The following is a 456,753-nucleotide window of genomic DNA, read 5'->3' on the forward strand; positions in this document are numbered from 1 at the left end:
TCCATTGCCTCACTAGCGGCTGGGTCGCAAGTGTGCGGCTACACCACCGCCAAGCACGCGCTGCTGGGGCTCAATCGCTCCCTGGCCAGGGATTACGGGCCCCACGGCCTGCGGGTTAACGCGGTGTGCCCGGGCTGGGTGCGCACGCCCATGGCTGATCAGGAAATGCAGCCGTTGATGGACGCTTATGGCGAGACGCTGCAGCAGGCCTACGACCGGGTCTGCGCCGACGTGCCGTTGCGCCGGCCGGCCAGTGCCGATGAGATCGCCAGGGTCTGTCGCTTCCTGGCTTCAGCGGACGCTTCGATCATCACCGGTGCGACGCTGGTGGCCGACGGCGGGTCGAGCATCGTCGATGTGCCGACCCTGGCGTTTACCCGACTGGAGCAGCCCGATGACCAATGACCTGGATTTCAGTGGGCAAGTCGTATTGGTGACCGGAGGCGCCCAGGGCATTGGTCGCGGGATCGTCGAAGCCTTTGCCTTGCGCGGCGCGCGGGTAGTGATTGCCGACTTGCGGTTGCCGCTGGCCCAGGGCTTGGCTGGTGAATTGTGCGAACGCGGCTGTCAGGTTGAGGCCGTTTGCGTTGACCTTGCAGATGCTACAGCGGTGCTCGACGGCGTTCAGGCGTTGGAACAACGGCTGGGACGGTTGGATATCCTGATTCACAACGCCGGGTATTTTCCGTTGACCGCCTTTGCCGACATCACACCGGCCATCCTCGAGCGCACATTGGCAGTGAACCTTTCGGCACTGTTCTGGCTGACCCAGGCAGCGCTGCCGATGTTCCGCCGTCAGGGCCAGGGTTGTGTGCTGGTGACCTCTTCCGTCACCGGCCCGCGCGTGGCCTACCCCGGCTTGAGTCATTACGCGGCGTCCAAGGCCGGGGTCAATGGTTTCATTCGCAACGCGGCCCTGGAGTTGGCGGGGCTGAATATTCGGGTCAACGGGGTTGAGCCAGGGATGATTGCAACGCCGGCGATGGGCAACCTCGGGGACGATCAGCTCAACAACAGCATTGCCAGTCGCGTGCCGCTGGGACGCCTGGGCAGCGCCGCCGATATCGCCGGAGCGATGGTGTTTCTCGCCTCTGACTTGGCCACCTACATCACCGGGCAAACAGTGGTGGTGGATGGTGGGTCGACCTTACCCGAGGTTTGACCCCGTACAGCCTTCGCCGAAACCTCCTACCTAGCCGCCAGATAACCTCTACTCCCCGCGCTTAAGAACCTCTGCAAAGTCTCTCGCCTGATCACACAGCGCGAGGGACCGCCGATGTTTTTTCCTACTCATGCCCTGTCCTACGGGGCTACCTCTTGAATTCCGCCATTGGCTTTATGGTCCTGGCGGCCATGGACTCGAAGACGCGTGACGTCGAGTCCGTTCTTGGCGACTTCCGGCAATGCCTTAACACCTATGACAGTTGGGCCGAAAGCTTCTGGAGCTTCTCGGCGCTGGACGTCGAACAGGTGTTCAAGGTCGGTGATGAGGTGGCGCTTGTAGCGCCCATCCACCGCTCCATCCTCCCCAGCAGCACCGTCGCGATGTGCCCGGCCAGCGGTTCGCTGACCCTGGTGCATATGTTCCAGAGCGCGCGATTTGTGCCCATCGGCAATACACCGGTGATGCTGCAAAAGGTTGATCCGACGGGCGGTCCGCTCGGCGAGCCGATTCATAAAACCATCGGCCCCAGCGGCATTCTTGAAGTCACCGAGTGCACTCGCGGCCAGCCGTATCGGGTGAGCTTTTACCCCAACGTTTCCAAGGAGCAGGTCAAAGCGCTGTATGCCTCCTATCAGTCGGTGATCGAACCGTTGGAAGGTTGGTTGCGCGGTGAGTGGGCTGGCACGTTTGAACCGCTGTGGAAGCACTACTCCGAGGCCAACTTTCTTAAGCGTTACATCACGCTGCATCAGGCCTATGCACAAGGGTTTGAAAAGGCGCTGCACGCCCTTTGGGACAGCATTTCGCAGTTGTATGAGTGGCTGGCGGACCTGAAACCCAATAGCGAAAAGCTGCTGCAATACCTCTCCCAAGCTGAGCTGGATGAATTGCTGGCGCTGAGCAGCGAGGCGATTGCCACTGGTTTGCTCGTGCTCAGTGATGAGCCGCTTCTGTTCGTTTATCTGTCGGCGATGGTCAGTTGGATGCGGATGCTGCCGCCGCCGTACATGAACGAGTTACTCGGAGAAATCAGTGCCGAAGTGCTGATCAACCTGTTGCTGGTCTGCGCCACCGGCGGCATGGGGGTGGTGATACGACTGAGCACCCAGGTGCTGAGCAGGGTCAAGTCACAGCGTGCGCGGCAGTGGCTGGAACAGATCGCCAAGCAGTTTGGTGGAGTTCGACTGGAACAGCATGCCAAACGGGTCAAGCCGTTGCTGCTCAGTAGCCCGGCGACGCCGATCAAGGTGGTGCCGAGTGTGCCGTTGAAGGCCGGGGTGCATGAAGTGCCGAACCCGGTGCCGCTGGTACGGGTTAACAAGAAGCCCAGGACGACGTTGGTCAGGCAAGAGCACGTTGATGATGTGCCGGTTGCTTCGAAAAATCCAAAGGGTGATGCGACCGCCAGCGCTGATAAAACCGCGACTAACGGCTGTCCCGTGTCGATGGTCACTGGTGAGGAACTGCTGACCCTCACCGATGGCGAACTGGACGGGTTTCTACCGTTTGCTTGGACACGGCTGTATCGCACCAGTGCCGTGGAAATCGATTGCGGATTGGGGTTGGGTTGGAGCCATTCGCTGGCTCATCGCGTGTCGGTGAATGGCGACTCGGTGGTGTGGACCGATCATGAGAACCGCAGCACCACGTTTCCGTTGCCCACCGTTTCACGGCCAGCGATCACCAACAGCCTGGCCGAAGCGGCGATTTATCTGGGCGCTTTGCCAGATGAACTGGTATTGGCCCAAGCCTCGCGTTTTTACCATTTTCGCGACGGGCTGCTGGTCTCGATCAGCGACGCGTATGACAACCGCCTGCGTATTTCCCGCGATGTTCTAGGGCGCATCCAACGCCTGGACAACGGTGCTGGCCGGGCACTGCTGTTGCGCTATGACCGCGGCCATATCGTCGCCGTCGACTATCAGGTATTTCGCGCCGAAGGCGATCAGGAGTTCGTCTGGGTTACCGAACAAAACGTTGTTTCCTACCGCTATGACGACGCCTGGCGGTTGCTTGAAGCGACCAATGCCGTAGGCGAAAGCGAGCGTTATCGCTACGACGATCAGCAAGTAATCCTGGAACGGGAACTGGCCGGTGGGGCGAGTTTCTTTTGGGCGTGGGAACGTTCTGGCAAGGCGGCGCGATGTGTCCGGCACTGGGCCAGTTTTGCGCAGATGGACACGCGCTATGCCTGGGATGACCACGGCAGCGTCACCGTCCACAACGCCGATGGCAGCCAGGAAGTCTACGTCCACGACCAGCGCGCGCGGTTGGTGCAGCGGATTGATCCGGATGGCGCGCAACACTTCAAGTCCTACGACGATAAAGGCCGGCTGACCGTCGAGCAGGACCCGCTGGGCGCGGTGACGGCGTATCAGTACGACGAAGCCGGACGCTTGATTGCGCTGTTTCCGGGGGACGATGAGCCGACGTCCTACGAACATGACAACGGGTTCGTACGGGTTGTGCGGCGTGGTGAAGCGGTCTGGAAATACCAGCGCAACGATCAGGGCGATATCACCCGTAAGACGGATCCTGATGGATTTGTTACCGACTATCGCTACAACAAACGCGGCCAACTGACCGAAGTCTGGTACCCGGACCACAGCTTTCAGCGCCTGAGCTGGAATGACTTCGGCCAACTGGTCGAGGAAACGTTACCCAACGGCAGTACGCGGCGTTATCGCTACGACGACCTCGGCCGCCAGATTGCCCGTGAGGATGAACACGGCGCGCTGACCCAGTATCAATGGGACAGCGTGGGTCGACTGACTCAGGTGGTGCTACCGGGCGGTGCCACCCGCGCTTACAGCTACAACCCCTACGGAAAAATCACCGCCGAGCGAGATGAGCTGGGCCGCGTTACACACTACGAGTACGCAGACGGGCTGCACCTGATCAGCCGTCGTATCAACCCGGATGGCACACAGCTCAAGTATCGCTACGACAACACACGGTTGTTGCTGACCGAGATCGAAAACGAGGCAGGCGAAACCTATCAACTTGCCTATCACGCCAATGGCCTGATCCAGCAGGAGACTGGCTTTGATGGTCGGCGCACGGCCTACGCCTACGACCTCAACGGCCATCTGCTGGAGAAAACGGAATACGGCGATGACGACAGTCAGTTAGTTACCGGCTACGAGCGAGACTACGCCGGTCGTCTTGTCCGAAAAAACCTGCCCGACGGCAGCGCAGTCGATTACACCTACGACCGCCTCGGCAATCTCCTCAGCGCCGACGACGGCCACTGGTCCCTCAACTACGAATACGACCTTCAGAACCGTCTTACCGCCGAGCATCAGGGCTGGGGCACCTTGCGGTATGGCTACGACCACTGCGGCCAACTCAAACACCTGCGCCTGCCCGACAACAACCGCCTGGCCTTTCAGCGCGACAAAGGCGGCCACCTCGCCACCGTCGAACTCAATGGAAAAACCCTCACCTCACACCTGTTCAAATCAGGCCGTGAACATCAGCGCCAGCAAGGCCAACTGCTCAGCCATTACCACTACGACGAGCAAGGCCGCCTGCACGCTCATGCCTTAACCCAACAAGAACACCACCACTACCGTCGCCAGTACGACTACGACAAACACGGCAACCTGAGCCGCCTCCTCGACACCCGCAAAGGCCAGCACGACTACCACTACGACCCGCTCGACCGCCTGACCCGCGCCAACCATTCGCAAGACCAACAAGAACGCTTCGCCCACGACCCGGCGGGCAACCTGCTGATGCAGGACCGCGTTGGTCCTGCCGTGGTGGTGGGCAATCGCCTGCTGAAACAAGGTGATCGGCATTACGACTACGACGCCTTCGGCAACCTGATCCGCGAACGGCGAGGACGTGCACAGCAACTGGTCACCGAATATCGCTACGACTGCCAGCATCGGCTGATTGCCGTCACTCAACCGGATGGCCGAACCGCCAGTTACCGCTACGACCCGTTTGGTCGGCGCATCAGCAAAACCGTCGATGAGAAAACCACCGAGTTTTTCTGGCAAGGCGACACCCTGATCGCTGAGCACAGCGCTGATCAGCACCGCAGCTACGTCTACGAACCGGACAGCTTTCGCCCTTTAGTGCTGCTGGAAGGCTTTGGTCCGGACAACGTAAAAGCCTTCCACTACCAACTCGACCACCTCGGCACGCCCCAGGAACTGACAAACCCTGACGGCGAAATCGTCTGGTCTGCGCACTACCGCGCCTACGGCCAAATCGCTCGACTCGATATCAACACGGTCAGCAACCCGCTGCGCTTCCAGGGCCAATACTTCGACCAAGAAAGCGGGCTGCACTACAACCGCCACCGCTACTACAATCCGGACAACGGCCGCTACCTGACCCCCGACCCGGTGAAACTGGCGGGTGGCCTGAACGGATACCAGTACGTGCCCAACCCGACGGGGTGGGTGGATCCGTTGGGACTGAGCTGCAAGGTTGGAAACTGTCCAGCCGCCCAAAACGATCCAAGTCAAACAAATAAGAAAAATAGCGGTGTATTAACTACGCATGAAAAGGCAGGAGGACACTTGATTGAAAAACACGTTGGGCGGACAGACGAAGAGCTGGCTGAAAGATTAAAATCGGAACCACACATCCCAGCTTCGTCTACATTCAGAACCCTAGAGGAAGCTGAAGCTATTGTTTCTAAAAGCTTGGCGACCCACCATCAAGAAATACTGGAATTCTTAAATAGCAAAAAGGATAAATATTTGATTAAAGATAGTTCAAGCCAATCCGTAGGACGAAGCATCTTAAGAGGAGCTGAAAAATCTACACATGCCTATAAATTTCTGCTCGTCTTAAAGCGAGCCCCCAAAATGCCAGACGGTTATCTATTGCTAACAGGATACCCAGAAAAATGAATGAGCAACTGACAGAACTCCAACAGTTTTTTGGTGCCTACTTTAACCAAGATTGGGCGGAGGACCACTCCTCGGCCGATGAAGTTATTGATAGCTTTCTACGGGACTCGCCTAGAGACGCAATCATAATAGTAAAGCAGGAAATCTTAAAATTGATAGACTCTTATACAAACGAATCGAATCTTCAAGAAAATTTACTGCACAAACAGTACTGTTATTACCATTACCCATACCAATGGAAATCAGGACTACTGTGGCTAACTCATATAGTTAACAAATTCGATAACCACCTACTCACAAAATAAGCCTTTTGCGACCTATAAATAGGAATAGCAACCCGTTGACACTAGCGTGCCTGCACGGACAATTAGTCAATCTAAAACACAAAAACAGACAGACAAATTTATATAGACACACCAATTAACCGTCCACCTCACTGATTTAGCAATAGGTAATCTTGCGAAAGATAAAAAATGCCTGACGATTATAAAATTCTTAGGGGATACCCGAACCGATGACGGAAAACTGTCCAGAGCTACAACAACTGCTTGCTGGCTACTTCAACCAAGACTGGGCTGATGAGTATAAAACTGCGGATGAGGTGATTCAGGGTTTTATATCCGAATCATCCTATGAAAGAACAGAGAAAGCACAGCAAGAACTAGAGAGTCTTTTACGCTCAAATAAATCAGAGCAGGAGCTCCAGGACTTTTTATTCTTCACAATGGGCTGTAGTTACTACTACCCGCACGAGTGGTCATCAGCAAGGCTATGGCTTGAACATGTATCAAGCAAACTCGAACTATTCTCGAGAATGAAAAACATCAAACCAAATAATAACGAATAGTCATATAAGTCCAGACCACAATTTTTTCTCACCGTCTATTTATCGTGATCTGAGCCCGATTCACCTCCTACTGACTAAACTTAATGGCCGAGTGCCCACTACTCCAATGGATATGGGGAGGATCGTTGGTGAGGGATATAGAAGAAATGGAATAGAATATGGAACACAAAAAAAGCAGTCGTTTTTTTCTAGATAGAAACAGTAAACCAATAACGGCTTATACGGAATTTTGAATATGAAAAAAACAGCCAAAGCTCTCAATACTTCGCGGACTATTGTTTGCATATAACATTGAAAATATTAAAGACCTTGAAAGAGAAGAGATTATAGTTTCGAAAAATGTAAATTGCCGAAAAGAACTCACAAAGCTTTTCGACACCCTGACAAAGCCGGAGTTTTTTACATACACCCACGAAGAGCAAAAATGGTTTATCGACACTATTAATCATTATCTGTCCGTCGATGAAAGCTTTGACTCCGTATTTTATCTCTTTGATACGTATTTTGAAGATGAAACAATTGACAGGAGAGAGTTCATGAGTGTTCTGGTTGAGTGTCTCATTCGTTATCAAATTGAAACTCTAGGCGACCAGCCCTAAGGACAATCAATATCAGGCCATGATTTTTTGCCCATTGCCTATTTATCGTTATCTGACCCCGACTCACTATTAGATGTCTCTTCAGTCAATGATAACGGCAGCTACAAGGGATACACCATACTAAAGCCTAATAGAGAACGACCATGAAATCAGTAAAAATCATCACCATAAAAAATAACGCTCGCGGAAGCGTGACAATAGAGTACGAGGGTGGAAAACCAAATTTAACTCTCCTTTTAGATAATGGACGTAAAAGAACCTATACCGCCTGCGATCTATATGACTGCCTTGGCATACTAAGAGCGGATTTCAAAGACACAAAATTTTTATGCAAGGGAGCCAAGATCAACGTACACACTTCAGGCATGTCATCACAAATGTCAAACGGACTCGTTGCGTACGAACTAAAAATTGGTCAGCCCGATGGAGACAAGGTATATATTTTCGATTATGACGAAGACGATATAACCAACAATATCCAAGAGCAACATGACTTTTGTATGCGCTGGGCAGCCTCAACCTAATAAATTCGGGTCCGTATACGCCGGGAAGAAGTCGTCATGGATAATCGCCCACCCACCGACCTTCCCGAACCTCAACCCCTCACACAACCATCTACAACCGACTAGACCGAAAATCCTTCGGCGACACCTCAAACTGTTTCTTAAACGACCGACTAAAATGCGCCGAATCCGTAAACCCCCATTTATAAGCAATCGAAGTAATCGATTCACTCTTCAAAAACGGGTTAGTCAAATCATCAGCACTTCGTTTTAACCGCGCCCGCTGGATGTAGCGACACACGCTGTCATCCTGCTCCTCAAACAACCGATACAAATGCCGCACCGAGATATTCAACCGGTTGGCCAACCCCACCGGGCTCAAGCCAGGCTGAGTGAGGGATTCTTCAATAACCTTCTGCACATAACTGCGCAGGTTGCTGCCCTGCAACGAGGTCATATCGTCCCGCGCCTCGTTTTCCTGCTCCATGGCTGAGCCCAGCAGCGAGACAAACGCACTCTGCAAGGCCTCGACTTCACCCACGACGCCCTCGCCTTCCTGGCTGTCCTTGCACAATTGATCCATCAAAACATGAAGCATCCGCCCACAGGCCTTGCTCGACGAAATTTTGCCGAACGTCAGGCCCTGGCTGCCCAGTTGCTTGCACACTTCATGGCGTGGCAGCGACAGCGAGGCATGTTCGATCAGGCCGAATGGGGTGATTTCAATGGAGCCCGTCGAGTCCATCAGCAGCATCTCGCCGGGAGCCAGTTGGATGCATTGACCGTTCTGGATGATCTGGGAGTAACCGCTGCGCTGGCTGACCAGGAAGCAATCCTGGTCATTGTCGTGGTCGGGATTCGGGGTTTTGCGCTTGATCAACCCTGCGTTGGTGCGCAGGCTGGCCAGGGGCAAGCCGCCTCTGGAAAGGGTGCAGACCTCGCCGATAAACAGCGAGCGATTGAAGGCCAGTTCCGTGTCGAAGTGACCACACACCGCGCGCAGATCCCGGGTCCAGGTTGCCAGGCCGTCTTGGGTCATCTGTTGGTTGTTCATGGGGTGTCTCCACAGTGGCTTTTTTTGTTTTTGTCGGGCAATAGTTAACATGTTATCTATATGCGCGCAACAAGTACCTGTCCGCCAAGGTGGAAGCACTAATGATGCCAATCAGAGTGTGAGCAAGACCCGCTGCAACCCCGCCAACGCTGCCAGCAGGTGGTTACGCTGTTCGCCGCTGAGGGCGATGTAGCGCCGAAAGGCCGGCATGCGATTGACCACCTCGCTACCGCCCATATGCTCCAGGCGCACGCACCATTGGCCGCCTTCCAGGTCGATGCGCAGGCGTTTGAAGTCCAGGGGCATCAGCGCTTGATGCAAAGGCTTGTCGGCCTGCAAACCGGCCTGTAGCTCGGCCAATAATCCAGCGTCTCCCGCGCGTTGCCGACAGTGAATACCGGTGCGTCGAACAGCCCCGCCATGGTGCAGTTCGAAGCGTGCCGCGCCCTCTCTGGAGGCAGGTACACGCAGGACGAACTCAGTCATGACCAGGTGCATCAACAGCTGCGACTCCGTGCGTTCGGCGATCTCCAGTTGCAGGCTCCCATCGTCCAGGCAAGCCTGCGCCAGGGTCGGTGTTACCCACTCAAAACTCGCCAGCCCAAGGTTGCGTTGCAAGTGCCCAAGCGTCACCCCCGGCCGGTAACCCGCCGGAGCACGCTGGGCACTGAACAGCTCAGACAGCTTTTGCAGCATGGTCGATGTAAGCGTGGTGAGAATGCCCCGGCTCATTGCAAAACTCCTTGGCCAACACCTCTTCCACAGAGGCCGGCTTGAATGGATTGACCTTCTGCACCACCAACGTCCAGAACAGCGCGTACGCCGCCGTACACCCGAGCATCACCCCGAACGGCACGTAGATATCCGCCGGATTCATTCCCGGCGGCGTGATAAACCACATGCCCAGCACAATGCCGATGCTAGACAGAATCTGCGGCAGCGGAAACCACGGCGAACGGTAGGCCCGTGGCAGGTCCGGGCGCCGAATGCGCAGGATCACCACCGACAACGTCACCAGCAGATACGAAAAACTCCAGGCACACACGGCCGCCAGCACCAAGTGCATGATGTTGTCGGTGTTGCCTCCCAGGTACAGCGCGTGCAGGCACGGAATCAGCATTGCCACCAGGATGCACAACAACGGGGTCTTGAAGCGTGGGTGCAAGTAGGTGAAGACCTTGGGCAACGCGCCGTCCACCGCCATGCCGTAGAGAATCCGTGGCACACCGGCCATCAGGGTGTTGATGGTGGCCGCGCCGGCAAACAGGAAGCCGATGCCCAGCCAGATCGGGCCGATCTGGCCCATTACCTGCTCGGCGAATTTTGGAATTGCCATGGGCGTGTCCAGCAAGTGCACGCCCGTGGCAGCGTCGAGCACCACGTTTTCTACTTGACGTTTCATCGCCGCGCCGTAGATGAACATGCAGCTCGCCACGCCTAGCAAACCGAGCATCATTGCCCTGGGCATGACCTTCGCCGAGTTGCGCAGATCCGGCGCCAGAGGCGTGACGAACTCGCAGCCGACGAACATGAACATCGCCATGCCCACCAGCGACAGCACGGTGATCAGGTCGGTGCCCACCAGCGACTCGCCAAACCAACCCTCCAGTTGCACTGCCGGTGCGGCAATCAAGCCCAGCACACCAAACACCATCAAGGTGGTCCACATGCCGAAGGTCAGGATGATCTCCGCACGGCCAAAGGCACTGACACCGAAGGCATTCAGAATGCCGAACACGATCACGAAACCCACCCCCAGCAACCACGATCCACCCGCCGATTCGGCCAAGGTATTGAGGTGTTCGAAGTTCACCAGCGCCATGACCCCGGCGAGGATAGTTTCGGCGGTGCCGGCAAACACATGCACGATCAAGTAGGCCGACAACGTGCCGGTGATCGCAAAGAAACGGCCCATGCCGCAGTTGATGTAGTCGTAGACCGAGCCGGTGGTGGGCAGGATCGAGGCTGCCTCGGCGAAGGTAGTTGCCTGGGCCAGCATCATCACCACCGCAATCAGCATGGCCAGGGCAAAGGCGCTGCCACCGATGCCGAAGCCCATGGTCGCCGTGAGAATCACCGGGCTGGCCATGATCAGGCCGATGGTGCTGGCAAGAGCGGTGGGAAAACCCACCGTGCCACGGTTCAAGTGCGCGGTGAGCCGGTCATTGATCGACATGGTGCAGATCCTCGAAAGCGGATTTTTAGAGTGAGGGCACTGTGCGCCCCGCTCGACCTGATCGTCTTGCCCATGTCTGCCGCCGGTTTTGTTGCTCCCTGCCACGACCCGTGCGCTGGCGGCCAGGATCAATTACCTGGCACGCAGGTGAAAGACTTCCCCCCGCCCTGCTCGCCCTAATGCGCGCTCAATTCACCATGCTGGGGACTATAACGATGGAGCACACACTGAAAACCCGCAGGCTGCACAAGGCCGTTGGCCTGGGCGTCGCGCTGTTGATCGCCGAGTCATCGGCCCATGCGGTCGAACTGTACGCCGACGAAGACACCCAGGTCACCGGTAACTTCCTGGCGGTCTACGGGATGTTCAACAGCCGCAAGAACTACGAGGGCAGCCCCGGCGGTTCCACCTGGCGCGAAAGCTTTATCAAGTACGGTTTGAGCATCGACCAGACCCTGGGCGCGCTGGGCAGCGTCTACGGCACCGCCAATCTGGTGAGCTCCGGAACCTGGGGCGATGGCGATGCGTCGCGGGTCACCAACGGCACCGAGCGCACTACCAAGTTCGACGAAGCCTTCGCCGGCTGGCGTTCCGGTGATTTAGTTCCAGCGTTGGGCAAGGATGGCCTCGACCTATCGTTCGGCCGCCAGATCATCACCTTGGGCGACGGTTTCATCATCAACGATGACGGCCCCAACCTGGGCAACGGCGTGGCAGACGGCGAGTTCAACCGTGGCGGCGCCTATTACATCGCCGCGCGCCATGCCTTCGACCAGACCGCCGTGGTGCGCTTGGGCGGCAAGGACGGCGTGCATGGCAGCCTGATGTGGATCAAGTCCGACAACCGCGCCCAGGCCAACACCGAAATGGCCGCCGGTACCCTGGAATACACCACCGCACCGGGCACGTTGGGGTTGACCTACATCCACGGCATCGACGTCGATGAACGCTTTGCCAATGACCTGCAAAAACAACGCAAGGGCATGAACCTCTACAGCCTGCGCGGCGTCGGTAATGCGGGGATCGAAAACGCACACTTTTCCTTCGAATATGCCCGGCAAGACAAAGATGCAGGCCAGGAAAATGCCTGGTACGGCGAAGGCGGCTACACCTTTGCCGACCTACCTTTGTCACCCGACCTGACCTATCGCTACAGCCGTTATTCAAAAAACTGGGACGCGATGTTTTCCGGGTTCAACCGTGGCTATGGCACCTGGGTTCAGGGTGAAGTGGCCGGCAATTACTCAGGCCCGTACAACAGCAACACGGCAGTCCAACATGTGGCACTCAAGGTCAAGCCGCTGGACAACGTGACCGTGGGTGCGCTGTTCTTCGACTACAAGACCCTGAGCAAGAACGGCATGCCGGATCTCGATGGCCGCGAGCTGGACCTGTATGCCGAATGGGTGGTGAACGAGCACCTGATCGTCACCCCGCTGTTGGGTCTGTACAAGCCGAACAAGGACCAGGACAACGGCGGCAACCAGGTCGGCGGCAATGGCACCAACGTCTACAGTCAGTTGGTGGTGGCCGTGCCCTTCTGAGTCCCACAACATCTCGACATCTGTAGCCGCTGCCGAGGTACGAGGCTGCGATATGTGTCCGCAGGACCACCCTCAGGGGTCGCTTCGCAACCCATCGCAGCCTCGTACCTCGACAGCGGCTACAACCCATCGCAGCCTCGTACCTCGACAACGGCTACAACCCATCGCAGCCTCGTGTCTCGGCAGCGGCTACAGGTTACGGGAGCGCCTGGATCTGCGCGTAGGCACCCTGGTGATAGAGCAACGGTGAACGGCCGAAGTCGTCAAACGCCACGACCTTGCCGATCATGATCCAGTGATCGCCGCCGTCCACCTGCTGGTATTTCTCGCAGTGAAACACCGCCGAGCAATCGGCAAATACCGGCGAGCCGCCCTCGCCCGGCTCGTACTCGATTAGGGCGAAGCGATCTTCCTTGGGCCGCGCGAAATTGTTCGACAGGTCGACCTGATCCGCCGCCAGCACGTTGACCGCAAAATGGCTGGCCTCTTCAAACACCGCGTGGCTGTTGGAGCGTTTGTCGATGCTCCACAACACCAGCGGCGGGTCGAGGGACACCGAGTTGAAGCTGTTGGCCGTGACGCCCACCTTGCGCCCGGAAGCGGTGGCTGCTGTGACCACCGTGACGCCGGTGGCGAAATTGCCCAAGGCCCGGCGAAAGGCCCGAGGGTCGAAGGTGGCGCAAGCGCTGTGATCAGACATGCAAGACTCCCGGACAACGTTCAAGCGCCGCCCTGTTTGTTGTTATCAAGGTTTGGCTCACACCATGCTCGGGTCCGGCTCCAGCCCCATCAGCTCACGGCCAAGGATCTGCGCGCAGACGTCGTAGTCGGTGTAGGCATGAGCACCGGTCATGTGGGAATCGCGGAACAGGCGCTGCATTTCGTTGTGTTCGAACCAGGCATTGCCCCCGGCGGCCTCGAACAGCCGGTCCACCGCCTGAATGCACATCTTGGTGGCGTAGGCCTGGTTGGTGCGCCAGAACGCCAGGGTTTCGCGGCTGGGGTAACGCTGCTCGGCACTGTGGTCGGCATGTTCCTGCCAGGTCTTTTCGAGAAAGGCCCGGGCGGCTGCCACTTGATGGGTCGACTCGGCCAGGCGCATCAACGCCGGGGTCGCCGCGCCGACAGCCGCACCGGTATAGGCGCGTACGCGGGTTTTGGTTTTTTCGCGGAACACCTCAAGCATGCGCTCGGCCACGCCAAGGCTGACGGTGGAAAAACCGCTGGCGAAATACGGCCGGTACGGCGAGTAGAAAATCTTGCTGTCGGGGTAGAGACCAAAGCCTGCTGACTTGCCTTCCATCATGTCCTTGGCTTTCTGGATGCGGTGCTCCGGCACCCAGGCGTTGTCGATAATCAAGGTCTTGGTGCCGCTGCCTTTCATGCCGGCGGCGAACCAGTCGTCACGAATCTGGTAGTCGCTGCGCGGCAACACCGCAAAGCAGTAATCCTGAGTGCCTTCGGCGTTTGGCCGGCGAAACCCGACAATCGCCCACTCGCCGTGGTCGCAGCCGCTGCTCCAGCCCATTTCTCCGCTGAAGTACACACCGCCCTCGCCTTCTTCGGTACGGCCGAACGGCGCAATACTGCTGCTGGCGGTGGCGTCCGAGTCATGGCCCCAGACTTCCTGCTGCAAGGTGGCCGAGAACAGTGCCAATTGATGGCTGTGGGTGCACAGCAAGCTCATCGCCCAAGCGGTGCTCGCGCAGGACCCTGCCAGCAACGCGATGCAGTCGGCAAACTGCGGCAACGACAACTCCATGCCACCGAACTGCTTCGGCTGAAAAGCACGGTGCAAGCCGATGCTTTTGAGCAGCGCTATATTCTCGTCGGGCACCTTGCGCTCCTGCTCGGCGCGCGAAGCATTGGCAGCGATGGCCGGCAGGATGGACTTGAGGTCTTCAAGGAGCGGGTTTGGCTTTTTCATGGTTGGCCCTGCTTATTATTGGATGTCCGGCTGGCGCTTCTTATCGAGGAGCGGCGCAGGATGCAGGGCCAGTATGGGAGGCTCTCCCAGCGCAGAAAATGCACGTTCCACAGCCAAGATTGTACTTTTCATAGACATCATGGGTATCCACACAACTTGAGCCTGGCGTTGCGTAGCAGCTGTCGAGCCCCAGCGAGGCTGCGTAGGGCGCGACGCGATTCTTGGTGATGGGCTTTGTGGACGTCGGGGTTCGGCTTCCTGTTTCTGGTGTGGCCTTACGTAGCCTCGCTGACGCTCGACAACTGCTACGGGGATGACGGTGGATGGGGCGGTCTATCTGCTGCATTGCGATGTCAGCCACAGACATGAATCCTGGCAGGTACAGTCAAGCTGCAATGACCGGCGTTGGTTAACCTCGGGTTTTCCCTCTGCCCTCAGGAACACCCATGAGCGATATTTCACTGCTGCCTCAAGTCGAAGCCTTCCTCAGTCGAAACCATGGGTTGTTTATCGATGGCGGCTACGTCGAGAGCCATTCGAGCCAGACCCTGGAAGTGATCAACCCCGCCACCGGCAAGGTCATCGCCCAGGTCGCCGATGCCGATCCTGCCGATATTGATGCGGCGGTGGCGTCGGCCAATCGCGGTTTCAAACAATGGTCCCAGGCCGCGCCGGCGTTGCGCGGCAATGTGCTGCTGAAGCTGGCAGACCTGCTGGAGCAGAACCGCGAAGAACTGGCGCAGATCGAGACCTGCCAATCGGGCAAGATTATCCAGATCGCCCGCGCCTTTGAAGTCGACCAGGCCGCGCACTTCCTGCGCTATTACGCAGGCTGGGCGACCAAGATCAGCGGCCAGACCATCACTCCATCGCTGCCCTCCTTTGCCGGCGAACGCTATACCGCGTTCACCCTGCGCGAACCGGTCGGCGTGGTGGTGGGCATCGTGCCGTGGAATTTCTCCACCATGATCGCCATCTGGAAACTCGCCTCGGCGCTGGTGACCGGTTGCAGCATCATCATCAAGCCCAGCGAGTTCACACCGCTGACCATCCTGCGCATCGCCGAACTGGCCATCGAGGCCGGGCTGCCGGCTGGCGTACTGAACGTCCTGACCGGCAGCGGTCAAGTGGGTAAAGGCCTGATCGAGCACCCAGGCACCCACAAGGTGTCATTCACCGGCTCGGTACCGACAGGCATCGCCGTGGGCCGCAGTGCGATGGGCGCCGGATTGACCCGCGCGACGCTCGAACTGGGGGGCAAGAATGCGGCGGGCTTCCTACGGGACATGGACCTGGACAAGGCCGTCAATGGCATCATCGAAGCCGGCTTTCTGCACTCAGGGCAAATCTGTGCGGCGGCCGAACGCTTCTTTGTCCATCACTCTCAGATTGAGCAGATCATGGACAAACTGGCCCAGCGCTTGAGCAAATTGAACATTGGCTCGCCCCTGGACGAGCGCACCGAATTCGGCCCGGTGACCAACCGCCAGCACCAGTTGAAACTTGAAGGTTTTTTCGACACCGCCCGCGCCGAAAACAATACGATCATTCACGGCGGCCAGCGGATGGACCGGCCCGGCTGCTATGTCGAACCCACGGTAATCCTCGCCAAGACCGTCAACGATACCCTGCTCAACGAGGAAACCTTCGGCCCCATCGCCACGTTCTTTCCTTACGACAGCGAAGACGAATTGCTGGATCTGATGAACAACACACCCTACGGTTTGAGCGCTAGTCTGTGGACCAACGACCTGGGCAAGGCCTTGCGTATGGTCCCTGCGATCAATGCCGGCACGGTGTGGGTGAACATGCACACCATGCTCGACCCAGCGGTGCCATTTGGTGGCAATAAATCCTCGGGCGTGGGTCGGGAATTTGGCGGAGCGTTTATTGAGGATTACACCGAGCTGAAGTCGGTGATGATTCGGTATTGAGTCCCAACGCCTCAGCTTCAATCCCGATTAACCACTCAGGCGCCACCGACGCTGATCCATGGCGAAGGTGGCGCAGCGCTGTCCGGTCTTTCATGGACTCGGGCACAAACTACTTATAAAAGTTCGTAGTTTCACCTGTCAGTTTTTTTCTTGATGTCCCCCTAATGCCGTACAGATCTGCCACTTGGCTTCTACTAGCATGCCTGCCCATGTACCGGAAGTAACCGCTCCAGGACGCTCAGGGCCTTCTACTTAGGCACCCTGCATAATAAAAATCCTGCATTGCCTTCGCCGTCTCCGCAGAAATGAAATAAACTTGAAACATAAAGAGTTCATGAGATGGATAATGCTTCCAAATACCGTGATTTCGCCCTGACCGATGAGAAACATCCAAGTGTCAGCTTACAATACGAACTTGAGCACCTGCTGGGGGACCTTCAAGGACTAAGTTATGCTTACTTTGCCGTTCCTCGAAATCGTGAAGTGGCCCCTCTTATTATTTCAAATTACCCAGCACCTTGGTTAAAAGCTTACAGGGCGGCCAGCTATCACCTGATCGATCCGATCATTCATCACGGCCTTAGACGTTGCGCGCCATTCTCTTGGAGTGACGCGCGCGAGACCGTTTCCTGTGAAAAAAGTCGGGAATTGTTTCGGCGTTCCAGCCAATACCGGATCTGCTCCGGTGCAACCTTTACCCTGCATGACGCAAGTGGAATGTTCAGTTCGTTGAGTCTCAGCAACGGTGGGCAACAAGCTGACGTTGATCGCCGCATGGCCGACCAGCAAGGGCAGATACAGATGGCGCTGATCGGTTTTCATAGCCGGCTGTTGAGCCTGCGGACAGTCGATGAACTGTTTTCCAAGCTTCAGGGCGGGCCACTTTCGGTCAAGGAATTGAGCGTGCTCAAGTGGGTGATGATGGGCAAGGCCTACCGGGAAATCGCGCTGATCTGCGCGATTTCCGAACGCACGGTCAAATTTCACATGTCTAACATTTCCGAAAAACTGCAGGTCTGCAATGCCAAGCAGGCGGTTTATGAGGCCCAGCGTCAAGGCATCCTCTGAGCCAGGCGCCGAACCGCCAGGGCTAGCCGAACGCCGTATCACTGACGTGTAGACGATGCGGCCACTGGCTTGCCTGCGAGGATGACAAGGGCTGCTTGTGCTCAATGCTGGATATCAACCGCTGACGATTGAACTCGTTTACCGGCATGTTCAGCAACAGCACTTTTTCCCCTGGAGAGGCTTCGCCGGTATCCAGCACTTCGTAATGCCAGCCGGCGTTGCGTACGATCCGTGCCATGGCATTGCTGACCACGGTAATGATCGATTCCAGCCCACTGGCCGCGGCGTAGTTGTGCATGCTGAACAGCAGCATTTCGGTCAGCGGCATGCGGCCCAGGCTGAGTTGGCGCGAACGGGTCTTGTCGACAAAAAAACGGCTGGACTCGGCCATCAGTGCGCGCTTGGGCGGTTCGTAACGAAAAAAGTCCCGGAATGGCCCTTCGACCATATAGGGCGCCAGCGTATTGATCAGACGAAGACCCGCCAGGGGTACGCCCTCCCAGGTGCCGATCAGGTAGGTGGTCCGCTCGGTGTCGTACTCATCGAACTCGATGCCGTTGTTTATATTGACTTTCCAGTTCAAGCGGTCGGCGAATACTTCTTTGCGCAAACCATATAAGTCAGAAACCCAGGCGTGGGGCCTCGCACTATAATCGAGCGCATGAAACTCGATGGATTCCATAGCGTTAATTGCTCCTCTATGAGTAATGAGTGCGAAGTAAAGGTATTCAGCCAGAGCACAAACAACAAACCTCAAGCCGCAAAAATAGATTGCACGGCAATCAAAAGCTTATCAAAAACTTTCCAGACATGGACCTGTACTTTAGTGCGGGTTCGGATTTTATTATTTGATGCTAATTGAACAACTTGCCGCCTGTACCTAGATACAGTTGTCCTCCCCAGACAGTTACGACAAATTATGCCGGGCAGTGGTTAAGCCTTATATGACGTCTCAGCGATGCAATCTTCAATGCTGGACGATTGCTCAAAGTATGGCGTCAAGGCTTGCACTTGCGAGTGCCTCCGCTTGCCTATATCGCCGAGCATGCCATTAGCCGTCTGAGTCTCTGGATCAGGCTTCTTTACGCTGCGTGGCATCTTCAGTCAAGACATCGAAACAGGGAAGATCATGGAACAGTCCGCCTCTTCAGAACCCCGCCGGGTCGTTGTAACCGGTTATGGCGCAATCTGCTCGCTTGGCCAGAATGTCGACGCCATCTGGGACGCAATGATGGATTACCAAGTCGGTTACCGTCAGCACAGCTTCGACGATCCGAGCATCCATGCACGTTATTTTGGTTTTATTGATGACTTCGGCCGTGAAGCAATGCGTCCGTTTTCGAAGAAAATTTCCAAGATGTTGCCACTATTCGCCAAATACAGCCTGGTGGCCACCCACGAAGCGCTCCGTATGGCCTTCGGTGATACGCCTCTGGATGACGTCGTGTCGCCCTTTGATCGCGGCGTGATCCTCGGCACCGGTTGGGGTGGGCTCGACACCGCCAACTGTAATAACAACGAATACCGTGAGCACGGCATATCCACTTCCTTCGCCACCGTCATGTCGATGTGCAATGCCGCTACCGCCGGTATCACCATGAACTGGAACATGCGTGGCATCCAGAACAGCCCGGTTGCCGCCTGTGCCACAGGCACCATCGCCATTGGCGAGGCGTACGAGGCAATTCGCTGCGGCCGCGCCAACATGATGATTGCCGGTGGCAGTGAATCCTTGAAAGAGCAGTTCAACGTCTGGTCGGTGGATGTCATTCAGGCCTTGAGCAAAGAGCAGGAAAACCCTCGCCTGGCCTGTTGCCCGTTCAGTAAGGGACGCAGCGGTTTCGTGCTCTCCGAGGGCGCGGCGGTACTTTGCCTGGAAGACTATGAGTCGGCCCGGGCGCGTGGCGCGCAGATACTCGGAGAAATCACTGGCTACGCCAACTATTCCGACGCCTACGACATGACGGCCCCGGCCGAAGACATGCAGGCACGGGTGCGGGTGATCAATTCCGTGTGCAAGCAGGCAGGCGTACAGGCCTCGCAGATCGACTACGTCAACCTGCACGGCACCTCGACACCGCTCAACGATGTCAACGAAACCCGCTCGATCAAGCTGGCCCTGGGGGACGCCGCCTATGGCATTCCTATGTCCAGCACCAAGTCCTACACCGGCCACCTGATCGGTGCCGCCGGTTCCATGGAAGCGATCTTCTGCCTCAAGGCCATGGCTCGCGGCACCATCCCGGCGACTATCCATATGGATGAGGCCGATCCCGAGTGTGACCTCAACTACGTGCCCAACGAGCACCTGCATGGGCAAAGCCTGAACAATGTGCTGAACCTGAGCTTCGGCTTCGGTGGCGCCAACGCCGGCATCATGCTGCGCAAGGTGGTCTGATCATGCAGCTGCAATTCGGAGCCGAGCAGATCGAGGCCTGGGCCGGCCTCTCCGGTGATCGCAACCCGATTCACTTCGACCGTGAGGCTGCGCGCCGCATGGACGCGGCCGATGTGGTGGTACACGGCATGCTCGCGTTGCTGCCGATCAAGCACCACATGGGGCGTGTCAATCAGGTACTGCCCCAGGAGTGGATGCAGTTCAAGGCGCTGCTCAAGGCGCCGGTATTGCGCGATAGCCCGGTAGCCCTGTCGACCCGTGAGCGCAGCAACAGCACCGGATTCAAGCTGCACTCAAGCGCGGGTGACAGTGAGCACGTAATTGGCCATGTCCGTACCGTCGAGGCGCCGGTCTGGTTATCCACAACCCCGGGCTTTCTGCTGGCCCGCGACGAGGTCACGGCCTGGCTCGCGCAGTTTCGCGATGAAGTGGGCAAAGGCTTGGATGATTGGGTGGCGCTTGATGCGCTGATCTTTTCCCACTTCATTCGCAACCATCTGGGCGTGATCTTCGATTGCCTGTCCCCGCAGTTTCGTCAACAAAAGCGGCCGAACCGGCTTGAGGACCTGTCGGATCACCTGGTGGTGCAGACCAGCCACCAGATCACCTTTTGCACCTCGCTGCGCTCGCTGGACGAGTTGCAGACCGATATTCGCTGTGAGATCGACAACATCACCCTGATCGAAAGCCCCGGCAAAGCCGTGGGCACCCTTGATCTGGGCGTGCATGTCAATGATTGCCACGTAATGACCATCACCCTCGGGCTGATGGCAAAAACACTTTCAACCCACCAAGGAGCTGTGCAATGACCACCGTAAATGACGTATTTGATGTTGTTCGTAACCTGATTCTGGAACTCAAGGATGTCGACGAAAACGATGTGACGTTGGATACCAACATCGAATCGATGGAGCTCGACAGCCTGGACTTCGTCGAGATGCAGGTCGTGGTGCAGAAGAAGATCGGCCAGGCGCTGGATCCCGATTCGTTCGCCAGCCGCAAGATCGCCACACTGCGCCAGCTGTGTGAATTCGTGGTCGAGCTCAAGGCCTCGGCCGCCGTCCCTGCCTGACTGGCAGCTTTACAGTTACGGATAGGAGCAGGGGAATGTCCAAGCAGACCAATGGTGTGCTCACCATTTCAAAGGCAAGGGAGTCGAAGGTCCGTAAGCTGTGTGAGGTCTCGCACCACAAGACCATGGACCATGCAACCGTACTGCCCTGGGACCAGGAGGTCGATCGCCATCTGTACCCTAAAAACCCCGACCATCTGTGGGTCAACGGCACGCGTTTCTGTGAAGGCCTGAGCGATGCGCAGAAGCTGGAGTTGGCCTGGCTGGAAACGGGCCGTGATATCTCCATGTTCATCTGGCTGGAGCAGACCATTCCGGCGCTGTACATGGGTTATGTCACTCAGTTCCACGACAGCATCTCCCAGGACCTGCAGGAGTACCTGATGATCTTCTCCAAGGAGGAGATCGTTCATACGCTGACGTTCAAGCGCTTCATGGTCAAGGCCGGCCTGCAATTGTGGGAGCCACCGGTGGGTCTCTATGAACTGCTGACCGTGACGCTGCCGAAAATGGAACCCGCTGTGGGCGTGCTGTTCACCCTGCTGATCGAGTGGGTAGCGGAAATGGGCGCGATGCACACCTCCCAGGGCACGGGCATCGAGCCGATGACCCGTACCCTGTTTCGTGAGCATCACCATGACGAGGCCCGGCATATCGCCTTCGGGCGCTGGATCAGCGAATCGTTCTTTGAGACGGCCAGCCCACAAGCCATTGCTCAGGTGAAAGCCATGAGTCGCCAAATCATTCCGGTACTGGTCGACATGTTCACCTACAACCCGCAAATCGCCTTGCACACTTCGTTCGAGTTTCCGATTGCGGTGGATGACAAGGAGAAGATTGAGGAGGTCTGGCGCTCGGCCCATAACGCCCAGCTCAATGACATGCGCTTTGCCGAGATCTACGCCTGGGTCGACAAACTGGGGTTGCGCCAATGAGCCACTCGCAGTGGGACGCGATCTTCGTCGGTGCCGGGATTACCAGCCTGGCCTGTGCGGCAATGTTGGTCAAACGTGATCCCGGGGTGCGCTTGCTGATGGTCGACAAGCATATTGTCGTCGGCGGGTATGCCTCCACGTTCAGCCGGCCGAAACAGGAAGCGGTGTTCGACTGCAGCCTGCACAAGCTCAGTGGCATGGCCGAGGGCGGCAACCTGATCCGTATCCTGCGTAATCTGGGGCTGGAAGAGACACTGGACCTGGTCTATCCCCAGGATTACTTCTGCGCCTACCAGGACGGCACGGCGTTACCGCTGGCCAATGATGCGCAGGGTGCGCAACAGCAATTGGCCGGGCGTTTTCCCCATCAGGCCGAGGCCATTGCGACCTTTTTCGAGCACGTTGGAACGTATGGGCGTAACGGTTACTACCAGTTCCAGATGATGGACGGCACCTTTGAGCCGGACATGACGCAGTTGCGTTTCGCCCATCGCAACCTGAAGCACAAGACGGTGCGTCAGGCGCTGCATGAGCTGTTCGACGACCCGTACCTGATCGAAATCCTGGCGGCACCGGGCATCTACGTCGGTGGTTACTCGGAAGACCTGGGCTACCTGTACTACTTGCATGTGGTGTACGCCACGCTCAACCGTGGCAATGCCTATGTCAGGGGTTCCTCCCAGCACCTGTCCAACCTGCTGGCGCAGCAGATTGAACAAGCCGGTGGGCAGATCCTGCTCAGTACCCGTGTCGATGGCGTGCTCACCGATGGCCAAGGCAATGCCACCGGCATCAACACCAATCGCGGCGTATTCCATTCCTCACGGGTGTACATCAATGCTTCACCGCATTACGCAGTGCAGCACTTGTTTGGGGCGGATGTGGAACTGACGGCCACCCGGGAAAAACTCACCGCGCTGAAACCTGCACGCTCGACCACCACGGTGTACCTGGTGACCGACGTACCACCGGAACAGCTGGGCCTGCATCACAGCGAGTCGATGCTGTTCTCCAGTGATTCATCGGCGGGCGCCGAGCTACGCATGGCCGCCGAACTCAGCGGTTATGAGGCATCGCTCAGTGAACGGGCGTTCTGGGAAATGTCGCCGATCGAGGTCACCAACTATCACGCGCTGGACCCGGCGGCGGGGATGGTTGTGTGTATCAACGTGCTCGACTCGATCGCCCACTGGCCGCAGCGTCGAACTGCGGACTATCGCGCCAAGAAACAGCGGGCCAGCGAAACTCTGGTTGAACGTCTCTTGAGCCAGGTCCCGGGGCTGCGCGGGCATGTGCTGCATACCGAGGTTGCCACACCCCACACCTATGTGCGCTTCACCAACAACACAGACGGTTCGGGCTATGGCGCTATGGTGGGCACCGACCTCAAGGGCCATGTGTTCCATCACGGCTTCCCGGTGCAAGGCGTGCAGTTTCTCAGCGCCTGGGTGGCCGGTCCCAGTTATGAAGCCGCATTCGGTTATGCCGAGATGAAGGCCCGGCAATGGAAGCGAGCATGAGCAGACACGAAAAATCGCCCGGTTGGTTGGGGAGCACGATGTCCAAGCTGTTCATTCGGGTCATGTTTCGCCAGGTACAGGGCTGGAAGAGCGAGGTGCCCAGTCGTGCGGCGGGCTTTGTCGAAGTTGCGCGCGATGGTAGCCGGCTGGAGGGGGCATCGTTGCGCACCAGCGTCATGCACCCTCGAGGCGTGGTGCTCTTGTGTCATCCGTTCCTCAAGTACGGCATGCATTACTTTTTCGAGAACAAACTGGATCAGGCGTTTCTCGAGCAGGGCTATCACGTGGTTGCCTTCAACTTCAAAGGCTTCGGCCGCAGCACCATCGGCGGCCCTGCATTTGCCGACGATGTGCTGGCGATTGCCCGGCGAGTGTCGCGGGACAATCCCGGCCTGCCCATCCACCTGATGGGCTGTTCGTTTGGCGGTTATCACCTGTCCCATGCCCTGGCGCGGGATGCCACGCCCTTCACCTCGGCGGTGCTGGACAGTGTGCCGATCTCGATGCTCAGCTACTTCACCCACGGGCCGCTGCGACTGGTCATGCGCTGGATCAGCGGCAGCCGTCTGGCAGTACCCACGGGGACCTGTGCCATCGATCACTCGCTACGGGGCGTGCGCCACCTACCCATCGCCTATTTCTACGGGCTCAACGACCGCTTTATTCCAGAGGCCGGTGTGGCGCAACTGCGCCGAGCGTGCAAGGCGCTGCATGTGGTCGGTTTTGAGGGCTGCAGGCACTTGGAAAACCATAAGAAACATCGAGATCGCTACCTCGAGGAAATCTTCGATTTCTTCAGTCGTGCGCAAGCTGCAAAAACCGTCGTGCCGGCGTAACCACGGCAGGGACCATCAGACTAAAGGATCTATGTCATGGATGTTCAACAGGCTTCAAACGGTAAATGGGTACTGGTCAGTGGCGGCAGTCGCGGCATTGGACGTGCACTGGTTTCGGCCTTGGCACGGGAAGGGTATCGGGTCGCTTTCACCTATCAGTCTTCGGCTGACGCAGCCTTGCAGCTGGAACGGGAAGTAGAGGCCAGCGGTGGCTGGGCCCGGGGGTACGCCTGTGACGGGCGCGACCACGCTTCGGTCGAGGCGGTGTGTGCACAACTGGTGGAGACCCTTGGCGAGCCTTACGGCTTGATCAACAACATGGGGGTGACCGGTGACCAACTGTTGTTCAAGTTCGATATCGAGCGTTACCGCGATGTGGTCGCGACCAACCTCGATTCAGCGGTGTATTTCAGTAAATGCCTGGCACCGGCGATGGCCGCAGAGCGTCGCGGCAAAATCTTGCACATGTCCTCCGTCAGTGGGCTCAAGGGCAACAAGGGACAGTTGGGTTATTCCGCGACCAAGGCGGCAATGATCGGTATCACCAAGACCATGGCACTGGAGTTGGCGCGCTTCAAGATCACCGTCAATGCCATCGCCCCAGGTTTCATTGCCACGGAGATGGTCGAGCAGATCGCCGCCCCGGTACGCAAGTCGATCACCGACACCATCCCCCTCAAGCGCTTCGGTGAAGTTCGTGAAGTGGCGGCCTTGGCCAGTTTTCTGCTGTCGAACCAGGCCGACTACATCACCGGCCAAACATTCGTGATCGATGGCGGCCTGACGGCCTGATTCAGTCGTGCGGACCTGGCCGCGGCACCAGGAAATCCTGAGTGGCGAATTCCCAGTCAAACCAGACTTTACGAGACTCACCATGACCTATGTAGTGACTGACAACTGCATTCAATGCCGCCATACCAACTGCGTCGATATCTGCCCCGCAGATGCGTTCCATCTGGGACCCAACTTTATCGTCATCAACCCACAGGAGTGCGTCGACTGTGGCTTGTGCCTGCCCGAGTGTCCGGAGGAAGCCATTGCGCCCGAGAACCGGCTCGATGACAGCAACCGCCATTTCATCGAACTCAACGCAGAACTGGTCAAGCACTGGCCGGTGATCCTGCAGCGGATTCCTCCACTGGCTGATCACGAACACTGGAGCCACAAGCCGAACAAGCTGCCCTACCTGGTACGTGAAATCGAGGCGGTTGAACTGGCCGCAACCACCAACTGACCCATACCGGGCATGATGCTCACCGTGACGGACTGACATTAAGGAGCAATGGAGTGGCAAACGAATACAACTTGGCACTGGTGATCGGCGCGGGGCTCAGTCTGCTGGCGGCCCTGATGCATGTCGGGGTGATCCTGGGCGGGCCTGCCTGGTATCGCTTGTTTGGCGCTGGCGACCGCATGGTGAATGCGGCCGAGGCCGGTCGGCGGTTTCCCGCAGTGATCACGGCGGGGATTGTCCTGGTGCTCGCCGCCTGGACAGCGTATGCCCTGTCGGGTGCCGGGGTGATCGCCCCCCTGCCCCTGCTGCTTCCGGCGCTCTGCGCGATCACCCTGATCTACCTGGTGCGTGGCCTGCTGGGGCCGTTCCTCCTGCTAGGTACTGCTGGGCGCAGTGTTCGCTTCATTGTGGTCAGCTCGGTGACTTGCCTGGTTTATGGGCTGGTGCATCTGTTCGGGCTGGTACAAGTTTGGGGACACTTGGCCTAATGGCAAGCGCAAAATTGCCGATGCTCACTCATGCGCGCTCTTCAAGCCGGTAACGCAAGAAACGATGCCCGGCAGAAAACAGCCGACGGTAGGTGAGCAACACGGCACCTACCGTCCCCAACGCCGACGACGCGGCGATCAGGAACATGATCACGATCTGGTAACGCACCGCGTCCACCGGGCTCTCTCCCGCCAAGACCTGGCCGGTCATCATGCCCGGCAAGCTGACAATACCCACCACGGCCATCTGGTTCAGGGTCGGGATCATCCCCGCACGCACGGCCTGGCGAATGGCATCCTGCGCCGCCTCCCAGCGTGAGCCACCCAGGGCCAGGATCATCTCGATATTGTTACGCCCCGACGTCAATTCCTGGGTCATGCGCTCGATGCCCAGGGAGACGCCCGTCAGCGTGTTGCCCAGAATCATCCCGAGAATGGGGATCGCATACTGCGGCTCATACCAGGGATGGATACGGATAATCGCGAACAAGCCCACCGCAGTGACCAGCCAGGAGCTGCCCCACACCGATACAATGCTGTCGACGCGCTGCCCCGCATACGTACGCTTGCCACGCCCCGCCGCCGAGATGCCAGCGATCAAGGTCATCAGGCACATCAGCGGCAGTACCACATACCAATAGGCGAACTCGAACACCCACCCCAACAGGTAACCAATCGCCAGCAGTTGCACCACCGTGCGGACGGCGGCCCAGATCAACTGGCGTTCCAGGCCCAGTCGCAACAGCAGCGACAGCGCGCCGTTGATGAGTATCAGCGAGGCGGCGATGCCCATGTCCAGGGCAGACAGGTTTTGATAGTTCATGGCTGGACGGCTCCGCTCAGCACACCAGCGTCCATGTGCAACCACGTGGTACTCATGCGCTGGGCCTGCTCATGGTCGTGGGATACCCAGATATAAGCATGGGCCGAGCCCTTGCCGAACCAGGCGTTGATCAGGGCCTCGACGTCGCGTGAAGAGGCAGGGTCGAGGGCAGCGGTAGGTTCGTCCAACAGCAGCACATCCGGGTCCAGTTGGAGGGTGCGGATCAGCGAGGCAATCTGCGATTCACCTCCCGACAAGTCACCCGCGCTTTTTGACAAAAAGTCCGGCGCTTTTCCCGCATGGGCCAGCAACGTCTTTACCGCGTCCAGATCAAAACTCAAATGCTGCAAGGTCTTGAGGGTGTAGGGAAACCGCAGGTTGTCTTCCACCGTACCTTCGAGCAACGCCGGCCGTTGCGAGAGGTAGCAGATACGGCTGCGGTACTTGGGTATCTGCGCATTGGGTATAGGCTGGTTATGCCAGAGGATTTCGCCCGAGGTCGGCGCATCCAGCAAGGCGAGCGCCCTGAGGAACACACTTTTGCCGGAGCCGGACGCGCCGGTAATCGAGATACGATCTGCGCTACGCAACGTGAAGTCAGTGGCCTGCAGCAGTTGAGCCTGGCGACGCTCATCCATGCGAGTGAGTGCCTTGGTTTCAATCAATGGGTAATCAGTGCCCGTCATGGACGCGGTCCTCTGGAACGGCTTGCAATCAATACGCTGCTGGCTATATTCCCCCGCAAGGCACCCTCTACGCCACCCTCCACTGAAAGGGCTGCGCCCAGTATCACAAAGGTCTGGGCTTTGACGGTGATTCCTACCGGGTATGGCGTGACGACAGTCTCTAAAGCAGAGGTATCCGCACAACTTCGACGACCTGGCTTTCTGTAGCCGCTGCCGAGGCACGAGGCTGCGATGCGTGTCCGCAGGACCGCCCTCGGGGTCTGCTGCGCAGCCCATCGCAGCCTCGTGCCTCGGCAGCGGCTACGGGATTCGGGATTCGGGATTCGGGGTCAGAGTTCGGAGTTCGGGTTCGGAGTTCGGGATTCAAGGGCTTAGCGTTTCACTTCACCCATTGATCAGACGCACTGCTGCCCGACATCGCAAAACACTGCGATGTCGGGCAGAACCTGGCTCAGGGTTTGAGTTCGAACAACGCAGGCATCGGCGGCCATTCGGAAGGAACCTTGCGGAAATGGCTGAAGCCCGCAACTTCAGCCATTGCCCGTGCACGGTTCTCGCCCATGAACGCCCCCAACCCCGCACCGCCGTGGGACAGCGAACACGTCATGCAATAGAGGGTGCTCTGCGGGTACATCACCCGACCGAACAGGTTCATGTTCTCGTGCAGGTCCTCGGAGAGGTTGAGTTCCACCATGAGGTAGGTACCGTTGTCGGCGGTCGAGGCGCGCAAGTCCTTCATCATTTGCTGCGGATCGGTCGCATCGTGGATCACCACGAAGGTGGTCACGAAGTCGAACTTCTTGCCCACGAGCGCATCGGAATCGCTGACCTCGAACTGCACCCGATCACCGACCCCGGCAGCCTCGGCGTTTGCCCGCGCACGCTCGATGGAGGGCAGGTGGAAATCGCTGCCATACACCCGGGCCTCGGGGTAAGCCAGGGCCATGGTGATCGCGGCCAGGCCGCTGCCGCAGCCAAAATCAATCACACTGCCCCCTGCCCTGAGCTTTTCCTCGACGCCATCCAGCGACGGGATCCAGTGCTGGACAAGAAAGTGCTTGTACCAAGGCATGGTCATGCGCTCCATGCCCTCCCAGGTCTCAATCGGGAACGCTTCTTCCGGGCAGCCGCCACCGTTGCGGAAGGCCTCGATAACCCTGGGGGCCATGCTCACGAACGGCACGCTCAACTGGATGATCCCACCGGCAAAATAAGGTGAATCCTCATCCGCGAGCACGGGGACAAATTCAGGCGGCATCCGATAACGCTTGGTTTCCTGATCATAGGCCACGTAATTGCCGGTCACCATGCTGCCCAGCCATTCGCGCAGATAACGCGCATTGAGATTGGTCTGCTGCGCCAGTTCCTCCAGGGTGACCCACTCGCAGTGGGCAAGCGCTTTGAACAAACCCACTTGGTCGCCGATGTAGAGCATCGCGCCCCGCAGCGTGTTGCCGTAATCCTCCATGATTCGTGCAGAAAATTGCTTGACCTTCGCCGTATCCATCTCGATAGCCTTCGACATTTGCTTCTCCATTATTATTTTCAGTACGGCCGCCTGTAGCGGCTGATCTTTCATTTATGACGGCTGTTTACCCTGGCCAGCACGTTGTCGACGATCTGCTCAGACATCCCAAGGTGGGTCCTGGGTTCGAACAGCCGAGCCAGTGCGCCCTCCTCCATGGCAGCGATGACCCGTGGATCGGATTCGATCGCCGTGCGGATCGACACCCGGTCTCGTTGGCACGCCTGGGAGACCTCATAGATAATTTCGTACGCGCTGCTCTTGCCGAGCTTTCTCGCCATTTCGAACACCACGGCCTCGGTGCAGATGGCATCGCCAAAGGCGTGTGCGTTGCACTCCATCCGCTTGTCGTTGACCGTGAGCCCGTTGATCGTCTCCGTCACCAGCGAGAGCGCCATCAACGCGTAGTGGGAAACATCCGCCACCGCACACCACTCCAGGCGGGTCCCTCGGTAATCCCGTTCGTGCTCCAGGATCATGGCGTCCAGCGCGAGCATCACCTGTGCCTTGGCCAAGCGAGCGAGTACCACCACCTGCTCGCATCCTTCCGGGTTACGTTTGTGGGGCATCGTGCTGCTGCCGATCTGCTCCGCGGTCCAGCCAACCTCCACCTCGCCGATTTCCCAGCGGTTCAAGGTACGGATTTCATCCGCCACACGGGCCAGGGACGCGGTCACCATTGCCAGTGCGCTCACGAACTCGGCAACCCGATCGCGGGCGACGTGCCAGCCGGCCAGTGGCGCCTCCAGAGACAACCTGCGTGCGAAGCCATCCAGCAGGTTCATGGCTTCGGGGCCAAAGGCGGCCATCGTGCCAACGCCACCAAACAACTGCACCACCAGGACTCGCTTACGCGCTTCACCCAGGCGTTCGCGATGCCGCAGCATCTCATCGATCCACCCTGCCACTTTCAGCGCAAAGGTCGTGGGCAACGCCGGAATCGAGTGTGTCCTGGCGACCATCAGCGAGTTGCGGTGCGCGTTCGACAGTGCGGTGAGTTTCTGCAGCAGGATATCGAGCGAGTGATCCATCGCATCCAGCACGTCACGCATCTCGAGCGACTGGGCCGTATCCTGAATGTCCTGGGTGGTGGCGCCGTAGTGAACGTACTCACGAGCACTCGCACTGCAGTTTTTCTGCAACGCGCTCAAGAGCGGCATCAGCGAATGCCCGGTGGCAGCCACTCCAGCGGCGATCTGGTCCAGGCTCATGCCCGAGAGTTTCGCGGCGCGCGCAATCTCGAGCGCGGCCTGCCGCGGAATGATGTTGACGTCGGCTTGAGCCAGGGCAAGCGCGGCCTCCACGTCAAGCCAGCGCTGCAGGCGACAGTGACTGCAGAAGATCTTCCGGGAGATGGGGCCTGCATAGCCTCCACCGTGAATTTTCGAGTCCATAATGTGGCTGTGTTCGTGCAGACAATCTTCTTCCTTGGCTCGAACGGCCTTGTTTTTTTCTGGACGTGCGGTGCGAGAAGAATGGGCTACAACTTTTAACGATTGCGATTCCATCACATATCCTCCATCACAAGCTGAGACTGACTGGGATTTCTTTCCATGTTGACTGCCCATCTCAAAGGTCACCCTTTGAAGTGGGGTGTACGTTATTGCGGGCGACCCGATCGACCATGTCCGCCGCCAGCCCGACATAGGTGGCAGGGTTGAGCAGATCTTCGAGTGCCTGTGACGTGAAGCAACCACGCAGGCGTTCGTCCTGGAGCAACGCGTCCCGAAACGAGAGCGCGTTTTGCCGGGCGTGCAGAGAGACTTCGTGTACGAGTTCATGCGCTGTCTGCTTACCGAACTGAGCACTCAGCGCCAGCATCACCCGCTCCGACAGAATCAGGCCGCCCAGCAGGTCAAGGTTGCTGCGCATCCGCTCCTCTCGGATGTCCAGCCCGACCGTTAATACTTCCTCCATGCGGGTGAGCAGCGCACCTGCGTAGATGAAGAGCTCCGGCAAGGCAGCCCATTCGATACGCCAGGTCGTGCCGTCACGCTCGTGCAACTGAAACGCAGCGTCGGTGAGCGCAACCATCTGTGCCCGGACCAGACGTGACAACGCGCTGATCAAATCGACCGTCGACGGATTTTGCTTGTGGGGCATCGTGCTGCTGCCCACCTGACCCGGCCGAAACCCCTCGCGAACCTCGTCGATTTCGGTGCGTTGCAGGTGGTAGATTTCGTTGGCGACACGCCCAAGCGTCAGCGAGGTTTGGACCAGCAGCCAGGCGGCCTCCAAAATCCGGTCCCGTGCGCAATGCCAACTGGTTAACGGGGCGCCAAGCCCGAGACTGGCCAGCGTTCGCTGCTGGATCTCGAAGCCCTGTGCACCGAACGACGCCATGGTGCCCACAGCGCCCGTCAGATTGCCCACCATCACCCGTGCATACGCCTCGTCAAAGCGCTCCAGGTGCCGGTCTATCTCATCGATCCAAACCGCGACCTTGTAACCGAACGTCGTAGGCAGCGCCTGCTGACCATGGGTTCGGGCGACCATCGGCGTGTGCTTGTAACGCTGGGCGAGCACCAGCAGATGCTTGCGGATCGAATGCAATCGGACCAGGACCTGGCCCCACGCGTCCTTGATCTGCAGGATCAGCCCTGTGTCGAGAATGTCCTGGGTGGTCACGCCGTAGTGCACGTACTCACCCCATTCACCCGAACAGGACCTGGCCAGCGCCCGAATGGCGGGAATCAGGATGTGCCCTGTTTCCACGCTCTCCCGGCCCAACCCCTCAAGATCAAACAGCTCCACCTTGGCCACACGCGCAATCTCGCGCGCGGCCTCGTGGGGAATGATGCCCATCTGGGCCTGGACCTGTGCGAGCGCCCGTTCGACATCCAGCCACTTCTGCACCTGATTGGAATCAGAGAAGATCGCTGCGAATTCGGGAGACGAGTAGGCGCCCCCGTAGATACGAGACTCTGTTATATGACTCGGCATGGTCTATGGCTCGTGCAGTCCCAGGGAGTGTCACTTCACGCGTTGCATTTCTTCCCAGACGGCGTCGTAGTAAGCCCTTTCCAGACGGAAGTGCTGCGACAACGAGGTCAGGAACGCGTTCTGGAACCCAGGGTCTGGAATGCGTCGCGAGATAAGCTGCCATTCGCGCTTGGCACGAGGCGGCACGAGACTGATGTGGATCTTGTAATACTCGGCCGCGTCTTCGCTGATGCCGGCCTTGAGCAGCGCGTGGTAGAGCTTCTCGTGATTGCCAGGAACCACCAGCTCGGTGACGTAGAACACTGCAAGGCCCCAGCCGACGTCCGGGTTGCGAAAGCAGCGGGCGCGGTTGTTGAGGTACGCGACTTCCTCGGGCATCGTCGAGATCGCCTGAAAGTCGCCTTCCAGGTCCACGGCATTGAGCAGCTTGGCCAGCAACCGAGGGTGTGAGCGTTGCTCGTCTTCTTCACCCAGTTCACCGTAGAGGTAACGGGCAAGTGCGGCGGCTTCGTCTACATCAATCAGGTTGACCAACAGGTCCGCCGCTTCCCGATACAGGCGAAAGGTTCGGAACCACTGGTGCCGCAGAAATACCTGGAGCTGTGCAGGCGAGGCCTGGCCTGCGAACACATACTGCGACATCGGGTGTTTCTCGCGAGACTGCGAGGAAATTTCTTGCTCAAGCCGCTCCTGGAAACCCGCCTCGGACAAAGGCCTGGAGATATCTGCCGAAGGGATAAAACGCTCTTCCACTCGATAGATGGCATTGGCCAGCCAGCGTCGAGTGAGCGACGTCGCCACATCGTCACTCAGCGAAAGGATATAGAGCAGTTGCTGATACTCGGCGAAGGCCTGGGCATTGCCCTTGTGGGCCGACTCAGTCAGATCGCAAAGCGCTGTGGCCGCCGCTTCAATAGAGGCGGACGAAGCGTTGGAAGCCAGCGCATCAGCGACGCTGCGGGCAGCCTGCGTGTGCAGGCCCTGGAGTTGCTGCAGGGAAAAGTTAGGCGTGTTCATCATGTCTGTTCCTTATTGTTATAGGTGCACTGTGACGGCTCAGGCTGGCTGGCCGGACTGCTCCTGCATCTGCTGCCACAACATATCGAAGTACGCCCGGTTGATTTCGAAGTGGCGCGTCAGCGACTGCATGAACTGGCGCTGGAACGCTGCGCTCGGCGCGAGCTTGGCAATCAGTTCCCACATCTCTTCTGTATCGATCTCGTCCTGTGTGCCGTGCAGGCGATGGAATTCGCTGGGTTCTTCTGGAACCCCCAGGCGCTGCAACAGTTCGTAGATGCGTCGGTGGTTGACGCAACTCACTGACTCCACCGCGTACAGCAGGGCAAGCCCCCACGCGACATCGGTGTGGCGGACACAGCGGATTCGGTTATTGAGGTACGCCTTTTCCAACGGATGGAGCGCGGGGAAATCGACTTGCAGCGGAATATCGAAATACGTCATGAGGTGCGAGAGCAACGCCGGGTGCGAGCGATCAGGTGCCTCAGCCCCGGCCTCGCCATAGAGGTTGCGATAGAACACCGAGGCGTCTTCGATGGCTTCAAAGCGAAACGCGAGTTCTGCCAGCAGGCTGTAGAAGTTGTATGAACGGTTCCAGTGGTGCTGCAGGAAGAATCGCACATCCTCCAGCGGCGGCGACCCCTGGAAAAGATGCACCGACATGGGGTGCTTCACACGGGTTCGCGCGGCAATCTCGGCGTCGACTTTTTCCCGAAACTGATCCACGGGCAGCGCAGAGAAATCAGACAGCGCTGGTGCGAACTCGTCTTCCATTCGATACACCTGGCTCGCCATCCAGCGGCGAGTCGGCTCGGTGCGAGCGTCGCCCGGGATGTGCAGCTCCAGGAGCAGCGACTGGTAGTGCGCGTAGGCTGCCGCATCTCCTGCCAAGCCCTTCGCGGTGAGCGCGAGAACCGCCTCGAGCGCGAGTGTGACTTGGGAGTAAGTTGCGGTGGGTTTCAACGCTGCGGCCAGGAGGGCCGATGCATCATCAGCGGCAGCACACGCCTGGTTGCAGAGATTTTCCGGGTTCACTGCTTCGCGAAAGGTATTGAGCTTATTCATGACGATCTCCTTTGGTGACAAAGGAGATGGAAGGAGTAGCGCTTTTTTTGAGGGCGACAGAAGCCATTGAACCACCTCTTGAGCTTTGTTGTTGTTGTTGAAAAAAAGCTTAAAGGTTCCCGCAATGGCAAGGTCAAGGCCTGTAGGAAATTTCTTTTTATGTGCGAAAGTTTGGCGTTTGCGGGGTTCTGATGGGCATGAGTCACTACCCACCTTTCAGGCTCAATGAATAACCCTGTGGCAAGGGGGCAACCCCTCACCACAAGGTTTGAAGGGGATGTCGGGAAGTTACGCCGCGGGCGCAACGGTGACGAGGAATGGCACGGTGCGTATCTGATCGCCGCCCTTGAACTGAATCCACAACGCATAGCGACCTGCGCGAGGGGGCGTTGCATGCAGCATCAGGTTGGCCGGGAGTGCGGCCCCTTGCGCATCATGTGCGGCGTGGGAGGTGTGGTCGCCTTTGGGAGCATCCGCCCCCATGGCGTGCGCGTGCACATAGGCCAGATCATCAGTGCTCACGAACACCGCATGGGCCGCCACCCCAAGAAAGGGCGCAAGGTCCGTCGCCGGCTTGCCATCTTTCAGGATGGTCAACGTCATCATGCTCTCGGCCCCCGCCTGTAACGACGAGGCATCCAGCTTGACCGTATAAGGTCCGTCAGATCCTTGCGCAGCATTTACCGGCGGCTGGGGCGCGGTCGGACTCGCGGCACCCTCTACCGGTACTTCGAAGCGCACGACCTGTTGGCCGAGCCCCGTCGGCACCGCATCGGCGTAGACATGGTAGGTGCCGGGCTTTGGAAAGTGCATCGTGACCTTGAAGCGCCCGTCCGTCCCAAGCTTGCCCGCATGCTCGTGTACAAAGCTTGAGAAATCGCTGTCGGTCGCCAGCACGTGGAGTTCCTGGGTCAGCTCCTCGTCGAAGTGGGTGATTGGCTTCCCTGTCGCCTTGTCCGTGAACCCGATCAGCAACTCACGTGTGAGCGGCCCGGTCTCCCGGACAACCAATTCGGCAGTGACCTTCTCGGTCACCCCGGGAAGGGCAAAGGCGCCCATGAGGGGCGCCTGCGCCGCGAATGCCGGCAGTGCCGCTGCACCGATCACCGCAGCGCCTACCGCTAAAAGATGCTTGATATCCATGCGACTCGCTCCTCGATCAGTTGTTTATCGCTTCAGGTACCTGCAAGGCCGGGTACCCGGCCTCGCTAAGTGCTGCGAGGAAAGCGCTGTGTTCCAGGGCGCTGTCGACCCGTGCCAAGCGTGTGGGCGGGTCGGTTTCAATCCGCGCTTGCGGGTCGACGCTCAGCAGCGCCTTGGTAACGGATCTGGCGCAACCGCCGCAGGTCATGTTTGGAATGTGGAAACGCAGCATCGTTGATCTCCTGGTGGATGACTGTGTCCGAATAAAATGGTGTTTGACCTCGTGGCAAGGTCAAACACTTTTTATCGCTTCAGCCCAGAATCAATGCTCATTCACCCGCTGTGACTTGGGCCATGCCGCCCCGCTCCCCTGCGTCTCAGTGCGCGCTTCAACCGTCATGGGCGCCTGGAAACGCTTGAGCCGCAGTGCGTTACCCAACACGAAGACACTGGAGAGCGCCATCGCGGCCGCCGCGAAGATCGGCGACAGCAGCGTGCCGTTCACCGGATACAGCGCGCCCGCTGCGACCGGAATCAGCACGGCGTTGTAGGCAAAGGCCCAGAACAGGTTCTGCTTGATGTTGCGGATCGTCGCCTGACTGAGTGCGATGGCATTCGGTACGCCACGCAGATCGCCCGACATCAGCACCACGTCAGCGGCTTCGATCGCCACATCGGTTCCCGTGCCGATGGCCAGCCCTACGTCCGCTTCGGCAAGTGCCGGCGCATCGTTGATACCGTCACCGACGAAGGCGACCCGCGCACCATTGATGCGGAATTTCTTCAGTGCCGCGACCTTACCGTCGGGCAGGACTTCGGCTGCCACTTCGTCGATCCCCAGTTGCTTGGCAATCGCCGCCGCCGTCGCCGCATTGTCGCCGGTGATCATCGCCACCTTGAGTCCCAGTGCGTGCAGCGCCTTGATCGCCTCGGGCGTCGACTCCTTGATCGGATCGGCGACCGCAATCACCGCCGCCAAACGGCCATCAATCGCAGCATAGAGCGGGCTCTTGCCTTGTGCGCCGAGACGCTCGGCGGTGGCCACAAAGCCCTTAACATCCAGACCGAGCTGCGTCATGAACCGGTCTGCGCCGACAGCCACCGTCCGGCCGGCAACCGTGGCCGACACGCCGTAGCCCGGTGTTGCGTCAAAGTCCTCAATAGGCGCGAGCGTGATATCCCGCTGCTTGGCGGCGGCAACGATGGCTTCGGCAATCGGGTGTTCGGAGCGCGTCTCGATGGCCGCGACCAGCGCCAGCACTTCGTTGTATTCAAAGCCTTCGGCGGGAACCAGGTCCGTCAGTTCGGGGCGTCCTTTGGTCAGCGTGCCGGTCTTGTCGAGCGCAATCACGCTCACATCCCGCAGCGCCTGCAAGGCTTCACCCTTGCGAAAGAGCACGCCGAGTTCGGCCGCACGACCTGTGCCAACCATGATCGAAGTCGGCGTGGCCAGCCCCATGGCGCACGGGCAGGCAATAATCAGCACCGCGACCGCATTCACCAGCGCAAAGGTCAGCGCCGGCGCCGGGCCGAAGATCAGCCAGACCAGGAACGTCAGCGTAGCCGCCGCCATCACCGCCGGAACGAACCACATGGTCACCTTATCCACCAGCGCCTGGATGGGCAGCTTGGAACCCTGCGCCTGCTCGACCAGGCGGATGATCTGCGCCAGCACGGTATTGGCGCCGATCTTGGTAACGCGGAAGCTGAAAGCCCCGGTCTTGTTGATCGTGCCGCCGACGACTTCGGCGCCTACCCCTTTGGACACAGGCACCGGCTCGCCGCTGATCATGCTTTCATCCACATAAGAGGCGCCCTCGACCACCTCGCCGTCTACCGGCACCTTTTCGCCCGGACGCACCAGCACGATGTCACCGGTCGTCACCTGATCAAGCGGCACCTCGAGCGTTTCACCGTTGCGCTCCACGCGTGCGGTCTTGGCCTGAAGCCCGACCAGCCGCTTGATTGCCTGCGAAGTTCGCCCCTTGGCGCCCGCCTCCAGCGTGCGGCCGAGCAGGATCAAGGTCACGATCACCGCCGCGGCTTCGAAATAGACGTTGGCGGTGCCTTGCGGCAGTACGTCTGGGATGAAGGTCGCAACCAGCGAATAGCCGTACGCCGCCGCCGTGCCGACAGAAACCAGCGAGTTCATATCGGGAGCGCCGCGCAGCAACGCGGGTACACCTTTGCGGAAAAAGCGCAGGCCCGGACCGAACAGGACCAAGGTGGCGAGCACGAACTGCAGATACCAGCTCGTCTGCTGGCCCAGAACGCCCATCACCCAATGATGCATCGCGGGAATCAGATGCGAACCCATCTCGAGGATAAACACGGGCAAGGTCAGGACGCCGGCAATCAGCAACGAGCGCCGCAGCGCCCGCGTTTCGCCTTCGCGACGCTCGGTGTCCTGATCGCTGGCATTCGCCGTTTCGGCGGACAAGCGCCGGGCGGTATAACCCGCCTGTTGGACCGCAGCTTCAAGGTCGACAATCGAGACAACCCCCGCCAGGTGGCGCACTCGGGCACGCTCGGTCGCCAAGTTGACATTGGCCTCAAGCACGCCAGGCACTTTCGCCAGCGCCTTTTCAACCCGACCCACACACGAAGCGCAGGTCATGTCTTCGATCGCCAGCTCAATGGTCTCTTCACGGACGCTATAGCCGGCGCCCTCGATAGCGCGCACCGCCGCCTGCGGATCGGCCACGCCGCCGAAGGTGATGTCGGCACGCTCGGTGGCGAGATTCACCGCAGCGGTCTGCACGCCGGGGACCGCTTTCAGCGCGCGCTCGACGCGACCAACGCACGAAGCGCACGTCATGCCTTCCACCGGCAGACTCAGACGCGTAGCGGAGGTGGACGGATTGGAGCCTAATTGCTGGGAAACGGAAACCATTGCATTACCCCTTTGAATGTCTCTGTTGAATCAAGCCTAAACCTTCCCTCTTTGGTAAGGTCAAGGCTTGCGGGCGATTTGTTTCCCACTATCAAGACTCGCTACACCCTTGGCCCCGCTGCAATCTTGGCCCGCCTGCTCGCAAATCTCCCATCCGCCACCCAATGCCTTGTAGATGCTGACAACCGCAAGCCGCTGATTGGTCCGTGCGACAGTCAGCGCACGTCGGCTGGCAAAGTCCGACCGTTCGGCCTCCAACACGTCGAGGTAAACCCCCTCGCCTTCGGAAAACTGCAGCCTGGCCAACCGTGACGCCTCGCGATTGGCGGCGGACTCCAGCAGGCGCAATTGCAGCGTGCTGCCCGCCGCGCTATTGGACCTGAAGGCATTATCGGTTTCCTGCAGCGCGCGCAGCACCGTCTGGTCGTAGACGATCAAGGCCTCCCGGGTACGCGATTCGCTGACGGCGATCCGGGCGCGTACGCGGCCAAAATCGAGAAGGTTCCAACGAATCGCCGGGCCGATAAAGCTCGACTGTGTCCCGGCCTCACCCAATGCATCAAGGCTCCCGGCAACGAACCCGATCGAACCTTGTACCTGGATCTCAGGGTACAGACCCGCCGTCTCCACTCCAATTCGTGCCGTTGCCGCTGCGAGGCTCCGCTCGGCCGCCGCAATATCGGCGCGCCGTGAAAGCAGTCCGGCGGGGTCGCCGACGGCCAGGGTTCGAACGGCCAGCCTTTCATCCTCAGGCTTGGCCGCTGGCAATCTGAATGTCTGCGGTGGTTCGCCAAGAAGGATAGCCAGTGCGTTAGTCGCGGCCGCCCGGCGACGTTCCAACTCGGGCGCAGTCGCCTCGACGCCGCGCAGCAGCGCTTCGGCACGCAGGCGGTCGAACTCGGTGGCCGAATCGGCGCCAACCATACGGGTGACCATATTCAAGCTTTCACGCTGGCTTTGGCTGATGTCGGCGACCACCGCCAGTTCGGCCTCAAGGCCGCGCATTTCAAACCAGGTGGCCGCCACCTCAGCCGCAACGCCCGCTTGCACCCCACGCAGCAGCGCCTCACGAGAACCCGCCTGGGCCGTGGCCGCCTCCACCGAGCGCCGCACACGGCCAAACAGATCAATTTCCCAGGACGCGTCGAGCGCGCCGCGATAGCTTTCGGCATGGCGGCTCTGGCCAGACGGTGTTTCGAGTTCACTGCGACGCGCGTGCTCATAGCCGAGTGCAGGACCGCCCCGCGGCAAGAAGCCTTCACGACTCTCGCGCAGCACCGCCTTGGCCTCGTCGAGCCGCACGGCAGCGATACCAATGTCATGGTTCGCGGCGAGTGCGCGCTGAATCAAGGTGGTGAGCGCTGGTTCGTCAAAGGCGCGCCACCACTGCACCTCGACAGCGCCCGAACTGAGCGCCGCAGAGGGCTCGCCGAAACTGGCAGGAAACTGCGACGAAGACAGCGAGGGCGCTGAGTAATCGGGCCCCACCGACACGCATCCCGCCAGCAGGAAAAGCGCACTGAGAGGGAGCAAAATTGCTTGATAAGGACTTCTCATAACGTGCTCTCCTGCAGACGTGGCTTGGCGCTTGAGCGGTGCCGCTCGAAGCGAGTTGCCATGGCGCGAATCACCACATAGAAAACCGGCGTCAGGAACAATCCGAACAACGTCACGCCGAGCATGCCTGCGAACACCGCAATGCCCATCGCCTGGCGCATCTCAGCCCCGGCGCCGCTGGCCAATACCAGCGGAACCACGCCGGCGACGAAGGCCAGAGAAGTCATCAGGATCGGCCGCAGTCGCAGTCGACACGCCTCGATGACCGCCTCCAGTGCGCTGGCGCCTTCGGCTTCGCGGCTACGGGCGAACTCGACAATAAGGATGGCGTTCTTGGCGGCCAGACCGACCAGCACAATGAGCCCGATCTGAACAAAGACGTTGTTATCATCGCCCACCAACCACACGCCAACGATCGCGCTGAGCAGACACATCGGCACGATCAGCATCACGGCCAACGGCAGTAGCCAGCTGTTGTATTGCGCGGCGAGGATCAGGTAAGCGAGCAGCACACACAGCGGGAAAATGAAGAGTGCCGAGTCTCCGGCGAGCTTTTGCTGGTAGGTGAGATCCGTCCATTCGAAGCTCGTGCCTTCAGGCAGAACCTCGTTTGCCAGGCGCTCCATGGCCGCAACCGCCTGCCCTGAACTGACGCCCGCCATTGCCCCGCCCGAGATATCGACCGAGGGGTAGCCGTTATAGTGAGTCACGCGGTCTGGACCGGAACTCGGTGTGACACTGATAAACGAGGACAAGGGCAACATGTCCCCGGCAACGTTGCGCACCTGCAAGCGGCCGATGGCCTCGGCCTGCATGCGGTGGTCGGCATCGGCTTGGGCCGTCACCTTGTAGGTGCGGCCGAAACGGTTAAAGTCATTGACATAAAGGGAGCCCAAATAGACCTGCAGCGATTCGAATACATCCGCCAAATGAACGCCCTGGCTCTTGACCTGGGTGCGATCGATGGCGACGTCGAGCTGGGGAGCATTGACGTCGACGCTGGTCATAAGCCCGGCGACCTGGCCTGACTCGGTGGCTTTCATCATCAGTGCCCGGGTCTGCTCAACCAAAGCCTCAAGCCCAGCCCCGCCACGGTCCTCGACCTGCATCTTGAAGCCCCCGGTAGCGCCAAGGCCAGGCACGGGCGGCGGCGGGAATACACCGAGGAATCCATCCTGGATGCCGGCAAACTTCCCTTGCAGGCGCCCGGCAATGGCGTTCGCGGCGAGGTCAGGCGTGGTGCGGTCCTTGAACGGGTCGAGCATGACAAACATCACCGCCGCGTTCGGCACGTTAACGAAGCCGTTGATCGACAGGCCCGGGAACGCCACCACGCTTTCAACGCCAGGTTCAGCCAAGGCAATCTTCGACATCTGCTTGACGACCTCGTCGGTGCGATCCAGCGATGCCCCGTTGGGGAGTTGGGCGATCCCCACCAGGTAGTATTTGTCCTGCATCGGCACGAAGCCCGGCGGAACGGCCTGGAACCCAAAGAAGGTCAGCACAAGCAACCCACCGTAAACCAGCAGCGCCACACTGCTGCCCCGAACAACCTTGCGCACCGTGTTGCTATAAGCCTGCGGTGCACGCTGAAACGGTCGGCCAATCGCCTGGAGCAATCGGTCAGCACGCCCCCGCAGACTGCGCGGATCTCTTGCAACGCCCTCCTCGCGCGGGCGCAACAACATCCCTGCGAGCGCCGGGCTGAGGGTCAGCGAATTGACTGCCGAGAGAATGGTCGAGATGGCGATGGTCAGCGCGAACTGGCGATAGAACTCGCCCTGCAAACCGCTCAGGAAAGCCGTCGGAATAAACACGGCGGCAAGCACCGAGGTGATCGCGATGATGGGGCCGGTGACCTCGTCCATCGCACGCCTTGCGGCTTGCTTGGGTTCCTCGCCATTTTCGATGTGCCGTTCGACGTTCTCCACCACCACGATCGCATCGTCGACGACAATCCCGATCGACAGCACCAGGCCAAACAACGACAAGGTGTTGAGCGAAAAACCCATCAGGTGCATGACGGCAAAGGTGCCGACCAGCGACACCGGCACCGCCATCAGGGGAATCAGTGACGCCCGCCAGTTGCGCAGGAACACCACCACCACAATGACGACGAGCAGGATCGCCTCCAACAGGGTGATTGCCACCGACTCAAGCGAGGCCCGCACAAACACAGTCGGGTCATAGGCGATACGCGAGGTGAGCCCCGCCGGAAAGTTGCGTTCAAGGCGTTGCATGGTGTCCCGCACCGCCTGTGAAACATCGAGCGCGTTGGCGCCCGGGCTCTGGATGATTTGTAATGCAACGGCCGACTCGCCATCAAGCAGGCTGCGCAGCGCATAAGCGTCAGCGCCCATTTCGACACGCGCCACATCACGCAAGCGCGTCACCTGCCCCTCGCTGCCCGTGCGAATGATGATGTCGCCGAACTGCTCCTCGTCGGTCAACCGCCCGAGCGTGTTCACTGTCACCTGGAAGGCCGCAGTGGAATTGGGCGCCTGGCCAACGGAGCCGGCGGCGACTTGCACGTTCTGTTCGCGCACGGCGGCAATCACGTCACCCGCCGTCAGCCCGCGTGCGGCGATCAGGTTCGGATCCAGCCACAGCCGCATGCTGTATTCGCCAGCCCCCCACACCAGCACGTCGCTGATCCCCGGGATGCGGGACAACTCGTCGCGCACCTGGAGGTAGGCGTAGTTCGAAATATAGAGCGGGTCGTAGCGTTTGTCGGGCGACAGCAGATGCACCACCATCAGAATGTCCGGCGAGGTCTTTTGCGTAACGACGCCTTGGCGCTGGACCTCTTCAGGCAAACGCGACAACACCCGCGAGACCCGGTTTTGCACCTGGATCTGAGCCATGTCGGCATTCGTGCCCTGGGCAAACGTGACGGTCAGAATCATTCGGCCATCCGTTGCCGATTGCGACGACATGTACAGCATGCCCTCGACCCCGGTGATTGCCTGCTCGAGTGGCGCGGCCACCGTTTCAGCGATCACCTTGGGATTGGCGCCCGGGTAGGACGCGGTCACTTGCACGGTCGGCGGGGTCACCGCTGGATACTCGCTGAGCGGCAACTGAAAGAAGGCAACGATGCCGGCGATCATCATCAACACCGAGAGCACGATGGCAAAGATCGGGCGATCAATAAAAAACCGTGGAAAGGTCATTGCACGGCTCCCACGGTTTGCGCCAGCGCTGTGGGCGTACCATCAATTGCGGCGGTCTGTGGCGTGACCTGCATGCCTGGGCGCACCAGCCCCTTGACGACGATGCGCTCGCCCGGCTGCAGGCCTTGTTCGACTACGCGCAAACCGTCGACCATCGCACCCAGCTCGACGGGCCGGTATTGCGTTTTATCGTCCTTGTCGACCACCAGCACATAGCGGCTGCCTTGGTCGGTACCAATCGATTGATCGGAGACCAACACCCTGGCTTGCGGTGTGCCGGTCTCCAGTTTGACCTTGGCAAAAAGGCCGGGGGTCAATTGCCCATCGGGGTTGTCGACCACCGCGCGGATACGCACCGTTCCCGTCCCACGATCAGCGGCATTGGAAAGGAAGTCGAGACGGCCGAGCCGCGAATAGGTCTTGTCGGTGAGCAGCGCCACCATGACCTTGGCCGTCGGTGCTCCCTGCGCGGACGCGTTGGATCGGCCGGCGGCAAGCGACTGCAAATATGTTCGCTCGTCGACATCGAAATAGACATGGAGCGGGTTGATCGAGACGATCGTTGTCAGGGGCGTCACGCCACTGGTGACGTAGTTACCTTCGGTGACGAGGGTTTGGCCGACGCGTCCACTGATCGGCGCTGTGACACGGGTGAAACTCAGGTCCAGTTGCGCGGCGTCCTGCGCAGCCTTTGCGGCTTCGACCTGCGCCTTGCGCGCATTCAGCGAGGCGATTGCGGTGTCGAGACGATCACGAGCGACGACATTTTTGGCGAACAGTTGCTGGGCCCGCGCATGTTCCGCCTGGGCGAGCATCGAGGCCGCTTCCGCTTCGCGCAGGCGCGCCGTCGCGGCGTTCAGTGCAGCCTGGAACACCCGTGGATCAATGAGAAAGAGTCGGCTGCCCTTCTCGACAAAACGGCCCTCGGGCACGCTCACATTCTGAATATAACCCGCGACCCGCGGGCGCAGTTCAACCCGTTCGACCGCGGTCAGTGAGCCGGTGTACTCGACAAAAGGCGTCACCGGGCGAACGACCACCTCGGCCACCGGAACACTCGGTGGCTTGGCCGCAGCGGCCGCGGGCACCGTGTCCTTGCAACCGGCGAGAGTGAGCGCGACGCTTATCGCCGCAGTGATCAGGGTTACACTTTTGACGTTCATCATTTGACCTTTCGCAACGGGAGTCGAGTTGGATTAGCTGAGACGAAGCAGCTTTTTTTCCATTTATCCGACTTGCCACGTTTGGAAGGTCAAGCTTTTTTTAGATTCGAGAGTGCCGTTAAAGCGCGCTGTTGGCTTTCGGTTGTCCTGTAGCCGCTGCCGAGGTACGAGGCTGCGATGTGGGCCGCAGGACCACCGCCGGGGGCCGCGACCGACCCATCACAGCCTCGTACCTCGGCAGCGGCTACAGAAAACAGCTAGGCAATAGCTTAATGCCAGTCAGTTAAGGAATGGAGATCCAACAAGCGAAGCAGATCCAGTGTGGGAGTTGTCGAGCCCCAGCGAGGCTGCGATGGCGTCGGCACCATCAACATTGATGTTACCTGACCCACCGCTATCGTAGCCTCGCTGGGGCTCGACAACTCCCACCTTTGATCTTCTTCTCTGCCTTGAGGTCTTGTGTTCGCTTAACTGATCGGCATTAGGCAGTAGCTGCCCCTTTATAGGCGCTTACCCATCAACGGATCGCTGATACTGTGTTCTCCCGTCTCGATCCGCCCCGCCACCCGGCGCATCCAGCCATGTTCATCACGTAGCTTGAAGTCATACCAGCCACCGCTGGGCTGACAGGAGAACGTGCGTTGCAGGGTACCGCCGCCCGGTATATCAAAGAGCCAAGGGCCTTGCTTGGTGTAAGGACAGCGACCGATGCTGACCGACGTCGAGCGCCTACCGTTGTTGATCAACGTCAGTAGCAGAGCGTCTCCACGATAGGACACTAACAATTCGGGCTCGTCACGTTTCAGATTCCCCTGAAATGAACGATGGAAGCCGTTCGGCCCCAACAGCCAGAGCTTGTAGGCGCTAAGGGTTTGCCATGTATCACTGAGGGTTTTGCCGGCTTCCACGGTGTAGCGCCGTGGTATGTCTTCCAGGCGCAGACGGTCGTAGACGTGGAACACCGCGCCTTGCTCACCACGGTTAATGAAGTCCAGGGTCAGCGATCGGGCGCGACGGTCAGCCGAAGCCTCGACGCTCAAGCTATATGGCAACGCTCGGGATGGCCGCGCCATACGTTCCTGATGCGGCGCCTGTTGCCGGCCCACCGCTGGCAGAGCGACCTGGGCCAGTTGCTCCTGGCGCTGGCGCAGCAAGTCAGCGGCCTGTCGGGTGGTGGTGTGCAGCGGCGGCAGGGTTTCGGTGTTGGGGTTGACGAAGTTGAACGCCGACGTGAGGTCGCCACACACCGCCCGACGCCAGGCGCTGATATTGGGTTCGCGCACCCCAAAGCGTTTTTCCAGAAACTGCAGTACCGAGGTGTGATCAAACGCTTGGGAGTTGACCCAACCGCCACGGCTCCACGGCGACAGAACCAGCATCGGCACCCTTGGGCCTGGCCCGTAGACGCCGCCATCGGGCTTGGGTTGCTGGGTCGAACCGGGTGGCGCCGGGTGGGTGAAAATCTCACTGTCGAACTTCACCGTGGACTTGCCGGCGAAGCTGCCATCCAGCCGCTTTGACGGGGCCGACGGCGACGGCACATGGTCGAAGAAACCATCGTTTTCATCGTAGTTGACCAACAACACGGTCTTGCTCCAGACCTGCGGGTTGTCGGTCAACGCCTTGAGAATCTCCTGGGTGAACCAGCCGCCCTGCACCGGACTGGAAGGCCCAGGGTGTTCGGAGTAATTGGCCGGGGCGACGATCCAACTCACCTGAGGCAGGCGTCCACCGTGCACATCATCGCGAAAGCCCTGGATAATCGCTTCCAGTTGGCTACCACCGCTGGCTGGGAGGGTGTTGCCGTTGCCCTTGTACAACGGCACCCGGGCATTGAGTTGATCGCTGTAAGGCACAAAGGCCGTAAAGTCTTTCGGTGGCTGCGCGGGGTTGCCGGCAGCAACACTGGCGGCGCGGTACTGGCGAAAGCCGGCCAATGGGTTATCGCCAAAGTTGTCCGGCAAGAACTGATAGACCTTCCAACTGACGCCCGCCTCTTCCAGGCGTTCGGGATAGGTTTTCCAGGTGTAGCCCACCGTCACGGCGCCAGGACCATCCCACTCGTTAACCACCGCCGCCACATTGGCCCCGGTCGGCCCGTTGGTGCCGGTCCAGTGGAACAACCGATTAGGGTTGGTGCCGGCGTGCACCGAACAATGGTAGGCATCGCACAGGGTGAAGGTATTAGCCAGGGCAAACTGGAATGGCAACTCCTGCTCGCGGTAGTAACCCATGGACGTGGACGTCTTGAACGTCGGCCAGGCATTCATCCGGCCGCTGCCCCAGGCGGCATGCTCATCCACCCAGGAATGCGGTGTACCGTTGACCCGCTGTGCGTTGCCGCGCGAACTGTCCAGGTGATAGGGCAATACCCGCCGCCCGACACCCTGCTGCTCCCAGACCTTGTGCTTGCCGGGTAGCGGAATGGTGAAGCGGTCACTGAAGCCACGGACACCGGGCAAGGTGCCGAAGTAGTGATCGAAGGAGCGGTTCTCCTGCATCAGGATCACCACGTGCTCGACATCCTTGATCGTGCCGGTGCGGTTGTTAGCGGGGATCGCCAGGGCCTGGCGGATGGAGTCGGGCAGCAGCGTGAAGGTTGACCCGATAGCGGCCGCCTGTAGCAGCCTCCTGCGTGTGAGAGTTGGCATAAAACTATTCAATCCCTTGGAGTTCTTGAACGACAAAGAAAGACTCAGGGCAAGGTAGAGGCTTCAAGAGACAAATAAATTACACCGGAGAGAAAAGACTGAAAAACTGTGATCAGTCTCCCTGCAAAAGTCTACGCGCACAAAAAAGCCGAACGGGTTAGCGTTCGGCTTTTTTACTGAAATATATGGTCGGGACGGAGTGATTCGAACACTCGACCCCTAGCACCCCATGCTTGGACCTAAACAAACCTAACCTATTGATCATAGTAGTTTTTACAGCGTTTCAGGCACAGCAAATACAGCAGTTTATTGTGCTTATGCAAACGGTAAACCGTGGCCTGTAGCGTAGGTTTTGCGCATACCGGCACAGAACATTACCACCCTCCTCCGGCGTCCTGCCGACCGAACACCAAAACCAAATCCCCTACAGCTCGTCGCCTCAAATCGCACAACCCGCAAACCTCGATTACTGTATGCACATACAGCACTCAATTAAGCAGTTTGCCCACCATGAACCCCAAAGAGCTCAGAACGGCATGGATGGCCAAATGGCGTAAAGCCCTCGACGATCACGAGTTTCGAATGTCTAACCCGGAGGCATACCGAACTCTCCGCCATTGGGATGCCCGCGATATGCTTGCGGCCGGCGTCATCGATGAGATGGAGAAGCTGGAGATGGACGAGCTGGTCAGCGCCGCCTACTGGCACGCCGTCGAGGAACTAATAGTGCCTATCGACAGGTACAAACCTAGCGGCCATTACGATGTCATGCCCAGGGACGGCTCCCCCTGCATCGGTAGCATTGCCAATGGCACCTATCGTTCGGCAGAAAGCCCCGAACTCTCAGGATTCGATGGCAGGATGCTTGAAGACAAGCAAGGCATGCGGCTGGTGTTTCGCTATGGCGGGGAGTCCTGGCCCATGAACGGGCTGGCGCTGACATCGGCCACCGGTGAGATCTACGACCTGGTGCAGACAGCCCAGTTTATCAATGGGGTGCTCTATCCAAATATCGACGATGCGGATGCATACCGGGCGCTGGTTGATACAGCGCAGATCGCCTTAGAGACTCACGACTTCGACACCTATAGGAAGGCACGCCCCTTGCTACTAGCTGCTGAGTTCATCAAATGCACCGAATGCCTGGACAAGTTCGACCTGAGGGAGGACTGCCATGTATGCGCGGGTTACGGATTCCTGCCAAAAAGGCAGCCCCACGCACACTCACGTACCAGGACCAACGCCGAGCCCTACTGATGCGACGGCGTTCACGACGAAGGCTGCGCATGCCTCGACTCTAGCAGCGAAGTTAAAGCTAATTACTCTATAAATGGAACGCGGCAGGGGCCATCGACCCCTGCTGTCATTTCGGCGAGCCCACAGGCTCATTCCTTAGATTTGTTCACCAGCTTCGTTCCTCTACCCACCCGTAGTACCTTCGAAACCACATTGCGCAGATTATTGTCTACGACCCCAAGTAGGCGACGCCCTAGTTCTTCCGGCCGGCCGCTGAATGACGTCACATGGAAATATTCATGATCGTCAGGAGACGTCCCTGAAAAATAGTAATTTGAGACGCAGCACCGAGGTGTTTCAGCGCGAACCCCGCTCACTGAATGCCAGGAGTACTTGTTCGTGTCCATCACCACCAGGCGGTTGAACAGAGCAGTGATGGTTTTCTGCTTTTTCACCTTATGGTCCCACAGCTCAAAGTTGCCGCCGTTTTCCAAGGCCCAGTTGGGAGACACGTAATACAGCAGGTTCAAGCGGCGATATAGATTGCGCTCGCCATCGTGACTGTTGTCGATATGTGGATTGAGAAAATCGTCCTTGAACATCATCGACAGACCACCAGCATAGAGGCTTGGGTCGGGAACGATATCGTGCATTCCAACCAACTGAGCGACCTTGCTCACAACCGAGTGATGCTGCATCGCGTAAGTGATGGCGCTTAAAATTTGCGGATAGTCAGATAGATCGGTGAGCGTTTTTTTCTTCTCGCGAAACGATTGGCGGTCAAAGAAACCATCCGCATTGCGTGGAAACGCATCGTAGATGTTCTGGGCCATCTCGGCTGTGAGTAGTTCGTCTACAACGAAGTGGCGGGTATGGGTTCCCTCAGGGCTATTCCATTGCCTTTGGATATCGGTGCCCAGCTCATCAAGTCGATTGACGATGAGTGATGCAATTTGAGTGACTTCCATTTGGGATCCTTGCTTGCTGTCTGGTGGCAATTTAGTGGCAGGCATTATTCCCGAAATTGAGCTAAGTATCAAAGCCGATACAAATCACCACAAACGCCTTCGTATCTCCCTTAATCCGTCCCTGTTATTCAATCACTGCACCGACAGCGGCCCCCGTTCGACTCCTGGTGCCGGCACCATACAAAACAAGGGCTTTCAGCAATGCAGGCCCTTTGTTTTTCTGCCAAACGTACAAATAGACGTACATTGTTTTATGAGGCTCGCGAGTTATCCCCAGAGTCGCCCATCTGAAAGATCATTTCCCGGCACCCTGCCCCGATACCGTTTTGACATACGCCTGGCAAGCCCGTAGCGCGATCAATCCTTCGTCGCCGGCGCCGCTGATGGCGAGAATTCGTTGAGCATGCGCTGGGTCAAGTCGGGCTCTCTGGGCTCCATGAACCACGCCGGCGGAGCCGGGATCGGTAGACACGTTGCAGCCACTGGCTGAATCCGTGGTGTCGATAAGGACTGACAGCCGCAGGTCAGAAGTAGCAAGACGGTCACGCAGGCGGGCCTGGTTACGTTGGGCATCGGAAAGTTCTCGGGTGCGTTGTTGGTCGGAGGTGGCCAGTTGTTGCTCTAGTGCCAAGCGCTTGGCCTGATCGGCTTTCGCCTGGGCCGAGGCCGCGCCGCTGATGAGGGCTAGGTCGTCTTGGTACAGGTTGGCCTGCTTGGACAGCTGATCGCCGTAGCGCCACTCCTGGATCTGCCAGGCTCCAGCGAAGCTTGCGGCCATAGCCAGCAGGATCAGCACCGCCAGAACGACCAGCTTCTGCACCGGCGTCACGCCAGCGCCCTGCGCACGCCTTCGGCCAGCACTGCATCCGGATAGGCATAGCCCGCGTTCTCGTGATGGATGATCGCCTTGACGAAGCCGCGCATGACCGGCGCCTGGGTCAGATCGATCTCGGCGCCTGGCGCGGTACCGGTGTTCGACTCTACGGCACGAACATACGCCGCCGTGTCGTTTTCCACCGACGGTGCCCACCGGCTGACGATGGCCTTCACGGTTTTGAGCCCATGCTTCCGCTGGTAGGTCAGCAGCACTTTACCCAGGGCTCGGATACCGTTCTCGGGCGTGTCGAACCGGGCGAACCGCTTCTCGATAGCCGGGTCTGGCTTGAGCTGGCCCTGCCACTGGTTGGCCGGGTTGTAATCGATGTTGCCCGGGTTGCGGTTGCGCACCCCACGGGTCTCGGTGATCGGCATGGCTTTACTCCAGGCGAAAAAAAGCCCGCTCAAGGCGGGCATCGGTGTGCGGCATTGCTACGCAGGGACTTCGGGCCATTCAATAGCCAACGGGTAGTCCGGCTGCTCCGGCACTCGGTTGAGCGCAACACGGTATTTCTTCCAGGACTTCAAGGCCGCCAGGTCAGCGTCCGTGGCTTCGTCGACATCGACTGCATCCTGTAGCGGTGCGATCGCGTAGTCGGCGGCCGCGCGCAATCGGGTGATCTCTGCCTGGGCGACTTCCAGCGGGTCAACTGCAGGTGGAGGCGATTGCGGCATCTTCTGGGGTGGCAAGGCCTCGACCGCCACATGCAGGGTGATGCTGTGCGCCAGGTCTGCGGGCTCGCCGTCTTTGTCGATGCTTACCGCGAGTACCGCATCGTTGTAGCTGATCGCCACCGTGCAGCCGGCGTCCGCCTGGTTGAGCGCGTAGCCCCAACCTTCGGGTGGCGGGGCCATTCCGAGCGTACCGTGAATCAGGTACTGGCCAGCCCGGGGATGCTCTGTGGAGATCGTGTTGACGCCTAGCGAAGTCACGTTGAGTAGCGTGCCGTCGGCACCGAGAATATTTATAGCTGCGCGAGTCGTCATTTAGATAGCCTTCAGTGTGCCGTCGGCGGCTCGGGTGGTGTTGCCGGTGTGGTATACGAAATTGAAGCTTTCTGTGCCGTAGTCGCCACTGCGGAACCCGAGCGTCTTTCCTGGAGAGGTTCCCATCCAAAGCTGCGAGCCGAGGTTACCTCCACCCGGAAAAGCCAGGTTGAGCAGTGTTCCGAACGGCACAGGTTTAAACTGCGTGCCATCAGCAATTACGCCAAAACCGGTTTCCCAAACGTTCATGGTTGTGTAGATAGAGCTGTTCCCAATGGCCGCACGCGCCCCAAGTCCAAGCATGGGAACGGAAAGCGCCTGACCCGCTCCAGTACCAAAACTGGCTGTGGCCAAAGCTCCCAAGCCTAAGTTTGCCCGTGCTGAAGCCTGCGTTGCCGCCCCTGTCCCACCCTTAGCCACTGGCACGATGTTCTCTGTCGAGACAGAGCCTAGACCTGCCAGCGTGGCCCCCCATTGCTGAACCATCTGGTTCACTGCGTCGGCCAAAGCCTTGGGGTACCCATTGACCGGAACAATCCCGTAAGCGGCGCCAGCGGAAGTCGCTCCACGATAGGTAGGAGAAATCGAGATAGACGTGTCGCTCGCGGCGTTGGTGACTTGATAAATTCCATTGTCAGGCCCGACAAACATATCTCCGGACCGACAGTTTGAAAACTTTGTTCCAGCGCCAGTGACCACGGCGTTTCCGTTGGTGACGGTGACCGTCCCTTCTGTGTACCAAGAAGACATAGGTTTCTCCAGGCGATAAAAAACCGCTCAAGGCGGCCATTGAATAATCAGAAGCACAAATAATCAGGATAATTGCTTAGCAAATAGTACTGGATTATATAGCGTGCTTGATATATCAACACCAACGACCTGCATGATTAATCTGTCGTTAGCGTAGTCCCAAAGCGCATACATATTCCCCTGTCTAGATATTAGCCCCGCAACATCCATAGCAATATTATTTAAAAGCATGTAATCACCACCAGCCAAGCTTGAGGGCGCCGTCCAGTTTAATCTAGTTTGGCCTTGACCAGTCTGAGACGAGCCAAGATATGTCCAACTTGTGATCGACCTAGTAAACTGAGCGCATGGTGTTCCGTTATCAAACAGTAGTTTTGATGATCCGTCCCACAAGCGCATTCCGTAAGTTGCTGTTGGGCTGGATTCAAATGCGGCACAGAACCATTTCCCGTTAGTTGCTACACCTATCAAAGTGTAAAACGAAAAACCAGCCCATGCCCCCTGTGTTCCATTGACCAAACAAAAGTAAAGGGTATTTGGTTCAGTTGGCCGCACAAAAACCAATGGTGGCTCGGCGGTAGTTATTGTTTTTGAGAATTTCACATAATTCCCAGAACTTGAACCGAAACCGGACCATGTCCCTTTCTCAAGAACCACCAATCTGGAAAACTCAGAATCGAGAGTAACCACGTCATTGTTATTTACATACCTTAAACCGTAAGACATTTACCTATACCTCATAACCAGCAGCCTTTGCGTTGAGCTGCCTAGCGGGCCATCGTTACTTTGCCTGTTACCAAACCATACTCTAACGAGACCGGTCAGAACCTCAGGTATGAAACCAATAGCACTAACAAACTGGCCTCCAGTGCCATAAGGAGCAATTGGCACACAAACCGCTGAATGAGTAGATGGATTAATTCCGACTATCGGTATATCTACATACCTACCCGCTGTTTTTGGGACGAGGGCCGAATAAGTAATCCCTACTGTAAATGAGGTTTCATCAAGTTCGATACTCCCCGTGGCCCCCTTGATTCGCATCCCGTAAATCATTAAGAAAGCCTCCCAACCACCACACGATCAATGCCGCCGGCATCAAACACGGTGAGCCCGTCGTTGTTAAGCAGGGCTGAGCCGCCGGCTCCTGCGCTGCGAAGCGTGAATGTGCCAGCCTTGACGTTGATCTCCAGCAAGGGCAGGCCGGCAGCGTTAACCGCTTCAGACCGTAACGTCATCCCCAGAACGATCTCCTGGATGAATGCCTTATTGATCACTGCCGAGTTGATAAACACCTGCCCACCGGAGACCACAAACGGCAGAATCAAACTGCCGGAGACCTCATCAACAATGGCGAAGCGCTGTGCAAACGCCAGAATCTCCGACGTTTCCCCGTCGCTGCCAAGCGCCAGACCTGCCATTACCTTTTTGCCGCCGACAATGGTCTGAGCCTTGATGGTGGTTTGTGCCGATACCTTGCCATTGAGCTGGACCACGGTCTCGCTCACCTGCTGAACCGATGCGTTGGTTTGTCCAATGCTCGATTGCAGCGTTTCGGATGTCTTGGCTTGGGCTTCGTTGGCGGTGGCTTGCACCCTCTTCTCAGCCACAAAGCTTGAGGTTGAATCCCACGCTTTGAGCGCCCCAGCCAACTCCCCCGCGCCGTCATCACCACGAACCGAAGCCCGTAGCGATTCATTGCTCGATGCCTGCGCCGTGACCTTCCCGTCCAGGTTCGTGACCTTTGTGTCGAGCCCGGTAATAGCCAGGGCCTGGCCTGATACCTCATCCTCCACCGAAGTCAGGTCGCTCTTGAGTTGCGTGATTTGGGTTGCAGCCGTCTCCCTGTTGGTGGCAACCACTTGTTCCAGAACAGTCAGTCCCGACTTGTTGTCGCCGACCTGGGCGCCGAGCGTGATCAACTGCTGCGCCATCGCCTCGCTTTCGGTTGCGCGTGTTTTGCGCTCAACCGCCAGATCAGCGGTGGATGTCCACGCTTTCAAAGCCCCTGCCAACTCACCGCTACCGTCATCGCCTCGGGCCGCCGAACGCAACGCCTCGACCGATGTGGCGGTGGCCACGATCTTCCCGTCGATCTCTTCGATCTTGGTACTGACCAGAGCAATCTGCTGGCTGAGCGCGTTCGTGGTTTCGAGGATCGTCCCGATGTCTTTCCAGTAGGTCGCATCCGGCGGCGTTACACCGGCGGGCACGGCCTGGGTGGCCTGGTAGATATGACCACCCTGCTGGACGAATGAACCCGCCGGATAAGGCTTGGCAGGATCGAACGGCGCAGCCCCAGTGATCTGGCCCAACAGGCCCTCAAGATCCGCCTTGGCCTCTTCCAGGCGCGCATTCACCGAGTCAGGCCCGTCGCCCGAAATCAACTCGATCTCTTCCCGCAGGCTTTGGTACAGCGCCCCCTTACCGATCTTGTCCGCAAAGTACTTCTCGTACTCCGACTGGTCCGAACTGGCCTGGCCGTTGACGGCTCCGGGCACGGGGAAGAACGGCCCGATGTTGCCGGTCCGATCCACCAGACGTGCCCAGAAGTAGAAGCTCGCGCCCGCCAGGATGTTCTGCATCTCGTGCTGGGCTTGCGGGTAGCTGAAGTCGCTCAGCTTGATCGCTGTCGTCAGGTCAGCCGACTGGCTATACCAGAGTTCCGTCCGCTGGGTGTCCTCCGCGCCTGATGGGAAGCCCCACTGAATGCCAATACCGTAAACCTTGCTGGTGGTGGTCAGAAACGACACCGCCGGCGGAAGGCCGGTTTTGCCTTCGAGGTTAGTCAGGTTGGAGCTTTTCCAGATCGACGAGATCTCAAACGCACTCACCGACCGTACGCGGGCCATATAGGCGCCCGAGTAAATGCCGGTGATGTCCACGCTGGTCGAGCCAGTGCGTTGCACCTTGATCCAGTTTCCGCTGTCCTTGCGCCACTCCACGTCATAAGCGACCGCGCCATTCACCGCAGGCCATGAGATGTTCATGGTGCTGATGGCGATGCCTTGGTTCACGGCGTAGGACGACGTCAGCGTGACGCTAGCCGGCGCCGGAACCACGGTGATCGGAATAACGCTGATCGGCCGCTCTTCCAGGCGAGCGCCGGTGTCGATATGAGCGAACTTGCTCGGATTGAACTCCAGGCCGGTGATTTCGTACTCACCCTCAGTCGTGCGAACAGTCTTAACTACCCGATACAGCTGGATAGCCAGGTCGTCAGCATCTATCGCCCACTGAAGTTGCGGCTCAGGCGTGACGCTGTACGGTGTTGTCACTGTTACATCGCGACCACTTACAAACTCAACGGTACGAGCTTGGGCGCGCCCATTTGGCAAGTTGATGATGAGGCGGTCGCCCGCCTTAACTTGAGTATCTCGATCCAGTTTCACGACGCGGCCAGCAGCAGCCGAGATTCGACCACCATTTGGGCGGCCGGCAATAAGCTCGTCGGCTACTGGTATCACGTACCCAGGCAGCGGGATGCGGCCCTCCATCCCGGTCTTGAACGTAACCGTGCGGTCCTGGTTGTTGCTCAGTAGTATCCACTTACCGCGACGCTGAGCTTCTGACGCCCGAGTGCAGCCTATTGCTGATATCTCAATTGGGCGATCTCGGTACCGCCGCTGTAGGGCGAGGTCCGTTACCGGTATGACGTCAGTGTCATAGTTGTTTGCAGGGTTGTCATAGCTCACCAGGGCACGGCTGTAATGTGTATCTTTCTCTGCGCCGCCGTAGGTGAACTCCCCATCAATCACGTTCGATCGCGTGAATACATAATCGATGTCCTGCGCGCGCGGCATATCTGCCTGCATGCCCAAAGCACCTTGAGCCCAATAGGTCATGCCCCGGTAGATTGCTGCCAAGTCCCGCAGAATCACCCACGCCTCAGCCTTGCCTTGCAGGTTTATGTCGCAGAGAAACCTAGGCTCTTGCCCGCCCACGCCGTCCGGAACTAACTGATCGCAATACTGGGCAATACGATACATTTCCCATTTGTCGACCATCCAAGGCTTGATGCGTTTACCAAGCCCGAAGCGCTCTTCGACGCAAAGACCGTAAGTCACGAATGCAGGATTGTTGGTCCAGGCCTGCTTGAAAGTGCCATCCCATACGCCGCTATACGTGCGAGACGTAGGATCATAGTTGGTCGGCACCGGCCATTTGCGAGCCTTGCACCTCACAGTCACCGCAGGAATATTCTGGAACTGCTGCGCATCGAACTCAACGTAGAGCAGAGCTGTGTTGGGATATCGCAGCTTGCGGTCAATGATCTCGGTGTAGCCGGCGATGTTCATCGTGTCTGCGATAGTGCCGGAGTTCTGGTTTGGGGTTAGCCGGCGAACTCTTACCATCCAGCCAGAGGTTGCCTTTGGCAGGTCAACACGAATCGAGCGCTGATAACCATTGGTGGTCTTTCCATCCACCGCGCCGAACTGTAGCTGCTGATATGCACCTCCATCGGCGGCCACATCAATGGCGTATTCAATGCGGTAGCCGTTGGTATTGCCGCTGCTATCCTGGCTGGCCAGGCGCGGCCAGCTAAGCCGTAGCCGAACTGCGGATAACTGAACATTGCTCAGCGCTCTTGCCCATGGATTGTCGCTACGCAGCTCGACATTGACGGACGTCTCGTTCTCAATCGCCGGAATGCCAGAGATGTACGACTGCTCGATGCTGCCCGGCCGCCATTCCCACTTCACGTTGGTGAAGTTGTAGTTGCCACTGGCGTCTTGGATTGGTGTGTTGTCGAGGAAGATGTCGCGCGCCGTAGGGGTGCCGTCGAATTCCCCCTCACCAACAGCGATAAGTATCTTCGCAAGGTTTGTAGACTGAAGGCTGTCCGGCGCCTCTACTGGCGACTTCGGCTTGCTCTCGCCACCCTTCGCGCCGTGAATATCCGGTCGCTGTGCTGCGCCCATGCTTTCCTCCAGGCAATAAAAAGCCGCCTTGGGCGGCTTGTCTGTTGCGTTCAATTTATGTTTTGTCTTCGGCGTAGATCGATGCCGAGATGATTGCCCCGCCCCACCGGCGATCCCCAATGCATATAGGCACGGGGTTGCCGCTAGCCGTGGTGTTCCGGGCTGAGCCGAATGCGTATGACGGTAGATTCTCCGGGGCCGCGCTTTGCGACAGGCCCTTCGCTTGTGGGCTCAGCATTTGGATTACGCCGCCAGCCACAAGCGCGATGCCTGGCGCAGCAAGAAACTGCAATCCAGGTACAAAGGAGGCGGCTATCAACACGGCACCGATTACCGTCTGGAGTATGCCTGCACGCTTGCTCCCCTCAACAACCGGCACGATCCGAATCTCCTTGGCTCCACTACGTCCTAGCTCGGCCGGGCCTACGTTCTTCTTGTTTCTGAAGATGGCGAATCGCATGCCAAGACTGTCGAGGCGCTTAACTTCCTCCTCAAAGCCTTCCAGGGTCGCATTCATCGCCCTGAAAACTTCCCAGCCAGATCCTGAATCGATCTGCCTGCGATGCAGGCGTCCGAACTTCCGAGCAAGAGATCCTGAAAGCTTGATTTCGGTCATGGGGGCGTAGTGCGCTGCCGTTGCTGCCATATTTTTCTCCAGGCGTAAAAAAACCGCCCGGAGGCGGTCACATTCGATCGTTAATTCACAAGCAGCTGTTAAATGACTCCTTCAAGTCGGATCGCCCCAATTGCTGCCAGGCCATGCGCTGATAAAGCTTTACTGAGCTCCCTGAAGCGCTGCGCTTGATGTCCAGTACGTCGTCGGTTTGCCCGTTCATTTCACTGCCCGCAACGATTCGATAGCCATCAGTGGTTTCGCTCATGACTGAGCTAGAACGATAATCCTGCCATGACGGATACACGCACAGGGCGTATGCCTTAGGGCTTTTCTTGGTGGTAGCCGAAAGCTCTGGCGCCCCCCTGAGTAGATCGGATGGTGTCGAGCACCCCGCCAGCGCAACCAAGGCCAGAGCCCCTATGAATAGCTTCATGTCGTTCCCTCGTTGAGATATGGAGAGACTTTATCACCAACAAGGGAGCAACACGAAAGCCCCGCATGGGCGGGGTTCTTCGGTTCGTGGGGAGTCAGTTCAACTGAAGCGTGTGCTGTCCATCGTGCTGGATCGCAAGAATCTTGCCTTCAAGCCCCGGCTTCTTGATTTGCCAGCGGCGCAAGGTCTTCCCGGCGAAGCTAGCAATTCCATGCTCCTGCTGATATTCGAGCATCAGGTGATTTCGGAGATGCTCATACGAAAGACTTCTGTTCTGTAGTTCTTTGGTCATCCAGTTAAAAGCATCAATGAATGCCTCTTTCCAGATTGCGGCCTTTTCGCCAGTGAAGCCCATGACCAAGAACATATAGCCATCCTTGGTCATCGTGAACATGCGCTGCTCTTTCCCTTGCTCATTGAAATAGGAGGACTCCCCAAAATTGGTGAGTCGGAATTTCTTGGAGCACTTCAGGTTGTCGATGGCCCTCAATACTCGGTCATGCCGCTTCCCGAACCTCTCAGCAATGCGGAGCGAGTCTGTAGTGGGTTTGCCGTCATCGCACTTAACCAGTTCGCGATAATCATCTTCCGTCAAAATCAAGTCTGTCATGCAGCCACCTCCGCACACATTGCGCTCGGAGCGCCAGGATTGAAGCCGTCCAGCGGCATCAGGCTTTTCTCGCTGACCGAATAGCGCTTGCCCTCCACCAGCATCAGCCAGTTTTCTTCGACCTTGCGGATCAGTTGGCCGGAGCGACCGACCAGATTTGGCCGCTCCGGCATCAGGATCAGGGCGCGACCACCTGCTTTGAGGGTGAAGTTCATGCTACCGCCCCCGAATCAACCGCGTAGCGATGCGGGTCTTCGACGACACGATTCAAGCCGGTGACGAAGCTGCTGATCCCGCTCAGCTTATTGCGGTAGGTCGCCAGCTCCCATTGGGCAGCGTCGACAACGTAACCGGCACGCTGAAGTTCGAAGATGATCAGTTCGCAAAGCGAGTCGTGGTGGTAGCCGACATCCTCAAGCCGAACGTCCAGCCATGCCCGACCATCGCCCCGATCCGTCAGCATCCCCTGGCGACGGCCGGCGAGCGCCTGAATCGGGAAGTGAATATTCAACCGCTCCGATTTTTGCTCACGCGGAAGGTATTCACCCTCAAGCACCACATAAGCAGCAATGAAGTTGCGTGCGGAGTCCAGTTGATCGGCTGGAATGTCCGCTGCCGAACGAACGCCGAATGCTGCGTGGGTCTGCGCCCAGATTTTTGCGGTAGCGCGGCGCTGAGCTGGAGCAGGGAGATTCGACACCTTCCCCTTCACCACTGCGCCCAGCATGTGAAATCCGTCCGTGCCGATGGTTTGTCCGAGGACGGTCATCGCCTGATCGGGACCGCGATGGTTAACCGCATGACCTTCGTTCCAGTAGGCCCAGAGTGCATCGTCACACTCATCCTGATAGGCCAGCACGTTTTTGCGCAGGTCGTCTCGCACTTTGCTCGCGTGAATCGACATCAGCCAGCCAGGAAGCTTTTTCAATGGAAGGCAAGACATCTCGTACTGCTTACCGTCGACACCAGTTGTCACGATCATCGTGATAACTGAATTGAATCGACCTGAAGTCAACTTGGCGTGCTGTGCCTGCCAGGCTAGCCCCATGCCTTCTACAACCGGCTTCATTGGAACGAATGGCTGACCATCGTGCTCGACAAGCAGAAGCTTGGCCGAACGGAACGGGATGACATTGGATTTCGCTACAGCTGTGCTAATATCGCTCATGACGATTTCTTCCTCGAAGTTGATCTCGTTAACCCCAACCTCAGCGCCGGCCAGCGCTGGGGTTTTTTTATGCATGTTTGATTTGTTCATCTCGCTGCATTGCCTCCCTTAGCGCCTTCCCTACGAGCCAGTTCTGACTGCGCTCTTCTTGTTGTGCCTTTTTTTCAAGCCAAGCCTTGATCTCTGGCTCCGCACGGAAAATCACCTGCTGCATTTCTCTAACTTTCATACCCTCTCCTTGTGCATCACCGTTGTGCACAGCTCAAATGTATAACGGTGATGCATTGTCGTCAATACCACCGTGATGCATTCTCTTGTAAATAGTTAGTCAAATTTGGTTTTACTGAAGGTTTACATGAGCCGCACAGATCCCCAATTCAATCTCCGAATCCCGGAAGCTCTGCGTGACCAGGTCATGGCCGCCGCAAAGGAGAATGGCCGCTCGGCGACTGCGGAAATACTCGCCAGACTTGAACTGAGCTTCATTGGCGAAGCGCCTCAGCAAGATCTGATTCCAGCATCAAGAGCCAAGGCAATGGCAAGCATTGCCCGCCAGAGCGTTCCTTCGATCATAAAAAAACGGGTGCTGGAGGGAGTCAATAGATCTGTCTCCATGGGACATTCCTCCGCCCACATTGATCTGAAGGACTTAGAGATGGAGGCAATGCCGGAGGCAGATGCGAAAGGCATCATGAATGCCTTTACCGAATGGCTGGAAGCAGCCGGATACAACACTGAATGGGATGGCCCAGAGCATCTATCAGTCTGGTTTGACGAGTTTTAATACTAACCCGGCCCGCGGGACTTTCTCATTCCGTCTGGTTAGTTCTAAGGTGAGGAGTTACCCCTGCCGCCGCTTTGTGCCTGAGGATCAGGCGTGTTCGGTCATGCCAGGGCCCGCCGTAGACAATGATCTCGGACGGCCTGCCGTATAGGTGATGCAGCAGGAACGGCCCAGGGCCGAAAGTGCCTGACTCTCCGTCGGGTAGTGCAGGATCAGTGCCCAGGTAAATCCCGGCGTGGTTCGGGTGAACCGTCCGGCCCACATGCATAACGATCAGATCCCCGCGCTGCGGCCGGTCGACGCGAACAAAGCCGGCGGCCTCGTAATGCTGCTCGTATAGGCTCGCGTTCTCCGCACTCTCCCACCAGCCATCGGTGCGCTGGAAGGCTTCGAACTCCAGCCCCCACTCACGTTGGTACCAATCCGCGCAGACCTGCCAGCAGTCCCAGGCACCATGTACGAACGGGCGCTTGAGCAGCGGCGTGCTGCCAGTCGGCGTGATGGTGCGCAGGTCGCCCTCAGGCCACGACAGGATGTGCCAGGGCAAGGCGGTGGCCTCGCACATGGCCAGATCTCGAGGTGACGGCCTGCTGGTAGCGTCTGGATGTGAATGCACAATGCCGATCACCTCGCCCCTATCTTCGGCTGCCGCGTACTCTTCGGGATCAATGCGGAACTCTTCCGAAGGCTCCAGCGCCGTGTTGAGGCAAGGTACATAAATCTGTTTTCGGCCAACCGCAATGATCAGTCCGCAACTTTCGCGCGGATACTCAGATGCAGCATGCGATTGCATAGCGGCTAAAATATTCTTTTGCATCGTCAGCTCCGCGCTATCAAAGAAACACCAGGGAAGCCAACGAACGAAAGCTCGTTTTCTCCACCGAATCGAGCCTCGCAGCCCGTGCCTAAGCATCCACTGCACACATCCTTTTCGGGGTCATCGGTCGGGTTGCCGTCCTCATCCACGTAAGGCCCGGTGTACCCGCACACTGGGCCTCTGTAGCCGCCCGTCATCGCCTCGTGACAAAGGGTTGTCATTTGCCGACCGATAGACTCGCCACCAACATCCCCGGGACTGGCAAGTTCCCAAGAAACAATCGTGCCGTTTTCGCTGACCTTTTGATCGATGTACCAAACCTCTAGCGATTCCTCGGTAGGGTCGGCGGTAGGGTTTCCGATCGGGAAATTAGCGGCGTCAAGGTATTGGCCCGTCGTGAGGCGGATGGTCAGCTTGAACTCAACAAGATTGTCGAAGGCCAGGCAGAGTGCAGTAATCCTTCCGTTAACGTTGCCAACCGAAAGGGACGGACGAACAGCGGTACCGTTCGAGTTCGCTTCGATGCCCTCAATCTGCATAGGCCAGGCTGCGTACTCATTTCCTTGCCACCAGATCGACTTGGCTGGCAACTGGTCGGCGTTCACGCCTGAAGCCAGCAATTCCTCGGGAGTGTGCGGAATGGCGTGCCCCTGAAACCTTAAAATGCCAGCCCCGTAGTCGGAGCCGTCCAACTCAAACAGCAGCACTTCACTGCCAGGCTCTAGAGTCTGGATAGCGCTGATAAGTGACATAGGAGCTCCTTATGGGTGGAAAGCGCGCTCGAACGTCGCTGTCAATTTGAAAACCTCCCCACCCATAGGGGTCGGAACGGGGTCCTTGCATGTGAAAAGACCGAGCTCGCCAAGCGGGGTCGTCCAGAGAAACGCTTTCGCCCCGGCGTGCCGGTCAAAGAAGGCCATAATTTCGAGCGCCCGCGCCTTGCTTCCGGTGTGAGCGATTGGGTATGAGTCCTCTTTATTGTTTGGCCCATCGCCAACAACTTGCCTGTAGCCTCCTCCAAATCGGGACTCTCTCGTCCTGTATTCAAATGTTGGTGAATCCCCGCTCTGCGTTGCCCAGGCGAAAGTCTCGATTGCCATGACGGCTCCGGATAGAATGATTTTTTAACCAAGGGAATAGGTAGTCATATGAAAATGAAACTTTCAGAAGTAAGCGTCTACGACGACACCCCTGACGCGGGGAAAACTAGCATCGGCGGTAGTGTAAAAATCTCATTGAAGATGGAAGGCGGGCAGGCCGGAGGCAGCTTCGGGGTGACTTTCGAGCATGAAGGCGCCAAAGACCTGACCTATCGCCAGCTTGAGCAACTTGTCCTTGATAAGGTCCGGTCATCCCTGACCGAAATTTAACGACGAATCATTGCCCTGCCGATCGCTCCATCAGGGCGCAAATCCATCGATAAAAGCTTCCTGTATCGCGTATCAACGAACGCTCCAATATCCTTGCCGAACTGTTCAAGGCCTGGAGTGTTCGTTTCAGAATTGCTCGTTCCGTCACCGTTAAGCGTCACTGACACGTTAATCTGCGCCCCACTGCCACCACCCCCACCACCAGACATTGCAGCCATTCCGGCCCCACCACCGGTGGCAAGCGGCGTAACACTCCCTCCGTTTGCCCCAGTCATCAGGTAGGACTTACCGCCTTCGTTGTAGAGCTCGGGACCAAGTTCATTCACCCGATACAATGAGTTTGGGTCGACAGGTCCACCGGCAGCTCTGAAGCCAGAGAAGTCGACGCCGGTATACCCGGCCTGAGATGCACCGAGGTTCGACGACGCGGCACCAGCAGAGCCAGCAGCTAGGCCGTTACCCGCGCCACCGGTGAAGTAACTTGTCGCTGCCCCTACCAGGCTACCCAACAGCGCAGAACTCGCCTGCCGGGTAGCAATGCGAGCCATATCCGCCAAGATCGACTTGGTGAAGTCAGCAAACGACAGCTTCCCGGTCATGGCAAAGTTGACGATCGAGTCTTCCATCGAGCTGAACGCATTGCCGAACAGGCTTTTCGTCTGCCCTGCTACGTTCTGTGCCGAATCCAAGTAGTTGGCCCAGGCCGATGTCGCGCCCTTCGTCCAGTCGCCTTGGGCGGCCTCCACATCCGCGTAGTTCTGCCGGATCTGGTCGGTAGCCTTTTTGTTCGCATCTGCGAGTGCCTGCGACTTCCGTGTGAACTCTTCATCCGACATATTCCGCGACGGGTCGGACTTTTGGTTGGCCAACTCCAACGACTGCTGAGCAAACCGGTCTTGCTGGCTGTTCAGTTCGCCATTGAGTGCGTTTTGCCGATCTCCCTGGCCAACACCAAGCACTGCCCGCTGGCCCGCCAGCTCAAGAGCTTTCTGTTGCTGCCCAAGCGCCGCGACATACTGGTTGATCGAGTACGTCTGTTTGTCGATCCTTCCCTTTTCGGCAGTGGCCAACACTTCAAGCTGGCTGTCGGCATCTTTCTGCGCCTTGACCATATTGGTGCGTGCATCAGCGATTTTCTGGTCCAGCTGGACACTCTGGGCAGCACTGGTTGACTTCTTGCCTTTGGCAGCTTCAAGGGCAGAGATCTCTGCCTCATAAGCGGCAGTGACCCCCTCTTTTTCAGCCTTGATCAGCACTGCTCGCTGTGTTGCGTAAGCTTCCTGCGAGATCAGTCCGGCCTTCTGCGCAGCATCCAGTTGCTTCTGGGTATTCGAATACGTCGCCTGTAGCTCTTTCAGGGCATTTTGAGCGGTATTGACGCCGGTCAGGTCAACCGAGCCGGCAGATGCTGCCTTGGGATCCTTGTACTTGTCATTGATGGCAGCTTTCTGCTGATCGATCGTCGACTGGAGCAGTCGGGAGTCATTAGGATTGGCTCGACGGATATCCTCGATTTCCTTCTGGAGATCGTCGAGTTCGTCCTTGCGTTTGTCCTTGTTTGAGCGGGTGGCTTTAGCTCTTGTATCGAACTTCCGCTGCGCGTCCTGCCCTTTGTCTTGAGTCTCCTGGTAAAGCGCTTGGGCTTTGTTTATTGCGTCCTGGGTATCTCGCTGCTTGACGAGAAAGTCCAGCTCTAGTTTTGACTCATCAAACTTCTTTTTGGCGTCCTTGTCGTCCGGGTCGGCGTTGAGCGCACTCTGTGCAAAAGCTACTTTCTGCGTTAGATCGGTAATCCTTTTGGCCGAACCTTCATCGCGACCAATATTTTTGATCGCATCCAGCGACTTCTTAGCTTCGTCGGTAATGCCTTTCCAGGCACGCTCGACGTAACCGAGATTGTTCGTAATCTGTTTTGACCGATCCTGCACCGTATCGGCATAGGTATCTGTCAGCAGCTTAGCGGCACCAATCGTGTCGCCCTGCTCCTTCAGTGCGACGATTTGCGAATAAACAGACGCGGTCAGGAAGTGATACTGATCATTCAGCGACTTTGCCGCAGCGACGGGGTCATCGGCGATTTTGACAAACTCGGCAATCGTCGCATCGACTGATTTGCCTGTTGCCTGTTCCATAGAAAGAGCTGCGGATGCAATCTCTTCAAAACTACCGCTGGCAATCTTTCCTGTGCCTGCCAGGCTTGCCAGAGCCGATGCCGCCGCCCCAGTTGTTCCAACGCTTGCACTGATCTGCTTAGCCATGTCGCTGAGCTGGCCAGCGCTTGTGCCCGCATAGTTTCCAGTCAGAATCAGGGAGTCATTGAACGCATCAGTCTCGGCGCTGCCCTTGTAGTACGCGACAGTTAGGCCGCCCAATACAGCCGTGATAGCAACGATGGGACCAACCAGAGCGAGAAGACTTATCGCACTTGCGCCAGCGCCGGCGCCGATCTGGGCAATGGCGCGAACGCCGCTCCCCCAATCCCCATTGGAGAGCGCGTTACCCAACTGCATTACGTTTTCTTGGGCTTGCCGGGTGCCTAGTCGGAGCTGATCGAATACACCCGTCGTACGGCCCACCTGATCGTTGAAACCCGTCACACGCTGACGCGAGGTATCAATCTGTGCAGAGAAGTCAGCGAACGTTTCGGCATCAACGATCCCTACTGTCCGGAATCGTTGCAACTCCTCCTGTTGACGATCAAGGCGTGCAAGTGCAGCTACCGCAGGATTGATCTGCCCAAGCAGTGCTTCAAGCCCTTCAGCCTGCACACCACTAGCAGCGGCGGCTCGACGAGTCGCCTCACCTTGACGATCTGTCGAGCCGACCAGTGCATCAGATTCGGCCTGCAAACGCCTTTGGAGTGCGGCCAGGCTGCTTGCAGACGACCCCGATGACTCCATAGCTGAGGCGTTGGTGTTCACGCTGGTAGTCAGGCGCTGGTAATACTCGCTCGAGTCCAGAGAGGCCTTTGCCGTTGCCAGAAGGCGAGCCTTGGCCTCGTCGAGTGTCTCGGAGAGCTTGCGTTCAGAAGACGAAAGGTCGGAAGCGGAAGCGGACGCCTTATCGAAACCTGCCGCAATACCCTCTGCCGCCTTCTCGGCCTTTTCGCCGGACTGCACGACTTTGTCGAGATCTGTGACGGCTTTCGCGGCGTCCGACGTATCGATCTTAATGCCGAGCGATGCGATATCCATTGAATCACCTTGAATAAGTGCCAGTTGTTACTGGCTGCTGTCTCTCGCCTCCGCCATGACAGCGAGCGCCTCGGCCTCCATTAATTGAAGGTCGTGGAATATTTCCGGTATGGTTTTTCTCTTGATGCCGAGGTAACCGGCCACGTCGCGAATGGCCGTGTAATCGAGACCCGTCGCGCCGCACGCACCTGTACGCCACTGCGTGGACAGGGCATTGAAGAGGCGGAAGGCTGGCCAGTTGTCTGGCCATACTTCGCATTCGTCACCGTAATCCTCAGCCGAAAATCCGAAGGCGTCTTGCCCTTGAATGCTCGGCTGATAGAGGGCGCGCGCGACGCCGGTCAGTTTCCCAGGCGTGCCGGGGAAAATGCTTTTTGGTAGGCATCGACCACGGCATCACCAGCACCGGCCGAAGTCTCGACCAGGGCGCGGATTGATTCAGGGCTGAACTTGTCGTCGAAGCCCCAGCCGGTGACCAACTCAGCGACTTGCTCCACCTGGCGCTCGATGTGGGAGGCGGTAATTTCGATCAGGGTGAGTTCGTCACCTTTGGCTTTGAAGCGCTCCTGATCTTCCTTGGCGCTCTCCTGCCAGCCCGCGAACAGCGCGGCGAGCTCCTTGCGATCCCGATACTTGAACTCGAATGGCACTTTGATCGTGGTACCGCCGACGCGTGGGATATCCACGTCAGCCTTGAAAGTAGGGTTTTGAGCAATCTTGAACCTGGCCATGGATGCCCCCTAAGCGCCGTAGCGAATGAATTTTGCGACCACGGCGAACACAGCAGTGACTGCCATGATGTTATTCTTGGTCAGCGAGGGTACGCTGTCGAAGGACGCGTAAGCGTTGTAGGCGATGACGCCACCAGAGGCGAGATTGACGCGGACCGCGCGCGGCTTTTTGTCGTCGTCAGCTTCCAACAGCACTTCGTTGTGCGGAAGTTCAGGGTCATCTGCCATGGTCAGCGTGAACGACAGCGGCGATTTCGACGTTGGGATCTGGTGCTCATCGTCTTCCTCGAGGAACGAGTAAGTGACGTTTTGCTGCTCGCCGCCGGACTTGTTCGACTCCGTGACCTGGCTCATAGGTACCCAGGTCAGAATCTTTCGTACTGAACCGCCGCCGGCACCAGCAATGAAGCGTGCCGAATTGAACGTGTTGATTTTCTCCAGCACGAACGAGTCGGTGGTCACCGTCTTAACTCGAGCAATACGATTGTTCAGGCGTGCCCAGCCGGAAGTGACTTCAACGAAGTCGCCTACTTCAAGATCGTGTCCCGCCGACGACACAACAGCTTCTGTTGCATTGGTGATCGCGGTGAAAATGATCGGCGCGTCATACGAGCCTGCGATAGCGGCAGTCGAGCCATTGGGTAGAAAAACAGCCATTGGTGTTTCCTCTTCTCAGAAATGACAAAACCCGCTCAATGGCGGGTTCTGGGATTGCCCAATGGGCGGATTAGAAGGTGTCAGCCCTGTACTGGAAGGACAGAGGCAGTGAACTGGTTGTATCGCCTTGAATTGCTCCGGCAGTCGCCATTGGCGAACGGATGAACACGGTGAATTCTGCTTTCGTGAGCGCCATGTTGTTTGGATAGAGCACCGATATCTCATCAGCAATCAGCCCGGCAGCCCCTCGGCCTTCACCGGCCTTCGTTACAACGCTGATCTGCAGCACGCCCCGATACGAAGTATGTCTGCCTTCAAGATCCTCGCTGTCAGTGCTTCCCGGAAGGAGGAATATTTTCAGGTAGGGAGCGTCACTAGCCGGCGGTGTGAACGCCACGTCTTCGTAGGCAATCGGCAGCGCAGGAACTCTAGCCGACGCCCATGCTTTCAGGTGAGCCTCGAAAAGGCTTCGGATGACTCTGTCACTCATTTCGATAGCTCCGAGACGGCCTTATTGAGATAGGTTTGCGCCTCGGTGACGGAAATCTGCACCATGCCAGCCGGTGCCTGGCTCGACCAGCCTTCATACTCAAGACGCGGACCGTAAGGAAGGTTGTTCATCATCCAGATCGTACCCACCTCAGTGGTGAATGTTTGCATCAGCGCCGCACCGGCTGATTTACTGGCGCTACCATTTGGGTCAATCCGCTCAATGTTCCCGGTAATGGCCGTATCAAACGAGACCTGCCAATTACCCCTGAAGCGTCCGCCGACGTAGTCTTTGCCGGCTACCAGGTCCATGCCATCTCTTATCAGCCGCCCAGGCTTCATGCGACCATTCTTTGACAGGTTCTTTGGGTCGTTGCGCATCTGCGTGTTGAGACGCTCCACCTCTGCGTTGTACTGAGTAGCCGTAGTGTTAATCGCCCATAGCTCTGGGTTTCCGACAGGAGACCGATCAACCACTGCAGACAACAGATCAATGGAGGTTTTCTGAATGACCTGCTCTACATTCCCCTTTGCCTTCTCCACAAACGCCTTCAAGTCGAGCGAGAAACTCATTTTCTAGCCTGCACGCTGAAGCCGACGGCAATGCCGGCGTAGTCCCAAGGATCGACGTGCTGAACCGTGTAGGTATCGCCGTCGAAGGCGATCTTGTCCAGCGTCACCGGCTGGGGCGTGTCTACACCATCCAGCAGCACGGGAGAGATCAGGATCTTGACGTCGCCCTGCTTGATCAGTGAGCCGTCGATATCTTGCTGGCGATAGTTCTCGCGAAGCCCGGATCCGTCGAATTGCTCCGTGGTGACGGGGCTTCCGCCGATCTCAGGGTCGTACTCTCCAGTCGTGACCCTGACCAAGGAAAGCTCCAGCCCCTTGCCACCTTTTGAGCGCGGCGCCAGCATGCGCACGGCGCTCGCCTTAGCACGATCATAGATATCTGCCATCAGCTTCGTACCAGGTTGACCTGACTTGAGGATTCCAGCAGTCCGGCGAACTGTGCATAGGATTGCCTAGTTGCTGCGGGCTTGCTCATTGACTTACTGGCAACAGCAAACGTGGTGCTGATTGGGCCGACGGTCTCGGAAACAACCGCTCCCGACTTAGTCTCAGGGTTTATCATGTCATCGGCATGAATTTCAGCAGCCAATGCCATCTGCCCCGCCTTGACCTGCGCCGGGATCTCGTCGAAACGCAATATCCATCTCTCGCGCTTAACTTCCGCCCTTGGCCAAGCCAGCGCCTGGTCACGACTCACTGCTCGCCCCTTCCATGGCATCGCATCCATCTGCAAGGCTGCGCGCCGCAGAAGAGCTTCCTGCGCCACCTCATCGGTCGGGATTGTCTTGCCGAAGTTCATGGCGTAGGTGACCAGCTCGGCAGCCGTTGCAAAGCTGTCGGCGTCTGGCACCACCTTGCCGTTCTCGATCACCAAAGCCATATCAGACCTCTTTCCAGCCGAGACGCTTGTGGTCGTCCAGGCAAGACGGGTGCACATGGAGCTCTTCGCCGCCCTGCTCAACTTTCACCAGACCGGTATAGTCTGGCTCGTCATCTTCCACGACGGGCTTGCTTTGCGATTTCGCCGCCGCAGCCTCATCAGCAAGACGCTGAGCATCTGCCGCAGCCAAATCAATCGCATCCTGCGCGCTGTTGCTCCAGTCAGCACGCTCCTGCTCGCCCAGTTTCTCGAATTCCTCAGCACTGAGGCCGCTAAGTTCGATTGCTTTGGCGAGCAACATCTTCGCCGCCTTCTGTTCTTTCGTCAGTCCAGCCATGTTCAGTCTCCAGAAACAACGCAGGGGCCGAAGCCCCTGGTTGTCGTTGTGTTTGAGTTAGCCGAGCAGCAGGCTGATATGTTCATCCTTGATCGCACGGCAGCCCCAAGCCAGACGGACGTGGTAGGCCGTTTGCAAGAACTGGCGGTAGACCGCAATCTCGAACGACAGGCCGGTAAGCGGGTCGGTGATGGTGATCACGTCGTCTGCCGAGTCGCCGCCTTCTGGCATGGCCGGAGCGCGAGTAGCCAGCACGATTGCCGACCGAGCGAAAGCAACGTTCGCCGTGTACGAGTTGCCCAAGGTGAGCGCGTTGCCGGTCGGGATCAGGATCTGGGAGCCTGGCTTGTTCAGCGTGATGGTGCCCGGAGCGGCAATGCCGGTGCCGACGACGTACTTGTTGTCACCATCAGCATCGAAGGTGGCAATATCACCCGCCAGCACGGTACCGGTACCAGTCGCCAACGCAATGTTGGTTGCACCAACGGCGGTAGCGCCGTTGGTGACGTACGCAGCGCCGGTGCCTTTGACGTGTCGACCCACCTGGTGGGAATGACGGATCGCCATGTTCATGATGCGGTCAGTCATGCCGTTGCGCAGCATGTCGCTGGATCCAGCCTCGTTGACCTTGAACAGGCCAGACTGCTTACCGCGCATGTTGCCGATTGCCGAATGACCCAGGACCAGCTGCAGGTCGTTGGTTGGTGCGCCGTTCTGTTCCAGCACACCCAGGACGCCTGCGAAGTCGGACAGATCTGCCGCAGTACCGAACGGCGTGGTGCCGGCGGTGCCAAAGGCGCGGGAAGCGTTCCGATAGGCCTCAAACCACAGGTCCTTTTCGATCTCGTTCACCAGTGTCCGCATTGCTTGGTAGAAGCGATCGGCCTGGATGGACGAGAAGGTGCCGGCGTTTTGCAGGCCTTTGGTTTGCTCACCGTTCCAGCGAACCGGAACGTGCTTGCTTTTGGTGATGGCTACGGCAACGTTATCGACAGCGGTATCACCGGTGTCCGGAGCGGTTACACCGGGGATGTTGTCAGCCGCAGTCTCTGCGCTGGTGATCGGGACCAGTACGTCCTGACCGATAGCGGCCCGGGCAACGGACGAGTCGCGGGATACCGCTGGAATGAAGCCCGTCAGCTCTCGCGAGATTACGTCCAGCGCTTCGTACAGGTCCGGCACAAGGCCGTTAAGGGTGCTCGCCATTTTGGCTTTCTCCACAAAAAAGCCCGCTCAGTGGCGGGCATTGATTACTTGCCGGGCAACACCCGGCGGCTTTGGTCAGTCAGTAACCGTGCCGCCATTGCGTGCGTGATCAGCCTTGGCGGCGGGATCAAGCGCATCAAACGCGGCTCGGGGAAGGGTCTTCTTGTCGCCACCCCTGCCACCATTGTTTGGAGCGCCGCCGCCATTGGCACCAGAGCCCTTCAGAATGTTGTCGCGATATGGGTAACGCTCAACGAGGGCTTCCAGCGCCTCATCGAAATCAGCCAGCTCACCCGGGCGGGCGCGGCTGTAGATTTTGTTGCCATCATCGCCATAAGCCACGACTTTGCCTTCTTCGACCTTGAAGGCCTTGCCGAAGGTGTTCTGCAACATGTCGGGAGGAACGGCGATTTTGTCGGTGACGAACTTGGAACGGCCGAAGGCGCCGCCGATCTTCTCCTGGTAGAGAATGCCGGTGGTGGTATCGCGCTCGGCGGTGATGGTTTTCACCTGCTCGGCGAGAGTAGTCACCTGGGCTTTGAACTTCTCCTCTGTGGCCGCGATTGCGGCTGCCTTGATCTCGTCGACCTTGCCCGCTTGGACAAGCTGACCGGCATCAAGATTGGCGACCGTTGCCAGTGCAGCACGAGCCTTTTCAGGATCCTCGATGCCTTCGAATGCCTTGGCACGAGCCTCGGCGGCTTCTTTGGCTTCACGGTGTCCTTTGGCTTCGGCGTTCAGCGCGGTGATTTTGGATACAGCCGAGGGCGCGTCAAACGCCACGTCCTTACCATCACTGTGCGTGTAGACCGGACTGCCGTCCTTTACTTCGGCATAGGTCACGCCACCAACATCAATCGTCTTCAGTTTCATCGGTTCATCTCCGGGCATCCGCCCATCTGGTAGGCCATCCGGCCCGGTGCGGCGCTATCCATCCGGAATCGCGCCCATAAAAAAGCCCCGACGAATGTCAGGGCTGTTTGAACGATTGTTTGAGGTTACATTGTCGGATAAAGCGATTTTCTTATCACCGCAACAAATTCTGCATTAAGCGGCTCACGAAACTCATATGTGCTTGTCCCGACCACCAGTGTCAAGTTGCTGAAATCAGTCTCTGAAAACTCAGCCACCAAATCCCGCTGAATCCCTATAAACATTGTGCGCGGGAGTGTGATTCTCTGAACATCGCCATACCCAAATCTTCTAGGGATATCCTTTGGATCTACGAACGGTGGCCGGCTGATCAGAATCTGTTTTTTCTTCACCGTGTCGCGAATATAGACGCCGCGCACAACGGCATCCTTTTCGCCGCAGGATGTCAGATCAATAACCAAGCCGCTTTCACTGTAGTACTGATCTACATCGATCTTCGGCACATTGTTCCTGCGCTGATTATCCGCAAGATACACTGCCACTGCGGCTGCTGCTAAAGAACCAAGCCCGGATACCCAATCACCAACGGAACCAGCTAAGGTCCTTAAAGTTTCTGCCGGATTATTGTCGGCCGCAATATCTAGGCTCAGGACAACGCCAGCAGTAAACGCAATCGGGAACCCAAGCACTACAGTGACAATCAACGCGATTTTCCATTTCATAGACAACCCCTAGGCAAGGGTTGAGATCTTAACTGACAACGATTCTTTCGCCACGCAGAAGGCATCCAACACAAATCAGCGTCTTGGTCCCGCCGGTAGGTCTACCATTCTTCATCAGTGCGCCAATCTTCGTCTCGATCACCTCGCGCCCACCGCAGCGATGGCACTGGACCATCGTTGCGGGCTTGGGCATCGCCCGGACACGCTTGCGCACCTGCTCCGCGGGAGTGTCCGGGGCTGGCGTACCTTGAATGAGGTGAAGCTTGGGCTTGTCGGTCATGCTGCCATCTTAGCGAATGCCTGCGCATCCTGCTGCTTGATCTGATCCAGAGTCAGCCATTCACCTGTAGGCGAGTAAAAGTCCTCGAGGCTTTTGCCATCCCTGTAGAGCTGATAGCGCACTGGGCCAAGCACCTGAACCTTGCGGGCGTCCGGCTGACGCTCAAACCAGTTGCTGTAATTCGTATCCGCCGGCACCTGACCATCCATGCTTGCACGCTGACCTGGCGTCATCTCGTCAATGGGGATGCCAAGCTCTCTCCATGACTTGGTCCGCGGCGTCGAAGTGCTTCGGCAACAGAAGTGAATCCGCCCAGGGCCTTGTAGCCAAGGTATCTTGTGTCCAATCGGCTTGTGCGTACCCACCTCATACGGACGCTTGTCTCGGATGATGCAGTCATTGGATGTCTTCGTGTCCAACGTACTGAGCCAGTCCTCCGCCTTGAGAATCTCCTTGTTTGCCACGTTGAACTGCTCACGGGCAGTAGCCGCCGTGTGGCTCACAGCTGTCTGCACGACCGCAGCTAGGTCCTTTCGTGGTCTCTCAAGAAAACCATCGGCATAGCCTGCAGCTCTGGTGCCGCGAATACTTCGGATGATCTGATCGGTCGTTTTACCTTCCAGATAGCCAGACTGGATAGCGTTGCGCACCTTGACCATGCGCTCGGCCCCGACCTGCTTGCTCCAATCCCGCAGCAGGCGACCTTGAAACGGTCGAGACATCGCTGCTGCATAGGCTTGCTCAGCGCTGATGCTGACGAGTGGGAAGCGCACAAGAACCGGTTCCGGAATCACCTTCTGAAACAGCGTCTGCTGCCAGTTGGATTCGTAGCCTGCAAGCTCCTGCAAGTCAGCCTCAAGCGCTGTGAACACTTGATCATAGGTCTGGGCATTGACCGCCCTCACCTCATCCAGCAACAGCTCAAGACGCTCAACGGTGAATGACTCGGCCGGCATCCGCTCCAACGCCTCAGTTAGAGCAGCCGAAAGGCTGGCATCCGACCGATTGATCAAAGCGATGATGCGCCGTACCACGCCGAGCTTGTACTTCTCCAGCGACACCGCGTGAGCGATATGCTCGTCCTGAAGGATCTCGTTGACCGTTGCCATTTAGAGAGCTCCGAGCGCTGGCCCCTGGTCGGCGATCTTCTGCTTTTCGACCGCCCACTCAATGTCATCCGAGACCACGCCGCGGCGCTTGTACTCATTGAACAGGGTTTCGTCAGAGAGCCGACCTTGGGTTGCCATATTGAGTAGCAGTGGTAGCGTCGTTTCCGGCGCGAAGTCCACGTCGAAGTTGCCATTCACCTTCACGTGTCCACCCTCCTTCTCGCCTTTCCAGAGCGCGAAATACTGGAGCACCTGGTCAAGCGTGTCCTCAAGTTGCCCGGCCATAGTTTGCAGCGGGCTCATTTCCTGAGCAGCTTCTTCCTCGGCCTGTGTCGCAGTCTTCGTGGATTGTTTGTCCTTCTGGAGCAGCTTAGCGCCAGCGATACGCATCTGGTCTTCAAGATCTTCCAACGACTTGCGTCCGGCCTCAATGGCGGAGCCAGTATGCTCCACCCACTTCATGTCGCCGCCGGTAGGCAGCTTGGTAGCGGAGCTAGTCCCGACCTTGAGCTCGAAAGCGTCGTCGTCAATACCGGAGATCATCAGCATCGGCACCCGAGCGACGTGCAGGATGTTGTCCTGATCGCTTTGGGACTGCCAGTGCTTCTTGTTGAGGTGAGCCAGTTCAAGCAGCGGCGGCGTTGCAGTCATGAAGCCTGTGCGCTTGGTATAGAAAGTAGCCAGAGGGATGACCGGGAGCGTATTCGTTCCCTCGTCAGTCTTGGTCCACTCCTTCTTGCCGTTGGTGTCCTCAGTCTTGCGGTACACCCTCCAGCCGCCAGGAATCAGCACCCTGATCTGAGGGATGATGGTTACGCCAAAATCACCAGTGCGCTCCTCGACAGCCTCTGCATACCAGAACTGAGACAACGAGCATTCGCCACCCTTCTCTTCGGTAAGCCACCCAATAACCTGTTGAGGATGAATCATCACCGCGTACGGGCGCACACCTGCGGCCTTCTCGTCAGCTGCTGTTCGTACAACAGAGTTGCCTTGCTCATCCTTCGTCTTCGGGTGATCAGCCAACACATGGCATAGACCATGGGAAAGCCCGACGGTGAACAACTGCTGAGCCCAGACCTGCAGGTTGTTGCCCTGGCGGTCGAAGTTCTGCACGTAGGCCTTGATCGACTCAGGCACATCGTCTCCGAGCGCGATATTTTCTGCGAACACCCTGCCCTTCATGTTCTGGACGGTCTCGCTGAACGCAGGCAGTAGCGTGGAGAGCGACAGGCGCTCCTTATAGGCGTCGTCGTCCTCCTTCGGCCACTTCGGCAGGTAGAGCTTGCCAGCCAGCTGCATCGCCTTCGTTCCGCCCATCAGCGCATCAACAAGAGCCCAGTCTTCGCGCATGGCGTCTACTGCCGGTAGCGTTTTGCTTGGGTCATTGCTCATGGGGTCACATTCTCAGAGATTCAGTGGATGCAGTGCGTTTGATGGACGGCCACTCAACGTCGATGCAATAGCCGATCGCCGTGGTGATGTGCTGGTAGTCGTTTTTCTGGTCTTCTTGGAAGGTCGAACCCATCTGAAGCTGGACCGTACTCAACCCCTTGTGGCACCAGGGAGCGGTGACCGGGTTGATGAACAAGCTAGTTTCGCCTGAGGCGGTCAGGATCTTCGCCCGGACGGCGTTCTGCCGGTCCTTGATGGATGGGTGCGCCGGCTTGACCTTGCGCGTGTACGTCCAGCCATTAGCCTTCAACACGCCTTCAATGTCGGTGTAGTCGGATGCGTGGCCGTGCTTCTCGCCCGCCTTGCCCGCCGGGTCACCGTAGATCAGGACGTGCTTGTTTTTGTGATCTTTGAACTTGTCCACGAACTCAGCAGCCGACTGCTTCGATACCGCACTGATCAGCACGATCTCATCCAGCAGATAAAGGTCTTTGCCATCGTTGCGCCGGACACCGATCGCAGATGACAGAGGCGTGAAGTTCTGGTCGTGCATCCACATCAGTTGTTCATGCGGCTCAATGGCTGCATTCGTGGTGTTCGCCTTGCTGTAGTCCTCGTAGATTCGGCCAGACGCCGTTTCGAACGAGGCCTCAAACTCCTGCTTGAACTGCTTGGCCGACATGGCCCGCTTCATTGCGTCCATCACGTCAGCCGGAAGAATCTCGGCAGATTTCCAATGGAACACCCGGAAGTTCGGGTCATTGCCCGACTCAGCCTGCATGCACAGATCGTAGTAATGGTTCAGGCCATCTGGCACCCCGAGCAACCAGCACCAGGCCCGATAATCCGGCATGGTTGGGTTGACGGTGTTCAGCGCAGGGAGAATGTTTGCCTCCCATGCGTCCGGCTTGATGTCCGCGAATTCGTCGATGCCGCCGCCAGTCCACGGAATACCTTCGATCCGCTGCGGCTTGTCCAGGCCGATGACATGGATCTCGCTACCGTTGTCCAGGTAGATGATCAGGTCCGACTCGGAAGGCCTGCGACTATGCATGCAGCAGAGAGTGAAAGCCTTGAGGTCATCCCAGAAGATCTTCTTGGCCTGAGCGTGCGTCGGTGCGGCGGCGAAATACATACCGGTGTAAGCGGACGCCTGCTTCACAACGAAGCGCTTGAACCGCTCCGTCTTGCCGCTGCGTCGACCAGCAGGCACCAGAGGAAAGCGAATGCCTTCCGACACAGCCGCGACCAGAGCGAGCTGTACAGGGTGATCCTTCAACGGGTACCAGCGTGATAGCTGGCGGTCCAGCATCAAGTTGCCGGTGTTCGCGATCATGAAGGAAGCCTCGCGATCAGATCGGCCAACAGTTGAGCGTTGGAGTTGCCGCCGCCCTTCTCTATCAGCTTGAGCTCGGCCTTACGCTTCTCGATCTCAAGCCGTTTGATTTCTTCATCCAGCGACTTGTCAGGCTCAACGCGGCGATTGACGTAGACATCTCCCGTCTCCTTGGCGGCCTGCTCCAATAGCTGGGCCGTTAACGCCATATTCTTTGAGCTCTCGGCCTTCTCAGCCATACGCCCAAGCGTTCGCAGCCGATGGGCTCGATTAGCTATAGGAATCTCTGCTGTTTCTTCACGGAACCGCTTGCGAGTGTCTTCGAACAGAGTTCGCCACTTGACTGCCAGATTGGCTCCGGCGCGCTTTGTCGGGTCGTGCTGCTCTACCTGCTGGCGGGTCACATCGATGTCGAATTCATGCTTAACGTTTTGTGAGACGAGCGTGGGGGTGTCGAAACACGCCAAAGCCTGAACGATGAAGGCTTTCACATCGTTTTTCAGGGCTGCCATAGATTGGGTTCCGTCTCATGCCTGTCTCACATTCAGGCCAGCTTGAGCAGACAGGTTCCGCAAGCCCTCGATATATTCAATTTCCCCACCTCAGCAGGACTGTTTGCAGCATCCACCAACGCTTGAACGTCAGGGCTTGCACCGTAGCGACGGACCACACCGACGAACTCTTCGACGTCATGCCCCTGCAGCTTGATCTTCGGTGCGCCGTCTTGGGTAAATGCTGGTTGACCGTACTTGTCGGTCGCGTGAGCAAGGTGATACAGCTCATGCTCAATCAGGGCGCAGAACTCAAGGTCACTGCACTGGGCGCAGTAGTCGGCAGCCAGCGTGATGATGAAGGCCGGCACATCGCCGAACCAATCACGCATCTGTTGCTCCATCCGGGCCTTCTGCCACCCGCCGGCGCGGAACGCTACCTGTTCGGCCTGGCCCAGGACTGTGCGGCCCTGCTTGGCGAAGCTCGACGACGCCCACATGATTCGGATGTCTGCATCCAGTAGATGGGCATGGTCTTCGTTGTGAATGCTGCCGGTGTTGGCAAGGATCTCGGCTTGAAGCCACTCCCAGACGTCGGGCGCCGGGCTCAGGCGGATACCGAAGTCGGACAGATCAGAAAGGTCCAGTAGCGTCGATGGGGGGTATGGCCTGTCCATGGATCACCTTGAACTTGAAATAGCGGCCAGTTGCCGGTATTGCTGAGCGTCAATCAAAAGGAGACGCCCGCATGTCAAATAGATTCGTGGTTGAAGCCCGCCCGAGAACTGCAATTCGCAACCCTCGCCAAGACACACCCAACGACCCATATTTTGGCATTACCGAGTTGGCTTACCACGTTATAGATAGCCTCACCGGCGATAGTGTTGAGTCGCATGACAACCAGGAAGAGGCAGACTCAGACTGCACAGCAAGAAACGCCGCGCTCCCAGCCCGGTAGGCTCGTTCGATTGCCTCCCAGTCGGGTTGCTTGGTTTTCATAAATTGTCTCAGGTACGTCTAAAGGTGGGATTGAAATAGTGGCGCGTTGCCGGTATTGGTAAATCTCAAATACCTGAGGATCCAAAAAATGACAGATGTAGGCAAACATGCAGTTGCTGCGGGCAATGAGCAAACGCTTCCAGAATATTCCCGTACGCACGCGGTAGCAGCAGCGCTCGAAGTGATCGCTGCGCTTGCAGCCGGCGGCACTGCACTCAACCTGACCCATCAATTTGAGCATCTCTCAAAATATGCAGATCAAATTCAGGAAGCCCTGAAAGTGAAGTGACCCATCCGTGCCGCACTCACCTGCGGCACACCTAACCTTCCCCACTGCCCAGCAGCACATCAATCAGCTTCTGCTCACCAAGACGCATCGCACCCAAACACCGCAGGTCGTCACACTTAGGGCCGAGACCGAACACCGTGACCTCTCCCTTCGCTCCGATCAGTGTCAGCGCGCCCACGGTGCATTCCGGATGTTCGCCAGCATCGAGGTCATCAGCAATCTTGCGCAGGGTCTTGGCGGCATCGCGCCACCCCTCGCGCTTGAGCTCAACAATCTTCATGCTCAACTCCGCGCCACGATTTGGCGCATTCGAAAACGTGGCGCGGATTACGGTGCAAGCCGCAGTTGCTGGTCGAACAACTCCCGAATCTCACCAAGCCTCCCCATCACAAGCGGCTCACCCTTCAAATGGATCAGGTGGGCCAACTGGTGAACGATCCCCTCATCCGAAAGCACCTGGCTCGTGGGCAGCTCCTTGAACCAGCAGACGAACACCGCAAAGTGCATCGCTGCAGGCAGTTCTTTCAAGAAGCGCTTGTCGGTCATCTGGACGAATCGGGCGTGTTCTTCGCGGAGGTCTTGGTAGCTGGCCGAGTAACGGTTGCCGTTCAGGACGTAATCCATTCGGCCGCCCTCAATAGATTGGCGCCGGCAGTACCGGGCGCCTTTGGTTTAATCGGTCTTGCGTCTGCGCTCATCGGCGCAGGTCATGCAGTGCTCGCAGTTCAGCGTCCGGCACAGCCAGGCCTTCACCCGCTGCCAGTACGTGACCATGAAGATGTGGCGGGCACCGGCCAGGGCCAGGAACACAAGAAGCGTCGTGCCCGCCGTGGTTGGCGCAAGGAAGATGTTCTGGTTGCGCGCCATGGCGACAAAACCGCTTATGGCGATAACCGAATAGATCAGCTTCCCAAGGATGCCGTCCCTCACCTTTCCGCTCAGTACGCACCAGGCCGCCCATAGGGCGATCAGGCCGCATGCGATGGAGTTGATCAGTTCAAGATTCATGGTGGGTTGCCTCCTCCGAACCTCTGGCGGATAAGCGCCCACAGGTCAGCGGATTTAATGGCTCGATTGATGGCCGCCAGGAGCGAGCCGCCGAATGCACCCAATAGGAAGCCAATGCCGGCGACGATCTTCGGCTCGGTCACGCCCAGGTAGGTGCTGACCATGCTCGTGAGGTAGATAGAACATGCCACTCCGGTGATCAGGAAGATCACCCAGGCACGCCAATCCGCCAGATCGTCTTTGTGCCACCAACTGGCAATCACCGCCCCAATGAGGCCCGCAATCAGCAATTCGAACCTGTCGATCTTGTCGAGCAGGCGCTGTAGATACTCCATGCGCTCGACTCCGTGGGGCATGTTTGAAATAGGTCAGCCCCGACGGCACTCCCAGCTCAGAGCGATGGGTGTGGTGGGGCCGAAAACGAAAAAGCCCCGACGAATGTCGAGGCTCAAGGAAGTGCAAAAAGCAAAAAACCCAACTCAAGGTCGGGCTTTGCTCGCGGACAAACCGCAAAGTAACGTGAAAACTATAGATCGAGATCGATCCTGTCAAGCATCATTTTGCCTTCGATGTTACTGCATGCCGCTGAGGGTCTTCGGCCATGCGACTTAGTCCACGCATAAAGTTATCGATAGCTCGTAGCTTGTTTCGATAAGTAGCCAATTTAGTCACGACTGTCGTAAACCGCTCTGGCTTTCTCTACGGTGTCTCGATGCATGAACGCCCACGTTGCCAGCGCCGTAACCGGGACCAACACATCACGACCCATATCTGTAAGTTCATAATCTACCCGTGGAGGAATCGTCGGCATCACTGTTCGGAGGACGTATCCGTCTCGCTCCAATCCTCTCAATGTCGTCGTGAGCATCTTTTGGGAAATCGACCCGAGATCACGTTTTAACTCACTGAATCGCTTGCTCCGGCCCGACAACATGTGGATGACGAGAAGTGACCACTTGTCGCCGACTCGAGCAAGCACGTCGCTGACTGATTGGCAGACATCTGCTGGCAACTCAGCGAATGAGGACGCACTTTGACAAGTGGTTACTTTAAGGTGACTTGGATACATAAAAGTGCCTCCTTGCGGCGATTTATGGTCACTTTTAGTATGTCGGTCACCAACAGTAACCACAAGAGCAGCTTATGAACGACGCGAATGGGAAAACGGTGCTTGTTACGGGGGGCAGCGGATATCTTGCCGGCTGGATGATTCAGGCACTATTAAAACAGGGCTACGACGTGCGGGCGAGCATCCGTCGGCCTGAAGCGGGTGATACGTTGCTCAACAAAATTGAGAAAAGCGGCGTTGCGCCTGACAGACTGACCTTCAAGACTATTGATCTTTTGAGTGATGTAGGCTGGGACGATGCCGTTGACGGTTGCGAAGCCATCATGCATGTCGCGTCGCCTATGGGGCAAGGTCAAGGCAAGAAGGTCGACCTAGTTACGCCCGCTCGGGAGGGAACCCTACGCGTATTGCGCGCCGCGCAGCAGCGCTCGGTCAAGCGTGTAGTCATGACGTCTTCAGGATTCGCAGCGCAAGGCGACGATGTCACCAAGCGTCTTGTCGGCGTTGAAGCTGAAGCGGTGTGGGCAGACAGCGCCCGCAAAGACATGAGTAACTATGCACGCTCCAAAGTCCTCGCTGAACGCGCCGCTTGGGATTTTATGAAAGCTGAGGGGCGGAATTTTTCGTTGACGACGATTCTTCCTGGCATGATTTTGGGACCTCTCTTCGGGGATGAAGCAACAGGTTCACTTGAAGTCGTCAAAAGAATGCTCTCCGGTGCGATGCCTGCCATCCCCCGTATCGGTTTTGGCATTGTTGACGTGCGGGATTTGGTTGATCTCCACGTCAAAGCAATGTTGTCCTCTAGCGCTGCCGGTCAGCGATTTCTGGGGATTAGTGATTTTCTCTGGTTATCCGAAATCGCGGCAGCACTCAAAACGGCCCTTGGTAAAGAGGCTGCTAAAGTCCCTACGCGAATGATGCCCGATTTTGTTCTTCGATTAGCGGCCTTGTTTCAAGAGGATGCCAAGTTCATGGTGCCGATGCTTGGGAAGAAGAGCTCCCTTGATTCACGCAAAGCGATTGAGCAGCTTAATTGGCATCCTCGACCGGTCGCCGAAACCGTTATCGATTGTGCGCAGAGTTTAGTTATTTCCCGACATCGTTAGCCTGAAGGCACATGCCAGCAAGAAGAATCACGGCAAAAGCGTGTGCTCCCAAATCATTCAAAATCACCGAATTTGCGGTGATGGGTGAAAGAATGTAATCGTCAAGCAACCTCTCGACGAAGATCGAGAGCGCCATCAATCCAAGCAACACCCGCCTTCCAAAGACCTTGAGTTTTCCCGTAACCGAACCCGAGTCGCTTACCGACAGTCATCAGATCTATGTCGCGCGATTTGTAGTAAGTGATGATCACATTACCTGCTTCTGGATACCTGTTGCGTAGCCGGCCGACCAGTTGGTCCATCATTAGGGCATCGTCATCGGTAATCATCGGCTCCGCGATGGTGTTCTCACGGGATGCGCAGCACGACACGCCAGAGCCCAGCACGACCCAGCGACCCCAATGTTCCAGCAGATCCTCGGCAGTGCGCTCGGTAAAGCTCGTTGTTCTGGCCATGGCTCAACCCCCTGTGAAGTTGGTGCCGCCGGCGCCACGGCGGTTGCTCTGTACGTACAGAGTCTCTGGCCCAATCATGCGCCGGGTCTCGTGTAACAACGCTTCCCCACGCTCGACAACCTGAAGACGAAGGCTCAATTGAGTCATCAGTAGGTCCAACTGAAGTACTACGCCGCCTTCGCAGTGACCAGCAGCACAGCATTCAGTGTGCACTTTATGTTCATCGCCAGATGGTAGAGGTACCTGCCTTGCGTTGATCAGTTTCATGCTGCCTTCCCCCGCGCCAGTTTTTGTTCACATTTTTTGCAGCGATCCCAGTTACCCGGCTCGAACATTGGCATCTTGTCCGTGCTTACCGCCTCAATGCCGCACAGAGATCGCCAGAAATACGCCCTACCCTGGCTGGTGATAGCGGCGAGCTCCTTCTCCTGGTTGAAGTAGTGAGCCTTACCCGCGATTGGGAACATAGGCTTGAGCCATCCCCTCGAAGGCCTGCTTGCGCCGCCGGTAATTTGCGCAACTTGCGTCATGCTGCTGCCCTCTTAAGTTCCTTGGTCTTTGCCCGAAATTCGGCGGTGATTGCCTTCAGCTCTTCAGTGGTGTGCTTGCGTGGTTGGTGGTCGGCCTCCATGGCTTCGACTGCCTCAACCCCGATCCTGGCAATAAGCCCAATGCGGTAACCCTGCGAGACCGTCTCGCCTTTGCGGGCGTACTTCGATGAGCCGGCGTTACAACTCTTGCATTGGAGCCAGATATTGCTCGGCACCAGCCTAAGTTCTGGGCGGGCACCCTTGCCGAGGAAATGACCAGCATCAAACGCCCCACCGGTCTTCCAGCCCTGCGCCGCCAAGATCGACTCCTGCGACTCGCCACAGCTGATGCAGCCGCTACCGATGCTCAGCTCGTAGGTGCGTCGGTAGTCGCGCACGGCCTTCTCGGCATCCTTGAGGTGGTCGGTGCGGGTCTTCAGGGCTTCCTTTCGCTCCTTGATCTTGCGGCGACCTACATCCGCCAGTGCCTTACGCGCCTTCGGCTCATGCCTGGGCGCGTCTATCATGGCGCAGGCCGGGCTGCACACTGCTTGGCCCATCCGCGAAGGTACGAATGAGGCCCTGCACGTGGCAATGCGGCATTTCTTCGGCTTGGCCGGTTTCCGTTCGATGGTCATAGGGCCACCGTTTTGACTTTGCTCTCGATGTCACTGCAGAGCTTGTTGGCGCGCGACTTCAGCGAATCGTATACGCGCTCATTGAACCCGGGGGCTTCTCGATACCATGTCATCAAACGCTCAATTTCTGCGGCTTTCGCTTTCTGCCAAGCGGCATGCGCGGCATCAGCAGTTTCATATCTGCCGAGACGTTTCTTGCGCCCCTGGATGCTGATGCACGATGCATACTTGTTTCGATCAGCCTCCCAACTGGCGCCGATGGGAAGCTCACGCGAAGCTCGCGGCAGAACGAAAAGGTTATTCAGCCGCTGAGGTACGAAGCAGCAAGACTCAGCGGAATAGGCGCGATTTCCAGGGTTCAGCAAATCCTTGTCCAAGGCATACCTTTTCCCCGCAACCTCAATTAGATCGAAGCCGGGCTGATCCACTGCCCAGTCGGCAAATTGCTGGAACGATTCAAATGCGTTGCTTACATCGCTGTAAGACTGATGCGCTCGCCCAACAAAGCTTTTTGGATTGCACCGATCAACCATCGCGTTCCACAAATTACCAAGTCGGGTGTAGCGGCACTCCAGCGTATCTTCCGTGCGGATTGTCCAAGACTTAACCCACTCACCAGCTGCATCGCGGAAGTTGTCGCACCCATGAGTGCTAAATTTATTGATCTTGCCCATGGCTAGTACCTACCTCCCCAATTGTCCTTTTGTGTCCAGCGCACCTGGTGCTCGGCGCCGAAGGCATGCACCCACTCGATCAACTCGCCGCATTGCTTCACGGTGAGCTTGCTTGTGCGCTCGTAGATGACGTCGAAGCCGTTACCGTCCACCGCTGGGATCATCTGCGGTTGATCGCCAGACTCACGCAGCCAGGCGGCCGTCAGCAGGCGCTTCCAGATCAGGACATCCCACTTCTTCCCGGCGTGATCGACCTGGGCGGCGATATCGGACAGGGCCGCGTGCAGGGCCTTGTTCTGCTCCCCGCTGCGGTCTACTTCGGTGATGGCCAGCTTCTTGGGCTTGGCAAGGTCCAGGCCGGCGATGTAGCCCATGGCCTTATTGCGGTCTGATTCGTTGCGGATCTGGAGGCTGGTCATTCGACCCCCCTGCATTCATCTGCCCAAGCCTTGTGAGAAGCCATCTGTGCAGAAATTCGCTTCGCTTTGCGCTTCTGATCGGCAGCGATAACGCGCAAGCAGTTCTTGCAGGTGACATCCGCTTCAACGCTGGTTTGCTTGATTTCGCCCCATTGGTGGCAGTGAGGCGAGCAATCGCACTCTTGAAGCGCACAGCTATGAGAAACGTAGTGAATGGTCTTCATGACTGCTCTCCCTTGCCTATGGCGGCGTCGAAAGCATCCTCAATTTCAAAGTCATGATTTGAATTCATTTGCGCTTCAACCTCTCGCGGGAGAGTTGCTTCCTCTTCACGACTCCAGCATTTTGTCCAATACTGAAAACGCTCCGCATTCTTGCGCAACACCTCATGCTCTGACTTGTACTCGTCGAGATCCTCCTGCATGCCATGGACTTGACCCCAGAGCTCGTTAATTGCCTCGATAAGCTCTTCTTGCGTTACCTCTTCTTCGTCCTGCTCTTCCTTCGAGATGCCTAACAGCTCACCGACCGCAACGATTACGGAGTGATACCTGTTGCACTCAAGATTCGCCTCACGGAACAGCTCGTTATCACTAGCAATGCATGCCTTATGGTCGGCCAAGCTCTGGCGCAGAGACTCGCTCTCGGCCTTGAGCTGGTCACGCTCGGCGAGCAGGTCCGCGCAGTCGCCACGTAGCGATCGGATAGCCCGGCTTGATGCGTTTTCGGTAAGCCGCTCGTTCTCCTCGAGCAACGCTAGTGCCACTTCCTCGACGGTCTTCTCACCGAGGAACTCGTCCAGGGCCTCGGTGGCGCGCTTCCATTCAGAGCAGTCGGCACTCCATGAAGTCGTCTCAGCCTGGAGCAAACCCTTCAGCTTTTCCTTGTCGATATTCATCAGATAGCCTCCTTGCGTCGTACTGCTGCAATAGCCTCGCGGGCTTTGCGCTTGCGTAGATATGTATCGACCCGGTCAGCCTGGGCCTTCTTGAGTCGCTCGCGCTCCTGCCGAGCCTTGGCTGCTGTGACAATCTGACGAACCTCAGCGAGCTTTTCCCGGAGGTGTGGCGATGGCACTACAGTTGAGCCAGTGATCAATCCAGCGATTGCTTGGCCGTCGGCGGTGATTGGCGCGATACGCAGATCAGACAGGTATTGGCTGCCCGCTTCATGGGTGATTAGCTGCATACGTACTGCCGACTCGATGGCCGTCACGCGCCGCGCAGGATCAAACCCGAGCGAGACACTCCAGGTGATCGGTACCGCTTCGGCCCGAGCAGCGGATACCAGGCGCTCATAGGCCCCCATGAAAGCCATACGCGCACCGACTTTATCGCCCAGGCGCAGGATCGGTGTCGCGGCGGTCATCGCCTGTTGGATTTCAGCGGTCATCACCACGGTCTCGATTTCGTCCCCAGCGAGCAGCGCGATCGACCATGCCTCATCCTTTCCCGGGCGACCGTCCTTGAGCTGAACACGAGACAGGATGTCAGCCATTGCAAGTCGCCCTTTGACCTCGTTCCGGCAGGCCTTCAGTGCGCTGCGGACGATGGCTGTCGGATACACAGACAAATCTTCCGCCATCAGCACAGCAGTACCTGGGCTCATCTCCTGGCCCATCGCTTCAGCTGTTGCGCAGATTGCAGCTGCAAGGCCTGCGACTTGGGCGTCATTCATTTCAGAGGTACTCATTGCGCTCTCCCGACTGACGACGATCCAAAACCATCTGGGCGGCCTGCTCCGCTGCCGACAAGTTGGCTTCAGTGCGTTCCATCTGACGAGCAGTGGTCGAATTCATCTGGCGATTTGTGACCCACTGGGTGTGGTAGCTCTCGGCGTTGACCAGCAGCTCGTTGAGGCTGTGGCACTTGCGGACAACTCCGGCGTCGTTGTTTTTCAGGAAGTGGACGGCAACATGGTGGGCGACATCAGCGCCGAGGCGGTCCACAAGCAGGGCCATCTGCTTGCCAACCTTTGCGTTCCATACTGGCCAGGTGCTGTAGCGCTTGCGGTAGGCCATGGCATAGTTCGCCCAGACCTTGAAGGTTTTGCAGGCATGGTCCTTGGGGCCTGGCATATCGGCAGGTATCTCGACCCGTGGCTGCTGGAGGGTGAATGGCACGACCTGACCCGCCACGACCTTGGCGTCAGCCTGGGGCGTAATTGGTTCCATGACTGGTTCCATGACTGGTTCAAGAGAGTTACTGATTCTGGGTGCAACTGCTGCACTACCCCCTGGTGCAGGAGATTCACTAGGGGGTGAACCTGCTGCACTACCCGGGTGAATCTCTTTCACTACCCCTGGTGCAGGAGGTGCACCACCTTCAAGAGTCAAAAAGTAGACGTTGGACGAGTTACCCTTTGGGCCGCCCTTTCGAATTTCCTTGCGCAACAGTCCAGCCTCACACAAGGCGGTGATGTGGTTCATGACAGAACGCTTGCTGATCTCGCACTGATCGGCGACGTGCTGGTACGAGGGCCAGCACTCCCCAATATCGCTGGCGTTGTCTGCCAGCTTGATCAGTACAAGCTTGCGCAACGGATTGCCGACGCGAAGCTTCATCGCGGCGACCATAAGGCCCATGCTCACGCGGCACCTCGCAGAGCCTTGTCGTGGGTAAACAAGCCGTCCCAGGTCTTCTTCATAGGCAGCTCATTGGCCAGGTACAGGTCGTACAGGCGTGCAGCGCCCTTCTTCAGAAGAGCAGGCGTGTAGGAGATGAAAGGGTCTTTGCCGTGAGGGGTGACTTCGTGCTGATGCTCGGTCATGTACTTGTCGCGGGCATAGGAACCAACACGGTGACGTAGGCCGGACTTGCTCTCGTTGTAGAGCCAGCTTCGGGCTTCGAGGTACTTGCCCACCTGCATGACGTTGACCCCATTGAGGCCCTTGCAGAATTGGGTATGAGTCATGCCTTCCTTGAACAGGTTTTCCAAGGAATGGATCTTGGTGGCCTGCTGCTCGACCTGGGCGGTAAGCATCAAACGGGCCTTTTCAGATTCCATTGCGATCTGCAGGATTTGAATGGTGGAGAGCTCAGGCGTCTCCAGCGCATTGATCTTGGCGACGACATTGCGGCGAACCGCTTTCGACTCTCGCATAGAGACCAGCAGGCACTGATCCTTGGTGAGCATCAGGCCTTCGGACGCCGGACCACGCTGATTCCTTACTACGAAAGTTTCGTAGTATTCGCCTTCAAGCTCATCACGGCACCGAGCAGTGAAATCATTGCGGCGAACTTCACTTTCGCCGAACTCAAGGCGTGCCGAGTTGACCAGCTCAAGCAGATCAAAGCTGCTCATCTTTTCCCGCGCCACGTTTTGCGATTGCGAAAAACGTGGCGCGAGATTGTCGGAGGTATTGACGAGATTCGTTTGTGTATTCATTATTGCCTCGCTGAAGTAGCAATGAGCCAGGCCACGAACCTGGCTTTTTTGTGCCTGCGATTTATGCGCGGGCTTTGTGCAACTCAATTACCGCACCGATAGCCTCAAGGCTCGCCGACATGTACTTGGCGTGCAGGGCGCGGATCTTCTTTGCTTCGTTCGCGTCGATCTCGCCGTCTTCCAGGGCAGAAGCCACCATCCGGTCGAGTTCGCCACGCTGTGCCGATGCAGCCAGCGAACGCTGGTACAGATCGACGTTGTCCAACTCCCCTGCTTCCGGGATCTTCACGAACACACCGCCGTACATGGCGCAGATGTAGTCCGGCAGATGCTCAGTCTTCGTTTCGCTTTCCAGCACGAATATCTCGGCATCGCTCAAGGGCTTGCACCCGGCGGTTTCGTAGATCTGGTTTTCCAGACGCTTGTCCTTGATGCCAAGGCGAGCAGCTGCGCAATCCATCCCACCAGGGAAAGCGTTGGACACGGCTGCCATTACTTGGCGACGGGTCTCTAGTACGGGCGTTTTCATGTCCTAGTTTTTCCTTGGGTCGGTTGCGTTCAAAATGGCTTCAATGGATCGGCGGGTAGGAATGTCAGGCGGCGCCGCGTAGAACTTTGTGTGCTAGGTCGAGAAGGTCAGGGCGCAAACCTGCGATGGTGATCTCCCCACCTGATGCGTCCTGAAGACGGTCTGCCAGGTCAGCTGAAGCCTTTCGGTGCCCGCCTGCCAGCTGCCATAGGTGCCCTACCGTCGTCTTAGCAGCGGCAGCCACTGACTGGCGCCGTTCGTTTGAAGCGCTGGCGAGCCAGTCACGCAGATGGTCATTCATGGGATCTCTCCTTAAACATGGGAGAAATTTAGCTTATGGCTAATATCGTAGCAAGGAATATTTAGCTTTGAGCACATTTAGCATTGAGCTAAACGCTGGCATTCTTGCCCGCATGGATATTTATGCGATTCGTAAACAGCAACTGATCAGCCTCATAGGCAGCCAGAGAAAAGGCGCGTGCGCCGAACGCTGGGGAATGGCGCCTGCACACCTGAGTCAGATTTTGTCGGACAAGACTGCGAAGAATTTGGGAGATGACGTAGCGCGGAGAATCGAGTCGATCGAGGGGCTGCCTAGAGGTTGGTTTGACTCTATATCGCAAGGTGAGTCGATGGACCCAAGCGACGAGCCGACGTCGGGCGCTCACTTTGGCGAGGCATCCGTACAGACCGCAGCGGACCAGATAAAGCAGATGCTTTCAAAGGTCAAAGGGTTAACGAGCACCGCTCGTGACCGGATCATTGCGGCTGCTGATGAGACGAGCAACGTCATAACCGTCGACTTCTCTCGCCCCGGCCAAGTTGGCGATGAGGTGTGGATCGCGCACTACGATGTGCGCGCAGCGATGGGCGGCGGCCAGATCCCCCACGAATACCCGGAAATGCTCCAGGACATTAGGGTCAGCCCCAAGCACCTACGTGACCTGGGCGTCACCTTCAAAGAGCACTTCCACCTCAAAATGATCACCGGCTGGGGTCAGTCGATGGCCCCGACGATCAAAGACCGCGACCCGCTGCTCGTAGATATTACGATCCGGGAGTTCACGGGCGACGGTATCTACCTCTTCTCCCATGACGAAATGCTGTACGTGAAGCGCTTGCAGAAGAAAGGCAAGGATCGCTTCAAGATGATCTCGGACAACAAGCATCACGACCCAGAGGACATCCGAGTGGAAGACACCCACATCCTGGCTCGGGTGCTTTACGTGTGGAACGGACAACCGGTGTAGCCCATGTCTCTCACCAAACCCAACCAGCAATTACGTCGCGATCTCAAAGATATCGCCTTCAACCTTGAGCAGTCCTGTATCGACCTGGTCAAGCTCGCGGAAAAGCTCAGTGATGCTGATGCCATAGCTTTGATGGGGCTGGTGGGTACGCTCTATGAGGAGGCTGACAGGTTGGTGGTTTGTGCGGATGAGGTGAAGGCCGGCCGAATAAAGCGAGCTGCGGAATAGCACGGATGACTCAATGGCGAAATCAGAGCTTCTGGAGCAGGGTATGGACCTATGCTCTGCTGGCGCTCATGGCAGTGGTTGACGTCTTTACGGGCGGGGGCTGGCTGGGCGGGTCAGTCGATCGCAAGCGAGTATTCAGTCCTGGGTTTATAGCGCTCTGCGTTCTGGTCGCGGTGTTTGAGTTGATGATGCTGAGTCACTTCTATGAGGCGCGCGGATGAGGTGAAGGCGGGAAGGATTGTGCGGGGGAAGGCTGGATAGGCGCGATTTTGTGGCGGTCGAGCACTTTCTGGCTCAGAAATTTGAATATTTAGGGATTAATTATGGCTGATGCTGAAGTCTTTTCTGCCAACGATGTTGCCACAGAGGCAAAGGACACTCCACGGGAGTCGATTGCTGCATTCCTCGACCACATTGGCAATCGAAAGTGTGAAGCTTGCGGGGTTAATGAGTGGACATTTGATCAGGGCACGCTTCTTCAATTCTTGAACGTCGGAAACATTGATAAGGGAATGGCTGTTCTATGCTTACTCTGCAACAATTGCGGAAACACTAGAACATTCTCCTGGGGCAGGATCCGGCACTTCATTAACCATGAGTATAAAAAAAATGTCTCTAGTTGATGGACACCCAAGCTGGTCCTCAACAAGTGTCGAGAGTGACAAGCCCAGGAAAGACCGCAATACTAAGGATGGAGAGCCACCTGGAGATGACCCGATGGAAGCCCGCGTAGTCGCACTTGAAAAAGCATCCCAAGATATTCGGGAGAAGCTCGTGCGCGTGGAGTTTCGCCTCGATGCCATTGAATCCAACATGGCAACCAAGGCAGACCTTGCCTTACTGGCCTCGAAGGATGACCTTACGGGCTATGTAAGGGCTAGCGGCAAGGACGTTCAGGACCTGGCTGTCAGCTTTCAAAAATCGATCACTGACGTCCAAAAAACGATCAATGAGCAAACTTGGAAATTTATAGGTCTTGCCGGGGTGCTGGCAGGGCTAGCCTTCACTGCTGCTAAGTTCATCCACTAGCAGTAGCCTCGTAACTAAGCCCGGCCCAGCGCCGGGCTTCTTGTTTCTGCCCTTCCCTACCCGGTCCTGCGCATTGGATTTAGCACATGAGTAGCCTTGAGGTCGTATCGAATCTCAGCTATGAGCCTGCTTATCTCTCGATTGCCATTGAGCTTGGCAGTAGAGATACCCGTCACCAATAACTCCACTTTTCCGGAGATTGGTTCAAAAATCTGAGCCTGCAGCGATCCGCCAGGATCAACCCGACACTCGCAGGAAAGGGGAAGGAATGCTGCTTCGATAATGTGACGCAACTCGAGCGTGGATAACATAAAAACTCCATTCGAGCAGGAGTCAGCCAAGGGGCTCTTGCTTGGTATAGGCAATGAGCCCAGGAACATAACGCCTGGACATCGCACCCCGAGCCACTTGGCGGGATGGCGGTATTTCCACTCTACGCCTTGAGCGATACCCCGTTAGACCGTTTCGGTATTGCTTGCTTCCACCTCGTCCCCGTGACGCAATCGTAGAGCCCCAATAGTCGCTCTGCGCGGGCTTCTTGTTTCTGCCCTTCGTCGTGCCACCATTGAGCTGGCAATCCGCATAATTGCACACTGGCTTCGCTGAGGGATCAGCACCCCAGGTGTTACAGAGAGCCCGCCTAGCGCGGGCTTTTTTTTCGCCCGTCAGAAAGGAGCCACCTCTTCTTCCGGTTCAAATTCAACCTCTCCCCTTCCCGCCTTCTCTAGCTCCTGCTGCTCCCACCTAACCGTCACGCTACCGTCGTCATTGAGCGTCAGCTCGAGCTCATCTGTATCAGCGATCACGCCCAGCACCTCTTCCCACTCCCGATCTCCATCCGTATCCAGGCGATGGATCGTGACCCAGCGCTGCGCCTGCGCCACGGGGTGATTGATCATCGATGAGACTCGCAGCGCAAGGCGCTCCATGCCACTTACCTCTTGCCGTACTGCTTCATTCGCCGTCTTCGCCACGATTAATCCCTCCTCATAATACTGTATATCCATACATATTAAGAAAAATCATAGCTCACTGCTAAGCGCCGCGTAAAGCGCTTATAGAGCTCCTCCGTTGGAACGTCGACGCCTAAGGACTCACGAATAATTTCGCCCTTCGCTAAATATTTAGCTTGGAGCTATTGACGATATTTTAGCTTGAGGCTAAATTAACTCCATCGCAGCGCTACAGGGACTGCGAAGGGCCTCACAAGACCCACCGCTCTTTAACAGCACGGGAACCTCGCAGATCGATCCCCAGTAATGGGCATAGCGCGAGCAACAAATTCGATCTCCATGCCAGCTCTGGAACTGGCCGTGCCTTCCATATGAAGGTGCGCGAAACCACGCAAGCCGATCTGCGAAGAACACCGAACACGAAATGTGTGACGCAGGTTAGCGATATGAATCCGGCGATGCGCGTGGTGGAGATGAAACACCCACAGATTTCTGATGCCGCTTCTATGAGGCGGCATTGGAAATCAGCCCGGAGACAGCAGCATGCAAATCAATCAGCAGAAAACGGTGCAGGTCGACGTGACTGAGCTGCACCTCTATATCAAGGTTCGCGACGGGTTTGCCGCGAGCCTGAAAGATGCCCAGGGCGAAGAAGTTGGAAGCTATGAAGGCTACGTGCCCGACTTCTTCCCCGGACAGCACTACGGCGACTACCTGATCCTGAACATCGACCTGGAGACAGGCCAGATCAAGAACTGGCAGAAGCCGGCCGCCGCCGACATCGAAAAGATGATCGAAGCGGAAGAGGAAGACTGAACAACCAGCGCCACGTCAGCACTGACGTTAACTGCCCGATCCTCTCTATGAGAGCGCATCGGGTAAGCCTCTGCGCAATGTCCTCTGTATGCCCGAGCAAACATAACCGGTGTGGCAGCCGGAAGCCGCAACCGGGCGACAAGAGAAAGCGATCAGAGGCTTACCCGATGCGGACGAAATCGCGGCCTATAACCGCCCACCTGCATCAAGTCCCGTAGGGCCCAGTAGCAGAGGGACTCAAAACCCTGGGCCACGACCAGCAAAGGCTGGTGCCGGAGACGTAACCGGCAACCCTTCCCCGCCTCTACCCGTCAGCACTCCTCCCCCGCGCCCATCGGCAACCAGCGGGAGGCATGAGCGCTGAACGAATACAGGTGAACCAATGAATGGAGAGAATCATGCCTATTGATGATGGCGGATCAGCCTTCCCGGCTACCGAAGCGAACTACCACAACGAAAACATGCGCGGCGAAGGCATGAGCCTGCGCGACTACTTCGCGGCTAAGGCTGTTTCCGGGCTTATTGCAGGATCAATGGCTGATGGCAGCACTTGGGAGGATGGGGCTGCCGAACTAGTGGCTGAAGCTGCATACAGAGCCGCCGACGCCATGCTCGCCGCCCGTTCCGCCTAACCCCAAACACTGGAGGTCGCCATGGCCGAAGAGCTTGTAGCTCACGTTTGCAGGATCTGCGGCAGTGCCTGGCCCAAGCGGAAAAAGGCAAAGCTGCACGTCAACCTCAAACACCGCGACCGCGTCTACGCCCAGCACGGGCCAGGGCAGCACGTCGATTACCTGTGGCTGGACCTGGAACACTGGAGGCGCCCATGAACGCAGCATTGAAGATATGCCAGGAGCGCTACGACGCTCAGTTGCCTCCAGAGGTCAGCGAGAGCGACGAGGTGACGGACTGGCTGGAGCATTCGGCGGAGCGCCTGGTGTGCGGCGTCGACATCAAGTGGAAGCGGCGCTACGGCCCGCCGCAGATCGTGACATTCGACCGGTTCTGCACTGTCCTGCAAGGCCACCTGAATCAGCGCCAGATCGACGGTCTTGACCAGCGTGATTCGTTTGCCCGCCTCCTGCTGTCGGCAATGCTCGGCAGCCAGAGCGATGCCCGGGCCCACGCCGCGGACTTGCTGGGCCAGCAACGGCCTATTGAAGCGGTCGAGAAGATCGCCGTAGCGCTGCTGAGGCCGTATGCCGAAGACGCTGTAGCGGCGGAACGCGAAGAGCGCGAAGACGATGTGGATGCCGAACTATGAGCCCGCACATCCTGATCGATGAGGCACTTGAATGCCTTGAGCACCCTGCCAGCGAGCCGGGCGCTCAGGTGGTCGTGCAACGAATGATCACGAACATGCTCACCGGCGACGCAATCACCGTCGAAGAATTCAACCACTACTGCCAGCGCCTCCTGAAAGTCACCAGGCAGCGCAAGGAGGCGGCATGACCACGCCAATCGTGAAATCGCTGGCTGATGAGCAGCTCGACGATATCGAGCGCCGCATCGCCATCCTCGGCTTCGGCCTTCCCTTCAACGAACTGATCGGTCGCAAGCGTGAAGATCTTGTGCGGGACCTTCCGCAGCGTCTGGCGCCGACCATGAAGGGTGGGCGAATTGCGGTGAGGGTTCGGCTGTGACCACCCGCCAGCGCACCCGGCGCGCGCTGATCTGGCGCGGCTCCTTCCCTGTCCTCGCCATCTTCACCTTCTTGATGTTGCTCAGCTCCCTCGCTGATCGAATCACTCAATAACCAACACCTTCAATCGCTGCGAGCATCGCGGCAGGGAGTCACCGTGTCCGCAGTAATTAAACACGCCGAGCACATGCCGGCGATCTCCGAGGATGCGCTTGTCGAGGTACTGAGCGGGAGCTTGTACCCAGGCGCCGCGCATAACTCTGTTGTGATGGTGCTGGCGTACTGCAAGGCAGCGCAACTTGATCCGATGCTTAAGCCGGTGCACATCGTCCCGATTTACCAGAAGGGCCGCGGCATGGTCGATGTGGTGATGCCTGGTATTGGCCTGTACCGCATTCAGGCAGCGCGCACTGGGCAATACGCCGGGATCAGCGATCCCGAATACGGGCCGTCTATCACTGCGAAGCTGGCCGGTGTCGACGTAACTTATCCGGAGTGGTGCCGGGTCACCGTCAAGCGCCAAATGTCGAACGGACTTGTTGCCGAGTTCACTGCCAACGAGCGTTGGCTCGAAAACTACGCGACTGCGAGCAAGGACAGCGCTGCTCCCAACTCTATGTGGAAGCGCCGGGCATTTGCACAGCTTGCCAAATGCGCCGAAGCGCAGGCCTTGCGCAAAGCATTCCCTGAAGTCGGGTCCGCCCCTACGGCTGACGAGATGGAAGGAAAGTCGTTCGAGGAGGTCGTCAAAGATGTCTCACCGGCTCGGCAGCCCCCACCGGAAACGGACGCCAAGACTGCTTATCCCGACGAACTGCTGGCTGAAAATATCGAAAAGTGGCAGCCGCTGATCGACGCCGGCCGCACGAGCCCCAAGCACATCATTGCCAACGTCATCAGCAAGTACTCGTTGCGCGATGACCAGGTCGAAACCATAAAAAACCTCAAAGCCCTCGATGGAGATGCAGCATGAAAATTCACAACGTAGCTCAAGGCTCCGCCGAGTGGCTTGCCCTTCGCGCCAAGTTCCGCACCGCCTCCGAAGCCCCAGCGATGATGGGCGCGTCGAAGTACCAGACCCGCACCGATCTGCTGGCGGCCAAAAAGACCGGCATCACGCCGGACGTCACGCCCTCTCAGCAGTTTATCTTCGACAAAGGCCACACCACTGAAGCCCTGGCCCGCCCACTGACTGAAGCGTTGATCGGCGAAGAGTTGTATCCGATCGTTGCGACCGAGGGCAATCTGCTGGCCTCCATGGACGGCGCCACGATGCTCGGCGAGACACTGTTCGAGCACAAACTGTGGAATGAGTCGGTCGTGGCCCAGGTGAAAGCCGGAGACCTGGCTCCGCATTACTACTGGCAGCTTGAGCAGCAACTGCTGGTGAGCGGTGCCGAGCGAGTGATCTTTGTTTGCTCGGATGGCACGCCGGAAAACTTCGTGCACATGGAATACCGGCCGGTGGCCGGGCGCGCTGCCCAGTTGATCGAGGGCTGGAAACAGTTCGAGGCAGACCTGGCCAACTTCGAGATGGCTGACGCTCCTTCAATCGTCGTCGGCAAGGCACCTGATGAGCTGCCGGCGCTGCGCATCGAACTGACCGGCATGGTCACCGCCAGCAACCTGAAGGTGTTTGAAGATTCGGCCCTGGCCGTCATCGACTCGGTGAAAACCACGCTCTCCACCGACCAGGACTTCGCCGACGCCAAGAAAGCGGTCAAGTGGTGCGGTGATGTTGAAGAGGCTGTCGCCGTCGCCAAGAAGCAGGCCCTGTCGCAGACCCAAAGCATCGACGAACTCTTTTCGTCGCTGGATCGCATCAGCGCCCATGCCCGCGAGACTCGCCTGAAAGTCGACAAGCTGGTGAAAGCTCAAGAGCTTCTGGTGAAGACCACAATCAAGCAAAAGGCCGAGCTCGCCTTGGCGGATCATATCGCCGCAATCAACAAGACCCTTGGCAAAGTCACGCTGCCCCATGTCGTTTCGGACTTCGCAGGCGCCATGAAGAACAAGCGCACCATCGCCAGCCTTCAGGACGCAGTAGATACCGAGCTGGCCCGGGCGAAGATCGATGCAAGTCAGGCCGCCGACGGCATCCGCTTGAATCTGACCAGTCTGGCGGAGCTCGCCGTTGATTACGCCTTCCTGTTCAGCGATGTGCAGCAGTTGGTGACCAAAGCCAATGATGACCTGGTGACGCTGATCAAATTCCGAATCTCCGAACACCAGAAGGCTGAGCAGGAAAAGGCCGACGCGAAGCGCATTGCTGAAGAACAGGAAGCCCAGCGCCTGGCGGCCATCAAGCCAGAGCCGGTCGTGGAGAAGGTGGCGACACCAGAGCCAGTGCGCGCCACACCCGTCGCCCAAGCCACAAAGCCAGTAACGAGCCATATGGTCGAGCAGGTATCGCTCCAGGCCAACGTGACGGACTTCGACGCCCTGGTGAAAGCGGTGGCTTATGGTCAAGCGCCGATCACGCTGCTGCTGGTCAACTGGGAGGCGCTCGACGCAATGGTCTTGGCGCAGGGTTCAGCCTTCAGCATGGCCGGGGTGACACTGGCAAAGGCGGCTGCATGAGATGGGACGCCCTCAAGGCTGCTGAGCCGGAGGTAGCAGCCGCCCTACCCAAGTACCTGGACGCGGGCATCCTCGCCGCGTCCAAGGCACTCGGCAGGTCCACTCGCGCACTTAACCGGATCGCAGCAGAGCACGGTATCGAGTTCGCGACGTGCACCGCCAAGACGATGGAATCACGGCGGCGGGCCAGGGCCTCATTGGTCTCTCAGGTCAAAGCGCTGGCCGAGTCACGCACCCATCAGGCAGAGATCTGCGCTGCCTTGGGCATTACTCGGGCGGCACTGCGCGAGATCGCCGAGATCAATCACATCAACATCGACAATCGCTCAAGAGGTGCCCGGAATGCATCCGACACTTGAAGTACACAATCAGGAACAGGCGAATCTGGAGGCGGCTAAGGCTGCCTTCTTCGCTTCTGGCGGAACGGCCAAGTTCATCCGTCCAGGTGTCGGAAAGGACACCCCAGGGATATCGCACGAGCCGAAGCAGCCATACGGCTACGCCCGGATAACTCCGAAAACGAAGCGCGGCCGGATCATTACACCCGATGACGAAGTGGTGATCTGCGCCCAACTCATGGAGTGCAAGAAAGCCGGCATGAGCCGGTACAAGGCCAGCAAGCACGTCGGAATCAGCGAGACGCTTTGTCGGCGCCTGATCGCTAAGCACTCGCTCGACTTCCCGAAGGCTGGCTGATGCGTCGTGTATCAAGACCCCAGCAACGAAAACGACAAACCTGGATCGCACTGCCGGCCAGCGGAATAGAAGAGGTAGGCCATGGCCGAGGAACTGCAGGAGCCGACAGTGGAGGCGCTGAAGCAGCGTCGAAAACGCGAGAAGGCTGCCGAGAAGAACGCTGCATTGGGCGTCGAGAAGTTTACGGTTGAGGTGGCCGGCGTCTTCAAGAAAGACCTCAAGCGCCTGATGAAGCAGCACGGCTTCAACAACCAGCAGGAGGTGCACCAGACCCTGCTGCGCAACGTGATCGCCGCCGACTTCGAAACGGCGGCGCTGATGCTCAAGTGTGTCACGACACCTTTTGTTGTTACCGAAAAGGTGTCGCAACTCATTCGGGCGGCAGGCCTGAAGTCGCTCGCCGACGATCCGCCTGAGCCCGACGACGAAATCGAAAGACCCGCATAACCCACCCTACTCGCTGCATCCGGTAACGGAGGGCGGCGCCTAGTCGCGGAATTTTTGCCTGAGCATCCACTCCAGTTCGGAAACCGTTTCGGCATAAAGATCTTTCGCAGAATCCGTTATCACTCTGCAACTTCTGGAGAAATTTCCGTAATTTTCGACGCCTGGGGCATTGGCATACAACATGATGATGCGCATCGTGTTGTCCATGTATTTGTCGGTAAACACATTCGCCGGCCCGCTGAAGACTTTTTCTTCTTTCGGAGTGAAAAATACAACCGCTGTACTCCATGCGCGATTGTACGTCTGCAAAGCACTCAACCATTTTTGCTTAGCAGTTTCTTCCGCGACATCCAGCTCCTCACTTGGAACGCCATTGGTGTGCATCAAGTGAGCACACCGTCGCTCAACGCAAAATAGGAAACCCCGCAAAGTGTGAAGATCGGTCGCGGCGTCTTTCAAATCCTTAAGAGACTTAAACCTCTCGGCGTGCCGAAACTGGGCTTTCCATGCATTGAGCGTAAAGATGGCCACCACAGCAGCAATAGCAGTAGCCAGGAAACTTGAACCCTCCAGGGCATCCTTAATTTTTGAGTAGTCGCCAAAAACCGGTTGCCAAACTACCCCGGCCATAAAAAGACCCGCTCCCACAACCGCTAATGTAACTGCATCGCTTCGGTTCATTTGATTTGCTCCCCCCCCCTATTCTTACGTAAACACAAATACCGCACTTAAACGAATCACGCCAGCCGGCGAGGCAGGCGCGCACCCGGAGTACGTCCATGGGAATCCCCGCCAACGCCGTGAAAGAAGACGAGCTTTACCACTACGCCTCTCTTGAGCCGGGTGCCGCTGATGAGCTTGTACGCCGGATCGCCTCCGGTGACATCGATCCGAACGCCGGGCTTGAGGATCTGCGCGAAGACATCCGTATGCTCGAAAGTCAGGCGGACGACTCCGACGAGGAATTGGATCGGTTGCGAGACAGCGCTGAAGAGGCCTGCACCTACATCAAGCGCGCAATGAATCACGACGAGGATGAGGAGCTGCCGGTGAGCAAGCTTCTTCAAAAAGCCCTCGACTGCCTGGAGTAGAGCCATGACAACCTTTGCAGTGTTTGGAATGAGTGAAAACTGGGCTCGCGAAGAGGCCAAAGAGCACACCCCGACCTTCAAGCATGAAAATGGAAAAAGGATTGAGCTGACCGTCTCCGAGTGGGAGGTAGAGGTGGAATCTCAGATCAAGAAAATCATGGATGGCAAGAAGTGCGTCCGGCTGTCGCCAATGTTCGATGCCCCCCCAGTATGCGCAGCAATTCATGGATATGGCGCGAAAGAGCATCATCTGCCGCGATCTAAAAATCAGGACAAAGGCTGTCTTGGTCGACGCCAAGAGCAAGCCGATTCTAAATGCCAAAACCGGCGTACCAAAAGTTGGGTTTGCTGACTGGGAGCCCGAAAAGTCACACGCCGCCTGACCATCTTTCGCCTATTGCGACAAGCCACGCCCGCCCTTCTCAAAAAATCACGCATACCCGCGAGGCCCACCCATGTCTGTAAAACAGAGTCACCCTCAATTCATCCATGGCCAATCGAGCATGGGCTTGCCGTTTCAGAAAGAGCTGGTGGTGGACCTGTTCGCCGGTGGCGGCGGCGCAAGCACCGGCATTGCCCGGGCTTACCGTGAACCGGACGTAGCCGTGAACCACAACCCAATCGCTCTGGCTGTACATCGCGCCAACCACCCGAAGACGGCCCACTACGTCGCCGACGTGTTCGAGGTAGACCCGGTTCTGGCCACCGGCGGGCAGCCTGTCGGCATCCTCTGGGCTTCGCCGGACTGCCGCCACCACAGCAAGGCCAAGGGCGGCGCGCCGCGCGACCGTGGAGTACGAGGCCTGGCCTGGGTCGTTGTTCGTTGGGCGCACGCCACCCGGCCACGCCTGATGTTCCTGGAGAACGTCGAAGAGTTTTGCGACTGGGGCCCAATCGACGAGAACGGCCAGCCGATCAAAGCCGATCGCGGACGCACCTTCAAATCATTCATTGCAGCGCTCAGTACCGGGTTGCCTGCGGATCACCCGGACATGCCGGAGATCCTCCAATCCATCGGAGAGTTCGTACCGGTGGAAAGCCTGGTGCGAGGCCTGGGCTACAACGTGGAATGGCGAGAACGCATCGCAGCCAACGCCGGGGCACCAACCATCCGCAAGCGTCTGTACCTGGTGGCCCGTAGCGACGGCCTGCCGATCGTTTGGCCTGAGCCAGTGCGACACAAGAAGCCGACAGCGAAACAGCAGCCTTGGCGCACCGCAGCGGAGTGCATCGACTGGAGCAATCTGGGCAAGACGATCTTCCGAGACAAGCCAATGGCACTGAATACACGCCGCCGGGTGGCCAAGGGCATGTGGCGCCACGTCATCACCAGCCAGAAGCCATTCATTGTGCCGATGCGAGGAACGTCAGAAGCGCACACCAGCACACACGGCATGGATGAATCGGTTTCTACCATCAGCGCCGGCGGCACCCATCACGCCCTCGTGCAGCCTGTGGCGGGGCCGTTCCTCACCGAATGCGCCAACGGGTCATCGCAGCGCAACTTCGATGTTCAAGAAGCGCTCCGGACGCAAGTCGCCCAGGTCAAAGGCGGGCACTTCGCGATGGTGGCAGCACACTTGACCCACCTCACCCATCACGGGGAGCGCAGCGGGTACTCGCTGGATGAGTCGACCCGCACGGTGACTGGCGCCAACCGTGGCGAACAGGCGGTTGTCTGCGCCCATATGACGGCCTTCGGGCAGAACGCTGCAGGTAGCTCACCAGCAGAACCTACCCAGACAGTCCTGGCCGGTGCCGCACGACACGGTGTCGTCGCCGCATTCTTTGAGCAGGCCAACGGCGGGTTCTACAAAGGCGATGGCCGATCAGCCTATGACCCCATCTCGACTATTTGCCAATCAGGCTCCAATCAGCGACTGGTGAACGCCTACCTCGTGAAGTACTACGGCAACGAGAAGGACGGCATATCGCTGGCCGAGCCAATGCACACCCTGCCGACGAAAGATCGAGTAGCTCTGATCGAGGTGGTACAGGTGCCGGACACGCTGACACCTGAGCAAATGGAAGGGGCCCGCCGCTGCGCTGCCTTCATGCATGAGCATCTACCGGAACACTTCAAAGAGCCGGCTGAGATGATCATGATCGGCGGTTACGTACTGGTGGACATCACTCTGCGCATGCTGCAACCACCAGAGTTGAAAGCTGCCCAGGGCTTCGACAAGGACTACATCATTGATCGCGGTCTATTCGTTGATCCAGTCACCGGCGCAGAGCAGTGGCTGCCAATCAACAAAACGAATCAGGTCAGGCTCATAGGTAACAGTGTCTGCCCGGACGAAGCCGAGGCTCTGGTCAGGGCCAACGCCGCCGACATCATCAAGCTTTACCAGCGCCTCGCGGCTTAGTCCGGATTACCTATTTGGTTTAGCGCCCGGCAATCAGCTTGGCTCCAACTTCCCGACCAGCCATCTGCGCCAGCCCACGGTCTACAAAGGTGCGATCACCGGCAACCACCGGCACCACCACTTCACCGTCACGCTTTACCTCGACGTTGATACGCCAGGTCTCCCGGCCCTCATCGTCCTTGTCGCACTCCATGTAATTCCAGACCTGAAAACCCTCTATCTCATCGTAAATATCGTGCTTGGTCATGGTCCAGCCCATTTATAGGAAGGGGCCATCGTAGCACCACACTCCGGGCATGGCCCGGCAAGGACTCCCCGTGCGTACTAAAGACAACCAAGATCCGCAATCCACCCGCCTCGGCACGATGGTTCATACGATCGCCAACGAGCTGGTCAACCATTACGGCAAGAAGCTTGATCGCGAAGTGATCGATGAAATCACGCGCAACCTTACTTGCGAGATGTGTCAGGGACCTACCGCATGGGCGTTCAGCGGTAAAAGTCAGCCAGGTGAGCCAGTCGTAACACTGCAGGCCAGTAGAGCTAACCGTGTGTACGTGGCCGGGCCAATGACTGGCATCGAGGACTTCAACTACCCGGCCTTCAACGCCGTGGCCGACCAACTGCGCGCCCAGGGATACGAAGTAGAGAACCCAGCAGACCACGGCATCGTCGAGGGTGCGCAGTGGGCCGACTACATGGCCTACGACCTGACCCGCCTGGGCCTCTGCGGTGTGATCGCCCTGCTTCCGGACTGGGAGAAATCGCAAGGTGCCCGCCTGGAAGTCCTGATCGCCGAACGCCTCGGCATGACGGTTGTGAATGCCCATGATCTGGTAACGAGGGAAAATGCCGCAGTACCAACATTTTCCAAGCTGATGTAAAAAGTACAGCTGTCATTTCAGAAATTCACTGGATTCCGACCAACACATGCAGATCATTCGTACTGGAACAGTTTTGACTGGCGAATACGCCGGTTGGACGATAGAAATTCAGGATGACCGCGCAGGTGAAACCGGAGGTTATTACCTGTTTCTAGTCCAGAACGAATCAAATGCTTTCGATTCTTGGTTTGAACTCATAGAGCAGCTGCAGCAACAAATTTCAGAACTCGACGTTCGCTGGAATTAGCGCCTCACTCTTTCGTTCCACCCCTCCCCATCCCCCCTTCAAGTCAGCCGATATAGCGGCAAGGACGAACTCGCCCATGAAAACTTACAGCGTGCTCCTGACCGTCGACGCATCAATCGTGGTCAAGGTTGAAGCCGAAAACGAAGAAGAAGCCAAAGAACTGGCTGCCGACATCGCCGAGGTGCCCAGCATCTGCCACCACTGCTCCAGAAACGTACAGGTCGGTGAAATCCTTGAAGCCGTCGAAGCAACTGAGGTGACGCCATGATCGCCACCCTCTGGTTCGCCTACGTCTTCATCTACAAGGTGCCAAGGCCATGACAGACCACGAGCTGCTAAAGCTGTCAGCCAAGGCCATGGGCTTCGATCTGGAGTATCGGAGCGGAAGCGATGCCTTCTACTACGACGATCCGGAATCCGGTCGGGAGCAATGGCAACCACTGAGTGACGACGCCCAGGCCATGCGCTTAGCGGTAGAGCTCCAGCTCAGCATCCTCTGGTTCACCAACCTGCAATACGTAATGGTCGAGCGGCGCGGCTTCGGCGAGAACATCGGCTGGACCGCCGACGCGGATCGAGGTGGCGCGCTACGCCGGGCGATCACAGTCGTCGCAGCACAAATCGGCACCAGGCTTCCCTAACCCCAATCCCCCTACATGCCTGCCGGTGAGCGGCGGGCGAGGTATTCCTATGTCTGACATGCAGCAAATCATCAGCGCGATGACCGCACCGCCCGAGCCTGCCATTGAGGTTTTGACCCTCGACCGGAAGGTTGTTGTGGAGGCCCTGACCGAGCTGGAAGACAAGGAGCTACTGCGCCCCATCGTGACCTATTTGCGCCGAGCGCTTGCCGAGCCAGCTATAGCCCTTTGGGCGATGCATAGCGTTGGTCCTGGCGAAGTTCACGCATGCCTCAGCAAAGACGATGCAGAGCATCAGGCCCAGGCCGTGAGGGACGCGTGTGCTGATGCAGCAAAACGCAATAGCTGGGACATGGGCCCGATCACCATCGACGTGGTTCCGTCACCCTGGGAGCCGGCTCAGCACTTTGAAGAGTGCGCGATTGAATGGAAAGCCGAAGCAGATCGTCTGCGCGCGCTGGCTATCAAGTTGACAGCCGAGACAGAGGATCTTCGCAGAGCCTTGGGCGGGATGCTGTTCGCATTCGATGACGGCGTCGGGGTCGACTGGTCCGCCGACCTACTGGACCACGCCCGACAACTCAGCCCCGCAGCCGAATTCAAATCCTAACCCACCTTCTGCCGCCCAGCGCGGCAAGGACACCCCATGTACGCAACGAAACTCACCCTGATCCTACTGGGGATCGTGCTGTACCTGATCGGAACCGTCGTCGGGTTCGTCGTGGGCATACCTGCCCTGTTCGAGTCAGGTGGCACACAAGAAATCATCGCCGCCTTTGCCGGCTTCATTACCTGGGTGCTGATCACCTTCGGTTTCATCATCCACATCATCAAGAAAGCGCGGCCCAGTGCGGGCGGCGGGAGGTAGCTATGCGAAAGGAACTCATCAAAATCAGCGAATTCCAGCGCCGGCGCTGGGGGGAAAACGGTACCCCGCCCTGCCCCCAGGCAATTCGCAACCACATTCGCAACGGCATGGTGCCGGGCGAGCAGATCGGGAAACTCTGGTACGTTGATTGGGCTGCATTCAACTCGTCCAACGGCAACGACCTTGTCTCAATGGTATTGAAAGGAGCTGCATGATGTCCCCACGGCCGCGCAATACTGCGAACAAGAGCCTTCCGCAGAACCTGTACTACGATGCGCGGCGCGGGACATATCGCTACCGGCGCCCTACCGACGGGACGTTTTTCCCGTTCGGCTCAGATCGCCTGAAAGCCATCGACGCCGCAAAGCAGTTGAACCTAGAGTTCATGCGAGGTGCAGACCTTGTGGGCGCAGTGATGTGCAATCCGTCTGATAGCTTTGAGGGTTTCCTCGACAAATATGAGTCGGAGGTACTGCCACCACGGGAGCTTGCGAAAGGCACTCTCGGGCTATACGCGGTTCACTTTCGCCGCTTCAGGAAGTGGTTTGAGGGAAAGGCTGTAGATCAGATCACCATTCGCATGATCGCAACCGAGCTGGATGGGCTTACCCCGCGAACGGCCAACCAATGCAGGGCGCTGCTGGTCGACATTTTCAACCACGCCGCAGCCAAAGGTCTGTGCCCGGACAACCCAGCAGCCAGCACAATCAACCGAATCGAAAAGAAACAACGCAAGCGCCACACCGTCGATGGGCTGAAGGCTATTCGCGAGAATGCGCCGGCCTGGCTGCAGAACGCAATCGACTTGGCACTGATCACCGCACAGAGGCGCACCGACATCCTGGACATGCGCTTTGACGGTGCTCGAGATGGGTTTCTCTACCTGGTGCAGAAGAAGACAGCCAAGGCCAGTGATGCCGCGTGGATTCGGTTTCGAGTGACACCAGAACTTCAAGCGGTTATCAGCCGGTGCCGAGACGATGTCGTCTCGCCGTACCTGGTACACCGGAAACCTGATCGGCTAAAACAGAAGCAGGCGCAGACAAAGGACCACTGGACGAAGGTTGAGGAGCGGTATTTGACGCGAGCATTCAAGGAGGCCAGGGAAGTGGCGAACTGCTACGCGGGATGGAAGGAAGAAGAGATGCCGGGGTTTCATGAAGTGCGAGCGCTATCACTGCACTTGTACAAGAAAGCCGGAAAGGATGGGCAGAAAATTGCGGGGCATGCGAGCGAGGGCATGACCAAAAACTACCAGCGAGACCACGAGGAAATCATCTGGTCAGAGGCTATTCCAGACCTGAATATCAGTGAAATCACCGGATAGTTTTGCGCCAGTATTGCGCGGGTTTTGCGCAGGCACAAAAAAGCCGATCCATCTGATCGGCTTAAGTGACTGATTTTACTCAGGAATATGGTCGGGACGGAGTGATTCGAACACTCGACCCCTAGCACCCCATGCTAGTGCGCTACCGGACTGCGCTACGCCCCGACTAGGCGTGAAACTGGGCTCGCTTCGTAACGAAGCGATCAGGAATATACCGCAAGCTTTTGAAATGTGGAAGTATTTTAAAAGCCGGTTTTATTTCTTCAAAACCACCAGAACATCTTCCAATTCGGAGATCATCTGGCGGATCATTTGCTTGTATTGGGTGGTGTCGTCTTTGGCTTCATCACCAGACAAACGCAAGCGCGCGCCGCTGATGGTGAACCCCTGGTCGTAGAGCAACGCTCGGATCTGTCGGATCATCAGCACATCCTGGCGCTGATAATACCGACGGTTCCCGGTGCGTTTGACGGGGTTGAGTTGAGGAAACTCCTGCTCCCAATAGCGCAGCACATGCGGTTTTACCGCACACAGCTCGCTGACTTCACCAATGGTGAAGTAGCGTTTGCCTGGGATGACGGGTAGCTCGTCGTTATGACTTGGTTCCAGCATACGCCTCAACTCGGGCCTTCAACTTCTGCCCTGGACGAAAGGTGACCACACGGCGAGCCGTGATCGGGATTTCTTCTCCCGTTTTTGGATTGCGGCCAGGCCGCTGACGTTTGTCCCGCAGGTCAAAGTTACCGAACCCGGACAACTTGACCTGTTCGTTGTCTTCAAGAGCGTGCCTGATTTCTTCAAAGAACAGCTCGACCAATTCCTTGGCCTCGCGTTTGTTCAGGCCCAGCTCTTCATACAGACGTTCCGCCATCTCAGCTTTCGTCAAAGCCCCCATACGTCACTTCCTTAACGTGGCGTTCAACCTTTGTTCGAGCGAGGTGAGGATATTTTGCGTCGTAGTATTCACCTCATCGTCATTAAGAGTGCGCGATGGATGCTGCCAGGTCAAGCCAACTGCAAGGCTTTTTCTATGCGGATCAATGCCTTTACCCTGATAGACGTCAAATAACCTGAGGTCCGTCAGCCATTCCCCTGCATTTTCACGGATTACGTCCAGAACTGCACTGGCCGCCACCTCACGATCAGCGATCAGGGCCAAGTCACGTCGCACTTCAGGGAAACGCGACAACTCGCTGAATTTAGGCATTTTGCCCGAGGCGACTTCAGCCAAGACTAGCTCAAAAACAAAGACCGGACGGTCGAGGCCAAGGGTTTTCGACAATTCGGGGTGGATGGCGCCGACGAAGCCCACCAGACGACCGTCCCGCTCGATACGCGCGGTCTGGCCCGGGTGCAACGCTGGGTGGCTGCCCGGAGCAAAGGTGAATGCGTCCAAGGCACCGGCAAAGCCCAGCACCGCTTCCACATCAGCCTTGACGTCGAAGAAGTCCACGACATCACGACCTTGCGCCCAGCCTTCCGGCAGGCGGCTACCGCAAACCACACCAGCCAGCATCGGCTCTTGCTTCAAGCCTTCCAACTGACCGACAAACCGCAGGCCGCTTTCGAACATGCGCACGCGGTCTTGCTGACGGTTCAGGTTATGGGAAAGCGCTTTCACCAAACCTGGCCACAGGGACGAACGCATGGCCGCCATGTCGTTGGAAATCGGATTGGCCAGCAACAGCGGTTCAACGCCTGGGTTGAACAGTTCGAACTGCTTCGGATCAATGAAGCTGTAGGTCACCGCTTCCTGATAACCACGGGCTACCAGCAGACGACGCAGTTCAGGCAGATGCGCCCGAGCTTCGGCCTTGGGCTGCGGTGCCAGGCGGGCTTGCGGGTAGCGAACCGGTAGGCGGTTGTAGCCGTACAGGCGGGCCAGCTCTTCGATCAGGTCAACTTCGAGGCTGATGTCGAAGCGATGGCTTGGCACTTCTACGCGCCACTGACCTGCCCCATCAGCGCTGATGCCCAGGCCGAGGGCCGACAGCAGACGCTCGATTTCAGCGGGTTCAATGACCAGGCCGAGCATTTGCTCAACACGCTGGGCACGCAGGGTGATCGGGGCAATCGACGGCAAGTATTGCTCGCTGACGGTCTCGATGATCGGGCCAGCTTCACCGCCGGTGATTTCCAGCAGCAGGCCAGTGGCGCGCTCCATGGCTTCACGGGCCAGCTTCCAATCCACGCCACGCTCGTAGCGGTGCGAGGCGTCGGTGTGCAGGCCGTAGGAACGAGCCTTGCCAGCAACGGCGATCTGGTCGAAGAAAGCGCTTTCGAGGAATATGTCGCGTGTGGTCGCGGATACGCCGCTGTGCTCGCCACCCATTACACCGGCAATCGCCAGGGCGCGGGAGTGGTCGGCGATCACCAGAGTGTCGCTGCGCAGGGTAACTTCCTGGCCATCCAGCAGGACCAGCTTCTCGCCTTCCTCGGCCATACGTACGCGGATGCCACCGTTGATTTCGGCGAGATCGAATGCGTGCAGCGGTTGGCCCAGCTCCAGCATCACGTAGTTGGTGATGTCGACAGCAGCGTCGATGCTACGCACTTCGGCACGGCGCAGGCGCTCAACCATCCACAGCGGTGTTGGCTTGGACAGGTCGACGTTACGGATGACCCGGCCCAGGTAACGTGGGCAGGCAGCTGGAGCAAGCACTTCGATCGAACGAACTTCGTCGTGCACCGCAGGCACTTCCGCTACCACCGGACGCGTGACGGTCGCCGCGTACAGCGCGCCCACTTCACGGGCCAGGCCGGCCAGGGACAGGCAGTCGCCGCGGTTCGGGGTCAGGTCGACCTCGATGCTGGCGTCTTCCAGGTCCAGATAGACACGGATGTCCTGACCCACTGGCGCATCGGCCGGCAGTTCCATGAGGCCGTCGTTGTCTTCACCGATCTGCAGTTCGGCTTGGGAGCACAACATGCCGTTGGACTCAACGCCCCGCAGCTTGGCCTTCTTGATCTTGAAGTCGCCCGGCAGTTCGGCACCGATCATGGCGAATGGAATTTTCAGGCCCGGGCGCACGTTCGGCGCTCCGCACACGACCTGGAAAGTTTCCACGCCATTGCTGACCTGGCACACACGCAATTTGTCAGCATCAGGGTGCTGCTCGGTGCTCAGCACCTCGCCCACTACCACACCACTGAAAACACCGGCGGCCGGCGTAACGCTATCGACCTCAAGACCGGCCATCGACAAACGAGCAACCAGCTCGTCGCGATTTACCTGCGGGCTTACCCAGCCACGCAGCCATTGTTCACTGAATTTCATCCTGCTCTCCTAAAGGTTCGTTACGACTAGCGAAATTGCGCGAGGAACCGCAAGTCGTTGTCGAAGAACAGACGCAAGTCGTTCACGCCGTAACGCAGCATGGCCAGACGCTCAACGCCCATGCCGAAGGCAAAGCCCGAGAATTCTTCCGGGTCGATCCCGGACATACGCAGCACGTTGGGGTGAACCATGCCGCAACCCATGACTTCCAGCCAACCGGTCTGCTTGCAGACGCGACAGCCTTTACCGCTACACATCACGCATTCCATGTCGACTTCAGCGGACGGCTCAGTGAACGGGAAGTACGAAGGGCGGAAACGCACGGCCAGTTCTTTCTCGAAGAACACCCGCAGGAACTCTTCGATGGTGCCTTTGAGGTCGGCGAAATTGATGTCGCGATCAACCAACAGGCCTTCGACCTGGTGGAACATCGGCGAGTGAGTGATATCGGAGTCGCTGCGGTACACGCGGCCTGGGCAGACGATGCGGATCGGAGGACGTTGCGATTCCATGGTGCGGACCTGTACCGGCGAGGTATGGGTGCGCAACAACATGTTCGCATTGAAATAGAAGGTGTCATGCATCGAACGGGCCGGGTGATGGCCTGGGATGTTGAGCGCCTCGAAATTGTGATAATCGTCTTCGACCTCAGGGCCTTCGGCGATGCCGTAGCCAATATGGGTGAAGAACTGCTCGATACGTTCCAAAGTCCGGGTAACCGGATGCAGACCGCCTGAGGTCTGGCCGCGGCCAGGCAGGGTCACGTCAATAGACTCGGCGGCGAGTTTGGCCGCAAGATCGGCCACCTCGAACAACGCCTTGCGCGCATTGAGAACCTCTGTGACACGCTCCTTGGCAACGTTGATCAGAGCACCGACTTGCGGGCGCTCTTCTGCCGGTAAATTCCCCAGGGTCTTCATCACCTGAGTCAATTCACCCTTTTTTCCAAGGTAGTGAACCCGGATTTGCTCCAGGGCATTGATATCTTCTGCGCTTTGCACAGCCTCTAGTGCTTGAGAGACCAGCGCATCCAGGTTTTCCATGTACAGACTCCAGATACAAAATAGGGGAAGAGCTTGAAGGCTCTTCCCCTATTTAAGACGTTTAACACCTTGGGCCACGGAAGCGGCCCGAGGTGACTGTCGGGGGTACTTAAGCCAAGGTGGCTTTAGCTTTCTCGACAATCGCAGCAAACGCCGCTTTTTCGTTCACTGCCAGATCAGCCAGAACCTTACGGTCGATCTCGATGGACGCTTTTTTCAGGCCAGCGATGAAACGGCTGTAGGACAGACCGTTAACACGTGCACCAGCGTTGATACGAGCGATCCACAGAGCGCGGAACTGACGTTTTTTCTGACGACGGTCACGGTAGGCGTATTGGCCAGCCTTGATAACCGCTTGCTTGGCAACACGGAATACGCGTGAACGCGCGCCGTAGTAGCCTTTAGCAAGTTTCAGAATTTTTTTGTGGCGCTTACGCGCCATGACGCCACGCTTTACACGAGCCATGAGTTACTTCCTCTATTCTTAACTAAAATTAACGAAGGCGCAGCATGCGCTCGACTTTTGCCACGTCAGACGGATGCAGCAAGCTGCTACCGCGCAGTTGACGCTTACGCTTGGTCGACATTTTAGTCAGGATGTGGCTCTTGAAAGCGTGCTTGTGCTTGATACCGTTAGCAGTTTTCAGAAACCGCTTAGCAGCACCACTTTTAGTTTTCATCTTTGGCATGTTCGGTACTCCGCATTCAGTTGATAAACATAATCAGAAGGCCTGCCGTGCCCTATTGATTACTTCTTCTTTTTCGGGGCGATGACCATAATAAGCTGGCGTCCTTCCATCTTAGGATGCTGTTCGACCGAACCGTACTCGAGCAGGTCAGCTTCAACCCGCTTGAGGAGTTCCATCCCCAGCTCCTGGTGGGCCATCTCACGGCCGCGGAATCGCAAGGATACCTTGGCCCTGTCCCCATCACTCAGGAAACGTACCAGGTTGCGCAGTTTTACCTGGTAATCCCCTTCCTCCGTCCCTGGACGAAACTTGATTTCTTTTACTTGAATCTGCTTCTGGTTCTTCTTCGCTGCGGCAATCTGCTTCTTCTTCTCGAAGATCGACTTGCCGTAGTCCATCACCCGGCAAACGGGTGGGATTGCGTCGGCGGAGATTTCCACCAGGTCCAATTTGGACTCTTCAGCAATACGAAGCGCTTCATCAATCGAGACGATGCCAATCTGCTCGCCGTCAGCGCCAATTAACCGAACCTCGCGTGCCGAGATATTCTCGTTGATCGGGGCTTTCGGTGCAGCTCGTTTATCTTGTCTCATTTCACGCTTAATAATAATTACTCCGAATCTGGGCGACCACGCCGGGAAACCGCTTGCGCGAGGAACTCAGCGAACTGGGCGACGGGCATCGAGCCCAGGTCAGCACCTTCACGAGTACGCACAGCGACAGTCTGCATCTCGACTTCCCGATCTCCGATAACCAAAAGATAGGGAACCTTGAGCAAAGTATGCTCGCGGATTTTAAAGCCGATCTTTTCATTTCTCAAGTCAGACTTGGCACGAAATCCGCTTTCATTGAGAGTTTTTTCAACTTCAGCGGCAAAATCTGCCTGTTTATCAGTGATATTCATGATCACTGCCTGGGTCGGAGCCAGCCACGCAGGGAACGCGCCCTCGTAGTGCTCGATCAGGATTCCGACAAATCGCTCGAAGGATCCAAGGATCGCCCGGTGCAACATAACCGGGTGCTTGCGACTGTTGTCTTCGGAGACGTATTCGGCTCCCAAACGGATCGGCAGGTTAAAATCGAGCTGCAAAGTACCACATTGCCAGACACGGCCAAGACAATCTTTCAGCGAGAACTCGATCTTAGGACCGTAGAACGCCCCCTCACCCGGCTGCAGATCGTACGCAAGGCCCGCGCTATCTAGGGCGGCGGCCAGTGCAGATTCGGCGCGATCCCACAGCTCGTCGGAACCGACGCGTTTTTCCGGACGAGTGGACAGCTTCATTTCGACTTCGGTAAAGCCGAAATCGCGATAGACGTCCATGGTCAGCTTGATGAACGCAGCGGATTCAGCCTGCATCTGCTCTTCGGTGCAGAAGATGTGAGCGTCGTCCTGAGTAAAGCCACGTACACGCATAATGCCGTGCAGCGCACCCGACGGCTCGTTACGGTGGCAGGCACCGAACTCGGCCAGACGCATCGGCAACTCGCGGTAGCTCTTCAAGCCTTGGTTGAACACCTGCACGTGGCACGGGCAGTTCATTGGTTTGATGGCGTAGTCGCGGTTTTCCGATTGGGTGGTGAACATGTTGTCGGCGTAGTTGGCCCAGTGCCCGGATTTCTCCCACAGGCTGCGGTCAACAACCTGGGGAGTCTTGATCTCCAGGTAACCGTTGTCGCGCTGAACTTTGCGCATGTACTGCTCAAGCACCTGATACAGGGTCCAGCCGTTCGGGTGCCAGAACACCATGCCCGGCGCTTCTTCCTGGAGGTGGAACAGGTTCAGGCGCTTGCCGATCTTGCGGTGGTCGCGTTTTTCGGCTTCTTCGATGCGCTGGATGTAGGCCGCCAGCTGCTTCTTGTCAGCCCAGGCAGTACCGTAGATCCGCTGCAGTTGTTCATTCTTCGCGTCACCGCGCCAGTAGGCACCGGACAGCTTGGTCAGCTTGAACGACTTGAGGAAGCGCGTGTTCGGCACGTGCGGGCCCCGGCACATGTCGACGTATTCTTCGTGGTAGTACAGGCCCATGGCCTGCTCGTCCGGCATGTCTTCCACCAGGCGCAGCTTGTAGTCTTCGCCACGGGCGGTGAACACGTCGATCACTTCGGCACGCGGAGTGACTTTCTTGATGACGTCGTAATCTTTCTCTATCAGCGCGTGCATGCGCTGTTCGATGGCCGCCAGGTCGTCCGGAGTGAAAGGACGCTCGTAGGCGATATCGTAATAGAAGCCGTCGTCGATGACCGGGCCGATGACCATCTTCGCCGTTGGGTACAGCTGCTTGACCGCATGGCCAATCAGGTGCGCGCAAGAGTGGCGAATGATCTCCAGCCCCTCTTGATCCTTGGGTGTGATGATTTGCAGGCTGGCATCAGAGGTGATCAGGTCGCTGGCATCAACCAGCTTGCCGTCGACCTTGCCGGCCACGGTGGCCTTGGCCAGACCTGCACCAATGGATGCGGCGACCTCGGCTACGGAAACCGAATGATCGAATGAACGTTGACTGCCGTCGGGAAGAGTAATAGTTGGCATGGCGCCTCCTCTCCTAGTGGTGACCCCTACCAAAGGTCACGTGGGTTGGGATGAGCCAGTACAAGATCCAATACCAGGCCGTTCACTGATGAACGCCTGCCTTACAGCGGCAGGAGCCTTTCGGCCAACCGATAATCGAACCAGAGTGACTGGAGTTAAACAAAAAGATCGTGGCTAACCAGCAAAGAACACGCCGAAAAATAGCCAAGGGTGGGATGCTAGCACAGATGAACGGTCATCGCGTCGGCGCCGCCTTGATGAAAAGCAAATTCTGGGCTTTTAAGCAGGGAAGTGAACTTGGGCTGTACGTGGGCCCTCAAAGACACTGAGAATCGTCACCCACCCACGACCTCCAGGGAGCATTTCCTTATGCGTCTTAAACATTTATTGGCTCTCGCCGCCCCATTTGCCCTACTGCTGCCTTTGAGCGCACAGGCCGCCTGGCCTGAAGGCGGGAAAAACTCTTTCCAGCAGGATTGCCAGAAAGGCGCCATGCAGAACCCCAACGTTAATCCAGCACAGGCTAAAGCCCATTGTGAGTGCGGTGCAAATGCGCTTGAAAAGAACTTCAGCAAAGAAGAGCTCAGCAAGCTAATGGACAGAAACACCCCACCTGACAACGCTCTGCTCGCAAAAGCACAAAGCGCTATCCAGTCCTGCAAAGTCGTTAAATAAGTACTGACGTCATGGCCAGAGGCCATTTTGGCGTAATAAACCAGCTGGAAAACGGCTATTTCTCACAATTTACACAGCTTTTACGGCTTTTTTTAACAGCTGATATTTCGCTCAAAAGCCCCGTAAATCGGGGCTTTCAGCCACGCAAGGCACGAAATACAACGCGATTGATTAGCAAACAATGCCTTGGGGGGGCTCCCAAGTCGAACATTTCGACTATGATACCCCGGTGTGCCCAGTTGGCCTGAGCAGCACAGTACTACTGAAAATATATGTTTCTTGGAGATACACCATGTCTAATCGCCAAACCGGCACCGTTAAATGGTTCAACGATGAAAAAGGCTTCGGCTTCATCACTCCTCAAGGTGGCGGTGACGACCTGTTCGTACACTTCAAAGCTATCGAAAGCGACGGTTTCAAAAGCCTGAAAGAAGGCCAAACCGTTTCCTTCGTGGCTGAGAAAGGCCAAAAGGGTATGCAAGCTGCACAGGTTCGCGCAGAGTAATTTCTGAGCAGAACTAAAAAACCCCGTCCATGTGACGGGGTTTTTTATGGGCGCCGCAAAAGTTGTGGGCAATCAGCCACAGTTGACGCGGGTGATCACCAGATTGTCGTCAGCGTTGAGGTTCAGGCGATCGGAACGGTATTCCAGGGTGATCATATCGTTGGGCTTGAGAATCCGTGCGTTCTGCGCACCAGCACGAGTGCGGGCCTGCTCCAGCAACTGGGGCGACGCTTTCTGACCGATTGTGAACTCGGCAGCCTTCGCCTCGCAGCGACTATGACCTGAATCGGCCACCGCAGCATCTTTGGCCGGCTCAGAGGTACCCGGGGTGCTACAGCCCGCCAAAACGAGTGCAGCGAACAAGGTACCGAATGATGCGAGCTTCCAAGGCATGGAGCCTCCTTTTGAGAAAAATGGACAGAGTTCGTGCGACAGCAATTTCGAGGATAGGTTTCAGAAATGTAACCAAGCCGAGACAAGTCTGCCTGACTCGGCGCCAGGTCTTTGTGAATCAATCGTCACCAGATATGAACGAGCATCAGTAGATGTCGATGTAGTCAAACGGTGGTTTTGGCCAGTTCTGCTTCAGCGCATTAAAAATCTGCATTACCCACACTTCATCGCTGGCTGCCACGTTGCCGACATAACCGGAACCGGCCGCCCAGGTCTCAAGGCGAAACAGCAGCCCGTCAATATCAACCCCTCCCACGACACCCGATGAGATGTAGGCGATGCCGTCTTTGGTGACCCGCAGTTGGGTGTGAGCGTTGTCGCTGGCAGACGCAAGCATCTGACGAACAGCGTCCAGCGTCAGGTTCTCGGGGTTGTTCAAATCGATCTGCACGCGGCTTGTCCTGGCAATTAAACAGGCCAACAGTGTCGCACAGCCCTCCCGTCATGCCTAAGTAGCAGTGCCAAACACCTTGCAAAATGGTTAACTCGGCAGGCTAGACGTTGCCCAACCCAGACTGGCGAGATACCCATGACCATCGTAAGCATCCATGCCGACATCAAAGCCAAGTGGCCCCAAGGGCAAGGTTCCTACAGCCCCGGCACTCCTGAAGAGTTGGCGATCATTGGGATAGACCTGCTGGTCAAGGAGCTGGGAACCCAGGCGGCGCAAGCCTTCATCGGCCAGGTATTCGAAAAATACCCGGCCGATCACATGGGGGCACAAGACCCCGAGCGCGAATAAGACCCGGCCGGCGAACGCCGACCGGCAAGTGCTTTACTTCAGGCGTGCAAGGCGCTCGGTCAACAAATCGAAGAAGCCTTGGGCATCGCCGTTTTCAACCCAGAACGCATTCTTTGGCTGTTTCAAACCGTCGTACCAATCGACGATAGTCTGGCCAAAGGTCGGGCCTTCACGGCTGTCCACCACCACATTGACTTCACGCCCGCTGAACAGCGCTGGCTTGAGCAGGTAGGCAATAACGGTAGCGTCGTGTACCGGGCCACCTGGAATGCCGTAGTGCTCCATGTCGCCTTTGACGTATTCGTTGAGAATGTCGCCAACCACCTTGCTCGCATTGTTGTTCAATGCCGCGATCTTCTTCAGCCGCGCGTCACTGGTCAGAACCTTGTGGGTCACGTCCAGGGGCAGATAGGTCAGCTTGACGCCGCTCTTGAGCACGACCTCAGCCGCAATCGGATCGGCGAACAGGTTGAACTCGGCCACCGGCGTAATGTTACCGCCGTTGAAGTGCGCGCCGCCCATCACCACCACTTCCTTGATGCCTTGGGTGATTTCAGGTGCCTGGGTGAGTGCCAGGGCCAGGTTGGTCTGCGGACCGAGCATGGCGATGGTAATGCTGTGGGGCTTGGCAGTGCTCAGGGTTTTGATCAGGTAATCAACCGCATTGCCCTCAGCCAGACCTTCTTTGGGCTCATGTACGGTGACACCGGAAATACCTTCCTTGCCATGAATGTTCTCGGCGTAGATCGGTGTGCGCAACATCGGCTTCGGAGCACCGGCATACACAGGGATCTCCGGGCGCCCTGCCCACTCGCGCGCCAACCGCGCGTTACGGGAAGTCTTGTCCAGGCGCACGTTGCCGGCAACCGTGGTCAGCGCACGAATGTTCAACTCTTCCGGGGACGCCATGGCGAACAGCAGGGCAACCACATCGTCTGCACCCGGATCGGTATCGATGATCAGGTCGATTTTTTCCGCCGCCTGGGCGCTTGCAGCAGTTAGTACGGACAAAAGCAGCACACTCCGAAACAGTTGTCGCAGGGTTGGGGTACCACGTTGCATGACGCACTCCTTGTCTTGGGGGAATTCTAGAACGTTACGCCGGAGACCAGCGCGATATTGCAGTAGGGCTGGCACTCGCCCGTACGCACCACAGCCCGGGCCTTGCCACTGAGCTGTTTGAATGCTTCATGGCTGAGCAAGCGACGCTCGCCGAGAGCCGCCTGCTCATTCAGCGCATCAAGATCGATCAGTGCCGGCGGTTGCTTGAGCAGGATTTCTTCGGCCAGTACGTGGCTTTCCACCTGCATTTCACTGAGCACGATGCGCAGGGTGCTGATGAAGTCAGGAATGCCCTTTGTCAGCGCCAGGTCGATCAATTCGACACCCGGCGGCACCGGCAAACCGGCATCACCGATCACCAGAATGTCGCCGTGGCCAAGGGAAGCGATCAGCCGCGACAAGGCGATATTGAGCAAGGGAGTCTTTTTCATAAGGGAACAAAACCTTGAACGTCGTGCAACGTGGGAATGGAGGGTTGCGCGCCGGCGCGGGTCACCGACAACGCTGCGGCAACCTGACCAAAACGGATGGCCTCGGCTTCGCTTTGACCGTTGGCCAACGCCGCCGCAAAACCACCGACGAAGGTGTCACCGGCCGCCGTGGTGTCCACAGCCTTGACCTTGGGAGCCACGAGGTGCTCGAAGCCCTGCCCGTCCGCAAACAATGCACCTTCGGCACCCAGGGTAATAATCACCTTGCCCGCACCGGCCTTGATCAGACGGGTGGCGGCGATCTTGGCCGTGTCCAGGGAGTCGACCAGCACGCCGCTCAAGGCCGACGCCTCGCTTTCATTGGGAATCAGGTAGTCGATCGACGCATACCACTCTGCGGGCAGAGGCCCGCTGGCAGGCGCTGGGTTGAGGATCACGGTCTTGCCCAGTTCACGACTGCGCTTGAGGGTGTGACCCACGGTGTCCATTGGCACTTCGAGCTGGCAGATAATCACGTCCCCAGCCTGCAGCACGCTATCGAACGCCTGCAATGAGGCTGGCGTCAGTTGGCCGTTGCTGCCGGCAACAATAACAATCGCATTCTGGCTGCTGTCATCCACCACAATCAGCGCCACGCCGCTGGAACCCTCCACTTCACTGACGGCCTGGCAATCAATGCCCTCCACCAGCAAGGCATCCCGCAATTGGACGCCATAGGCATCGGTACCCACGCAACCGACCATGGAAACGCTTGCCCCCAAGCGTGCCGACGCAACCGCCTGGTTAGCGCCCTTGCCGCCCGGAACCGTGGAAAAGGATTGGCCCATCAGGGTTTCACCGCCACGGGGCAGCCGACTGGCCCGGGTAACCAGGTCCATGTTCAGACTGCCTACTACCACTACTTTTGCTGGCATACATCAGTACTCATCAATTCGGTTCAGCGGTATTGGGCGAAGACACCGGCCAACGGCGCTGTCGACTCACGCAAAACAATGCTCGGCGTCACGATGCGTTGATCGATCGGCAATTGGGGTGTTGCAATCCTTCGCAGTAAAAGCTCTGCCGCCATCTCCCCCAATTGCAGGATCGACTGGCCTACCGTGGTCAGTGCCGGATAGACGTAACGGCTCATTTGAATGTCGTCAAAACCGATTACCGACAACTCGCCGGGTACGCGGATATTGCGCTCGGCAGCAGCCCGTAATACGCCGAAACCGATCATGTCGTTACCGGCGAAAATCGCGCTGGGGGGATTATCCGCCAGCAATTGTGCCGCCGCTGCGTAGCCGCCGGTACTGGTGAAATCGCTTTCCAGCACGCGACTGCTACCCACTTCAACCCCCGCCTCGCTCAAAGCACGGTGATACCCCGCCAGACGCATTTGCGCCACACGGGTATGGCTTGGCCCGCCAATGCAGGCGATATCACGATGGCCCAGCTCCAACAAATGGCGGGTCGCCAGGTAGGCGCCGTGCTCGTGATCGATACGCACCAGGTCGACATCAATGCCATCCAGCGCCCGGTCGACGATGACCATAGGCGTGCGCACAGCTTTCAGGCCGGTAGCCAGGCCACTGTCATCACCGCCCACCGACGTCACGATCAAGCCATCAATACGCTTCTCCAGCAGCACCCTTAAATAGCTGCGTTGCTTTTCGGCGTTATCGTCGGAGTTGCAGAGGATCACGCAATAGCCGTTACGCTCGCAGTAATCCTCGATACCTCGGGCCAACTCCGCAAAATACGGATTGAGACTGTTGGGCACCAGCAAGCCGATAGTGGCGGTGGTCTTGGCCTTCAGCGAACGGGCGACCGCACTGGGAACATAGTCGAGCTGCTTGATGGCTGCTTCGACCTTGATCCGCACAGGCTCGCTGACCGGACGGGTCTTGTTCACCACGTGAGACACGGTGGTGTAGGAAATCCCCGCGAGCGCCGCCACATCCTTGATGGTTGCCATGACTCAGGCCCGCCGGCTGGCGCGCTGGCTGCGGTAGGTATCCAGCACCACCGCGATCACGATCACTGCGCCGGTAATGATGCGTTTGGTCGGTTCGGTCGCGCCGATCTGCGCAAGCCCTGCCGCCAATACCGAGATGATCAGCACACCGAAGAAGGTGCTGATGACCGAGCCACGGCCGCCCATCAGGCTGGTACCACCAATCACCACCGCCGCGATCACTTGCAGTTCCAGGCCGGAACCGGCATTCGGATCCGCCGCTTCAAGACGGGAGATCTGGAACAGCGCCGCGACACCGGCCAACAGCCCCATCAAGCTGAACACCAAAACTTTGTAGGGCTTGGGATTGATCCCCGCCAGACGTACCGCCTCCTCGTTGGTACCGATACCGATCAGGTAGCGACCGAACACGGTACGGGTCAGCACGAGTTGGGCAACGATGATCACCAGCAAAGCAATGATGAACGAGGGCGAAATACCGAAGGCCACCGGGTTGGACAACCAGGCAAAGGAGTCACCGATATACGCGGTACGCGAGCCGGTCATCTGGTACGCCACACCGCGAGCCATTTCCAGCACACCGAGGGAGACGATAAACGAGGGGATACGCCAGGCCACAGTGATGGAACCTGTGATGGTCCCGGCCAGCGCCGCACAACCCATGCCCAACAACGCGGCAGGCAATACACTCCAGCCCCAACCGAGGATCGCCACACTGACGGCGGACGCCGCCAGGGCCAATACCGAACCCACCGACAAGTCGATGCCGCCGATGATCAGGACGAAAGTCATGCCCACCGCCAGCACCATCAGGTCTGGAATCTGGTTGGCCAGGGTGCTGAAGGTGTCATAGGACAGGAAGTGGTCACTCAGGAACGAGAACAGCGCAATCATCGCCAGCAAGGCGCCGGCCAAGCCCAGGTAAGTGCCCAGGCCATAGAAGTTGCCGTTACGTTTCGCGGCGGAAGGTGCAGTTTTCATGGGGTATTCCTAGGCGCCGCTTCGTTGAGCAACGCATCACGTTTCTGATAGCCGGCAAACGCGGCGGCGAGCAATTCGTCCTGGGTCCAGCTATCGCGCTCGAAGGTCTCGATCAGGCGCCCGGCGGAAAGTACACCGATCCGGTCGCAGATCAGCATCAACTCACGCAGGTCGCTGGACACCACCACCAGTGCTTTGCCCTGGCGGGTCAAGTCACCCAGCAACGCATAAATATCGAATTTGGCGCCGACGTCGATGCCGCGGGTTGGCTCATCGAACAGCATCACTGCGCAATCGCGCTCCAGCCAGCGGCCAATCACCACTTTCTGCTGGTTGCCGCCCGACAACTCGGACACCAACTGTGATGGACTGGAACTGCGGATACTCATGGCGTCAACCTGGCGCTTGGCCAAGGCGGTTTCGTCGCGACCGTTCACCAGGCCAGCGCTGGAAACCTTTGGCATGTTGCCCAGGGCGATGTTGGCGCTGATCGACTGGGTCAGCAGCAGACCTTCGCCCTTTCGGTCTTCGGTGATCAGGGCAATGCCATGACCGACCGCATCCACCGGCGAACGAATGCTCACAACCTGGGCCGGCGAGCCCAGGGCCACGGTGCCGCTGTCGGCCAGGTCAGCACCGAAGATCAGCCGCAGCAACTCGGTACGGCCGGCGCCGATCAGGCCAGAGATTCCGTAAATTTCGCCAGCGCGCACTTCAAAGGACACATCGCGGACCTTGTCCGAGCGGGTCAGGCCTTTTACCGTCAACAGTGGTGCACCGATGGTGCGCGGCCCGAGGTCAATTTTTTCGCCCAGTTCACGGCCAACCATCAACGTGACCAACTGCTCACTGTTGTAATTGGCCATCGGCTCGACACAGACCAGGTTGCCGTCACGCAATACAGCAATGCGTTGGGCGACACGGGCCAGCTCTTCCAGCCGGTGGGAAATATAGATGATCGCCACGCCCCGAGCCTGCAGGCGGGTGATTTGCTCAAACAGCATCTCGACTTCACGGGCAGTCAGCATCGCCGTGGGTTCGTCGAGGATCAGTACATGGCAGTCGCCAATCAGATTACGGGCAATCTCGACCATTTGTTGGTGGCCGATGCCCAAGCTACCGACCAGGGTGTCCGGGTCTATGGCGTCCAGACCGACTTGAGCCATGGCTTCAATAGCGGCCTTGCGCAATTGCTTGCGGCTGATCCAGCCACCGCGGCTGGGCAGGTTGTGCAGGAACAGGTTCTCTGCGACGGTCAAGGTCGGGAGCAGGTTGAGCTCCTGCATAACCATGCGGATGCCCTGCTCCTCAGCGTGGGTCCGACTGCCCGGCGTGTAAGCCTGGCCATTGAACTGCATCTGCCCGGTGGTCGGTGTGACCAGGCCACCGATGATCTTCGACAGCGTGCTTTTCCCCGCGCCGTTCTCGCCGGTGAGCGCCAACACTTCCCCGCGATTGAGCGTCAGGGTGATGTCGGACAGAACCGGTTGGGCATAGGTCTTGCCGATACCGCTGACCGAGAGGACAGCGTTCGGTGCGCAAGATGACATACGAAAGTCTCCAAGCGTCCGCTCCGGATGAGCGGACGCTGTGTTTGTGCAACCAGGGATTACTTCTTGAGGATGAGTTCGACCGGGGTTTCGATCATGCCGTCCACAGCCTCGACTTTTTCACCCTTGACCAGCTTCAGAGCGTTCTCGATACCGAAAACCGCTTGCTGGGCAGCGGCTTGGTCGGCCGTTGCCAGGACACGACCGTCTTGCAACATGGGCTTGATAGCCTCGATGTTGTCATAGCCGACCACGAACACCTTGCCTGCTTTACCTGCGCCACGCACGGCGGAGACAGCACCCAACGCCATGTTGTCGTTACCGGCCAACAGGGCCTTGATGTTCGGGTTTGCCTGGAGCATCGCGGCGGCAATGGCATTGCCCTTGTCGATTTCCCACTCACCGGATTGTGTGGAAACTATCTTCATGCCCGCCGCGTCCATCGCATCTTTGAAACCGGCGGTACGTTGTTGGGCGTTGGTGGTGGTCGACACACCTTCAATGATGCCAACCTCGTCACCGGCTTTGAGTTGCTTGGCCAGGTATTCACCCACCAGGCGAGCACCCTTGCGGTTGTCAGGGCCTACGAACGGGATATTCAGGGATTTGCTTTTCAGCACATCGACGTCGAGACGGTTGTCGATGTTAACGATCTTGATGCCTTTATCGGAGGCTTTCTTCAGGACCGTGACCAACGCTTTCGAATCGGCTGGAGCAATGACGATCGCGTCAACCTTGGACAGGATCATCTGGTTGACGATATCGATCTGGGCCGAGGTATCGGTTTCGTTCTTGATACCGTTGGTGATCATGTCGAAGTCAGCGGAATGGGCTTTCTGATAGGCCTTGGCACCGTCTTGCATGGTGACGAAGAATTCATTGGCAAGGGATTTCATGACCAGGCCGACCTTGGGTTTGGCGGCGGTCTCAGCAGCAAATGCAGAGGAGAGAGGCAGGGCAGCGGATGCGGCAGCAAGCACAGCGACAGCAAGAAGACGTCCAGCGAATGGCAGCTTCATGGGTTCACTCCGATCTTATGATTATTGTGAGCAACGCTTGCACCGAGGAACACCTCGGCGGCCTTCCCACCCGGGAGGCTGATACGAGCTTTCACGATACTCATGGAGCAACCCGTGAAACATCTCGCAAACGTTTGCGTTGATCAAACTATGCGAAGCTTGTCGAGATTTGTCAACGGAAGAAAAAGCCTTTATCTGAGCCCGCTCTGCGCCGAGCCCTACAGCCTGCCGCGAATGACGCTAAACATTTCCGGAATTCGGCCGTTCTCTGAAATGACAGACGGCTGTTCATTTGCAACCTATCGCCCTGGCACTTTTCCCTGCTCTTTTTCGGACAACCGAACGCGAAGGCAGCCCTTCGTTCGGAAAGCCGGACAAAAAACAGAATAGCCTTCGTCAAATACAGACAAAAATATATGAAAATCAATAAGTTAAATCTAATTAACAAACAGAATGACGCTGGTACAAATCCTGCTCCTACACAGCACCTTGTGGCGTTCAGAGCTGCCCGGGTGTTTCTAGATGAACCTGCATCAGCACTCATCCAAAACTAGAGAGAAAAATAATGAAATCTGCACTCAAGACCTTTGTTCCGGGCGCGTTAGCCCTCCTGCTGCTGTTCCCTGTTGCCGCCCAGGCAAAAGAAGTTGAAACCAAGACCAAACTGTCCAACGTCGTCATCCTGGCCACTGGCGGCACCATCGCCGGCGCAGGCGCCAGTGCCGCCAACAGTGCGACCTACCAGGCCGCCAAGGTCGGTATCGAACAACTGATCGCCGGCGTTCCCGAGCTGAGCCAGATCGCCAACGTTCGCGGCGAGCAAGTGCTGCAAATCGCCTCCGAAAGCATCACCAACGAAAACCTCCTGCAACTGGGTCGTCGTGTCGCTGAATTGGCCGATAGCAAGGACGTGGACGGCATCGTGATCACCCACGGTACCGACACCCTGGAAGAAACCGCGTACTTCCTCAACCTGGTGGAAAAAACCGACAAGCCAATCGTCGTGGTTGGCTCCATGCGCCCAGGCACCGCCATGTCGGCTGACGGCATGCTCAACCTGTACAACGCCGTGGCAGTCGCCGGCAGCAAAGACGCGCGCGGCAAAGGCGTACTCGTGACCATGAACGACGAGATCCAGTCGGGTCGCGATGTCAGCAAGATGATCAACATCAAGACCGAAGCGTTCAAAAGCCCATGGGGCCCGCTGGGCATGGTAGTTGAAGGCAAATCCTACTGGTTCCGCCTGCCAGCCAAGCGCCACACCATGAGTTCGGAATTCGACATCAAGACCATCAAAAGTCTGCCAGACGTCGAAATCGCCTACTCCTATGGCAACGTAAGCGACACCGCCTACAAGGCCTTGGCCCAAGCCGGCGCCAAAGCCATCATCCACGCCGGTACCGGTAACGGCTCGGTATCGTCCAAAGTCGTGCCAGCCCTGCAGGAACTGCGCAAGGAAGGCGTACAGATCATTCGTTCTTCCCACGTCAATGCCGGCGGTTTCGTTCTGCGTAACGCCGAACAGCCTGACGACAAATATGACTGGGTTGTGGCTCATGACCTGAACCCACAGAAAGCTCGCATCCTGGCAATGGTCGCCCTGACCAAGACCCAGGACAGCAAAGAGCTGCAACGGATGTTCTGGGAATATTGATCCCGTCCTCGGCCCGATCTTGATGACCGGGCCATCCCCCACTCGCAGCGCACCGCGAGTGGGTCTCCCTCCCCGCTTCACCGTCCAAACAAAAAATCTTTAAAAAACAAAGCCATTTTGCATAAAAACAAATAAACCACGGTCAAAGGGGTCTTCTTGGATTTTAAGCAGTTGCGAATTTACTTACAGTTAAATACTGTATGTTCGTACAGCTTAATAAGGATCACTCCGTGGCAAAGCCTTCCTCTGCAGCACCGACCCCACCTGATGCCTACGAACGCCTCGCGATTCGCGTGCAAAAAATCATCAATTCGACCAACGCCCAAAAAGCCAAGGCAGCCTTGATCTTCCGTTTGCCGGATGAACCGGTGTATGAATGGGAGCGCTTGCTGGAAGAGATTGCGGAAAACGACAACGTAACGCTCGCCTACCGCGATGATGGCGGCGTTCAAGTTTTCTGGGTTGTGCCGAAGGAAGATTGAGTCAATGAGTGTCCGTTTTATTACTTTGTTTTGCCTTTTTTTTGCTGTCACCGCTCACGCCCAGGCTCCCCGCACTTTCAGTGAAGCCAAGAAAATCGCCTGGAAACTCTACGCCCCGCAATCCACGGAGTTTTATTGCGGCTGCAAATATACGGGGAACCGGGTGGACCTGAAGGCGTGCGGCTATGTCCCGCGAAAAAACGCCAATCGGGCGGCCCGAATCGAGTGGGAACACATTGTTCCCGCCTGGCAGATCGGCCATCAGCGCCAGTGCTGGCAGAATGGTGGGCGCAAGAACTGCACCCGCAGTGATGACGTCTACAAACGCGCCGAGGCCGATCTGCACAACCTAGTGCCGAGTATCGGTGAGGTCAATGGTGACCGGAACAACTTCAGTTTTGGCTGGTTGCCGGTGCAAAGCGGACAATACGGCTCCTGCTTGACCCAGGTGAATTTCAAAGCCAAGAAGGTCATGCCCCGACCGTCCATTCGCGGCATGATCGCCCGTACGTACTTTTACATGAGCAAACAATACGGCTTGCGCCTGTCGAAACAGGACCGTCAGTTGTACGAAGCGTGGAACAAGACCTACCCGGTACAACCCTGGGAACGCCAGCGCAATCAAACCGTGGCGTGTGTGATGGGGCGTGGCAATGAGTTTGTCGGGCCGGTGAACCTGAAGGCCTGCGGCTGAAGGGAAGCAGGCGAGCGGGACCTACAACGTCCCGCTTTCCATTACGTTATTGAGCAACCTTGTGTTCGATGACCTCGGACACCGTGTCGTTTTTCTTGGCCCGCGCCAATTTTTCCGTCAACTGTACCTGCTTCGCCTCAGCCTCGACCTTGGTGCTGAACGGCCCCAGCAGAACCTGGTCCTTGCCGTCTTCCTTGACCAGGTAAAAACTGAACCCATGTTCGAGCAACCACGCGGTCAGGTCTGTCAGCGCTTGCAGCTTATGGTCCGGCGGGCCCACCCATACGTCCCACTCTTGGGCCGCAATCGTCGAGGCCTGGGGCTGAGCCTCGGTAACGGCGGGTTTGGCCTTGGGTGCATCGACACTTCGGCCCTCACCGCAACCGGCCAACGCCAACACCGCAATTGCCATCGCTACTTTACGCACTGCCCTGCTCCTTAACGATCAAAGCGGCAACTTTACCATCCACTGCCTATCCTGGCCGTCATAAACGCTGTCTTAAACAATGCGAATGATGTTTCGCAGACCTGTATGATGGCGTCATGGGAATTAATACTGCCTTTATGCGTCTGAAAAAAGCAGCCACAGGGAAGCAACTCCACAGTAATCTACACACAGCCGACATCTGCACTGTCTGAACATGTGTCCTTAAAGTAATCAAGGAGAAGATCATGCTGATACTCACCCGCAAAGTCGGTGAAAGCATAAACATCGGTGATGACATTACAATCACCATTCTGGGCGTTAGCGGCCAGCAAGTACGAATCGGGATCAATGCACCAAAAGATGTAGCAGTGCATCGCGAGGAAATCTACCAACGCATCCAGGCAGGCCTGACTGCCCCGGATAAAGCAAAAGAATAAACATCTGCAAGCGTCTCCAGTAGCCAGCCTTTTCGTTCACTGTAATGGCTGGCGAAAACTTCTTCGACCTGCTCACTCGCGACCCAGGCCTAACAGCCGCCTTCCGTCAGTGTATCGCCCGCCTAGCCGAGCCCGATACCTCGTGCCATTCCGGTTGCAGCAATCACCATCAACACAACCAGCAACGCCTGAATATGGCTAATGCGCGCGAAGAGTCCTGTCTTGCTTAAGTCAACACTGGCGCCGCGTGCCAACGCGATACGCCATTTGATCAAGCGGATCATCGGCATGATTTCCAGCAGCAGGATGAAAAGCAACAGCGTCATCTTCAGATGAAACAGCGGCTGATGCAGGTAGTATTCCGTGCCCTTTTCATAGCCACCGAAGGCCCGCAGAGCGCCCGTTATCAGCAGCAGCAGGGCGCTGATCCCCCATATATTGTCCGCGATCAATACGCGCCGTACGGCGGATGGCTCAGTATTTGTCAGGCCACGCAACGCCTTGCCGCGCGCCAACACGGATGCTAGAGCCATCGCGAACGCCAGAAGATGGACTGCCGCAAGAAACCAGTGAGTCAACATAATGGCTATTCCCGCACTTGTTTGAAGGCAAACTCCTACCAGTATTAGCCCAGACCGGCGATCACGCACAAAATCAGTCAAGAGGAGCAGGGGAACTTGCGGGCGATTCAGCGGCCAAATCTCGTTACAAATTAACTGAAATCTGCTGTGCACTCAGGAGCACGTTGATGAGGCGAACCCGCCAACAGCCTTACTTCTCCAAATCCTGGGCCATCGCCCTACTGATAGGGCTACTCTTCGTGGCTGCTGGGTATGGCTTGAAGTTCGAGATTGAAAGTGTCGATAACCCCGATGCTCGCTCGTGGCTAAACCTGGCACTGTTCCTGTGCGGTTATTTGTTTTTTTTCTGCATCAAACCGATGCAGACGGCCATTCATCGAAAACTGCGCCGTCGCGCTTTTCGTAACGATCACCAGAAAACCTCGTCGTGACCGCCCTCCCGCCGCCCCAAAACCGTTACGACATCAAGCGGCGCAACTGCAACAAACCGTCCTGATCACGATAAACCTGTAAATGGTCATACCCGGCAATCGACGGGTGTTCCGTCATCAGAGAAGTCAAGTGCGTAGCTGTCACCACCATGACGTCAGCGCCCGACGCCTCACCCGCACGAATCCCTACCGTCGCATCCTCGAACACCAGGCAATCCTGCACCGCCACTCCCAATCGCTGGGCTCCCAACACATAACAGGCCGGATCAGGCTTGCCGATGGCAACATCCTCGGCCGTCACCAGCGTTGCTGGCGGAGCAATACCCGCCGCTTGCAGCCGACGCAGGGCCAAGGCCTTGGGGGCGGACGTGACCAGCGCCCATTGATCGCCGGGCAGGGTTTTCAGAAACGCCACCGCACCGGCAATGGCTACCCCCCCTTCAACATCCTCGATTTCCGCCTCGGCAATCCATTGGGCCTCAGCCTGCGCATCGACACCGGGCAAGGCTTGCCGGGTGATGGTATCAATGGCCCGCACACCATGAATCGTGGCCAGGAAAGCAGGCACATCCAGACCGTGGCGCTTGGCCCAGATGGTCCAGACGCGCTCGGCGGCGGCAATGGAGTTAAGAAGGGTCCCGTCCATATCGAACAGGAATGCACGGTACCGGTTATCAAATACGGTTGAACCTTTAGCGGACACTGCTCGGCTTCCTCTTGCTTTCGTCACCCGGTCTTGGGTGCTGACGAACCACTGGCCTGAGGCAATCTACGGATCGATCGCCAGCTTGTAAACGCACCACGCCCCAGAACCACACTCACTCATCCATGCGTTGCATTACAACTTTGTCATCGAGTTGTCAGCGTTGCCAGCACCCTCACTTCATACAGTGAAGTCGTCAGTCACCCACAGCGGGTGGCACAACTTCCCACTGTTAAAGAGAAGGGCCGATACCATGAAATCCGTTCACACACTCCGTCTGATCGCCGCCAGCCTGCTGATGTTGGGCAGTGCCGGTTCGGCCTTTGCCGATACCACCACAGCCACATCGGTGATCCATGACAAAGCCAGTTTCTTCATGAACCTGGATGTCGACAAGGTACTGGCCAGCACCGATACCTACGGCCAATGCGGCATCGTTCCCGCGCAGCTGCGCTATTTGGACCACAAAGGCCAGGAACATGTGCTGGACTATCAGGTCGAGGCCATGGGCTGCACCAATGATCATTGATCGGGCTACACTGGCTTGCCGCCGTCGCGGGACAGACTCCAGAGGCTGAGACCCATGAATATCCTGATAGTGGAAGACGAGCCCAAGGCGGGCAATTACCTGCTCAATGGCCTGCAGGAGCTGGGTTATTTCGTCAGCCTCGCCCGTGATGGCGCGGATGGTTTGCACCTGGCCCTGGAGAACTCTTTCGATGTCATCGTGCTGGACGTGATGATGCCGAAAATGGATGGCTGGGAAGTCCTGCGTCGCCTGCGCAAGGAAGCCGACACCCCGGTACTGTTCCTTACCGCAAGGGATGACATTGCCGACCGTATCAAAGGCTTGGAGCTGGGCGCCGACGATTACCTGATCAAACCGTTCTCCTTTGCCGAACTGGTGGCGCGCCTGCGCACCTTGACCCGTCGCGGCCCGACACGGGAAGAAGAACAACTGCAAATCGCCGACCTGCAGATCGACGTACTCAAACGGCGTGTCACTCGCGCCGGCGTGCGGATTACCCTGACCAACAAGGAGTTCGCCTTGTTGCACCTGTTCGCTACCCATCAGGACCAGGCGTTATCCCGTTCGCTGATTGCCTCGCGGGTCTGGGACATGAATTTCGACAGCGACACCAACGTAGTGGACGTCGCCGTGCGGCGCCTGCGCCTGAAAATCGACGACCCGTTCCAGCTCAAGCTGATCCACAGCGTGCGGGGCATTGGCTACCGCTTCGATACGCAGCCATGAACAATCGTCGCCATTACTCCATGACGTTGCGCCTGGCGCTGGTCTTTGCCTTGCTGGCGTTCGCCCTGTTGGCGACCTTGGGCGTGGCCCTGTACCGCGGCCTTGAACGCGAGCTGATTCGCCGTGATGACGCAGCCCTGATCTACCGCATCGACCAACTGCGCCATTTGCTCAACGACAGCAACATCCTCGAACTGATCAAGACCAAGCCGGAATTGTTCCAGAATATGCTGGGCAACCATGAGTCAGTGTTGAGCATCGGCGCGCCAGGGCAAAAGCCGCTGCTGGTGGTTAACCCGGAAAATATCCCCATGCCCGACGTGGTCCCAGTGAGTATTGGCCACACTTTCACGTTTACCGATGTGCAATATTTCCCCGGCATGAACGGTGTCCCCTTCGCCGCGTTAGCGGCGACCATTGATTCAGGCGACTTGGGCAGCCTGCAAGTCACCAGCGGACGCCTGATGAACGAACGCACCACCATGCTCGCCAATTACCGCCTGAGCGTGTACATCCTCGCCAGCCTGGCGGCGATCGTACTGGCGCTGGCTGGCTATCTGCTGGTGCACCGCGGGCTGCTGCCTTTGCGGCGCCTTGCGCGACATGCCCAAGGCATCGGCGTCGGCAACCTGGCGGAGCGCCTCGACAGCCAGGGCGCGCCCAAAGAGCTGTTGCCGATGATCGACTCCTTCAACACCATGCTTGAGCGCCTGGCCAAGGGTTTTGTGCAATTGGGCCAGGTTTCCACCGACATGGCCCACGAGCTGCGCACCCCGATCAACAACCTGCTGGGTGAGACCCAGGTGGCGCTGCAGCAGAACCGCACCATCGAGGACTACCAGCAACTGTTGGCCTCCAACGTCGAAGAGCTTGAGCGCCTAGCGCGGATGCTCGACAACATGCTGTTTCTCGCCCGCACCGACCCAGCCAGCGCCTTGAGCCAACGCCAGGAACTGAACGCTGCCGAAGAAGTGGAACGCATGGCCGAGTATTTCGAAGGTCTGGCGGCAGATGCTGGCATCAACATCCTCGCCCGAGGCGATGGATTGATCTGGGCCGAGCCCATGCTGTTGCGGCGCGCCCTGGCCAATCTCTGCGCCAATGCCATCAACTATGGCGCGCCGAATGCCGAGCTGCTGATTCAGGCTACTCCGGGGGCCGATGGTATTAGCCTGCAGGTCATCAACCAGGGCGCTACCATCCCGGCCGAACACCTGCCTCGGCTATTCGAACGCTTCTATCGCGCTGATGAATCCCGTGAGCGCTCAGCCCATTCCAATGGCCTGGGGCTGTCCATCGTCGCGACCATCATGCAGTTGCATAACGGCCGCTACAGCGTCAGCAGTGAGGACGGTGTGACCTGTTTTGAGTTGTTTTTCCCAGGGAGGGAGCAGTGAGGAGGCCAGACCTCAACTGACCTGCCCTCCCGTTTCCGCCACATCCAGCTGGGTATTCCACGCCGTCAGCGCCGCAATCCGCAAGGCATCAACCTGCACGGCCAACGCCATCGACGACTGCTCAGGTGCAGCATGCGCCGCTTGTTCAGGCAGGAGTGGCACGTGGATAAACCCACCGCGCACTCCCGACCCGGCGAGTGCGTGTTGCAGGCTGTAGAACACCTGATTGCACACAAAGGTACCGGCTGTTTGCGAAACCGAGGCGGGTATTCCTGCCTCACGCAGCGCCCGCACCATCGCCTTGATGGGCAACGTGCTGAAGTAGGCCGCCGGGCCATCCGGCACCACCGGTGTGTCGATGGGCTGCTCGCCGAGGTTGTCCGGGATCCGTGCATCGTTGAGGTTGATCGCCACCCGTTCAATCGAGATATCACTGCGGCCCGGGCCCAGGCCGGTCGCGATCACCAGGTGCGGACGGTACTCCTCCAACAGCGCTTTCAAGCGGGGCGCCGCCGTAGCGAAGGCACAGGGCAGTTGCCGGGCGACGATGCGCACATCCTCCGTCAACAGCACGCCATCCAGCCGCCGCACCGCTTCCCAGGAAGGATTGATCGGATCCTGATCAAAGGGTTCGAAACCTGTCAGCAGCACAGTACGCATCATTGCCTCACATCAGCAGGTAGAGAAGGACGATATTGACCACCAGCATCATCAACGCGGTGGGCATTTGCGCCTTGATCACGGCGTTTTTGTCCGGCAGCTCCAACAGCGCCGCCGGGACGATATTGAAGTTCGCCGCCATCGGCGTCATCAACGTACCGCAATAGCCAGAGAACATGCCGATAGCCGCCATTACCGCCGGATTGCCGCCGTAAATGCCCACCAGCACCGGCACGCCGACGCCACCGGTCATCACCGGAAACGCGGCGAAGCCATTGCCCATGATCACCGTGAAGAGCGCCATGCCCAGCACATACACCATCACGGCCACCAACTTGTAGTCCAGGTTGATATAGGTGGTGGTGACATGGGCCACGGCGGTGCCGACGCCCGCTTCATTGAACAGCAACCCGAGCATCGCCAGCATCTGCGGCAGCACCATCGCCCAACCGAGCGCCTCCGTCAGGCGGCGGGATTCGCGCAAAGCCTGCACCGGTGTGTCGCGGGTCAACCAGCAGGCCAACCCCAAAGCAATCAGACAGCCCAACCCCAGGGAGACAAACGTAGTATTTTTTGGGTCCAGAAGCGGCACGCCGCCTATTTCGGTGTGTTTGAGCAGCACCGAGCCGATCACCGTCGTCAGGGGAATCGCCAGGGCCGGAATAAACAGCTTATGGCCCAACCGGCCGGCACTGGCTCGGGAAGCCTTGTCATGCAACTGCGCATGCGCACCACGGCCTACACCACCAAAACCGGCAATAAGCGCCATCAATACGACACCGACGCCGATGGCAACCGAAGGCAGCCGCTCTCCCACCAGGAACGGAATGGCAAACAACAGCCAAAACAGCGAGCTGGACCAGCGCTTGGGATGGGTTCGATCGGCCAGGATCATGCCAGCAGTGATGAGCAGTAAAACCCCGGCCAACCAGTACAGGTATTGAATGGAGATGATCATTGTGCTGACTCCGCCTGTGGAGCAACCGGTACGGCAGGCGAAAGCTCACGGGTAAGCCTTCGGTCAAAGCGGTTCAGGCGGATCGCGTGAATGATGAAGGCGCAAATTGCAGTGGGTATGCCCCAGACGGCGATATGCAACGGTTCGACATCAATGCCCGAGCCCAACAGGAAGGTGTGCATCAACGCAATCGCGCCAAAGGCGACAAAGATATCTTCGCCAAAAAACAGTCCCACATTGTCGGTCGCCGCACACATGGCCAAGACCTTATGACGAATCTTGTCCGGTAGTTTGCCGTAGCGCTTTTCAGCGGCGCCTTCAGCCATGGGTGCCAGCAGCGGACGCACCATCTGTGGATGCCCGCCAAGGCTGGTCAGCCCCATGGCCGCAGTGGATTCACGAACAAACAGATAAATGATCAACAAACGCCCGACGGTGGCCCGCTCGAATCGCGCAATCCAGTTTTGCGCATGCAGTCGCAAGCCATGGCGCTCCAGCAAGCCAATGACGGCCAGCGGTAACAACAGGATCAGTTGCAAGGCGCGGGTCTGGAGAAAGCCATCGCCCATCGTGGCGAGGATTTTTTCCAAGGGGAAGTGAGCGGCAAACCCGGTGGCAATCGCCGCCGCCGTTACGACCAGCAGAGGATTGAAGCGCAATACAAAGCCGACCACGATGACGAGTACGCCTATCAGCGGCCATAGGTTCACAACAGTTTGCATGGTGGTGAGGTCCTTAAGTGCGGGCTGCGGTGCCAATAAAGCAGGTAGTGAAAAAAGGCTCACTTCTCGAAATGGCGTGCAGCTCGGCTCGGTTTTTTATTATTGACCTGGAAGGTCGAGCGTCAGTGGCGGCATCTTTGCTGCTCGGGGCGGGAGGTGTCCAACAAGAAAAATTGTTGCTGCACACCAATAAAGTTTGTTGGTGATTGAACACTGTCTGAGAGGCGTTTGGAGGGTCTGCGCTCTAGCTTGGCAAATCGCAGGCAACAAAAAAGGGCCCACCTTTCGGTGAGCCCTTCTAGACCGCCCAGCAGAGCGGATTTTGTTTGGTAGGCGCGATTGGACTCGAACCAACGACCCCCACCATGTCAAGGTGGTGCTCTAACCAACTGAGCTACGTGCCTGCTGTGAGGCGGCATTCTACGGAATTCCAGAGGGGTGTCAATACCTTTTTTGCAGCTAACCCTATGAATATGCGAATTTTTTATTTTTGGCCCACGCAACCATATTTTCCAGGTGGCTGGCAGCGGATTTTCAACTCAGGTAGGATCGGCGCACTCGTAAAAAATATAAAACAGAGGTTCCAGAATGGCGAACACCCCCTATCCCCAGTCGTACTACGCCGCATCTGCGAATGCGGTTCCGCCCCGCCCTGTGCTGCAAGGTGAAGTCGAAACCGATGTGTGCGTGATTGGTGCCGGCTATACCGGCCTTTCCAGCGCCCTGTTCCTGCTGGAAAACGGGTTTCGCGTGACCGTGCTGGAAGCCGCCAAGGTGGGTTTTGGCGCCTCGGGCCGCAATGGCGGCCAGATCGTCAACAGCTACAGCCGCGATATCGATGTGATCGAGCGCAGCGTCGGCCCCCAGCAAGCGCAGCTGCTGGGACAGATGGCCTTTGAAGGCGGCAGGATCATTCGTGAGCGGGTGGCCAAGTACCAGATCCAATGCGACCTGAAAGACGGCGGTGTCTTCGCAGCACTCAATAGCAAGCACATGGGCCACCTGGAGTCTCAAAAGCGCCTGTGGGAGCGCTACGGCCACACCCAACTGGAACTGATGGACGAGCGACGTATTCGCGAAGTGGTTGCCTGCGACAACTACGTGGGCGGAATGCTGGACATGAGTGGCGGGCACATTCATCCACTCAACCTGGCACTGGGTGAAGCCGCTGCGGTGGAATCCCTCGGCGGCACGATCTACGAGCAGTCAGCCGCCATACGGATTGAACGCGGCGCCAATCCGGTGGTGCACACAGCACAAGGCAAAGTCAGGGCCAAGTTCATTATTGTGGCCGGCAACGCCTACCTGGGAAATCTCGTACCGGAGTTGGCCGCCAAGTCGATGCCCTGTGGCACGCAAGTCATCACCACCGCGCCATTGGGTGATGAACTGGCCAAGACCCTGTTGCCCCAGGATTACTGCGTCGAAGACTGCAACTACCTGCTGGACTACTACCGCCTTACCAGCGACAAGCGTCTGATTTTCGGCGGCGGCGTGGTATACGGCGCACGGGACCCTGCCAACATTGAGGCGATCATTCGCCCGAAAATGCTCAAGGCCTTCCCGCAACTCAAAGACGTGAAGATTGATTACGCCTGGACCGGCAATTTCCTGCTGACCCTGTCACGCCTGCCGCAAGTGGGCCGACTGGGCGACAACATCTATTACTCCCAGGGTTGCAGCGGCCATGGCGTAACCTACACCCATCTGGCGGGCAAGGTGCTGGCCGAGGCCCTCAGAGGCCAGGCCGAGCGTTTTGATGCGTTTGCCGACCTGCCACACTACCCGTTCCCTGGCGGGCAAATGCTGCGCACGCCATTCGCGGCATTGGGCGCCTGGTACTACGGATTGCGCGACAAGCTCGGATTTTGACCGAGCTCTAAACCCGGACAAGAAGCGGCGTCAGAGTTGGTCGCGTGCGATGCCGCTGCGAATCCGCAAGATATCCGCCAGTACGGCAAGGGCGATTTCCGCCGGCGTCTTGCTGCCCAGGTTCAGACCAATTGGCGCGTGGATCCGCGCCAATTGCGCCTCACTCAAGCCACCGGTCCTGCGCAACCGCTCAAAGCGCTTTTGCGATGTCTGCATTGACCCCATCACACCGATGTAAAACGCTTCGGTGCGCACCGCTTCCATCATCGCCAGATCGTCGATGCGCGGATCGTGAGTGAGCGCCACCACCGCCGTATCACGGTGACAGCCACCGCCTTCGATAAACACCGACGGCAACTGACGGCGAATCTCCACGTTGTTCAGCACCACACCTTCCAGCACCTCATCGCGGGGATCGCAAAGTATCACCTCGAAACCCAAGCCTACGGCAAACTCCGCACAGGCTTGGGCAACGCTGGAGTATCCGGCCAACAGCAGACGCTGAGCCGCCCCGACCCGAACGCGCACCCGATCGATCTCACGCTCGATACGCACGCCCTGCTCCGCATCAGCGAACAGGCTGCGCGCACCGCTGGCCAAATCAATCTCGCGAATCAACCGGCGCTGCCCCAGCAACGCGGACTCAAGCTCCCGCAGGTGTGCCTGCACCGCGCAATCAGCCTCCAGCCTCTCCACGAGCACATCAAGTATGCCGCCGCAGGGCAAACTCCCCCTGGAACGCGGGTCATCGCCCTCGCCATAGCGAACCACGTTGACCGCCTCCGGAAACGCGCCCTCAGCGACTCGCGCCAGAAAGTCTTCCTCGACACAGCCACCGGACAGCGAACCAATCCACTGCCCTTCAGCGTTCACCGCCAACAGCGAACCCGGCGCGCGAGGCGCCGAGCCGTAGGTCGCAAGCACGGTACACAGCCAAACACACTGCCCGGCCATCGACCACTCCAGTGCCCGCCGCATCACTTGCAGATCGAGATGCTGCATATCAGTGCGCCTTATGCTCGACCGGCGGCGCGTCAGCTTGCAGCTTTTGCACATCGCTGACTGTCAGCTCCGCCGACTGCCCACCCCAACCTTGCCGCAGGTAGTTGAGCAGGTCCGTCAGTTGCTCAGGGCTGAGTTTTTCCGCAAACCCCGGCATCGGCTGCATGCGCTCGAACCCGACAAAGGCCTGTTCGCCGATCCCATCCTCAATCACTCGCAACAGATTTCGCGGATCTTCCAGGCGCAACGTGGTGTTACCGCGCATGGCCACCGCGATGTGCGGCTTACCCTCGCCGCCCGGTGCGTGGCAACCGGCACAGACGTTCAGGTAATCCTGACGACCGCGCTGGGCGCTGGCGCCCATCTTGTCCAGCGGCACTTCGGCCAGCACCTTCGCCGCCGGTGGTTGATCACCGAGCAGGAACGTCGCCATAGCAGCCAGGTCCGGGTCATTGAGGCCTTGGGTGCTGTTATGGAACACCGGGAACATCTCGTTGAACATCGTGCCCTGGGCGCTCATGCCGTGCTTGAGGAACGAACTCAAGTCCTGATGATTCCAGCCGCGAGCCGCCAGGTCATTGGCCAGCAAACTCGGCGCCAGGTAGCCGTTGAGCAGGCCGCCCGTCAGGCGCTTGTCTTGCTGCATCGCGCCGGGCAAGCCGCGCGGGGTGTGGCATTCGCCGCAGTGGCCGAGCACTTCGACCATGTACTGGCCGCGCGTGAAGGCTTCACTTTTGCCCTCGGTGGGCGCCAGTTTCACGTCCTTGCCGTAGAGCATGTTCCAACCCATCAAGCCCAGGCGCACGTTGAACGGAAAGCTCAGGCTGGTGACAGGTGCCGCGCGCTCGATGGGCGCGACGGTTTTCAGGTACGCGTGAATCGCGTCCGAGTCCTCACGAGGCATCAGGTGATACGAGGTGTAGGGCATCGCCGGGTACAGGTTCGCGCCATCCCGACGCTTGCCTTCGGTGAGTGCAGCGAAGAATTCGTCATCGTTGTACAAACCAATCCCGTGTTCTTTACTCGGGGTGATATTGGTGCCGTAGATCGTGCCGAACGGCGAAACAATCGGCAGGCCACCCGCATACGGCGCGCCACCCGGTGCGGTGTGGCAAGCCATGCAGTCGGCAGCCCGAGCGAGGTATTCGCCACGCTTGACCTGATCATCCGCGTGAGCCAGCAACACCGGCGCAGCCAAGCCAACCGCCAACGCCAGGCAAGAAAGTAGATGCTTCATGCTTAACCCTCCTTGACCAGGCCGAGATCGGTCAGCACGTTGCGGGTCGCGCTGTAGTAACGCACGTACCCGGTGCAGCGGCAGATGTGGTGACCGAGGCTGTCCTCGATGACTTTTTCCAGCTGACTTTTAACGATGGGCTGGCGCTGAAGTTTTTCCACCAACACCGTCGCGGCGTTGACGAAACCTGGCGCGCAGTAGCTGCACTGGAACGCAAACTCATCGACGAAACGCTGCTGGATCGGGTTCAGTTCGGTGACCTTGCCCTGCTCATCGCGGGTCGCGTGGCCTTCGATGGTCCGTACTTTCTTGCCCTCGAAGTAATGCGCGCCAGTGATACAGGTGCGCACTTCCTCGCTGGTGCCATCCGGGTTATCGACGATCACCACACAGGCGTGGCAGATGCCTTGGCCACAGCCCAAACGCGAGCCGGTCAGGTTTTTGTATTCGTGCAGGTAGTCGATCATCGGCAGGTCATCAGGGATGTCCACCGGGCCGACGGATTGACCGTTGAGGGTCAGTTGAAACGGGCGGTTAGCCATTGAGGGCCTCCTTGATGCGCGCAGAAGTGATAGGCAGGTCGCGAACACGCTTGCCGATGGCGTGGGCCACGGCGTTACCGATGGCGCCGACGATCGGGATCATCACCACTTCGGCAATGCCCTTGGACGGGTCACTCGGCGACAGCGGCGGCAGGATCTCAGCCGTCTGATTCCAGACCGCAACGTGCCGGGCCATCGGCAAGCGGTAACGGTTGAAGTTCCAGTCACCCTCCCCCGGCCCGCCTTCGTACAGCGGCATCTCTTCCATCAACGCATGGCCGATGCCCATGGCGATCCCGCCTTCGAGCTGACCCTTGACCAACTCTTCCACCAGCACCCGACCGCACTCGACCCACGAGTGATGGTTGAGCACTTGCACTTCGGCCGAGCCCTTGTTCACTTTCAATTCCACCAGCGTCGCGACCGGGCTGTAGTAAGTCACCGCCGCGTTGTTCAACTGGGTATCCGGGTAGCGGACGTTCTGACGGTCCAGCAGATGGAAACCGGCGCTGGTCATCTGCGCCTTTTTCGCATTCGGCGCACCATCGCCGTACTTCACTGCCAAGCCATCCAGCGGCAGACGTTCGCGCACGCCGTCGATGCTGAAGTCGGCCTCCGCCCAGCTCCAGCGGTTGAAGCCATGCACGGTTGCGCCGGTCACCAGGCCTTTTTCGTGGGCGTGTTTCGCCAGTTGCTCAAAGCTCAGCGGCTGCATGCCGTTGGCGGTGAGTTTGCCGTCGACCCAATGCGCATCTTCGCGGCGCACCACATAAGGATTGGCCTGGCCGCCGTAAGGACCTTGGCCCCAGATCTGCAGTGCCGACGGCCACAAGCCGTGATTGAACAGCACACGCGCCGCTTCACGGGTGGCGTGACTGAAGTAATAAGCGGAGTTGGTCGCCGACGAGGCCGACGCCAGTTTGCCGACCCAGCGAGGATTACGCAGAAAGCCGTCTTGTTCAGCCTGACTCATGATGTACGGGTTGCCGCCAGTGATCAGTTGCAACTCTTTCCATTCGGTTTCGCCGGTCTTCACTTCAGTCGCCGGGATGCCGATGAAATCAGCCACCACCAAAGCTTGCGAGGTGGACATGCCAGTGCCGATTTCGATGCCGATATGGCGCAGGGTCACGTGCCCTTCAGCGGTGAATTCGATGCTGGCCATCGGCGCTTCGGAACCGGTACCGAAGTCTTTCTGACAAATGGCAAAGCCGACGCCGTACCAGTTGTCCGGGTCTGCGGCTTCGCGCTGCTGCTTGATCGCCTCGCGGTTCTTCCAGACTTCGTGGACGGCGGCCTTGTCGAGAATCTCATGCAGGCGCAACGCACCCGCCGGAATAGCGCCTTGGGTGTTTTTCGTCCCCGAGACCATGGCGTTTTTCTTGCGCAGGTCGATCGCATCGATACCCAGGCGAGCGGCAATTTCGTCGACCATCATCTCGGTGGACGCCATGCTTTGCAGGGTGCCATAACCGCGCATAGACCCGGCTTCAACGCCGCGAGAATAGTAGGCCGTGACCTGCAAATCGTTCTGCGGCATGTAATAGATCGACTGCGCCGCCGTAGCGCCAACCGCCGCCACCGAAGGGCTGTAGTTGATCCGTCCGCCGCCGTCGGCACTCATCTCGGCGCGGAAAATCTTGAAGCTGTGATCGGTCTTGTCCACCGCCAATTGGTAGCGAATGTCGAACGAGTGGCGCTTGATACCACTCTGGAATTGCTCGTAGCGATCATTGGCCAAGCGTACCGGCACACCGGCACCGTACAACGCGGCCAGGGCGGCGTAGTAGACGAAGATGTTGTGGTCTTTGGAGCCATAGCCGACGGTGTAGCCCGGGTGCATGTTCAGATTGGCCAGGCCGAAACGCGACGGCGCGATCATCTTCGCGGTTTCGGTGGCGGCCTCCAGCGGGCACTGGGTGGCGACGACAAAGTGCAGGGTCTTGGTTGCCGGGTCGTACCAACCGTTGCCGTTATCCGGCTCCATGGCGGCCGGTTCAATCGACGGGGTTTTGTAGCGTTCGTCGAACACCAGCCAATTGTCTGGGGGCGAGTCGATTTGCTGCTTCATGCGGTCTGCGTAGAACAATCCGCGCTCGGTCAGGTTGCCGTGCAGGTTGGGCTGGGAATTCCACACCGGGCGACGGTTGCGCAGCATCGGGAACAGGATCGAATCCTTGAGGCTCGCAAACTCATCCTCGTCCGCCGAGGTCGCACCGCCGACGCGCACGTAGCGGAAACTGCCATAGGGATCAGCTTCGTAGAACGGCACCTGGGCGCCGTAACGAATCGCCTTGTCATTGAATTTGAGCTTGGCCTTGGCCTGGCGAAAACGCTCGAAGTCGTTCCAGATCAAAATCGCCACCGGGTGCCCGATGAACATCGGCACCTTGCCTTCCGGCAGTAGCGGGTCAGGCGCGTGCTCCTCCGGGAAGACGATGCCGTCCTTGTCCAGGTCGGCGGCGGTGACGATGCGGTCAGGCTGCAAGTCGGCGCCGAGCCACGACAGGTCGTAGCCTGCGTAGATGCGATCGGCTTTGGTGATTTTCAGCAGCATGGCGTGGCCCTGCTGCTGGGGCCAGTCCGGCATGTCCTTGGAACGGATGTCGCGGGCAAAGACTTTGCTGCCGCAAACCTTGGACAAAGCATCGTTGCGCATACGCGCCTTGCCGTTGTTGCCGAGCCATTGCTCGGACGGCACGGTGACGCTGTTTTCCATCAAGGCCGCCAGCGCTTGGCTGCTGAGCGGAGTGAGCGTCACGCTCACTCCCGCCACTACGCCGCCCTGGAGGAACGAACGTCGGGATATATCACGGTTGGACATGGATCATCCTCCGGACGGTTATGAGTCCGCCCTTGTGGTTATGTTTTTAATATTTTCGGGTCTTGCAGAGGCTTTTTTTGGGAGAGGCAAGGAGGCGACAGCCAAAAGCTGACCAAGAGGTTAATTTTATAGGTTTCTGTCAGCGTACGAAACCACTTGTTACAAAACCTCCCAGCCACACATAAACCAACGGATACGACCCGACAGCCGCTGATAGACCGCACGTGGAGAGCCTGATTAGAAATTGAGCGTAGTCGACAGCAGCCAGACAGGCCGCATGGAAAGGAGAGAAACACCAAATCGCAGACACAAAAAACCCCGGTCTTTCGACCAGGGTCTTTGCTATCGATCCAATCAAGCCAGTGGCTTTCCTTGGCGTCTCAGGGCCTTCAGTGGACCCTGGAACAGATATGGCGCAGCGGACGGGACTCGAACCCGCGACCCCCGGCGTGACAGGCCGGTATTCTAACCGACTGAACTACCGCTGCGTATCGCTCAGACTTGCGTCTGCTTGAACCTTCAGGACTTGCTGAAGTGTCACCTTCAACCGCCTTCAAACATCTGACTGATCAACCTTGGTTGCTCAATCTCAAATCTGACACATCAGACTTGGAAATATGGCGCAGCGGACGGGACTCGAACCCGCGACCCCCGGCGTGACAGGCCGGTATTCTAACCGACTGAACTACCGCTGCGCGTCGGTGCAACCTTTAACGTTGCGTCTTGCCCTAAGGCAAAACTCTCAAGAAGTGGTGGGTGATGACGGGATCGAACCGCCGACCCTCTGCTTGTAAGGCAGATGCTCTCCCAGCTGAGCTAATCACCCTTTGCTTCGTTGAGGCCGCGAAATTTACGCAGATGGCGGACCTAAGTCAATAGCCCGCTTGAAGTTTTTCTGAAAAAGACAAAATAGCGTCAAGAACGTCGCCGCCCTTACTCGCTGTAAATCATCTTCTTGCTCATCCCGCCGTCCACCACAAACTCCTGCCCCGTGACAAACCCGGCATTGCGCGACAACAACCACGCCACCATCGCCGCCACGTCCTCCACGGTCCCTACCCTGCCCGCCGGGTGCTGAGCATGATCGGCGTCCGTCAGCGGCTCGGCACGACGTGCAGCAGGGTCACGGGCATCGATCCAGCCAGGGCTGACGGCATTGACCCGCACCTCTGGCCCCAGACTGATGGCCAGCGCGTGAGTCAGGGCCAATAAACCGCCCTTGCTCGCCGCGTAGGCTTCGGTGTCCGGCTCCGACTGGCGGGCCCGGGTCGATGCCAGATTGACGATGGCACCGCCATGGGCCCGCAGGTACGGCGCACAATGCTTGGCCAGCAACATCGGCCCACTGAGATTGACCGCCATGACCCGGTTCCAGTACGCAAGGTCCAAGCTTTCCAGGGTAATGTTGCGCGGATCCGCCACCGCCGCATTGCACACCAATGCATCCAGGCGCCCGAACTGGCCGAGCACTTCGGCAACCCCGAGGGCCACCTGCTGCTCATCGGCCACGTCCATGGTGATAAACCAGGCGCTCTCCCCCAGCACCTTGGAGACCTTGGAGCCGCGCTCGCGATCCAGGTCCGCCAGCACCACCTGCCAGCCTTCACTGACCAGCCAGGCCGCGATACCCAGGCCGATGCCCCGCGCTGCGCCAGTCACCAGCGCAACCCGACCGTTACTTGCCCCTGCCGCTTCCATGGACCACTCGATCACAAGGCTGCCAACCCGCGGGCCAGGTCTGCCTGCAAGTCAGCCACATCTTCCAGACCGACCGCGATACGAATCAGGCTGTCACGAATGCCCGCAGCTTCCCGCTCCTGCGGCGCCAGGCGCCCATGGGAGGTGGTGCTTGGGTGGGTGATGGTGGTTTTGCTGTCCCCCAGGTTGGCGGTAATGGAAATCAACCGGGTCGCATCGATAAAGCGCCAGGCGCCCTCTTTGCCGCCCTTGACCTCGAAACTCACCACCGCGCCAAAACCACGTTGCTGGCGCTGGGCCAACTCATGTTGCGGGTGGCTCTTGAGACCAGCGTAATGGACCTTCTCGATACCCTCCTGCTGCTCCAGCCATTCGGCCAGCGCCTGGGCGTTGGCACAATGGGCCTTCATCCGCAGGCTGAGGGTTTCCAGGCCCTTGAGGAAGATCCAGGCATTGAACGGGCTGAGGGTTGGGCCAGCGGTGCGCAAGAAGCCCACCACTTCCTTCATCTGCTCGCTTGCCCCCGCAACCACACCGCCCATGCAACGGCCTTGGCCGTCGATGAACTTGGTGGCCGAGTGCACGACGATGTCTGCACCCAGTTTCAGCGGCTGCTGCAGGGCCGGGGTGCAGAAGCAGTTGTCCACCACCAGCATCGCGCCTTTGGCATGGGCCACTTCGGCCAACGCGGCGATGTCCACCAATTCAGCCAGCGGGTTGGACGGCGACTCGACAAACAGCAGCTTGGTATTAGCCTTGATCGCCGCGTCCCAGCCGGCCAGCTCAGCCAGTGGCACGTAGTCCACTTCAATACCAAAACGCTTGAAGTACTTCTCGAACAGGCTGATGGTCGAGCCAAACACGCTACGGGACACCAACACGTGGTCGCCAGCACTGCACAGGCTCATCACCACCGCAAGGATGGCAGCCATGCCCGTTGCAGTAGCAACGGCTTGCTCTGCCCCCTCAAGCGCCGCGATACGCTCTTCGAACGCCCGCACAGTGGGGTTGGTGTAGCGTGAATAGACGTTGCCCGGTACTTCACCGGCAAAGCGCGCCGCAGCATCGGCTGCGGTACGGAAAACATAGCTGGAAGTGAAGAACATCGGATCACCGTGTTCGCCTTCCGGTGTGCGGTGCTGGCCAGCGCGCACAGCCAGGGTATCGAAAGCTACGCCATCGAGGTCGCTGTCCAACCGACCGGCATCCCATTCCTGACTCATGCTGCCACTCCTCAACTCAATGCTTTATCAAAGATACAAAACCGGCCCCTCAGGGCCGGTATTTACTCAGTTGTTATACAGATCGATGATCGCGCTGACCGCCTGGGTCTTGATCTTCGAGGAGTCGTTACGTGCCTGCTCGATCTTATTCAGGTAGGCCTCGTCGACATCCCCGGTCACGTACTTGCCGTCGAATACGGCGCAGTCGAACTGTTCGATCTTGATCTTGCCGCCGCCGACCGCTTCGATCAAGTCCGGCAGGTCCTGATAGATCAGCCAATCGGCGCCGATCAGGTCCGCAACGTCCTGGGTAGAACGATTGTGGGCGATCAGTTCGTGAGCGCTCGGCATGTCGATGCCGTAGACGTTCGGGTAACGCACCGCCGGCGCAGCGGAGCAGAAGTACACATTCTTCGCCCCCGCTTCACGGGCCATCTGGATGATTTGCTTGCAAGTGGTGCCACGCACGATGGAATCATCCACCAGCATTACGTTCTTGCCGCGAAACTCCAGCTCGATGGCGTTGAGCTTCTGACGTACCGACTTCTTGCGGGCCGCCTGGCCCGGCATGATGAAGGTGCGGCCGATGTAACGGTTCTTGACGAAACCTTCGCGGAACTTGACGCCCAAATGGTTGGCCAATTCCAGGGCTGCGGTGCGGCTGGTATCCGGAATCGGGATGACCACGTCGATATCGTGCTCAGGACGCTCGCGCAGGATCTTCTCGGCCAGCTTCTCGCCCATGCGCAGGCGCGCCTTGTACACCGAAACGCCGTCGATGATCGAATCCGGACGCGCCAGGTAGACGTGCTCGAAGATGCACGGGGTGAGTGTCGGGTTAAGGGCACACTGACGGGTGTGCAGCTTGCCGTCTTCAGTGATGTACACCGCTTCGCCCGGCGCCAGGTCACGGATCAGGGTGAAGCCCAGTACGTCCAGGGACACGCTTTCGGAGGCGATCATGTATTCAACGCCTTCGTCGGTGTGACGCTGGCCGAAAACGATCGGACGAATACCATGTGGGTCGCGGAAGCCGACGATACCGTAGCCGGTGATCATCGCCACAACGGCATAACCACCGACGCAACGGTTATGAACGTCAGTGACCGCGGCGAACACGTCTTCTTCAGTAGGCTGCAGCTTGCCGCGCTGGGCCAGCTCGTGAGCGAACACGTTCAGCAGGACTTCGGAGTCCGAGTTGGTGTTGACGTGGCGCAGGTCAGATTCGTAGATCTCCTTGGCCAATTGTTCAACATTGGTCAGGTTACCGTTATGCGCCAGGGTGATGCCGTAAGGCGAGTTGACGTAAAACGGCTGAGCTTCGGCCGAGGTCGAGCTGCCTGCCGTCGGGTAGCGTACATGGCCAATGCCCATGTGGCCGACCAGGCGCTGCATGTGACGCTGATGGAACACGTCACGTACCAGGCCATTGTCCTTGCGCAGGAATAACCGGCCGTCGTGGCTGGTCACAATACCGGCAGCATCCTGGCCGCGGTGCTGGAGCACGGTTAGCGCGTCATACAGCGCCTGATTGACGTTCGACTTACCGACGATACCGACGATGCCACACATGCGACGCAACCCCTACTTAATGAATCTTGACTGAACACAACTTACTGCGGCGTTTTGGCCGGCAAGAGATGTTCCTTGAACGGAAGATCAGCGGGTACGCTGATTCCGCTGGCCAGCCACTGACTGCTCCACCCCAATATGAGGTTCTTGGACCAGTCTGCAACCAATAGAAATTTTGGCACGAGACTCGACTCCTGCCACCACGAATCCTGCTGTACCGGCCCCAGGCTCAATAGCCCGACCGCCACGACCACCAGCAACGCACCCCGTGCGGCACCGAAGGCCATGCCGAGAAATCGATCGGTCCCGGAGAGGCCGGTGACGCGTATCAATTCGCCGATAAGATAATTGACCATTGCTCCCACCAGCAGCGTGGCGATGAACATGATGGCGCAGCCCGCGATGACACGAGCCGAAGGTGTTTCGATGTACCCGGCGAGGTAAACAGCCAATGAACCACCGAACATCCAGGCTACAACCCCTGCGACGATCCAAGTCAGCAACGATAGAGCTTCTTTAACGAAGCCGCGGCTTAGACTGATCAAAGCGGAGATGGCGACGATTGCAACGATCGCCCAGTCAACCCAGGTAAATGGCACAGTGCAGCCTACAGACGGATAAGGCGGCGCATTTTAGCAGAGCGCTGGGCTATCGGTAAGCTGTGATTAGCAGTGCATTTGAAATCAATGGGATAGCAGAAAAGAATAAGGCGGGAAGGTTACCCTTCCCGCCTCGTTTTCAACCCTTCTCCGGCTGGAACCGCACTACAAACCCCTTGAGGTTCTGCTGGCGACCCAGCAGGTCCCGCAAGCGGTCAGCCTCGGCCCGCTCGATCAGCGGCCCGACAAATACCCGGTTCTTGCCATCGGCACTACGGATATAGGCGTTGTAACCCTGACTGCGCAGGGTCTTCTGCAGGCTTTCGGCGCTTTCACGATTAGCCAAGCTGGCAAGCTGGACCGACCAACTGATCGGCAAACCATTGGGATCAATACGACTCTGCCCGACATCCGGCTTGCCAGGTGCCGCCGGCTGCGGAACCACTGGCTTGGGCGCAGGCGCCGGCACAGCAGGTTTGACCACAACGGCAGGGGCCGCTGGAGCCGGCTTCACCACAGGAGCGCTCGGCTGCACCGGCATTGACGGTGCTTGCTGCTCGGCCAGCTCTTCGTCAGTAGGCACCGGTTCCTGAGGCAGTGCTTGCGGCTCAGGAACTACCACGGGCTCAACCTGAACCTGAGGCACCACAGGTGCTTGAGGTGCAGCCGGCGCCTCGACGACCACCTGACGCTGCTCGTCCTGCCGGGAAAACAGCATGGGCAGGAAAATCACGGCCAGTGCCACCAGAACCAGGGCTCCGACCATTCGCTGCTTGTACGCGCTATCCAGTAATGCCATGTGCAGCTTCCTCCGTGGAGCGCCGGGCCAACCATTCAAGCGCCTCGGCAACACAATAAAATGATCCGAACAACAGAATCTCATCCTCGGGCGTCGCCACCGCGCACTGAGCCTCCAGCGCTTCGGTCACGCTTGCATAGGACGCCACCTGGGCACCAAGGTTCTGCAATGCAGCCTGCAACTCGGACGCCGGTCGACTGCGAGGCGTATCCAGCGGTGCAACGGCCCAAGCCTGAACATTGCCCAGCAACGGCGCAACAACACCTTCCAGGTCCTTATCGGACAACAGCCCGAACACCGCCAGGCGACGACCGACAGGCGGTGTACGCAACAGGCGCTGGGCCAGATATTCAGCCGCATGAGGATTATGCCCCACATCCAGCATCAGGTTCAGGCGCTTGCCATTCCACTGGAACGCACGCCGATCCAGACGCCCAACCACACGGGTACCTTGCAAGGTAGCGGCAATCTGCTCGGCATTCCAGGGCAAATCCAGCAACAGGTAGGCTTGCAGCGCGAGCGCGGCGTTTTCCATCGGCAGGTTGAGCAGCGGCAAGTCGCGCAGTTCAACCGTCTGACCACGAGCGTCAAGCCCGCGCCATTGCCAATGCTGGTCACCCATCTCGAGATTGAAATCACGACCACGCAGGAAGAATGGACAGTCCAGCTCCAACACCTTATCCAGCAAGGTATGCGGCGGGTCGAGGTCGCCGCACAGCGCAGGTTTGCCCTGACGGAAGATCCCGGCCTTTTCATAAGCCACGGACTCACGTGTATCGCCAAGATAGTCCACGTGATCGACACCAATGCTGGTGACCAGCGCCAGGTCGGCATCCACCACATTGACCGTATCCAGACGCCCACCGAGACCGACTTCGAGCACCACCACGTCCAACTGCGCACGCTCGAACAGCCAGAGCGCCGCCAACGTGCCCATTTCAAAGTAGGTCAGGGAGATCTCGCCACGCCCGGCATCGAGCGCGGCGAAGGCTTCGCAGAGCTGCTCATCAGTGGCTTCGTCACCATTGAGTTGCACACGCTCGTTGTAGCGCAGCAAATGCGGCGAATTGTAGACGCCGACTTTCAATCCCTGGGCTTGCAGCAAGGCCGCGACAAAAGCGCAGGTAGAACCCTTGCCGTTGGTACCTGTGACCGTGATCACCTGCGGCGCTGGCCTGCCCAACCCAAGGCGGGTCGCTACCTGTTGCGAGCGCTCCAGGCCCATGTCGATGGCGGACGGATGCAACTGCTCAAGGTAGGCGAGCCATTCGCCCAGGGTACGTTGGGTCATAGGTTTGCAGGCACCGGAGGCACGACAATCAGCTCGACAGGAGCAGGCACGTATTCAGGCGTCGGCAGACCCATCATTTGCGCCAGCAGGTTACCCAGGCGTGGACGCAATTCGGAACGGGCGATGATCATGTCGATCGCGCCATGCTCCAGGAGGAATTCGCTGCGCTGGAAACCTTCCGGCAGTTTTTCGCGAACGGTTTGCTCGATCACGCGCGGGCCAGCGAAGCCGATCAGAGCCTTGGGCTCACCGACAATCACGTCGCCCAGCATCGCCAGGCTGGCGGAAACGCCGCCGTAGACCGGGTCAGTCAGCACGGAGATGAACGGGATGCCTTCTTCACGCAGACGCGCCAATACCGCCGAGGTCTTGGCCATTTGCATCAGGGAGATCAGGGCTTCCTGCATCCGCGCACCGCCGGAAGCGGCGAAGCAGATCATCGGGCAGCGGTTTTCCAGAGCGTAGTTGGCAGCGCGTACGAAGCGCTCACCAACGATGGCGCCCATGGAACCGCCCATGAAGGAAAACTCGAACGCAGAAACCACGACCGGCATGCCCAGCAGCTTGCCGCTGATGGAAATCAGTGCGTCCTTCTCACCGGTCTGCTTCTGCGCAGCGGTCAGGCGGTCCTTGTACTTCTTGCCGTCGCGGAACTTCAAGCGGTCGACCGGCTCCAGGTCGGCACCCAATTCGGCACGGCCATCGGCATCGAGGAAGATATCAATGCGGGCGCGGGCGCCAATACGCATGTGGTGATTGCACTTGGGGCAAACGTCCAGGGTCTTTTCCAGCTCCGGACGGTACAGCACCGCGTCGCAAGACGGGCACTTGTGCCAAAGACCTTCAGGGACCGAGCTTTTCTTCACCTCGGAACGCATGATCGAGGGGATCAGTTTGTCTACTAACCAGTTGCTCATGCTTTCTTTCTCCAGTACCGGTGGCTTGAACACAGCCCCGCGTATGCCCTTGAGCTAAATTCATATGTAGCGATGACAGATCCAGGACGGGGTCAGACGTTCGACCGGCCATTTCCTGCATCTGTCCTCAGCCTTCCAGACAACCTGCCAGCGCAGCGTTGCCACTTCATTTCCAGGCCGCCCACAGGCGGCGCCGAGCTGTTTTACACAGTGGTAGTTATGGACGGCGGCAGATTGCCCGCCGTCACATCGTGCCACTGCTGTTGCGAACCGCCTGCATGAATGCACGAATCTTCGCGTGATCCTTGATGCCCTTGCTCTGCTCTACCCCACCACTGACGTCCACGGCATACGGCCTGACGCGGGCAATCGCCTGCGCGACGTTATCAGGAGACAGCCCGCCGGCAAGGATGATCGGCTTGCTCAACCCTTCGGGAATCAACGACCAGTCGAACGCCTCGCCCGTACCGCCGGGAACCCCTTCCACATAGGTATCCAGCAGAATCCCGCTGGCCCCGGCGAATGCCGCGCAACCGGCCGCAATATCATCACCTGCCTTGACCCGCAGCGCCTTGATGTAAGGACGGTGATAGCCCTCACAATCGTCCGGCGTCTCGTCACCATGGAACTGCAGCATATCCAACTGCACCGCATCGAGGGTTTCATTGAGTTCGCAGCGACTGGCGTTGACGAACAGCCCCACGGTGGTCACAAATGGCGGCAAGGCGGCAATGATCGCCCGCGCCTGCTGCACACTCACCGCCCGTGGGCTTTTGGCGTAAAACACAAAACCGATCGCATCCGCCCCCGCCTCGACCGCCGCCAACGCGTCTTCTATGCGGGTAATCCCACAAATCTTGCTGCGAACGGCTGGCATATCGTTGGAACCTCAGGGGTTATCCGAGAAAGTCCCGGATGGTAACAAATGCTTTTCCGGGCGTCAGCCGCCAAGTTCGCTGAAACCTGTGAGGAAGTGCGGCCCGATGAAGCGTTCCGGCAACTCGAACTCGTCCCGGTACTCTACATCCACCAGGTACAGACCGAACGGATGCGCGGTCACTCCGCCGGTGCGACGTACCCGGCTCTCCAGCACTTCCTTGGCCCACTCCACCGGGCGCTCGCCGGTACCAATGGTCATCAGCACGCCGGCGATATTGCGCACCATGTGGTGCAGGAACGCCCCGGCGCGAATATCGAGGACGATCATCTTGCCGTGACGGGTCACGCGCAGGTGGTGGACTTCCTTGATCGGCGACTTGGCCTGGCATTGGCCGGCTCGAAACGCGCTGAAATCATGGACCCCCACCAAATGCTGAGCCGCTTGCGCCATGCGCTCGGCGTCCAGCGGACGGTGATTCCAGGTGATTTCTTCATTCAGGTGCGCCGGGCGAATCTGATCGTTGTAGATCACATAGCGGTAGCGCCGGGCAATGGCCTTGAACCGCGCGTGAAAGTCCGCAGGCATGACCTTGGCCCAACTGACGCTGACGTCGTGGGGCAAATTGATATTGGCGCCCATCACCCAGGCCTTCATCGAGCGCTCGGCCTGGGTATCGAAGTGCACCACTTGCCCACAAGCATGCACACCGGCATCGGTACGCCCGGCACACATCAGCGAAACCGGCGAGTCGGCGACTTTCGACAGGGCCTTCTCGAGGGTTTCCTGCACCGTCGGCACGCCAGACGCCTGGCGCTGCCAGCCGCGATAGCGCGAGCCTTTGTATTCCACGCCCAGCGCGATTCTGAAAAAGCCTGCGGCCGCCATTTCGGCGGCCGCGTTATCTATATTTGCCAAGAGCTGAGAGCCTGATGAGTTGCGCAAAGGCGGCCATTATAAGGCGACGGGAGCTGGATGCCATGTGCGGGCTACTTTTCTTCGCCCCCAGAAAGCAAAACGGCAGCCCGAAGGCCGCCGTTTTTAGTGCAAGTGATCCTATCAAGCCAACCGGCTGAGCATTTCCTTGGCTTCACTCTTTTGACCGGCATCCCCCTCGCTGAGCACCTCTCCCAGGATATCCCGGGCGCCATCAGCGTCACCCATATCGATATAGGCCTGAGCCAGATCCAGCTTGGTGGCCACTTCGTCGGTGCCGGAGAGGAAATCGAAATCCGGCTCATCATGACCCACCGCCGCGTCTTCAGCCGTGAAGGTCGGCTCGATCGGTGGATGCTCAAGGCTCTGGGACAGACGACCCAACTCGGCGTTGACGTCATCAAGCTCCGAGGAGAACGCGTTCGGCTTGGGCGCCTCGGACACGTCCGGCTCGTCGGCCAGGGACAGATCGAAATCTTCCGGCAAGTCCAAGTCATCCAGCGCGGCAGGCGTCAGGGTTGGCGGCTCGACCGGCGGCAGGTCCTTCATTTGCTCTTCAAGGCCCGACATGAAGTCGTCATCGGCCTGAGAAGACGGAGGATCAAGCTGCAGGTCCAGGTCGAAATCCGACAAGTCGCCCTGGCTGGTCTTGGGCTCGGTCTGTCGCTGCAAGACCGACTCAAAACTCAGGTCATCCGACGCCGGGTTAACAACCGCTGGAGAGGCGGCCTCAAGATCGTCCAGGCTGAGGTCGAAATCCGTGTCAAAGGCGTCCGCATCAGGTGCTGCGGCGGGTGGAGCAGGTTCGTCCTTAAGCAGGTCCTTGACGTATTGCGCATCCAGCGCCGCCGCCGCGACGGCAGCGCTAACTCCGGCAGCCAGTACGGCCATGGTCGGGAAACGGCCTTTCAGTTGCTCGACCTGTGCGTGATTTTCACCATTGGCGACCAGTTGCCGCTCCTGGGTGACGAACCCGTCCTTGTCACCCTGCTGGCCATAGACTTCCATCAATTTGAGCCGCAGGTCGCTGCGCGTGGGCTCTTGTTTGATGGCTTCTTCCAGGACTTCAGCGGCCTGATTCAAATGACCACGATCAATATGGGACTGGGCTTGCGCCATGGCATCGGCCGGACGCTCGGCGGCGACCGGCGCCACTGGTTCGATCACTGGAGCAATGACCGGCGCCACGACTGGAGCTGGAGCTGGAGCTGGAGCCAGCTTGACGTTAGGCGGCGGGACTTCAAGGCCTTCGAAACTATCGGACGGCAAATCATGCTCAGCGCTCGGGGAGAACGCCGGCTCTTCGGCCAGCGCTCGCGCCATGCGCAGGTGCTTTTCCTGCTCCAGGCGGGCGTTGCGATGACGGGCCCACAACAGCAGGAGCAACAGCACCAGCAAACCGGCCGCACCACCGACCACGCCCAGCACGATGGGGTTGGTCAGCAGGTCATTGAACTTGCCTTCGGCAGTCGGGGCCGTGTCAGTCTTGGGAGGTTCGGCTGGCGCAGCGGCTGGCGTTGCCTCGGCCGCAGGAGCGGCGCCCGGCGTTGCCGGTTGTGCAGCCAATTCAGCAGGCATCGTGGCAACAGGTTGCGCCGTGACACCACCTTCACCTTGCAACTTGGCCAGTTGATTGTTCTTGAGCTCGATCAGCCGCTGCAGCTTGTCCAACTGACTTTGCAGGTCAGCCATGCGGCTCTTCAGTTCTTCATTCTCGCGGCGGGTCGAATCCAGGCTTTCCTGGGTCACCGCCAGCTTGTTGTTCAAGGCCTTGCCGTCACCGGCAGCACCTTTCACCCCGGCCTTGGCGGCTTCGGCCGACACCAGGCTCAAGTTGTCCTGGGTACGGGTCTGGGACGGTGCATTACCTACCTGAGTGCGTTTGGTGGCATCCAGTTGCGATTTCCCCGCAACCGGGTTGCCGCTGCGGCGCCCCTGGCGCCAGGCGGTATTCTGCGCGGTCACTTCGGCAATCGCCTGGGATTGCGGCAGGCTGGTGCTCTGTACCGAGTCCGGCAGACGCAAGACCTGGCCGGTCTTCAGTCGGTTGATATTACCGTCGATAAACGCATCCGGGTTCAGCGCCTGGATGGCCAGCATGGTTTGCTGGACCGATGCGCCATTACGGTTTTTTGCGGCGATTTCCCACAAAGTGTCGTGGGACGTCGTAGTGTGTTCGGCGGACTTGCTGACTGCGGGGGCGGAAGCCGCAGGCGCACTCAGTCGCGGTGCAGGAGCATCCGGTGCCGAGGGGGTTTGCTCAAACTTGGCCGGATCAAGCAACACGCTGTAGTCGCGCATCAACCGACCATTAGGCCATTGCACCTGCAGTAGGAAGCGTACGTAGGAATCAGGCAACGGCTTGCTGGAGGTAACACGCACCATGCTGCGACCGTTGGGATTGAGCACCGGGGTAAAGGTCAGGTCATCGAGAAAAGCCTGACGATCAACGCCGGCATCCACAAAGGCCTGGGAGGAAGCTAGGCTGGGAACGATCTCGGAAGCGCTCAGGCCCCCGACATCCAGCAACTCGATCTCCACCGACAGCGGCTGGTTCAGCTTCGACTTGAGGGTCATCTCCCCAAGTTGCAGCGCTTGCGCCATACCGGAGGACAGCGCCGAGGCGGCCGCTATTGCTAACACCAGTTTGCGAACTTGAACCATAGCCTCATCCTTAGTTTGAACACTCCCCGCCCGGCGAGAAGGTTGGATACCGCTGCCATAAGGCATGGCACGCCGATCGATCACCGGCGCGCAATTTTTTCTGCACAGGGCCAAGCATAGCGCCTGGCTAGAATCAATCTACAAATTGACGCCAAGTATCTTTTACACAAGGTCTTTTATCAACAACTGCGCCAGTTGCACGGCGTTGAGCGCGGCACCTTTGCGTACGTTATCTGACGCCAGCCACAGATTTAGTTCCGCAGGATCATCAACACCTGCACGAACCCGCCCCACATAAACCACGTCCTGGCCGACGGCATCGCCCACGGCGGTAGGGTAATCACCCGCCTCCACCAGCTCGACACCTGGAGCCGCCTCCAACGCCTGATTGACCGCCTCCAGATTGACCGCAGCGCCCAGTTGCAACGACACACTCAAGCTATCGCCAAAAAACACCGGGGCTTGAACGCAGGTGACGGAAATTTTCAGTAAAGGCATATCCAGGACCGCGCGCAACTCGTGCACCAGGCGTTTTTCCAGGGCGGTATGCCCCTGAGCGTCCGGGGTGCCGACCTGAGCCAACAGGTTGAACGCCATCTGCCGATCAAAGAATTTTGGCTCCAGCGGGCGCACATTCAGCAGCTCAGCAGTTTGCCGGGCCAGCTCGCTCACTGCCTCGCGCCCCTGGGCCGAAACGGCCAGGTTGGCGGTAACGCTGACACGCTGGATATCCAACAAGCCGCGCAACGGTGCCAGCACCACCGCCAAGGCAGTGGCCGATGGGCTTGGACTGCTCAGTTGAAACGGCTTCTTCAGGGTGCTCAAGACATGAGCATTGGCCTCCGGCACTACCTGTGGCGCCTGATCGGCCGGCAACGCGCCAGACAGGTCGATCACCCCACAGCCGGCAGCGGTAGCCCGCGGGGCGAAGCTCAAGGTAACGGCCGGGCCGGCAGCGAAGAACACCAGTTGCACCTTGCTGAAGTCAAACTCGTCGACTTCCCGCACCCGTACATTCTTGCCGCGAAACGGCACTGAATGCCCGGCCGACTCACTGCTGGCCAACAAGTGAAGCGTGCCTACCGGGAACTCCAGCTCTTCGAGCACCTGCACCAAGGTTTCGCCCACCGTGCCGGTGGCGCCGATTACGGCAATATCAAAGGTCTGGGTCATGGGGGATACCTCGGGTGATACGGGGGGAGCGGCACTTTACCGGGTGGCTGGAGGTGAGGCAATTGGCCTGGGGTGTCGGGCGCGGCTGATGACCTCATCGCGGGCAAGCCCGGCTCCCACATTGACCGAGTTGTACTTGAAGAAATGCCATCAACTGTGGGAGCCGGGCTTGCCCGCGATGAGGCCCGAAAGACCAATAAAAATCTATGGTCACCCCCATTTTTGCAATACTGATTAACGGGTGGTGTGGTTGGCTTGCTTAAATCTATCCGGCGTCTGTTTGGGGCATGCCCCAGCGCCACGATGAGAGTCGCGCCTGACGATCCTTAAAAACCCGTCGGCTTCTGAAGCCGATTTTTATGTCAGGATCTTCGCCAGGCCGGTGTGCCGTTCACATCATCTGTTGTTCAGCTATCGCAAAACCTGAAGGTGAATCGTGGTACTGCAACAACCGCGGGGTCAGGCGTTCAAGGCGTCTGGCCCTGCTTCATATTGCGTATGGTGAGCGGCTATCGCCCAAGCGATACGCGCCAGTTTGTTAGCCAGGGCACAGGCCACGACATTCGAATGTCGTCGACTTAGCAATGAGCGCACCCAATCGGCCAAGGCGCCTTTTTGGTGCTCCAGATTTTGCATATAGACCCTGGAACACTGCACCAACAGTTGTCGCAGGTGCTTGTCACCACGCTTGCTGATTCCCAGCAAGTTGGCCTTGCCACCGGTGCTGTACTGTCTGGGCACCAAGCCCACTGAGGCGGCAAAGTCCCGACTGCATCGGTACTGCTTGCCGTCGCCCATTTCTACAGCCAGCAGGCTGGCGGTGATCGGGCCGACACATGGAAGACTCAGCAAACGACTGCCCAGATCATCGTCGGCCAGTTGGCCCGCCAGCTCTTTGTCCAAGACCTTGATTTGCTCATCCAGGTAGGCAAAGTGGTCGTGCAGGCGTTGCAACAATATCGTCAGACGAACGGGTAATTCATGCTCGGCCAAGGCGCTCGCCAGACGCTTCATGATGGCCAACCCTTTGGGCAGACTGATCCCAAACTCCAGCAGGAAACCGTGCATCTGATTAGCCGTTTTGGTGCGGTCATGCACCAGCGATTCGCGCATCCGGTGTAGCACGGACAGGGTTTGCTGGGATTCGGTTTTAGGCGTGACGAAGCGCATAGATGGGCGCGAAGCGGCTTCGCAGATTGCCTCAGCGTCGACAAAGTCGTTTTTATTGCCCTTGACGAAGGGCTTAACGAACTGCGGAGAAATCAGCTTGGCCGTGTGCCCCATTGCCGCCAACTGACGAGCAACATAGTGCGACCCCGCACAGGCCTCCATCACCACGATACAGCTCGGCGAGTTGCCGAAAAACTGCATCATTTGCGTCCGTGAGCATTTTTTGCGAAACACCTCACAGCCCGACTTATCCTGGCCGTGCAGGTGGAAAGTATGTTTGCCGAGATCGATACCGATCAGTGCTGACTCGCTCATGATGATGGCCTCCGAAAACAAAACACCCCGTGAAAGCGTAGCCCTCACAGGGTGTTGGGGGTGACCATCTCATTAACCCGCGCCTGTCACCAGAACGCGGGTTTCTCATTACAAGCAGCGATTAACGCTCCAGCAAAATCCGCAGCATGCGGCGCAACGGCTCAGCCGCACCCCACAACAACTGATCGCCAACCGTGAACGCGCCCAGGTACTGGGTACCCATGTTCAGCTTGCGCAGACGGCCAACGGGCACATTCAGGGTGCCGGTGACCTTGGTCGGGCTCAGCTCCTGCATGCTGATGTCGCGGTTGTTCGGCACCAGCTTGACCCATGGGTTGTGCTGGCTGATCAGCCCTTCGATATCGGCAATCGGCACGTCTTTGTTGAGCTTGATGGTCAGCGCCTGGCTGTGGCAACGCATGGCGCCGATGCGCACGCAGATGCCGTCCACCGGGATCGGGCTCTTGAAGCGACCGAGGATCTTGTTGGTCTCGGCCTGGGCCTTCCACTCTTCACGGCTCTGGCCGTTCGGCAGCTCTTTGTCGATCCATGGGATCAGGCTACCGGCCAATGGCACACCGAAGTTCTCGGTCGGGTAGGCCTCGCTGCGCATGGCTTCGGCAACCCGGCGGTCGATGTCGAGGATCGCGCTGGCCGGGTCGGCCAGTTGATCGGCGACAGCGGCGTGGGTGGCGCCCATCTGCTTGATCAGTTCACGCATGTTCTGCGCGCCGGCACCGGAGGCCGCCTGATACGTCATGGCGCTCATCCACTCCACCAAGCCCGCTTCGAACAGACCACCCAGGCCCATCAGCATCAGGCTGACGGTGCAGTTGCCACCGATGTAGTTCTTGGTCCCGGCGTCGAGCTGCTGGTCGATGACCTTGCGGTTCACCGGGTCGAGGACGATGACCGCGTCATCCTGCATGCGCAGGCTGGAAGCGGCATCGATCCAGTAACCCTGCCAACCGGCTTCGCGCAGCTTGGGGAAGACTTCGCTGGTGTAGTCGCCACCCTGGCAGGTCAGGATCACGTCGAGGGTTTTCAGTTCTTCAATGCTGTAGGCGTCTTTGAGCGGAGCAATATCCTTGCCCACAGACGGCCCTTGGCCACCCACATTCGAAGTGGTGAAAAACACCGGCTCAATAAGATCGAAATCCTGCTCTTCCAGCATCCGCTGCATGAGCACGGAACCGACCATACCGCGCCAACCGATCAGACCTACACGTTTCATCGCAACTACACCTTGTTAAAAAGTGGGCCGCCTTGCAGCAACAACTGCAAGCGGGCCCGAGAGATTACAGATTCCGCAACGCGGCGACTACTGCGTCGCCCATTTCTTGCGTGCCAACCTTGGTGCAACCCTGCGACCAGATGTCGCCGGTGCGCAGGCCCTGGTCGAGGACCCGGCTCACCGCCTTCTCGATCGCGTCCGCCGCGTCGGTCAGGTTGAAGCTGTAACGCAACATCATCGACACCGACAAAATGGTCGCCAGCGGGTTGGCAATGCCCTGCCCCGCGATGTCCGGCGCCGAACCGTGGCATGGCTCGTACATGCCTTTGTTGTTGGCATCCAGGGACGCCGACGGCAGCATGCCGATGGAGCCGGTGAGCATCGACGCCTGGTCGGACAGGATGTCGCCGAACAGGTTGTCAGTGACGATCACGTCGAACTGCTTCGGTGCACGCACCAGTTGCATGGCAGCGTTGTCGACGTACATGTGGCTCAGCTCGACGTCCGGGTAGTCCTGGGCCACTTGTTCGACGATTTCACGCCACAATTGGCTGGAAGCCAGCACGTTGGCCTTGTCTACCGAGCAGACCTTCTTGCCACGCACACGGGCCATGTCAAAACCGACACGGGCGATACGGCGGATTTCGCTCTCGCTGTACGGCAGAGTGTCGTAGGCCTGACGCTCACCATTCTCCAACTCGCGCACGCCACGTGGCGAGCCGAAGTAGATACCGCCGGTCAGTTCACGGACGATCAGGATGTCCAGGCCCGCCACGATTTCCGGCTTGAGGCTGGAAGCATCGGCCAGTTGCGGGTACAAGATCGCCGGGCGCAGGTTGCCGAACAGGCCCAGTTGCGCACGAATTTTCAGCAGGCCGCGCTCAGGGCGGATGTCACGTTCGATCTTGTCCCACTTCGGGCCACCTACGGCGCCCAGCAGCACGGCGTCGGCAGCGCGGGCGCGGTCCAGGGTTTCGTCAGCCAGGGGCACGCCGTGCTTATCGATGGCGGCACCACCGATCACGTCGTGGCTCAATTCGAAGCCCAGGCTGTACTTGTCGTTGGCCAACTCCAGGACCTTGACCGCTTCGGCCATGATTTCCGGACCAATGCCGTCGCCTGGAAGAATCAGAATCTGCTTGCTCATGCTTTCCTCATTTCATCGGGCGACCCGCCCGCAGGCAGGTCGGGAAAAATTATTAGCGCTCGGCCCACACCACCAGCACGTCGGTGCTGAAGGTGCCGTCGGCTTGAATCTCGAAATAATCGCGGACTTCCTGCCCCATCGCCTGCTGCAACTCCAGGATCGCCGCGCGTAATACTTGCGGGGTGCGCATGCGCTCAACCCACGAGGTGTATTCCAGGCGCAGACGCTGGCGGCTGCTGTTGCGCACATGCAGACCGGCTTCGCTGATCTGGCGCATCCACTCGCCGGCGGAATAATCACGCACATGGCTGGTGTCGCGCAGCACTTCGACGGTTTGCAGGTAAGTGTCCAACAGCGGGCTGCCGGGTGACAAGACGTCCACAAAAGCCGCCACACCACCGGGCTTGAGCACTCGGCGCACTTCCCGCAGCGCCAGGCCGAGGTCACTCCAGTGGTGGGCCGAATAACGACTGAACACGAAGTCGAACTCGCCATCGGCGAACGGCAGGCGCTCGGCGGCGCCCAGCACCGTGCTGACGTTGTTCAGGCCACGATCTACTGCGGCGGCGGCCACGACATCCAGCATCTGCTGCGACAGGTCGTAGGCCACCACTTCTTTCACCAGCGGCGCGACGTGGAAACTGACATGACCGGCACCGCACCCCAAATCCAGCAGTCGTGCAGCGCCCTGCCCGGCCAGTTCGGCCTGTAGCAGCGCAAATTCGGTGCCTTGAGCGTGGACAGCGCTGCTCAGGTAGGCCGAGGCCTGTTCGCCGAATTGTTTTTGCACAACTTGGGTGTGGGCGGTGCTGGTCATAAGTGTTCCCTCAATGGGCCTTGTGGTGTTTGTTCTGGCCTCATCGCGGGCAAGCCCGGCTCCCACAGGGGAACGCATTCCAAATGTGGGAGCTGGCTTGCCTGCGATGACGGCGGTCCGGTCTACATCAAATCAAGCATCGCGAAACAACCACGGCTGGCTCGCCCGGTGCTTGGTTTCAAACGCGGCAATCGCGTCGCCGTCCTGCAAGGTCAGGCCGATATCGTCCAGGCCGTTGATCAGGCAATGTTTGCGGAACGCATCCACTTCAAAGTGATACACCTTGCCATCCGGCCGGGTCACGGTCTGCGCGGCGAGGTCGACGGTCAGCTCGTAGCCCGGGTTGGCTTCTACTTGCTGGAACAGTTCATCGACTTCGGCATCGCTCAAGATGATCGGCAGCAAGCCGTTCTTGAAGCTGTTGTTGAAGAAGATATCCGCGTAGCTCGGCGCGATGATGCTGCGAAAGCCATATTCTTCCAGGGCCCACGGCGCGTGCTCACGGCTGGAGCCGCAGCCGAAGTTTTCCCGGGCCAGCAACACGCTGGCGCCTTGGTAACGTTCTGCGTTGAGCACGAAATCCTTGTTCAGCGGGCGCTTGGAGTTGTCCTGGTAGGCATAGCCCACGTCCAGGTAGCGCCACTCGTCGAACAGGTTCGGGCCAAAGCCGGTGCGCTTGATCGACTTGAGGAACTGCTTGGGAATGATCTGATCGGTGTCGACGTTGGCACGGTCCAACGGCGCGACCAAACCGGTGTGTTGGGTAAAAGCTCTCATCGGGTATTCCTCAGATCAATTCGCGAACGTCGATGAAACGACCGTTGACGGCTGCCGCTGCGGCCATGGCCGGGCTCACCAGGTGAGTACGGCCACCGGCGCCCTGACGCCCTTCGAAGTTACGGTTGGAGGTAGACGCGCAGTGCTCGCCCGACTCCAAACGGTCCGGGTTCATCGCCAGGCACATGGAGCAGCCAGGCTCACGCCATTCAAAACCGGCCTCGAGGAAGATCTTGTCCAGGCCTTCGGCCTCGGCTTGGGCTTTGACCAGGCCCGAACCTGGCACCACGATCGCTTGCTTGATGGTCGACGCCACCTTGCGGCCCTTGGCGATCACCGCCGCAGCGCGCAGGTCTTCGATCCGCGAGTTGGTGCAGGAGCCGATGAATACGCGATCCAACTGAATGTCGGTGATCGCCTGGTTGGCTTTCAAACCCATGTACTTCAAGGCGCGCTCGATGGAACCGCGCTTGACCAGGTCGGTTTCCTTGGCCGGGTCCGGCACGTTCTGATCAACGGCGAGGACCATTTCCGGCGACGTGCCCCAACTGACCTGTGGCTTGATCTGGGTGGCGTCGAGCTTGACCACGGTGTCGAACACCGCGTTGGCATCGGACACCAGGTCTTTCCAAGCTTCGACCGCAGCGTCCCAATCGGCACCGGTTGGCGCGAACGGGCGGCCCTTGACGTAGGCAATGGTCTTTTCGTCCGCGGCTACCATGCCCACACGGGCACCAGCTTCGATGGACATGTTGCAGATGGTCATGCGGCCTTCGATGGACAGATCACGAATCGCGCTGCCGGCGAATTCGATGGCGTGGCCGTTACCGCCGGCGGTGCCGATCTTGCCGATCACGGCGAGGACGATGTCCTTGGCTGTCACACCGAAAGGCAACTCGCCTTCGACCGACACCAACATATTCTTCATTTTCTTGGCCACCAGGCACTGGGTGGCGAACACATGCTCCACCTCAGAAGTACCAATGCCGTGAGCCAGGGCGCCGAAAGCTCCGTGGGTCGAGGTGTGGGAGTCGCCGCAAACCACGGTCATGCCGGGCAAGGTCGCACCCTGCTCCGGGCCGATCACGTGGACGATGCCCTGACGCACGTCGTTCATCTTGAATTCGGTGATGCCATATTCGTCGCAGTAGTCGTCGAGGGTCTGCACCTGAAGGCGCGATACCGTGTCGACAATGGCCTCGATGCCACCCTTGCGCTCAGGGGTGGTCGGCACGTTGTGGTCGGGCGTGGCAATGATCGAGTCGACGCGCCAAGGCTTGCGCCCGGCCAGTCGCAGGCCTTCGAACGCTTGGGGCGAGGTCACTTCATGGATGATGTGACGGTCGATATAGATCAGCGACGACCCATCATCGCGCCGTTTCACTTCATGGGAATCCCAAAGCTTGTCGTAGAGCGTTTTGCCGGCCATCAGTCGGTCCTCATCAGCGTCTTTCTATGCCCTGGGCCTTGAACGATTCAATAACCCCTTGGCTTGTGAGGCTGATGCTATGGGGTTACATTAAATAACTCAAATTCATATTTTTCATGCTTTGGATAACTTAACGGAATACCACCATGGACCTGGCCAATCTCAACGCCTTTATTGCCATCGCCGAGACCGGGAGCTTCTCCGGGGCTGGCGAACGGCTACACCTGACGCAACCCGCCATCAGCAAGCGCATTGCCGGGCTGGAGCAACAATTGAAGGTGCGGCTGTTCGACCGCCTGGGCCGTGAAGTGGGCCTGACCGAAGCTGGACGTGCCCTGCTGCCACGGGCCTATCAGATTCTCAACGTACTGGACGACACCCGCCGTGCCTTGACCAACCTCACGGGCGAAGTCAGCGGGCGCCTGACACTGGCCACCAGCCATCACATCGGCCTGCACCGCCTGCCGCCGGTGCTGCGCACCTTCACGCGGGAGTACCCGAACGTCGCCCTGGACATTCAGTTTCTCGATTCAGAAGTGGCCTACGAAGAAATCCTCCATGGCCGCGCCGAAGTAGCGGTCATTACCCTGGCGCCGGAGCCCCACACGCTCGTTCGAGCAACGCCTGTGTGGGACGACCCGCTGGATTTCGTGGTGGCGCCGGAACATAGCCTGATCAACAACGGCACGGTCAACCTGGCCGATATCGCCCAGCATCCGGCGGTGTTTCCAGGTGGCAACACCTTTACCCACCATATTGTGCAGCGCCTGTTCGAGGCCCAAGGCCTGACGCCCAATATCGCCATGAGTACCAACTACCTGGAAACCATCAAGATGATGGTCTCCATCGGCCTGGCCTGGAGCGTGCTGCCGCGCACCATGCTCGACGATCAAGTGGCACGCATTGCTTTACCGGGCATACAGCTCAGTCGCCAGCTAGGCTATATCGTGCACACCGAACGGACGCTGTCGAACGCTGCGCGGGCTTTCATGAGCCTATTGGATGCACAGGTCGATCCGGCAGGGGTGCCGGCCTGAAGCCGTGCGGCCACAAAGCCTGAAAACCGCGCCGAACGCCCATTGAGCCAAGGCCCTTTGACAATGCGCAACCCCGCTGACCACACCCCACCGCTGCCTCGCATTCATGCGCTCGACCCGCAGGAGGCGGAGCAGAGCTGGGAAAGTGCCCCACAATTATTGGCCGCACTCAATGCCGCACGCCTGGGCGCCTGGTCCTGGGAAATCGACAGCGGGCGAATCAGTTGGTCACGAGGCACACAGGCACTGTTCGGTTTCGACCCCAAGCAACCGCTACCCAAGGACCTGGAATACCTCGACCTGCTGGCGGTCGAGGACCGCGCCAAGGTGGTCCGGGCCTTTCATGCGGTGCTGGCGGGTGAGCCCTTCGCACAGGCGATGCACCATCGCATTCAATGGCCCGATGGCAGCCTGCACTGGCTGGAAATCAACGGCAGCCTATTACCGGACAAGACCGGCCGCCGACGGATGATCGGGGTGATCCGCGAGATCACCCACCAGCGCGAACGGGAACAGGCCCTCAGCCACTCCGAAAAGCGCTTCGCCACGCTGTTTCACCTGTGTCCGAACATGGTGCTGCTGACCCGCCAGGCTGATGGCCAGATCAGCGAAGCCAACCAGTATTTCGAAAGCCTGTTCGGCTGGCCGGTGGCCGATGCCATCGGCCGTAGCACCCTGGACCTGGGCCTGTGGGTACACCCGGAACAACGCGCCTTGCTGGTCAAGGCCACCCAGCGCAAGGGCGAGCCCATCAGCATGGAGGTGCAGTTCCGCGCCAGCAACGGGCAGATTCACGACGGCACCCTCAGTGCGCAAAAAGTCGAGATGGACGGCGAGGCCTACCTGATCAGCACGTTCCTCGACACCACGGAACGCAAGAACGCCGAACAAGCCCTCAAAGACAGCCAGGAGCGCCTGGACCTGGCGCTCGACTCGGCGCAACTGGGCACCTGGGACTGGCACATCCCCACCGGCTTGCTTTATGGCTCGGCACGGGCCGCCCAATTGCACGGGCTGGAACCTCAACCGTTTCACGAGTCCTTCGACGCCTTTTTTGAAGGCATGCCCCATCAAGAGCGTGAAAGCATGCGCCATGCCTATCGCACGCTGCGAGAGGGTCCGGCGGGTAACTATCAGCTGACGTATCGAGTGCAACTGGAGGATGGCAGCTCCCGCTACCTGGAAAGCCGCGCCCGCCTCTATCGCGATGAGCAAGGTGCACCGCTGCGCATGGCTGGCACCTTGCTCGACATCACCGACCAGGTGGAGCGCGAACAACGCCTGAGCGCGTCCGAGGAAAAATTTGCCAGCCTGTTCCAGGCCAGCCCCGATCCAATCTGCGTGACGCGCCTGGAAACCGGCCAGTTCATCGAGATCAACCCAGCCTTCACTCTGACCTTCGGCTGGACCGCCGCCGAGGTCATCAACAGTAACGCGGAACAACTCGGCCTGTGGAATGAGTCCAGCCAGCGCCTGCAACGCATCGAGCAGGTTATCCGCGACCAGGCGCTGAACAATGTGGCGATCATTGTCCATCACAAGAATGGCCAAAACCTGACCTGTGTGATTTCCAGCCGCCTGATCAAGGTGGGTGAGCACCCCTGTATCGTCACCACCTTGCGCGATATCACTCAACAGCAGCGCTCGGAAGCAGCACTCAAGGCCAGCGAAGAGAAGTTCGCCAAGGCCTTCCATTCCAGCCCTGACGCGGTGTCCATCACCGAACGCGATACCGGGCGCTACCTGGAGGTCAACGACGGCTTCTGCCGCTTGACCGGCTATCGCGCACAAGAAGCCATTGGCCTGACGCTGTACCAGATTGGCATCTGGGCCGACGAGAACCAGCGTGCGGCGCTGCTGGCTGAATTGCAGATCAAGGGCCGCATTCATCATGTGGAAATGCTCTGGCACAACAAGCGTGGGGAGGTAATGGCGGTCGAGGTGTCAGTCGAGCCGATCACCCTTAATGAAACCGCGTGCCTGCTGCTGACTGCCCGGGATGTCAGCCTGTTGAAAAACGCCCAGGCGCAGATACGCCACCTGGCCTATCACGACCCACTGACCAACCTGCCCAACCGCGCGTTGCTGATGGACCGCCTGAGCCAACAGATCGCCCTGCTCAAGCGCCATAACCTGCGGGGCGCCCTGCTGTTTCTCGACCTGGATCACTTCAAGCACATCAACGATTCCCTGGGCCACCCGGTGGGCGACACGGTGCTGAAAATCGTCACCGCGCGCCTGGAAGCCAGTGTGCGCATGGAAGACACCGTGGCGCGCCTGGGAGGCGATGAGTTTGTGGTACTGCTCAGTGGCCTGGAAGGTTCGCGGGCGGAGGTCAGCAACCAGGTTCAGACGCTGGCCGACACCCTGCGCGAATTGCTGTCGGAGCCGATGTTCCTTGATGGCCACCGCTTGCAGGTCACACCGAGCATTGGTGTGGCGCTGATTCCCGATCACGGCTCGACACCGACTGACTTGCTCAAGCGCGCCGACATCGCCCTGTACCGCGCCAAAGACTCCGGACGCAACACCACCCAGATGTTCCATAACAGCATGCAGAAAACCGCCAGTGAACGACTGCGCATGGAGACTGACCTGCGCCTGGCCTTGTCACGCGGCGAATTCAGCGTGCATTACCAACCGCAAGTGGACGCCCGAGGCAATCGCATCGTCGGCGCCGAGGCCCTGGTGCGCTGGCAGCATCCGCAACTGGGCGCGCAATCGCCAGCCGAATTTATCAAGGTCCTGGAGGACAGCGGGCTGATTCTGGAAGTGGGCACCTGGATTCTCGACGAGGCGTGCGGAGCGTTCGCGCAACTGATTGCCGAAGGTTTGGTGGACCCGCTGAATTTCAGCCTTTGCGTCAATATCAGCCCCCGACAGTTTCGCCAGAATGATTTTGTCGAACGGGTGGAACGCAGCCTGCGGCGGTTCCAATTGCCATTCACGCTGCTGAAACTGGAAATCACCGAAGGCATCGTGATCCAGAACCTGGACGAAACCATCAGCAAGATGCGTCGCCTGAAAAAACTCGGTGTGAGTTTTGCGATGGACGACTTTGGTACGGGTTACTCGTCACTCACCTACCTCAAGCGGCTGCCGGTGGATGCGCTGAAGATTGACCAGTCGTTTGTGCGCGATGCGACACATGATCCTAACGATGCCGAGATCATTCGGGCGATTGTGGCGATGGCTCGAAGCTTGAACCTTGAGGTAATTGCCGAGGGGGTGGAAACGCCTGAGCAGCTAGCGTTCCTGCAAGGGTTGGGCTGCCATTTGTATCAAGGGTATTTGCACAGCAGGCCGCTGCCAATGGAGGGGTTCAAGCAGCTATTGGAATGAGCCTGGTAATTAAGCAGTCACCCTGCCAGGCAGAGTGACTGTGAACGCGCGCATTCGATTGCGCTTGGCCGTCGATGTAGACCCGCAATTCCATTTGGTAATAACCCTAGCTCCTGTTTCTACGATTAGCCTGAACATCTTCTCAAAAGAGAATCCATGCTAGGACTTTACAAACCAGTCCTTAAACAAATTCAACCCCATCACAAACTTCTTAATGCTGCTTGCAACATAAGACAACGCGTCAATCGCCTGCCCAATAAACTTTCCAAGCTCTGCCATAATTCCGGTTGGCTCCGCTGGCACCGACACAGGTGTTGCGGGTATTGGTACTGATGCCGGTGGTGCTATCACGAAGTGAGCAGGAAAACTAGCAGAGGCTTTATCCACCTCATGTCTAAAGCTGGATTTTTTTTCCGCGCAGCAATCCTCCCTCATTTTTTGTTCACTGTATTTTTCAACACCCGCAAAAAAACCACTCGACCGATAAGAATCTATCAAGATAAATCTCCCAACTAGCTATTATTCAGAATGAAAGCTGCATATTAACTATGCGACTCAGGCTTATCAGGTAATCACCAACCAAACCACACACGAAACATCAAATCATATCAACAAGGCAGAGATACCCCTCTAACAAAATCCTACGAAAGTCTCTGATCTATTCGACAACGGTCACTTTAAAAAAGGCCCGTTATTGTGTGAGGCTGATACGGCTTGCGACCTCGCTTGCCATAGTCTTCTTCAACCCCTTCAATTACCGCCACCGAGTGCCCACGCCGCTCTACCGTACCAATCATGCCATTGAGCAGATCCGACAAGGGAACGGGTTTGATATGATTCTTCAACCCCAGTCGCAGCAAGCCTTCGCGGGAGTATTCACCATCATTCAGGGTCTTTATCGCCTGATTGAAGCTGCGCGCCGCGGTTCTATCGTTATTCTCCATCTGCGCTCGCTTGGCGCTTGCTGCAAACAGAAAGTGGGCATCCTTGAGCATTTCCTGATCTCGCCCCATGAATTGCGACCCTCTGATTGCCACTTGCAATTCTGCATCGCTGAATTTAACTTCAACCCCATCCCTCATTACCACTTCATACCCGCCACCTGTTGTCTTTACCTCTTTAAATATATCTGAGGGTTTCTGACCAAATTTCATCATGGCTGCCTTGATTGCAGACACAGTGACACAGTTGCCATCGGGCCCTTGCCTGAAGCCACCCCATATATCATTTGGTTTCTTACCGGGGGTACGCCCAGGAGAAATTGGAGATGGACCAATAGGGGATGGGCGGACAGGAAACGGCGTAACAGTTGCGGGAGCAACAGGGGTAGGTGCAGCTGGAACGACAGGTTTCGCAGGTGGCGAGAAGAAAGTTCGAAAAAGATTTATCGCCATACTGACCATACTAAAGATGGCTTGAAGAGCCTCAGCCATTTCTTTCAAGCTATTATGGGTAGTGGCACTCCCGGACGTGCCAACAGAGGCCCCGCTATAAGCTATTTTCGGCCCTGCTTGTAATTTTTTAGTTTGCGTAGAAGCGGCCGCCCTCTCAACTCCTTCATTTCGACACATCCCACTCATAACAGCATCGCTTAACACACTTGAAACATGCATAAACTTCTCCTGAACGATCGATTTAAAAACATTAAGCAACTTAAAAACAATAAAGCACTGATTAGAAATCAGGCGCCATCTACTTGTACTTAATGCTCTTCGTCAGTGGCCAGTCGGGTCAGCAGGTTCCAGCAACACAAGTAACCACAAGCTGCGAAATCTCAAAAATGACGATATCGCCATAGGTTTAATCTGGTGCCATGTGAGATTTTTCCGATCAATTCAACGCGCACAAACAACCGAAAACCCGCGCCCTTGCACGCCTGCATCACACCGAGAGGGCATGAACGGAGCCAGATCACCTGACGAAAACCGTATTGGCCTCTTGTCATTTCTTGCCGTACTTGATCAAGCAGAAACGCACCTTTCAGGCCTACCAACGCCTAAAAGACGCGCACAAAAAAGGGCGCCAATGGCGCCCTTCCTGACTGCTTGAACGTGATGCGTGATGACTCAATGTTGCAAAGCCGACTCTCGTAGCACTCCCCTCTAGCTAAGAACCGCTGATTGCAGATCAAGGGGTTTTTTCAGAAACACTTCACGCTGCTTCGGGGTGAGCCATACCGAGCAATCGGCTGACCTGCTGCAGATCAGTTTCCCGGCGCAGGGCGGTAAACAGCTCCACCGCTTGGGGGTAGTTGCGCGTCAACATCGCGAGCCACTGCTTTAAACGGCCCGGGGCCTGGCGCTCCGTCAACTGCGCGACCGATTGCGTCCAGAATTCCTGAAGCATCGGCTGCATCTGCGCCCAGGTCATCTCCACCACTTCTTCGCCGGCACGCGCCGCCGCAATCTGCCGGGCCAGGTCGGGGCGAGCCACCAGGCCGCGACCGAGCATGATGTCTTCGACACCGCTGATTTCCCGACAACGCCGCCAATCCTCGACGCTCCAGATATCACCGTTGGCGAACACCGGCACCTTGACCACGTCCTGCACCCGTGGGATCCACTCCCAGTGGGCCGGTGGCTTGTAACCGTCGGCCTTGGTCCGTGCATGAACGACGATATGAGCCGCTCCACCTTCGGCCAGTGCCGTGGCGCAGACCAGCGCACCGTCCGGGCTGTCGAAGCCCAGGCGCATCTTGGCAGTGACTGGGATATGCGCCGGCACCGCACGGCGCACGTGTTCGACGATCTGGTTGAGCAGCTCCGGCTCCTTGAGCAGCACCGCACCGCCTCGGGATTTATTGACGGTCTTGGCCGGGCAGCCGAAGTTCAGGTCGATGACCTCGCTGCCCAACTCGCAGGCCAGCGCGGCGTTTTCCGCCAGGCACACCGGGTCGGAGCCCAGCAATTGCACACGCAAGGGCACGCCAGCAGCGGTTTTGGCACCGTGCAGCAATTCCGGAGCGAGCTTGTGGAAGTAAGCAGGCGTCAGCAGGCGGTCGTTGACCCGGATGAACTCGGTCACGCACCAATCAATACCGCCCACCTGGGTCAGCACGTCCCGCAGGATGTTGTCGACCAACCCCTCCATGGGCGCCAAAGCAATTTGCATGGAAAACACTCAACAAAAAACGTGGCGCAGTTTACTGGGTTTCCCACAACAACCGTTAACCCCTGCGTCAGATAGGCAACGCCGGGCCATAGCCGTCGATAAACTCCGCCGGCATGCGCTTGGGCTTGCCGCTGGACAGCTCGATGCAGACAAAGGTGGTGTGTGCCCGCAGCAAGGTAGCACCGTCGCTGGGGCGGACCAGTTGAAAGCGTCGGGTCATTTTCAGGCGCTGATCCCAGTCGACAATCCAGGTCGCCAGTTGCAGTTCGTCGCCCTCATAACCCGCCGCCAGGTAGTCGATCTCATGGCGCACCACGGCCATGGCGCGATCCAGGCGTCGGTATTCGGTCAGGTCCAACCCCAGACGCTGGGAGTGACGCCAGGCGCAGCGCTCCAGCCAGGAAACATACACCGCGTTGTTGGCGTGACCCAGGCCGTCAATATCCTCGGGCGCTACCTGCAGATCGATGATAAACGGCGATGCCAAATCCCAGCCCATGCTTTGCTCCCGGTCGATTAATGTCGGCGGCAGCAGTGTAACCCAAGGCTCAGGCGGTTTGCCGCTCCGGCAGGCGAGAACCGGCCAGCAACGCCAGCACGCCTTCGATGACTCGCGGATCGGCCAATACCTTCTGGTGGCCGCCCTGCTCCAGGCGCATCAGGCGGCTGTCAAACCACGCTTCATGGATCATCTGGGAGGCTTTGACCGGAACAAACGTGTCGTCTTCGGCGTGCACGATCAGGCCCGGCATGTTCATTTGGTAATGGGCTACATCCAGATGCTTGAGCGGCATACCCAAGGTGAACTCGACTTGCTGGATAAACGCCGAACGTGCGCGAGCCGGCAAGCCGACCACACCGGCAAACCCACGCAACACATCGAGAAAACGCGACGGCGCAGCAATGCTCACCAGCGCCTCGGTGCGCAACCCCAATTGGACAGCCAGCATCGCGCTGGCGCCGCCCATGGAGTGACCGACAACGGCATGTAATGGCGGCAACTCGGCAGCGGCTTCCAACATGGCTCGGGCAAACAGCAGCACATGCGCCTCACGCCCGGGCGAGCGACCATGCGCCGGACCTTCCAAGGCAATCACTGAGTAACCGGCGTCCACCAGCGCGGTGATCAGGCTGGCAAACTGCGTCGGGCGCCCTTCCCAGCCGTGCATCAACAACACTGCCGGCCCTTGGCCCCAGCGCAGCGCCGACAAACCGAAACGCAAGGTCATGCGCTCCGATTGCGCCAACAGCGGCAGCTCCCAATCACGGGGAGGATGGTTACGAGGCGTCATAAACGCCCGGCGCATCTTGCTGGCCACCGTTTGGGGCGCCAGGCGACCCAAGGTGCCATTGACTCCACGAACCCATTTAAGCGCGCTCATCACTCACTCCCAAGGCCCAAGGCCGTCCTCAGCGCACGGCCGACTTGGCCGCGCGCAACATGCGATCTGACAACTCTCCAGGCCCGAGGGCGCGGGCCAACGCCAAGCCACCGACCATCAACGCCATGTCAGCCAGGGCTTTGTCGGTGTCTTCAGGACTGGCGGCCAACTGGGCCGCCATCAGTTCAACGTGCTCGTTGAGCACCCGCCGAAAGTCGTCCGGCAAGCGGCCCATCTCCCCCACCGTGGCGGGAATCGGGCAGGCTTGGGCGGTGGAATCACGGTGCTTGCGTGACAGGTAGAACGCCGCCACCAGGGCGCGTCGCTCTTCTCCTGTCAGCTCGGCGTCCATGTCGTCGACGGAAGCACGACGCTGGGCCAGCAATTGATTGAAGGCCTCCAGCATCAACGCATCCTTGCTTTCGAAATGGGCATAGAAACCGCCCACGGTCAGCCCCGCCGCACCCATTACTTCGCCCACGCTGGGCTCGGCCGGGCCACGCTGGACCAGCGCAGCACTGGCGGCCTGAAGAATGCGTTCACGGGTTTGCGCTTTTTTATCGTTCATCGCTGCCTCCGAATATTACGAATGAAATATTATTCTCATCATAATATTTAGCAAGTCATTGAGGTGACCATTGGTCAGAAGAAGTATCAAGGAGAGAGGAAATTGGCAAACGCTAGACAAACAAAAGGGCCATTCAATAATTGAATGACCCTTAAAAATCCCGCAGAGCGGGTAATCGTGGCGTCCCCTAGGGGACTCGAACCCCTGTTACCGCCGTGAAAGGGCGGTGTCCTAGGCCACTAGACGAAGGGGACACAAACCTTCTGTACAACGTGATCAAACTGAGTCTGATCAGTTCAAGGACGGTGTGGCCAGACCTTGAACGTGTAAATTGGTGGAGCTAAACGGGATCGAACCGTTGACCTCTTGCATGCCATGCAAGCGCTCTCCCAGCTGAGCTATAGCCCCGGATTTTTCGCCTCGCGGCGCAGCAGACCTTTCGAGCTGCTTGTTGAAACTGGCGTCCCCTAGGGGACTCGAACCCCTGTTACCGCCGTGAAAGGGCGGTGTCCTAGGCCACTAGACGAAGGGGACACAAACCTTCTATACAACATGATCAGGCTGAGTCTGATCGAATTCAAGGACGGTGTGGCCAGACCTTGAACGTGTAAATTGGTGGAGCTAAACGGGATCGAACCGTTGACCTCTTGCATGCCATGCAAGCGCTCTCCCAGCTGAGCTATAGCCCCTCGTCGGTGAGGACGGGGCGAATCTTAAGGGCGTATTGGAAAGCTGTCAAATTTTTTTTCAACAATTTCCAAAATTTTTTGCCGACATAACAATCACTTACCGACTAAACCCCGGAAAACCGGGGTTTAATCGTTACAACCGCTTACTTAGGCGATAGCGCCCAGCAGCTTTTCCCATTCCTTGTTTTCTTTCTTCGACACACCACCAAGCAAATCAAGGGCTTGGCGCAGGCGGAAACGGGTCAGGTCCGGACCCAGAATTTCCATCGCATCGAGCACCGATACCGAACTGGCTTGCCCGGTGATCGCGGCAAACATCAGTGGCATGGCATCGCGCAGTTTCAGTTCGAGGGATTCGACCACCGCCTGGATGGTCGCTGTAATCGCATCCTTCTCCCACTGACGCAGGCTTTCCAGCTTCCACAGGATCAACTGCATCAACTGACGAACCTGATCACCCGAGAGCTTTTTGGATTCGAACAGCTTGGCATCCGGGTTCACGCCACCGGCAAAGAAGAACCCGGCCAACGGTGCGATCTGGCTGAAGGTTTCCACCCTGCCCTGCACGTGCGGTGCGATCTTCATCATGTACTCGGGGTTCAACGCCCATTGCTGCACACGGCTGGCGAACTCTTCCACCGGCAAGTCACGCAACCACTGGCCATTGAGCCAGGACAGTTTCTCGACGTCGAAGATCGGCCCGCCCAGGGAGACACGGGACAGGTCGAAGTTATCAACCATTTCCTGCAGCGAGAACTTCTCGCGCTCGTCCGGCATCGACCAGCCCATGCGGCCCAGGTAGTTGAGCATCGCTTCCGGCATGAAACCCATGCGCTCGTAGAAGGTTACCGAGGTCGGGTTCTTGCGCTTGGACAGCTTGCTCTTGTCCGGGTTACGCAGCAGCGGCATGTAGCACAACTGCGGCTGTTCCCAGCCAAAGTATTCGTAAAGCAGGATCAGTTTCGGTGCCGATGGCAGCCACTCTTCGCCACGCAGTACGTGGGTGATGCCCATCAGGTGGTCGTCGACCACGTTGGCCAGGAAGTACGTCGGCAGGCCGTCGGTCTTCATCAGCACTTGCATGTCCATACGATCCCACGGGATCTCGACATCGCCACGCAGCATGTCCGGCACCACGCAGACGCCTTCGCTCGGCACCTTCATGCGGATCACGTGGGGCTCGCCAGCGGCCAGGCGGCTGGCTACTTCTTCCTTGGACAGCAGCAGTGCACGGCCGTCGTAGCGCGGGGTTTCGCCCCGGGCCATTTGCTCGGCGCGCATCTGGTCCAGTTCTTCGGCGGTGCAGAAGCACGGGAAGGCATGACCCATGTCGACCAACTGCTGGGTGTACTTTTTGTAGATCTCGCTGCGCTCACTCTGCCGGTACGGGCCATGCGGGCCGCCGACGTCCGGGCCTTCAGCCCAGGTGATACCCAACCAGCGCAAGGCATCGAAAATCTGCTGTTCGGACTCGCGAGTCGAACGCAGTTGATCGGTGTCTTCAATCCGCAGGATGAATTCACCGCCATGCTGCTTGGCAAAGCAGTAGTTGAACAAAGCGATGTAGGCAGTGCCAACGTGGGGATCCCCAGTGGGCGATGGCGCGATGCGCGTGCGGACGGTGGTCATGGCGGGTCTCGAATGGGCAATAAAACTGAAATTGAAACAAGGGGCGAATGGTAACAGCCCCAGGCACTCGGGCTCCAGCGTACGAAGGCTAACAAAGGGCATATAGGCCAAGCTTCGGTCTAAAGTTCAGGCATAGCTATTTGCCAGAACCTTGACTGGCTATATTCCATTACCTTTTGTTACCGACATCGCCCTCATGCCCGCCCCACTGAAACGCCGCCTGTTTATCTTCCTGTTTATCGTGGTCCTGATCGCCGCGGGCTTCTTCGCCCAGTGGTTCTTCAAGGGCCGCTTTTATGAAAGCACCGACAACGCTTACGTCCAGGGCGAGATCACCCGCGTGTCCAGCCAGCTCGGCGCGCGGATCGTCAACGTCCTGGTAGGTGATAACGAGCACGTGGAGAAAGGCCAACTGCTGGTCAAGCTCGAAGGTGATGACTTCCATCTGGCCGTCGACCGTGCCAACGCCGCCCTCGCCACCCGCGAAGCCGAACGCTTGCAGGCCATGAGCAAACTGACTCAGCAAGGCAGCCTGATCGCCGCCGGAGAGGCTCAGGTGTCGTCCAGCCAGGCCAGCCTCGGCCGTGCACAGATCGACCTGTCTCGTGCCCAAACCCTGCGCAAGCCCGGCTATGTCTCGGAAGAACGGGTCACCACCCTTTCCGCCGATAACCATATCGCCCGCTCCCAGGTGGCCAAGGCCCAGGCCGACTTGCAGGGCCAGCGCCAGCAGGTCAACGCCTTGAACGCCGAGATCAAACGCCTCGACGCACAGATCGCCAACGCCCGCGCCGACCTGGCCCAGGCCGAACTGAACCTGACCCGCAGCGAAATCCATGCGCCCATCAGTGGCCTGATTGGCCAACGTGCCGCGCGCAATGGCCAATACGTGCAAGCCGGAGCCTATCTGTTGTCGATCGTTCCGGACCAGGACATCTGGATCCAGGCCAACTTCAAGGAAACCCAAATCGGCCACATGCAGGCCGGGCAAAAGGCCGAATTGACCTTCGACGCCTACGGCGACACACCGATCGAGGCGCGGATCGACAGCCTGTTTGCTGCGTCCGGCGCACAGTTCAGCCTGTTGCCGCCAGACAATGCCACCGGCAACTTCACCAAAGTCGTACAACGGATTCCGGTGAAACTGACCTTCGCCGCCGATAACCCCCTGCACGGTAAAATTCGCCCCGGCATGTCGGTGACCGTCAAAGTGAACATCAAAGACCCAAACGATGGCCGGTGATCAACTGCTGCGCCCTGTCGGCGAACCGACCCGGCGCGACTGGATCGCGGTGATGAGCGTGATGCTCGGCGCCTTCATGGCAGTGCTCGATATCCAGATCACCAACTCGTCCCTCAAGGACATCCAGGGCGCGCTGTCGGCCACCCTGGAAGAAGGCTCGTGGATTTCCACCTCGTACCTGGTGGCGGAAATCATCATGATCCCCCTCACCGCGTGGCTGGTGCAGTTGTTGTCGGCACGACGGCTGGCGGTGTGGGTGTCGGCGGGGTTCCTGGTCGCATCACTGATGTGCTCCATGGCCTGGAGCCTGGAAAGCATGATCGTGTTCCGCGCTCTGCAGGGGTTTACCGGCGGTGCACTGATCCCCCTCGCCTTCACCCTGACCCTGATCAAACTGCCGGAACACCACCGTGCCAAAGGCATGGCGATGTTCGCCATGACGGCCACTTTCGCGCCCTCCATCGGCCCGACCATCGGCGGCTGGCTCACTGAAAACTGGGGCTGGGAATACATCTTCTACATCAACATACCACCCGGCCTGCTCATGATCGCAGGGCTGCTGTATGGCCTGGAGAAAAAGGACTCCCACTGGGAGCTGCTGAAAAGCACCGACTACCTCGGCATCGTCACCATGGCCGTGGGCCTTGGGTGTTTGCAGGTGTTTCTTGAGGAAGGCCATCGCAAAGACTGGCTGGAGTCGAGCCTGATTGTCAGCTTGGGCACCGTCGCCCTGTTGAGCCTGATCACCTTTGTGATCGTGCAGATGTCCAAGCCCAACCCGCTGATCAATCTGCGCATCCTCGCCAATCGTAACTTTGGCCTGTCGAGCATCTCCAGCCTGGGGATGGGTGTTGGGCTGTATGGCTCGATTTATTTACTGCCGCTGTACCTGGCACAGATCCAGAACTACAACGCCCTGCAAATCGGCGAAGTGATCATGTGGATGGGCGTTCCGCAGTTGTTCCTGATTCCGCTGGTGCCCAAACTGATGAAGTACGTATCGCCAAAATGGCTGTGCACATTGGGTTTCGGGTTGTTCGGCCTGGCGAGCTTTTCCTCGGGGGTGCTCAACCCGGACTTTGCTGGCAGCCAGTTCAACCAGATCCAGATCATCCGCGCCCTGGGGCAGCCGTTGATCATGGTGACGATCTCGCTGATTGCCACCGCGTACATCCTGCCGCAGGACGCCGGGTCGGCTTCAAGCCTGTTCAACATCCTGCGCAACTTGGGTGGCGCGATCGGGATTGCGCTGCTGGCGACCTTGCTGGATGCGCGGACCAAGACCTACTTTGACTACCTGCGCGAGGCGATCGTACCGAGCAATCCGCAGGTGGCGGAGCGAATGGCGATGTTGACCGAGAAGTTTGGCAATGAGACGGCCGCGCTGGGCAAGCTGAGTGAGATTGCGCATCAGCAGGCGCAGATCATGGCCTACAACGATGCGTTTCACTTTGTGGGGTTGGCGCTGGGGGTCAGTATGGTGGCGATCTTGTTGACCAAGGCGTTGCCAGCGGGGCTTAAGGCTGGGGAGACGCATTAGACCGAGGTGCCGCCATCGCGGGCAAGCCCGGCTCCCACAGGGGAATGCATTCCAATGTGGGAGTTCAGTGAGATTGTGCATCAGCAGGCGATGCGCTTCATTTTGTGGGATTGGCGTTGGGGATCAGTAGAGTGGCGATTTTGTTGGCCAAGGCGTTGCCGGCGGGGCTTAAGGCTGGGGAGGCACATTAGGCCGAGGTGCGGCTATTCGCGAGCAAGCCCGCTCCCACCTTTGACCGAGTTGTTCAGACGAACGCGATCAAAATGTGGGAGCGGGCTTGCTCACGAAGAGGCCCCAACAGTCACTGCAAATCAAACAGCCAAAAGCCGCTCGCGCAACTTACCAATCTCATCCCTCATCTGCGCCGCTGCCTCAAACTCAAGATCCCGCGCCAACTGGTACATCTTCTCTTCCAACTGACGAATCCGCTTGGTGATCTCACTCGGCGAGCGCAGTTCGTTCTCGTACTTGGCGTTTTCCTCGGCCGCCTTGGCCATGCCCTTGCGCTTCTTACTACGCGAGCCCGGCACGGTGGCGCCTTCCATAATGTCGGCGACGTCCTTGAACACCCCCTTGGGCGTGATGCCATTGGCCAGGTTGAACGCAATCTGCTTGTCACGGCGACGGTCGGTCTCGCCAATCGCCCGCTCCATGGAGCCGGTGATGCGGTCGGCATACAGAATAGCCCGGCCATTAAGGTTACGGGCGGCCCGGCCAATGGTCTGGATCAACGAGCGCTCGGAGCGCAGGAAGCCTTCCTTGTCGGCATCGAGAATCGCCACCAGCGACACTTCCGGCATGTCCAGGCCTTCGCGCAACAGGTTGATGCCCACCAGCACGTCGAAGGTGCCCAGGCGCAGGTCGCGGATAATCTCAACGCGCTCCACGGTGTCGATGTCCGAGTGCAAATAGCGCACCCGCACGCCGTGGTCGGCCAGGTAGTCGGTCAAGTCTTCGGACATGCGCTTGGTCAGCGTGGTCACCAGCACCCGCTCCTCCAGAGCTACACGCTTGCTGATTTCCGAGAGCAGGTCGTCGACCTGGGTCAACGCCGGGCGGATTTCGATTTGCGGGTCCACCAAGCCGGTCGGGCGCACCAACTGCTCAACCACACGCCCGGCATGCTCCGCTTCGTAATTACCCGGAGTGGCCGAGACAAAAATCGTCTGCGGGCTAATATTTTCGAACTCATCGAAGCGCATCGGCCGGTTATCCAGCGCCGACGGCAGGCGGAAACCGTATTCCACCAAGGTTTCTTTACGCGAACGGTCGCCCTTATACATCGCGCCGACTTGCGGCACGCTGACGTGGGACTCGTCGATCACCAGCAAGGCGTCGGCCGGCAGGTAGTCAAACAAGGTGGGCGGCGCCTGCCCGGACTCGCGACCCGACAGGTAGCGCGAGTAGTTTTCAATGCCGTTGCAGTAACCCAGTTCGAGGATCATTTCCAGGTCGAAACGGGTGCGCTGCTCCAGCCGCTGGGCTTCCACCAGCTTGTTGTTGGAGCGCAAGTATTCCAGACGCTCGACCAATTCTTCCTTGATGCCGTCGATCGCGCCCAGCAGGGTTTCCCGCGGGGTCACGTAGTGGCTCTTGGGGTAGAAGGTGAAGCGCGGCAGCTTGCGGATCACTTCGCCGGTCAATGGGTCGAAAGCCGACAAGCTCTCCACTTCATCATCAAACAGCTCGATGCGGATCGCTTCCAGGTCGGATTCCGCCGGGTAGATGTCGATCACATCACCGCGCACGCGGAAGGTGGCCCGGGCGAAGTCCATGTCGTTGCGGGTGTACTGCAAGTCTGCCAGGCGACGCAGCAAGGCGCGCTGGTCGAGTTTGTCGCCACGGTCGACGTGCAACACCATCTTCAAATAGGTTTCCGGGCTGCCCAAACCATAGATGCACGACACCGTGGTGACGATGATCGCGTCCTTGCGCTCCAGCAACGCCTTGGTCGCTGACAGGCGCATCTGTTCGATATGGTCGTTGATCGACGCGTCTTTCTCGATAAACGTATCGGAGGACGGCACGTAGGCTTCCGGCTGGTAGTAGTCGTAGTAGGAAACGAAGTACTCCACCGCGTTGTTCGGGAAGAACGCCTTGAACTCGCCATACAGCTGCGCAGCCAGGGTCTTGTTCGGCGCCAGCACCAGCGTTGGGCGATTGATCTGGGCGATGACATTGGCAATGCTGAAGGTCTTGCCCGAACCCGTCACCCCGAGCAGCGTCTGGTGCGCCAGCCCGGCCTCGATGCCTTCGACCATCAGGCGGATGGCTTCCGGTTGATCGCCGGCAGGCTCAAAGCGGGTGACTAACTGGAAATCCGACATAACGTACCTCTGAAGTCACCCCAGGCCAGTAAAAACCGGTGGGGACGAAAAAGACCGCGACCCGCGACTTCTCAGTGCAGGTTGCAGGAAAAAACCATGATAGCTGTAGAAGTGGTGGCGAATGTGACGGGTTTCAAGGCAAACGTCTTACATGCCATGGGGCATCAATGTTGCAATAAGACTAACGGTCGAGAAATAAACCGAAAAACTTGGCCGAAAAGCCATTTCGGCTGTCGCCGCGAGCGGTGATGGCCTCTATACTAGCTCCCCGTTTGTGCATCGCTCTAGTGCATTCGGCTGGAGCGCGACACGTCCCTCCTTTCCCCACTCAGAGCCGCCGCAAAATGAGCCTGTTCTCCGCTGTCGAAATGGCACCACGCGATCCAATCCTGGGCCTCAACGAAGCATTCAACGCCGATACCCGGACCACCAAGGTGAACCTTGGCGTGGGCGTTTACTGCAACGAGGAGGGGAAAATTCCACTCTTGCGTGCCGTTGCCGAAGCGGAAGCCATTCGCGTGGCGCAACACGCCGCCCGTGGCTACTTGCCGATCGACGGTATCGTTGCCTACGACCAGGCTGTGCAAAAGCTGCTGTTTGGCAATGACTCACCGCTGATCAGCTCCGGCCGTGTCATCACCGCTCAAGCCGTCGGCGGTACCGGCGCACTGAAAATCGGTGCCGACTTCCTCAAGCAACTGCTGCCTGACGCCGTCGTCGCCATCAGCGACCCAAGCTGGGAAAACCACCGCGCACTGTTCGAAGCGGCCGGTTTCCCGGTGCAGAACTATCGCTACTACGACGCCGCCACCCACGACGTAAACCGTGCCGGCCTGCTGGAAGACCTCAACGCCCTGCCGCCACAGTCCATCGTTGTGCTGCACGCCTGCTGCCACAACCCGACCGGCGTCGACCTGAGCCCGGCTGACTGGAAACAAGTGCTGGACGTGGTCAAGGCGAAAAACCTCGTGCCGTTCCTCGACATGGCCTACCAGGGCTTTGGCGACGGAATCGACGAAGACGCCGCTGCGGTGCGCCTGTTCGCCGAATCGGGCCTGACCTTCTTTGTGTCCAGCTCGTTCTCCAAGTCGTTCTCGCTGTACGGCGAGCGCGTCGGCGCACTGTCCATCGTCACCGACTCCAAAGAAGAAAGCGCGCGCATCCTGTCCCAGGTCAAACGCGTGATCCGCACCAACTACTCCAACCCGCCGACCCACGGCGCGGCGATTGTGGCTGCGGTATTGAACAACCCTGAGCTGCGCGCCCAGTGGGAAGCCGAACTGGCCGAAATGCGCCTGCGCATTCGCGGCATGCGCGAGCAGATGGTGGCCGAACTGGCCAAGGCAGCTCCGGGCCACGACTTCAGCTTCGTCGGCCGCCAGCGTGGGATGTTCTCCTACTCCGGCCTGACCGTTGAACAAGTCACCCGCCTGCGCAGCGAGTTTGGCATCTACGCCCTCGACACCGGCCGCATCTGCGTGGCCGCGTTGAACCAGGCGAACATCGGTGCCGTGACCAAGGCTATCGTTCAGGTGCTGTAAGCCTGAGCGTGCAGCAAAAAGGGGGAAGCCAGTGGCTTCCCCTTTTCGTTGCGCCAACACTAAGCGTTTGATGAGCTTTTGTGGCGAGGGGGCTTGTCCCCCGTTGGGCTGCGCAGCGGCCCTAAAACCTGCCACCATGAACTTTCTGAATAAACGCGGTGCCTGAATTAGGGCTGCTTCGCAGCCCAACGGGGGACAAGCCCCCTCGCCACAGGTAAGTAAGCACCTGAAAAACTCCCTGCTTTCACGCGCTACCCCTAGACTAGTAGCAAGACTACCCCTTTGCTGTGAGAACCCCATGAGAAACGACGACCTGGACCTGCGTGCCGACCGCGACGAACTGGACCACTTCACCCCTCGCGCCCCTCAAGCCAAACGCCAGAAAAGCCTGGTGCTGCAAGTCGCCCTCGGCGTCTTCCTCGGCGGCTTGGCGTTGTGGCTGGTACAACTCGGCGCCGGCGCCCTGATCGCCAAGCTGGCCATGGGCACCCTGCAGTTCGGCGGCTGACCAATCAATTTAAACTGATACTATTCAAACAGTTACCCGCTGAGCAAACACCATGAACCGCCGTAAAAAAATCAAGCAGCTCTTAAAGGCCCACGCCAAAAAAGCCAGCGCCAAATTGGCACCCGCCAGCAAAGATAAATACATCAGCAAAGCTGACCGACTGAAGCTGGAAGCTGAACCCACTCAGGACGAAAGCACTTCCTCCGAGCGCTGACCCACCTTCCGCGCCTCGATACGAGCCGTGATCCACTCACGGCTGTAAGCAAGCACGCTGCTGGCCATCGCAGTCGGAAAATGAATAAACCCGTGGGCCGCAGACGGCAACAGGAACACCTCAACCGCTGCTGACTTCACCCACCGCTCAGCCAAATCAAGCGTGTCGTCCCTCAGCGGGTCCAACTCACCGACAAACATCAGCGCAGGCGGTAAACCGGCAAAGTCGCCATACAGCGGTGACAACGGCGGCTGCCGGCGTTCCTCGTCGCTCAGGCCCGGCGTGAGCAGTCGCAACGCCTCAACTATCCCGGGCCCATCCAACAGCAGCGTTTCAGGGCCCGCCGCGCGCACGCTCGGCGTACCCGTCAAATCGTAAACGCCGTAATACAACAGCGCCCCGCTCACCCGCTCAAGCAACGCGGGCCATTGCTTCAACGCCAGCAACGTGGCCGCACCAAGATGCGCCCCGGCCGATTCACCCACGACAATCACCGGCAAACCGGCAAACTCCTGACAGTCGTCACCCAGCAGCCAGCGGGCGGCCACCAGACAGTCCTCCATCAGGCCTTCAACCGGCGTGCTGACCGCAAGCCGATAATCCACCGAGACCACCGCCACGTCGCACGCCTTTACCATGGCCGCGTTAAGGTCGTCATCCATCTGCGCATTACCGATCACCCACCCACCGCCGTGGATATCCAACACCACGCCTTTGGCTTTGCCTTTCGGCCGGATGATGCGCACAGGCACAGAAAGGCCGCCCACACTCACCCACCGGCTTTGCGCCTCTAGCCCGTGCTTGAGCAACTTGCCCGCGCCGGCCATTTGACTGGCGCGCAACAGCGCCTGGATCACACGGGGCGTGAAGCGATTACGGATTCGAAAGCGCGGCAACCAGGCGAGCTTCTGGTTGAAACGCTGCATTTGCGCCAACTCACGCTCGCTGGCAGGCCAGAGCTTGTGGGTTCCCAATTCGAAACTCCTTCTTGGCGGTGGTTGCGCAGGGTAGATACATTCAACGTGGCCGCAACACTGAGCCATACCGGCTCGCGGAGATCAACCCTTCCAGCCTGTCGACGGTCCCTAACTTCGGTGGGTAGTTGCTTCGCCTGGGTAAAAAGTCAGGCGTTTTGAAAGACAGTAGCACCTTGCTCCATTGCCTACGCTTGCGTCAGAATCCGCCGGCTTGTGCGCTTGGGTAGGGGTCTCTAAGGTTGCTCGGTCGCTGAAAACTCAGTGATCGGGTTTAGTAGCCCTGGCTTGAATACTTAAGTGCATGAACTTCATCTTCCAGACGTCCTGTCTGTGCTTGATGGTGGCTGTGCGTAGGGCGCTTTCGAGCGCGCCGGTTTTAAGTATTCACCGGTCTACTAACCTGCGCACAGCTGCCACCCTTTCGTTTAGTAGCGATGAGGTGGTGGCCCGCTCAGGAATACTTATATGTTCAAAGTCACGCCAAACCCTCCAAACACCCCGGATCTGAAACTCCACCAGGCTGCCCAACGCGCCATTAATCACTACCTCAATCCCGGCACTGATGCCGAGACCGCCCCAAAGACCGCCGCCCTTTTTAGCGTCGCCGCCGGCGCCAGCAACGAAACCCTGATCGCCAACAGCTACGAAACCACCTCCTCTATCAGCGCCCTGCTGCTCGACCTGTCCGACGAACTGACCGGCAAAGACCGCGACGTCGCGCTGGCCATTCACCAACTGAGTGAGTTGAGCGTATTGCTGATCGGCAAACTGATGGACCGCGAAACACCGTGTAGCTAAAGCCCAACGCGGTCCTGCGGGACTAGCCCTTCAACTCACCCAACCGATGACTCGCCGCGTCGTCGTAAGCCACATACAACGACTCGGCGATTTGGCTTTTGATGGCCTTAGCGCTTTCCAGGCCCAACACAAAACCCTCGGCTTTGCCGCCTGCGCGGTTCAGGTCTTCTTTCGTGTCAGCACCGGTGATGGCGTCGAGGAGCTTGATGGCGTGCGGGCCTACGCCTTTGGGGAGGCTGATTTGGTCGATGCTCATGTGCGATACCTTGGGGAATTGAAGTCGGTAGCGCGTGAAACCACTGCCGGGGTGGCATGGTAGACCAGCGTGGGGATTAAAGGGGTGGTTTTGGCCAAAAGCAGTCATTCCGATGCGTCTAAGAACTAGGGGCGATTCAGTGCCTTTGCAGAGAAGCATCGCTTCCTAGCCCAAGTTCAGCCGCTTGCGTGTCTCGTCGCTCATGAAGATATCGTAGATATGGCGATACTCGCGGGCCTGGGTCTCAATAGCAGTTACCTTGTGATACCGAATTGAGTCGTGCACAACAATTACCTTGGTAGGTGGCTTAAACGGATTGTCCAATTCGACCTCGACCACAACGGGAGGCTTTTCGTCGCCAAGTCTTTCAGCATTGGCCTCCGGCGGCGGTACATAGGCAAGGCGGCTTGCCTCGGGGAACAAGACTACGTTGGTACCCGTCTCGCCCGTCTGCACGGATGGGAAGACCAGACCGTCGACCTGCTTGCCAAAGCGCAGCCGTAAGTACTCGAACACCACCTGGGTCGAAAGATAGCTCAGCTCATCATTACGAGCCTTTGGCCTGGACATCTTTTTGACAAGTGAGCCCAAGAATACCTTGCGGTGTAGTGCATCACGAAACCCCACGTCCAGAAGCGACAGATCCGGGGGTTCAACCTGGTCTAGGGCCGTGAGGTCAAGGAGCTTCAGTTCGGCGACTGGAGTCAGCGCTGCGCTCACCACGTGATCCCCGGTGATGGAGCGGATTTCGCTCAGACAGGTCTCTCGCTCCAGCGCGCAATACAGAGCGGAGATTCCGTTCGGCGTCATCCTTTGACTGCTTGCCATGAACCTCGGAGTTGGGCCGAATTGACCAGCGGGATCATTGATTATTTTCTCTGCTTCGCTGAAGCCTTTAGCAAGACGCGCACGGTACATCAAGTCGCCATTTACTATGGTCCGGATGGCTTCAGGCTTAAGTCCTTCGTCATCGGCGACCAACATAGAGAAAACCGAGTCGAGAAATTTTCCGGCATTCGCGTTGAAGAAACGGTGCGTGTACAGCACACCCTCAACGAACTGGTCCCAAAAACCTTCGTAGGAGTTCACCTCCATCGCGTCATCTTCGCCATAAAAGTGCGTAGTGTCGCCGACATCATCTAGATTGAATTCGGAGGGAACGCCGCTACGCAAATCGTCGAAATATGATTCATTTCCGAGATCCAACCATTCCGAGAGAACAATGTCTATTTCTGCAATGGGGAACAGTTCAACCCTGGCCCCATACATCATGCTGAGCTCGTATTCCGAGAGATCCTCCTTACGGGCAATATTCTCGCTAACCCGGGCATAGACGTATTCAAATAGAACATGGGCCTCAATAGCCGTCCCACGGCGCTGGCAATATTTGCATTCAGCTTCCTGACTGTGCGCATCGAACAGCTTCTTGAGAGTTTCCGGAGTGACACATTCAATACAAATCATCGCTTCTTCCTGAAGGTTCTTTTTCCCATGCATGCCTGGAGACATTTACTTAGCAAAGCTCGCAGCGCTGGTATAACCGCAAAAGCGGCAGCTGATTGCTAAGGTAACCTCCTTCAGGGATCATTTAAACTGACATGCCAAGGAGGCCGAGCCACTCATGTCCACAGATAAATCTCTTGTTGCTGCCCTTCAAGCGCTATGGGACATCCCGCCACCCGGCCCACAGAACCTCTGGAGCAGCCGGGAGTTCGTCGCTCTGAAGGAATTGCTCACCAAGCGTTACCGCAGCGGAAAATCCACCTTCGGGCTGGAGGCCTCCATCGGCAATGCGCTTAGGTCTCTGGGTCTACCATGCAGCACCCCGCATCTGCTCCACCAGCCCAGGCCCGACATGGACAAGGTGGCCGCCGCGTTGGCTCACCAGTTTCAACGGACCACCACTAGGCGGCGATACCTATGCCCGCTTGATATGGCCGATGAGCTCCCGTCCTTTAAGTTTGGCAATGCCCGGATAGGTCGATTCGCAGCTGCCGAACTTGAGATTTTGTTCAATGCGCCCCGCTTAGAGCGCTGTTATCCCGGTATACGGCTGGATACTCAGCGCCTGTCCCAGTTTCATTGGATGGTCGTAGAGGAAGACATCTCGGTTCAAGGCGAATCGGGCAATCGCCAGTTCTCCTGGCTGGACGTCCCCTTCGGAAAGGATCTGGGCGAGATTGTTCCCCACAGTGGGCGCTTCCCCGCGGCGGTAGAGCGCGCGCTGTTCTTCTTGCTGCTGGCGCCATGGGAAGGCTGGGCCGAGATGACCGAGGTGGACTGGCGGGGTTTCCGGCTGCCTTGGGTATACACCCTCGACAATGACCTGTGTGCGTTCCCACCTCCGCCGCCGCTCCCAGAGCAGCTGTCGTGGGAGCCATACGCTCATCAAGTGGACCACGACGAGTGGGAAGAATCCGAACGCCCGCTGTGGCTGCGAACCTGGGCAACCGCCGAGGATGTGCGGCAGGCGCTGGAAGCTAGGTGGGCGCTGCTGCAAGCAGCGCGTACCCAGGCGTCGGAACTGTTCTCAACTCCGGTGGAGCACTTCCTGGTCCGTGCATTCCTTTCCTATGGCATCGATGAAGTGATGGCTCACCTCATCATGATTGAGGCCGCGTTTGGAGCTGAGGCAGACCACAGGCGCAAGCTACGACTGGCAGGCGATAATCACGACGAATCGGCGACACGCAGGGTTGCGGCAAGACTGAGCGCCGCCATAGTCGAGCCGGGCGCAGCGAAGGAGTATCTGGACCTTTACGACATGCGATGCACCTACGTTCACGGGCGCCCTGAAGGTCGTGTCATCTCCAGCCAACAGCGGGTCTTGGCACGTCGCCTTGCACGCGAAGCGGCAAACTCCTTGGTTGGCCTAGCGCAAGCACAACAGTCCCGCGAAATCGTCCTGCTCGACTTGCTCAATCGCGGCGTGGCGAACCTCCCTCCCAAGCCGTGACCATGCGGCTATGTCACAGGACTGCTATGCACATGGCGGCATGGGGAAAAGAGCTTGGGGGAGAAAGGGTCAAGGGAAGGCGTTTAAGGGGAACAGGCCTTGCCCTACCCGAAAAAGCTACTGGCTCACCTTCAGGTCCTAACACCGGCCTCCAGATACGGGAAAAGGGTGAAAAAGCCAGCCTTCTCCTCGCCGTCATCCAGCTCGGCGTCAGCTGTAGTGCTCAAAAACAACCCCAGTAGTTATCCAAGGGAGCTCCGGCCTAAATCCAAGAGCAGTGTGATGCCGGGCACTTCAAGGGCAGCGACCGAGCACACTGCAATGATCACCACGGATGGACGCAAAGCTGACAGATCGGTATTGATCTCTCTGTCATTGTTTCGCGTGGTCCGCCGCTAACTCAGTCGCAGCCTCATGAAGGTAGGGGGTGTGTTGCGAATGTCCGCGTTGGGTCGATTGCTGTCTGTGGCGAAGGGCTGCAATCGACCCAGGCTGTGTGAAAACGCAGACATCGCTTTGAAGTCTACGTCGCTATGTAAAATCTGCCAGCGCTTGCTTAGTCAGCAGACCTAAAATTTTCATAGGCGCGCGATTTCCGTTCCGGTACTGACCGTCAAACCTGCTCTAACACGTTCTCACACAGCCCGAGGCCCAAAGCCGACATTCAACAAACCTAACGCCCCTTAGGCGAAGTTGTGCCTGAGGGGATGAAGAAATTAGCGGCTAAAGTGAACTAGCTCTCACAATTTTGTGAATTTGCTACGCATACATTGCGCGTATCTCTTCATAGAGAGTTTTGCGCTTCGCAAGAATGTTGGCTCTATAAGCTTCCAAGTCCTCCTCTTTAAGGTTTGTGTTTCCATGCCAAGCAATTCGCCTAAAGTCTTTAATGTACTCGCCGTACTCACGTAAAAGCTCTTGGGCTTTAGTCGAGCCAAAAAGTATTAATTTCCCTTCTGCACTTGCAAGCTGGCTAAATTTATCAAACAGATCTGTTTCGGATTTTTTTATTCTAACTGGCAAGTCTTCGGGTGGCTTTTTATCACGTTTTGAGTAACGGACGTGCTCGACCATATAAGCCCAGTATGTAAGGACTGCAGAGGAGAAATCCTCTGTTTGGGCTGCCACCTCCTCAATTAGCTCTCGCTGTCTTTTTAGTTTGGTCTTTGAAATCTCATTATCATGTTGGAGTCGGGTAACCCAATAAGTTGAAATTCCGGAAATTAAGGCTCCAAGACCGATTTTCACTATTGTGTCTATAATGCTAAAAAAACTCATGTCCATATTGAATCTCGTGGCAGGAAATGTCAGCGCGATCTCTGACGGGAGATTAGATAGTTAAAAATAAAATCTTTTAATACGAGGCTTATTTAGCTCTCAAAAGCATCCTGAAACCTTCGAATTCGTGGGAAGCGCCGAAAATATGACGCCGGTACCATCTCAAAGAAAGCTTCTTGAGCAACGTGTAGACTGCCTTCATCTTGCATTTGTCCATCTGCGACGAGGCGGGTTTCCTCTTGATGGATCAGACGAACTAGGGCACGGCCTCTCGAGCTGAGCGGCGCAACAAAGTGCGGGTGCATATCACGATCTACCCAGTCGATGAGACAGTCTGAGAGGTCGATGTGAGCTAATCCTTGTGCGACAAGGAATTTTACGAACCCAAATGCAAATTGGTGCTCCTGGTGCCCCATGCCCATTCCATGTGGGGAGTTTGCTGCCTCAAGATTGTATTCTACTGAGTTGACAACCATATCCATGCCGTAGTAGATGCTGCGACATATATTGGTTAGCCCATGAACAAATAAGTCAAAATAGCTTAAAGGGAATGTCCCCTCATTGGATTTAGTAGCTATTAAGCATCGAAGAATTTCCGGTATTTCCGAGATGAAGGGTTGGTCTAGAACGCCGGCATTTTCAAATATTGCAATAGCATCTGTTTCTTCTAGATGATTTGACGACAGCACTTCTATAAAAGCACTTTCTTCACGTGTACTTCTAAGTGCTTGCCGTGCATCAGCCCAATAGCTTTTATTGGTATCCGGATCATGCAGAACAAGCAAGACAGGAAGTGAAAATGACTCCCAATAGTTTCTATGCTTGCGTTCAGGGTAAAATTTCCATCCCTGCAAAGTCGGATTTTTGAAATAAGACGGACCAGATTTTACTTGCACCGCCACTATCCGGCCTGTAGCAAATCCCTCAGCGTTTACGAATTCGATATTTCCATCAATTCCCACATCCCCTGTACCCGTTTCGCGCCAAATCTGATTTCTTCGAGCTGCATAAAGCTGGACAGCGGCAATACCTAAACGCTCTTGTGTGTACGTTGTGCCTGCTTTCGGCAAATCCATTGCAAGTCCCATATCTAATATTCGCCCGAATGGAGGCGATACGGTGCTGAAAATAGCAAAAAACTGTTGCGGCGTCGCCGTCCGCTTTTGGCCGAAATCGGTCTGTCACGAACGACCGTTTTCGGCCAAAAGAGAACGGCTCCATTTTCAATCAAATAAAACCGCTCCCCTTTTGGCTTTTTTGCTCAACGGCTACGCGACAAGCTCAACGTAGCTAGACTCCCCACCTCCAGTCGCACCCGACAACCACCCCCATACAAAAGTCAGCGTGGTCCGCCCTGCCTGATCAACGCCTACTGTGCCACGAGACCATCCGGCAAGAATCTCACCCTCCGTCGTTAAGCACTGATAAAGAAGCTCAATGGTATTGGGGCCTGTCACGCGCCCGACTTGATTACCCATGCGAATCCGGCCGCCTTGGTAAGTGCTCGAGATGGCATTTTCCTCGACATGGTAATGAAACACCGTGCCTGCGCCTGATAGCCCCTGGGCGTTGCCTGCGACGATGAATCGGCGATTGTTCAAACGCTCGCTGATTTGAGAAAAGCTGACTTCCATAAATGTCGCGTCCTGTAGTCGAGATATTCCATCCCTGCCTTCAAAAATGGGACGGTTTTATTTGATTAGAAATAGCCCCCTTTTTGTCAGATAGAAAATCAGCCATCCCAAGCATTCATATACTAAAGATAGTTGGCTAAGGAGCCTTATCTTTTACAATACTTCCACCAACTCAAATTCTTCTGCCATAAGTTCCATAGTTTCGTCGAACGAGCCCTCTCTTTGGAAAAAATCTTTATGGCCCTGCATCCAGTACCTGAGACTGAGATCCCCTTCGCCTTCCTTCCTTGCAAGATCTTGATCTACGTCGCAGTAACGGACTATACGCATCGAAATAACTCTAATTACACATACAGGTTCGCCCTTGCTATTGAGGATGATACTATAATCGCCAATAGTTGATGATTCATCTTCATGCTTGAATGACGAGAGTGAGCCACATGTGGCTGTTTTTATTCCTTTAACAACAAGCTCAGCCAACTCATCTGCCATTTCTGGAGTATCTCCAAATTTCCATGCAATGGCTCCGGGGTACCTAACCTTTAAATCATCAATTATGCTCATAACTAAATCCCTTTAAATCATGTTGTTGCCTATAGGAATAGCCCCATTAAATAGCAAAAAGGGGACGGATTTATTTGATTAAAAACAGATCCGTCACCTTTTGTCCCCTGGGCGTCGCAGGCCGGTTCGAGCAGCGCCACCGCTATTTAAAAGTGCCAGCCTTCACGCTACGCATGCGTTCGATGAATGCATCGTTCTCCGGCCTGCTCCACCCCGGGTGGGCTGCTTTAGCGGCGTCATACCATTCCTGCGGCCGCGTAATAGCCGCTTTTTTCATCTGATCCCATGTTGGCGGCAAACTTGCCGTTTTCATGCACTCGGTCAGCGGACTCGTCTGCACCCCGCGTGGCAAGCCGAGTCCTTCGAGCGAGTTCAGCCGTTTCAGGGAATCGCCGTCAGCCTCATCCGCGCCGTGGCGGAATTGATAGTTCGTTGGCGCCAGTACCTGATACCAACCGATACGGGCGTTTTGCTTGTCCAGCGGTGCGACAAGCAGGGTTAACTTGAACTCCTCAACCGGCCCATCATGGGTCCTGGTCTTGTCGTTAACACCTGGGCCAGTCCAGGGGAAATACCCGTCCGCGTCGTAACCGAGTTGCTGCACGCCGACATACACCTGGCCCTTGCGGAGTACAACGAACTTAATCCAGACCCTGTCCGGGAGCTCGCGCACTTCACGCACGAAGGTGCGACCTCCGTCGGTGGAAAAGATGAGCTTCTCCGTTGCACCCGCCGTCATCGCGAAAATCACATCCGGGTCGTCGCTGGAAAATTGTATGTCTGGAACACTGCCTTCGCCCACATAGGAATCAATACCGTGGGCCGGGTCGACGTAGCGAACGATACCGTTGCAGCTGGCGTTCAACTCGGCCGTAAACCACGTTTGCGCAGTCCACTGCCAGGCCTTTTGTGGCGGCGCATATAAAGCCAGTGCGCCCGAGAATTCGCGAATTTCCGGCGTTTGCCTAGTGGGCGACGGGATGGGGGGATGGATCCCGCATGCCGAGAGCACGCTGGTCAGCGCCAGCATGGCGCAGGAAAGACGTTTGAATTGCATCAGAAGGCTCCATTTGCAGTGACGGTCATCAGCGCCGTCGCGCGGTCATTGCCGGCTGCACCGACGACGGGGGCAACCTGCGTGAGCATAGTGAACGAGGGCGAAGATAAGCACCTTATTTATTGCGCCATTCAGAGTGTCCGTATTGATGCAGGCACGATTTTTCGTTAGTCAGAACGCCCCACTCCGCAATCACCCCCGCCCAACCTGGCCCAGATCCTGCCTATATCAACCCCATCCAGTCGGTACTGACTACGCGGACGACACTTTTGAACCCTGCCGCCTCAGTCACTCCCCCGATAATCGAATGCTTACTGACAAAAACGCCGAGGCCCACCATGACGAGCCCATCCACCGAACAGGTAAGCCCTCAAACCCTGCGAAAGGTGATCATCGCCGCCGGCATCGGCAATTTCGTCGAGTGGTTCGACTTCGCCGTCTATGGCTTTCTCGCCACCACCATCGCCCAACAATTCTTCCCCAGCAGCGATGCCAGTGCCGCATTGCTCAAGACCTTCGCCGTGTTCGCTGTCGCCTTTGCGTTCCGCCCTCTGGGTGGGATTTTCTTCGGCATGCTGGGCGACAGGATCGGGCGCAAGCGCACCCTGGCGATGACAATTTTGCTGATGGCCGGTGCAACCACCTTGATCGGTCTCCTGCCCTCCTACGCCGCCATCGGTGTCGCGGCGCCGATTCTGTTGTCGCTGATCCGCTGCGCCCAGGGTTTTTCCGCCGGGGGTGAATACGCCGGGGCCTGTGCTTACTTGATGGAGCATGCGCCGAGTGATAAACGCGCCTGGTATGGCAGCTTCGTCCCGGTGTCGACGTTTTCCGCCTTCGCCGCCGCAGCGGTGGTGGCCTATGCACTTGAAGCGTCGTTATCCGCCGAGGCGATGGGCAGTTGGGGTTGGCGCCTGCCGTTTCTGATTGCCGCGCCGTTGGGGCTGGTGGGGCTGTATCTGCGCTGGAAGCTGGATGAGACGCCGGCCTTCCAGGCGGTGAAGCAGGAACATGCCGTCGCTCATTCGCCCCTCAAGGAAACCTTGCGCAACCATGGTGCGGCGATCTGCTGCCTGGGCGCTTTTGTGTCACTTACGGCGCTGTCGTTTTATATGTTCACCACTTACTTTGCGACGTACCTGCAAGTCGCGGGTGGGCTGAGTCGTGCGGCGGCGTTGTTGGTGTCGCTGATTGCGTTGATTTTCGCGGCGGCGATTTGCCCGCTGGCGGGGTTGTATTCGGACCGGTTCGGGCGTCGGGTCACAGTGATGACGGCCTGTGTGTTGTTGATGGTGGTGGTGTACCCGTCGTTCCTGATGGCGAGTTCGGGGTCGTTCGCGGCGTCTATTGTCGGCGTGATGTTGCTGGCGGTGGGTGCGGTGTTGTGTGGGGTGGTCACAGCGGCCTTGCTGTCGGAGACCTTTCCGACCCGCACGCGGTACACCGCGTCGGCGATTACTTACAACATGGCCTACACGCTCTTCGGTGGTACCGCGCCGCTGGTGGCGACGTGGTTGATCAGCACCACTGGCAGCAACTTGTCGCCGGCGTTTTATTTGATCGCGGTGGCGTTGCTGGCGTTGGCGGGTGGGTTGGCGTTGCCGGAGACGTCGAGGATTTCCCTGCATGAGGTGGGTGCGGAGGAAAAAGGCGCAGCGCCGTTGCTCTCGCGTTAAAGTCGGCGGGTGTTCAAAAACGCCGAGAACCTGAGCCATGCGGATTACCTGCCTTCATACCGCCCACAGCAACATTGCGGTGTTTGACGCTGCCGCAAGAACGCTGGGTATTGGCCCGGATGTATTGCACCACGAAGTCCGGGCCGACCTGCTGGCAGCGGCTGAACACGCCGGCAAGTTGACTACGGATATAGCCCATGAAGCGCGCTTGGCGCTGGTTTCACTGGCCCAGCACTGCGACGCCGTTGTGCTCACGTGTTCGACCCTCGGCCCGGCGGTTGAACACATCAGCACGCACGCCCAAGTACCGATTTTGAGAGCGGATGAAGCCCTGGCATTGGCGGCTGTTCACGTCGGCGGGAAGATTGTGGTGCTGTGCGCGGTCGAAACCACCCTCGCCCCAACCTCCCGTCTGTTTTCCCAGGCTACACAGCACACCAAGGCATCGGTCGAGGTGCAGTGGGTTCCGGGAGCATGGGCGATGTTCAAGGCGGGAGACATCGACGGCTATCTGGCGACCATCGCGCAGGCTGCTGACCGTGCCTATGTGAATGGCGCCTCTATCGTGGCGCTGGGGCAAGCGTCCATGAGCGGCGCGGCTTCGCTCGTGACGACGGGCCCTGCCCCGCTGACCAGTGCATCGACGGGCCTGCGGGCTGCGCTGGACGCGGTATTGAATCGCGCCAAACGTGGGTATGATCCGAGATAACCCCTGATTGGACCCACGCTCATGCCCGCGTCCCAAACCCGCCCCTCCCCCGCGCCACTCCTCAACCCCGGCGAAACCGTGGTGTTGTTCGATGGTGTGTGCAAGCTGTGCAATGGCTGGGCGCGGTTCCTGATTCGCCATGATGAGCAACGGCGCGTGCGGTTGGCGGCGGTACAGTCGCCGGAAGGTCAGGCGCTGCTGGCCTGGGCAGGGTTGCCGTTGGATCAGTTCGAGACCCTGGCGGTGATTCGCGACCCGCATTATTGGGTACGTTCGGATGCGGTTTTCGAAATCATTGCCCAACTGCCTGCCGGTTGGCGTCCATTGCTGCTGTTGCGTGGCGTCCCGCGGGTGCTTCGGGATTGGGCTTACGATCGCATTGCGCGCAATCGCTATCGGCTCTTTGGGAAGTACGACACCTGTCTGTTACCGAACCCCGACCATGAACAACGCTTTTTGAAGGAGCCGCTATGAACGCCTTGGTGCGCATCAACTGAATGACTGATCGTTCCCACACGTGGGAACGATCAGTCAAGCAACCGGCTGAGCAACCGGTGCCCGTCCGCCGTCACCACTACCATTGCTGACAGCATCACACCGTCTGCACCGTCCTGTGTGAGCAAGCTCCAGAAATCAGGTGGCTGGTATCTAACCCCATAGGTGCCGGCCTTTGCGATGACATATACGTTCAGTACCTGCCCAGGCAGCATCAGGGTGTCATCGTCATCGCTGCCTCTATAACCAAGCACCTGAGGCTTCTGAATCCGCGCCTGTCCCATGGCATAACCCGAAAACTCACGCACCGCGACCGACCGGTTGGCATCCAACACCTGTTGAATCGCCTCGCCGACCTTGAACAGCCGCTCACCACCTCGCACTTGGGCGATGCCACTCTGCAGCGCACTGCGCGCCGTGGCTAGCAACTGACGCTGTTGCGGGGTGGCATTGGGCGTCGCGAATGTCCAGACCTGGGCGACATGGGCCTGGGCCGATGCGGCCACCAGTTCCACTTTAACCAAGGCAGCCTCAGGGAAAGGGGCGTCGGTGGGCGGTGCGGCGCTCACCTGGTTATTCACCGAAACCGGCACTGCCGCCGGGTAGCCTTTATAGCCCATCATCATCGGCAGCCAGCCGTGCTGCTCATATTGCGCGAGCAGATAGGCCTGAATCGCCGTGCCGCTACCACCCTTGCGGACCATCGGTTTGACCTTGAGCAACAGATCGCTGGCCAAGGGCGCGAGCCGCGTTTCTTCTGTGAGAATAGTTTCGCTATCCAACTGCGCGATGCTTGCCGCGCGGGCTCTGATAGCATCGCTGTAGGCGTCGAGCGACAGTTCGCTGGCGTTCGTACTCATGCAAAACAGCAATGGTAGTAGTCCCAGTCTTTTCAACATGACCTTCCTTGGGCGTCCATTATCGGGCTCGGCGTCTTGCGCCGGGGGACTCATTCTAATGCCAGTCAGCCCAGTAATCTCTTCCGGCACAGCGCTTCGTGAGTGGGTGCGTTTGTGCTAGCTTCCACGGCCGCAATAAACGCAGTGAAATACTGAACGAAACCTAGCACTGCCACGCGTACAGTAAATGGAATTTTCTGATGGCTATAGTGCAACCACCGGAGCCCGCAATGCCCTCTACCAAACGCGACAGCGCACGTATCGAACGTCGTCTGGTCGCGACCCTGACCGAAGCCTGTGAAACCGCCAAAGCTGAAATCCTCGGATTTGACTGGCTGACGCACGAAGTCGACTACACAGCCTTCCCCCAAAGCCTGCGAGTGATCTGGGTATTTGATACCCGATCAAACAAGGAGCAAGCCCTGGCAAAGGGAGAAGGCCAACGAATGCGTGAACTGACGGGCGCGGCACTCAGGGATGCCGATGTGGATCTGCCGTCATTGGAGCGCTGCGTACGGTTCGACTCCGAGGAGGAATGCCGCATTCAGCAGGCCGGAGATTGGCGTCTGCGCCTGGCCAAGTTGCATGCGGTAAAGGGGTAAGGTCTTGGCTAAAGATATCGAGAATCCATGTGTCTCAATCTGTCAGCTCAGTGGCGATCTATGCGTCAGCTGTGGTCGGAGCAAGGAGGACATTCGCAAGTGGAAGCGGATGAAGCGCCCCGAGAAGATGGCCGCCGTGCAGAGAGCATCTGTGCGGTTGAAGGCGTTGAAAAAAGGCAAGTGACGGTGACTCGTCAAGGATTGCATAGGTATCTACCCATCTTTTAAATCCTGCGAAACCTGTTTTGAATCCTGCGAAAACCTGTAGCCGCTGCCGAGGCACGAGGCTGCGATGCGGGCCGCAGGACCGCCTTGGGGCCGCTTCGGTCGAGCGCGACCCCGGTCCCATCGCAGCCTCGTGCCTCGGTAGCGGCTACAGGGTTTCGGGGGGGCAAGAAATGTGCAGGTGCACTTTGTCACGCCCTGAATTGATATGATTATTTTCAGATGTGTTGCATATTGAATTTTATTATGTCATTTATTGCTCCGCCGATCACAGGACCGATCCACCGCGCCACCCCGGATGGCGGGCACCCGCTTTCCCAAATGCCCCCAAGGAGTCAACAATTTGAACAAGACAGAACTTCTAGGCGCTCTGGTGCTGTGCGCTTTCAGCTTCCTGGCACATGCCGACGAAGACAGCCTGCGTATCGGTATCGAAGCCGCCTACCCGCCCTTCTCCTTCAAGACACCCGAGGGCAACGTCAGCGGGTTCGATTACGACATCGGCAACGCCCTGTGCGAAGAAATGAAGGTCAAATGCGAGTGGGTCATCCAGGAGTTCGACGGCATGATCCCGTCGCTCAAAGTGCGCAAGATCGATGCCGTGCTGTCGTCCATGTCCATCACCGAAGACCGGATGAAGTCCGTGGACTTCAGCAAAAAGTACTACCACACACCGGGCAAGTTCGCGATGAAGGCCGGCAGCGTGATCAATGACCCGTTGGTGGACCTCAAGGGTAAGAAAGTCGGCGTGCAACGCTCCTCGACTTACGATCGTTTTGCCACCGAACAACTGGAAAATGCCGGCGTTGTCGTGGTGCGCTACGGCTCACAAAATGAAGCCTTCCTGGACCTTGCCTCGGGTCGTCTGGACGCTACCCTCGCCGACATCGTCAACACCGATGAGAGCTTCATCAAAACACCGGCTGGCCAGGGCTTCGCACTGACAGGGCCCGACATCAACGACCCGAAGTATTTTGGCCGCGGCGCCGGGATCGCCGTGCGTAAAGGCGACACTGCCAACGTTGCGCGCCTGAATGCCGCGATTGATGCCATTCGCGCCAATGGCAAGTACCAGCAAGTGATGGCCAAGTACTTCGCGTTCGATATCTACGGCGAGTAAGCCTTACCTTTAGCCCCGGCGCCGGCCCATTGCGGGCGTCTGTTGGGGCTTGTCTTGCGCGCCTCGCGGCGCTCGCTTGAGGAACTTCATCATGCTCCACGGCTACGGATCGAGCATTCTCGATGGCGCCTGGCTGACCATAAACCTGGCCTTGACGTCCATGTCCCTGGCAATTGCCCTGGGGCTGATCGGCGCGGCACTCAGGTTGTCACCCCTCAAATGGCTGGCCCTGCTCGGGGAAAGTTACACCACCCTGATTCGCGGCATTCCAGACTTGGTGCTGATCCTGCTGATTTTCTACGGTGGCCAGGATCTGGTGAACCGCATTGCCCTGGCGCTCGGTTACACCCACTACATCGATATCAACCCCTTTATCGCCGGCGTCTGCACCATGGGCTTCATTTTTGGCGCCTACCTCTCGGAAACTTTTCGTGGCGCCTTCATGGCCATCCCCAAAGGTCAGGCCGAGGCCGGCGTGGCCTATGGCATGAGCGGTGTGCAGGTGTTCTGGCGAATTCTGGTGCCACAGATGATTCGTTTCGCCATTCCCGGGTTCACCAACAATTGGTTGGTACTGACCAAGTCCACCGCGCTGATCTCGGTGATCGGCTTGCAAGACATGATGTTCAAAGCCAAGAACGCAGCGGATGCCACACACGAGCCCTTTACGTTTTTCCTCGCGGTGGCGGCGCTGTACCTGATGCTCACCAGCCTGTCCTTGCTGGTGCTGCGCTATCTGGAAAAACACTATTCGGTCGGCATCAAAGCCGCCGAATTGTGAGGGGAGCCACCCATGATTCTCGACTACAACCTGATCTGGGAAAACCTGCCGCTGTACTTCAATGGCGCCCTGTTGACCCTCAAAGTCCTGCTGATTTCCCTGGCCCTGGGTTTGGTATTGGCCATTCCACTGGCGCTGATGCGAGTGTCGCGATCGCCGTTGATCAACTTCCCGGCCTGGCTCTATACCTACGTGATTCGCGGCACGCCGATGCTGGTGCAATTGTTCCTGATCTATTACGGCCTGGCGCAGTTCGAAGCCGTGCGCCAAAGCGTGCTGTGGCCTTACCTCTCCAGCGCCACCTTTTGCGCCTGCCTGGCCTTTGCGATCAACACCAGCGCCTATAGCGCAGAGCTGCTGGCCGGCAGTTTGAAATCCACCCCCCATGGCGAGATCGAAGCCGCCAAGGCCATGGGTATGTCGCGCCTGACCCTGTATCGCCGCATTCTCCTGCCGTCGGCCTTGCGCCGGGCACTGCCGCAGTACAGCAACGAAGTGCTGATGATGCTGCAAACCACCAGCCTGGCTTCCATCGTCACGCTCGTCGACATCACCGGGGCCGCGCGTACTGTCAGCTCACGGTTCTACCTACCGTTCGAGGCGTTTATCACCGCCGCGCTCATCTACCTCGTCCTGACCTTCATGCTCGTGCGCCTGTTCAAGTTGGCCGAGCGCCGTTGGCTGGCGTATCTGGCACCACGCAAGTACTAAGGAGCTGCTATGGAGCATATTCAACACCGCTTGCCGTGGAGTGCATCGGGCACCGAACGAACGCTGACACTGTTTCGTTTTGGCAGTGGCGCACGCAAAGCGTACATCCAGGCGTCCTTGCATGCCGACGAGTTGCCGGGGATGCGCGTCGCCGTCGAGCTCAAGCGCCGTCTTCTGGAACTGGAAACACAAGGCCGCCTGACCGGGGTGATCGAGTTGGTGCCCCTGGCCAATCCGATCGGTATCGCCCAGATGTTCCAGGCCACCCATCAGGGGCGCTTTGAGTTCTCCAGCGGCAAGAACTTCAATCGTGACTTTCCGGAGTTGGTCGATACCGTTGCACCGCTGCTGGAAGGCCAATTGGGAGCCGATGCCGACGCCAACGTGGCACTGATCCGCCGTGCCATGGGCGATGCCCTCGCCGCCATGCCGGCACCGACCTCGGAACTCGACGGCCTGCGCCGCTTGTTGCTGCAGCATGCCTGCGATGCCGATGTGGTGCTGGACCTGCACTGCGATTTCGAGTCGGTCATGTTGTTGTATGCAATGCCGCAGCACTGGCCACGCTTGCAGTCACTGGCCGCACGCCTCGGCGCCGAGGTCACGTTATTGGCCGAAGCGGCAGGCGGCAGTGCTTTCGACGAAGCCTGCGCCATTGCATGGATACGCCTGGCCGAGCTGTTTCCGAAAGCCAATATTCCCCTGGCGTGCGCAGCCACCACCATCGAATTGCGTGGCATGGCAGACACCGAGCGCGAGCAGTGCGTCGACAGTGCACAAGCCATTCTCGGGTATCTCGCCGAACAAGGCCTGATCAGCGGCGACTGGCCGGCGGCACCTCCAAGCCGTTGCCAGGCCATGCCATTTGCTGGCGCGCAGTACGCCTGTGCGCCCCATCCGGGTGTGGTGAGTTTTCTGCAACCGCTGGGCGCGCAGGTCAAGGTCGGCGATCCACTATTCGAGGTCATCGACCCGCTGACCGACCGCCATAGCGTGGTGCGCGCCAGCACCGACGGCATTCTCTATGCCCGCGAACGGCTGCGCTTTGCCCAGCCCGGACTGTGGCTGGCCAAAGTGGCAGGCATCACCCCTATTCGCCAGGGTCGCTTGCTCAGCGACTGACTCCAGAGAGTTCAAAGCATGTACAAACTAGAAGTTCAGGATTTGCATAAAAGTTACGGCGCGCACCAGGTGCTCAAGGGCGTGTCCCTGCAAGCACGGGCCGGCGACGTGATCAGCCTCATCGGTTCCAGCGGCTCAGGCAAAAGTACGTTCCTGCGCTGCATCAACCTGCTGGAGCAACCTAATGCGGGCCATATCGTGCTCAATGGCGAACCGCTCAAGCTGGTGGCCAACAAGCTTGGCGGGTTGAAAGCGGCCGAACCCACGCAGTTGCAACGTATGCGTTCGCAGCTATCGATGGTGTTTCAACACTTCAACCTCTGGTCACACATGAGCGCGCTGGAAAACGTCATGGAAGCCCCGGTGCATGTGCTGGGCCTGGGCAAGAAAGAGGCACGGGAAAAGGCCGAGCACTACCTTGATAAAGTCGGCGTGGCGCACCGCATGAGTGCCTGGCCGGCGCATATGTCCGGTGGCGAGCAGCAGCGCGTGGCCATTGCCCGCGCACTGGCAATGGAACCGCAAGTGATGCTGTTTGATGAGCCCACCTCGGCGCTCGACCCCGAACTGGTCGGCGAAGTGCTTAAAGTCATGCAGGATCTGGCGCAGGAAGGCCGCACCATGGTGGTGGTGACTCACGAAATGGGCTTTGCCCGCGAGGTGTCGAACCAACTGGTATTCCTGCACAAGGGCGTTGTTGAAGAGCGCGGCGACCCGCGTGAGGTGCTGGTCAACCCGCAGTCCGAACGCCTCCAGCAGTTTCTGTCCGGGAGCTTGAAGTAAGACTGCCCTCCACTGTTCGGCGCTGCCCTGATCAGGTTGGCTTCGGATACACTCCAGCCAACCTTGTCAGGGTATCAGGCACGACCCTTCTCTCACCCTCAGGAAATGTTGAGCTGGATATGCCAACCCCATCGAAAGACACCACGGTCTATGCCGCGCCGGTCATGCGCAAACTGACGGAAATCGTTTCCGAACTGCCGCCGTCACTGCGCAAGGTGGCGGACTTTATCCTGCGTCACCCGCTCAAAGCCGCAACGCTGACCATCGAAGAGATGGCGCACGAAACATTGACCTCCCCCGCCGCCGTCAACCGTCTGGCCAAAGCGCTGAACCTCGGCGGTTACAGCGGCATGAAGGTCGAGTTGCTCGCCACGTTGCAGCAGATGGTGTCGCCGGTCGACAAACTGCGCAACGAACTTGCCCATCGCCCGGGCGGCGCGTTTGGCCTGCACGAGCACCTTCAAAGCGCCAGCAGCAACCTGGCCACGGCGGCGACCAACAACCACGCCGATACCTTTGAAGCGTTCGTCACCCGCCTGACCACGGCCCGCAAAATCTACATTCTGGGGTTCGGCAACAGTGTTTACTTAGCCGGCCTCGCCGCCTCGACCCTGATGCCCTTCTGTGCCGAAGCCACGGCCATCAGCATGGAGGGAGGCAACGAAAACGCCGCGTACCGACTGGCCGCGATCACTGATCAGGACGTGTTACTGGCGATCTCCCTGCCACGCTACTCCCTCGATACCCTGCAACTGGCCCGCTTCGCCAATGAACGTGGCGCATCGGTGCTGGCAATTACCGACTCCCCCGCCTCGCCGCTCACCGGCATTGCCGAACACACGCTGTTTGCACCGTGCGATCACCCGGTGCTGACCAGCTCCAACATCGCCGTGCTCGCCTTGATCGAGGGCTTGGTCGCCGGCGTGATGGCGCGTAATAAAGAGGCGGTTAAGCTGGCCACCGAACTGACTGAAAGCGTGATGTCGTACTTGCACGTTCCTGTTAGTGGTAGGCCGTCGAAAAAGTGATTTCGTTCTGGTTTTTTATCTGATGGGGCGGTGCGGTTTCGATGTGCCGCAGAATCGATCACTGCACCGGCTTTAAAATAATGGTGGTATGACCCCTATTTTCTACTGCTGAGAGCGTCTTTGCGGTTGAAGGCGTTGAAAAAAGGCAAGTGACGGCGTTCGGCTCTGCTCTCCTCAGTCCTCTATTAGTCTTTTTATAAAAACGGCCCTTATCAGTACCTAGGTGTCTTTTGGCCAAACAAGGAAGCATGCAATGAAGTTAATCCTCGCCGTGTTGCTAATGTTCAGCAGCTACGTTTACGCCAGTTGCGAAAACATCAGCAACGATGACCAACGTAACTACTGCAAGGCCCGAGAAGGACGCGGGGGCTGTCAGAACATCAAGGACGACGACACGCGTAACGCCTGCAAGGCCGAAACAGAAGGCACGGGGGATTGCGGCAACATTCGTAACGATGACCAGCGCAACTTTTGCAAAGCCAAGCAAGGCTCGGGAGGCTGCCAGAACATCAAAGACGACGACATGCGCAATGCCTGCAAAGCCGAGACAGGAGGCACAAGTGATTGTGGCAACATTCACGACGATGACCTGCGCAACTACTGCAAAGCCAAGCAAGGCTCGGCGGGGTGCGACAACATCAAAGACAATGGCCTGCGCAATCAGTGTAAGGCCTTGTAGCACCGCCCATCATTCACAAGCCAACAACTCGCTAATCCACCGCGCCTGCCGAGCAATCTCCTGCACCTTCTCCTCCGGTACCTCCTGCCGCGCTCGGGCTAGCTGGCTCAGCGTCTGTTGCTTGTGCCGCAAAATGCGCCGCCACTTACCCAGAAACGCCGGACTGCGCGCCTGCATCTGCAGCGGGCCGAAGTACAACTCTTCGTCGGTGTAGATCACCGGCCCGTCGCGTTCGGCGACGATGATTTCGTAGTCAAAGCGGTTTTCCCGCAGCAGTTCCTCGCAGAGGATGCGGTAGTCATTTTCCATCAGCCATTGGCGCAGGGGCTGCTCGCCGCCGTTGGGTTGCAGGATCAGGCGTTCCTGGCCGCTCAGGTGTGCCTTGCCGCTGTCGAGGATGTCGCGGATGGTTTCGCCGCCCATGCCGCAGATGCTGATCGCGGTGATTCGGTCTTGCGGCTCGATCGCTGCCAGGCCATTGCCCAGGCGCACGGTGATCTGCGAGTCCAGGCCGTTCTCGCGCACGGTGCGTTCGGCCGAGCGGAACGGCGTCAGTGCCACCTCGCCGGCCACCGCCGCCGCGATGGCGCCACGGCGCATCAACGCCACCGGCAGGTAGCCGTGATCGGAGCCGATATCGGCCAAGTGCGCACCGGCAGGCACATGGGCTGCCACGCGCTCGAGGCGCATGGACAATGTCTGTTCGTTCAACTGCTGTTCCTTTTCACCACGAATGTCCGGCACCGTTGGCACGGGTGCGGGCGGCCATGATGCTTGGTGAGGGAAGCAGGGTAAAGGACCGACGCGGGTTGGGTGATGGATTTCACTGTTCCACTCCTAGCGGCTGGCGATGCCCTAGCGTCTGCTCCAGCCTGAATCGATTCAGGCCTCAGAATCATTGATCACACCCCGCGCCGAACCTTTCCCCACCAAACACCGTCGGAGCTAAGGCATTCATGCTCACCGCTCGCCGCGAGGTTTCCGTTTGAAAGCTGCCATCGTCAAAAAATACCGCCTGATCATCAAGACCATGGGCTATGTCGGTTGGGCGCTGTTCTGGCTGCTGCTCTGGGATATTGCGGTCACCGTGGACTTCATGCTGTTCCTCAATGCCAAGATCAATCTGCCGCTGATGCCCCTGACGTTGTTGGGTTCAGCGTTGGTGGTGCTGATCAGTTTTCGCAACAGCAGTGCCTACAACCGCTGGTGGGAAGCACGGACCTTGTGGGGTGCAATGGTCAATAACTCCCGCAGCTTTGCCCGCCAGGTGCTGACGTTGTTGGATGACCCCGGCAGCGAGGTCAATCCGATCAAGTCGACCCTGCTGCGCCGCCATGTGGCGTATGTGAATTGCCTGGCGGCGCACCTCAGGGGCCAGCCTTGCCCGGAGGAAGTACGGGCGTTTATTCCCGCTGATGAGTTCGCGCGCAGCAGCACCACCAATAACTTTGCCAACGACATCCTTACCGGTTCTGCGGCGTTGCTGGCTCGGGAATACAAAGCCGGGCGCCTGGACAGCATTCGCCTGGCGCGATTGGAGTCGACCCTGGTGGACCTGTCCAACAGCCAGGGCGGTATGGAGCGAATCGCCAACACACCGCTGCCCTATCCCTATGTGTATTTCCCCCGGCTGTTTATTTCATTGTTCTGCCTGATCGTGCCGGTGGGGCTGGTGGAATCCCTGGGCTGGTTCACCCCACTGGCTTCAACAGTGGTGGGCTTTATGCTGCTGGCCATCGAGCGTATCGGCACTGACCTGCAAAGCCCGTTTCGCAACAGCGAACACCAGATCCAGATGGAAACCATCTGCGAAACCATCGAGAAAAACCTGCAGTCAATGCAGCGTGATTCCTTGGGTGACATGCGGACGCTTGAGGATAAGCGGCTTCGGCCGTGAGCGGTTGCCACTCAGTGTGCCGCGACCGCCGCCTTGCCGTGCGCTCGTCGGCCAGGCTTGAAGCCATGGGAGCGAGCCGCCCAGGCAATCGCAAAACCCACCGCCAGCAACACCAACATCGCCCACGGAAACGAGGCCACGCCCCAGGTGTCCAGCAGGACGCCGCCAACCACGCCGCTGCCGGCAATGGCGCTGTTCCAGGCCACCACATTCAGCGATAGCGCCACATCCGCCCCATCACCCGCGGCATCCGCCAGGGCGGTTTGCAGCAAGGTCGCGGCGCCGCCAAAACTCAGGCCCCAGATCGCTACACCGATATAGATCGCCCCCGGCATTTTGGCCAGGAAACCAAATGCCAGGCACGTTGCGGCAAAGGTCGCGAGGCTGACCAGCACCGTCCTGCGCAATAGCGGTTCGACCAACTTGGCGGTGATCCAGATGCCGGCCAATGCAGCGACGCCGAAGACCAGCAGCACCAGGTCCACACGCTCCAGCAGCCCGGCGGGCGCCACGAACGGTGCGATGTAGGTGTAGAGAATGTTGTGGGCCAACATCCAGGCAATCACCACGGCCAATACCGGCCGTACACCGGGCGTGGTCAGCACCTTGCGTAGCGGCAGGCGCTGGTGGGCCGCTTGCCCGGGATAGTCCGGCACCTTCACCAGCACCCAGACAATTAATATCAGGGTCATGGCCGACATGATGCCGAACGCGGTGCGCCAGCCCACCACGCTGCCCAGCCAGGTGCCGAGCGGCACGCCGAGTGACAGCGCAATCGGTGTGCCAACCATGGCCAGCGCCAGCGCCCTGCCCTGTTGATCAGGCGCCACCATGCGCCGGGCGTAACCGGCCAGCAGGCTCCAGGCCAGGCCCGCGGCCATTCCCGCGAAGAAGCGTGCCACCAGCGTTATCCCATAGTGGGACGACAGCGCGGTGATCGAGTTGAACAGCAAAAACCCGACGATGGTCAGCAACAACACATTGCGCCGACGCCAACCGCGGGTGGCGATGGTCAGCGGGATCACCGCCAACACGGAACCCAGGGCATAGGCCGTAACCATTTGGCCGGCCAGGGATTGGGAAATGGCCAGGCCATCGCTGATTTGCGGCAGCAAGCCTGCCGGCAAGGTTTCGGTCACGATGCAGATGAAGCCTGTCATCGCCAGGGCCAATAAGGCGCCGATGGGCAGGCGCTCAGGTACAGCGTCGGCTGATAGAGAGATGGAAGGGGTCACAGGGAGAGGCTCCTAGGCTGAGAAAGGCTCGGACGAGCCACTTAAATACTGATCGGTATAAATGTTGTCGCGACAGGCCCACGTTGTCAACGATTTATGTATCGACTAGTATTTAAGTCATCACTCAGAGGATTTCGTCATGGCGCAGATGGGACGCCCCCGCAGCTTCGACCGCGATCAAGCCATCGAACAGGCCTTGCACCTGTTCTGGCAGCACGGCTACGACGCCACTTCCTTGAGCCAATTGAAAGCCGGCCTGGGTGGGGGGATTTCCGCACCGAGTTTTTACGCCGCCTTTGGTTCCAAGGACGCGCTGTTCCAGGAATGCGTGCAACGCTACCTGGCGACATTTGCCCAGGTCACCGAATGCCTGTGGGATACAACCCTGCTGCCCCGGCGGGCCATCGAAACGGCGCTGCGCCAGTCGGCGCGCATGCAGTGTGAAGACGGCCACCCGAAAGGCTGCATGGTGGCGATGGGCGTGATGAGCGCGCCCTCCCCGGAGAGTTCCCATGTCACCGCAGCGCTGACCCGCTCCCGGCTGCGTACCCGTGCCGGGATCAAAGCCTGTGTCGAACGCGGCATCGCCACCGGGCAATTACCGGCCAATGCCCACGCCCTGGCCACGGTGTTCGACAGCTTCCTCCAGGGGATTTCCATCCTCGCCCGGGATGGCGTGGGCCATGAGGTGATTGATGCCGCCATCTCTCACCTCATGCTGGCCTGGGACCTGTCAGCCGCTACCGCGCCGCCCACTCATCGCGGTACTGCAACAGAAAATCCACGAACGCCCGGACCCGATGCGGCACGTAACGACCATGGGGATATAGCAAGGTAAAGGGCCGCGAGCGACCGCCGTAAGGTTGCAGTACCTCTACCAGGCTGCCGTTGGCCAGTTCCTCTTCGACAATGAACCGGTAGGTCTGGAACAACCCGGCGCCATGTTTGGCCAGGGTCACACCACCCAGCACATCGTCCGAACAGCTGTAACCGGCCTCACCGGAAAACTCCTGCTCCTTACCGTTGACCTGGAACAGCCAGGCGATGCGTCGCCCATTGCTCGGCAACTCGTACTGGATGCATTCGTGGGCGGGCAGATCCTCCAGGGTCTGGGGCGTGCCGGCACGTTGCAGGTAGGACGGCGCAGCGATCACCACCAGCCGGGCGTCCTCCAGCAAACGGGCAATCAGGCCTGAGTCCGGCTGGGCGCGCACGCGGATCGCCAGGTCATAGCCTTCGGCGACGAAATCGATGTTGCGGTTGCTGATATGCACATCCACCGTGACCTGCGGGTAAAGCGCACGAAACTTCGGCAGCAACGGCAAGATCCGATGATGGCCGTAGGTGGTCGGGATGCTGAGGCGCAGCAGCCCGGACGGCACCGACTGCGCGCCCATCACTTCCTGCTGTGCCTCCACCAACTGCGTCAACGCTTGCCGGCACTGTTCGAAGAAGGTTCGGCCAGCGTCCGTCAGGCGAATGCTGCGGGTAGTGCGGACAAACAACCGCGCCCCCAGGCGCTCCTCGAGGCGAGAAATACTGCGGCTGATCGCTGCCGGTGTGACACCTGCCGCCTGCGCGGCGGCGGTAAAGCTTTTAGCCTCGGCAGCCAGGCAAAACAGTTCGATGCTACCCAACTGCACGTCTTCAAAATGGCGTTTCATAAGTCACTACACCGCCTATCAGCCCAAGTACCTGAATCTATCCCTGACACCTAAATACAGCCATCAACGTCCAACAAGCACCATCACCCAAGCCGTCAGGTATAACCCCACACCAAAAACGGCATGGCCCGCGAGGCTGCGCAACCGAGCAACATTGGGCTTGGGTGTCCGCGATGCTGCAACACCCGCCCCCATCGCCGGTTGCAACACGAAGAACGGCGCCACGACCGAGACCACGCCAAAAGTGAGCGCGGGCAGGAACGACGGCTGGCGTGCCCATTCAAGCCCCACGAGCAACAATAGCAACGCCGCGAAAACAACCCCGATGGCGTAATGAATCCCCCACCCCAGCGGACCTTCCCCAGCAACGGGCGATGATTTCGCGATACTGGCATGCATCCAGCGTCCACGCGGCAGGTGGCCGACCCACCGACCCACCATGGAAAAATCCAGAGAGGGCACGCCAAAACAGCGTTTGAGCAACAACGCCCAAAGGTCCATGACGAGGGTTGCGCCGACACCGATCACCACCGAGTACACAAAATATTCAGCCATGCTGCTGCTCCTTTCTGATCGTTGAAAGTGAGAGCAGCAAATCAGCCAATGTTCTCACCAAACCAAACATTCAATTAATTGATTGAATGTTTGGGCGATGCTAGGATCTTTCCCATGAAACCGTCAAGCCCCCCACTTCCTCCCGAGCACTTCACCGCGCTGGCGGAAATTGCCCGAACGTTGGGCCATGCCCATCGCCTCGCCCTGCTTGAGTACATCGCTCAAGAAGAACGCTCTGTCGAACATCTGGCCGAGCTGTCCGGCGTGTCTGTCGCCAATGCCTCCCAGCATTTGCAGCAGCTCAAGCGGGCGGGCATCGTGCAGACTCGCCGGGACGGCAAGCGCGTGCTGTATAGCCTGGGCGCCGGTCCGGTGGCGCCGTTGCTGGAAGCGCTGCGTAACTATCTGGCGTTCCAGCATGCCGAGATACGCGAGGTCGCCCTGGACAGCCTCTCCCGGCGTGAACGCCTGGAAGGCATCTCCATCGAAGAGTTACTGGCGCAGATGCAAAACGAGAGCGTGGTGCTGCTGGATGTGCGGCCGGAAGATGAATTCGCTTCCGGCCATTTGCCCGGCGCGCTCAACATCCCCGCGCAAGAGCTGCAACGGCGGCTGGCAGAGCTGCCTCCAGGCAGGCAGGTCGTCGCCTACTGTCGCGGGCCTTACTGCGTACTGTCCACCGATGCCGTCAACACACTGCATGCCCATGGCCTGCCCGCCCGCAGGCTGCGCGCCGGGTTTGACGACTGGAAAGCGGCTGGCCTGAGCGTGGAATGACTCGCAAAACCATCGGAAATGAAATGATCAGAAACCTTGAACCGTCTGACTTGGATGCCGTCCTCGACATCTGGCTCGACGCCTCGCTGAAAGCCCATGACTTTATCGACCCCACCTTCTGGCGGTCCCAGGTCGAGAACATGCGCAACCTGTATCTCCCCGCCTCAGAGACCTACGTCATTGAACGCGAAACACGGGTGGTGGGCTTTTATTCATTGCTCGACAGCCAATTGGCCGCACTGTTTGTCGCCCCCGACTGCCAGGGCCAAGGCATGGGCAAACAATTGATTGCCCATGCCAAAACACAACGCGCCGTACTGACCCTGGCGGTTTACAAAAACAACCAACCCAGTTGCCAGTTCTATCTTTCACAAGGGTTTGTGGTGACCCACGAGCAGACCGACGAACAGACCGGGCAACCGGAATACCTGATGAGTAGCGTCGGCACTCATCCTTAGTAATCCGTCATCACCACATGGCGCCTCAGTTCCGTGTATCAAAATCCGCCGCATCATGCCGCTCGCGCATCTGCTCGTCAGGCTCCCCGGAGACACGGTTAACCCGGCGCCCACGCTGCACCGCCGGACGCGCATCGATGGCATCGGCCCAACGCACGACGTGCTTGTAGTCCTGCACCGAGAGGAACTCGGCGGCGCCATACAACCGACCTTTCACCAGGCCGCCATACCACGGCCAGATGGCGATGTCGGCAATGGTGTACTCATCGCCGGCGATGTATTCACTCACCGCCAATTGTTTGTCCAACACGTCGAGCTGGCGCTTGGTTTCCATCGCGAAGCGGTCAATGGCGTACTGGATCTTGGTCGGTGCGTAGGCATAGAAATGACCAAACCCGCCGCCCAGGTACGGCGCACTGCCCATCTGCCAGAACAACCACGACAGGCACTCAGCACGAGCAGCCGGTTCGGTGGGCAGGAACGCGCCGAACTTCTCCGCCAGGTATTGCAGGATCGCCCCCGACTCGAAGACCCGGATCGGTTTCGCACCGCTGCGGTCCATCAGCGCGGGAATTTTCGAGTTGGGGTTCACCGACACAAAACCGCTGCCAAACTGGTCGCCCTCGCCGATCCGGATCAACCATGCGTCGTACTCTGCGCCCTGATGACCGAGAGCCAACAGCTCTTCCAGCAAGATGGTGACCTTCTGCCCATTCGGCGTGGCCAGGGAATACAGCTGGAGCGGGTGACGCCCCACCGGTAGCGCCTGATCGTGGGTCGCGCCGGCGATGGGCCGATTGATGTTGGCGAAGGCGCCGCCGTTCTCGGTGTCCCAGGTCCAGACTTTGGGCGGCAGGTAGTCAGATGAATCGGTCATGTTCAGTACTCCTGAGGTGCTAGCGGATCAATGCATCGATCCAGACTAAACCAAAGGTTGGTGGCTGGTCACACAATGGATACCGTCGCCCACTCCTTCACGGCGAGAACAATCCACTGGCGCAGAGCTTCAGTGAATGGTTAATTGGCAACCTGGCAGCATGAGCGATGCGTGAGGTTCGAGATGGCTGAAGGACTTGAAGATATTCTGGCCGAGCATCTGGCGGTGATGTTTTGTGGCATCAACCCCGGCATGACGGCCGCCACTCAAGGGCACCACTTTGCGGGCCGCAGCAATCGTTTCTGGCGCACGCTGCATTTGGCCGGTTTTACTCCGGAAGAAATACACCCAGAAAACGATCGAAGCATTTTGCAGTCTCGATGTGGGTTAACCACCGTCGTCGAACGGCCCACCGCCCGCGCGGATCAACTGTCCTTGCATGAATTCAAGGCCGCTGCGGTGAGTTTTGAACAGAAGGTCGCACGCTACTCACCACGTTTCGTGGCGTTTCTGGGCAAGGCGGCGTACAGCGCGTTGTCGGGGCAACGGGATATTGCCTGGGGGCTTCAGCCACAGAAGTTTGGGGGCGCATCGGTATGGGTTTTACCCAATCCCAGCGGGCTCAATCGCAGGTTTTCCCTGGAGCAACTGGTGAGTGCGTACCGCCAGTTGCGGTTGGCGGCAGAGCGCTAATCGGTGCGGTGCCCGATCAGGTCACTGATCGCCTGCGCATCCATCGGCTGGCTCAGGTAGAACCCCTGTGCTTCATCGCACTGTACGTCCTTCAAAGCCTTGAGCTGATCGATGGTTTCCACGCCTTCGGCGGTCACTGTCAGCGAAAGCGCCCGGCCCAGGCCGACGATGGCCTGGATGATCGACTGATCGCCGCCGCTGGCGGTCAGGCCACCGACAAAACTGCGGTCGATTTTCAGCCCGTCGAACGGGAATGAGCGCAGGTAACTCAGCGACGAATAGCCCGTGCCAAAGTCATCCATCAGCAAGCGCACGCCCAGGGTCTTGAGGCCCTGCATGATGCTCAAGGCCATCTTCTCGTCGTTGAGCATCACGCTTTCGGTCAGCTCCAACTCCAACCGCGCCGGGTTCAAGCCGGTGTCGGCCAGCACCGATTTGACCCGTGCCACCAAGTGCCCACGCTGGAACTCGGTGGAGGACAAGTTGACCGAAATCATCACGTCGTCAGGCCACAGAGCGGCAGCCTTGCAGGCCGCGTGCAGCACCCAATTGCTCAGCGGCAGGATCAGTCCGGTTTCCTCGGCAATCGGGATAAAGACATCCGGCCCCAGCAACCCGCGCTGCGGATGTTCCCAACGCACCAGGGCCTCGGCGCCGGCCAGGTGCTTGCCTTCAATGCGGTAGCGCGGCTGGAAATCCAGGCGCAGTTCCTCGTTCTTGATCGCGTGACGCAAGTCGCTTTCGAGTTGGCGGCGTTCAATGATGCGTGCATTCATGTCGCCGGCATAAAAACGCCAGGTATTGCGGCCACCGTCCTTGGCTTCGTAGAGCGCGATGTCGGCGTAGCGTAAAAGCTCTTCGGCCAGGATGGCATCCGCCGGCGCCATGGCAATGCCGATGCTGGCACTGATAAACACTTCGTGCTCAGTGATATAAAACGGCAACTCGATGCTGTCGATCAGGCGCTTGCACAAGCTCTCCACCTCCAGCGGCGAACTCATGTTCGCCACCACCAGCACAAACTCGTCGCCGCCAATGCGCGCCACCAGGTCATCGCCCCGCAGGCAGCCCTGCAAACGGCGAGACACCTGGTTGAGCACCTCGTCACCTGCCGCGTGCCCCAGCAAATCATTGACCGGTTTGAAGCGGTCCAGGTCGACACTGAGCATTACCAACGGCCTTTCCAGTGTCGGTGAGGCTTTGAGCTTGCCCTCCAGAAACTCCTGCATCCGCGTGCGGTTGGCCAACCCCGTCAAGGCGTCGTGCTGCGACAAGTATTCAATACGCCGCCGGGCTTCGACCTCTTCGGTGATGTCGCTGGCAGTGCCTCGATACCCTCGCCCAGGTATCTCACGCACCGACAGCCGGCAGATGTGCACCTTGCCGTCGCCAGACAGGTAGTTGCACTGCACAATCGCATTGACGCGGCGGGCGTGGTCCTTGAACCAGATGGACAGCGGGCCCTGATCGGATGTCAGTAGGTCATCCACCGCATGCCCCAGGCACTCGGCCCGGGCGAGACCGGTGATCACTTCAAAACGCTCCGACAGGTAGGTGAACCGCAGATGAACGTCTACCTCCCAGATCCAGTCGGAGGCCGCCTCAGCTACATCGCGAAAGCGCTCCTCGCTGATAGCCAGGGCCGCACGACTGGCTTGCAAGGTGGCGTAATTGCTGTCCATGACCCGCGCTGCGGCGGTAGTCCGGCGCTGAATGTACCAGGCCATCAGGCCGAATATCAGGCCGGCCACAGCGATCAGCGGCACTACCAGGACCAGCAACTGATGCCCAGGATCGTCTGACGTCCATTGCACAACACCGGCGTTGTCTCTGAGTTCCAGGGTCGGTGCGCTTGCCGAACCCACGCCAGTCGGGGCCACCTGCAAACCCTCTACACCAAAATCCCGCCCCAGCGCTTCCAGTCGTTCAGGCCCCAGCTTGGCGACGAATATCAGCACCGACGCAGGACCGGCATCGGCCTTCACGTTCGGATCGGTTCCCGGGGTGAGCGCAGCGGCCGCCAGCACCGCGGGTGTACCGTCTGCGTTAATAAGCCGACTGATGGACTGACCGTCGGCGGCGTCTTTTCGGGCCTGGGCCAACAGCGTGTCAATCGGTGAGTGCAACCAGTCCTGCACGGCAACAGACTGCAACTGGCCATCAATCACCGAGTACACCGTACGGCCCGCAGGGTCGACCACAAAGACCCCCTGAAACCCCAGGTCGGTGGACAATGTAGAGCCGACGTTTTGCCGGACAAAAGCCCATTCCACATCGACTTTCTGATGCAGGTTCTGGTAGGCGTCACCCCAGAACGCATAGTCCTTGACCGTGGAGCCCGCCGTCCTTTCAACCGACAGCAGGGCATTTTCGATATCCAGTCGATTGTGTTCACCGGCATCGTGGTTCAGGTGATGCGCGATGGAGATCAGCAACACTCCCACCAACAGAAACATCGCCAGCAAAAGCGCCGAGCAGGCCAGCAAAGAGGCCCGTGCAGCCGCGAGATTGGAGGTTTTACCCTCCGGCGAAGACTTGAGATCAACGCTGAGCTTTTCCATAGTGCTCCAGGTGCCATGGCGACCTAAGAACCCGCACCGAAAATCACACTGCGCACGCGAAGGTGCGCGACTGCTTGCTCATAGAAGATAGACACTTTTTCAGGAGGCCTCAGGTTTCCTGAAAAAAAGCCCATGGCTCGTCGAGCCCAACGTCTTCGGACGCCCAAGCTCAGCTATATGAAGCCACCGCCCGGCGCTTCTGGCGCTGCGACTCCAGCCAGATCACCAGCACCAGCAAACCACCTCCGGCGATCAGCAAACTGAGCAGCCAACCCAGGGTTTCGGCCAGTTGGGTGAAGAACAGGGTGTACAACTGGATGATCAAAAACGTCACGCCATACCCCACCAGCATGCCAAACCGCAATCGCAGACCCAACGCCAACACGCCGAGGCTGACGGCGGCCCACAGCAGGTTGAACATCAGCAGTTCACCGTCCTCGGCAAAATGCCACGGCCCGTCGATCAAGTCGTAACTGCCAAACAGCGACAGCAACCACAGGGACATTTCACCGACAAACAAACCGCAGGAAATCCATACCTTGGCAAACCCGCTGTAGCGGGCCAGCAACCCGGCCTCACACCGTAGATGCACGGCCCCCGCAGCCACCAGCAGCGCTGCAGCGCCGAGAAAACGCAGCGGATAGTTCATGCCGAACCAGTAGGCGCCCCAGCCGGACACATAGCCGCTGCGGCCACCAAACCAGACAAAAAACAACACGCTGCACAACGTCAGCAGCAACACATTGCCCAAGGCATAGCTGAGCACCAGCAGCACCAGCAGATCGATCAGCAGCAGCGCCGGCCAGTTGCCGGAGCCATCCGAATAGATCATGCCCACCACAAAGCTCACACCGATCAACGCAAAGCCACCCAGCAGCTCGGCGGTGCTGCCCAGCATCCTCAAGCCTCTGCCGGGCAACCAGCGCCCGACGGCGAACAGGCCCAGGGTCAGCACCGACAGGCTGATCGCCAGTTTGGGCAGGGTGAACGTCAGGTGCTCGCGCAGAAGCAACAGCAGACCGGCCGCCAGGCTAATGGCACCGAAGGTCAGAAACCAACGCCCGAGTGAGCGCCAGTCCCATCGGATCAAGGGGTACAGTTCACCGATACGGCTGTGGGCAGCGGGATCGATCTGCCCCTCGCGCAGCCATTGATCAAGGGCATCGTGGACTTGTCGATTGCGCCGATCCGGGCTCATGACCGATTCTCCCTGGCACGTAGCGCCGCGCGCTCAAACACCCATCCCAGCAAAACCCCCACTACCCCGGCCGCCGCGAAGAAAGCCGCGACACTCAGGCGGTCCCAGGCGTATTCATAAAAACGCGTGTACAGGTCGATACCCAGAAACACCACACCAAACCCGGTGAAGCTGGGGTGCTTGAAACGAGCGCCAATCACCAACTGGCTGATGGCCCCAACGGTGAACAGCAGTATCCAGAACCCCGATTGGGTCGAGCTGTAATTGTCCAGGCTGAGAAACCACAGCGAGCAGTTGAAGTAGAGCAGTCCGAAAATCACATACAAACGCCCGAAACCGCTGAAGTGGCGCAACGGCCCTTCTTCCGCCTGCTGGTGCCAAAGCCCCAGAAGCGCTGCCAGCCCGGCGATCACCGCCATGGCGCGCGGGTCCTGGATGTCGAACATATATGACCCACCACCGGCATACCGCTCCCAGGAGCCCAGGCCGTGAAAGGCGCACAGCAGTCCGAGAAACAATGGCCAGCGCAGGCGATAGCGATAGGCCGTGACCACACTCAGCAAGGCGGTGACCAGCAGCGCCAGAGGAATACGATCCAGCCCGCCCGCCTCGTCGCCAATGCCACCGAGTAACAGGCTGCCACCGATCAGCATCAGGCCGATGGTCAAAATGGCCACACCGGTCACCGGCATACGCCCGGCCGGATCACGCGCCAGACGCACCCCCACCCACCACAACACCCCACCGGCGATAAAAAACAGCACCACACCGAGAGTGACCGACTCACTGAGAAAGCTCACACCGCCCAGGATGGCCATGCCAATCAGAAGCACCGCACCGATGCCCAGCCATTGCAACACCGTCGATAACAGTTGGCCGGGACGCTGATAAGGCGCGCTCAGCCGCTCCCGGGTTTGCGGGTCGATCAAACCTCGATGCTGCCAGTCGGCAATTTCGTGAACCATTAGCTGCTGCGTGGTTTTTCTCATGGGGGTCAGGCGCTGCGTTAATTGTTCGGATAATGGGGGTGTCCGGTGCTTACAAGGACTGTCTACGCGAGCGGGACTATTTTTGAAACGGAAGAATAGTTAACAACAGCATAGGAGCACCACATTTTCAAACGAAACAAGACTCCTGTGCTTGAGTGGCTGGAGCTGGCCAAGGACCAACGCACCCGCTTCCTGGCCTGTGCGGCGAGCCGGCAACTGCACCTGGCCTTGAACTGATAGCCCTGGAAACGCTCATTGCAGCGTCCAGAATCCCAGGCGGCCCAGGCTGGCAGCCAACCTCAAGCGCGACGTTTGCCAATGGCTGAGGGTCTGAATGTGCTGCTCTTCAGCCCCGGCATACGCAGTCAGCGCGTTAAGCAACTCGATCATGCTGCCCACTCCGGAGTGATAGCGGCCCTGGACTACCTCCAGCGACTGACGCGATTGATCGACCAACTCATTGGTGCGCTGCAGGCTTTGGGTCTCAATATTCAACGTCTGGTAGCTGGCCCAAAGGTCCAGCGCGACCTGCTGTTCGACCTCGGCCAACTCTGCCTGGCTCGCTTCGACGCGAGCTTGTGCATTACGGACCTGGTAGGTACGTCCAAAACCTTCAAAGAGCGCAATGCTCAGTTGCAAGCCAATGCTGCGGTCGCGTTCACGCTCATCGCCATTGAATATCTTTGATTGCTGGCTTTGCGTGTATGTCAGGTCTGCCGTCAGTGCCAGGCTCGGAAGGCCGGCGGCACGTTTCTCATCGACAGCGGCCTGGGCGGCGTTAAGCCTGGCGTTTGCTGCAAGTACTGCGGGGTGATCCTGACGAGCCTGGATCAGCAGTTCATCGACCGCTTTCACAAACTGGGTGTCGGGCAGTGGCGTCAGGTCACCCGCCAGTTGCAAGGGTGTTTCCGGCGGCAGGCCCATGCGCAGGGCAATGACGCCCAAGGCATTACGCAATGCTCCACGGTCGCGGATCTGGCGCAGGTTTGCCTGGGAAAAAGCTGTTTGCGCCTGCAGGCGATCAGAGAGAGCAGCGGCTCCTGCCTTGTATTTGGCGTCGGCCGCTTCGAGATTGCGGGCCGCCAATTCGGCGATCTGCACCGAGGCGGCCAGACTGCGCTGAGCCGACAGGGCATCGTAATAGGCCTGCGCCGCCTGAACAAAAGTACTCTGCAACGTTGCGTCCTGAGTGGCATTGGCGGCCAACAGCAACTGCCGGGCATTGCGCAAGGCGGCACCGCGTCGGCCGAAGTCCACCAGCACCCAATTCAGTTCAAGGCTTGCGCTGTTACGTCGCCGGTGCCCCTCGCCAGAGCGCATGTATGACTCGTCGTAGTCAACCCGGCCGTTACCGCGACTGGTGCCAATGCGTCCATTCAGACTAGGCAGATATGCCGACTGGCTGAGCCCCACTTGGGCTGCCTGGGCTTTGGCGTTGGCCCAACTGATACGAGTCTGCGGATCGTGGCAAAGAATCCGCTCGACCACCTGCTCTAACGGCAATCGCTCGGGCAAGCGACCGAAGCTGCAAGACAACTCGCCACGCGCGTCGTCGTACACCGCTTGCCGGGACACGCTATGAGCAGTGCCAAAAATGTCTGGCTCCAAGGCCCACGCTGATAACGAATATCCCAACAAGGCCGTCATCAAGCACTGCAACAGCCGCCTCATACCAAGCCCTGTTTAATACCAGGCGAGACCCATTCGGTCTCTGTCCTGTCCACCAATACCTCTGCATCGTCGTGGACCACCTTACCGGCAAAGAGTCGGATAACACGGTCTGCAGAGGCGATGGTTTCAGGGCGGTGAGCGACCATGATACGTGTAATCCGCAACCCCTGAATGGCCTGGTTTACGCGCTGTTCGCACGCGACATCCAGGTGGCTGGTGGCCTCATCGAGGAATAGTATTCGCGGTTTTTTATAAAGCGCCCTGGCTAACAGCACACGCTGTTTTTGCCCGCCGGAGAGCACAGTACCCATGTCCCCCACCAACGTGTTGTAGCCCATCGGCATGGCCTGAATATCGCTGTGAATCGATGCGATCCGGGCACACTCGATCAACCAGGACTGATCGACGTTGAGGTCGAAGAAACTGATGTTATCGCGCAAAGACCCGGCGAACAGTACATCGTCCTGGGTCACAGTACCCACCAGTTGCCGCAAACCATCCAGACCCAGTTGCTCCAGTTCGATACCGGCGATGCGGATCTGGCCCTGAGTGGCCGGCAGGATACCGAGCATGACGTTCATCAGTGTGCTCTTGCCACACCCAGAAGGCCCAACGATTGCCACCGACTCGCCCGCTGCGATCTGCAGGTCGAGGTTGTCCAGCACCCACGGTTCCTGCTCGGCATAACGATAGTGCAGGCCCTGAATCTCAATGCCTGCCTCGCCATCCACAAGACTCTGCAGGTCGACACTGGAACGGGTTTCTTCCGGTGGGTGCAGAACAATATCTGCCAGGCGCTCACCCTGCAGTTGCAACATGCGCAACTCGAAGAACTTGTCGATCAAGTTACCAACCCGGGTATCAAACTGCGATTTATAGGCAATGAACGCAATCAACAGCCCGACGCTGAACTGGCCGTCCATCACCATGCTTGCCCCAAGCCAGATCACCAACAGGTTTTCAACGCCGAACAGCAGCCCATTCATTTGTTGATACAGCAGGCGCAGCTTTTGCGTGCGCAAGCCTGCGTTGATCTGCTCCACCAACAGCCCCAACCAGGCTGATCGGCGCTCTTCCTGACGCTGAAACAGTTTCAACGGACGAATGCCACGCACCGTTTCCAGAAAATGGCTTTGCTGGCGTGCGGCATGGATGATCTGTTCTTCAGTTGCGTTGCGCAGTGGCCGGTACCAGATGCACCGTCCCAATGCGTAGAGCACCATAGTAACGATAGCGATAGCGGCCAGGGCCGGACTGTAGAGCAGCATCATGGCTAGGGTCGCGACGGACATCAGTCCGTCGAGAATCGCCGACAGAAAAGCCGCCGTCAGCGTCTGCTGGATGTTATCCACTGCACCAAAACGCGAGACCACATCCCCCAAGTAGCGCTTCTCAAAATACTGGATGGGCAAGCGCAGCAGATGACTGAAGACATTCGCCCGCCACTGTACCGAAAGCAGCGTGCTCAAATGCATCATGACCCAGGCACGCACACCGCTGACCGCTTGCTGCATCAGCAACAGCAGAGTGAAACCCAGCACCAGCGTACTGAGCAGATCGTGATCGGCGCTGATAATGACGTTGTCGATGGTCCACTGCAGCAAGAACGGGCTGATCAAGGAAAAGACCTCCAGCGTCAACGCCAGCAGCAATACCTGCAGCAGCGAACGGTACAGGCCGCTGATTCGCCCCATCATGCCCAGGAGCTTAATCCGCGGTTTATCCTCCTGCTGCTCGAAACCACTGTCCGGCCACAGCTCCAGCGCGATGCCGGTAAAGCTTTGGGACAAGCCTTCATGGCTGACCCGACGCAGCCCCCGGGCCGGGTCATGCACAACGACCCCATGCCGATCGACAGACTTGAGCACGACAAAATGATTAAAATTCCAATGCAGGATGCAGGGCAGCTTGAGCTGGCCGAGACCGTCTACATCCAGCGTGATAGCCCGAGCGCCCAACTGCAGTTGGTGGGCGCTGTTGATCAATTGCCTGAGCGCAATGCCCTTGAGGGACACGCTGCAACGGCGACGTAAATCGACCATATCGACCCGGTGACCGTGATAGCCGGCAATCATCGCCAGACAAGCCAGGCCACATTCAGTGGCTTCGGTCTGCAGCACCAGAGGCAGGCGGCGCCCGGGACGCAAGGCTATGGCGTCGAGAAAAGTCATGGGACGGTTTCCTAGTATTTGCCGGTCAGGCTATAAAGAGGTTCCAGCACCCACTCATAGAGACGACGGCTCTCCTGCAGGATGTCGGCATCGAGCAGCATTCCGCTTTGCAAGGGTTGTGGCTTGCCGTAGGCCATGACGGACTGCTCATTGAGCTGTACACGCAAACGGTAGAGCTGTTCGCCATTGCGCGACAGGCCCGGCACTTCACCCGCCATAACGGCCAGGTCTGCCGAGGGAACGGCGGTGCGTGAAATGGACAGAACCTGAGCCTGATATTGGCCAAACTTCTGATAGGGGTAGGCCTGGTAACGAATCAATACCGCATCCCCCGGCCTGATAAACCCCACCGATTTGCTCGGCGCATAGAGTTCTGCCTGAAGTTGGGAATCACGGGGCATGATGCTCAGCAGCGTGCGCGAAGGGTCCACCGTTTGGCCGACTTCAGCCAACACGGCTGTCGCTATACCGCTTCCCGGTGCTGTGATCAGCAACGTACGTTTTGCTTCACTTTCCGCCAGCTCCTGTTCGATACCCGAGAGCTGTCGGCGTATGGGCGCCAGTTCATTGGCTTGGCGTGTATCAAGGCCTGCCAATTCATTACGGCGCTCGGTGAGTTGTTGGGTGATTGAGGTGCGTTCGCGGTCCAGGCTTTGCAGTGCCTGACGCTGCCCCAACAACTCGGCTTGCCGCTGCTGGAACTGGTCCATAGAGATATAACCCTTTTGCATCAACTCCTGATAACGACTGGACGCATCGTCCGCCAGGGCCACCCGCTCGCGCTGGCTGGCCAACTGTGCGGCCAGGTTGGTTAACTCGTTGCGTAGAGTGGCCACCTTGCTGGACAGACTGTCGCGTTCAGACTGGTGCAATTGCCAGGTTTTCTGCAGCTCGTCATCCAGTGATTCACGGCGCTGCTTGAGCTGATAACTGACACGTGCCTGCACCGGGTCGGCACCGGAGCCATAACGCTCACTGGAAATGCTCAGCAAAGGATCTCCAAGCACGACCGCCTGCCCTTCGGCGACAAACTTCTCCAGCACGACGCCAGTCTGCGGGGTACGAACTTTTATCTGCCCGCTTGCCGGAACCAGTTGCCCACTTACCGTACTGCGCTTGGTATAAGAGCCCCAGATAAAAAAGCCGCCAACCACGCCCAGCATCGCCAAGGCAAACACAGTGAGAAAGGCAAAAGACGTGGGCCGGATCAGCACAATCTCACCCAGCCACTTAACACGCTGCGCATCGGACGCGGCGCTACGAAAAAGCCTGTCACCCACAAATCACTCCTGACATCCGAGGCCGGATGACACTTGGCTGATCAGCCGTCTATAGGTGATTTCATTTATTGATGAGCAACCCGCGTCGGTTATTGTCATCTTTGATAAACGTTTGTATTTCCTGACGCCATGCCGCTTTCGTCTGCTCGTTGGCAGAGTCGCGGATGGAGGGCATTTCCGTTTCGATAATCCCAACACGCTTGGCGGCTTCGGGAACCCTTGCACTGGCCAGCCAATACCACTTGTAGGCTTCGGGAATATTGACCTCTTGTCCGAGTCCCTTCTCGAAGATGTAGCCCAGGTTCGCCTGCGCCTGGGGGACATCAAGCATCGCCGCTTCTCTATACCACTGGGAAGCCAGGGGCAGATTCTTGGGCATGCCCACACCGGTGGCAAAACATTTTCCGGTCAAAAAAGCACCCTCACCATACCCCGCCTTCGCCGCCCTTTCGTAGTATTGGCAAGCCGATTCAGGGCCACCTTCCGGCGTCAGGTGGTTGGCACTCAAAGAGCCCAAGCGGAACAACGCCTTCGCGTAGTTCAGTTTTGCCGACTGTTCATAGTATCCAATGGCCTGGGAAATGGATTTGGGTACACCGAGCCCTAACTCGTACATAAACCCCAAATTATAGATAGAGGTCGGATTGTCATGTGCAACAGAAAGCTCCAGATAGTGTTTGGCCTTTTTATAATCGGCTGCGCCGATGGCACTACCATCCAGATACAGAGCGCCCAACGTCGCTTGTGCAGGCGCATAGTCTTGACGAGCCAGATCAGTCCATATTTTCAGCGCGGCAGCGACATCCCTCGCTCGTCCTTTTCCAGTGAGCAACAAGCCTGCCAGCATGTTTCTGGCAGCAGGATCATTGTTTTGTTTGGCTAGCGTTGAAGCCAGCGAGAAGGCAGTTGCATAGTCATCTCTGGTATAGGCCGCCCGTGCGTCCTCTATGGTCGCCGCGTTACCGACCGATAAATACAGGACACCGCAGGCAGCCATTGCCAGCTTATTGAATTTGGCTTTTATCTTTGTAACAGGCTCTGGCTTCATGTGTATTCCATATTAATTCGTGATCTTGAAACGCAGCCCATCCCAAGACATGGGGCGTCAGGTACTGCTGTTCGGCCAGCTTCGTATAGGAAACACTTTTCGACACGCCTCCCATTTTTAGAAGCACCGCTGTATCAGCGATAGACCTAGAGTGAGCGCCGTTCACATCAGTAATTATTTTGCTTCGCTGATTTTTCCCAGCAGGACCCACCTCACTTCCCCCACCACTTAAATAATATGGATTACCCGTATCAATCGATGCAGCTGTTTTTTTACCATCAACTTCCGCAAGCAAATACAGAAACTGGGTTTGCCTTGAATAAGTACTACCCAGAAACACCTTGGCTATGCACTGTGCTTCGAGCTTCTCTATTTCTGAAGCTGGCAAATTCAACACAATTCGATCGCTACGAATGACAACATTGTCAAAGCTGGAAATCAGATCCAGCCCAATCAGATTGAGACTCCCGCCTACCACAACGAGAACGTTCTTAAATTCAGTCCCGGCGATTTTTATTTTCTTGATCATTCCATAATTGGCATTTAGCGGCTCTTGGCTATAATAACTCTTGACCCTAACCGGGAGCTTAACCAGCTCAATGCCAAACCTAAGAGCATCAGACTCACTGATAATCGTCACGCTCGCCCCGGTATCAAATAAGGCCTGTGCCCGAGCCCCATTGATTTCGACGTCAATCAGAGGGTCAGTAGAATTTTTGAGAAAATCATTGTCTTCGCTATTTAATTCTATTTGAGCATTCTCAAAAAAACTCACCTGCCGATCGTGCAAGGACTTGAGGACGTCAGCATCTAGTTCAGCAATAAAACTTCCAGCCTGACGACGCTGGTCTGTACTCATCGACCCCAGGACCTTTACATAAGTATCTAAACGCCCGTCATTGAGGCTATTACCGAGCAGAACAAGTTTGCAGGCGATCGCCAAACTCTCATCAATGATAGACACACAATCGGCGAGACTCAACTCCGTAGAAGGCTGTTTATACTGACTTCTGGCCAGAACAGCGGAGAGTAGTGTTTGGCCATCTGAAGTTGAAGTGTCGACCCCCTTTAACTTACCGGCGGTTGGCGCATACAATTTGGCTTGGACATCCTGCAACTCTAAAGCGCTAGCATGCATCGACAGCAAAAATACGATCAAGCATAAAGCAGCATTATTTCTGAGCATTCTTTAGTCCAAATGACTCTTCAAGCCTTTCTATTTCGCGCTCCGACAGGGCCGGCGGGGCTATAAGCTGCTTTGCTGAATCAGGCAAAGGTTTTACGGGCTCTGCTTTCCTCGCTTTCTTAGAAAGGTTTCTACTGCTGACGGGGTATAAGCTTTCATCAAGGCACTTATCCCGCATTGTCTGACTGGACAAGCTATAACACCCTTTACCACTGGAAATCGCTCGAGCTTCACATGTGGTTTTGCCATCAGGGTCTTCCAAGTTAATACAACCTAATGACCCGAATGCATGCCCCAGCACAATAGCTGGATCCGCAGCATAGATAGCAGTTGGAAAGAGCAGCATCAGGATAATTCTTGCAGGTCGCATCTTTAGACACCTTTTGGAAAGTGCGCCGGTTAAGGCACACTTTATTTATTTAATACTCAATGCTCACACCCACCCCAACTGAAGGCTCACCTCCCGAGACCGATCCGCCTACGGTGACGCTGCTCCCACCCGAAGACCAGGTCGGCCCGGTGTAACCACCGTTCGACCCCAGCCATTCAAACTCAATGGTATTGTTACCGCCCGATACCAGCATTAGCTCTTTTTCAGTAAGTTCGCGCATAAAAACTCCTTGGCTACGGGAAGACTTTTCCATTTGCCCTCACCGCTAGGTATGTGCCCATGCGGGCTCCCCAGATCCATCTGGGGGATAAACCTATTGACTTGCTTACCTGCCATCACATTGATTATATTGCAGTGAAACAGGATAAAATCGTCCCACTCGCCAAATAGCTCTGCTTGCCGGAGACGCAAAATGTACCCACCCGGCGTACAGTTATAGAAATCATATAAAGGAATATAGTTTTCTGCCGAACGTGAAAGCAGGATATTAAAAAGCACGCGTGCCAGCCGGCCGTTACCATCGATAAATGGATGACAATTTAATAGCCCAACTGTCGCGACTGTCGCGCCAAAAAGATCATACCTATGCCTTGAAAGACTGGCCATATAGTGCCAAAGGCGGACCAATGAAACCTCAATTTCGGCAGGCTCGACGAATACAATCGTGCAACCTTGACGATCACGTTCGACCCCTACCTGACGCTTTCTAATATCTCCGACTCCGCCAGCAAGTTGACAAGCCGAGAGCGTTAGGAACTCACAAATAGTTGTGTACTTTATATCGATCAAGGTTTTTTCAAATACCGAGCAAACACTCTCGACATGACGCTGCTCCATTGAGGTTCTACCACCCAACGGCGCATGTGTGTTTCGGGCCGAGTAATATTCAGCCAATGGATGTTTGAAGTGCGAAACAAGGTCATCTTCTGCCAGGCGGCACGAGAGCGTTTCAGGTTTAACAGGCCAAGAGGCTTGCGCATAGTCGCCCAGCAAATCCTGGGCAGTAGCAAGCGCATTGAGTGTTGCTTCGGCCAAACCAGCCTTCGAGGGATACACCAAGGGCTTGCGATAATAGACCTTGGCACCGATGTGAACCGAATCCATTCCCGTCCTTCCCAAATTACCTTAAGGAACAACCCAAACCTTTAGATCATTCCCTTCATCTGATGCGCTCACTTTAAAATCAAAATATGACAACCAAATTACAAAACTCATAAAATTTTCTTACATAAGCTCGGGTTTTCGATCAAATAAGACTTACCAAAAATCATTGCACACCAATCAGACTTCACACTAATCGTATAAAATTAGCACGACGCATTAAACCATTTGTAAATCCGTTGAGACACAGGCTACATAGCGATGCAGCCCCTTCCCAGAAGGCGACTTAATTTAAAGGTTTAAGTCACTCACAAAAATCCAACTACCACCCCACAAATTTAACTTTAAAACCTATAAAACCTCAGGTAACCGCAATGATATCCAGTGAATTGGACTCACTCTTCTCGCAGTACTACAACAGGGCAAAGTCTGTCGATTTTCCGGCATTTCTGGGCGACAAAACCACCTGCACCCCCTTCAATGCTACCCCCTATATCACTCATCTTTCGACGTTCCTCCAAGAGCATGTCGAGCACACCAGGCGTTTGTTCGCCACACGCCTAAATGCCGCCATCATGGCGTTGGATGAAGCCGGTATTTGCGTCGAAATAGTACTGGTAGGCGGTAGTTTCCTGGACTCGAAAGTCATCCCTGGGGATCTGGATTGCGTGCTCTTCTATTCATTGAAAAATGAGCAAACCACTCTGGATCTTCAGCAATGGCAACTGCAGAGGAAAGGTGAAGGCCTGGATGCCAGGCTGATTCCCATGGACACCAGTCCCCTCCTCACGTTGAAAGCCGCTTTGTTTTTTGCCGTGCTGTATACCCAGCGGAAAAACCTTGAAGGCATCCCGACCGGCTTGATTTTGATCGACTGCAAACGCTGATTCACAGGCAAAAAGAAGCCTGCATCGGTGCAGGCTTCTTTTATCGTTACGTCAGCCTGGGTGAAGTTCGCCGAACTTACCCCCAGTGCTTTTTGAGCTTACAAACCGTCAGAAATCCACCGTGCCCGAAAGCAGTACGGTACGCGGTGCGCCCAAGCCACCGGAGAGGCCGCTGCCATCGCCGCCGTTCCATGAGCCTAGCCAGTACGCCTTGTTGGTGACGTTCTGCACGGTGGCGCGCAGGGTCACCGGCTTGGTCTTGACCTTGAAGGCATAGCGGGCACCCACATCGTAGGTGGTGTACGAGTCCAGCGACACCCGATGATCGTTGGTCGCGTATTGCTTGCCCGTATGGTTGATGTTTGCGGTCAGGGTCAGCCCGGGCACATCCAGCAGGTCGTACTCGGTGCCCAGCTTGGCAATCACCTTGGGTACGCCGGTGACTTGCTTGTCTTTGACACCACCGGTGACCACCTTGGTCATTTCTGCCTGGGTGTAAGTCGCGCCGCCCATCAGGCGCAGCCGCGGTTGCAGTTCGCCGAAGAACGACCATTCCACGCCACGGTTGCGTTGCTCGCCGTAGACGCCGAAGACCCTCGTAAGCGGATCGGTAAAGGCGCTGGGCTTCTCGATCTGGAATAGGCTGACAGTATGGGCGAAGGTGCCCAAGTCAACCTTGGCGCCAACCTCGTATTGTTTGGTCTGGTAAGGCTGCATGACTTCACCGACGTTCACTGCCGACACAGGTGCCGTAGCGCCCTGACTCAGGCCTTCGATGTAGTTGGCATAGAGCGACACCTTGTCTGTCACCTTGACCAAGAGCGCGGTGGCGGGCGAAACCCGGCTTTCGTCATAACTGGTTTTCGTGGTGGCGCCGGTTGAGCTGTACGCGGCGTTGGTATTTTGCACGCGCTGGCGTCGGGCGCCCACGGTCCACTGCACACGGCCATCTGCGAAGGACAAGGTATCGGCGATTGCATAGCTGCCCAGATCGGCCTTGATTTGCGACGTGGTTACCCCGTAACCCGGGAAGGTCGGTGCGTTGCCGAAGTCCAGGTTGTCGTAGTTGGTGGTACCGGGAATCGCGGCCCTGGCGTCCTTGAAGCTGTTATCGGAGGTGTAGCGCGTCGCGGCGATGGTCCAGGCGTGATCCACGGGGCCGGTCTGGAACTTGCCCTTGAGGCCAACCTCACCAGATTGCTGGGTGCCACTGCGGATCGAGCGAATCGCCGAAGAGCTGATGTCGCCCACATTGTTGTTCAGCGTACTGGAGCTGATCAGCGCGTTGTACCCTCCATCACGCTGGCCCCAGGCTGCGTAGGCGGTGAGCGAATCCGTCAGGTCATACTCACCCCGCACCATGGCGGTGGTGGTGTTATTGATGGTGTAGGCCCAGTCCGGGGCCAACGCATAATCGCCTTTCTTCGGGCTGGGCAAGTGAGTGACGTTCGGACCAATCATGTTGATCCCGAAGTAGTTGAGGCCGTCGATACGCTCACGCTGCTTATAGAAGTCGGCCGACAAGCGAGCTCGCTCGCCACGCCAGTCCAGCCCGAGGGAAGACAGCGCCATTTTGTGTTGCTGATTATCCACAGCCGTATCGCCATCACGGTAGACCCCGTTGAAGCGCACACCAAACTGCTTCTGATCACCGAAGCGCTGCCCCAGGTCCGCATGCACGCCGCCCAGGCCGCGGGACTCATAGGTGGTGGTCAAGCGTGCCAGCGGTTCATCGCCTGCGCGCTTGGGCACCAGATTGATGCTGCCTCCCACTGTACCGCTCGGCGGCATACCGTTGAGTAGCGCGGAAGGTCCTTTGAGTACTTCCACACGCTCGGCCAGCTCGGTGGAGCCGCGCATGTTCGGCGCCATACCCACCAACCCGTTGAAGGTAATGTCGTCGGCGGTGCTGTTAAAGCCGCGAATGAAGAAGGTTTCAAAGTTGCTGCGCTTGCTGGGCACGTATACCGAAGGGTCGGTCGCGCCAATCACCGAACCGATGTCCTGCGCCTGGCGGTTTTGTATGTACTCATCCGTATAGCTAATGGTATTGAACGGCGTCTCCATGAAGTCCTTGTTGCCCAACAGCCCGACGCGGCTACCGGAGGCGACCTGCCCGCCCGCATAAGCCGGCGGCAGATCTGCGGCGGAGTTCATGGCACCCTCCACCAGCGTTTCAGACAGCTCCAGGCTGGCTTTGCCTGTCCCCTCTTGGGTCTCAGCGGCCACGGCCATGGAAGTCCCGGTCAGCCCCAGCAACAGCGCCATCTGCACGGCAGTGAACGTACGATTCAAAGTAAAGCGTTGCGCACCCTGCGGTGAATCAGGGGTGGCGCGATGTTGGCGACAGCGTTCCGACATGCTGGGTTCCTTTCGATTCGGAGAGTTGGAATGTATTCACTAGGTTTTCCGAACCAGAACGCGAAACCCTCAATAGCAATCATTAGCATTCGTATATTTTTACAAAAAAGGACAGGTGCCTGAATGGCACCCGCCCTTTGTGCTGCCAATACGCGTAGCGGATCAGCCCTTGTAGCCCTCAACCACCTCGTCAGCCATGCGATTGAGGCACGTCACACTCGCAGTACACAGGTACCAAGTCTGGGCATCGACGAAGATCACATGCCCGTTGTTCCAGGCCTTGGTCTTGCGCAGCAGCGGGTTGTCCAGGCTCTTCATATCCAGCGCTGGCCGCCGCTCCATCACCGCCGTACGGTCGATCACGTAGAGAATGTCGGGATCGGCCTGCTGGATAAATTCATTGGAAATCGGCTGGCCATGCAAGCCAGCCTCGATGTCGGTGCTGGCCGGTTTCACGCCCAGGGTGTCGAAGATGAAGCCGTAGCGCGACTTCACACCATAGGAGGTAAAAGCCCCATTGTTATGCAACACGATCAGCGCTTTCTCGGGGCGTCCTTCGGTCACGCGTCGGGTTTGCTCCACCTTGGCGTCCATTTCCGCGACTTTCTGGCGGGCCAGTTCTTCCTTGCCGAAGATACGCCCCAGGGTGGTCAAATGGTTCTTGGCCGTGGTGATCAGATTGCCTTGCTTGTTGGTCAGGTCCACATCGTCATAGACCGTCGGCGCGATCTGGCTCAACTCTGCGTAACTCTGCGCCTGGAGCGGCGATATCAGGATCAGGTCGGGCTTGAGGGCATGCAACCGCTCAAGGTTGGGCTGGATGGTCGACCCCACATCCATGATGTCCGGGTCGTCACGGTACTTGACGAGGAAGCTCGCGACATAGTCCTTGGCGATGCCCACCACCGGCGCGCCCAACTGGTCGAGTGTATCGAGTTCACTCATGTCAAAGGCCACCACGCGCTCCGGGAGCTTGGTGATCACCGTCGTCCCCAGTGGATGCTCGATCTTGATCGGCTCGTAGTGCGCCTGCGCGGTGGCTGGCGCAGGCGCCTCTGCCGACGGCTTGTCACACCCTTGCAGACCGGCCGCCACAGCGACTGCCAGCAGTGCCCCACAGATTTTTTTTGCGTTACCGGTGCTCATATCAGCTCCCTTGACGGTGATGGGTTGAAGTAGTTGCAGACGAACCCCTGCTCGCTCTGCAGTATCTCGAAATCCAGATCAAACAGATCACGCAGGCGGGCTTCGGTGACGACTTCCGCCACCGGGCCACGGCAGTGCACGGCGCCGTTTTTCATGGCCACGATATGGTCGGAATAGTTGGCGGCGAAGTTGATGTCATGCACCACCAGAATCACCGTGCGCCCCTGTTCGTCGCACAAGCGGCGCAGCGCCCGCATGATCTGTACGGCATGCTTCATGTCGAGGTTGTTGAGCGGCTCGTCCAGCAGCAGGTAATCGGTTTGCTGGGCAATGGTCATCGCCAGGAACGCCATCTGCCGTTGCCCGCCGCTGAGTTCGTCGATGTAAGAAAGGCGTAGCGGTTGCAGCGACAGAAACTCGATGGCCTCGTCGATGGCCTGGCGATCGTGAGCGGTGAGCGCCCCGCGGCTGTAGGGGAAACGCCCGAAGGCCACCAGTTCTTCAACGGTCAGCCGCAGGTTGAAATCGGGTGATTGGCGCAAGGTGGCGACGCGCTTGGCATAGTCGCGGATCGGCACATCCGCAATGCTGCGCCCGCCAATCAGCAGGTCGCCCCGGGTCGGTGCCAACAGGCGTGCGATCAACATCAGCAACGTGGTCTTGCCTGCGCCGTTGGGGCCAATCAGCGAGGTCACCTGCCCTGGCGGGAACTGAACGCTGACGTCGCTCAGGACGTGCTTGTTGCCATACGCCTTATAGACGTGACTGAGGGAAATCATGGGGCGCCTCGGGTTCGAACCATCAGCGCGAGGAAATACACGCCACACACCAGGTTGATGAGAATGCTGACGGAGGTGTTGTAGTTGAACATCTGCTCGACCAGGTACTGGGCGATGATGAAAATGCCGATGGCGATGGCGCAGCTCATGGGTAGCGTAATCCGGTGCCGGGCGGTGCGGGCAAGCGCATAGGTGATGTTCGCCACGAACACGCCCATGAACGCCGTCGGCCCGACGAGGCTGGTGGAGACCGCCACCAGCATCGCGATCAGCGCGAGTTGCAGGCGCACGCTGCGCTGATAATCGACCCCCAGGGAAATCGCCTGGTCACGCCCCAGCGACAGCACATCGAGCACCGGCAGGGTTCTTTGCGCGATAAAGCACACCACCGCCACCAACAGGCCCGAATAGATCACTTGCCCGGGTTGCGCCTTGTTGAAGGAGGCGTAGTTGAAGCCCTGGAAAATCGAGAACTCGCCGGGGCTGATCTTCAGCTGGATAAACTGAGTAAAGGTCCCCATCACCATGCTCAGTACCAGCCCCAGCAGGAGCAGCAGGTACACGTTGTTACGTCCGTCACGGAACAGCCAACGGTGAATGAGCCACGAATAGGCGAGCATCAGCAGGATCGACAACAACACATTGCCGTTACGTCCCAGCAGCACCAGGCTCTGGGTGCCCAGCACCAGGATCAGCAGGGCCTGGAACAGCAGGTAGATCGCCTCGTACCCCATGATCGCCGGCGTCAGTATCCGGTTGCCGGCAATGGTCTGGAAAATCACCGAAGAATAAGCAATGCAGACCCCGGCAATGCCCATCGCGGCCAAACGGGTCAGCCGCTTGGGAATGACGTACTCGAAGTCAAAGCCTGACCCCAGCAACAGGAACGCCATCGCCAGGACCAATACCAGCCCCCAGAGGCCATAGCGGGTAACCACGCCTCTCATGTGTACTTCCTGATCAGCAGCACGAGGAACAACACACCGCCCACGCTGCCCGCCGTCAGGCCGATGGGCACTTCGAAGGGGTAGATCAGCAAGCGGCCGAGGATGTCGCACGCCAACAACAGCGACGCGCCACACAAGGCGACGATGGGCAATGTTCGCTCCAGGTTCTCGCCGTAGTGCAGCGCCACCAGATTGGGAATCACCAGCCCGACAAAGGGAATCGCCCCCACGGTAATGACCGTGGCGGAGACGGTGACCGCCACCAGCATCAGCCCCAGTGCCGCGTTGGCCGCGTAGTTCAGGCCCAGGCTGCTGGCCATGCCCTCGCCCATGCCGAGTACGGTAAAGCGGTGCGCGAACAGATAAGTGAGCACCACGATCGGCAGGATCAGATAGATGATCTCGTAGTTACCCTGGACGATCTTCGAGAAGTCACCGAGCATCCAGCCCTGCATGCTCTGCAAGATGTTGTGACGGTAGGCGTAGAACTCGGCGATGGCGCTCAAGACGCTGCCGTACATCAGGCCGATGACTGGAACCATCACGGTGTTCTTGAACTTGATACGGCGGATGATCGCGACATAGAGCAGGCTCGCCGCAAAGCAGAACGCCAGGGCAAACAGCATCCGGCCGGCCGCACCAGCGGCGGGGGCCACCGTCAGTGAAATCAGGATGCCCAGCTTTGCTGCATCCAGGCCGCCGGAAGTCGCCGGCTCGACGAAACGGTTACGCACGATCTGCTGCAGGATCACACCGCACACGGCCAGCCCCACACCGGTCAGGATCAAGGCGGCAAGGCGCGGAAGCCGGCTGGCAGTGAGGGTCAGCCAGGCGTCATCGGAGAACGTGAACAGTGCCGTCCAGGAAACCTCTTTGACCCCCACCATCAACGAAAGGCAACAGAGCACGGCAAACAGGATCAGTAAGGCTGCACGACTCAAGAACCGCCCTCACTGTCAGACGCCCCGGCAATCCGCCAGCCTTTCGCGGCTCGGCGTTGCGCGAGAAAGTGCGCGTAGAGCCCTGGCGTGGCACTCAATTGCGCATGGGAGCCCTGCTCGCTGATCTGGCCGTGATCAAGCACCACGATCTGATCGGCCATGGCTACCGTCGACAGCTGATGCGCAATGACGATCAGCGTGCGAGTGCCGCGCAAACGGGCCAACGCTTCAGCGATGGCGGCCTGGTTCTCGGCGTCGAGGGCTGCGGTGGCCTCGTCGACCAACAGAATCGGCGCGTCCTTGATCAGTGCACGGGCGATGGAAATCCGCTGACGCTCACCGCCAGACAGTCGCGCACCGCCCTCGCCCACCGGAGTATCCAGGCCTTGGGGCAGGCGTTCGATGATCTCCACGACCCCGGCTTGCTTTGCCGCGTCCATCACCTGGGCATCGCTGGCATCGGGTTTGCCGATGCGGATGTTGTCGGCGATGCTGCCCTGGAACAGATAAGCGTCCTGAAATATCTGGCTGATCTGACCGGCCAGTTGTTCACTGGACATCTGCCGGACATCCACACCACCCACGATCACGCTGCCCTGCGTCACGTCGAAGAAGCGCGCAATCAGCCGCACCAGGGTGGTCTTGCCCGAGCCGGAAGCACCGACCAGCGCCGTCATGCTGCCGGGCTCGATACGCAGGCTGACATCGCGCAGTACATCAGCCTGATCCTCGGCATAGCGGAAGCTCACGTTGCGCAATTCGACAGATCCATCGACCGGCGCTTGCGGGGCCTGCGGCTCAGGCAGGGGCTTGACCGCAAAGATCCCGCGCACCGCCTCCAGCTGACCGCGCGCACCACGCAGCACCTCGCTATAACCGGCCACCTCCAGCAGCGGGTCGATAAAGCGGCTGACCAGCAGCAACGACACGATCACGGCGATGACCGAACCCGGCTCCAGGCTTGCGCCCAACTGATCACCGAGCCATAGCGTGCCAGCCACCAGCAGCACGGCGAAGCCGGCCTGTACCGCCCAGGCGTTGAACACCACCGACATCGCCGAGACGTGAATCAGCCGCTTTGCAGACGCTTGCTGGCGCCCGATGGCCTGCTCGAGAAACTGCGTACCGCCGTCCTCGCCATTGAAGGCGCGTAGCACCGATTGCGCCTGGGCAAACTCAACCATGCGCTGGCTGGCATGCGCGGCGTTGTACTGAAAGCTTTGGTCGGCACGCTGGCCCAAGTGAGCAGTCAGCGCAAAGACACCAAACAGGATCGGCAGTGTCACCAGTGCGATCAACCCCATTTGCCAATGCAAGGCGAACAACGCAACAAGGATCACTACCGGTGTAACCACACCCGTGATCAGCGGCGTAAAAACGTGAGCGGGAAGTTGGGCCATTTCCATCATGCCCTGGGAGGTCACATGGCTCAGCCGTGCGGTGTTTTGTGCGCTGAACCAGCCCACCGGCAGACGCGCCACATGGTCGCCGAGCCGATGACGACCGCGCTGGAGAACGGCGATACCGACACGGATACCGGCTTTCTCCACGGTGCGTCGTAGCGCCCAGCACACCACCACACCGATCACCAGCGCGATCAACCATTGCCCTGCCGAGCGCACATCACTGCCCAGCAGATGGGTGAGCACTGGCACCAGGGTGACAATCGTCAGCCCGCAGAGCAGGCCGTAGACCAGCGTCATCCAGAGGTAACGGCGCAGTACCGGGGCATCTTCACCCAGCAGTTGAATAAAGGTTTTCAGCATGACGATACCGCCTGTTCCTTGGCCTGTTCGTAGCCGCCCAGCGCCCACAGTCGGGCGTAGCGGCCTTTGCGGGCGAGCAGTTCGTGGTGGCGTCCCTGCTCGCAGATCGTGCCGCTGTCGATCAGGATGATCTGGTCGGCGTGCATCACCGTATCGAGCCGATGCGCGATCACCATCAAAGTGCGGCCCTGGGCGAATCGCGACAGCGCTTGCTGGAGCTTCACTTCATTCTCGGCATCGGCTGCCGCCGTGGCTTCGTCGAGCACCAGCACCGGCGGATCAAGCAATACGGCGCGGGCGATGCTCACGCGCTGCAACTCACCGCCGGAAAGCTGCACATCCTCACCGATCACCGAGTCGTAACCCTGTGGCAAGGCGAGGATGCGCTCGTGAATATTCGCGGTGCGGGCTGCGTCTTCGATTTCCTGCTGGCTGGCCGAAGGGCGGCCCAAGGCGATGTTGTCGCGCAGGCTGGCATGGATAAGGCGTACTTCCTGCAGCACAAAGCCGATGCGCCGGTACAACTGCGCGCTCTCGATCTGCCTGAGGTCGACGCCGCCCAGGGTGATGCGCCCTTCACTCGGGTCAAAGAAGCGCAGCAGCAGGCGAGCCAGGGTCGACTTGCCGGAGCCGGAAGCACCGACAATCGCCGTCACCGTGCCAGGCTTGAGGGTGAAGCTGACGTCCTTGAGCACCGGGGTCTGGCCGTCGTAGCTATAGCCGAGTTGCTCGACACGAATTTCGGCATTGTCCGGCAACGTCGGCGCGGCGCCTGCCAAGGTTTCCAGCACCGGTGTTTGCAGCAGCGTATGCACGCGCTGGGCAGCGCCGGTGGCATTGTTCAAATCGTGGGTGACGTAGCTCAGTAGCAGCAGTGGCGCGCAGATTCCCGGCGCCACCAAGGCGAAGGGCAACACCTCCACCGGCGTGATCCAGCCCAGGCTCACCCACAAAGTGCCAAACGCCAGCACCACACCGAGTACCGCCACCGGGGCGATCATCGCGTGAGCGTTGGCCATCGCACTGACCAGCGGCCGGGTGAAGTCGGTGAACGCCTCAGCGAAGCCATCGACCGCCTCGCGATAACTGCCATGGGCTTTGCCTTCGACACCAAAGGCCTTGACCACGGGAATGCCGTTGACGAACTCAACCACCGCATTGTTGATGCGCGCCATACCGGCGCCAAATGACTGCATGTTCGCCCCGCTGGCCTTGGTAGCCCTGGAGAAGAACAGGAAAAACAGTGGAAACGGCAGCAGCGAGACAATCGCCATGCGCCAGTCCATGGCGAACAGGTAGAGGATCGAGATGAGAATCGCGCCGATAGTGCGGCCCAGCGTGGTAAAGAAATGCGCGGTCAGGCTGTGCAGCGTGCCGATGTCATCCTGCATCGCTTGCTTGACCTCGCCCGAGGCCCGGCTGGTAAACCAGCCCAGCGGCACCTTGGCCAGTCGGCGAGTAATCGCCCGGCGCAAATGGCCGGTGATGTGATTGTCGGCCAGGTGCGCGACCATCTCACCCATCGAGATCAGCGTCATCCCCAGGAACAGGCAGGTCAGACTGATGATGACAACCCGCCAGACCTGATCCTGCATCTGGCCCCAGGCCGCAGCAACGTCGGCCTGGCCCATTGCAAGCTGTGCGATATAGGCGATGCCGGCCAGGGGCACCAGTGTCAGCATGGTGCCGATGGCAGCCAGTACCGCCGCGATAATCAGCCGCCCACGTATGGGCCTGAGTACCTGGGATACCGAGCCAGTCGCGGCGGGTTCATCTTTAACACTCATGAGCTCTCCTGAATAACCACTGCAGGTAGCCTGAAGGCCTGCCTGACTTCCTTTGCGTTCGAGGGGTTTGCGCGCTGCGTACCTTGTATTCCGAACAGCAACGCAAAATCCTCAATCGAAACGTTCATTAATCGGTGAAGCGGTTCAAGGCCCGAGTCCGGGCACAAACGGGTAGCAGGCCCGCAGGCCAGAGGCGATGTACTTCTCGACGGAAGACACCGACACCTTCAACTCGGTGGCAATGTCGCGGTGGCCCATGCCATGCAATTTACACAGCAACAGCGCCTGGCGAGTCTTGGCCGGCTTGCTGTGCAATGCGTCATCGATCTGCGTCAGCGTTTCAGTCACCAGGGCGCGTCGCTCCTCTGAAGGTGCCAGCGGTTCGGCCTGCAACTTGAGCGCCTCCAGATGGCAGGCTTCAAGACGACGGCGGCGATATAGGTCGATCACCATGCCTTTGGCGATTTGGGTCAAATGGCAGCGAGAATCCTCGGTGGAGGGAACCCGGCCCTTCTTGATGAGATTGAGATAGACATCGTGGGCCAGATCGGCAGCATCGACCGAATTGCCCAACTTGCGGCGCAACAGACTGCACAGCCAACTGTGGTGGTCGACATACAGCTTTTCAAATTGCTGCCTGGACGCGAACGCTCCGTTGTCCACAACACCTCTCCTGAGACGATGACATCCGCGATCAGCTTTTGACTAATGCGAATAGGTATGATTATTATTTAATATCATACGGCGTTCATAGAGCCCCTGCAATGCGACCTGCTTGCACCTTCTCTGACGCCTGGACTCCTGGGCGTTACAGCAGACCGAGGATCGGTCTGTCGGCACTTGGTGCCATCTCTACTTCTTACTGTTCAGTTTGATAAGGCGGGAAATTTCCATGATGGAACTCAATCCAGATTCGTTACCGAAACTGTCTGTCACCGGTGACGAAGAGCATTTCTGGCTCTTGCAGCAGCAATACCCCGAACGTACGCTCAAACACTTCAGCGCCTGGCGGTTCGACGCCGACATCGACCTTTCAAGGCTCGAGTGGGCGATCAAGACTGTCATCGAAACACTGCCCGATCTGAATGCACGCTATCAGTTCAACGACGACGGCGAAGTGCACAAAGTGCACGCCAATGACTGGCAGTCTTGCGTTGAAATCATGCGCTCACACTCCGACGCTGAAGCCACCGAGCAGTTGCTCTCGCAGCAAACAGCACCGTGGGATGCGCAAAGCCAGCCGCCGTTCAAGGCACTGATTATTCCAACCGGGCACGAGGTTATCCTCGGCTTCGTACTCCACCAGATCCTCGACCAGACCTGCCAGGAGGACAACCTGTATTGCCGGGTCTTGAGCGCCTATGTAGGCCACTCGGCCAGCGATACGCCCTGGTTGCGCCGCCAGGCGGATGGCGAGGTTCTATCGCCACCGGCCAGTGCGCCCAGCGCCCAGCCTGCGGCCAACAACAGTGAAGTCGCGGCGATTATTCTTGGCGAGTTCCGAGGAGCCCTGGCAGAGCCCGACATGCAACTCACCGATGACTTCTTTGATTTTGGCGGTCATTCGCTGCTGGCCACCCGCATCATTGGCAAGCTGCTGAGCAGCCATGGCATTGAAGTCCAGTTCAATGACTTTTTCAGTGCACCGTCGGCGGCCGCCCTGGCATCGCGCGCCCATGTCATTGCTCAAGACAAGACAGCTTCTGCTGCGGGCCTGGCGCAAGACGTGCAAAAAGCACCTTTCGCCCTGGCTCAGGCCTCTCTCGGGCGGGCTTACGTGGCCTTTGAGTTCGGCACGATTTTCAACCTGCCCTTTGCCCTGGACTTCCTCGACAAGGTGGACGAAGCGCTGTTCGAGCACGCCTTCTGCGACCTGCTGAAACGCCACGCCAGCCTGCGCTCAACCTTCCACTTTGAGGGCAATGAGGCGTACCAGCAGATCGTGCCGATCACGCAACTGTCCGACTACAAGTGGTTCTGGCCAAGCCATGAAAGCCAGGGTGCGACGCTGAAAAGCGAAGCCACTTATCAGTTCGACCTGACCCGCGAGCTGCCCCTCAGGGTCCGCTTCATTTACGACGCGCAACGCCAGCGCCAAACCCTGTCATTGCTGGTCCATCACATGGCCATTGATGAATGGTCGCTCAACGTCATGATGGAAGAATTGGCTCAGGCCTACCTCGCCCGTGCCGCCGACAAAGCGCCCACCTGGGAAGCGCCTGCACCGTCATTCCATGAGTTCGCTTTGCGTGAACAGGCTACCGGCATTAATCAGCAGCATCTCGACTACTGGACGAACATGCTGCGCGATGCCACCCGCGGCCTGACGCTGCCCTCCCCTGACCATCAGGCCAGCGTGCCGGCCAACGAAGTATCGACGAAGGCGCAGTGGTTCGAAATCAAACCTGATCAGGACCTCACCGATAACCTGTATGCCTTCGCCAGACGGAATAACTCGTCGCTGTTCGGCGTGGTCTATACGGCCATTGCACTGTCGCTGCATAAGCTTGGTGACTTGAAGGACCTGGTGATCGGCACGTCCGCCTCCGGCCGAACCGACCCCGGGTTTTACGAGACGGTCGGTTACTTCACCACGATGGTGGCGCACCGGGTGCAGTTCGATCCTCAGCAGGCCGTTGGCGCACTGATTGAAAACGTCACTCGCTTGATCAATGACTCCATGGCTTATGCCGATGTACCGATGGAGCAGATCCAACAAGCCCTGGGCATGACGGCAGCAGATGGCCTGCTGTTCGACGTGTACATCCAGATTCACGCCAACAACGCCTTGAATGGCGCCTTGAGCACGCCTGACGCCGGGACGATCCGCTACCGGCAGATTGACCCGGACAAGAACCAGTCGATGTTCGGCATTCAGTTCGAGATCATGGAGAACATGATCGACGGCAAACGCTCACTGCGCCTGGTCATCACTTACCGTTCAGACCGCTACAGCGCAGAACAGATGGCGCGCCTGAGTGCGACGATTGATCAGGTGTTCACGTTGTTCACCACGCCCGATGCAGCCGGCATCGTCCTGGACCATATCCGCACATAACCCCCCGAGCAGGGTCTTGGTAACGCTACCAAGACCCTGCACACATCGGTTCTACGCCTCGTGCATCCCGTAGCGCTGGAACGATGAGCGCTTAGGCAAACGGTAATGCGGTCGGCCGAGCAACTGGTTGGCAATCGTTGCATTGCGAATGGCCGCAATCCCCAGGTCCGGCGAACCAACGCCATGCTGGAAGATTTCCGCGTTCTGCACAAAGATACGGCCCGTGCCTGCATCGCAGCGGCGCGCCGTGAAATCCTCCTGGACGATGCAGTCGCCGTATTCATCGGTTTCAAGCACTGCGCCCTTGAGCCTTTCAAACCACTGCGGCCAGGCATGCCCATAGCCTGTGGCTGCGACAATGGCATCGGCTTCGAGGGTGCTGGTCTGGTCCAGCTCACGGTGCCGGTAGGCAATTCGCAGCGTGCCGTCGATATCCTCCACCGTCTCGACCTCACAGTTGGAAAGCAACGTCAGGCCTGGATCAGCGCCGCCAATCGAGCGTTCATAGATCAGGTCGTAGATGTCGGCGATGGTCGAAAAACTGATGCCTTTGTACAGCAACCCCTGCCCCGCAACGATGTCGCGGCGGCGCTCCCTTGGAATGCTGTGGAAGTACTCCATGTAGGACGGCGTAAAACACTCCTGCCCCAGTTTCGAATACTCCATGGGATGGAAACCCGGCGAGCGCGTGATCCAGCGAATCGAAGCACCCGCCGCGATCCGCTCGGGTGTCAGCTCGTTGAACAATGCCAACACGCATTCCGCCGCACTTTGGCCGGAGCCAATGACCGTGACCCGCTGGCATTTCGACAACTGTTCCTGACGCTTGCCGAACTCCGCCGAATGCATGACTGGCGCGGTGCTCTTGACCTGCGCCCATTGAGGCAGCAGCGGCACAGTGCCGACGCCAATCGCCAAGTCCCGACTGTAGTAATGACGCTTAAAGCCTGACACTGACTGGCTTTCAATCAGGAATCGGTCAGCGCTGGCGTCATACGTCACATCACAGATGTCCTCGCCGAAATGGCAGGCTGGCAGCTGCTGCGACGCCCAACGACAGTAATGGTCGTACTCACGGCGAGGCACCTGAAAGTTCTCGTAGTAATAGAACTGGTACAGACGATCATGCTGATGCAGGTAGTTCAGATAACTCAGTTGATGCGTGGGGTCCGCCATCGTCACCAGGTCCGCCAGAAACGGAACCTGGAGTGTGGTGCCGGGCAACAGAAGCCCTTCGTGCCAGCGAAATTCCGCTTTACGGTCCAGGAAAATACCGGTCACGCCAGGATGTTTGGACAGTAACGCTGCCAATCCCAGATTAAAGGGGCCTATGCCAACGCCGGCAATATCAACATTGGGTATATCCATCATCCGATCCATCTCCCTAAGCACTGCTGTTTGGTTAGCAGCGGGCACGCCCTCAGGCGCGCCACTGCGTTCATATCAAAATCCATTACAGGCTCACGAACCCTCGGCCATGAGCAGGCGTTCAACGTCTTGTGCATTGCGACAGCGCAGGAGTTGCCCAGGTGAAAGGAGCACCGAGAAATCCTCCTGGACCCGCGCCGAGATCGCCTTCAAGTGCTGGGGACGTAACCCCAGGCTGATGAAGTCCACCGCGTCATTCGCCCCGTCCGCGAGCGGGCGCCCCAGTACGCTCAAGTAGATATCCAGCACCTTGTTGCGTGGAGTCGACTGGTTCATCACGACGGGTTCGGCTGCGTCATTTGCCGGAGCGGTCAGCAGGCTGCGCGCCCGCTGGCGATCGGGCTTGCCGTTTTGCGACAGCGGTAATTCGTCCACTTTCAGGAACCGCGTGGGCACATGGGAGTGCGGCAGGTGCTGGCGGGCGTAGTTGCGTAGCTCGGACGCGGTCAGCTCTGCGCCGCCCTGCTGGCTGACATACAGCGCACCGATGCAGACTTCGCCTTGGCGCTGCTCACCATAATCCACGACCAACACATGCCTGACCGACGGATGATTGATCAGTTCTATCTCGATGTCCGGGAGCGATACCCGCACACCCCGGACTTTCACGTAGCCGTTGACCCGACGGTCGAAGATCAAGGTGCCGTCGCGGCGGTAATGCCCACAGTCGCCGGTACGGAAAGCCCGAACAGCTTGGCCATGTTCGTCACTGACGGTCACGAATTCGCTTTGTGTCAGCTCGCCGTTTTCGAGATACCCCAGCGCGAGATTGACGCCCGCCGTGTGGATTCGACCAACAACGCCCGCCGGGCAATGCTCGCCTTGCGGGCCAAGGACGAAGTAGCTGTTACCAGGTAACGGCCTTCCATAGGGAATCAGCGCACGGTCATCCGCTACGATGTCGTGCCAGATGCTCCAGATGGTGGTCTCCGTCGGTCCACCCAGGGAAATCAACCGAGCTGACGGCAGCAGCTCACGCAACTCGGCAATCACGGCCGGCTTGATGTAATCACCGCCCTGGGCAATCAGACGCAGGCTCTTCAGGTCATGGGTGGTGCGGCAAGAAAGGAGCATCTCCAGAATGGCGGGCACCGAACACCACAACGTCACCTGATGCCGGGCAATCAACTGGTTCCAGCGCACCGCGTCCTTTTCCTCACCCACACCGGGAAGCACCAGTGTCGCCCCCGCCGTCAGGCATCCCAAGACGTCGAACACCGACATGTCATGGTGAAGCGGGGTTACGGACATGAACACATCACGTTCGGTCACGGCCCAGTGTCCAAGGGTGCCGCCGATGACATTGGCAGTGGCTCGGTTGCTCAGGACCACACATTTTGGCTTGCCGGTGGTGCCCGAGGTATAGAGGTAATAGGCCGGGGCGTCGCTTAACGACAGGTCATCCAGCGCGGGCGGAACCTGGGCTTGCACCGCCAATAGTTCATCCGGTGTTGCCGATGGATGTTCGAGAGACTCACGTTGGGCCGTCACCACCAGATCGGGCCGGCAGTTTTCCAGCAGGTAATGCAACCGCTCGGTTGGCGCTGACGCGTCGACGGGGACCCAGATCACGCCTGTCAGCGCACAGGCCAGTGTCACCATCGTGTGCTCTGGACTGCGCGGCAGGCAGATGGCGACGACTTGCCCACGAGATAATCCGCGCGTTTTCAATGCAGCGATGATGCGGCACACGCTGTCGCCAAGATCGGCATAGTTGATTTGCCGCTCACCACTGACGAGAGCGACTCTGGTGTTGGTGCGGTCAAAGATGTGGGTTGCGATCCGGCCGAGGAAGCCTTCGCGGCACGCATCAGCGACCTGGCTATTGAGCCGGTAGTGGCTCTTTTCGATGATCGCCGGGGCATCAATGGCAAAAACACCACTTGCCGTGACTTGGTTGATCGCCTTTTCGATTGCGCTCAAGACGTCGCTGACCACCGCCGGATCCAGCACTGCGCGTGCATAGTCGATATCGAACACCAACGCGCCATCTGCGTTGGCCGAGAAGCGAATATCCATCGCCACCTGTGGCGTCTGGGTCAGCCCATCACACAGGCTCATCGGGCTGTCCAGCGCCGAGACCGGCCAGGAAAAACCGTTGGTGATCACCACCGGAAGCACCGGGCCTGGGCCGTGGGATTCGAACAGCAAACGAGCAAGGTCTACACCTGAAAAGGTCAGGTGCTGCAGCCCTTCCAGCACATCCACTTGCAGCTTGGCGGCACGCTCGGCAAAACCATCTGGATCGGCGCTCCAATTGACCGCGATAAAGCTTGAGCGATTGGCAAAGGCACCGCTCGTTTGCGGGGCAACCGGCACCGCAACACACAAACCACCCTCATCGAGCCAGTGCGACAGCACTTCCAGCACCAGCGCCATCAACGTGGTGTTCTTGAACAACCGTTGCCGTGCGCCCAGCTTGCAGAACGCACCGAACGCCGTTTTGGGCACCCGCAGGCTCTGCCGCTCATAGCGGGAGGCGCCCACCTGGTCCAGTGGGGTGATCCACGGCAGACGTGGCGCGCCACTGACCGCCGCGAGCTTGGTCTTCCAATAGGCGGAATCGGTCTTGCGCTGACTGACGAAATCCGCTGGCTCGGGTGCAGCCTCCGCGACCGACTCCTCGCCAGTTGCACCGTCGAACAGCTCGACCATGAGGGTGGCGATCGATCGTCCATCGAGGATCAATGCATCAAGGCGTACAAAGACGCACAATTGACCTTCCGCAAACCAGAAGACCGTGACATTCCAGGGCGAACGATCCAGCTCGAACAACGCATGCGCATAGGCCTCGCGGCGTTCCTCTACGTAGCTGAACGCCGCTTCTGGCGACAAGGTCGTAAGGTCAACTTCCTCCAGGTTTATCTGCACCTCATCGCTGACAAACTGCACGAGTTTCTGCGCATCGATTCGTGTTCTCAGGCTTTCGTGGCGCTGGACCATCTCGACCAAACGGCTTCGCAGCAGAGCAGGATCCATCGCGCCACGGTACTCGCGAAACTCCTGCATGGCCACGCCGCCCAGCGGCATCTGCGCGCTGCGTCCAAGCAAATAAGCCTGCTGGAGAGCGGTCAGTGGCTTCTCGACAACTGCGGGTTGAAAAAGTGGCTGGTCCAGGACCGCGGAGCAAGCAGCCACCTCACGCACCAGCGCCACGAAACGGTCGAAAAAGTCCGATACCCAGACTTGCGGCAGCGCATCCAGACGGATGTCCCAATTGATCAAGATGCCGCCGTCGGCGCAGGCAATCTGCGCGTCGAGCGCAACCTGAGGCCCCTGGGAAATCACCCAGTTCATTGGACCCAATACACGCCGCACGCGTTCAGAAAGAAGGTCTCCACCCGGCATATCCAACGCGGCGGTAAATACCACGGGAGCCAGCTGTGGCGAACCATGATGGCGGGACAGATCGCGCATCAGGTTCACCCCGGGATAGGCGCAATGTTCGAGTAAATCGACCATCTTGCCTGCCAGTTGCGCGCACAACTTGGCCGGGCTCTGGGCCGCCTCGACATCGACGTCGAGAATCAACACGTTGGCAAAATCGCCGACAATTCGCTCAACCTCATCCACGAGCGGCGGTCGCCAGAAGGTCGGGACATTGAGGCGAAATCTCCTGTCTCCCGTTTGCGCGCCGAGGACGGCTGCAAACACCCCCATCATCAGGGTCGACAGGGTCATTCTGCGTTCACGGGCGAGGCGTTGTAACGCCTGACGCTCCTCTGGGCCAAGCCATGTGCTTAATCGGTCGCTATGCGCTTGGTCCAGCTGAGCCTCGAGAAAAGGCAACGTCGGCGCCGGCGCGATTTCAGCCAAACGCTCACGCCACCAGAGACGGTCCCGATCGCGGGCCGTTTTGAGTGCCGTATCGGTGCGTGCTTTGTCGTACCAATCGAAGAAAGACGGTGTGTGTGGAAGCGGCGCGTCGGGGTGCTCATAGAACCGTGCGAGGTCTTCCATCAACGTGCGGAAACTCGAAGGGTCGATGGCGATCATGTCCGTATCGACGTGCAGGCGGAAGTCATCACCCGCCAGCAGACTCACGCACATACGCGCACCTGGCCCCTGGCACAGATCAAGCTGCTGATGAGTCCACTCCTCACGTTTGCAGAGCAGGCGCTGCGTCACTTCCTGCTCGCTCATCAAGCGTAAATCTTCGACCTCCAACAGCGGTGACTGGTCCATTGCAGCAATGGATTGCAGCCCTTCTGCATTCAGCCTGACCCGCAGCATTGGATGCAGCAGACATACCCGTTCAAGTGCTTTGCGAAGCCGCTCGAGATCAATGGCATGGCCATCGAACTCGGCATACAGATGAGCCGAAACTCTCCCTAAAGACGCATGAGCAGTGCGCCCGATCCAACAGGCGGCTTGCATTGAAGTTAACTCTCTCATGGCTCACTCATGTGATTGACAAATCTAAATGATTAGCGTCCCCTATTAGAAACGATAATGATTATATTTCAAGACTTAATTTTTGATCGATAGGCCACGGAGGCTTCCCCCAAAATGAGAACGGGCACCCTAAGAACGAACGAGATGGAAGAGGTGCAAGTCGTTGATGAAAAACAGAGTTTTTCATTCACCTCCGGCGACCGCGAATTAGCGGTTACCGGGATGCTGCAGAGGATCGAAACACCTGCCATTGGCGGCGATGACGCCAATAGCCTGTTCCAGAAAACGGTTGCGCAAGCCCTTGATCGAGCGCGCAAAGCTGGCCAGAGCAACCCGATCATCGTCGGCGCCATTCCTTTCGATCCCGCTGAAGCCTCTTGCCTCTACATCCCTGAACACGCGCAGTGGCGAACACGAAACACCCTCGCGCAAGTCAGCGCAGCAACACTGCCTGAGCTGATCGAACAGAAGAACATTCCGGACGAGCAAGCCTTCAAGCGAGCGGTGGAACACGCCATCGTCAACTTCCGTCACAGCGACGTGCGCAAGGCCGTGCTCTCAGTGCAGAGAGAATTGGTGTTTGCCAAGGACGTGGATGTGAATGCCATGCAGCACAACCTGCGGGCGCAGAACCCGAGCGGCTATCACTTCCGTGTGCCAATGCCCGATGGCGCCACGCTGATCGGTGTCAGCCCCGAACTACTGGTTCGCAAGGAAGGCCTGAGCTTTCTGTCTAACCCTTTGGCAGGCTCGGCCAAGCGAATGGCCGACCCAGAAGCCGACCGGCGCAATGCAGACTGGCTGTCAGCGTCGGAAAAAGATCACTACGAACACGGTTTCGTGACGCAGGACATCGTCAGCCAGCTCGGGGAGCTGTGCACGCAGCTGAATGTGCCGCAACGCCCCTCCCTCATCAGCACGCCTGCACTCTGGCACCTCTCCACCCGCATCGAAGGCACGCTGGCAGATCCGACCGTTTCGGCCTTGCAGCTTGCCTGCCGCCTGCACCCCACGCCCGCCGTCTGCGGCTTCCCCACTGAGCGCGCGCGGCGCCTGATCCGCTTCGTCGAACCCTTCGAACGCGGCCTGTTCACCGGCATGGTGGGTTGGTGCGATGCCCAGGGCAATGGCGAATGGGTCGTGACGATTCGCTGCGGCACCGTCAAGCGCAACAGCGTCCGCCTATTCGCCGGCGCAGGCATCGTTGAAGCCTCAAGCCCCGACTCCGAATGGACAGAAGTCCAGACCAAACTCGGCACCATGCTGCGTGCATGTGGATTGGCCCACTAACTCGAATTTTCTCACGCGTGAACACTATGACTATTGAATTTAACCACTGGCCCCTGGACAGAGCACAACGCTATCGGGACAAAGGCTATTGGATCGACAAACCCCTCACACAGATCCTTCAGCTACGCAGCCAATCACAACCCCACGCGCCAGCGATTATTTGCGGTGAACGTTGCTTCAGCTATGCCGAGTTGGACCAACTGTCCTCCAACCTGGCCTCGCGGCTGTCGGCCAGCGGGCTTGGCAAAGGCGACACCGCTTTGGTGCAGTTGCCCAACATCGCGGAGTTTTACATTGTCCTCTTCGCCCTGCTCAAGGCCGGGATCGCGCCCCTCAACGCGCTCTACAGCCATCGAAAACTCGAGCTCAAGAGCTACGCCAAGCAAATCGAACCAAGGCTGCTGATTGCCTCCCGCGAGCATGAAGTCTTCCGTAGCGACAGCTATATCGCCGACTTCAAGGAGGTGGGCTCAAGCCCTGAAATCACCTTGCTGCTGGGCGAGCAACGTCACGAAAACAACCTCGCTGACTGGATCAAAACTCCGAGCGAGAGCCGCGCGAACTTCTCCCCCACCGAAGCAGGCGAAGTGGCGTTGTTCCAACTGTCTGGCGGCAGCACGGGCACACCCAAACTCATCCCGCGCACCCATAACGACTATCACTACAACGCCCGGGCAAGTGCCGAAATATGCGAGCTCACATCACGGACACGCTTCCTGTGCGCCCTGCCTGCCGCCCATAACTTCTTGCTCAGTTCCCCCGGTGGCCTCGGCGTCCTGTATGCAGGCGGCTGCATCGTCATGGCCCCCAGCCCTGAGCCCTTGACCTGTTTTTCGATCATCCAGCGCCAAGAGATCAATACCGTAGCCCTGGTGCCAAGTGCAGTCGCCTTGTGGTTGCAGGCAGCGCCGGAGCATAAAGAGCAACTGCAATCGCTGGAATTCCTCCAGGTCGGTGGCGCCTGTTTCGCCGACTCGCTGGCGCGCCAGGTTCCCGGTGTACTCGGCTGCAAACTGCAGCAGGTATTCGGGATGGCCGAAGGCCTGATCAACTACACCCGGGTGAACGACTCCGACGAGCAGATTTTTACCACCCAGGGCCGTCCGATCAGCCCCGACGACGAAATCAAAATTGTCGACGAGCAAGGTCTCCCCGTCCCGGACGGCGAGCCTGGCATGCTCGCCACGCGCGGCCCCTACACCTTTTGCGGGTACTACCGAAGCCCCGAGCAGAATGCCCAGGCGTTCGATGATGAGGGTTACTACTATTCCGGCGATCTCGTCCAACGCATGCCAACCGGCGATTTGCGTGTGGTCGGCAGGGTCAAGGACCAGATCAACCGTGGCGGTGAAAAAGTCGCCTCGGAGGAAATCGAAAACCTCATCGTCCTCCACCCGGACGTGACCCACGCAGGCCTGGTGGCCATGCCCGACGACAGGCTGGGAGAAAAGAGCTGCGCCTTCGTCGTCTCGCGCAACCCCAACCTGAAACCGCCCGCGCTGAGACGCCACCTGATGGAACTCGGTATCGCCGAATACAAACTGCCCGATCGCATCCGGCTCATCGAGACCATGCCGCTGACGGCCGTGGGCAAGATCGACAAGAAACATCTGCGCCAGCTCCTGGCGGCGGAAACCACCCGCGCCTGGTTGCAAACTCGCGTGCTGCAACTCGTCGAGGACTGCGAAGACCTGGATCCGGAGGAAAACCTGATTTTCTACGGTCTCGACTCCTTGCAAGTGATGAAGCTCGCAGCCGAACTCAAGGAGCGCGGTATCGCCGTCAGCTTCGAAGAACTGGCGGATTCGCCCACGCTCGCCAGTTGGTGGTCGCTGGTAGACACGAGGCAAAAAGCCGCCTGACTGGGCGGCTCCGCCAAGTCGATTTAAAAGGAGTTAGAAATGACTTTATCCACTGCCGACCAAAGCAGGCTTGAGAGCTTCTGGCAGCACTGCGTGACGAATCAGTACTTCAACATTGGATACCCCGAATCAGCAGACTTTGATTACTCCCAGCTGCATCGCTTCTTGCAGTTTTCGATCAACAACTGCGGGGACTGGAACGAGTACAGCAACTACCTGTTGAACTCGTTCGACTTTGAAAAAGACGTCATGACGTACTTCGCCGAGCTGTTCAGCATTGCGCTCGAAGACAGCTGGGGCTACGTCACCAATGGGGGCACGGAGGGCAACATGTTTGGTTGCTACCTGGGTCGTGAACTGTTCCCGGATGGCACGCTGTATTACTCGAAAGACACCCATTACTCCGTGGCGAAAATCGTCAAATTGCTGCGGATCAAATGCCGTGCGGTTGAGTCATTGCCCAATGGCGAAATCGACTACGACGACCTGATGGCGAAAATAACCGCCGACCAGGAACCTCACCCCATCATCTTCGCCAACATCGGCACCACGATGTGTGGGGCCGTTGATAACATCGCGACCATCCAACAGCGCCTGCATCAGGCAGGCATTGCCCGTCACGACTATTACCTGCACGCCGACGCGGCGCTGAGCGGGATGATTCTGCCCTTCGTCGATCACCCGCAGCCCTTCTCGTTTGCCGACGGCATCGACTCGATCTGTGTCTCCGGCCACAAGATGATCGGCTCGCCTATTCCTTGCGGAATCGTCGTGGCCAAACGCAAGAACGTCGCGCGCATCTCGGTGGAAGTGGACTATATCCGGGCCCATGACAAGACCATCAGCGGCTCCCGCAACGGTCACACCCCACTGATGATGTGGGCAGCACTGCGCAGCCACTCGTTGGCTGATTGGCGCCATCGGATCAAGCACAGCCTGGACACGGCGCAGTACGCCGTCGACCGATTCCAGGCCTCAGGCATTGATGCCTGGCGCAACGAAAACTCCATCACTGTGGTGTTCCCGTGCCCGTCAGAGCGGATCGCGACGAAATACTGCCTGGCGACCTCCGGCCATACCGCACACCTGATCACCACGCCTCATCATCACGACAACAGCATGATCGACGCCTTGATCGACGAAGTGGCTGCCGAAGCTCAGCTGGAGGCCTGGCGATCCAAGCGAGCACCCGCCAGACAAGCGGTCGGCGAGCGACTGCCGACAGCGTCATTCAACTTGCGTACTCACTATTGAAAGAGACACACCTATGCCGCCACTGAAAGCGCCTGAAGCCTGCGAGAACCTCAACGACATTCGGGCGGGCATCGACTTTTTCGATCGTCAGATCCTCGAATCACTGCAAAAACGCCTGCGTTACGTGAAGGCTGCGGCGCAGTTCAAAGCCAACGAACAAGAGATTCCGGCACCCGAACGGGTCGCGGCCATGCTTGAGGAGCGCCGTGAATGGGCGGTAGAGGCCGGGTTTGACGTAGCCTTCGTCGAGAAACTCTACGAGCAGATCATTCACTGGAATATTCAGCAGCAGATTCTGCATTGGCGGGCCACCCATTCGGAGCAGCCCCAGGCGTAAATTCTCAGTTCGACTGACCCGATAAGGGCAACAGAAAGCCTGCATTGATGCAGGCTTTTTTATTGCCGGGCTCCACGACCTGGGAACGGGACCGGTCAGCGGCTACCATTGAAAGCGCAAGACTTCCAGCCGAAAAGCCGGATAATGGCGGCCAAATCGTTTAGCTCGTTATTCTGGTAATCGCGCATGGAAATCAAGGTCAACTTTCTCGACAATCTTCGACTTGAAGCCAAGTTCGATGACTTCACGGTGGTGGCCGATCAGCCTATCCGCTACAAGGGCGATGGCTCGGCACCGGGCCCGTTCGATTACTTTCTGGCTTCATCGGCCCTGTGCGCGGCTTACTTTGTGAAGTTGTACTGCGACACTCGCAATATCCCCACCGAAAACATCCGGCTGTCGCAGAACAACATTGTTGATCCGGAAAACCGCTACAACCAGATTTTCAAGATTCAAGTCGAATTGCCGGCCGATATTTCCGCCAAGGACCGCCAGGGCATTTTGCGCTCCATCGATCGTTGCACCGTGAAAAAGGTCGTGCAAACCGGCCCCGAGTTTGTGATCGAAGAAGTGGAAAACCTGGATGCCGATGCCCAGGCGTTGCTGATGCCGAATCTTGCGTCGGACGCGGGCACCTACATTGCGGGCAAGGACCTGCCGCTGGAGCAAACCATCGCCAACATGTCGGCCATTTTGGCGGGCTTGGGCATGAAGATTGAAATCGCTTCGTGGCGCAATATCGTGCCCAACGTGTGGTCGCTGCACATCCGCGATGCGCACTCGCCCATGTGCTTTACCAATGGCAAGGGCGCGACCAAGGAAGGCGCACTGGCGTCGGCGTTGGGCGAGTTTATCGAGCGCCTGAACTGTAATTTCTTCTACAACGATCAGTTCTGGGGCGAAGAGATCGCCAACGCGGCGTTTGTGCATTACCCGAACGAACGCTGGTTCCAGCCAGGCCCTAAAGATGAGCTGCCGCCGGAAATTCTCGACGAATACTGCCTGCATATTTACAACCGCGATGGCGAGCTGCGTGGCTCCCATCTGTACGACACTAACTCCGGCAATATCGAGCGCGGTATCTGTTCGCTGCCGTATGTGCGCCAGTCGGATGGCAAGGAAGTGTATTTCCCTTCCAACCTGATCGAAAACCTGTTCCTCAGTAATGGCATGAGTGCTGGCAACACCCTGGCCGAAGCCCAGGTGCAATGCCTGTCGGAAATCTTCGAGCGCGCGGTAAAACGTGAAATCCTCGAAGGTGAAATGGCCCTGCCGGATGTGCCGCAAGAAGTGCTGGCGAAATACCCCGGCATCCTGGCGGGCATTCAGGGCCTGGAAGAACAGGGTTTCCCGGTATTGGTGAAGGATGCGTCCCTGGGCGGCGAGTTCCCGGTGATGTGCGTCACCTTGATGAACCCACGCACCGGCGGCGTGTTTGCCTCGTTCGGGGCGCACCCCAGCCTCGAAGTCGCCGTGGAGCGCAGTCTGACGGAACTGCTCCAGGGCCGCAGTTTTGAAGGCCTGAACGACTTGCCGCAGCCGACCTTTGAAGGCCACGCGGTGACGGAGCCGAATAACTTTGTCGAACACTTCATCGACTCCAGCGGTGTGGTGTCGTGGCGCTTCTTCAGTGCCAAATCCGATTACGAGTTTGTCGAGTGGGACTTCTCAGGCCAAGGTGAAAACTCCAACGCCGAGGAAGCCGCGACCTTGTTCGGCATTCTCGAAAACATGGGCAAAGAAGCGTACATGGCAGTGTATGAACACCTAGGTGCACCCGCCTGCCGCATCCTGGTGCCGGACTACTCGGAAATCTATCCGCTGGACGATCTGATCTGGGATAACACCAACAAAGCGCTGTTTTTCCGTGAAGACATCTTGAACCTGCACAGCCTGAGCAACGCCGAGCTGAAAGCACTGGTCAAGCGCCTGGAAGACAGCGAGCTGGACGACTACACCGATATCACCACCTTGATCGGCATCGAATTCGACGACAACACCGCCTGGGGTCAATTGACGATCCTGGAGCTGAAGCTGCTGATCTACCTCGCCTTGAAGAACGTCGAAGAGGCGAAAGAACGGGTGGAAATGTTCCTGCAGTACAACGACAACACGGTGGAGCGCGGGTTGTTCTACCAGGCTGTGAACGTGGTGCTGGAAATGCAGCTGGACGAAGACCTGGAACTGGCCGACTACGAGGTCAACTTCCGCCGGATGTTCGGCAACGAGCGGATGGACGCCGCGATAGGTTCAGTGGACGGCAACGTGCGTTTCTTCGGGTTGACGCCGACGAGCATGAAGCTTGAAGGGCTCGACCGGCACCAGCGCCTGATTGATAGCTACAAAAAGCTGCACAGGATGCGGGCTGGTGTGGCGGGTTAATTCACGATCAGTTAAGAGTGAGCACTGACCCTGTGGCGAGGGGGCTTGCCCCCGTTGGGTTGCGAAGCAGCCCTAAAACCGGTCATCTAGGTCTATCTGAAAAAACTCAGTGATCTTATTGGGGCTGCTCCGCAGCCCAACGGGGCGATACGGCGGTCCGGCAAGCCCCCTCGCCACAGGTCACTCGTTGTCTGTTCCATCTCTTAACTGACCGACATTAAGCACCTTGGGTGCTTTTTTTGTTTTTGTCATCCACCGAATCGTTTTAGTGATCTGCTGAAACCTCCTCATTTCGTTTAAAAAGTCACGTTTGGCTTGGCCCGTTTTCTCCAGAAAAAGATGTCAGCAAGCACCTCCATACAGCCAAGCCTTTTCAGTGCTTTCAGTAAGCGATATCTGCCACTGCTTTAGGAACTGTCCAGCGGTTTCTGTAGTGAGTTTTTGCACGTGTCTTTCTATGCTTTGGACGCGAGCAGTAAGGCATTAGCCCATGGACGCCGACGCTCGCAGACCTGAAAACTGACAGAGGTGTGAAATGAACTGCCCAGCAGCAACCCAAGCAGCCCGTGAACAGTTGCTCACTACTGCTCACTCTTTCCACAATTTCGAGTACCGCCCCGAAAACAAATATCTCTTGCAGGTGCTTCCCGGAAATCCAGCAATCGAAGCGCTGAATTCCTCCAGTTGTCTTTTGGCGTCAGTCACCAGTTTTCTTGACCGCCTGATCGATGGCGATACGGACGCCAATGAAATTTACGCAGTCCGATTTATGGTCGAAGCCACGAAAGCCTTAATAGATTCGACAACCAAGAGCGTCGAGTTCGGCAATCTCCATGGCGGTGCCCAATGATCCGCATGCCCAAAGCCGAACGACTGATGCATGTCGCCCAAGGCTTGAATGCGCTCACTGAGGTACTGATCAGCGACTTGATCCTCGAAGACAGTTCACAGGCGCCTGGCGCTATCCGCAACGGACACCTGGAAGGTTATCTACGCGCCATGCAGTGCCTCGGCCTTGAGCTGGAGGACGCTGTCACGGATGCCTGGGAGAACGCGGACAACCCAACCTACATATGCGAAGCGGACCATAAGCGGGCCAAGGAAGAAGCTTTGGAGATATCTGCCACCGTTTCGGTCCTCACGTGGGGGCATGAGCCGGTCACACGGCGAACGGTTCAGGAGCCGGGCCAATGAATAGCCCACTCAACAAAATCATCTCAATTACCGAAGAGTCTCTAAGCGCGCTGGAGTATGCACATCAGGCGCTCAAATCTGCCGAAGCCACTTTCAAGGTGCTGAAGGGGTTCGTTGACGAGCATTCAGACACTTTTCATATGGCCCGGATGGGCGAACTGTTCTGCATGGACCAAGCTGGCGGCATTGATTGCATGCGCGAGGATTATGATCGTCAGTTCGTAAAGGTGCTTTGCGCAGGCCAAAATGGAGATGTCCATTCATGAGCCGAGCAGCAACGCTTCCAGACCGCCTGGAGTGCCAACTAATGACCATCAATGAACTGGCCAAGGTGCTTACGAACAACACCGCACATAAAGGATGCGCCGATCCCGCACAAATCGACCTCCTGGGTGAGGATGCCATTTACTCGGCAATCACATTCCTCAGCGAAATGGCTCACAACGATCTCTGTGATTTGTTGAATACCTTGGAGGGGGTCTCATGAAAACGCTATCAATCAACGCCCTTCTCCCGAGCATGCTGCAAGAGTTCTCAGGGCTCGCCGTTAACCCAAAGGCAGTACCTACCGAAGAACAGATCGTCAGGCTTACAACCCTAAAAATGGGTGCCGCGAACTCTGCGCTTGCCGCTGAATTGGGAATCAGTGCCATAGGCGCAGCGATTGGTATCTGTGCTGATGAACTGGGTGAGTTGCACACAGGCAACCTCGGCTGGCTCCTCGAGATGTTAGGAGACTTATCCGGTAGCGCACGACACATTGAGCATGAGGCAATCCACTACCTACGAATGGCGAAAACCGGCCAATAAACAGCGAAGAACCTTACTCCGTTAATCGACGGCCTGACTGGTCGTCGCTCACGCCGCCATCACCCGATAACGTCCCATTTAATGGGCAACCACCGCTGGTTTGACGTGAGCTTTGCCAAGCTCCGACGAAATACATCACCAATAACTTGACTTATCCTTTTCAATCAGTAACATACGGCGCATTCCGCGATAGCTCAGTTGGTAGAGCAAATGACTGTTAATCATTGGGTCCCTGGTTCGAGTCCAGGTCGTGGAGCCAGACAATAAAAGAAGCCTGCAGAAATGCAGGCTTTTTTTTGTCCAAAATTTCCCATCCAGCCGTCATCGACAAGGAGTCGACCCCATGAAGAAGAACCGCAACCATCCCTTTTTCCAGCTGCGCCCGAGCAAGGCGAGTGTGATCGCCAAAAGGCCTATTCCCTCCTCCGGCACCGTCTTGTCAATCGTGGCGGTGGTGATTTCCATTGCCGCGGCTTCGATCGCCTACTGGCAACTGGATCTGATGCGCGAGCACAACAGGTTGTCGGTCAGGCCTTACCTGATGATCACGCCCCATCTGACCGCAGAGAAAGCCGGCCTTTATCTTTCCAACGAAGGTATCGGGCCGGGCATCATTACCTCGTTCAAGATTCGGGTCGCCGACGAGCAGTTCGACGGGCTCGGTGACAGTCGCTGGCCGGCTGTTCTGAAGAAGGCACGACTGAATCCCGAGTGTTTCTCCAAAGGCTGGCCCACCCAGGGTGCCGCCGTCAGGCCCGGCAATGAAATCGCCATTCTGGCACCGACCAAAAGTACTTTGTTCGGCGCTCTATGCCTGGTTCAAATGAGCCTCTTCCTGCAGAAGAATGAGGTGTTTGCCGACATGGAGTATGAATCGCTCTACAAGGAACGCTTCACCTTTTCGGCGCCGCTGAAGATCAATGAAGAGCTTGATATGGGCGCGCTGGGCAAGCTGTTCCCCAACTGATATCCGAGGATTCGGCCTGGCGCCCAATACGCCGCCAGGCCCGCGTGATTACCCCAACTGCTCAATCACCCCACCCGCCTTGAGCTGCGCCAACTGCTCAGCCGACAACCCCAATCGCTCACCCAACACCTCATCTGTATGCTGCCCCAACATCGGCGCCGGCCGCACATACTCCACCGGCGTCCCCGACATCTTGATCGGGCTGCCCACCATGGCAAAGTCCGGGTTCTGCGGGTGAGGAATCTTCACCATCAGTTCACGAGCGATCACCTGAGGCTCTTCCAGGGATTGAGCAATGGTGTTGATCGCGCCCACTGGCACCTTGGACGCATGGATACTCGCCACCCATTCATCCGCCGTGCGCCCGAGGAAGTGCGCCGACAACAATTCGACGATCTCGGCACGGTGGGCAACGCGGTCGGCGTTGCGGCGAAAGCGTGGGTCATCCGGCAGGTGCGGCAGGCCGATGCTCTGGCACAAGGCGATAAACTGGCTGTCGTTGCCGCAGGCGATGATGAAGTCGCGGTCCGAAGCGCGAAACACTTGGTACGGCACGATGTTGGCGTGGGCGTTGCCGTAGCGCTGCGGGACTTTGCCCGAGGCCAGGTAGTTCATGCTCTGGTTGGCCAGGGTTGCCACTTGGACATCCAGCAACGCCATGTCGATGTGTTGGCCAACACCGGTGCGTTCCCGGCTAAGCAACGCGGCCTGGATAGCAACGGTGGAGTACAGGCCGGTCATCAAGTCGGAGAATGCCACGCCGACTTTCTGCGGGCCGCCGCCGGGTAGGTCGTCGCGCTCGCCGGTGATGCTCATCAGGCCGCCGATGCCTTGGATGATAAAGTCGTAGCCGGGCTCTTCGGCGCGCGGGCCGGTCTGGCCGAAGCCGGTGATGGAGCAGTAGACCAGCCGTGGATTGAGCTCAGCCAGGGTCGCGTAATCCAGGCCGTAGCGTGCCAGGGAACCGGCCTTGTAGTTCTCGATCAACACGTCGGAACTGGCCGCCAACGCCCGCACCAGTTCCTGACCCTCGGCGCTGGCCAGGTCGATGGCCACCGACAATTTGCCTCGGTTGGTGGACTGGTAATAAGACGCCTGCCCGGATGATTCGCCGCTGTCGGTCTTCATCCATGGCGGGCCCCAACCGCGGGTGTCGTCACCACTTGTCGGGCGTTCGATCTTGATCACTTCTGCCCCCAGGTCGGCCAACACCTGGCCACACCAAGGGCCGGCCAATACCCGGCTCAAATCCAGTACCCGCAAACCTGTCAACGCACCCATTGTTCTTATCCTGTCGATGAATCGAAATCAGCCAACTGTCGGCTCTTTATGGAGCAGGGAAATCCCCAGCACCGCACGCCGCCGCAGCCAAGGGCTGGGGCGATAACGTGGGTCATGGGTGAGTTCACTCATGCGCTGCAAAATACTCAGGATCCGCCGTGGACCGAGGGCATCACCCCAAGCCAGCGGACCGTTGGGATAACCCAGGCCCAGTTGCACCGCCTGGTCGATATCCTCGACGCTGGCGATCCGCTGTTGGGCAATGTCGCAGGCCAGGTTGACCACCATCGCCAAGGTGCGTTGGGCAACAAAACCAACGCTGTCACCAATCACCGTCACACCCACACCATCGCTGGCGAGCAAGGCATGGGCCGCGTCGCGCATACCGGGCGCGGTCAGTGGGCTTTGCATCAGGGTGCGATGGCGCGACAGGTCAGTCAGCAGGTCAACGCACACCGTACGCGCCGGGTCTGTGTCGAAGCGCTCACACGCCGAGGTGGCATCGCGACCATAGGGCGCCAGCAAACACAAGGCCTCGGCCGAGGGCTGTGCAGCACTTTCAAGGTGCGCGCCCAACTCGATCACCAGTGCACTCAAACGCTCATAGTCTTCGGCGTTTTCGGTGGCAATCCACACCGGCGGCAACGATGGGATCGTGGGCACCGGCTGCGGTTGTGGGCCATCGATGACCTGGCCGTTTTCATACCGATAGAAGCCCTGCCCGGTCTTGCGCCCCAGGCGCCCGCCCACCAACATTTGCCGGGTCAGCGGCGAAGGTTTGTAGCGCGGTTCCTGATAGAACTGGTTGTAGATCGACTCCATCACCGGATGGGAAACGTCGAGGCCGGTAAGGTCCAGCAACTCCAGCGGGCCCATGCGAAAGCCAGCGCCTTCGCGCAGGATGCGGTCGATGTCGCCGCACTGGGCGATGCCTTCATCGAGCATCTTCAGGGCTTCGGTGCCGTAGGCACGCCCCGCATGGTTGACGATAAAACCTGGCGTATCTTTGGCCCGCACGCCACGGTGCCCAACACGCGCGACAAAGGCCAGCAAGCGGTCGCCTACCTGCGGCGCCGTCGCCAGACCGTCGATGACTTCCACCACCCGCATCAACGGCACCGGGTTGAAGAAGTGCAGTCCCGCCACCCGCTCGGGATGCTGGCAACCAGTGGCAATCGACGTCACCGACAGCGACGAGGTATTGGTAACGAGGATGCAGTCCTCCGTAACGATACCCTCCAACTGCTGCAACAGACCGCGCTTGGCCTCCAGGTTTTCGACAATGGCTTCCACCACCAAATCGCAATCGCGCAGTTCATCAATGGCGGCCGTCACCTGCAGGTTTTCCAGCGCGGCGTCCATCGCCGCCTGGGTGATCTTGCCTTTGCTCACCAGCTTGGCCAAGGTGGCTCCGAGGTTGTCGCGAGCCGTTTGCGCCGCGCCGTCGCGGGCATCAAACAGCCGCACCCGCACACCGGCCTGGGCGGCAATCTGCGCGATACCGGCACCCATGACACCGGTGCCCACCAACCCCATGATCTTGATTGAATCGCCCATGGTCATTCCCCGAGGTAGTTGGGTGTGCGTTTCTCGAAGAACGCCGCAGCGCCCTCCTTCTGATCCACAGAGTCGAACAACAGTTGGAAGGCTTTGCGCTCCAGCACCAGGGCGCTTTCCAGCGGCAGGTCGGCGCCGGCGAGCATGACTTCCTTGATCTGCTCCACCGCCAGAGGTGGCAACGCGGCAATCTGCGCTGCCAGTTCCAGGGCACGGGGCAAAGTCTGGTCGTCGGCCACCACTTCGCTGAGCATGCCCATGGCCAAGGCTTCAGGCGCCTTAACGATGCAGCCGGTCAGCGCAATGCGCATGGCTTGGAACTTACCCACCGCCCGCACTAGGCGCTGGGTACCGCCCGCCCCCGGCATCAAACCAAGTTTGACCTCTGGCTGGGCAAAGCGCGCGGACTCACCGGCGACGATCAGGTCACAATGCATCGCCAGCTCGCAACCGCCACCCAGGGCAAAACCGTTCACCGCCGCAATCACCGGCTTCGGGCAACGGCTGATGGCTTCCCACAAATACTCGGTGTGCCGACGGTACATTTCGATGGGAGTGGCGCTGGCGAACTCCTTGATATCGGCACCGGCGACGAAGAATTGCTCGCCACCGGTCAGCACGATAGCGCGCACATCCTTGCGCTGGGCCAGGGCCCGGAAGTGCAGCGCCAGTTCTTCTCGAACCTGGGCGTTCAGAGCGTTTTTCACTTCAGGACGATGGATACGCACCACGGCAACGCCATTGTCCTGGACGTCGAGGTGCACCACGGGTTGGTCGGAACTGGCCACATTCACTCCTGCTGCAATGTTCTTGTTAGTGCGGTTAACGCTTGTTTCGCTGTGCGAAATAACATTCCGTATTTAACGATTAGCATAAGTACCGGCCTGCCGGGTGTAAACGTAAAAACCCATCACACGAGTAAAATAGCAATTAAGCCTTTGTTTATAAGCGCTTTATTAAGGATAAATCTCACAGCGCCACAAGTTGCTTAGTTTCGCTGTGCGGAATACAATTTTGTTTTGTTGATTTTATAAAAAAATGGGGACTAACATGCGCCGTCGAAACATGGACCCGAACACCCCAGAAGCCCCCGCAGGCAACAACGCCTTCGAGCATCTGTTGATCGACCCAATGAACACCGATGAGGAGGAAGACAAGGACCGCCAGTTCGTCACCGCCTTGGCCCGCGGCCTGGAATTGCTGCGCTGCTTCACGCCAAGCGAAAGCGTGCTGGGTAACCAGGAACTGGCGCGCAAGACCGGGCTGCCAAAACCGACCATCACCCGGATGACGCACACCCTGACCCGCTTGGGGTATCTCAAGCACCTGCCGCAGTCGGGCCGGTATCAGTTGGATGTGGGGGTGATGGCGTTTGGTTACGCAATGCTTTCCAACCTGTCGGTGCGGGCCGTGGCTCATCCGCTGATGGAGACGATGGCCAAGTACGCCCAGGCCGCCGTGGCGATGGCCACCCGGGATCGCCTGGACATGGTCTATCTGGACGTGGTCCAGGGCGAGGCCAACATGACCATGCGCCGTCAGGTAGGTACGCGCTTGCCGTTGCACTTGAGTTCAGCAGGCCGCGCCTGCCTGGCAGCCATGCCGGAAAACGAGCGGGAATTCATGCTCGACCATATCCGCCAGCGTCATCTGGAGGACTGGCCGGGGATCCGCAAGGGGCTGGAACGCGCCTTCCGGGACTACACCGACTTCGGCTATTGCATGTCGATCGGTGAGTGGCATCGCGATGTCAACGCCATCGCCGTACCGCTGTTTCATGCACAACATGGGCTGTTGACGTTCAACTGTGGCGGACCGAGTTTTCACCTCTCCCGGGAGAAACTCGAAGACGACATCGGGCCACGCCTCAAGCACATGGTGAACAACATCGAGGCCGCCGCCCGCTAGACAGATCGGTGCACGGCCTCGGCAGATTGACTACAACAGGCCCGCCGAACGGGCCGCCGAGGAATGCACATGATCCGAGATCCGGAAACGCTTCACCTTCTGCTGGAAACCCTCCAGCAGTTCGTCAACGAAGCGCTGATCCCACGGGAAAACGAATTGGCCGAGACCGATGACGTCCCGGCAGATATCGTCAACCAGTTCCGCGAGTTGGGCCTGTTCGGTCTGACCCTCCCCGAAGCCTACGGCGGCCTGGGGCTGACCATGGAAGAAGAGGTCAATGTCGCCTTCGAACTGGGCCGCACTTCCCCGGCCTTCCGTTCCTATTTCGGCACCAACAATGGCATCGGCTCCATCGGCATCCTGCTCGATGGTACCGAAGCGCAGAAGCAACACTACCTGCCCAAACTGGCCAGCGGCGAGTTGCTCAGCTCGTTCTGCCTGACCGAGCCGGACTCCGGCTCCGACGCGGCCTCGTTGAAAACCTCGGCGATACGCGACGGCGATCACTACGTGCTCAACGGCACCAAACGCTTTATCACCAATGCGCCACACGCCGGCATCTATACGGTCATGGCCCGCACCAACCCGGACATAAAGGGCTCGGGCGGCATCAGTGCGTTTATCGTCGAGCGCAACACGCCGGGGCTGTCCCTGGGCAAGCGTGATCACAAGATGGGCCAGAAAGGCGCCCACACCTGTGACGTGATTTTCGACAACGTACGCGTGCCGGCTGATCAGTTGATCGGTGGCGTTGAAGGCGTGGGTTTCAAGACCGCGATGAAGGTCCTCGACAAGGGCCGCCTGCACATTGCAGCGGTCAGCGTCGGTGCCGCCGAACGCATGCTCAACGATGCCTTGAACTACGCCATCGAGCGTAAACAGTTTGGCCAGCCGATTGCCGAGTTCCAGCTGATCCAGGCCATGCTCGCCGACAGCAAAGCCGAGATCTATGCGGCCCGCTGCATGGTGCTGGACGCCGCGCGCAAGCGTGATGAAGGCCAGAACATCGGCACCGAAGCCTCCTGTTCGAAAATGTTCGCTACCGAAATGTGCGGCCGGGTGGCGGATCGCTGCGTGCAGATTCATGGCGGCGCAGGCTATGTCAGCGAGTACGCCATCGAGCGTTTTTATCGCGATGTGCGGTTGTTCCGCTTGTATGAGGGCACCACGCAGATCCAGCAGTTGGTGATCGCCCGCAACATGATTCGCGAGGCGCAGCGCTAACTATCAAGCACACCGCAAACCCAATGTGAAAGTCGATCAAATGTGGGAGCCGGGCTTGCCCGCGATGCAGGCACCTCGGCCTGTCAGTTGCACCGAGGTGATGCTATCGCGAGTAAGCCCGCTCCCACATCAACCGCTTTATCGCAACACCCATACCCAGTGCCCTAACAACTACAACAAGGTATCGCTATGGAAGTCGCCGCTCAGGCGGGTGCGTTGTCGCCCGCAAAAAACAAGCTGTGGATCATCGTCTTCATCTTCTGCTTCCTCGGTCTGCTGATCGACGGCGCGGACTTGATGCTGCTGTCCTACAGCCTCGGTAGCCTGAAAACCGAGTTCGGCCTGACCAGTGTCGAGGCTGGCAGCCTGGGCAGTTTCACCCTGGCCGGGATGGCCATTGGCGGGATCTACGGCGGCTGGGCCTGTGACCGGTTCGGTCGGGTGAAAACCGTGGTCTGGAGCATCGTGCTGTTCTCCGTCGGCACCGCGATCCTGGGCATGACCCACAGCTATTGGCAGTTCGCGAGCACCCGCTTTTTCGCCTCGTTGGGATTGGGCGCGCTGTACGTGGCCTGCAACACCCTGATGGCCGAATACGTACCGACGCGCTACCGCACAACGGTACTCGGCACCCTGCAAGCAGGCTGGTCAGTGGGTTACATCGTCGCCACCTTGCTGGCCGGCTGGATCCTGCCCAACCACGGCTGGCGCTGGCTGTTCTACGTGGCGATCATCCCGGTGATCCTCGCCGTGCTGATGCAACGCCTGGTACCGGAGCCACAAGCCTGGATCAAAGCCCAAGCCGAACGCGCCCGGGAAAAGGCCGAAGGCATCAAGCAGGTCACGACGAAAAAACCCGACGGCATGTTCAAGCTGATCTTCAGCGACCCGAAAGCCAGCCGCATGTTTATCCTCTGGGCGCTGACCGCAGGCTTCCTGCAATTCGGTTACTACGGGGTCAACAACTGGATGCCCTCCTACCTGGAAGGCGAGTTGGGGATGAACTTCAAGTCGATGACCAGCTACATGGTCGGCACGTACGCGGCGATGATTTTCGGCAAGATTCTCGCCGGCTGGGCGGCGGACCGCCTGGGACGACGCAGCGTGTTTGCGGTCGGCGCCTTGGGCACGGCCATCTTCCTGCCGATAATCGTGCTGTTCCAGAGCCCGGAAAACATTCTCTGGCTGCTGATTGTGTTCGGCTTCCTGTACGGCATTCCCTACGGCGTCAACGCGACCTACATGACCGAAAGCTTCGAAGCGAAATTTCGCGGCTCGGCGGTGGGCGGTGCCTACAACATCGGCCGAATTGGCGCGGCGGTGGCTCCGGCAGCCATTGGTTTCCTGGCGTCCCATGGCTCGATCGGCGTGGGCTTCATGGTGATGGGCGGCGCGTACTTTATCTGTGGGGTCATCCCAGCGCTGTTTATCCGCGACAAGCAGTTTGATCCGCAAAAACAGTGAGTTATCTCTGATAAACAGGTGGGAGCGGACTCGCTCCCACGCTGTGAATCAAAGGGCAAAACCTAGCTGTTTTGCTAGTTACGCAATTTTTCCGGGGCGACTATCGTGTACCTGATCATTTTTATGGCAGGGCACGAAATGGAGTTCATCGAAACAACCCGTGAAGGCTTTGCTTTCTTTGGGGAACACCGTACGTGGTACCGGGTGACCGGCAACCTCGACAGCGGCCTGGCACCGTTGGTCATCCTCCATGGCGGCCCGGGCGGTACCCATGACTACCTCGACGCCTTCAAGGACGTAGCCGCCAGCGGCCATGCCGTCATTCACTACGACCAACTGGACAACGGGCATTCGACGCTCCTGCCCGAAAAGGATCCTGCATTCTGGACCATCAGCCTGTTCCTGGAAGAACTGGATAACCTGCTGGACCACCTGCAAATCAGCAACCACTACGCCCTGCTCGGACAATCCCGCGGCAGCGTGCTCGGCTGCGAACACGCGCTGTTGCATCCTGCGGGCCTGCGCGCACTGATTGTCGCCAACTCCCCAAGCTGCATGCGCACCTGGATCAGCGAAAACCAACACCTGCGCACACTGTTGCCACCCGGCGTGCAGAAAACCTTGCTCAAGCAGGAGCAAACCATCCGTTTGAACGAATGGAATGTCACCGGCCGACTGTCGAAAATCGAGGTGCCGACCCTGGTGATTTCCGGACGCCATGACCCGGCAACCTCCCAGGTGGTCAAGCCGTTCCTGGAGGAGATCCCCGATGTTCGCTGGGCGCTGTTTGCAGACTCCACCCACATGCCGCACATCGAGGAGCGCCAGGCGTGCATGGGCACGGTGGTAAAGTTTCTGGATGAGACCTGCCGACTGAATTAAAAGAACGCCGCCTCCCGCAGCGACTTGCAAGTGCTGCCGAAGGCGGCGTTCTTTTGCCTACCTTTGATTACACGTGGCTGGTTTCAGTCCGCCCCGCCACCGAGGCCTTCGTCGACACCTCGGCCAGCAATGGAATCTCCTTACCCTCGGCATCAAACAACTTACCGCCGCTGAAGTAATCCCCATCGCGCAGCGCCGCCACGTCCTGGAAGCACAGGCTGCGTTCAGTGCCGGCGACAAATACCGACTGCTGGTCAGAGTTGCCCGCCGTGAAGTGGTTGAACGTCAGGTTCAGCAAAATCGCCATGATCGCCGACGAGCTGATCCCCGAATGGAAGATGGTCGCGAACCAGCTTGGGAACTGGTCATAGAAGTTTGGCGCGGCGATGGGAATCATGCCGAAGCCGATGGAGGTGGCGACAATGATCAAGTTCATGTTGTTGCGGTAATCGACCTTGGACAGCGTGCGAATCCCACTGGCCGCCACTGTGCCAAACAGCACAATCCCGGCACCGCCCAACACCGACGTAGGCACCGCCGCAATCACCCGCCCCATGAATGGCAACAGGCCGAGAATCACCAGAAACACGCCGCCCGTCGCCACCACAAAGCGGCTCTTGACCCCGGTCACCGCCACCAGGCCGACGTTCTGGGCGAAGGCACTCTGGGTGAACGAGCCGAAGATCGGCGCAAACAGGCTCGACAGCATGTCGGCGCGCAAACCGTTACCCAGACGCTTGGAGTCAACCTTGGTGTCGATGATCTCGCCCACCGCCAGGATGTCCGCCGAGGTTTCCACCAAGGTCACCATGATCACAATGCACATGGAGATGATCGCGGCCACATGGAAGGTCGGCATACCGAAATGGAACGGCGTAGGGAAACCGAACATCGGCCCTTGGGTCACGCTGGAAAAGTCGGCCATGCCGAGCAATACCGCGATCACCGTGCCGATCACCATGGCCAACAGGATCGACAGCCGCGAGATGGCCGCGCTGCCCAGTTTGCTCAGCAGCAACACCAGCACCAGGGTCAGCGCTGCCAGGCCGATATTGGCCGTGCTGCCAAAGTCTGCGGCGTGGCTGTTGCCGCCCATGGCCCAGCGGGCCGCGACGGGCATCAAGGTCAGGCCGATAGTGGTGATGACGATGCCGGTCACCATCGGCGGGAAGTACTTGGTGATCCGTGAGAATACCGGCGTGATCAACAAGCCGATCAAGGACGCGGCCATCACCGCCCCGAGGATCGCAGGCATGCCGCCCGCCCCGTCGCTGCCGACAATCGCCACCATGGTCGCCACACCCGAAAAAGACACCCCTTGCACCAGCGGCAATTGGCAACCGAAGAACGGCAGGCCGAGGGTTTGCAGCAGGGTTGCCAAGCCACCGGCAAACAGCGACGCGGCAATCAACAGGCCAATGTCCGCCGGTGACAACCCGGCTGCCTGGCCAATGATCAGCGGTACGGCAACGATGCCGCCGTACATGGTGAGCACATGCTGCAGGCCGTAAGCCATGTTGGCTGCGACGCCAAGATTCTCGTCTTCTGGCCGTTGCGGTGACGCCTTCGGGATAGTCATGGTGAGGGGTCTCTGTTTTTGTTGTGCGCTCACTGTATGCAATACAAAGACTAGATGTCCATAGAGTTGTATACAATCAAACGAACAAGATACCCTCCATCGGCGTTACAAAAACAAACACTAGGTCCCATGAACCAAAATGCCAAAGGGCCTCGACGGTGAACATTGAAGTGACATGCTAGGGTGTCCCACCACAACCTGATGCAGAAACCGATTCAAAGGTGGGAGCCGGGCTTGCCCGCGATAGCATCGACTCGGCCTATCAGATGTACCGAGTCGCCTGCATCGCGGGCAAGCCCGGCTCCCACCTTGAGCACATCGTCACTTCAAACGCGTACCAACGCCGCCCGGTCAGCCTTCGGCCGCGCCAGCCAGTAACCCAACACCGCCAACGGCGCGGTCGCCAGCATCACGATCACGGTGATCAGCAGCGGCTGCTCGATCATCGACGACACCAAAAGACTGCTGAGAAAGCACAAACCCAATTGCAGGGTGTTTTGCAACGCAGCAGCCTTGCCGGAGTTTTCTGCAAAGGGCATCAGCGCATTCGCCACCACGATCGGGTAGCTGGCGCCGTTGACCAGTGCCATCAGGCAGAACGGGATCAGCAAGGTGGTGAGGGTCGGCACCGTCAAAGTGGCGACGAGGTACAACGCCACCATGCTGATGCAATACGCCACCAGCAACCACGGCAACAAGGTCTTGCCCTGGAAACGCTGCAAGGCGCTGCGGCAGCTGTAGCCGCCCACCAGAAATGCCAAGGTCGGCAGTACATAGCTCAGACCGATGTCATTGGGGCTATAACCCATATCGCCGAGAATGAAGGGCGAAGCGGTCAACCAGGCAAAAAAACTGGCCGAGCAGGCGGCAAAAATCATCACATTGCCAGTAAACACCCGTGACTTGAGCAACTGCCCATAGCCGAGACGGGATTGTTCGCCATTGGCTGTCAGGCGTTTCGGCACAGATTTAAGAAACAACGTAGGCAACAGCAATAACAGCGAAACCCCCAACAACACCGCAAAGATCGTCTGCCACCCCCAGTGATTCAACACTACCGCACCCAACAGCGGCGCCAGCGCCGGTGACAGGGACATCAGCGGCATAATGCTGGCAAATACCCGATGGGCCTTGTCCGCCGGATAACGGTCAATCACCAGTGCCTGCCAACTGACGGCAGCGGAACACACACCAATCGCCTGGATAAACCGCAGTGCCCACAACTGTGGCGCGGTCTCGACCCAGAACATCCCCAGGCAACCGAACACGAACAGGCTCAAGCCGGTGAGCAGGACCGGTTTGCGGCCCAGGCGGTCGGACAGCGGTCCCCATAACAACTGCCCCACGGCAAAGCCGGCGAGGAAAATGCTCAAGCTGATGCCCACGGCACCGGCCGAAATCTGCAACTGCTGGCCCATGGCGCCGAACGCCGGCAAGTACATGTCCATGGCCAGATAACCGAGCATGCTCAGCCCCGCCAGGTACCAGGTGAATCCAAAAGAATTTTTCATTGAAGCCTACTAAACCTGCCATCAAACTATTTGCTGACTAGCACCTAGTATGAAGCTGACAGTTTTCCTGTGAAGCGATAATAATTGGACACTCACATCAATATTTTTGAAGGCAGCCAATATGTGGTCTGAATACTCCCTGGACGTGGTCGACGCCGTAGCCCGCCACGGCAGCTTCAGCGCCGCCGCCCAGGAGTTGCATCGCGTGCCATCGGCCATCAGCTACACCGTGCGGCAGATCGAGGAATGGCTGGCGGTGCCGCTGTTTGTCCGCCGCCATCGGGATGTGGAGCTGACGCCGGCCGGTAAGCTGTTTGTCGAAGAGACCCGGGCCGTGATGAAAAAAATGCTTGGCACCCGCCGTCTGTGCCAACAAGTAGCCAATGGCTGGAGCGGTCAGTTGAAGGTGGCGGTGGACTCCATCGTCAAACAGCAGCGCTGTCGGCAACTGGTGCTGGATTTCTATCGCCAGTTTCCGGAAGTGGAATTACTGCTGGAGTACGAGGTGTACAACGGTGTGTGGGACGCCTTGGCGGACGACCGCACCGATATCGTGATCGGCGCCACCAGCGCCGTGCCGGTGGCCAGCCACTTCACCTTCCGCGACATGGGGCTGCTCAATTGGCTGTGCGTGGTCAGCGCCCGCCATCCGCTGGCCGCGCAAGAAGGGTTGCTCAGCGACGATCAACTGCGGCCCTTCGCGTCCCTGTGCATGACGGACACCTCGCGCAACCTGCCCAAGCGCGACACCTGGACCCTGGACAACCAGCGCCGTCTGGTCGTGCCGCATTGGGCGTCCGCCATCGATTGCTTGCGGGACGGTCTGTGCGTCGGTATGGCGCCGGCACACCTGGTATTGCCATGGATTGAACGCGGTGAACTGGTTGCCCTGCAACTGTCCCGGCCCTTCCCCGCCAGCCCGTCGTGCGTGGCCTGGGCGCAGAACAAACTGTCCCCGGCCATGACGTGGTTGCTGGACTACCTGGGGGACACCGAGACGATGAATCAGGAATGGTTGAATGGGGTGTAGCCGCTGCCGAGGCAAGAGGCTGCGATGCGTGTCCGCAGGACCGCTCTCAGGGGGCGCTTCGCACCCCATCGCAGCCTCGTGCCTCGGCAGCGGCTACAACAAACGGGAGATGGCCCGAACGATCATCTCCACCTCCTTGGCATCAATCGTCAATGGCGGCAGCAAACGAATGATCTTGCCCCGCGTGACGTTGATCAGGAGCCCATGCTCCTGGGCCGCACGCTGTGCCAGGTCTCGTTGAGGTACGGCCAACTCGATGCCGATCATCAAGCCCTGCCCTCTTATCGCCAGTACCTGAGGATGCCCCTCCAACTCCACCCGCAAACGCGCCAGCAAGCGCTCGCCCTGTTGCGCCGCATTCTCCAGCAACCTTTGCTCCTCAATAATGTCCAGCACGGTACAGCCCACCCGGCAAGCCAGCGGATTGCCACCAAAGGTGCTGCCGTGGCTGCCCGGAGTAAACAGCTTGGCCACGGTGGCCCGTGCCAGGCACGCGCCAATCGGGATACCGTTGCCCAGGCCTTTGGCCAAGGTCATGACGTCCGGCACGATCCCTTCATGCTGGAAGGCAAACCAGCGGCCGGTACGGCCAATTCCGGTCTGGATTTCATCGAGCATCAGCAGCCAGCCTTGCCGGCTGCAATGCTCGCGCAAGGCTTTCAGGTAACCCGACGGTGCGAGCTGCACGCCGCTTTCACCCTGGATCGGCTCCAGCAACACCGCGACAATACGCGCACCGAATTCCCGGGTCACCGCCTCCAGTGCCTTCAGGTCAGCAAAGGCGATCTTGATAAAGTCCCCTGGCAACCGCTGGAAACCCAGCCGTACCGACGGCCCATCGCTGGCAGACATAGTGCCCAGGGTGCGGCCGTGAAAGGCGTTTTCCATCACCACCACCAGCGGCTCCTCAATACCCTTTTTCCATCCATGCAGCCGCGCGAGTTTCAGCGCCGTCTCATTGGCTTCGGCACCGGAGTTGTTGAAAAACACCTGGTCCAGGTCCGACAGTTGAGTCAGCCGCTGCGCCAACTGTTGCTGCCAGTCGATGCTGTAGAGGTTGGAGGTGTGGAGCAGCAATCCTGCCTGCTCACTGATCGCCGTCACCAGTCGCGGATGGGAATGACCGACATTGGTCACGGCCACCCCGGCCACGGCATCGAGGTACTCGCGCCCCTGCTGGTCCCAAAGGCGCGTGCCCAAGCCACGGACGAAGCTCAAGGAAGAGGGTTGATAAGTGGTCATCAGGCAGGCGGCGGTCATGGCGTGAGGCTCCGGAGCATCTTCGTGAGCCTGCAGTATCGTTAGCCACCTGAGCTGGATAAACTACGCAACACTGCAATGACTTTAAATCAGGGCTTGATAATGGATCTGTTCCAGGCAATGACCGTGTACGTAAAAGTGGTGGAAGCCGGCAGCATGACGGCGGCGGCGCAGTCCTGCGGGATGTCCACCACGATGGTCGGCAATCACCTGCGCGCCCTGGAACAGCGGCTGGGCGTCAGCCTGCTCAAGCGCACCACCCGCAAACAGAGCCTGACGGAGTTCGGTGGCATTTATTACCAGCGTTGCCTGGAAGTGCTGGGACTGGTGGCCGGTTCCGAGCAATTGGCCGAGCAAGTCCACAGCGAAGCCCCCAAGGGCCTGCTACGGATCACCGCCCCACCTGCGTTCGGTGCCGAACGCCTGGCACCGGCGCTGAGCGAGTTTTCCCGGCGCTATCCACAGATCCAGCTGTATGTGGTGCTGAGCAATCAGTCGATGGACCTGATCGACAGCGGCTTCGACGTGGCGATCCGCCTCGGTGAATTGCAACCGTCCAGCCTGATCGCCCGGCCTTTGCAACACTACACCATGACCCTGTGCGCCTCACCGGACTACCTGGCCCGCCGGGGTACACCGCAAACGCCGACAGACCTGCAACAACATGACTGCCTGGCATTCGCCTACCCCTCCAACGACGACTGGCGTAACGCCGATAAACAATGGCGCCTGCGGGGGCCCGAGGGAGAAGTCGAAGTTGCCGTGTCCGGCCCGATGACCGTCAACAGTTCCCAGGCTTTGCACCGCGCAGCAGTAGAAGGCATGGGCATCGTCATGCTGCCCGACGCCTTGGTCGATACGGACTTGCGGGCGGGGAAGCTGATGGCATTGCTGCCGGGCTACCAGCCTCCCTATCGGCCAATGCACCTGCTGTATGCCCAGGACCGCTATCGCCTGCCCAAGCTGCGAGCCTTCGTCGACTTCGTGATAGAGCAGTGGGCGCGCTAAAAGGCCACGCCCAAGGCTCGTAAACGTTCGCCGGTCTGTGCGGCAGACACATGGTGGATTCCCTGCCAACCCAGGGCGATGGCGGCCTCGACGTTACCGGCCACGTCATCGATAAACACCATCTCAGCGGGCTGGATATCCGGCAAATGCGCGCGGACCTGGCCAAGGCTGGTGTGGTAGATCGCGGCATCAGGCTTGATCTGCTTCACTTCGCCGGACACCACGATGTCGCGAAAGTACTGCAGGAAGGGATAGTGCTTGCGAGCATAAGGGAAGGTTTCGGCCGACCAGTTGGTTAACCCGAACAGCGGCACTTTCGCCTCATGCAGAGCCTCCAGTATCGCCACGCCTTCGGGCAGCGAGCCGCGCAACATCTCGTGCCAGCGGTCGTAGTACGCCTGGATCAGCGGTTCATGTTGGGGATGTTCGGCAATCAGCGTGCGGGTCGCTTCGGCCAGGGTACGACCGGCGTCCTGCTCAGTGTTCCAGGCCTGGGTGCAGACATTGTCCAGAAACCATTGACGCTCGCGGTCATCGGCAATCAGTTGGCGGTATAGATGGTGCGGGCTCCAGTCAAACAAGACCCCGCCAAAATCAAAAACTACTGCACGAATCGTCATGAAGATCCTCCGTTAGTGTGAGTGTGATAACGATTGCAGTCTGCCATGTCGATCGCCTGAAGGGCAAAACGCGAGCGCTGCGCTTTCTTTGCGCCCATAAAAAAGCGGCCCCTGGAGGCCGCTTCTTCATCACCCGGATTGCTTACGCCTGAACCAGGCCTGCAATTTTCACGGTCGGATTGACGTCGGCGTCGTAGTCCACGCCTTCGATTTCAAACCCGAACAGACGCAGGAACTCGGCCTTGTAGCCAGCAAAGTCGCTGATCTCGTTGACGTCCTCGTCGGAAACCTGATTCCACAGTGCTGCTACGGCGTCCTGAACTTTCGGTTCCAGTTCCTTGAGGTCGGCACGCAGGCGGCCATCGGCGTCGAGCTTCGGCTCGCTGCCGTACAGGCTGTCCTTGAACAGACCGTAGACCTGCTCGATGCAACCTTCGTGGGTGCCCTGCTCTTTCATCACCTTGAACAGCAGCGACAGGTACAGCGGCATGATCGGGATCGCCGAGCTGGCTTGGGTGACCACCGCCTTGAGTACCGACACCCGGGCGTCGCCCTTGAGTGCTGCCAGGTTCTCGCGCAGGGTCAGAACTTTCTTGTCCAGGTCCTTCTTGGCCTCGCCAATGGAGCCGTTCCAGTAGATGTCCTGGGTCAGTTTTTCACCCAGGTAGGTGAATGCGGTGGTCTTGGCGCCTTCGGCCAATACATCGGCTTCACGCAGGGCGTCGATCCACAGCTGCCAGTCTTCGCCGCCCATGACCTTCACGGTGCCGTCGATTTCTTCCTGGGTCGCAGGTTCCAGAGTGGTGTCGACCACAATGCCCTTGTCGGTGTTGATGCCGCGCAGGGTCACGGACTTGCCGATCGGCTTCAGGGTGGAGTTATGCACCACGCCTTGCGGGTCGGTACGGCGCGGCGCGGCCAGGCTGTAGACCACCAGGTCGATCTTGCCCAGGTCTTTCTTGATGGTTTCGATGGTCAGGCGCTTGATCTCGTCAGAGAACGCGTCGCCATTGATGCTCTTGGCGTACAGGCCTTTTTCTTCGGCAAACTTGTGGAAAGCGGCGCTGTTGTACCAGCCAGCAGAGCTGAGCTTGCCTTCTTCGCCTTCTTTCTCAAAAAACACGCCCAGGGTGTCAGCGCCACAGCCAAATGCGGCACTGATCCGCGCGGCCAGGCCGTAACCGGTGGAGGCGCCGAGTACCAGCACCTTTTTCGGGCCGCCTTCGATGGCACCGTGCTCAGTCACGTAGTCAATCTGCTGCTTGACGTTCGCTTCACAGCCAACAGGATGGGCCGTTACACAGATAAACCCACGAACTCGCGGTTTGATGATCATAAAATTTCTGCCTCTTCCAAGGTGCCGAAGGCCAATGGTGGCCATTACAGCGTCAATCGTACGGTTCATAGACGTCCGGAAAACCGATGCGTCACGATAGTCGCAATTCTTCTGTTCACAAAATCCAATCCGCCAGGCCCCGAGAACCCTGTAACCCACGAAATAAAGCGCCAGACGTAAAGAACTGTGCAAGGGCTTCACAATTTCGCAATATTTTAAAAGGCCATCAGTGAAATAACGTCTTATGATGTACGGATTATTTCAACATGTTGCACGACTGTCTCCCTCCGTCGGCACTGTCGAAATCCGTCCCGCTGGAGCTGAGTTTCATGAGTGCAAGTTTCCGCAAAAAAATAATCTCGGCAGCCTGGGTGCTTGCCGTGTTGCTGATTATTTATTGCTTCCCGAAAACCAGCCTGGTGTTTTTGGCGCTGGTGGTGATCTGCGGTCTCTACGATTTCTTGCGTAACGGCCTGTATGACGGCAAAACCATCAAGAAGTACTTTGTGGGCAACGGGCGTAACACTTGGATACTGGCACCGTTCAACACGTTTTTCGACCTGCTGAGCAGCCGCAATCGCCACCTCTACAAAATGCAGGACCTGCCGCCCGCCTGGCGTGAAGATCTGCAAAAGGTGATCGACGATGCCATGGCCCACAAGGATGAAATCATCCAGTACCTGGACACGCGCATGGCCGAGAAGAAGCGCGGCATGCTGTTTTTCCAGTGGTACGGGCGCCCTATCGAAACCACGCTGGAGATCCCGCAGCTCAAGGAAAAACTGCCCTACGTCAAAACCATTGGCGTCTCGGTATTCAATGAAAACCGCTCCACCTCGTTTCACTTCGGGCCCCTGCGCCTGATGTTCCGCGTGCTTTACAACATGGCCCCGGCCCCTCATCACGAGGGCGTCTACATTCAAGTGGGCAAGCACAAGCACTACTGGCACGACGATCCGTTGTTCATTTTCGATGACACGCTGATGCACGCGTCCTTCAACAAGAATGACGCCAAGCGCTATTGCCTGTTCATCGATATCGTCCGCCCGTCGCCGATACCGTTTGCCCTCAACGGCCTGATCGCGGGCTTTGCTGCAGTGGTCTATACCCTGCGTCGGGTCTTCTACAAGAACTGGAAGCTGATTCAGTAAAAGGCTTTACGGCGCACCTTTATGCGGCATGATGAAGGCGCCGGGCATCGCGTATTGCCAGACAGTGTTTGCCTCAGGCCCCAGCGCCTTCGATAATGCCTGTCACACGCAACCGAGCTCGGCGCTCATTATCCTCACGCCAGTGGCCGTAAACGGCCCTGCTGGCTGCGCTTTCAGGGAATCAGAATGCCCCAAAGACCCGTCATCAATGCGTCCGTCAGCCCCAAAGGCAGCCTTGAAACGCTGTCCCAACGTGAAGTCCAGCAGCTGAGTGAAGCAGGTTCCGGCAGCACCTACACCCTGTTCCGCCAGTGCGCCCTGGCCATCCTCAACACCGGCGCCCATATCGACAACGCCAAGACCATCCTCGACGCCTACAAAGACTTCGAAGTACGCATCCACCAGCAGGATCGCGGCGTTCGCCTGGAACTGCTGAATGCCCCGGCCGATGCCTTCGTCGACGGCGAAATGATCGCCAGCACCCGGGAAATGCTCTTCAGTGCCCTGCGCGACATCGTCTACACCGAGAACGAACTGGACAGCCAGCGCATTGACCTGAGCAGCTCCCAGGGCATCACCGACTACGTGTTCCACCTGCTGCGCAACGCCCGCACCCTGCGCCCCGGTGTCGAGCCGAAGATCGTGGTGTGCTGGGGTGGCCACTCGATCAATACCGAAGAATACAAATACACCAAGAAAGTCGGGCATGAACTAGGCCTGCGCAGCCTCGACGTATGCACCGGCTGCGGCCCCGGCGTGATGAAAGGCCCGATGAAGGGCGCGACCATTTCCCACGCCAAGCAACGCATCACCGGCGGCCGCTACCTGGGCCTGACCGAGCCGGGCATCATCGCCGCCGAAGCGCCCAATCCGATCGTCAACGAACTGGTGATCCTGCCGGATATCGAAAAACGCCTGGAAGCCTTCGTGCGCGTCGGCCACGGCATCATCATCTTCCCAGGCGGAGCCGGCACGGCCGAAGAGTTCCTGTACCTGCTGGGTATCCTGATGCACCCGGACAACCGGGATGTACCGTTCCCGGTGATCCTTACCGGGCCCAAACATGCGGCGCCTTACCTGCAGCAGTTGCACGCCTTTGTCGGCGCCACCCTGGGGGACGCGGCCCAGGCCCACTACCAGATCATCATCGACGACCCGGCAGAAGTGGCGCGACAAATGACCGTTGGCCTGAAGGCGGTCAAGCAGTTCCGCCGCGAACGCAACGACGCGTTCCACTTCAACTGGCTGCTGAAAATCGACGAAGGCTTCCAGCGCCCGTTCGACCCGACCCACGAAAACATGGCCAGCCTGCAACTGAACCACAGCCTGCCCCCCCATGAACTGGCCGCCAACCTGCGCCGGGCGTTCTCCGGGATCGTGGCGGGTAACGTCAAGGACAAGGGCATTCGGCTGATCGAGCAGAATGGGCCGTACGAGATTCACGGCGATCCGACGATCATGAAACCGTTGGATGAACTATTGAAGGCGTTTGTGGAACAGCACCGGATGAAGTTACCCGGTGGTGCGGCGTATGTGCCGTGTTATCGCGTCGTCACCTGACTTGTAGCCGCATGTCGTCTTCATTTTCTTCGCTGAGCATTCACCTGTTGCGGGTTCTGCACACCGTGCTGCAAACCCGCAACATCAGCCACGCAGCCCTCAAGCTCAATGCCAGCCAGTCGCTGATCAGCCGTCAGTTGCGCCAATTACGCGATGCCTTTGGCGACCCGCTGCTGGTGCGAAATGGCCGTGAATACGTCTACACCCCACGGGCGCAAAGCCTGATCGAACCGCTGAATAAACTGATCGCCGACCTGGACGCCTTGATCACGCCCACGCTTTTTGACCCGATGGAATGCCGCCAGCGCTTTCGCATCGCGTCATCGGACTACGTCGCGGAGTACATGCTTCCGGCGTTGATGGAACACCTGGCTAGCATCGCGCCCCATGTGGTTGTCGATTACCTGGCCTGGAAACCCAATGACTACAAACAATTGGCCAACGGTGAAATCGACCTGGTGACCACCATGCTCGATGTGGAACCTGCCGAAGTCCATGGCCGCACCCTCGGTAACGATCGTCCGGTGTGCATGATGGCCAACAATCATCCGCTGGCTGGCGTGCCGCTGACCGCACAGGCCTACGCCGGTGCCGACCATATCCGCATCACCGGCGGTGGCGACAAGGACGGCTTCGTCGAACGCGAACTGAAAGCCCTCGGCCTGCAGCGAAACATCCTGCTGAACGTGCCGTTCTTTTCTGCGGCCATGGAAGTTGCCAGCCGTCGTCCGGCGTTGCTCACCATCCCCGAACATATTGCCGTGAACCTGTCGCGGTTTTACCCGATGACCTGGCAACCGCTGGACTTCATCAGCCATCGCCACCACTACTGGACGATCTGGCATGAGCGCACCCACAACGCCGCCGAGCACAAGTGGTTCCGCGATACCGTGCACGAGATCTGGAAACTGTCGAGCTATGGCATCCCGACCGATGCCTGAACCAGGCATGCGCAACCTGCATGGTAGCTATGCAGTTTCGCGGCTATAAGACCTGCGGCGCACACGCCTAACATACGGCCTCTCCTACCTGAACGAGGCCGCCCATGAGTCCCGAAGAATTCCGCCGTCACGGCCACCAACTGATCGACCGCATTGCCGACTACCACGCCAACGTGGCGCAACAACCGGTGATGGCGCGTGTGCAGCCCGGCGACTTGCTCAAGGCCCTGCCCGATCAGGCGCCCCAGACCGGCGAGGACTTTGCCGACGTACTGGGCGACGTTGACCGACTGATCATGCCGGGTCTTTCCCACTGGCAGCACCCCAATTTCTACGGCTACTTTCCAAGCAACGCCTCGTTGCCCTCGATCCTCGGCGACTTCCTCAGCACGGGCCTCGGCGTACTCGGCCTGTCCTGGCAATCCAGCCCGGCGCTCAGTGAGCTGGAAGAAAAGACCGTCGACTGGGTACGAAAAATGGTCGGTCTCTCTGATAACTGGAGCGGCGTGATCCAGGACACTGCGTCCACCAGTACTCTCGTCGCGTTGATCTGCGCTCGCGAACGTACCACCGAGTACGGCCTGGCGAGCGGCGGCCTGCAAGCCCAAGGCAAGCCACTGGTGATCTACGTGTCGGAATACGCCCACAGTTCCGTCGATAAAGCCGCGCTACTGGCAGGATTCGGCAAGGACAATATCCGTCACATTGCCTGCGACGACAGCCTGGCCATGGATCCCATCGCCCTTCAGGCCACCATCGAACAGGATCTCGCTGCAGGCTTGGTACCCTGCGCCATCGCCGCAACGGTCGGCACCACCACAACCACAGCAGTGGATCCACTGACGCCCGTTGGCGCGATCGCTCGCAAGTTCAACCTGTGGCTGCACGTCGACTCCGCCATGGCCGGCTCGGCGATGATTCTGCCGGAGTGCCGCTGGATGTGGGCCGGTATCGAGCAGGCCGACTCCATCGTGGTCAACGCCCACAAATGGCTGGGAGTGGCCTTTGATTGCTCGCTGTACTTCGTCAAGGATTCACAGCACCTGATCCGGGTGATGAGCACCAACCCCAGCTACTTGCAGACCAGCGTCGATTCCGAGGTGAAAAACCTGCGGGACTGGGGCATTCCCCTCGGTCGTCGGTTCCGTGCATTGAAATTGTGGTTCCTGCTGCGCAGCGAAGGCGTGGAAGGCTTGCAACAACGCCTGCGCCGCGACCTGGCGAATGCCCAATGGCTCAAGGAACAGATCGAGCAGGCAGACGACTGGAAAGTCCTCGCGCCGGTCAATCTGCAAACCCTGTGCATTCGGCACGAACCGGCGGGCCTGGCGGGCGAAGAACTGGATGCCTACACCCAGGCCTGGGTCAATCGGCTCAATCAGTCGGGGGTGGTCTATGTGACGCCAGCGACTTTGCAGGGCCGCTGGATGGTGCGGGTGTCCATCGGCGCGCTGACCACTGAGCGCGAGCATGTGGCCGCGTTATGGGCGCATTTACAGCAGGTGGTGGCGACTTGACTCAGCGCTGAACCGCCACGCATTTGATCTCTGCCAGCAAACCTGGAATAGCCAACTCCGATACACCAATGGCCGTCCAGGCAGAAATCCCACGAGGAAACAGGCGGTTTTTCACTTCACGGAAAACCGCCATGTGTTGGCTCATGTTCACGTGATAGGTGGTCATGTCCACGACGTCCTCGAAGGTACAACCGCCCTCCTTCAGCACACGCCGCAGGTCTTCCCAGGCGGCAGTGAATTGTTCCTCGGGATCCACGATCACCTCAAGCGTCGCCGTGCGGCCGACTTGTCCTGCGCAATACAGGGTTTTACCGACTTTGACCGCCGGAACGTACCCGGCGCGTTCAACGATGAGCTGCATGGGATCAGGGATGATGAGTTCGCGGTCGGTCATATGCTGTATCTCTTTGAGGCCAGTTTCCGGCGTGTCAACTGGGAGAGTTCGGACTAGGGTTTTATCAGTTCCGATCAACCGACACCAGCCGAGCAACCTATGGACCAACGGATCTTGTCCTCCATGGTTCCTTACCCTAAGGTAAGGAGCATCACGATGGAGATTATAAATATGGCGACCGCCACACTGACGTCAAAAGGCCAGATCACTATTCCTGTTCAGGTCAGGACAGCCCTTGGGCTGGACACCGGAGACCGGGTCGAATTTGTCGAAATAGAAGCTGGCAAATTTGCCATCATTGCCGCGAGCCACAGCGTGCAGGATTTGAAGGGATTGATCCGCAAGCCCGCCAAGGCGGTGAGCATCGAAGACATGAACCAGGCCATCGCCGCACAGGGAGCAAAAGCCGGATGATTGGCCTGGATACGAATGTTCTGGTGCGCTATGTCACCCAGGATGATCCCGTACAGTCGGCAAAAGCGTCGAAACTGATCGAGTCTCTGACGGCCGCGTCTTCCGGCTTTGTCAGCATGGTCTCAGTCGTGGAATTGGTATGGGTTTTACAAAGCTGCTACCAGTCCGCCAGGGGTGAAGTGGTAACCGTACTGGAGACGCTGCTGCGCACCCGGGAACTGACCATCGAGCACGCCGAAATCATCTGGCAAGCCTTGCGACGATTCACGGCCGCCAAGGCCGACTTCGCCGACTGCCTGATTGAACGCTGCGCCCATGCGGCGGGATGCGAATACACGGCGACCTTTGACATCAGCGCTGCCAAGGCCACCGGCATGCGGCAGTTAAGCTGAGACGGTCAACGAACCCAACCACCTACCTGCCAGTGATACCCGTCATTACGTGGTTCCCAATGCGGGTGCACGTAACGATACCCAGGCCTGAGCGGCTCCCAGTGGCCGTGCACCGGAACATAGCGCCCGCCTTCCCAACGCCAGTAGCCTCGCGACCACAGATAACCGGGACGAGCTTCGGGCTCGATCTCCACCACCCGCACGGGTGGCGGTTGTGGCGCTACCACTTCGAAATATTCATGCTGTACCGGACGCCGATCATGCACGACCCGCTCCTCGACACACCCGGAAGCTGCAACCACAATGACCGCCAACGCCGCATAACGTAGCAACATACAGACCCCTCGGGCGTTACCGCCCAACGTTTACACCGTAAAAAATGCCCCCTTGTTCCAGCCGCGCTCCTGCTTGGCCATAGGGACTTTTTAACAGGTGCAATCTGTCTGCTTGCTGAATCCGCCTGCAGGCTGTGTGTAAAGAAAAACTGACCTTGGGCCTGTGTCTTTCAAGATTTTTGAAAAATCGGCTTTTTTGCCTAATACCCGTCAATTAAGAGCGAACACTAGACCTGTGGCGAGGGGGCTTGCCCCCGTTGGGCTGCGTAGCAGCCCCAATAAGGTATCCATGTTCTTCCAGGCAGAATCGGGTAGCAGGTTTTAGGGCCGCTACGCAGCCCAACGGGGGCAAGCCCTCTCGCCACAGGTCAGCGCTCACTTTCCAGATACGGCTAATGTCTCAAAGACCTTGAAAGGCATGGAGCTTAGGCCGCACCGAACCGCCCAATCACCGCCTCAACAAACCGCCGCAGCTTGGCGGTGCGCTGGCGATTTGCGGTGTAGAGCAGATGCATCTGCCGGCTCGGCGCCTCAAAGTCCGGCAGCAATTGCACCAACTCACCGTTTTTCAGTGCTGGCCGAAGAAAATCTTCCGGGCCCAGCACAATGCCGAATCCATCCAGCGCAGCCGACATCAAGGCTTTGCTTTCGTTGACCTGCAAACGGCTGGCGACCTGTACTTTATGCAAGGTCGAGTCCTGGTAGAACGACCATTCACGATCCGCCGGACGGGACCAGTAGGCATACCCCAAGCATTCGTGGTGTTCCAGGTCTGCCGGAGTGCGGGGCGTTCCTCGCCCCGCCAGATAAGCCGGTGAAGCGCAGACCACCAGACGGTAAGGCGCCAGCGGCCGGGCGGTCAGGCTGGTGGTGGCCAGGGGACCAATGCGAAACGCCACTTCATAGCCCTCCTCCACCAAGTCGACAAAACGGTCGGTCAGGTGCAGGTCAATTTCAACGTCTGGGTTGTCCCGCAGAAACGCCGTCACCAGAGGCATGAGGCTGTAGGAACCGAAGGTCACCGGGGCAGTAATTTTCAGTTTGCCGCGAGGCGTGTCGTTCATGATCTGCGCGAGTGAGTCCGCCGCCTCGGCTTCCGTCAGGATATGTTTGCAACGCTCGTAATACGCACTGCCCAGCTCCGTCAGACTTTGCCGGCGAGTGGTGCGATTGAGTAGACGCGCACCCAAGCGATGCTCCAGGGCGGCCACATGTTTGGCCACCATCTGCGCCGACATATTCAAACGTTCAGCCGCCCGTGCGTAGGAGCCCAACTCGGCAGCCATTACAAAAGCATTCATGCTCGAAAGGCGGTCCATCATTCACTACTCCCAGTAACAACAGCCAACGTAAAACCACTGTTTATCGCCTATTGGTTGCCAATCATCATAACCCCACACCATCCAACAGAGGAGTTGGGACATGAGGATTGGCATTCTTGGAGCAGGTTTTATCGGGCGCGCCGTGGCGCAGTTGGCCCTCGCGGTCGGGCATGAAGTGATGTTGAGCAACTCACGCGGCCCACACACCATGTTCAGCGTGTCGAGTGGCATCCGTGGAGTCAAAGTGGGCACCGCTGAGGATGCCGCGAAATTTGGCGAACTGGTGCTGGTAGCAATCCCATTGGAGCAATACCGCAGCGTGCCCGCGCAGTGGCTGGAGGGTAAAACGGTGATGGATGCCAACAACTACTATCCGAACCGGGATGGGCGCATTCCTGAGCTGGACCGCTTTGAAACCACCACCAGCCGCCTGCTGGCCGAGCATCTGCCTGGCGCAAACGTGGTGAAGGTGTTCAATGCGATCCTGGCTCCAGACCTGACCAAAGACGCCCGCGTCCAAGGTTCACCGGACCGTCGCGCGCTGCCCGTTGCGGCAGATGATCACGCCGCGAAAGCGCAGGTGATCGCGTTGCTGGACGAAATCGGCTTCGATGCCGTAGATGCCGGAGGGCTGGACGAGAGCTGGCGATTCGAGCGGGCCAAGCCGGCTTACTGCATCCCGCTGGATAAAGCTGGCTTGAAGGCCGCATTGGCCCTGGCTGAACGCCAAGTAGAAGTACCCGAGGATTGGCGGCATAACTGAAGCCATGAAAAAGCCCGCTGACCGTTACCGGTTCAGCGGGCTTTTCCTATCAGCGCGGTCCTGACTCAGGACCTGCCAACGGTTTACAGCGCGATGTCAGCCGCTGGCTTGCTCGGCTCAGCCGCAGGCTTTGCAGCCTCGATGGCTTTTGGAGCAGTCAGCTGAGGAATCGCTGGCGGAGGCGTCAGTTGCAGAACGTTGGCGGTATAGGCCCATTCTTTGGCAACGGCTTCAGGGCTGTCATTCAGCTTGGTGCCATAGCTCGGCACGATCTGGTGCAGCTTTTCCTGCCAGGCAGGAGTCGCGACCTGATCCTTGAACACTTTCTGCAGCACGGTCAGCATGATCGGAGCCGCGGTGGACGCGCCTGGCGATGCACCCAACAGACCGGCAATGGTGTTGTCAGCGGAGGTGACCACTTCGGTACCGAGTTTCAGGACGCCGCCCTGCTCTTCGTCACGCTTGATGATCTGCACGCGCTGACCGGCTTGCCACAGGCGCCAGTCTTCTTTCTTGGCGTTCGGGAAGTACTCTTGCAGCGCCTTGAAGCGGTCGTCATCGGACTGCATCAGTTGACCGGCGAGGTACTCGACCAGTGGGTATTCGCGGATACCGACTTTGGTCATTGGCCAGATGTTGTGGGTGGTGGTGCTGGTCAGCAGGTCCAGGTACGAGCCTTCTTTCAGGAACTTGGTGGAGAAGGTCGCGAATGGGCCAAACAGGATCACGCGCTTACCATCCAGCACACGGGTGTCCAGGTGCGGAACCGACATCGGCGGAGCACCAACAGAAGCTTTGCCGTAGGCCTTGGCCAGATGCTGTTCGGCCACGGTTGGGTTCTCGGTTACGAGGAACGAGCCGCCAACAGGGAAACCGGCGTATTCACGTGCTTCCGGAATACCCGACTTCTGCAGCAGATGCAGTGCACCGCCGCCCGCGCCGATGAACACGAACTTGGCGTCGGTATCGGTTGTGGTGCCGTCTTTCAGGTTTTTGTAGCTGACACGCCACGAGCCGTCGGCGTTCTTGGTGATGTCCTGCACTTCGCTCGACAGTTTCAGATCAAACTTCGGCGTGGTTTGCAGGTGAGCAACGAACTGGCGGGTGATCTCGCCGAAGTTCACGTCAGTGCCGATCGGGGTCCAGGTGGCCGCGATTTTCTGGTTCGGGTCACGCCCTTCCATCATCAGCGGAACCCACTTCGCGATCTGCGCCGGGTCTTCGGAGTACTGCATGCCGGCGAACAGCGGGCTTGCCTGCAGCGCTTCATAACGCTTCTTCAGGAACTTGATGTTGTCATCGCCCCACACAAAGCTCATGTGCGGTGTGGAGTTGATGAACGAACGCGGGTTCTTCAGAACGCCCTGCTGAACCTGCCAGGACCAGAACTGACGGGAGATCTGGAACGCTTCGTTGATCTCGACCGCTTTCGGGATCTCAACGTTGCCGTTCTTATCTTCCGGGGTGTAGTTCAGCTCAGCCAGGGCCGAGTGACCGGTACCGGCGTTGTTCCAGCCGTTGGAGCTTTCTTCGGCGACGCCATCAAGGCGCTCGACCATCTCCATCGACCAGTCCGGTTGCAGCTCATTGAGCCAAACACCCAGGGTCGCGCTCATGATGCCGCCACCAATCAGCAGCACATCGACTTTCTTTGCCTCTTCCGCGTGAACGGACGTGATCCCCATCGACAAAGCCAGCCCCAGCAGGGCCGTGTTCATTTTTTTAAACATCAAGTAGCACCTATGATAAAACGCCATCCGCCCCACGGCCCTCTCTTCATGCGGAAACCCTCCGTTACGCCAGGCAGCGCCATACGGTTTCCACACTCACAAGAACCCCGGAACGGGCACACAAGGCCGATGCATCGACCTCAGTTTTATGTCCTTCTGCGCTGACTTCTTATCATTATTGGCTTCAGCTACCTCGGCGACATCATCCGGCCGCGCGTGTTCGAATGCACGCACGAGAGAAAGGTTAGACCAAGATGGCGCGCAGAATATCATGGTCCGGTTGGATCGGGCGTCTGTTCTGGACTTGGCAGTCGTGTTGGCAACAAGCTTAGCGCAACCTCGACAGACTGCCGAAGGCGTTCGGGTGCAACACCGTCTCGCGCCTGAATGGAAATACCGTGCAGAAAGGTCGCGTAAAAGTCGCCCAGCGCCCGCACATCAGCGTCCTCCCCAAGCTCCCCACTTTCCTGCGCGCGATGCAATCTGTCGATAATCGATTGGGTACGTTGCCGGCGGTGCTCGCAGAGCCATTGTTGAACATCCGCACCGTCCGGACTGGTGCTGCTCGCCGCACTCACCACCAGACACCCACCAGGACGACCCGATTGCGTGTAAGTGGTGATGGCATCGTCCAACATGCCCCTGACCGCGCTTTTCAAGCAGGGCTGCGCCAGCGCACGGTCGGCAAAACCGCCCTCGCCTTGCTCATACAACGCCACAGCCTCACGGAACAACGCTTGTTTACTACCAAAAGCCGCGTAAATCCTGGCTGATGCAATGCCCAGCGTATCCACCAGCGCCGACATGCTGGCGCCCTCATACCCTTGTTCCCAGAACAGCAGCATGGCGCGCTGCAATGCCGCTTCCCTGTCAAATTCGCGCGGACGTCCGGCCATTGATGTTTTTACCTGATGGTGTGATTTCATCACTTTAACTCATATCGAGTTGACGGTAATGAACGGGCGAGTCTATTGTTTGTCAATCAACAAACAATAGGAACAATCTGATGCGTACGCTTAAAGGACCCAGCTTGCACCTGGCGCAATTCAGCGCCGCCGAGCCACCTTTCAATAGCCTGGACAACATCGCCCAGTGGGCTAAAAACCACGGTTTCAAGGCACTGCAGATACCGGCCTGGGACAGCCGGTTCTTCAATGTCGAACTGGCCGCACAGAGCCAGACTTACTGCGACGACATCAAAGGCCTGCTCCGCGATCACGGCTTGCAGATCAGTGAACTGACCAGCCACATCTTCGGCCAACTGGTGGCGGTTCATCCCGCTTATGACGCCATGTGGGACGCCTCCATTCCGGCGCCTTTACGAGGCAAGCCCCAGGCACGTACCGAGTGGGCGATCGAACGTATGAAACTGGCCATCACTGCCTCGCAAAGGCTCGGTCTTGAAGATGTGGGCACGTTTTCCGGATCCCTCGCCTGGCCTTATTTGTTCCCCTTCCCCCAACGCCCGGAAGGTCTCATTGACGCAGCATTCAATGAGCTAGCCCGACGCTGGCGACCACTTCTGGACCTTGCCGAAGAGCAAGGCATCAACCTCTGCTACGAAATCCATCCCAGCGAGGACCTCCACGACGGCACTAGCTTCGAGCGTTTCTACGAACTAGTCGACCAGCATCCCCGCTGCCGAATCTTGTTCGATCCCAGCCACTTCGTGCTGCAACAGCTGGACTACTTGAGCTACCTCGATATTTACCAGTCGTTTATCCGGATGTTCCATGTCAAGGACGCCGAGTTCAATCCAACCGGCCGCCAAGGCATCTACGGCGGCTACAGCGACTGGGCCAACCGCGCCGGACGCTTCCGCTCACTGGGTGATGGCCAAGTGGATTTCAACGGCATTTTCTCCAAGCTCGCCCAATACGACTATCCGGGCTGGGCGACACTGGAATGGGAGTGCTGCTTGAAAAACCAGGAGGACGGTGCACGGGAAGGCGTGGAGTTCATCAACCGACACATCATTGAGGTCACCGACCGTGCCTTCGACGACTTCGCCGGCGCGCCGGTTGACCAGCAGCAGATTCGGGGCATGCTCGGCCTGCCTCAGGAACCGCAACCACACGAGATACGCCCATGAACGCCGCAATCGCTACCCCGCTGAGCGCCAGCGACGAATTCACTCATCACTATGTACGCCTCGACGGTAAAAAAATGCACTGTGTCATGGCGGGCACCGGGGAACCGGTCCTGCTGATTCCGGGCTGGCCGCAAACCTGGTATGCCTTCCGGCATGTCATGCAAGCCCTGGCTGAGCAGGGTTTCCAAGCCATCGCCGTCGACCCGCCGGGCTTGGGAAACTCAGACCGACCAGAACGGGGCTACGACACCGGCAATATCGCCGATGTGCTGCATCGAACGATGCAGGGGCTTGGTCTCACCCGCTACCACGTGGTGGGGCATGATGTCGGCATGTGGGTGGGATATGCCCTGGCGAGTGACCAGCCACAAGCCGTGCGCACACTTACCCTGACCGAAGCCGTCATACCCGGCCTCGCACCAGCGCCGCCGATTTTTGTCGCGCCGGAGCAAAACATCTTTCTGTGGCACTTCCTCTTCAATCAAGTCCAGGACTTACCCGAAGCACTGATTGCCGGCCGTGAAGAGACCTACCTCAATTTCATGTTCGACCGGTGGTCATTCCATCGCGATGCTGTCGCCTCGGATGTCTACATTCGCGCCTACTCCACACCCGGAGGGCTACGTGCCGGGTTCGACTATTACCGCGCGATTCCCGAAACGATCCGACAAAACCTGGATCGCGCCACCCGCATGCTACCAATGCCGGTGCTGGCTATCGGTGCCGAACACGCCACCAACGATGCCCCGCTGGTGACGCTCCAGGGACACGCATCTGATTTGCGGGGGGCGATCATCGCTGACTGCGGGCATTTTGTAATGGAGGAGGCACCGGAGGCGTTTTTGCGGCATTTGCTTGGCTTTTTGCGCGAGTGCGCAGCTGAGTGAGAGGTTGAAACAGATCCGGGTTTCATCTGCTGCACACACCTTAGTCGTGCAGCAACCCTGAACTGTATGCATTGAAACTGCTACCGATGGCACTACTGCCACCGAAGTTCGCCTTATTGGCGCTTCCGGTGACAGGGTCGCCGAAGGATTGGCAGCCCTCGGCGGGGCAATTACTGGTGCTCGTGCTCACACCGGAGCAAGCGCCCAGCAGCAGGGTGCCAGCGATCATTACGACTTTGAAGAGGTTCGAGATCATTTTTCAGTTCCCTGTGGGCTGGAGGCATGGCGGTACCATTCTCAGGCCTAATCCTAGACCTCAAAACCGCAAGGGATCATGAAACCTTTCCGGGCGACAGGATGGGTTCAGGTTGCCGTTTTTGATACAACCAGCGAGTTTGCCTATCAGGACAAGCCCTCAGTGGGCGGCGGATCCCCGAGCCACCTGCGTGGACCTGGACCATTTTTCCCCGCTCGATCCCCCGGGTTAGTCATCTTGCAATGCTTCAGCGAAAGACACCCGCAACCAATGCAATGATCGAGCTCGATATACAGCCGCTGTAATTCCAGAATCCGCTCGGCAACACGCTGTTTCCACTCGCCCGACAGTCGCTGCCAGTCACCATCAGTGGCCAGTGAATGGGTTGGAATGCTGGCGAGCTGGTCGCCTATCTCATCCAGTGAATAGCCAATCCGCTGGGCATAGACGATAAACGCGACGCGACGCAGGGTCGAGCGCGGAAAGTAGCGGTGACTGGCCTCATGCCGCTTCGATTCAATCAATCCCCGAGACTCGTAGAACCGCAAGGCTGATGCCGCAACACCACTGCGACGGGCGATCTGACTGATTGACAGCAACGGGTCATTATCACTACCAGTAGAACGCATTGTCTTACTCCCGATGGCTTGAATTGAAGTTGACTTTAACTTGTATTCTCGGCGCAAGTTCAACCAGACGGGAGGCAAAATGGGCATATCAATGGCTACGGCAGATGCCGCCAACGTTCAGCAGCGCGTGGACTGGATCGTGGTTTTGAATGTGGTGCTGGCAGGCATCGCCGCGGCCATGCATGTCGGCAAAACCACCATCGCCCTGCCGTCCTTGCAACAGGAGTTCGGCGGCTCGCTCGCGTCGCTCAGCTGGATCATGTCGGTGTTCCCACTGATTGGCGTATTCGGTGGCATCGCCGCCGGCATGCTGGTTCGACATTGGGGCGACCGCCGATTACTTATCGTAGGCCTTGGCATCCTCGGTATCAGCAGCCTTGCCGGCGCGATGACTCACGATTTCGGATGGTTGCTCGTGAGCCGTTTCACCGAAGGGGTAGGCTTTCTTACCGTCGTGGTCGCGGCACCCGCCGTGCTCAACCGCACCACGCCGATATCCAGACGCCCCATCGTGTTTGGACTGTGGAGCACCTTCATGGGTGGGGGCATTGCGCTGTCGATGCTCATTGGACCGTCACTCGGCAACTGGCGTAACGATTGGTACGTCAGCGCGGCACTGGTGCTAATGACTGCAGCGGCATTGCTCCTCACCACACCCGCCGACACGATGGTCTCACGCCAGGCGGCAACGCCCGTCTGGTCGCAACTGCGCAGCGTACTGCGGGCACGCGCAACACTGACGCTTGCGCTGAGCTTTACTGCGTACAACCTGCAGTTTTTCGCGGTGATGAGTTTCCTTCCAGTGTTCCTGATGCAGCGCCTCGGTGTGCCCGTCAGTACCGCAGGCGTGATTAGCGCCGCGATCGTCGCCGCCAACATAGTGGGCAACCTGTCGGCTGGCCTGCTGCTTTCCCGTGGCATCCGCGCGGGCACACTGATTGCTGTATCCGCCGTTCTCGTAGGCATCGCAGGCGCGTGTATCTTTTACCCGCAGACGCCCGCCTCACTCGCCGTGGTGTTGTGCTTTGTATTCTCAGCGATCGCTGGAGTATTACCGGCGACCATTCTCGCGACCGCCTCGTCAACTGCACCCTCGCCGTCGCTCGCACCGCTCAGTATTGGTTGGGTGATGCAGGGCAACTATCTTGGCCAGGTCATCGGGCCGATTTTGATCGGCGCCATTGTCGGCGCACTTGGCTGGTCAGGGGCGATGTTTCTGATGATCTTTGCAGCCGTGGTGGGTGTGGCGCTTGGGATGTTGTTACTACGCACATCAGGACGGACGGGCTAAACGCTCGGTAACAAAGCCCTTGCGATCATCGCGACGCTAAAAAGCGTCGAGCTCTTTTTTCAGCGCCCTCTGGACTAGAGGCATGGCCGGGCCACCGTTATTAGACCGTGATCGTTGACCTCAACGTATCCGGGCACTTTGACACGCTCCTGAGCGACAGTATCCGTTCAAATTGCCGCCCTGGATAAAGGCGGCAAAGTTGCCTATCAGGCCGCCGACGAGCGCCCTTCTCCACCGCCGGCGGGTGCAACCTGCTCCGCTGCCCGGTCTACAAGCAGAACGCTCAACTCAATCAGTTACTGAATCCCCAAGGCCAAAGCCCTTGGGGACCCTTCCAGCTCAAAAGCCAGGGCCGTGGCCATTTCATTGGCGGATAAGAGCGTTTCCGAGGCATTGGCTAGCAGCGTTTCGGTATCAATATCGGGAGAAACAGAGAACAGATGGCCGCTTGTGCGCGCCGTGGGCGAATCGCCGTCCGATGGAGATAAGTAGTGATCAATCGCACGCTGCGCTGCAGCGCGAGACTTGGCATCGAACGATGAAGCCTTTGAGGCATGAGGCGGATTAGGTGTGACCTTATACATGGCGAAGCTCCTTAACTATTCAGGAACTGCCAATCTCACTTCCACATGAGGGTGGCAGCTGTACGCAGGTGTGGAAGACCAGGGCTAAGGACCCGGCGCACCGAAGTGCCCCGCGCACAGCCGCCAAAACACATGATACAGGCGTAAAAAAACGCCGGTAGGTGTTTATGGGCGATTGCGTCTTAGCTTGGTACGGACTTCCACATCCGGCCGCTGGTTCTCCAGCGGTTTGAGGAGGTTAGCGAGGCTTAGCTGTTGGGGCAAGCCCGGTAATACGTGGGAAAAGTCCGAGAAAAGAATAGGTTTCAAAATTAAATAAATCTGTCCCCTATTCTGTCCAAGAACAGCATCATAAGGGGCCGCATGAACATATTATTTCTTTTAATGGCACAATATGACGGTCAAGTAGTTATTCCTCTTATTTCAGTTTGCGAGGATTACATGGGATTGACGGTAGAAAAATTCAAACGCAAATTCTTATCCGGTGAAATAGATACCCCCATCATCCGATTGGGAGCGAATAGCCAAAAAGCTGCACTTGGCGTTCACCTAAAAGACCTCGCTGAATATATTGATCGTCAGAGAGAGAAAGTACGCCAAGAGCATCAAAAGCTCATGGGGAGAGCAGCTTGAATTCTGTCGGGAGGCAAACCCTCCCGAAATTTGTAACTCGAGAGACACATCAAAACAAATACTCAATACCCTTCTTCAGGATTGCGCTGAAGGCCCCGGCAGTGACGAATTCCCCTCCCACTTTCAACCACTTTATCGCGATATAGCGAGTCACACTGCCGCCCTTGTCGGATGACAAGTATTCCTCCACAACTCCAGCAAGCTCTCTAAACCCGTGCACAAGGTCAGCACTATCGAGCTGAGCAACCTTTACCTCAGTAACATTACCAGCGTCCACTTTGAAAAATACAATACAAGGAAGATCTGCTGTACCTTCAACACCCAATACACTGAGAAAGTTCTGATTGAAGCTCTCTACCGCTCCACGGTCGCCACCGTGAAGGTAAAAAAGGCTCAACTGTTTCCCTGAGATTCTATCTAACTCAGCAAAAACCCCTTGATCCCTCAGTATTTTTCTCAATGCTTTGTTATTAAAATCATAGAAAACAAAGGCAAAAGAACGTGCCCTCTTTTTTTCTAGATGTTCAGTGCAGATTTCGTCGAAACGCTTTATGAATTGCGCACGCCCATGGCCTATTCCCTGACCACTTCCCTGTTCAAAAATTGGAATCATACAAGCCCTTTACGCCATCAATTACTAATAATTTATAATAATTTATAATAATTTATAATAATTTATAATAATTTATAATACTAGACGAGTTCCCACGGCAGATCTGTCCTTCCATGCACAGCCTTTAAAATTCCAGCCTTCCTCATGGTAGTGGCAGCCCATCGTGCATCGTACTGCCAAGTGTACAGCAGAGAGCCTGATCGCCTTATTTCAACTTCATAATTATCCCAAATATACTTCGCGACATCCTTAGGCCAAGCTGTTCCACCTAGGGATGTCAGGGCCGCAACAACCCGCGTCTTAATGTCCTCTCTGGTTGCCATCGCCATCTCCACAATTCGAATCTGACCTTGCTCAACGCTACATAGTAGTGGCATCTAGAACCGACTGAAGCCAGCGCCCCCCCCTATAAGCATCGCCTCTGCCTCTCAGATGAGTGTAACGCCGCAAGGAGTTCCGAGCGAAAAAAGGGGACCGAAAAAAGGGGACAGATTTATTAAACTCATCAAGTGTGGCGCCCTTGCAACTCGCCCGCTCGATCGCACCGGCCTCATCCATCCCTAGATCATGCTTGTGTGCCCAAACCTGAACGGCCTGTTTTCAGGCGAAGGACTGGCTCTCTTGGTAGACTTGCACTCCGTAGCGCTTGATGCAGACCTGAGCCGTGTAGCTCACAACCCCATCTGCCGGTTTTCTTGCCCTGATAGTCGCCATACTGAAAGTGGTACGCGTCAGTTTTTAAGTGGTACATCGTACCACCGAGCCTTAAAAAACGCCGAAACGCCCCAAAACACGCCAAAAACACGTTGAGTAAAATGATTCCAAAACATAGCTTTAGCCCAGCAGAATCAAGCCCCGCACTGTCTCGGCGCTTTAGCGTTGCCCCCATGATGGATTGGACGGACCGCCACTGCCGTTTCTTCCTGCGCCTGCTCTCCAAACACGCACTGCTCTACACCGAGATGGTCACCACTGGCGCAATCCTCCACGGTGACCACGACCGCTTCCTGCGTCATAACGAAGCCGAGCACCCGCTTGCCTTGCAGTTGGGCGGCAGTGTGCCAGCCGACCTGGCCGCCTGTGCCCGCATGGCCCAAGCCGCCGGTTACGACGAGGTGAACCTCAATGTCGGCTGCCCGAGTGATCGCGTGCAGAACAACATGATCGGCGCCTGTCTCATGGCCCACCCTGCCCTGGTGGCAGATTGTGTGAAGGCCATGCGCGACGCGGTGTCGATTCCGGTGACGGTGAAGCACCGTATCGGGATCAATGGCCGGGACAGTTATGCCGAGTTATCTGATTTTGTCGGGCAGGTGAAGGACGCGGGCTGTACCAGTTTTACCGTACATGCACGGATCGCGATTCTGGAGGGGTTGTCACCCAAGGAGAATCGGGACATTCCACCGTTGCGTTATGACGTGGCAGCGCAGTTGAAACAGGATTTTCCAGCGCTTGAGATTATTCTCAACGGCGGGATCAAGACGCTTGAACAATGCGAAGAGCACTTGCAGGTGTTTGACGGGGTGATGTTGGGGCGCGAGGCTTATCACAATCCGTATGTGCTGGCGGAGGTGGATCAGCGGTTGTTTGGCAGCACTGTGCCGGTGATCAGCCGGGCTGAAGCGTTGGCACAGTTACGGCCTTATATAGCCGAGCACTTGGCGACGGGTGGGTCGATGCATCACATCACTCGCCATGTACTGGGACTGGGGACGGGGTTTCCGGGGGCGCGCAAGTTTCGGCAATTGTTGTCGGTGGATATTCATAAGGCCAGCGATCCGTTGGCTTTACTCGATCAGGCGGCGGGGTTGCTGGAGGGGCGGTAACTGGGCGGGCGTAATGCGCACTCTTTCTATATCAGCCTGCTGAAACCGCAGTCCAGTTCACCCACCCGAACACCCAAGTCGCCAGGATCAGCAAACCGAAGGCAATACGGTACCAGGCAAATGCCGCGTAGCTATGGCTGGCGATGAACTTGAGCAAGCCGCGCACAGCGATCATCGCGAAAAAGAATGCGGTCACAAAACCCAGGGTAAATACGGGCAGATCACTGGCCTGGAACAGATCCCGGTACTTGTAGCCTGAGTACACGGCGGCGCCAACCATGGTCGGCATCGCCAGAAAGAACGAATACTCGGTGGCCGCCTTGCGTGACAGGCCAAACAGCAAGCCTGCGATAATGGTCGATCCGGATCGGGAAGTGCCCGGTATCATCGCCAGGCATTGGGCAAAACCAACCTTTAGTGCATCGGACCAGCGCATGTCGTCAACATATTCAACGTGCACCTTATGTTCGCGCTGCTCTGCCCACAACATGATAACGCCGCCCACAACCAGAGCGACGGCAACGGTAATTGGATTAAACAGATACTCATGAATTTTATCGGCGAATAGTACGCCCAGGACAACGGCTGGAAGAAAGCCTATCAGCACATTCAGCGTGAAGCGTTGTGCATTACGCTGGGTTGTTAAACCGCTGGCAATTTCAAAGATCTTTGAACGAAACTCCCAAACGACGGCTAGAATGGCACCCAGTTGAATAATAATATTAAATGCCATGGCGCGCTCACCACCAAAGCCTAATAAGTCCGCAACAATAATCTGGTGACCGGTACTGGAAATGGGCAAAAACTCTGTCAATCCTTCTACTGCACCTAAAACCAGTACCTGCACAAAGGTCCAAAACTCCATAAACTCTCCGCCAGGTCATTCTTATTGAACGACTCATCATTCGTATTAGTATATTTAACAAGTGAACACTAATGAACGGCAGGTCAATACTCACCGCCTAATAAGACGCCTGCTAAATCATGATCATGCAGCAGAGGGAACCGGCGGATAATAAGTCCTATCAAACCACACACTCAAGGATTGTTATTAATCGTCCGGCTAACGAATCACCAGAAGCTTGGGTGTAGACAGACGACTCCTCGCCCTGATAAAAATGTGACGGAGTTCACATATTTGCAATTTTTAAAAATTAATCGTCATTGAAGTAAATGATGGCCTTTTGAGGACAAAAACATGTCGTCAACGGCTTAAAATAGTGGCACAATTTCACATTGCCACCATCTAAGGGTGTCAATTCATTAGTTCAGCCAGCTACGAAAAGCAACTAAAAATTCGAAAAAACCTTACATATGTTAGAAAACTCTCGATACACGCGTAGAATTCGCGTGAATGTTACCAATTGTCAGTCACAGATGAGAACCGGTGCTTTAACATCCCGATGTCAGCACCCATTCGAGTCAAAGCATGATGCTTACAGGGAAATTAGCGACTAGAAGCCTGCGCCCGACAAATGAGGAACCTGGTGTTCTCACCTTGGGTCGTACCCGCAGTGTGGCCGAGAACTTTAAGGCATTAGTCGCAAGGCACGTGCACTCCGATATAGCTCTTGATGCTAGCTCATACACTAATTCATATAAGAAAAGTGAACGCACGGATGCGTATCGCGCCATCTTCATCATTATCGACGGCCCTCAAGCTCTCGATGAGAGCCTGGCGCTGGTGGAAAATCTCCGCTCCATCCATTTAAATCCAATCATCTGTGCCGTCATCGCAGGTCGGGGCGCCTACAACAAGATGAAGTATTATCTTGCTGGGGCCGACTGCTGTATCAAGCTCAATACCCTGACCGACGAAAGCTCTGAGTTGCTGTCCGAATTCTTCACCAGTGAAGAGTGGCAACGAGAAGTCAACCTGGTGCTGGATCCCACCCGTATATGCCTGTTAGGCCCTCGCAAGAAGCTGGACATCTCGTTTGCAGAAATGAAAATTCTGGAGGCATTGGCGCAAACCAGCAACCATATATTAAGCCACGATGAGATCGCCAGAATCATGGGGTTGAACGCCAATTTTTACGACCCCAGGGCTTTGGAGAAATCAATCAGTCGTCTTCGCGGAAAAATAAAAGACATGTATGGCACCCATAATGCTATTCAGAGCATTCGCGGGCATGGATACCGTTTGATGAGGGGTCTGATCTCGACCGCCTGAATCACCTATGGAAAGGAGTTGTTGTATGAATGCGACTGGAGGTATCTCACCCGCAAAGGCCCCGAATCGCTACCTGACCCGACAACAGTTCCTGTCACGTGATAACCGCCCGTTTGCCAGTGAGATAAGAACTACGTACACCCTTCCCGCTCCATCGCTCTGGAGGATGCCGGCGGGGCAATCGTGTGGGCGCAGTTGCAATGTACTGGTGCGGTTGTACCGGGACCCCTCTTCCCGGATAGACCGCCGCTCGTACCACCCCAAAAAATATTTGAACCGAACGACCCTCTACCTGTCAGAACCGAGCCTTGCCAGTTTTTCGCTGGCCCAAGAGCCGTTTCAGTCGGGTAACAGCTTGTGCGATCTCGGTCATACACTGGTCGTGTCACTCAATGAACACCTCTTCTGGGAAGCGGATTCCAAATATAAAAAAATCATTATTTATAATATGTATCGTCTGAAAGATCATGGTATAGAAAACGCTTGGGATGAAGACAGCATCCCACGGAAAGCGCTAACGGGCTTCAACTTCCCGAATCTGACCAACCACATCAAGGTATCCATTTCACCCCAGGACCAGTGTTTGAAACTCAATGATAATCCTGAGTTTCTCAATAAGCACCATGACCGTATGGTGACACTGACCCACAATAACAAGATTTTTTATTGCCGATCGAGTAGAGCATATCGAGAGCCATTCATTGGCCTAGGCGCGGCCCTTTGACTACTTCCAAAGGAGCTATTAGTCCACTGCCGATCAACTTTCAACCGCACATTGGTGAACACTTAGGAGAGAGACGTGGAAATCAGTACAACCCTCCCCAGAAAATATTTTGTCGTCGTGACTCACAGCACAACATCCCAGCGTGAGCTCGAGACCATTCTGTCCAGCGAGCGTTTCAACTCGTTTGGTACATCCCAAGCACAAATGTTTATCGAAGGTGTTGCCCCGCCCTCTTCTGCCTCCGTGCTGATGGAGTTCTCTTACCCAAACGTGACAAGGAAAAATGTCGCTCATCGTATCGAACATGAAACACAGAAAATGCTTGCCACCCTCGAAGCGGAATGGTTAGCGGCGCAATCCGGAGCGCGCTCCAGCGTCACACCAACTCCGGCTGAATTCAGCGATATACCCGGAGAAAATGAGGGGGGAGCCCCCTACAGCGAAGTGTGGCAACTCGATAACGATCAAAGTGTACTGATTAAAGAAAACATCGAAATAAACCTCACTGGTTTGGAAGCCACTCTTGTGAGGAAGATGCTCCATCATGAGGATCGTGTCGTCAGCAGGTCTGATCTGATTCTAAGTATTGGCAGAGAGCCAGAGCAGTATCGCGGCCTGGAAATGTGCTTGAGTCGATTGCAAGACAAGTTCAAAAGCGCCAGTAAAGGTGAACGGCTATTTCGTGCAGTAAGGAACCGTGGCTACTGCCTTATCCAGGAAGTGATATCAGAGACGCATCCCGCCTGACGCCCCTAGAACAAACATATGACAGTGCGATTACAACAATAAAAAGTGCACTTTGTTTGTTACCTTCGTTCCAATTCCCCGGCCTCTCCCCCTACACTTCCTGAGCACCTTCATCATCGACATTTTCTAACACCCAATGTTTCCCTTTCAAAAGTTGGCACTCTGCCATCTTGTTAGAACTCGTCAGACAGTGCCTTCACCAATAACTTAATCTATTGACTGACGACAGTTCGACCTATTGAGGCTGTTAGCTTCAGGGCGTTAGTTAAAATAACAATAAATCCTGCTTAAACAACTCGCGTCTCGACTGTCGATACCTGAATGGACGTCTTTTGGGGATATCGCATGGATCTTACTCTTCGTATCAATCGAAATACCGGACTCAAGGGACTTACCTTTTGGGGTCAATGGGCGCTGGCGCAGGGCTTTGTCGTTTCATTGTTGTTCATACTCGCTGAACAACAGACCGGAGCGGTCGAGTTCTATTACCGCGTGTGCGCGGCATTGACGGTACTGGCCTCGGTACCGGCCTATACGTTCAGCGGCGTATACAGAAAAAGAGACACTTATCTGACGGGATTGGGACGCCTGTTCATAGGCTGGTCCATGACGATGGCTGCGCTGGCGTGCATGGCATTTATCTGCAAGGCCGATGCACTGTTTTCCCGAGAGGTGATTCTCAGTTGGGCCGTGTTTGGTTTCCTCGGGCAGGCACTGCTGTACGCGCCGTTGCACGGGTTCTCCAAGTATTATCAGCGGTCACGCAAAAGCGGCCATAGAACCCTGATCGTCGGGACGGGTGAGCTTGCGCTTGGCCTGGCCAAGAACTTGAGCAGTCTCGAGAACCTGCCCTTGGTGGGCCTGGTCAGCACGGGCGCCGTCGCCCCGCTGAAACCAGGCGCACCACACATCGTTGGAGCGCAGGAAGATCTTCTGGAGTTGATCAGAATTCACGACATTCGACGCTTGTACATCACCCTGGCGCTGAGCGAAGCGGCAAAGATCGAAGCAATGTACGTCGATTTGCTGGGCGCCAATGTCGATGTGGTCTGGGTGCCGGACTTGAATAGCCTGACGCTGCTCAATCACTCGGTCAGGGTCGTGGACGGCCTGCCCGCAATCTATTTGAATGAAAGCCCACTCACCAGCCGGCCCACCGCAGCGCTGAGCAAGAGCCTGCTGGAAAAAAGTGTGGCGCTGCTGGCAATTATCCTGCTGAGCCCGGTGCTGGCGCTTATTGCCCTGGCCATCAAACTCAACTCCTCCGGCCCGGTCTTCTTCAAACAGGATCGCCATGGCTGGAATGGCAAGGTGATCCAGGTCTGGAAGTTTCGCTCGATGCGTGTACACAACGACCTTGAGGTCAAGCAGGCGAGCCGCAACGATTCGCGCATTACCGCCGTCGGGCGTTTCATCCGCCGCACCTCATTGGATGAGCTGCCGCAACTGTTCAATGTTTTGCAAGGACATATGGCTTTGGTCGGTCCGCGGCCTCACGCTATCGCCCATAACCACTATTACTCGGGGAAAATTCTTGCCTACATGGCACGCCACCGAATCAAGCCGGGTATTACCGGGCTGGCGCAAATCAATGGCTGCCGCGGCGAGACCGACACCATCGACAAGATGCAGAAGCGTGTCGAGATCGACCTCAAGTACATCAATAATTGGTCGCTGTGGCTGGACCTGAAAATCCTGGTGAAGACGCCCTTTACCTTGCTCTCGAAGGACATCTATTGATCGCCTGACCGCTGAAGGCGCACCACCACAAGGGGACGAGAGTCCCCTTTTGCATGTCTGCAAATAGGGTGTTGACAGCCCGCCAGGTGTGGCAGTGGCGCAAGCCATCTGCCGTGCCAGGCACTCATGCCAATCAGGTCTGTCGGTGCAGGCGGGTTTTGTGCAAAGGGCTCTGTGCATCATGGGGCGTTTCATGCGCTGCCATTGCGGCAGCCCAAGGCGCGACCTACAGGGTTTGTGGCCCTGCAGATCGCCGATCCCTACTCAGTGATCTTCTCGAAGTTGCGGTAGAACATGTCGTTGTCGCGGCTATCGGTCATCGAGTGCAACTGGAAGCTGCGATTGAGTCGTGCGCCACCGTCCCTGGTCAGCGGCGACCAGACCAAGTTGGCGCGGCGCATGGTGGACATGCTCATCAATTCGTCGAACGGGATGGAGAGGTACAGGCCCTTGTCAAAACTACCTTCGCCATATTCGGCGCCGTTGGCGGTAGTGATCGTCGCCCAGGCACCAAATCGCACACCGTTTGAGAACTCCCGCGAGAGATCGATCGTGGTGCCCCAATCCCCTGCCAGGTAGCGTCCGACGCTGACGGCCGCGAGTGTGTCGAAGGGCAAGTCCGTATAACCGGTGATGTGGCCTGTGACAACCGAATAGTCCCGTAGCCCAAAGCCTTGGTCGAATTCACGCTGACGTACGTAGTTCAGGTCCGCCCCGACCGACCAGCGCTGGCCTTCAGGGCGAAACAGCACCTCGCCCCCCACACCGGCAAACATCGACTCCAGATAGCCTCCGTAGACCATGCCATACAGATCTTTGTCCAACTGCTCTGCGTGGCTGATCTGGAACAACGGCATGGTGACTTCGGAGGTCGTCAGGTACTTGCGCAAATCCGTACGAACCCGCGGCAAACCACTGGGTGCATCGTAGTCAAACTTGTCGAAGTTGTTCAGCAGGTTGGCGCTGAGCAGGCCGCTCCACCACGTATTGCGGTTGAAGCGATACTCGGCATCCGCGTCGAGACTGAACTGATAGAGAAAGCCATCGGGGCCACCGACGTTCTGCTTGAAGCCCAGCCCGGCGCCATAGCTGAAGGGGTCACGCGCTTCGGTGTAGAGGGTTTTCTCGTTGTGCGGCATCGCCGGATTGATCTCGGTAGTGCGATGCAACGCTTGCAGCGGCTCCTCGTTGTTGAGCACTTCGCGAAAGGTTTGCCGAGGCACGCTGGTTTCTTCCAGCGGCAGGTCGTAGCGCTTGTTCACCACGGTGAACCAGTCGATATCGTCGTTGACGCTGTTGTCCAGAATCCGGCTTGCACGACCGACCGCTTTGGCCGAATGAAAATACCGACCCTGCTCGCCGTAGACGATTAACTCGGGACCACGCTGGCTGATACGCTCAACCTTGTAGCCGGCATTTTGCTGCAAGCGCCGGGACACATCGGGCCAATTGACCTGATCCATCTCGGTGGTCGGGGCCTTGGCCGGCAACGGCTCAGCCGGCGGATCGTAAGTCTTGGCCGGCGCCTTGCGGCTGGCGAAGTTGGTGTGAAAGGTGAGACCGAACATCGCCGTGTTGCCTCGCTCCCAGGCCGCACTGAGGTCCAGCGAATCAGTCACTTTGAACACGGCGCCAAGGTTGATCGGTGAGTCCTGCTTGATCACGTTGTCCTTAGGCTCATGTTTATAGTCATTGCCTTCGTACTCGAGTTTCAAGCTAAGCCGGTCCCAGGGCGTCTGATAGCTTACGCCGCCGAACAGTGAAGGCCGGCCGCGAAAGTAGGAGCCTGCGTTGACATCGCCGGTACCTTTCAGGCTTGGCCGGGTCTTGAAGCGATCATCAAGCCACCCCGCCGGGTTTTCGAAGTCACCACGATTGCCCAAGTAACCCCAGGCAACGCCGGCACTGAAATCAAAATTGTCGTAGCGCTTACTGGCCACCAGGAACTCACTGGAGAACAGACCTGTACCACCGATATCCCGGAACCCCAGCGCTACGTCGGGCGCCCAATGAGTTTCTTGCCACAACCGGACTTTGACGTCGACCGCCTTGTCCTTGTAGCTTTGGTTGCCGCTCAATGACTCGGGGCCATAGGGGCGGTTGGTGATTGCGGTGTAGCGAAACGCACCTTCCAGCCAGTCGAACGGCTGCAGCGCCACGCTGTAACGACTATAGGGCTCGGTTCGGTTGGCGTTCACGCTCAACTCACCGGCCGGGGACATTCTGGCGGTGGGCGTCTGTAGCAACCCCACTCCGCCGAAATCATTCTGAGTCAAACGCGGCTCGGCATGAGCTAAACCACAGGGCAATAACAATACGGCTGCAAAACGTAAATTCAATGAACCACCTCAGCCAGTTGCGTGGCAAGAAATTCGGCCAACTGCTGATTCAGTTCAGGAATAGGCGGATCAATATCATCATTTCTGACGGGCACCAGGATCTTGCTGCCAGCGGCAGGCACTTGCCCGCTCTCACGATTCCAAGGCGCGATGCCAACCTGTCGGGTGACACCATTGGGTTGGATCAGCCACAGATAATCGGTCTCTGCATCGGCCAGCGGCACGCACCCTTGCAGATAATCCCAGGCCTCTTGCAGGGCGACAAAAGGCAACCGGCACGGTTCGGCGACCGCACCGAGCACTTCAACCTCGTCGACGCGAAATGGATAGATGAGGCGATCACCATCGCTCAGACGGACGTTACGAGCGAACCCGACCTCGATGGCAATCGGGTCCAGAACCGTGACCTGGCGCCCAGTGACCGGCATGTGGCTGACTTGCTCGTACAGTCGCATCGCCAGGCTTGCCCGGCTGGGTCTGTCGAAGAGCAAGGCTGTACGCTGCAATACCTGTAGATCGAACAGCACCCCGGTTTTAAGCCGAGTCTGCTCTTCCAGCAAAGACTGGCGCAGCAATGCAGCTGCCAGCCAGTAGCTTTCGGCATTGGGCACAGCAATGCTGATCACGTCCGACAACCGCCCTCCTGGCGGCAGGTCGACCGGCCCTGGGGTGAGCACGTCGCCGGTGACGGTGACCGCCGCCTGGCTCACGCTGGTGATCAACAGCAGGCACGCCGACAGCAGCTGTACCCGCTTCAACGGTTAAGCCTGCGTTCAGGGGTCAGTTGAACGATCTTGACCCGCAGTCGCGTGGTCAGTTGCTGCTCACTCTGCACAATGAAACCGTCCACGGGATCGACCCAATAACGATTGGTCGCACGCAGGCCAATGGCCGGGGCATCAATCTGCTCATCGACACGTAGCACGGCGTATTCCTTGTTGAGAATTTCCAGGGTTTCCATGGATTTTCGGGAGAAGCGACTGTTCAGGGTCACGCCGACTTCGCTGCCTTGATAAAGATCAATCCAGCGCTGGCTGGTGTAGCCATCAGGCAGCGTGTGCAGGCCTTGCTTGAAGGGCGAGGTCGCAGCAAGCCGCGTCCCGTCCAGGTCGCCGTCGACGCCCAGGCCGATGGTGCGTACCGCCAACCCGTCGCGCAGCAGTAACACCTGTTTTCCGGACGCTACCCAGAACTGCAGGTCACCCCGCTCACGCACCATCGCCAATACCCCGGAGCCGGAAGGCGTGGTCAATGTGAGCTGGGGAAACTCAACCTGCGCCACCTGGGCCGCCGTCACGTCCAACTCATCGGGCCCGCTCACCGCCGCTTTAAAGTTAGTCAAAGAGGCGTTCATCAGCGGGTTACATCCACACAACAAGGCCGCTATCACGCAGACGCCAACATTCAACGTTCTCACAGTCAGACCAGGCCTTATTTATTGCTGTTGCTGGCATCATTCAGGTTCTTCGCCGCAGAAGCCCCCACGCCGAGAATGGCTGCCGACGGCACCAGTTGACTGATGAAGCGGTTCCAGCGAGTTACGTTGGCCGGGCCCACATAGACAATGTCCTGAGGCCGTACATCGAAGTGCGTGGCCAGTGCCATGGCGGTCGGCGACTCGGCTTGCAACTGATAGATTTTCGCCGGCTCCACATCAAGGTTCTCAACCCCCCTGATGACGTAGACCGCGTTGCCGTTCGAGGTGGTCTGGCTCAACCCGCCTACCGAGCCAAGGACGTCGGACAGGTTCATAGTGCCGGTTTTGAACGTCAGCGCGCGTGGCTGGTTGACCTCGCCCATGACGTAGATCCGCTTGTTATCGTTGTACGGCAGATACAATTGATCGCCACCTTTGAGGTAGACGTTCTGTAATTCGGAGTCCTGCTGATTGAGCGCGTCGAGATTCAGCGGATACACCCGTCCGTTCCGCGTCAGCAGTAAGCCCGACAAGTCTGCATTGAGCGGGTCGATACCGGCAGACCCGAGGGCTTCGACCACATTAAGCGGGTTGGTGGAAATCGGTTGCGGACCGGCCTTCGATACTGCACCCGACACCACCACCTTCTGGCTGGAGAAGCGCAGCACGGCGACATCCACTTGCGGGTCCGCGATAAAGGCCGACAGCCTTGAGGCAATGTCCGAACGCAGTTGCTGGATGGTTTTGCCAGCCGCCTGGACTTCTTTGACATAGGGGTAGTAAAGCGTGCCATCGGAACGTACCAGCCGCCCATTGGCATCAATCTGCTGCTGCGCTCCAGAGGGAGCCGTCAGCTCGGGGTGGTCCCAGACCGTGATGTACAAGACATCGTTGTTACCGATGCGGTACTCCTCAGGGGCCGTCAACAATTCCGCCGGCACTGAGGCACGCTTCTGTGTGGCCCTGTCCATCGCAATCAGCTTGGGCGTGATTGGAATCAGCTCGACGCGGCTGCTTTCACTGGCCCCTTGGCGCGTGATATCGCTGGTGCTCAGGTATTGCCCTGGGGAAAACATACAACCTTGCAAAGCGAAACTTGCCAACATTAAAAAAGGAAAACTACGAGTCATAATGGCACTACGCTATTCAAGGGCAAATCTAAACAAGGTCACCCGACTTTCATCGGGCGACCTTGTGTTACACCTACAGGGTTTTTCAGTTACTTGTGCCGGTAGTACCGGTAGTACCTGTCGTCCCGGTTGTACCGCCGTTGGCGTTGCCGCCACTGTTGGAAGCGGCTACTGCACTCGCAACCATTGCCGTACTGGCCGCAGGAGCTTGGGAAGCTGCTACGTTACCTGCGACATTGGTTGCTTGTGTCAGCGGCGCTTCCGCTGCGGACGCCCAGTTGCCAAACATCGACAACAGGGCAATTGCCATCACTTTTTTCATACAAACTCCTTTCTAACGTTCAACCCTGTTAAAAAACCGGGCGTTCAGTTAGAGGTGGAAAGTTCAAGTCGCAAAAAGTGCGAACAAGATCCGTTGTTCATTCACAGTCAGTCCTGACGGATAAATGTCGAACGGCAGGGTTTATATCTACGGATTTGCCAGATGCATTTCCAGACTAATTTCCCGACGATAATTAACATTCCCGCCGATTGATAACATTCAGCAAAATCATTGCTTACCACAACAGCATCGACCTTATCCGAGGTACCCCTTCGGATGGTTCGATTGCCAGCGCCAAGTGTCTGTCATCATTTGCTGCAAACCGCGTGTGGCCTTCCAGCCGAGTTCACGGGCGGCCTTGGAGGGATCGGCCCAGCTCTCGGCAACATCACCCAAGCGGCGCGGCATTACCCGATAAGGCACCGACCGCCCTGACGCCTGCTCGAACGCACGCAACACCTGCATCACGCTGTAGCCGTCACCCGTGCCGAGATTCCAGATATTGATTCCCGTGCGTTGCGAAATCGACTGCAAGGCCTTCAGATGCCCATCCGCCAGGTCCACGACGTGGATATAGTCACGCACACCGGTGCCATCAACCGTGGGGTAATCGTCGCCGAAGATCGACAACTCTTGCAGGCTGCCGACCGCCACCTGGCTGATGTAGGGCACCAGGTTATTGGGTATGCCATTCGGATCCTCACCCAAGTGACCACTGTCGTGAGCGCCGATCGGATTGAAGTAACGCAACAATGCGATGCTCCAGCGCGGCTCTGATGCACACAGGGCTCGCAGCACGTTCTCGACGATCAATTTTGATTGGCCATAGGGGTTGGTGGGGCTGCCGGTGGGGAAATCCTCGCGGATCGGCATCTGCTCCGGCGCGCCGTACACCGTGGCCGATGAACTGAATACCAGGCGAAACACGCCGGCGGCGGCCATCGCCTGACACAGCGTGAGGCTGCCACCGACATTGGCTTCGTAATATTCGAGCGGCTTGTGCACGCTTTCGCCGACCGCCTTGAGCCCGGCAAAATGCAGGACCGCATCAATGGAATGCTGCTGGAAAATCCGATCCAGCAAAGCTCTGTCGCACACATCCCCGTGAATCATCAGCGCACTTTTGCCGCAGATGGCTTCCACTGCGTGCAGCGCAGCGTCGGAGCTGTTGCAAAGATTGTCCAGCACCACCACTTCAAAACCAGCTTCAAGCAGCGCAAGTGTGGTGTGCGAACCGATGTATCCGGTGCCACCCGTTACCAGAATCTTCATAGAGCGGTCCATAGTAGGGTCGTGAAGTGCTCAATAACCTGCGCAGCGCCCAGAATTAAATGTGCGTAGAAAGCCTGCGCACAAATAAACAGGGACGACAACAGCAAGAAGTACAGTTATTCAACTGCCACCGACAAATATCCATGCCGGCCAGACAGTAAAACCTGGTACTTATTTAGCACTATGAAACGATCACCACTATCAACATACACCGACGAAAAATAACTAACTAACCACAGACTGACAACTCATAACATTCCCTTGTTATATACCTGACGACAATTGCCATTAGTCACCTACCTCAGGTATTAAGTAGTCGCTCAGTAAAAATCTTATAACCGCTGCTTATTGCGCCCGGCAATTGGCTGTGGCCCATGCTTTTCAGGATATTTTTATGATTCGTAAATGTTTGTTCCCCGCCGCTGGCTATGGCACGCGCTTCTTGCCGGCAACCAAAGCCATGCCCAAGGAAATGCTGCCGATCGTCAACAAGCCGTTGATCCAGTACGCCGTAGAGGAAGCACGGGACGCCGGCCTGCAGCACATGGCAATCGTGACTGGGCGGGGCAAACGCGCACTGGAAGATCACTTCGACATCAGCTATGAGCTGGAGCATCAGATTCGTGGTACCGAAAAAGAAAAATTCCTGGCCGGCACCCGCGAGCTGATCGAAACCTGCACCTTTTCCTACACCCGGCAGATCGAGATGAAGGGCTTGGGCCACGCGATTCTCAGCGGCCGCCCATTGATCGGTGATGAACCCTTCGCCGTGGTGCTAGCGGATGACCTGTGCCTGAACCTGCAAGGTGATGGTGTACTGGCGCAAATGATCCAGCTCTACAAGAAGTACCGCTGTTCGATCGTGGCCATCCAGGAAGTGCCCCGGGACCAGACACACAAGTACGGCGTGATCGCCGGCGAATTGATCGCCGATGACGTCTACCGAGTCAGCAATATGGTTGAAAAGCCCAGCCCAGAAGACGCCCCGTCCAACCTGGCAATCATTGGCCGGTACATCCTCACGCCCGATATCTTTGACCTGATCGCCGATACCCAGCCTGGCAAAGGTGGGGAGATCCAGATTACCGACGCCCTGATGAAGCAGGCGCAAAATGGTTGCGTTCTGGCCTACAAGTTCGACGGCCTGCGCTTCGACTGCGGCGGCGCAGAGGGCTATCTCGACGCGACCAATTTTTGTTACGAGCACCTGTACCTCAAAGGCCTTTAAATCAGGCTGCCACCTCACTCATTGCTCACACGGCACAACGTCGCCCACTCTTCATTCAGGCAGGCCACTATGAACATCGCAAATCGCTCGGCAGACAGTCAACTGGAGGTGGGTAACGTCGGGGCGATGGCCTGGTTGTCACTGTATCCGTCGTCCTCCTGCCTGACCAATACCTGGCTGGGCTCCATGCTGATGGTGGAGCGCATCGGGGTGTTCCCCTCCTCCGGGGAAATCCGTCGACCGATTCTCGACCCCGGTTCCCTCATCGCCCACCTGAAGTCGGTGTACGCCCAACAGGCGCTGGATGTCGATGAGCGTAATGGGCTGAAGGTCATTTTCAGCGATTGGCGATTCCGTGCGCGCATTCCCGACAGCGACCCGGCCATTGTCATCACGGTGGAAACCCGCTGTGATCCACAGCTGATGCCGCTCAAAACCGCTGAGCTGCTGAGTCAGCTGGAGCACTTCGAGAAAGGGCTGCGCTGAATTCTTACTGTCGCACCGCGCCGCAGGTGTCCTGCGGCGAAACCGTATTATTCCCGCCGACAATCATGCGATAGATGTAGTCCGCTATCACCCGGCCCCCCGACCCCGGGATAGGGTGAATGCTGTCCGGGCCGATCATGGGGCTGGGCCCACCACCGGCGTAGCGTTTAAAGTCGGGGCCGAACGCGCATTGCATATCGGCGTAACCAAGGTGTTCCGTGCGCGCCCAGGGCTCCAGGACGTGCGCGTAAGCCGACATCGGATAGGCACTTGAACGGGTAGTGTCCTGACGCAGGATCAGGTTGATGCTCGCCGCCGGGTGAATCTCGCGCACCATCCGCACCAGGCCTTGAATGTTCTCCAGATACTGTTCGGGTTTCACGCCAAAGCCCTGGTCATTGCCACCCAACATGATCAGGTAAATGTCCGCAGGAATCTTCGACACCACCGCTTTCCACTGAGCCTGCCACTGCTTATCACTGTGGTAGAAATCAGCGGATGCCGCGCCGGAAGCCGCGAGCTTGGACACTCTGACGCCCCCCTCGTGATTGCTCAACCACAGGCCGAAGAGGGTTGGCGCGCCGTTGACCACCTCCAATCGGAAGGCCCACTCGGCGGTTTCAGGCATGCCAGGCAGTGATACCTCCTGAGCACCTGAACCGCCGATCTTCAATGAATGCCAAGTGCCTGATGCTGCCCAGCGGTAGCGCACCTCATTGGATTGCCCATTCCCCAGGTAGAGTAGTTTCGCCTGGGCGATAGAGGTATCAACGGCCGTTGTCGGGCTGGCGTCTATCTCCAGATAAGCACCGGGGCGGCCCGTAACGGTACGGCTGTCAGGGCTTGCCTGGCCAAGATGGGACACGTCCCAACCACCGCCGAAGTACTTTTTGCTGCTTCGGGTGTATTTGTAGTGTGTGCCGCCGAGCGCTGCGCCGTGGTTGAATCCGACATAGCCTGGCCCGGCAAACCCCGCCACTTTAGTGAGCCGCTGAACGAGCTTGTTCAGATAAAAGTCCTGTCCGGCACTGTAGCTGTCGCCGATCACCGAGATGGCCAGCACCTTCCCAGCCTTTCCTTCGCGCCATTGCTCAAACCGTTCGCGAGCGTCACCGACTTCGATCACCGACCCCGGTACAGCGCGCACGTCATCGACTGCAAACATGCATTACTTCCTTCGTCAGAACACTCATCAGGATCACGGCTCCGTCACCACGGCGACCGGTGGTTTTTTACGTGCTGCTCGCTCCCCCAGAAGCAGAGTGGACGTGAGGGCGAACCGGCTGAAAATACTCGACAGCACCACCGGCCCCAGCAAGCCAACGACCACGCCACTGAGCACCAGAACACTTTCATCGCTGACACCCAGGCGCCCCAGCGCGAACCGCGAAGCGGCGGCAAACAACACATGAAACAGGAAAATCGCGTAGGAATATCCGCCGAGCCAGATCAGCCATTGCGCCCGCACGTTACTCGACAGCAGCGCCACGCAAGACACACACCCCACCAACAATCCCACCAGGCTCCGGCGATCGACAATCAACTCGCGATCCACCGCCGCCACATACAGCAACACCAGCGATATCAACACGAGGACCAGCGGCCCGAGCACCTTGAGTGATTGCCTGATCTCATTGACCTTTTCATGGCCAATCATTCCCATCACAAAAAACGGCAGCAGATAGACCGCACCGTTGATGCCGAAAGCATCGACCGCAAAGGGCGGCAGCAGAAACACCACCGCCGCGAACGCCAGCAACAGGTACAAGCGCGTCGCTGTCTGCAACAGGCCACGCCACTCCAGCAGGCCGACAAACATAAAGATGATGAACACCGCCTGCAAAAACCAGAAGTGATTAACCGGCACATAGAACGACAATAACGCATCGATCAGGCCCACCTCCTTGTTCACGCCGGGCCCGATCGCCTGCAGCACCGAAAACGGAACCCCCACGCAAAACAACGGCACGATCAACCGTCTGACCTTGCCAATAAAGTAGGCGGAAAAGTCATTGCCCCTGATTTTGTAGATGGAATAGATGTAGCCCGAAATAAAGGTGAACAACGGCATACGCACGTACACCATGGAATCGGCGATCACCCGCAAAGGCGAACCCACGTCTATTTTCAAGCCGCCACCCAAGGGCCCTATCACGTGATAAAGCACCAGCAGCAGGCAGGCCAGACCGCGCAGGGTCTCGATCTCCAGCGACTTTTTCTTGCTCGACATAAAGCACAAACCTCAGTTCAGGATTCTTGTTTCAACCAACTCAGGTTTCTTTGCGCGCAACTGCAACCCCAGGCCCAGGAACAGCACCGGCACCACCATGGAAAAATGTCGGGCAAAGGAACCGAAGTCCGGCTCAAACAAGCCTTGCACCAGTAAAAAGGACAGAGGAATTGCGATCAGCTCTTTGACTTTGGTTTCGATACGCACGCCCTTGTAGTCGCTCGAGGTGATCATTTTGAACATCAGCAACGAGGTCATCATCATCAACACCACAAAGATGATCTGGCCCAGGCCGGAGAGCAGGATCAACTCCGCTGGAAACGACAGGCGGAAAAAGATAATTAAAGAATCCAGCGCTTGCGACACGAAGTCACCGCCACTGAGCCAGGAAACAATCAGCGACTTCGACCCCTCCTCGCCCGCCGTGCGCAGCTCATTGTTGCTGGCGCGGATCGACGACACCGAATAACCGGCGACCAGTTGAATCGCCGTGGCGACTGCCAGGTAAAACAGGAACAGCATCAGGAAGAAGGTGAGTCGAGACACGTACTTCTTCATGACACACACACCAACCCAGGCCAGTGAAAACAATATCCAGTAGGGTCGGATCAACACGCCGTAAACCAGCGCAGAGAAGAAAAATCCTCCGCGATACCGTCTGGAAAACGAGAACAGCAAAATGGCAACCATCGCCACCGATACGATGATTTCCTTGGTCAGATTTTCGAGAAAAAACGAACGGACCACGCCCCACAAACACAAGGTCAGGAAAATCGTCAGTGGCATACGCCTGAAAATAAACACAGGGATTGCCGTCAGGAACAGATTGCACGCCATCCCGTAGGCCCAGGCGTTGGTCAGATTGATGCCTGTGGGTCGCAGTAGATACGCCGAGCATTCGTAGGAAGACCGGTCGGGCGAGAAGGGATTCCAGAAGTTGCAGTTGTCGGCTCGAGCGTAGGACGACCACAACGTCATGGCATCGGGGCCAGGATCCCGGTGCATCAAAAGCGGCATGGCGACAGACAGAAACAGGCCACTGAACAGAATCAGGAACGAGATCGACGAGTCCAGCTTTCTGCCGCGAAACTCAATGGAGGGTAGTTTCAACGCCATTACACCGTCACCTTCGTTCGGACAAACCGGGTCAACAAGGCGATAACGCCGAGCTGCACGGCGATCGAAAAGACATTCCCCCATGCGGCACCATAAATCGAGTGATGCTTGATCAGCACGTAACTGACCGGCAGGGAAACCAGCAGGCAGATGGCCGCGCTGGCGAGTGACACCCGACTGTTTTTCGACGCGACAAGACCGCCCCAGACGATGTCGCCGACGGCGCGCAGGGCAAAGGAAAAAATCAGCACGCCGAGGATTTTGTTATCCGGACGCGGCACCGTCGTACCGACATAATCGAGCACAACATTGAAGAACAGATAAATCATCAACGCCACGATGCCTGACACCACAAGGGCCCGCATCACCCACTGATTCATGAACAATTGCCGGACTGTCAGCGCCCGCGGGTCGTTCTGATAGCGCTTGGCTAGCGCAGGAACGCCCACCACCACGACCACGGCGTAGGAAAGTGCCTGCAAGGTGTTCGCTACAGACCAGACGTATACGTACTTGCCCAGACTCGCGTAGGGCTCAATGTCGAGAATCAGAAAGCGCTCGGCGTACTGACTCAATGCAATCAAGCCCGTGCCCAGGTAAAACGGCAATCCGGCTTTCCAGACCGAGGCCGTCGTGAGGGTACCTGCCACCCTCCCGTTATGAACGTTCACCACAATCAGGTACCCGACAACCATCACCAGCACATTGGCCGCCACCCACAACCACAGCACACTGGTGATGCTGGACACCCAGCCCAGCAGCATTCCGCCCAAGGCCAGCAGCGCCCAGAGCCCGGTCTTGATGAAGTACAGCATCGCGCCCCACGTGGCTTTCTGGGCGGAAAACACAAAGGAATTTATTTCGAATGACAGGTGCTCGGTGAGCAGCACAAGCGCCACACACACGATCAGCATGGCACTCGCCTCAACCTCCTGGAACAGCGAATAGACCGTCACCGTCACCACCGACAAAACAGTCCCCGCAGCCAGGTACAAGAGCAGGACCTTATCTACGACCCAGCGCGAACTCCCGCCGACGCTGATCAGCCGATTAATTTCGGAACTGAACCCGACGCTGTAAAACTTCGACGCAATCAAAGACGCGGCCACCACCACGCCGTAAAAGCCCAACGCGTCGTACCCCAAATAGTGGGTAATGGCCAATACCAGCAGAAATTTCGCGCCTAAAGCTCCGCCCCGGAGCAATAGCCGAAATATCATCGAACAACACCCTTGATGATCCCGTCCATGACCAATGTCTTGGCTTCGATTTCCTTGCAGGTATTCGTCAACTGCTGACCAAACCGGGACAATGCATTCGGTGCGTAAACCGTGTCGATGATGGTGTCGACATTGATATCGCCGCCATTGATCACCCAGTCTTCCACGCCCATGTCCTGATAGGCGCCAAAGCCCTTGCGCTCATAACTGATATGGAACGCAGGAACGCCCGCCAGCAGCGATTCGATGGCGCCATGCAACCTGACGGAAATAACCAGGTCGGGCTGATATTTGGCCAGGGTTGCCTTCAATGGCAACAATGCTTCGGTAATGCCCAGCTCTCGGTAGAACGCGCCGTCATCGTTGCCACGCACAGCGCTTTGCACCGCGCAGACGACTTTGCTCTTGTTCTTTAACCGCTGTAGCAGGAGCTTCAAGTTAGCCACGTAACTGACTTTCTTTTCCTTGCTCCACGCCGGCGGTTTGCGCAGCACCACGCAGACTACTGCAGGCGAAGACGCGCAACGCGTGAACTTGGGCTGCATGAGAATCTTGCTGGCAAGCGCCTGCACGGCGAGATCAGGTGCGCGGTAGACATTTTCATGGGCACCGAAAATCTCCGACGACCTGTTGTCCCGGACAAAAACGGCGTCGGCATGGGCGTAATGCCCAACGATCTTGCTACTCTCACCATGGAAAGGACCGATGCTTTGCGGCAGGTATACCGATGGAACTTTGCTAAGGATTGCCGTTTCCAGTTGCTTGGCATGCCCCAATTTCAACTTGATATGTTCAAAGGCGCTTTTGGAGCGCATGTAACCGCCGCCTACCCCGACGATCAAATCACTTGAACTCAATAGCTCCGCGAGGCCGGCGTAGGACTGATCAAGGAACAGTGCTTGCTTGACCCGCCCCAACCCCTTGGCGGCCATCACCGGCGCGTCATAGCGCTTGTAAGGCAAGTAACTGAATGACTTCGGGTCAGAGGCCACCACGTTGATTGCAGTGTCCGGGCCAAAGTTTCGCAGCACCAGGGCGATTGCCAGATCCACGAGCAGGCCATCACCGGAGTTGGAGGCGCTGTAGCCATGCAAAATAGTTACGTTCATGAGCTGATTTCTACTTAATAAGAGGGAGCGGAATACACGTCATAGGTCTGCCTGATCATCAACGTGGCACTGAACCGCTCGCGGACTACTTTGCGACCTTGGGTTCCGAGGTCCAGCAACCCGGGCTTCTCGATATTCACCAACAGGTCGGTCAATGCCTGGTGATCACCCGCAGGGAAGATGTAGCCGGTCACCTCATGGGAGACCAACTCAGGCAAGGACGTGCAGTCACTGGCAATCACTGGCAGCCCCATGGCCATACCTTCCAGAGGCACCATGGCAAAGCCTTCCCAGCGGCTTGGAACAATCAGGGCATCCGCTGCTTGATAAAGCGCATTCACTTCAGCCGGCGTCACCCACGGCACGTATTCGACCCCGTCCATTACCGGGCAGTCGACGGTGTCTTCATTGACGGCACTACCAACCACCGTCAGTTTCAGATCTGTGCGCCGAACTCCGGCAAACGCCTTGAGCAAGACATCGAACCCCTTCTGATAGTCGAGCCGACCCACAAAGAGCAGATGAATCGGGCCTTGGCCATTGGTCTTCGGCTCATCACTTTTGTAGTGGATACCGTTGTAGATCAACTTCATACGGTGGCGATCAATACCAAACGTCGCGGCTGTATCCAGTTCGTACTGGCTGACGCAAATGATCACGTCCGTGACTTTCTGCAAGAGCCGCTCAATCAACGAATAGACTTTCTGTTTAGCCGGCGAACTCTCCATCAGAAACGAAAAGGCATGAGGGCAGTAAATGATTTTTGGTGAGCGCCACGGCCGCAGGATCAGGCACACACAACGGCCAATGACCCCGGAAAAGGTGCTGTGCAAGTGCACCACATGTGGTTTTTCCTTGAGAATCACACGGGCCATTTTCCAGGCGAATCGCAGCAGCGACAGCGCATCTCGTTTGGTTCTGAAGAAGGTTCTGACTTGTTGCTCATCAATGCCGTGCAACTCTTTTTTCTGATCGTGCGGGATCAAATAGACCAGTTCATAGTTCGAAGCCTCGCCCTCAGGTGGAGCCGATATCGTCCGAATAACGGTGGCAACGCCACCTTTAATCGTTTCGGCCACATGCAGTATTTTTTTCACAATCCACCCATTTCCATGCAAGTAAAGACAATCGCCGAATCAAGTCTTATCGGACGCATACTCGTAGTTGTAACCACCGTTGCCGTAGTAGCTCGCCGTACGCTTCTCGACGCCGTTAAATACAGCGCCCTTCAACTGGATACCGTTCTGAGCAAATCGACGAATCGTCAGCTCGATCTCTTTGGCGGGATTCACACCGAAACGGGTGACGATCAAGCTGATCGCCGCTTCACGACCGACGATCGCGGCGTCGGTCACGGCCAATAGCGGTGGTGTGTCGATGATCACCACCTCATACAATTCACTGAGTTGTGCCAACAGCTCACGGAAGTTCGCATGCATCAACAGCTCTGACGGGTTGGGCGGGACCTGTCCGCGGCTGATGAAGTGCAAGTTATCGATCTCGGTTTTATGGATGCCCTGCTCAATGCTGCAGCGCTTGACCAATAGGTCCGACAAGCCATTTTCGATGGGAATATTCAGCGTCTTGTGCAAATGCCCTTTGCGCATATCAGCATCGATCAGCACCACCCGTTGCCCGCTTTGCGCCATGACTGCCGCAAGGTTGGAAGAGACGAAGGTTTTACCGACCTGCGGGCTAGGGCCGGAGATCATGATCCGGTTGTTGGTCGAATCCAGCCCCGCAAAGTGCAAACACGTGCGCAAACTACGGATCGACTCAATAGACAGGTCTGTCGGGTTACGTAGAGCCAGCAGAAAAGCCTGTCTGCGCGACGCGTCACTCAAGCGCAGTTTTTTACTGTCCTCTTCCTGTTGCAGCGCGCTGTATGGAATCGATGCATACACCGGCAACCCGAGTTGCTCGATGGCCTCAGGCCCCTCCAATCCTCGACTCAGGGATTTACGCACGAGCACCAGGGCGACGCCGATAAAAGCCCCGAGGAAAGTCGCAATCAGAATAATCAGAGCTTTGCGTGGCTTGACCGGCGTGGTCTTGTCGACATCTGCAGTGTCGATTAGACGAACATTGCCCACCGCACCGGCCCTGACGATGTCCAGTTCCTGGGATTTGTTCAGTAACTGCGTGTAGATCTGCGACGCCACCTCCACGTCGCGGGTCAGGTTCAGCAACTCCTGTTGCGTGGCGGGCAGATCCTGAACCTTGTTCTCCAGACTCTGCTGTTGGCGAGTCAATTCCCCAATCTGCGTCATCAACGCGCGATAGACCGGATGCTGTTTGGTGAACTTGCGATCAAGGTCCGCTTGTTGCAGCTTCAACTCCGAAATACGCGTGTCCAGGCCGACGATCTGCTCCAGCACCGATTGGGTTTCGAGCGAAATGTTGACTGTCTTGCCGCGCGTTTGATAGGCGTTGAGCGCGTCGCTGGCCTTGATGAGATCGTTCTTGACTTGCGGCAGTTGGGCTTGCAGAAAATCCAGGCTTTGCGCCGCTTCGGCCGACGTGCGCTCCACGTTTTGCTGTACATACAACGTGGCGATTTTATTGAGAATTTTCACCGCCTGGGCATAGTCAGTGCTGGCCAGGGCCAGGCCAATGATGCCCGACTCCTTACCTTGCTCGGAAACATCCAGCACATCCTGATAATCAAGGATGGTGACGATTCTTGGATTACGCACCACTTCAAAACGGGTACCGGGATTGGCCGCCATATTGACGATCAGTCCCTCCACTCCATTTTGCGCGAACCCTTCGCCAACAACGCCGTCAACCAACAGGTTGTCGTTGTCATCGAAAAGCTTGAATCGATGCTGTTCGGCGGCAATCAGCGTGAGTTTCTTGCCCAACAGTTCTTCCGGCAGGTTGAGCTGTCCGATCTCCAGGCGCTCACCGCCCCAAGCGTAACTGTTCAGGCCGAAACGGGGTGCCGCTACAGAGTCGCCCATATAGCGTCGGGCAAGAAAACCGCCAATGAGCGGGAAGGTGTTGGGCGTAACTTTGATATCAAGGTGCAGATCATCGACGGTTTTGCCGATCACCGCTCGAGACTTGATGATGCCAATCTCGGTCACCGATGGAGATTGTCCATTGAGCATACTGTTGAGATCGGAGAAACCGAGCATGTCGTTCTTTTTTGGTTCGACCTGAACCAAGGCGTTCGCCAGATACACAGGCGTCGACAAAATCGCGTAGGCCACGCCGGCCACCATAAATGTGCCGGTGAACGCGCCTATTAACCATTTCCGATCAATTAAAGTGCCTAATATACCGAGAAGATCAATATCATCTCGCTCGCTGTCTCGGGTGCCGACTACTGACGGTAATTGCATAAGTTAGTTCTTACCATTTACTTGATCTGAAAATTATTCATCAATGCCCGAGGCGCTGCGCCCATGAGCAAACAGCATCTTCAATCAATGCATGGGCATGAATAAAAGCTGCTTTTCCTTGACGATAGGGATCCTGTATTTCTCGATCACTCTGCCACTTCCCTAGAAGAAACACTTTGCCTCTGGCGTGCGACGCAATCTTCAGCACTTGTTTTACATGCTCTTTTTCCATGACCAGAATCAGGTCTGATTCATTAACGATGTCCGGGGTAATTTGCCGCGCTTGAAACGCTTGCGCGCTATGCCCACGCTCTTCCAGAACCTGGCGAGCCGCAGGTTCCATGGACTCGCCAACACGAGCGGAAAGGCCCGCAGAGGTCACCGCGATGGTTGAAGATGCCAGCGCATCACGCAACAGCATCTCTGCTGTAGGACTTCGGCAAATATTGCCAACGCAGACGACAAGGATATTTCTGAACAAGGCAACGTTTCCCGTGTAATGTCGAATCAACCAATGCGTAGCGGGGATTGTAGTGAACCAACGGGTCCATCCCGCACTCAGAAACGGATCAGCCTTGTAAATACAAGCGTACTAAGTACCACGACACCTAAAACCACCCAACCAGAATAACCGGACCAAAAATAACGCTGACTTTCTAACAATGGATACCTGACAAAAAATAACATTTGCGCACTTCGCAACCTTGCAGGTCATCAAACTAATTGCATTAAGAAACCAATGACCCTCGTTATTTCCAGCTCGACTTGAGGAAACCCGACATGAACGCATCACATTTCAAACGGCTTGCCGCTTCGACGCTGCTCATGCTCAGTGCCGCCAGTCAGGTTCACGCCAGCGAACTGTTCCCCGCCCTGGCCGCCAACAAGACCATCGGCGTCCAGGTCAAGATCCAGAGTTTTACCTCTGCCGATGCCGAGAAGATTAAAGCGGCGGGGTTTGGGTTCGTGCGTTTTGGCATATGGACGAACAGCTTGGGCGGCTCGGCGTATCAAAAACAGATCAGCGATGCGTTCGCCGCCGCCAAGTCCGCCGGATTACCGGTACTGATGACCGTTCGCTCAACCAAGGCGCTGACGACCACACCTGGTAACACCAGCGAGCTTGCGGCTGCGGGGGAACTGTTCGCCAATTCGGTGTCGGCCCTGGAGCAGTCCTACAGTACGCAACTGGTTGCCATTGAAATATGGAATGAGCCGGACCTGGAAAAATATTGGCCGACCCGCAACTTCGATACGACCTTTGTTCCGTTCATGAGCGCTATGTGCCATTCGCTGGGGCAAAAAGCGCAAATGACGCCGCTGATCGGCTTTGGCTTCGCTAAAGCGCCGAGCGCGGGGACCGCGTCCACAGTGGCGCTGAACAAGATTGTCAGTGATTACCCCAAATGCCTCAGCGCGATCTCCTATCACCCCTATAGTTTGTCCGGTGCTCAGATCAGCAACGCCCAAGCGTTCATTCAGCAAAACTTTCACCTGCCGGGGGTTATCAGCGAATGGGGCGCGCCGTCACTCAGTTCCAACGGCGGGACCGAAGGACAAGCCAGTAAAGTCCGCACGTTCATCTCCGATGTCAAAAAGCTGAACGTCCCACTGACCTCCCTTTATGAGTGGAAGAACAGTGATTCGGGCGGGAATGATCGGGAGAGGAATTTCGGCCTACTGACTTCCGATGGTCAATCGAAGCCTGCAGAAACGGCCGCCAAGGCGCTACTAATGCCACAATAGGATGAATACGATACGCACCCTGGCTGAGCAATAGTTCAGAAGCGAAACTCGGCCATGGGAGCGTCAACGGTCAGTTGCTTTGAACCTGTGCCCCGGTTTGGCATCGTATTTACCGATACCGCGCCTCGCCATTCAAACACCCGTTTTGCGGATGTTGCCGCTGAGGCCATCGATACGCACACACGCCCTTGAGTGGCTGTCAGCGCTCGGGTAATGTCATCAGACCCACAGGACAGAGCACGCCCATGACTTCCAAGCTGGAACAACTTAAACAAATCACTACTGTCGTTGCCGATACCGGCGACTTTGAAGCTATCGCTCGCGTCAAGCCGGTGGATGCCACCACCAACCCGTCGCTGCTGCTCAAGGCGGCGTCGATCCCGGCTTATGCCAAGCTGCTGGACGAGTGCGTTGCCGACTGCAACGGTGATGTCGGCCTGGCCAGCGACCGTTTTGCGGTCGCGGTCGGTCAAGAAATCCTGAAAGTGGTCCCTGGCCGCATTTCCACTGAAGTAGATGCCCGTCTGTCGTTCGATACCGATGCCGTGCTCAAGCGTGCGCATCGCCTGATCGACCTGTACGAAAAGGCCGGTATCGGCCGTGATCGCGTACTGATCAAGATCGCCTCCACCTGGGAAGGCATCCGTGCCGCCGAGATCCTGGAAAAAGAAGGCATCCAGACCAACCTGACGCTGCTGTTCTCCTTCGCCCAGGCCGTGGCTTGCGCCGAAGCGGGTGTGTTCCTGATTTCGCCGTTCGTGGGCCGCATCTACGACTGGTACAAAAAGGCCAATGGCAACGACTACGCCGGCGCCGATGATCCGGGTGTGCAGTCGGTGACGCGCATCTACAACTACTACAAGGCCAATGGCTACAAGACCGTGGTGATGGGTGCGAGCTTCCGCAACCTGAGCCAGATCGAGCAGTTGGCCGGTTGTGACCGCCTGACCATCAGCCCAGACCTGCTGGAGAAGCTGGCGGCCGACAATGGCAAGCTGGAGCGTAAATTGGCTCCGGGCCACGCGGGCGAGGCCCGTGTGCATTTGACCGAAGCGCAGTTCCGCTGGGAGTCCAACGAAGATGCGATGGCCACCGAGAAGCTGGCCGAGGGCATTCGTCAGTTCGCCCGCGACCAGGAAAAACTCGAAGCGCTGTTGACCGCCAAGCTCTAAAAACGGGCCACGGCAAAAAGGGCGGTACCCTCGCGGGTACCGCCCTTTTTTGTCTTTCGCCGATCTCAAGTCAAACCCGCTCCCACATTTGGACAGGGTTTCAACTGGAGGTTAGTGGCGCTCCAGCGCATTCACCAGGTCGTGGAACGCCTCGCGATTGGAGTCGTTCAAGCCCATCAGGATCTTGTGGGCTTCCAGCACCTTGACCCGTACCACTTCCTCGGATTGATCCTGGGAAGGCAGGTCGGTCAGGCATTCCGGGCACGGGATCGGGCGGTCAACGATGTTGAACACTTGATCGAAGCCCATGGACTGCAAGAGCCGGGTGATGTCTTCGTGGGTGGTGACGACGGTCGGCAGCAGTCCGACCTTCTGCCGAGACAGAATGGACAACTTGGCCAACAGCCCAAGGGTGGTGCTATCGATGCTGCGGGTTTCGGTCAGATCAATCACAATCGCCGAGAAGTTCAACGCTGTGAAAATCCGCTCAATCGTCGCATCCAGCGCCGAACACAAGGTCAGGCGCACTTCACCGACAAACTTCAGGACAAAAGTCCCGTCTTGCTCGGCAAATTGGATTCTTCCGGTACTCATCAAAGATTCCTGCTCAACACCAATAGGGCGATATCATCCGGCATCTCCCCTAGCGTGGCCAATCCAAAAACCTGCCGCAGGCCATCCAGGCTGCCGCCCGCCGACCTGACCCGTTGGGGTAAGGCGGCTTCTTTCTCTTTGAGTGTAGGCTCTGACAAAAGGTCCAGGATACCGTCGGACATCAGCGTCAGGCTGAAGGTCGGCGGCAACTCCAGGATATGGTCTTCGTAGGTGGCTTCATTGAACAAGCCCACTGGCAAACCACGCCCTTCCAGGTAACGCACACTGTCTGGAGTGTATAAAACCGGCAATGGCAGGTGACCGCCAATGCTGTAGGTCAAAAGACCGGTTTCTTCATCAATCACGCCGCCCACCATCGTCACGTGCTTGCCCAGCTTGCAGCTGATCAGGCCCCGGTTGATGTGGCCCAGCACTTGCGAGGGAGTGAACTCTGGCAAGGTGCCGTTGCGTTTGGATTCGAACAACAGCCGTGTGGTCATGAATTTCAACAACACGGTCACGAATGCAGAGGATGCGCCATGGCCGGAAACGTCGGCCAGGTAGAACGCGACACGCCGCTCATCAACGCGGAAGTAGTCGACAAAATCACCCGACAGGTACAGCGACGGGATGATTTGGTGGGCAAACTGGAACTCGTCGATGGTCCAGGGACTGACCGGCAGCATGTTCATCTGTACCTGGCGACCGGCGTTCTGGTCTTCCTGGAGCAGGTTCAGACTGGCTTCGAGTTCACGGTTGGCGGTTTCCAGCTTTTCACGGTAGCGCTGGTTTTCCAGCAGCAACCGTGCACGATCCAGGGCACGGCGCACCGAGTGCTCCAGTACCGCCAGGTCTTCCAGAGGCTTGATCAGGTAATCGGCGGCGCCCAGGCGCAAGGCCTCGACCGCGTCGTTCATTACCCCGGCACCGGACACGACAATCACCGGCGTCTGCGGGGCGATATCGGTCACTTGGCGGATCAGCTCGAGGCCGCCCACCTGAGGCATGCGCAGGTCGCAGATCACTAGGTCGGGCTTGTCGCGCTCGAACACCTGGAGACCCTGGAGGCCGTTGCTGGCCTGCAGGACGCTGAAGCCACTGTCTTCCAAATAGGCCGCGAGGCTCGCGCGCACTACTTCGTCGTCATCGATTATCAGCAGCGTGGCACTGGTTTTTTGCATGTGGGCAAACGGCGCCAGAATTAGGTTGGCGTAGGCAGCCAGGCAAAGGCCGGACTCACACTACTGGATTCGCTTTCTAGCCTCTCTGTCCTACAAAGTGCGAGCTTTTTGCCCACGCACAAAAGTAAACCAGAGGTGCCCTTCTAAGGCGCAGACGGTACTCCCATCCGCCAGGGGTTTCAAGCTCATGCCGATGGTCGCCGGGCGTCTTTACACCGCAAATCACCGGGAGTTATAAGAACAGACAAAACCACAACGCAATGTAAGGATGGAACCTGTGAGCGAACACGAGCGCGACTACGCTGAAAAACGCGATTTCATCCGCATGCGGGTCGATGCCGAAGTCTCTCTGATCCACGCCGGGCAGGTGATTGCCGCGGTATGTGTCGATCTTTCGGGCTCGGGCATGCAGGTACAGGCACCCAAGCGATTCAAGGTCGGGGATCAGTTAAGTGTGCGTATCGATTCCGATCACGCCGCGCTCAAGGGCCTGAACGCCGAAACCGAAGTGGTGTGGGTGGCGGATCAAGACGATGGCGGTCAGAAGCTGGGCCTGTCGATCTTGAAGATGAACTGAAATCAACGCACACAAAAAAGGCGACCCCAAGGTCGCCTTTTTCATTTAAGAGCCTAAGCCTTAAAAATCGTCCACTACCTTGCCATCCTTGACCTTGAACTCGCGGTTCTGCAGGTAGGCGTTGCGGATGAAGGTGTACTTGTCGCCGCTGATCAGCTTCTCGCTCGACAGCAAGCTGGCGCGGGTGTCGACAATGTCCATGCCGATGGCACTGTTACGCCATGGAATGTCATTCATGTAGCGGTACGGTTCGGTGTAGCTATCTACATACTTGGATGGCGCATCACGCAAGGTGCTTGGGCCCAGCAGTGGCAGCATCACGTAAGGACCGCTGCCAACGCCCCAGTGACCGAGAGTCTGGCCGAAGTCTTCATCATTGCGTTGCAGCCCCATTTTGGTGCCGACATCAATGAAACCCAGCACGCCGAAGGTGGTGTTCACCAGCAAACGGGCGGTATCGACGCCAGCGGCGTGGGGTTTGAGCTGCAACACGTCGTTGGCAAAGTTGCCGACGTCACCGATGTTGCGGAAGAAGTTGTGAATACCGTCCTGCACAAATTGCGGGGTCACGAACTGATAGCCCTGGGCCAAAGGCTTGAGGGCGTAGGTATCAACGGTGTCGTTGAAGGTGAAGATCGGACGGTTGACGCTTTCCCATGGATCGTCTTCCGAAGCCGCCTGGGCAACGAAAGGTACCAGCAGGACGCTGGCACACACAGATAGCTGAGCTAGACATTGACTCCAGCGCATAGCTTGAACTCCTTGAATGGTCTGTCATGGGCGCTATGCCCTGAATGAAGGGTGTCAGTATATGACGGAAGTGTCGGATTAGGCAGCTCTGAGGAAATCTCGTTCAGCTTATATACAAAATTCCCACAATTAGAATCAGCTGTCATCTGCCTGTCATCGCCCTCGGATAGCGTCACAGCTATTTTCAGGGACGTCGAAATGCCTCACGCCGAGATTGCTGTCGCCAGTGCCCCGTCCTTGACTGCCGTACTGTTCGGCTTGAGTGGCTGCCTGGTGGACTTTGGTTCCCTGGCCCGCCATAACGCCACGCCCTCCCCTGATCCCCATGCCACGCCCGGTGCCCTGAAGATCCTGCGCAGCCTGGAAGATCATGGCATTCCCTGTGCCTGGCTGGACGAGCTGCCGAGCGCCGTTTCCGCAGCCTTGGCTGCCGAGCTGCCACGCTGGGTCAAGGCGACACCTCCCTCCTCCACCCGGTGGCCGGCGCCCCACGCCTGCTGGCAGGCTTTGATGGCGCTGAACATTGAGCGCCTGGAAGGCTGCGTATTGGTCAGTGGTGAACCGCGTCTGCTGCAATCAGGGCTCAACGCCGGGCTATGGACGATCGGCCTGGCCTCCTGCGGCTCGCTGTGCGGGCTCTCCCCTACGCAATGGCAGGCACTGAGCCAACAGGAGCGGGAGCACAAACGCGCCAAGGCGACCATGGCGCTGTATGGGCTGGGAGTGCATTCGGTGATCGATCATCTGGGCGAGTTGGAAACGTGCCTGGCGGACATCAGCCTGCGGCAACTCAAGGGTGAGAAGCCCTGATCGAGATCATGCACAACAGGCGTGAGTGGATTAATCTACAGGTCAGCTCATAGACCTTTATCGGCGTGCCGCGGTCTATGCCAGTGCCTATCGATAAAAGGAAGAACGCCATGCCTGCCCGCGAACAGCTGCAAGAACAGGTCAAATTATTGCGCGAGCAATTGGAACAGAATCCGTTGATGCTTCCTGAGAAACGTGAAGAACTGGAAACATTGATTGCTGAGCTTGAAGTTCAGGAACCGTTGGAAGGCGCCATCCAGGATCCAAGCATCGCCGACGGCGTGAATCTGGCAGTGGAACGCTTTGAGCTGGACCACCCAGGCATCGCCGGGACCTTACGCAGCATTGTGCAGACCCTGGGTAATATCGGGATCTGATAACAAAAGCCCCGCTATCGGGCGGGGCTTCTTGTTTTACTGACGGGCCAGACGCAGGTTCTGGAACGTCATATCTTCCGTACTGCGATACGGATTGATATCCAACCCGCCACGGCGCACATAACGCGCATACACCGTCAATTTTTCCGGCTTCAGTAAGCGCTGCAGGTCCAGGAAGATCCGCTCCACGCATTGCTCGTGGAAGTCCGAGTGCTGACGGAAGCTCACCAGATACTCCAGCAGGCTGGCATGGTCCAGTGCCAAACCGCGGTATTCCACCGCCACACTGCCCCAATCAGGCTGACTGGTCACCGGGCAGTTGGATTTGAGCAGATGACTGTGAACGCTCTCCTCCACCACGCGCGACTCATCACAACGCAGCAGTTCGGGACGCGGGTGCTCGTAGTTGCTGACACTGATATCCAGGTCATCAATGCACACGCCCGGCAGCGATACCACGCCTTCGGCTTCAACATCAGCCAAACGGCGGACTCGCACGCCCACCGGCTTGCCGGCAGCAGCGCTCAGGTCGGTGCGCAACGTCGCTTCAAGGCTCTGGGTATCGGCAAACGGCGTCTGGTTCAGCGAGTTGAGGTACAGCTTGAAGGATTTGGACTCGATGATGTTCGGCGAGTCGGCCGGGATGCTGAATTCACCGATGGCCACCACCGGCTTGCCGGACGGCAGCAACCAAGACAACTCGAAGCAGTTCCAGAAATCCACGCCTTTATACGGCAGGGTCTCGGCGCTCAGGCCCAGCTCGGCCCACTTGGCGGCGCGCGGAATCGGGAACAGCAACGATGGGGTGTAGGTGGAGATGTATTCACTGGACTTGCCCAGCGGCGAATGTTCGGCTGCGGGATGCATGGCGGAAACCTGGCTAAATAAACCCCGCCAGTCTACCAGCCTTGCTCCCGCCTTTGCGCCTCAGGTGTTTACTGACTGACGGTCAGCTTGCCCACCATCCCCGCCTGGTAGTGCCCAGGGATGTTACAAGCAAACTCCAGGGCGCCGGCCTTACTGAAGGTCCAGGTCAGTTCAGCGGTTTTGCCCGGCTCTACCAGTACGCTATTAGGGTCGTCGTGCTTCATCCCGCCCATATCGCCATGGCCCATGGCACTGTGGTCCATATCCCCCATCTTCATGCCCGTCGAGGTGAGCATCCCACTGGACTGCATCTTGAGCATTTCCTGCTGATGACTGGCGTGCATCGCCGCGTCACCGAGGTTGAATTCATGGAGCAACTGACCTTTGTTGACCAGCACAAAACGCACGGTCTCACCGGCCTTTACGTCGAGGGACTTGGGAGAAAAGGAAATGTCCTGCAGTAGCACTTCCACGGTACGCGTGGCTTTGGCGGCAGGCGCTGCCTCACCGAAAGCAAAGGTTTCGGCCGGAGCAGCCAGCACCGGAACACTCAACACCAGCAGGCAACCTGCCAACAACCAGGGTTTACGCAAAAACATGGTCACTCTCCAAAGGGTTTCGAATCAGCCTGTGGGAAACTCTAATGATGCGCTGCTGCCAGTCAGCTGACTGCTAGATTACAACTTTGTCAGGTTGGACCTGCGTCCTGACACCCACGGTATAAAGCCTGCTGTTACCCGTTGCCATGAGCCGCCCATGAAACTGCTGATCGTCGAAGACCAACCGAAAACCGGCCATTACCTGCGCCAGGGCCTGGCCGAAGCCGGGTTCAACACCGAACTGGTGGCTGACGGCACCACCGGTCAGCACCTGGCGCTGACCGGCGACTACGACTTGTTGATCCTCGATGTGATGCTGCCAGGCCGCGACGGCTGGCAGATTCTCCAGGCAGTGCGCAGTGCCGGCATGGATATACCGGTGCTGTTCCTGACGGCGCGGGATGCAGTGGAAGATCGGGTACACGGTCTGGAACTGGGAGCTGACGACTACCTGGTCAAGCCCTTCGCGTTTTCCGAACTGCTGGCCCGGGTGCGCAGCCTGTTGCGCCGTGGCGGTAGCGCCCCTCAGGAAACCAGCCTGCAATTGGCCGACCTGAGCCTGGACCTGATTCGCCGGCGGGTGGAACGCAACGGCCAGCGCATCGACCTGACCGCCAAGGAATTTTCCCTGCTGGAAATGCTGCTACGGCGCCAGGGCGAGGTGCTGCCCAAATCGCTGATCGCTTCCCAGGTCTGGGACATGAATTTCGACAGCGACACCAACATCATCGAAGTAGCCATCCGCCGCCTGCGCCTGAAAGTCGATGACAACTTCCCCAACAAGCTGATTCATACCGTGCGTGGCATGGGTTACGTGCTTGAAGAGCGCTTCTGCTGATGAGGCGAATATCCCTGGCCACCCGCTTGGCGTTGCTGTTTGCTGCCTGTACCGCCGTGGTCTCGTTGCTGGCAGGTGTACTGTTCAATCGCGCCAGCGAAGCCCACTTCATCGAACTGGATCAACAATTGCTCGACGGCAAGGTGGTGGCGCTGCGCAGCGTCTTACAGGGTGCCGACACACTTTCGTTATTTGCCCAGCGTGAAGACCAACTACGCGAAGAACTCCGTCACCAGCCAGACCTGGCCTTGCGGATCAGCGCAGTGGACGGCCAGAGCTGGTTCGATGGGGCACCGGGCATCACCTTGCCTGCAAACGCCGGGCTGTACAGTCTGCAAAGCACCGGAACCGACTACCGCGTGTACAACGCACCTTTGGTAGCGGGCAAGCCAGATTCCCCGCAACTAAGCCTGATCCTGGACATCACCCACCACCAGCACTTCCTGGAGCGCATGCAGCGCCTGATCTGGCTGACCGTCGGCCTCTCGGCCCTGGCGACTGCATTGCTCGGTGCCTGGGCGGCTCGCAGTGGGTTGCGACCATTGCGCCGTATGAGCGAGGTCGCCGCCGGCGTGTCCGCGCACTCCCTGACCCAGCGCCTGCCTCAGGAACAGATGCCCACGGAACTGGCAGAGCTGGCCCAAGCGTTCAATGCCATGCTCGGCCGGCTGGATGACGCCTTTCAACGTCTTTCAGCGTTTTCCGCCGACATTGCCCATGAACTGCGCACGCCCCTGTCGAACCTGCTGACCCATACACAAGTCATCCTCACCCAGCCCCGCCCTCTCGAGGATTACCGCGAAGCCTTGCACAGCAACCTGGAAGAGCTGCAATGGATGGCGCAACTGGTCAATGACATGTTGTACCTGGCCAAGGCCGACCACGGTTTGTTGATACCCAAGCGCGAGCCACTGGAGCTGTCCGATGAGGTGGATGCGTTGTTGGAGTTCTTTGCCCCGCTGGCAGAAGACGCCAAGGTGAACATGTCCCGGGAAGGCAGCGCCGGCACCCTTGGTGACCGCAGCATGCTGCGCCGGGCGCTTTCCAATCTGCTGGATAACGCGCTGCGCTTTACCCCGCAAGGTGGGGAAGTCAGCGTGAGGATTGCTGAAGAGACGCAAGGCGTGAGGCTGAGCGTGGAAAATACCGGGGAAGGTATTCCACAGGCATTACTGCCGAGGTTGTTTGACCGGTTCTACCGGGCGGATCCGGCGCGACATGAAGGTAGCAGCGAGCATGCGGGGCTGGGGTTGGCGATTACCCGCTCGATAGTGCGGGCTCATGGCGGGACGATTCGGTGTGAGTCGGGGGCGGGATGGACTAGGTTTGTGATTGAGTTGCCGCAGGGGTATTGATGCAAGCTGTACCGGCCTCTTCGCGAGCAAGCCCGCTCCCACATTTGACCGCGTTCGCCTTGAATGTACTCGGTCAAAATGTGGGAGCGGGCTTGCTCGCGAAGGCGGTCTTAGGCTTTACGAATACCGAAGGGCATGCGCCGGCTCAATCTTCGCCGCCCGATACGCCGGATAAATCGTCGCCATAAAGCTCAACACAAACCCGGCCGTGCAAATCAGCAACACATCCCCGCCTTGCAGTTCCGAAGGCAGGTTGCTGACGAAATACACATCCGAACTGAAGATATGCTGCCCGGTGACGCGCTCCAGCCAGCCCACCAGCTCACTGACATTAAGTGCCGCAATCACACCAAGCACGCCGCCGATCAACGTACCGACAATCCCGATCACCGTGCCCTGGACGATGAAGATCGCCATGATCTGCCGTGGCGTAGCACCGATGGTACGCAGGATCGCGATGTCGGCGCCCTTGTCGTTCACTACCATAATCAAGGTGGCAATGATATTGAACGCGGCGACGGCGACGATCATCAGCAACAGCAGGCCGATCATGGTCTTTTCCATCTTCATCGCGCTGAACAGGCTGCCCTGGGTGTGGGTCCAGTCATCCGCCTTGTAGTCCGCGCCCAAACTGGCGGCGATATCCGCCGAGACTTTCGGCGCCGCATACAGGTCCTTCACCGCCAGGCGCACGCTTTGCACCTGGTTCGGCTGCCAGTGCTGCATCTCTGCGGCATCGGCGACGTTGATCAACGCCATGGAACCATCCAGCTCGGCACCTACCTTGAACACACCGACTACATTCAAGCGCTGCATACGCGGGGTGATGCCACCGGGGGCGCTGCTGACTTCCGGGACGATCAGGGTCAGCTTGTCACCGACATTCAGACGGAAACGTCGCGCAGTGATCTCACCGACCACCACACCAAATTCGCCGGGTTTAAGGTCTTCAAGGCTGCCCTGGACAATGTGCTGGGCAACAATCGACACCTTGCCCTCCTGGGCTGGATCGACACCGCTGATCTCGATCGGCTGCATCGCGCCCTTATAGGAGAACATGCCATCCATCTGGGTAAACGGCACGGCGGCGGTCACTTCCGGGTTTTTCAGCGCAGCGGCGGCCACCGGCTGCCAATCATTGATCGGATTGACGCCCACGATGGTGGCGTGCGGCACCATGCCGAGGATGCGTGAACTCATTTCCCGCTGGAAACCGTTCATGACCGACAACACCACGATCATCGACAACACGCCCAGGGCGAGGCCGATCATCGAGGTCATCGAGATAAACGAAACAAAACGGTTGCGGCGCTTGGCGCGGGTATAGCGCGTGCCGATGAAAATCGATAACGGTCTGAACATTCGCGGGCACCGTTGAAAAAATAGAAAACCCGGTGCCAGGCGCCGGGCTTGAAACGGGTCAGATGGCGACCAGATGACCTTCCTGCAGGTGCAACACGCGGTCCATCTGCCGCGCCATACTCATGTCATGGGTCACCACCAGGAACGCGGTACGCATCTGGGTGCTCAATTCCAGCATCAAGTCCTTGATGCCCTGGGCCGTGTGGGAGTCGAGGTTGCCAGTGGGCTCGTCGAGCATCACCAGGCCCGGATTGTTGACCAGAGCCCGTGCAATCGCCACACGCTGGCGCTCGCCGCCGGACAATTCGGCCGGTTTGTGTTCCAGGCGATGGCCAAGGCCGACCCGCTCCAGCAGCGCCTTGGCCCGCTGACGAGCCTCCGGAATCGCCGTTTTGCCGATCAACAGCGGCATACAGACGTTTTCCAGGGCGGTGAACTCAGGCAACAGGTGGTGGAACTGGTACACAAAGCCCAACGACCGGTTGCGCAACTGGCCACGAGCCTTCTCACCCAGGGCCGACAACTCTTCACCGGCCAGCCAGACGCTGCCCTGGGACGGCGTATCAAGGCCGCCCAACAGGTTGAGCAAGGTACTTTTGCCGGAACCGGAACTGCCGACGATCGCCACGCGCTCGCCCGGGTGCAGTTCCAGCTGCAGGTTGGAGAGCACCACCACGGATTCCGGGCCTTCCTCGTAGGATTTGCCCAGGTCGCGGCAGCTCAGGATTGCTTTTTCACTCATGCCCGATTCACTCATAACGTAAAGCCTGCGCTGGCTGGGTACGTGCCGCGCGCCAGGCTGGATACAGGGTGGCAAGGAAACTCAGCACCAACGCGGCAGCGCCGACCATCAACACGTCCTGGCTCTGCACCTGGGACGGCAAGTAGTCGATGAAGTAAACGTCGGAGTTAAGAAACTTGTGGCCGATCAGCGTTTCCAGGCCAGCGATGGCAGCGCTGACGTTCAGCGCAGCAAGAATCCCCACCGCCGTGCCGATCAACGTGCCCACCACACCGATTACCGTGCCCTGGACCATAAAGATCGCCATGATCTGCCCCGGCGTCGCGCCGAGGGTCCGCAGAATGGCGATGTCGCCCTTCTTATCGTTCACCACCATCACCAGGGTGGAGATGATGTTGAAGGCGGCGACGGCGACGATCAGCAACAATAGCAGGCCGATCATGGCTTTTTCCATGCGGATCGCCTGATACAGGTTGCCGTGGGTACGGGTCCAGTCGCGGGCGTAGTACTGGCTTTCACCCAAATGCTGGGCGATTTCCCACGAAGTACGCGGCGCGTCGAACAGGTCGTTGAACTTCAGGCGCAGGCCCTGCACCTGATCCGGCTTCCAGCGATGCAGGCGGGCCAGGTCGGTGAGGTTGGTCACGCCCAGGTAGCCGTCGATTTCACCGGCGCCAACGTGGAAGATGCCGACGACAGTGAAGCGCTTCATGCGCGGGAACATGCCGGCCGGAGTCACGGTGACTTCCGGCGCGACGAAGGTCAGCTTGTCGCCAATACCCACGCCGAGCTTGGCGGCGGCCTTGTCACCGATAGCGATGCCAAAACTGCCGGGCGACAAATCGTCCAGTTTGCCCTGCTGCATGAAGTTATCGATGATCGAAACGTTGCGTTCCTGCACCGGATCGATGCCATTGAGCAGGACTTTCTGCACCTTGCCATTGTTGGTCAGCAGGCCTTGCATCTGGGTAAAGGGCGCCACTGCCAGAACCTTGGGGTTCTCCTTGACCTTGGCGGCCAGGCTTTGCCAGTCACTGATGGGCTCACCAGATTCGATGGTGGCGTGGGGCACCATGCCCAGCACGCGGGTGCGCATCTCATGATCGAAGCCATTCATCACCGAAAGCACCACGATCATCACGACTACGCCAAGGGCGAGCCCGATCATCGAGGTCAAGGAAATGAATGACACAAAATGATTGCGACGCTTTGCACGGGTATAACGCGTGCCGATAAATACGAAGAGAGGTCTGAACATGTCGGGGCTTGTTCGGAGGAAAAGAAGACGTCCTTGTGGCGGGGTCAGGTAAGCAGCTTTACACTCAGACCATCACCGCTACCTTGGGTTCGCCATGTCGACATTAGATGAAGAAGATCGCCGCGAATACTACCGTATCGAGGACATGATCGCACTGGAAATTAGCCCTCTGTCCGGCCCGGAGGCAGCGAGCAAGGAAGTGTTACTGGATGATTCGCCGCTGTTCAATCTGCTCAGTGAACTGCACCTGAGCGAGTTTGAGTCCCAGCACCTGCTGCGCCAGATCGGCGAGCGGGACCGAACCCTGGCCGCCTTCCTCAAAGTGCAGAACAAGCGGATCGACCTGCTCAGCCAGATCATGGCGCAAAGCCTGCTGGGCGAGATTGGCACACCGCAACCGGTGATCATTTCCGAGGGCGGCATTGAGTTCCAACACCCTACTGCCCTGGCACCCGACAGCCAGCTGGCGGTCAAGCTGGTGCTGATGCCCCAGGCGCTAGGCCTGCTGTTGCGCGCCAAGGTCACCCATTGCGACGCCAAGCGCGGCGGGTTTGAGATCGGCACCGAGTTCGAAGCCATGACCGACGCCCAGCGCCAGCTACTGGCGCGTTATATCCTGCAAAAGCAGGCCCAGGAGCGACGCCTGGCCCGGGAACAAAGCGACGCCCAAGACACCTGAATACGATCATTGAATGGCCCGTTGTGCCATCCATCCAGCCAGGACACCTGGCGTAAAGGAGCAACTGTGACCCTGATTTATGGCCACCGCGGTGCCAAAGGCGAAGCACCGGAAAACACCCTGACCAGCTTCCAGGAATGCCTCAAGCACGGCGTTCGCCGCTGCGAACTGGATTTGCACCTGTCCATGGACGGCGAGCTGATGGTCATCCATGACCCTACCCTCAAGCGCACCGCCGACCGGCGCGGCAAGGTGGTCGAATACTCGGCAGCCGACCTGGTGAAGATGGACGCGCGCAAGGGCGGCCCGGGCTGGGTCAAGCCTTGCCCGATTCCACGCCTGGAAGAACTGTTCGAGCAATGCGACTTCGATCATTGGCAACTGGAAGTCAAAAGTGCTTCGCGCACGCGGGCTGCGACTACGGTGTTGGCGATTCGGGAAATGGTCCAGCGGTTTGGTCTGATGGACAAGGTCACCGTGACCTCAAGCTCGCGGGAAGTGCTGAAAGCGGCCCTGGACCTGACGCCGGACCTGTCTCGGGGACTGGTGGCCGAATACGCCTGGCTCGACCCATTGAAGGTCGCGGCAAACTATGGCTGTGAGATTCTGGCGCTGAATTGGACGCTGTGCACCCCCGAGCGCCTGGCCAAAGCCCAGCGCCAAGGGCTGCACGTGTCCGTGTGGACGGTCAACGAACCCGCGCTGATGCGCAGGCTCGCCGACTTCGGCGTAGATAGCCTGATTACAGACTTTCCCGGTTTGGCCACTGCCACGCTCGGGAATTACTGAAATCGGTCTCCCCGGCCGGCTCAGGCCACCGGCCGGAGCCGCTCAAAAAAGCCGGTTGAGGCCGTCGTAGGCCGCTACCCGATAGGCTTCAGCCATGGTCGGGTAGTTGAACGTGGTGTTGACGAAATACTTGAGGGTATTTTGCTCGCCCGGCTGGTTCATGATGGCCTGGCCGATGTGCACGATCTCCGAGGCCTGGTAGCCGAAGCAATGTACGCCAAGGACTTCCAGGGTCTCGCGGTGAAACAGAATCTTCAGCATGCCTTGCGGCTCACCGGCGATCTGCGCACGCGCCATGCTCTTGAAGAACGCCTTGCCCACTTCGTAAGGCACCTTGGCCTTGGTCAGCTCGTGCTCGTTTTTGCCGATGGAGCTGATCTCGGGAATGGTGTAGATCCCGGTCGGCACATCGTTGACATAGCGCCAGCTGCCGTTGTCGACAATGCTGCCAGCAGCCGAACGGCCCTGGTCGTGGGCGGCACTGGCCAGGCTCGGCCAGCCGATCACGTCACCGGCACCGTAGATATTGGTCACGCAGGTGCGGTAGTTCTCGTCCACCTCGATCTGGCCACGGCTGTTGACCTTGACCCCGATATTTTCCATACCCAGCTTGTCGGTGTTGCCGGTACGGCCGTTGCACCAGAGCAAGGCGTCGGCCTTGATCTTCTTGCCGGACTTGAGGTGCAGGATCACACCGTTGTCCAAGCCTTCAACGCGGTCGTATTCCTCGTTATGGCGCACGGTGATGTTGTTGTTGCTGAAGTGGTAGCTCAACGCCTGGGAAATTTCCGAGTCGAGGAAGCTCAGCAACTGGTCACGGTTATCCACCAGCTCCACCAACACACCCAGGCCGCTGAAGATCGAGGCGTATTCGCAGCCGATCACACCGGCGCCATAGATAATCAGTTTGCGCGGGGTGTGGCCCAGGCTGAGGATGGTGTCGCTATCGTAGATACGCGGGTGGTGGAAATCGATATCGGCCGGGCGATACGGACGCGAGCCGGTGGCGATTATGATGTGCTTGGCCACCAGTTTCTCGACCACGCCGTTGGCGCAGACTACTTCGACGGTTTGCTCGTCGGCGAAGCTGCCGGTGCCGAAAAACAGGTCGACGCGGTTACGAGCGTAGTAGCCCGTACGCGAGGCAACCTGCTTGGAGATGACTTTCTCAGCGCTCTTGAGCACGTCCGGGAACGAAAACCAGCGCGGCTCACCAATGGCCCGAAACATCGGGTTGGTGTTGAACTGCATGATCTGGCGCACCGAGTGACGCAAGGCCTTGGACGGGATGGTACCCAGGTGGGTGCAGTTACCGCCGACCTGGCGACGGCTATCGACCATCGCCACCTTGCGCCCAGCTTTGGCGGCGTTCATCGCCGCACCTTCTCCAGCCGGGCCGGAACCCAGCACCACTACGTCGTAGTTGTAGACAGCCATGCGTACTCCTCAGAACAGGCCAAGGCGCACGGTTGGGCGCCTGGCTAAATCATGCCGCGGCCAGCGGTCATGAAGGATCAAATGGGCTCAGGTGTATGAACCGGGGCACAGTCTATATAAGCCTCAACGCCGCGCACATTAACCCTTGGTCGCGTCGTAGGCCAGTTTTGCCTTTACTGCATCGTGTTCGTTACGGCTTCACTGCCGTCAGTTGCTCGAACGCCTTGTTGCTCCGTGTGACGAAACCAGTCCCTTCGCGCATCACAAAAAACGCTGCGACCTGGTGCTTTTCCGCGTACGCCCACCCTTGATCCGGGCCGAGGATCAGCAGCAAGGTCGACAATCCATCCGCCATCAACGCTGAAGGCTGCAACACCGTCACCGAGGCCAGTTGATGGGTGATCGGCGCGCCCGTCCGTGCATCGAGGGTGTGGGAATAACGCCGACCATCCTGCTGGAAATAATTGCGATAGTCACCTGATGTAGACACACCGAAGCCATCGACGTTGATGACTCGTTCAGCCACCTGCTGATCGTCCCGAGGCTCTTCCAGGGCAATGCGCCAAGGCGTGCCATCGGGTTTGCGACCGACAGCCTTGAGTTCGCCGGTGGCTTCGGCCAGGTAACTGCGGATGCCCAAGCGAGTCAGTTGCTCGACGATCCGGTCAACGGCATAACCGGCAGCGATGCTGTTGAAGTCGACTTCCACCGCTGCGTCCTTGCACAACTGCTGGCCGTCAATGTGTAGATGAGCATGGCCGACACGCAGACGCACCTGCGCAAGCGTTGCCGCGTCCGGGACTTTTATCTCTCGGGCTTGCGGACCAAACCCCCAGAGATTCATCAGTGGCTCGACCGTCAGGTCGAATGCGCCATCGCTGGCCTGGGACAACTGCTCACCGGTGCGTACCAGGTGCAGGATCGGTTCCGGCATCGACTGGCAACTGTTGGCAGGCAGGTCGTTGAAGCGCTCGATATCGGAATCACTGCGGTAGGTCGACATTTGCCGGTCGACCTCAGCGAGTATGCCCTCGACCTGACGCTGAACTTCATCCGGGCCAGGCACCTCAGCGGTGCGCACATATTTGATCGAATAGGTACTGCCCATGGTCGGGCCGCCGAAGCTTTCCAGGGTTTCACTGGCGCCACAGCCCGCAAGCATCGTCAACAGGCAAAGCACAACCACGTGTCGCAGGCCGACCATAGGCAACAAACCCTTATCGCTAAATTGACTTGGCCAGTAGACAAGCACACCACCAAGGGCAGCCATTATGCGGCCTTTCATCGTGGCCGGCAGGCTCAAACTGGCGGATTTCACTCTCCTGCGGCAATTGGCCAGCTTGCCAACGGTTTTTGTTGCCTGTAGGGCCTGATACACATATCGTTACAAAACTGTTCAGCACAGCCTCGCGCCCAGACTTTGCAGCAAGGACGAGTTGTGATCAGGGATTTCTAATAAGATAGCCAAGATGAGTGAATGACATGTCCACCACGACGGGCAAAGGCAAAGCGATCTTTCGCGTTGTCAGCGGTAACTTTCTCGAAATGTTCGATTTCATGGTCTACGGCTTCTATGCCACGGCCATCGCCAAGACATTTTTCCCTGCCGACAGCGCATTCGCTTCACTGATGTTGTCCCTGGCGACCTTCGGCGCCGGCTTCCTGATGCGCCCGTTGGGGGCCATTTTCCTCGGTGCCTACATCGACCGTCACGGCCGTAAAAAGGGCCTTGTGATCACCTTGGCGCTGATGGCGGCCGGTACGATCCTGATCGCCTGCGTTCCCGGGTATGCCACCCTGGGCGTCGCCGCTCCGCTGATCGTGCTGTTTGGCCGCTTGCTGCAAGGTTTCTCCGCCGGTGTCGAGCTGGGCGGCGTGTCGGTGTACCTGGCGGAAATCGCTACACCAGGCCGCAAGGGCTTCTTCGTCAGTTGGCAGTCCGCCAGTCAGCAAGCGGCTGTAGTGTTCGCCGGCCTGCTGGGCGTGGGCCTGAACCATTGGCTGAGCCCGGAAGAAATGGGTGACTGGGGCTGGCGTGTGCCGTTCCTGATCGGCTGCCTGATCGTGCCGGTGATCTTCGTGATTCGCCGCTCGCTGGAAGAAACCCCGGAATTCCAGGCACGTAAACACCGCCCTACCCTGCAGGAAATCGTCCGTTCGATCGGTCAGAACTTCGGCATCGTCATCGCCGGCATGGCCTTGGTGGTGATGACCACTGTGTCGTTCTACCTGATCACCGCCTACACGCCGACCTTCGGCAAGGCCGAACTGCACCTGTCAGACTTCGACGCACTGCTGGTGACTGTGTGTGTCGGCATCTCAAACTTCATCTGGCTGCCCGTGATGGGCGCAGTATCCGACAAGATCGGCCGCAAACCCCTACTGCTGGGGGCGACCATTCTGGCGATCCTCACCGCTTACCCGGCGCTGTCCTGGCTGGTCGCCAACCCGAGCTTCAGTCACCTGCTGATTGTGTTGTTGTGGCTGTCGTTCCTGTACGGCTCGTACAACGGCGCCATGGTGGTTGCCCTGACTGAAATCATGCCGGTAGAAGTGCGTACCACCGGGTTCTCCCTCGCCTACAGCCTGGCGACGGCGACTTTTGGTGGTTTTACTCCGGCGGCCTGTACTTACTTGATCCATGTGCTGGATAACAAGGCGGCACCGGGGATCTGGCTCAGTGGCGCGGCGGTACTGGGGTTGATTGCGACGTTGATCCTGTTCAAAGGCAATCGGCATGAACTGCGGACTGCGCAGGCTTCGGTGGTTGGCGGCGCTTGATAGGTAGCCATCGCAGGCAAGCCAGCTCCCACATTTGAATGTATTCACAAATCAAAATGTGGGAGCTGGCTTACCTGCGATGGGGCCAGTACAACCAACACAAAAAACTGACACAAAAAAGCCCCGAACCAGTCGGGGCTTTTTCATTTGCCGCTGATGCTTAGCGTGGGAACGCTGGCGGGTTGACCCCGGCCATGTCTTCCATCACGCGAACCACCTGGCAGCTGTAACCGAATTCGTTGTCGTACCAAACGTACAGAACAACACGGTTGTCTTGGGTGATGGTTGCCTCGGCATCCACCACGCCAGCGTGACGCGAGCCAACGAAGTCGGTGGAGACCACTTCCTGGGAATTGACGAAGTCGATTTGCTTATGCAAATCGGAGTGCAGCGCCATGTAGCGCAGGTACTCGTTCATCTCTTCACGGGTGGCGGCTTTCTCAAGGTTCAGGTTGAGAATGGCCATCGACACGTTCGGCGTCGGAACACGGATCGCGTTACCGGTCAGCTTGCCGGCCAGCTCAGGCAGGGCCTTGGCAGCAGCGGTAGCCGCACCGGTCTCGGTGATGACCATGTTCAACGCGGCGCTACGGCCACGGCGATCACCTTTGTGGAAGTTGTCGATCAGGTTCTGGTCGTTGGTGTACGAGTGAACCGTTTCAACGTGACCGTTAACGATGCCGAACTTGTCATTCACAGCTTTCAGCACCGGCACGATGGCGTTGGTGGTGCAGGAAGCGGCGGACACGATCTTGTCGTCAGCGGTGATTTCACCATGGTTGATGCCGTGCACGATGTTCTTCAGCTTGCCTTTGCCAGGCGCAGTCAGAACAACGCGGTCGATACCCGGGCAGGCCAAGTGCTGACCCAGGCCTTCGGCGTCACGCCACACACCGGTGTTGTCCACCAGCAGTGCGTCCTTGATGCCGTACTGGGTGTAATCCACCTCAGCCGGGTTCTTCGCGTAGATCACCTGGATCAGGTTACCGTTGGCGGTGATGGTGTTGTTTTCTTCGTCGATGACGATGGTGCCGTTGAACGGACCGTGTACCGAGTCGCGACGCAGCAGGCTTGCGCGTTTGGTCAGGTCGTTGTCGGCACCTTTACGCACAACGATGGCGCGCAAGCGCAGGCCGTCGCCGCCACCGGTTTTTTCGATCAGGATACGCGCCAGCAGACGGCCGATACGACCGAAGCCGTAAAGCACAACGTCCGTGCCTTTGCGGGCCGAAGCGTTCTGCTGGCCAACCACGTCGGCCATTTCTTCACGGACGAACTGCTCAGCAGTGCGGCCATTGGCTTCGTTGCGGAATTTGTAGGCCAACTTGCCCAGGTCTACCGAGGCCGCGCCGAGCTTGAGCTCGCTCATGGCTTTGAGCAGAGGGAATGTTTCGTGGACGGAGAGTTCGCTATCGTCGGCAGAACGATGGCGAGCAAAGCGATGAGCCTTGAGAATCGCGATGACTGATTGGTTGATCAGGCTGCGGCCATAGATCGAGCTCACCACATTGTTATTGCGGTATAGCTGACCGATAAGCGGAATCATCGCTTCAGCGAGTGCTTCACGGTCGATCCATTCACCAAGACACTGGTCGGGCTTCTGAGTCACGGGAACCTTCCACATGTAGGGGCAGAAAAAAGGGGCTACATTATGCCGCCCGACTGCCCTTGGAGCAATGCGCGCTCCGCAACAAAACCTCTTGCAAAAAAATATCACCGCGCTGGAGCCCAGTAAATACGTGGCTTTCAGCGCACCCCTTGCGGGACCTCCAGAGCAAAGTGTCCGTAACCCTCCGAAAAATACGCTGTTTTCAGCACTACATAATGAGTCAAAAGACAGCTTTGTTTGTCTTAGCCACTACATTTCCCTCAATACGTATTAGGCACAGTCAGCAACTGACAGGCGGCACCCTGGGCCGTTACAATTACCGACTTTGTCGCAACGCTTGGAGCTCAACCTTCCGTGCCCGTTCTGCGTCTACCGCTACTCCCTGCCGAGGCAGGTAAACAGCATTGGGGCAATTTGCCCGGTGCCGCCCTGAGCCTGGCCATTGCCGAGGCTGCCAGCGCAGCCAAGCGCTTTACCCTGCTGCTCACCGCCGACAGCCAAAGCGCCGAGCGACTGGAGCAGGAGCTGAGCTTCTTCGCCCCCGATTTGCCGGTGCTGCATTTCCCGGACTGGGAAACTCTGCCCTACGATCTGTTTTCGCCGCACCAGGACATCATCTCCCAGCGAATCGCCAGCCTTTATCGCCTGCCGGAGCTGGCCCATGGTGTGCTGGTGGTGCCAATCACCACGGCGCTGCACCGCCTGGCGCCGACCAAATTCCTGCTGGGCAGCAGCCTGGTGCTGGATATCGGCCAGAAGCTCGACGTGGAACAGATGCGCACCCGGCTTGAAGCCAGCGGTTATCGTTGCGTCGACACGGTGTACGAACACGGTGAGTTCGCGGTACGCGGCGCCTTGATCGACCTGTTCCCGATGGGCAGCAAACTGCCTTATCGGATCGACCTGTTCGACGACGAAATCGAAACCCTGCGCACCTTCGATCCGGAAAACCAGCGTTCCATCGACAAGGTCGAGTCGGTCAAGCTGCTGCCGGCACGGGAATTCCCGCTGCAAAAAGATGCCGTCACGCGTTTCAAGGCGCGTTTTCGCGAGCGCTTTGATGTGGACTTCCGTCGCTGCCCGATCTTTCAGGACTTGAGCAGCGGGATTACTCCCGCCGGTATCGAGTACTACCTGCCGCTGTTCTTCGACGAGACCTCGACGCTCTTCGATTACCTGCCCCAGGACACCCAAGTGTTCTCGTTGCCAGGTATTGAACAGGCCGCGGAAAACTTCTGGAATGACGTGCGCAACCGGTATGAAGAGCGCCGCGTCGATCCTTCCCGGCCTTTATTACCACCGGCCGAATTGTTCCTGCCGGTGGAAGACTGCTTCGCCCGCCTGAAAAACTGGCCACGGGTGGTTGCCAGCCAACAGGACGTGGAAACCGGCGTTGGCCGTGAGCGTTTCCCAGCTCAAGCCTTGCCCAATCTCGCGATTGAAGCCAAAGCCAGCCAACCTCTCGAAGCGCTTTCGAACTTTCTCGGCGACTTCCCTGGCCGCGTGCTGTTTACTGCCGAATCCGCCGGGCGTCGTGAAGTGCTGCTGGAACTGCTGGAACGCCTGAAGCTGCGACCAAAAACCGTCGACAGCTGGCCGGACTTTGTCGCCAGCAAACATCGCCTGGCAATCACCATTGCGCCGCTGGATGAAGGCCTGTTGCTGGATGATCCGGCCCTGGCGCTGATTGCCGAAAGCCCGCTGTTCGGTCAACGCGTGATGCAGCGTCGCCGTCGCGAAAAACGCGCCGATGCCAACAACGATGCCGTGATCAAGAACCTCACCGAGCTGCGCGAAGGCGCGCCGGTGGTGCATATCGACCACGGTGTCGGCCGCTACCTGGGCCTGCAGACCCTGGAAATCGACAATCAGGTCGCCGAATTCCTCACCATGGAGTACGCCGAGGGCGCCAAGCTGTATGTGCCCGTGGCCAACCTGCACCTGATCGCCCGCTATACCGGCAGCGACGACGCCCTGGCGCCGTTGCACCGCCTGGGTTCCGAGACCTGGCAGAAAGCCAAGCGCAAAGCAGCCGAACAAGTGCGCGACGTGGCCGCCGAGTTGCTGGACATTTATGCCCGCCGCGCTGCGCGTGAAGGGTATGCGTTCGCCGACCCGAAAGCCGACTACGCCACCTTCAGCGCCGGCTTCGCTTTCGAAGAAACCCCGGACCAGCAAACCACCATCGACGCCGTGCGCGCCGATATGCTCGCGCCCAAGCCGATGGATCGCCTGGTCTGCGGCGACGTGGGTTTCGGCAAGACCGAAGTGGCCATGCGTGCAGCCTTTATTGCGGTACACGGCGGGCGCCAAGTGGCGATCCTGGTGCCGACCACCCTGCTCGCCCAGCAGCACTACAACAGCTTCCGCGACCGCTTTGCCGATTGGCCGGTGAGCGTGGAAGTGATGAGCCGCTTCAAGTCCGCCAAGGAAGTGAACGCCGCCATCGCTGATCTGGCAGAAGGCAAGATCGATATTGTTATCGGCACTCACAAGTTGCTGTCGGACGATGTGAAGATCAAAAACCTTGGGTTGGTGATCATCGACGAAGAGCACCGCTTCGGTGTCCGTCAGAAGGAACAGCTCAAGGCCCTGCGCAGTGAAGTCGACATCCTGACCCTCACCGCCACGCCAATCCCACGCACGCTGAACATGGCGGTGTCGGGCATGCGCGACCTGTCGATCATTGCCACGCCGCCAGCGCGTCGTTTGTCGGTACGCACCTTCGTCATGGAGCAGAACAAAAGTACGGTCAAGGAAGCGTTGCTGCGTGAGTTACTGCGTGGCGGCCAGGTCTACTATCTGCACAACGATGTGAAAACCATCGAGAAGTGCGCCGCCGACCTCGCCGAACTGGTACCGGAAGCCCGAATCGCCATCGGCCACGGGCAGATGCGCGAGCGCGATCTCGAACAGGTGATGAGCGACTTCTACCACAAGCGCTTCAACGTGCTGATTGCCTCGACCATCATCGAGACCGGCATTGACGTGCCGAGCGCCAACACCATCATCATCGAGCGTGCCGACAAGTTCGGCCTGGCGCAGTTGCACCAGTTGCGCGGCCGGGTCGGGCGCAGTCACCACCAGGCGTATGCCTATTTGCTCACGCCGCCGCGTCAGCAGATCACCTCCGACGCCGAGAAGCGCCTGGAAGCCATCGCCAACACCCAGGACCTGGGCGCCGGCTTCGTGCTGGCCACCAACGACCTGGAAATCCGTGGCGCCGGCGAACTGCTGGGGGATGGCCAGAGCGGGCAGATCCAGGCGGTGGGTTTCACCCTTTATATGGAAATGCTCGAGCGCGCCGTGAAAGCCATCCGCAAGGGTGAGCAACCGAACCTGGATCAACCGCTGGGTGGTGGCCCGGAAATCAACCTGCGCTTGCCTGCGTTGATTCCCGAAGACTACTTGCCGGATGTGCATGCGCGGCTGATTCTGTACAAACGTATCGCCTCGGCCACCGACGAAGAGGGTCTCAAGGACCTGCAAGTGGAAATGATCGACCGCTTCGGCCTGCTGCCCGAACCGACCAAGAACCTGGTGCGCCTGACCCTGCTCAAATTGCAGGCCGAGCAACTGGGGATCAAGAAGGTCGACGCCGGGCCGCAAGGTGGGCGCATCGAGTTCGAAGCGCAGACGCCGGTGGATCCACTGGTGTTGATCAAGCTGATTCAGGGCCAACCCAATCGCTACAAGTTCGAAGGGGCTACGCTGTTCAAGTTCATGGTGCCGATGGAACGTGCCGAAGAACGCTTTAATACATTGGAGGCGCTGTTTGAGCGCCTCATCCCGAAATCTGCTTGAAGGACGCCCCATGCGCCTGTTCCGCATTCTGAGCTTGTTGTTGGTGGTCGTCGCACCGTCGGCGTTTGCCGATAGCCTGTATCAGGTAGAAATGATCCTGATCCGCCAGAATGCGGAACCGGTGATTAACAGCCGCGCAGCCCCAGAAGACTGGGCCGCCGGGGCGCCACGCCTGGGCACCGATAAAATGAGCCCACCGCGGCTGACGAACATTATCGACAAGCTCCGCACTGACAGTAATTACACCGTGTTGCTGCACAAAGCATGGGAACAGAGCCTCGGCGAGCAACCGGTCAAGCTGGCCATCAGCGACGGTCAGGAACAGTTCGGTCAATTTCCTATTGAGGGCACCCTGAACCTGCAACTGGGCCGTTTTACCGACATGGATGCAGACTTCTGGGTCAACCAGTTCGACAGCAATGGCAGCGTGATCGCCAGTGAACACCTCAATCAAAAAGACGTGCGCACCAAGAATAACCAGCTCAACTACCTGGACGGCGGCCACCTGGCCCTGCTGATCAAGATCACCTCGCTGACCGCTAAGCCGCCCAGCGCACCACCGCCCGAGCTTCAGGACTGATCCTGCGCCATGCCCCTGACGTCGTCGTTGACCAAACCCCTGGCCCCTTCATGGGCCAACCGCTTCAAAGAGCAAAGCCTTGAGCGCGGCCGGCGCTACGCCCTGGAAAACCGCGTGCGGATCGTCGAGTCCGGCGACAGCACGATCATTGCCAGCTGCGAGGGCTCGGGCGGCAATGTCTATCGCCAGACCATCGAGTTACGCGAGTCAGCCAAGGGCACTTTGATTCTGGTGGACAGCCGCTGCACTTGCCCTGTGCACACCAATTGCAAACACATCGCTGCGGTGCTGCTCAAGGTTCAGGAAACCCTGGCCTACCCGGCAGCCGCCAAAGATGCCGAACTGCTGGAAAAGCTCCAGGCGGTGCTGGACAACCGTGTGGTGTTGCCCCAAGTGGTGCTGGACGACGTGCAGCCGGTGCCGCGCCTATGGCTGGCGAGTATCGAGTTCAGCGCGTTCGAACCCCGCAACGGCAAGATGCAGCGTTATATCCAGCATCGCGCGGCGCTGTCGTTCAATTATCAAGGCAACTACGTCAGTGGGCAGAAGAATGCCGACATCATCGTCCGCCAGGAAACGCAAAGCCTGCGGATCAAGCGCCATCCTGAAGTGGAACAACAGTTTCGCGAACAACTGCGCTTGCTTGGCTTCAAGATCGCCACCCGCCAGAGCAAGGCCCTGCCGGAGAGTGCTGGCGAACTGTTCGAAATGGTCAATGACAGCGCCTGGCTGAACTTCACCCTGAATGCTTCGCCCGGGTTACGCGCCCAAGGCTGGGAATTGCAGATAGATGAAGATTTCGGCTTCGACCTGACGGCCGTGGACGACTGGTACGCCACCGTCGATGAAGTTCCGGAGCGCGACTGGTTCGACCTGGAGCTGGGGATCATCGTCAACGGCGAGCGGCTGAGCCTGCTGCCGATCCTGTTGAACCTGATGCGCTCCCACACCGAGATCCTCAACCCGGAAAAACTCGCCCGCCGCCGCGATGACGAACTGATCCTGGTGAACATCCCGGCCCTGCCCAACGGCGGCCACGGACCTCTGCAAGTTGCCCTGCCCTACGGCCGGCTGAAACCGGTGCTGGCCACGCTTGGCGAGTTCTACCTGCAAGAGCCTGGCACCACCACATTGCGCCTGAGCAAGGCCGACGCAATCCGCCTCAACCCGCTGGAAGACCTGCCGCTGCAATGGGAAGGTGGTGAGCAAATCCGCAACTTCGCCCAGCGCCTGCGGGACATCAAGGATTTCACCGCCACGGCACCCGAAGGCCTGAATGCGACCTTGCGCCCCTACCAGCTGGAAGGTTTGAGCTGGATGCAGTCGCTGCGGCAACTGGAAGTCGGCGGGATTCTTGCGGACGACATGGGCCTGGGAAAAACCCTACAAACCCTGGCGCATATTCTCAGCGAAAAAATCGCCGGGCGTCTGGATCGCCCGTGCATGGTGGTGATGCCCACCAGCCTGATTCCTAACTGGCTTGACGAGGCCGCGCACTTCACACCGCAGCTCAAGGTGCTGGCGCTGTACGGTGCCGGGCGCAAAAAGCACTTCGCACAACTGCAGGACTACGACCTGCTGCTCACCACCTATGCCTTGCTGCCCAAGGACATTGAGCCACTGGCCGCCCAGCCCTTGCACGTACTGATCCTCGACGAAGCCCAGTACATCAAGAACCCCACCAGCAAGGCCGCCCAGGCCGCGCGCGAGCTGAATGCCCATCAGCGCCTGTGCCTTTCAGGTACGCCGCTGGAAAATCACTTGGGCGAGCTGTGGTCGCTGTTTCACTTCCTGTTGCCGGGTTGGCTGGGGGACGTGAAAAGCTTTAATCGTGATTACCGCGTGCCCATCGAAAAGCGTGCCAGTGAAGTGCGATTGCAGCACCTTAACGGTCGGATCAAACCCTTCCTGCTGCGCCGTACCAAGGAGCAGGTAGCAACGGAGTTACCGCCCAAGACCGAAATCATCCACTGGGTCGACCTCAACGAGGCCCAGCGCGACGTGTATGAAACCATGCGCCTGGCCATGGACAAGAAAGTCCGCGATGAGATCACCCTCAAGGGCGTGGCCCGCAGCCAGATCATCATCCTGGAAGCGCTGCTCAAGTTGCGTCAGGTGTGCTGTGATTTGCGCCTGGTGAACGACGCGACCCTGCCCACACGAGGTAGCAGCTCGGGCAAGCTCGACAGCCTGATGGAAATGCTTGAGGAGTTGTTTGCCGAAGGACGCAGGATTCTGCTGTTTTCCCAGTTCACTTCAATGCTCAGCCTGATCGAAGTAGAACTGAAGAAGCGCAACGCTGCCTACGCGCTGTTGACCGGCCAAACCCGTGATCGGCGTACGCCGGTGAAAGACTTCCAGAGCGGCAAGTTGCAGATATTCCTGATCAGCCTCAAGGCAGGCGGTGTCGGGCTCAACCTGACGGAAGCCGACACGGTGATTCACTACGACCCGTGGTGGAACCCGGCCACCGAAAACCAGGCGACCGACCGTGCGTATCGCATTGGCCAGGAGAAGCCGGTGTTCGTCTACAAGATGATTGCCCGGGGTACCGTGGAAGAGAAAATCCAGCATTTGCAGAAGGAAAAGTCTGACCTCGCGGCGGGCGTTCTGGATGGGCGGACGACGGGGGATTGGAAATTGGGCAATGAGGATATTGAGGCGTTGTTTGCGCCGTTGCCTCACAAACAGGAAAAGCGCTGACGGTTAGATTGCCTTCGCGAGCAAGCCCGCTCCCACATTCGACCGCATTTCTTCAGGGTATACGGGGTCAAGTGTGGGAGCGGGCTTGCTCGCGAAGGGCGCACCGCAGCTGTCAGTCGATTAATTGAGCATCCCGCAGCGCACCAAGCGCCGTCAGCCAACGCGGGTTCTGCTTGTACTCGGCAGAGGCGATTGCTTGGCCACGCATCCGCGCGATGCGCGCCGATGGGGTGACCTTCATACGCTGGGCGGCGCTCAGGGCCAGTTCAGCAGCCGCTCGGTCGTTGCACACCAGGCCCATGTCGCAGCCGGCAGTCAGCGCGGCTTCAATACGACTGGCAGCATCACCGACCACATGAGCGCCCGCCATAGACAGGTCGTCGCTGAAAATCACGCCGTCAAATTGCAATTCGCCCCGCAGGATGTCCTGCAACCAGCGACGGGAGAAACCGGCCGGCTGCGAATCAACCTGTGGGTAAATGACATGGGCTGGCATTACTGCCGCCAGTTGCTTGCTCAGTCGTGCGAAAGGCACCAGGTCGTTGGCGCGAATCTGCTCCAGGCTGCGCTCATCATTGGGAATGGCGACGTGGGAATCAGCTTCAGCCCAGCCGTGGCCAGGGAAATGCTTGCCGGTGGCAGCCATGCCTGCGCTGTTCATGCCGCGAATAAAAGCACCCGCCAGCAAGGCGGCACGCTCAGGGTCGCCTTCGAATGAACGACTGCCTACGACGGCACTGCGCTGGTAATCCAGGTCCAGTACCGGGGCAAAGCTCAGGTCCAGGCCGACGGCCAACACTTCGGCGGCCATAATCCAGCCGCATTGCTCTGCCAGGTACTCGGCGTTGGGATTGTCCGCCAAGGCACGCATCGCCGGCAGCCGCACAAATCCTTGGCGCAGGCGTTGGACACGGCCGCCTTCCTGGTCAACTGCCAGCAGCAGATCAGGGCGCACCGCGCGAATCGCCGCGCTCAACTCACGCACCTGACGCGGATGCTCGATATTGCGCGCAAAAATAATCAGGCCGCCCACCTCGGGCTGACGCAACAAGTGGCGATCTTCAGCCGTCAGCCAGGTACCGGCAACGTCCACCATCAATGAGCCTTGCAGGGCCGCAGTCATAAACCTTCCTTAAATAGCGCACAACCCGAAGCCCGCGCGAGGTCGCATCGCCGGATCAGACCTGGCAATGGACGCTCAGCGTGAGCAACGGGTTGTGGATAAACATCTGAAATCGGCATGGACGGCTAGCTTAGCGGATGCCAGCGGCCACGCCCACCCGCAAGCGGTCAAACCTTGGCGGCAGCCGGTACGGACTTGCTGCGCGGGCGCAACTGGGCAGCGGCCATGGTCTGGTCGGTAACGCCGGTCTCGGCCCGCATACCAGCAGCCAGGAACGGCACCATCAGGCGCATCACCTGCTCAATGGAGGTATTGACGCCAAAATCAGTCTCGGCGATCGCTCGCAGGGCCTTGATCCCGGACATGCTGAACGCCGCAGCGCCGAGCATGAAATGCACGCGCCAGAACAATTCGATAGGGGGAATACGTGGCGCTGCTTCGTTAACCAGCAACATATAGCGGCGGAACACCTTGCCATACATGTCTTCCAGGTAGCGCCGCAAGTGCCCCTGGCTCTGGCTGAATGCCAGGCCCAACAAACGCATGAAGATTGACAGGTCGTTGCCACTGCGCGGCTGGACCACCAACGCTTGTTCGACCAGGATTTCCAACAAATCTTCCAGGCTCGGCTTGTTCTCAGGCTTGGCCTGGCGGCGCTCCAGTTCGCGATCAAGGCTGATGCAGAACGGCCCCAGGAAGCGCGAGAACACTGCCTGGATCAGGGCCTTTTTCGAGCCGAAATGATAGTTCACTGCCGCCAGGTTGACCCCGGCCTTGCTGGTGATCAGCCGCAATGAAGTTTCAGCAAATCCTTTTTCCGCGAACAACTGCTCGGCAGCATCGAGAATGCGTTCAACGGTTTCCGACTGGGCCATGGCTACTCCGCCTGACAAACACTTGTTTGAAACATACGTTTCACTTTGTGTCTTGTCAAGCCTGCAGGTCCGTTTCCGGCCGGGCAGTCATCTCTTTCATCGCTATTTAATCACATCCACGAAGGTCTGTAGGCAGCGCTGTCCCGGTCATGTAGGACAGGTGACGGATGACCGTCCAGCGGAGTGAGTAAAAACGATGATTGCCAAGCGCAGTCCACTGTATATAATCCCAGTCACTGTATAAAAAGACAGAGCGATCAACATGCTAAAACTGACGCCACGCCAAGCTGAGATTCTCGCCTTCATCAAGCGCTGCCTCGATGACAATGGCTACCCGCCAACTCGGGCAGAAATTGCGCAGGAACTGGGGTTCAAATCGCCCAACGCTGCCGAGGAACACCTCAAGGCTCTCGCCCGCAAAGGTGCGATCGAGATGACCCCAGGCGCTTCACGGGGCATTCGTATCCCTGGCTTCGAGGCCAAGGCCGACGAGTCGACCCTGCCGATCATCGGCCGTGTCGCTGCCGGTGCGCCAATCCTGGCGCAGCAGCACGTCGAGGAGTCCTGCAACATCAACCCGACCTTCTTCCATCCCCGCGCCGACTACCTGCTACGGGTTCATGGCATGAGCATGAAGGACGTCGGCATTTTCGATGGCGACCTGCTGGCCGTCCATACCACCCGCGAAGCCCGCAACGGCCAGATCGTCGTTGCCCGTATCGGCGACGAGGTGACGGTCAAGCGCTTCAAGCGCGAAGGCAGCAAGGTCTGGCTCCTGGCCGAAAACCCCGAGTTCGCACCCATTGAAGTCAACCTGAAGGATCAGGATCTGGTGATTGAAGGCTTGAGCGTCGGCGTTATTCGCCGCTAACGGAGGCATCATGCAGTTTCCACACACACCACAACACACTCAGCTTCCGCTGTTTGAAGCCTTCATGATGGCGCAACCCCTTGCGCCAATCCTCAAGGAGTCGGTCGAGGCGCCCTGGAGCGCCGAACCCGAGACGTTCAGTGAACTGTCGTTGCGCGGTGCCGCCGGGAACTGCCTGAACCTGCTGGCCCCCATTCTTCGCGAACTGAGCGAAGAACAGGATGCACGCTGGCTGACACTGATCGCCCCGCCTTCCAGCCTGACCCAGGCCTGGTTACGGGATGCGGGCCTGAATCGCGAGCGCATTCTGTTGCTGCAACCCCGTGGCACACAGAGCGCCCAACAGTTGACCTGCGAAGCCTTGCGCCTGGGCCGTAGCCATACAGTAGTCAGCTGGCTGAACCCGCTGAGTACAACGGCCAGACAGCAGTTGATCAGCGCGGCGCGGGATGGCGACGCACAGAGCCTGAACATTCGATTGGGATAATTCCTGGGCCAACGCGGAAAGCGTTACCAGGATGTAATGAAAAATCGTCCGACTTGCAGTTATCTGGCTTATCGTCAGAGCCTGCAATAGACGCGAGGCTTCTCCAGGATTGAGAAGCCGATCTGTAACTTCAAACTCGCAAAAAACCGACAAACGGACTCAGTGAAGAATCCGTGGGCCGTCGTCTTTCTCCGGCTCGCCTTCAGCCAGGCGTCCCGCCATCTGCACGCCGACGCTCAACATGGCTTTTGCCACTTCTACATGCTGGCCTTGCAGGAACGCCTTGGCGTCCTCGGAAAAGTCCAGAATCACCAGAGAACCCTCGTCCTCAGCCCTGCGCAGCTCAATTCGGCCGTCGGGCAGTTCAACAATTTCCAGAAAGGACGTTGGCATAAAAGTCTGTTCTCCACGAAAGGCCGAGATTATATCAGTCATCCACTTGGCCTCGCTCGGGATCTGGGCCGCTTTCTTTACGATTTGATGAATGGTGCAACCAGATTGATCGTTCCCATGCTCTGTGCGGAAACGATCATTAGTTCACTTATCAGCACTCACTCAACCCATCACGAAACCGAATCGCCAGCTTCTTGAGCTCCTGCCGCCAACTCTCAAGCTCTTCCCGACTCAACGGCTCCGGCCCCTCTTCTTCCAGGCTCACCGCCACGATCAGCGGCTGGGTCACATCGCCCTTGGGCTTGTGTGGCACTCGTGGTGGCTGGAACATCGCCGAATGAGCTACCAGCAAGCGTGCCAACCAACTGTCCGGGCTCTGCGTCATTTCCACCAGCTCGGCCAATTCCGGGATAGCGATGGATTCCGACACCTCACGCGTCAGGATCATTTCGGCCCGTGGCGCGCCCGCTTGAGGCAGGCGATAGAACCCGGCGATCTCATGGCACAACCCCAACAAAGCGCCGTAGAGGTGGAACAGCGCCGACTCACGCCCGGCCTGCACCAGCGCGATAGCGTTCATCTCCTTTCCCTCCTCGGCGCGACCAAGGGCTTCCAGGGACAAACCCGCGAAGTAAATTTTCTGATTGGTACGAGTATAGAGTTCGTTAGCCATGACGGCAGTCTCCACAACAACATAGGGCGCGATGCTCGTTTAGCTTAGCAGTGTCATGGATCGGCCAAGCCCACTGCAAGCCCAAAAAAAGGCCGCCTGTGAAGGCGGCCTTTCGGTCAAACGGGTAACAGGATCAAGCGCCTTGGCGCTTGTCCTCGACCTTCCACTTGCCACCGTCGTAGAACGCCTTCCAACCAGTAGGCTTGCCCTCGACCTCGGTCTGCACGTACTGCTCCTTGGTCTTGCGGCTGTAGCGGATCACAGCCGGGCGACCATCCGGATCTTTCTTCGGTGCTTCGCAGAGGAAGTGGTACTTCGGATCGATTTCGTCCTTGTGGGGCACGATCTCGATCACCAGTGGCGCACGGGTCTCACGGTTTTTCGGAAATTGGCTGGCGGCCAGGAACAGGCCCGAAGCGCCGTCACGTAGGATGTAGGTGTCGTTGACCTTCTCGCACTTGAGTTCAGGCATCTTCACCGGGTCCATTTTCGGCGGTGCCGCGTCACCGCTTTTCAGCAGTTTGCGGGTGTTCTTGCAGGTAGGGTTGGTGCACCCGAAGAACTTGCCGAAGCGGCCAGTCTTGAGCTGCATCTCACTGCCACACTTGTCACACTCCAGGCTCGGACCTTCGTAGCCCTTGATGCGGTAAGTGCCTTCCTCGATCTCGTAGCCGTTGCAATCCGGGTTGTTACCGCAGATGTGCAGCTTGTGCTTCTCATCCAGCAGGTAGGCGTCCATCGCCGTGCTGCAGATTGGGCAGCGATGCTTGCCACGCAGTACCAGCGACTCGGACTCACCCTCGTCATCGGCAGCGATTTCATCGCCTGGTACCAGGTTGACGGTCGCCTTGCAGCGCTCTTTCGGCGGCAGGCTATAGCCCGAACAACCGAGGAACACACCGGTGGACGCTGTTCGAATCTGCATTGGTCGCCCGCAGGTGAGGCACGGAATATCCGTCATCACCGGCTGATTGGCGCGCATGCCGTTCTCGGCGCTTTCGGCTACTTCGAGTTTTTTCTTGAAGTCGCCATAGAACTCGTCGAGCACATTTTTCCAGTCGCGCTCGCCCTGGGCCACATCATCGAGGTTCTCTTCCATGCCGGCGGTGAAGCCGTAGTCCATCAGGTTGGAGAAGCTCTCCGATAAACGCTCGGTGACGATATCGCCCATCTTTTCCGAGTAGAAACGACGGTTATGCAGTGCAACGTAACCACGGTCCTGGATGGTGGAAATAATCGCCGCGTAGGTCGAAGGACGACCGATACCGCGTTTCTCCATCTCCTTGACCAGGCTGGCTTCTGAATAACGGGCCGGCGGCTTGGTGAAGTGCTGGCTCGGATCAAGCTTGATCAGCTTCATCACGTCGCCCTGGGCCATATCCGGCAGCACATCGTCGTCGCCCGGCTTGGCAATTTGCGGCATGACACGGGTGTAGCCGTCGAACTTGAGGATACGACCCTTGGCCCGCAACTCGAAGTCCCCGGCACCGACACTGACGGTGGTCGACAGGTATTGCGCCGGCAGCATCTGGCAGGCGAGGAACTGGCGCCAGATCAGCTCGTAAAGGCGCTCAGCGTCGCGCTCCATGCCGGTCAACTTACTTGGCTCGGTGTTGGCATCAGAAGGACGAATCGCTTCGTGAGCCTCTTGTGCACCTTCCTTGCTGCTGTAGACGTTAGGTTTTTCCGGCAGGTACTTCTTGCCGAACTCACCTTCAATATAGGTACGCGCCATCGCGACCGCATCCAACGACAGGTTGGTGGAGTCGGTACGCATATACGTGATGTAGCCCGCTTCATACAGACGCTGGGCCATCATCATGGTCTTCTTCACCCCGAAGCCCAGGCGGTTACTCGCGGCCTGTTGCAGGGTGGATGTGATGAACGGTGCCGACGCCTTACTGCTGGTAGGCTTGTCTTCACGCTTGACGATGCTGTAGCTGGAAGACTTGAGCTTCTCCAGCGCGGCCATGGCCTGGGCTTCGTTGAGTGGCTTGAACGCCTCGCCTTTCTCGCGGGCCACTTCAAAGCGCACGTTCGCGCCTTTGGCAGTGCCGAGGTCAGCATGGACTTCCCAGTACTCTTCGGGGTTGAACGCACGAATCTCGCGCTCACGCTCCACCACCAGCTTCACGGCAACCGATTGCACACGACCGGCAGACAGGCCACGGGCGATCTTCGCCCATAGCAACGGCGAGACCATGTAGCCCACGACGCGGTCGAGGAAACGACGGGCCTGCTGGGCATTGACGCGGTCGATGTCCAGTTCGCCCGGCTTGGAGAAGGCTTCCTGGATCGCCTTCTTGGTAATTTCGTTGAACACCACGCGCTTATAGCGGCTGTCGTCACCACCGATGGCTTCCCGCAGGTGCCAGGCAATGGCTTCCCCTTCGCGGTCCAAGTCGGTTGCGAGATAGATGGTGTCAGCATCTTTGGCGAGCCGGCGCAGCTCTTCGATGACCTTTTCCTTGCCTGGGAGGATCTCGTACTTGGCTTTCCAGCCATGATCGGGATCGACACCCATGCGCGAGACCAGCTGCTTGCGCGCTTTCTCTTTAGGCGTGAGCACCGGACCTTCGCCCGCAGCCGCCTTGCCGCGCTTGGCGGCTGGCTCCTTGCTGGCGCTAGCCGAACCGCTGGTGGGCAGGTCTCGGATATGGCCGATACTCGACTTCACCACGTACTCGTTACCCAAGTACTTGTTGATGGTCTTGGCCTTAGCCGGGGATTCCACAATGACCAGCGATTTGCCCATGGATCGGAAAATTCCTGAATTCGAGAAGTGAAAGGCGGTTGGCGCCTGACGCGGCAACGCTATATATAGTGGCAACAAGGTGAGGTCAAGCGCAGCATTCTGCGCGGCCTGCCTTTATTGCGCTGAAAAAAGGCTGGGTTCGACCTGGATCAAAGCAAAGCGCGGGACCTGTTCGCCGTCAACCTCGACAGTCTCCAGGAACATGCTCAAGGGACGCACCCAAAAGCCGTAATCGCCATACAGTGCTTGGTAGAACACTACTTCTTCTTCGGTTTCCGAGTGCCGTGCCACATTAAAAACACGGTACTGCGGACCTTTATAATGTTGGTAGAGCCCTGGTTCGACTTTCATGCTCTGGCCCTCTCACAAAAATTGTTAAAAAAAAATTACAAAACCTTCCAAAAAACAAAAACCGGGGCACTGGGCCCCGGCTTCCGTCAACCGAACGCTTAGATGCGTTCGAAGACGGTGGAGATGCCTTGGCCGAGACCAATGCACATGGTAGCAACCCCAAGGTTGCCGCCATTTTGCTTCATCACGTTAAGCAACGTGCCGGAGATACGTGCACCGGAACACCCGAACGGGTGACCCAGGGCAATCGCGCCGCCGTGCAGGTTAACCTTCTCGTTCATCTTGTCGAGTACTTTCAAATCTTTCAGCACTGGCAAGGCCTGTGCGGCGAAAGCTTCGTTGAGCTCGAAGAAGTCGATATCGGAGATGGTCAGGCCTGCGCGCTTCAATGCTTTTTGTGTGGCCGGTACTGGACCATAGCCCATGATTGCCGGATCCACACCCGCCACTGCCATCGAACGAATCACCGCCATTGGCTGGATACCCAGGTCCTGGGCACGCTGGGCCGACATCACGATCATGCACGAGGCACCGTCGGTGATCTGCGACGAAGTACCGGCTGTCACAGTGCCGCCCTTTGGATTGAAGGCAGGCTTGAGCGCCGCCAGGCTTTCCAGGGTGGTATCCGGACGAATGGTTTCGTCATAGTCGAACAGTTTCAGGAAACCGTTCTCGTCGTAGCCGTTCATCGGGATGATTTCATCCTTGAACTTGCCTTCCAGGGTCGCCTTGTGGGCGAGCTGGTGGGAGCGCAGGCCAAACGCGTCCTGGGCTTCACGGGTAATGCCGTGCATCTTGCCGAGCATTTCTGCGGTCAGGCCCATCATGCCCGAGGCTTTCGCCGCGTACAGGGACATGTGCGGGTTCGGATCAACGCCGTGCATCATGCTGACGTGGCCCATGTGCTCCACGCCGCCGACCACGAATACATCACCGTTGCCGGTCATGATCGCTTGTGCGGCGGTGTGCAGCGCGCTCATGGACGAACCACACAGGCGGCTGACGGTCTGGCCGGCAGCGGTGTGCGGGATCTGTGTCATCAAGGAGGCCATACGCGCGATGTTCCAGCCCTGCTCCAGGGTTTGGTTCACGCAGCCCCAGATCACGTCTTCGACTTCGTTAGGGTCGACTTTGACGTTGCGCTCAAGCAACTTGCTGATCAGGTGCGCCGACATGTCTTCGGCGCGGGTGTTGCGGTGCATGCCGCCCTTGGAGCGGCCCATCGGAGTACGACCGAAGTCGACAATCACGACGTCTCTTGGATTCAAGCTCATAAATATTCTCGCTCTAGTCGTCTGGGCACTTAACCGAAGAAGCTCTGGCCGTTTTTGGCCATCTCACGCAGCTTCGCAGTCGGGTGGTACAGCGGGCCCAAATCAGCGTATTGATCAGCCAGGGCAACGAACTCGGCTACACCGATCGAATCGATGTAACGCAGCGCACCACCACGGAACGGAGGGAAACCAATACCGTAGACCAGGCCCATGTCGGCTTCGGCTGCGGTTTCAACGATGCCGTCTTCCAGGCAACGCACGGTTTCCAGGCACAACGCGATCATCATCCAGTTAATGATGTCCTCGTCGGACACTTCACGCTGTTCGTAGACAATCGGCTTGAGCACTTCCAGCACCGATGGATCGGCAACTTTCTTCTGCTTGCCCTTCTTGTCGGTCTCGTAGGCGTAGAAACCTTTGCCATTCTTCTGGCCCAAGCGCTTGGCTTCGTAGAGTGCGTCGATCGCCGAACGGCGGTCATCTTTCATGCGGTCCGGGAAGCCTTCAGCCATGACGTCGCGACCGTGGTGACCGGTGTCGATGCCGACCACGTCCATCAGGTACGCCGGGCCCATTGGCCAGCCGAACTTTTCCATGACCTTGTCGATACGGACGAAGTCCACACCTGCACTGACCAGCTTGGCGAAACCGCCGAAGTACGGGAACAGAACGCGGTTGACCAGGAAGCCCGGGCAGTCATTAACGACGATCGGGTTCTTGCCCATTTTCTTGGCGTAGGCAACGGTGGTCGCCACTGCCAGTTCGCTGGACTTCTCGCCACGGATCACTTCTACCAGCGGCATCATGTGCACCGGGTTGAAGAAGTGCATGCCGACGAAGTTTTCCGGACGTTTGAGGGCTTTCGCCAGCAAGGTGATGGAAATGGTCGAGGTGTTCGAAGCCAGGATCGTATCTTCTTTGACCTGAGCCTCAACTTCAGCCAGTACCGCCTGCTTGACCTTCGGGTTCTCGACAACCGCTTCGACCACCAGGTCGACGTGGCCGAAATCACCGTAGGACAGCGTAGGACGAATGCCGTTAAGCACTTCAGCCATTTTCGCAGCAGTCATGCGGCCTTTATCAACGCGGCCCACCAGCAGTTTCGCGGCTTCTGCCAGACCCTGCTCGATCCCGTGCTCGTTGATGTCTTTCATCAGGATCGGCGTGCCTTTGGACGCCGACTGATAGGCGATACCGCCGCCCATGATACCTGCGCCGAGTACGGCAGCCTGTTTCACGTCACGGGCGATTTCGTCGTAGGCCTTAGCCTTTTTCTTCAGTTCCTGATCGTTCAGGAACAGACCGATCAAGCTCTGCGCTGCCGAGGTCTTGGCCAGTTTGACGAAGCCAGCCGCTTCGATTTCCAGAGCCTTGTCGCGACCGAAGTTCGCAGCTTTCTGGATAGTCTTGATCGCTTCAACCGGCGCCGGGTAGTTCGGGCCGGCTTGGCCTGCCACGAAACCTTTGGCGGTTTCGAACGACATCATCTGTTCGATGGCGTTGAGCTTGAGTTTTTCCAGTTTTGGCTGACGCTTGGCCTTGTAATCGAATTCGCCACTGATGGCGCCTTTGATCAGGCTCAGTGCGGCTTCTGCCAGCTTGTCGGGAGCAACCACGGCATCGACAGCGCCGACTTTCAGCGCGTCTTCAGCACGGTTTTCCTTGCCCGCGGCAATCCACTCGATGGCGTTGTCGGCACCGATGATGCGCGGCAGGCGCACGGTACCGCCGAAGCCTGGGTAGATGCCCAGCTTGACTTCCGGCAGGCCGATCTTCGCGGTAGCGGACATGACGCGGAAGTCCGCGGCCAGGCACATTTCCAGACCGCCGCCCAGGGCAATGCCATTGATCGCGGCAACGGTCGGCACGTTGAGGTCTTCGAAATCGCTGAAAATCTTGTTGGCTTCGAGGTTGCCAGCCACAAGCTCGGCATCGGGCAGCTTGAAGTTGTCGACGAATTCGGTGATGTCAGCGCCGACGATGAACACGTCTTTGCCGCTGGAGACGATCACGCCCTTGACCGATGCATCAGCTTTGATGGTGTCTACGGCCTGACGCAATTCGTTCAGGGTTAGACGGTTGAACTTGTTGACGGACTCACCCTTGAGATCGAATTTCAATTCGACGATGCCACTTTCAAGAGCCTTAACCGTGATGGCTTTACCTTCGTAAATCATCAACTGATCTCCACGATATGGAAGCTGAACAGTACACGTTGGACGCTGGCCGCAGGTTCAGCAGGGACGTTACCGTCGATGCTACGCCAATCCGCCAGGCACACCCGTCAACGCGATAGTCGGGATTCTGTAAGAGCGGTCTGAAATACAAACGCTCAATTCATACGCCCGTTTGATTTGGGTACGCCACCTTCATCCAAATTCGGGCAATTGTCAATCGCCCGAAAGAGCAGGCAAAACGCGACTTTTCAGTCATTTCAGAACCCGCGCTATACATCAGCGGCTCACCAATGTTTAAGCATTCACCAAATCAATAGTAGGAAAATTCTCGCAAAAACCTGTACAGCCAGGGATATCCGACTAGGCTAGCGGCAACCGTAACAGGATCGTATAAGCGCTTGGATGAATACCCAGCGTAGGGAAAATCGATTACCGGCCTGCCTGGCCAACTCCAGCCCGATGATTATGTCGGGCTTTTTATTGCCTGGCTTTCTGTGGGCGCGAATCAGGCCAGAGCCTTGAGCAAGGACGCAATGTCTTGCAAAACACTCGCCTCGCCCTTCTCGCCCCAATACAAGGCGATCATTTGCTTGTCTGCTTCGACCTTATAGACGTTGGCCGGCAGCGTCGCAAAATGTGGCAACAACTTTTCATCAACGCAGATTTCCTGCCATTGATTGACCCAGATTCCCGGCTCCAACTGCCAATAACTCCAGCATTGAGGCGTATTGCCCCGCCGTGGCCGGCAATACTGCGCACAGGGGCTTGGCGGCTCCTGCTTGAGCCAGTGCGGCCACTCCTGGGGCGCCAGTTGCATGGCCAGGCCGATGCGGCGCGCCTCCATGCGCAGGGCCATGCGTCCGCTCTGGTGGCGCGAGGGACGCAGCCATGCCAGAGGGCTCAAGACCACCACAAGGATTGACACCACTATCCAGACCGTCATATGTGTACTCCCGAATTCTTGATGAGCGGATTTGACCTGACGCAACCCCATCCGCTTGAAACCAGCCATACTGAACTTATTGCAGTCCCCTGGAGGAACGCCCCATGTCATACGAACATATTCTGGTCGCCGTGGACCTGACCGAAGAGTGCGATCCAGTGATCAAGCGCGCACGGGCCTTTGCAGTCGCCAGCAACGCAAAACTGTCGTTGGTGCATATCGTCGAGCCTATGGCCATGGCGTTTGGTGGCGACGTGCCTATGGATCTCTCCCAGTTGCAGCAACAACAGTTTGATCAGGCCAAAGAGCGCCTTGATCGATTGATCCTTAAATACCCTGAAGTGACGAAGGAAAATTCTCACCTCACCTACGGCCAGCCGCGCCAGGAAATCCATCACCTGGCCAAGGAGCAAAACTGCGACCTGATCGTGGTTGGCAGCCATGGCCGCCACGGCTTGGCCTTGTTGCTGGGCTCCACTGCCAACGATGTACTGCACGGTGCCCCGTGCGATGTGCTGGCGGTGAAGCTGGTGAAAGCCTCTTAAGTACAACGCATATCAAATGTGGGAGCGGGCTTGCTCGCGAAAGCTGTCTTTCAGTTGATGCATCTGGTGACTGACACACCGCTTTCGCGAGCAAGCCCGCTCCCACATTTGGATCGCATTTCATATAAAAAGCCCGGCGCTCATAGGAGTGAACGCCAGGCTTTTTAGTGCTGCAGAATCACTCAGGCATCCAGCTCGGCCCAACGATCAACCAGCACTTCCAGCTCCTGGTTCAAGGTTTCCAGGGATGCGATGACTTTGGCGGTTTCAGCCGCAGGGCGCAGATAGAAGCCCGCATCAGCCATTTCCGCTTCTACCGCGGCGATCTGCTTTTCCTTGGCATCGATATCACCCGGCAAAGCTTCCAGCTCACGCTGCAGCTTGTAGCTGAGTTTCTTCTTCGCGGCCGGGGCAGCCTCCGGAGCAGCAGCGGCCACTGGTGTAACCACGGCTGAATTCAAGTCAGCCTTGCCGGATTTGCTCTCGGTCACGCCCAACAGGCGCGGCGAGCCGCCCTGACGCAGCCAGTCCTGATAACCGCCCACGTATTCGCGCACCTTGCCTTCACCTTCAAAGACCAGGGTGCTGGTGACCACGTTGTCGAGGAATGCCCGGTCGTGACTGACCATCAGCACGGTACCGTTGAAGGTCAGCAAGACCTCTTCCAACAGCTCCAGGGTTTCAACGTCGAGGTCGTTGGTCGGTTCATCGAGCACCAACAGGTTGGCCGGCTTGCTGAACAGCTTAGCCAGCAACAGGCGCGCACGCTCACCACCCGACAGCGCCTTGACCGGCGTACGGGCACGTTGCGGGCTGAACAGGAAATCGCCCAAGTAGCTCAGCACGTGGCGGCTCTGGCCGTCGATATCGATAAAGTCGCGGCCTTCAGCAACGTTGTCGATTACGGTTTTTTCCAGATCCAGCTGATGACGCAACTGGTCGAAGTAGGCCACATCGATCTTGGTGCCCTCCTCCACTTTACCGCTGGTGGGCTGCAGGCCATTGAGCATCAGCTTAAGCAAGGTGGTCTTGCCGGTACCGTTGGCACCGAGCAGGCCGATCCGGTCGCCACGCTGCAGGACCATGGAGAAGTCCTTGATCAGGAACGGGCCACCTGGGTGAGCGAAGCTCACGTTGTCCAGGACCATTACCTGCTTGCCTGACTTATCGGCAGTGTCGAGCTGAATGTTGGCCTTGCCGGTGCGCTCACGGCGCTCGCTACGCTCATTGCGCAGGGCTTTGAGGGCACGCACGCGGCCTTCGTTACGGGTACGACGCGCCTTGATGCCCTGGCGGATCCAGACCTCTTCCTGAGCCAGCTTCTTGTCGAACAGCGCGTTAGCGGTATCTTCAGCGGCCAGCGACGCTTCCTTGTGCACCAGGAAGCTGGCGTAGTCGCCGTTCCAGTCGATCAGGCCGCCGCGATCCAGTTCCAGGATGCGCGTCGCCAGGTTTTGCAGGAAAGAACGGTCGTGCGTGATAAACAGCACGGCGCCCTGGAAATCCTTGAGGGCTTCTTCAAGCCAGGCAATAGCGCCGATGTCCAGGTGGTTGGTCGGTTCGTCGAGCAGCAGCAGGTCTGGTTCAGAAACCAGTGCCTGCGCCAGCAGGACGCGACGACGCCAGCCGCCGGACAATTCGGCGAGGGTCTTGTCGGCCGGCAGCTGCAGGCGGCTCAGGGTACTGTCGACCAATTGCTGCAGACGCCAGCCGTCACGGGCTTCGAGGTCGTGCTGGACATGCATCAGCTTGTCCAGGTCTTCTTCGGTGACGCAGTTCTGCGCCAGGTGATGGTATTCGGCGAGCAGTGCGCCCACGCCGTCGAGGCCTTCGGCGACCACGTCGAACACCGTCCGCTCGTCGGCCACCGGCAATTCTTGCGGCAATTCGCCGATCTTGAGGCCTGGGGCGCGCCAGACAGAGCCGTCATCGGGCTTCTGATCGCCTTTTACCAGCTTCATCATGCTGGACTTGCCGGTGCCGTTGCGGCCGATGATGCACACCCGCTCACCACGGGCGATCTGCCAGGACACCTTGTCCAACAACGGCATAGAGCCGAAAGCAAGGGACACATCGCTGAATTTGAGCAGGGTCATGAGCTTCTCCAAAAACTGGGCGCGCATTCTACCTGACTTAGGGCCTAAGGCGGCCGGCATTTTCGCGGTCGACACGTTCTGTAGGACATTTCCAGCGAACTTGAACGAAGCGACCGGCAAAGCTTTCACCGGCTACGAGCAAAAGGCTAAGCTAGGGGCAATCAGTGTCGGCACTGTCGGCACTAGTCCTGATTCCTCTGCACGGACGTCTCATGCGCAGTCGCCTTTTTAACTTTTTATCTTGTCTGCTTCTTTCTGCCACCGCCGCTCAATCTGCCCAGGCCGTGGATCTGACCACCCAACGCCAGTATTACGATGAAGCCAAGCGCGCTTTGGCCAAAGGTGACAGCGGCCCCTACATGCAATACAGCCAGGCGTTGGCCGATTATCCATTGACGCCTTATCTGGCCTACGACGAACTGACCGCCCGCCTGAAGTCTGCCAGCAACCAGGAAGTCGAACAGTTCTTCGCCAAAAACGGCGACCTGCCCCAGGCCAACTGGATGAAGCTGCGTTGGCTGCGCTGGCTGGCGGAGCGCGGCGACTGGCAAACCTTTGAAAAGTACTACGACGCGAAACTCAACTTCGTCGAGCTGGACTGCCTCCACGGCCAGTATCAGTTGAGCCACAACCTAAAGGCCGAAGGTTACAAAACCGCTGAAAAACTGTGGATGACCGGCAAATCTCAACCGGCCGCCTGTGATGTCACCTTTGGCCAATGGGCCGCTGACGGCCAACTGACCGAACAGAAAATCTGGGACCGCACCAAGCTCGCCGCCGAAGCCCGTAATTACCCGCTGGCCAACAGCCTGGTAAAAACCCTGCGCACCCTCGGCCCTCAGGGCCGCTTGATGGTGGACGTGGCGCAAAGACCCGACATGCTCAGTGATCCATCACGTTTCCTGCCGGCTAACGAGGCAATGTCTGACGCCGTCGGTCTCGGCCTTCGCCGCCTGGCACGCCAGGATCCTGACAAGGCCATGGCCCTGCTCGATGGCTACGCCAGCAGCATGCACTTCTCCCGTGACGAAAAAGTGTCCATCGCCAGAGAGATCGGCCTGACCCTGGCGCGACGTTTCGACCCCCGCGCACTGGACGTAATGACCAAGTACGACCCGGAACTACGGGACAACACCGTTTCCGAATGGCGCCTGCGCTTGCTGCTGCGCCTGGCTCGCTGGGAAGACGCCTACCAACTGACCCGCAAGTTGCCGCAGGACCTGGCCACCACCAACCGCTGGCGCTACTGGCAAGCCCGCAGCCTGGAACTGGCAGAGCCGAAGAACCCCCAAGCCCTGGTGCTGTACAAAGGCCTGGCGAAAGAACGGGACTTCTATGGCTTCCTCGCGGCGGATCGCTCCCAAGCACCGTACCAGTTGAACAACAAGCCACTGGTGATGAGCCAGGCGTTGATCAACAAAGTGCGTAACACCCCAGGCGTGCGCCGTGCCCTTGAGTTCTACGCCCGAGGCCAGATCGTCGATGGGCGCCGCGAGTGGTATCACGTCAGCCGCCACTTCAACCGCGACGAAATGGTCGCCCAGGCCAAACTGGCCTACGACATGAAGTGGTATTTTCCGGCAATCCGCACCATCAGTCAGGCGCAATACTGGGACGACCTGGACATCCGCTTCCCGATGGCCCACCGCGACACCCTGGTGCGCGAAGCCAAGGTTCGCGGCCTGCATTCAAGCTGGGTGTTTGCAATTACCCGCCAGGAAAGCGCCTTCATGGACGACGCCCGCTCCGGCGTCGGCGCCAGTGGCCTGATGCAACTGATGCCCGGCACCGCCAAGGAAACCGCACGTAAGTTCAGCATCCCGCTGGCGTCACCTGCGCAAGTACTGGACCCGGACAAAAACATCCAGCTCGGCGCCGCCTACCTGAGCCAGGTCCACAGCCAGTTCAACGGCAACCGCGTGCTCGCGTCCGCCGCTTATAACGCCGGCCCGGGTCGCGTGCGCCAATGGTTGCGCGGTGCTGATCACCTGAGTTTCGATGTGTGGGTGGAAAGCATCCCCTTCGACGAAACCCGCCAGTACGTACAGAACGTGCTGTCTTATTCGGTGATCTACGGCCAAAAGCTTAATGCTCCGCAGCCACTGGTGGATTGGCATGAGCGGTATTTTGATGATCAGTAAGCGTCAGGCTTGATGCTAAAAATGAAAATGCCCGCATTGAAAGATGCGGGCATTTTTTATGGACGGCGATTTAGTGTGGATGGGTTTCCCTGTCTCCATCACTGAACTGCAATGCCGCCAACCGCGCATACAGCGGGTTACTGGCAATCAACTGCTGATGCGTGCCCACTGCCATCAATTTGCCCTGATCCATCACCGCGATCCGATCGGCGTTTTTCACCGTGGCCAGGCGATGGGCAATAACCAACGTAGTACGGCCTTGCATCAGGCTGGGCAAGGCTTGCTGGATCAGGTGCTCACTCTGGGCATCGAGGGCGCTTGTGGCTTCATCCAGCAACAGGATCGGCGCATCCACCAGCAGAGCCCGGGCAATCGCCAGGCGCTGGCGCTGGCCGCCGGAGAGGCCCATGCCACCGTCGCCCAAGTGAGTCTGATAACCATCAGGCATTTGCAGGATGAAGTCGTGGGCGTGGGCGATACGCGCAGCCTCCTCGACCTGAGCGAAGGTGGCCGATGGATTGCCATAACGGATGTTTTCTTCGACGCTGCCGAAGAACAGCGCAGGACTCTGGGAGACCAGGGCAAAGCAACGGCGCAGGTCCAGCGGGTCGAGGTCGGTCAGGGCGTGGCCTTCCAGCAGCACGCGACCTTGCTGAGGGTCGTAGAAGCGCAGCAACAGGTCGAAAATCGTCGACTTACCCGCGCCGGACGGGCCGACCAACGCAAGGGTTTCGCCCGCATTGATCGTCAGACTCAAGCCATCGACAGCAAAGCGATCCGGACGCGACGGGTAGGAAAAACGCAGGTCCTGCAGCTCCAACCGACCGCTGACCCGCTCTGGCAACGTGATCACACCCTCAACAGGTGCCTGAATCTCATTGCCTGACTGCAACAGCTCGGCAATCCGCTCAGCCGCCCCAGCCGCCCGTTGCAGTTCGCCGATCACTTCGCTCAATGTGCCAAAGGCGCTGCCGACGATCAGGCTGTAGAACACAAACGCCGCCAGTTCTCCACCGGAGATACGCCCGGCGATCACGTCCATGCCGCCGACCCAGAGCATCACACCCACAGCGCCCAGCACCAGCATGATCACAAGGGTAATTAGCCAGGCCCGCTGCACGATGCGTTTGCGGGCAGTCGTAAATGCCTCTTCCACGGTGACGGCGAAGCGCTGCTCGTCCTGCACCTGGTGGTTATAGGCCTGAACCGTCTTGATCTGGCCGAGCGTCTCAGACACGTAGCTGCCGACATCGGCAATACGATCCTGGCTCAGCCGAGACAGGCTACGTACCCGGCGGCCGAAAATCAGGATCGGCGCCAACACCAGCGGCAACGCCACCACGACAATACTGGTGAGCTTGGGATTGGTGATAAACAGCAGCACGATCCCACCGATCACCATCAACGCGTTGCGCAGAAACAAGGACAGCGACGAGCCGATCACCGATTGCAGCAACGTGGTATCAGCGGTTAGGCGGGACTGGATTTCCGAACTGCGATTATTTTCGTAAAAACCGGGATGCAGGTAGATCAGGTGATTGAATACCTGCCGGCGAATATCCGCCACGACGCGTTCGCCGATCCACGATACCAAGTAAAACCGCGCAAAGGTGCCCACCGCCAGGCCAAGTACCAGAATCATAAACAAAGCGATGGACTGGTTGAGCAGATGCGGCGACTGAGTCATGAAGCCTTGGTCCACCAACAGTTTGATGCCTTGCCCCATGGACAAGGTGATACCGGCGGTGACGATCAGTGCCAACAAGGCACCCAGCGCTTGCCAGCGGTAAGGGGCAACAAAGCGGGTGGCCAGGCGAATGGCGCGGCGTTGACGGGCTGAGAGCATGGAGAGCATCACCTGAGGGGTACACTCCCAAGCCTACACTGCAATCCGATGGAACTTGGGTAAATCATAATGAGTCAGGTTAATTATGCCCGGCAGCGCTAGCTCGTAGACGTTATCGGTCTAATACACGGCTGGAAATTCCCAAAGGTTTCTGCTGGACTGGGCATTCGAACCGCCACCTTGTACGGATTTGTCACAGCTTGGTCACGCGGGGGTTTTAGAGTCGGTACACAACCTGATGAGGAGACAGGCTATGTCCTTGCAAAATAGCAGCAATGCCAAAATTGAAGTGATCCGTCAGCCACAGCATCTGCCTTGCTCGTATATCGATGCTCAAGGCCGTGAGGTGCAGATTACTGAAGACATGATCCAGGACGCATGCCGCGAACTGGAACAGAAATTGGTCAAGCCTGCCCAGCAAGGCTGAATCGCCCAAACCTTTTCAAACCCGACCTTGATGGCCGGGTTAATGAGATGGTCACCCCCAACACCCTGTGAGGGCTACGCTTTCACGGGGTGTTTTGTTTTCGGAGGCCATCATCATGAGCGAGTCAGCACTGATCGGTATCGATCTCGGCAAACATACTTTCCACCTGCACGGCCAGGATAAGTCGGGCTGTGAGGTGTTTCGCAAAAAATGCTCACGGACGCAAATGATGCAGTTTTTCGGCAACTCGCCGAGCTGTATCGTGGTGATGGAGGCCTGTGCGGGGTCGCACTATGTTGCTCGTCAGTTGGCGGCAATGGGGCACACGGCCAAGCTGATTTCTCCGCAGTTCGTTAAGCCCTTCGTCAAGGGCAATAAAAACGACTTTGTCGACGCTGAGGCAATCTGCGAAGCCGCTTCGCGCCCATCTATGCGCTTCGTCACGCCTAAAACCGAATCCCAGCAAACCCTGTCCGTGCTACACCGGATGCGCGAATCGCTGGTGCATGACCGCACCAAAACGGCTAATCAGATGCACGGTTTCCTGCTGGAGTTTGGGATCAGTCTGCCCAAAGGGTTGGCCATCATGAAGCGTCTGGCGAGCGCCTTGGCCGAGCATGAATTACCCGTTCGTCTGACGATATTGTTGCAACGCCTGCACGACCACTTTGCCTACCTGGATGAGCAAATCAAGGTCTTGGACAAAGAGCTGGCGGGCCAACTGGCCGACGATGATCTGGGCAGTCGTTTGCTGAGTCTTCCATGTGTCGGCCCGATCACCGCCAGCCTGCTGGCTGTAGAAATGGGCGACGGCAAGCAGTACCGATGCAGTCGGGACTTTGCCGCCTCAGTGGGCTTGGTGCCCAGACAGTACAGCACCGGTGGCAAGGCCAACTTGCTGGGAATCAGCAAGCGTGGTGACAAGCACCTGCGACAACTGTTGGTGCAGTGTTCCAGGGTCTATATGCAAAATCTGGAGCACCAAAAAGGCGCCTTGGCCGATTGGGTGCGCTCATTGCTAAGTCGACGACATTCGAATGTCGTGGCCTGTGCCCTGGCTAACAAACTGGCGCGTATCGCTTGGGCGATAGCCGCTCACCATACGCAATATGAAGCAGGGCCAGACGCCTTGAACGCCTGACCCCGCGGTTGTTGCAGTACCACGATTCACCTTCAGGTTTTGCGATAGCTGAACAACAGATGATGTGAACGGCACACCGGCCTGGCGAAGATCCTGACATAAAAATCGGCTTCAGAAGCCGACGGGTTTTTAAGGATCGTCAGGCGCGACTCTCATCGTGGCGCTGGGGCATGCCCCAAACAGACGCCGGATAGATTTAAGCAAGCCAACCACACCACCCGTTAATCAGTATTGCAAAAATGGGGGTGACCATAGATTTTTATGGACTCAGATTGCCTGTGCGCCCAACGCTGACACAATGTTCGACAGAGCGGCCGACTCTCCACCGATCCGCACTTTCAACCCGTCAATCTCACGCCGCTCGGGGTAATGCTTGCGCAGCAAGTCAAACGCCTTACGCTGTTCTTCCACGGTTCCCACCAGGCTACGTCGGAAATCCGCATCATCGCGGCGCGGGTCGTAGACGCTGCGGCACAGGGTCGCCAAGGCCCAGGCCGGATCGGTATTGGCATTGAGACCGACCTCGGCCAGCCACGGCTCAGGCAGCAAGTCACTTAGCTGAATAGTCGGCTCTTGGCCAAGATGCCGGCAAAACGCCTGATAAATCTGCGCGGTGCCACGCTGCTTGCCATCCAGGCTGTAACCCGCGATGTGCGGGGTGGCCAATACACACAGGTCCGCCAACTCGACGTCCACCTGCGGCTCGCCTTCCCAGACATCCAGCACCGCTTGCAGGTCCTCGCGCTCAAGCAGCACGTCCCTGAGGGCCGCGTTATCCACCACGGGACCACGGCTGGCGTTGATCAACCATGCGCCAGGCTTGAGCTGGTTCAGGCGCTGGCGATCAAACAGGTGCCAGGTGGAACCATTGCCGGATTTGTTCAGCGGAGTGTGCAAACTGATGACGTCGCATTGCTCGATAATTTGTTCCAGGCTGACGTAATCACCACCCTCGGCGAGCTGCCGCGGAGGATCGCAGACCAGCACGTTCCAGCCCAGCCCCTTGAGGACCTTGATCAACCGCCCGCCGACTTCACCGGCCCCCACGACACCATAGGTGCGTTGGGCGAGGTCTGCGCCTTCGATCTCAGACAGGGTCAGCAAGCTACCCAGCACATAGTCGACCACCCCCCGGGCATTGCAGCCTGGTGCGCTGGACCACTGGACGCCGGCGCGCTGGAAATAGTCGAGGTCCAGGTGATCGGTGCCGATGGTGCAGGTCCCGACAAAACGCACGGGGGTGCCTTCGAGTAATGCGCGGTTGACGTTGGTCACCGAGCGCACCAGCAGCACATCCGCGTGCTCGATGGCGGCACGGTCGATGGAGCGGCCGGGAACGCGGCGAATCTCGCCAAATCCTTCAAAAAACGCATCGAGTAGCGGGATATTTTCGTCGGCAACAATCAGCATGGCAGGCTCCTTTCGCGGATCAGCAGTGTACAGGGATCAGGGATGGAATGAGATTGGTCGAACAACGCCGATCCCTTGTGGGAGCCGGGCTTGCCCGCGATGAGGGTGTCTCTGTCACCGCTGACGTCGACTGTCAGGCCGCCATCGCGGGCAAGCCCGGCTCCCACAGAGTTCTGGGTTGTCTGGGAGACCACTTACAAATCCGCAACACAGGTTTTTTCCTGACCAACCCGTCAAAGCGTAGAATGCGCCGTCCTGCGCTCCCCCTTTTTGGACATCCTGCACGTGAACACTGCCACCACCCCCCTCACCCGTCCGGCCCGCGTCAGCCTGGAAGTACGCAACCTGCTGGCCCTGGCGCTGCCGATCATGATCGGCCAACTGGCGACGACCGCCATGGGTTTTGTCGACGCGGTGATGGCCGGACGCGTCAGCGCCCGGGACCTGGCGGCCGTCGCACTGGGCAACTCGATCTGGATCCCGGTGTACCTGCTGATGACCGGCACCTTGCTGGCCACCACCCCCAAAGTCGCCCAACGCTTTGGCGCCGGTCAACACAGTGAAATCGGCCCGCTGGTGCGCCAGTCGCTGTGGCTGGCACTGGTGGTCGGGATCACCGCCCTGTTGTTGCTGATCAGTGCCGAGCCGATCCTGCATGCCATGAATGTCGACCCTGAACTGATCAAGCCGTGCATGGGCTACCTGCACGGCATCGCCTCGGGCATGCCGGCGATTGCGCTGTATTACGTGTTGCGTTGCTTCAGCGATGGCCTGGGCCGCACGCGGCCGAGCATGGTTATGGGCCTGTGCGGCCTGGCGCTGAATATTCCGCTGAACTACGTGTTCATCTATGGCCATTTCGGCGTGCCAGCCATGGGCGGCATCGGTTGCGGCTGGGCCACGGCGATTGTGATGTGGGTGATGATGCTCGGCCTGGCCGGCTGGACCCGCTGGGCGCCGGCTTATCAGGCGAGTGAATTGTTCAAACGTTTCGACTGGCCACAATGGTCGGTGATCAAACGCGTGCTGAGCATCGGCCTGCCAATCGGCATTGCGATCTTTGCCGAATCGAGCATCTTTGCGGTGATCGCCCTGCTGATCGGCAGTCTGGGCGCCACGGTGGTGGCCGGTCACCAGATCGCCCTGAACTTCAGCTCGTTGGTGTTCATGATCCCCTACTCCCTGAGCATGGCCGTCACTGTACGGGTGGGCCAGGCCCTGGGCCGCAGTGAACCCCGGGAAGCGCGCTTCGCGGCGGGCGTGGGGATGGGCACGGCGCTGGCGTATGCCTGCCTGTCCTGCAGCCTGATGCTGCTGTTTCGCGAACATATCGCCGCGATCTATACCTCGGACCCGCTGGTGCTCCAGGTGGCCGCGATGCTGATCGTGTTTTCGGCGTTGTTCCAGTTTTCCGACGCGATCCAGGTCACAGCCGCCGGCGCGTTGCGCGGCTATCAGGACACACGGGTGACCATGGTCCTGACGCTGTTTGCCTATTGGGGCGTGGGGTTGCCGGTGGGGTATGTGCTGGGGCTCACAGACTGGCTGGGCAAGGCCAGTGGCCCAAGCGGCTTGTGGCAAGGGCTGATTGTCGGCTTAAGCTGCGCAGCGGCGATGCTGGTGATCCGCCTGACACGCAGTGCGCGCCGGCGGATTCGAGTGGCTTAAGCGGACTTCTTGCGAATCCAGTACAGGTAGGTCCCGGCCTGTTCCTGCTGGTCTACCAGTTCATGGTCAAGGAACACGCAGAACTTGGGGATATCGCGGCGGGTCGAGGGATCGGTCGCGATGACCTTGAGCAAACCACCAGGCGCCAGGTCGCGGATGTGCTGGTGCAGCATCATGACCGGTTCCGGGCAGTTGAGGCCGGTGGCGTCGAGGGTGGCGTCGACGGGGGTGTCAAAAATGTCGCTCATTATTCACTCCTGAAACTGGCCATCAGTTTACCGGGCCTTTGGCTTCTTCACATCCAACCGCCGCAAATGGCAGGTCACTTCTTCCCGATCGTGGTACAGCTGCTTACAGCCGATCTCCACGCGAATGCCCCGCTCCTTGAAGCCTTCCTCGATCCGCTCGAGCAAGCGCTTCACTTCGGCATAACGCTGCTTCATCGGCAGTTTCAGGTTAACCACCGCTTCACGGCAATGCCCCTCGCCGATCCAGGTTTCCAGCAAGGCCGCGTTGCGCGCCGGCTTCTCGACGATATCGCAGACCATCCAGTTCACCGGCTGCTTAGGCGTATAGGTGAAACCGTCAGCCATCAAGTGCTGCACCAGCCCCGTGTCCATCAGGCTCTCGGCCATGGGGCCGTTGTCGATGGCGGTCACCAGCATGCCGCGATTGACCAGTTGCCAGGTCCAGCCACCGGGCGCGGCGCCCAGGTCGACCCCGGTCATGTCGCTGTGCAAGCGCTCATCCCACTGATCCCGAGGAATAAAGTGGTGCCAGGCCTCTTCCAACTTCAAGGTGGAGCGGCTTGGCGCGTCCCGGGGGAACTTCAACCGGGGAATGCCCATGGGCCACATCGCCGAGTTATTCGACTCGGCCAAGCCCATGAACACCTCACGGCCACTTTTAAAGGTCAGCAGCAAACGCGGTTTGCTCGGGTCTTCCACCAGCTTGCCGGCCGCCATCAGCGCCTTGCGCAGGTGCACTTCGAATTTCTTGCAGAAGTTCGACAGCTCCTTGCCATCGTTGGTGTCGACCATTTCCAGCCACAGGCTGCCGCACAGCGGGAAGCCTTGCAGATGAGCGAGGATCACACTGATGCGGTCGGTTTCCGGCAATTCAATAAACACCCCGCGCGCCCACTGTCTTGGGAAGATCAGCTCGGCAAAGCGTTGGCCGCGCATCAGGCGCGCGGCGCCGTCCTCTTCGGTACAGACAAATTCGGCGCAGGCGCTGCTGGTCTTGGCCTTGGCGTAGCCCGAGACGTTCAGGCGAGCGGCGTGTTCCGCGATCTCGGAACAGACTTCGCCCTCAAAACCCGGGCGGCAGTGCATAAAAAGGGTGTTCATTGACTCTCCTGGTAACCGGCCTGCTCTAGCGCAATGCCTGTCATGAAAACGCGCGCATGATAGCTGACTTCGGAACCTTGGACTTGCCCATAGAGTCCAGTTATTAGCCAGCTACTTAAAACAGGGCTAGCTTAGAAGCTCTGTCCGTCCCGTCAGGTCCGTAGCCGTGCGGACCATAAGGAGTCATGTAATGTCATCCCTTGATAGCCTGAGAACCCTTAAAACCTTAGAAATCGACGACAAGACCTACCACTACTTCAGCCTGCCCGAAGCCGCCAAGAGCCTGGGTGATCTGGACAAGCTGCCAATGTCGCTCAAGGTCCTGCTGGAAAACCTGCTGCGCTGGGAGGACGAAAAAACCGTCACCGGCGCCGACTTGAAGGCCATTGCCGCCTGGCTCAAGGAGCGCCGCTCCGACCGTGAGATCCAATACCGCCCGGCGCGGGTGCTGATGCAAGACTTCACCGGCGTGCCTGCCGTGGTCGACCTCGCGGCCATGCGTGCCGCCGTGGCCAAGGCCGGTGGCGATCCCCAACGGATCAATCCGCTATCGCCGGTGGACCTAGTGATCGACCACTCAGTGATGGTCGACAAATTTGGCACCTCCAGTGCCTTTGAACAGAACGTCGACATCGAAATGCAGCGCAATGGCGAACGTTACGCCTTCCTGCGCTGGGGCCAGAGCGCCTTCGACAACTTCAGCGTGGTACCGCCAGGCACCGGCATCTGCCACCAGGTCAACCTGGAATACCTCGGCCGCACCGTGTGGACCAAGGACGAAGATGGCCGCACCTACGCCTTTCCCGACACCCTGGTGGGTACCGACTCCCACACCACCATGATCAACGGCCTTGGCGTGCTGGGCTGGGGCGTGGGTGGGATCGAAGCCGAAGCGGCGATGCTCGGGCAACCGGTGTCGATGCTGATCCCGGAAGTCATAGGCTTCAAGCTCACCGGCAAACTGAAAGAAGGCATCACCGCCACCGACCTGGTGCTGACCGTCACCCAAATGCTGCGTAAAAAAGGCGTAGTGGGCAAATTCGTCGAATTCTATGGCGACGGTCTCGCCGACCTGCCACTGGCCGATCGCGCCACCATCGCCAACATGGCCCCGGAATACGGCGCCACCTGCGGCTTCTTCCCCGTGGATGACGTCACACTGGACTACCTGCGTCTGTCGGGTCGTCCGACCGCCACCGTGAAACTGGTGGAGGCTTACACCAAGGCTCAGGGCCTGTGGCGCAAGGCGGGTCAGGAGCCGGTCTTCACCGACAGCCTGGCCCTAGACATGAGCAGCGTCGAAGCCAGCCTCGCCGGCCCGAAACGCCCGCAAGACCGCGTTTCCCTACCCAATGTCAGCCAGGCCTTCACCGACTTCCTCGACCTGCAGTTCAAACCGTCGAGCAAGGACGTGGGCCGCCTGGAAAGCGAAGGCGGCGGCGGTGTCGCCGTGGGCAACGCCGACCTGATCGGCGAAGCCGACTACGACTTCGAAGGCCAGACCTATCGCCTGAAAAACGGCGCGGTGGTGATCGCCGCGATCACCTCCTGCACCAATACCTCCAACCCCAGCGTGATGATGGCGGCTGGCCTGGTAGCGAAAAAGGCTGTGGAAAAAGGTCTCAAGCGCAAGCCATGGGTAAAAAGCTCCCTGGCTCCGGGCTCCAAAGTGGTCACCGACTACTACAAGGCCGCGGGCCTGACTCAGTACCTGGACCAACTGGGCTTCGACCTCGTGGGTTACGGCTGCACCACCTGTATCGGCAACTCCGGCCCCTTGCCGGAACCGATTGAAAAAGCCATCCAGAAAGCCGACTTGGCCGTAGCCTCGGTGCTGTCGGGCAACCGCAACTTTGAAGGCCGAGTCCACCCGCTGGTGAAGACCAACTGGCTGGCCTCCCCGCCCCTGGTGGTCGCCTACGCGCTGGCAGGCACTGTGCGCATGGACATCAGCAGCGAACCGCTCGGTACCGGCTCGGATGGCAAGCCCGTATACCTGCGCGACATCTGGCCCAGCAGCAAGGAAATCGCCGACGCCGTCGCACAAGTCAGCACCGGCATGTTCCACAAGGAATACGCTGAAGTGTTTGCCGGTGACGAACAATGGCAAGCCATCGAAGTCCCGCAAGCCGCAACCTACGTGTGGCAGAAGGATTCCACCTACATCCAGCACCCACCGTTCTTTGACGACATCGCCGGGCCTCTGCCGGTGATCAAAGACGTCAAAGGCGCCAACGTCCTGGCCCTGCTCGGCGACTCGGTGACCACCGACCACATCTCCCCCGCCGGCAACATCAAGACCGACAGTCCCGCCGGCCAATACCTGCGCGAACAAGGCGTAGAACCCCGGGACTTCAACTCCTACGGCTCGCGCCGGGGCAACCATGAAGTAATGATGCGCGGCACCTTCGCCAACATCCGCATCCGCAACGAAATGCTCGGCGGAGAAGAAGGTGGCAACACGATCTACATCCCTACCGGCGAGAAAATGCCGATCTATGATGCGGCCATGAAATACCAGGTGTCGGGTACGCCGCTGGTGGTCATCGCGGGCCAGGAATACGGCACCGGTTCAAGCCGCGACTGGGCAGCCAAGGGCACCAATCTGCTGGGGGTCAAGGCGGTAATCGCTGAGAGTTTTGAGCGGATTCACCGTTCGAACCTCGTAGGGATGGGTGTGCTGCCGTTGCAGTTCAAGCTGGATCAGAACCGTAAGACATTGAAGCTGACAGGGAAGGAGAAGGTCGACATTCTGGGGCTGACGGACGCCGATATAGAGCCGCGGATGAATCTGACGCTGGTGATTACTCGGGAAGACGGCAGCAGCGAAAAAGTAGAAGTGCTGTGTCGGATCGATACACTCAATGAGGTGGAGTACTTCAAGGCGGGAGGAATCTTGCATTATGTATTGCGGCAACTAATCGCGTCGTAACGGACACTCGCCACACAAAACACCGCCTTCATGGGCTAATGCCAGTCAGTTAAGGGCGAACACTGTACCTGTGGCGAGGGAGCTTGCTCCCGTTGGGTCGCGAAGCGGCCCCAAAAATGGGACTGTTGCGCAGTCCAACGAGAGCAAGCTCCCTCGCCACAGGTTACTTTTTACCCCCTTCTACTTCTTAACTGACTGGCATTAGCCTTCATGGGCGGTGTTTTCTTTTGGGTACACGGCGACGGTCGTTATAATGCCGCGCTGTTTACCGTCACAAGGACTCCTCATGCTTGCTCTGCCCTGGTTATACCTGGCGCTTCTTTCCATTGGCTATGTACTGGCCTTGATCTACGGGAAACTGGGATTGCTGGCGGCGGTGTCCATCGCCTTGCTGCTGGTCGCCGGCTTTGCCGTCCGCCAACAGCGAAACCCTTGGGCCCGCTACCTCGGCCATGGGCTGTTTATTGTCCTGGCCCTGGGCCTCGCGATGCATTGGCTGCCGGGTTTTTACAACGGTCGCGGCATTGACCCGCAACATTTTACCGCCGATGCCGTGCCCTTCTCGATGTACCTGAACCAGGATAAACCCCTGATAGGCTTCTGGCTGTTGCTGGCGTGCCCGTGGATTGTTGCCCGTCGCTCCCTGCGCCTTTCGATCTACGCCACTGCCATGGCCTTGACCCTGACGACCATCGCCGCCCTCGGGGGTGCTCTGCTGCTGGGCATTATCAGTTGGGCACCGAAATGGCCTGACCAGGCGTGGCTGTGGGTGTTGAACAACCTTTTGCTGGTGACGCTGGTGGAAGAAGCGTTGTTTCGGGGCTACATCCAGGGCGGCCTGAGCCGGCGCTTCAAGCAGTTGCCCTATGGGGAAAACCTGGCGCTGTTGTTGGCATCCCTGCTGTTTGGCCTGGTTCACCTGGGCGCTGGCTGGCAGTGGACGTTGCTGGCGGGGATTGCGGGCGTCGGTTACGGGCTGGCGTATCGCTTTGGCGGCCTGGGCGCGGCGATTGCCACGCATTTCGGCCTGAATCTGCTGCACTTTGCACTGTTTACCTACCCGATGCTGGCGGGCTGAAAACTCGCCTATCAAACGAGCGCAGCCTGCACCAGTGCCTGATCTCAACGGTGTGAGGCTGTGCCGATTGTTGCAAAAATAAGTTAAATAAAACCCCGTAACGGTCGACAACCTGTCAAAGCCTTGCGGATTGAACCACCATGCGTAATAACCAACCCGTTACCCAGCGCGAACGGACCTTCCCCGCTCAGCAACGGTTGATCTCCACCACCGATGCCAAAGGCGTTATCACTTACTGCAACGACGCTTTTGTCGAAATCAGTGGGTTTTCCCATGACGAGCTGATGCGTGCCCCGCACAATCTGGTTCGCCATCCGGACGTACCGGCGGCGGTGTTCGCACACATGTGGTCCACGCTCAAACAAGGCTTGCCATGGATGGGCATCGTCAAGAACCGCTGCAAGAGCGGCGATCACTATTGGGTCAACGCCTATGTGACGCCGGTCTTCGACGGCAATCAGGTAATCGGCTACGAGTCGGTGCGGGTCAAGCCCACCGCCGAGCAGATCCGTCGTGCCGAAGCGCTGTACCAGCGCATCAACCAGGGCAAGCCGGCCATTCCACGCCGTGACAAGTGGCTGCCGGTGCTGCAGGACTGGCTGCCGTTTATCCTGGTCAGCCAACTGAGCTTCCTGATTGGCGTGTGGCTCAACTCGCACTGGGGCTTTGCGCTGGCCGCGGCGCTTTCGGTGCCGCTGGGACTTCTGGGGCTGACCTGGCAACAGCGCGGCCTCAAGCGCTTACTGCGCCTGGCCGAACAGACCACTTCCGACCCGCTGATCGCGCAGATGTACACCGACAGTCGCGGTGCACAGGCGCGCCTGGAGATGTCGATCCTGAGTCAGGAAGCCCGCCTGAAGACGTGCCTGACACGCTTACAGGACACCGCCGAGCACCTCAACGAGCAGGCGCGACAGTCCAACACCCTAGCCCATAACAGCTCCAGCGGCCTGGAACGCCAGCGCGTTGAGACCGAACAAGTGGCCACGGCGGTCAACCAGATGGCGGCAACGACCCAGGAAGTGGCCAGCCATGTGCAACGCACGGCGGACGCTACTCAGGAAGCCAATCGCCTTACCGGTCGCGGCCGCGATATTGCCGGAGAAACCCGCGACGCCATCCAGCGTCTGTCGGTGGCCGTCGGCGAAACCGGCGTAACCGTGACCCAACTGGCCAAGGACAGCGACGAAATCGGCGGCGTAGTCGACGTGATCAAGGGTATTGCAGACCAGACCAACCTGCTGGCCTTGAACGCAGCCATCGAAGCGGCCCGCGCCGGGGAGATGGGACGTGGTTTTGCGGTGGTGGCCGATGAGGTGCGGCAACTGGCGCAGCGCACCGCTGAGTCAACCGGGCAGATCCATGCGCTGATCGCCAAGCTGCAGCAGACCGCCAGCGCGGCGGTGCAGACCATGGACGCTGGGCATCGCCAGGCCGAAGAAGGTGTGGCGCGGGTGATGGAAGCGGATGCAGCGTTGGTGGGGATCAGTGAAGCTGTGGCCAATATCACCGACATGACCACCCAGATCGCCGCCGCCACCGAAGAGCAAAGCGCCGTGGCCGAAGAGATCAGCCGCAATATCAGCACGATTGCGTTGCTGGCGGATCAGACGTCGGAGCAGGCGCTGAGCTCGGCGCAGTTGAGTGAAGAGCTGACGCATACGGCGAATACCCAGTATTCGCTGGTGGAGCGGTTTAACCGGTAAATCGCTTTCGCGAGCAAGCCCGCTCCCACATTCGAACGCATTCCTACAGGATAAACGCAGTCGAATGTGGGAGCGGGCTTGCTCGCGAAAAGGCCCTAACAAGCACCGAGAAATCCAGAGATTTTCACCGCAGCAGCCTCCAAATGCTGCTCATGACTAAACCCCGAAGCCTTCAACGGCTTCAAATCATGATCCCCCGCCGCCAGCCACATCACTTCGATGCTCGGCGATAACACATACCCTTCCACCGCCGCCCAATTGCCCAACGCATCCCGCTCGCCCTGAACAATCAACGTCGGCGTCTTCAATCCGGCCAAATGCTCAGTCCGTGGTTTTTCCGGCTTACCCACCGCATAAAACGGATACCCCAGACATACCAGCCCATCCGCACCCAATTCGTCAGCCAGCAAACTGGCCATCCGCCCGCCCATAGACTTGCCACCTATGGCCAAACGCCCAGCGACATGACGTCGCACCTCGGCATGCACCTCACGCCAGCACTCCAGCAGTTTAGGTGCCGGATTCGGCGGGCGTTTGCCGCCATCCACACGGCGCTGGGCCATGTAGGGAAACTCGAAGCGCAACACGTTGACGCCATGCCCGGCAAGGCGTGCAGCCATGTCACTCATAAAGCCCGAGTCCATCGGCGCGCCGGCACCGTGGGCCAGAATCAGTGTCACCGGCGTACGCGCGATAGACCCTTTCGCGACATTCCACAACCAGCCGCGTTCCCGCACACACTGCGCCCATTGATCCCCGTCAATACTGGCCTTGTGCTCTTTGCCCATGCTTGCCTCGCTTTTTAGTCTGCCTATAACTCCAGCCCAAGTGCCGCATTTGCTTGGGTTGAACCGTGGATGGGGAACCATGAACACTACTTTAAGTACCGCCTATAACTACAAGGTGGTCCGCCAATTCGCCATTATGACGGTGGTGTGGGGCATCGTCGGCATGGGACTCGGGGTTTTTCTCGCTGCCCAGTTGGTATGGCCCGAACTCAACTTCAACCTGCCTTGGACCAGTTTCGGTCGCCTGCGCCCATTGCACACCAACGCGGTGATCTTTGCCTTTGGCGGCTGCGCACTGTTTGCCAGCTCCTTCTATTCGGTGCAACGCACCTGCCAGACTCAACTGTTCGCACCAAAAATCGCGCAGTTCTGCTTCTGGGGCTGGCAACTGGTCATTGTATTGGCTGCGATCACCTTGCCGCTGGGCTACACCAGCTCCAAGGAATACGCCGAGCTGGAATGGCCAATCGACATCCTGATCACTATCGTCTGGGTCGCCTACGCCATCGTGTTCTTCGGCACGGTGATGAAGCGCAACACCAAGCACATCTACGTCGGTAACTGGTTCTTCGGTGCGTTCATCATCACCGTGGCCATCTTGCATATCGTCAACAACCTGGAAATCCCGGTCAGCCTGACCAAGTCCTACTCCCTCTACGGCGGTGCGACGGATGCCATGGTGCAGTGGTGGTACGGCCACAACGCTGTAGGCTTCTTCCTCACCGCCGGCTTCCTCGGGATGATGTACTACTTCGTGCCGAAACAGGCCGAACGCCCGGTGTATTCCTATCGTTTGTCCATCGTGCACTTCTGGGCCCTGATCACCCTGTACATCTGGGCAGGTCCCCACCACTTGCACTACACCGCGCTGCCGGACTGGGCGCAGTCGTTGGGCATGGTGATGTCGCTGGTACTGCTGGCACCGAGCTGGGGCGGCATGATCAACGGCATGATGACCCTCTCGGGCGCCTGGCATAAGTTGCGCAGCGATCCGATCCTGCGCTTCCTGGTGGTGTCCCTGGCGTTCTACGGCATGTCGACCTTCGAAGGGCCGATGATGGCCATCAAGACGGTTAACGCTCTCTCCCACTACACCGACTGGACCATCGGCCATGTACACGCCGGCGCTCTCGGCTGGGTGGCGATGATCTCCATTGGCGCGCTGTACCACATGATCCCGAAAATCTTCGGTCGCGAGCAGATGTACAGCCTCGGCCTGATCAACGCGCATTTCTGGCTCGCCACCATCGGCACCGTGTTGTACATCGCGTCCATGTGGGTCAACGGCATCGCCCAAGGCCTGATGTGGCGTGCGATCAACGAAGACGGCACCTTGACCTACTCCTTCGTCGAAACCCTGGTGGCCAGCCACCCAGGCTTCATCGTGCGCTTGGTGGGCGGTGCGATCTTCCTCAGCGGCATGTTCCTGATGGCTTACAACACTTGGCGCACCGTGCGTTCGGCGCAACCGGCCGAAGCCACCACTGCCGCGCAGATGGCCTGAGGAGTCGATGATGAAACACGAAACCATTGAAAAGAACGTCGGCCTGCTGATGCTGCTGATGGTGCTCGCCGTGAGCATCGGCGGCCTGACCCAGATCGTCCCGTTGTTCTTCCAGGACGTCACCAACAAACCGGTGGAAGGCATGAAGCCCTACACCGCGCTGCAACTGGAAGGCCGCGACATCTACATCCGCGAAGGCTGCGTACAGTGCCACTCGCAGATGATCCGGCCGTTCCGCGCCGAGACCGAGCGCTACGGCCACTACTCGGTGGCCGGCGAAAGCGTGTGGGACCACCCATTCCTGTGGGGCTCAAAGCGCACCGGGCCGGACCTGGCTCGCGTCGGCGCGCGCTACTCGGACGACTGGCACCGCGCGCACTTGTACAACCCGCGCAACGTGGTGCCGGAGTCGAAAATGCCGGCCTATCCGTGGCTAGTCACCGCCCAGGTCGACAGCAGCCACACCGAGACCAAGTTGAAAGTGATGCGCACCCTCGGCGTGCCCTACACCGACGACGACATCAGTGGCGCAGTGGCCACCCTCAAGGGCAAGACCGAAATGGACGCGCTGGTCGCGTACCTGCAAGTACTCGGCACTGCCATCAAGAGCAAGAGGTGAGCCATGGGATTTGAATTCGATGCTGGCACCATCCGTGGCCTTGGCACGCTGGTCGTGGCCATCGCCTTTATCGGCTTGTCGCTCTGGGTGTTCAACAACCGACGCAATGCGGAGTTCGAGCAGGCACGCCTGTTGCCGTTTGCCGATGAACCCCTTCCATCCGACGCTCAAGAAGAGCCTGTAACAAGGAGCAATCGGCCATGACAACCTTTTGGAGTACATGGATCTGTGTACTGACCCTCGGCAGCCTGATCGGCTTGACCTGGTTGTTGGTTGGCACCCGCAAGGGCGAAACTAAGGGCAGCGTCGACCAGACCATGGGCCACGCCTTCGACGGGATCGAGGAGTACGACAACCCGCTGCCGCAATGGTGGTTCATGCTGTTCGCCGGGACCCTGGTGTTTGCGGTTGGCTACCTGATCCTCTACCCGGGCCTGGGCAACTGGAAAGGCGTGTTGCCGGGCTATGAAGACGGGTGGACCCAGACCAAGGAATGGGACAAGGAAATGGCCAAGGCCGACGCCAAGTTCGGGCCGATCTTCGCCAAGTTCTCGGCCATGCCGGTGGAAGAAGTCGCGAAAGATCCGCAGGCGCTGAAAATGGGCGGACGCTTGTTCGCCTCCAACTGCGCGGTGTGCCACGGCTCGGATGCCAAGGGCGCCTACGGCTTCCCGAACCTGGCGGACAACCTCTGGCGCTGGGGCGGTTCGGCAGAGGCCATCAAGGCGACGATCATGAACGGCCGCCATGCGGCCATGCCGGCCTGGGGTGAAGTGCTGGGTGAGGACGGTGTGAAAAACGTCGCCGCCTATGTGCGCCATGACCTGGCCAAATTACCGCTGCCGGCTGACAGTACCGCCGATGTGGCGGCTGGCCAAACGGCGTTCAGCGCCACGTGTGTGGCCTGCCACGGACCGGATGGCCACGGCGTCGAAGCCATGGGCGCGCCGAACCTGACACAGCCAAGCGGCTTTATCTACGGCACCAGCCTGGCGCAGTTGCAGCAGACCATTCGCCACGGCCGCCAGGGCCAGATGCCTGCACAGGACGTACTGCAAGGCAATGACAAGGTGCATTTGCTCGCAGCCTACGTCTATAGCCTGTCCCATAACGCTGATGGCGCAACGCCTGAAAGCCAGCCTGAGTAACACGGCAATACCGAACAGCCGCATCTGATCAAGGTGCGGCAGTTCATACCTCTTTGCGACCCATTGTCGCACCTGCCTGACTGCTGACTTTCCCCTCCTGCCATTCGGGTCTACGCTTGTCCCCACAGTGGACTGGCTTTGGCCGGTCGACGGCCGACTTGCACTCGATGGGTTGAACATTTCTGCTCGATGACAGGCGCAAAGGCTGGCAGTGACCGGCTGTCGTGCCACTACCCCGTCGTCACCCGGGCCGCTTGTTTACACACACCAAGTTACAAGTACCTTCGACCCTTAAAATTTCCTGTCCAACTCGTCAGCTTTTCATATGGGATTTTGTCCTTACGCCAAACATGGAAAGGGCGCAGAATCTGGTTTGGAACGCATTGACGCAGGTCACCTTGCGTTGCAATGGAATCCTGCTTTCTCCATACTTGCGACCGATTTTTACCTATAAAAAAACCTAAACCGTGGAACCTTAGAATGAGCACAGCAATCAGTCCGACTGCTTATAACTATAAGGTAGTCCGCCAGTTCGCCATCATGACGGTGGTCTGGGGGATCCTTGGCATGGGGCTCGGTGTCTTCATCGCCTCGCAACTGGTTTGGCCAGAGTTGAATTTTGGCCTGCCATGGACGACGTTTGGACGCCTGCGCCCACTGCACACCAACCTGGTGATCTTCGCCTTCGGTGGATGTGCACTGTTTGCCACTTCTTACTACGTCGTGCAGCGAACCTGCCAGACCCGACTGATTTCAGACTCACTGGCGGCCTTCACCTTCTGGGGCTGGCAAGCGGTCATCATCGGCGCAATCATCACCCTCCCGCTGGGTTACACCACCACCAAGGAATACGCCGAGCTGGAATGGCCCATTGCTATTTTACTGGCGATTGTCTGGGTCACCTACGGTGCGGTGTTCTTCGGCACCATCGTCAAGCGCAAGACCAAACACATCTATGTGGGTAACTGGTTCTACGGGGCTTTCATCGTCGTGACGGCGATGCTGCACATCGTCAACCACGCCTCGCTGCCGGTGAGTTTCTTCAAGTCCTACTCAGCCTACGCCGGTGCTACGGACGCGATGATCCAATGGTGGTACGGCCACAACGCCGTAGGCTTCTTCCTCACCACGGGCTTCCTGGGGATGATGTACTACTTCGTGCCGAAACAGGCCGAGCGTCCGATCTACTCCTATCGCCTGTCCATCGTGCACTTCTGGGCGCTGATCACCCTGTACATCTGGGCAGGTCCCCACCACTTGCACTACACCGCCCTGCCGGATTGGGCTCAGTCCTTGGGCATGGCGATGTCGATCATCCTGCTGGCACCAAGCTGGGGCGGCATGATCAACGGCATGATGACCCTGTCGGGCGCCTGGCATAAGCTGCGCACCGACCCGATCCTGCGCTTCCTGGTGGTTTCGCTGGCGTTCTACGGCATGTCGACCTTCGAAGGCCCGATGATGGCCATCAAGACCGTCAACTCGCTGTCCCACTACACCGACTGGACCATCGGCCACGTACACGCCGGCGCTCTCGGTTGGGTGGCGATGATCTCCATCGGCGCGCTGTACCACATGATCCCGAAACTGTTCGGTCGTGCGCAGATGCACAGCGTCAGCCTGATCAATACCCACTTCTGGCTCGCCACCATCGGTACGGTGCTCTACATCGCTTCGATGTGGGTCAACGGCATCACCCAAGGCCTGATGTGGCGTGCAATCAACGATGACGGCACCCTCACCTACTCCTTCGTCGAAGGGTTGCAAGCCAGCCACCCGGGCTACATCGTGCGCGCCCTGGGCGGTGCGATATTTGCCAGCGGCATGCTGTTCATGGCCTACAACGTCTGGCGCACCGTTCGCGCCTCGAACCCGGCTGAAGCTGAAGCCGCTGCTCAGATCGCTGTAGTGGGAGCTCACTGATGAAGCATGAAGTAGTCGAGAAGAATATCGGCCTGCTGGCCTTCTTCATGGTGATCGCCGTGAGTATCGGTGGCTTGACCCAGATCGTTCCGCTGTTTTTCCAGGACGTGACCAACAAGCCGGTGGAAGGCATGAAGCCGCGCACCGCCCTTGAGCTGGAAGGCCGCGACATCTACATCGCTAACGGTTGTGTCGGCTGCCACTCGCAGATGATCCGTCCGTTCCGCGCCGAAACCGAACGCTATGGCCACTATTCGGTCGCCGGTGAAAGCGTCTGGGACCACCCGTTCCTATGGGGTTCCAAGCGTACCGGTCCGGACCTGGCCCGTGTGGGCGGCCGTTACTCTGATGACTGGCAGCGTGCGCACTTGTACAACCCGCGCAACGTGGTGCCCGAGTCGAAAATGCCGGCGTACCCGTTCCTCGTGGAAAACAAGCTCGACGGCAAGGACACCGCGAAGAAGATGGAAGTCTTGCGCACCCTGGGCGTGCCTTACACCGACGAAGACATCGCCGGTGCCAAGGATGCCGTGAAGGGCAAGACCGAAATGGACGCACTGGTGGCCTATCTGCAAGGCCTGGGCACCATCATCAAAAGCAAACGGTGATCTAGATGGATATCGGGATGATTCGAGGCCTGGGCACCGTTGTCGTGATGGTGGCCTTTATCGGTCTGGCGCTGTGGGTGTTCAGCCCCAAGCGCAAGTCGGAGTTTGAAGACGCGACCTTGCTGCCCTTTGCGGATGATCCCGAAGCCATCAAGCACGTCGAGCAAGCTTCTAGGAGTAACAAAGAATGACTACGTTCTGGAGTCTGTACGTCACAGTCCTCAGTCTGGGTACCATTTTCGCCCTGACCTGGCTGCTGCTGTCGACCCGCAAGGGCCAGCGCGCCGAGCAAACGGACGAGACGGTTGGCCACTCGTTCGACGGGATCGAGGAATACGACAACCCGCTGCCAAAATGGTGGTTCATGCTGTTCGTCGGCACCATCATCTTCGCCTTGGGTTACCTGGCGCTGTACCCAGGCCTGGGCAACTGGAAAGGCCTGCTGCCGGGCTACGCCTACCTCGACAACGACAAGCAAACCCCCTTCGCCAATGGCCAGACCGGCTGGACCGGTGTGCACGAGTGGGAAAAGGAAATGGCCAGGTCGGACGCCAAGTTCGGGCCGATCTTCGCCAAATTCGCGTCGATGCCGATCGAAGAAGTGGCTAAAGATCCACAAGCCTTGAAGATGGGTGGCCGCCTGTTCGCCTCCAACTGCTCGGTGTGCCACGGCTCCGACGCCAAGGGGGCCTATGGCTTCCCCAACCTGACCGACGCCGACTGGCGCTGGGGCGGCGAGCCTGCCACCATCAAGGAAACCATCATGAAAGGCCGCCACGCGGTGATGCCGGCCTGGGCCGAAGTCATTGGCGAGCAAGGCGTGGCCGACGTGGCCGGCTTTGTCGTGAGCAACCTCGACGGTCGCAAACTGCCGGAAGGCGCCAAGGCTGACGTGGCCAACGGCGAGAAACTCTTCGCTGCCAACTGCGTGGCCTGCCACGGCCAGGCCGGTAAAGGTACGCCAGCGATGGGCGCACCTGACCTGACTCACCCAGGCGCATTCATCTACGGTTCGAGCTTCGCCCAATTGCAGCAGACCATCCGTTATGGCCGTCAGGGCCAGATGCCTGCGCAAGAGCAACTGCAAGGCAACGACAAGGTGCACTTGCTGGCGGCGTATGTTTATAGCCTGTCCCATGGGGACAAGCCGGCTAACGCCGAGTAAGGTCAACAGCGATACAAAAACGGCCCCGCCAATGAAAATTGGCGGGGCTTTTTTATTTTGGAGTAGCGGTAAGTGAAGAGTACATCGACCGCTCGTAGCCTCGAGCTTGTGGCTTGCCGTAGTGACGTAGTAACGTAACTACATTCACTTTAATTAAAGGGGAGGTGCCCCGTGACCATCACCACTATTTCCAGCCGCGAATTCAATCAAGATACAAGTGGTGCCAAAAAAGCCGCTCGCCAAGGGCCGGTTTTTATCACTGATAGAGGCAAGCCAGCCCATGTACTGCTAAGCATTGAGGACTATCAAAAACTGACAGGTCTCAATGCTGACATCGTTGACCTGTTGGTGATGCCAGAAGCGGCAGACATCGAATTCGAAACCGAGCGCGCCGTGATCATTCATCGACCCGTGGACCTCTCCTGATGTACCTACTCGACACCAATGTCATTTCCGAACTGCGCAAACCCCAGGCAGATGCCAAAGTCGTGGCCTGGGCCAAGAGCGTCATCGCACCCCGCCTGTATATTTCGGCCATTACCTTGAAGGAACTGGAGACAGGGGTGCTGCGAATGGAACGCCGAGACCCTGTGCAAGGGAAGGTACTGCGCACCTGGCTGAGGCGTCACGTAATGCCAGCATTCGATGCCAGAATCTTACCGGTTGATGCCGCTGTGGCACTGCGCTGCGCCAGCTTGCATGTTCCAGATCAAGCCAACGAGAGCGACGCCCTCATCGCCGCAACAGCCCTGGTTCATGGCCTGACAGTGGTCACCCGCAACACCAGCGATTTTCGATCCAGCGGCGTTGCACTGATCAACCCATGGGACGAATGACCTCCCCTGCGGAAAAAACCGTCCATACTTCACAAGTCAATTGACCCAGATCACGTACACCATCAATTGATTTCCCCCAACGCGACCAAAGGTCGCACCCGTTCGTCGGCACTACAGGCGTATCATTACGCCACTGCAACACCTCTATTTTGACCCCGGTTGGCACGTACTGGCCGAGGCAATCTCCACTGCCGTGGGATGCAATGATGAGCAACCAGATTCCGGTACATGACGTTACCCCGCCTGCCAAAAATCCGAGCAACACCGTCGATCTCTACGCGTCTCGGGAGAAAATCTACACCCGGGCGTTTACCGGTTTGTTCCGTAACCTGCGGATGGTCGGCGGCGCCGGGTTGTTCCTGCTGTACTTCGGCACGGTGTGGCTGAACTGGGGCGGTCACCAGGCTGTGTGGTGGAACCTGCCAGAGCGTAAATTCTTCATTTTTGGTGCAACCTTCTGGCCTCAGGACTTCATCCTGCTGTCAGGCATCCTGATTGTTTCCGCATTTGGCCTGTTCTTCATCACCGTGTACGCCGGGCGGATCTGGTGCGGCTATACCTGCCCGCAAAGCGTGTGGACCTGGATCTTCATGTGGTGCGAAAAGGTCACCGAAGGCGACCGCAACCAGCGCATCAAGCTGGACAAGGCGCCGATGAGCGCCAACAAGTTCCTGCGCAAACTCAGCAAGCACAGCCTGTGGCTGATCATCGGTTTTGTCACCGGCATGACCTTTGTCGGCTACTTCTCGCCGATTCGCGAATTGGTATTCGACTTCTTCACCGGGCAAGCCGATGGCTGGTCGTATTTCTGGGTCGGCTTCTTCACCCTCGCCACCTACGGCAACGCCGGCTGGCTACGCGAGCAAGTGTGTATCTACATGTGCCCGTACGCGCGCTTCCAAAGCGTGATGTTCGACAAGGACACCCTGATCGTGTCCTACGACCCACGCCGTGGAGAATCCCGTGGCCCACGCAAGAAAGGTATCGACTACAAGGCCGAGGGCCTGGGAGATTGCATCGACTGCACCATGTGCGTGCAGGTCTGCCCGACCGGCATCGACATCCGTGATGGTTTGCAGATCGAGTGCATCGGCTGCGCCGCCTGTATCGACGCCTGCGACAACATCATGGACAAGATGGAATACCCCCGCGGGCTGATCAGTTACACCACAGAGCACAACCTTTCAGGACAGAAAACCCATAAGCTGCGCCCACGCCTGATCGGTTACGCGCTGGTGCTATTGGCGATGATCAGCCTGTTGGTGACGGCGTTTTTCATGCGCTCACTGGTGGGTTTTGATGTCAGCAAAGACCGGGTGCTGTACCGCGAGAACGCCGAAGGACGGATCGAAAACGTCTACAGCCTGAAGATCATGAACAAGGACCAGCGCGACCACACCTACGTGCTGGAAGCCTCGGGCCTGCCGGATCTCAAGCTGCAAGGCAAGCGCGAGATCAAGGTCGCCGCCGGAGAAATCTTCAGCATGCCGGTGGAGCTGTCGAGCGCGCCGGAGCAACTGCCGTCCAGCACCAACGAGGTGAAATTCACCCTCAAGGATGCCGATGACGACAGCGTCCATATTGAATCCAAGAGCCGATTCATCGGCCCACAAATCCGTTAACAAGAGAGCAGAACAATGCCCGCAGCAACTGCCGCAAGCCCTTGGTACAAGCATCTCTGGCCCTGGATCATCATTGGTATCCTGGCCTGCTCGGTGACCTTGACCTTGACCATGGTGACCATCGCGGTAAAGAACCCGGACAACCTGGTCAACGACAACTACTACGAAGCCGGCAAAGGCATCAACCGCTCCCTTGACCGCGAGTTGCTGGCCCAGACCCTGCAACTGCGCGCCACCGTGCACTTGGATGAGCTGACCGGCGAGGTCGATCTACGCCTGACCGGCAACAGCCAGCCTGCCTCCCTGGAACTGAACCTGATTTCACCGACCCAGCCAGAGAAAGACCGCAAGATTGTCCTGGCCCGTAGCGAAAGCGAACAAGGTCGTTATATCGGCCAACTGTCCGACAAGGTCGAAGGCCGTCGTTTCGTGGAACTGCTGGGCGTACAAGACAACCAGACTTGGCGCATGTTTGAAGAAGAACAGGTCAGCCACGACAAGGACTTGCTGCTGGGTGATGAGCCGCTGCAGGGCGCTGAAGACCTGAAAAACTAGCCTCGACCATGAGCACCCCAACGCCCTGCTACCACTGCGCCCTCCCCGTCCCGCCCGGCAGCCGGTTCATCGCCATGATCCTCGGCGAGCCTCGCGAGCTCTGCTGCCCGGGCTGCCAGGCGGTGGCCGAGGCGATTGTCGCCGGCGGACTGGAAAGCTATTACCAGCACCGCAGCGAAGCCTCGGCCAACCCCGAGGCATTACCGGTGCAACTGGTGGACGAACTGGCGCTGTACGACCGCGCCGACGTGCAAAAACCCTTCGTACGCCACGAAGGTGAACTGGCCGAAGCCACCCTGCTGATGGAAGGCATCAGTTGTGCTGCATGCGGATGGCTGATCGAAAAACACCTGCGCAGCCTGCCCGCCGTGGCCGAAGCCCGACTGAACCTGTCCAACCACCGCCTGCAAGTACGCTGGGCCGACGCGCAATTACCCTTGAGCCAAGTCCTCAGCGAGTTGCGCCATATCGGTTACGCCGCTCACCCGTATCAGGCCGACCGTGCCGCCGAGCAATTGGCCAGCGAAAACCGCCTGGCTCTGCGTCAACTGGGCGTCGCCGGGTTGTTGTGGTTCCAGGCAATGATGGCAACCATGGCCACCTGGCCAGAATTCAATATCGACCTGAGCCCGGAGTTGCACACGATCCTGCGCTGGGTCGCGCTGTTTCTGACCACACCTATTGTGTTCTACAGCTGCGCACCGTTTTTCAAGGGCGCCATGCGCGACCTGCGCACCCGCCACCTGACCATGGATGTCTCGGTGTCCCTGGCCATCGGCGGCGCCTATCTGGCAGGTATCTGGACCGCTATCACTGGTGTGGGCGAGCTGTATTTCGACGCGGTGGGCATGTTTGCCCTGTTCCTGCTGGCCGGGCGCTATCTGGAACGTCGCGCCCGGGAACGTACCGCCGCCGCCACCGCACAGTTGGTCAACCTATTGCCCGCCTCGTGTTTGCGCCTGCACGCCGACGGCCAGAGCGAGCGGATCCTGCTGACCGAGCTGGCACTGGGCGACCGCGTGTTGGTGCACCCAGGCGCCATTCTGCCGGCTGACGGCGTGATCCTTGACGGTCAATCGAGCATCGACGAATCGCTGCTGACCGGCGAATACCTGCCGCAGCCACGACACGTCGGGGATGCCGTCACTGCCGGCACCCTCAATGTCGAAGGCGCGCTGACCGTGGAAGTCCGGGCCTTGGGGCACGACACTCGCCTGTCCGCCATCGTGCGCCTGCTGGAACGGGCCCAGGCAGAAAAACCGCGCCTGGCACAAATCGCCGACCGCGCCGCCCAGTGGTTTCTGCTGTGTTCACTGATTGCCGCCGCCGTGATTGGCCTGGTGTGGTGGGAGCTGGATGCGTCGCGAGCGTTCTGGATTGTGCTGGCGATGCTGGTCGCCACTTGCCCTTGTGCCCTGTCCCTGGCCACGCCGACCGCCCTGACCGCCGCCACCGGCACTCTGCACAAGCTCGGCTTGCTGTTGACCCGCGGGCATGTGCTGGAAGGCCTGAACCAGATCGACACGGTGATTTTTGACAAAACCGGCACCCTTACCGAAGGACGCCTGGCCCTGCGCGCGATTCGTCCACTGGGCGCGCTGGACAGCGATCAATGCCTGGGCCTGGCCGCAGCCCTGGAAAACCGCTCGGAACATCCGATAGCCCGCGCCTTTGGCCGCGCACCGCAGGCAGCAGACGAAGTACTCAGCACCCCTGGCCTGGGGCTGGAAGGACGGGTGGGCGAACAACGTTTGCGCATTGGTCAGCCGGGGTTTGTCTGTGAACTGAGTGGCTGCCCGATCCCGACCTCGCCTGACGAAGCAGGCCAATGGCTGCTGCTGGGCGACAGCCACGGCGCACTCGCCTGGTTTGTCCTGGATGACCGTCTGCGTAGCGATGCCCCAGCGTTGCTGGCAGCCTGCAAGGCACGAGGTTGGCGCACCTTGCTGCTGTCCGGGGACAGCTCACCCATGGTCGCCAGCGTGGCTAAGGAACTGGGGATCGACGAAGCCCAGGGCGGCCTGCGGCCCGATGACAAGCTGCAAGTGCTGCAACGCCTGCATCAGGAAGGCCGCAAGGTGCTGATGCTCGGCGACGGCGTCAACGATGTGCCGGTACTGGCTGCCGCCGATATCAGCGTGGCCATGGGCTCGGCCACTGACCTGGCGAAAACCAGCGCCGACGCGGTGCTGCTGTCCAACCGCCTGGACGCTCTGGTGCAAGCCTTCACCCTGGCGCGACGTACCCGCCGGGTAATCATTGAGAACCTGCTGTGGGCCGGGCTGTACAATGGCCTCATGTTGCCGTTCGCCGCCCTTGGCTGGATCACCCCCATCTGGGCCGCGATCGGTATGTCCCTCAGTTCGTTGACCGTGGTGCTCAACGCCCTGCGCCTGACTCGCCTGCCGAGTACGCACACGGCCAGCCCCACCCTCGTAACCCGTCCGCTGCCGGCCTGAGCCGCGCGGACATGGAGTGCAGATGCCAGCTCTTTACGTGATGATTCCGGCAGCACTGCTGATCGTGGCCATCGCCATTTATATCTTCTTCTGGGCGGTGGACAGCGGGCAGTACGATGATCTCGACGGCCCGGCCCACAGCGTGCTGTTCGACGATCAGGACCCGAACCACCTGGCGGCGGTCGACGAAGCCAACGGCCCTGAGCAACCGTCCAAACCCAAAGATCTTCCCCATGCTTGAACTGGCGCCATTGCTGGTCTCGGCAGTCATCCTCGGCTTGTTGGGCGGCGGTCACTGCCTGGGTATGTGTGGCGGGCTGATGGGCGCGCTGACTCTGGCGATTCCCAAGGAACAGCGCAGCCGGCGCTTTCGTCTGTTGCTGGCCTACAACCTGGGACGAATCCTCAGCTATACCATCGCTGGCCTGCTGATCGGCCTGGCGGGCTGGGCGATGGCCAACAGCCCGGCCGCGATGTTCATGCGCGTCCTTGCCGGACTGTTATTGATTGCCATGGGCCTGTACCTGGCCGGCTGGTGGAGCGGCCTGACACGGATCGAAAGCCTCGGTCGCGGCCTGTGGCGCCATATCCAGCCCGTTGCCAACCGTTTGCTGCCGGTGTCCAGCCTGCCGCGGGCGTTATTGTTGGGCGCGCTCTGGGGCTGGTTGCCGTGCGGGTTGGTCTACAGCACTCTGCTGTGGGCAGCCAGCCAGGGTAATGCGTTGGACAGTGCTTTGTTGATGCTCGCGTTCGGCCTCGGCACCTGGCCGGTGTTGCTCGCCACCGGGCTGGCGGCCGAGCGTGTCACCGCGCTGTTGCGCAAACGCAGCGTACGAATGGCCGGTGGCTTGCTGGTGATCTTGTTCGGTGTCTGGACCTTGCCCGGGCCCCACCAGCATTGGCTAATGGGCCACTGAGTCGCCCTGTGGCATAGCGCCGCTCCCCGTTGATGCAAATCAAGATGGCCCGCCGGCACTCCCCCTAGACTCGGCCCACTAGCCTATCCGGGGGAGCGCCCGCATGCTCGACGCCATTCGTTGGGATACCGATCTGATTCACCGCTACGACTTGGCGGGGCCACGCTACACCTCGTACCCCACTGCCGTGCAATTCAACAGCCAGGTCGGCACCTTCGATCTGCTCCACGCCCTGCGCGAAAGCCGCAAGGCCGTACGGCCTCTGTCGCTGTACGTGCACGTGCCGTTCTGCGCCAATATTTGCTACTACTGCGCCTGCAACAAAGTCATCACCAAAGACCGCGGCCGCGCTCAGGCGTATCTGCAGCGGCTGGAGCAGGAAATCCAGTTGATGGCCTGCCACCTGGACCCCGGCCAGAAGGTTGAGCAACTGCACTTTGGCGGTGGCACCCCGACCTTTCTCAGCCATGACGAACTGCGCCAAGTGATGGCCCAACTGCGTAGGCACTTCAACCTGCTGGATGACGACTCCGGCGACTACGGCATCGAGATCGACCCACGGGAAGCCGATTGGTCCACCATGGGCCTGCTTCGTGAACTGGGCTTCAACCGCGTGAGCATCGGCCTGCAAGACCTGGATCCCGACGTGCAACGGGCGGTCAATCGCCTGCAAAGCCTGGAAGAAACCCGGGCGGTAATCGACGCGGCACGCACCCTGCAATTTCGCTCTATCAACATCGACCTGATCTACGGTTTGCCCAAGCAGACGCCGTTGAATTTCGCCCGTACGGTAGAGGAAGTGATCAGCCTGCAACCCGACCGCCTCTCGGTGTTCAACTATGCCCACTTGCCGGAGCGTTTCATGCCCCAGCGGCGGATCAATACCGCTGACTTGCCAACCCCGGCCGAAAAGCTGTTGATGCTGCAAACCACCATCGAGCAACTGACCAACGCCGGTTACCGCTACATCGGCATGGACCACTTTGCCCTGCCGGATGACGAACTGGCCATCGCCCAGGAAGAATCAACGCTGCAACGCAACTTCCAGGGCTACACCACCCATGGGCATTGCGATTTGATCGGGCTCGGGGTGTCGGCCATCAGCCAGATTGGCGACCTGTACTGCCAGAACAGCAGCGACCTGAATCACTACCAGAACGCCCTGGCCGGCGCGCAACTGGCCACCAGCCGCGGCCTGGTGTGCAACCCGGACGACCGTTTGCGACGGGAAGTGATTCAACAGTTGATCTGCAACTTCAACCTGACATTCGAGGGGATCGAACAGGCCTTCAATATTGATTTTCGCGGGTATTTCGCAACGCTCTGGCCTCAACTGGAAGCCATGGCCAAGGACGGTCTGATCGAACTCGACGCCCAGGGCATCCGCGTCTTGCCGGCGGGACGCCTGCTGGTGCGTTCGGTGTGCATGGTGTTCGATGCCTACCTGGAACAACAGAATAGGCAGCGATTTTCACGGGTGATCTGAGGACCGCTTATTTCATCGCCAACGAAGCGGCTTTGAGCGCCAAGTCAGGAGACAAATCCTTCATGGACTTGCCCAAGGCGGTCTCAGCGGTGATGAGGCCCGCTTGCAGAGTACCCAATGCGGTTTGTGCATTCCCGGTCTTCTCCAGAACTTGTTCGGGTGTCAGGCTCTTATCTGCCATGATCGCCGCCATCTGAGCCAATTGGTCCGCGATTTGCTTTTTGATTTCGCGGATCATTTTCAGCAACTGTTGAATATTGTCCGGTAGGCCGCTTTCTTCGATATCGCTGTTGGCGCCCTTCGACTCGTCAGCGGCCTGCATGCCCGCCTGCGAGATCTTCACCACAACACCTTCTGCGACTTTAGTCTCAGTAGCAGGCGTTGCAGTAGCGGGTTGATCCGCTGTGGCATCGTCTTTTTTGGCTTCAAGCAGAGTCTGTACACCCGGCTTGGCAACCGTATTTCCAGCGATAGAAAGCATGATTTGAGCCTCCAAGCTCTAGGGATCACTACTCTGTATCGGCTCTGATACAACAACCTTTATACCCCTGCCGGCTTTTTGCACACGCTGGCCTCAACATCCCCCAGTGCGGTACCCTTACGTCTTATGTGTGATTTCCCACAAGGATTTAAGAAATGTCCGAGCCAGTCAAACTGCGCGCTCATAACCAGGCCCACTGCAAGGATTGCAGCCTGGCCCCTCTCTGCCTGCCACTTTCGCTGAATTTGGAAGACATGGACGCGCTGGACGAAATCGTTAAACGTGGTCGCCCGCTGAAAAAAGGTGAGTTTCTGTTTCGCCAGGGTGACAAGTTCGATTCCGTCTACGCAGTGCGCTCGGGTGCGTTGAAGACCTTCAGTTTGAGTGATGGCGGCGAAGAGCAGATCACCGGCTTCCATCTGCCCAGCGAACTGGTCGGCCTGTCGGGCATGGACACTGAAACTCACCCGGTGTCGGCCCAGGCGCTGGAGACCACCTCGGTGTGTGAAATCCCCTTTGAGCGCCTGGACGAACTGGCGCTGCAATTGCCGCAATTGCGTCGGCAATTGATGCGGGTCATGAGCCGGGAAATTCGCGACGACCAGCAAATGATGCTGTTGTTGTCGAAGAAAACCGCCGACGAGCGTATCGCCACCTTCCTGGTCAACCTCTCCGCACGATTCCGCGCCCGAGGCTTCTCGGCCAATCAGTTCCGCCTGAGCATGTCGCGCAACGAAATCGGCAACTACCTTGGGCTGGCGGTGGAAACCGTATCCCGGGTGTTCACCCGCTTCCAGCAGAACGAGTTGATTGCCGCCGAGGGCAAGGAAGTACACATTCTCGACCCGATCCAACTCTGCGCCCTGGCCGGCGGCTCCCTGGAAGGCTGATCCAGACGCCCGCGACCGAGGTTCGGTCGCGGGTTATACTGCCTAGCCGCCCTTCTTCCCAGGACACCCGACGATGGTCTTCGATTCATTCGACATCAAATCTCTGATTCGCCCAGTCATCGACTTCCCCAAGCCTGGGGTGATTTTTCGCGATATCACGCCGTTGTTTCAATCCCCACGGGCGTTACGCCTGGTCGCAGACAGCTTTGCCCATCGCTACGTCGAAGCCGATTTCACCCACATCGGCGCGATGGATGCCCGGGGTTTCCTGATCGGCTCGATCATTGCCTATCAACTGAACAAACCGCTGATTCTGTTCCGTAAGCAGGGCAAATTACCGGCGGATGTGTTGAGCGAGGGTTACCAGACCGAATACGGCGAAGCGTTCCTGGAAGTGCACGCCGACAGCCTGTGTGAAGGCGACTCAGTGCTGATGTTCGATGACCTGATCGCCACCGGCGGCACCCTGATTGCGGCGGCCAACCTGGCGCGACGCATGGGCGCACGGATTTTCGAAGCGGCGGCGATTATCGACCTGCCAGAACTGGGAGGCTCCCAGCGCCTGGAAGACATGGGGATCCCGACGTTTTGCCTGACCCAGTTTGCGCTGACCGAACAATAGTCGTTCGGTCCAGGCCTTAGGTTGATTGGACCGACGCCATCGCGGGCAAGCCCGGCTCCCACAATGAAGTGCGATCATCTGTGGGAGCCGGGCTTGCCCGCGATGACGCCCAAGAAAGCAACACCGCTCACAGTCCCATCTGCTTACTGATGATTTCATTCATCACTTCCCGGGTCCCGCCGCCGATGGAGAGGATCCGGTTGTCACGACACAGCCGCTCTACCAGGCTGCCACGCATGTAACCCAGGCCGCCGAGGATCTGCACAGCATCGTAGGTCACGCGGTCGGCAGTATCGGTGGCAACGTTCTTGGCCATGGAAATCTCCTTGATCACGCTCTGCCCTGCGGCCATCTTTGCGGCTTGGCGGTAGGTGAATTCCCGGGAGACTTCCACGGCAGTGGCCATTTCTGCCAGGCGATGCTTGAGCACTTGGAACTTGCCGATGGGTTTACCGAAAGCTTCGCGCTGGGCAGCCCATTTCAGGCTCTCCTCCAGGGCAAGCTGTGCGGTCATGTTGGCCATCAACGCCAGGGCCAGGCGTTCACTCTGGAAGTTGCCCATGATGCAGGCAAACCCCATGTTCTCGACACCGATCAGGTTGCCCACCGGAACCCGGCAATCGTCGAAGAACAGTTCAGCGGTGTCTGACGCCCACCAGCCCATTTTCTTTAGCGGTTGGCCGGTGGTGAAGCCCGGCGTGCCCTTCTCCACCAATAGCAGGCTGATACCGCCAAACCCCGGCCCACCGGTGCGCACAGCCACGGTGTAGAAGTCGGCGCGTATGCCACTGGTGATAAAGGTTTTGCTGCCGCTGACACGGTAATGATCACCGTCACGCACCGCACGGGTTTGCAGGCTGGCGACATCGGAACCGCCACCCGGCTCCGTAACCGCCAATGCCATGATCTTCTCGCCAGACAAGACCTGCGGCGCGACCCGGTCACGTACTTCAGGCCGGGCCCATTTGACGATGGGCGGCAGGCCGATATCCAGCGAGCCCAACCCCGCCACCACACCACCTGAGCCACAACGCATCAGCTCCTCGCTGGCGGCAACTTTGGCGAACAGATCCCCTTCGTGGCTGCCACCGAGGGCTTCGGGGTAACCGATACCGAGGATCCCAGCCGCACCGGCTTTGAGGTAGAGCTCGCGAGGGAAGCTTTCAGCCTCTTCCCATTGCTCGATGTCCGGCAGAATCTCGCGTTCGACAAAGCGACGCACGCTGTCGCGGACCAATTGGTGGCTGGGGTCGAAGTATTCCTGATAGGCAGACATCGGCAAGCTCCACGGGACGGTGGAGCGAACTTACCAAGCGCTTGCTTGGTTATCAAGCCAGAAGAAAAACTCGTGAACACCACAAAACGAATGTGGGAGCGGGCTTGCTCGCGAAGGCGGTATGCCAGTTAGCATATGCATCAACTGGTACACCGCCTTCGCGAGCAAGCCCGCTCCCACATTTTGTGCTGCAGTGCTGCTTAGAGCGCGATTGGTTTACGCCCGGCAAATGAATGAGCCAAGGTGCCGCCGTCCACCAACTCCAACTCACCGCCCAGCGGTACGCCATGGGCGATACGCGAGGTGATCAAGCCTTTGTTGCTCAACAACTGCGCGATGTAATGCGCCGTGGCTTCACCTTCCACCGTCGGGTTGGTGGCCAGGATCACTTCAGTAAACGTACCCTGTTCTTCGATCCGCGCCACCAGTTGCGGAATGCCGATGGCCTCTGGGCCCAGACCGTCCAGCGGCGACAGATGGCCCTTGAGCACAAAGTAGCGGCCGCGATAACCGGTCTGTTCCACCGCATACACATCCATCGGCCCTTCAACCACGCACAACAGCGTGTCGTCACGACGCGGGTCGGCGCATTGCGGGCAAAGCTCTTCCTCGGTGAGGGTGCGACACAAACGACAATGGCCCACTCCCTCCATGGCCTGGCTCAACGCCTGGGCCAACCGGGAACCGCCGCTACGATCACGCTCCAGCAGTTGCAGCGCCATACGCTGGGCGGTTTTCTGACCCACGCCTGGCAAGGTGCGCAGGGAGTCGATCAGTTGACGAATCAGGGGGCTGAAGCTCATGGGGAAAGGTCCGACAAAAACAACGAGACGCGGTTTATACCCGCGCCCCGGATTAGCGTCAAATGCTCAATCTTGTGCGACACGCACTACCAACTTGCCGAAATTACGCCCTTCCAGCAAACCGATAAAGGCTTCAGGCGCCTGTTCCAGGCCATCGACCACATCCTCGCGGAACTTGATTTTGCCATCCCGCACCCAGGGCACCATGGCACTGAGGAACTCAGGCTGACGATCGCCATAGTCGTCAAACACAATAAAACCCTGGATCCGCACACGCTTGGTCAGCAAGGTGCGCTGCAACGCCGGCAACCGATCGGGCCCGCTGGGTGCTTCATGGGCGTTGTAACCGGCGATCAGGCCGCACAGCGGAATCCGCGCCTTGGGATTGAGCAGCGGCGCGACCGCGTCGAATACCTTGCCACCGACATTTTCAAAATAGATATCCACGCCCTTGAAGCAGGCCAGGGCCAGCTCATTGGCAAAGTTCTCGCTCTTGTGGTCGATACAGGCATCAAAGCCCAACTCGTCGACCACATAGCGGCACTTGTCCGCCCCGCCCGCCACGCCCACCACTCGCAGGCCCTTGAGCTTGGCCACTTGGCCGACCACCGCACCCACCGCACCGGACGCTGCCGCCACCACCAGGGTTTCCCCGGCCTTGGGCTGACCGATATCCGTCAGGCCCATGTAGGCGGTCATGCCTGGCATACCCAGTACACCCAGGGCCATGGACGGACTGGCCAGCCCCTTGGGTACCGGTATCAGGTTGCGACCGTCGGAAATACTGTGGCTTTGCCAGCCGGTGGAGCCGACAACCACGTCACCGACCGAGAATTTCGGGTTGCGCGACTGTTCGATACGGCTGACAGCGCCACCGGTCATGACTTCACCGATTTCCACTGGAGCTGCGTAGGACGGCGCGTCGCTCATGCGGCCACGCATATAAGGATCCAGGGAAAGGAACAGCGTCTTCAACAAGACCTGACCGTCGGCCAGGTCCGGCAGAGTGACGCGTTCGAGGCGGAAATTTTCCGGCACCGGCGCGCCTTGAGGCCTTGAGACCAGCACGATGCGCTGGTTGAGAGTCGGTTCTTGAGTCATCAGCGAGGCTCCTTTATCGATGAGTGAATTCAGCGGTATAGGGTGCAGACACTTGCCGGGACGTTGAGGTTCGACAAAGTTATCGTCCCGTATCAGCTGTTGAGCTTAAGCGAGGCTGCATCGGCAGCACCACCGCAATCGAATCAGGCATCAATACCGAGTCGCCCCATACGCAGCCTCGCTTAAGCTCGACAGCTGCTACGCGGGAATTTGCTTCAAAAAAAATGCCAGGCACGAGGCCTAATGCCAGTCAGTTAAGGGCGAACACTGTACCTGTGGCGAGGGAGCTTGCTCCCGTTGGGTCGCGAAGCGGCCCCAAAAATGGGACTGCTGCGCAGTCCAACGGGAGCAAGCTCCCTCGCCACAGGTTACTTTTTACCCCCTTCTACTTCTTAACTGACTGGCATTAGGCACGAGGCCTGGCATTTTTGTGATCCCGCTCTTGAATCAGAACGGCAGCTTCATGCCCGGTGGCAGTTGCATGCCCGCGGTCACACCGGACATTTTGTCCTGGCTGTTGGCTTCGATCTTGCGCACGGCGTCGTTGACGGCCGCGGCGAACAGGGCTTCGAGCATTTCCAGGTCGTCTTCGCTCGCGCCCGGCAACACAGTTGGGTCGATGCTCACGCGTTTGATGTCGTGACGACCTGTCATCACCACGCTGACCATATCGCCACCGGCTTTACCGGTGACTTCGGCGTTGGCCAGTTCTTCCTGCATCTTGGCCATTTTTTCCTGCATCTGCTGCGCCTGCTTCATCAGGCCGGCCATGCCACCTTTCATCATGGGAATCACCTCAAAAGTACGTGGATCAAGACAGCGCGGTGCCCGCAGGCACTGCGCCTTCAATTATTAGCCCTGTGCTGCCACCGGGGCTTCGACAGGTTCAATAGTATCGTGGCGCACCACCGCACCAAACTGTTCCATCATCTGCTGGATGAGCGGATCACCGTGAATCGACTCCTCAGCCTCGCGCTGGCGGTTGACCCGACGGCGGGACGCGGCCTGGGCCGGGGTTTCCTGCTCGGGCTTGATCAGCTCGATGCTGATGGTCAGGGTGCGTTCGTGGTACTGGTTCAGGGCGTCGTTGAGTCGACGCTGCTGGGTGGCGTTGAACAGCGCGCTGTGAGCCGGGTCCAGGTGCAGCAACCAATGGTCGCCATCGACGGCGATCAAGGTGCAGTTGGCGGCGATGCTGCCGGTCATACCGGAAATCGGCAATTTCGGGAACAGCTCCAGCCACTGCAGCGCCAAGCCGGTGGCCGGCATCGCCGCAGGTTCCGGCTCTGGCTCCGGGGCGGGCTCAGCGGTATGTTCGCTGGCCAGATCGTCCAGGTAGCTGTAGGCCGAATCCATGTCCGGTTCGATGTAGTCTTCGTCCAGCGGCGGCTCGTCGTCGAGGTCGGTACCCGGAGTTGCGGCATCTACTTCGGCGATGGTCGGTTCCGGCACAGGAGCCGAGACCCACTCCGGCGCATCCGGCACCACGCTGTCCGGGGTCGGCGCGGGCATGGGCGTCAGTTCAGGCTGTTCACCGGCAGTTTCCAGCACCGGCTCGACAGCAGGCTGTTGCTCGACAACCGCCTCTACCGGCTCGTTCCAGGGCAGATCGACCACGGCCTCTACAGGCGCAGGCTCTGGCGCACGCTGGACAACCGGCTCAGGCGCGGCTACTGGCGCGGCAACAACAGGGGCGGGCGCAACTGGCTCCGGCGCCGCAATACTCGGCGCAACCACTGGCGCGACAACCGCCGCGCCAGCCACTGGTTTGGCGGAATCAACTGTGGCCTGGCTGATCCCCACTGGCTTTAGTGGCTGTCTCGGTGCGTCTGCCGTGTCGGCGGGCCGGAACGCCAGCATCCGCAGCAGGACCATTTCGAATCCGCCTCGCGGGTCCGGTGCCAGGGGAAGGTCACGACGGCCGATCAGGCCCATCTGGTAGTAGAACTGCACGTCTTCGGCCGGCAGTGCCTGGGCCAGGGCCAATACGCGGTCGCGGTCGCCATGACCGTTGTCGACCCCTTCTGGCAAGGCCTGGGCGATAGCCACCCGGTGCAGCACGTTAAGAATTTCCGAAAGCACGCCATTCCAGTCCGGGCCTTGTTCGGACAGGTGACGCACGGCTTCGAGCAACGCCTTGGCGTCGCCTTCGATCAGCGCATGCAGCACGTCGAACACCTGGCCATGGTCCAGGGTGCCGAGCATGGCCCGCACATCGGTGGCCATGACCTTGCCTTCACCAAAGGCGATGGCCTGGTCGGTGAGGCTCATGGCGTCGCGCATCGAGCCATCGGCGGCGCGGCCCAACAGCCACAGGGCGTCGTCTTCGAACGGCACGTTCTCGACACCGAGAACGTGGGTCAAATGCTCGACCACCCGTTCCGGGGTCATGTTCTTCAGGGAGAACTGCAGGCACCGCGACAAAATCGTTGCAGGGAGTTTCTGCGGGTCGGTGGTGGCCAGGATGAATTTGACGTAGGGCGGCGGCTCTTCCAGGGTTTTCAACAGTGCGTTGAAAGAGTGGCTGGACAGCATGTGCACTTCGTCGATCAGGTAGACCTTGAAGCGGCCACGGCTCGGCGCGTACTGCACGTTGTCCAGCAGCTCACGGGTGTCTTCGACCTTGGTGCGGCTGGCGGCGTCGATCTCGATCAGGTCGACAAATCGCCCTTCGTCGATTTCCCGGCACACCGAACACGTGCCGCAGGGCGTCGACGTGATGCCTGTTTCACAGTTCAGGCACTTGGCGATGATCCGCGCAATGGTGGTCTTGCCGACACCCCGGGTACCGGTGAACAGGTAAGCGTGGTGCAGCCGCTGACTGTCCAAGGCATTGATCAGAGCCTTGAGCACATGGGTCTGGCCGACCATTTCGCGGAACGAGCGCGGACGCCATTTACGTGCAAGAACCTGATAACTCATCGAAAACCGTCGCAACTGGGAAACAGAAGCCGGTAATGCTAGCGGAGCAGGGGGGAAATTGCATCCGGCACGCTCGCCTAATCTGACTAAGCGGGTCCTACGGCCCGTTGAAAAGCCTGAACCTGAGGCGTCCAGGCGGGTTTATCCGCCCTTCAACCACTGCACTGGAGGAGCAAAGCCATCGACCCAATCGGGTACCTCGCCGGCCGGCATGGGCCGAGCAATGAAATAGCCCTGAGCCACTTCGCAGCCCATGCGCATCAACAACTGGCCATGTTCCAGGGTTTCCAGGCCCTCGGCGATCACCTCACGGCCAAAGGCCCGGGCCAGGCTGATAACCGCCTTAGTCAGCGCCAGGTCATCCTTGTCGTGGAGAATGTCGCGCACAAAAGAACGGTCGATCTTGATGGTCTGGGTAGGCAAGCGCTTGAGGTAGCTCAGGGATGAATAGCCGGTGCCGAAATCATCCAGGGAAAACTGCACGCCCAGGGCCTGGCAGGCTTCAAGGTGCTGGGTGACCCGTTGGATATTGTCGATGGCCACTGATTCAGCGATTTCCAGGTCGAGCATATGCGGCTCCACGCCTGGGTGCTGCGCCAGCAGTTGCTGCAGCCGCTCGACGAAGTCCGCCCGCTGGAAATGCCGCGCCGCAATGTTCACGCTGACCGCCCAGCAGTGCCCAGCCCTTTGCCACTGATACATTTGGGTCAGGACCTGGTTCATCACCCACTCACCAATATCGACGATCAGGTCAGTCTGCTCGATCAACGGCAGGAAATCCCCCGGCGCCACCAGCCCGCGTTCCGGGTGCTGCCAACGCAACAGCGCTTCGAACCCCACCACCGTGCCGCAGCGCAGATTGACCTTGGGATGGTAATGCAGGCACAACTCGCCCGCCGCCAGGGCCTGGCGAATCTGCTGCACGGTCTGATGGGTCGCCTTGACCTCTTGCTCCAGAGAAACATCGAACAGCTGGAAACGATTACGCCCGCTCTGCTTGGCCACATACATGGCTTGGTCGGCGTGGCGCAGCAAGGTGTCGGCGTCCTCATCATCCAGGGGAAACAAGGTGACGCCGATACTGGCAAACACATTGATCTCCGCGCCCTGGATCGAATACGGCTCGGAGATGGCCTTGAGAATGCGCACCAACGCGCCGTTGAGTTCGTCGATGTCACGCACATAACGCAGGATCAGCACAAACTCGTCACCCGCGAGCCGGGCCACCACATCCTCGCCACGGATGATCTCCCGCAGGCGACTGGCGACCTCCACCAGCAACAAATCGCCACAGGCATGGCCGTAACCATCGTTGACCGCCTTGAACCCGTCCAGGTCGAGCATGCACAGCGCTAAGGGAATGTCTTCGCTGCGGGAAAACTCCAGGGACTGGTTGAGCAACTCGGACAAGTAAGCGCGGTTGGGCAACCCTGTCAGCACGTCATGGCCGACCCGCCACTGCAAGGTGTGCAGCAGTTGGCGCTTTTCGCTGACATCAAAGCGGATCGACACATACTTCTGCACCTCACCGGTCTGCTCATTGAGCAACGGCACCATCGTGCTGTCGACCCAATACAGCGTGCCGTCCTTGGCGCGGTTGCAGATTTCGCCGCGCCAGACCCGGCCCTGGCTGATGGCGTTCCACATCCCCTGGAAAAACTCCTCAGGGTGCAGCCCGGAACTGAGGATCCGGTGGTTCTTCCCCAGCAACTCTTCGCGGCTGTAGCCGGACATGCCGCAGAACTGATCATTGACGTAGGTGATGTCGCCTGCGAGATCGGTCTCGGAGAAAATGGCGGCTGCATCCACGGCCCTGCGGTATTTCTCGTCCATGAGTCAGGCTCACATTGGCTAGCGGTTGAACCGCTCGACCAGGGCGCGCAACCCGGAAGAGATGCTTTCGAGTTCCCTGCCACGGATGACTGCAGCGTTGGCATTGCCCGCTGTCTTTTGAACCGTGGCAGCGACGTTGTTGATCTGTTGTGAAACTTCCTCGGCGACGTGGGATTGTTCCTGGGAGGCGGCGGCCATTTGCTGACTCATGTCAGTGATGCGCTCCACCGCCTGACGGATACCTTGCAGCGCCTGTTGCGCCTCAAGCACCTGCTGCACGCCCTGCTCGGCTTCGCGAATACCCAAGCTGGCAATATCAACCGCATCATCAGCGCCAGCCCGCAGGTTCTGGATAATGCCCTGGATCTGCTCGGTCGACTCACGGGTCTTGCCCGCCAGCGCCCGCACCTCATCGGCCACCACGGCAAACCCGCGCCCTTGTTCTCCAGCGCGAGCGGCTTCGATGGCGGCGTTGAGGGCCAGCAGATTGGTCTGGTCGGCGATGGCCTGGATCATGCTCGCGGCCACTTGGATTTCCTGGGTCTGCCCGGCCAGGTTACCCACGGCCTGGTTGATCTGGGTGACGGTGCCGGCCAACAGTTGAATCGCCTCGCGCGAGGTGCCGGCCACATGGCTGCCTTGCTCGGCCAGGCCATTGGCAGTGTGGGCTTCACTGGCGGTCTGCTGCACATGCACCGCCACTTCGGAGATGGAGGCTGCCATTTCGGTCATGGCGGCGGCAGTCATGTCGGTTTCAGCCCGCTGCTCCAGCAGCGCCGACTCAGTGTTGCTCGACAATACGCTGGAGTCGGTGGCGGCCTCGGCCATCTGGGTAGCCAGGTCGCTAAGGCGCGTCAAGGCAGTTTTCAGCCGCGCGTCCTCGCTGATCAGGATCATTTCCAACTGTGCTGCCGAGCCGGTGGCGTCGCTGTAGGTCAAGGCGCTGATCGGGTCGGAAAAGGTATTGGGGGTGTGCTGGACGATTTGCTGGAGTTGCTGCCCCAAGCGCTGCTGTGCCCAAACGCCCACGCCGAGAAACAAACCAACGGTCAGTGCTTGCGCCCATGCGAGGGGAATCAGTTGAAAGGCGGCGACCGATACCACTGCGGCTGCTAGCGGCAACGCCAGCGCCCGCGCCGCAGAGGCGATCCGGCGTCTTGCCGACACAGCCGACTTGCCCGCCAGCAACCGGGCGTACAAGGCTTCGGCCCGGCGCACTTGTTCGCGGGATGGCTTGACCCGCACCGACTCATAGCCCACAAGCCGGCCATCCTCGAGAATCGGTGTCACATAGGCGCTGACCCAATAATAATTGCCATTCTTGCAGCGGTTTTTCACCACCCCCATCCAGCTTTGCCCAGCCTTGAGGTAGCTCCACATCAACTGGAATACGGCGGGCGGCATATCCGGGTGGCGGACCAGGTTGTGGGGGCTGCCGATCAGCTCCGCCTGGGTAAAACCGCTCATGGCGGCGAACTCGGCGTTGCAGTAGGTAATGTGACTGTTGACGTCAGTCGCGGAAATAAGCCGTTGCTGCTCCCCAAAAGTTTGTTCAACATCGGTGACCGGCTGGTTGAGACGCACGTTAAAGCTCCATGAACAGCATTCGATCGCCCTGTCGACTGCCGGGTGGGCAGGACGGGCCGATTCGCATTTCTAATCCGGCTATGCCGTCAATCGGCTGGTTGGCCACAATCGGCGGCGAAGCCACGGTTTTGCACAGCAATTCACCGTCGATTCTTTGATGATCAACTAGGCTTTAATACGGGTATCTGGCACGGAAGGCGGGGTGGTGCAGTGGCACTGACGAGCGACGTTTTAGCCCCTGCCAAGCGTCCGATGTATGGGCACCTTTATGAGAGTAGGAAGAAAGCAATGATTTCCTGTTTCATAAACCTGCCTTCTGAAACGAGACCACCAAATACTTGTCCTAAATACCAATTCTACGAATTACATCACATTTTGCAAGAAAAGGTGATGGTACGAGCGGTTGTCTAATTCCAAGATTTATCGTTAAGTTCTTGATTCTAAATGGGAATTGAGCGATGCAAATTTCAAGTTTGGGTCCAGCCATCAGGCGCTACCGCAAGGTAGCGGGGCTTACTCAGGCTGAACTAGGTGAAAAAACCGGTTTTGACCCTAAAACCATCAGCCGCTTCGAAACCGGCACCTATACACCCAGCGTGGAGGCTCTGTTTTTGTTCGCAGAGGCGCTGGAAGTGAAGCTGACAGTCTTTTTCGCAGACTTGGTCGACGAGGATGAACAGCGCGCTTACCTGTTCGGTGTCATACACAAAGCCACCCCGAAGGATCTGGGAAAGCTGATCGCGGCGGTAGACCAGGCCTTGTCCAAGCCTTAGAGCTCGCAACACCAGTACCCGTAATAAAAAGAGCAGACAGCCTGAGGCTGTCTGCTCTTTGTTCATCGACTCCTGACATGAACTGACAGGACAGGCCCTTAGACTTCACGGGACTGAGCCGCGCCATTGCTGCCAGCTACCATGGAGCCATCATGCAGATCCTCGACCACTACTTCCTGCTGTACGTCGACAGCCCCGCCACCAGTGCCAACTTCTACAGCCGTCTGCTGGACAAGTCGCCAGTAGCGCTGAACCCCACCTTTGCCCTGTTCATGCTCGATAACGGCGTCAAGCTTGGCCTGTGGTCCCGGCACACCGCGCTGCCCGCCGCCCAAGCCACCGGGGGCGGCTGCGAGGTAGGATTTCGCGTCGCCGAGCCATCAACGGTGGATGAACTGCATGCACACTGGGTCAGACAGGGGGTGAGCATTGCGCAATCACCCATCGAGATGGATTTTGGCTACACCTTTACCGGCCTGGATCCCGACGGCCACCGCTTGCGGGTGTTCACCGTGCCCCAGTAACGGCTGGCGGCGCCAGCGCCCTTCCAGGCTGATGGCGCCCACACTGGTCAACACGATCAGGCCGCCCATCACCACTCGCATTGAAATCTGTTCCCCGAGCATTGTCGCCGCCATCACCATCGCCACCGGCGGCACCAGGTACAAGGCCACCGAAGCCCGACTCACCTCGACGTGCCTCAACACATAGGCCCAGGCGAGGTACGCCAGGGCACTGGGAAAGACACCCAGCACCAGCACAGCGAGGTTGGCCGACAGCGGCGCCTGCCTCACCACAGCTGGCAAGCCTGGCAAGTAGACGCAAAGCAACAGCGTCCCTGACCACACCGTGTAGCACACCGTGGTCAGCGGACTGTAGCGCCGGGAATAGTGTTTCTGAATGGTGAAATACACGCTCCACGAGATCGCCGCCAGCAGAATCAGCAGGCCGCGCGGGTCGATCTCACCCAGGCCGCGCTCGCCCCAGATCACCACCAACACCCCTGTCAGCCCCAGCAGCACACACCCCCAACGCCAGCCGCTCACCCGTTCCTTCAAACAGACAAACGCCACCAGTACGCTGAACAGCGGTACCGATTGCGCCAGCACACTGGAGGCCGCCGCCGTCACCCACTGCTGGCCCAGGTTGAGGCACAGGTGGTGCAGGAAGATCCCGAAAAAACCCAGCACCAACAGCCATGGCAGATCCCGCAGACGAGGCAGCTCGATCCGCACCACCAACGCCACACCCGCCATAAACAGCGAGGCAATCAGAAAACGCGCCAAGGCCAGTTGGCCGGGACTGTAACCGTGCAGCGCCACGTGAATTCCAATGGGCGAATACGCCCAACAGAGGATCACGCTGGCAGTGACTAGCGTAAGCTTTACGGGTGACGGGGCATTCATCGACGACATCCAGAAACTGAGTGGGAATGCCGTCAGTCTTGTCCTGGGCAAGGTGCAGGACAATTAACCGTTTCTGACTTCTGTAATCACTGGAACTGAGCGATGGAACTGGCCCAACTGAAAATGGTGAAAGCCGTGGCACAAACCGGCAGCGTGGCCCAGGCCGCCGTGCAATTGCACTGCGTACCGTCGAACATCACCACGCGCATCAAGCAACTGGAAAGCGAGTTGGGCACACCGCTGTTCATTCGCGCCGGACGCGGGTTGGCGATCAGTGCTGCCGGCGAAGTGTTTCTCGACTACTGCGAGCGCATCCTTGCACTGGTGGAGGAATCCAAACGCGCGGTCGACAGCAACGCTATTCCTCGCGGCAAATTGCGTATCGGCGCGGTGGAGTCCAGCGCCAGTGGCCGCCTGCCTCCGCTGCTTGCCGAATACCACCGACGCTACCCGCAAGTAGAGTTGGAGTTGGTGACCGGCGCCTGGGCGCAACTTCTCGATGACCTGCAACATCATCGCCTGGATGCGGCGTTGGTGGCTGCTGGAGGCAAACGCCCCAAACTCGAACAAAGCGTGGTCTACAGCGAACGTCTGGTGCTGATCACCAGCGCCTCCAGTGCCCCTATTGCAGATGCCAGAGACTTGGCGGGTCGTACCCTGCTGGTCTGGCCGCCAGGCTGCCCCTACCGCGCCGCGCTGGAGAACTGGCTCAAACCCCACGACATCAAGCCGGCCATTGCCAGCTACGCCAGCTGGGGCACGATCATCGGTTGCGTCAGTGCGGGCATTGGCGTGGCGCTGGCACCAGAAGGCATCCTGGCCCGCTACGAGCAAGCCAACCAACTGACGTCCTACCGCTTCGATGAACTGGCGGCGGTGGACAATCTGCTGTTCTGGCACAAGGACACCCAGCGGCATTTGGCGCGGGATGCATTTGCAGGATTGCTGCGGGAGACGTTCGGCTAACGCGCCTCGGGCCGATTCAGTTATTCTTTCGCGCAATTAATTCAAAATGTAAGGGACTATCATGAATTACTTGCGCCTGCTTGCGGCATCTGCCTCCCTGAGCCTTGCTTGCGTGCCCGCCTTCGCCATCACGGCCCCCGCCCCCACCGAAGTGAGCGCACCGGCTGAAACCACCGAGCATTTTCTTGCCTCCCTCAAGCAGCAGACCGGCGTTGTCACCCTGCCCAGCGGCATCGCCACACTCAAGCTCAATGACGAGTTCTATTACCTGGACCCCAAGGATACCGAACGCCTGCTGACCGATGGCTGGGGTAACCCGCCCGGGTTCAAGACCCTGGGCATGATCGTCCCCAAGGCTGTCAGTCCGTTGTCGGATCGGGGCTGGGGTGTGATCGTCAGCTACAAACAAGATGGGCACATTTCCGATGAAGATGCCGCAAAAATCGACTACGCCGAACTGCTCAAGCAGATGCAGGAAGACGACGCTGACGATAACAAGGAACGGCAGAAACAAGGCTACGCAGGCCTACACCTGCTGGGCTGGGCCGAGCCGCCGCGCTACGACGAACAAACCCACAAAATGTACTGGGCCCGCGAGCTGAAAGCCGACGACGCCGACCAGAACACCCTCAACTACAGCATCCGCGTACTGGGCCGCGAGGGCGTGCTGGAACTTAACGCCGTTGCCGCCATGGCCGACCTGCCCACCATCAAACAGGAACTGCCCAAGGTGCTGGCCTTTACCAACTTCACCGACGGCAACCTCTACACCGACTACAACCCGGGCACCGACAAACTGGCGTCCTACGGGCTTGCGGCACTGGTGGCCGGCGGGATAGCCGGCAAGGCCGGGCTGTTCGCCAAAATTGGCGTGCTGTTACTGGCGGCGAAGAAGTTCCTGGTGATTGGCGTGGTGGCGTTGCTGGCGGTGATTCGCAAGGTGTTCAGCCGTAACAAGGCCTGATTCCGGACACAAAAAAGCCGCGACGTACCAGGCACGCCGCGGCACAGGAACAGAAATCAGTTGTGAGGGGCAGCCAGCTTGGCGTACTGATCCTGGCTGATCCAGCCGGTGAAAGACCGGTCCTGGTCGTTGATGAACTCCACCTGGGCCCAGCCATTTTTGTACGCCAGCACGCCCACCACATCGTTCTTGACGATATAAGGGCGTTTACCGGCTGAGGCCTGCGGGGTCTTCTGCAAAAAAGCCTTGTCAGCCAAGACCGTCACCAGGCCGATCCACTTTTTGCTGGCGGTCTGTGTCAGGTCCAGGCCGGTGGCGATATCGGGCATCAATACATTCATGCAGCCAGGGTGCTGCTGGCCTTTCTCGACCGTAAGGGTCACCCCGTCCGCCGACGCCTCGACCGAGCCCGGATAGACTTCTTCAGACCACGTGGAGACTGCCGAAGGCTTGCCGGCCTCAACCTTGCCTTGCAGATAAAAAGCACAACTGAAGGTTGTGCCCTCACCCCGCTCTTCCGCATAAAACCCCTCGACCTGATGCTCCGGCGTCACCGCCAGCATCAGCGCCTCGTACTTGCCTGAATGCAGTGCAGGAGCACCGGCAAACACGGGAGCCACTACACAAAAGGAAAACACACCAGCAGCCAACAATCGGGTGGAAAGCGTCATTGCCATCTTATTTTTTCCCTTCAAGCGCCTCATAGGCCTTTTTAATTCGCGAATCATAATCGCCATAATCCTTGCCGTTATAGTTCAACGCCATCGAGGCATAATCCTTGTTTTTCATGGCCTTGATCAAAGCCGAACTTTTACTGCAAAAGCCCACGAAGGCTTTCAACTGGTTGCCAGCATTAATCTTCATGGCTGCGGTGAACTCAAAAACAGTTTTGTAACCGCACGTCGAAAAATTGAAGCCCATGATTTGAAACATACCCCAGGAGGCCGACATCAAGGCCGCTTCCTGATCCAGGCCAAACGCGGTGGCCATGGTTTCCCAGGCTTTGGTCTGGTCCTTGTTATTGGCCTGCCACTGGGGCCCGGCTTTTTTCAAATACGGGTATGACAGCAGCGGATGCGTCTGGTCGTATTTGTGCTTGGTGTACTTGCGAAACAGATGGCCTTCAAAGGCAATCACCGGCAACTTGGCCGGTCCAAAACCGGAACGCCCGCCCGACTCCACCGTGGCAAACGCCTTGATGATGTTCACCGAGATACCGTTGCCCAACTGAGTTGCGGCGCTCTGAAAGTCTTTGTCAGTGAGGGTCATGCCCCCATCGCACGTGGCTTGGAGCACCATCTGCCGGTTGCGTCGTTCGGCTTCGATGACTGCGCGCATACGGTCCAGGTAGTGATTGACCGTGGCCTGGATCGTCTCCGCGCTGGCATTGCCAAAACCGCCGAGGAAACTCGGAATGCGTAGCGCCGGATTGGCCTTGACCGGCACCTTGATCGCTTCTTCGATCAGGCTGTTGAACGTGCGGCCGGTCGGGTCGATGACGCCATCGGGGTGGGCGTACTTGAGTTGGCGAAACTGATACTGGCTGATGCACTGCACCAACTGGCTATCACACTTGCCGTTCTCATTCAGCGCAAAGCCCATCTTGGGAATGATCAGATTAAATAAGTATTGGATGCATTGAACGTCACCGGGCAAGTTGCGCGCTTTGCCTGGGGCACCGACCGAAGCACTGATAAGACTGGGCAATCCTTGCACGCTTTTCATGACACGCATCCTTATTAGTTATTGAGGATGGCAAGCAAGGGCCATCACTTTAATATCATCCGTGCACCACTGTCATATATTGAAACATGTGGCTTACGAAAGCTAACAAGGCGTTTTAGGGTTGTCCAGAGAGGGTTTTGAAAGTTGCGAAATGGCCATCCACGCGCGGCGAGATAAAAGACAAGCAGACGGTCAAATATTCTGATGTGACGAAGAGATGATTCAAACAGGAGGGGTACTGCAGGAGGAGCGTTATGGAGGCAACCCCACCAGCCACACCCCGGCACACAATGTTCCCGCTGTGGCTGCTGCCTTCCGGCTCTGACCAGGTTCACGGGTAATCGTTGCGGGGGGACCGATGGAGTCACCATAACGACGCTCGCCTCTCGGCAAGCCGCGCCATTGTACCGATCTCATCGGAAGTTACAACCGTTGGTTCCGGATTAAAAAATGTTGGGGTTCAAGCACTTGCCCGCGGGTGCGTTATTGCGCCTGCAGCACCTCATCTGCCTTGCCGCCCTCTTGCTGAATCACCAAGTGGATAAAGTGCAACTTGGCAATCACCGCCGGCGGAAGGACAAAGGGATAGAAATCCGGCTGCCCCATGCTCCGCGATAGCTCATTGAGCATGCCGGCCAATTCGATCCACGCGTTGACGAACGACAGGAACGCCGCACCGCCCGGATGCTCGGGATCGTAGAGGCTACTCAGAGGAAACGGCTGGTAGTCCAGGTCCACCTCCCGCGCACTCATGCCAAACCCCAGGGCCGTATCCACCGCGTCCATCATGTGCAGGTAATGGGCCCAGGTTTCGGCCCAGTCTTCCCAGGGGTGCATGGTGGCGTAGGCGCTCACACAGGTTTGCTGCCAGTCCGGGCGGGGGCCGTTTTGATAGTGCTGTTCGAGGGCCTCGGCATAACTGGTGCGCTCGTCACCGAACAGGCGCCGGAATGGCTCCAGCCAATGGCTGTTGGCGATCAGGCGGTCCCAGTAGTAGTGACCGACCTCGTGTCGAAAGTGGCCGAGCAAGGTGCGGTAAGGCTCACGCATCTGCACCCGGACTTTTTCACGGTGGGCGTCATCGGCCTCCTTGATGTCGAGGGTGATCAGGCCATTGGCGTGGCCGGTGGTTGGCACCTTGCCTTCCAGGTTGATACCGACAAAATCGAAGGCCAGGCCGCTGTCTTCATCGACACTCTTGGGGATCACCTGCAAGCCAAGGCTGATCAACTGTGCAACCAGCCGTCGCTTGGCGATTTCCACCTTGCCCCAGCGCTCAGAGTTTTCAGGGATCGAAAGGTCGGGGATGGTGCGGTTCAGGCTGCAAGCGACGCACAAGGTCTGGCCGTTGTCCGCCGGCAACAGCCAGTTGCAGGCGGCCGGGGTATCCAGGTTAGCGCAACGGCGAAACAATCCTGCCTCAGGATCAGCATCCAACTGCCAGGTATCAACGTAGGGCCCAGGCTGCAAGGAGGAAAGCCGGCTGTGCTCCGGCTGATACCCCAGCAGCGCCGAGCAGGCGAGGCACTGGCTATTGCGAAAGAACAGCGACTGACCGCAACGACACTGCCATAACTTACTGTTGCGCGATTGCCCCGCCATGAACGGCGAGGCAATGCGCGAACTGAGCTGCTCGAAGTAGCGGTACATGGCGATCTCTCCCTGGGGCTGCCCAAGACTAGATCATGGTTACGAGCTGATCGTTCCAGTTTTTTACTGGTGACCTATTACTTGTAGCGAGGGGGCTTGCCCCCGTTGGGTTACGAAGCAGCCCCAGTAAGGTCGAGCAGTTTTTTTCAAGTAGAACCCGGTAGCAGGTTCTGGGGCCGCTACGCAGCCCAACGCGGGCAAGCCCGCTCGCCACAAAAAGGATCAGACCGTGATGTTGTGCTTGGCCAAAAAGGCCACAAACGCCTCTTCGTCCAACACTTTCAACCCCAGCTCACTGGCCTTGGCCAGCTTCGAACCCGCACCCGGTCCCGCCACCACGCAGTGGGTCTTCGCCGACACCGAACCCGCCACCTTGGCGCCAAGGCTTTCAAGCTTTTCCTTGGCAACATCGCGACTCATCAGTTCCAGGGAGCCGGTGAGCACCCACGTGTGACCAGCCTCGGGCAAGCCTTCGACGACTTTCTTCTCGCTCTGCCAGTGCATGCCGAAGTCCTTGAGCTGCAGCTCAATGGCCAGTGCGCGATTGGCGTTTTCTTCGTTGTCGAAGAAGTCTCGTACCGCCTTGGCCTGCTTCTCCGGCAACGCCTGGCGCATGTCGAGCCAATCGGCCTTGATCACGCCTTCCAGGGAACCGAACTTGTCCGCCAGCTTCTGTGCAGCGCCCGGCCCCACCGAAGGCACATGCAGCTTGTCCAGTAAGCCGCCCAAGGTGGTGCTGGCGGCGAACTCGGCACTCAGGTCGCCCTGCTCTTGCAACTCCAGCCCGCACTCGTTTTTGGACAGCAGCGCGCCAATCACTTCCTGGTTATGACCGTCCTCAAAGAAGCTGTGAATCTCATACGCCACTTCCAGTCCGACATCCGGCAAGTACGTCAGCACTTCCGGCAACGCCTGCTGCACCCGTTCAAGGGACGCCAGGGAGCGCGCCAGCACCTTGGCGGTTTCCTCGCCTACATCGGGGATGCCCAGGGCGTAGATAAATCGCGCCAGGGTCGGGGTCTTGCTGTTTTCAATAGCCGTGATCAGCTTCTTGCTGGAGACGTCAGCGAAGCCTTCCAGGTCGATGATCTGCTCGTACTTGAGCTTGTAGAGATCCGCCGGTGAACCGATAAGTTTTTCATCCACCAACTGCTCGATGGTCTTGTCGCCCAAGCCGTCGATGTCCATGGCCCGACGGGAGACGAAGTGGATGATCGCCTGCTTGAGCTGGGCACCACAGGCCAGGCGCCCAACGCAGCGGTACACCGCGCCCTCACTGACGGTTTCCTTGCCCTTGCTGCGTTTGACCAGTTGCGTGCGCTCAACATGGGAGCCGCACACCGGGCAGCTCTCGGGAATCTGCACTGCACGGGCGTTTTCCGGGCGACGCTCGAGCACCACCGACACCACCTGCGGAATCACGTCACCGGCACGACGGATGATCACGGTGTCGCCGATCATCAGGCCCAGGCGCGCCACTTCATCCATGTTGTGCAAGGTCGCATTGGACACCGTCACACCCGCGACTTTGACCGGTTTCAGCCGCGCCACGGGCGTGACAGCGCCGGTACGACCGACCTGGAACTCAACGTCCAACAGTTCGGTGAGTTCTTCCATGGCGGGGAATTTATGGGCAATCGCCCAACGTGGTTCACGGGCACGAAAACCCAGCTCTCGCTGGGAGGCGATGCTATTGACCTTGAACACCACACCGTCGATTTCATAGGGTAAGGCGTTACGCCGCTCGCCGATATCGCGGTAGTAGTCGAGGCAATCCTGAATACCCTTGGCCAGCTTCAGCTCGTGGCTGATGGGCATGCCCCACTGCTTCAACTGCTGCAGGTTGCCAATATGGGTGTCACTGATGTCGGTGGTTACACCGTAGCAGCAGAACTCCAGCGGGCGGCTGGCGGTTATCTTCGAATCCAACTGGCGCAAGCTGCCGGCAGCGGCGTTGCGCGGGTTGGCGAAGGTCTTGCCCCCGACTTCCAGCTGCGTGGCGTTGAGCCGCTCGAAACCGGCCTTGGACATGAACACTTCACCGCGCACTTCCAGGGTCGCCGGCCAGCCGATACCTTGCAGCTTGAGCGGAATATTGCGCACGGTGCGCACGTTGACACTGATGTCTTCGCCGGTAGTACCGTCGCCGCGGGTTGCGCCGCGCACCAACTCACCGTCCTGATACAGCAGGCTGACCGCCAGGCCATCGAGTTTTGGCTCGCAGCTGTATTCCACCGCCGCGCCGCCGCCAAACAAATCGCCCACCGGCAGATCCAACCCTTCGGTCACCCGGCGATCAAACTCCAGCATGGTGGTTTCATCAAACGCGTTACCCAGGCTGAGCATCGGAATCTCGTGACGCACCTGAGTGAAGGCCGACAACGCCGCACTGCCAACCCGCTGAGTCGGCGAGTCACGGGTGACCAGCTCCGGATGCTCGGCTTCCAGGGCCTTGAGCTCGTGGAACAGCCGGTCGTACTCGGCGTCCGGAATGCTCGGTTCATCGAGGACGTGGTAACGGTAGTTGTGCTGATCCAGTTCAGCGCGCAGTTCGAGGATGCGGGTGTGGGCGGCGGTCATGGGTGTTCTCTCATAAAGCAAAAGAGCAGCCGAAGCTGCTCAATATGTTAGTGCACGTATTCTACAGGCAACGCTTAAGATCGAACCTCAGCGCTTCTGTGTCAGGGCGCGACGCTCGAACTCCACGATACGCTGACGGTAGTGTTCGATGGTCTGGGCGGTCAGGACGCTGCGTTGATCATCCTTGAGCTCACCGTTGAGTTCCTGGGACAACTTGCGGGCCGCTGCCACCATGACGTCGAACGCCTGTTTCGGGTGACGCGGGCCTGGCAGGCCAAGGAAGAAGCTGACGGCCGGGGTGCTGAAATGGTCGATGTCATCCAGGTCGAAGATGCCTGGCTTGACCGCGTTGGCCATGGAGAACAGCACTTCACCGTTGCCGGCCATGCTTTCGTGACGGTGGAAAATATCCATCTCACCAAAACGCAGGCCGCTTTCCAGGATGTTCTGCAACAGCGCCGGGCCCTTGAAGCCAGCAGTGTCGCGGCAGATCACACTGATCACCAGCACTTCTTCAGCGGCAGGTTGATCCTTGGTGGATTCACGCGGGGCGCTCTTGGCCGGGCTTTCGTCCGGGAAATCGCCGTCACGACTGCTGAAGCTCGGGCCGTCTTCCAGGTCCAGATTCAGGTCGCCCTGGGAAGGTTCGCTGGCAGTACGCTTGCCGCGCTTTCCGGACGGCTCACGGGCTTCACGCACCGGTGCGCTCATCGACGGCAGGTCATGCTCGTCCAACTGCGGTTCCTTATGGGTGTCCAAGACACGGGGTGGCCCCAGCAGCTCGGCACTGCCGTCGTCGTCCGGTAAATTGGACAGGTTGCGGTCCAGGCGAAATTTCAACTTGCCCTTGCCACCGCGCATACGGCGCCAGCCATCAAAAAGAATACCGGCAATGACAATGATGCCGATGACGATCAGCCACTCGCGCAGACCGATTTCCATGTAATCCCGTGCCTCTAATAAAAAATGCTGAAAAATAAGGGGTTTAGCACCGTGCAAACCGCTTTAAAACGTGGCGCCAACTCTATGTTCTGAATGACGTTTTGCCCACGCATACGAAAATTTGACATTAAACTAGCACGACCAAAGATAACTTTACACCGTCTGTCAAAATGGCTTGAACAAATATGTCCCTTTGCCATCTTCCCACGACCGGTAAAACACCTTACATCCTGCTGAAAAATCCCTTTCAAACCGCAGCTTAAGATTCCACCATCGCCATCGCTTCTTCGACATCTACCGCCACCAAACGCGAACATCCCGGTTCGTGCATCGTCACCCCCATCAACTGATCGGCCATTTCCATGGCGATCTTATTGTGGGTGATGTAGATGAACTGCACCGTCTGGGACATCTCTTTAACCAGTCGGGCATACCGTCCAACGTTAGCGTCATCCAGCGGGGCGTCAACTTCGTCGAGCATGCAGAACGGCGCCGGGTTCAACTTGAAGATGGCAAATACCAGGGCCAATGCAGTCAGTGCCTTCTCGCCACCGGACAACAAATGGATGGTGCTGTTCTTCTTGCCCGGAGGCCGCGCCATGATCGTCACCCCTGTATCGAGTAGATCTTCGCCCGTCAGTTCCAAATAAGCGCTGCCACCACCGAAAACTTTCGGAAATAACGCCTGTAAACCACCATTAATCTGATCAAAGGTATCTTTGAAGCGATTACGGGTTTCCTTGTCGATCTTGCGAATAACGTTTTCCAAAGTGTCCAGGGCTTCCACCAGATCGGCGTTCTGGGCATCCAGATAACGTTTGCGCTCGGACTGCTGCTGATACTCATCGATAGCCGCGAGGTTGATCGCGCCCAGTCGTTGAATACGCGCGGCAATGCGCTCAAGTTCTTCTTCGGCCTCTTTTTCGTTGGCCTGGGCGGTCAAGGTATTGAGCACGCCATGCAAGTCGTAGCCATCTTCCAGCAACTGATCCTGCAAGGTCTTACGGCGCACAGTCAGGGCTTGCCATTCCATACGCTGCTGTTCAAGTTGACCACGGATCAGTTGCGATTGCTGCTCGGCCTGGGTCCGACGTTTTTCGGCATCGCGTAGTTCGCGGTCGGCATCTTCCAGGGCAATTTGTGCAGTCTTGAGTTCGACGTCGACGGTCATGCGCTTGTCGAGCAACTCTTCAAGCTTGAGCCGCAACTCCTCCAGCGGGGCTTCGCCCTCCTCCAGATTGAGGCTCAGTTGCTCGCGCTTCTCGGTCAGCCGTTCAGACTGCATCTCCAGGCGCTCGAGAGCCTGGCGTGTAGAGTCGTGCTGCGCCTTGAGCGAACCCAGGCGCACCGCCAATTGATGCGCGTGATCCTTGTGCTGACGGGCTTCCTGACGTACTCGATCAAGGCGCTCGCGCAAGCTGTCGCGCTGGGCCAACAGCAACTCGCGCTGTTCGGTATCCAGGGCCATGCTATCGAGGGCTTCCTGCAATTGCAGGCGTGACTCGCCGACTTGTTCGTGTTCAAGGGCGCGCTGCTCGCCCATCTCGGCCACTTCTTCATCAAGGCGGGAACGGCGCAGGGTCAACTGTTCGACCTTGGCCTTGCTCGCCGACAGCTGGGCCTTCAATTCGCCTTGCTGACGCGCTTCATCCTGCAACAGCCGGCGCAGGTGTTCGCGGCCAGTTTCTTGCTGGCGCTGGGTAGCGCGCAGGGTTTGCAATTGGGTTTCCAGCGCGTCGAGGGTTGCTTCGCGCTCTTCACGTTCGGCACTCAGGTTGACGATTTCCTGACCACGGGCCAGCACACCACTTTCCGCTTCACTGGCGCGGCGTACCCGCAGGAAATGCCGACCGACCCAGTAGCCGTCACGGCTGATCAGGCTTTCGCCGGCCGCCAACTGCCCACGCAGTGCCAAGGCCTGCTCCAGACTCTCCACCGGCTTGACCTGGCCCAGCCAGGGCGACAAATCAATCGCCGCCTCAACCTTGTCCAGCAAACTGCCCGGCACCCGCACACCGTCCGCCGCAGGGCTAAGCAAGCGCAAATCGCCCTGGGCAAAACCGGCCAGGTCGAAACCGCCAAAATCGTCCACCAGCACCGCTTGCAGATCGGCACCCAGCACGGTTTCCACCGCCAGCTCCCAACCGGCCTCGACTTTCAAGCCCTCAGCCAGGCGAGGGCGCTCGGCCAGATGTTGATCGCGCAACCATTCGGCGGTACCCGTGCCAGGATCCAAAGCCGCCTGCTGCAGGGCTTCCAGCGACGCCAAGCGGCCGTTGAGCCGCTGCAAGTCACCCTGAGCCTGCTGCTGCGCCTGACCTGCCTGTTGCAGCTGTTGACGCAGTTGCTCCAGGCGCTCCACTTGCTGTTCTTCGCTGGCTTCCAGCTCTTCAAGCGTCATTTCGCTCTCGGCCAGTTGCTCGCTCAGTTGCAAGATCGCCGCGTCTTCCGGATCTGCGGCGAGCAACACGCGCTCCTCCAGCAGACGCCGCTGGCGTTCGGCCAAGCGTTCCATGCTGGTTTCCAGTTGCTGGATGCGCGACTGCTGCACCTCGGCTTGACGGCGTGGTTCAGCGGAACGCAGGTTGAAAGCGTCCCACTGCTCCTGCCAGCCGTGCATGGTGGTTTCTGATTCTTCCAGGGTCGCAGCAGCTTCTTCGGCCGCCGCACTGGTGACTTCCTGCTCAGGGGTGAGCATGTCCAGCTCTTCACCGAGGGTCAGCAGCAAGGTACGGTCGTGACCCAGGTGAGATTCGGTTTCCAGGCGCGCGCGTTCAGCTTCTTTCAGATCGTCCTGCAACTGACGCAAGCGCTGCTGACCGTGCTGAATGCTCTGCTCGACCCGGGCAATATCACCGCCCACCGAATAGAAGCGCCCCTGCACCAGATTGAAGCGCTCAGACAGGTCATGGTGACCGTCTCGCAGGCGTTCGATGCTCGCGTCGGCGTTGCGCTGCTCGGCCACCAGGGCTTCGAAACTGATTTCCTGGGTGCCGATGATCGCTTCGCGCTGGCCGACCTGATCATTCAAGGCCTGCCAACGCAGCGCCGACAGTTGGGCCTTGAGTTGGCGTTCTTCGCCCTTGTATTCCTGATACTTCTCGGCAGCCTGGGCCTGGCGGTGCAGACGCTCGAGCTGACGCTCCAGCTCTTCACGCAAGTCGGTCAGGCGGGCGAGGTTTTCGTGGGTGCGGCGAATACGGTTTTCGGTCTCGCGACGGCGCTCCTTGTACTTGGAGATGCCGGCGGCTTCTTCGATAAAGTTACGCAGGTCTTCGGGCTTGGCTTCGATCAGCTTGGAAATCATCCCCTGCTCGATGATCGAATAGCTGCGCGGGCCCAGGCCGGTGCCGAGGAAGATATCGGTAATGTCCCGGCGTCGGCACTTGGTGCCGTTGAGGAAGTAACTGTTCTGGCTGTCGCGGGTCACTTTGCGGCGGATGGAGATTTCCGCATAGGCGGCGTACTCGCCAACCAAGGTGCCGTCGGAGTTGTCGAACACCAGTTCGATGCTGGCCTGGCTCACCGGTTTACGGCTGGTGGAGCCGTTGAAGATGACGTCGGTCATCGACTCGCCACGCAGGTTTTTCGCGGAGCTCTCGCCCATCACCCAGCGCACGGCGTCGATAATGTTCGACTTGCCGCAGCCATTGGGCCCTACCACCGCCGCCATGTTACTGGGGAAGTTCACCGTGGTCGGGTCGACGAAGGATTTGAACCCCGCCAGTTTGATGCACTTGAGCCGCACGCTTAGGCAACCGCCAAGGCAGCGATAACCAGGGAACTGCTGCGCTGGCCGTAGGCCGAGAGCACCTGGCGAATCTGTGGCAGGTCACGGGCCAGTACAGCGGCGAGCAATTGCTCGAACAGAGCCAGGTACTCGCTCATTTCCGCCTTGCGCTGATCCAGGGCCAGGTAATAGGCACGGTTCATCGCCGGTTGCAGATTCTCGACGGTTTCCTGCAGATACGGATTGTTGGCAAAGGGATAGGCCGCGCGCATCACGTTGAAGCTTTCTTCGACGAAGGCACGAATGTCCTGGCGCTCGAAATTACTCACCAGCCGCTGTTGGATCTGCACGAACGGCGCCATGTCGGTCTGGGTTTTCCAGCCTTCGGCGACCGAGTTGCCCAGCAGGATGTACAACTCGGACATCAGCGTGCACAGGCTCTGCACCTTGTGGGCAGTGAGCTCGGTGACGTGGGCACCACGGCGCGGCAGGATCGCGATCAGGTGCCGCCGTTCAAGGATCAGCAAGGCTTCGCGCACGGAGCCACGGCTGACATTGAGCGCCAGCGTGACCTTCTGCTCCTGGATCCGCTCCCCAGGCTTGAGGTCGCCGCGAATGATACGTTCGGCGAGGTGGTGAGCGATTTGCTCGGCAAGACTATCCGGCGCCTTGAACGTCATGTTTTCCCTTCAAAATCTTCTATCGGTACGAGCGCGGCAGTGTAGCGCACTTGCAGGTTGATGGCGCTGGGCCCACAAGCTGGAATTTGGCATGAAATAAGCAGCCGTTAAAGCCCATATGCCCCCCAAAACGTCGGTTCCAAAGATCTGGACCATAATTAAAGATGTTGAAATCGCATTTTCTTGACCTTCCGGTCAGAAAATCGTTGACCGAAAAGTCAGACATGACTAGATTCGGCGCAAAGCGGTTAACAACAATAATGAGTCTGCGAGGCCTTCCGTGATCCAGTTTTTACTTAACCAGGAACTCCGTAGCGAGCACGCCCTGGACCCCAACCTGACCGTGCTCAACTATTTGCGCGAGCATCTGGGCAAATCCGGCACCAAGGAAGGCTGCGCCAGCGGCGATTGCGGTGCCTGCACCGTGGTGGTGGGCGAGTTGCATGCCGATGATCAGGGCCGCGAGCAGATTCGTTATCGCAGCCTCAACTCGTGCCTGACTTTTGTGTCGTCACTGCACGGTAAACAACTGATCAGCGTCGAAGACCTCAAGCACCAAGGTGAACTGCACAGCGTGCAGAAAGCCATGGTCGAGTGCCACGGCTCGCAGTGCGGCTTCTGCACCCCAGGCTTTGTGATGTCGTTGTTCGCCCTGCAAAAGAACAGCGAAGCGCCCGACACCCACAAGGCTCACGAAGCGCTGGCCGGCAACCTCTGCCGCTGCACCGGCTACCGCCCGATTCTAGCCGCTGCCGAACAAGCCTGCTGCAACAAACCCCAGGACCAGTTCGACAGCCGCGAAGCCGACACCATCGCCCGTCTCAAGGCCATTGCCCCAACACAAACCGGCGAGCTGAACAGCGGCGACAAACGCTGCCTGGTGCCACTGACGGTCGCCGATCTTGCTGACCTCTATGACGCCTACCCTCAAGCCCGGCTGCTGGCCGGCGGCACCGACCTGGCACTGGAAGTGACCCAGTTCCACCGCGTACTGCCGGTAATGATCTATGTCGGCAATATCATTGAGATGAAACGTGTCGATACCTTCGATGATCGCCTGGAAATCGGCGCCGCCACATCGCTGTCCGACTGCTACGCGGCGCTGAATAACGAATACCCTGATTTCGGCGACCTGCTCCACCGCTTCGCCTCCCTGCAAATCCGCAACCAGGGCACGTTGGGCGGCAATATCGGCAACGCCTCGCCTATCGGTGACTCGCCGCCGCTGCTGATCGCCCTGGGCGCGCAAATCGTCCTGTGCAAAGGCAATACCCGTCGCACCTTGGCCCTGGAAGACTACTTCATCGACTACCGCGTCACGGCCCGCCAGGACAGCGAGTTTATCGAGAAAATCATCGTGCCCAAGGGCCAACCGCTGTTCCGCGCCTACAAGGTTTCCAAGCGCCTGGACGATGATATTTCTGCCGTCTGCGCGGCCTTCAACCTGAAGATTGATAACGGTGTGATCGCCGATGCCCGTGTCGCCTTCGGCGGCATGGCAGCTACGCCAAAACGCGCAAAACATTGCGAAGAGGTCCTGACAGGCGCGACCTGGAATTCAGCCACCGTGGAAAAAGCCTGTGCCGCCCTGGCCGAGGATTTCACCCCGCTGTCGGACTTCCGCGCCAGCAAGGAATACCGTCTGCTCAGTGCGCAGAACCTGCTGCGCAAATACTTCATCGAACTGCAAACGCCGCACATCGAGACTCGGGTGACCGCTTATGTCTAACCATCACGCCGTGGAAAAATCCCAGGCCGAACTCGCCGAGCTATTTGCCAAAGACCTGACTTCCGGAGTCGGCCGCAGCGTCAAGCACGACAGCGCTGCCAAGCACGTATCGGGTGAAGCACAGTACATCGATGACCGCCTGGAATTCCCCAACCAGTTGCACCTCTATGCGCGTCTTTCCGACCGTGCCCACGCCAAAATCATCAGCATCGACACCGCGCCCTGCTACGCCTTTGAAGGCGTGCGCATCGTCATCACCCATGAAGATGTTCCGGGTCTGAAAGACATTGGCCCGCTGATGCCCGGCGACCCGTTATTGGCGATTGATGATGTGCAGTTTGTCGGGCAACCGGTGCTGGCCGTGGCCGCCTGCGACCTGGAGACCGCACGTAAAGCGGCGATGGCCGCTGTCATCGAATACGAAGACCTGGAACCGGTGTTGGATGTAGTCGAGGCCTATCGTAAAAAACATTTCGTGCTGGACAGCCATACCCACCAACGTGGTGATTCGGTGGGCGCGCTGGCGACGGCAAAGCATCGTATCCAGGGCACCCTGCACATCGGCGGCCAGGAACATTTCTACCTGGAGACCCAAATCTCCTCGGTGATGCCCACCGAAGACGGCGGCATGATCGTCTACTGCTCCACGCAAAACCCCACCGAAGTGCAGAAGCTGGTGGCGGAAGTACTCGGCGTATCGATGAACAAAATCGTCGTCGACATGCGCCGTATGGGCGGCGGTTTCGGCGGCAAGGAAACCCAGGCCGCAAGCCCCGCCTGCCTGTGTGCGGTAGTTGCCCACCTCACTGGCCAGCCGACCAAGATGCGCCTGCCCCGTGTCGAAGACATGCTGATGACCGGCAAGCGTCACCCCTTCTATATCGAATATGACGTGGGCTTTGACGACAACGGTCGCCTGCACGGGATCAATCTGGAATTGGCCGGTAACTGCGGCTGCTCACCGGACCTGTCGAACTCGATTGTCGACCGCGCCATGTTCCACGCCGACAACTCCTATTACCTGGGCGATGCCACGGTCAACGGTCATCGTTGCAAGACCAACACCGCGTCCAACACGGCTTATCGTGGCTTCGGCGGCCCACAAGGAATGGTCGCCATCGAGGAAGTGATGGACGCTATCGCACGTCATCTGACCCTCGATCCGCTGTCCGTGCGTAAGGCCAACTACTACGGCAAGACCGAGCGCAACGTCACCCACTATTACCAGACGGTCGAGCACAACATGCTCGAAGAAATGACCGCCGAACTGGAAGCCAGCAGCCAATATGTCGAACGACGCGAAGCGATCCGTCGCTACAACGCCAATAGCCCGATCCTGAAAAAAGGCCTGGCGCTGACGCCGGTGAAATTCGGCATTTCCTTCACCGCCAGCTTCCTTAACCAGGCCGGTGCGCTGATCCACATCTACACCGACGGCAGCATCCACCTGAACCATGGCGGCACCGAGATGGGTCAGGGCTTGAACATCAAGGTCGCGCAGGTGGTCGCCGAAGTGTTCCAGGTAGAAACCGACCGAGTACAGATCACCGCCACCAACACCGACAAGGTACCGAACACCTCGCCGACCGCCGCCTCCAGCGGTGCCGACCTGAACGGCAAGGCCGCGCAGAATGCCGCCGAAATCATCAAGCAACGCCTGGTGGAGTTTGCCGCGCGCAAGTACGAAGTCAGTGAGGCCGATGTGGAATTCCACAACGGCCATGTACGGGTCCGCGACCATATCCTGACGTTTGAAACGCTGATCCAGCAGGCGTATTTCGCCCAGGTATCGTTGTCCAGCACCGGCTTCTACAAGACCCCGAAAATCTTCTACGACCGCAGCCAGGCGCGGGGGCGGCCGTTCTACTACTTCGCCTTCGGTGCGGCCTGTTGTGAAGTGATCGTCGACACCCTGACCGGTGAATACAAGATGCTGCGTACCGACATCCTCCACGACGTGGGTGCTTCGCTGAACCCGGCCATCGACATCGGCCAGGTCGAGGGCGGCTTCATTCAGGGCATGGGCTGGCTGACCATGGAAGAACTGGTGTGGAACGCCAAGGGCAAATTGATGACCAATGGCCCGGCCAGCTACAAGATCCCGGCCGTAGCAGACATGCCGCTGGACTTGCGGGTGAAACTGGTGGAAAACCGCAAGAACCCGGAAGACACCGTGTTCCATTCCAAGGCCGTGGGTGAGCCACCGTTCATGCTCGGCATTGCGTCCTGGTGTGCGATCAAGGATGCCGTGGCCAGCCTCGGTGACTACCGCCATCAGCCGAAGATTGATGCACCGGCGACGCCAGAGCGGGTGTTGTGGGGCTGTGAGCAGATGCGGCAGTTGAAGGCGGCGAAAGCTGTTGAAGCTGAAACCGAGTTGGCTTCGCTTTAGACCGAGGTGCCGCCATCGCAGGCAGGCCAGCTCCCACATTTGAATGTGTTCACAAATCAAAAATGTGGGAGCTGGCTTGCCTGCGATGGCGGCCGGACTGACAACAGAAATGTTGAGGTAAACATGAACAACTGGATCAGCGCCCTCGCCGACCTGCAAACCCAGGGTGAACCCTGCGTGCTGGTGACCATCATCGAAGAGCTAGGCTCCACGCCGCGTAACGCGGGCTCGAAGATGGTCATCGCCGCCAGTCAGACCTTCGACACCATCGGTGGCGGGCACCTGGAATACAAGGCGATGCAGATTGCCCGGGAGATGCTCGGTCGCGGCCAGCAGAACACCCACCTGGAGCGCTTCAGCCTCGGCGCCAGCCTGGGCCAGTGCTGCGGTGGCGTCACGGTATTGCTGTTCGAACCGATGGGCCAGGTCCAGGCGCAGATTGCCGTGTTCGGTGCCGGCCATGTCGGTCGCGCCTTGGTACCGTTATTGGCCAGCCTGCCCTGCCGCGTGCGTTGGATCGATTCCCGGGAACAGGAATTCCCGGAGCAGATCCCTCAGGGCGTGCGTAAAATCGTCAGCGAAGAGCCCGTGGATGAAATCGACAACTTGCCGGTGGGTAGTTACTGCATCGTCATGACCCACAACCACGCCCTCGATCTGGAGTTGACCGCCGCCCTGCTCAAGCGCAATGACTTCGCCTACTTCGGCCTGATCGGCTCGAAGACCAAGCGGGTCAAGTTCGAACACCGCCTGCGGGATCGCGGCTTCGACGCCGCGCAACTGCAACGTATGCGTTGCCCGATGGGCCTCACCGAGGTCAAAGGCAAATTGCCTGTGGAGATCGCCATCTCCATCGCCGGCGAAATCATCGCCACCTATAACGCCAATTTCGGCCAGCACACCGCCAGCGCCGAACCTATTGCCAAACTGCTGCCGGCCTCGCGCCGCAGCCAAGCTATTAACTGAGACGACCATGCCTTTGACTCGCAAAGCCTACCGTGCCGCCATCCTGCACAGCATCGCCGACCCCGCTGAAGTAGGCATTGAAGCCTCCTATGAGTATTTCGAAGACGGCCTCCTGGTAATCGATAACGGCCAGATCAGCGCCTTGGGCCATGCCAGCGAACTGCTCGCCAGCCTGCCGGCCGACATCGAAGTCACCCATTACCAGGATGCGCTGATCACCCCCGGCCTGATCGACACCCATATCCACCTGCCGCAAACCGGCATGGTCGGCGCCTATGGCGAACAGTTGCTGGATTGGCTCAACACCTACACCTTCCCCTGTGAAAGCCAGTTCGCCGACAAGGCCCACGCCGAAGAAGTCGCGGACATTTTCGTCAAGGAACTGCTGCGTAACGGCACCACCACGGCCTTGGTGTTTGGCAGCGTGCATCCGCAGTCCGTGAATTCGTTTTTCGAAGCGGCCGAGAAACTCGACCTGCGCATGATCGCCGGCAAAGTGATGATGGACCGAAACGCCCCGGACTATCTGACTGACACCGCCGAATCCGGCTACCAGGAAAGCAAGACGCTGATCGAGCGCTGGCACGGCAAGGGTCGCTTGCACTACGCGGTGACGCCCCGTTTCGCACCCACCAGCACCCCGGAACAACTGACCCTCGCCGGGCAATTGCTGGGGGAATACCCGGACCTGTACATGCAGACTCACATCAGTGAAAACCTGCAGGAAGTGGAATGGGTCAAGGAACTGTTCCCGGAGCGCAGCGGCTACCTGGACGTGTACGACCATCACAAGCTGTTGGGGGAACGTTCGGTATTCGCCCACGGCGTGCACCTGTGCGACGACGAATGCGCGCGCCTGGCAGAAGCGGGTTCGGCAGTAGCGTTCTGCCCGACTTCGAACCTTTTCCTCGGCAGCGGCTTGTTCAATCTGCCGATGGCGGAGAAGCACAAGCTCAATGTCGGCCTGGGCACCGATGTCGGTGGCGGCACCAGTTTCTCGCTCCTGCAAACGCTGAACGAAGCCTACAAAGTGATGCAGTTGCAGGGGGCGCGGCTGAGTCCGTTCAAGTCGTTGTACCTGGCGACCCTGGGCGGCGCTCGGGCGTTGCGATTGGAAGACAAGATCGGCACGCTGCAACCGGGCACCGATGCGGACTTCCTAGTACTGGACTACAACGCTACGCCGCTGCTCAGCTATCGCTTGAAGCAGGCCAATAACATTGCCGAGACGTTGTTTGTATTGATGACGCTGGGGGATGATCGGGCGGTGTTGCAGACGTATGCGGCGGGGCAATTGGTGCACCAACGCTGATATCAAAAACAACACAAAACAAATGTGGGAGCTGGCTTGCTTGCGATGCAGACGCCTCGGTAGCTCAGTTCAACCGAGGTGACGCTATCGCAGGCAAGCCAGCTCCCACATTTTGATCGGGTCTACAGTTTTACCGAAGACCGCCCTGGCTTCTTGGTCTGCAACAGATGCGAGAACACCGCATGCAGGTCATCCGACGCGCTTTCCTCATCGAGGTTGAGTTTGCTGTCGATGTGATCCATGTGGTGCATCATCAGGTTCACGGCCAACGTCGCATCCCGCGCCTCGATGGCGTCGATCAGTTGGGTATGCTCATCGTAGGAACAGTGGGAACGGTTGCCGCTTTCGTACTGGGCGATGATCAACGAAGTCTGGGACACCAGGCTGCGTTGGAAGCTGATCAGCGGTGCGTTCTTCGCCGCCTCGGCCAGCTTCAGGTGGAACTCGCCGGAAAGCCGAATACCCGCCCCGCGATCGCCTCGGGAGAAGCTGTCCCGCTCGTCATTGACCATCTGACGCAATTCGGCCAACTGCTCGGCTGTGGCATGCTGCACCGCCAATTCAGTGATCGCGCGCTCCACCAGGCGTCGGGCCATGAACACCTGACGGGCTTCCTCGACACTCGGGCTGGCCACGACCGCACCGCGATTGGGCCGCAGCAACACCACGCCTTCGTGGGCCAGGCGCGACAACGCCCGGCGAATGATCGTACGGCTCACACCGAAGATTTCGCCCAGTGCTTCTTCACTCAATTTGGTACCGGGCGCCAGGCGTTGTTCAAGGATCGCCTCGAAGATATGCGCGTAGACGATATCGTCCTGGGTTCCACTGCGACCGGCCTTACCGGCTCGCGGTTGTTTCTTGAGGGGCTGCAACTGTTCGTTCATGGGCACTCGGGTCGGGAGAACGGCGGCGAATTGACGTTGACTGTAATACGGTACTGAGGGTCGCTGGCAAGTATCGCGTAAAAACAACGCATATTGTACACAACCCGTTGCGCCAACACGACTGTATGGCTGTTTGCGGCGCCGGCTGTATTGCAATGAGTCGTTACGTTTGAGTTTAGGCTTGAATCGGTAATTTCCCATTCATTGTAGGAGCGAGCTTGCTCGCTCCTACAGGTAACAAGGAACACCACCCCATGACCGACGCGACCCAGGCGCCACTGCGCCCACTGGCCGATACCTCGCCTTCGGCGATCGTCGCCGGCTTCATTGCCATGATGACCGGCTATACCAGCTCCCTGGTGCTGATGTTCCAGGCCGGCCAGGCCGCGGGCCTGACCACGGCGCAGATTTCGTCGTGGATCTGGGCGATTTCCATCGGCATGGCGGTATGCAGCATCGGCCTGTCCCTGCGCTATCGCACGCCGATCACCATCGCCTGGTCCACACCCGGCGCGGCGCTGCTGATCACAAGCCTGGGCGGCGTGAGCTACGGCGAGGCCATCGGTGCCTACATCACCTGCGCGGTGCTGGTGACGATCTGCGGGCTCACCGGCAGTTTTGAAAAACTGGTCAAGCGTATCCCGGCGTCCCTGGCGGCGGCCTTGCTGGCGGGGATTCTGTTCAAGATCGGCAGCGAGATTTTCGTCGCCGCACAACACCGCACAGCGCTGGTGCTGGGGATGTTCTTCACCTACCTGATCGTCAAGCGCCTGTCACCGCGCTATGCGGTGTTGGCGGCGCTGCTGATCGGCACCGCCTTGTCCGGCCTGATGGGGTTACTGGATTTCAGTGGCTTCCACCTGGAAGTGGCGACACCGGTATGGACCACTCCGCACTTTTCCCTGGCCGCCACCATCAGCATCGGTATTCCACTGTTCGTGGTCGCGATGACCTCACAGAACATGCCGGGGGTCGCGGTACTGCGGGCCGATGGCTACAACGTGCCGGCCTCGCCCCTGATCACCGCCACCGGCCTGGCCTCGCTGGTGCTGGCACCGTTCGGTTCCCACGGTATCAACCTGGCAGCCATCAGCGCAGCGATCTGCACCGGTCCACACGCCCATGAGGACCGTAACAAGCGCTACACCGCGGCGGTCTGGTGCGGGATTTTCTACGGGATTGCCGGGGTATTTGGCGCCACCTTGGCGGCCTTGTTCGCAGCCCTGCCTAAGGAGTTGGTGCTGTCGATTGCAGCACTGGCGTTGTTTGGCTCGATCATCAATGGCCTGAGCATTGCCATGAATGAGCCCAAGGAACGGGAAGCAGCGCTGATCACCTTTATGGTTACAGCGTCGGGGTTGACGTTGTTTTCCATCGGTTCGGCGTTCTGGGGGATTGTTGCGGGGGTGTTGACGCTGGTGATTCTGAATTGGCGCAAGGCCTGACTTTTTAAGACGCCATAACGAAAAAGCGACCCGGGCGGGTCGCTTTTTCATGACATCAGGCTACCGGATTGATCGGCTTTTCCGGGTACCAGACGTCCATCAGCGGGCTAGCTTCAACGCTTTTCAGCTCGCTACGGGCTTTGAGCCAAGCTTCAACAGCAACACGCTGTTCTTCGCTGACCGAGCCACGCTTCTGCAGGCAAACCAGACCGTAGTCATCGCCGCCCACGTAGCCAAGGCCATTGGCCTCCATCGCTTCTTTCAGGAATGCGTCGAGGAAAGCGTCGATAGCCTTGTCGTCCAAACCTTCGTTGAAATCCAGGTTCAGCTCGAAGCCCAGCTCTTGAAATTCATCAACGCACAGTTTTTTGCGCAGACGCTGGGAACGGTTAGTCGCCATGGAACAATCCTCATAAGTAATAACGGGCGGCACTTTAGCAGTTTAAGCAGGCCTTTGCCCGACTCTCTGGGACGGGCGGCACTGTGCCAGTAAAAAAATCCGCGATTAGCAGCTATCGTTCAGGCACAAGTACCTCACGCTTGGGGCATAATGCCGACACATTCATGACCACTGAGGGATTTTCGTTCATATGCCCTCGCCTTTCCACCCTCCTCAGCAGTAGGGTTTCATTTCTTATGATCAAATCTTTGCGTCCCTTGTTACTGGCCGGTTTTCTTTTTCCCCTGGCCTTTTCCGTCACCGCCGCCCCGATCAATACCACCCTGCCCCCCAAGGTTCAGGAAGCCCTCCAGAAGGCCAAGCTGCAGAACAACGCGCTGTCCCTGGTGATGATTCCCCTCAACGGCCCGGGCACACCCACCGTGTTCAATGCCGATGTGTCGGTCAACCCGGCATCGACCATGAAGCTGGTCACCACCTACGCGGCCCTGGAAATGCTCGGCCCCAACCATCAGTGGAAAACCGAGTTCTACACCGACGGCACCCTGAGCGGCGGCGTACTGCGCGGCAACCTATACCTCAAGGGCGGCGGCGATCCCAAGCTGAACATGGAAAAACTCTGGTTACTGATGCGCGACCTGCGGGCCAATGGCGTGCAGCAAGTCACCGGCGACCTGGTGCTGGACCGCAGTTTCTTCGTCCAGCCGCAATTGCCTGAATTCAATGACGACGGCAACGACGCCAACAAGCCCTTCCTGGTCAAGCCGGATGCCCTGTTGGTCAACCTCAAGGCCTTGCGTTTTGTAGCCCGCAACGACTCGGGCAAGGTACTGATTTCGGTGGAGCCACCGATTGCCAGTATTCACATCGACAACCAGGTCAAGGTGATCAACAGCAAACAGTGCACCGGTGACGTGCGCTACAACCCGGTGACCGCCGCCGATGGCAGTGTCACGGTGACTGTCAACGGGCAATTGGGTGATGGTTGCAGCTCTCAGACCTACCTGTCCTTGCTCGACCACGCCACCTACACCGCCGGAGCCGTACGGGCGATCTGGAAAGAACTGGGCGGCAGCATCCAGGGCCGTGACATCCAGGCCCCGGTACCCAAGGACGCCAAGGTCCTGGCCCGTGCGTTCTCACCGGACCTGGCGGAAATCATCCGCGACATCAACAAATACAGTAACAACACCATGGCCCAGCAATTGTTCCTCAGCCTCGGCGCGCAATACCGCACCGATGCCGATGGCGACGACGCCAAGGCTGCCCAGCGGGTCGTACGTCAGTTGCTGGCGAAAAAAGGCATCACCGCGCCACATCTGGTGATGGAGAACGGTTCCGGATTGTCCCGTGCCGAGCGGGTCAGCGCCCGGGAGATGGCGACCATGCTGCAAGCGGCCTGGAGAAGCCCGTACGCGGCGGAGTACATCAGTTCGCTGCCGATCTCCGGGATGGACGGTACCATGCGCAAACGCCTGAAAACCACGGCGTTGCGCGGTGAAGCCCACGTCAAGACCGGCACCCTGAACACCGTGCGGGCGATCGCCGGCTTCAGCCGCGATGACAATGGCAACACTTGGGCTGTGGTGGCGATCCTCAACGATCCGAAGCCGTGGGGCGCCTCGTCGGTGCTGGATCAGGTGCTGCTGGACCTGTATCGCCAGCCGAAGCTGGCCGCGGCTGCGCCGGTTCTGTAAATCCCACAGCCTTGCAGGGGCCCGGCTCCTGCAAGGCTGTCATCAAGCCGACAACCGCTCCACCTCGACTCGATCCCTGCCCGTCTGCTTGGCCGCGTACACCCCCGAGTCCGCGCGCAACAACAAACTGTCTACGCCCTCATCGACCCGCCAACTGGCAACCCCGAAGCTGGCTGTCACGGTACCCACGCGCTCCATTGGCGCGCTGCGCAACGCTTGCCACAACTCCAGCGCCAGGCTGTAGGCTTGGGCGCCATCGGTGTGAGGGCACAGCACCATGAACTCCTCGCCTCCCAGGCGGCAGAACACATCAGTACGACGCAAGCGCTGGCTGATCCGTCGACACAACTCTCGCAACACGCCATCGCCCACGGCGTGCCCATGCTGGTCATTGATGCGCTTGAAGTGATCAATATCGAACATGATCACCGCCAACGCTCCCGAAGTACGCTTGACCCTGATCATCTCGGTCCGTAGGCGGTCCTGGAAGTAGCGCCGGTTATAAATGCCCGTCAGGGAGTCAGTGATGGACAGAGCCCGAAGCTCTTCCTCAACCCGCTTCAGGTCGGAAATATCGGATACATAGCCATGCCACAACGTACCGCCGCCCGATAGCTCTTCCGGGGTAGCTTCGCCACGGACCCAGCGCAGGCCCCGTTGAGGCAATTGCACGCGGTACTCTTCACGCCAGTGACTCAATTGCAGCGCTGACAAGCGGATAGACGCGCGGACCCGTTCGGCGTCCTGAGGATGAATGCGCTCAAAGACTTGTTTCGCATCCAACTGCAACAACCCAGGCTCGATTTCGTAGATGTCCCGAATGCCATCACTGGCATAGATAAATCGCCAATTATCCCCGGGCTCCAGGGTGAATTGAAAGATGCCGCCGGGAACATGGGCGCTGAGCTTTTTCAGCAGGCGATCCCGCGCTGCCAGCGCCTCATAGGCACGTTTTTGCTCAGTGACATCCAGGCAGATCGCCAAGTGGCCAATCCACAGACCATGGTCATCCAGCAAGGTCGTCGCCAGCATATTCACCGTCAACTGGCTGCCATCCTTGCGTACCAGCGTCCACTCACGGGCCTCATGCACATTGTCACCGCTTTCCACCAGCATCGCCTGATTCGGCGCAATGGGTTTACCGAGCGCCAGGCTCAACTGCGCGGCCCGGGCATCAAGCTCGGGGGCCAGGTGCAGGCTTGCGAGGGTCAGATGGCCCACCGCCTGATCGGCCTCAAAGCCCAACATCTGCTCAGCCCCGGCATTGAAGGTATTGATGACCCCGCGCAAGTCAGTGGCAATGATCGCTACCTGCGTTGCCGCGTTCAGCACACTGCGCAATTGGCCGTGGGCGCCGCGCAACTCCTGCTCCCGTTGGTGCAACTGGCCAGTGCGTTGTTCCACCAGCTTCAGTGCTCGCTGGCGCTGGCTGACCAGTACGTAAAGCAAGGCACTGAGCAACACGCTAAGCAGGCTACCCATGCTCAGGATGCCGATCACCGAAGAGTGATTGACCTTCTCGAATACCTGGCTGGGGCGCAGCGTCAAGGCATAGACGTGATCGCCCAAGGTCAACCGGCGTGTCGCCTCCAGGCTGCTGTGGGCCAAGGCGCTGCTGGATTCGTAGAGCACGCGTTGCTGCGTATCGGAGGTGTCGACAATCTGCACCACCAGGTTGTCCCGGTCCGGCTTAGGCAAACCGTCGGCCACCAGCTGGCGCATGCTGATCACGGCCATCACGTAACCGTATGGCTCGCTTTGGGGCGTTTGCGCAGTAGCCGCGTGACTGACCGGCGCCACCAGCAAGACGCCCATGGCATAGGCCGGCTCCACGCCCACCAATTGCATAGGTTGAGAAACCGCCATTGTTCCTGTTTTTTGTGCCCGCGCAAGCGTCGAGCGACGCAGAGGCTGGGCCAACAGATCAAACCCCAGAGGTGACCCAAGGATGCTTTGAGTCTGGCTGTACAGCACCGGCACATATTCATCGCGCTCGGCCGCTGGCGCCAATTCACCCGCCTCATTCAATTCACGAATGGCAAACGGAAAACCGCGCTGACGGGTCGCCTGCTGTTCAAACTCCTTGCGTTGATCACGAAAAATTCGCGGCGCCCAGGCATAGGCCCGGGTACGCAGCAGCAAGGGCTGTGCAAAACCATCGAATTCTTTGTGGGAAACCATGTGAGAGTTGACGAAAAAACGCCGCAGGCTACCCAGGCGTTGTTCCTGATCTTCAAAGCGCTCCTGAAGACGGCTGTAGCGTTCGTTGACCAACAACTGAAACCGCTGGCGAACCTGCTGTTGATAGAGATCGGACGCCGCCCACGCGACGATGACCGTCAGCGCCACGCCTGCCAGAAAGACCGCCAATGCCACGAGCCACGCCGACGCCTGCTCATTGATAAAGCCAAGGATTTTCGGGCGCACGGCATGCAGCGACATAGGCAACACTCAAAGCGCCAGTGTGCCGGGACGTCACTTTGGCTGGACCCTAAGTTATAGCCACAGGGGTTGAGTTTGACCAGCGCAAAAAAGCCGCGAGCCTGGAATACTCCAGGCTCGCGGCTTCAAAGGGTGCAGATCAGCGTGCGGTGATTTTCCAGGCCCGATGGATCTTGGCGTTGCGCGCAAAATCCGGGTCGATGGTTTTATCGCTGATTTCTTCAACCGCATAACGCTGGCTGAGGTTGTCTTCCAGCTGGAACTTGCGGAAGTTATTGGAGAAGTACAACACACCGCCCGGTGCCAGACGGGCCATAGCCAGGTCAAGCAACTGCACGTGGTCACGCTGCACGTCGAAGATGCCTTCCATGCGCTTGGAGTTGGAGAAAGTCGGCGGGTCGATGAAGATCATGTCGAACTCATCACGACTGGCTTCCAGCCATGCCATCACGTCACCCTGCTCCAGACGGTTCTTGTCCGAGAAGCCGTTGAGGGAGAAGTTGCGGCGTGCCCAATCCAGGTAGGTTTTCGACAAGTCGACACTGGTGGTACTACGCGCGCCGCCCTTGGCTGCGTGCACACTGGCAGTGGCGGTGTAGCAATACAGATTGAGGAAGCGCTTGCCGGCCGCTTCTTTCTGAATGCGCAAGCGCATTGGCCGGTGATCGAGGAACAGACCGGTATCCAGGTAATCCGTCAGGTTGACCAGCAACTTCACGCCGCCTTCGCTGACCTCGGTGAACTTGCCCTGGGCGCTCTGACGCTCGTACTGCTTGGTGCCGCTCTGACGCTCGCGGCGCTTGACCACCACGCGGCTCTTGTCGATGTTCAACGCCTGGGGAATCGCGGCCAGCGCATCGAACATGCGCGCCGAGGCTTTTTCCGGATCGATGGATTTCGGTGCGGCGTACTCCTGAACGTGGACCCAATCGTGGTACAGATCGATGGCCATGGAGTATTCCGGCATGTCGGCATCGTAGACGCGGTAGCAATCAACGCCTTCACGCTTGGCCCACTTGCCCAGCAGCTTCAGGTTTTTCTGCAACCGGTTGGCGAACATCTGCCCGCCTTCGCTCAAGCGCGCCTGCTCGACCACCGGAGCCGGTGCCGGTTTGATCGGGTTGCCGTTCTTGTTGTACTGACGCTCTTGCGGCTCGGTCGGCGCCTGGTCGTAAACGGCCTGCTCACGTTCCGCCTGACGCTGCTCAGGGGTACGGCGCTCGCCCGTCACGAACTGATCCGGCGTGACCTTGATCAGCAGCAACTTGCACGGCAAGGCGCCGTTCCAGAACGAATACTGTTTGTGACTGCGGATGCCCATGCGCTTGCCGAGATCCGGGGCACCGGTGAATACCGCCGCTTCCCAACCCAGGCAAGCCTGACGCAGGCGCTCGCCGAGATTCTGGTAGAGGTACAACAGACTGGCTTCATCACCCAGGCGCTCGCCGTAAGGTGGGTTGCAGATCACCAAGCCTTTCTGGTTCTGGTCCGGGCGCGGTTCGAAGGTGCCGACTTCGCCCTGATACACCTTGATCCAATGGCTCAGGCCAGCACGCTCGATGTTATTGCGAGCCGGCTGAATCAACCGTGGATCGGCCTCATAACCACGAACCCACAACGGCGGCTTGGCCATACCGATGGCGGCACGTTCGCTGGCCTCAGTGTGAAGTTTCTTCCACAGGGCCGGAACGTGGCCCAACCAAGCGGTGAAGCCCCACTGCTCGCGGTTGAGGTTGGGGGCCATGTCGGCGGCGATCATCGCGCCTTCCACCAGGAAGGTACCGACGCCACACATTGGGTCCGTCAACGCGCCGCCTTCAGCGGCGATACGCGGCCAGCCGGAGCGAATCAGGATCGCCGCCGCCAGGTTTTCCTTGAGTGGCGCGGCGCCCTGCTGCAGGCGATAACCACGCTGGTGCAGGCTGTGGCCGGAGAGGTCGAGGGACAGGATCGCTTCGCCACGGTCCAGGCGCAGATGAATGCGCAGGTCCGGGTTGATCTTGTCGATGGACGGGCGTTCGCCGGTCGGGGTGCGCAGTTTGTCGACAATCGCATCCTTGACCTTCAGCGCGCCGAAGTGGGTGTTGTCGATACCCGAACCGTGGCCACTGAACTCCACCGCCAGGGTGCCGTCGGCAACCATGTGGTCTGCCCACTCGATGTCCAGCACGCCGTGGTAGAGGTCTTCGGCGTCCTTCATCGGGAAGCGCTTAAGCACCAGCAACACACGGTTGGCCAGACGGGACCAGAGGCACAGGCGGTAGGCGGTTTCCATGTCGGCCATGCCGCGCACGGCCGAGGTGTGCTCGCGTGCTTCCTCAAGGCCAAGCCCGACGGCTTCCTCGATCAGCAAGCCTTCGAGGCCCTTGGGGCAAGTGAGGAAGAGTTCGTAACGATCCGACATGGGAATTCCAGGCTTTTCAGCAATAAGTGAACGGACGACGCATCGCCGGTTCGGTTTTCAATCAAGCGCTTTTCTTGAAGAGCGCTCGTGTGGCACGAATGTGCCGTCCCACCCCGGCTGCCGGCCCTTTGAGCCTTTGTTGACGGGGCAGATCGTGTATTTGATGCAACAAAAAGAAATATTCCGACCCTTCGTCGAATAATAACCGACTGCAACGGGCGGGCATTCTCACTAAAGGATTAAACCCATCCTCTTTGCAGGGCACATCATAGCTGGCTTTGCCTAATAAAAGGGGCGAAAAGCCACCCCAGCTTATGGCTATACCAGCATTATCGTTACGTCCTTATGACAAAACGATCATTGAATCCATGTGACCTATTGGTTAGAACTCAATACAGGTTGGCGTCGTAACGGCGCCGACACCGTGCTCGCCACGCCGGCAGCGAGCGCACCAACGGCAGAAAAACTCTGCCCGGCCTCGGACGGGGCCGAAGGATATCAAGACAGTCAACAAGTGAGGGAAACACCCTATGAGAAGACTTAAGCGTGATCCGTTGGAAAGAGCATTTTTACGCGGATATCAATATGGCGTTCATGGCAAATCCCGTGAGCTTTGCCCATTTACTCTACCGTCGGTACGCCAAGCCTGGATCAACGGCTGGCGAGAAGGACGCGGCGACAACTGGGACGGTATGACTGGCACTGCGGGAATCCACAGACTCAACGAACTTCACGCCGTCGGCTAATCAAGGGCATTTAATTCCGACACCATCACGAATACGTAACGACTTAACCACGCACGCCCCATCCGGGCGGCGGGCTTCGGCCCAGGGGCTCCTTCGAGGAGCCCTTTTTTATGCCCTCTTTATTCAGCCTCTCGGCAACGCGGCAATCGCATCCACCGACTGGCGAATCAACGCCGGGCCCTTGTAGATAAAACCGGAATACAACTGCACCAGGCTCGCACCGGCGGCGATTTTCTCGGCGGCGTGCCTACCTTCGGTGATACCGCCCACGGCAATGATCGGCAGGCGCCCTGCTAACTCGGCGGCCAGGACCTTGACGATATGGGTACTCTGGTCACGTACCGGGGCCCCGGACAGGCCACCGGCCTCGTCACCATAGGCCAGGCCTTCGACGCCGACACGGCTCAGGGTGGTATTGGTGGCAATCACCGCATCCATTCCCGAGTCCACCAACGCTTGTGCCACCAATACGGTTTCTTCATCACTCATGTCCGGGGCAATCTTGATCGCCAACGGAACGCGCTTGCAATGACGCACGGCCAGGTCTTCCTGGCGCTGGCGCAAGGCTTCCAGCAGTTTTTTGAGGGAATCACCAAACTGCAAGCTGCGCAAACCCGGTGTATTGGGCGAGCTGACGTTGACCGTGACGTAACTGGCGTGGGCGTAGACCTTGTCCAGGCAAATCAGGTAGTCATCCACGGCACGCTCCACCGGCGTGTCGAAGTTCTTGCCGATATTGATCCCCAGGATGCCCTTGTACTTCGCCGCTTGAACCCGCGACAACAGGTGGTCGACCCCCAGGTTATTGAAGCCCATGCGATTGATGATCGCCTCGGCTTCCGGCAAGCGGAAAATGCGTGGCTTTGGATTGCCGGGTTGCGGTCGAGGCGTGACGGTGCCGATTTCGACAAAGCCGAAACCCAGCTGCGCAAAGCCGTCGATAGCCGCACCGTTCTTGTCCAAACCGGCGGCCAGTCCTACGGGATTGGGAAAGTCGAGCCCCATCACCGACACCGGCATCTTGGCCGGAGCCTTGCACACCAGGCCATTGAGCCCCAGGCGGCCACCTGCGCCGATCAGGTCCAGGGACAGATCGTGGGAGGTTTCCGGGGAGAGTTTGAACAACAGCTGGCGGGCCAGGGTATACATGGGCGGGCTTGACTCGGGTGGCGGCGAAAAGTGGCCGGGATTATAGCCGGGTGAAGGGGTCCAGGCGAAGCACGGCGCACAGACAATCCGATCATCCGTTACGCAACGCCATCAACTCTTCATACCGCGCCCAGATTTTTTGCGCATAACGAACACGCAATGCGTCACGTTGCGGCCCTGAGCCGGTGCCCACATTGTAAGAACCCACCGCTGTCCAGTTGTAACCAAACTGCTTGATAAAGCCGGCAAGAATCGATGCCCCCACCGCCACTGACAAGCAAGGCTCATCCAACAGTCGCTGCTCGGTAACGCCCTCCTTGAGCAGCCGTGGCAGGTGAATGCTGTTGATCTGCATCAGCCCGATATCCCGAGTGCCGTTATTATTGCTGTAGTTCATGGCGTCGGCTCGATAGCCAGACTCCACGGCCGCTATGGCCTGTAACAGCTCCGGCTCGAGGTCATATCGACTGGCAGCCTCTGCCCAGCAATAAGCCTTGGCCTCGCTGCCCACGAGCAGGATGATCAGCAGCCATCCTTTGCACCAGGCCCCTCTCAAGTCAGGACTCCCACCGGCTCACCTGTCCACAGGTCGAACAGACGTGAACCATGGGGGGCACAGGCACGTGATCAGCCGCACTGACCGCTACTACCGGACAGGTAAAGCGGTAGCCCCTGCCATAGACGGTCTTGATAAACCCCTTGTCGTCCTCCAGGTGTTTACGCAGTGAATAGATACAGCGCGTCAATGACTCCTCGGTGACTTCGCCAGAGGACCAGGCCCTTTCCAGCAAATGATCCTTGGTCACCAACACACCGGTCGATGCGAGCAGTAAGCGCAATACCTGCCACTCCTTGGGAGGCAGTTGAATATCCGCACACGCGCCTGTCAGCCTGCCATCGCCATGCAACGTCCAGCGACCGAAGATCACAGGCGCAGGCGCCCAACCCTCAGCTACATCGTCCATTCAAACCTCGACACTTACCAACCGACATTCAGGGCTCCCTGGTGCTCAACACGGGTCTGCCAGATAGGCGGCAACTATAGAAATCACCTCGCAGCTATGCGGTAGGCAAAAACCCATAAACTCGAGATTTACTGGACAGGACGCGTAAGACATTTCGTCATAGCTCGGCTGAACGAACAAACGCGCGTTTCACACGCTGGTACTGAGATGGCGCCAAGGGCGGCGGATGCCCTGGCCCGATACTGATGTCCCCTACGGCCCTGGCCTGGATCACAAACAAACGCACACTGTTGGCCATCAGCCCGAATGACGCGCCACGCGCGGCGCCATTGGCAGCGCGTGGAAAATCACCGACCCACAACCGATTGCCCTGGCTCACACGCACCACGGTATTGATCCCAATATGCCCCACCGCTGCCAACGGTGCTTCACCACCGCGCGGCTTGTTCAACTGGCGACCATCCTCGATGGAGAGCTGCATCTCGATTTCATTGGCCTCGGCAAAACGCGGCAGAACACTGACCTGAGTACCGTAAATAACCGGTTGCCACTCATCACTGTCTGTCCCTGGCCGAGGCAGGTAGAAGGTCTGGTTGTCATGAAAAACCGCCGGGACATTCTCCTGAGTCAGGATGACGGGCAGCGTCACCACCTTCGCCCGACGCCGTCGCTCCAATGCCGTGACTCGGCTCATGAACGCGTTATCTTCAAGGGGCGCCAGCGCCCGAGTGGCAAAGGCAGCCGTGCCCTCGGCCTTACCCTCCTTATGCAACTGCATGCCTATTTTCTTGAGCTCATCGCGGTCTACGTCTACCAGCCACAACGACACTTCTACTGACCGCTTAGGCACATCCAGCTCTGCCACGAGGTTCTCGATAAAACGCACCTGCTCCGGTTTCCCTTTGATCAACAGGCTGTTCGTGTCGGGATACGCCATCACCGAGATGTTCTTATCAGCCAGCAGCCCTGACCGGGACGGGGAGGTATTCTTCTGTTCGGCGGCCAAGAGCTTTTCGATCATCGAGGCCATGCCCGGTACGCTGACCTGCTCGTCCCCCATGGCGTACTGACGATCAGCGACATGTGTGTTGAGCACCTGCACCACCCCGATTTTCTGTGCGCCCGTGCGCAACTCTTCACGCCGCCGATCCATGAGCTGGGCCAGACGCAGCACCTGATCGACATAGTTCGCCGGTCCCGAAACAGAAAACATTCGCGCCCCGCCCTCGCGCAGGGGATAGCGCGCTTCGCTGAGCCCCGAGCGCCGCATAAATCCGCGCAGCCTGTCGACCGATATATGACGCAACGCAACCACCGAGCTTTTCGCCTCACTGGCGTCATAGAGGTAGAGCACTTGCCCGTCGCTGTACCAGATCAAGCCTTGCTGGACAGCCGTATCCTCCAGGGTCCGTTGTGCCGAGCTGAAATCGAACGCCCCGGTGATGTGCTTGCGGGCAACAGCCGGGCTGACAACGATGGGCTGACCCAAGGGCACCGACAACGCGGTAAAGAACGTGTGCAGGTTTTCATCCCGAGCCTGATAAGCCTCGCCGACGACCGGTGCGCTGCCCAGCATCAGCAGCCAACAAAGCCACCGGCGTCGCAAGAACACATGGCAGTAAATCGCTGCGAATTGATCAACGTACACGGTGGGTTTTCCTGCGTGGCCTGGAATGAAGGAGCGGGCATAGTGGGAGCCACCGTGCTTTCAATCTTGATCAAAAGCTGACGCCGCTCCGAGCCCTCGCCCCCGTGGCATGTGCCTTGCTTTGACTTGTTTATCGCAGCCCCCCAACGACGGAGCGGGCTCAAGGACAAAGGCGTCGTTACCCTCCGGTGGCTTGCACAGCCACCCGAAGGAACGACGCCTTTTTTTCTGAATAAGGTAGGCGTTGATGAGTGATTCGGTGGGCAATAGCCAGGCGAGCAACCCCCTGGCCTGGGTCAACGGCAGTGATGCCCCGGAAAAGAGCAGCCTCGACCTCGGCTTCATGGCCTTGAGCGACTGCGCCTCGGTGGTGGTCGCCGCCACTCAGGGCTTCGCCCAGCCCTACGGCCTGACCCTGAACCTCAAGCGCCAATCGTCGTGGGCTAATCTGCGGGACAAGCTGGTCAGCGGCGAACTGGATGCCGCCCACAGCCTGTATGGGCTGATCTACGCCGTGCACCTTGGAATTGGCGGTATCGCCCCCACTGACATGGCGGTACTGATGGGCCTGAACCAGAATGGCCAAAGCATCAACCTGTCTCACGGCCTGCAGCAGCAAGGGGTGACCAGTCCTGAGGCACTGAAGCGCCACGTGCACCAAAGCCGAACAAAACTCACCTTCGCCCAGACCTTTCCCACAGGCACTCACGCCATGTGGTTGTATTACTGGCTGGCCAGCCAAGGCATCCATCCGTTGCAGGATGTTGAGAGTGTGGTGGTGCCACCACCGCAAATGGTCGCGCACCTGCAAGCCGGGAGAATTGATGGTTTTTGCGTCGGCGAGCCGTGGTGTGCCAGTGCAGTGAAGCAAAACCAGGGCTTCACCCTGGCCACCACCCAGACCATCTGGCCGAATCATCCGGAAAAAGTCCTCGGCTGCACCCAAGCCTTTGTCGAGCAATACCCCAACACCGCCCGTGTGTTGGTGATGGCGATTCTGGAGGCCAGTCGCTTTATTGATGAAAGCCCTGAAAATCGCCGCTCCACCGCGCAATTGCTTAGCGCCTGGGACTACCTGGATGCCCCCCTCGATTGCATTGAACCGCGCCTGCTGGGCGACTATGACGATGGCCTGGGCAACCACTGGCAAGACCCCCACGCCCTGCGCTTTCACGGTGGTGGCAAGGTCAACCTGCCTTATCTGTCCGACGGCATATGGTTCATGACCCAGTTCCGCCGCTGGGGCTTGTTGCGCGAAGACCCGGACTACCTCGCCGTCGCCCGTCAGGTCCAGCAACTGGAGATCTATCGCCAGGCGGCGACTGCCGTGGGCGTCGCCGCGTGGGGTGAAGAAATGCGCAGCAGCCAGCTGATCGATGGCAAGGTCTGGGACGGTTCGGACCCGGTCGGCTATGCCCGCAGCTTCCGTCTGCATGACATGGCCGACACTGCCGCCCAACTCGCTCGGCGCTGACAGGAGGCTGACCTTATGTTGCGAATCCTGCTGATCAACGACACCCCGCGCAAAGTCGGGCGCCTCAAGGCCGCGCTGACCGAGGCCGGGTTTGAGGTCATCGACGAATCCGGATTGACTATCGACCTGCCCGCACGGGTCGAAACAGTGCGCCCGGACGTGATCCTGATTGATACCGAGTCACCGGGCCGCGATGTCATGGAGCAAGTGGTGCTGGTCAGCCGCGACCAGCCACGGCCCATTGTGATGTTTACCGACGAGCACGATCCGGTGGTGATGCGCCAGGCAATCAAGTCTGGGGTCAGTGCCTATATTGTCGAAGGCATCCAGGCCCAGCGCCTGCAACCGATCCTCGACGTAGCCATGGCCCGCTTCGAAAGCGACCAGGCCCTACGCGCGCAGTTGCAGGCCCGGGACCAGCAGTTAGCGGAGCGTAAACGCATCGAACTGGCCAAAGGCCTATTGATGAAAATGAAGGACTGCAATGAGGAAGAGGCCTACACCCTGATGCGCCGCCAGGCCATGAGCCGGCAGCAGAAGCTGATCCAGGTGGCAGAGCAGATTATTGCCATGAGCGAGTTGCTGGGCTGAAAAGCCCGTGTAGCCGCTGCCGAGGTACGAAGCTGCGATGCGTATCCGCAGGACCGCCTCTGGGGCCGCTACGCAACCCATCGCAGCCTCGTACCTCGGCAGCGGCTACACCCGATATTGGCGCAGGTCTTGCTACACAATCACCACAGGTAGCCAACGGCGGTTGCCCCTCCACGACAAAGACGTCGCACACCCGGTTTGCTCTCGCGAACCCGGTGGCGGCGTTTTTTCGTTTTGGCCCCATAGCCCGGGCCGGTGGGGCGGCTTTAGTCAGCCGTTCCATCACAAGGCCTTCTTAACAAGCCCCCTTTTACCGCTGAGGTGCGTGATGAAATCAAGCTTCTGGAAATCCGGCCACACACCGACTTTGTTTGCCGCGTTCCTGTATTTCGACCTGAGCTTCATGGTCTGGTACCTGCTCGGCCCACTGGCGATACAGATCGCCGCCGACTTGCACCTGACCACCCAGCAGCGTGGCCTGGTGGTGGCAACGCCGATCCTCGCGGGCGCCGTCCTGCGGTTTCTGATGGGCATGCTGGCAGACAAGCTGTCACCCAAGACCGCCGGACTGATTGGCCAGGTCATTGTCATCGTGGCCTTGTTCGTCGCCTGGAAATTGGGCATTCACAGTTATGAACAAGCGTTGCTATTGGGGATGTTCCTCGGCATGGCCGGCGCTTCCTTTGCCGTTGCCCTGCCCCTGGCGTCCCAGTGGTACCCCGCCGAGCATCAGGGCAAGGCCATGGGCATTGCCGGTGCCGGCAACTCCGGGACGGTGTTTGCAGCCCTGCTGGCGCCGGTGCTGGCGGCCGCGTTTGGCTGGAGCAATGTGTTCGGCTTCGCCCTGATTCCGCTGATCCTGACCCTGATCGTCTTCGCCTGGCTGGCCCGCAACGCCCCCGAGCGGCCAAAAGCCAAGTCCATGGCCGACTACTTCAAGGCCCTCGGCGACCGCGACAGTTGGTGGTTCATGTTTTTCTACAGTGTGACCTTCGGCGGGTTCATCGGCCTGGCCAGCGCCCTGCCCGGCTACTTCAACGACCAGTACGGCTTGAGCCCGGTTACCGCCGGTTACTACACCGCCGCCTGCGTGTTTGGTGGCAGCCTGATGCGACCTCTGGGCGGCGCGCTGGCCGATCGGTTCGGTGGGATCCGCACCTTGCTGGGCATGTACAGCGTGGCGGCAATCTGTATTGCGGCAGTGGGTTTCAACCTGCCGAGCTCCTACGCTGCCCTCGCCCTTTTCGTCTGCACCATGCTGGGCCTGGGTGCCGGTAACGGTGCAGTGTTCCAACTGGTGCCCCAGCGCTTTCGCCGAGAGATCGGCGTAATGACCGGCCTGATCGGCATGGCGGGCGGCATCGGCGGCTTCGCCCTGGCGGCGGGCATGGGCGCGATCAAGCAAAGCACTGGCAGCTATCAGCTCGCACTCTGGTTGTTCGCCAGCCTCGGTGTACTGGCCTGGTTCGGCTTGCATGGGGTCAAGCGTCGCTGGAGAACCACCTGGGGCTCGGCGGCCGTCACCGCTGCGCGGGTCTGATGAGCCTGCAACTAAGCGTCGCTCTGGCCAGTGCCACCGGCCCACGGGCGGAAAACCAGGACGCCTTGCGCCTGGTTACCCCCGCCCCTGAGTTGGCCGCGAGTAAAGGCTATTTGTGTGCGATCGCCGATGGCGTCAGCCAATGCGCCGATGGTGGCCTCGCCGCCCGCTCAACCCTGCAAGCCCTGGCGCTGGACTACTATGCCACGCCGCAAACCTGGGGCGTGGCCCAAGCCCTGGACCGCTTGCTGCTGGCACAGAATCGCTGGCTGCAGGCCAACGGGGGCGGCCTGCCGTTGCTCACCACCCTCAGTGCCCTGGTGTTTCGCGGGCAGCGCTTCACCCTGGCGCATGTCGGCGACTGCCGTGTCTACCGCTGGCTGGACGGCGATTTGCAGCGCATCAGCGAAGAACATGTCTGGGAACAACCGGGCATGCAGCATGTGCTCAAGCGTGCCCTGGGCCTGGATCAGCATCTGGTGGTGGATTTTCTCGACGGTGAGTTACGTGAGGGTGAGTACTTTTTGCTGCTCAGCGACGGTGTCTGGGCGACGCTGGGGGATCACAGTATCAGCGCCATCCTGCGGGAACAGGCGGACCTGGACCTCGCCGTGAACACCCTGGTCAGCGCTGCGCATCTGGCGGGAAGCCAAGACAATGCCAGCGCCCTGCTGGTGCGTATCGACCAACTGGGCGCTGCCACCCTCGGCGATGCTCTGGTGCAGCTGCGTCAATGGCCCTTGCCGCCTGCCTTGAAGGCCGGGCAGCGCTTTGAGGGCTGGCAGGTGGAAGCCGTGCTGGGGCAAAGTCGACAGTCCCTGCTCTACCGGGTGCGTGACGCCCAGCAACAGCCCTGGCTGTTGAAAACCTTGCCGGCCAGCCACGACGAGGACACCCCGGCCGCACAAGCCTTGCTGTCAGAGGAATGGTTTCTGCGCCGGGTCGCCGGGCGAGCATTTCCTGAAGTCCACCCGGCCAGCGGCCGCCAGCATTTGTACTACGTGATGCGCGAATATGCTGGCCAGACCCTGGCCGAGCTGTTCAAGCAACAAGGCCCATTGCCCCTGGCGCAATGGCAATTCCTCGCTGAACGCTTGCTGCGTGCGGTGGGGTTGTTGCACCGTCGGCAAATCCTGCACCGCGACATCAAGCCAGAGAACCTGCTGCTGGGAGACGATGGTGAACTGCGGGTCCTGGATTTCGGCCTGGCCTACTGCCCGGGACTTTCCGAAGACCGCGCCCACCTGTTGCCAGGCACTCCGAGTTTCATCGCCCCCGAGGCCTTCAATGGAGAACCTCCTACACCGCAGCAGGATCTTTACAGCATCGGCGTGACTTTGTATTACCTGCTGACCGGGCATTATCCCTACGGCGAAATCGAGGCATTCCAACGGCCCAAGTTCGCTCTGCCTATCAGTGCCAGTCGGTATCGGCCTGACTTGCCCGACTGGCTGCAACAGAGCCTGGAGCGAGCGGTGGCCGCCCAGCCTGAACATCGTTATGAAACTGCCGAGGAATGGCTGCTGGTACTGGAACAGGCCGAGCGCCGGGAGTTGAGCCTGCATCCCAGACCGTTGCTGGAGCGAGAACCGCTCAAGGTCTGGCAGACCCTGGCAGTGGCATCGTTATTGATCAATCTGGTGCTGCTGTACTGGTTGTTGCACCGCTAAGGGGCAAAATTTCCCGAACGTTCCGCCACATCGCCAACAAACCTGGGCATCACCTCACTTGGCACAACCACTGCATTAGTTCTTCTATCAACACACATATAGCCGCGCCTTCAACGTCGAAGGTCGAGCTTCCCGAGAGAACGGGACCAGGACAAAGGCGTCCTCGCTAGGTAACTAGCGGGGACGCCTTTTTTTGTTTGTGCACGATTTGTCGAGCCACTGCGGAGAACGACATGAAGAAACTCAAACTGGTGATGATCGGCAACGGCATGGCCGGGGTTCGCACCCTTGAAGAATTGCTCAAGCTGAGCAGCGAGCTGTACGACATCACCGTCTTTGGCGCCGAGCCGCACACCAACTACAACCGCATCCTGCTGTCGCCGGTGCTGGCCGGCGAGCAGACGTTCGAAGAGATCGTGCTCAATGACTTGAGCTGGTATCTGGATAACAACATCAAGCTGCTGCTCAACCGTAAAGTGGTGCAGATCGATCGGGTCAAACGCAAAGTCATCGCCGAAGACGGCAGCGAAGCGGAGTACGACCGCCTGCTGATCGCCACCGGTTCGACGCCGTTTATTCTGCCGATTCCCGGCAACACCTTGCAGGGCGTGATCGGCTACCGCGACATCGCCGACACACAGGCCATGATTGACACCGCCAAGACCCACAAGCACGCGGTGGTGATCGGTGGTGGCCTACTGGGCCTGGAAGCCGCCAACGGCTTGATGCTGCGGGGCATGCACGTGACCGTGGTGCACATTGGCGAGTGGTTACTGGAGCGACAACTGGACAAGACCAGCGGCCAACTCCTGCAAACTGAACTGGAAAGCCGTGGCTTAGTGTTCCGTTTGCAGGAACAGACCCAGGCCCTGCATGACGCCGGCAACGGTCGCGTCGGCTCGGTGCAGTTCAAGAATGGCGACGTGATACCCACCGACCTGGTGGTGATGGCCGCCGGCATTCGCCCCAATACCGAACTGGCGGAAAAGTCCGGCATCCCGTGCAACCGTGGGATTCTGGTCAATGACACACTGCAAACCTACGATCCGCGCATTTATGCCATCGGCGAATGCGCCAGCCATCGCGGGATCGCCTATGGCCTGGTGGCGCCACTGTTTGAGCAGGCCAAGGTCTGCGCCAATCACCTCGCACAATTGGGCTTTGCGCGTTATCAAGGCTCGGTGACTTCAACCAAGCTGAAAGTGACCGGTATCGACCTGTTCTCCGCCGGCGACTTCATGGGCGGCGAAGGCACGGAAACCATCACCCTTTCCGACCCCATCGGCGGTGTCTACAAGAAACTGGTGATCAAGGACGACATCCTCGTCGGCGCGTGTCTGTACGGCGACACCGCCGACGGTGGCTGGTACTTCCGACAGATCCGTGAGAACCACGCCATTGGCGAGATCCGCGATCACTTGATGTTTGGTGAAAACGCCTTAGGCGATGTGGGCCATCAGGGCCAGGACAAGGCCATGAGCATGGCCGACAGCGCCGAGGTTTGCGGCTGCAATGGCGTGTGCAAGGGCACCATCGTCAAGGCGATTCAGGAACAGGGCCTGTTCAGCGTCGACGAGGTCAAGAAACACACCAAGGCCGCCAGTTCCTGCGGCTCCTGCGCCGGGCTGGTGGAGCAAATCCTGATCAACACCGTCGGCGGTGCTGCGGACGTCAAACCGAAAAGCGAAAAGGCCATCTGCGGTTGCAGTGACCTCAACCACGGGCAGATCCGCCAAGCCATTCGCGACCAGCATTTGCTGACCATCGACGGCACCATGCGTTACCTGAATTGGCGTACCCCCAACGGCTGCGCCACCTGCCGGCCGGCGCTGAATTACTACCTGATTTCCACCTGGCCTGGCGAAGCCAAGGATGACCCGCAATCGCGGCTGATCAACGAGCGGGCCCACGCCAACATCCAGAAAGATGGCACCTATTCGGTGGTCCCACGGATGTGGGGGGGTGTGACCAATCCTTCGGAGCTGCGCCGTATTGCGGATGTGGCAGACAAGTACAACGTGCCCATGGTCAAGGTCACCGGCGGGCAACGCATCGACTTGCTGGGGATCAAGAAACAGGACCTTCCGGGTGTCTGGAAGGATCTCGACATGCCGTCCGGCCATGCCTACGGCAAATCCATCCGCACCGTGAAGACCTGTGTGGGCAGCGAATTCTGCCGTTTTGGCACGCAGAACTCCACGCAACTGGGCATCGAACTGGAACATGACTTGTTCAACATGTGGTCGCCCCACAAGGTCAAGCTGGCGGTCTCAGGTTGCCCGCGTAATTGCTCGGAAGCGGGGATCAAGGACGTGGGAATCATCGGCGTCGATTCCGGCTGGGAGATGTACATCGGCGGCAACGGTGGGATCAAGACCGAGGTGGCCGAGTTTTTCGTCAAGCTGAAAACCGCTGAAGAAGTGCGCGAATACAACGGCGCTTTCCTACAGCTTTATCGGGAAGAAGCCTTCTATCTGGAGCGCACCGTGCACTACCTGCAACGGGTGGGTATGGAGCACATCAAGAAAGCCGTACTGGAGGATCCAGAACGCCGCCGAGCCCTCAACGAGCGCCTGCAATTTTCTCTGTCGTTTGAGCAGGACCCGTGGAAGGAGCGTCTGGAGCAGCCACAGTTGAAAAAGGAGTTCGACACCATCCCCGTCAAACAGCTGGAGGTCGTGACATGAACTGGCTGGATATCTGTGCCCTGGATGAAATCAATGCCCTGGGGTCGCGCATCATCAGCGGCCCCAAAGGCGAGATCGCGATTTTTCGTACCAGTGACGACGAAGTGTTTGCCCTGGATGACCGCTGCCCCCACAAAGGCGGGCCGTTGTCCCAAGGTTTGATCTACGGCAAGCGGGTCGCCTGCCCACTGCATAACTGGCAGATCGACCTGGCCTCCGGTGAAGCCCTGGCACCGGATATCGGTTGCGCTCACCATCATCACGCCCGGGTTGAAAACGGTCGAGTCATGCTGGCCCTGCGGGATGCCGGTTGATGAACCGCCAGACCACCGCCTCGACCTGCTGCTACTGCGGGGTGGGTTGCGGCGTACTGATTGAGCATGACGGCGAGCGGATTCTCGGTGTCAGCGGTGATCCAACGCACCCGGCCAACTTCGGCAAACTGTGCAGCAAGGGTTCCAGCCTGCACCTGACCGGAGACCTCACGGCACGGGCGCTGTACCCGGAACTACGGCTGGGCAAGGACCTGGCCCGTAACCGCACCGACTGGGATACCGCACTGGAACACGCGGCCAACGTGTTCGCCGACACCATTGCCGAACACGGGCCCGACAGCGTGGCCTTCTACATTTCAGGACAACTGCTGACCGAGGACTACTACAGCTTCAACAAGCTGGCCCGGGCGCTGGTGGGCACCAACAATATCGACAGCAACTCCAGGCTCTGCATGTCATCGGCCGTGGTGGGTTACAAGCGCAGCTTGGGGGCCGATGCGCCGCCGTGCAGCTATGAAGATCTGGAGTCGAGCGACTGTGTACTGATCGTCGGCAGTAACATGGCCTACGCCCATCCGATTTTGTTCCGACGCCTGGAAGAAGCCAAAGCTCGTCGCCCGCAGATGAAAGTGATCGTGGTTGATCCAAGGCGCACCGATACCTGTGATTTGGCGGACCAGCACCTGGCAATTCTGCCTGGTACAGACGTCGCCTTGTTTCATGGGATTTTGCACCTGCTGCTGTGGGAAGACTGGATCGATCGCGACTTTATCCAGGCCCATACCGAAGGTTTGGCCGAACTGAAGAAGCTGGTGCACGACTACACCCCGCAAATGGTGTCGCAGATGTGTGGGATCAACGTTGAGCAACTGCGCCAATGCGCGCAATGGATCGGCACGTCACCCAGTTTTCTATCGCTGTGGTGCATGGGACTTAACCAGTCCACCGCCGGTAGTGCGAAGAACAGTGCGCTGATCAATCTGCATCTGGCTACCGGCACGCTGGGCCGGGAAGGCTGCGGGCCGTTTTCCCTGACCGGTCAGCCTAATGCCATGGGTGGCCGGGAAACCGGCAGCTTGTCGAATCTGCTGCCTGGTCACCGTGAGGCGGCCAACCCGGAACATAGAGCGCAAGTGGCCGCCTATTGGGGCGTCGAACAACTGCCGGCCAATACCGGGCTGACCGCCATCGAACTCTTCGAGCAAATTCAGGCTGGCAAGATCAAGGCGCTGTGGATCGCCTGCACCAACCCCGCGCAATCACTGCCGGACCAGAATGCCGTCCGCCAAGCCTTGGCGACGTGTCCCTTCGTCGTGTTGCAGGAAGCCTTTCGCACCACCGAAACCGCCGCCTTCGCCGACTTGTTGTTACCGGCTGCAAGTTGGGGTGAGAAAGAAGGCACCGTCACCAACTCCGAGCGACGTATTTCCCATGTGCGCCGCGCCATCGTCCCACCGGGAGAGGCACGGCCTGACTGGGCGATCACCGTGGATTTCGCCCAGCGTCTGGAGCGACGGCTGCGGCCTGGATTGACGAGCGTGTTCGCCTTTGAGCACCCGGCGCAGATCTTCGATGAGTACAAGATGCTGACCCGCGAGCGCGACCTGGACCTGTCGGGTATCAGTCACGCCTTGCTCGACCGAATCGGCCCGCAGCAATGGCCTTTTCCGGCCAACGCGCAAACAGGTACCGCGCGGCTGTACACCGACGGCGTCTTTCCTACCGAGAATGGGCGCGCACGTTTTATTGCCGACCCCTACCGGGCAGCCAAGGAACAACGGGACGCGCGCTTCCCCCTGACCCTCATTACCGGCCGCCTGAGGGACCAATGGCACGGTATGAGCCGCACAGGCACCGCTGCGCAACTATTTGGCCATGTCAGCGAAGCCTTGTTGGGCTTGCACCCGGATGAACTGCGGCGCCATCGTTTCAAAGAGGGCGATTTGGTCAGCCTGAAAAGCCGTCGCGGCAGTGTGATTGTGGCGGTATCCAGCGACGACAGCGTGCGACCCGGCCAGGCATTTCTGCCCATGCACTGGGGCGATCGCTTCCTCAAGGGCGGGGTCAATGCCCTCACCCAACCGGCGTTCGATCCCTTGTCGAAACAGCCTGAACTCAAGCACAGCGGTGTACGCCTGGAGGCGGTGCAATTGCCCTGGCAATTGTTCGCGTTGATCGAGGGCGATGTGCAGCGGCATTTTGAAGCATTACGACCGCTGTGCGAGGGCTTTGCCTACGTCAGTTTGAGCCTGGCTGGGCGTGAACGGCCTGCGCTGCTGATTCGCGCGGCCCACGGAGAGGCGCCCGACTTACAGGTACTCCAGCGCATCGACCAACTTCTTGGGCTCAACGATGGCCCAGTCATGGCCTACGACGATCCCCGCCGCTCCATCGGCAAGCGCGTGAAAATCGAGAAGGGTCGTATCACCGCCATCCGGCTAGCCGGAGAAACCCTCGCCCGACACTGGTTGCAAAGCCTGTGGCTGGAAGGCCGGACCGACGAACAACTGCGCCGCTGGCTGTTGGCGCCGTTGAGCGCACCGCCGGGCAACGCCGCAGGGACGGCCCGCAACAAGACCTTATGCAACTGCAAGAACGTCAGCGAAAGCGCCGTCTGTGATGGCATCGCCCGAGGCTTGAACCTGAATGAGCTGAAGCAGGAGCTGGGCTGCGGCACGCAATGCGGTTCCTGTGTACCGGAAATCAAACGTCTATTGGCCAGTAATCCGCAACCAATTGCGATAAGTCTGTGAGGGAAAGAATCATGAACGCAAAAGTCTGGCTGGTAGGCGCTGGCCCCGGTGATCCGGAACTGCTGACCCTCAAGGCGGTAAGAGCGCTGCGTGAGGCGAATGTGGTGCTCATTGATGATCTGGTCAACCCGGCGGTGCTTGAGCATTGCCCGGACGCTCGAGTGGTGACCGTCGGCAAACGTGGCGGTTGTCGCTCCACACCGCAGGACTTTATCCACCGTCTGATGCTGCGCTATGCCCGGCAGGGCAAGTGTGTGGTGCGACTTAAAGGAGGCGACCCCTGCATTTTTGGCCGCGGCGGCGAAGAAGCCTTGTGGCTGAGGGATCGGGGTATCGAGGTAGAGCTGGTCAATGGCATTACGGCGGGACTTTCAGGCGCAACCAACTGCGATATACCGCTGACGTTGCGGGGGATCAGTCGTGGCGTCACCCTGGTGACCGCCCACACTCAAGACGACAGCAGCCTCAATTGGCGGGCACTGGCAGAGGGTGGCACGACGCTGGTGGTCTATATGGGCGTGGCGAAGCTGGGAGAGATCCGGCAACAGTTACTGGAGGCGGGCATGGCCGCCGACATGCCAGTGGCGATGATTGAAAATGCCTCACTACCTGAACAACGGGAGTGTCGCAGCGATCTTTCCGGCATGGAGGACGATGCACGAAACTTTTCCTTGAAGAGTCCGGCAATACTGGTGATTGGACACGTTGCTGCAATGGCCCAGACGGTGCAAACACGGGCAATGGAAACCGCCTGAGGCAAACTCCAGGCGAAAAAAAGCCCGGCCTAAGCCGGGCTTTTTTCTACAACTCAGTAATTACTGAGCTGCTTGAGCTTCAACCGATGCTTCTACGCGACGGTTAACAGCACGACCTGCTTCAGTTGCGTTGTCAGCAACTGGGCGGGATTCGCCGTAACCAACAGCAGTGATGCGGTTAGCAGCTACGCCGTCTTTTTCCAGAACTTTCTTAACAGCGTCAGCACGACGCTGGGACAGCTTCTGGTTGTAGGCGTCTGGACCGATGGAGTCAGTGTGACCAGCAACTTCTACGTTGGTAGCTGGGTACTGAGCCATGAAGTCGGCCAGGTTTTTCACGTCGCCGTAGCTGTTAGGCTTAACAACCGACTTGTCGAAGTCGAACTTAACGTCCAACTCAACACGAACAACCTGAGCAACCGGAGCTTCTGGCTCTGGAACTGGCTCTGGAGCTGGAGCAGGAGCAGGTGCTACTGCGCCGGCGTTACCGCCGAAGTTCACGCCCAGACCAACCAGTGCAGCGTAGTCCCACTTACCGTTGTCCAGTGCGTAGTCAGCTTCAACACCGGCACGAGCGTACAGGTTGTTGGTGAAGTAGTACTTCACACCGGCACCAGCGATAGCCAGGGTCGATTGATCGCGACCTTTGTGGCCGTCAGCTTCTACGTTGCTACGGCTCTGGTGACCGAAACCACCTTCTACGTATGGACGCAGGGAGTCAACGCCAGCCTGACCGAAGTGATAGGTAGCAACCAGGCTACCGGTATCGCCGCCAATCTTCTGGTTACCAGTACCGTTGTTCGAACGGGTGTGGTTGGTTTTGTCGTAGCTGAGGTTCAGCTCGAGGTCGTCGGTCAGGAAATAACCAATGCGAGCGCCTGGGTTGAAGCCGTCTTCGATATTTTTGACGCTATCGTTGTACTGCTTCTTGTAGAACAGCTCGCCTTCAACTGCGCCTTGGCCTTGTGCCAGAACGCCGAAAGAAGTAGCGGCAATAAGAGAACCAATGGCCAAGCCCAAGGTGTTTTTCAGTTTCATCCGTTAAATCCCCATCTGGTGATTGTAAAGCAGTCCCACATACCGGGGGACAACTCGGCGACAAGTCTAACAGAACTTGCCTACACGTAAGAGATATTTGCACCGAACTAAGTTTCAGTACTGCCCGCAAATTTCTCACGCAATTTATCAAGAGCACGTTTGTAACGCATTTTTGTAGCACTCAAACCCATATGCATGATATCGGCGATTTCCTGAAACTCCAGTTCTGCGACAAATCGTAGCACCAAAATTTCCCGGTCAATCGGATTCACATGCACCAACCAGCGATCAAGTCCGCCCTTCTCCTCAGGTGTCGGCGCCTTTTCTTCAGACGCTTCCTCGAGGGGGTCCAGACTCAAAGCATCCATCAAGCGACGCTTTCGCCGTTCCTTCCGATACTGCGTGATGCACTCATTGTACGTGATGCTGTATAGCCAGGTTTTGAACTTCGATTTGCCCTCGAAGTTCTTCAGACCGTACAGCACCTTGAGCATCACTTCCTGACAGACATCATCCGCATCCCGATCGTTCCCCAAATATCTTGAACAAACGTTGAACAAGGTGCGTTGATACCTGCGCATCAATTCTTCGTACGCGCGTGTTACGTGAAACAGCTCCGTGTGCGCGCGCGCGACCAACTCCTCATCAGAGAGCTCACGGGGGTCATAGCGCGTGGACAGCGTTTGGGCTTTATTCAAAACAAGTCGTGCCGACAGTCAGGTCAATGTCCGCCACAGTCTGGTTACCCAGGATTGCGGCGGCGTACATTAGCAGGGTTTGCCGGATTAGCGGCTACTCACATGCTGTTCCAGCAGAATCCGATTGGACAGCGAAACCAGTTCGCCATCATCGGTCAGCACTGTCGTCTTGACCGTGCCGATCTCTTCGATCTGCCCTTCGACCTCGCCCACACGCACGTGTTGCCCAACCTGGTACAACTCACGCACATAGATTCCCGCAAGAATCTGACCGGCAATATCCCGGCTTCCCAACCCCATGGCCAGCGCAACGGCCAGACCAACGGTAATCAAAACGATCACAATCACATGGTTCAGGAGGTCAGTCTTAACCTCCAACTGGCTGATCGCCACCGAAATACTGATGATGATTACCAGCCCCTGAGCGATTCGCCCCAGGCCGCTGGCGTAATCCAGCCCCACTCCTTCAGCCGCGCCGCGCACCAGGCCATTAGCCAGCTGTGCCAGCAAAACCCCTACCAGCAACACCAGCGCGCCGCCGAATACCTTCGGCAAATACAGCGCCAGCATGTCGAGAGTAGCTGAAACTCGCTCAAGTCCAAGTGATTCGGCTGCAGAAACCAAAAAAATCAGCAAAACGAACCAATAAACAATCTTTCCGATCAGTGTGGAGATCGGTACTTGCAGCCCAGCCCGGCCCAACAACTTGGTGAGACCGGTACCTCCCATCAAACGATCAAGGCCCAATTTGGCGAGCAACTTGGACAGCAGGGTGTCGAGCAGCTTGGCCACGACAAAACCCAGCAGGACCACCACCAGAGCGCCAAACAGGTTGGGAATGAAATTCGCCACCTTGGTCCACAACGCAGTCATTGCAGTTACCAGACTCTGCGTCCAGAGATCAAGTTCCATATTCAATCAGCCTTATCAGCAGTGCGAGTAATAGGTTTACGACGGGAAACCGGGGATACATGGGCCGAACCATTGTTCAGGGCCATCATCAACGCCGGCAACCAACGACCGAGCAAACCGAACAGATCTCCCGCCCCTACCTGACGGTTGGCGGTTTTCAGTACGCGACCCAGGCAAGCATCGTCGTCCCGGTTGGACGGCGAAGCATTAAGCATGTCACGTAAAGACTGTTCGAACGGATCGTGCATAAGGGACCTCTCGCAAGTATTTTAAAAGACGAGGGTAAAATTCTTCAGGTCACATGACCTCTTCCTACGTTCAGGTCATATTCAGGTCAAACCCAGCGTAAACGTCGAAACAACCACCATTGCCCCACGGCCACCGAGACCATCATCAGGCAGGCAATCAAGAATCCGTAAGGGCTGGAAGAGAACGGAATCCCTCCCACGTTGATACCCAGCAGACCGGTCAGAAAACTCATCGGCAGGAAGATCCCGGTGATGATCCCGAAGCGGTACATGGTGCGATTCATGCGCACGCTCAAGCGCCGGTCTTCGGCCTCAAGTACAAGCCCCACGCGCTCTCGGGTCAATTCCAGCTCTTCCAGATAACGGGTCAGGCTGTTGTTCAATTCATTCCAATAGTCAGCATCGTCATCGACGAACCAAGGCAGTTTGATCCGGGTCAACTGACCGAAGATATCCCGCTGCGGCGACAAGAAACGCTTCAGCCCGGCAGCCCGCCGACGAATCTGCAGAATGCTGCCATGCTCCGGAGTATACCGTTCGTCGGCATCCAGTTTTTCTTCTTCGGCATCGACGATTTCAGAAAGATCACTGACCAGATCCTGAACCTTGTTGGTCAGGTACTGCGCCATATAAAGGATAAGTTCTGACGCAGTTTTAGGCCCTTTGCCATCCGCCAACTGCACCAGCAGTTCGTCAGTGGCACGCAACGGCCGCAAACGCAGCGAGATAACCCGTGAAGCCGAGGCAAAAATGCGCACCGACACCATGTCTTCCGGCTCTGCCCCGGGGTTCAGGTTGATTCCTCGCAAGAACAGCAGCAGTTCTGCGTCCGGCAGTGGCAACAGGCGCGGACGAGTGTTCTCTTCCAGCAGCAAGTCACAGGCGAATTCGCTCAAACCACTGGATTTGCGCAGCCAGGTCTGGGTCTGGGGATGGCTGCGGTCCCAATGCAGCCACAGGCTTTCCTGGGGCTGTAGTTGCAGCTCATCAAGCTCGGTCCGAGCAATCGAACGCGCACCGCCTTTACCATCCAGCACCAGGGCATGCACCAGCCCCCATTGCGCGTTTTCTTCCTCGAACATCCTCACCCCTGTCGGCTACTGCTACTTATTCAGGCATTTTCAGCGGGCTGGGGGAGACAATCACACCGTTATTGTCGGCGTAGACATACTCTCCCGGGCGGAACGTCACGCCGGCAAAGGTCACCGCCACGTTCAAATCGCCGATGCCACGCTTGTCAGTCTTCATCGGGTGACTGGCCAGGGCCTGCACCCCAAGGTCGGTTTGGGCGATGACGTCGACATCACGGATGCAACCGTAGATCACCAGCCCTTCCCAGCCATTTTTCGCGGCTTTCTCGGCGATCATGTCGCCCAGCAAGGCTCTGCGCAGGGAACCGCCACCGTCAACCACCAGCACCTTGCCGGCGCCATTGAGCTCGGCTTGCTCCTTGACCAGTGAGTTGTCTTCGAAGCACTTGATGGTGACGATCTGGCCACCAAAGGAGTCCCGGCCGCCGAAATTGCTGAACATCGGCTCAACCACCTGCACCAGTTCCGGGTAGGCATCACACAGATCGGGGGTAACGTAATGGTTCATCGGGAAACTCCTGTAGGTGAAAGAAGGTGTCGAACAACCCACTGTTTACATCAGCTCTTTAACTCAGGGAAACGCATCGCAACGACGGTTCTTTAAGGCACGCTCGTTGCGGCCGGCAATGATCAGACTCACTCGAGCACAACGCAATAGCTACTGCGCGACTGAATATGACCAGAACAGCCCGACGCGTCATATCTTAGCCGCAACCACAAGCAAGCGAAACGCCCTTGTTAGAGCCCTCCACTCAAACCGCCGCGAGCACCTGAGGTTGGGCCCCCATCAAAGGTGTCAGCGGATCCTTCAGCCACCTCTGCACCACCGGCCATACTTCGGCCTGGGCGGCTTTGCTGACCAGCATCTCCACATGCCCGAAATCACCGGTAAATCCTTGCTTGCGTCCCAGGCACAGATACTGACGGTGCTCGGAACCAATTTGTTCGAACAGTTTGCGGCAGGCCCAATCCGGGTCCTGATGATCACCGGCGGCGCTCACCGCCAGAATCGGCACATCCACCTCAGCCAAGCCCTTCCACCAGTCACTTTCGGCGTCGCCAAAGCGCCCGAACAAGCCGTGCCAACGCATGGTTTCCAGGGCCAGGCCGATGGGTTCGTCTTCCGGGCCGCGCTTGAGCCTGGAACCGGACAACTGGGAGAAATGTTTCAAAATAAATCGTCCGCCCCACGCCACCGGTGGAATCTTCAATGGCCACCAGGTTCGACTGACCTGACAACCAAACAAGGCCACCGAGGCCACCGTCGGAGCGCCCAGATACTGACCACCCAACGCGGCTGCCAGGGTAATACCCCCCAATGAATGACCGATCCAATGGGGAATCTGCCCGCTCTGCTCACGAACAAACGCGGCAATGGCAGGCAAATCGTAGCGAGCATAGTCAGCCACGCGGTTTTTAGCGTAGTCCTGGTTACGCCGGGACAAGCCATGGCCACGCATTTCCGGGATCCACACGTCAAACCCCTGCCGCGCCAGACAGGCGCCCAGACCGATCCCCTTGGGCGAATACCAAAACCGTCGGTTGGAGAAGCTGCCATGCAATAGCACCACCGGTACGCCCCGGTTTTCCGGGGCATCGGCCTGACCCAGTCGGGTCACGGCCAGCTCGACAGTGCCATCTGGGCTGTTGCCGGGCTTGAGGCGATAAACATCTTCACTCAGGTCGCCACGACGCTCAGCGCTGATCAAGGCGACGGGAAACAGGTTGCTGCTGCTTTGCATAATGCTCTTGCACAAAAAAGGGCGGCGTCCGGATGGAGTTCCGCCCTGTACAGAATGAGAAATGCCGGCCAACCGTAACGGTTGACCGGCACTTTTGATGTTACTACCTATGCTGGCGCTTGAGCTTCCGCCAGGAAGAACCAGGTTTCCAGCACGGAATCAGGGTTCAGCGAGACGCTTTCGATGCCCTGTTCCATCAGCCATTTGGCCAGGTCCGGGTGATCGGAAGGGCCTTGGCCACAGATACCGATGTACTTGCCGGCCTTGTTACACGCCTGAATGGCATTGGCCAGCAGCTTCTTGACCGCAGGATTACGCTCGTCGAACAGGTGAGCGATGATCCCCGAGTCGCGGTCCAGGCCCAGGGTCAGTTGGGTCAGGTCGTTGGAGCCGATGGAGAAGCCGTCGAAGAACTCCAGGAACTCTTCGGCCAGGATGGCGTTGGACGGCAGTTCGCACATCATGATAACGCGCAGACCGTTCTCGCCACGGGACAGACCGTTTTCGGCCAGCAGGTCAACGACCTGGCTTGCCTCGCCCAAGGTGCGTACGAACGGCACCATGATTTCGACGTTGGTCAGGCCCATCTCGTTGCGCACGCGCTTGAGCGCACGGCATTCGAGCTCGAAGCAGTCACGGAAGGCTTCGCTGATGTAACGCGAGGCCCCACGGAAGCCCAGCATCGGGTTTTCTTCTTCCGGCTCGTAGAGCTTGCCGCCGATCAGGTTGGCGTATTCGTTGGACTTGAAGTCCGACAGGCGCACGATGACCTTCTTCGGGTAGAACGCCGCCGCCAGGGTACTGATGCCTTCCACCAGCTTCTCGACGTAGAAGCCCACCGGGTCGTTGTAGCCGGCGATGCGCTTGTCGACGCTTTCCTTGATGTCCTGCGGCAGGCCGTCGTAGTTCAACAGCGCCTTGGGGTGCACGCCGATCATGCGGTTGATGATGAATTCCAGGCGGGCCAAGCCCACACCAGCGTTCGGCAACTGGGCAAAATCGAAAGCTCGGTCGGGGTTACCGACGTTCATCATGATCTTGAACGGCAGGTCCGGCATGGCGTCGATGGAGTTCTGCTTGATGTCGAAGCCCAGTTCACCTTCAAAGATGAAGCCGGTGTCGCCTTCGGCGCAGGAAACGGTCACGCCCTGGCCGTCTTTCAACAACTGGGTAGCGTTGCCGCAACCGACGACTGCCGGAATCCCCAGCTCACGGGCGATGATCGCCGCGTGGCAGGTACGCCCACCACGGTTGGTGACGATAGCGCTGGCGCGCTTCATGACCGGCTCCCAATCCGGGTCGGTCATGTCGGAGACCAACACGTCACCTGGCTGAACCTTGTCCATCTCGGACACGTCCTTGATGATCCGCACCTTGCCGGCGCCAATGCGCTGGCCGATGGCACGGCCTTCCACCAACACGGTACCGGTTTCTTTCAACAAGTAGCGTTCCATGACGTTGGCCGAGGTGCGGCTCTTCACGGTTTCAGGACGGGCCTGAACGATGTACAGCTTGCCGTCGTCGCCGTCTTTGGCCCATTCGATGTCCATCGGGCACTTATAGTGCTTCTCGATGATCATTGCCTGTTTGGCCAGTTCGCTGACTTCAGCGTCGCTCAGGCAGAAACGCGCGCGTTCGGCCTTGTCGACATCAACGGTTTTCACCGAGCGACCGGCCTTGGCCTCGTCGCCGTAGATCATCTTGATGGCCTTGCTGCCCAGGTTGCGGCGCAGGATCGCCGGGCGACCGGCCTCAAGGGTGTGCTTGTGGACGTAGAATTCGTCCGGGTTGACCGCGCCTTGTACGACGGTTTCCCCGAGGCCGTAGGCGCCGGTGATGAATACCACGTCACGGAAGCCCGATTCGGTGTCCAGGGTGAACATGACGCCGGCAGTGCCGGTTTCCGAACGCACCATGCGTTGCACACCCGCAGACAGGGCCACCAGCTTGTGGTCGAACCCCTGGTGTACGCGGTAGGAAATGGCGCGGTCGTTAAAGAGGGAGGCAAACACTTCCTTGGCCGCGCGGATGACGTTTTCCACGCCGCGAATGTTCAGGAAAGTCTCTTGCTGGCCGGCGAAGGAGGCGTCGGGCAGGTCTTCGGCGGTAGCCGAGGAACGCACAGCGACAGCCATGTCCGGGTTACCGGCCGACAGCGTGGCGAACGCGGTGCGGATCTCGGCGTTGAGCTTCTCGGGGAACTCGGCTTCCATGATCCATTGACGGATCTGGGCGCCAGTCTTGGCCAGGGCATTGACGTCATCGACGTCCAGCGCATCGAGGGCCGCGTGAATCTGATCGTTGAGGCCGCTCAACTCGAGGAAATCACGGTAAGCCTGGGCCGTAGTGGCGAAGCCACCGGGCACCGAAACACCTGCGCCCGCAAGATTACTGATCATCTCGCCCAGGGATGCGTTCTTGCCCCCCACATGCTCTACATCATGGACGCCGAGCTTATCGAGGGAAACTACGTACTCTACCAAGGTGATCTCTCCACTAACTATGTTGGAAAAGCTCAGGACGCCGGTCGCTCAGTAGGAGCAAACACCTGCGCTTGTGGCCTGGACCTGGAAAATAAGTGAGAATGCGGCCCACTGCGGGACGGCAAAATCGCGCCTATCATATCCAAGATTCGTCATCAGCTTAAGGCCCAAGGCTCAAATGAAACGATCTGCTTTCTTTATCTCCGACGGCACCGGCATTACTGCCGAAACCCTGGGTCAAAGCCTCTTGGCGCAGTTCGAAAACATTACCTTCAGCAAATTCACGCGACCCTATATCGATAGCGTGGATAAAGCGCGAGCCATGGTACAACAAATCAATCTGGCCGCCGAAAAAGACGGTTTTCGTCCGATCATTTTCGACACCATCGTCAATCAAGACATTCGTGAGATCCTCGCAACTTCGAATGGTTTCATGATCGACATCTTCTCGACCTTCCTGGCGCCTTTGGAACAGGAGTTGAGTGAACACTCCTCCTACTCGGTAGGCAAGTCCCATTCCATTGGCCACAACTCCAACTATATGGAGCGGATCGAGGCGGTGAACTTCGCCCTGGACAATGACGACGGCGCCCGCACTCACTACTACGACAAGGCCGACCTGATCCTGGTCGGTGTATCCCGCTGCGGCAAGACCCCGACCTGCCTCTATATGGCCATGCAATTCGGCATTCGCGCGGCCAACTACCCGCTGACCGAAGACGACATGGAACACCTGACGCTGCCGGCCGCCTTGCGCGCCCACCAGCACAAGCTGTTCGGCCTGACTATCGACCCGGACCGCCTCACCGCCATTCGTAACGAGCGCAAGCCCAACAGCCGCTACTCCAGCTATGCCCAGTGTGAGTTTGAAGTGCGGGAAGTGGAAAATCTGTTCCGGCGCGAGAATATTGCGCACATCAATTCCACGCATTTTTCGGTGGAAGAGATTTCGGCGAAGATTCTGGTGGAAAAAGGGGTCGAGCGGCGCTTCAAGTAACTTTATGGCCTGACCTGACGCCATCGCAGGCAAGCCAGCTCCCACAGTTAACCGAGTTCGACGATACGACGCGGTGAATGTGGGAGCTGGCTTGCCTGCGATGAACGATAACTCGGTCCCCGCCTATAAATGAAACCGCCCCCCGCCCTGTCCCAACGCCGTCGCCAAGGCATCAAACCCCTCCCGCAACAACTGATCATCCCCGGACGTATTGCAGATACTCGCCCGAATAAACTGCGGCACTGCGGTTTGCCCGACGGCAAACGCCTCCGCCGTCGCGATCAGGTAATTGTTCTGCTTGAGTTCGGCCTCGATTTCCGAGGCCCGCCAAGGCTCCGGGACTTCGATCCAAAAATGTGGGCTGTTGAGGTGAGTACGGTATTCAAGGCCGGCCAGCAGGCCTTCAACCAGCGCCTTGCGTCGGCTGATCTCGTTGATTTGCTGGTGCAGCAAATACTCCGCCGTGCCGTTTTCGATCCATTGGGTGGCCAGTTCCAGGGTCACTGGCGTCGCCATCCAGCAGGTAGAACGCAGGGCCGCAGAGATACGACTGACCAGCGCTGGTGGTGCATGTACGTAACCCACACGCAAGCCTGCCGACACCGCCTTGCTCAGGCTGCTGATCAGAATCGTGCGTTCCGGGGCGAAATGGCTCAGCGGTGGCGGCCGGTCTTCCACCAATACGCCATGGGCCTCGTCTTCGAGGATCAGCAAGTTGTGTTCCCGGCAGACCTTGACCAACGCCTCACGCCGGGCGACCGACAGCACCGCCGTCGTAGGATTCTGGATCGTCGGCGTGCAGTACAAGGCCGACACCCGGTGATTGCGGCAGACCTCATCCACCGCACTCGGTAGCAGCCCTTCGTCATCCATCTCCAGGCCAATCAAACGTATGCCAAGCATGCGCGCGGCAGTGATCAACCCTGGGTAGGTCAGTTGTTCCGTTACCACGGTGTCCCCGGCCCGTAACAACGCCATCATGGCGCACAACAGCCCGTGCTGGCCGCCATTGACGCAAATCACCTGCTCGGGAATCGGATAGAAGTCGCGCTGGGTCAGCCATTGGGCGCCGGCAGCGCGGTAACGGGGCAAACCGGCATCCGGGGTGTACGCGCTGATGTCCTGCAAGAACTTGCCGTTATTGGCCAGGGTTTGAAAGCTCTGCGCCAGGAATGTCGTCTCCTGCCCCGGGATATGCATGTTGCGGCTCATGTCGAAGTATTGCCGCGGCTCCTCGCTGAAGTTACGGAAGCCCTCATCCCGTTGGCGCTCCATCCCACGCTTGCGCACAAAAGTGCCATCGCCGACCCGCGCCACCACCAAACCCAGGCGTTCCAGCTCACCGTAGGCCCGACTGATGGTACCGATGGTGACGCCCAGATTGTCGGAAAGCACCCGATGGGGCGGCAGTTTTCGTCCCGGTTCAATCAAGCCTTCAAGGATGCCCCGCTCCATGACATCGGACAGGCGTTTGTACTTGACGCCCTGACCGCTGGACAGCCCCTCACGCATAATTGACACCATGTCAATATTTGTTTTGACAGTCATCATTCGCCCAAATAGTGTGCTTTAACGGGTTCAATCACCGGATTAAGGATCTCAATATAGAGGTCAATTCCGTATCAGGGAAGCAATGTCACGATGCCAATGTCCGCCGTCTTAGAAAACACTGAAAAAACAAAAACACGCAAACAGTGGCTGGCCGGCCTGATCACCAGTGTGATGTTTCTGATTGTCTGCCTGAGCTGGGGAACCACCTGGCTGGGGATCAAGATCGCGGTGGAGAGTGTGCCGCCGCTGACCTCGGCCGGCCTGCGCTTCCTGATCGCCTTCCCGCTGTTCCTGTGTTTCGCCATGGTGCGCCGCGAGCCAATCCTGTTCCCTCGGGAGAGTCGCTGGTTCTTCGTGTTCGTGACCCTTTCCTACTTCAGTGTTCCTTATTACCTGCTCAACTACGGCGAGATGCATGTCTCGTCCGGCCTCACCGCCCTACTGTTCAGTTGCATGCCCGTATTCATCCTGATTTTTTCTGCGCTGTTTTTGCGTGAGCGCATCTACTTTTCCCAAGTGGTCGGCATCGGCATCGGTTTCGCCAGCCTCTACATGATCATCAAGAGCCAGGGCCTGCACCTTGACCATGCCGAGTTCTTCGGAGTGCTGGCGATTCTCGCCGCCGCGATCATGCATGCCTTGTGCTATGTCATCACCAAGCAAAAAGGCAGTGCCATCAGCGTCATTACCTACAACACCCTACCCATTGGCATCGCCGGTCTGATGCTGTTTCTCGCCGGGCTGTGGTTTGAAACCCCAACATTCGAAGACATCACCCTGCGCTCTTGGAGCGCCCTGTTCTACCTGGGGCTGGTGGCGTCGGTCGGTGGTTTTATCGTGTATTTCATGCTGCTCAAGCGCCTGAGCCCAATTATCTTGTCTTTCGTCTTTATCATTTTCCCGGTATTCGCCGTGATCATCGGCGCCTGGTACGAAGGCGTGGAAATTTCCAAGGACCTAATGCTGTACTCGGCGATCCTGCTGGCCGGCTTTGCGATCACCAAACTGCCCGTCGAAAAGCTCCTGGCCAAGAAAAACTGACATGAACGCCCTCACCCCTTCCGCCCTGGACCAGATCTACGCCCACGCGAGCCGCACCTACCCCGAAGAGTGTTGCGGCTTCGTCTTCGCGGATGGCAGCGTGTACCTGGGCAGCAATATCCAGAATGAATTGCACCGCAAGAATCCAGAGATGTACCCACGCAGTGCAGCCAACGGTTACACCTTCGCGGTGGCCGATACGCTGATGATGAACAAGGCTTTTCGCAGTGATAACCCGGTGGTAGTGATCTACCACTCCCATCCTGACGTCGGTGCCTATTTCAGCGACGAGGACCAAGACAAAGCCTTGTTCATGGGCGAACCGATCTACCCCGTCAGCTACCTGGTGGTGGATGTTCGCCAGGCCAAGCCCCAAGGTTCAAAGCTGTTTGCCTGGGATGGCAGCAGCTTTGCCCGCAAACCCTTCAACGACCTGCAAATGGAGTTGTGCATGAACGCTGTATCTTTCCCCGACATCCTGGTGCGTGTGGCCAAGCTGCCCGAATCGACCCTTGAGGGTGCCGGATCGACATTGCGCGAAGTCATTGAAAACCTCTGCGACAGCTACCCGCAATTGCGTGCGCATCTGTTCCACGAGAAAAACAACCAGCTCAAGGAACACTTCCTGTTTACCGCCGGGGAAGAGCTGATTGAGGCCGATGAACGGTTGCCCGAGTCGGCAAAAATCGAAGTCCTGCTCGCCACCTCGGGTGGCATGGACGTCGACCAACTGAGCAATGAAGAAGTGCAGCGCTACGTGCGCCATATCACCCTTCCCGGCGTGGGTCGCGAAGGCCAGTTGAACCTGAAAAAAGCCAAGGTGCTGATCATCGGCACCGGCGGCCTGGGTTCGCCCATCAGCCTGTACTTGGCGGCAGCCGGTATCGGCACCCTGGGGCTGGTGGACTTTGACGTGGTGGAAAGCAGCAACCTGCAACGCCAAATCGTCCATAGCAACAGCACGTTGGGGATGTCCAAGGTCGAGTCTGCCAAACAGCGCCTGCAAGACCTGAACAGCCACATCCAGATCAATGCCCACAACACAGCCTTGAATGCCGACAACGCCCTGGAGCTGGTGGGCGCCTATGACCTGGTGATCGACGGCACCGATAATTTTGAAACCCGCTATCTGGTCAACGACGCCTGCGTGCAACTGGGTAAACCCCTGGTGTACGGCGCCATCTACCGTTTCGACGGCCAGATCAGCGTTCTTAACTACAAAGGCGGCCCGTGTTATCGCTGCCTGTTTCCCCACGCACCACCGGCAGAGCTGGCACCCAATTGCAGTTCCGGCGGTGTGATCGGCGTGCTGCCGGGTGTGATCGGGATGATCCAGGCCACCGAGGCGATCAAGCTGCTGATCGGGATTGGCGAACCTTTGTCAGGCCGATTGATGCGCTTCGATGCCCTGGCAATGAAGTTCAGCGAAATCCGCTTCAAGCGCCGTGCTGACTGCCCGTGCTGCTCCGAACTGCGCCGCAATGAACAACCGGCCGCCGCCGTGTGTGCTGACGCGGTCGCCACCGCCCCGGCCCTGGCCGAAGAGCGCTACATCAAACCACGCGTTCTCAAGCAACTCCTCGAACAACACAGAAGCGCCGACATCCTGCTGGATGTGCGGGACGCCAGCGAACTGGAAGTCTGCAAGCTGCCCGGGGTGTTGCACATCCCCCTGGCCGAACTCGACGGGCAACTCGACAGCCTGAGCCGAGACAACACCCACTACCTGATCTGCTACGCCGGGACCAGGGCCGAGCAGGCCGCCAGCACCTTGCTGGCGGCCGGTTTCGCTAACACCAAAGTACTGCAAGGTGGCATGAAGCACTGGGTTCGCGACGTCGAACCCGACATGCCTTTGTACTGACTGCCGGCCATGGGTTCCTACTTGATGTTGCATAACTCGATACTTGACGCCATTGGCCAGACGCCCATCGTGCGCCTTGAACAAT

General features: G+C 58.4%; 436 protein-coding genes, 10 tRNA genes, 1 other RNA gene and 2 pseudogenes (2 of these 449 cut by a window edge). 188 read left to right on the forward strand and 261 right to left on the reverse strand.

All coding sequences use genetic code 11. The features are described from left to right. The 6 genes from HKK55_RS14440 to HKK55_RS14465 all read left to right on the forward strand — a co-directional run. Window positions 1–405, forward strand: the 3' portion of a protein-coding gene (locus HKK55_RS14440; RefSeq protein ID WP_169355304.1) for an SDR family NAD(P)-dependent oxidoreductase. It extends 399 nt beyond the left edge of the window; the window shows 405 of its 804 coding nt (coding positions 400–804); its start codon lies off the left edge, out of view; it ends in the stop codon at window positions 403–405. After that, entirely contained in the window at window positions 395–1,162 is a 768-nt protein-coding gene (locus tag HKK55_RS14445; RefSeq protein ID WP_169355305.1) for an SDR family oxidoreductase, read from the forward strand. Before HKK55_RS14440 ends, HKK55_RS14445 begins: the two co-directional genes overlap by 11 nt. A gap of 191 nt (window positions 1,163–1,353) precedes the next feature. Next, window positions 1,354–6,036: an RHS repeat protein gene (locus tag HKK55_RS14450; RefSeq protein WP_169357864.1), complete on the forward strand. Its 4,683-nt coding sequence runs from the start codon at window positions 1,354–1,356 to the stop codon at window positions 6,034–6,036. Next, window positions 6,033–6,341, forward strand: coding sequence for a contact-dependent growth inhibition system immunity protein (locus tag HKK55_RS14455; RefSeq protein WP_169355306.1), 309 nt, complete (start codon window positions 6,033–6,035; stop codon window positions 6,339–6,341). The genes HKK55_RS14450 and HKK55_RS14455 overlap by 4 nt, the downstream gene beginning before the upstream one ends. A gap of 209 nt (window positions 6,342–6,550) precedes the next feature. Then, complete coding sequence (locus HKK55_RS14460; RefSeq protein ID WP_169355307.1) at window positions 6,551–6,883, forward strand: contact-dependent growth inhibition system immunity protein; 333 nt, start codon at window positions 6,551–6,553, stop codon at window positions 6,881–6,883. Between the two features lie 742 nt (window positions 6,884–7,625). Beyond that, window positions 7,626–8,006 carry a hypothetical protein gene (locus HKK55_RS14465; RefSeq protein WP_169355308.1) on the forward strand — a complete coding sequence of 127 codons (381 nt, stop codon included), beginning with the start codon at window positions 7,626–7,628 and terminating at the stop codon, window positions 8,004–8,006. 91 nt (window positions 8,007–8,097) lie between these two features. On the opposite strand, the gene feaR is transcribed toward HKK55_RS14465, so the two are convergent. From feaR to HKK55_RS14480, 3 genes are all read right to left on the reverse strand, one after another. Beyond that, window positions 8,098–9,039: a transcriptional regulator FeaR gene (feaR, locus tag HKK55_RS14470; RefSeq protein WP_169355309.1), complete on the reverse strand. Its 942-nt coding sequence runs from the start codon at window positions 9,037–9,039 to the stop codon at window positions 8,098–8,100. Window positions 9,040–9,150: 111 nt separating this feature from the next. Then, window positions 9,151–9,735, reverse strand: coding sequence for a DUF3156 family protein (locus tag HKK55_RS14475; protein WP_169357865.1), 585 nt, complete (start codon window positions 9,733–9,735; stop codon window positions 9,151–9,153). Beyond that, entirely contained in the window at window positions 9,716–11,215 is a 1,500-nt protein-coding gene (locus tag HKK55_RS14480) for an APC family permease (RefSeq protein ID WP_169355310.1), read from the reverse strand. The genes HKK55_RS14475 and HKK55_RS14480 overlap by 20 nt, the downstream gene beginning before the upstream one ends. A gap of 215 nt (window positions 11,216–11,430) precedes the next feature. Here HKK55_RS14480 and HKK55_RS14485 point away from each other — a divergent pair, with 215 nt between their 5' ends. Next, the gene (locus HKK55_RS14485; RefSeq protein WP_169355311.1) at window positions 11,431–12,759 is read left to right on the forward strand and encodes a hypothetical protein; all 1,329 of its coding nucleotides are present in this window, start codon (window positions 11,431–11,433) and stop codon (window positions 12,757–12,759) included. Window positions 12,760–12,970: 211 nt separating this feature from the next. Here the strand turns inward: HKK55_RS14485 and HKK55_RS14490 are convergent. Together HKK55_RS14490 and HKK55_RS14495 are read right to left on the reverse strand one after the other, a co-directional pair. Beyond that, window positions 12,971–13,459, reverse strand: a pseudogene (locus HKK55_RS14490) (flavin reductase family protein); the annotation flags it as partial. A 57-nt stretch (window positions 13,460–13,516) separates the two neighbouring features. Further along, window positions 13,517–14,686, reverse strand: coding sequence for a p-hydroxyphenylacetate 3-hydroxylase oxygenase component (locus tag HKK55_RS14495; RefSeq protein WP_169355313.1), 1,170 nt, complete (start codon window positions 14,684–14,686; stop codon window positions 13,517–13,519). A gap of 446 nt (window positions 14,687–15,132) precedes the next feature. Here HKK55_RS14495 and HKK55_RS14500 point away from each other — a divergent pair, with 446 nt between their 5' ends. Together HKK55_RS14500 and HKK55_RS14505 are read left to right on the forward strand one after the other, a co-directional pair. After that, window positions 15,133–16,620 (forward strand): aldehyde dehydrogenase family protein, encoded by a 1,488-nt coding sequence (locus HKK55_RS14500; RefSeq protein WP_169355314.1) that lies wholly within the window; start codon window positions 15,133–15,135, stop codon window positions 16,618–16,620. A 339-nt stretch (window positions 16,621–16,959) separates the two neighbouring features. After that, window positions 16,960–17,688, forward strand: a complete 729-nt coding sequence (locus HKK55_RS14505) for a LuxR family transcriptional regulator (RefSeq protein WP_169355315.1) — start codon at window positions 16,960–16,962, stop codon at window positions 17,686–17,688. 22 nt (window positions 17,689–17,710) lie between these two features. Here the strand turns inward: HKK55_RS14505 and HKK55_RS14510 are convergent, their stop codons facing one another. Further along, window positions 17,711–18,370: an acyl-homoserine-lactone synthase gene (locus HKK55_RS14510; protein WP_169355316.1), complete on the reverse strand. Its 660-nt coding sequence runs from the start codon at window positions 18,368–18,370 to the stop codon at window positions 17,711–17,713. 447 nt (window positions 18,371–18,817) lie between these two features. On the opposite strand from HKK55_RS14510, the gene HKK55_RS14515 reads away from it, so the two are divergent. The 9 genes from HKK55_RS14515 to HKK55_RS14555 all read left to right on the forward strand — a co-directional run bounded on the left by HKK55_RS14515 (window position 18,818) and on the right by HKK55_RS14555 (window position 26,171). After that, on the forward strand, window positions 18,818–20,086 hold the full coding sequence (locus tag HKK55_RS14515; RefSeq protein WP_169355317.1) for a beta-ketoacyl-[acyl-carrier-protein] synthase family protein: 1,269 nt from the start codon (window positions 18,818–18,820) through the stop codon (window positions 20,084–20,086). 2 nt (window positions 20,087–20,088) lie between these two features. Further along, complete coding sequence (locus HKK55_RS14520) at window positions 20,089–20,895, forward strand: MaoC family dehydratase (RefSeq protein WP_169355318.1); 807 nt, start codon at window positions 20,089–20,091, stop codon at window positions 20,893–20,895. Continuing rightward, entirely contained in the window at window positions 20,892–21,158 is a 267-nt protein-coding gene (locus HKK55_RS14525) for a phosphopantetheine-binding protein (RefSeq protein WP_169355319.1), read from the forward strand. The genes HKK55_RS14520 and HKK55_RS14525 overlap by 4 nt, the downstream gene beginning before the upstream one ends. A 35-nt stretch (window positions 21,159–21,193) precedes the next feature. Then, a complete protein-coding gene (locus HKK55_RS14530) occupies window positions 21,194–22,093 on the forward strand; it encodes a diiron oxygenase (RefSeq protein WP_169355320.1) in 900 nt (299 codons plus the stop codon). Further along, window positions 22,090–23,613, forward strand: a complete 1,524-nt coding sequence (locus tag HKK55_RS14535) for an NAD(P)/FAD-dependent oxidoreductase (RefSeq protein WP_169355321.1) — start codon at window positions 22,090–22,092, stop codon at window positions 23,611–23,613. Before HKK55_RS14530 ends, HKK55_RS14535 begins: the two co-directional genes overlap by 4 nt. Beyond that, on the forward strand, window positions 23,610–24,449 hold the full coding sequence (locus HKK55_RS14540) for an alpha/beta hydrolase (RefSeq protein ID WP_169355322.1): 840 nt from the start codon (window positions 23,610–23,612) through the stop codon (window positions 24,447–24,449). The genes HKK55_RS14535 and HKK55_RS14540 overlap by 4 nt, the downstream gene beginning before the upstream one ends. A 36-nt stretch (window positions 24,450–24,485) precedes the next feature. Further along, complete coding sequence (locus HKK55_RS14545) at window positions 24,486–25,241, forward strand: SDR family NAD(P)-dependent oxidoreductase (protein WP_169355323.1); 756 nt, start codon at window positions 24,486–24,488, stop codon at window positions 25,239–25,241. Between the two features lie 82 nt (window positions 25,242–25,323). Beyond that, on the forward strand, window positions 25,324–25,683 hold the full coding sequence (fdxA, locus tag HKK55_RS14550; protein WP_169355324.1) for a ferredoxin FdxA: 360 nt from the start codon (window positions 25,324–25,326) through the stop codon (window positions 25,681–25,683). A 53-nt stretch (window positions 25,684–25,736) separates the two neighbouring features. Further along, window positions 25,737–26,171 (forward strand): hypothetical protein, encoded by a 435-nt coding sequence (locus tag HKK55_RS14555; protein ID WP_169355325.1) that lies wholly within the window; start codon window positions 25,737–25,739, stop codon window positions 26,169–26,171. Window positions 26,172–26,199: 28 nt separating this feature from the next. Here the strand turns inward: HKK55_RS14555 and fetB are convergent, their stop codons facing one another. From fetB to HKK55_RS14625, 14 genes are all read right to left on the reverse strand, one after another. Continuing rightward, window positions 26,200–26,994, reverse strand: coding sequence for an iron export ABC transporter permease subunit FetB (gene fetB / locus HKK55_RS14560; RefSeq protein ID WP_169355326.1), 795 nt, complete (start codon window positions 26,992–26,994; stop codon window positions 26,200–26,202). Then, window positions 26,991–27,680, reverse strand: a complete 690-nt coding sequence (locus tag HKK55_RS14565; RefSeq protein WP_237151254.1) for an ATP-binding cassette domain-containing protein — start codon at window positions 27,678–27,680, stop codon at window positions 26,991–26,993. The genes fetB and HKK55_RS14565 overlap by 4 nt, the downstream gene beginning before the upstream one ends. Window positions 27,681–28,131: 451 nt before the next feature. After that, window positions 28,132–29,205, reverse strand: a complete 1,074-nt coding sequence (locus HKK55_RS14570; protein WP_169355327.1) for a class I SAM-dependent methyltransferase — start codon at window positions 29,203–29,205, stop codon at window positions 28,132–28,134. Window positions 29,206–29,255: 50 nt separating this feature from the next. Beyond that, on the reverse strand, window positions 29,256–30,713 hold the full coding sequence (locus tag HKK55_RS14575) for an adenylosuccinate lyase family protein (RefSeq protein ID WP_169355328.1): 1,458 nt from the start codon (window positions 30,711–30,713) through the stop codon (window positions 29,256–29,258). 61 nt (window positions 30,714–30,774) lie between these two features. Further along, a complete protein-coding gene (gene purB / locus HKK55_RS14580) occupies window positions 30,775–32,148 on the reverse strand; it encodes an adenylosuccinate lyase (protein WP_169355329.1) in 1,374 nt (457 codons plus the stop codon). Between the two features lie 30 nt (window positions 32,149–32,178). Continuing rightward, window positions 32,179–33,165 carry an HOASN domain-containing protein gene (locus HKK55_RS14585; protein WP_169357867.1) on the reverse strand — a complete coding sequence of 329 codons (987 nt, stop codon included), beginning with the start codon at window positions 33,163–33,165 and terminating at the stop codon, window positions 32,179–32,181. A gap of 39 nt (window positions 33,166–33,204) precedes the next feature. Further along, on the reverse strand, window positions 33,205–34,230 hold the full coding sequence (locus tag HKK55_RS14590) for an HOASN domain-containing protein (RefSeq protein WP_169355330.1): 1,026 nt from the start codon (window positions 34,228–34,230) through the stop codon (window positions 33,205–33,207). A gap of 288 nt (window positions 34,231–34,518) precedes the next feature. Next, a complete protein-coding gene (locus tag HKK55_RS14595; RefSeq protein ID WP_169355331.1) occupies window positions 34,519–35,373 on the reverse strand; it encodes a hypothetical protein in 855 nt (284 codons plus the stop codon). Between the two features lie 16 nt (window positions 35,374–35,389). Then, window positions 35,390–35,605: a heavy-metal-associated domain-containing protein gene (locus HKK55_RS14600; protein ID WP_169355332.1), complete on the reverse strand. Its 216-nt coding sequence runs from the start codon at window positions 35,603–35,605 to the stop codon at window positions 35,390–35,392. Between the two features lie 90 nt (window positions 35,606–35,695). Beyond that, entirely contained in the window at window positions 35,696–38,266 is a 2,571-nt protein-coding gene (locus tag HKK55_RS14605; RefSeq protein WP_169355333.1) for a heavy metal translocating P-type ATPase, read from the reverse strand. Window positions 38,267–38,326: 60 nt separating this feature from the next. Beyond that, the gene (locus HKK55_RS14610) at window positions 38,327–39,823 is read right to left on the reverse strand and encodes an efflux transporter outer membrane subunit (protein ID WP_169355334.1); all 1,497 of its coding nucleotides are present in this window, start codon (window positions 39,821–39,823) and stop codon (window positions 38,327–38,329) included. Further along, on the reverse strand, window positions 39,820–42,996 hold the full coding sequence (locus tag HKK55_RS14615; RefSeq protein ID WP_169355335.1) for an efflux RND transporter permease subunit: 3,177 nt from the start codon (window positions 42,994–42,996) through the stop codon (window positions 39,820–39,822). The genes HKK55_RS14610 and HKK55_RS14615 overlap by 4 nt, the downstream gene beginning before the upstream one ends. Continuing rightward, window positions 42,993–44,159: an efflux RND transporter periplasmic adaptor subunit gene (locus HKK55_RS14620; protein ID WP_169357868.1), complete on the reverse strand. Its 1,167-nt coding sequence runs from the start codon at window positions 44,157–44,159 to the stop codon at window positions 42,993–42,995. Before HKK55_RS14620 ends, HKK55_RS14615 begins: the two co-directional genes overlap by 4 nt. A 500-nt stretch (window positions 44,160–44,659) precedes the next feature. Next, entirely contained in the window at window positions 44,660–46,810 is a 2,151-nt protein-coding gene (locus HKK55_RS14625; protein ID WP_169355336.1) for a phosphocholine-specific phospholipase C, read from the reverse strand. A 510-nt stretch (window positions 46,811–47,320) separates the two neighbouring features. Here HKK55_RS14625 and HKK55_RS14630 point away from each other — a divergent pair. Beyond that, window positions 47,321–48,067: a hypothetical protein gene (locus tag HKK55_RS14630; protein WP_169355337.1), complete on the forward strand. Its 747-nt coding sequence runs from the start codon at window positions 47,321–47,323 to the stop codon at window positions 48,065–48,067. Between the two features lie 128 nt (window positions 48,068–48,195). On the opposite strand, the gene HKK55_RS14635 is transcribed toward HKK55_RS14630, so the two are convergent. The 13 genes from HKK55_RS14635 to HKK55_RS14695 form a co-directional block, all read right to left on the reverse strand. Then, window positions 48,196–49,014, reverse strand: a complete 819-nt coding sequence (locus HKK55_RS14635) for a 2OG-Fe(II) oxygenase (protein ID WP_169355338.1) — start codon at window positions 49,012–49,014, stop codon at window positions 48,196–48,198. A 295-nt stretch (window positions 49,015–49,309) separates the two neighbouring features. Beyond that, window positions 49,310–49,843, reverse strand: a complete 534-nt coding sequence (locus HKK55_RS14640) for a lysis system i-spanin subunit Rz (RefSeq protein WP_169355339.1) — start codon at window positions 49,841–49,843, stop codon at window positions 49,310–49,312. Next, window positions 49,840–50,265 carry a structural protein gene (locus HKK55_RS14645; protein ID WP_169357869.1) on the reverse strand — a complete coding sequence of 142 codons (426 nt, stop codon included), beginning with the start codon at window positions 50,263–50,265 and terminating at the stop codon, window positions 49,840–49,842. Before HKK55_RS14645 ends, HKK55_RS14640 begins: the two co-directional genes overlap by 4 nt. A 57-nt stretch (window positions 50,266–50,322) precedes the next feature. Further along, window positions 50,323–50,877, reverse strand: coding sequence for a tail fiber assembly protein (locus HKK55_RS14650; RefSeq protein ID WP_169355340.1), 555 nt, complete (start codon window positions 50,875–50,877; stop codon window positions 50,323–50,325). Next, entirely contained in the window at window positions 50,878–51,627 is a 750-nt protein-coding gene (locus tag HKK55_RS14655; RefSeq protein ID WP_169355341.1) for a hypothetical protein, read from the reverse strand. Window positions 51,628–51,690: 63 nt separating this feature from the next. Then, complete coding sequence (locus tag HKK55_RS14660; protein ID WP_169355342.1) at window positions 51,691–52,353, reverse strand: hypothetical protein; 663 nt, start codon at window positions 52,351–52,353, stop codon at window positions 51,691–51,693. A 329-nt stretch (window positions 52,354–52,682) separates the two neighbouring features. Beyond that, window positions 52,683–56,549, reverse strand: a complete 3,867-nt coding sequence (locus HKK55_RS14665; protein ID WP_169355343.1) for a DUF1983 domain-containing protein — start codon at window positions 56,547–56,549, stop codon at window positions 52,683–52,685. Between the two features lie 55 nt (window positions 56,550–56,604). After that, entirely contained in the window at window positions 56,605–57,195 is a 591-nt protein-coding gene (locus HKK55_RS14670; RefSeq protein WP_169355344.1) for a tail assembly protein, read from the reverse strand. 55 nt (window positions 57,196–57,250) lie between these two features. Next, window positions 57,251–57,598, reverse strand: a complete 348-nt coding sequence (locus tag HKK55_RS14675; protein ID WP_169355345.1) for a hypothetical protein — start codon at window positions 57,596–57,598, stop codon at window positions 57,251–57,253. A gap of 94 nt (window positions 57,599–57,692) precedes the next feature. Then, on the reverse strand, window positions 57,693–58,208 hold the full coding sequence (locus HKK55_RS14680; RefSeq protein ID WP_169355346.1) for a Rha family transcriptional regulator: 516 nt from the start codon (window positions 58,206–58,208) through the stop codon (window positions 57,693–57,695). Then, window positions 58,205–58,423, reverse strand: coding sequence for a hypothetical protein (locus HKK55_RS14685; RefSeq protein ID WP_169355347.1), 219 nt, complete (start codon window positions 58,421–58,423; stop codon window positions 58,205–58,207). The genes HKK55_RS14680 and HKK55_RS14685 overlap by 4 nt, the downstream gene beginning before the upstream one ends. Then, window positions 58,420–59,466 (reverse strand): phage antirepressor N-terminal domain-containing protein, encoded by a 1,047-nt coding sequence (locus HKK55_RS14690; RefSeq protein ID WP_169355348.1) that lies wholly within the window; start codon window positions 59,464–59,466, stop codon window positions 58,420–58,422. The genes HKK55_RS14685 and HKK55_RS14690 overlap by 4 nt, the downstream gene beginning before the upstream one ends. Beyond that, complete coding sequence (locus HKK55_RS14695; protein ID WP_169355349.1) at window positions 59,444–59,605, reverse strand: hypothetical protein; 162 nt, start codon at window positions 59,603–59,605, stop codon at window positions 59,444–59,446. The genes HKK55_RS14690 and HKK55_RS14695 overlap by 23 nt, the downstream gene beginning before the upstream one ends. Window positions 59,606–59,731: 126 nt before the next feature. Between HKK55_RS14695 and HKK55_RS14700 the strand changes: the two genes are divergently transcribed. After that, window positions 59,732–60,160 carry an Arc family DNA-binding protein gene (locus tag HKK55_RS14700; protein ID WP_169355350.1) on the forward strand — a complete coding sequence of 143 codons (429 nt, stop codon included), beginning with the start codon at window positions 59,732–59,734 and terminating at the stop codon, window positions 60,158–60,160. A 25-nt stretch (window positions 60,161–60,185) separates the two neighbouring features. On the opposite strand, the gene HKK55_RS14705 is transcribed toward HKK55_RS14700, so the two are convergent. From HKK55_RS14705 to HKK55_RS14715, 3 genes are read right to left on the reverse strand one after another with little or no spacing between them, the layout of a single operon-like run. After that, window positions 60,186–60,977, reverse strand: coding sequence for a C40 family peptidase (locus HKK55_RS14705; protein ID WP_169355351.1), 792 nt, complete (start codon window positions 60,975–60,977; stop codon window positions 60,186–60,188). Window positions 60,978–60,979: 2 nt separating this feature from the next. Beyond that, window positions 60,980–61,729 carry a phage minor tail protein L gene (locus tag HKK55_RS14710; protein WP_169355352.1) on the reverse strand — a complete coding sequence of 250 codons (750 nt, stop codon included), beginning with the start codon at window positions 61,727–61,729 and terminating at the stop codon, window positions 60,980–60,982. A gap of 9 nt (window positions 61,730–61,738) precedes the next feature. Continuing rightward, window positions 61,739–62,077 (reverse strand): phage tail protein, encoded by a 339-nt coding sequence (locus HKK55_RS14715; RefSeq protein WP_169355353.1) that lies wholly within the window; start codon window positions 62,075–62,077, stop codon window positions 61,739–61,741. 48 nt (window positions 62,078–62,125) lie between these two features. Between HKK55_RS14715 and HKK55_RS14720 the strand changes: the two genes are divergently transcribed. Next, window positions 62,126–62,347, forward strand: a complete 222-nt coding sequence (locus tag HKK55_RS14720) for a hypothetical protein (RefSeq protein WP_169355354.1) — start codon at window positions 62,126–62,128, stop codon at window positions 62,345–62,347. On the opposite strand, the gene HKK55_RS14725 is transcribed toward HKK55_RS14720, so the two are convergent. The 17 genes from HKK55_RS14725 to HKK55_RS14805 form a co-directional block, all read right to left on the reverse strand. Then, window positions 62,344–65,541 carry a phage tail tape measure protein gene (locus HKK55_RS14725; protein ID WP_169355355.1) on the reverse strand — a complete coding sequence of 1,066 codons (3,198 nt, stop codon included), beginning with the start codon at window positions 65,539–65,541 and terminating at the stop codon, window positions 62,344–62,346. The genes HKK55_RS14720 and HKK55_RS14725 overlap by 4 nt on opposite strands. A gap of 27 nt (window positions 65,542–65,568) precedes the next feature. Then, window positions 65,569–65,850 (reverse strand): DUF1799 domain-containing protein, encoded by a 282-nt coding sequence (locus tag HKK55_RS14730; RefSeq protein ID WP_169357870.1) that lies wholly within the window; start codon window positions 65,848–65,850, stop codon window positions 65,569–65,571. A 32-nt stretch (window positions 65,851–65,882) separates the two neighbouring features. Then, window positions 65,883–66,272: a phage tail assembly chaperone gene (locus tag HKK55_RS14735; RefSeq protein ID WP_169355356.1), complete on the reverse strand. Its 390-nt coding sequence runs from the start codon at window positions 66,270–66,272 to the stop codon at window positions 65,883–65,885. A gap of 9 nt (window positions 66,273–66,281) precedes the next feature. Further along, window positions 66,282–66,929 (reverse strand): phage tail protein, encoded by a 648-nt coding sequence (locus HKK55_RS14740; protein ID WP_169355357.1) that lies wholly within the window; start codon window positions 66,927–66,929, stop codon window positions 66,282–66,284. 70 nt (window positions 66,930–66,999) lie between these two features. After that, window positions 67,000–67,419, reverse strand: coding sequence for a phage tail terminator-like protein (locus HKK55_RS14745; RefSeq protein ID WP_169355358.1), 420 nt, complete (start codon window positions 67,417–67,419; stop codon window positions 67,000–67,002). Continuing rightward, window positions 67,416–67,991 carry a hypothetical protein gene (locus HKK55_RS14750; protein WP_169355359.1) on the reverse strand — a complete coding sequence of 192 codons (576 nt, stop codon included), beginning with the start codon at window positions 67,989–67,991 and terminating at the stop codon, window positions 67,416–67,418. Before HKK55_RS14750 ends, HKK55_RS14745 begins: the two co-directional genes overlap by 4 nt. Further along, the gene (locus HKK55_RS14755) at window positions 67,988–68,377 is read right to left on the reverse strand and encodes a hypothetical protein (RefSeq protein ID WP_169355360.1); all 390 of its coding nucleotides are present in this window, start codon (window positions 68,375–68,377) and stop codon (window positions 67,988–67,990) included. Before HKK55_RS14755 ends, HKK55_RS14750 begins: the two co-directional genes overlap by 4 nt. Beyond that, a complete protein-coding gene (locus HKK55_RS14760; protein ID WP_169355361.1) occupies window positions 68,377–68,871 on the reverse strand; it encodes a DnaT-like ssDNA-binding protein in 495 nt (164 codons plus the stop codon). Before HKK55_RS14760 ends, HKK55_RS14755 begins: the two co-directional genes overlap by 1 nt. Window position 68,872: 1 nt before the next feature. Further along, window positions 68,873–69,208 (reverse strand): hypothetical protein, encoded by a 336-nt coding sequence (locus HKK55_RS14765; protein ID WP_169355362.1) that lies wholly within the window; start codon window positions 69,206–69,208, stop codon window positions 68,873–68,875. A 57-nt stretch (window positions 69,209–69,265) separates the two neighbouring features. Then, on the reverse strand, window positions 69,266–70,414 hold the full coding sequence (locus tag HKK55_RS14770) for a P22 phage major capsid protein family protein (protein ID WP_169355363.1): 1,149 nt from the start codon (window positions 70,412–70,414) through the stop codon (window positions 69,266–69,268). 75 nt (window positions 70,415–70,489) lie between these two features. Beyond that, complete coding sequence (locus tag HKK55_RS14775) at window positions 70,490–71,287, reverse strand: DUF6651 domain-containing protein (protein WP_169355364.1); 798 nt, start codon at window positions 71,285–71,287, stop codon at window positions 70,490–70,492. Window positions 71,288–71,412: 125 nt separating this feature from the next. Beyond that, window positions 71,413–72,009, reverse strand: coding sequence for a hypothetical protein (locus HKK55_RS14780; protein ID WP_169355365.1), 597 nt, complete (start codon window positions 72,007–72,009; stop codon window positions 71,413–71,415). A 276-nt stretch (window positions 72,010–72,285) separates the two neighbouring features. Further along, complete coding sequence (locus HKK55_RS14785; RefSeq protein ID WP_169355366.1) at window positions 72,286–73,398, reverse strand: hypothetical protein; 1,113 nt, start codon at window positions 73,396–73,398, stop codon at window positions 72,286–72,288. Beyond that, the gene (locus HKK55_RS14790; protein WP_169355367.1) at window positions 73,399–74,793 is read right to left on the reverse strand and encodes a DUF4055 domain-containing protein; all 1,395 of its coding nucleotides are present in this window, start codon (window positions 74,791–74,793) and stop codon (window positions 73,399–73,401) included. 4 nt (window positions 74,794–74,797) lie between these two features. After that, a complete protein-coding gene (locus HKK55_RS14795; protein WP_169355368.1) occupies window positions 74,798–76,129 on the reverse strand; it encodes a hypothetical protein in 1,332 nt (443 codons plus the stop codon). After that, entirely contained in the window at window positions 76,126–76,641 is a 516-nt protein-coding gene (locus HKK55_RS14800) for a DUF2280 domain-containing protein (protein WP_237151255.1), read from the reverse strand. Before HKK55_RS14800 ends, HKK55_RS14795 begins: the two co-directional genes overlap by 4 nt. Window positions 76,642–76,673: 32 nt before the next feature. Next, window positions 76,674–77,297, reverse strand: a complete 624-nt coding sequence (locus HKK55_RS14805; RefSeq protein ID WP_169355369.1) for a putative metallopeptidase — start codon at window positions 77,295–77,297, stop codon at window positions 76,674–76,676. A gap of 410 nt (window positions 77,298–77,707) precedes the next feature. Here HKK55_RS14805 and HKK55_RS14810 point away from each other — a divergent pair, with 410 nt between their 5' ends. Continuing rightward, a complete protein-coding gene (locus HKK55_RS14810; protein ID WP_169355370.1) occupies window positions 77,708–77,908 on the forward strand; it encodes a hypothetical protein in 201 nt (66 codons plus the stop codon). A gap of 31 nt (window positions 77,909–77,939) precedes the next feature. On the opposite strand, the gene HKK55_RS14815 is transcribed toward HKK55_RS14810, so the two are convergent. From HKK55_RS14815 to HKK55_RS14835, 5 genes are all read right to left on the reverse strand, one after another. Next, window positions 77,940–78,194: a hypothetical protein gene (locus tag HKK55_RS14815; protein ID WP_169355371.1), complete on the reverse strand. Its 255-nt coding sequence runs from the start codon at window positions 78,192–78,194 to the stop codon at window positions 77,940–77,942. Between the two features lie 41 nt (window positions 78,195–78,235). Further along, window positions 78,236–78,532: a hypothetical protein gene (locus HKK55_RS14820; RefSeq protein WP_169355372.1), complete on the reverse strand. Its 297-nt coding sequence runs from the start codon at window positions 78,530–78,532 to the stop codon at window positions 78,236–78,238. A gap of 48 nt (window positions 78,533–78,580) precedes the next feature. Beyond that, window positions 78,581–78,916: a hypothetical protein gene (locus tag HKK55_RS14825; RefSeq protein ID WP_169355373.1), complete on the reverse strand. Its 336-nt coding sequence runs from the start codon at window positions 78,914–78,916 to the stop codon at window positions 78,581–78,583. Beyond that, complete coding sequence (locus tag HKK55_RS14830; protein WP_169355374.1) at window positions 78,913–79,251, reverse strand: MFS transporter; 339 nt, start codon at window positions 79,249–79,251, stop codon at window positions 78,913–78,915. The genes HKK55_RS14825 and HKK55_RS14830 overlap by 4 nt, the downstream gene beginning before the upstream one ends. A gap of 329 nt (window positions 79,252–79,580) precedes the next feature. Then, window positions 79,581–79,985, reverse strand: a complete 405-nt coding sequence (locus HKK55_RS14835) for a helix-turn-helix domain-containing protein (protein ID WP_169355375.1) — start codon at window positions 79,983–79,985, stop codon at window positions 79,581–79,583. Between the two features lie 74 nt (window positions 79,986–80,059). Between HKK55_RS14835 and HKK55_RS14840 the strand changes: the two genes are divergently transcribed. Further along, window positions 80,060–81,094 carry an NAD-dependent epimerase/dehydratase family protein gene (locus HKK55_RS14840; RefSeq protein ID WP_169355376.1) on the forward strand — a complete coding sequence of 345 codons (1,035 nt, stop codon included), beginning with the start codon at window positions 80,060–80,062 and terminating at the stop codon, window positions 81,092–81,094. A 101-nt stretch (window positions 81,095–81,195) separates the two neighbouring features. Here HKK55_RS14840 and HKK55_RS14845 read toward each other — a convergent pair whose 3' ends face one another. The 11 genes from HKK55_RS14845 to HKK55_RS14895 all read right to left on the reverse strand — a co-directional run bounded on the left by HKK55_RS14845 (window position 81,196) and on the right by HKK55_RS14895 (window position 87,726). After that, window positions 81,196–81,549, reverse strand: a complete 354-nt coding sequence (locus HKK55_RS14845) for an antiterminator Q family protein (RefSeq protein WP_169355377.1) — start codon at window positions 81,547–81,549, stop codon at window positions 81,196–81,198. A 263-nt stretch (window positions 81,550–81,812) separates the two neighbouring features. After that, window positions 81,813–82,079: a hypothetical protein gene (locus tag HKK55_RS14850; protein WP_169355378.1), complete on the reverse strand. Its 267-nt coding sequence runs from the start codon at window positions 82,077–82,079 to the stop codon at window positions 81,813–81,815. Further along, window positions 82,076–82,717, reverse strand: a complete 642-nt coding sequence (locus HKK55_RS14855) for a recombination protein NinG (RefSeq protein WP_169355379.1) — start codon at window positions 82,715–82,717, stop codon at window positions 82,076–82,078. The genes HKK55_RS14850 and HKK55_RS14855 overlap by 4 nt, the downstream gene beginning before the upstream one ends. Beyond that, complete coding sequence (locus HKK55_RS14860; protein WP_169355380.1) at window positions 82,714–83,391, reverse strand: hypothetical protein; 678 nt, start codon at window positions 83,389–83,391, stop codon at window positions 82,714–82,716. The genes HKK55_RS14855 and HKK55_RS14860 overlap by 4 nt, the downstream gene beginning before the upstream one ends. 2 nt (window positions 83,392–83,393) lie before the next feature. Further along, the gene (locus tag HKK55_RS14865) at window positions 83,394–83,810 is read right to left on the reverse strand and encodes a recombination protein NinB (RefSeq protein ID WP_169355381.1); all 417 of its coding nucleotides are present in this window, start codon (window positions 83,808–83,810) and stop codon (window positions 83,394–83,396) included. Beyond that, window positions 83,807–84,034, reverse strand: coding sequence for a hypothetical protein (locus tag HKK55_RS14870; RefSeq protein ID WP_169355382.1), 228 nt, complete (start codon window positions 84,032–84,034; stop codon window positions 83,807–83,809). The genes HKK55_RS14865 and HKK55_RS14870 overlap by 4 nt, the downstream gene beginning before the upstream one ends. Next, window positions 84,031–84,708: a hypothetical protein gene (locus tag HKK55_RS14875; RefSeq protein ID WP_169355383.1), complete on the reverse strand. Its 678-nt coding sequence runs from the start codon at window positions 84,706–84,708 to the stop codon at window positions 84,031–84,033. Before HKK55_RS14875 ends, HKK55_RS14870 begins: the two co-directional genes overlap by 4 nt. After that, a complete protein-coding gene (locus tag HKK55_RS14880; protein WP_169355384.1) occupies window positions 84,708–85,502 on the reverse strand; it encodes a hypothetical protein in 795 nt (264 codons plus the stop codon). Before HKK55_RS14880 ends, HKK55_RS14875 begins: the two co-directional genes overlap by 1 nt. Then, window positions 85,489–86,400: a helix-turn-helix domain-containing protein gene (locus tag HKK55_RS14885; RefSeq protein ID WP_169355385.1), complete on the reverse strand. Its 912-nt coding sequence runs from the start codon at window positions 86,398–86,400 to the stop codon at window positions 85,489–85,491. The genes HKK55_RS14880 and HKK55_RS14885 overlap by 14 nt, the downstream gene beginning before the upstream one ends. Continuing rightward, window positions 86,397–87,197 carry a phage antirepressor protein gene (locus HKK55_RS14890; RefSeq protein WP_169355386.1) on the reverse strand — a complete coding sequence of 267 codons (801 nt, stop codon included), beginning with the start codon at window positions 87,195–87,197 and terminating at the stop codon, window positions 86,397–86,399. The genes HKK55_RS14885 and HKK55_RS14890 overlap by 4 nt, the downstream gene beginning before the upstream one ends. A gap of 61 nt (window positions 87,198–87,258) precedes the next feature. Continuing rightward, window positions 87,259–87,726: a YmfL family putative regulatory protein gene (locus HKK55_RS14895; protein ID WP_169355387.1), complete on the reverse strand. Its 468-nt coding sequence runs from the start codon at window positions 87,724–87,726 to the stop codon at window positions 87,259–87,261. Between the two features lie 413 nt (window positions 87,727–88,139). On the opposite strand from HKK55_RS14895, the gene HKK55_RS14900 reads away from it, so the two are divergent. From HKK55_RS14900 to HKK55_RS14910, 3 genes are all read left to right on the forward strand, one after another. Next, on the forward strand, window positions 88,140–88,976 hold the full coding sequence (locus HKK55_RS14900; protein WP_169357871.1) for a S24 family peptidase: 837 nt from the start codon (window positions 88,140–88,142) through the stop codon (window positions 88,974–88,976). Window positions 88,977–88,979: 3 nt separating this feature from the next. Next, window positions 88,980–89,204 carry a hypothetical protein gene (locus HKK55_RS14905; protein WP_169355388.1) on the forward strand — a complete coding sequence of 75 codons (225 nt, stop codon included), beginning with the start codon at window positions 88,980–88,982 and terminating at the stop codon, window positions 89,202–89,204. A gap of 717 nt (window positions 89,205–89,921) precedes the next feature. Continuing rightward, window positions 89,922–90,233: a hypothetical protein gene (locus tag HKK55_RS14910; protein ID WP_169355389.1), complete on the forward strand. Its 312-nt coding sequence runs from the start codon at window positions 89,922–89,924 to the stop codon at window positions 90,231–90,233. A 56-nt stretch (window positions 90,234–90,289) separates the two neighbouring features. On the opposite strand, the gene HKK55_RS14915 is transcribed toward HKK55_RS14910, so the two are convergent. Then, on the reverse strand, window positions 90,290–90,613 hold the full coding sequence (locus tag HKK55_RS14915) for a DUF1652 domain-containing protein (RefSeq protein ID WP_336604597.1): 324 nt from the start codon (window positions 90,611–90,613) through the stop codon (window positions 90,290–90,292). Between the two features lie 285 nt (window positions 90,614–90,898). Beyond that, window positions 90,899–91,162 carry a DUF1654 domain-containing protein gene (locus tag HKK55_RS14920; protein WP_178128847.1) on the reverse strand — a complete coding sequence of 88 codons (264 nt, stop codon included), beginning with the start codon at window positions 91,160–91,162 and terminating at the stop codon, window positions 90,899–90,901. A gap of 567 nt (window positions 91,163–91,729) precedes the next feature. Between HKK55_RS14920 and HKK55_RS14925 the strand changes: the two genes are divergently transcribed. From HKK55_RS14925 to HKK55_RS14975, 11 genes are all read left to right on the forward strand, one after another. Beyond that, window positions 91,730–92,002 (forward strand): hypothetical protein, encoded by a 273-nt coding sequence (locus HKK55_RS14925; RefSeq protein WP_169355392.1) that lies wholly within the window; start codon window positions 91,730–91,732, stop codon window positions 92,000–92,002. A 398-nt stretch (window positions 92,003–92,400) separates the two neighbouring features. Further along, window positions 92,401–92,634 (forward strand): hypothetical protein, encoded by a 234-nt coding sequence (locus HKK55_RS14930; RefSeq protein ID WP_202020908.1) that lies wholly within the window; start codon window positions 92,401–92,403, stop codon window positions 92,632–92,634. 21 nt (window positions 92,635–92,655) lie between these two features. Next, window positions 92,656–92,832, forward strand: a complete 177-nt coding sequence (locus HKK55_RS14935) for a hypothetical protein (RefSeq protein WP_169355393.1) — start codon at window positions 92,656–92,658, stop codon at window positions 92,830–92,832. Continuing rightward, window positions 92,829–93,266 carry a hypothetical protein gene (locus HKK55_RS14940; RefSeq protein ID WP_169355394.1) on the forward strand — a complete coding sequence of 146 codons (438 nt, stop codon included), beginning with the start codon at window positions 92,829–92,831 and terminating at the stop codon, window positions 93,264–93,266. Before HKK55_RS14935 ends, HKK55_RS14940 begins: the two co-directional genes overlap by 4 nt. Further along, entirely contained in the window at window positions 93,263–93,454 is a 192-nt protein-coding gene (locus tag HKK55_RS14945; RefSeq protein WP_169355395.1) for a hypothetical protein, read from the forward strand. The genes HKK55_RS14940 and HKK55_RS14945 overlap by 4 nt, the downstream gene beginning before the upstream one ends. Beyond that, window positions 93,451–93,645, forward strand: a complete 195-nt coding sequence (locus HKK55_RS14950) for a hypothetical protein (protein WP_169355396.1) — start codon at window positions 93,451–93,453, stop codon at window positions 93,643–93,645. The genes HKK55_RS14945 and HKK55_RS14950 overlap by 4 nt, the downstream gene beginning before the upstream one ends. A 168-nt stretch (window positions 93,646–93,813) precedes the next feature. Continuing rightward, window positions 93,814–94,617, forward strand: coding sequence for a phage recombination protein Bet (gene bet / locus HKK55_RS14955; RefSeq protein WP_169357873.1), 804 nt, complete (start codon window positions 93,814–93,816; stop codon window positions 94,615–94,617). Further along, window positions 94,614–96,224 (forward strand): YqaJ viral recombinase family protein, encoded by a 1,611-nt coding sequence (locus HKK55_RS14960; RefSeq protein WP_169355397.1) that lies wholly within the window; start codon window positions 94,614–94,616, stop codon window positions 96,222–96,224. Before bet ends, HKK55_RS14960 begins: the two co-directional genes overlap by 4 nt. Continuing rightward, window positions 96,221–96,583, forward strand: a complete 363-nt coding sequence (locus tag HKK55_RS14965) for a hypothetical protein (RefSeq protein WP_169355398.1) — start codon at window positions 96,221–96,223, stop codon at window positions 96,581–96,583. The genes HKK55_RS14960 and HKK55_RS14965 overlap by 4 nt, the downstream gene beginning before the upstream one ends. Then, window positions 96,567–96,920, forward strand: coding sequence for a hypothetical protein (locus tag HKK55_RS14970; protein WP_169355399.1), 354 nt, complete (start codon window positions 96,567–96,569; stop codon window positions 96,918–96,920). Before HKK55_RS14965 ends, HKK55_RS14970 begins: the two co-directional genes overlap by 17 nt. Before the next feature lie 81 nt (window positions 96,921–97,001). Beyond that, a complete protein-coding gene (locus HKK55_RS14975; RefSeq protein WP_169355400.1) occupies window positions 97,002–97,367 on the forward strand; it encodes a hypothetical protein in 366 nt (121 codons plus the stop codon). Window positions 97,368–97,406: 39 nt separating this feature from the next. Here HKK55_RS14975 and HKK55_RS14980 read toward each other — a convergent pair whose 3' ends face one another. After that, window positions 97,407–98,048, reverse strand: coding sequence for a hypothetical protein (locus HKK55_RS14980; protein ID WP_169355401.1), 642 nt, complete (start codon window positions 98,046–98,048; stop codon window positions 97,407–97,409). Between the two features lie 98 nt (window positions 98,049–98,146). Here HKK55_RS14980 and HKK55_RS14985 point away from each other — a divergent pair, with 98 nt between their 5' ends. The 3 genes from HKK55_RS14985 to HKK55_RS14995 all read left to right on the forward strand — a co-directional run bounded on the left by HKK55_RS14985 (window position 98,147) and on the right by HKK55_RS14995 (window position 100,827). Next, window positions 98,147–98,458, forward strand: a complete 312-nt coding sequence (locus HKK55_RS14985) for a hypothetical protein (protein WP_178128848.1) — start codon at window positions 98,147–98,149, stop codon at window positions 98,456–98,458. Window positions 98,459–98,462: 4 nt separating this feature from the next. Next, window positions 98,463–98,810 (forward strand): hypothetical protein, encoded by a 348-nt coding sequence (locus HKK55_RS14990; RefSeq protein ID WP_169355402.1) that lies wholly within the window; start codon window positions 98,463–98,465, stop codon window positions 98,808–98,810. Window positions 98,811–98,913: 103 nt separating this feature from the next. Further along, the gene (locus HKK55_RS14995; RefSeq protein ID WP_178128849.1) at window positions 98,914–100,827 is read left to right on the forward strand and encodes a DNA cytosine methyltransferase; all 1,914 of its coding nucleotides are present in this window, start codon (window positions 98,914–98,916) and stop codon (window positions 100,825–100,827) included. A gap of 19 nt (window positions 100,828–100,846) precedes the next feature. Here HKK55_RS14995 and HKK55_RS15000 read toward each other — a convergent pair whose 3' ends face one another. Next, complete coding sequence (locus tag HKK55_RS15000) at window positions 100,847–101,074, reverse strand: hypothetical protein (protein ID WP_169355403.1); 228 nt, start codon at window positions 101,072–101,074, stop codon at window positions 100,847–100,849. Window positions 101,075–101,144: 70 nt separating this feature from the next. Between HKK55_RS15000 and HKK55_RS15005 the strand changes: the two genes are divergently transcribed. The 8 genes from HKK55_RS15005 to HKK55_RS15040 all read left to right on the forward strand — a co-directional run bounded on the left by HKK55_RS15005 (window position 101,145) and on the right by HKK55_RS15040 (window position 104,794). Next, entirely contained in the window at window positions 101,145–101,711 is a 567-nt protein-coding gene (locus tag HKK55_RS15005; protein WP_237151257.1) for a DUF4406 domain-containing protein, read from the forward strand. A 46-nt stretch (window positions 101,712–101,757) separates the two neighbouring features. Next, window positions 101,758–101,958: a hypothetical protein gene (locus tag HKK55_RS15010; RefSeq protein ID WP_167665148.1), complete on the forward strand. Its 201-nt coding sequence runs from the start codon at window positions 101,758–101,760 to the stop codon at window positions 101,956–101,958. Window positions 101,959–102,034: 76 nt separating this feature from the next. Beyond that, window positions 102,035–102,226: a hypothetical protein gene (locus tag HKK55_RS15015; protein WP_169355404.1), complete on the forward strand. Its 192-nt coding sequence runs from the start codon at window positions 102,035–102,037 to the stop codon at window positions 102,224–102,226. Window positions 102,227–102,275: 49 nt separating this feature from the next. After that, the gene (locus tag HKK55_RS15020; protein ID WP_169355405.1) at window positions 102,276–102,599 is read left to right on the forward strand and encodes a hypothetical protein; all 324 of its coding nucleotides are present in this window, start codon (window positions 102,276–102,278) and stop codon (window positions 102,597–102,599) included. A 49-nt stretch (window positions 102,600–102,648) separates the two neighbouring features. Beyond that, the gene (locus HKK55_RS15025; protein ID WP_169355406.1) at window positions 102,649–103,209 is read left to right on the forward strand and encodes a hypothetical protein; all 561 of its coding nucleotides are present in this window, start codon (window positions 102,649–102,651) and stop codon (window positions 103,207–103,209) included. A gap of 36 nt (window positions 103,210–103,245) precedes the next feature. Further along, complete coding sequence (locus HKK55_RS15030; RefSeq protein WP_169355407.1) at window positions 103,246–103,467, forward strand: hypothetical protein; 222 nt, start codon at window positions 103,246–103,248, stop codon at window positions 103,465–103,467. A gap of 2 nt (window positions 103,468–103,469) precedes the next feature. Next, complete coding sequence (locus HKK55_RS15035; RefSeq protein ID WP_169355408.1) at window positions 103,470–103,682, forward strand: hypothetical protein; 213 nt, start codon at window positions 103,470–103,472, stop codon at window positions 103,680–103,682. Further along, window positions 103,682–104,794: a phage integrase Arm DNA-binding domain-containing protein gene (locus tag HKK55_RS15040; RefSeq protein ID WP_169355409.1), complete on the forward strand. Its 1,113-nt coding sequence runs from the start codon at window positions 103,682–103,684 to the stop codon at window positions 104,792–104,794. Before HKK55_RS15035 ends, HKK55_RS15040 begins: the two co-directional genes overlap by 1 nt. Before the next feature lie 88 nt (window positions 104,795–104,882). Here HKK55_RS15040 and HKK55_RS15045 read toward each other — a convergent pair. From HKK55_RS15045 to thrS, 9 genes are all read right to left on the reverse strand, one after another. Further along, window positions 104,883–104,959: transfer RNA gene (locus HKK55_RS15045), tRNA-Pro, on the reverse strand. Between the two features lie 90 nt (window positions 104,960–105,049). Further along, complete coding sequence (locus HKK55_RS15050) at window positions 105,050–105,406, reverse strand: MerR family transcriptional regulator (protein WP_169355410.1); 357 nt, start codon at window positions 105,404–105,406, stop codon at window positions 105,050–105,052. Continuing rightward, a complete protein-coding gene (gene ihfA / locus HKK55_RS15055; protein WP_002553164.1) occupies window positions 105,387–105,689 on the reverse strand; it encodes an integration host factor subunit alpha in 303 nt (100 codons plus the stop codon). The genes HKK55_RS15050 and ihfA overlap by 20 nt, the downstream gene beginning before the upstream one ends. 3 nt (window positions 105,690–105,692) lie before the next feature. After that, complete coding sequence (pheT, locus tag HKK55_RS15060; RefSeq protein ID WP_169355411.1) at window positions 105,693–108,071, reverse strand: phenylalanine--tRNA ligase subunit beta; 2,379 nt, start codon at window positions 108,069–108,071, stop codon at window positions 105,693–105,695. Between the two features lie 26 nt (window positions 108,072–108,097). Next, window positions 108,098–109,114 (reverse strand): phenylalanine--tRNA ligase subunit alpha, encoded by a 1,017-nt coding sequence (pheS, locus tag HKK55_RS15065; RefSeq protein ID WP_169355412.1) that lies wholly within the window; start codon window positions 109,112–109,114, stop codon window positions 108,098–108,100. Window positions 109,115–109,223: 109 nt separating this feature from the next. Continuing rightward, window positions 109,224–109,580, reverse strand: coding sequence for a 50S ribosomal protein L20 (rplT, locus tag HKK55_RS15070; protein ID WP_003219940.1), 357 nt, complete (start codon window positions 109,578–109,580; stop codon window positions 109,224–109,226). Between the two features lie 28 nt (window positions 109,581–109,608). Continuing rightward, entirely contained in the window at window positions 109,609–109,803 is a 195-nt protein-coding gene (rpmI, locus tag HKK55_RS15075) for a 50S ribosomal protein L35 (RefSeq protein WP_002553160.1), read from the reverse strand. 59 nt (window positions 109,804–109,862) lie between these two features. Further along, window positions 109,863–110,414 (reverse strand): translation initiation factor IF-3, encoded by a 552-nt coding sequence (gene infC / locus HKK55_RS15080; protein WP_169875357.1) that lies wholly within the window; start codon window positions 110,412–110,414, stop codon window positions 109,863–109,865. Next, window positions 110,414–112,336, reverse strand: coding sequence for a threonine--tRNA ligase (gene thrS, locus HKK55_RS15085; RefSeq protein ID WP_169355413.1), 1,923 nt, complete (start codon window positions 112,334–112,336; stop codon window positions 110,414–110,416). The genes infC and thrS overlap by 1 nt, the downstream gene beginning before the upstream one ends. A 369-nt stretch (window positions 112,337–112,705) precedes the next feature. Here thrS and HKK55_RS15090 point away from each other — a divergent pair, with 369 nt between their 5' ends. Together HKK55_RS15090 and HKK55_RS15095 are read left to right on the forward strand one after the other, a co-directional pair. Next, entirely contained in the window at window positions 112,706–113,011 is a 306-nt protein-coding gene (locus tag HKK55_RS15090; protein WP_169355414.1) for a hypothetical protein, read from the forward strand. Window positions 113,012–113,303: 292 nt separating this feature from the next. Next, on the forward strand, window positions 113,304–113,516 hold the full coding sequence (locus HKK55_RS15095) for a cold-shock protein (RefSeq protein WP_007905882.1): 213 nt from the start codon (window positions 113,304–113,306) through the stop codon (window positions 113,514–113,516). Window positions 113,517–113,588: 72 nt separating this feature from the next. Here the strand turns inward: HKK55_RS15095 and HKK55_RS15100 are convergent, their stop codons facing one another. Then, the gene (locus HKK55_RS15100; RefSeq protein WP_169355415.1) at window positions 113,589–113,909 is read right to left on the reverse strand and encodes an I78 family peptidase inhibitor; all 321 of its coding nucleotides are present in this window, start codon (window positions 113,907–113,909) and stop codon (window positions 113,589–113,591) included. 145 nt (window positions 113,910–114,054) lie between these two features. Next, entirely contained in the window at window positions 114,055–114,360 is a 306-nt protein-coding gene (locus tag HKK55_RS15105; RefSeq protein WP_169355416.1) for a hypothetical protein, read from the reverse strand. Window positions 114,361–114,498: 138 nt separating this feature from the next. Between HKK55_RS15105 and HKK55_RS15110 the strand changes: the two genes are divergently transcribed. Further along, entirely contained in the window at window positions 114,499–114,711 is a 213-nt protein-coding gene (locus HKK55_RS15110; protein ID WP_155585824.1) for a hypothetical protein, read from the forward strand. Window positions 114,712–114,744: 33 nt separating this feature from the next. On the opposite strand, the gene HKK55_RS15115 is transcribed toward HKK55_RS15110, so the two are convergent. Genes HKK55_RS15115 through HKK55_RS15145 form a run of 7 tightly spaced genes read right to left on the reverse strand, consistent with a single transcriptional unit; the run spans window position 114,745 to window position 121,714 of the window. Further along, window positions 114,745–115,773: a nucleoside hydrolase gene (locus tag HKK55_RS15115; protein WP_169355417.1), complete on the reverse strand. Its 1,029-nt coding sequence runs from the start codon at window positions 115,771–115,773 to the stop codon at window positions 114,745–114,747. 26 nt (window positions 115,774–115,799) lie between these two features. Further along, window positions 115,800–116,204 (reverse strand): D-ribose pyranase, encoded by a 405-nt coding sequence (gene rbsD / locus HKK55_RS15120; RefSeq protein ID WP_169355418.1) that lies wholly within the window; start codon window positions 116,202–116,204, stop codon window positions 115,800–115,802. After that, window positions 116,201–117,118 (reverse strand): ribokinase, encoded by a 918-nt coding sequence (rbsK, locus tag HKK55_RS15125; protein ID WP_169355419.1) that lies wholly within the window; start codon window positions 117,116–117,118, stop codon window positions 116,201–116,203. The genes rbsD and rbsK overlap by 4 nt, the downstream gene beginning before the upstream one ends. Window positions 117,119–117,141: 23 nt before the next feature. Next, window positions 117,142–118,164 carry a LacI family DNA-binding transcriptional regulator gene (locus HKK55_RS15130; RefSeq protein WP_169355420.1) on the reverse strand — a complete coding sequence of 341 codons (1,023 nt, stop codon included), beginning with the start codon at window positions 118,162–118,164 and terminating at the stop codon, window positions 117,142–117,144. Between the two features lie 3 nt (window positions 118,165–118,167). Further along, window positions 118,168–119,145, reverse strand: a complete 978-nt coding sequence (locus HKK55_RS15135; RefSeq protein ID WP_169355421.1) for an ABC transporter permease — start codon at window positions 119,143–119,145, stop codon at window positions 118,168–118,170. Further along, window positions 119,142–120,695, reverse strand: coding sequence for a sugar ABC transporter ATP-binding protein (locus HKK55_RS15140; RefSeq protein WP_169355422.1), 1,554 nt, complete (start codon window positions 120,693–120,695; stop codon window positions 119,142–119,144). Before HKK55_RS15140 ends, HKK55_RS15135 begins: the two co-directional genes overlap by 4 nt. Window positions 120,696–120,754: 59 nt before the next feature. Beyond that, a complete protein-coding gene (locus HKK55_RS15145) occupies window positions 120,755–121,714 on the reverse strand; it encodes a sugar ABC transporter substrate-binding protein (protein WP_169355423.1) in 960 nt (319 codons plus the stop codon). Between the two features lie 565 nt (window positions 121,715–122,279). Here HKK55_RS15145 and HKK55_RS15150 point away from each other — a divergent pair. The 3 genes from HKK55_RS15150 (at window position 122,280) to HKK55_RS15160 (ending at window position 124,544) form a co-directional block, all read left to right on the forward strand. Then, window positions 122,280–123,368 (forward strand): asparaginase, encoded by a 1,089-nt coding sequence (locus HKK55_RS15150; RefSeq protein WP_169355424.1) that lies wholly within the window; start codon window positions 122,280–122,282, stop codon window positions 123,366–123,368. 230 nt (window positions 123,369–123,598) lie between these two features. After that, window positions 123,599–123,850 carry a DUF1654 domain-containing protein gene (locus tag HKK55_RS15155; protein ID WP_178128850.1) on the forward strand — a complete coding sequence of 84 codons (252 nt, stop codon included), beginning with the start codon at window positions 123,599–123,601 and terminating at the stop codon, window positions 123,848–123,850. A 4-nt stretch (window positions 123,851–123,854) separates the two neighbouring features. Next, window positions 123,855–124,544, forward strand: coding sequence for an endonuclease (locus HKK55_RS15160; protein ID WP_169355426.1), 690 nt, complete (start codon window positions 123,855–123,857; stop codon window positions 124,542–124,544). Window positions 124,545–124,590: 46 nt separating this feature from the next. Here HKK55_RS15160 and HKK55_RS15165 read toward each other — a convergent pair whose 3' ends face one another. Further along, window positions 124,591–124,971 (reverse strand): SPOR domain-containing protein, encoded by a 381-nt coding sequence (locus HKK55_RS15165; protein ID WP_169355427.1) that lies wholly within the window; start codon window positions 124,969–124,971, stop codon window positions 124,591–124,593. Window positions 124,972–125,216: 245 nt separating this feature from the next. Between HKK55_RS15165 and csrA the strand changes: the two genes are divergently transcribed. After that, a complete protein-coding gene (gene csrA, locus HKK55_RS15170; RefSeq protein ID WP_169355428.1) occupies window positions 125,217–125,408 on the forward strand; it encodes a carbon storage regulator CsrA in 192 nt (63 codons plus the stop codon). Window positions 125,409–125,530: 122 nt separating this feature from the next. Here the strand turns inward: csrA and HKK55_RS15175 are convergent, their stop codons facing one another. Continuing rightward, window positions 125,531–125,989: a DUF2214 family protein gene (locus HKK55_RS15175; RefSeq protein WP_169355429.1), complete on the reverse strand. Its 459-nt coding sequence runs from the start codon at window positions 125,987–125,989 to the stop codon at window positions 125,531–125,533. Between the two features lie 167 nt (window positions 125,990–126,156). Here HKK55_RS15175 and HKK55_RS15180 point away from each other — a divergent pair, with 167 nt between their 5' ends. Beyond that, on the forward strand, window positions 126,157–126,420 hold the full coding sequence (locus HKK55_RS15180) for a hypothetical protein (protein ID WP_169355430.1): 264 nt from the start codon (window positions 126,157–126,159) through the stop codon (window positions 126,418–126,420). A 25-nt stretch (window positions 126,421–126,445) separates the two neighbouring features. On the opposite strand, the gene HKK55_RS15185 is transcribed toward HKK55_RS15180, so the two are convergent. Next, window positions 126,446–127,123 (reverse strand): HAD-IA family hydrolase, encoded by a 678-nt coding sequence (locus tag HKK55_RS15185; protein WP_169355431.1) that lies wholly within the window; start codon window positions 127,121–127,123, stop codon window positions 126,446–126,448. A gap of 253 nt (window positions 127,124–127,376) precedes the next feature. Between HKK55_RS15185 and HKK55_RS15190 the strand changes: the two genes are divergently transcribed. From HKK55_RS15190 to HKK55_RS15200, 3 genes are read left to right on the forward strand one after another with little or no spacing between them, the layout of a single operon-like run. Next, entirely contained in the window at window positions 127,377–127,652 is a 276-nt protein-coding gene (locus HKK55_RS15190; RefSeq protein ID WP_169355432.1) for a DUF2790 domain-containing protein, read from the forward strand. A 54-nt stretch (window positions 127,653–127,706) separates the two neighbouring features. After that, the gene (locus HKK55_RS15195) at window positions 127,707–128,378 is read left to right on the forward strand and encodes a heavy metal response regulator transcription factor (RefSeq protein WP_169355433.1); all 672 of its coding nucleotides are present in this window, start codon (window positions 127,707–127,709) and stop codon (window positions 128,376–128,378) included. Continuing rightward, entirely contained in the window at window positions 128,375–129,775 is a 1,401-nt protein-coding gene (locus HKK55_RS15200) for a heavy metal sensor histidine kinase (protein WP_169355434.1), read from the forward strand. Before HKK55_RS15195 ends, HKK55_RS15200 begins: the two co-directional genes overlap by 4 nt. A 12-nt stretch (window positions 129,776–129,787) precedes the next feature. On the opposite strand, the gene pcp is transcribed toward HKK55_RS15200, so the two are convergent. The 4 genes from pcp to HKK55_RS15220 form a co-directional block, all read right to left on the reverse strand. Continuing rightward, entirely contained in the window at window positions 129,788–130,435 is a 648-nt protein-coding gene (gene pcp, locus HKK55_RS15205; RefSeq protein WP_169357876.1) for a pyroglutamyl-peptidase I, read from the reverse strand. Window positions 130,436–130,442: 7 nt separating this feature from the next. Next, window positions 130,443–131,393: a DUF979 domain-containing protein gene (locus tag HKK55_RS15210; protein WP_169355435.1), complete on the reverse strand. Its 951-nt coding sequence runs from the start codon at window positions 131,391–131,393 to the stop codon at window positions 130,443–130,445. Further along, entirely contained in the window at window positions 131,390–132,115 is a 726-nt protein-coding gene (locus tag HKK55_RS15215; protein ID WP_169355436.1) for a DUF969 domain-containing protein, read from the reverse strand. The genes HKK55_RS15210 and HKK55_RS15215 overlap by 4 nt, the downstream gene beginning before the upstream one ends. A 327-nt stretch (window positions 132,116–132,442) precedes the next feature. Next, window positions 132,443–132,519 (reverse strand) — tRNA-Val (locus HKK55_RS15220). Window positions 132,520–132,703: 184 nt separating this feature from the next. Between HKK55_RS15220 and HKK55_RS15225 the strand changes: the two genes are divergently transcribed. Continuing rightward, window positions 132,704–133,987 carry an FAD-binding oxidoreductase gene (locus tag HKK55_RS15225; protein WP_169355437.1) on the forward strand — a complete coding sequence of 428 codons (1,284 nt, stop codon included), beginning with the start codon at window positions 132,704–132,706 and terminating at the stop codon, window positions 133,985–133,987. Between the two features lie 30 nt (window positions 133,988–134,017). Here HKK55_RS15225 and HKK55_RS15230 read toward each other — a convergent pair whose 3' ends face one another. The 24 genes from HKK55_RS15230 to leuC form a co-directional block, all read right to left on the reverse strand. Next, on the reverse strand, window positions 134,018–134,989 hold the full coding sequence (locus tag HKK55_RS15230; RefSeq protein ID WP_169355438.1) for an XdhC family protein: 972 nt from the start codon (window positions 134,987–134,989) through the stop codon (window positions 134,018–134,020). 1 nt (window position 134,990) lies between these two features. Next, a complete protein-coding gene (locus HKK55_RS15235; RefSeq protein WP_169355439.1) occupies window positions 134,991–136,226 on the reverse strand; it encodes a cytochrome c in 1,236 nt (411 codons plus the stop codon). A 2-nt stretch (window positions 136,227–136,228) separates the two neighbouring features. After that, window positions 136,229–136,768: a (2Fe-2S)-binding protein gene (locus HKK55_RS15240; RefSeq protein WP_123403637.1), complete on the reverse strand. Its 540-nt coding sequence runs from the start codon at window positions 136,766–136,768 to the stop codon at window positions 136,229–136,231. Then, window positions 136,761–139,592 carry a xanthine dehydrogenase family protein molybdopterin-binding subunit gene (locus HKK55_RS15245; RefSeq protein WP_169355440.1) on the reverse strand — a complete coding sequence of 944 codons (2,832 nt, stop codon included), beginning with the start codon at window positions 139,590–139,592 and terminating at the stop codon, window positions 136,761–136,763. Before HKK55_RS15245 ends, HKK55_RS15240 begins: the two co-directional genes overlap by 8 nt. Window positions 139,593–140,003: 411 nt before the next feature. Continuing rightward, window positions 140,004–140,080, reverse strand: a tRNA-Asp gene (locus HKK55_RS15250). A 130-nt stretch (window positions 140,081–140,210) separates the two neighbouring features. Next, window positions 140,211–140,287, reverse strand: a tRNA-Asp gene (locus HKK55_RS15255). A gap of 55 nt (window positions 140,288–140,342) precedes the next feature. Beyond that, window positions 140,343–140,418: transfer RNA gene (locus HKK55_RS15260), tRNA-Val, on the reverse strand. Between the two features lie 107 nt (window positions 140,419–140,525). Then, window positions 140,526–141,290 (reverse strand): SDR family oxidoreductase, encoded by a 765-nt coding sequence (locus HKK55_RS15265; protein ID WP_169355441.1) that lies wholly within the window; start codon window positions 141,288–141,290, stop codon window positions 140,526–140,528. 11 nt (window positions 141,291–141,301) lie between these two features. Further along, the gene (locus tag HKK55_RS15270) at window positions 141,302–142,513 is read right to left on the reverse strand and encodes an O-succinylhomoserine sulfhydrylase (protein WP_169355442.1); all 1,212 of its coding nucleotides are present in this window, start codon (window positions 142,511–142,513) and stop codon (window positions 141,302–141,304) included. Between the two features lie 66 nt (window positions 142,514–142,579). Beyond that, window positions 142,580–144,085 (reverse strand): amidophosphoribosyltransferase, encoded by a 1,506-nt coding sequence (gene purF, locus HKK55_RS15275; RefSeq protein ID WP_169355443.1) that lies wholly within the window; start codon window positions 144,083–144,085, stop codon window positions 142,580–142,582. Window positions 144,086–144,126: 41 nt separating this feature from the next. Further along, window positions 144,127–144,684: a CvpA family protein gene (locus HKK55_RS15280; protein ID WP_169355444.1), complete on the reverse strand. Its 558-nt coding sequence runs from the start codon at window positions 144,682–144,684 to the stop codon at window positions 144,127–144,129. Between the two features lie 139 nt (window positions 144,685–144,823). After that, window positions 144,824–145,483 carry an SPOR domain-containing protein gene (locus HKK55_RS15285; protein ID WP_169355445.1) on the reverse strand — a complete coding sequence of 220 codons (660 nt, stop codon included), beginning with the start codon at window positions 145,481–145,483 and terminating at the stop codon, window positions 144,824–144,826. Continuing rightward, the gene (gene folC, locus HKK55_RS15290; protein WP_169355446.1) at window positions 145,467–146,774 is read right to left on the reverse strand and encodes a bifunctional tetrahydrofolate synthase/dihydrofolate synthase; all 1,308 of its coding nucleotides are present in this window, start codon (window positions 146,772–146,774) and stop codon (window positions 145,467–145,469) included. The genes HKK55_RS15285 and folC overlap by 17 nt, the downstream gene beginning before the upstream one ends. Further along, a complete protein-coding gene (accD, locus tag HKK55_RS15295; RefSeq protein WP_169355447.1) occupies window positions 146,771–147,691 on the reverse strand; it encodes an acetyl-CoA carboxylase, carboxyltransferase subunit beta in 921 nt (306 codons plus the stop codon). Before accD ends, folC begins: the two co-directional genes overlap by 4 nt. Before the next feature lie 244 nt (window positions 147,692–147,935). Further along, a complete protein-coding gene (locus HKK55_RS15300) occupies window positions 147,936–148,568 on the reverse strand; it encodes a phosphoribosylanthranilate isomerase (RefSeq protein WP_169355448.1) in 633 nt (210 codons plus the stop codon). 63 nt (window positions 148,569–148,631) lie between these two features. Then, window positions 148,632–149,456 (reverse strand): tRNA pseudouridine(38-40) synthase TruA, encoded by an 825-nt coding sequence (gene truA / locus HKK55_RS15305; protein WP_169357877.1) that lies wholly within the window; start codon window positions 149,454–149,456, stop codon window positions 148,632–148,634. A 171-nt stretch (window positions 149,457–149,627) separates the two neighbouring features. Beyond that, complete coding sequence (locus HKK55_RS15310; protein ID WP_169355449.1) at window positions 149,628–152,168, reverse strand: FimV family protein; 2,541 nt, start codon at window positions 152,166–152,168, stop codon at window positions 149,628–149,630. Window positions 152,169–152,330: 162 nt separating this feature from the next. Continuing rightward, window positions 152,331–153,341 (reverse strand): aspartate-semialdehyde dehydrogenase, encoded by a 1,011-nt coding sequence (locus HKK55_RS15315; protein WP_169355450.1) that lies wholly within the window; start codon window positions 153,339–153,341, stop codon window positions 152,331–152,333. 459 nt (window positions 153,342–153,800) lie between these two features. Continuing rightward, a complete protein-coding gene (locus HKK55_RS15320; protein WP_169353046.1) occupies window positions 153,801–154,826 on the reverse strand; it encodes an IS110 family transposase in 1,026 nt (341 codons plus the stop codon). Window positions 154,827–154,947: 121 nt separating this feature from the next. Further along, the gene (gene asd, locus HKK55_RS15325) at window positions 154,948–156,060 is read right to left on the reverse strand and encodes an aspartate-semialdehyde dehydrogenase (RefSeq protein WP_169355451.1); all 1,113 of its coding nucleotides are present in this window, start codon (window positions 156,058–156,060) and stop codon (window positions 154,948–154,950) included. A gap of 64 nt (window positions 156,061–156,124) precedes the next feature. Then, window positions 156,125–157,207, reverse strand: coding sequence for a 3-isopropylmalate dehydrogenase (gene leuB, locus HKK55_RS15330; protein ID WP_169355452.1), 1,083 nt, complete (start codon window positions 157,205–157,207; stop codon window positions 156,125–156,127). Between the two features lie 52 nt (window positions 157,208–157,259). After that, window positions 157,260–158,024, reverse strand: coding sequence for a class I SAM-dependent methyltransferase (locus tag HKK55_RS15335; protein WP_169355453.1), 765 nt, complete (start codon window positions 158,022–158,024; stop codon window positions 157,260–157,262). 132 nt (window positions 158,025–158,156) lie between these two features. Continuing rightward, a complete protein-coding gene (gene leuD, locus HKK55_RS15340; protein WP_169355454.1) occupies window positions 158,157–158,801 on the reverse strand; it encodes a 3-isopropylmalate dehydratase small subunit in 645 nt (214 codons plus the stop codon). A gap of 10 nt (window positions 158,802–158,811) precedes the next feature. Further along, a complete protein-coding gene (gene leuC / locus HKK55_RS15345) occupies window positions 158,812–160,230 on the reverse strand; it encodes a 3-isopropylmalate dehydratase large subunit (RefSeq protein ID WP_169355455.1) in 1,419 nt (472 codons plus the stop codon). A gap of 146 nt (window positions 160,231–160,376) precedes the next feature. Here leuC and HKK55_RS15350 point away from each other — a divergent pair, with 146 nt between their 5' ends. Next, on the forward strand, window positions 160,377–161,267 hold the full coding sequence (locus HKK55_RS15350; protein ID WP_169355456.1) for a LysR family transcriptional regulator: 891 nt from the start codon (window positions 160,377–160,379) through the stop codon (window positions 161,265–161,267). A 63-nt stretch (window positions 161,268–161,330) separates the two neighbouring features. Then, window positions 161,331–164,609, forward strand: coding sequence for an EAL domain-containing protein (locus HKK55_RS15355; RefSeq protein ID WP_169355457.1), 3,279 nt, complete (start codon window positions 161,331–161,333; stop codon window positions 164,607–164,609). Between the two features lie 159 nt (window positions 164,610–164,768). Here the strand turns inward: HKK55_RS15355 and HKK55_RS15360 are convergent, their stop codons facing one another. The 11 genes from HKK55_RS15360 to gltX form a co-directional block, all read right to left on the reverse strand. Further along, window positions 164,769–165,107, reverse strand: a complete 339-nt coding sequence (locus tag HKK55_RS15360; protein ID WP_169355458.1) for a hypothetical protein — start codon at window positions 165,105–165,107, stop codon at window positions 164,769–164,771. A 179-nt stretch (window positions 165,108–165,286) separates the two neighbouring features. Next, on the reverse strand, window positions 165,287–166,222 hold the full coding sequence (locus HKK55_RS15365) for a hypothetical protein (RefSeq protein ID WP_237151258.1): 936 nt from the start codon (window positions 166,220–166,222) through the stop codon (window positions 165,287–165,289). A 538-nt stretch (window positions 166,223–166,760) separates the two neighbouring features. Then, window positions 166,761–167,720: a tRNA-dihydrouridine synthase gene (locus tag HKK55_RS15370; protein WP_169355459.1), complete on the reverse strand. Its 960-nt coding sequence runs from the start codon at window positions 167,718–167,720 to the stop codon at window positions 166,761–166,763. A 67-nt stretch (window positions 167,721–167,787) separates the two neighbouring features. Beyond that, window positions 167,788–168,219, reverse strand: coding sequence for a thioesterase family protein (locus HKK55_RS15375; RefSeq protein WP_169355460.1), 432 nt, complete (start codon window positions 168,217–168,219; stop codon window positions 167,788–167,790). 49 nt (window positions 168,220–168,268) lie between these two features. Further along, window positions 168,269–169,102, reverse strand: a complete 834-nt coding sequence (locus tag HKK55_RS15380) for an alpha/beta hydrolase (RefSeq protein WP_169355461.1) — start codon at window positions 169,100–169,102, stop codon at window positions 168,269–168,271. A gap of 28 nt (window positions 169,103–169,130) precedes the next feature. After that, window positions 169,131–169,670: a TetR/AcrR family transcriptional regulator gene (locus HKK55_RS15385; protein ID WP_169355462.1), complete on the reverse strand. Its 540-nt coding sequence runs from the start codon at window positions 169,668–169,670 to the stop codon at window positions 169,131–169,133. Window positions 169,671–169,848: 178 nt separating this feature from the next. Next, window positions 169,849–169,924 (reverse strand) — tRNA-Glu (locus tag HKK55_RS15390). A gap of 78 nt (window positions 169,925–170,002) precedes the next feature. Further along, window positions 170,003–170,078: transfer RNA gene (locus HKK55_RS15395), tRNA-Ala, on the reverse strand. Window positions 170,079–170,128: 50 nt separating this feature from the next. Next, window positions 170,129–170,204, reverse strand: a tRNA-Glu gene (locus tag HKK55_RS15400). A gap of 79 nt (window positions 170,205–170,283) precedes the next feature. Beyond that, window positions 170,284–170,359, reverse strand: a tRNA-Ala gene (locus HKK55_RS15405). A 147-nt stretch (window positions 170,360–170,506) separates the two neighbouring features. Continuing rightward, a complete protein-coding gene (gene gltX / locus HKK55_RS15410) occupies window positions 170,507–171,988 on the reverse strand; it encodes a glutamate--tRNA ligase (protein ID WP_155585921.1) in 1,482 nt (493 codons plus the stop codon). Between the two features lie 196 nt (window positions 171,989–172,184). On the opposite strand from gltX, the gene HKK55_RS15415 reads away from it, so the two are divergent. Then, entirely contained in the window at window positions 172,185–173,231 is a 1,047-nt protein-coding gene (locus HKK55_RS15415) for an HlyD family secretion protein (protein WP_169355463.1), read from the forward strand. Window positions 173,232–173,280: 49 nt separating this feature from the next. Next, the gene (locus HKK55_RS15420) at window positions 173,281–174,771 is read left to right on the forward strand and encodes an MDR family MFS transporter (protein WP_178128884.1); all 1,491 of its coding nucleotides are present in this window, start codon (window positions 173,281–173,283) and stop codon (window positions 174,769–174,771) included. 311 nt (window positions 174,772–175,082) lie between these two features. Here HKK55_RS15420 and uvrB read toward each other — a convergent pair whose 3' ends face one another. Next, entirely contained in the window at window positions 175,083–177,098 is a 2,016-nt protein-coding gene (gene uvrB / locus HKK55_RS15425) for an excinuclease ABC subunit UvrB (RefSeq protein WP_169355465.1), read from the reverse strand. A gap of 344 nt (window positions 177,099–177,442) precedes the next feature. Here uvrB and HKK55_RS15430 point away from each other — a divergent pair, with 344 nt between their 5' ends. From HKK55_RS15430 to HKK55_RS15440, 3 genes are all read left to right on the forward strand, one after another. After that, entirely contained in the window at window positions 177,443–178,639 is a 1,197-nt protein-coding gene (locus tag HKK55_RS15430) for an amino acid aminotransferase (RefSeq protein ID WP_169355466.1), read from the forward strand. Between the two features lie 298 nt (window positions 178,640–178,937). Next, complete coding sequence (locus tag HKK55_RS15435; protein ID WP_155585926.1) at window positions 178,938–179,147, forward strand: hypothetical protein; 210 nt, start codon at window positions 178,938–178,940, stop codon at window positions 179,145–179,147. A 52-nt stretch (window positions 179,148–179,199) separates the two neighbouring features. Beyond that, window positions 179,200–179,361 carry a DUF2986 domain-containing protein gene (locus tag HKK55_RS15440; protein WP_169355467.1) on the forward strand — a complete coding sequence of 54 codons (162 nt, stop codon included), beginning with the start codon at window positions 179,200–179,202 and terminating at the stop codon, window positions 179,359–179,361. On the opposite strand, the gene HKK55_RS15445 is transcribed toward HKK55_RS15440, so the two are convergent. Continuing rightward, window positions 179,331–180,287 carry an alpha/beta hydrolase gene (locus HKK55_RS15445; protein WP_169357879.1) on the reverse strand — a complete coding sequence of 319 codons (957 nt, stop codon included), beginning with the start codon at window positions 180,285–180,287 and terminating at the stop codon, window positions 179,331–179,333. The genes HKK55_RS15440 and HKK55_RS15445 overlap by 31 nt on opposite strands. Window positions 180,288–180,803: 516 nt before the next feature. Between HKK55_RS15445 and HKK55_RS15450 the strand changes: the two genes are divergently transcribed. Then, the gene (locus tag HKK55_RS15450; protein ID WP_169355468.1) at window positions 180,804–181,136 is read left to right on the forward strand and encodes a DUF6124 family protein; all 333 of its coding nucleotides are present in this window, start codon (window positions 180,804–180,806) and stop codon (window positions 181,134–181,136) included. Window positions 181,137–181,158: 22 nt separating this feature from the next. Here the strand turns inward: HKK55_RS15450 and HKK55_RS15455 are convergent, their stop codons facing one another. Further along, entirely contained in the window at window positions 181,159–181,392 is a 234-nt protein-coding gene (locus HKK55_RS15455; protein WP_155585929.1) for a hypothetical protein, read from the reverse strand. 165 nt (window positions 181,393–181,557) lie between these two features. Continuing rightward, window positions 181,558–182,856: an RES family NAD+ phosphorylase gene (locus HKK55_RS15460; protein ID WP_169355469.1), complete on the reverse strand. Its 1,299-nt coding sequence runs from the start codon at window positions 182,854–182,856 to the stop codon at window positions 181,558–181,560. A gap of 157 nt (window positions 182,857–183,013) precedes the next feature. On the opposite strand from HKK55_RS15460, the gene HKK55_RS15465 reads away from it, so the two are divergent. Continuing rightward, on the forward strand, window positions 183,014–184,348 hold the full coding sequence (locus HKK55_RS15465; RefSeq protein WP_169355470.1) for a hypothetical protein: 1,335 nt from the start codon (window positions 183,014–183,016) through the stop codon (window positions 184,346–184,348). Window positions 184,349–185,107: 759 nt separating this feature from the next. Here the strand turns inward: HKK55_RS15465 and HKK55_RS15470 are convergent. From HKK55_RS15470 to HKK55_RS15490, 5 genes are all read right to left on the reverse strand, one after another. Next, a complete protein-coding gene (locus HKK55_RS15470; protein WP_169355471.1) occupies window positions 185,108–185,632 on the reverse strand; it encodes a hypothetical protein in 525 nt (174 codons plus the stop codon). Window positions 185,633–185,718: 86 nt separating this feature from the next. Then, window positions 185,719–186,702 (reverse strand): DUF4365 domain-containing protein, encoded by a 984-nt coding sequence (locus HKK55_RS15475; RefSeq protein ID WP_169355472.1) that lies wholly within the window; start codon window positions 186,700–186,702, stop codon window positions 185,719–185,721. Window positions 186,703–186,894: 192 nt separating this feature from the next. After that, complete coding sequence (locus HKK55_RS15480) at window positions 186,895–187,260, reverse strand: hypothetical protein (protein ID WP_169355473.1); 366 nt, start codon at window positions 187,258–187,260, stop codon at window positions 186,895–186,897. A 153-nt stretch (window positions 187,261–187,413) separates the two neighbouring features. Then, the gene (locus HKK55_RS15485; protein ID WP_169355474.1) at window positions 187,414–187,824 is read right to left on the reverse strand and encodes an ASCH domain-containing protein; all 411 of its coding nucleotides are present in this window, start codon (window positions 187,822–187,824) and stop codon (window positions 187,414–187,416) included. Between the two features lie 142 nt (window positions 187,825–187,966). Continuing rightward, window positions 187,967–188,881, reverse strand: a complete 915-nt coding sequence (locus HKK55_RS15490; RefSeq protein WP_169355475.1) for a hypothetical protein — start codon at window positions 188,879–188,881, stop codon at window positions 187,967–187,969. 338 nt (window positions 188,882–189,219) lie between these two features. Here HKK55_RS15490 and HKK55_RS15495 point away from each other — a divergent pair, with 338 nt between their 5' ends. The 3 genes from HKK55_RS15495 to HKK55_RS15505 are packed head-to-tail and all read left to right on the forward strand — an operon-like array spanning window position 189,220 to window position 191,740. Further along, window positions 189,220–190,557 (forward strand): MFS transporter, encoded by a 1,338-nt coding sequence (locus HKK55_RS15495; RefSeq protein ID WP_169355476.1) that lies wholly within the window; start codon window positions 189,220–189,222, stop codon window positions 190,555–190,557. 37 nt (window positions 190,558–190,594) lie between these two features. Continuing rightward, complete coding sequence (locus HKK55_RS15500) at window positions 190,595–191,266, forward strand: aspartate/glutamate racemase family protein (RefSeq protein ID WP_169355477.1); 672 nt, start codon at window positions 190,595–190,597, stop codon at window positions 191,264–191,266. Window positions 191,267–191,287: 21 nt separating this feature from the next. After that, window positions 191,288–191,740, forward strand: coding sequence for a thiol-disulfide oxidoreductase DCC family protein (locus tag HKK55_RS15505; protein ID WP_169355478.1), 453 nt, complete (start codon window positions 191,288–191,290; stop codon window positions 191,738–191,740). A gap of 53 nt (window positions 191,741–191,793) precedes the next feature. On the opposite strand, the gene HKK55_RS15510 is transcribed toward HKK55_RS15505, so the two are convergent. Beyond that, window positions 191,794–192,621: a M24 family metallopeptidase gene (locus HKK55_RS15510; RefSeq protein WP_169355479.1), complete on the reverse strand. Its 828-nt coding sequence runs from the start codon at window positions 192,619–192,621 to the stop codon at window positions 191,794–191,796. Window positions 192,622–192,890: 269 nt separating this feature from the next. On the opposite strand from HKK55_RS15510, the gene HKK55_RS15515 reads away from it, so the two are divergent. The 9 genes from HKK55_RS15515 to HKK55_RS15555 all read left to right on the forward strand — a co-directional run bounded on the left by HKK55_RS15515 (window position 192,891) and on the right by HKK55_RS15555 (window position 199,711). Continuing rightward, on the forward strand, window positions 192,891–193,262 hold the full coding sequence (locus tag HKK55_RS15515; protein ID WP_169355480.1) for a hypothetical protein: 372 nt from the start codon (window positions 192,891–192,893) through the stop codon (window positions 193,260–193,262). A gap of 4 nt (window positions 193,263–193,266) precedes the next feature. Then, window positions 193,267–193,446, forward strand: a complete 180-nt coding sequence (locus HKK55_RS15520; protein ID WP_169355481.1) for a DUF1289 domain-containing protein — start codon at window positions 193,267–193,269, stop codon at window positions 193,444–193,446. Between the two features lie 384 nt (window positions 193,447–193,830). Beyond that, on the forward strand, window positions 193,831–194,607 hold the full coding sequence (locus tag HKK55_RS15525; RefSeq protein ID WP_169355482.1) for an ABC transporter substrate-binding protein: 777 nt from the start codon (window positions 193,831–193,833) through the stop codon (window positions 194,605–194,607). A 91-nt stretch (window positions 194,608–194,698) separates the two neighbouring features. Next, window positions 194,699–195,388 carry an ABC transporter permease gene (locus tag HKK55_RS15530; RefSeq protein WP_169355483.1) on the forward strand — a complete coding sequence of 230 codons (690 nt, stop codon included), beginning with the start codon at window positions 194,699–194,701 and terminating at the stop codon, window positions 195,386–195,388. 12 nt (window positions 195,389–195,400) lie between these two features. Then, window positions 195,401–196,099 carry an ABC transporter permease gene (locus HKK55_RS15535; RefSeq protein WP_169355484.1) on the forward strand — a complete coding sequence of 233 codons (699 nt, stop codon included), beginning with the start codon at window positions 195,401–195,403 and terminating at the stop codon, window positions 196,097–196,099. A 9-nt stretch (window positions 196,100–196,108) separates the two neighbouring features. Then, complete coding sequence (locus HKK55_RS15540; protein ID WP_169355485.1) at window positions 196,109–197,221, forward strand: succinylglutamate desuccinylase/aspartoacylase family protein; 1,113 nt, start codon at window positions 196,109–196,111, stop codon at window positions 197,219–197,221. Window positions 197,222–197,239: 18 nt separating this feature from the next. Then, complete coding sequence (locus tag HKK55_RS15545; RefSeq protein ID WP_169355486.1) at window positions 197,240–198,004, forward strand: ABC transporter ATP-binding protein; 765 nt, start codon at window positions 197,240–197,242, stop codon at window positions 198,002–198,004. A gap of 119 nt (window positions 198,005–198,123) precedes the next feature. Further along, window positions 198,124–199,032 carry a MurR/RpiR family transcriptional regulator gene (locus tag HKK55_RS15550; protein WP_169355487.1) on the forward strand — a complete coding sequence of 303 codons (909 nt, stop codon included), beginning with the start codon at window positions 198,124–198,126 and terminating at the stop codon, window positions 199,030–199,032. A gap of 253 nt (window positions 199,033–199,285) precedes the next feature. Continuing rightward, the gene (locus HKK55_RS15555) at window positions 199,286–199,711 is read left to right on the forward strand and encodes a hypothetical protein (protein ID WP_169355488.1); all 426 of its coding nucleotides are present in this window, start codon (window positions 199,286–199,288) and stop codon (window positions 199,709–199,711) included. Between the two features lie 9 nt (window positions 199,712–199,720). Here the strand turns inward: HKK55_RS15555 and HKK55_RS15560 are convergent, their stop codons facing one another. Next, window positions 199,721–200,422, reverse strand: a complete 702-nt coding sequence (locus tag HKK55_RS15560; RefSeq protein WP_336604598.1) for a tRNA (adenine(22)-N(1))-methyltransferase TrmK — start codon at window positions 200,420–200,422, stop codon at window positions 199,721–199,723. 274 nt (window positions 200,423–200,696) lie between these two features. Here HKK55_RS15560 and HKK55_RS15565 point away from each other — a divergent pair, with 274 nt between their 5' ends. Further along, complete coding sequence (locus tag HKK55_RS15565; protein ID WP_169355490.1) at window positions 200,697–201,608, forward strand: bestrophin family protein; 912 nt, start codon at window positions 200,697–200,699, stop codon at window positions 201,606–201,608. A gap of 11 nt (window positions 201,609–201,619) precedes the next feature. Here HKK55_RS15565 and HKK55_RS15570 read toward each other — a convergent pair whose 3' ends face one another. Then, window positions 201,620–202,843 carry an MFS transporter gene (locus tag HKK55_RS15570; protein WP_169355491.1) on the reverse strand — a complete coding sequence of 408 codons (1,224 nt, stop codon included), beginning with the start codon at window positions 202,841–202,843 and terminating at the stop codon, window positions 201,620–201,622. Between the two features lie 139 nt (window positions 202,844–202,982). Here HKK55_RS15570 and HKK55_RS15575 point away from each other — a divergent pair, with 139 nt between their 5' ends. Beyond that, window positions 202,983–203,681 carry a TetR/AcrR family transcriptional regulator gene (locus tag HKK55_RS15575; RefSeq protein WP_169355492.1) on the forward strand — a complete coding sequence of 233 codons (699 nt, stop codon included), beginning with the start codon at window positions 202,983–202,985 and terminating at the stop codon, window positions 203,679–203,681. Here HKK55_RS15575 and HKK55_RS15580 read toward each other — a convergent pair. Further along, window positions 203,584–204,507 carry a LysR family transcriptional regulator gene (locus tag HKK55_RS15580; protein ID WP_169355493.1) on the reverse strand — a complete coding sequence of 308 codons (924 nt, stop codon included), beginning with the start codon at window positions 204,505–204,507 and terminating at the stop codon, window positions 203,584–203,586. The genes HKK55_RS15575 and HKK55_RS15580 overlap by 98 nt on opposite strands. Window positions 204,508–204,570: 63 nt before the next feature. Then, on the reverse strand, window positions 204,571–205,062 hold the full coding sequence (locus tag HKK55_RS15585; RefSeq protein ID WP_169355494.1) for a DUF2938 domain-containing protein: 492 nt from the start codon (window positions 205,060–205,062) through the stop codon (window positions 204,571–204,573). A 114-nt stretch (window positions 205,063–205,176) separates the two neighbouring features. Here HKK55_RS15585 and HKK55_RS15590 point away from each other — a divergent pair, with 114 nt between their 5' ends. Next, a complete protein-coding gene (locus tag HKK55_RS15590; RefSeq protein WP_169355495.1) occupies window positions 205,177–205,839 on the forward strand; it encodes a metalloregulator ArsR/SmtB family transcription factor in 663 nt (220 codons plus the stop codon). A gap of 23 nt (window positions 205,840–205,862) precedes the next feature. Beyond that, complete coding sequence (locus HKK55_RS15595; RefSeq protein WP_169355496.1) at window positions 205,863–206,297, forward strand: N-acetyltransferase; 435 nt, start codon at window positions 205,863–205,865, stop codon at window positions 206,295–206,297. A 25-nt stretch (window positions 206,298–206,322) separates the two neighbouring features. Here the strand turns inward: HKK55_RS15595 and yghU are convergent, their stop codons facing one another. Beyond that, on the reverse strand, window positions 206,323–207,174 hold the full coding sequence (gene yghU / locus HKK55_RS15600; protein WP_169355497.1) for a glutathione-dependent disulfide-bond oxidoreductase: 852 nt from the start codon (window positions 207,172–207,174) through the stop codon (window positions 206,323–206,325). A gap of 183 nt (window positions 207,175–207,357) precedes the next feature. Here yghU and mug point away from each other — a divergent pair, with 183 nt between their 5' ends. Next, window positions 207,358–207,867, forward strand: a complete 510-nt coding sequence (mug, locus tag HKK55_RS15605; RefSeq protein ID WP_169355498.1) for a G/U mismatch-specific DNA glycosylase — start codon at window positions 207,358–207,360, stop codon at window positions 207,865–207,867. Here the strand turns inward: mug and HKK55_RS15610 are convergent. The 10 genes from HKK55_RS15610 to HKK55_RS15655 form a co-directional block, all read right to left on the reverse strand. Then, complete coding sequence (locus HKK55_RS15610; protein ID WP_169355499.1) at window positions 207,864–210,428, reverse strand: EAL domain-containing protein; 2,565 nt, start codon at window positions 210,426–210,428, stop codon at window positions 207,864–207,866. The two genes, mug and HKK55_RS15610, sit on opposite strands and share 4 nt — an antisense overlap. Window positions 210,429–210,597: 169 nt before the next feature. Beyond that, the gene (locus HKK55_RS15615) at window positions 210,598–211,626 is read right to left on the reverse strand and encodes a hypothetical protein (RefSeq protein ID WP_169355500.1); all 1,029 of its coding nucleotides are present in this window, start codon (window positions 211,624–211,626) and stop codon (window positions 210,598–210,600) included. Then, window positions 211,623–212,591 carry a hypothetical protein gene (locus HKK55_RS15620; RefSeq protein ID WP_169355501.1) on the reverse strand — a complete coding sequence of 323 codons (969 nt, stop codon included), beginning with the start codon at window positions 212,589–212,591 and terminating at the stop codon, window positions 211,623–211,625. The genes HKK55_RS15615 and HKK55_RS15620 overlap by 4 nt, the downstream gene beginning before the upstream one ends. A gap of 276 nt (window positions 212,592–212,867) precedes the next feature. After that, window positions 212,868–214,286 carry a TolC family protein gene (locus HKK55_RS15625; protein WP_169355502.1) on the reverse strand — a complete coding sequence of 473 codons (1,419 nt, stop codon included), beginning with the start codon at window positions 214,284–214,286 and terminating at the stop codon, window positions 212,868–212,870. Beyond that, window positions 214,283–216,457: a peptidase domain-containing ABC transporter gene (locus HKK55_RS15630; protein WP_169355503.1), complete on the reverse strand. Its 2,175-nt coding sequence runs from the start codon at window positions 216,455–216,457 to the stop codon at window positions 214,283–214,285. The genes HKK55_RS15625 and HKK55_RS15630 overlap by 4 nt, the downstream gene beginning before the upstream one ends. 11 nt (window positions 216,458–216,468) lie before the next feature. Next, window positions 216,469–217,737, reverse strand: coding sequence for an HlyD family secretion protein (locus HKK55_RS15635; protein WP_169355504.1), 1,269 nt, complete (start codon window positions 217,735–217,737; stop codon window positions 216,469–216,471). 61 nt (window positions 217,738–217,798) lie between these two features. Beyond that, window positions 217,799–218,785: a tetratricopeptide repeat protein gene (locus tag HKK55_RS15640; RefSeq protein WP_169355505.1), complete on the reverse strand. Its 987-nt coding sequence runs from the start codon at window positions 218,783–218,785 to the stop codon at window positions 217,799–217,801. Beyond that, on the reverse strand, window positions 218,742–219,971 hold the full coding sequence (locus HKK55_RS15645; RefSeq protein ID WP_169355506.1) for a TIGR02281 family clan AA aspartic protease: 1,230 nt from the start codon (window positions 219,969–219,971) through the stop codon (window positions 218,742–218,744). The genes HKK55_RS15640 and HKK55_RS15645 overlap by 44 nt, the downstream gene beginning before the upstream one ends. Continuing rightward, window positions 219,958–220,341: a hypothetical protein gene (locus HKK55_RS15650; RefSeq protein ID WP_169355507.1), complete on the reverse strand. Its 384-nt coding sequence runs from the start codon at window positions 220,339–220,341 to the stop codon at window positions 219,958–219,960. The genes HKK55_RS15645 and HKK55_RS15650 overlap by 14 nt, the downstream gene beginning before the upstream one ends. Window positions 220,342–220,554: 213 nt before the next feature. Continuing rightward, window positions 220,555–221,466 carry a Fic family protein gene (locus HKK55_RS15655; protein WP_169355508.1) on the reverse strand — a complete coding sequence of 304 codons (912 nt, stop codon included), beginning with the start codon at window positions 221,464–221,466 and terminating at the stop codon, window positions 220,555–220,557. 371 nt (window positions 221,467–221,837) lie between these two features. Between HKK55_RS15655 and HKK55_RS15660 the strand changes: the two genes are divergently transcribed. Beyond that, window positions 221,838–222,350, forward strand: a complete 513-nt coding sequence (locus HKK55_RS15660) for a hypothetical protein (RefSeq protein ID WP_169355509.1) — start codon at window positions 221,838–221,840, stop codon at window positions 222,348–222,350. 108 nt (window positions 222,351–222,458) lie between these two features. Here HKK55_RS15660 and HKK55_RS15665 read toward each other — a convergent pair whose 3' ends face one another. From HKK55_RS15665 to HKK55_RS15700, 8 genes are all read right to left on the reverse strand, one after another. Continuing rightward, on the reverse strand, window positions 222,459–224,711 hold the full coding sequence (locus HKK55_RS15665) for a TonB-dependent siderophore receptor (RefSeq protein ID WP_169355510.1): 2,253 nt from the start codon (window positions 224,709–224,711) through the stop codon (window positions 222,459–222,461). Between the two features lie 162 nt (window positions 224,712–224,873). After that, complete coding sequence (locus HKK55_RS15670) at window positions 224,874–225,857, reverse strand: siderophore ABC transporter substrate-binding protein (RefSeq protein ID WP_169355511.1); 984 nt, start codon at window positions 225,855–225,857, stop codon at window positions 224,874–224,876. After that, window positions 225,854–226,636: an ABC transporter ATP-binding protein gene (locus HKK55_RS15675; protein WP_155585550.1), complete on the reverse strand. Its 783-nt coding sequence runs from the start codon at window positions 226,634–226,636 to the stop codon at window positions 225,854–225,856. The genes HKK55_RS15670 and HKK55_RS15675 overlap by 4 nt, the downstream gene beginning before the upstream one ends. Further along, the gene (locus HKK55_RS15680; RefSeq protein WP_169355512.1) at window positions 226,633–227,583 is read right to left on the reverse strand and encodes an iron chelate uptake ABC transporter family permease subunit; all 951 of its coding nucleotides are present in this window, start codon (window positions 227,581–227,583) and stop codon (window positions 226,633–226,635) included. Before HKK55_RS15680 ends, HKK55_RS15675 begins: the two co-directional genes overlap by 4 nt. Continuing rightward, entirely contained in the window at window positions 227,580–228,524 is a 945-nt protein-coding gene (locus HKK55_RS15685) for an ABC transporter permease (RefSeq protein WP_169355513.1), read from the reverse strand. Before HKK55_RS15685 ends, HKK55_RS15680 begins: the two co-directional genes overlap by 4 nt. Next, window positions 228,521–230,290: an ABC transporter ATP-binding protein gene (locus tag HKK55_RS15690; RefSeq protein WP_169355514.1), complete on the reverse strand. Its 1,770-nt coding sequence runs from the start codon at window positions 230,288–230,290 to the stop codon at window positions 228,521–228,523. Before HKK55_RS15690 ends, HKK55_RS15685 begins: the two co-directional genes overlap by 4 nt. Next, window positions 230,284–232,077: an ABC transporter ATP-binding protein gene (locus HKK55_RS15695; RefSeq protein WP_169355515.1), complete on the reverse strand. Its 1,794-nt coding sequence runs from the start codon at window positions 232,075–232,077 to the stop codon at window positions 230,284–230,286. Before HKK55_RS15695 ends, HKK55_RS15690 begins: the two co-directional genes overlap by 7 nt. A 144-nt stretch (window positions 232,078–232,221) precedes the next feature. Next, window positions 232,222–232,740 carry a sigma-70 family RNA polymerase sigma factor gene (locus HKK55_RS15700; RefSeq protein ID WP_169355516.1) on the reverse strand — a complete coding sequence of 173 codons (519 nt, stop codon included), beginning with the start codon at window positions 232,738–232,740 and terminating at the stop codon, window positions 232,222–232,224. Window positions 232,741–232,969: 229 nt separating this feature from the next. On the opposite strand from HKK55_RS15700, the gene HKK55_RS15705 reads away from it, so the two are divergent. Beyond that, the gene (locus HKK55_RS15705; protein ID WP_169355517.1) at window positions 232,970–235,135 is read left to right on the forward strand and encodes a condensation domain-containing protein; all 2,166 of its coding nucleotides are present in this window, start codon (window positions 232,970–232,972) and stop codon (window positions 235,133–235,135) included. A gap of 51 nt (window positions 235,136–235,186) precedes the next feature. Here the strand turns inward: HKK55_RS15705 and basC are convergent, their stop codons facing one another. Next, window positions 235,187–236,503: a putative histamine N-monooxygenase gene (basC, locus tag HKK55_RS15710; protein ID WP_272902570.1), complete on the reverse strand. Its 1,317-nt coding sequence runs from the start codon at window positions 236,501–236,503 to the stop codon at window positions 235,187–235,189. A 93-nt stretch (window positions 236,504–236,596) separates the two neighbouring features. After that, entirely contained in the window at window positions 236,597–240,940 is a 4,344-nt protein-coding gene (locus tag HKK55_RS15715; protein WP_237151259.1) for an amino acid adenylation domain-containing protein, read from the reverse strand. 162 nt (window positions 240,941–241,102) lie between these two features. On the opposite strand from HKK55_RS15715, the gene HKK55_RS15720 reads away from it, so the two are divergent. From HKK55_RS15720 to HKK55_RS15775, 12 genes are all read left to right on the forward strand, one after another. Beyond that, window positions 241,103–242,248: an isochorismate synthase MenF gene (locus HKK55_RS15720; RefSeq protein WP_202020909.1), complete on the forward strand. Its 1,146-nt coding sequence runs from the start codon at window positions 241,103–241,105 to the stop codon at window positions 242,246–242,248. Window positions 242,249–242,274: 26 nt separating this feature from the next. Then, window positions 242,275–244,110, forward strand: coding sequence for a (2,3-dihydroxybenzoyl)adenylate synthase (locus HKK55_RS15725; protein ID WP_169355521.1), 1,836 nt, complete (start codon window positions 242,275–242,277; stop codon window positions 244,108–244,110). Window positions 244,111–244,149: 39 nt separating this feature from the next. Continuing rightward, entirely contained in the window at window positions 244,150–245,364 is a 1,215-nt protein-coding gene (locus tag HKK55_RS15730) for a histidine decarboxylase (RefSeq protein ID WP_169355522.1), read from the forward strand. 13 nt (window positions 245,365–245,377) lie between these two features. Continuing rightward, the gene (locus HKK55_RS15735; RefSeq protein ID WP_169355523.1) at window positions 245,378–245,701 is read left to right on the forward strand and encodes an isochorismate lyase; all 324 of its coding nucleotides are present in this window, start codon (window positions 245,378–245,380) and stop codon (window positions 245,699–245,701) included. Window positions 245,702–245,887: 186 nt separating this feature from the next. Continuing rightward, complete coding sequence (locus HKK55_RS15740) at window positions 245,888–248,083, forward strand: OsmC domain/YcaO domain-containing protein (protein ID WP_169355524.1); 2,196 nt, start codon at window positions 245,888–245,890, stop codon at window positions 248,081–248,083. Window positions 248,084–248,618: 535 nt separating this feature from the next. Then, complete coding sequence (locus HKK55_RS15745) at window positions 248,619–248,933, forward strand: DUF3077 domain-containing protein (RefSeq protein ID WP_169355525.1); 315 nt, start codon at window positions 248,619–248,621, stop codon at window positions 248,931–248,933. Beyond that, window positions 248,930–249,277, forward strand: a complete 348-nt coding sequence (locus tag HKK55_RS15750) for a hypothetical protein (RefSeq protein WP_169355526.1) — start codon at window positions 248,930–248,932, stop codon at window positions 249,275–249,277. The genes HKK55_RS15745 and HKK55_RS15750 overlap by 4 nt, the downstream gene beginning before the upstream one ends. Beyond that, window positions 249,274–249,543: a hypothetical protein gene (locus tag HKK55_RS15755; protein WP_169355527.1), complete on the forward strand. Its 270-nt coding sequence runs from the start codon at window positions 249,274–249,276 to the stop codon at window positions 249,541–249,543. Before HKK55_RS15750 ends, HKK55_RS15755 begins: the two co-directional genes overlap by 4 nt. 41 nt (window positions 249,544–249,584) lie before the next feature. Beyond that, window positions 249,585–249,764 (forward strand): hypothetical protein, encoded by a 180-nt coding sequence (locus tag HKK55_RS15760; RefSeq protein ID WP_237151260.1) that lies wholly within the window; start codon window positions 249,585–249,587, stop codon window positions 249,762–249,764. Next, window positions 249,761–250,087 carry a hypothetical protein gene (locus HKK55_RS15765; RefSeq protein WP_169355529.1) on the forward strand — a complete coding sequence of 109 codons (327 nt, stop codon included), beginning with the start codon at window positions 249,761–249,763 and terminating at the stop codon, window positions 250,085–250,087. The genes HKK55_RS15760 and HKK55_RS15765 overlap by 4 nt, the downstream gene beginning before the upstream one ends. Window positions 250,088–250,270: 183 nt before the next feature. Continuing rightward, window positions 250,271–250,346 (forward strand) — tRNA-Asn (locus HKK55_RS15770). Window positions 250,347–250,430: 84 nt separating this feature from the next. After that, on the forward strand, window positions 250,431–251,054 hold the full coding sequence (locus HKK55_RS15775; protein ID WP_169355530.1) for a hypothetical protein: 624 nt from the start codon (window positions 250,431–250,433) through the stop codon (window positions 251,052–251,054). A 48-nt stretch (window positions 251,055–251,102) separates the two neighbouring features. On the opposite strand, the gene HKK55_RS15780 is transcribed toward HKK55_RS15775, so the two are convergent. Genes HKK55_RS15780 through HKK55_RS15790 form a run of 3 tightly spaced genes read right to left on the reverse strand, consistent with a single transcriptional unit; the run spans window position 251,103 to window position 254,680 of the window. Next, complete coding sequence (locus HKK55_RS15780; RefSeq protein WP_169355531.1) at window positions 251,103–252,335, reverse strand: CaiB/BaiF CoA-transferase family protein; 1,233 nt, start codon at window positions 252,333–252,335, stop codon at window positions 251,103–251,105. Between the two features lie 27 nt (window positions 252,336–252,362). Continuing rightward, window positions 252,363–253,892, reverse strand: coding sequence for a 3-hydroxyacyl-CoA dehydrogenase (locus tag HKK55_RS15785; RefSeq protein ID WP_169355532.1), 1,530 nt, complete (start codon window positions 253,890–253,892; stop codon window positions 252,363–252,365). 2 nt (window positions 253,893–253,894) lie between these two features. Then, window positions 253,895–254,680 carry an enoyl-CoA hydratase gene (locus HKK55_RS15790; protein ID WP_169355533.1) on the reverse strand — a complete coding sequence of 262 codons (786 nt, stop codon included), beginning with the start codon at window positions 254,678–254,680 and terminating at the stop codon, window positions 253,895–253,897. A 262-nt stretch (window positions 254,681–254,942) separates the two neighbouring features. Between HKK55_RS15790 and HKK55_RS15795 the strand changes: the two genes are divergently transcribed. The 4 genes from HKK55_RS15795 (at window position 254,943) to HKK55_RS15810 (ending at window position 259,370) form a co-directional block, all read left to right on the forward strand. Further along, window positions 254,943–255,800 carry an IclR family transcriptional regulator gene (locus HKK55_RS15795; protein WP_169355534.1) on the forward strand — a complete coding sequence of 286 codons (858 nt, stop codon included), beginning with the start codon at window positions 254,943–254,945 and terminating at the stop codon, window positions 255,798–255,800. A 69-nt stretch (window positions 255,801–255,869) separates the two neighbouring features. Next, window positions 255,870–257,024, forward strand: a complete 1,155-nt coding sequence (locus HKK55_RS15800; protein ID WP_169355535.1) for an acyl-CoA dehydrogenase family protein — start codon at window positions 255,870–255,872, stop codon at window positions 257,022–257,024. Window positions 257,025–257,213: 189 nt separating this feature from the next. Further along, window positions 257,214–258,488 carry an MFS transporter gene (locus tag HKK55_RS15805; protein ID WP_169355536.1) on the forward strand — a complete coding sequence of 425 codons (1,275 nt, stop codon included), beginning with the start codon at window positions 257,214–257,216 and terminating at the stop codon, window positions 258,486–258,488. A gap of 138 nt (window positions 258,489–258,626) precedes the next feature. Continuing rightward, window positions 258,627–259,370 (forward strand): alpha/beta fold hydrolase, encoded by a 744-nt coding sequence (locus tag HKK55_RS15810; RefSeq protein ID WP_169355537.1) that lies wholly within the window; start codon window positions 258,627–258,629, stop codon window positions 259,368–259,370. Between the two features lie 67 nt (window positions 259,371–259,437). On the opposite strand, the gene HKK55_RS15815 is transcribed toward HKK55_RS15810, so the two are convergent. Both HKK55_RS15815 and punC read right to left on the reverse strand, forming a co-directional pair. Continuing rightward, window positions 259,438–260,949, reverse strand: a complete 1,512-nt coding sequence (locus HKK55_RS15815) for a nucleobase:cation symporter-2 family protein (protein WP_169355538.1) — start codon at window positions 260,947–260,949, stop codon at window positions 259,438–259,440. A gap of 326 nt (window positions 260,950–261,275) precedes the next feature. Then, window positions 261,276–262,460, reverse strand: a complete 1,185-nt coding sequence (punC, locus tag HKK55_RS15820) for a purine nucleoside transporter PunC (RefSeq protein WP_169355539.1) — start codon at window positions 262,458–262,460, stop codon at window positions 261,276–261,278. 121 nt (window positions 262,461–262,581) lie between these two features. Here punC and punR point away from each other — a divergent pair, with 121 nt between their 5' ends. Further along, on the forward strand, window positions 262,582–263,490 hold the full coding sequence (gene punR / locus HKK55_RS15825; protein WP_169355540.1) for a DNA-binding transcriptional activator PunR: 909 nt from the start codon (window positions 262,582–262,584) through the stop codon (window positions 263,488–263,490). 93 nt (window positions 263,491–263,583) lie between these two features. On the opposite strand, the gene HKK55_RS15830 is transcribed toward punR, so the two are convergent. Continuing rightward, a complete protein-coding gene (locus HKK55_RS15830) occupies window positions 263,584–264,750 on the reverse strand; it encodes an aspartate aminotransferase family protein (RefSeq protein ID WP_169355541.1) in 1,167 nt (388 codons plus the stop codon). 102 nt (window positions 264,751–264,852) lie between these two features. Here HKK55_RS15830 and HKK55_RS15835 point away from each other — a divergent pair, with 102 nt between their 5' ends. Further along, a complete protein-coding gene (locus HKK55_RS15835; RefSeq protein WP_169355542.1) occupies window positions 264,853–265,758 on the forward strand; it encodes a LysR family transcriptional regulator in 906 nt (301 codons plus the stop codon). Here the strand turns inward: HKK55_RS15835 and HKK55_RS15840 are convergent. Together HKK55_RS15840 and fabV are read right to left on the reverse strand one after the other, a co-directional pair. Then, window positions 265,755–266,378, reverse strand: a complete 624-nt coding sequence (locus HKK55_RS15840; protein WP_169355543.1) for an HAD family phosphatase — start codon at window positions 266,376–266,378, stop codon at window positions 265,755–265,757. The genes HKK55_RS15835 and HKK55_RS15840 overlap by 4 nt on opposite strands. A 142-nt stretch (window positions 266,379–266,520) precedes the next feature. Continuing rightward, a complete protein-coding gene (gene fabV / locus HKK55_RS15845; RefSeq protein ID WP_169355544.1) occupies window positions 266,521–267,714 on the reverse strand; it encodes an enoyl-ACP reductase FabV in 1,194 nt (397 codons plus the stop codon). A gap of 329 nt (window positions 267,715–268,043) precedes the next feature. Between fabV and HKK55_RS15850 the strand changes: the two genes are divergently transcribed. The 4 genes from HKK55_RS15850 (at window position 268,044) to HKK55_RS15865 (ending at window position 272,883) form a co-directional block, all read left to right on the forward strand. After that, window positions 268,044–268,865, forward strand: coding sequence for an aspartyl/asparaginyl beta-hydroxylase domain-containing protein (locus tag HKK55_RS15850; protein ID WP_169355545.1), 822 nt, complete (start codon window positions 268,044–268,046; stop codon window positions 268,863–268,865). 186 nt (window positions 268,866–269,051) lie between these two features. After that, window positions 269,052–270,425 carry a nucleotide 5'-monophosphate nucleosidase PpnN gene (gene ppnN / locus HKK55_RS15855; RefSeq protein WP_169355546.1) on the forward strand — a complete coding sequence of 458 codons (1,374 nt, stop codon included), beginning with the start codon at window positions 269,052–269,054 and terminating at the stop codon, window positions 270,423–270,425. Window positions 270,426–270,436: 11 nt separating this feature from the next. Then, complete coding sequence (locus HKK55_RS15860; protein WP_169355547.1) at window positions 270,437–271,366, forward strand: LysR family transcriptional regulator; 930 nt, start codon at window positions 270,437–270,439, stop codon at window positions 271,364–271,366. A 104-nt stretch (window positions 271,367–271,470) separates the two neighbouring features. Continuing rightward, window positions 271,471–272,883, forward strand: a complete 1,413-nt coding sequence (locus HKK55_RS15865) for a pyridoxal-dependent decarboxylase (protein WP_169355548.1) — start codon at window positions 271,471–271,473, stop codon at window positions 272,881–272,883. 1 nt (window position 272,884) lies between these two features. On the opposite strand, the gene HKK55_RS15870 is transcribed toward HKK55_RS15865, so the two are convergent. Further along, the gene (locus tag HKK55_RS15870; protein WP_169355549.1) at window positions 272,885–273,277 is read right to left on the reverse strand and encodes a RidA family protein; all 393 of its coding nucleotides are present in this window, start codon (window positions 273,275–273,277) and stop codon (window positions 272,885–272,887) included. 156 nt (window positions 273,278–273,433) lie between these two features. Here HKK55_RS15870 and HKK55_RS15875 point away from each other — a divergent pair, with 156 nt between their 5' ends. After that, the gene (locus tag HKK55_RS15875; RefSeq protein ID WP_169355550.1) at window positions 273,434–273,691 is read left to right on the forward strand and encodes an AbrB/MazE/SpoVT family DNA-binding domain-containing protein; all 258 of its coding nucleotides are present in this window, start codon (window positions 273,434–273,436) and stop codon (window positions 273,689–273,691) included. Further along, the gene (locus HKK55_RS15880) at window positions 273,688–274,083 is read left to right on the forward strand and encodes a PIN domain-containing protein (protein ID WP_169355551.1); all 396 of its coding nucleotides are present in this window, start codon (window positions 273,688–273,690) and stop codon (window positions 274,081–274,083) included. Before HKK55_RS15875 ends, HKK55_RS15880 begins: the two co-directional genes overlap by 4 nt. A gap of 5 nt (window positions 274,084–274,088) precedes the next feature. Here HKK55_RS15880 and HKK55_RS15885 read toward each other — a convergent pair whose 3' ends face one another. Both HKK55_RS15885 and HKK55_RS15890 read right to left on the reverse strand, forming a co-directional pair. After that, window positions 274,089–274,418 (reverse strand): YXWGXW repeat-containing protein, encoded by a 330-nt coding sequence (locus HKK55_RS15885; protein ID WP_169355552.1) that lies wholly within the window; start codon window positions 274,416–274,418, stop codon window positions 274,089–274,091. Between the two features lie 425 nt (window positions 274,419–274,843). Further along, window positions 274,844–275,740, reverse strand: a complete 897-nt coding sequence (locus HKK55_RS15890; RefSeq protein WP_169355553.1) for a LysR family transcriptional regulator — start codon at window positions 275,738–275,740, stop codon at window positions 274,844–274,846. Window positions 275,741–275,840: 100 nt separating this feature from the next. Between HKK55_RS15890 and HKK55_RS15895 the strand changes: the two genes are divergently transcribed. Then, the gene (locus tag HKK55_RS15895) at window positions 275,841–276,503 is read left to right on the forward strand and encodes an NADPH-dependent F420 reductase (protein WP_169355554.1); all 663 of its coding nucleotides are present in this window, start codon (window positions 275,841–275,843) and stop codon (window positions 276,501–276,503) included. A gap of 83 nt (window positions 276,504–276,586) precedes the next feature. Here the strand turns inward: HKK55_RS15895 and mqo are convergent, their stop codons facing one another. Both mqo and HKK55_RS15905 read right to left on the reverse strand, forming a co-directional pair. Then, window positions 276,587–278,233, reverse strand: a complete 1,647-nt coding sequence (gene mqo / locus HKK55_RS15900; protein WP_169355555.1) for a malate dehydrogenase (quinone) — start codon at window positions 278,231–278,233, stop codon at window positions 276,587–276,589. Window positions 278,234–278,502: 269 nt separating this feature from the next. Further along, window positions 278,503–279,159, reverse strand: a complete 657-nt coding sequence (locus HKK55_RS15905; protein WP_237151261.1) for a TetR/AcrR family transcriptional regulator — start codon at window positions 279,157–279,159, stop codon at window positions 278,503–278,505. A gap of 80 nt (window positions 279,160–279,239) precedes the next feature. On the opposite strand from HKK55_RS15905, the gene HKK55_RS15910 reads away from it, so the two are divergent. Together HKK55_RS15910 and HKK55_RS15915 are read left to right on the forward strand one after the other, a co-directional pair. Then, on the forward strand, window positions 279,240–280,325 hold the full coding sequence (locus tag HKK55_RS15910; RefSeq protein ID WP_169355556.1) for a sugar phosphate isomerase/epimerase: 1,086 nt from the start codon (window positions 279,240–279,242) through the stop codon (window positions 280,323–280,325). Then, entirely contained in the window at window positions 280,322–281,212 is an 891-nt protein-coding gene (locus HKK55_RS15915) for an alpha/beta fold hydrolase (protein WP_169355557.1), read from the forward strand. Before HKK55_RS15910 ends, HKK55_RS15915 begins: the two co-directional genes overlap by 4 nt. Window positions 281,213–281,252: 40 nt before the next feature. On the opposite strand, the gene HKK55_RS15920 is transcribed toward HKK55_RS15915, so the two are convergent. Beyond that, a complete protein-coding gene (locus HKK55_RS15920; protein WP_169355558.1) occupies window positions 281,253–281,468 on the reverse strand; it encodes a hypothetical protein in 216 nt (71 codons plus the stop codon). A 146-nt stretch (window positions 281,469–281,614) separates the two neighbouring features. Then, complete coding sequence (gene soxR, locus HKK55_RS15925) at window positions 281,615–282,097, reverse strand: redox-sensitive transcriptional activator SoxR (protein ID WP_169355559.1); 483 nt, start codon at window positions 282,095–282,097, stop codon at window positions 281,615–281,617. 91 nt (window positions 282,098–282,188) lie between these two features. Between soxR and HKK55_RS15930 the strand changes: the two genes are divergently transcribed. Next, window positions 282,189–283,388, forward strand: a complete 1,200-nt coding sequence (locus HKK55_RS15930; RefSeq protein ID WP_169355560.1) for a CynX/NimT family MFS transporter — start codon at window positions 282,189–282,191, stop codon at window positions 283,386–283,388. A gap of 296 nt (window positions 283,389–283,684) precedes the next feature. On the opposite strand, the gene HKK55_RS15935 is transcribed toward HKK55_RS15930, so the two are convergent. Beyond that, a complete protein-coding gene (locus HKK55_RS15935; RefSeq protein WP_169355561.1) occupies window positions 283,685–283,972 on the reverse strand; it encodes a DUF6124 family protein in 288 nt (95 codons plus the stop codon). A gap of 363 nt (window positions 283,973–284,335) precedes the next feature. Here HKK55_RS15935 and HKK55_RS15940 point away from each other — a divergent pair, with 363 nt between their 5' ends. After that, complete coding sequence (locus HKK55_RS15940; protein ID WP_169355562.1) at window positions 284,336–284,605, forward strand: pyocin activator PrtN family protein; 270 nt, start codon at window positions 284,336–284,338, stop codon at window positions 284,603–284,605. 49 nt (window positions 284,606–284,654) lie between these two features. On the opposite strand, the gene HKK55_RS15945 is transcribed toward HKK55_RS15940, so the two are convergent. Together HKK55_RS15945 and HKK55_RS29470 are read right to left on the reverse strand one after the other, a co-directional pair. After that, complete coding sequence (locus HKK55_RS15945; protein ID WP_169355563.1) at window positions 284,655–285,218, reverse strand: hypothetical protein; 564 nt, start codon at window positions 285,216–285,218, stop codon at window positions 284,655–284,657. A gap of 501 nt (window positions 285,219–285,719) precedes the next feature. Further along, window positions 285,720–285,932 (reverse strand): annotated as a pseudogene (locus HKK55_RS29470) (site-specific integrase); the annotation flags it as partial. Window positions 285,933–286,033: 101 nt separating this feature from the next. Between HKK55_RS29470 and dusA the strand changes: the two are divergent. Continuing rightward, window positions 286,034–287,044, forward strand: coding sequence for a tRNA dihydrouridine(20/20a) synthase DusA (gene dusA, locus HKK55_RS15950; protein ID WP_169355564.1), 1,011 nt, complete (start codon window positions 286,034–286,036; stop codon window positions 287,042–287,044). Window positions 287,045–287,075: 31 nt separating this feature from the next. Here the strand turns inward: dusA and HKK55_RS15955 are convergent, their stop codons facing one another. Then, window positions 287,076–287,909, reverse strand: coding sequence for an undecaprenyl-diphosphate phosphatase (locus HKK55_RS15955; protein ID WP_169355565.1), 834 nt, complete (start codon window positions 287,907–287,909; stop codon window positions 287,076–287,078). A 564-nt stretch (window positions 287,910–288,473) separates the two neighbouring features. On the opposite strand from HKK55_RS15955, the gene HKK55_RS15960 reads away from it, so the two are divergent. The 4 genes from HKK55_RS15960 (at window position 288,474) to HKK55_RS15975 (ending at window position 292,428) form a co-directional block, all read left to right on the forward strand. Then, window positions 288,474–289,217, forward strand: a complete 744-nt coding sequence (locus HKK55_RS15960; RefSeq protein ID WP_169355566.1) for a winged helix-turn-helix domain-containing protein — start codon at window positions 288,474–288,476, stop codon at window positions 289,215–289,217. Window positions 289,218–289,242: 25 nt separating this feature from the next. After that, window positions 289,243–289,941 carry a hypothetical protein gene (locus tag HKK55_RS15965; RefSeq protein WP_169355567.1) on the forward strand — a complete coding sequence of 233 codons (699 nt, stop codon included), beginning with the start codon at window positions 289,243–289,245 and terminating at the stop codon, window positions 289,939–289,941. 75 nt (window positions 289,942–290,016) lie between these two features. After that, window positions 290,017–290,688, forward strand: a complete 672-nt coding sequence (locus HKK55_RS15970; RefSeq protein ID WP_169355568.1) for a helix-turn-helix domain-containing protein — start codon at window positions 290,017–290,019, stop codon at window positions 290,686–290,688. 345 nt (window positions 290,689–291,033) lie between these two features. Continuing rightward, window positions 291,034–292,428, forward strand: a complete 1,395-nt coding sequence (locus HKK55_RS15975) for an undecaprenyl-phosphate glucose phosphotransferase (protein ID WP_169355569.1) — start codon at window positions 291,034–291,036, stop codon at window positions 292,426–292,428. A gap of 260 nt (window positions 292,429–292,688) precedes the next feature. Here the strand turns inward: HKK55_RS15975 and HKK55_RS15980 are convergent, their stop codons facing one another. From HKK55_RS15980 to galE, 6 genes are all read right to left on the reverse strand, one after another. After that, window positions 292,689–294,767 (reverse strand): YjbH domain-containing protein, encoded by a 2,079-nt coding sequence (locus HKK55_RS15980; protein ID WP_169355570.1) that lies wholly within the window; start codon window positions 294,765–294,767, stop codon window positions 292,689–292,691. Further along, a complete protein-coding gene (locus HKK55_RS15985; protein ID WP_169355571.1) occupies window positions 294,764–295,525 on the reverse strand; it encodes a capsule biosynthesis GfcC family protein in 762 nt (253 codons plus the stop codon). The genes HKK55_RS15980 and HKK55_RS15985 overlap by 4 nt, the downstream gene beginning before the upstream one ends. Next, on the reverse strand, window positions 295,522–296,184 hold the full coding sequence (locus tag HKK55_RS15990; protein ID WP_169355572.1) for a YjbF family lipoprotein: 663 nt from the start codon (window positions 296,182–296,184) through the stop codon (window positions 295,522–295,524). Before HKK55_RS15990 ends, HKK55_RS15985 begins: the two co-directional genes overlap by 4 nt. Before the next feature lie 14 nt (window positions 296,185–296,198). Then, entirely contained in the window at window positions 296,199–297,260 is a 1,062-nt protein-coding gene (locus tag HKK55_RS15995; protein WP_169355573.1) for a polysaccharide biosynthesis/export family protein, read from the reverse strand. A gap of 139 nt (window positions 297,261–297,399) precedes the next feature. After that, entirely contained in the window at window positions 297,400–297,636 is a 237-nt protein-coding gene (locus HKK55_RS16000; protein ID WP_169355574.1) for a hypothetical protein, read from the reverse strand. Window positions 297,637–297,891: 255 nt separating this feature from the next. Next, entirely contained in the window at window positions 297,892–298,908 is a 1,017-nt protein-coding gene (gene galE, locus HKK55_RS16005; RefSeq protein ID WP_169355575.1) for a UDP-glucose 4-epimerase GalE, read from the reverse strand. A gap of 394 nt (window positions 298,909–299,302) precedes the next feature. Here galE and galU point away from each other — a divergent pair, with 394 nt between their 5' ends. Then, complete coding sequence (galU, locus tag HKK55_RS16010) at window positions 299,303–300,136, forward strand: UTP--glucose-1-phosphate uridylyltransferase GalU (RefSeq protein WP_169355576.1); 834 nt, start codon at window positions 299,303–299,305, stop codon at window positions 300,134–300,136. 69 nt (window positions 300,137–300,205) lie between these two features. After that, window positions 300,206–300,622 (forward strand): mannose-1-phosphate guanylyltransferase, encoded by a 417-nt coding sequence (locus HKK55_RS16015; protein WP_169355577.1) that lies wholly within the window; start codon window positions 300,206–300,208, stop codon window positions 300,620–300,622. Between the two features lie 4 nt (window positions 300,623–300,626). On the opposite strand, the gene HKK55_RS16020 is transcribed toward HKK55_RS16015, so the two are convergent. The 8 genes from HKK55_RS16020 to HKK55_RS16055 are packed head-to-tail and all read right to left on the reverse strand — an operon-like array spanning window position 300,627 to window position 310,125. Further along, window positions 300,627–301,787: an SGNH/GDSL hydrolase family protein gene (locus HKK55_RS16020; RefSeq protein ID WP_169355578.1), complete on the reverse strand. Its 1,161-nt coding sequence runs from the start codon at window positions 301,785–301,787 to the stop codon at window positions 300,627–300,629. A gap of 33 nt (window positions 301,788–301,820) precedes the next feature. Next, the gene (locus HKK55_RS16025) at window positions 301,821–302,852 is read right to left on the reverse strand and encodes an acyltransferase family protein (protein WP_169355579.1); all 1,032 of its coding nucleotides are present in this window, start codon (window positions 302,850–302,852) and stop codon (window positions 301,821–301,823) included. Between the two features lie 12 nt (window positions 302,853–302,864). Then, window positions 302,865–303,968: a hypothetical protein gene (locus tag HKK55_RS16030; protein ID WP_169355580.1), complete on the reverse strand. Its 1,104-nt coding sequence runs from the start codon at window positions 303,966–303,968 to the stop codon at window positions 302,865–302,867. Beyond that, window positions 303,968–305,188, reverse strand: a complete 1,221-nt coding sequence (locus HKK55_RS16035) for a phosphoribosylaminoimidazole carboxylase (protein WP_169355581.1) — start codon at window positions 305,186–305,188, stop codon at window positions 303,968–303,970. The genes HKK55_RS16030 and HKK55_RS16035 overlap by 1 nt, the downstream gene beginning before the upstream one ends. Then, entirely contained in the window at window positions 305,185–306,297 is a 1,113-nt protein-coding gene (locus HKK55_RS16040; protein WP_169355582.1) for a polysaccharide pyruvyl transferase family protein, read from the reverse strand. Before HKK55_RS16040 ends, HKK55_RS16035 begins: the two co-directional genes overlap by 4 nt. A 14-nt stretch (window positions 306,298–306,311) precedes the next feature. Then, on the reverse strand, window positions 306,312–307,394 hold the full coding sequence (locus HKK55_RS16045) for a glycosyltransferase (protein WP_169355583.1): 1,083 nt from the start codon (window positions 307,392–307,394) through the stop codon (window positions 306,312–306,314). Between the two features lie 39 nt (window positions 307,395–307,433). After that, on the reverse strand, window positions 307,434–309,644 hold the full coding sequence (locus HKK55_RS16050; RefSeq protein WP_169355584.1) for a polysaccharide biosynthesis tyrosine autokinase: 2,211 nt from the start codon (window positions 309,642–309,644) through the stop codon (window positions 307,434–307,436). 40 nt (window positions 309,645–309,684) lie between these two features. Further along, complete coding sequence (locus HKK55_RS16055; RefSeq protein WP_169355585.1) at window positions 309,685–310,125, reverse strand: low molecular weight protein-tyrosine-phosphatase; 441 nt, start codon at window positions 310,123–310,125, stop codon at window positions 309,685–309,687. A gap of 299 nt (window positions 310,126–310,424) precedes the next feature. Between HKK55_RS16055 and HKK55_RS16060 the strand changes: the two genes are divergently transcribed. Together HKK55_RS16060 and tal are read left to right on the forward strand one after the other, a co-directional pair. After that, window positions 310,425–311,390, forward strand: a complete 966-nt coding sequence (locus tag HKK55_RS16060) for a glycosyl hydrolase family 5 (RefSeq protein WP_169357881.1) — start codon at window positions 310,425–310,427, stop codon at window positions 311,388–311,390. A 245-nt stretch (window positions 311,391–311,635) separates the two neighbouring features. Beyond that, complete coding sequence (gene tal, locus HKK55_RS16065; RefSeq protein ID WP_169355586.1) at window positions 311,636–312,562, forward strand: transaldolase; 927 nt, start codon at window positions 311,636–311,638, stop codon at window positions 312,560–312,562. A 111-nt stretch (window positions 312,563–312,673) separates the two neighbouring features. Here tal and rssC read toward each other — a convergent pair whose 3' ends face one another. Both rssC and rssB read right to left on the reverse strand, forming a co-directional pair. After that, window positions 312,674–313,156, reverse strand: a complete 483-nt coding sequence (gene rssC, locus HKK55_RS16070; protein ID WP_003218919.1) for an anti-sigma factor antagonist RssC — start codon at window positions 313,154–313,156, stop codon at window positions 312,674–312,676. Beyond that, window positions 313,156–314,337 (reverse strand): two-component system response regulator RssB, encoded by a 1,182-nt coding sequence (gene rssB / locus HKK55_RS16075; protein ID WP_169355587.1) that lies wholly within the window; start codon window positions 314,335–314,337, stop codon window positions 313,156–313,158. The genes rssC and rssB overlap by 1 nt, the downstream gene beginning before the upstream one ends. A 277-nt stretch (window positions 314,338–314,614) precedes the next feature. Between rssB and HKK55_RS16080 the strand changes: the two genes are divergently transcribed. Beyond that, entirely contained in the window at window positions 314,615–314,914 is a 300-nt protein-coding gene (locus HKK55_RS16080; RefSeq protein ID WP_169355588.1) for a PilZ domain-containing protein, read from the forward strand. Window positions 314,915–314,974: 60 nt separating this feature from the next. Here HKK55_RS16080 and HKK55_RS16085 read toward each other — a convergent pair whose 3' ends face one another. Next, on the reverse strand, window positions 314,975–315,664 hold the full coding sequence (locus tag HKK55_RS16085) for a VacJ family lipoprotein (RefSeq protein WP_169355589.1): 690 nt from the start codon (window positions 315,662–315,664) through the stop codon (window positions 314,975–314,977). A gap of 198 nt (window positions 315,665–315,862) precedes the next feature. On the opposite strand from HKK55_RS16085, the gene HKK55_RS16090 reads away from it, so the two are divergent. Both HKK55_RS16090 and HKK55_RS16095 read left to right on the forward strand, forming a co-directional pair. Beyond that, entirely contained in the window at window positions 315,863–316,474 is a 612-nt protein-coding gene (locus HKK55_RS16090; RefSeq protein WP_169355590.1) for an HAD family phosphatase, read from the forward strand. 110 nt (window positions 316,475–316,584) lie between these two features. Next, window positions 316,585–316,851 carry a DUF4404 family protein gene (locus HKK55_RS16095; RefSeq protein ID WP_169355591.1) on the forward strand — a complete coding sequence of 89 codons (267 nt, stop codon included), beginning with the start codon at window positions 316,585–316,587 and terminating at the stop codon, window positions 316,849–316,851. 36 nt (window positions 316,852–316,887) lie between these two features. Here HKK55_RS16095 and queF read toward each other — a convergent pair whose 3' ends face one another. Together queF and HKK55_RS16105 are read right to left on the reverse strand one after the other, a co-directional pair. Continuing rightward, window positions 316,888–317,718 carry an NADPH-dependent 7-cyano-7-deazaguanine reductase QueF gene (gene queF, locus HKK55_RS16100; protein ID WP_169355592.1) on the reverse strand — a complete coding sequence of 277 codons (831 nt, stop codon included), beginning with the start codon at window positions 317,716–317,718 and terminating at the stop codon, window positions 316,888–316,890. A 68-nt stretch (window positions 317,719–317,786) separates the two neighbouring features. After that, entirely contained in the window at window positions 317,787–318,317 is a 531-nt protein-coding gene (locus tag HKK55_RS16105) for a plastocyanin/azurin family copper-binding protein (RefSeq protein WP_169355593.1), read from the reverse strand. Between the two features lie 157 nt (window positions 318,318–318,474). Between HKK55_RS16105 and HKK55_RS16110 the strand changes: the two genes are divergently transcribed. Beyond that, a complete protein-coding gene (locus tag HKK55_RS16110; RefSeq protein WP_169355594.1) occupies window positions 318,475–319,155 on the forward strand; it encodes a heavy metal response regulator transcription factor in 681 nt (226 codons plus the stop codon). Further along, the gene (locus tag HKK55_RS16115; RefSeq protein WP_169355595.1) at window positions 319,155–320,510 is read left to right on the forward strand and encodes a heavy metal sensor histidine kinase; all 1,356 of its coding nucleotides are present in this window, start codon (window positions 319,155–319,157) and stop codon (window positions 320,508–320,510) included. Before HKK55_RS16110 ends, HKK55_RS16115 begins: the two co-directional genes overlap by 1 nt. A gap of 117 nt (window positions 320,511–320,627) precedes the next feature. On the opposite strand, the gene HKK55_RS16120 is transcribed toward HKK55_RS16115, so the two are convergent. Genes HKK55_RS16120 through HKK55_RS16130 form a run of 3 tightly spaced genes read right to left on the reverse strand, consistent with a single transcriptional unit; the run spans window position 320,628 to window position 323,872 of the window. Beyond that, the gene (locus HKK55_RS16120) at window positions 320,628–321,872 is read right to left on the reverse strand and encodes a lipoprotein-releasing ABC transporter permease subunit (protein WP_169355596.1); all 1,245 of its coding nucleotides are present in this window, start codon (window positions 321,870–321,872) and stop codon (window positions 320,628–320,630) included. Window positions 321,873–321,930: 58 nt separating this feature from the next. Beyond that, on the reverse strand, window positions 321,931–322,614 hold the full coding sequence (lolD, locus tag HKK55_RS16125) for a lipoprotein-releasing ABC transporter ATP-binding protein LolD (RefSeq protein ID WP_020372622.1): 684 nt from the start codon (window positions 322,612–322,614) through the stop codon (window positions 321,931–321,933). A 7-nt stretch (window positions 322,615–322,621) separates the two neighbouring features. Continuing rightward, the gene (locus tag HKK55_RS16130) at window positions 322,622–323,872 is read right to left on the reverse strand and encodes a lipoprotein-releasing ABC transporter permease subunit (protein ID WP_169355597.1); all 1,251 of its coding nucleotides are present in this window, start codon (window positions 323,870–323,872) and stop codon (window positions 322,622–322,624) included. 94 nt (window positions 323,873–323,966) lie between these two features. Here HKK55_RS16130 and HKK55_RS16135 point away from each other — a divergent pair, with 94 nt between their 5' ends. Beyond that, entirely contained in the window at window positions 323,967–324,551 is a 585-nt protein-coding gene (locus tag HKK55_RS16135) for a PilZ domain-containing protein (RefSeq protein WP_169355598.1), read from the forward strand. A 66-nt stretch (window positions 324,552–324,617) separates the two neighbouring features. Then, a complete protein-coding gene (locus tag HKK55_RS16140; protein WP_169355599.1) occupies window positions 324,618–325,340 on the forward strand; it encodes a glycerophosphodiester phosphodiesterase in 723 nt (240 codons plus the stop codon). A 42-nt stretch (window positions 325,341–325,382) separates the two neighbouring features. Here the strand turns inward: HKK55_RS16140 and sthA are convergent, their stop codons facing one another. Continuing rightward, a complete protein-coding gene (sthA, locus tag HKK55_RS16145; RefSeq protein ID WP_024074093.1) occupies window positions 325,383–326,777 on the reverse strand; it encodes a Si-specific NAD(P)(+) transhydrogenase in 1,395 nt (464 codons plus the stop codon). A 190-nt stretch (window positions 326,778–326,967) separates the two neighbouring features. Then, complete coding sequence (locus HKK55_RS16150) at window positions 326,968–327,981, reverse strand: FAD:protein FMN transferase (RefSeq protein ID WP_169355600.1); 1,014 nt, start codon at window positions 327,979–327,981, stop codon at window positions 326,968–326,970. A 278-nt stretch (window positions 327,982–328,259) separates the two neighbouring features. On the opposite strand from HKK55_RS16150, the gene HKK55_RS16155 reads away from it, so the two are divergent. Beyond that, a complete protein-coding gene (locus tag HKK55_RS16155; protein ID WP_169355601.1) occupies window positions 328,260–329,558 on the forward strand; it encodes an MFS transporter in 1,299 nt (432 codons plus the stop codon). A gap of 160 nt (window positions 329,559–329,718) precedes the next feature. Here the strand turns inward: HKK55_RS16155 and HKK55_RS16160 are convergent, their stop codons facing one another. Then, the gene (locus HKK55_RS16160) at window positions 329,719–331,182 is read right to left on the reverse strand and encodes a glyceraldehyde-3-phosphate dehydrogenase (protein WP_169355602.1); all 1,464 of its coding nucleotides are present in this window, start codon (window positions 331,180–331,182) and stop codon (window positions 329,719–329,721) included. Between the two features lie 339 nt (window positions 331,183–331,521). Between HKK55_RS16160 and mfd the strand changes: the two genes are divergently transcribed. Genes mfd through HKK55_RS16175 form a run of 3 tightly spaced genes read left to right on the forward strand, consistent with a single transcriptional unit; the run spans window position 331,522 to window position 338,254 of the window. Then, complete coding sequence (gene mfd / locus HKK55_RS16165; protein ID WP_169355603.1) at window positions 331,522–334,971, forward strand: transcription-repair coupling factor; 3,450 nt, start codon at window positions 331,522–331,524, stop codon at window positions 334,969–334,971. Window positions 334,972–334,981: 10 nt separating this feature from the next. Beyond that, window positions 334,982–335,551, forward strand: coding sequence for a CsiV family protein (locus tag HKK55_RS16170; protein WP_169355604.1), 570 nt, complete (start codon window positions 334,982–334,984; stop codon window positions 335,549–335,551). A gap of 9 nt (window positions 335,552–335,560) precedes the next feature. Next, window positions 335,561–338,254, forward strand: a complete 2,694-nt coding sequence (locus HKK55_RS16175) for a DEAD/DEAH box helicase (RefSeq protein WP_169355605.1) — start codon at window positions 335,561–335,563, stop codon at window positions 338,252–338,254. Window positions 338,255–338,366: 112 nt separating this feature from the next. On the opposite strand, the gene nagZ is transcribed toward HKK55_RS16175, so the two are convergent. Continuing rightward, window positions 338,367–339,377, reverse strand: a complete 1,011-nt coding sequence (nagZ, locus tag HKK55_RS16180; RefSeq protein WP_169355606.1) for a beta-N-acetylhexosaminidase — start codon at window positions 339,375–339,377, stop codon at window positions 338,367–338,369. A gap of 167 nt (window positions 339,378–339,544) precedes the next feature. Further along, complete coding sequence (locus HKK55_RS16185; protein WP_169355607.1) at window positions 339,545–340,252, reverse strand: TetR/AcrR family transcriptional regulator; 708 nt, start codon at window positions 340,250–340,252, stop codon at window positions 339,545–339,547. 262 nt (window positions 340,253–340,514) lie between these two features. On the opposite strand from HKK55_RS16185, the gene lexA reads away from it, so the two are divergent. Further along, the gene (gene lexA / locus HKK55_RS16190) at window positions 340,515–341,123 is read left to right on the forward strand and encodes a transcriptional repressor LexA (RefSeq protein ID WP_169355608.1); all 609 of its coding nucleotides are present in this window, start codon (window positions 340,515–340,517) and stop codon (window positions 341,121–341,123) included. A gap of 10 nt (window positions 341,124–341,133) precedes the next feature. After that, the gene (gene sulA / locus HKK55_RS16195) at window positions 341,134–341,610 is read left to right on the forward strand and encodes an SOS-induced cell division inhibitor SulA (RefSeq protein WP_169355609.1); all 477 of its coding nucleotides are present in this window, start codon (window positions 341,134–341,136) and stop codon (window positions 341,608–341,610) included. Window positions 341,611–341,769: 159 nt separating this feature from the next. Here sulA and HKK55_RS16200 read toward each other — a convergent pair whose 3' ends face one another. From HKK55_RS16200 to HKK55_RS16230, 7 genes are all read right to left on the reverse strand, one after another. Continuing rightward, a complete protein-coding gene (locus tag HKK55_RS16200; protein WP_169355610.1) occupies window positions 341,770–342,003 on the reverse strand; it encodes a hypothetical protein in 234 nt (77 codons plus the stop codon). A 151-nt stretch (window positions 342,004–342,154) separates the two neighbouring features. Further along, window positions 342,155–342,676: a DUF6586 family protein gene (locus tag HKK55_RS16205; protein ID WP_169355611.1), complete on the reverse strand. Its 522-nt coding sequence runs from the start codon at window positions 342,674–342,676 to the stop codon at window positions 342,155–342,157. A 133-nt stretch (window positions 342,677–342,809) separates the two neighbouring features. After that, the gene (gene topA / locus HKK55_RS16210; RefSeq protein WP_169355612.1) at window positions 342,810–345,431 is read right to left on the reverse strand and encodes a type I DNA topoisomerase; all 2,622 of its coding nucleotides are present in this window, start codon (window positions 345,429–345,431) and stop codon (window positions 342,810–342,812) included. A gap of 114 nt (window positions 345,432–345,545) precedes the next feature. Next, entirely contained in the window at window positions 345,546–345,782 is a 237-nt protein-coding gene (locus HKK55_RS16215) for a DUF1653 domain-containing protein (RefSeq protein ID WP_010176359.1), read from the reverse strand. A gap of 98 nt (window positions 345,783–345,880) precedes the next feature. Then, window positions 345,881–347,056: an acetyl-CoA C-acyltransferase FadA gene (gene fadA, locus HKK55_RS16220; RefSeq protein WP_010176360.1), complete on the reverse strand. Its 1,176-nt coding sequence runs from the start codon at window positions 347,054–347,056 to the stop codon at window positions 345,881–345,883. Between the two features lie 29 nt (window positions 347,057–347,085). Further along, a complete protein-coding gene (gene fadB, locus HKK55_RS16225) occupies window positions 347,086–349,233 on the reverse strand; it encodes a fatty acid oxidation complex subunit alpha FadB (protein ID WP_169355613.1) in 2,148 nt (715 codons plus the stop codon). A 505-nt stretch (window positions 349,234–349,738) separates the two neighbouring features. Beyond that, entirely contained in the window at window positions 349,739–350,176 is a 438-nt protein-coding gene (locus tag HKK55_RS16230) for a hypothetical protein (protein ID WP_169355614.1), read from the reverse strand. Window positions 350,177–350,280: 104 nt separating this feature from the next. Between HKK55_RS16230 and HKK55_RS16235 the strand changes: the two genes are divergently transcribed. Next, complete coding sequence (locus tag HKK55_RS16235) at window positions 350,281–350,721, forward strand: universal stress protein (protein ID WP_169355615.1); 441 nt, start codon at window positions 350,281–350,283, stop codon at window positions 350,719–350,721. Window positions 350,722–350,903: 182 nt separating this feature from the next. Here HKK55_RS16235 and HKK55_RS16240 read toward each other — a convergent pair whose 3' ends face one another. Continuing rightward, the gene (locus tag HKK55_RS16240) at window positions 350,904–352,817 is read right to left on the reverse strand and encodes an ATP-binding cassette domain-containing protein (protein ID WP_169355616.1); all 1,914 of its coding nucleotides are present in this window, start codon (window positions 352,815–352,817) and stop codon (window positions 350,904–350,906) included. Between the two features lie 212 nt (window positions 352,818–353,029). Between HKK55_RS16240 and HKK55_RS16245 the strand changes: the two genes are divergently transcribed. Beyond that, the gene (locus HKK55_RS16245; protein ID WP_169355617.1) at window positions 353,030–354,958 is read left to right on the forward strand and encodes a transglycosylase SLT domain-containing protein; all 1,929 of its coding nucleotides are present in this window, start codon (window positions 353,030–353,032) and stop codon (window positions 354,956–354,958) included. Window positions 354,959–355,028: 70 nt separating this feature from the next. Here the strand turns inward: HKK55_RS16245 and HKK55_RS16250 are convergent, their stop codons facing one another. Further along, window positions 355,029–356,813 (reverse strand): ABC transporter transmembrane domain-containing protein, encoded by a 1,785-nt coding sequence (locus HKK55_RS16250; RefSeq protein WP_169357882.1) that lies wholly within the window; start codon window positions 356,811–356,813, stop codon window positions 355,029–355,031. 244 nt (window positions 356,814–357,057) lie between these two features. Between HKK55_RS16250 and HKK55_RS16255 the strand changes: the two genes are divergently transcribed. Beyond that, window positions 357,058–357,231, forward strand: a complete 174-nt coding sequence (locus tag HKK55_RS16255) for a PA1571 family protein (RefSeq protein ID WP_169355618.1) — start codon at window positions 357,058–357,060, stop codon at window positions 357,229–357,231. Window positions 357,232–357,346: 115 nt separating this feature from the next. Next, window positions 357,347–358,372 carry an IS110 family transposase gene (locus HKK55_RS16260; protein WP_169353046.1) on the forward strand — a complete coding sequence of 342 codons (1,026 nt, stop codon included), beginning with the start codon at window positions 357,347–357,349 and terminating at the stop codon, window positions 358,370–358,372. A gap of 267 nt (window positions 358,373–358,639) precedes the next feature. On the opposite strand, the gene pdxB is transcribed toward HKK55_RS16260, so the two are convergent. After that, the gene (pdxB, locus tag HKK55_RS16265; RefSeq protein WP_169355619.1) at window positions 358,640–359,782 is read right to left on the reverse strand and encodes a 4-phosphoerythronate dehydrogenase PdxB; all 1,143 of its coding nucleotides are present in this window, start codon (window positions 359,780–359,782) and stop codon (window positions 358,640–358,642) included. Between the two features lie 285 nt (window positions 359,783–360,067). Between pdxB and HKK55_RS16270 the strand changes: the two genes are divergently transcribed. After that, on the forward strand, window positions 360,068–361,450 hold the full coding sequence (locus HKK55_RS16270) for an MATE family efflux transporter (protein ID WP_169355620.1): 1,383 nt from the start codon (window positions 360,068–360,070) through the stop codon (window positions 361,448–361,450). Here HKK55_RS16270 and tusA read toward each other — a convergent pair. Next, window positions 361,447–361,698: a sulfurtransferase TusA gene (gene tusA, locus HKK55_RS16275; protein ID WP_169355621.1), complete on the reverse strand. Its 252-nt coding sequence runs from the start codon at window positions 361,696–361,698 to the stop codon at window positions 361,447–361,449. The two genes, HKK55_RS16270 and tusA, sit on opposite strands and share 4 nt — an antisense overlap. A 27-nt stretch (window positions 361,699–361,725) precedes the next feature. Continuing rightward, the gene (rlmM, locus tag HKK55_RS16280; RefSeq protein ID WP_169355622.1) at window positions 361,726–362,799 is read right to left on the reverse strand and encodes a 23S rRNA (cytidine(2498)-2'-O)-methyltransferase RlmM; all 1,074 of its coding nucleotides are present in this window, start codon (window positions 362,797–362,799) and stop codon (window positions 361,726–361,728) included. Window positions 362,800–362,989: 190 nt separating this feature from the next. On the opposite strand from rlmM, the gene acnA reads away from it, so the two are divergent. The 3 genes from acnA to HKK55_RS16295 all read left to right on the forward strand — a co-directional run bounded on the left by acnA (window position 362,990) and on the right by HKK55_RS16295 (window position 368,515). Continuing rightward, a complete protein-coding gene (gene acnA / locus HKK55_RS16285; protein WP_169355623.1) occupies window positions 362,990–365,731 on the forward strand; it encodes an aconitate hydratase AcnA in 2,742 nt (913 codons plus the stop codon). 286 nt (window positions 365,732–366,017) lie between these two features. Continuing rightward, window positions 366,018–366,809 (forward strand): CPBP family intramembrane glutamic endopeptidase, encoded by a 792-nt coding sequence (locus HKK55_RS16290; RefSeq protein ID WP_169355624.1) that lies wholly within the window; start codon window positions 366,018–366,020, stop codon window positions 366,807–366,809. A 140-nt stretch (window positions 366,810–366,949) separates the two neighbouring features. After that, entirely contained in the window at window positions 366,950–368,515 is a 1,566-nt protein-coding gene (locus tag HKK55_RS16295; protein WP_169355625.1) for a PAS domain-containing methyl-accepting chemotaxis protein, read from the forward strand. 95 nt (window positions 368,516–368,610) lie between these two features. On the opposite strand, the gene HKK55_RS16300 is transcribed toward HKK55_RS16295, so the two are convergent. Next, complete coding sequence (locus HKK55_RS16300) at window positions 368,611–369,303, reverse strand: alpha/beta family hydrolase (protein WP_169355626.1); 693 nt, start codon at window positions 369,301–369,303, stop codon at window positions 368,611–368,613. 79 nt (window positions 369,304–369,382) lie between these two features. Here HKK55_RS16300 and ccoN (HKK55_RS16305) point away from each other — a divergent pair, with 79 nt between their 5' ends. The 16 genes from ccoN (HKK55_RS16305) to hemN all read left to right on the forward strand — a co-directional run bounded on the left by ccoN (HKK55_RS16305) (window position 369,383) and on the right by hemN (window position 384,145). After that, window positions 369,383–370,807 carry a cytochrome-c oxidase, cbb3-type subunit I gene (ccoN, locus tag HKK55_RS16305; protein WP_155583029.1) on the forward strand — a complete coding sequence of 475 codons (1,425 nt, stop codon included), beginning with the start codon at window positions 369,383–369,385 and terminating at the stop codon, window positions 370,805–370,807. A 10-nt stretch (window positions 370,808–370,817) separates the two neighbouring features. Beyond that, window positions 370,818–371,426, forward strand: coding sequence for a cytochrome-c oxidase, cbb3-type subunit II (gene ccoO / locus HKK55_RS16310; protein WP_169355627.1), 609 nt, complete (start codon window positions 370,818–370,820; stop codon window positions 371,424–371,426). Window positions 371,427–371,429: 3 nt separating this feature from the next. Further along, complete coding sequence (locus HKK55_RS16315) at window positions 371,430–371,630, forward strand: cbb3-type cytochrome c oxidase subunit 3 (protein WP_169355628.1); 201 nt, start codon at window positions 371,430–371,432, stop codon at window positions 371,628–371,630. Continuing rightward, on the forward strand, window positions 371,627–372,574 hold the full coding sequence (gene ccoP, locus HKK55_RS16320; protein ID WP_169355629.1) for a cytochrome-c oxidase, cbb3-type subunit III: 948 nt from the start codon (window positions 371,627–371,629) through the stop codon (window positions 372,572–372,574). The genes HKK55_RS16315 and ccoP (HKK55_RS16320) overlap by 4 nt, the downstream gene beginning before the upstream one ends. 480 nt (window positions 372,575–373,054) lie before the next feature. Next, a complete protein-coding gene (ccoN, locus tag HKK55_RS16325; protein ID WP_169355630.1) occupies window positions 373,055–374,497 on the forward strand; it encodes a cytochrome-c oxidase, cbb3-type subunit I in 1,443 nt (480 codons plus the stop codon). Beyond that, window positions 374,497–375,105, forward strand: a complete 609-nt coding sequence (gene ccoO / locus HKK55_RS16330) for a cytochrome-c oxidase, cbb3-type subunit II (protein ID WP_022643327.1) — start codon at window positions 374,497–374,499, stop codon at window positions 375,103–375,105. The genes ccoN (HKK55_RS16325) and ccoO (HKK55_RS16330) overlap by 1 nt, the downstream gene beginning before the upstream one ends. A 5-nt stretch (window positions 375,106–375,110) precedes the next feature. Further along, on the forward strand, window positions 375,111–375,296 hold the full coding sequence (locus HKK55_RS16335) for a CcoQ/FixQ family Cbb3-type cytochrome c oxidase assembly chaperone (RefSeq protein WP_003175465.1): 186 nt from the start codon (window positions 375,111–375,113) through the stop codon (window positions 375,294–375,296). After that, on the forward strand, window positions 375,293–376,270 hold the full coding sequence (gene ccoP / locus HKK55_RS16340) for a cytochrome-c oxidase, cbb3-type subunit III (protein WP_169355631.1): 978 nt from the start codon (window positions 375,293–375,295) through the stop codon (window positions 376,268–376,270). The genes HKK55_RS16335 and ccoP (HKK55_RS16340) overlap by 4 nt, the downstream gene beginning before the upstream one ends. Window positions 376,271–376,441: 171 nt before the next feature. Further along, window positions 376,442–376,696 carry a type II toxin-antitoxin system Phd/YefM family antitoxin gene (locus HKK55_RS16345; RefSeq protein WP_155583035.1) on the forward strand — a complete coding sequence of 85 codons (255 nt, stop codon included), beginning with the start codon at window positions 376,442–376,444 and terminating at the stop codon, window positions 376,694–376,696. Further along, window positions 376,696–377,106: a type II toxin-antitoxin system VapC family toxin gene (locus tag HKK55_RS16350; protein WP_169355632.1), complete on the forward strand. Its 411-nt coding sequence runs from the start codon at window positions 376,696–376,698 to the stop codon at window positions 377,104–377,106. The genes HKK55_RS16345 and HKK55_RS16350 overlap by 1 nt, the downstream gene beginning before the upstream one ends. Window positions 377,107–377,312: 206 nt before the next feature. Beyond that, complete coding sequence (gene ccoG / locus HKK55_RS16355) at window positions 377,313–378,728, forward strand: cytochrome c oxidase accessory protein CcoG (protein WP_169355633.1); 1,416 nt, start codon at window positions 377,313–377,315, stop codon at window positions 378,726–378,728. A 15-nt stretch (window positions 378,729–378,743) separates the two neighbouring features. Next, on the forward strand, window positions 378,744–379,283 hold the full coding sequence (locus HKK55_RS16360; protein ID WP_169355634.1) for a FixH family protein: 540 nt from the start codon (window positions 378,744–378,746) through the stop codon (window positions 379,281–379,283). Between the two features lie 8 nt (window positions 379,284–379,291). After that, a complete protein-coding gene (locus HKK55_RS16365) occupies window positions 379,292–381,742 on the forward strand; it encodes a heavy metal translocating P-type ATPase (RefSeq protein WP_169355635.1) in 2,451 nt (816 codons plus the stop codon). Window positions 381,743–381,764: 22 nt separating this feature from the next. Then, window positions 381,765–381,983: a cbb3-type cytochrome oxidase assembly protein CcoS gene (gene ccoS / locus HKK55_RS16370; protein ID WP_169355636.1), complete on the forward strand. Its 219-nt coding sequence runs from the start codon at window positions 381,765–381,767 to the stop codon at window positions 381,981–381,983. Then, entirely contained in the window at window positions 381,976–382,659 is a 684-nt protein-coding gene (locus HKK55_RS16375; RefSeq protein ID WP_169355637.1) for a sulfite exporter TauE/SafE family protein, read from the forward strand. The genes ccoS and HKK55_RS16375 overlap by 8 nt, the downstream gene beginning before the upstream one ends. Before the next feature lie 103 nt (window positions 382,660–382,762). Further along, window positions 382,763–384,145 carry an oxygen-independent coproporphyrinogen III oxidase gene (gene hemN / locus HKK55_RS16380; RefSeq protein ID WP_169355638.1) on the forward strand — a complete coding sequence of 461 codons (1,383 nt, stop codon included), beginning with the start codon at window positions 382,763–382,765 and terminating at the stop codon, window positions 384,143–384,145. Between the two features lie 7 nt (window positions 384,146–384,152). Here hemN and HKK55_RS16385 read toward each other — a convergent pair whose 3' ends face one another. Next, window positions 384,153–384,626 carry a hypothetical protein gene (locus tag HKK55_RS16385; RefSeq protein WP_169355639.1) on the reverse strand — a complete coding sequence of 158 codons (474 nt, stop codon included), beginning with the start codon at window positions 384,624–384,626 and terminating at the stop codon, window positions 384,153–384,155. Between the two features lie 155 nt (window positions 384,627–384,781). Between HKK55_RS16385 and fnr the strand changes: the two genes are divergently transcribed. Together fnr and HKK55_RS16395 are read left to right on the forward strand one after the other, a co-directional pair. Next, window positions 384,782–385,516, forward strand: a complete 735-nt coding sequence (gene fnr / locus HKK55_RS16390) for a fumarate/nitrate reduction transcriptional regulator Fnr (RefSeq protein ID WP_169355640.1) — start codon at window positions 384,782–384,784, stop codon at window positions 385,514–385,516. A 73-nt stretch (window positions 385,517–385,589) separates the two neighbouring features. Beyond that, on the forward strand, window positions 385,590–386,138 hold the full coding sequence (locus tag HKK55_RS16395) for an adenine phosphoribosyltransferase (protein ID WP_169355641.1): 549 nt from the start codon (window positions 385,590–385,592) through the stop codon (window positions 386,136–386,138). A 127-nt stretch (window positions 386,139–386,265) separates the two neighbouring features. Here HKK55_RS16395 and HKK55_RS16400 read toward each other — a convergent pair whose 3' ends face one another. From HKK55_RS16400 to HKK55_RS16430, 7 genes are all read right to left on the reverse strand, one after another. Then, window positions 386,266–387,414 carry an acyl-CoA dehydrogenase family protein gene (locus tag HKK55_RS16400; protein WP_169355642.1) on the reverse strand — a complete coding sequence of 383 codons (1,149 nt, stop codon included), beginning with the start codon at window positions 387,412–387,414 and terminating at the stop codon, window positions 386,266–386,268. A 200-nt stretch (window positions 387,415–387,614) separates the two neighbouring features. After that, entirely contained in the window at window positions 387,615–388,217 is a 603-nt protein-coding gene (recR, locus tag HKK55_RS16405; protein ID WP_169355643.1) for a recombination mediator RecR, read from the reverse strand. Between the two features lie 66 nt (window positions 388,218–388,283). Continuing rightward, entirely contained in the window at window positions 388,284–389,318 is a 1,035-nt protein-coding gene (locus tag HKK55_RS16410; RefSeq protein WP_169355644.1) for an NADP-dependent oxidoreductase, read from the reverse strand. 447 nt (window positions 389,319–389,765) lie between these two features. Next, a complete protein-coding gene (locus HKK55_RS16415; RefSeq protein ID WP_155583049.1) occupies window positions 389,766–390,104 on the reverse strand; it encodes a YbaB/EbfC family nucleoid-associated protein in 339 nt (112 codons plus the stop codon). A gap of 66 nt (window positions 390,105–390,170) precedes the next feature. After that, window positions 390,171–392,240, reverse strand: a complete 2,070-nt coding sequence (gene dnaX, locus HKK55_RS16420) for a DNA polymerase III subunit gamma/tau (RefSeq protein ID WP_169355645.1) — start codon at window positions 392,238–392,240, stop codon at window positions 390,171–390,173. Between the two features lie 141 nt (window positions 392,241–392,381). Next, window positions 392,382–394,073 carry a bifunctional diguanylate cyclase/phosphodiesterase gene (locus HKK55_RS16425; RefSeq protein WP_169355646.1) on the reverse strand — a complete coding sequence of 564 codons (1,692 nt, stop codon included), beginning with the start codon at window positions 394,071–394,073 and terminating at the stop codon, window positions 392,382–392,384. An 18-nt stretch (window positions 394,074–394,091) separates the two neighbouring features. Next, the gene (locus HKK55_RS16430) at window positions 394,092–395,657 is read right to left on the reverse strand and encodes a PAS domain-containing methyl-accepting chemotaxis protein (RefSeq protein ID WP_169355647.1); all 1,566 of its coding nucleotides are present in this window, start codon (window positions 395,655–395,657) and stop codon (window positions 394,092–394,094) included. Between the two features lie 461 nt (window positions 395,658–396,118). On the opposite strand from HKK55_RS16430, the gene HKK55_RS16435 reads away from it, so the two are divergent. Continuing rightward, a complete protein-coding gene (locus HKK55_RS16435) occupies window positions 396,119–396,433 on the forward strand; it encodes a helix-turn-helix domain-containing protein (RefSeq protein WP_169355648.1) in 315 nt (104 codons plus the stop codon). Between the two features lie 152 nt (window positions 396,434–396,585). Next, a complete protein-coding gene (locus HKK55_RS16440) occupies window positions 396,586–396,957 on the forward strand; it encodes a VOC family protein (protein ID WP_169355649.1) in 372 nt (123 codons plus the stop codon). Here the strand turns inward: HKK55_RS16440 and HKK55_RS16445 are convergent. Continuing rightward, entirely contained in the window at window positions 396,871–397,839 is a 969-nt protein-coding gene (locus tag HKK55_RS16445; protein ID WP_169355650.1) for a DMT family transporter, read from the reverse strand. The genes HKK55_RS16440 and HKK55_RS16445 overlap by 87 nt on opposite strands. Before the next feature lie 102 nt (window positions 397,840–397,941). On the opposite strand from HKK55_RS16445, the gene HKK55_RS16450 reads away from it, so the two are divergent. Further along, window positions 397,942–398,805, forward strand: a complete 864-nt coding sequence (locus HKK55_RS16450) for a LysR family transcriptional regulator (protein ID WP_155583055.1) — start codon at window positions 397,942–397,944, stop codon at window positions 398,803–398,805. Window positions 398,806–398,866: 61 nt separating this feature from the next. Further along, window positions 398,867–399,769: a DUF2167 domain-containing protein gene (locus tag HKK55_RS16455; RefSeq protein WP_169355651.1), complete on the forward strand. Its 903-nt coding sequence runs from the start codon at window positions 398,867–398,869 to the stop codon at window positions 399,767–399,769. A 56-nt stretch (window positions 399,770–399,825) separates the two neighbouring features. Here the strand turns inward: HKK55_RS16455 and HKK55_RS16460 are convergent, their stop codons facing one another. The 8 genes from HKK55_RS16460 to HKK55_RS16495 all read right to left on the reverse strand — a co-directional run bounded on the left by HKK55_RS16460 (window position 399,826) and on the right by HKK55_RS16495 (window position 411,076). Continuing rightward, window positions 399,826–400,440, reverse strand: coding sequence for a hypothetical protein (locus HKK55_RS16460; protein ID WP_169357883.1), 615 nt, complete (start codon window positions 400,438–400,440; stop codon window positions 399,826–399,828). Window positions 400,441–400,447: 7 nt separating this feature from the next. Then, entirely contained in the window at window positions 400,448–401,494 is a 1,047-nt protein-coding gene (locus tag HKK55_RS16465) for an N-acetylmuramidase family protein (protein ID WP_169355652.1), read from the reverse strand. Between the two features lie 264 nt (window positions 401,495–401,758). Beyond that, window positions 401,759–401,855, reverse strand: an RNA gene (ffs, locus tag HKK55_RS16470) — signal recognition particle sRNA small type. Window positions 401,856–401,977: 122 nt separating this feature from the next. Then, the gene (locus tag HKK55_RS16475) at window positions 401,978–403,144 is read right to left on the reverse strand and encodes a putative zinc-binding metallopeptidase (protein WP_169355653.1); all 1,167 of its coding nucleotides are present in this window, start codon (window positions 403,142–403,144) and stop codon (window positions 401,978–401,980) included. Window positions 403,145–403,366: 222 nt separating this feature from the next. Continuing rightward, window positions 403,367–405,724: an NAD-dependent DNA ligase LigA gene (gene ligA, locus HKK55_RS16480; RefSeq protein ID WP_169355654.1), complete on the reverse strand. Its 2,358-nt coding sequence runs from the start codon at window positions 405,722–405,724 to the stop codon at window positions 403,367–403,369. An 87-nt stretch (window positions 405,725–405,811) separates the two neighbouring features. Then, window positions 405,812–406,666 carry a cell division protein ZipA gene (gene zipA, locus HKK55_RS16485; RefSeq protein WP_169355655.1) on the reverse strand — a complete coding sequence of 285 codons (855 nt, stop codon included), beginning with the start codon at window positions 406,664–406,666 and terminating at the stop codon, window positions 405,812–405,814. Window positions 406,667–406,925: 259 nt separating this feature from the next. Beyond that, a complete protein-coding gene (smc, locus tag HKK55_RS16490; RefSeq protein WP_169355656.1) occupies window positions 406,926–410,414 on the reverse strand; it encodes a chromosome segregation protein SMC in 3,489 nt (1,162 codons plus the stop codon). Window positions 410,415–410,416: 2 nt separating this feature from the next. After that, window positions 410,417–411,076, reverse strand: a complete 660-nt coding sequence (locus HKK55_RS16495; RefSeq protein ID WP_169355657.1) for a GntR family transcriptional regulator — start codon at window positions 411,074–411,076, stop codon at window positions 410,417–410,419. A gap of 280 nt (window positions 411,077–411,356) precedes the next feature. Here HKK55_RS16495 and xdhA point away from each other — a divergent pair, with 280 nt between their 5' ends. The 4 genes from xdhA to guaD all read left to right on the forward strand — a co-directional run bounded on the left by xdhA (window position 411,357) and on the right by guaD (window position 417,475). Next, on the forward strand, window positions 411,357–412,805 hold the full coding sequence (gene xdhA, locus HKK55_RS16500) for a xanthine dehydrogenase small subunit (RefSeq protein WP_169355658.1): 1,449 nt from the start codon (window positions 411,357–411,359) through the stop codon (window positions 412,803–412,805). Further along, the gene (xdhB, locus tag HKK55_RS16505; protein ID WP_169355659.1) at window positions 412,798–415,197 is read left to right on the forward strand and encodes a xanthine dehydrogenase molybdopterin binding subunit; all 2,400 of its coding nucleotides are present in this window, start codon (window positions 412,798–412,800) and stop codon (window positions 415,195–415,197) included. Before xdhA ends, xdhB begins: the two co-directional genes overlap by 8 nt. A gap of 123 nt (window positions 415,198–415,320) precedes the next feature. Continuing rightward, complete coding sequence (xdhC, locus tag HKK55_RS16510) at window positions 415,321–416,163, forward strand: xanthine dehydrogenase accessory protein XdhC (RefSeq protein ID WP_169355660.1); 843 nt, start codon at window positions 415,321–415,323, stop codon at window positions 416,161–416,163. Window positions 416,164–416,170: 7 nt separating this feature from the next. After that, complete coding sequence (gene guaD / locus HKK55_RS16515; RefSeq protein WP_169355661.1) at window positions 416,171–417,475, forward strand: guanine deaminase; 1,305 nt, start codon at window positions 416,171–416,173, stop codon at window positions 417,473–417,475. A 122-nt stretch (window positions 417,476–417,597) separates the two neighbouring features. On the opposite strand, the gene HKK55_RS16520 is transcribed toward guaD, so the two are convergent. Continuing rightward, window positions 417,598–418,362 (reverse strand): GntR family transcriptional regulator, encoded by a 765-nt coding sequence (locus tag HKK55_RS16520; protein WP_169355662.1) that lies wholly within the window; start codon window positions 418,360–418,362, stop codon window positions 417,598–417,600. A 254-nt stretch (window positions 418,363–418,616) separates the two neighbouring features. Here HKK55_RS16520 and HKK55_RS16525 point away from each other — a divergent pair, with 254 nt between their 5' ends. Continuing rightward, on the forward strand, window positions 418,617–419,807 hold the full coding sequence (locus HKK55_RS16525; protein ID WP_169355663.1) for a benzoate/H(+) symporter BenE family transporter: 1,191 nt from the start codon (window positions 418,617–418,619) through the stop codon (window positions 419,805–419,807). Between the two features lie 55 nt (window positions 419,808–419,862). Here HKK55_RS16525 and HKK55_RS16530 read toward each other — a convergent pair whose 3' ends face one another. Continuing rightward, entirely contained in the window at window positions 419,863–420,207 is a 345-nt protein-coding gene (locus HKK55_RS16530; RefSeq protein WP_155583066.1) for a YggL family protein, read from the reverse strand. Window positions 420,208–420,443: 236 nt separating this feature from the next. On the opposite strand from HKK55_RS16530, the gene dacB reads away from it, so the two are divergent. Then, a complete protein-coding gene (dacB, locus tag HKK55_RS16535; RefSeq protein WP_169355664.1) occupies window positions 420,444–421,904 on the forward strand; it encodes a D-alanyl-D-alanine carboxypeptidase/D-alanyl-D-alanine-endopeptidase in 1,461 nt (486 codons plus the stop codon). Window positions 421,905–421,946: 42 nt separating this feature from the next. Here the strand turns inward: dacB and HKK55_RS16540 are convergent, their stop codons facing one another. Both HKK55_RS16540 and rlmKL read right to left on the reverse strand, forming a co-directional pair. Beyond that, window positions 421,947–424,346, reverse strand: coding sequence for a GGDEF domain-containing protein (locus tag HKK55_RS16540; protein ID WP_169355665.1), 2,400 nt, complete (start codon window positions 424,344–424,346; stop codon window positions 421,947–421,949). 139 nt (window positions 424,347–424,485) lie between these two features. Next, window positions 424,486–426,750, reverse strand: coding sequence for a bifunctional 23S rRNA (guanine(2069)-N(7))-methyltransferase RlmK/23S rRNA (guanine(2445)-N(2))-methyltransferase RlmL (gene rlmKL / locus HKK55_RS16545; RefSeq protein ID WP_169355666.1), 2,265 nt, complete (start codon window positions 426,748–426,750; stop codon window positions 424,486–424,488). Between the two features lie 530 nt (window positions 426,751–427,280). Between rlmKL and HKK55_RS16550 the strand changes: the two genes are divergently transcribed. Beyond that, complete coding sequence (locus HKK55_RS16550) at window positions 427,281–427,496, forward strand: ribosome modulation factor (RefSeq protein ID WP_002553055.1); 216 nt, start codon at window positions 427,281–427,283, stop codon at window positions 427,494–427,496. Window positions 427,497–427,619: 123 nt separating this feature from the next. Here the strand turns inward: HKK55_RS16550 and HKK55_RS16555 are convergent, their stop codons facing one another. The 4 genes from HKK55_RS16555 to sctC form a co-directional block, all read right to left on the reverse strand. Next, window positions 427,620–428,645: a quinone-dependent dihydroorotate dehydrogenase gene (locus HKK55_RS16555; RefSeq protein WP_169355667.1), complete on the reverse strand. Its 1,026-nt coding sequence runs from the start codon at window positions 428,643–428,645 to the stop codon at window positions 427,620–427,622. Window positions 428,646–428,736: 91 nt separating this feature from the next. Further along, a complete protein-coding gene (locus HKK55_RS16560; protein ID WP_169355668.1) occupies window positions 428,737–429,201 on the reverse strand; it encodes a transglycosylase SLT domain-containing protein in 465 nt (154 codons plus the stop codon). Between the two features lies 1 nt (window position 429,202). Continuing rightward, window positions 429,203–429,610: a winged helix-turn-helix domain-containing protein gene (locus HKK55_RS16565; protein WP_169355669.1), complete on the reverse strand. Its 408-nt coding sequence runs from the start codon at window positions 429,608–429,610 to the stop codon at window positions 429,203–429,205. A gap of 157 nt (window positions 429,611–429,767) precedes the next feature. Then, window positions 429,768–431,186, reverse strand: coding sequence for a type III secretion system outer membrane ring subunit SctC (gene sctC / locus HKK55_RS16570; RefSeq protein ID WP_169357884.1), 1,419 nt, complete (start codon window positions 431,184–431,186; stop codon window positions 429,768–429,770). Window positions 431,187–431,505: 319 nt separating this feature from the next. On the opposite strand from sctC, the gene HKK55_RS16575 reads away from it, so the two are divergent. The 8 genes from HKK55_RS16575 (at window position 431,506) to cobA (ending at window position 443,003) form a co-directional block, all read left to right on the forward strand. Then, window positions 431,506–432,732 (forward strand): CmpA/NrtA family ABC transporter substrate-binding protein, encoded by a 1,227-nt coding sequence (locus HKK55_RS16575; RefSeq protein WP_169355670.1) that lies wholly within the window; start codon window positions 431,506–431,508, stop codon window positions 432,730–432,732. Between the two features lie 15 nt (window positions 432,733–432,747). Beyond that, window positions 432,748–433,323, forward strand: coding sequence for an ANTAR domain-containing response regulator (locus HKK55_RS16580; RefSeq protein ID WP_155583075.1), 576 nt, complete (start codon window positions 432,748–432,750; stop codon window positions 433,321–433,323). Window positions 433,324–433,651: 328 nt separating this feature from the next. Next, window positions 433,652–434,863 (forward strand): NarK/NasA family nitrate transporter, encoded by a 1,212-nt coding sequence (locus HKK55_RS16585; RefSeq protein ID WP_169355671.1) that lies wholly within the window; start codon window positions 433,652–433,654, stop codon window positions 434,861–434,863. Next, entirely contained in the window at window positions 434,863–436,533 is a 1,671-nt protein-coding gene (locus HKK55_RS16590; RefSeq protein ID WP_169355672.1) for a bifunctional protein-serine/threonine kinase/phosphatase, read from the forward strand. The genes HKK55_RS16585 and HKK55_RS16590 overlap by 1 nt, the downstream gene beginning before the upstream one ends. A 233-nt stretch (window positions 436,534–436,766) precedes the next feature. After that, the gene (gene nirB / locus HKK55_RS16595) at window positions 436,767–439,220 is read left to right on the forward strand and encodes a nitrite reductase large subunit NirB (RefSeq protein WP_169355673.1); all 2,454 of its coding nucleotides are present in this window, start codon (window positions 436,767–436,769) and stop codon (window positions 439,218–439,220) included. Then, a complete protein-coding gene (nirD, locus tag HKK55_RS16600; protein WP_169355674.1) occupies window positions 439,217–439,534 on the forward strand; it encodes a nitrite reductase small subunit NirD in 318 nt (105 codons plus the stop codon). Before nirB ends, nirD begins: the two co-directional genes overlap by 4 nt. Beyond that, on the forward strand, window positions 439,534–442,248 hold the full coding sequence (locus HKK55_RS16605; RefSeq protein WP_169355675.1) for a nitrate reductase: 2,715 nt from the start codon (window positions 439,534–439,536) through the stop codon (window positions 442,246–442,248). The genes nirD and HKK55_RS16605 overlap by 1 nt, the downstream gene beginning before the upstream one ends. 11 nt (window positions 442,249–442,259) lie before the next feature. Next, entirely contained in the window at window positions 442,260–443,003 is a 744-nt protein-coding gene (gene cobA / locus HKK55_RS16610; protein ID WP_169355676.1) for a uroporphyrinogen-III C-methyltransferase, read from the forward strand. Between the two features lie 60 nt (window positions 443,004–443,063). Here the strand turns inward: cobA and HKK55_RS16615 are convergent, their stop codons facing one another. From HKK55_RS16615 to ppsA, 8 genes are all read right to left on the reverse strand, one after another. Next, on the reverse strand, window positions 443,064–444,041 hold the full coding sequence (locus HKK55_RS16615) for an OmpA family protein (RefSeq protein ID WP_169355677.1): 978 nt from the start codon (window positions 444,039–444,041) through the stop codon (window positions 443,064–443,066). 107 nt (window positions 444,042–444,148) lie between these two features. After that, a complete protein-coding gene (sigX, locus tag HKK55_RS16620; protein WP_008432648.1) occupies window positions 444,149–444,739 on the reverse strand; it encodes an RNA polymerase sigma factor SigX in 591 nt (196 codons plus the stop codon). 87 nt (window positions 444,740–444,826) lie between these two features. Next, window positions 444,827–445,651, reverse strand: a complete 825-nt coding sequence (locus HKK55_RS16625; protein WP_155583084.1) for a mechanosensitive ion channel domain-containing protein — start codon at window positions 445,649–445,651, stop codon at window positions 444,827–444,829. Window positions 445,652–445,653: 2 nt separating this feature from the next. After that, entirely contained in the window at window positions 445,654–445,899 is a 246-nt protein-coding gene (locus tag HKK55_RS16630) for a CrfX protein (protein WP_169355678.1), read from the reverse strand. An 86-nt stretch (window positions 445,900–445,985) separates the two neighbouring features. After that, window positions 445,986–446,981 carry a zinc transporter ZntB gene (locus HKK55_RS16635; protein ID WP_169355679.1) on the reverse strand — a complete coding sequence of 332 codons (996 nt, stop codon included), beginning with the start codon at window positions 446,979–446,981 and terminating at the stop codon, window positions 445,986–445,988. Between the two features lie 25 nt (window positions 446,982–447,006). Beyond that, entirely contained in the window at window positions 447,007–447,498 is a 492-nt protein-coding gene (gene rraA / locus HKK55_RS16640; protein ID WP_169355680.1) for a ribonuclease E activity regulator RraA, read from the reverse strand. Window positions 447,499–447,742: 244 nt separating this feature from the next. Beyond that, window positions 447,743–448,732 carry an alpha/beta fold hydrolase gene (locus HKK55_RS16645; protein WP_169355681.1) on the reverse strand — a complete coding sequence of 330 codons (990 nt, stop codon included), beginning with the start codon at window positions 448,730–448,732 and terminating at the stop codon, window positions 447,743–447,745. A 107-nt stretch (window positions 448,733–448,839) separates the two neighbouring features. Then, window positions 448,840–451,215 (reverse strand): phosphoenolpyruvate synthase, encoded by a 2,376-nt coding sequence (gene ppsA, locus HKK55_RS16650; RefSeq protein WP_169355682.1) that lies wholly within the window; start codon window positions 451,213–451,215, stop codon window positions 448,840–448,842. Window positions 451,216–451,393: 178 nt separating this feature from the next. Here ppsA and HKK55_RS16655 point away from each other — a divergent pair, with 178 nt between their 5' ends. Continuing rightward, the gene (locus HKK55_RS16655) at window positions 451,394–452,212 is read left to right on the forward strand and encodes a pyruvate, water dikinase regulatory protein (RefSeq protein WP_010176424.1); all 819 of its coding nucleotides are present in this window, start codon (window positions 451,394–451,396) and stop codon (window positions 452,210–452,212) included. 123 nt (window positions 452,213–452,335) lie between these two features. Here HKK55_RS16655 and HKK55_RS16660 read toward each other — a convergent pair whose 3' ends face one another. Further along, entirely contained in the window at window positions 452,336–453,724 is a 1,389-nt protein-coding gene (locus HKK55_RS16660) for a PLP-dependent aminotransferase family protein (RefSeq protein WP_272902571.1), read from the reverse strand. 186 nt (window positions 453,725–453,910) lie between these two features. Here HKK55_RS16660 and HKK55_RS16665 point away from each other — a divergent pair, with 186 nt between their 5' ends. The 3 genes in view from HKK55_RS16665 to HKK55_RS16675 are tightly spaced (at most 24 nt apart) and all read left to right on the forward strand, a layout consistent with a single transcriptional unit that may run on beyond the window. Further along, on the forward strand, window positions 453,911–454,804 hold the full coding sequence (locus HKK55_RS16665; protein WP_169357885.1) for a DMT family transporter: 894 nt from the start codon (window positions 453,911–453,913) through the stop codon (window positions 454,802–454,804). A 1-nt stretch (window position 454,805) separates the two neighbouring features. Beyond that, window positions 454,806–456,668 (forward strand): molybdopterin-synthase adenylyltransferase MoeB, encoded by a 1,863-nt coding sequence (gene moeB, locus HKK55_RS16670; protein WP_169355684.1) that lies wholly within the window; start codon window positions 454,806–454,808, stop codon window positions 456,666–456,668. A 24-nt stretch (window positions 456,669–456,692) separates the two neighbouring features. Continuing rightward, window positions 456,693–456,753 carry the start of a PLP-dependent cysteine synthase family protein gene (locus HKK55_RS16675; protein WP_169357886.1) on the forward strand. Its footprint extends 854 nt past the window's final position, so only the first 61 of its 915 coding nucleotides appear in the window; the start codon lies at window positions 456,693–456,695; the stop codon falls past the right edge of the window.

The sequence above is a fragment of the Pseudomonas sp. ADAK18 genome (assembly GCF_012935695.1).
GTDB lineage: Bacteria > Pseudomonadota > Gammaproteobacteria > Pseudomonadales > Pseudomonadaceae > Aquipseudomonas.

Bases quoted from the DNA above. Each gene is read 5' to 3' on its own strand.
- HKK55_RS14445 (WP_169355305.1), top strand. From the start codon at position 395: ATGACCAATGACCTGGATTTCAGTGGGCAAGTCGTATTGGTGACCGGA.
- HKK55_RS14450 (WP_169357864.1), top strand. From the start codon at position 1,354: ATGGACTCGAAGACGCGTGACGTCGAGTCCGTTCTTGGCGACTTCCGG.
- HKK55_RS14455 (WP_169355306.1), top strand. From the start codon at position 6,033: ATGAATGAGCAACTGACAGAACTCCAACAGTTTTTTGGTGCCTACTTT.
- HKK55_RS14460 (WP_169355307.1), top strand. From the start codon at position 6,551: ATGACGGAAAACTGTCCAGAGCTACAACAACTGCTTGCTGGCTACTTC.
- HKK55_RS14465 (WP_169355308.1), top strand. From the start codon at position 7,626: ATGAAATCAGTAAAAATCATCACCATAAAAAATAACGCTCGCGGAAGC.
- feaR (WP_169355309.1), bottom strand. From the start codon at position 9,039: ATGAACAACCAACAGATGACCCAAGACGGCCTGGCAACCTGGACCCGG.
- HKK55_RS14475 (WP_169357865.1), bottom strand. From the start codon at position 9,735: ATGCTGCAAAAGCTGTCTGAGCTGTTCAGTGCCCAGCGTGCTCCGGCG.
- HKK55_RS14480 (WP_169355310.1), bottom strand. From the start codon at position 11,215: ATGTCGATCAATGACCGGCTCACCGCGCACTTGAACCGTGGCACGGTG.
- HKK55_RS14485 (WP_169355311.1), top strand. From the start codon at position 11,431: ATGGAGCACACACTGAAAACCCGCAGGCTGCACAAGGCCGTTGGCCTG.
- HKK55_RS14495 (WP_169355313.1), bottom strand. From the start codon at position 14,686: ATGAAAAAGCCAAACCCGCTCCTTGAAGACCTCAAGTCCATCCTGCCG.
- HKK55_RS14500 (WP_169355314.1), top strand. From the start codon at position 15,133: ATGAGCGATATTTCACTGCTGCCTCAAGTCGAAGCCTTCCTCAGTCGA.
- HKK55_RS14505 (WP_169355315.1), top strand. From the start codon at position 16,960: ATGGATAATGCTTCCAAATACCGTGATTTCGCCCTGACCGATGAGAAA.
- HKK55_RS14510 (WP_169355316.1), bottom strand. From the start codon at position 18,370: ATGGAATCCATCGAGTTTCATGCGCTCGATTATAGTGCGAGGCCCCAC.
- HKK55_RS14515 (WP_169355317.1), top strand. From the start codon at position 18,818: ATGGAACAGTCCGCCTCTTCAGAACCCCGCCGGGTCGTTGTAACCGGT.
- HKK55_RS14520 (WP_169355318.1), top strand. From the start codon at position 20,089: ATGCAGCTGCAATTCGGAGCCGAGCAGATCGAGGCCTGGGCCGGCCTC.
- HKK55_RS14525 (WP_169355319.1), top strand. From the start codon at position 20,892: ATGACCACCGTAAATGACGTATTTGATGTTGTTCGTAACCTGATTCTG.
- HKK55_RS14530 (WP_169355320.1), top strand. From the start codon at position 21,194: ATGTCCAAGCAGACCAATGGTGTGCTCACCATTTCAAAGGCAAGGGAG.
- HKK55_RS14535 (WP_169355321.1), top strand. From the start codon at position 22,090: ATGAGCCACTCGCAGTGGGACGCGATCTTCGTCGGTGCCGGGATTACC.
- HKK55_RS14540 (WP_169355322.1), top strand. From the start codon at position 23,610: ATGAGCAGACACGAAAAATCGCCCGGTTGGTTGGGGAGCACGATGTCC.
- HKK55_RS14545 (WP_169355323.1), top strand. From the start codon at position 24,486: ATGGATGTTCAACAGGCTTCAAACGGTAAATGGGTACTGGTCAGTGGC.
- fdxA (WP_169355324.1), top strand. From the start codon at position 25,324: ATGACCTATGTAGTGACTGACAACTGCATTCAATGCCGCCATACCAAC.
- fetB (WP_169355326.1), bottom strand. From the start codon at position 26,994: ATGAACTATCAAAACCTGTCTGCCCTGGACATGGGCATCGCCGCCTCG.
- HKK55_RS14565 (WP_237151254.1), bottom strand. From the start codon at position 27,680: ATGACGGGCACTGATTACCCATTGATTGAAACCAAGGCACTCACTCGC.
- HKK55_RS14570 (WP_169355327.1), bottom strand. From the start codon at position 29,205: ATGTCGAAGGCTATCGAGATGGATACGGCGAAGGTCAAGCAATTTTCT.
- HKK55_RS14575 (WP_169355328.1), bottom strand. From the start codon at position 30,713: ATGGAATCGCAATCGTTAAAAGTTGTAGCCCATTCTTCTCGCACCGCA.
- purB (WP_169355329.1), bottom strand. From the start codon at position 32,148: ATGCCGAGTCATATAACAGAGTCTCGTATCTACGGGGGCGCCTACTCG.
- HKK55_RS14585 (WP_169357867.1), bottom strand. From the start codon at position 33,165: ATGAACACGCCTAACTTTTCCCTGCAGCAACTCCAGGGCCTGCACACG.
- HKK55_RS14590 (WP_169355330.1), bottom strand. From the start codon at position 34,230: ATGAATAAGCTCAATACCTTTCGCGAAGCAGTGAACCCGGAAAATCTC.
- HKK55_RS14595 (WP_169355331.1), bottom strand. From the start codon at position 35,373: ATGGATATCAAGCATCTTTTAGCGGTAGGCGCTGCGGTGATCGGTGCA.
- HKK55_RS14600 (WP_169355332.1), bottom strand. From the start codon at position 35,605: ATGCTGCGTTTCCACATTCCAAACATGACCTGCGGCGGTTGCGCCAGA.
- HKK55_RS14605 (WP_169355333.1), bottom strand. From the start codon at position 38,266: ATGGTTTCCGTTTCCCAGCAATTAGGCTCCAATCCGTCCACCTCCGCT.
- HKK55_RS14610 (WP_169355334.1), bottom strand. From the start codon at position 39,823: ATGAGAAGTCCTTATCAAGCAATTTTGCTCCCTCTCAGTGCGCTTTTC.
- HKK55_RS14615 (WP_169355335.1), bottom strand. From the start codon at position 42,996: ATGACCTTTCCACGGTTTTTTATTGATCGCCCGATCTTTGCCATCGTG.
- HKK55_RS14620 (WP_169357868.1), bottom strand. From the start codon at position 44,159: ATGAACGTCAAAAGTGTAACCCTGATCACTGCGGCGATAAGCGTCGCG.
- HKK55_RS14625 (WP_169355336.1), bottom strand. From the start codon at position 46,810: ATGCCAACTCTCACACGCAGGAGGCTGCTACAGGCGGCCGCTATCGGG.
- HKK55_RS14630 (WP_169355337.1), top strand. From the start codon at position 47,321: ATGAACCCCAAAGAGCTCAGAACGGCATGGATGGCCAAATGGCGTAAA.
- HKK55_RS14635 (WP_169355338.1), bottom strand. From the start codon at position 49,014: ATGGAAGTCACTCAAATTGCATCACTCATCGTCAATCGACTTGATGAG.
- HKK55_RS14645 (WP_169357869.1), bottom strand. From the start codon at position 50,265: ATGCCGATCACCGAGACCCGTGGGGTGCGCAACCGCAACCCGGGCAAC.
- HKK55_RS14650 (WP_169355340.1), bottom strand. From the start codon at position 50,877: ATGACGACTCGCGCAGCTATAAATATTCTCGGTGCCGACGGCACGCTA.
- HKK55_RS14655 (WP_169355341.1), bottom strand. From the start codon at position 51,627: ATGTCTTCTTGGTACACAGAAGGGACGGTCACCGTCACCAACGGAAAC.
- HKK55_RS14660 (WP_169355342.1), bottom strand. From the start codon at position 52,353: ATGTCTTACGGTTTAAGGTATGTAAATAACAATGACGTGGTTACTCTC.
- HKK55_RS14665 (WP_169355343.1), bottom strand. From the start codon at position 56,549: ATGGGCGCAGCACAGCGACCGGATATTCACGGCGCGAAGGGTGGCGAG.
- HKK55_RS14670 (WP_169355344.1), bottom strand. From the start codon at position 57,195: ATGGCAGCAACGGCAGCGCACTACGCCCCCATGACCGAAATCAAGCTT.
- HKK55_RS14675 (WP_169355345.1), bottom strand. From the start codon at position 57,598: ATGAAGCTATTCATAGGGGCTCTGGCCTTGGTTGCGCTGGCGGGGTGC.
- HKK55_RS14680 (WP_169355346.1), bottom strand. From the start codon at position 58,208: ATGACAGACTTGATTTTGACGGAAGATGATTATCGCGAACTGGTTAAG.
- HKK55_RS14685 (WP_169355347.1), bottom strand. From the start codon at position 58,423: ATGAACTTCACCCTCAAAGCAGGTGGTCGCGCCCTGATCCTGATGCCG.
- HKK55_RS14690 (WP_169355348.1), bottom strand. From the start codon at position 59,466: ATGAACAAATCAAACATGCATAAAAAAACCCCAGCGCTGGCCGGCGCT.
- HKK55_RS14695 (WP_169355349.1), bottom strand. From the start codon at position 59,605: ATGAAAGTTAGAGAAATGCAGCAGGTGATTTTCCGTGCGGAGCCAGAG.
- HKK55_RS14700 (WP_169355350.1), top strand. From the start codon at position 59,732: ATGAGCCGCACAGATCCCCAATTCAATCTCCGAATCCCGGAAGCTCTG.
- HKK55_RS14705 (WP_169355351.1), bottom strand. From the start codon at position 60,977: ATGCAAAAGAATATTTTAGCCGCTATGCAATCGCATGCTGCATCTGAG.
- HKK55_RS14710 (WP_169355352.1), bottom strand. From the start codon at position 61,729: ATGTCACTTATCAGCGCTATCCAGACTCTAGAGCCTGGCAGTGAAGTG.
- HKK55_RS14715 (WP_169355353.1), bottom strand. From the start codon at position 62,077: ATGGCAATCGAGACTTTCGCCTGGGCAACGCAGAGCGGGGATTCACCA.
- HKK55_RS14720 (WP_169355354.1), top strand. From the start codon at position 62,126: ATGAAAATGAAACTTTCAGAAGTAAGCGTCTACGACGACACCCCTGAC.
- HKK55_RS14725 (WP_169355355.1), bottom strand. From the start codon at position 65,541: ATGGATATCGCATCGCTCGGCATTAAGATCGATACGTCGGACGCCGCG.
- HKK55_RS14735 (WP_169355356.1), bottom strand. From the start codon at position 66,272: ATGGCCAGGTTCAAGATTGCTCAAAACCCTACTTTCAAGGCTGACGTG.
- HKK55_RS14740 (WP_169355357.1), bottom strand. From the start codon at position 66,929: ATGGCTGTTTTTCTACCCAATGGCTCGACTGCCGCTATCGCAGGCTCG.
- HKK55_RS14745 (WP_169355358.1), bottom strand. From the start codon at position 67,419: ATGAGTGACAGAGTCATCCGAAGCCTTTTCGAGGCTCACCTGAAAGCA.
- HKK55_RS14750 (WP_169355359.1), bottom strand. From the start codon at position 67,991: ATGAGTTTCTCGCTCGACTTGAAGGCGTTTGTGGAGAAGGCAAAGGGG.
- HKK55_RS14755 (WP_169355360.1), bottom strand. From the start codon at position 68,377: ATGGCAGATATCTATGATCGTGCTAAGGCGAGCGCCGTGCGCATGCTG.
- HKK55_RS14760 (WP_169355361.1), bottom strand. From the start codon at position 68,871: ATGGCTTTGGTGATCGAGAACGGCAAGGTGGTGCCAGACGCCGACAGC.
- HKK55_RS14765 (WP_169355362.1), bottom strand. From the start codon at position 69,208: ATGGCTGGACTGACGAAAGAACAGAAGGCGGCGAAGATGTTGCTCGCC.
- HKK55_RS14770 (WP_169355363.1), bottom strand. From the start codon at position 70,414: ATGGCGAGCACCCTTAACGGCCTTGTGCCGGACCTGTACGAAGCGCTG.
- HKK55_RS14775 (WP_169355364.1), bottom strand. From the start codon at position 71,287: ATGAAACTGAAGACGATTGATGTTGGTGGCGTGACCTATGCCGAAGTA.
- HKK55_RS14780 (WP_169355365.1), bottom strand. From the start codon at position 72,009: ATGAAATGGAAAATCGCGTTGATTGTCACTGTAGTGCTTGGGTTCCCG.
- HKK55_RS14785 (WP_169355366.1), bottom strand. From the start codon at position 73,398: ATGGCAACGGTCAACGAGATCCTTCAGGACGAGCATATCGCTCACGCG.
- HKK55_RS14790 (WP_169355367.1), bottom strand. From the start codon at position 74,793: ATGAGCAATGACCCAAGCAAAACGCTACCGGCAGTAGACGCCATGCGC.
- HKK55_RS14795 (WP_169355368.1), bottom strand. From the start codon at position 76,129: ATGATCGCGAACACCGGCAACTTGATGCTGGACCGCCAGCTATCACGC.
- HKK55_RS14800 (WP_237151255.1), bottom strand. From the start codon at position 76,641: ATGGCAGCCCTGAAAAACGATGTGAAAGCCTTCATCGTTCAGGCTTTG.
- HKK55_RS14805 (WP_169355369.1), bottom strand. From the start codon at position 77,297: ATGGACAGGCCATACCCCCCATCGACGCTACTGGACCTTTCTGATCTG.
- HKK55_RS14810 (WP_169355370.1), top strand. From the start codon at position 77,708: ATGACAGATGTAGGCAAACATGCAGTTGCTGCGGGCAATGAGCAAACG.
- HKK55_RS14820 (WP_169355372.1), bottom strand. From the start codon at position 78,532: ATGGATTACGTCCTGAACGGCAACCGTTACTCGGCCAGCTACCAAGAC.
- HKK55_RS14825 (WP_169355373.1), bottom strand. From the start codon at position 78,916: ATGAATCTTGAACTGATCAACTCCATCGCATGCGGCCTGATCGCCCTA.
- HKK55_RS14830 (WP_169355374.1), bottom strand. From the start codon at position 79,251: ATGGAGTATCTACAGCGCCTGCTCGACAAGATCGACAGGTTCGAATTG.
- HKK55_RS14835 (WP_169355375.1), bottom strand. From the start codon at position 79,985: ATGTATCCAAGTCACCTTAAAGTAACCACTTGTCAAAGTGCGTCCTCA.
- HKK55_RS14840 (WP_169355376.1), top strand. From the start codon at position 80,060: ATGAACGACGCGAATGGGAAAACGGTGCTTGTTACGGGGGGCAGCGGA.
- HKK55_RS14845 (WP_169355377.1), bottom strand. From the start codon at position 81,549: ATGGCCAGAACAACGAGCTTTACCGAGCGCACTGCCGAGGATCTGCTG.
- HKK55_RS14850 (WP_169355378.1), bottom strand. From the start codon at position 82,079: ATGACGCAAGTTGCGCAAATTACCGGCGGCGCAAGCAGGCCTTCGAGG.
- HKK55_RS14855 (WP_169355379.1), bottom strand. From the start codon at position 82,717: ATGACCATCGAACGGAAACCGGCCAAGCCGAAGAAATGCCGCATTGCC.
- HKK55_RS14860 (WP_169355380.1), bottom strand. From the start codon at position 83,391: ATGGGCAAGATCAATAAATTTAGCACTCATGGGTGCGACAACTTCCGC.
- HKK55_RS14865 (WP_169355381.1), bottom strand. From the start codon at position 83,810: ATGACCAGCCTCCAGATCCGCAACGAATCAGACCGCAATAAGGCCATG.
- HKK55_RS14870 (WP_169355382.1), bottom strand. From the start codon at position 84,034: ATGAAGACCATTCACTACGTTTCTCATAGCTGTGCGCTTCAAGAGTGC.
- HKK55_RS14875 (WP_169355383.1), bottom strand. From the start codon at position 84,708: ATGAATATCGACAAGGAAAAGCTGAAGGGTTTGCTCCAGGCTGAGACG.
- HKK55_RS14880 (WP_169355384.1), bottom strand. From the start codon at position 85,502: ATGAGTACCTCTGAAATGAATGACGCCCAAGTCGCAGGCCTTGCAGCT.
- HKK55_RS14890 (WP_169355386.1), bottom strand. From the start codon at position 87,197: ATGAATACACAAACGAATCTCGTCAATACCTCCGACAATCTCGCGCCA.
- HKK55_RS14895 (WP_169355387.1), bottom strand. From the start codon at position 87,726: ATGAAAACGCCCGTACTAGAGACCCGTCGCCAAGTAATGGCAGCCGTG.
- HKK55_RS14900 (WP_169357871.1), top strand. From the start codon at position 88,140: ATGGATATTTATGCGATTCGTAAACAGCAACTGATCAGCCTCATAGGC.
- HKK55_RS14905 (WP_169355388.1), top strand. From the start codon at position 88,980: ATGTCTCTCACCAAACCCAACCAGCAATTACGTCGCGATCTCAAAGAT.
- HKK55_RS14910 (WP_169355389.1), top strand. From the start codon at position 89,922: ATGGAAGCCCGCGTAGTCGCACTTGAAAAAGCATCCCAAGATATTCGG.
- HKK55_RS14915 (WP_336604597.1), bottom strand. From the start codon at position 90,613: ATGTTCCTGGGCTCATTGCCTATACCAAGCAAGAGCCCCTTGGCTGAC.
- HKK55_RS14920 (WP_178128847.1), bottom strand. From the start codon at position 91,162: ATGGAGCGCCTTGCGCTGCGAGTCTCATCGATGATCAATCACCCCGTG.
- HKK55_RS14925 (WP_169355392.1), top strand. From the start codon at position 91,730: ATGCAAATCAATCAGCAGAAAACGGTGCAGGTCGACGTGACTGAGCTG.
- HKK55_RS14930 (WP_202020908.1), top strand. From the start codon at position 92,401: ATGCCTATTGATGATGGCGGATCAGCCTTCCCGGCTACCGAAGCGAAC.
- HKK55_RS14935 (WP_169355393.1), top strand. From the start codon at position 92,656: ATGGCCGAAGAGCTTGTAGCTCACGTTTGCAGGATCTGCGGCAGTGCC.
- HKK55_RS14940 (WP_169355394.1), top strand. From the start codon at position 92,829: ATGAACGCAGCATTGAAGATATGCCAGGAGCGCTACGACGCTCAGTTG.
- HKK55_RS14945 (WP_169355395.1), top strand. From the start codon at position 93,263: ATGAGCCCGCACATCCTGATCGATGAGGCACTTGAATGCCTTGAGCAC.
- HKK55_RS14950 (WP_169355396.1), top strand. From the start codon at position 93,451: ATGACCACGCCAATCGTGAAATCGCTGGCTGATGAGCAGCTCGACGAT.
- HKK55_RS14960 (WP_169355397.1), top strand. From the start codon at position 94,614: ATGAAAATTCACAACGTAGCTCAAGGCTCCGCCGAGTGGCTTGCCCTT.
- HKK55_RS14965 (WP_169355398.1), top strand. From the start codon at position 96,221: ATGAGATGGGACGCCCTCAAGGCTGCTGAGCCGGAGGTAGCAGCCGCC.
- HKK55_RS14970 (WP_169355399.1), top strand. From the start codon at position 96,567: ATGCATCCGACACTTGAAGTACACAATCAGGAACAGGCGAATCTGGAG.
- HKK55_RS14975 (WP_169355400.1), top strand. From the start codon at position 97,002: ATGGCCGAGGAACTGCAGGAGCCGACAGTGGAGGCGCTGAAGCAGCGT.
- HKK55_RS14980 (WP_169355401.1), bottom strand. From the start codon at position 98,048: ATGAACCGAAGCGATGCAGTTACATTAGCGGTTGTGGGAGCGGGTCTT.
- HKK55_RS14985 (WP_178128848.1), top strand. From the start codon at position 98,147: ATGGGAATCCCCGCCAACGCCGTGAAAGAAGACGAGCTTTACCACTAC.
- HKK55_RS14990 (WP_169355402.1), top strand. From the start codon at position 98,463: ATGACAACCTTTGCAGTGTTTGGAATGAGTGAAAACTGGGCTCGCGAA.
- HKK55_RS14995 (WP_178128849.1), top strand. From the start codon at position 98,914: ATGTCTGTAAAACAGAGTCACCCTCAATTCATCCATGGCCAATCGAGC.
- HKK55_RS15000 (WP_169355403.1), bottom strand. From the start codon at position 101,074: ATGACCAAGCACGATATTTACGATGAGATAGAGGGTTTTCAGGTCTGG.
- HKK55_RS15010 (WP_167665148.1), top strand. From the start codon at position 101,758: ATGCAGATCATTCGTACTGGAACAGTTTTGACTGGCGAATACGCCGGT.
- HKK55_RS15015 (WP_169355404.1), top strand. From the start codon at position 102,035: ATGAAAACTTACAGCGTGCTCCTGACCGTCGACGCATCAATCGTGGTC.
- HKK55_RS15020 (WP_169355405.1), top strand. From the start codon at position 102,276: ATGACAGACCACGAGCTGCTAAAGCTGTCAGCCAAGGCCATGGGCTTC.
- HKK55_RS15025 (WP_169355406.1), top strand. From the start codon at position 102,649: ATGTCTGACATGCAGCAAATCATCAGCGCGATGACCGCACCGCCCGAG.
- HKK55_RS15030 (WP_169355407.1), top strand. From the start codon at position 103,246: ATGTACGCAACGAAACTCACCCTGATCCTACTGGGGATCGTGCTGTAC.
- HKK55_RS15035 (WP_169355408.1), top strand. From the start codon at position 103,470: ATGCGAAAGGAACTCATCAAAATCAGCGAATTCCAGCGCCGGCGCTGG.
- HKK55_RS15040 (WP_169355409.1), top strand. From the start codon at position 103,682: ATGTCCCCACGGCCGCGCAATACTGCGAACAAGAGCCTTCCGCAGAAC.
- HKK55_RS15050 (WP_169355410.1), bottom strand. From the start codon at position 105,406: ATGCTGGAACCAAGTCATAACGACGAGCTACCCGTCATCCCAGGCAAA.
- ihfA (WP_002553164.1), bottom strand. From the start codon at position 105,689: ATGGGGGCTTTGACGAAAGCTGAGATGGCGGAACGTCTGTATGAAGAG.
- pheT (WP_169355411.1), bottom strand. From the start codon at position 108,071: ATGAAATTCAGTGAACAATGGCTGCGTGGCTGGGTAAGCCCGCAGGTA.
- pheS (WP_169355412.1), bottom strand. From the start codon at position 109,114: ATGGAAAACCTGGATGCGCTGGTCTCTCAAGCACTAGAGGCTGTGCAA.
- rplT (WP_003219940.1), bottom strand. From the start codon at position 109,580: ATGGCTCGTGTAAAGCGTGGCGTCATGGCGCGTAAGCGCCACAAAAAA.
- rpmI (WP_002553160.1), bottom strand. From the start codon at position 109,803: ATGCCAAAGATGAAAACTAAAAGTGGTGCTGCTAAGCGGTTTCTGAAA.
- thrS (WP_169355413.1), bottom strand. From the start codon at position 112,336: ATGCCAACTATTACTCTTCCCGACGGCAGTCAACGTTCATTCGATCAT.
- HKK55_RS15090 (WP_169355414.1), top strand. From the start codon at position 112,706: ATGCGTCTTAAACATTTATTGGCTCTCGCCGCCCCATTTGCCCTACTG.
- HKK55_RS15095 (WP_007905882.1), top strand. From the start codon at position 113,304: ATGTCTAATCGCCAAACCGGCACCGTTAAATGGTTCAACGATGAAAAA.
- HKK55_RS15100 (WP_169355415.1), bottom strand. From the start codon at position 113,909: ATGCCTTGGAAGCTCGCATCATTCGGTACCTTGTTCGCTGCACTCGTT.
- HKK55_RS15110 (WP_155585824.1), top strand. From the start codon at position 114,499: ATGACCATCGTAAGCATCCATGCCGACATCAAAGCCAAGTGGCCCCAA.
- HKK55_RS15115 (WP_169355417.1), bottom strand. From the start codon at position 115,773: ATGCAACGTGGTACCCCAACCCTGCGACAACTGTTTCGGAGTGTGCTG.
- rbsD (WP_169355418.1), bottom strand. From the start codon at position 116,204: ATGAAAAAGACTCCCTTGCTCAATATCGCCTTGTCGCGGCTGATCGCT.
- rbsK (WP_169355419.1), bottom strand. From the start codon at position 117,118: ATGCCAGCAAAAGTAGTGGTAGTAGGCAGTCTGAACATGGACCTGGTT.
- HKK55_RS15130 (WP_169355420.1), bottom strand. From the start codon at position 118,164: ATGGCAACCATCAAGGATGTGGCGGCGCTCGCGGGGATTTCCTACACC.
- HKK55_RS15135 (WP_169355421.1), bottom strand. From the start codon at position 119,145: ATGAAAACTGCACCTTCCGCCGCGAAACGTAACGGCAACTTCTATGGC.
- HKK55_RS15140 (WP_169355422.1), bottom strand. From the start codon at position 120,695: ATGTCATCTTGCGCACCGAACGCTGTCCTCTCGGTCAGCGGTATCGGC.
- HKK55_RS15145 (WP_169355423.1), bottom strand. From the start codon at position 121,714: ATGAAGCTGCCATTCGCTGGACGTCTTCTTGCTGTCGCTGTGCTTGCT.
- HKK55_RS15150 (WP_169355424.1), top strand. From the start codon at position 122,280: ATGAAATCTGCACTCAAGACCTTTGTTCCGGGCGCGTTAGCCCTCCTG.
- HKK55_RS15160 (WP_169355426.1), top strand. From the start codon at position 123,855: ATGAGTGTCCGTTTTATTACTTTGTTTTGCCTTTTTTTTGCTGTCACC.
- csrA (WP_169355428.1), top strand. From the start codon at position 125,217: ATGCTGATACTCACCCGCAAAGTCGGTGAAAGCATAAACATCGGTGAT.
- HKK55_RS15175 (WP_169355429.1), bottom strand. From the start codon at position 125,989: ATGTTGACTCACTGGTTTCTTGCGGCAGTCCATCTTCTGGCGTTCGCG.
- HKK55_RS15180 (WP_169355430.1), top strand. From the start codon at position 126,157: ATGAGGCGAACCCGCCAACAGCCTTACTTCTCCAAATCCTGGGCCATC.
- HKK55_RS15190 (WP_169355432.1), top strand. From the start codon at position 127,377: ATGAAATCCGTTCACACACTCCGTCTGATCGCCGCCAGCCTGCTGATG.
- HKK55_RS15195 (WP_169355433.1), top strand. From the start codon at position 127,707: ATGAATATCCTGATAGTGGAAGACGAGCCCAAGGCGGGCAATTACCTG.
- HKK55_RS15200 (WP_169355434.1), top strand. From the start codon at position 128,375: ATGAACAATCGTCGCCATTACTCCATGACGTTGCGCCTGGCGCTGGTC.
- pcp (WP_169357876.1), bottom strand. From the start codon at position 130,435: ATGCGTACTGTGCTGCTGACAGGTTTCGAACCCTTTGATCAGGATCCG.
- HKK55_RS15210 (WP_169355435.1), bottom strand. From the start codon at position 131,393: ATGATCATCTCCATTCAATACCTGTACTGGTTGGCCGGGGTTTTACTG.
- HKK55_RS15215 (WP_169355436.1), bottom strand. From the start codon at position 132,115: ATGCAAACTGTTGTGAACCTATGGCCGCTGATAGGCGTACTCGTCATC.
- HKK55_RS15225 (WP_169355437.1), top strand. From the start codon at position 132,704: ATGGCGAACACCCCCTATCCCCAGTCGTACTACGCCGCATCTGCGAAT.
- HKK55_RS15230 (WP_169355438.1), bottom strand. From the start codon at position 134,989: ATGCAGCATCTCGATCTGCAAGTGATGCGGCGGGCACTGGAGTGGTCG.
- HKK55_RS15235 (WP_169355439.1), bottom strand. From the start codon at position 136,226: ATGAAGCATCTACTTTCTTGCCTGGCGTTGGCGGTTGGCTTGGCTGCG.
- HKK55_RS15240 (WP_123403637.1), bottom strand. From the start codon at position 136,768: ATGGCTAACCGCCCGTTTCAACTGACCCTCAACGGTCAATCCGTCGGC.
- HKK55_RS15245 (WP_169355440.1), bottom strand. From the start codon at position 139,592: ATGTCCAACCGTGATATATCCCGACGTTCGTTCCTCCAGGGCGGCGTA.
- HKK55_RS15265 (WP_169355441.1), bottom strand. From the start codon at position 141,290: ATGGAAGCGGCAGGGGCAAGTAACGGTCGGGTTGCGCTGGTGACTGGC.
- HKK55_RS15270 (WP_169355442.1), bottom strand. From the start codon at position 142,513: ATGAGTCAGGAATGGGATGCCGGTCGGTTGGACAGCGACCTCGATGGC.
- purF (WP_169355443.1), bottom strand. From the start codon at position 144,085: ATGTGTGGCATCGTCGGTATCGTCGGTAAGTCGAACGTCAATCAGGCG.
- HKK55_RS15285 (WP_169355445.1), bottom strand. From the start codon at position 145,483: ATGGCATTACTGGATAGCGCGTACAAGCAGCGAATGGTCGGAGCCCTG.
- folC (WP_169355446.1), bottom strand. From the start codon at position 146,774: ATGACCCAACGTACCCTGGGCGAATGGCTCGCCTACCTTGAGCAGTTG.
- accD (WP_169355447.1), bottom strand. From the start codon at position 147,691: ATGAGCAACTGGTTAGTAGACAAACTGATCCCCTCGATCATGCGTTCC.
- HKK55_RS15300 (WP_169355448.1), bottom strand. From the start codon at position 148,568: ATGCCAGCCGTTCGCAGCAAGATTTGTGGGATTACCCGCATAGAAGAC.
- truA (WP_169357877.1), bottom strand. From the start codon at position 149,456: ATGGCGGCCGCAGGCTTTTTCAGAATCGCGCTGGGCGTGGAATACAAA.
- HKK55_RS15310 (WP_169355449.1), bottom strand. From the start codon at position 152,168: ATGGTTCAAGTTCGCAAACTGGTGTTAGCAATAGCGGCCGCCTCGGCG.
- HKK55_RS15315 (WP_169355450.1), bottom strand. From the start codon at position 153,341: ATGACCCAGACCTTTGATATTGCCGTAATCGGCGCCACCGGCACGGTG.
- HKK55_RS15320 (WP_169353046.1), bottom strand. From the start codon at position 154,826: ATGAGCGAGTCAGCACTGATCGGTATCGATCTCGGCAAACATACTTTC.
- asd (WP_169355451.1), bottom strand. From the start codon at position 156,060: ATGAAACGTGTAGGTCTGATCGGTTGGCGCGGTATGGTCGGTTCCGTG.
- leuB (WP_169355452.1), bottom strand. From the start codon at position 157,207: ATGAGCAAGCAGATTCTGATTCTTCCAGGCGACGGCATTGGTCCGGAA.
- HKK55_RS15335 (WP_169355453.1), bottom strand. From the start codon at position 158,024: ATGACCAGCACCGCCCACACCCAAGTTGTGCAAAAACAATTCGGCGAA.
- leuD (WP_169355454.1), bottom strand. From the start codon at position 158,801: ATGAGAGCTTTTACCCAACACACCGGTTTGGTCGCGCCGTTGGACCGT.
- leuC (WP_169355455.1), bottom strand. From the start codon at position 160,230: ATGGCCGGCAAAACGCTCTACGACAAGCTTTGGGATTCCCATGAAGTG.
- HKK55_RS15350 (WP_169355456.1), top strand. From the start codon at position 160,377: ATGGACCTGGCCAATCTCAACGCCTTTATTGCCATCGCCGAGACCGGG.
- HKK55_RS15355 (WP_169355457.1), top strand. From the start codon at position 161,331: ATGCGCAACCCCGCTGACCACACCCCACCGCTGCCTCGCATTCATGCG.
- HKK55_RS15365 (WP_237151258.1), bottom strand. From the start codon at position 166,222: ATGCATGTTTCAAGTGTGTTAAGCGATGCTGTTATGAGTGGGATGTGT.
- HKK55_RS15370 (WP_169355459.1), bottom strand. From the start codon at position 167,720: ATGCAAATTGCTTTGGCGCCCATGGAGGGGTTGGTCGACAACATCCTG.
- HKK55_RS15375 (WP_169355460.1), bottom strand. From the start codon at position 168,219: ATGGGCTGGGATTTGGCATCGCCGTTTATCATCGATCTGCAGGTAGCG.
- HKK55_RS15380 (WP_169355461.1), bottom strand. From the start codon at position 169,102: ATGAGCGCGCTTAAATGGGTTCGTGGAGTCAATGGCACCTTGGGTCGC.
- HKK55_RS15385 (WP_169355462.1), bottom strand. From the start codon at position 169,670: ATGAACGATAAAAAAGCGCAAACCCGTGAACGCATTCTTCAGGCCGCC.
- gltX (WP_155585921.1), bottom strand. From the start codon at position 171,988: ATGACCACCGTCCGCACGCGCATCGCGCCATCGCCCACTGGGGATCCC.
- HKK55_RS15415 (WP_169355463.1), top strand. From the start codon at position 172,185: ATGCCCGCCCCACTGAAACGCCGCCTGTTTATCTTCCTGTTTATCGTG.
- uvrB (WP_169355465.1), bottom strand. From the start codon at position 177,098: ATGTCGGATTTCCAGTTAGTCACCCGCTTTGAGCCTGCCGGCGATCAA.
- HKK55_RS15430 (WP_169355466.1), top strand. From the start codon at position 177,443: ATGAGCCTGTTCTCCGCTGTCGAAATGGCACCACGCGATCCAATCCTG.
- HKK55_RS15435 (WP_155585926.1), top strand. From the start codon at position 178,938: ATGAGAAACGACGACCTGGACCTGCGTGCCGACCGCGACGAACTGGAC.
- HKK55_RS15440 (WP_169355467.1), top strand. From the start codon at position 179,200: ATGAACCGCCGTAAAAAAATCAAGCAGCTCTTAAAGGCCCACGCCAAA.
- HKK55_RS15445 (WP_169357879.1), bottom strand. From the start codon at position 180,287: ATGCAGCGTTTCAACCAGAAGCTCGCCTGGTTGCCGCGCTTTCGAATC.
- HKK55_RS15450 (WP_169355468.1), top strand. From the start codon at position 180,804: ATGTTCAAAGTCACGCCAAACCCTCCAAACACCCCGGATCTGAAACTC.
- HKK55_RS15455 (WP_155585929.1), bottom strand. From the start codon at position 181,392: ATGAGCATCGACCAAATCAGCCTCCCCAAAGGCGTAGGCCCGCACGCC.
- HKK55_RS15460 (WP_169355469.1), bottom strand. From the start codon at position 182,856: ATGATTTGTATTGAATGTGTCACTCCGGAAACTCTCAAGAAGCTGTTC.
- HKK55_RS15465 (WP_169355470.1), top strand. From the start codon at position 183,014: ATGTCCACAGATAAATCTCTTGTTGCTGCCCTTCAAGCGCTATGGGAC.
- HKK55_RS15470 (WP_169355471.1), bottom strand. From the start codon at position 185,632: ATGGACATGAGTTTTTTTAGCATTATAGACACAATAGTGAAAATCGGT.
- HKK55_RS15475 (WP_169355472.1), bottom strand. From the start codon at position 186,702: ATGGATTTGCCGAAAGCAGGCACAACGTACACACAAGAGCGTTTAGGT.
- HKK55_RS15480 (WP_169355473.1), bottom strand. From the start codon at position 187,260: ATGGAAGTCAGCTTTTCTCAAATCAGCGAGCGTTTGAACAATCGCCGA.
- HKK55_RS15485 (WP_169355474.1), bottom strand. From the start codon at position 187,824: ATGAGCATAATTGATGATTTAAAGGTTAGGTACCCCGGAGCCATTGCA.
- HKK55_RS15490 (WP_169355475.1), bottom strand. From the start codon at position 188,881: ATGCAATTCAAACGTCTTTCCTGCGCCATGCTGGCGCTGACCAGCGTG.
- HKK55_RS15495 (WP_169355476.1), top strand. From the start codon at position 189,220: ATGACGAGCCCATCCACCGAACAGGTAAGCCCTCAAACCCTGCGAAAG.
- HKK55_RS15500 (WP_169355477.1), top strand. From the start codon at position 190,595: ATGCGGATTACCTGCCTTCATACCGCCCACAGCAACATTGCGGTGTTT.
- HKK55_RS15505 (WP_169355478.1), top strand. From the start codon at position 191,288: ATGCCCGCGTCCCAAACCCGCCCCTCCCCCGCGCCACTCCTCAACCCC.
- HKK55_RS15510 (WP_169355479.1), bottom strand. From the start codon at position 192,621: ATGAGTACGAACGCCAGCGAACTGTCGCTCGACGCCTACAGCGATGCT.
- HKK55_RS15515 (WP_169355480.1), top strand. From the start codon at position 192,891: ATGCCCTCTACCAAACGCGACAGCGCACGTATCGAACGTCGTCTGGTC.
- HKK55_RS15530 (WP_169355483.1), top strand. From the start codon at position 194,699: ATGCTCCACGGCTACGGATCGAGCATTCTCGATGGCGCCTGGCTGACC.
- HKK55_RS15535 (WP_169355484.1), top strand. From the start codon at position 195,401: ATGATTCTCGACTACAACCTGATCTGGGAAAACCTGCCGCTGTACTTC.
- HKK55_RS15540 (WP_169355485.1), top strand. From the start codon at position 196,109: ATGGAGCATATTCAACACCGCTTGCCGTGGAGTGCATCGGGCACCGAA.
- HKK55_RS15545 (WP_169355486.1), top strand. From the start codon at position 197,240: ATGTACAAACTAGAAGTTCAGGATTTGCATAAAAGTTACGGCGCGCAC.
- HKK55_RS15550 (WP_169355487.1), top strand. From the start codon at position 198,124: ATGCCAACCCCATCGAAAGACACCACGGTCTATGCCGCGCCGGTCATG.
- HKK55_RS15555 (WP_169355488.1), top strand. From the start codon at position 199,286: ATGAAGTTAATCCTCGCCGTGTTGCTAATGTTCAGCAGCTACGTTTAC.
- HKK55_RS15575 (WP_169355492.1), top strand. From the start codon at position 202,983: ATGGCGCAGATGGGACGCCCCCGCAGCTTCGACCGCGATCAAGCCATC.
- HKK55_RS15580 (WP_169355493.1), bottom strand. From the start codon at position 204,507: ATGAAACGCCATTTTGAAGACGTGCAGTTGGGTAGCATCGAACTGTTT.
- HKK55_RS15585 (WP_169355494.1), bottom strand. From the start codon at position 205,062: ATGGCTGAATATTTTGTGTACTCGGTGGTGATCGGTGTCGGCGCAACC.
- HKK55_RS15590 (WP_169355495.1), top strand. From the start codon at position 205,177: ATGAAACCGTCAAGCCCCCCACTTCCTCCCGAGCACTTCACCGCGCTG.
- HKK55_RS15595 (WP_169355496.1), top strand. From the start codon at position 205,863: ATGATCAGAAACCTTGAACCGTCTGACTTGGATGCCGTCCTCGACATC.
- yghU (WP_169355497.1), bottom strand. From the start codon at position 207,174: ATGACCGATTCATCTGACTACCTGCCGCCCAAAGTCTGGACCTGGGAC.
- mug (WP_169355498.1), top strand. From the start codon at position 207,358: ATGGCTGAAGGACTTGAAGATATTCTGGCCGAGCATCTGGCGGTGATG.
- HKK55_RS15610 (WP_169355499.1), bottom strand. From the start codon at position 210,428: ATGGAAAAGCTCAGCGTTGATCTCAAGTCTTCGCCGGAGGGTAAAACC.
- HKK55_RS15615 (WP_169355500.1), bottom strand. From the start codon at position 211,626: ATGAGCCCGGATCGGCGCAATCGACAAGTCCACGATGCCCTTGATCAA.
- HKK55_RS15620 (WP_169355501.1), bottom strand. From the start codon at position 212,591: ATGGTTCACGAAATTGCCGACTGGCAGCATCGAGGTTTGATCGACCCG.
- HKK55_RS15625 (WP_169355502.1), bottom strand. From the start codon at position 214,286: ATGAGGCGGCTGTTGCAGTGCTTGATGACGGCCTTGTTGGGATATTCG.
- HKK55_RS15630 (WP_169355503.1), bottom strand. From the start codon at position 216,457: ATGACTTTTCTCGACGCCATAGCCTTGCGTCCCGGGCGCCGCCTGCCT.
- HKK55_RS15640 (WP_169355505.1), bottom strand. From the start codon at position 218,785: ATGAAGCCAGAGCCTGTTACAAAGATAAAAGCCAAATTCAATAAGCTG.
- HKK55_RS15645 (WP_169355506.1), bottom strand. From the start codon at position 219,971: ATGCTCAGAAATAATGCTGCTTTATGCTTGATCGTATTTTTGCTGTCG.
- HKK55_RS15650 (WP_169355507.1), bottom strand. From the start codon at position 220,341: ATGCGACCTGCAAGAATTATCCTGATGCTGCTCTTTCCAACTGCTATC.
- HKK55_RS15655 (WP_169355508.1), bottom strand. From the start codon at position 221,466: ATGGATTCGGTTCACATCGGTGCCAAGGTCTATTATCGCAAGCCCTTG.
- HKK55_RS15660 (WP_169355509.1), top strand. From the start codon at position 221,838: ATGATATCCAGTGAATTGGACTCACTCTTCTCGCAGTACTACAACAGG.
- HKK55_RS15665 (WP_169355510.1), bottom strand. From the start codon at position 224,711: ATGTCGGAACGCTGTCGCCAACATCGCGCCACCCCTGATTCACCGCAG.
- HKK55_RS15670 (WP_169355511.1), bottom strand. From the start codon at position 225,857: ATGAGCACCGGTAACGCAAAAAAAATCTGTGGGGCACTGCTGGCAGTC.
- HKK55_RS15675 (WP_155585550.1), bottom strand. From the start codon at position 226,636: ATGATTTCCCTCAGTCACGTCTATAAGGCGTATGGCAACAAGCACGTC.
- HKK55_RS15680 (WP_169355512.1), bottom strand. From the start codon at position 227,583: ATGAGAGGCGTGGTTACCCGCTATGGCCTCTGGGGGCTGGTATTGGTC.
- HKK55_RS15690 (WP_169355514.1), bottom strand. From the start codon at position 230,290: ATGCTGAAAACCTTTATTCAACTGCTGGGTGAAGATGCCCCGGTACTG.
- HKK55_RS15695 (WP_169355515.1), bottom strand. From the start codon at position 232,077: ATGAGTGTTAAAGATGAACCCGCCGCGACTGGCTCGGTATCCCAGGTA.
- HKK55_RS15705 (WP_169355517.1), top strand. From the start codon at position 232,970: ATGATGGAACTCAATCCAGATTCGTTACCGAAACTGTCTGTCACCGGT.
- basC (WP_272902570.1), bottom strand. From the start codon at position 236,503: ATGGATATACCCAATGTTGATATTGCCGGCGTTGGCATAGGCCCCTTT.
- HKK55_RS15715 (WP_237151259.1), bottom strand. From the start codon at position 240,940: ATGCAAGCCGCCTGTTGGATCGGGCGCACTGCTCATGCGTCTTTAGGG.
- HKK55_RS15720 (WP_202020909.1), top strand. From the start codon at position 241,103: ATGGAAGAGGTGCAAGTCGTTGATGAAAAACAGAGTTTTTCATTCACC.
- HKK55_RS15725 (WP_169355521.1), top strand. From the start codon at position 242,275: ATGACTATTGAATTTAACCACTGGCCCCTGGACAGAGCACAACGCTAT.
- HKK55_RS15730 (WP_169355522.1), top strand. From the start codon at position 244,150: ATGACTTTATCCACTGCCGACCAAAGCAGGCTTGAGAGCTTCTGGCAG.
- HKK55_RS15735 (WP_169355523.1), top strand. From the start codon at position 245,378: ATGCCGCCACTGAAAGCGCCTGAAGCCTGCGAGAACCTCAACGACATT.
- HKK55_RS15740 (WP_169355524.1), top strand. From the start codon at position 245,888: ATGGAAATCAAGGTCAACTTTCTCGACAATCTTCGACTTGAAGCCAAG.
- HKK55_RS15745 (WP_169355525.1), top strand. From the start codon at position 248,619: ATGAACTGCCCAGCAGCAACCCAAGCAGCCCGTGAACAGTTGCTCACT.
- HKK55_RS15750 (WP_169355526.1), top strand. From the start codon at position 248,930: ATGATCCGCATGCCCAAAGCCGAACGACTGATGCATGTCGCCCAAGGC.
- HKK55_RS15755 (WP_169355527.1), top strand. From the start codon at position 249,274: ATGAATAGCCCACTCAACAAAATCATCTCAATTACCGAAGAGTCTCTA.
- HKK55_RS15760 (WP_237151260.1), top strand. From the start codon at position 249,585: ATGACCATCAATGAACTGGCCAAGGTGCTTACGAACAACACCGCACAT.
- HKK55_RS15765 (WP_169355529.1), top strand. From the start codon at position 249,761: ATGAAAACGCTATCAATCAACGCCCTTCTCCCGAGCATGCTGCAAGAG.
- HKK55_RS15775 (WP_169355530.1), top strand. From the start codon at position 250,431: ATGAAGAAGAACCGCAACCATCCCTTTTTCCAGCTGCGCCCGAGCAAG.
- HKK55_RS15780 (WP_169355531.1), bottom strand. From the start codon at position 252,335: ATGGGTGCGTTGACAGGTTTGCGGGTACTGGATTTGAGCCGGGTATTG.
- HKK55_RS15785 (WP_169355532.1), bottom strand. From the start codon at position 253,892: ATGGGCGATTCAATCAAGATCATGGGGTTGGTGGGCACCGGTGTCATG.
- HKK55_RS15795 (WP_169355534.1), top strand. From the start codon at position 254,943: ATGCGCCGTCGAAACATGGACCCGAACACCCCAGAAGCCCCCGCAGGC.
- HKK55_RS15800 (WP_169355535.1), top strand. From the start codon at position 255,870: ATGATCCGAGATCCGGAAACGCTTCACCTTCTGCTGGAAACCCTCCAG.
- HKK55_RS15805 (WP_169355536.1), top strand. From the start codon at position 257,214: ATGGAAGTCGCCGCTCAGGCGGGTGCGTTGTCGCCCGCAAAAAACAAG.
- HKK55_RS15810 (WP_169355537.1), top strand. From the start codon at position 258,627: ATGGAGTTCATCGAAACAACCCGTGAAGGCTTTGCTTTCTTTGGGGAA.
- HKK55_RS15815 (WP_169355538.1), bottom strand. From the start codon at position 260,949: ATGACTATCCCGAAGGCGTCACCGCAACGGCCAGAAGACGAGAATCTT.
- punC (WP_169355539.1), bottom strand. From the start codon at position 262,460: ATGAAAAATTCTTTTGGATTCACCTGGTACCTGGCGGGGCTGAGCATG.
- punR (WP_169355540.1), top strand. From the start codon at position 262,582: ATGTGGTCTGAATACTCCCTGGACGTGGTCGACGCCGTAGCCCGCCAC.
- HKK55_RS15830 (WP_169355541.1), bottom strand. From the start codon at position 264,750: ATGACCGCCGCCTGCCTGATGACCACTTATCAACCCTCTTCCTTGAGC.
- HKK55_RS15835 (WP_169355542.1), top strand. From the start codon at position 264,853: ATGGATCTGTTCCAGGCAATGACCGTGTACGTAAAAGTGGTGGAAGCC.
- HKK55_RS15840 (WP_169355543.1), bottom strand. From the start codon at position 266,378: ATGACGATTCGTGCAGTAGTTTTTGATTTTGGCGGGGTCTTGTTTGAC.
- fabV (WP_169355544.1), bottom strand. From the start codon at position 267,714: ATGATCATCAAACCGCGAGTTCGTGGGTTTATCTGTGTAACGGCCCAT.
- HKK55_RS15850 (WP_169355545.1), top strand. From the start codon at position 268,044: ATGAGTGCAAGTTTCCGCAAAAAAATAATCTCGGCAGCCTGGGTGCTT.
- ppnN (WP_169355546.1), top strand. From the start codon at position 269,052: ATGCCCCAAAGACCCGTCATCAATGCGTCCGTCAGCCCCAAAGGCAGC.
- HKK55_RS15860 (WP_169355547.1), top strand. From the start codon at position 270,437: ATGTCGTCTTCATTTTCTTCGCTGAGCATTCACCTGTTGCGGGTTCTG.
- HKK55_RS15865 (WP_169355548.1), top strand. From the start codon at position 271,471: ATGAGTCCCGAAGAATTCCGCCGTCACGGCCACCAACTGATCGACCGC.
- HKK55_RS15870 (WP_169355549.1), bottom strand. From the start codon at position 273,277: ATGACCGACCGCGAACTCATCATCCCTGATCCCATGCAGCTCATCGTT.
- HKK55_RS15875 (WP_169355550.1), top strand. From the start codon at position 273,434: ATGGAGATTATAAATATGGCGACCGCCACACTGACGTCAAAAGGCCAG.
- HKK55_RS15880 (WP_169355551.1), top strand. From the start codon at position 273,688: ATGATTGGCCTGGATACGAATGTTCTGGTGCGCTATGTCACCCAGGAT.
- HKK55_RS15885 (WP_169355552.1), bottom strand. From the start codon at position 274,418: ATGTTGCTACGTTATGCGGCGTTGGCGGTCATTGTGGTTGCAGCTTCC.
- HKK55_RS15890 (WP_169355553.1), bottom strand. From the start codon at position 275,740: ATGATGGACCGCCTTTCGAGCATGAATGCTTTTGTAATGGCTGCCGAG.
- HKK55_RS15895 (WP_169355554.1), top strand. From the start codon at position 275,841: ATGAGGATTGGCATTCTTGGAGCAGGTTTTATCGGGCGCGCCGTGGCG.
- mqo (WP_169355555.1), bottom strand. From the start codon at position 278,233: ATGTTTAAAAAAATGAACACGGCCCTGCTGGGGCTGGCTTTGTCGATG.
- HKK55_RS15905 (WP_237151261.1), bottom strand. From the start codon at position 279,159: ATGAAATCACACCATCAGGTAAAAACATCAATGGCCGGACGTCCGCGC.
- HKK55_RS15910 (WP_169355556.1), top strand. From the start codon at position 279,240: ATGCGTACGCTTAAAGGACCCAGCTTGCACCTGGCGCAATTCAGCGCC.
- HKK55_RS15915 (WP_169355557.1), top strand. From the start codon at position 280,322: ATGAACGCCGCAATCGCTACCCCGCTGAGCGCCAGCGACGAATTCACT.
- HKK55_RS15920 (WP_169355558.1), bottom strand. From the start codon at position 281,468: ATGATCTCGAACCTCTTCAAAGTCGTAATGATCGCTGGCACCCTGCTG.
- soxR (WP_169355559.1), bottom strand. From the start codon at position 282,097: ATGCGTTCTACTGGTAGTGATAATGACCCGTTGCTGTCAATCAGTCAG.
- HKK55_RS15930 (WP_169355560.1), top strand. From the start codon at position 282,189: ATGGCTACGGCAGATGCCGCCAACGTTCAGCAGCGCGTGGACTGGATC.
- HKK55_RS15935 (WP_169355561.1), bottom strand. From the start codon at position 283,972: ATGTATAAGGTCACACCTAATCCGCCTCATGCCTCAAAGGCTTCATCG.
- HKK55_RS15940 (WP_169355562.1), top strand. From the start codon at position 284,336: ATGAACATATTATTTCTTTTAATGGCACAATATGACGGTCAAGTAGTT.
- HKK55_RS15945 (WP_169355563.1), bottom strand. From the start codon at position 285,218: ATGATTCCAATTTTTGAACAGGGAAGTGGTCAGGGAATAGGCCATGGG.
- dusA (WP_169355564.1), top strand. From the start codon at position 286,034: ATGATTCCAAAACATAGCTTTAGCCCAGCAGAATCAAGCCCCGCACTG.
- HKK55_RS15955 (WP_169355565.1), bottom strand. From the start codon at position 287,909: ATGGAGTTTTGGACCTTTGTGCAGGTACTGGTTTTAGGTGCAGTAGAA.
- HKK55_RS15960 (WP_169355566.1), top strand. From the start codon at position 288,474: ATGATGCTTACAGGGAAATTAGCGACTAGAAGCCTGCGCCCGACAAAT.
- HKK55_RS15965 (WP_169355567.1), top strand. From the start codon at position 289,243: ATGAATGCGACTGGAGGTATCTCACCCGCAAAGGCCCCGAATCGCTAC.
- HKK55_RS15975 (WP_169355569.1), top strand. From the start codon at position 291,034: ATGGATCTTACTCTTCGTATCAATCGAAATACCGGACTCAAGGGACTT.
- HKK55_RS15995 (WP_169355573.1), bottom strand. From the start codon at position 297,260: ATGTTTTCCCCAGGGCAATACCTGAGCACCAGCGATATCACGCGCCAA.
- HKK55_RS16000 (WP_169355574.1), bottom strand. From the start codon at position 297,636: ATGAAAAAAGTGATGGCAATTGCCCTGTTGTCGATGTTTGGCAACTGG.
- galE (WP_169355575.1), bottom strand. From the start codon at position 298,908: ATGAAGATTCTGGTAACGGGTGGCACCGGATACATCGGTTCGCACACC.
- galU (WP_169355576.1), top strand. From the start codon at position 299,303: ATGATTCGTAAATGTTTGTTCCCCGCCGCTGGCTATGGCACGCGCTTC.
- HKK55_RS16015 (WP_169355577.1), top strand. From the start codon at position 300,206: ATGAACATCGCAAATCGCTCGGCAGACAGTCAACTGGAGGTGGGTAAC.
- HKK55_RS16020 (WP_169355578.1), bottom strand. From the start codon at position 301,787: ATGTTTGCAGTCGATGACGTGCGCGCTGTACCGGGGTCGGTGATCGAA.
- HKK55_RS16025 (WP_169355579.1), bottom strand. From the start codon at position 302,852: ATGTCGAGCAAGAAAAAGTCGCTGGAGATCGAGACCCTGCGCGGTCTG.
- HKK55_RS16030 (WP_169355580.1), bottom strand. From the start codon at position 303,968: ATGGCGTTGAAACTACCCTCCATTGAGTTTCGCGGCAGAAAGCTGGAC.
- HKK55_RS16035 (WP_169355581.1), bottom strand. From the start codon at position 305,188: ATGATATTTCGGCTATTGCTCCGGGGCGGAGCTTTAGGCGCGAAATTT.
- HKK55_RS16040 (WP_169355582.1), bottom strand. From the start codon at position 306,297: ATGAACGTAACTATTTTGCATGGCTACAGCGCCTCCAACTCCGGTGAT.
- HKK55_RS16050 (WP_169355584.1), bottom strand. From the start codon at position 309,644: ATGCAATTACCGTCAGTAGTCGGCACCCGAGACAGCGAGCGAGATGAT.
- HKK55_RS16060 (WP_169357881.1), top strand. From the start codon at position 310,425: ATGAACGCATCACATTTCAAACGGCTTGCCGCTTCGACGCTGCTCATG.
- tal (WP_169355586.1), top strand. From the start codon at position 311,636: ATGACTTCCAAGCTGGAACAACTTAAACAAATCACTACTGTCGTTGCC.
- rssC (WP_003218919.1), bottom strand. From the start codon at position 313,156: ATGAGTACCGGAAGAATCCAATTTGCCGAGCAAGACGGGACTTTTGTC.
- rssB (WP_169355587.1), bottom strand. From the start codon at position 314,337: ATGCAAAAAACCAGTGCCACGCTGCTGATAATCGATGACGACGAAGTA.
- HKK55_RS16085 (WP_169355589.1), bottom strand. From the start codon at position 315,664: ATGCGCTGGAGTCAATGTCTAGCTCAGCTATCTGTGTGTGCCAGCGTC.
- HKK55_RS16090 (WP_169355590.1), top strand. From the start codon at position 315,863: ATGCCTCACGCCGAGATTGCTGTCGCCAGTGCCCCGTCCTTGACTGCC.
- HKK55_RS16095 (WP_169355591.1), top strand. From the start codon at position 316,585: ATGCCTGCCCGCGAACAGCTGCAAGAACAGGTCAAATTATTGCGCGAG.
- queF (WP_169355592.1), bottom strand. From the start codon at position 317,718: ATGCATCCCGCAGCCGAACATTCGCCGCTGGGCAAGTCCAGTGAATAC.
- HKK55_RS16105 (WP_169355593.1), bottom strand. From the start codon at position 318,317: ATGTTTTTGCGTAAACCCTGGTTGTTGGCAGGTTGCCTGCTGGTGTTG.
- HKK55_RS16110 (WP_169355594.1), top strand. From the start codon at position 318,475: ATGAAACTGCTGATCGTCGAAGACCAACCGAAAACCGGCCATTACCTG.
- HKK55_RS16115 (WP_169355595.1), top strand. From the start codon at position 319,155: ATGAGGCGAATATCCCTGGCCACCCGCTTGGCGTTGCTGTTTGCTGCC.
- HKK55_RS16120 (WP_169355596.1), bottom strand. From the start codon at position 321,872: ATGTTCAGACCGTTATCGATTTTCATCGGCACGCGCTATACCCGCGCC.
- lolD (WP_020372622.1), bottom strand. From the start codon at position 322,614: ATGAGTGAAAAAGCAATCCTGAGCTGCCGCGACCTGGGCAAATCCTAC.
- HKK55_RS16130 (WP_169355597.1), bottom strand. From the start codon at position 323,872: ATGTTCAGACCTCTCTTCGTATTTATCGGCACGCGTTATACCCGTGCA.
- HKK55_RS16135 (WP_169355598.1), top strand. From the start codon at position 323,967: ATGTCGACATTAGATGAAGAAGATCGCCGCGAATACTACCGTATCGAG.
- sthA (WP_024074093.1), bottom strand. From the start codon at position 326,777: ATGGCTGTCTACAACTACGACGTAGTGGTGCTGGGTTCCGGCCCGGCT.
- HKK55_RS16150 (WP_169355600.1), bottom strand. From the start codon at position 327,981: ATGGTCGGCCTGCGACACGTGGTTGTGCTTTGCCTGTTGACGATGCTT.
- HKK55_RS16155 (WP_169355601.1), top strand. From the start codon at position 328,260: ATGTCCACCACGACGGGCAAAGGCAAAGCGATCTTTCGCGTTGTCAGC.
- HKK55_RS16160 (WP_169355602.1), bottom strand. From the start codon at position 331,182: ATGTGGAAGGTTCCCGTGACTCAGAAGCCCGACCAGTGTCTTGGTGAA.
- HKK55_RS16170 (WP_169355604.1), top strand. From the start codon at position 334,982: ATGCGCCTGTTCCGCATTCTGAGCTTGTTGTTGGTGGTCGTCGCACCG.
- HKK55_RS16175 (WP_169355605.1), top strand. From the start codon at position 335,561: ATGCCCCTGACGTCGTCGTTGACCAAACCCCTGGCCCCTTCATGGGCC.
- nagZ (WP_169355606.1), bottom strand. From the start codon at position 339,377: ATGACTGCGGCCCTGCAAGGCTCATTGATGGTGGACGTTGCCGGTACC.
- HKK55_RS16185 (WP_169355607.1), bottom strand. From the start codon at position 340,252: ATGGCCCAGTCGGAAACCGTTGAACGCATTCTCGATGCTGCCGAGCAG.
- lexA (WP_169355608.1), top strand. From the start codon at position 340,515: ATGCTAAAACTGACGCCACGCCAAGCTGAGATTCTCGCCTTCATCAAG.
- sulA (WP_169355609.1), top strand. From the start codon at position 341,134: ATGCAGTTTCCACACACACCACAACACACTCAGCTTCCGCTGTTTGAA.
- HKK55_RS16200 (WP_169355610.1), bottom strand. From the start codon at position 342,003: ATGCCAACGTCCTTTCTGGAAATTGTTGAACTGCCCGACGGCCGAATT.
- HKK55_RS16205 (WP_169355611.1), bottom strand. From the start codon at position 342,676: ATGGCTAACGAACTCTATACTCGTACCAATCAGAAAATTTACTTCGCG.
- topA (WP_169355612.1), bottom strand. From the start codon at position 345,431: ATGGGCAAATCGCTGGTCATTGTGGAATCCCCGGCTAAGGCCAAGACC.
- HKK55_RS16215 (WP_010176359.1), bottom strand. From the start codon at position 345,782: ATGAAAGTCGAACCAGGGCTCTACCAACATTATAAAGGTCCGCAGTAC.
- fadA (WP_010176360.1), bottom strand. From the start codon at position 347,056: ATGAGCTTGAATCCAAGAGACGTCGTGATTGTCGACTTCGGTCGTACT.
- fadB (WP_169355613.1), bottom strand. From the start codon at position 349,233: ATGATTTACGAAGGTAAAGCCATCACGGTTAAGGCTCTTGAAAGTGGC.
- HKK55_RS16230 (WP_169355614.1), bottom strand. From the start codon at position 350,176: ATGACGGTCTGGATAGTGGTGTCAATCCTTGTGGTGGTCTTGAGCCCT.
- HKK55_RS16235 (WP_169355615.1), top strand. From the start codon at position 350,281: ATGTCATACGAACATATTCTGGTCGCCGTGGACCTGACCGAAGAGTGC.
- HKK55_RS16240 (WP_169355616.1), bottom strand. From the start codon at position 352,817: ATGACCCTGCTCAAATTCAGCGATGTGTCCCTTGCTTTCGGCTCTATG.
- HKK55_RS16245 (WP_169355617.1), top strand. From the start codon at position 353,030: ATGCGCAGTCGCCTTTTTAACTTTTTATCTTGTCTGCTTCTTTCTGCC.
- HKK55_RS16250 (WP_169357882.1), bottom strand. From the start codon at position 356,813: ATGCTCTCCATGCTCTCAGCCCGTCAACGCCGCGCCATTCGCCTGGCC.
- HKK55_RS16255 (WP_169355618.1), top strand. From the start codon at position 357,058: ATGTCCTTGCAAAATAGCAGCAATGCCAAAATTGAAGTGATCCGTCAG.
- HKK55_RS16260 (WP_169353046.1), top strand. From the start codon at position 357,347: ATGAGCGAGTCAGCACTGATCGGTATCGATCTCGGCAAACATACTTTC.
- pdxB (WP_169355619.1), bottom strand. From the start codon at position 359,782: ATGCTGATTGTTGCCGACGAAAATATCCCGCTACTCGATGCGTTTTTT.
- tusA (WP_169355621.1), bottom strand. From the start codon at position 361,698: ATGAGCGACATTTTTGACACCCCCGTCGACGCCACCCTCGACGCCACC.
- rlmM (WP_169355622.1), bottom strand. From the start codon at position 362,799: ATGAACACCCTTTTTATGCACTGCCGCCCGGGTTTTGAGGGCGAAGTC.
- acnA (WP_169355623.1), top strand. From the start codon at position 362,990: ATGTCATCCCTTGATAGCCTGAGAACCCTTAAAACCTTAGAAATCGAC.
- HKK55_RS16290 (WP_169355624.1), top strand. From the start codon at position 366,018: ATGCTTGCTCTGCCCTGGTTATACCTGGCGCTTCTTTCCATTGGCTAT.
- HKK55_RS16295 (WP_169355625.1), top strand. From the start codon at position 366,950: ATGCGTAATAACCAACCCGTTACCCAGCGCGAACGGACCTTCCCCGCT.
- HKK55_RS16300 (WP_169355626.1), bottom strand. From the start codon at position 369,303: ATGGGCAAAGAGCACAAGGCCAGTATTGACGGGGATCAATGGGCGCAG.
- ccoN (WP_155583029.1), top strand. From the start codon at position 369,383: ATGAACACTACTTTAAGTACCGCCTATAACTACAAGGTGGTCCGCCAA.
- ccoO (WP_169355627.1), top strand. From the start codon at position 370,818: ATGAAACACGAAACCATTGAAAAGAACGTCGGCCTGCTGATGCTGCTG.
- HKK55_RS16315 (WP_169355628.1), top strand. From the start codon at position 371,430: ATGGGATTTGAATTCGATGCTGGCACCATCCGTGGCCTTGGCACGCTG.
- ccoP (WP_169355629.1), top strand. From the start codon at position 371,627: ATGACAACCTTTTGGAGTACATGGATCTGTGTACTGACCCTCGGCAGC.
- ccoN (WP_169355630.1), top strand. From the start codon at position 373,055: ATGAGCACAGCAATCAGTCCGACTGCTTATAACTATAAGGTAGTCCGC.
- ccoO (WP_022643327.1), top strand. From the start codon at position 374,497: ATGAAGCATGAAGTAGTCGAGAAGAATATCGGCCTGCTGGCCTTCTTC.
- HKK55_RS16335 (WP_003175465.1), top strand. From the start codon at position 375,111: ATGGATATCGGGATGATTCGAGGCCTGGGCACCGTTGTCGTGATGGTG.
- ccoP (WP_169355631.1), top strand. From the start codon at position 375,293: ATGACTACGTTCTGGAGTCTGTACGTCACAGTCCTCAGTCTGGGTACC.
- HKK55_RS16350 (WP_169355632.1), top strand. From the start codon at position 376,696: ATGTACCTACTCGACACCAATGTCATTTCCGAACTGCGCAAACCCCAG.
- ccoG (WP_169355633.1), top strand. From the start codon at position 377,313: ATGAGCAACCAGATTCCGGTACATGACGTTACCCCGCCTGCCAAAAAT.
- HKK55_RS16360 (WP_169355634.1), top strand. From the start codon at position 378,744: ATGCCCGCAGCAACTGCCGCAAGCCCTTGGTACAAGCATCTCTGGCCC.
- HKK55_RS16365 (WP_169355635.1), top strand. From the start codon at position 379,292: ATGAGCACCCCAACGCCCTGCTACCACTGCGCCCTCCCCGTCCCGCCC.
- ccoS (WP_169355636.1), top strand. From the start codon at position 381,765: ATGCCAGCTCTTTACGTGATGATTCCGGCAGCACTGCTGATCGTGGCC.
- HKK55_RS16375 (WP_169355637.1), top strand. From the start codon at position 381,976: ATGCTTGAACTGGCGCCATTGCTGGTCTCGGCAGTCATCCTCGGCTTG.
- hemN (WP_169355638.1), top strand. From the start codon at position 382,763: ATGCTCGACGCCATTCGTTGGGATACCGATCTGATTCACCGCTACGAC.
- HKK55_RS16385 (WP_169355639.1), bottom strand. From the start codon at position 384,626: ATGCTTTCTATCGCTGGAAATACGGTTGCCAAGCCGGGTGTACAGACT.
- fnr (WP_169355640.1), top strand. From the start codon at position 384,782: ATGTCCGAGCCAGTCAAACTGCGCGCTCATAACCAGGCCCACTGCAAG.
- HKK55_RS16395 (WP_169355641.1), top strand. From the start codon at position 385,590: ATGGTCTTCGATTCATTCGACATCAAATCTCTGATTCGCCCAGTCATC.
- HKK55_RS16400 (WP_169355642.1), bottom strand. From the start codon at position 387,414: ATGTCTGCCTATCAGGAATACTTCGACCCCAGCCACCAATTGGTCCGC.
- recR (WP_169355643.1), bottom strand. From the start codon at position 388,217: ATGAGCTTCAGCCCCCTGATTCGTCAACTGATCGACTCCCTGCGCACC.
- HKK55_RS16410 (WP_169355644.1), bottom strand. From the start codon at position 389,318: ATGACTCAAGAACCGACTCTCAACCAGCGCATCGTGCTGGTCTCAAGG.
- HKK55_RS16415 (WP_155583049.1), bottom strand. From the start codon at position 390,104: ATGATGAAAGGTGGCATGGCCGGCCTGATGAAGCAGGCGCAGCAGATG.
- dnaX (WP_169355645.1), bottom strand. From the start codon at position 392,240: ATGAGTTATCAGGTTCTTGCACGTAAATGGCGTCCGCGCTCGTTCCGC.
- HKK55_RS16425 (WP_169355646.1), bottom strand. From the start codon at position 394,073: ATGGACGAGAAATACCGCAGGGCCGTGGATGCAGCCGCCATTTTCTCC.
- HKK55_RS16435 (WP_169355648.1), top strand. From the start codon at position 396,119: ATGCAAATTTCAAGTTTGGGTCCAGCCATCAGGCGCTACCGCAAGGTA.
- HKK55_RS16440 (WP_169355649.1), top strand. From the start codon at position 396,586: ATGCAGATCCTCGACCACTACTTCCTGCTGTACGTCGACAGCCCCGCC.
- HKK55_RS16445 (WP_169355650.1), bottom strand. From the start codon at position 397,839: ATGAATGCCCCGTCACCCGTAAAGCTTACGCTAGTCACTGCCAGCGTG.
- HKK55_RS16450 (WP_155583055.1), top strand. From the start codon at position 397,942: ATGGAACTGGCCCAACTGAAAATGGTGAAAGCCGTGGCACAAACCGGC.
- HKK55_RS16455 (WP_169355651.1), top strand. From the start codon at position 398,867: ATGAATTACTTGCGCCTGCTTGCGGCATCTGCCTCCCTGAGCCTTGCT.
- HKK55_RS16460 (WP_169357883.1), bottom strand. From the start codon at position 400,440: ATGACGCTTTCCACCCGATTGTTGGCTGCTGGTGTGTTTTCCTTTTGT.
- HKK55_RS16465 (WP_169355652.1), bottom strand. From the start codon at position 401,494: ATGAAAAGCGTGCAAGGATTGCCCAGTCTTATCAGTGCTTCGGTCGGT.
- HKK55_RS16475 (WP_169355653.1), bottom strand. From the start codon at position 403,144: ATGTACCGCTACTTCGAGCAGCTCAGTTCGCGCATTGCCTCGCCGTTC.
- ligA (WP_169355654.1), bottom strand. From the start codon at position 405,724: ATGACCGCCGCCCACACCCGCATCCTCGAACTGCGCGCTGAACTGGAT.
- zipA (WP_169355655.1), bottom strand. From the start codon at position 406,666: ATGGAAATCGGTCTGCGCGAGTGGCTGATCGTCATCGGCATCATTGTC.
- HKK55_RS16495 (WP_169355657.1), bottom strand. From the start codon at position 411,076: ATGACGTTCAAGGCGCCGGATAGTCTTGCCGAGCAAATCGCTCACCAC.
- xdhB (WP_169355659.1), top strand. From the start codon at position 412,798: ATGTCTAACCATCACGCCGTGGAAAAATCCCAGGCCGAACTCGCCGAG.
- xdhC (WP_169355660.1), top strand. From the start codon at position 415,321: ATGAACAACTGGATCAGCGCCCTCGCCGACCTGCAAACCCAGGGTGAA.
- guaD (WP_169355661.1), top strand. From the start codon at position 416,171: ATGCCTTTGACTCGCAAAGCCTACCGTGCCGCCATCCTGCACAGCATC.
- HKK55_RS16520 (WP_169355662.1), bottom strand. From the start codon at position 418,362: ATGAACGAACAGTTGCAGCCCCTCAAGAAACAACCGCGAGCCGGTAAG.
- HKK55_RS16525 (WP_169355663.1), top strand. From the start codon at position 418,617: ATGACCGACGCGACCCAGGCGCCACTGCGCCCACTGGCCGATACCTCG.
- HKK55_RS16530 (WP_155583066.1), bottom strand. From the start codon at position 420,207: ATGGCGACTAACCGTTCCCAGCGTCTGCGCAAAAAACTGTGCGTTGAT.
- dacB (WP_169355664.1), top strand. From the start codon at position 420,444: ATGATCAAATCTTTGCGTCCCTTGTTACTGGCCGGTTTTCTTTTTCCC.
- HKK55_RS16540 (WP_169355665.1), bottom strand. From the start codon at position 424,346: ATGTCGCTGCATGCCGTGCGCCCGAAAATCCTTGGCTTTATCAATGAG.
- rlmKL (WP_169355666.1), bottom strand. From the start codon at position 426,750: ATGTCGGATCGTTACGAACTCTTCCTCACTTGCCCCAAGGGCCTCGAA.
- HKK55_RS16550 (WP_002553055.1), top strand. From the start codon at position 427,281: ATGAGAAGACTTAAGCGTGATCCGTTGGAAAGAGCATTTTTACGCGGA.
- HKK55_RS16555 (WP_169355667.1), bottom strand. From the start codon at position 428,645: ATGTATACCCTGGCCCGCCAGCTGTTGTTCAAACTCTCCCCGGAAACC.
- HKK55_RS16565 (WP_169355669.1), bottom strand. From the start codon at position 429,610: ATGGACGATGTAGCTGAGGGTTGGGCGCCTGCGCCTGTGATCTTCGGT.
- sctC (WP_169357884.1), bottom strand. From the start codon at position 431,186: ATGCTGGGCAGCGCACCGGTCGTCGGCGAGGCTTATCAGGCTCGGGAT.
- HKK55_RS16575 (WP_169355670.1), top strand. From the start codon at position 431,506: ATGAGTGATTCGGTGGGCAATAGCCAGGCGAGCAACCCCCTGGCCTGG.
- HKK55_RS16580 (WP_155583075.1), top strand. From the start codon at position 432,748: ATGTTGCGAATCCTGCTGATCAACGACACCCCGCGCAAAGTCGGGCGC.
- HKK55_RS16585 (WP_169355671.1), top strand. From the start codon at position 433,652: ATGAAATCAAGCTTCTGGAAATCCGGCCACACACCGACTTTGTTTGCC.
- HKK55_RS16590 (WP_169355672.1), top strand. From the start codon at position 434,863: ATGAGCCTGCAACTAAGCGTCGCTCTGGCCAGTGCCACCGGCCCACGG.
- nirB (WP_169355673.1), top strand. From the start codon at position 436,767: ATGAAGAAACTCAAACTGGTGATGATCGGCAACGGCATGGCCGGGGTT.
- nirD (WP_169355674.1), top strand. From the start codon at position 439,217: ATGAACTGGCTGGATATCTGTGCCCTGGATGAAATCAATGCCCTGGGG.
- HKK55_RS16605 (WP_169355675.1), top strand. From the start codon at position 439,534: ATGAACCGCCAGACCACCGCCTCGACCTGCTGCTACTGCGGGGTGGGT.
- cobA (WP_169355676.1), top strand. From the start codon at position 442,260: ATGAACGCAAAAGTCTGGCTGGTAGGCGCTGGCCCCGGTGATCCGGAA.
- HKK55_RS16615 (WP_169355677.1), bottom strand. From the start codon at position 444,041: ATGAAACTGAAAAACACCTTGGGCTTGGCCATTGGTTCTCTTATTGCC.
- HKK55_RS16625 (WP_155583084.1), bottom strand. From the start codon at position 445,651: ATGGAACTTGATCTCTGGACGCAGAGTCTGGTAACTGCAATGACTGCG.
- HKK55_RS16630 (WP_169355678.1), bottom strand. From the start codon at position 445,899: ATGCACGATCCGTTCGAACAGTCTTTACGTGACATGCTTAATGCTTCG.
- HKK55_RS16635 (WP_169355679.1), bottom strand. From the start codon at position 446,981: ATGTTCGAGGAAGAAAACGCGCAATGGGGGCTGGTGCATGCCCTGGTG.
- rraA (WP_169355680.1), bottom strand. From the start codon at position 447,498: ATGAACCATTACGTTACCCCCGATCTGTGTGATGCCTACCCGGAACTG.
- HKK55_RS16645 (WP_169355681.1), bottom strand. From the start codon at position 448,732: ATGCAAAGCAGCAGCAACCTGTTTCCCGTCGCCTTGATCAGCGCTGAG.
- HKK55_RS16655 (WP_010176424.1), top strand. From the start codon at position 451,394: ATGAAACGATCTGCTTTCTTTATCTCCGACGGCACCGGCATTACTGCC.
- HKK55_RS16660 (WP_272902571.1), bottom strand. From the start codon at position 453,724: ATGCGTGAGGGGCTGTCCAGCGGTCAGGGCGTCAAGTACAAACGCCTG.
- moeB (WP_169355684.1), top strand. From the start codon at position 454,806: ATGAACGCCCTCACCCCTTCCGCCCTGGACCAGATCTACGCCCACGCG.